Origin of the sequence: Streptomyces sp. NPDC051452, assembly GCF_044454765.1 — a bacterium.
GTDB lineage: Bacteria > Actinomycetota > Actinomycetes > Streptomycetales > Streptomycetaceae > Streptomyces.
Map to the genome: position 1 here is coordinate 506,643 of NZ_JBITEB010000002.1, position 400,389 is coordinate 907,031.

The window sequence follows — 400,389 nt, forward strand, 5'->3', positions numbered from 1 at the left end:
ACCGGCTCCCGCGCCGACGGCTACTTCTTCGAAGAGCTGAAGGGCACGGGCAACATGGAATTCCGCCTCGACCGGGAACCGGCCTCCCGCCGTGTCTTCCCGGCCGTGGACATCGACACCACCGGCACCCGGCGCGAGGAACTCCTCCTCACTCCGGCCGAATTGTCGGCCGTACACGGTCTGCGCCGCGCCCTGCGCTCCCGCGACGGCGCCTCGAACGGCCTGGACACCCTCCTGGAGCGGCTGCGCGGCACCCCCGACAACGCCACGTTCCTGCGGCAGATCCGGCCCACCCTGCCCACGGGCTGACCCGGCCCCCCAGGCGGCCCGGGTGCATCATCCGGGTTGCTCCCCTGGGCCGAACGGCCCGGCCGACGCGCACACGGCGCTCACCTTCGTACGTTGAATATATGATCACCGGACTTTCTCATCGGACGGCCGCGTCAGCCTGTGCCCTGTGCGTGGCAGGCGTGCTGGCGCTCACGCCGGCCACGGCAGCCGCCGGAGCCCGCTCCAAGGAGCCCGCGCCACCGCCCCGGGCTGCGATGCCGGGTCCGTCCCTGCTCTACCACCAGGGCGCACAGGTCCGGCCGCACCGGGGCGCCCCCGCGCTGCCGGAGGTGTCGGCGCTGTCCTGGCTGGTCGCCGACGCCGACAACGGCAATGTGCTCGCCTCGGACGAGGCGCACCGCGCGCTGCCGCCCGCGAGCACCCTGAAGACCCTGTTCGCGGTCACCGTGCTGCCGGGGCTGCCCAGCGGGCTGCGGCACACCGTGAGCTACAAGGAGCTGGCGGACGTCGGCGAGGGCAGCAGCCTGGTCGGGGTCGAGGAAGGGCACAGCTACCAGGTCTCCGACCTGTGGCACGGGGTGTTCCTCAGTTCCGGGAACGACGCCGTGCACGTGCTCGCCTCCCTCGGCGGCGGCTGGCAGGCCACGGCCAAGCGGATGCAGGAGAAGGCCCGCTCGCTCGGCGCCCTGGACACCCACGTCGTCTCCCCCGACGGCTACGACGCCCCCGGCCAGGTCTCCTCCGCCTACGACCTGGCCGTCTTCGGCCGCGCGGGGCTGCACAACCCCGACTTCGCCCGGTACTGCGGCACCGCCGAGGCCAGCTTCCCCGGTGACGGGTCGTCGTACGCGATCGAGAACACCAACCGGCTGCTGACCGGCGAGGACGGGGTGGCGCCCTACCCGGGGCTGATCGGCATCAAGAACGGCTACACCAGCAACGCGGGCAACACGCTCGTGGCCGCGGCCCGCCGGGGCGGCCGCACGCTCGTGGTGACCGTGATGAATCCCCAGGAGGGCGGCGGTTTCGCGGTGTACGAGGAGGCCCGCAGGCTGCTCGACTGGGGCTTCGCGTCGGCCGGACTGGTGGACCCGGTCGGCTCGCTGGACGGGCTGCGCGTGAAGTCCGCGCCGGCGACGGCCGCCCCGGTGGCGGCGGCGTCCGCCTCGCAGGTCCCGGACGACGACTCGGGCTGGTCCGGCACCGCCGTCGTCGCCGGGCTCTCCGGACTCGGCGCCGGGGCCGTGGCGCTGCGGCTGCGGGCCAAGGGCGGCCGAAGCGGGCCCGGCTGACCCACCGCCGCACCGCGTACAGGGTGCCCGCGACCCGCGGGTGCCCGACGCGCACCGGCACGGCGAACGACGGCGGCAGTCACAGCGGACCAGGCGGGCCGTCCTGTGGACCACGGCATCCCCCGTCGATCTCCGCAGCCGCCGGTCGCTGGGGCAGGCCGGTACGGACGCCCCCATGGACGTTTACGACCATGGCCCCGTCCGGCCCGGCGGGTCGCTTGCCGAGGAGGCCGCCCCGAGGTGGCCGCACCCTCGGCGCCGCGCAGGCGCACCTCGGCGAACCGGCCCGCCCGCTGTGGCGAGTGGTGCCCTCACCGGCGGTCGGCCCCGACATGACCGCAGTGCGGGCGCGGTCAGAAGACCGAGAGACCGGTGAGGGTCGTGAAGCGGTCCAGTGCCGCCACTCCGGCCACCGAGTTGCCGCGCTCGTCCAGCCCCGGGCTCCACACGCACAGCGTGCAGCGGCCCGGTACGACGGCGATGATCCCGCCGCCGACCCCGCTCTTGCCGGGCAGGCCCACCCGGTAGGCGAAGTCACCGGCCGCGTCGTAGGTGCCGCAGGTCAGCATGACCGCGTTGACCTGCTTGGCCTGGCTGCGGGTGAGCAGCCGGGAGCCGTCGGCACGGATGCCGTGCCGGGCGAGGAAGCCGGTGGCGAGGGCCAGGTCGGCGCAGGAAGCGGCGATGGAGCACTGGCGGAAGTACTGGTCGAGCAGGACCGGGACTTCGTTGTCGATGTTGCCGTAGGAGGCCATGAAGTGGCCCAGGGCGGCGTTGCGGTCGCCGTGCGCGGTCTCGGAGGCGGCGACGTCCATGTCGAAGTCGAGGGTCTCGTCGCCGCTCTCGGCGCGCAGGAAGGCCAGCAGTTCACCGGCCGCGTCCCCGGTACGGGTCTGGAGGCGGTCGGTGACGACGAGTGCGCCCGCGTTGATGAACGGGTTGCGCGGGATGCCGTTCTCGTACTCCAGCTGCACCAGTGAGTTGAACGGGTTGCCGGAGGGCTCGCGGCCCACGTGCTCCCAGAGTTCGTCGCCCTCACGGGCCAGGTCCAGGGCGAGCGTGAAGACCTTGGTGAGGGACTGCGCCGAGAACGGCCGGCGCCAGTCCCCCACCCCGTACACCGTGCCGTCCGGCTCCGCGACCGCCATGCCGAAGCTGCGCGGGTCACAGGCCGCGAGGGCCGGTATGTAGTCGGCGGGACGGCCGCGCCCGGGTGTGCGGCTGATCTCGTCGGCGATGCGCTCCAGGACCGGCAGGTAGGTGTGGGACGACGTCGTTGTCATGATCACCATTGTGCCTCCAGGCCGGTCCCGCAACGAGTCGGCGCCCGCGTACTCGCAGGTCAGACGGTAGGTGACCCGCTGCCCGCGAGGATCTCGGGGCGCAGCAGGCCGGCCAGCGTGTCGGCCGGCAACAGGCCCTTTTCCAAGACCAGTTCGGCGACGCCACGGCCGGTGAGGAGGGCCTCCTTGGCGATGTCGGTGGCGGCCGTGTAGCCGATGTGCGGGTTCAGGGCGGTGACCAGACCGATGGAGTTCTCGACGGTCGCCCGCAGCCGCTCGGTGTTGGCGGTGATGCCGCGGACGCAGCGCTCGGCCAGGGTGAGGCAGGCGTTGCGCAGATGGGTGACGGACTCCGACAGGGAGTGCAGGATGAGCGGCTCGAAGGCGTTGAGCTGGAGCTGTCCGGCCTCGGCGGCCATGGTGATGGCGACGTCGTTGCCGATCACCTCGAAGGCGACCTGGTTGACCACCTCCGGGATCACCGGGTTGACCTTGCCCGGCATGATCGACGAACCGGCCTGCACCGGCGGCAGGTTGATCTCACCCAGCCCCGCGCGCGGCCCGGAGGACAGCAGCCGCAGGTCGTTGCAGCTCTTGGAGAGTTTGACCGCGATCCGCTTGAGCACGCCGGACATCTGCACGAACGCACCGCAGTCCTGGGTGGCCTCGACCAGGTTGGCGGCGGTGACCAGGGGCAGACCGGTGATGGCGGACAGATGCCGGCGGGCGGCCTCGGCGTATCCGGCGGGGGCGTTCAGGCCGGTGCCGATGGCCGTGGCGCCCAGGTTGATCTCCTGGATCAGTTCGACGGCCTCGGCGAGCCGGCTGCGGTCCTCCTCGATCATGACGGCGAACGCGGAGAACTCCTGGCCGAGGGTCATCGGCACGGCGTCCTGCAACTGTGTGCGGCCCATCTTGAGCACGTCACGGAACTCCAGGGCCTTGCCCGCGAAGGCGTCCTGGAGGACGGCCATCGCCTTGAGCAGTCCACGCACCGCGAACACCGTCGCGATCTTCACGGCGGTCGGGTAGACGTCGTTGGTGGACTGGCCGAGGTTGACGTCCTCGTTGGGGTGCAGACGCGCGTACCGCCCCTTGGCGTGGCCGAGCAGTTCCAGCGCCCGGTTGGCCACGACCTCGTTGGCGTTCATGTTGGTGGAGGTGCCGGCACCGCCCTGGATGACGTCCACCACGAACTGGTCGTGCAGCCGGCCGGCGCGGATCTCCCGGCACGCGGCGACGATCGCGGCGGCCTTCTCGGGCTCCAGCAGACCGAGTTCCTCGTTCGCGAGCGCGGCGGCCTCCTTGACGGAGGCCAGGGCGTCGATGAGATGCGGGTAGGCGGAGATCGGGGTGCCGGTGATGGGGAAGTTCTCCGTGGCGCGCAGGGTGTGGATACCCCAGTACGCGTCGGCGGGGACGTCCCGGTCGCCGAGCAGATCGTGTTCGCTGCGGGTGGCGGCGGTCATGGCGAAGGGATCTCTTTCCGGAGGATGGGACGCGAGCGGTCCGGGCCCGGGGGTGCGGGCGTGGAACGGGCGGACGCGGCGGGGGGCTTGAGGCGGAGGGGCTTCAGGTGATGGAGGAGTCACCGGCCGGCGGTGCGGATGCCGTGGCGCGGGCGCGACCGGTCACGGACGCACGGCCGCACGGACGCCGGAGGACGGGGCGGCCCGGGCAGGCCGGGCAGGCCGGGGGCGACCCACGCACCCGGCCGGCCCCGGCCCACGGCCGGCCCCCGCCCGGAATCGGCTGTGGACCGCCCGTGCACGGGCAGAGCCGCGGGTCGCCCCGCGCACGGGCGCGGCCCATACGGCGGTGAGCTAGGCGCACGCCGGGAGCGGGAGCGGGTCCAGCGCGCGTACGACGCGCACGCCTCCCACCGGCTCCCCTCCCCCGAGCAGCGGCTCCCCCGCGAACCCGGTCAGCAGCGCCGGGTCGACGCCGGCCCGTGCGAGCGCCGCCGCGGCGACCGGGACACGGGCCCGGTTGGCGCCGTCGGCGATCTTGACGGCGATCGCGCGGCCGTCCGGCAACGCGGCCACCTGGACGCCTTCGAAACCGTCCTTGGCGAGCAGCCCGGGCACGGCGCGGATCAGCGCGGCGACGTCGCGGCCGGAGCCGGAGGCCATCTCGGCGTGCGTGCGCATCGCGTCGGCGACCCGGGCCTCGGGCGTACCGGGCACGGCGGCGGTGATCCGGGAGAGCGCGCGGGCGAGGCCGTGCAGCGATATGGAGAACAGCGGGGCGCCGCAGCCGTCGACGGTGACGCGGGCGACACGCTGACCGGTGAGGTCCTCGACGATCTCGGCGATGGCCTGCTGGAGCGGGTGCGCCGGGTCGAGGTAGTCCTCCAGGGACCAACCGTTGAGCTTGGCCGTCCAGAGCATGGCGGCGTGCTTGCCGGAGCAGTTCTGGGCGAGCCGGGAGGCCGGCCGGGAGGCGCGGACCCAGGCGTCCCGGACGGCGGGGTCGTAGGGCAGGTCGGGGACGTTGCGCAGATCGTCCTCCGTCAGCCCGGCGAGTTCGAGGATGCGCCGGGTGCCGGCGAGGTGGCGTTCCTCGCCGGAGTGGCTCGCGGCGGCCAGCGACAGCAGTTCGCCGTCCAGGGGCAGTCCGGCCCGCAGCATGGCCACGGCCTGGACCGGCTTGAGGGCCGAGCGGGGGTAGAAGGCGGCCTCGATGTCGCCGAGTTGGAAGCCCACCTGGCCGTCGGCGTCGAGGACGACGACCGAGCCGTGGTGGACGCCCTCGACGACTCCGCCGCGGACGAGGTGGGCGACGGGCGCGTGGAGGGGCTCGCGCACGACGGGCGCTTCGGCCAGGGAACTGCTGTACATCACTGCCTGCGTCTCGGGGTCGGGTTCGGCCGGCACGCGGGTCACGCGTCCGCGCCGGTGGATATGCGCGCCGTGCCGCCGCGGTAGCGGTCGGCGACCGGCGCCGCGAGGTTCCCGATCACCGTGAACCGGGAGCGGGAGCGGGGCGCGGGACTCTTCCCGGGTGCGAGACGCCGCGCGACGAGGTCCTCGCCGTGCTGCGCGCTCATGCCAGGGGTCCGGCCGGTGTCGGGAGATCCGTGCGCCGGGCGCGCACGATGTCGGTGAGGCTCGTCTCCACGCGGTCCAGGTGGTGGCTCATGGCCTCCACGGCGTCGTGCTCGCTGCCGTCGGCCAGCGCCTCGAGGATGGCCCGGTGTTCGCGATCGGACTGTTCCCGGCGGCCGCCCAGTTCGTTGAGGAAGGCCGACTGGCGTGCCAGCGCGTCCCTGATCTCCTCGATGACCCGGCGGAAGACCGGGTTCTGGGCGGCCTCGGCCACGGCGAGGTGGAAGAGGGTGTCCATCGCGACCCAGGCCGTGGTGTCCGTCTCCCGCCGCATGCGGTCGAGCAGATGGGCCAGGTGGTCCAGGTTCTCCGGGGTGCGGCGCAGGGCCGCGTATCCGGCGACGGGGATCTCGATGTGGCGGCGCACCTCGAGCAGGTCGCTGGCCGCGTAGTCGCCGAAGGTGGGGTCCTCCACGGCGTTGGCGACGACGAAGGTGCCCTTGCCGGTCCGGGAGACGGTCAGCCCCATCGTCTGCAGCGCGCGCAGCGCCTCGCGCAGCACCGGCCGGGAGACCTCGAGGGTGCGGCACAGCTCGGCCTCTGAGGGCAGCTTGTCGCCGACGGCGTACCGGCCGCGCTCGATGGCGTCACGGAGGTGGACGAGGACCGCTTCCATGGCGCTCACGCGCCTCGGACCCGCACCACCTGTCTGGCTGTCTGACAGGTTCACGGATGCGATCCTGCGGGTTCCGGGCCGAACCTGTCAAGGCGGGCCCCGGGAGCGAGGTGGGGAGACGAGAACGGGGTGCGGCGCCCTGGTCCAGGCATCCGCACCCCGTGGGTGATCGGCAGGGGCCGCTCAGCCGCTGAGCGTGCCGGTGGCGAGCAGCCCGAGCAGGGCCGCGCCGATGACGAGCCGGTAGATCACGAAGGCGTTGAAGGAGTGCTTGGCGACGAACTTCAGCAGCCAGGCGATGGAGGCGTAGGCCACCACGAAGGACACGACCGTGCCGATGGCCAGCGGGGCGGCGCCCACGCCCGCGCCGAGGGCGTCCTTCAGCTCGTACACGCCCGCGCCGGTCAGGGCGGGGATGCCGAGGAAGAACGACAGGCGGGTGGCGGCGACGCGGTCCAGGTCGAGGATGAGCGCGGTGGACATGGTGGCGCCGGAGCGGGAGAAGCCGGGGAAGAGCAGGGCGAGGATCTGGGAGCAGCCGACCCACATGGCGTCCTTGAAGGAGGTGTCGTCCTCCCCGCGCTTGTGGCGGCCCATCTGGTCGGCGGCCCACATCACGCCCGAGCCGACGATGAGCGAGCCGGCCACGACCCAGAGCGAGGCGAGCGGACCGTCGATGAGCGGCTTCGCCGCCAGGCCGACCACGACGATCGGAATGGTCGCGGCGATGACCCACCAGGCGAACTTGTAGTCGTGGTGGTAACGCTCCTCGCGGTGGGTCAGACCGCGGAACCAGGCGGAGACGATCCGCTTGATGTCCTTGAAGAAGTACACGAGCACGGCGGCGATGGCGCCGACCTGGATGACGGCGGAGAACCCGACGACGGACTTGTCGTCGACCGGGATGTCCATGAGTCCCTCGGCGATCTTCAGATGTCCGGTGGAGGACACCGGGAGGAACTCCGTCACCCCCTCGACGACTCCGAGGACGACGGCTTGACCGACGGAGATGGCGCTCATGGGATCCAGTTCTGAGGAGAGTGGGTCGACAGTGCTGTAGACAGTACTTGCTGTGTCCGGCCGCGCGGCAGGCGCCTAACCCCACAGGGCTGCGGCGAGCGAGACACCGGCGAAGGCCGCGGCGAGCCCCGCCGCCACGCTCGCGACGACGTTGACGGCAGCGTAGAGCCCGGACCCGGCCTCGGTCAGCCGCAGGGTCTCGTAGGAGAAGGTCGAGTACGTCGTCAGCGCCCCGCACAGCCCGGTGCCCAGCAGGAGTTGCAGGTGGGATCCGGCGGCTCCGGCGGACGCGGCACCGGTGAGCAGGCCGAGGACCAGACATCCCGTGACGTTCACCACGAAGGTGCCCCAGGGGAACAGCGAGTCGTGCCGGGCCTGTACGGCACGGTCGGTGAGATAGCGCAGGGGCGCGCCGACGGCGGCTCCCGCGATGACCAGCAGCCAGTTCACGACGACTTCTTACCCCCCGGGTCCGGCGCGCCCGGGCCGGGCGCGCCGCCCTGGCGCCGGACGACCTCGCACTCCTCCAGTGTCACGAGGGCGTCGCCGACCACTTCACCGAGCCGCGGCAGGAACGCCCGGACGTGCTCCTCCGTGTCCACGACGACCACCGCGACCGGCAGGTCCTCGCTCAGGGACAGCAGGCGGGAGGTGTGGATGCGGGCGGAGGCGCCGAAGCCCTCGATACCCCGGAAGACACTGGCCCCGGCGAGCCCCGCGGCATGCGCCCGGTGCACGATCTCGGAGTAGAGGGGCCGGTGGTGCCAGGTGTCGCCCTCGTCGAGGTAGACGGTCAGCCGGAGGGCCCGGCCGCTGAGTGACGTCATCGCCGCCTCCCGGTCAGCACGCGGCGGGCGGCGGCCGAGGCCAGCCACACCGCGGTAAGGGCCGCGAACACGGTCGCGGCCAAATAGCCGAGCCCCAGGCCGGGGCGGCCGGCGTCGAGCAGTCCGCGGACGTCGACGGCGTAGGTGGAGAAGGTGGTGAAGCCGCCGAGCACGCCGGTGCCGAAGAACGGGCGGACGAGGCGGTGGGCGGCCCATACATCGGTGACGAGCACCATGAACACGCCGATCACCGCGCATCCGGTGACGTTGGTCCAGAAGATCGCCCAGGGAAAGCTCCCGGCCGGCGTGGGCCAGTGGAGGGTGAGCGCGTAGCGGGCCGACGCGCCGAGGGCGCCGCCGAGCGCGACCACCGCGACGACGGCCGCCTGTGCACCCCGCCCGGACCGCCGCCGGGGCTCGGGACGGGTGCGCACACTCTCGGCTTCCGGGGCTGTCATCGTCGTACGTCACTCCTGTCCGGCCCGCCCCCACGGGTGATCACGGCCGGGCACCAGGGTACCGCCGGGACACCGCCCGGCTCACCCGGCGGGGAGCGCGCAGACCGCGACGCCCGGCTCCCGGAGGCTGCCGAGGACCAGGTGGTCGCCGCTCACGCAGACGCTGGTGACCATGCGGTAGCCGGAGCGGCGGCGGGTGAGGTGGTGCACGGTGTGTCCCTCGTCGTCGAACGCGAGCACACCGACGGTGCCGCCCGGCCGGAACGGCGCGTGTACGGCGGCGCGGGCGGCGGTGGCCCGGACGGCGGGCGGAGTGCGGTGCAGCAGGTCCAGCGCGGGCACGCGGGGGCCGGCCAGCGCGACCCAGAGGGGGCCGTCCGGGCCCGCGCGCCAGAGGTTGTCCGGCATGCCCGGGAGGGTGGCGAACAGGTCCGTGTGTCCGGCGCGCGGGCCGGTGAGGTGATAGCGCGTCAGACGGCGGGCACCGGTCTCGGCGAGCACCAGGAAGGAGCCGTCACCGCCGACGACCAGGCCGTTGGCGAACTGCAGCCCCTCGAGCAGCACTTCGGGTTCGGTGGCGTCGGGCGCGAGCCGCAGCAGCCGTCCGGTGCCGGTGTGTTCGACGATGTCGCCGATCCACTGGTGGAGCGGATAGCGGCGGCTGGAGACGGTGAAGAACACGGTGCCGTCGGGCAGGGCGACGACGTTGCTGCAGAAGCGCAGCCCCTCCCCCGCCACCGAGTCCGCGAGGACGCGCACGGTGCCGTCGCCGAGGTCGACGCGCAGCAGACCGCGTTCCGCGTCGCACACCAACAGGCTTCCGTCGGGGGCGAGTTCGAGCCCCAGGGGGCGCCCACCGGTCTCGGCCAGCACCTCCACCCGGGCGGTGGGCGGGTCGCCGAGGTGGTGGACGCGCAGGATGCGTCCGTCCTCCACTCCGGTCAGCACACGCCCGTGCGCGTCGGCGATCACGTCCTCGGGGCCGCGGGCGCCCAGGAAGACGTAGTGCAGCGGGACGAGTTCCGTGGTCCGGTCCATGTGCGGTGCCCTTCGCCGTCGGTCGGCCCATCCTGGCACCCGGGCCGCCGGATCGGGCCCACGATCGGTGACTCGGTGTTCACCAGCCCTTCTCGAACATCCGCGTCACCTCGGCGATGCGGATCTCGTCGCGCCGGTAGTAGCGGCGGCAGCGGCTGCGCCGGACGCGCAGCAGCCCGAGGCGGGCGAGGAGGTCCAGATGGGCGGCGGCTGTCCGGCGAGGCACGCCCAGCTTGGCGGCGACGGCCCGGACGGTGACGCCGGCCGTGGCGGGGGCGCCGTGGCCGACGGCCGGGAAGTGCTCCGCCGGGTCCTTGAGCCACTCCAGGATGGTCTGTCGTATGCGGCCCGAGGGGGTGCCCGTCATCCGTCCGTCCTCCGTCCCGGCCTCCTCCACGCGTTGTTCCCCACTGTGGCGCGGGCGATGCCGTCGCGTCCGGGACTCGGCGACCGTTGTCCGGTACCGGACGGCCGTACGACGGAGAGCGGGATGGACGGGCCAGGTACCCGGGTGGCGGCCGACGGGGTGCCGGGTCGGCGCGCAGCCGGGTGGCCCGTCGGGGACCGGTCAGGATCGGAGAAGCCGTGACGGGCCGCCCGGGCCTAGCGTGAAGGGACCGGCGGGCGACCGCCGGGCCCCGCACCTCAGAAGGAGTGAGCCCTGTGACCGCAGGCGTGCAGACGATCATCTACCCCGTCAAGGACCCGGAGCGGGCCAAGGCGCTGTTCACCGCCCTGCTGGGCGTCGAGCCGTACGCCGACGAGCCGTACTACATCGGCTTCAAGGCGGCCGGGCAGGACATCGGCCTCGACCCGAACGGGCATGCGCAGGGCATGACCGGGCCGGTGCCGTTCTGGCACGTCACCGATCTCCGTGAGCGGCTCGCGGCCCTGTTGGCGGCGGGTGCCGAGGTGCTCCAGGACGTGCGGGACGTCGGCAACGGCCGGCTGATCGCGTCGGTGAAGGACCCGGACGGCAATCTGGTGGGGCTGCTCCAGGACCCGGCTGCCTGAGGCTCGCGGAGCCGCCCGCACAGCACACTAGTTGCACAATCAATTATTGGCTGAATCGGTGCTACGGTGCGGGTATGGCAGTCAAGACGGCCGACGCCCGGCTCGAGGAACGGTGGCGGGGGATACTGTCGGTCCACGCGCGCACGATGTGCGAGATCGACCGGGCGCTGCACCCGCACGGGCTGGGCGCCAGCGACTTCGAGGTGCTGGACATCCTGGCGTCCGAATCCCTCCGGGAGGGCGACCACTGCCGGGTGCAGAACCTCGTCGGGCGGGTCCATCTCAGCCAGAGCGCACTGTCCCGGCTGATCGGCCGGCTGGAGAAGGACGGCCTGGTGGAGCGCTCGGTGTGCGTGGAGGACCGGCGCGGGGTGTGGGTCGCCCTCACCCCCAAGGGCCGCGCACTGCACACCGAGGTGCTGCCGGTCCAGCGAGCCGTGTTGCAGCGCATGCTGGTCGGGCAGGACCGCTAGGGCCCCTCTTCCGGGTCGGGCCGGCCGGGATCGGGGGCGCCGCACGGCCTACCCGACTCCGCGACCCGGGCAAGATCTGGACGAGAGGCCCTCAGATCACCAGCTCGGCTCCGTCCGGCAGGATCTCGACGCCCTCGGCGGTGACGAAGGCGCGGGCCGGGGAGGCGGGATCCAGCAGGGTGTTGGTGTGGTTGAGGTGGGTGTAGACCCGCCGTACGCCGAGGTGCCGGGCGAGTGCGGCGAGCGTGCCGTCCGGGCCCACGACGGGCAGATGTCCCGCGACCGGAAGCCGGCCCGTGAGCGGCGGGTGTGCCCCGACCGGCGGCCGTCCTCCGGGCGGGGGCGCCGGGCCTCGTACGGCCGGCTCTCCGGTGCCGGGCCGCGCCGCGTCCGTCTCGTCGGCCGCGAAGAACGTCCCGTCCAGCAGGACGCAGTCGGCCTCGGCGCACAGCTCGTCCAGGGCGGGGCTCCAGGACCCGACGCCCGGCGCGTAGAGCAGCGCTCCCCCGCCGGCCAGGTCCTCGACGCGGTACGCCGTCACCCAGGGGCCCGCGGGCGACGGCACTCGCGCGGGGACGTACCCGGGGACTGTCGTGTCCATCGGGTGAGCCGTGACCACCAGCCCGCCGGCGAGCACGAAGCCGCCGTCGGCCAGGCTGTCCGCCCACTCCCAAGGCGCGTACCGGTCCAGCGCGGCCCGGGCCTGGCCCAGGACGGCGCGTACCGGCGAAGCCGCGTACACCTTCAGATCCGGCGCCCCGCGCAGCTCGGCCAGACCGCCGACGTGGTCGGCCTCGGCGTCGGTGAGGAGCACCCCGCGCAGCGGGGAGCCCCGCCGCCCCGGACCGGGCCACAGCGCCGGGGTCGCGGCGAGCTGGGCGCGCAGGTCGGGCGAGGCGTTCAGCAGCCACCAGTCCCGGCCGTTTCCGGTGACGGCCGCGCACTCCCGGGTCCGGGAGGGCAGTCGGCCGCCCCGGGCGGCGGCGCACAGCTCACAGGCGCAGTTCCAGCGCGGAAAGCCGCCCCCGGCGGCGGTGCCCAGCAGGACGACCCTCACGACCATCCGCTCCCTCGTGCTCGCCCGGACGTGTCCCCCGCTGGGATCTTCCCTGCGGAGGGACGGGAGCTACCCCTCGGCGGGGGGCAGTTCCGGCCGTCCTGCGGGCGGCCGCCGGTCCATCGGGCGCAGCGGCGGGATCGGCGCGCCGGGGAAGTCGCGCGGGCCGGTCCACAGGGCGGGTACGGCGTCGCAGCGGCGGCACAGCTCGTAGGCGATCGCCTCGTAGTTGACCCGCCAGCCCCGGAAGTGCGGCCAGGCCTCCTTCGGTGAGCGCTCGGACCGGAAACCGGCCGTCTCAAGCATCGCCGCCGCGGCGTCGAACTCGGCGAAGGAGAGCCGCACCGGCGCCTGTGGTGACGGGTCGGCGTCGAAGGGGATGCGCAGGGCCCGGGCGATGTCCCGCAGCGCGGTGAATCCGGCCCGCAACACCAGCCGGGCCTCCGGCGGGGCGGACCGGGGGGCCAGGGCGAGCTGGAGGGCCGCCGCGTCCATCACGGCGACGAGTCCGACCAGCCAGCTGCGGTACGGCCGCGGCGAGCGGAAGGTCAGCAGGACCGGATAGGTGGAGTGGCTCTCGCCCATGTCGGAGGCGAGCCGCTCCCAGGCGCGGTACAGCTGCGGCAGCGCGGTCTCGGTGTCCACCAGCCACTGCCGGGCCAGGATCTCCGGCCCCCAGGCGGGTTCGCCGGCCCGGGCCAGGAGCAGGGTGACCTCCAGCTCCCGGCGGTTGTAGGCGGCGTAGAGAGTGGGCAGGTAGGCGATCTGGAGGGCGATCAGGATCGGTCCGGTGGCCGCGGCCATGAAGTCGAGCACGGACAGCTTCAGCCGGGCGCCGCTGGCGAAACCGAGCGTGAACAGACTGGAGCCCGCCTCCCGGAACGCGGTGGTCCAGGACAGCGGGGACAGCGCGTGCAGCAGGAGCCCGTAGCCGACGAGGGCTCCGACCAGCCAGCAGACGAGCATGCCGATCAGCATCAGCGGGGCGAGCCAGGTCTGCTTACGGTCGATGGCGTCGTACCCGCCGCGCGGAGCCGTTGTGAGGCGCAGGGCCCGGCGCAGCAGCCACCACAGACGGAACACCAGCACGGAGTACAGGCCCCGGGGAACGACGAGGGTGCGCAGGACACTGCTCAGCACCAGCGCGAGGACCAGTGCCCCGGCGATGCCGGAGAGGAATTCCATGGCGTCATTCTGTCGCCCGGAAGGCCGCCCCCCGGGGTGAGCGCGACCGGGTCCGCCCACCCCGGTGGGGTCAGCGGGCGAGCAGGGTGCGCACCCCTTGCGAGGTGAGGGTGAGCGCGTGGGACGAGCTGCCGTCGATGGCGAGGGAGAGGTCCTCGTCCGGCCACTGCGAGGCGAGCGCGCCCAGCGGGATCAGGCGGTAGCGCGAGACGAACGGCAGGAGTTCGACCATCTCGCCCTCCGTGGTGAACACCGGGACGACCGGCTCGCCGCCGGGCTGTTCCAGGATGGGCAGGGCCACGGTCTCGCCGTCGGCGCCCTCCCCGTCCACCGCGTCGTCCGGCACCGGGACGAGTACGTCGGTCTGGGCGAGGGTGTCCAGGGCAGCCTGGTCCTCGGCGTTCACGGTCAGCGCGTCCAGCGCCTGCTGGGCCGGCGTCGGCAGGTCGTCGTGTGCGGGTGTCTCCATGGCAGGTCCCCTGGTAGCGGTGGTCTTACGGCCGCCTGGACCGGCTGGCCGCGGGCGTGCTCAGCCTCGCGTACCCGGTGGGGTGCGGGGCATGCGCGAGCGGCGGACCGGGGTCCCGGGTTTGTTCGCAGCTGCGCCTCGGGCGCCGAGTCCCCGGGCCACCCAGGCTCCGATCCAGGGTGATATCCCTCACAACGGTGCCGACCACTAAGCGGGCCGGATAGTAGACGCCACTCCAGCGATATTCAGTATTTGTCCGTCTTGCCATAGGCGTGATGGCCGCTTCGACCGAGGGCACCCCCGGCACCCGACACCTTCCCGTAGTCGTTCTCGCGCACGCCTTCCTGACACCACGACAGATGTGAGCAAACGTCGCTAGTGCGAAGGCGGCACTTCTTCGCTCGCCTGACAAGGGTCAGGAATGACTACTAAGAGGGCTAGTAGCAGGGTCCTTTGCGCTCCTTGTGGAGCCGTCCCGAGAATGAGCGCTCCGCGATCACTGAGTGAGGTTGACGTATGGGCCAGCACCGCAGGACGCAGAAGTACCGGCGGATAGTCGTCACCGCCGTGGCCGTGGGAGCCGTGGGGGTGCCGTCCGTGGCCCTGGCGTGTTCCGACTGGCCGTACGGCGGGGAAGACCCGTCCCACGCGGCCGCGGCGAACGCGCTCGTGGGACAGACGAGTGCGGCCGTGCCGCAGTGGCAGTCCGCCCTCGGGGGGCAGACCACCGCACCGGCCGCACCGCCCGCGACCGCTCGGCCGAGTGCCGCAGGGGCCGAGAAGGCCGAAAAGGTCGAGAAGAGGGTCGTGGTTCACAAGCGGGCCGCGCGGACCACCGCTCATCGCGCTCCGCGAGCCACGCATCACCACCCCGGCGGCCCCGTGGCCACCGCCTCCGACGCTTCCGCCGCACCCTCCGTTCCCGCCGTACCCGCGGCTCCCGCCGCTCCCGCCGCTCCGAGCACCCCCGCCGCGGCGAGCACGCCGGAGGCCACCGCCACGGCGTCCGGGACCACCGCGCAGATCCTGCGGCTCGTGAACGACGAGCGGGAGAAGGCCGGTTGCCAGGACCTGGCCCTGAACCCGAAGCTGACCAAGGCAGCCCAGGACCACAGCGCGGACATGGCGGCCCACCAGAACATGTCGCACACCGGCTCCGACGGCTCGTCCCCCGGCGACCGCATCACCGGTGCCGGCTACTCCTGGAGCAGCTACGGGGAGAACATCGCCTACGGCTACACCACGGCGGACCAGGTCATGGCGGGCTGGATGTCCAGCCCGGGCCACCGGGCCAACATCCTCAACTGCGCGTTCAAGGAGATCGGCGTGGGTCTCGCCCAGCCCGGCAGCTACTGGACCCAGGACTTCGGCACGGCCGGCTGACCGGGCGGTCCCCGGACCGGACCCGCGTCAGGCGCCTCTGCCCGCCGGTCCGGCCACGGGCACCGGCCGTCCGCGGGCGGCGATCCGAGGAGCCGTACTCAGGTGAGCGGCCCGGGGTACCCGGGTCCGTGTCCGGATCCGGCCGGTGACCGCGCCGGACGACACCGTCGGCACGACATCCGGCGGCGTGGCGCCCCGCTGAGCGGTGCCCGCCGCGGCGAGGATGGTCGTCGGCGGGAGAGACGGCTGGGAGGCGGCTATGACCGTGAACCGTGTCGGCCTGGTGGTGCACGGAGGACGTGGGGAGGCCGTGGCGGCGGCGCGGGCCGTGCGCGAGTGGTGCGACGAGCACGCCGTGGGGTGTACCGACATCGACGTGTGGCAGCAGGGCGAGCGGCACAGTGCCCGCGAGGAGATGGACACCGCGGGTGATCCGGACCTGATCGTCACCCTGGGCGGTGACGGCACCTTCCTGCGCGGTGCGCGGCTGGCGGCGGAGAACGACGCCCTGGTGCTCGGCGTCGATCTCGGCCGGGTCGGTTTCCTGACCGAGGTGCCGGCACCCGCCGTCCGTGCCGCGCTGGACGCGATCCTGCAGGACAGGATCAACGTCGAGAGCCGGATGCTGCTGACCATGCGGGCGTCGTGCCGGCTGGAGGTGCCCGCCCACATGGAGGAAGTGCTGAGCTACGGCCGGGGCCCGCTGCTGCCGCCGCCCCGGGTCCGGGTGGACTGCGAGGCGGGCGGCGACTGGGGCGTGGCGCTGAACATCTTCGCGCTGAACGACGTCGTCCTGGAGAAGTTGGCCCGGGACCGGCAGGTGTCGGTCGGCGTCTATCTGGCCGGCCGGCTGCTCGCCTCCTACTCCGCCGACGCACTGCTGGTGGCCACACCGACGGGCTCCACCGCGTACAGCTTCGCCGCCGGTGGCCCGGTCGTCTCGCCCCGCGCGGAGGGCCTGGTCTTCACGCCGGTCGCCCCGCACATGGTGTTCAACCGCTCGGTCGTGGCCGCGCCCGACGAGCCGGTGGCCCTGCGGGTGCTCGAACGGTCCGGCCAGGCCGCGGTCAGCGTCGACGGGCAGCTGCGCGGTGTGCTGAGCCCCGGGGACTGGATCGGGGTGTACGCCGCGCCCCGTCGGCTCAAGGCGGTGCGGCTGGGTCCGACGGACTTCTACGGCAGGTTGCGCGAGCGCATGAACCTCACGGACGCGCCGGCCGCGCTCGCCGACGGCACCGCCGCCCCGCTGTGGCCCGTGTCCACGCCGCCGCCCGGTGATCTCGCCCACCTCGCGCTGCCCCCGGTGCCGGGCGACACACGCCCGCCGACCTGAGCGGTCAGGGCACGGCCCGGACGAGGACCAGCGACCCTTCCAGGAAGGGCTGCCGGCGCAGTCGGCCGTACCGCTCGTCCCAGGCGCCGGAGTCGAGGTCCGCGCGGAGCCGTTCGGTGGAGCGTCGTGCCTGTTCGGCGTCGACGAAGCTCCAGGCCGAGCAGGACTGGCGGGCGGCCGGGTCGAGCAGCCGCTCCGGACGGGCGTAGTAGGCCTCGTTGAACCCGTCGACGCAGTCGGCGGGGATCGGCACGGGGGTGATGTCGGCCCGGCCGCCCAGCGCGGCGGTGATGTCGTCGAGGGCGGGGTAGCGCCGGGCCTCGGTGTCCAGCACCCCCGGCGCATAGTCGTACAGCCAGAAGTCCCGTACCCTCGCCGGGTCACAGGTCAGGACGACCACGGGGCCCCGGGCGACCCTGCGCATCTCCCGCAGGCCCTCGGTCGGCCCGCTCCACTGGTGGACGCTGAAGGTGGTCATCGCCGCGTCGAACGAGGCGTCGGGGAAGGGCAGTCGCTCGGCCACCGCGTCCACTGCGGGCGGCAGGTGCGCGGGCCGCTGGGCGCGCATGGAGGCGGACGGTTCCACCGGTGTGACGTCGAAGGCCGTCGACTCGTACGAGCCGGCACCGGCGCCCACGTTGACCACGGTGCGCGCGCCGGCCAGCGCCCGCTCGATCAGGGCCGCGATCCGTGGCTCGGGTCGGCGGTGGACCGAGTAACCTGCCCCGATCCGGTTGTAGTCGGCGTCGCCGGCGCTTCCGTCGACGGCTCGCGTCGTCATCGCGGTCCCTTCTGCACGGTGGTCCGGGCCGGGGTCGTGGCTCCCGGCCGGAGGGTGCGGCGTAGTTCCTCGAAGGCGGTGGGGCGTGGCCGGTCGGCCAGGAAGTCCCGGATGCGCAGGGCGCATTCCCGCGGGGAGAGGAGGCTGGTGTCCACGTCCAGGTCGTGCCGTCCGTGCGCGTGGACGTGACCGAACTGGAGGGCGGCCAGTCCCGGTTGCCGGTCTCCGCGCTCGCGTTCACGCCGCTCCAGCTCGGGCAGGGGGCAACGGACCGCGATCAGGGCGGTGTCGGCGGGCACGAGCAGGTCGAGCAGGTCCAGCAACCGCCATCGCAGGCTCAGCGGGTGGTCCACGACCAGGTTGTTGCCCGCCGCGGCCATCCCGGCCACGGCACGGTGGAAGCCCTTGGCGGTGCGATCGATCTCTTCCCGCAAATCCTCGTCGGCGAGGGGGTGTCGGCAGCGCATGGCGTGGAAGGCGTCGACCGGCATATGGAACCAGATGCCGTCGAGCTCCTCCAGGAGGGCGCGGGCGATGCTGGACTTTCCCGAGCTGGACGTGCCGTTGAGCAGCACGACCGTGCCCCCGGCGGGGGTGGTGGGGACGCGTGCGTGCACGGGATCGTGGGCGGGGGCAAGCGAAGTCGGCACGGTCACCACGGGTTTCCTCCCCCCACGCATACGTCCTGGAAGGAACCTACGGGACGCGTGTGGCATCCCGCCAACGGCTTGTCCGTGGGCGCGGTCAAGCCGAAGGCCGGCGGGACCGTGGCGGTCGCCGCGTGGGGGCCGCCACCGGGTGCGGCGCGAAAGCGTGCCGCTCCGCGGACTCCCTACGGCGCGGACCTGCGCATACGTGGTGGACGCGCACCATGCGGATGCTATGTTCGCGAGAACCGTCGCCGTCGCCACCGCCACCGTGTGATGCCCGGTCCGGGGCGGGCGAGGAGGAGGTGCGTGCCATGACCCGGCGAACGGTGGACCGCGAGGTTCGCGCCCACGCCGGGCCGCGCCGGCACCCTCCGGCACTCCGCGTCCACCGGCTCGTCCACGCCGAGGACATCCCCCTGGGGACGCCCGGGGCGCGGCGCCCCTCGGGCCGGGACGCCGGGTCCGCGAGCGCCGTGGTCGCGGCGGGCGGGCCCGCCGGCCGGTGGACGACCGGCCATCGACCTCGACCGGCGCACCCACGCGCCCTACCAGGCCGAGTCCCACACTCCATGACGGCGGCAGACAGGAGCGCTTCGTGACCAGCCGTGTGTACCTCGTCTCGCCGGCCATGAGCGCGTCGACGCGACAGGCTCGCTTCGACGACGGCGGCTCGATCGACCAGGTCGCGGCGGCCCGGGCCCGGGCGGCCGCGGGGGCGCTGCCCCCGGCGGGCCGGGTCCTCACGTCGCCCGCCGTGCGGTGCCGTCAGACGGCGGTGGCCCTGGGGCTCGACGGGCCGGCGGTGCCCGAACTGGCGGGGCTCGACGTGGGCCGCTGGCGGGGGCGCACGCTGGACGAGGTGGGGGCGGCCGAGCCGGAGGCGGTGGGCCGCTGGCTCACCGACCCCGAAAGCGCGCCGCACGGGGGCGAGTCGGTGCGGGATCTGTGCGGGCGGCTCGCGAACTGGCTGGCGGACATGGCGCGTACGGACGGACGGACACTCGCCGTCGTCGAGCCGGATGTGGTGCGGGCGGTGGTCGTCCGCGCGCTGGGGATGCCCGACGCGGCCTTCTGGCGGCTGGACGTTCCCCCGCTGACGGTGACGGAACTCAGTGGGCGGTCCGGTCGCTGGAACCTGCGGCTCGGTCGTCCGCCCGCACTGCGGGACGCCGACTAGGCTCTGCCGACGGCCAGTTCAGGGGACCGGCCGCCGGGTCGCGGTGGCGGCGCGGGAGGTCGGCTATCGCACAGGAGAGGCAGTCGCCCACCGCGCGACGTGTCCGCCATCGCCTCGGCGCGAGCCATCGCTTAGGTGGGAGCCGTGGCTTCGGTGCGTGCAGCGCTCCCGCGGCCGGCCGGTCCGGTCGGGACAGCCGTCGAAGGGGTCCGTTGTCAGCCTCTCCAGGTCGTGCACGAGCCGTGCGGTGCGTTTCGCCTGCTGGGCGAGGACCCGCACCCTCACGCTCCGGCCGCCGAACTGCTCTCGGCCGGCGATCAGTTGCTCGTGCTCCTTCGGAGGGAGCGCGACCGCCTCGCGCCCCGCGAGGGTGATGCGACGCGGCTGGGGCCGTCCGGCCATCGGGCTCCTCCCCTTCCCACCTGGGTGCCGCCTTCCCCTCGGGCGGCTTGCCGTGTCGGGCGGAACGCGTGAGGGCCCCGGGATGGCTCCACGGGGCCCTCACGCTGTCCGGAAGTGGGTCAGCGCGCCGTCGGCACCATCCGAGCGGCCGACGCCGTCACCGGCTTGGGGTTCAGCAGCCGTTCGGCCAACTCCCCGAAGAGCAGCCCGAATCCGCCCCACAGCACGGCCTGGATGGCCAGCGCGGACAGCCGGAACCGCCAGAGCAGGGCGGCCGGGAAGTCCTTCGGCACCTCGTCGACGGCCGGCAGGAACCCATAGGCCACTCCGATCACGACGGCGAAGGCGGCCACCGCGGTCACGGTCGCCCACCAGGTACCGAGCGCGGGCGCGAGCCGCTTGCCCAGGAGGGTGGCGGCGATCGCGAGGAGGACGCTGAGCAGCATCATCAGGAAGTACAGGCTGGTCCGCTTGCCGATGGTGTCGGGGTCGCCGACCGAAGGCGGGTTGGCCGGGTACTTCAGGAACGGCACCACGTACACGGCGAGCAGTGCGCAGCCGGACAGCAACAGCGCGGTCGCCCGCGGTCCGAACCGGCCGACGCGGCCGAGGGCGAAGCAGTAGGCGAGCGCGGCGATGCCGCCGAAGGCGACCCCGTAGACCAGGACGCCGGTGGCGAGGCCCGCGGTGGACTGCAGGGAGCGGGAGACGACCTCCATCTCGTGCTCGTGGGAGTGGGCGTCCTCGAAGCCGATCGCCTTGTCGACGCTCGGCTCACCGAGCAGGTAGGCGACGACCAGGGCGAGCACGCCCGCTGCCAGGCCGGCGAGCATGCCCCGGACGAGCAGATTCCTTACGGTTGGGGAGTTCATGGTTGTGCGGCGTCCCTCGTGTCAGTGGCAGGGGAAGCCGAGGAGGTGGCGGGCGTCGTGCACCCACTCGTGGACGTCCGTGCCGTTGAACACGGAGGTGGCGCCCTGTTCGGCGCCGACGAAGTAGAGCAGGACCAGCATCAGGATGCCGAAGAAGACCGCCCAGGGAGCTATCGCCTTCAGCGGCAGCTTGGTGGGAAGGGCGGGAGTGGTGACTGTCGGCTGGGCGACATGCTGCGCCATGGCAGGGGCCTCCTCTGGGAGTTCGCGTCCCATCTCGGTGGTGCGGTGGACGACGGCCACGGGTCTGACTCGCGCGGCGCCTCGGCCGAGGCGCCGCGCACACAGTGGCGCGACCGTGCCGGTTTCACACCGGCTTCCGTTTCGCCGTCGTCGGTATCGGTCAAGACCGTAGCGTGTGTGGCGAACATGGCCAAGACCGTGTCCGTCCGCCGGGCCGCGACCTTTCTCTCATATCCGCCATCAGGGACCGCCGCCGACCGGTGAGGGCGGGACGGCGGCCGTTCGGCTCGTCAGACTCCCTCCGTGCCCGCCCCGGGCCCGGCCAGCCCCAGTTCCCGGTCGCCGAGCGGAGCGAAGAAGCGTGCGACATCGGCGTCGGTGACCTCGGCGAGGGTGGCGGGGGACCAACGCGGGCTACGGTCCTTGTCGATGACCTGGGCGCGGATGCCCTCCACCAGGTCGGGGGTGCTCAGGGCGGCGCAGGAGACGCGGTACTCCTGGTCGAGGACCCGCTCCAGCGTTCCCTGTCGCCGGGCGCGGCGCAGGGCGGCCAGTGTGGCCTTCAGTGCGGTGGGCGACCTGCCGAGCAGGGTCTCGGCCGCCTCCTTCGCCTCCGGGCCGCCGTCGGTCAGCAGCCGGTCGAGGATCTCCTCGACGGTGTCGGCGGCGTAGCAGGCGTCGATCCACTCCCGCCGCCCGGCGAGCACACCTCGCGGTGGCGGCTGCGCATGGCGGGCCAGGACGTCTCGTACGGGCAGGTCCGCGAGGTCGTCGAGGAAACGCCCGAGCGCGGCGGACGGCACGTAGTGGTCGGCGAGGCCGCACAGCAGGGCGTCGGCGGCGCCGATCCCGGCGCCCGTCAGCGCGAGATGGGTGCCCAGTTCGCCCGGGGCCTGGACGAGCAGGTAGGTGCCGCCGACGTCGGGGACGAAACCGATGCCGGTCTCCGGCATGGCGATCCGCGACCGCTCGGTGACGATCCGGACGCTGCCGTGCGCGGAGACACCGACGCCGCCGCCCATGACGATGCCATCCATGACGGCGACATAGGGCTTCGCGTAGCGGGCGATTCGGGCGTTGAGGTGGTACTCGTCGCGCCAGAAGGCGGCCGCGGCGCTGCCATCGCCGTCGCGGGCGTCGTCGTGGACGGCGCGGATGTCACCGCCCGCGCACAGTCCGCGCTCCCCCGCCCCGGTGATGACGACGGTGCGTACCGCGGGGTCGTCCTCCCACACGGTCAGCGCCTCGTCGATGCGGCGGACCATCTCGTGGTTGAGGGCGTTGAGGGCCCTGGGCCGGTTGAGGACGATGTGGGCTGCCCGGCCGTCGGTGTGCAGCAGGACGGGTTCCTCGCCGCCGCTCATCCGGACGCCTCCGTCGGGCCGCGGGACACGATGACACGCATGAGCTCGTTGGTTCCTTCCAGGATCCGGTGGACGCGCAGGCCACGGACGATGTTCTCGATGCCGGACTCGCCAAGGTAGCCGTAGCCGCCGTGCGGCTCGAGCGCGCGGTCGGCTACCGAGTACCCGGTGTCGGTGGCGACCCGCAGCCGGAGGTGAGCGTCCGGAACACGGGCACGCCGTCGGCGTGGGTCAGGACCGAACCGCCGGCCTCCTCGCACCGGCTTCCCCGCACGGCGGCCTTGCCCCCGCATCCAGGGTCGGGCGCGCCCTGGAAGGTTCAGGGCGAACCGTCGGGACCGACGGGTGGCGTCGGACGCGGAAGGGCTCCCGCCGGCGGGGTGCCGGGGGAGCCCTCCGTCGAGCGCCTGCCGGTGAGGGGCGAGAAGACGATCACCGGCGGGACGACCGCCTGAGCCGGGGGGTCAGGGGCGCAGGAGCAGGCTGTCGCCGCGCTCCTTGGCGGCGGCGTAGCGCTTGGCCACGTCCTGCCAGTTGACGACCTGCCACATGGCCTCGATGAAGTCCACCTTCTGGTTCTTGTACTGGAGGTAGAAGGCGTGCTCCCAGGCGTCGAAGACCAGGATCGGCGTGGAGCCCTGGCCGACGTTGCCCTGGTGGTCGTAGACCTGCTCCACGATCAGGCGGCCGCTGAGCGGCTCGTAGGCGAGCACGCCCCAGCCCGAACCCTGGGTGGTGGCCGCCGCCTTGGACAGCTGACCCTTGAAGCCGGCGAACGAGCCGAACGACTCGGCGATGGCGTCGGCCAGTTCGCCGACACCGTCGGCCGCCAGCGGCTCGCCGCCGCCGTCGCCGGTCATGTTGTGCCAGTAGATGGAGTGCAGGATGTGCCCGGAGAGGTGGAAGGCCAGGTTCTTCTCCAGGCCGTTGATCGAGCCCCACGTCTCCTTGTCGCGCGCCTCGGCGAGCTGCTCCAACGTGTCGTTGGCGCCCTTCACATAGGCCGCGTGGTGCTTGTCGTGGTGCAGCTCGATGATCTCCGGGCTGATGACCGGCGCGAGCGCCGAGTAGTCGTACGGAAGCTCAGGGAGCGTGTAGAGCGCCATGTCCAACGTCCTCCGACGTTCTTGCGAATAGTATGCAGGTGCACGCTAACAGCAAGAGCCACCGAGTGCCGATCAGACCTTGGACCCAGGGCTCCGGTCGTGTCGTCCTCGACGCACGGCGACGGCGGAGGCGCCGGGGGGCGACCCCTCATCGACGGGGGGCACGAGCGGTACGGGGGGAGCCGGCTCACAGCCGATACCGGGACCCACCCTGCCTACGCGCTTTGTTGACGGGGCAACGGAAATGCGTATTCGGCCGCCTTTCCATAAGGCGGCCTTTAGCCGCACTCAACGCATGTTTATGGATGACGCGTCCCATGTGATCACCGTCTCCGGATCCGACGGAACCGAAAGGCGCCGTCGCACATCCGTGGGCGCAGGCGACACCAAGCCCCTTGCCCATCTCGCGAGTTGGCGCAATCCCCGTCCTGAATAGTGAGATACGCTGATGCCCCGGACGCCCCGTTCACCGTGGGCGCGCCCCTTCATCACATCCTCGGCGACCCGGTTCACGCACGTCGCAGTGGACCGGCTCCGTCGCCCCCGTCGGCCGTTCGCCTGCCGACGGTCCACGCCTTCGAGCAGGAATTGATGCCCGTTCAATCATTTACGGAGCTCATACGCTTCGTTCGCCACCACTCGCCTTTCTATCGTGAGCTGTACGCCCGTCTCCCCGAGCACGTGGCCCATCTCACCGATCTCCCGGTCGTGCCGCAGGCCGACTTCTGGCGGGCCAATTCACCTCGTGGCAACCGGCTGTTGACCGCTCCTTTGGAAGAAGCGGTCGTGTTCCGCAGCGGTGGCACGACGGGGGCGCCGAAGTTCTCCTACTACACCCGCACGGAATGGCGGGAGTTCACCACCGCGTTCGGCGCGGGACTCGTCGCAGCGGGGCTGCGGCCCGGTCACCGCGTGGCGGACCTGTTCTACGCCGGTGACCTGTACGCCAGCTTCAGCTTCGTCCTCGACTCGCTGCACCGCTCCCCCGTGGCCAACGTCCGCCTGCCCATCGGCGGCGCGACGCCCTGGGAGTCCACCGCCGCCACCCTGGAGGAGTTCCGGGTCCAGGCCGTGGCCGGGACACCGACCACGCTGTGCTCACTCGCCGAGCGCCTCACCCGGGCAGGCCGGACGCTGCCCGCCGTGGAGCTGCTGTTCTTCGGCGGCGAGTGTCTGTTCGGCGACCAACTGCCACTCCTTAAAGCGGCGTTCCCGAACGCGGAACCGCGCTCCCTGGGGTATGCCAGTGTGGACGCCGGGCTCCTCGGCGAGGCCGTGCCCGGCGGTGACCCGCGCGTGCACCGCGCGTTCACCCCGTACACCGTGGTCGAGATCCTCGACGACGAGAGCGACGATCCCGTCGGCGACCCCGGCGTGCCCGGGCGGCTGGTCGTCACCGACCTGCGCAGACGGCTGATGCCGGTACTCCGCTATCCGGCGGGCGACCGGGCCGAGTGGGTGGACCGGGACGCCGGGGTGTTCCGCATCCTCGGCCGCGCCGAGGAGGGCGTGCGGGTCGGCCCCGTCTCCCTGTACACCGAGGACGTGCACGAAGTCGTCGCGGGCGCCGACGGGTCCGGCACGGTGAGCGGCGTACAGCTCGTCGTACGGCGCCGGGACGGCCGGGACGGGCTCGTGCTGCGGCTCGCCGTCGCCCGACCGGGCGAGGAGCACCGCGCCCTGGAGGACTCCGTCGTACAAGGCCTCCTGGCGCAGCGGCCGTTCTACGCCGAGGCGACCACCGCCGGGCATGTGAACCCCCTCGTCGTCGAATGGGTACGCCACCAGGACCTCGCGGTCAACTCCCGCTCGGGCAAGCTCGTCCGCGTCGTCGACGAACGGCCGCACTCGTGAGCGCGGCACCCGCGCCCACCCGGCGTCTCCCGCTCGTGCTGCGCAATCCGTCCTTCGGCCGGGTCTGGGCCGGCCAGCTCCTCACCCAGGCGGCGAGCCGGATGTTCCAGGTCGGCGTGGTCTGGTGGCTCGTCGGCTTCGCGGGCGGTGCGCACCGCGGTCTCGCGTCCGGACTGTTCCTCGCGGTGAGCACCCTGCCCGCGGTGGCGCTCGCCCCCGTGGTCGCCCGCGTCGTCGCACGGTACGCACACCGCGCCGTGCTGGCGGGCGCGGCAGCCGTGGCCGGCGCCGTGGCCGCCACGGCGGCTGGCGCCGCGTACGCCGGGGCGCTGCCCGTCGCCGCCGCCTACGCCGTGGGGTTCGTCCTGGCCGCCTGCCAGGCCGTGTTCGACCCGTGTCTGACCACGTCGGTGCCCGAACTCGTCGAGGACGCCGACATCGAGTCGGCCACCGGTTTCGAGTTGTCCACCCAGTCCGTCGCCGGGCTCTGCGGGGGCCTGCTCGGACCGCTCGTGGTCGACGCGGGCGCCCTCGGCGGCGTCGTCGCCGTCAGCGCCGGCGCGTACCTCCTCGCCGCCCTGCTGGTCTTCTCCGCCCGCTTCCCGGGCCCCACGACCGCGGCCGGGGCGACGGAGGGCACCACACAGGACCAGGCACCGATACCCGCACCCGCACCGCGGACACTGCGACAGGTGCTGGCCGGTCTGCCGTTCATCCGCCGTGTACTCGTCTGCTTCGCCGCCGCCAACGTCTTCACCACCGCCGTCTACGTCGTGATGCCGCTGTACACCCGGCAGGTACTGCACGCCGACGGCTCGACCGTCGCCTCGCTGGAGGCGGCGCTCGGCGCGGGCACACTCGTCGGGTCGTTCACCGGAGGACGGCTGCCGGGCCGTCCGATCGCCGTCGGCAGCGCCTGCCTCACGGTGATGGCCGCGGCTCTCGCCGGGCCGGGCCTGTTCGCCGGACACGCGGCGGCCCTCGGCTCGATGGCCGTCGCCGGCTGGTGTGTCGGTGTGATCGGCGTACGGTTCGTCGCGCTGTTCCAGCGGCTGGTGCCCGCCGCCGACAAGCCGGGGTTCTTCGCCGTCATGCAGGCACTGCTGGGGGCCACCTTCCCCGTGTCCTCGCTCGTCTTCGGGGCGCTGGGCGACCATCTGACGGCCCGCACACTGTGCGTGGTCCAGGGTGCGGGCCTGGTGCCGGTCGCGCTGGCGCTGTGGTGGCTCGGCAGCCGGGCCGACGGGGCCGTGCCACGGCCGCTCGCGGCGCCGACGCGGCCCCTGACACCGGCGGGAGAATCGCGGTGAACGCCGTCCTGCGCCCCGCCCGCGTCCAGGACATCGCGGAACTGCGGCAGTTGTACTTCGAGGTGTACGGGCACGGCTACCCGGTGCCGCTCGGCAGCGACCCGGCGGTCATGCGCCAACTGATCACAAACGGCACCGCGCACTGGCTCACCGCCCGCGCCGACGGCGGCACGCTGGTCGGGTCCGCCGTCGTCCTGACCGAACCGGGCAGCCGCATCGGCAAGCTCGTCGGGCTCGCCGTGCATCCCGGCCACCGCGGCGGCGGGCTGGCGTCCCGGCTGACCGGGGCGGTCTGTGACGAGGCGTTCGCCACCGGCCGACTCGACTCGGTGTACGCCACCGTCCGCGTGGTCACCGAGGGTCCGCAGCACGTCGTCGTACGCAACGGCTTCCGGCCGCTCGGCCTGCTGCCGAACGCCGTGGAGGTCGACGGCTGCGAGACCCTCGCCCTGTTTGCCCGCTACGCCGACGGCGTGCTGGAACACCGGGCGCCCGTGGCGCACGTACCCGAACGGCTGTCGGCCCTGCTGTCCGCCGCCGGGCGGGGCGTAGGCATCGACTACGCGAGCGTCGACCACGGCGACACGCCCGGTCCGCCCGGCCCGCCCCGGGACCACTCGGACCACTCGGACCACGTGGGACGCGCGGGCAGGAGGGCCGGCGGCGAGCACATCGAGCTGATCGCGGCACCGGCCTTCGTCCGCCGCCGCTTCCTGGAGGTCTTCGCGCAGGCCGACGCCCGCTTCTTCCCGCTGCACACCCCCAACGCGGTGCTGGTCGCCGCCGACGGCCGTTTCGAGGCGTACGCCGACCTCGACCCGGTGGCGGGAAGCTGCGCGCTCGTCGCCGTCCATCCGCGTCCGGCCGCGGTCGCGGGCGCCCTGGAGACACTGATCGCCACGGTCACCCGGGCCGGCGCGGACTACGTCGAGGCGCTGCTGCCGCTGGCCGACACCGCGGCCCTGCGGGTCTTCCTCGACTCGGGCTTCGTGCCGAGCGCGCTCTATCCGGCGATGCGCCGCGTCCCCGGCCCCGACCAGGACCGGCACGGGGACCGCTTCCACGACCACGTGGTGCTGTCGCGCACCAGCCGTCAGATCGACTTCCGCTCTGCGGCCGTCAGCCCGCTGCTCCAGCCGTACCTCGGCGCCTACCTGAGCGCCTGGACGGCCACCTATCTGCCCCTTCCCGAGGTGTCCCGATGAAACCCCATCTCGCTCCCGTCACGGTTCCGGACCCGGCGGCGCTCGGCCATGTGCAGCGGCTGTGCGACCTGACCGAGCCCTATGCCGAAGGCCCCGCGGCGGACGGCCTGTTCGCCGCGGCGATGGCCGAGACCAACGCCTGGCACGCGGCACGCTCCCCGTTCTTCGCCGCCCTGCTCCAGGACCCGCCCGAGTGCCCCGCGCCGACCGTCGGCGACGGCGTCCGCGCCCCGCTGGTACCCGCCGCCTTCTTCAAGCGCCACGAGGTGCTCTCGGTCCCCCGCGACGAGGTCTTCCTGCATCTGACCTCCTCCGGCACCACGGGCCAGAAGTCGCAGATGTTCTTCGACGAGTGGACGATCCGCTCGGCGCAGCGCATGGTGGCCCGCATCTTCGACCACTACGGCTGGATCACCCCCGACAGCCCGGTGAACTACCTGCTGTACAGCTACGAGCCCGCGCCCTCCCTGCGCCTGGGCACGTCGTTCACCGACAACTACCTGTGCGACTTCGCCCCGGCCCGGCACACCACACACGCGCTGCGGCACACCGGCACCGGCCACGAGTTCGACGTGCACGGCTGCATCGCGGCGCTCCAGCGGTACGCGCGGGACGACGTCCCCGTCCGCATCCTCGGCTTCCCGGCCTTCCTGTACTTCACCCTGGAGCGGATGCGCGCGATGGGGCTGCCACCGCTGCGGCTGCCCGAGGGGTCGCTGGTGGTGCTGGGCGGCGGCTGGAAGGGCCACGCGGACCGGCAGATCGGCAAGGACGCGTTCTACGCCGAGGTCACCGAACGCCTGGGTGTTCCGGGGGACCGTGTCCGCGACACCTTCGGCTCGGTCGAGCACTGTGTCCCGTACGTCGAGTGCGCCCACCACCGGCTGCACGTCCCGGTGTGGTCGCGCGCGGCCGTCCGCGACACCGGGACGCTGCGCCCGCTGCCGTACGGCGAGCCCGGGTTCCTGCACCTGGTCAGCCCGTACATCACGTCCGTACCGGCGCACAGCGTCGTGATGGGCGACCTCGCCTCGCTGCACCCGGGCGACGAGTGCCCCTGCCCGCTGTCCACCGACTGGTTCACCGTGCACGGCCGTGCCGGGGTGAGCCGCAACCGCAGCTGCGCGGTGGCCGCCGCCGAACTGATGAAGGGAATGTCGTGACCACCTCCGCACCGCACCTGTGGCAGGGCGAGTTCATCGAGGACGCCGAGGCGGGCCGCCGACTGGCCGGGCTGGCCGGGCTGGCCGGCCGGGTGCTGGCGCGCCCGCTGCCCACGGACGTGGTCCTCGGCGCCTGCGCCGCCGTCAGCCGCGACCTGGCCGATCCCGCCTCCGCCCTGTACGGCCGCCTGGCCGCACACCTGCCCGCCGCCGACGCCGCGCCCGTCCTGGCCGAGCTGGCCACCGCGCTCTCCCGGGAGGCGCTGGAGCGCAAGCTGCGCCGCGAGCTGGGCGGCCCGCGTCCGGAGCGGCTGACCCGGCCGGACGGCCGCGAAACGGTGTACGAGGCCTGGGCACCGGTCGGCCTGCTGGTCCACATCGCCCCGGGAAACGCCGCCGCCGTGGCCCCTTTGAGCGTCGTCGAGGGCCTGCTCGCCGGCAACCTCAACGTACTGAAGACCAGCAGCTCCGGCACACCGAGGACGGACGGCGGCTCCGACGCCCCGGGGACGGGCGGCTCCCATGTCCCGCGGGTGGCCGGCCCCGACACCCCCTCGGCCGGCGGCGCCGGCACGCCGCCGGTGGCCGGCCCCGACCCCGCTCGGACGGGCAGCCCCGGCACCCCGCGCGCCAGTGACGCCGACGCCTCGGCGCCGGGCGGCTCGGACGGCGCTCTCGCCGTCGGTCTGCTCGCCGCTCTCGGGGCGGCCGACCCGTCCGGGCTGATCGCCGAGCGCGTCGTCGTCCTGCCCTTCGCGTCCTCGCGCCGCGAGTGGCTGGAGGCGCTGTGCCGGGCCGCGGACGCGATCGCGGTGTGGGGCGGCGAGGACGCGGTGCGTGCGGCGGCCGAACTGGCGCCGCCCGGCTGCCGGCTGGTCGAGTGGGGCCACCGGATCTCCTTCGCCTATCTGACCGGGCGGGCGGCGTCGGACACCGCCGTGCTCGACGCGCTCGCCGAGGACGTGTGCCGGCTGGAGCAACAGGCGTGCTCCAGCCCCCAGGTGGTCTATCTCGACACCGAGGACCCGCGGGAGCTGTTCGCGTTCGCCGGACGGTTCGCCGAGCACCTGGCGAAGGTGTCGGACGCCCGGCCGGCACCGTCGCCGGGTCCGGCCGAGCGCGCGGAGATCAGCACCGTGCAACAGCTCGCCCGGCTGGAGCAACACCTGGGACTGACAAGGGTGTTCACCGCCGAGGACGCCTCCTGGCGGGTGCTGGCCGACACCCGCCCCGCGCTCGACGCCTCACCGCTGCACCGCAGCGTCTGGGTGAAGCCGCTGCCCCGGCACGCGGTCACCGAGACCCTGCGGCCCATGCGCCGCTATCTGCAGACCGCGGCGATCGGCGGCGATCGCGCCGACGTGGCCGCGCTGTCGCGCGCGGTGTTCGCCGCGGGCGTCACCCGCGTCACCCCGGTCGGCTCCATGCTGGAGAGCTACGAGGGTGAACCCCACGACGGCGTCTACGCGTTGCAGCGCTACAGCCGCCGGGTGAACGTACGCGCGACCGACCCGGCCTTCCGTACGACGGCCTGTCTGGACGATCTGGTGGCGCCCCCGGTGCAGCCTCCCGCGCCGGACGGGCCGCTGCTGGGCAAGGAGGGCGTACAGCGCGCGCTCGCCACCCTCGACCCCCGCCACGCGCATCTGTACTTCCGCAGCGGAGGTTCCACGGGCGCGCCCGCGTTGTCGGTGTTCACCTGCGACGACTACGACAACCAGATGCGCGCCGCGGCGGACGGACTGCTCGCCGCCGGGTTCGACCCGGCCCACGACCGGGCGGCCAACCTGTTCTACTGCGGCGGGATGTACGGCAGTTTCATCAGCTTCTTCTCCATCCTGGAGCGGCTGAACGCCACCCAGCTCCCGATGGCGGCCGGACCCGACCACGCCGTGGTCGCCGAGGCGTTGGTGGCCCACGGCGCGGACACCCTGTTCGGGATGCCGTCGTACCTGTGGCAGTTGTTCCACGCCGAGGCGGACCGGCTGCGTGCCTACGGCGGGGTGCGCAAGGTGTTCTACGGGGGTGAGCACTTCACCGCCGAACAACGCGCGGTCCTGACCGAGGAGTTCGGGGTGGAGGTGATCCGTTCCGCGGCCTACGGCAGTACCGATCTGGGGCCGCTGGGCTACCAGTGCGCCTCCTCGGACGGTGCGGTCCACCATGTGCTCAGCGACCTGCACACGCTGGAGATCCTCGATCCGCTGGAGGACCGGCCGGTGCCACCGGGCGAACCGGGACGGCTGGTGTTCTCCTCCCGTGGGCGGTCCGGGCAGCGGCTGGAGCGCTACGAGATCGGGGACCTGGGGCGGGCGGTGGAGGGCGCCTGCGCGTGCGGCAGCCATGTCCCCCGCCTGGAGCTACTGGGCCGCTACGGGGACGTCGTGCGCGTCGGCACGTACTTCGTGAACTACCGGCGTGTGGTGCGGGCGTTGCAGGAGCGGCTCGCCTATCACGGCGAGGTGCAGATGGTGGTGGCCCCGGGCGCCGGGCGGGAGTCGCTGACCGTCCGGCTCGACGAGGAGTACGCGCCGGACCCGGATGCCGCGCGGGCGGCACTCGCCGCCGGGGTGACGGAGCTGGCGGCGGCCGAGGCCGAGGGGCTGCTGTGCCTGGCCGTGCGGCCCGTGCGCCGGGAGGAGTTCGAGCGCACCGAGACCAGCGGCAAGCTGCGCACGGTGATGGACCTGCGCTGACCGGGGCACACACCGCGGCACCTCCGCGCCGGCCACCCAAGGCCCGGAGGTGCCGCACAGGTGCGCGCCGCCGAACCCCGCCGCCCAGCCGGACTTCCTCCCCGGCCAACCCGTTCCCGAACGGACACGGCTCCCGCCCGGTCCCGACCCGGGCCGCCACCGTGATCCCCCGCGGACAGCGATCCCGGGCGGTCCCGATCCCGGTCGTCACCTTGCCCCGCGCGGCCAGCGATCCCGTGCGGCCCGTGCGCCGGGAGGAGTTCGAGCGCACCGAGACCAGCGGCAAGCTGCGCACGGTGATGGACCTGCGCTGACCAGGGCACGCACCACGGCACCTCCGCGCCGGCCACCCAAGGCCCGGAGGTGCCGCACAGGTGCGCGCCGCCGAACCCCGCCGCCCAGCCGGACTCCCCCCGGCCCAACCCGTTCCCGAACGGACACGACTCCCGCCCGGTCCCGACCCGGGCCGCCACCGTGATCCCCCGCGGACAGCGATCCCGGGCGGCCTGTGACCCCGGTGTGGACGTCAGAGCCAGCGCGTGGCCGCCTCGACGCTGTCGCCGCCGCTGGTGTTGAAGGCGATGGCGGCCTGGGGCGCGTGGCGCCGGATCAGGTTCACGGTCTGCTCGAAGAGCGGCAGCAACTGTTCCGCCTTGCGGATTCCGCCGCCGACGACCACCACGTCCCAAGGGCGCTCTGTCAGTGCGGCCACGAGGGTGGTCTCGGCCGACTCGTCGAAGACGACCAGCGCCATGGCCGCGTCGATGCCGTGGTCGCCGAACCGGCCCAACTCCGCGTCGAGAGCCGCGCGCAGGGACGTCCCGTCGACACCGGGAATCGCGTGCGGGTCGTAGCCGACCACGAGTACGGACGCCATACGGCGCACCCTATCCGGCCCCACGGGGCGGCCGGGACACTTGCCGCTCGGGACGCCGCTATGACGGCAGATAGGTCGCCAGGCCGCGCAGGATGATCTCCAGGCCGACGTCGAATCTCTCGTCGGAGGAGTCCGACACCATCAGCCCGGCTAGGGCGCGCAGATGGGGGAAGTCGCCCTCGGGCAGGGACGCGAAGTAGTTCTGCATCTCGCCGGCCATCTCGCGCCAGTCGGGGCGGCCCGGGGAGGAGGCGTCGTCCTGGCGCGCGGCCCGGTCCCGCCATATGCCCTCCTCCAGGACGAAGCCGTCGATGTAGGTGGCGATGAGGTCACCGGCCTCCGCCGCGATCCGGTCCGGCAGGCCGGCGGTGCGGAAGAGGGCGAGCAACGCCTCGACGTGCGGGAGGAGTTCGGCGGTGAAGGGGGCGTGGGCCATGGCGATCCTGGCCATGTCCCGGTGGGAGAGCAGGCGCTGTCGTCCGGAGCGGGCGTAGTCCCGAAGCTGCTCCTGCCAGCGCTCCGGGTCGGGTTCGGGGATCTCGAAGCCGTCGAAGAGCCGGGCGTACATCAGCTCCAGGAGATCGTCCTTGGAGCTGACGTGGGCGTAGAGGGCGGAGACCGCGACACCCAGTTCCGCCGCCACCCGCCGCATCGACAGCCCGTCCAGTCCCTCGCGGTCGAGCACGGCGAAGGCGGCTTCCACCACCCGTTCGCGCGAGAGCGGTGCGCGGGCGGGGCCGGTCCGGGGCCGGGCGGGGCGCTCGCGATCCCAGGGGGAGGGCGGAGGGGGCGTGGGGGTGTCGGCGGCGGCGTCGGTCATGGGAACAGTCTAGGCATCGGGAGAACAGTGTTCTCCTCCGGCGAGCAGGGCACCTGGCCTGGGCCGTCATCCGGACTCAAGATATATCTTGTCCATGCGCCGAGTTTGCGCTATATCTTGATGAACGCCGTTCTCTTGGTGAGCGTTGTTCTGTTACGGTGAACGCCGTTCTCCGCCAGGACGGAGACAACCACGACCACCCACCGTGCCGACGGGCATCACCGCGGCGCGGCCCTGCCGCGAGGAGTCCCCGATGTCCACCACCGGTGTCGCGTCCAGCGAGACGCCCACCGCTTCCCCAGCGCCCTACCGGTGGCGCTGGGCCGCGCTCTTCGTGATCCTGGCGGCCGAGGTGATGGATCTCCTCGACGCCGTCGTCACGAACATCGCCGGCCCCTCCATGCGGGCCGACCTCGGCGGCGGCGCCTCCACCCTGCAGTGGCTCGCCGCCGCGTACACCCTCTCGATGGCCATCGGGCTGGTGACCGGCGGGCGGCTCGGGGACATCCACGGCCGCCGACGGATGTTCCTGGTGGGAGCCGCCGGCTTCACCGCCGGTTCGCTGCTGTGCGCGATATCCGTCTCCCCCGAGATGCTGATCGCCGCGCGCGTCGTCCAGGGCCTGTTCGGCGCGGTGATGCTGCCGCAGGGCCTCGGCATGATCAAGGAGATGTTCCCGCCGAAGGAGTCGCAGAAGGCCTTCGGCATGTTCGGGCCCGTGATGGGACTGTCCGCGGTGTGCGGGCCGATCCTGGCGGGCTGGCTCGTGGACGCCGACTACTTCGGCACCGGCTGGCGGATGATCTTCCTGATCAATCTGCCGCTGGGTGCCGCGGCCTTCGTCGGCGCCCTGCGCTACCTGCCGAGGGGCCGGTCCGGCAGCAGGCCGCGTCTGGACATCCCGGGCATGTTCCTGGTCTCGCTGGCCGCGCTGCTAATCATCTTCCCGCTGGTCCAGGGCCGTGAGTACGACTGGCCGGTGTGGACGTTCGCGATGATGGCCGCGTCGGTCGTCGTCTTCGTCGTCTTCGGCGGATACGAGGCGCGCCGCAGCAAGGCCGGCCAGGACCCGCTGGTCGTCCCGAGCCTCTTCCGCAAGCGCGGGTTCAGCGGCGGCATGACCCTCGGGCTGGTGTTCTTCTCGACCATGCAGGGCTTCATGCTGGTCTTCAACCTGTACACCCAGATAGGACTCGGCTATTCGCCGCTCAAGGCGGGCCTGGTGATGGTGCCGTGGTCCGGCGGCATGATCGTCGGCTTCGGGATCGCGCAGGGTGTCACCCGGTTCGGACGGGCCGTGCTGCAGGCGGGCGCACTGGTCATGGCGCTCGGCGTGTTCGGCGTGTGGCTGACCCTCGACGCGGTGGGCGACGGCGTCGGACCGTGGCAGCTGCTGCCTTCGCTGCTCGTCACCGGCATCGGGATGGGCCTGCTCATGGCGCCCTTCTTCGACATCGTGCTCGCCAGCGTGGAGCCGCACGAGACGGGCTCGGCGTCCGGCACGATGACCGCGGTGCAGCAGCTCGGCGGCGCCTTCGGCGTGGCCATCCTCGGCACCGTGTTCTTCGGTCTGCTGGGCGGCGGGATCGCCGGCGCCGTCGACCACCACTCGGGCGCCCTGCGCGATCGGCTGACCGCCGCGCACGTCGCGCCGGCCGCTCGGGACCGCGTCATCGCGGACCTGCGCACCTGCGCCTCGGACCGTGCCGTCGCCAAGGACCCCGCCGCGACCCCGGCGTCCTGCGCCCGCCTGGAGAAGGACACACGGTCCGCCGTCGCCTCCTCACCCAGGGACGCCGCCCCGATATCCGGCGCACTGCGGACCACCGCGACGTCGGCGTTCCGCAGCGGTTTCGGCTCCGTCATGCAGACGGTGCTGTGGATCGTGGTCGGCCTGCTCGCCCTGACGTTCCTCCTCGCGTTCCTCCTGCCCCGCCACGCCCGCCCCGAGGGGTCCGCCGGACACTGAGCCCCGGACCCACCCATCGGGCACCGGCGCCACGAAGGCCGGGCATTCCCACAGCAGGGGCTGCCCGGCCTTCGGCCTGTCCGGGGCCCGAAATGCCCTGCATCGCAGGGCCGTCGGAGCACCGGCCTCGCGCGGCGAGGCGCCCTTGGCGGGGGGCGCGTTGCCCGAACGGGCACCGGAAGCCCTTTCCCGTGACCGATGTCACGGTTGGTCCCGCCCGGTCCCTTTCTTTAACCAGCCGGTAAATCAAAGGACCGTGAAAGGACGTCTCGATGGAGTGGGCGGACAGTAGGCGAGAGGAGCCACAGGTGACAGTTGACAACGTTGGCCTAGACAGCTAGCCTTTTCGCGTGCTATGCGCACCTATTCTTATTGTATCCGGCCACAAAATGGCTGAAATGATTCGATGCATGAGTGATGAGCACCCTCGCGGTTGTACCAGCGGTAACACTCGGAATATCGATGCGACGCAGCATTGAAGTCCGTCCGCGGTACGCGACAATCAGGGGACCACGGAATGCCATGCCCTGCTCGCAGTGCAGGTAGGGGCGCGAGCGCGCCCGGACCGAGGAGGCTGGCCTGACCAGCCCTGCTTTCCCGTCGTTCGAGCATGGTTCGCGAGGAACCCTAGAGTCCGGCGCGCCGCCTTTGCGTGAGTGCCGGCACCCTCACAAACTCTCATTGGCACCGCCGTACGACGTCGCCTCGTGACCTGTAAAACGGGGCTTGACTTCATTCGGAAAAAGATTCAAGGGGGGACCCACGATGCATCTTTTCGGTCGTTCGAGAGAACTTCAGGCCCTGGGTGAGGCGTTCTCCGACAGCGCACGGGGGCATGGCCGGCTCGTGATCATCACGGGCGGCCCGGGATCCGGCAAGACCCAGCTGGTGCATGAATTCCTGGGCACGCTGCACAGTGCCGATGCCCGGATACTCACCGGTACGGTCGGACCCGAACCAGGCCCGTCGACGAGTCTCGTGAGCCAATTAGTACGCAATGCGGAAGCGGAATGCACCGTGTCATATTCCGCCCCACAGGGCCCGTGCCCGCGGGCGAACGAGCGCGACCCCGCGGGCCCCGGCCGGGAGGACGTGCACGCACGCGACACACAGGAGACGGCCGAGTCGCTGCTGCACCTGGCCCGAGACGACCGTCCGCTGGTGATAGCGGTGGACGACGCGCACGCCATGGACCGGTCCTCCCTGCACACGATCGTCCACCTGCTGCGCCGCAGCCGGTCGCGGCGGGTGCTGGTGGTGTGCACGACCTCCGGGCACTTCGGCGAGATGCGCTCACCCGCGCACGCGGAACTCCTGCGCCTCCCCCACCGGCGGGTACGCCTGACTCCGCTGTCGGAGGCGAGCGTCGGTGAACTCCTGGCCGCCCAGGCCGGACGGGCACTGCCGGCCCATGTCCGAGGCGCCTACCACCGGGCCACCGCCGGCAGCCCCTTTCTGCTGCACGCCCTGCTGGACGACAGCGCGCGTCTGACACCCGAGCTCGGCCGGCCCGTCGCGGGCGCCGCCTACCGGCAGGCGGTGCTGTCGCTGCTGCACCGCGGCGAGGAGGGCCACGTCCGGGTGGCCCGGGCACTGGCCGCGCTCGGCCCCCTGGCCGAGGCCGTGCCCGTCGCCGAACTGGCCGACACCACCCCGGCCGGCACCCAGGAAGCCGTGGACGTCCTCAACTCCTCCGGGCTGCTGAGCGGCCGCGCCTTCCGGCACCCGACCGCGGCCGCGGCGGTCCTGGAGGACATGGATCCCGAGGTGCGCACGGGGCTGCACGGCCGGATCGCGCACATGCTGTATCGTTCCGGCGCCCCGGCCGTCGAAGTGGCCCGCCACCTGCGGCTCGCGGACCTCGTCCCGGCGGGATGGGGCGCGCCCGTCCTGCGCGCCGCCGCGGAACAGGCGCTGGCCGACGACGACGTGGAACGCTGCACCGGCTATCTCGGCATGATCCTGCGCGACTGCGCCGACGAAGGCGAACGCCACGCCCTGTCGGTGGCCCTCGCCCGCGCCGAGTGGCGCACCAACCCGGCGGCGGCCGGCCCCCACCTGGAGCCGCTGCGCGAGGCCGCGCTGGCGGGGGAACTGGGAATGAGGGACACCGCCACCGTCCTGCGGTACATGCTGTGGCAGGGCGACACCGAGCTGGCCGCCCGGGCCGTGGCCAGCCTCGTGCGCGCCCAGTCGCCGGCCGACGCCCAGATCATCGCCGAGGTGGAGTTCGTCCGGCAGTGGTTCTACGGAGTGGCGCTCGCCGGCAAGCCGGGCCCGCTCGCCGGCCCCGACCCGCGCCGCCGCCATGTGCACGCGGACACCGGCGGACTGGCCGCCCGCGTTGCGGCGCTGGTCGGCGGTGAGGCGACCGACGAGTCCGCCGCGGCCGTCGCCCAGGCCCTCCAGGGACACCAACTGGACCATCTGAACCTCGAGTTGGTCGCGATGTCACTGCTGGCGATCGCTCACGCCGACCGGCCGGCGATCGCCGCCGAGGCCTGTGACGTACTGCTGGAGTGCGCGGCGGAACGCCGGGCGACGACCTGGCAGGCCCTCCTCGGCGCCATCCGGGCGGAGATCGCCCTGCTCCAGGGGGACGTGACCACGGCGTCGCGGGGCGCGCTGGACGCGCTCGGCACCCTGCGCGCCGAGAGCTGGGGGGTGCTCATCGGCCTGCCGCTGTCGACGGCGATCTCCGCGTACACCGCCATGGGTGCCTACGCCGAGGCCGAGGAACTGCTCAAGCGCGATGTGCGCGAGCCGATGTTCCGGACCGTGTTCGGCATCCAGTACCTGCGCGCCCGCGGCCACCACTTCCTCGCCACCGACCGGCCCTTCGCCGCGCTGGGCGACTTCGAGACCTGCGGGCGGCTGCTGCGGGAGGGCAACCCCAGCCTCCAGAAGGGCATTCCCTGGCGGTCGGACCTGGCCCTGGCCAACCTGCGGATCGGCAAGGCGCGCACGGCCCGGGAGTGGGCCGAGGAGCAGCTGCGGCTGCCCGGCGGCCACAGTTCCCGGGCCCGGGCCATGGCGCTGCGGCTGCTGGCCGCGACCTGCAAGCCGCACCGCCGGGCCTCGCTGCTGCGTGAGTCGATCGACCTGCTCAAGGCGTGCGGCGACCGGTACGCGCTGGCCCAGGCGTACGCCGATCTGTCCGCCGCGCACTACGAACTGGGCGAGTACGCCCGTGCCCGGCTGGTGGCGCGCCAGGCGGCGCGGGAGGCCGAGGCCTGCCGGATCGAGTCCCCCGTCGACGCGCACCTGCTGGACGACCCGGCACGGGCGGCGGAGAGTGCCGCCTCCGAGGACGGCCCCGCCCTGCTGAGCGACGCGGAGTGCCGGGTCGCCGGGCTGGCCGCGCTCGGGTACACCAACCGGGAGATCAGCACCCGGCTGCACGTGACGATCAGCACGGTGGAGCAGCATCTCACCCGGGTCTACCGCAAGTTGAACGTGGCCAGCCGGTCCGAGCTGCCGTCGAAGATGCTGGAGCACCGCATCCCGAAGCTGTCCGACCGCTGGGCGAGCACCCACTCGTCCGCGGGCTGAGCGATCCGGACACTTCGCCGGCCCCCGGTGCCACAGCCGGGGCGCGGCGCCGGGTCGGATGTGCGCGGCCCGGGCCCGGGGCGTCCGACAGGCGCCCCGGGCCCGCCGGACGTGGCGGGTGGGTGGGTCAGCCGAGGGTGCCGAGTTCGTCGTCCAGGATCTCGAACAGCTCGTCGGCCGTGGCCGTCTCCAGCCCCGTTCCGCCGGTGTGCCCGGTGCCGTTCTCCTGCCAGGCCTGCGTACCGTCCCATCGGGCGCTGAGGGTGCGCAGCCGGGCGGCCACCCGGGCCCGCCGCTCCTCGTCCAGGGCGGCCGGTTCCGCCACGGTGGCCAGCACCTCCTCCAGGCGCGCCACCTCGGCCTCGACGTCGGCGAGCCCGCCGGAGGTGTCGCCGCCGAGTTCCTCGTGGAGGTGCCGGGCCAGGGCGTCGGCGGTGGGGTAGTCGAAGGTGAGGGTGGTGGACAGCCGAAGGCCGGTGTCGGCGCCGAGCCGGTTGCGCAACTCAAGGGCGGCGAGCGAGTCCACGCCCAGGTCGCCCAGCGGGCGCTGTGGGTCGACGGCGTCGGCGGAACCGTGGCCGAGGACGTCGGCGACGTGGCCGCACACCGTCTCCACCAGCAGGCCGAGGGCGTCGACGGCACCCAGGCCGGCCAGTCGCCGCGACAGCGGCTCCGCAGGCGTGGAGGCCTCGGTGGCCGCGGGCGCCGCCCGGCGCACGGCCGTCGGAGCCAGGCCCCGCACCAGCGCGGGGGCGTCCGCGGTGACCTGGACCCGGACCGGCAGGAGCAGGGCCCGGTCGGCCGTCGCCTCGGTGGCGGCCAGTGCCCGGTCGAACAGGGCCAGGGCCCGCTCGGCGGGCAACGGCAGGATGCCGTCGCGGGCCAGCCGGCGCAGTTCGCTCTCGCCGAGGCCGGCCGCCATGCCCTCCCCCGTGTCCCACAGGCCCCAGCCGAGCGAGAGCGCGGGCAGCCCCTCGGTGCGGCGCCGGGCGGCCAGGGCGTCCAGGAAGGCGTTGCCGGCGGCGTAGTTGGCCTGTCCCGCCGCTCCCAGGGTGCCGGCGGCGGAGGAGAACAGGACGAACGCGGCGAGGTCGAGGTCACGCGTCAGCTCGTGCAGATGCCAGGCGGCGTCGGCCTTCGGACGCATCACCGATTCGATCCGGCCGGGAGTGAGGTCGGTGAGCAGCCCGTCGTCCAGGACACCGGCGGCGTGCACCACGGCGGTCAGCGGGTGCTCCCGGGGCACGGACGCCAGCAGGGCGGCGAGCGCTGCCCGGTCGGTGACGTCGCAGGCGGCCACGGTCACCGTCGCGCCCAGTGCGGACAGTTCGTCCAGGGCGTCCGGATCGGACAGCCGCCCGGTGCGCCCGGCCAGCAGCAGCCTGCGTGCGCCGTGCCGGGTGACCAGGTGCCGGGCCAGCAGGCGGCCGAGGCTGCCGGTGCCTCCGGTGACCAGGACGGTGCCCTCGGGGTCGAGGGCGGGCGTCCGGCCCGGCTCGGCGTCGGTGGTCGCGGCCAGTTCCGGTGCGAACACCGTGCCCGCGCGCAGGGCGAGTTCGGGTGTGCCGGTGGCGACGGCGGCGGGCAGGGCGGCGGCCGACGCGGGGTCGCCGTCGCTGTCGACGAGCACGAACCGGCCGGGGTGCTCGACCTCCGCCGCCCGCACCATGCCCCAGATCACGGCCTGCGCCGGGTCGGGGGCGTCGTCGGCGTGGACGGCGACGGCGGACCGGGTCAGGACCACCAGCGGCGCGTCGTCCGGTGCCTGGGCGAGGTGCTCCCGCAGCGCGCCGAGGGTCCGTACGGCGGTCTCGCGGGCCAGCGCCGGCGGCTTGGCGCCGGCCTGGTCCACGGTCACGGTGAGCAGGCGGGGTGCGGGCGCGGAGCCGTCGGCGGTGACCGGGAGGGTGGTCCACCGCAGCCGGAACAGGTCGCCGGGGGCGGGGTCGGCCGCGTTCAGCTGCTCGGCGGTGACCTGGCGGACGCGCAGTGACGTCACCTCGGCCAGGGGCGCCCCGGCGGCGTCGTACAGGCGCAGGGTCATCTGGTCGGTGCCGTGCGGGGTGAGGCGCAGGCGGGCCGCCGTGGCGCCGGTGGCGTACAGGGTGACGTCCTCCCAGGAGAAGGGCAGGGTCATGACGGTGGGGTCCTGGCCGTCGAGCAGGTCGATGGCGTGCAGGGTGGAGTCGAGCAGCGCCGGGTGCAGGGCGAAGCCGTCGGCCGCGTCGGGCTCCGGCAGGGCGAGTTCGGCGCAGACCTCGTCGCCGACGCGCCAGGCGGCGCGCAGGCAGCGGAACGACGGGCCGTAGTGGTAGCCCTGTGCGGCCAGGTGGTCGTAGGTGCCGCTGACGTCCACGGGGACGGCTCCCGCGGGTGGCCAGGCGGTCTCGGCGGCCGGTTCCGGCGAGCCGGCCGGGGCGAGGACACCGGTGGCGTGCCGGGACCACTCGCCGTCCGCGCCCTCCGGGCGCGCGTGCACGGTCAGTCTCCTGTGCCCGTCCGCGTCGGGGGCCGCGGCGGCGACCTGGAGGTGCACGGCGCCGTCGGGCGGCAGGACCAGGGGCCGTTCCAGGGTGAGTTCGGCCACCCGCGGCAGTCCTGTGCGGTCGCCTGCCTGCACGGCCAGCTCGACGAAGACGCTGCCGGGGACGAGGACGACGCCCGCGACCGCGTGGTCGGCGAGCCACGGGTGGGTGGCCAGGGAGAGGCGGCCGGTCAGGGCCGTGGTGCCGTCCCCGGCCAGTTCCAGGGCGGCGCCGAGCATCGGGTGCCGGGCCGGGCTCTGGCCAAGGCCGGCCGCGTCACCGCCGGCGCCGGGCTCGTCGTCCAGCCACAGCCGGCGGCGCTGGAAGGCGTAGGTGGGCAGGTCGGTGCGGCGGGCGCCGGTGCCGGCGAACGTGCGCCGCCAGTCGACGGGCACGCCGCGGACGTGGGCGGTGCCGAGCAGTGTGGCGAACGTGCGCTCCTCGTCGCGGTCTCGGCGCAGCGCGGGGACGAACACCGACCGTTCGGCGTCGGTGACGGCGTGCGCGCCCATGGCCGACAGGGCGGCGTCGGGGCCGAGTTCGAGGAAGGTGCGCACCCCCTCGGCCTCCAGTGTGCGGATGCCGTCGCCGAAGCGGACGGCCTCGCGGACGTGCCGGACCCAGTACTCGGGCGCGCACAGCTCGTCCTCGCCGGCCCGCGTGCCGGTGAGGTTGGAGACGACGGGGAGGGCGGGCGGGGCGTAGCGCAGCTCGCGGGCGGTCTTCTCGAACTCCGCCAGCATCGGTTCCATCAGCGGGGAGTGGAAGGCGTGGCTGACCCGCAGCCGCTTGGTACGACGGCCGGAGAAGGCGGCGGCGACGGCGTCCACGGCGGCCTCGGTGCCGGAGACGACGACGGCGCGCGGCCCGTTGACGGCGGCGACGGACACCTCGGGACCGAGGTGGGCGAGGACCTCGTCCTCGGTGGCGTCGACGGCGAGCATGGCGCCCCCGGCGGGCAGGGTCTGCATCAGCCGGCCGCGCGCGGCGACCAGCCGGGCGGCGTCCGTGAGGTCCCAGACTCCGGCGGCGTGCGCGGCGGTCAGTTCGCCGATCGAGTGGCCGGCCAGCCAGTCCGCGCGGACGCCGTGGGCTTCCAGCAGCCGGTACAGGGCGCTCTCCACGGCGAACAGGGCGCTCTGGGTGTACTGGGTCTGGTCGAGCAGGGCGGCCTGCTCGGTGCCGGGCTCGGCCCACATCACCTCCCGCAGCGGGCGGTCGAGATGGGCGTCGAGCGCGTCGCAGGCGTCGTCGAGCGCCTGCCGGAACACGGGGTGGGCGGCGTGCAGGGCGCGGCCCATGCCCGGGCGCTGGGCGCCCTGGCCGGTGAAGAGGAAGGCGGTCCTGCCGCCGCCGGCCCGGCCGCGCACCACGGAGTCGGCGGCCGAGCCGTCGGCCAGCGCGGTGAGCGCGGCGAGGAGTTCGTCCCGGTCCCGGGCGACCACGGCGGCCCGGTGGGTCAGGGCGGCGCGGGTCGTGGCCAGGGACCGGGCGAGGTCGGGCAGCGGCCGGTCGGCGACCGCACGCAGTCGTACGGCCTGGGCCGCCAGTGCCTCGGGGGTGGCGCCGGAGATCACGAGGGGCAGCAGTGGGGTCGGTGCCTCGGGTTCGGTGTCGTGCGGGAGGTGGTCCGCGGCGGGCGCCTCCTCGAGGATGGTGTGCGCGTTGGTGCCGCTGATCCCGAACGAGGAGACGGCCGCCCGGCGCGGACGCCCCGACCGCGGCCACGGCCGCTCCTCGGTCAGCAGACGCACGGCACCCTCACCCCAGTCCACCTTCGTCGACGGCCGCTCCACATGCAGCGTCCGCGGCAACACCCCGTGCCGCATCGCCATCACCATCTTGATCACACCCGCGACACCGGCCGCCGCCTGCGTATGCCCCAGATTCGACTTCACCGACCCCAGCCACAACGGAGCTCCCGCCGCACGATCACGCCCATACGTCGCCAACAACGCCTGCGCCTCGATCGGATCCCCCAGCATCGTCCCCGTCCCATGCCCCTCCACCACATCCACATCCCCCGCCGACAACCGCGCCGCCCCCAACGCCTGCCGGATCACCCGCTGCTGCGAAGGACCATTCGGCGCCGTCAGACCATTGGACGCACCATCCTGATTGACCGCCGAACCCCGCACCACCGCCAACACCTCATGACCCAGACGCCGCGCATCACTCAACCGCTCCAGCACCAGCATGCCGGCGCCCTCGGAAAGGGCCGTGCCGTCCGCCGCGTCGGCGAAGGACTTGGCGTGGCCGTCGGCGGCGAGATTGCGCTGCCTGCTGAAGTCGACGAACGTGTCGACGGTCGACATCACCGACACCCCGCCGGCCAGCGCCAGGGTGCACTCGCCCTGCCGGAGCGCCTGCGCGGCCAGGTGCAGCGCCACCAGCGAGGACGAGCAGGCGGTGTCCACGGTGAGGGTGGGGCCCTCCAGACCGAGGGCGTAGGCGACCCGGCCGGAGGCGACGCTGCCCAGGCTGCCGTTGCCGAGGTAGTCGCGGACCGACTCGGGGACGCGGTGCAGCCGGCTGCCGTAGTCGTGGTACATGACGCCGGCGAACACGCCGGTGCGGCTGCCGCGCACGGAGTGCGGGTCGATGCCGGCCCGCTCCAGTGCCTCCCAGGACGTCTCCAGCAGCAGCCGCTGCTGCGGGTCCATGGCGAGGGCCTCACGCGGTCCGATGCCGAAGAAGTCGGGGTCGAAGTCGGCGGCGTCGTAGAGGAATCCACCCGCCCGGGTGCTGCAGTGGCCGGCCTTGCCCGGTTCCGGGTCGTACAGGCCCTCCAGGTCCCAGCCGCGGTCGGCGGGGAAGGCGCCGATGCCGTCCCGGCCGTCGGCCAGGAGGCGCCACAGGTCCTCCGGCGTGCTGACGCCACCGGGGTAGCGGCAGGCCATGGCGATCACGGCGATCGGCTCGTCCGGCTCCCGCACCTCGGCCACGGCGGCGGGCTCGGTGCGCGTGCCGAACAGCTCCGTCCTCAGGTGGGCCACGAGCGCGCCCGCGTCGGGGTGGTCGAAGACGAGGGTGGCGGGCAGCCGCAGGCCGACGGCGTTGCCGAGGCGGTTGCGCAGTTCCACCGCGGTCAGCGAGTCGAAGCCCGACTCGCGGAACGAGCGGCGCGGATCGAGCGTCATCTCGCTGCCGTGGCCGAGTACGGCGGCCACCTGGGTGCGGACCAGTTCCATGAGCGCCGCGTCCCGTTCGGCGGGGCCGAGGGCGGCCAGCCGGTCGGTGAGCGTGCCGGAGTCCGTGCGCGAGGCCGCCGTACGGCGGGTGCGGGCGGGCACCAGAGCGCGCAGCGGGGCCGGGACGTCGCCGGCGCGGCGCAGGACGGCCAGGTCCAGGCCGACCGGGAGGAGCAGCGGCTCGTCGGCGGCGAGGGCGGCGTCGAGCAGGCGCAGGCCGTCCTCGGTGGCCAGGGGGCGGACGCCCGCGCGCGCCATCCGGTGCACGTCGGCGTCGGTGAGGTGGGCGGTCAGTCCGGTGCGCTGCTCCCAGAAGCCCCAGGCGAGGGAGTGGGCGGGCAGGCCGTGGTGCCGGCGGTGGGCGGCCAGCGCGTCGAGGAAGGCGTTGGCGGCGGCGTAGCCGGACTGGCCGGCGCCGTCGACCGTGCCGGCGGCGGAGGAGAACAGCACGAACGCGGCGAGGCCGAGGTCGCGCGTCAGCTCGTGCAGATGCCAGGCGGCGTCGGCCTTGGGACGCAGTACGGCGTCCAGGCGGGCGGGCGTCTGGTCGGTCAGGAGTCCGTCGTCGAGCACGCCGGCGAGGTGGATCACCGCGGTCAGCGGGTGGGCGGCCGGCACCTCGGCGAGCAGGGCGGCCAGTTGACCCCGGTCGGCGGCATCGCAGCGGGCCACGACGATGTCCGCGTCGCAGCCGGCGAAGTCGTCGGCGGCGGTGCCGCTGCGCCCGGCCAGCACCAGGCGGCGTACCCCGTGCTCGGCGACCAGGTGCCGGGCGACGAGGGCGCCGAGCACACCGGTGCCGCCGGTGATCAGCACGGTGCCGTCGGGGTCGAGGGCCGGCGCTTGCCCTCGGGGGGTGGCGCGGGCCAGCCGGGGCACGCGCACGCCGCCTTCGCGCAGGGCCAGTTGGGGCTCCCCGCTCGCCATGGCGGCGGCCACCGCGGCGGCGGGGTCACCGTCGCCGTCGCCGTCCACGAGGACGAACCGGTCGGGGTGTTCGCCCTGCGCGGCCCGGACCAGGCCCCACACGGCGGCGCCCGCCAGGTCGGTGACGTCCTCCTCCCCCACGGCCACGGCGCCCCGGGTGAGGATCAACAGCCGTGTTTCACGGGTGCGTTCGTCGGCCAGCCAGTCCTGTAGGGCGGTCAGGACACGCTCGGTCGCGCGGTGGGTGCCGGTGGCCGGGTCGGCCGCTCGGGTGGAATCGGGGCCGGTGGCGGCGTCGCCGGCCGGCAGCACCGTCCAGGCGGGCACGGTGTCCAGCGCGGCCGGGCCCCGTTCGTCCAGGACGGCGTGCTCCGGCACGGGCGACCCGGAGACGGAACCGGCATCGGACACGGGCACGGGCAGGGTCGGCCAGTCCAGACGGTACAGGTCCTCGGTGCGGGCGGTCGCGGCCAGTGCGGCCGGGTCGACGGGCCGGGAGACCAGGGCCTCGACCTCGGCGACCGGGGCGCCGGTGGGGTCGGCCAGCTGGACGGAGAGCGTGTCGTCGCCATGCAGCCGGACCCGCAGCGCGCCGGCGCCGGCCGCGTACAGCGAGACGCCGGTCCAGGCGAAGGGCAGCCGGGCGGTGTCCTCGGCTCCGGTGGTGAGGCCGTCGGCGTGCAGGGCGGCGTCGAAGAGGGCCGGGTGCAGGGCGAAGTGGCCTTCTTCCACGGGTAGTTCGACCTCGGCGAAGGTCTCCTGACCGCGCCGCCAGACGGCGCGCAGTCCCTGGAAGGCGGGCCCGTAGTCATAGCCGAGGGCGGCCAGGCGGGCATAGGCGTCGTCGACCGGGACGGGTTCGGCGCCCGGGGGCGGCCAGTCCGTGAGGTCGAAGGCGGGCGGGGCGGTGCGCGGGGCGAGCAGGCCGGTGGCGTGCCGGACCCAGGCGCTGTCGTCGGCGTCCTCGGGGCGGGAGTGGACGCTCAGCGCGCGGTGCCCGGATCCGTCGGCCGCCGCCACCCGCAACTGCAGTTGCACGGCGCCTCGTTCGGGCAGGGCCAGCGGTGCCTGGAGGGTGAGTTCGGCGAGGTGCTCGCAGCCGAGGTCGTGACCGGCGCCGAGCGCCATCTCGACCAGGGCGGTGCCGGGCAGCAGGGTGGTGCCGGAGACGGCGTGGTCGGCCAGCCAGGGGGTGGTGGCGGTGGAGAGCCGGCCGGTGAACAGGGTGCCGCCCTCGGCGACCGGGACGGCGGCGCCCAGCAGCGGGTGTCCGGCGGGCCGGAGTCCGGCGGCGGTGACGTCCGCGGCGCCGACGGAGCGGCCGAGCCAGTACCGCTCGCGCTGGAAGGCGTAGGTGGGCAGGTCGGCGGTGCGTACCGGCATGTCCGTGAACACGGGCGACCAGTCGACCGGGACACCGGCGACGAAGGCCTCCGCCAGGGCGGCCAGTACCCGCTCGGGGCCGCCGTCGTCGCGGCGCAGCGAGCCGAGTGCGGTGACGTCGGTGCCCGCCGCGTCGGCGGTCTCCTCGATGCTGTGCAGGAGCACGGGGTGCGGGCCACACTCGACGAACACCCCGTACCCGGCGTCGAGCAGGGTGCGGGTGGTCGGCTCGAACAGCACACTCTGGCGCAGGTTGGTGTACCAGTAGCCGGCGTCGAGGGCGGTGGTGTCGAGCCGGGCGCCGGTGACGGTGGAGTAGAACGGCACCTCGGCGGGACGGGCCCGGACGCCCGCCAGGTCGGTGAGCAGCCGGTCCCGGATGGACTCGACGTGCGCGCTGTGCGAGGCGTAGTCCACCGGGAGCCGCTTGGCGCGGTCGCCGCCGGCGACGATCGTCTCGCGGAGCGCGTCGAGGGCGTCGGCGTCGCCGGAGAGCACCACGGAGGAGGCGCCGTTGACGGCGGCCACCGAGACCCGCCCGTCGTACGGGGCGACGAGGTCGCGCACCCGGGCCTCGGGCAGCGCCACCGACATCATGCCGCCGCGGCCGGAGAGCTCCCGGGCGATGGCCTGGCTGCGCAGGGCCACGACGCGGGCTCCGTCGGCGAGGGTGAGCGCGCCGGCCACGCAGGCGGCGGCGATCTCGCCCTGGGAGTGGCCGATGACGGCGGCGGGCCGGACGCCGTGGGCGCGCCACACCTCGGCGAGCGACACCATGATCGCCCACAGCACGGGCTGGACGACGTCCACGCGTTCCAGCGGCCGGCGTGCCCGCACGGTCTCGATCAGGTCCCAGTCGGTGACGGGGGCGAGGGCGGCGGCGCAGTCCGCCATGGTGGCCGCGAACACGGGTGAGGTGTCGAGCAGGTCGGCGGCCATACCGGCCCACTGCGAGCCCTGGCCGGGGAAGACGAAGGCGATGCGGGACTCCCCGGCCGGCCGGCCGGAGACCACGTTGGGCGCGGCGGTGTCCTCGGCGAGCGCGGTCAGGCCGGCGACGAGGTCGGGCAGGGTGGCGCCGGTGACGACCGCGCGCTCGGTCAGCGCGGCGCGCCGGGTGGCGAGGGTGTGGGCGACGTCCGGTACCGGGTCGGCGCCGGTGGTGAGGTGGTCCAGCAGGCGGCGGGCCTGGGCGGCGAGGCCCGGTCGGCCGGTGCCGGACAGCACCAGGGGGAGCGGCCCGGTCCAGGCGGGCTCCTCGGCCCGGGGCTCGGGCTCGCCGGCGGCCTCGACGATGACGTGGGCGTTGGTGCCGCTGATGCCGAAGGAGGACACGGCGGCGCGGCGGGGTTCGCCGTCGGCGGGCCAGTCGCGGGCCTCGCGGAGCAGTTCGACGGCACCGGCCGCCCAGTCGACCTGGGAGGTGGGGTGTTCGGCGTGCAGGGTCCGGGGCAGCCGTCCGTGCCGGATCGCCATGACCATCTTGATGACGCCGGCGACGCCCGCGGCGGCCTGGGTGTGGCCGATGTTGGACTTCACGGACCCGAGCCACAGCGGTTCGTCGCGGCCCTGGCCGTAGGTGGCCAGCAGGGCCTGGGCCTCGATCGGGTCGCCCAGCGGGGTGCCGGTGCCGTGGGCCTCGACGGCGTGCACCTGGCGGGGTTCGAGGCGGGCGTCGGCGAGGGCGGCGCGGATGACGCGCTGCTGGGAGGGGCCGTTGGGGGCGGTCAGTCCGTTGGAGGCGCCGTCCTGGTTGACGGCGCTGCCGCGCACCACGGCCAGCACGCGGTGGCCGTTGCGGCGGGCGTCGCCGAGGCGTTCCAGCAGGAGCAGGCCGGCGCCCTCGCCCCAGCCGGTGCCGTCGGCGCCCTCCGCGAAGGACTTGCAGCGGCCGTCGAGGGCGAGGCCCCGCTGCCGGGAGAAGTCGATGAAGGTGTCCGGTGTGGACATCACCGTCACACCGCCGGCGAGGGCGAGGGCGCATTCGCCGGTGCGCAGCGCCTGCACGGCGAGGTGGAGGGCGACCAGCGAGGAGGAGCAGGCGGTGTCGACGGTGACGGCGGGCCCCTCCAGGCCGAGGGTGTAGGAGACGCGCCCGGAGGCGACGCTGCCGAGGTTGCCGTTGCCGAGGTAGCCCTCGACGCCCTCCGGCACCTCGGTGAGCCAGCTGCCGTAGTCGTGGTACATGACGCCGGCGTAGATGCCGGTGCGGCTGCCGCGCAGGGTGTGCGGGTCGATGCCGGCGCGTTCGAAGGCCTCCCAGGCGGTCTCCAGCAGCAGCCGCTGCTGCGGGTCCATGGCGAGGGCTTCGCGGGGGCTGATGCCGAAGAAGCCGGGGTCGAACCCGGCCGCGTCGTAGAGGAATCCGCCCTCGCGCACGTGGGTGCGGCCGGGGGCGTCTGGGTCGGGGTCGTAGATGCCCTCGACGTCCCAGCCGCGGTCGGCGGGGAAGTCGCCCACGGCGTCCGTGCCGGTGTCGACGAGCCGCCACAGGTGCTCGGGGCTGGTGACGCCGCCGGGGTAGCGGCAGCTCATGGCGACGATCGCGATGGGCTCCTGTGCCGCCTCGGTGACCTCGGCGTGGCGTCGGCGCAGCCGCTCGTTCTCGAGCAATGACTCGCGCAGCGCCTCGACGATCTGCTCGACGGATGTGTCCACGGTCGGTGTCGCTCCCTGCTGGCTCGGCGGCGCTGGTGACGCGGTGGAGGGTGCGCCGTAGGGGGGTGGCCGGGTGCCGGGCGCGGCGCGCCGCCCGGGACCCGGGGACATCACGTGGCGCCGTTGCGGTCGAGTGCGGCGCGCACCAGGTCGGCCACGGCCATGGACTTGATGTCCAGGGCCGGTGCGGCGGGGGCGGGGGCCGGGTCCGGTTCGGACAGCTTCAGCAGGCTGTCGAGCAGGCCGGCTTCCCGGATGCGGGTGAGGGGGATGCGTGAGATCAGCTCGCGCAGCTCGGTGTCGCCGTGCGGTACGGCGGTCGGCCCGGCGTCCGCCGGGTGCTCGGGGTCGGCCGGGTCGGGCAGGAGCCGTTCGAGGAGGTGGCCGGCGAGCGCCGCCGGGGTGGCGTAGTCGAAGATCAGCGTGGACGGCAGCCGCAGTCCGCTGACGGTGTTCAGCCGGTTGCGCAGCTCGACGGCGGCGAGCGAGTCGAAGCCCAGCTCGGTGAAGGCACGGCGCGGCTCGACGGCGGTGGGTCCGGCGTGGCCGAGTACGGCGGCGACCTCGGTGCGGACCGCTTCGAGGACGGTGTGCTCGTGGTCGGCGGCGGGGAGTTCGGCCAGCCGCTCGCCCAGCGTGCGGGCGCGCTCGTCGCGGTCCGCGCGGTGGGCGACGCCGGCCAGGGTCCGCAGCACGGCCGGGACGTCGTCGCCTCGGCGGCGCAGGGCAGCGGTGTCCAGCCGTACGGGGGCCAGGGCGGGGCTGCCGGAAGCCACGGCGGCGTCGAACAGCTCCAGTGCCTCGTCCGGTTCGAGGGCGCCGATGCCGGAGCGTTCGATGCGCTGGATCCCGGCCGGGTCGAGTGCGGCGCCCATGCCGCCACCGGACCACAGGCCCCAGGCGAGGGAGGTGGCGGGCAGGCCGAGCGCGGCGCGGTGGGCGGCGAGGGCGTCGAGGAAGACGTTGGCGGCGGCGTAGTTGCCCTGGCCCGAGGCGTCGATGGTGCCGGCGGCCGAGGAGAACAGCACGAAGTGGGACAGCTCCCGCTCCAGGGTGAGTTCGTGCAGGTGCCAGGCGGCGTCCGCCTTGGGTCGCAGCACGGTGTCCAGGCGCGCCGGGGTCAGCGTGGCGGTCAGGCCGTCGTCCAGGACACCGGCGGTGTGCACGACGCTGTCGACGGGGTGGGCGGCGAGCAGGGCGGCGAGCGCGGCCCGGTCGGACACGTCGCAGGCGACGATCTCGGTGCGGGCGCCCAGCCGCGTCAGGTCGGCGCGCAGCCGGTCGGCGCCGGGCGCCTTGGGGCCGCGGCGCCCGGCCAGCACCAGCCGGGTGACGCCATGGCGTTCGGCCAGGTGGCGGGCGACCAGGGCACCGAGGCCGCCGGTGCCGCCGGTGACGAGGACGGTGCCCCAGGGCCGCTGCGGCCGCGCGGGGCCGGGCTCCTCGGCGCGGACCAGGCGGGGGGCGTACGCCCGGCCGTCGCGCCATCGTGCCTCCGGTTCCCTGGAGTCGAGGAGGGCGGCCAGCGCGGCCCGGTCCGGGACGGGGCCGTCGGGCGCGGCGCGGCCGACGAGGAGGATGCGGCCGGGGTCCTCGGCCTGCGCGGCCCGCACCAGTCCGTGCACCGCGGCGTCGGCGAGCCCACCGCCGGTGAGGACGACGAGCACGGCGTCGGCGTACCGGTCGTCGGCCGACCACGCCCGCAGGGTCGCAAGGGTCTGGCCGAGGGCGGCCCGTACGGCGTCGGGCACTCGCTCGCCCTCGGCGCGCGGGGCGGTGACGGGCAGGATGACCACGTCGGGCACGGTGGCGCCGAGCGCGTCGAGACCGGGGTGGCACGGGGCGCCGAGGCCGAGGTCGTCGTCGCCGAGGACCGCCCAGGTACGGCGGTCGGGGCGGCCGGCGGTCACGGGCAGCGGCTCGTCGGTGACGGCGTACAGCTGGCGCCGCTGCCGGGTGAGCCGGTCGGCGGTGACGGGGCGGGTGACGTAGGACGCGACCTCGGCGAGCGGCCGGCCCTCGAGGTCGCCGAGTTCGATGCGGGTGCCGTCGGCGCCGGGGGTGACGCGTACGCGGGCGGTGCGGGAGCCGTGGGCGTGCACGGTGACCCCGCTCCAGGCGAAGGGCAGGGCGATGCCGTCGGACGGCTCGCCGGGCGCCGTCGCGCCGTCCGGGAGGGGGTCCAGGAGGGAGGTGACGTGCAGGGCGGAGTCGAGCAGCGCCGGGTGCAGGGTGTGCCGGGTGGCGTCCCGGCTTGCCCCGTCGGGCAGTTCGACGTCGGCGAGGAGACTGTCGCCGTGCCGCCAGGCGGCCCGTACGCCACGGAAGACGGGGCCGTAGTCGTACCCCTCGGCGTGCAGGCGCGGATAGAGACCGCCGACGTCGAGCGGGGTGGCCCCGGCCGGCGGCCAGGCCCCGGTGGCGGGGATGGCCGAGGGGGTGGTGGCGGGGCCGGTGAGGGTGCCGGTGGCGTGCCGGGTCCAGCCCTCGTCCGCCGCGGCGCTCTCGGCCCGCGAGTGGATCTCGACGCCGCCGTCGGCACCGGCGGCGACCTGGAGGTGTACGGCGGTGTCGGCGGCGAGGACCAGCGGGGCCTGGAGGGTCAGTTCCTCCAGGACGGGGCGCCCGGTCAGGCGGCCCGCGTGCAGGGCGAGGTCGACCAGCGCGGCTCCGGGCAGCAGGACCGTGCCGAGCACGGCGTGTTCGGCGAGGACGGGGTGGGTGGCGGTGGAGATCCTGCCGGTGAGCAGCGTCCCGGCGTCGCCGGGCAGGTCCAGGCGTGCGCTGACCAGGGGGTGGTCGCTCGCGGCGAGCCCGTGCCCGGCGGCGTCGCCGAGGGCGACGGCCGGGGTGGGCAGCCAGTAGCGGTGGTGGTCGAAGGCGTAGGTGGGCAGGTCGACGCGGCGCCCCGCGTACGACGCGTACAGCGCCGCCCAGTCGACGTCCGAGCCCCGCGTGTGGACGGCGGCCAGCGCGGCGAGCAGGCCGGGCAGGGGGGCGGTGTCCTTGCGGGCGACGGGGACGAACGCGGTGTCCTGCGCGTCCGGCAGGCAGTCGGGGCCCATGGCCGTGAGCACGGGCGCGGCGCCGAGTTCGAGGAAGGTGTCGACGCCCTTGGCGGCCAGTGCGGTGACGGCGTCGGCGAAGCGCACGGTCTCGCGCACGTGCCGTACCCAGTAGTCGGCGGAGCCCAGTTCGGCGGTGGTGGCAGGGGCGCCGGTGAGGGTGGAGACGATCGGGACGGCCGGTTCCGCCGCCTCGACGCCGGCCATGACCTCGCGGAAGGCGGCCAGCATGGGCTGTGTGCGCGGCGAGTGGAAGGCGTGCGACACGCGCAGCCGCCGGGTGGTCGCGAAGTGCGCGGCCACCTCGGCGACGGCGTCCTCGTCCCCGGAGACGACCACGGCCCGGGGGCCGTTGACGGCGGCGATCGCGCACCGCCCGTCCAGCAGCGGTGCGACCTCCTCCTGCGTCGCCTGGACGGCGATCATCGCGCCGCCCTCGGGGAGCGCCTGCATGAGCCGGCCCCGGGCGGCGACGACGGTGACGGCGTCCTGCAGCGACCAGACGCCCGCGACGTGCGCGGCGGCGAACTCGCCGACGGAGTGGCCGGCCAGCCAGTCGGGGCGCAGCCCGAAGGACTCCAGCAGCCGGTAGAGGGCGACCTGGGTGGTGAACAGCGCGGCCTGGGTGTAGGCGGTCCGCTCCAGGGTCTCGGCGTCGTCGCCGAACACGACGTCGGCCAGGGGTCGTTCCAGGTGCTTGTCGAAGAGTGCGGCGACCCGGTCGAAGTGTTCGGCGTAGACGGGGAAGGCGTCGTACCAGTCGCGCCCCATGCCGGGGCGCTGGGCGCCCTGGCCGGAGAAGAGGTAGGCGAGGGTGCCGTCGGTGGCGGCGCCGGTGACGAGCAGCCCGGGCGCCTCGGTGCCGCGGGCCAGGGCGTCGAGCGCGGTGGCCGCCTGGTCGTCGCCGGTCGCGAGGAGCACGGCCCGGTGGGGGTGGCTGCCGCGGGTGGTGGCCAGGGCCAGGCCGAGGTCGGCGGTGGTGGGGGCGGTGGCGTCGGTCGCGGTCGCGGTGATGGTCGTGGTCAGGTCCAGCAGTCGGCGGGCCTGGCCGCGCAGGGCCTCGGGTGAGCGGGCGGAGACGGGCAGGGCGAGCACCGGCGGGGCGGTCGCCGGGTCCGCCGCCGGGGGCTCGGGCTCGGCGAACTCCTCCAGGATCACATGGGCGTTGGTGCCGCTGATCCCGAACGAGGACACCCCGGCCCGGCGCGGCCGGCCCGGTGCCGGCCACGGCCGCCGCTCGGTGAGCAGCCGCACCGCGCCGGCGCTCCAGTCGACCTGGTGGGACGGCGCGTCGACGTGCAGGGTCCGGGGCAGGACGCCGTGCCGCATCGCCATCACCGTCTTGATGATCCCGGCGACGCCGGCGGCGGCCTGGGTGTGCCCCATGTTGGACTTCACCGAGCCGAGCCACAGCGGGGCGTCGGTGGAGCGGTCCTGGCCGTAGGTGGCGAGCAGCGCCTGGGCCTCGATCGGGTCGCCGAGGGTGGTGCCGGTGCCATGCGCCTCGACGGCGTCCACATCGGCCGGGGTGAGTCCGGCGGCGGCGAGCGCGGCGCCGATCACCCGTTGCTGGGAAGGGCCGTTGGGCGCGGTCAGGCCGTTGGAGGCGCCGTCGGAGTTGACGGCGGAGCCGCGGACCAGCGCGAGCACGCGGTGGCCGTTGCGGCGCGCGTCGGAGAGGCGTTCCACGACGAGCATGCCGGCGCCCTCGCCCCAGCCGGTGCCGTCGGCCGCGGCGGCGAAGGACTTGCAGCGGCCGTCGGCGGCCAGCCCGCGCTGCCGGGCGAAGTCGACGAAGGTGTCCGGCGTCGACATCACGGTGACACCGCCGGCCAGGGCGAGATCGCACTCGCCCTGCCGCAGCGCCTGGGCCGCCAGGTGCAGGGTGACCAGGGAGGAGGAGCAGGCGGTGTCGACGGTGACGGCCGGCCCCTCCAGGCCGAGGGCGTAGGCGACCCGGCCGGAGACGACGCTGCCCAGGCTGCCGTTGCCGAGATAGGCGGCGAGGTCCTCGGGGACCTCGGTCAGCCAGGTGCCGTAGTCGTGGTACATGACGCCCGCGAACACGCCGGTGCGGGAGCCGCGCAGCCGGTGCGGGTCGACGGCGGAGCGCTCCAGCGCCTCCCAGGAGACCTCCAGCAGCAGCCGCTGCTGCGGGTCCATGGCGGTGGCCTCGCGGGGACCGATGCCGAAGAAGCCGGCGTCGAACTCGGCCGCGTCGTACAGGAAGGCGCCCTCGCGGGTGTAGGTGCGGCCGGGGGTGCCCGGCTCGGGGTCGTACAGCGCGTCGGTGTCCCAGCCGCGGTCCGCGGGGAAGCCGCCGACCGCGTCGACGCCATCGGCGACGAGCCGCCACAGGTCCTCCGGGGAGCGGACTCCGCCGGGGTAGCGGCAGCTCATGCCGACGATGACGATCGGGTCGTCGTCCGGGACGCTGCGGGTGCCGGGCGCGGGGGTCTGCCGCGGGCCGGTGCCGAAGAGGGTGTCGCGGATGTGGTCGGCGAGCGCGCGGGAGGTGGGGTGGTCGAAGACGAGGGTGGCGGGCAGCCGCAGTCCGGTGGCGGTGCCCAGCCGGTTGCGCAGTTCGACGGCGGCCAGCGAGTCGAAGCCGAGGTCGGTGAAGGCCCGGCCGGGGTCGACGGCGGACGGCCCGTCGTGCCGCAGCACGGCCGCGACCTCGGTGCGCACCAGGTCCAGCAGGGCGCGGTCGCGGTCGGCGGCGGGCAGCGCGGCCGGGAGCCCGCCGGGGATCGCGGCGGGGGCGGCGCTCGCGGTGGCCCGGCGGGTGACCGGGCGGACGAGCGTGGTCAGCAGCGGCGGTATGCCGCCTGGGCGGCGGCGTACGGCGGCGGCGTCGATCTCGACGGGCACCAGGTGGGGCGCGCCGGAGCGGACGGCGGCGTCGAACAGCTCCAGTGAGCGTGCGGCGGACAGTCCGGGGACTCCGTGGCCGGCGATGCGACGCCGGGCCGTGTCGTCCAGTGCGGCGCCCATGCCGCTGTCGGTCGCCCACAGGCCCCAGCCGAGTGCGGTGGCCGGCAGGCCGAGGGCGGCGCGGTGTTCGGCGAGGGCGTCCAGGTAGGCGTTGGCGGCGGCGTAGTTGCCCTGGCCGGGTCCGTCGAGGACGGCGGCGAGGGAGGAGAACAGCACGAAGTGGGCGAGGTCGCGGTCCCGGGTCAGTTCGTGCAGATGCCAGGCGCCCAGCGCCTTGGCGTGGAACACCTCGTCCACCATCTCGTCGGTGAGGGTGTCGACAATGCCGTCGCGCACGGTGCCCGCCGCGTGGACGACGGAGTCGACGGGGTGCTCGGCGAGCAGGCGGGCGAGTGCCTCGCGGTCGCCGACGTCGCAGGCGGCCACGGTCACCTCGGCGCCGAGCGCGGTGAGTTCGGCGTGTATCCCGGGGGCCGTGCCGCGCCGGCCGACGAGCAGCAGACGGCGTACGCCGTGGGCGCGGACCAGGTGCCGGGCGAGCAGCGCGCCGAGGCCACCGGTGCCGCCGGTGACGAGGACGGTGCCCCAGTCGGCGCCGGGCGCGGGTTCGCTGGCGGGCCGCGCGGTCAGTCGCGCCACGCTGAACTGGGTCCCGGCGAGGGAGAGTTCGGGCTCGCCGGTGGCGAGGAGCGCACGCAGATCGGCGTCGGAGGGCAGCGCCTCGTGCTCGACGAGGACATAGCGGCCGGGGTTCTCCGCCTGGGCGGAACGCACCAGACCGCGGACGGCCGCGTGGGCGGGGCTGGCGGGCGGTGTGACGACGACGAGCCGGGTCCCGGCGAGACGCTCGTCCGCCTGCCAGATCCGCAACAGCCCGAGGGCGCGGTGGAGTCGGGCACGCGCCTCGGCGGCGTCGGCGGCCACCGGCCCGGGGAGCCGGTACACCACGGCGTCCGGGGCCGGGCCGTCGTCGAGCAGGGCGTCCACGGCGTCGGCGAGGGCGTCGGTGCCGGTGTCGAGGACCGCGGTGCGCACGGGTTCGACGGTCGTGGGGCGGGGGTACGGCGACCAGCCGACCGCGTACAGGACGTCGGTGGCCGGTACCGGGCGGGAGGTGAGGCCCTCGATGGCGGCCACCGGGGCACCGGTGGTGTCGGCGAGGTGCAGGGCGATGGTGTCGCCGTCGCCGCGGGTGATCCTCACCCGCAGGGCCGAAGCGCCGCCGGCGTGCAGGATGACGCCGGTCCAGGCGAAGGGCACCAGCACCTCGGGGCGCGGTGGGGCGTCGAGGTCGGCGGCGTGCAGCGCGGCGTCGAGCAGCGCCGGGTGCAGGCCGAACCGGGGCGCGTCGGCGGCGGCGCCCTCGGGCAGGGAGACCTCGGCGTAGACGTCGTCGCCGTGCCGCCAGGCCGCGCGCAGCCCCTGGAACGCGGGGCCGTAGCCGTAGCCCTGGTCGGCGAGGTCCGCGTAGACGCTCGCGGTGTCGAGCGGCCGGGCGTCCCGCGGCGGCCAGACGGCCGGGTCCTGCCCGTCGGCCGGAGCGGCGGTGGCGGTGGCGGTGAGGACGCCCGCGGCGTGCTGGGTCCAGGGGGTCGCCTCGTCGGCCCGGGTGTGGACCGTGACGGCGCGGCGCCCGGAGTCGTCGGGTTCGCCCACGGCGACCTGGACGGCGACGTCGTCTTCGGCGCGCAGCTCCAGCGGGGTGCCGAGGGTCAGCTCCTCCAGACCGGCCGCGCCGACGTGCTCGCCCGCGCGCAGGGCGAGTTCGACGAAGGCGGTGCCGGGGAACAGCACCCGCCCGGCGATGACGTGGTCGGCGAGCCACGGCTCGGTCCGGGTGGACAGCCGCCCGGTCAGTACGACGCCCTCGGCGCCGACGGCGACCACGGCGCCCAGCAGCGGGTGCCCGGCCGGGAGTTGGCCGAGGCCCGCGGCGTCGGTGGGGGTGCTCTGCTCCAGCCAGTAGCGGCGCCGCTGGAAGGGGTAGCCGGGCAGCTCGACGCGGCGGCCGCCCGAACCGGCGAAGTGCGCTCGCCAGTCGACGGGGACGCCCCGGACGTGGGCGGCGACGAGCGCGGCGGTGGCCTCGCGGGCCTCGGACCGCTCGCGCCGCAGTACCGGCAGGAAGGCGGCTCCGGCCGCGTCGGTGCAGTCCGGGCCCATCGCGGACAGCACCGCGTCCGGACCGATCTCCAGGAACGTGCGGGCCCCGGCGTCGGCGAGCGCCCGGACGGCGTCGTGGAAGCGGACCCGGGCGCGGACGTGCTCCACCCAGTACTCGGGGTCGCACAGCTCGGTGGTGACGGGGCCGCCGGTGACGGTCGAGATCACCGGCAGCGTCGGCGGCGCGTAGTCCAGGACGTGCGCGATCCGCCGGAACTCGGCCAGCATCGGCTCCATCAGCGGCGAGTGGAAGGCGTGGCCGACGCGCAGGCGTTTGGTGTCACGGCCGCGCGCGGTCAGCTCGGCGGCGATGCGCTCCACGTCGGCCGCGTCGCCGGAGACCACGACGGCGGCGGGCCCGTTGACGGCGGCGATACCGGTACGCGGGGTGAGCAGCGGCGCCACCTCGTCCTCGGCGGCGCGTACGGCGAGCATGGCGCCGCCCTCGGGCAGTCGCTGCATGAGCCGGCCGCGGGCGGCGACCAGGATCGTCGCGTCCTGGAGGGTGAGCACGCCGGCCACGTGCGCGGCGGCGATCTCGCCGACGGAGTGCCCGGCGAGCTGGTCCGGGGCGAGGCCCCAGCTCTCCAGGAGGCGGTGGAGGGCGACCTCGACGGCGAACAGGGCGGGCTGCGCGTACTCGGTACGGTGCAGCAGCCCGGCCTCGGGGGTGTCGGGCCCGGCGAACAGGACCTCCTTGAGGGGCCGGTCGAGCTGAAGGTCGAAGTGGGCGCAGACGTCGTCCAGGGCGTCGGCGAACACCGGGTGCACGGCGGCCAGTTCGCGTCCCATGCCGGCCCGCTGGCTGCCCTGTCCGGTGAAGAGGTACGCGAGTTCGCCCTCGGCGCGGGCGGCGAGGGGGGTGGTGCCGGAGGCCAGGTCGTAGAGCGCGGCACGCAGCTCGGCGCGGTCGGCGGCGACCAGGACGGCCCGGTCGGGCAGGGCGGCCCGGGTGGTGGCCAGCGAGTGGGCGAGGTCGAGCGGATCGGTCTCGTCCACCAGGGGCAGCAGGTCGGCGGCACGGGCCCGCAGCGCGGCCTCGCCCCGGGCGGACAGGACGAACGGCAGGGGCCTGCCGGCGGCCGGGTCGAAGGACGTCGGTGATGCTCCGAGGGGCGGGGACGACCCGACGGGCGGCGCCGACGCGGTGTCGACGCCGGTGCGCGCGGGCTCCGGCCCCATCTCCGGTCCGAGCTGCGGCCCGCGCTCCGACTCCGGCTCGGGTTCCGGCTGTTCCAGGATGATGTGCGCGTTGGTTCCGCTGACCCCGAACGACGACACGCCCGCTCGCCGGGCCCGGCCGGTCTCGGGCCACGCCCGCTCCTCGGTGACCAGCCGCACCGCGCCCGAGGACCAGTTGACGTGCGGGGTGGGCTCGTCGACGTGCAGGGTGGCCGGGATCCGGCCGTGCCGCATGGCGAGCAGCGTCTTGATCACACCGGCGACCCCGGCGGCGGCCTGGGTGTGCCCGAGGTTGGACTTGACCGAGCCGAGCAGCAGCGGGGCGTCGGCGGGGCGGTCCTGGCCGTAGGTGGCCAACAGCGCGGTGGCCTCGATGGGGTCGCCGAGCCGGGTGCCGGTGCCGTGCGCCTCGACCACGTCGACGTCGGCGGCGGTGAGCCCGGCGTCGGCCAGGGCCCGGCGGATCAGCCGCTGCTGGGCGGTGCCGTTGGGGGCGGTCAGGCCGTTGGAGGCGCCGTCCTGGTTGACGGCGGAACCGCGGACGACGGCGAGCACGCGGTGGCCGTTGCGGCGGGCGTCGCCGAGCCTTTCCAGGACGAGCACGCCGACACCCTCGGCGAACCCGGTGCCGTCCGCGGCGGCGGCGAACGCCTTGCAGCGGCCGTCGGGCGCGAGGCCCCGCTGCCGGCTGAACGCGGTGAACACGCCGGGACCGCCCATCACGGCCACGCCGCCCGCCAGCGCGAGCGAGGACTCGCCCTGCCGCAGCGAGCGGCACGCCAGATGGACGGCGACCAGGGAGGCGGAGCACGCGGTGTCGACGGTGACCGCCGGTCCCTCGGCGCCCAGCACATAGGCGACGCGGCCGGAGATGACGCTGCCGGCGTTCCCGGCGAGCAGGTAGGCGTCGAGCCCGTCGGGGGCGTCGTGCAGGCGTGGCCCGTACTCCTGCACCTCGGCGCCGAAGAACATGCCGGCCGGGGTGCCGCGCAGTGCCGTGGGGTCGATGCCGGCGTCCTCCAGGGCGTGCCAGGACGTCTCCAGGACGAGCCGCTGCTGGGGGTCCATGCCGAGCGCTTCGCGGGGGCTGATGGCGAAGAACCCGGCGTCGAACCCGGTGGCGGTGTCGAGGAAGCCGCCGCTGCGCACATAGGCGCTGCCGGGGACCTCGGGGTCCTCGTCGTAGAGGGCGTCCAGGTCCCAGCCGCGGTCGCGGGGGAAGTCCGAGAGGACCTCGCCGCCCTCGGTCAGCAGTCGCCACAGGTCGGCGGGCGAGGAGATGCCGCCGGGAAAGCGGCAGCCGATGCCGACGATCGCGATCGGTTCGTCCGGGGTGCCGTCACCGGCGGGCTCGGGGCGCTCGTCCGTGCTGCCGTGGACGTCGCCGAGGAGCCGGGCGGCCAGGTCGTGCACGGTCGGGTAGTCGTAGGCGAGGCCGACCGGCAGGTCGAGGCCGGTCCGCTCGGTCAGCCGCCGGTGCAGGTCGACCGCGGCGAGCGAGTCGAGCCCCTGCGTGGCGAACGGGACCGCCGGGTCGAGGGAGTCCACCGTGCCCGGCCGGGCCGCCTCGATCGCCTCGGTCGCGGCGGCGCGCACCAGGTCGGTCACCAGCCTGCGGTGCTGGGACGGTACGGCCGTGGCGAGCCGCCGTGCCAGAACTGAGTCGGATCCGGGCCCGTTCATCCACGCATCTCCACTTTCCACCGACACCGGTTTTCCTCACCTTTTTCCACACCGTAGTGACGCCCCCTGAAAGGCCACACCCTTAAGCACCCCTAGGGGCGGGCGGGTTGGCGGGGTGCCGTGTCCTCGAAGGGGTGCCGGTCGAACGAACGGCGCACATAGGACAGGGAGTCGAGCAGTCCCGAGGAGGTGATGGCCTCGGTCGGTCGGACGTCGGCGATACCGCGCAGCGGCATCTTTCCGATGTCGGCCCAGCACAGCCGGCCGTCCGCGGCGATATAACTCCGGGTGAATCCGGCGTTGTCCGGATGCAGACAGTACGGTACGTCGAGACATCCCCTGGCGAACGCGGCCAGCAGCGCCGCGCCGAGGTCGTCGTCCAGTTCCAGGACCGCGTTCACCAGCGCCGACGCCTCGGCGTAGGTCTGGGTGCCGGGGCCGTCGAGCGGGGCGCGCGGTGTCCGTGCGGCGACGGCCGCCGCGTATTCCAGGGCGGCGACGTTCTCGGCCACCGACGGAATACGCCGGGATTCCGCGACGGTTTTCACGATGAGCCGCTCGGAGCCGCTGGCGACGGCGAGTTCGGCGGCTTTCCCGAGCAACCGGTAAGTGCCTTCAGCGGTTTCCGGAAACAGGCCCATGTAGGCGTAGACGACGACATGCCATTCGGTGTCCGGCAGGAATCGCGCACACAGGCTGCGCAGTGCGGCCACCGCCTCGGCGTCCTGTCGGGCGTCGGTCTGCTGGGCGTAGCTGACCGAGATGCTCCGGATTCCGTGCCGGCGGAAGAACATCGCCTCCAGCACGCTGACGGCCACCAGCAGGCTGGGCGGGCAGAGCTGGCCGAGGACGCAGCCGCCGAAGGTCTCCAGGTGCGGTTCGGCGCCCGACTCGCGCTGTGCGGCGAACAGTTGGCAGGAGGCCGCCCAGTGGGCGACGGACTCGCGCAGCGGGACCCGGCCGTAGGGCAGGCAGTAGGAGACGGGACCGCCCTCGGAGGCGTCGAGTCCGACGGCCGTCAGCGCCCGGAAGATGTGCTGCGGCGCGGCCGAGCCGTGCCGTACCTGGACCGGGAAGTCGGGGCCGTGGATCCCGTCGAGCACCCTCAGGGTGGTGGTCGTCTCATGACTGGCGATCGGGTAGCCGTTGAGGGCGACGCCTTCAAGGACGGCCAGTCCGGCCGACTCCAGGTCGCCGACGCGGGTGTAGCTGTCCAGCGTGATGGTGCCGACGGTGGTCGCGGCGGCGTTCCTGGTGGCGAGCAGTCCGGCGCGCATCCGGTCCGGGCTGCTCATCCCCATCCGGGGCTGTACCACGAGGTGGCCGGCGGCGTGAGCCCGGCGCACGAACGCGCCGAACCCGTCGCCGGTCACACCAGGGCCCGCTGCGGCAGTGTGCCGAGCATCCGCCGGAACGCGGCGACGCCCTCGGCGCTGTCGTCGAACACCGCGTCGTAGCCGGCCGCGCGCAGGGCGGCCACCTCGTCGTCGCCGCAGGGACCGGCGATGCCGAGCTTGCCGCCGATGACGGCGGGCACGTCGGCGAGCCGGGGGTGCTCGCGCAGCCGGGTGACGGTCCGCATGCCATCGTGGTAGCCGTGGCCGTTGACGCTGCTGACCACGATGAGGGCCGGATGCCGGGCCAGGGCCTCGGCGATGAGCAGGTCCTCCGGGACGCAGGGGCCGAGGTTGACCACGCGGTGCCCGTGCTCTTCGAGGAGGAGCTGGAGGTAGACGAGGTTCCAGGTGTGCGAGTCGGAGATGCCGCCGGCCACGAGCACGGGCGGGTCGCCGGGGGTGGGGGCCATCGGGTAGGGGCTCATCACAGGGCCTGTCCGTGTTCGTAGGTTCGGGTGTGCTCGATGCGGGAGACGGAGACCAGTTCGTCGCCGCGTACGACGATCTCGGCGGGGGCGGGCCGGCCCAGGAACATCAGCAGGCTGGCCGTGGGGCCGTAGGCGCCGGCGTTGGGCACGGTGAGCAGTTCGCCCGGGGCCACGTCGGGCAGCACGACGTTGCGGCCGAGCAGGTCGCCCGGGGTGCACAGCGGTCCGGCGAGGCTCGCCGGGGTGCCGACCGCGCCCGCCGACTGGTGCGGCTCGACGGACACGGGCATGATGCGGCCCAGCCCGGACATGCCGCCGAAGGTGTTGATGCCGGCGTCGAGGACGACATAGCGGTGGTCGCGGCTGTCCTTGACGTTGACCACGGTGGTGAGCAGAGTGCCGCTGTCGGCGACGAGATAGCGGCCCGACTCGCAGGCGACCCTCGGGGCGCCCTCGCGCCAGCCGGGGAAGTGCTCGTCCAGGGCGTCGGCCAGGGCGGCGCGCAGCTCGCCGAAGACCGGACGCTCCCCCCGCACGGCGTACGGGGCGGCGAACCCGCCGCCGATGTCGAGGAACCGGAACGTCACACCGAGGGTGTGCTGGAGGTCCGCGGCGGCGGCGATGGTGTGGCGGAACTCGGCGATGAGGCTCGCCTCGTCCTTGGCGTTGCTCAGCGGGAAGAAGTGCAGTCCGGCGATGCTGGTGCCGGGGACGTCGCGTAGCTCGGCGGCGAGGCCGGGCAGGGTCTCGCTGTCGAAGCCGAACTGCGAGGGGACGCCCGTCATCCGGATGCTGGTGGCCGCGGCGCCGTCGGCGTTGTTGACCCGGATCAGGCAGTCGGCGGTGAGGCCGAGGCGCAGCGCCGTCTCGCCGACGCGGCGCAGGTCGCCGGGCGACTCGGTGGAGAAGAGGCGGACACCGCGGGTCAGCGCCTCGGTGAGTTCCGCGCCGGTCTTGCCGGGCCCGGTGTACAGGATCCGCTCGCCGGGGAAGCCGGCCTCGAGGACGGCGTCGAGTTCGCCGACGGAGCTGATCTCGGCGCGGCAGCCGCGGGCGCCGCCGGAGCGCAGCTCGCGCAGCAGGTCCGGGTGCGGGTTGGCCTTGGCCGCGTAGAACAGCTCGACCTCGTCGGGCAGCGCGGCGAACAGGTCGTCGCGGGCCGCCGCCACCCGGTCCAGGTCGTAGACGTAGGACGGGGTACCGAAGCGCTCGGCTAGCTCGGTGGGGCCGGTCACGGGGTGGGTCCTTCCAGGAGGCGGGCGAGCCGCTTGCGGTCGTGCTTGCCGTGCGGGGTGAGCGGCAGCTCGTCCACGACGCGGCTCACGCCGGGCACCTTGGCGGGCTCCAGGCGCAGGGAGAGTTCCTTCAGCAGGGCGTGCGGGTCGATGTCGCCCTCGGCGAACACCGCGAGGTCGCGGCCGGGGGCGGGCGGCAGCACGGCGGCGGCTCGGACGCCGGGGACGTCGGTGGCGGCGCCCTCGATCTCGGTGGTGCTCATGCGTACGCCCTTGTGCTTGAACATGTCGTCGCGGCGGCCCTCGTAGTACAGGTAGCCGTCCTCGTCGACGTGCCCGAAGTCGCCGGTGTGCAGCCGGAGTCCGCCGTCGGGGGCGGGGCGGAAGGCGCGTGCGGTCTGTTCCGGCGCGCGCCAGTAGCCGGGCATGACGTGCGGGCCCTCGACGACGATCTCGCCGGTCTGCCAGGGGGGCAGCGCCTTGCCCTCGTCGTCGACGGCGAAGGCGCGGGTGCCGGGCAGCGGGCGGCCGACCGAGTCGGGTTTGTCGTCGCTGTGGGCGGGCGGGAGCACGGAGACGCGTTTGCACTCCGTCTGGCCGAACTGGATGACCACCTGGGCTCCGGGGAACGCCGCGCGCAGGCCGTCGGCGGTGGTCTTCGGCAGTGCGGCGCCGGTGTTGGTGAACATGCGCACCCGGGACTCCCGGCTCGGTTCGCGGGCGGCGAGGGCGCAGATCATGGTGGCCAGGGACGGCACGATCGGGACGATGGTGGCGCCGCACTCGCGGATGCGGCGCAGCAGCACCAGGTCGGACTCGTCGTCGGCGAGGACGAGTTCGCTGCCGCCGGCGGCGGTGAGCAGCACCTTGTACAGGCCGTAGTCCCAGGAGATGGGGAAGCGGCAGAACACCACGTCGTCGGGTCGGTAGCCGAGTTCCGCGTTGATGGCCTCGGTGGCGAACACCATCCGGCCGTGCGGGCAGATCACCGCCTTGGGGGCGGCGGTGGAGCCGGATGTGTAGACGAGGACGGCGATGTCCTCGGCGGTGACCTGGGCTGCGCCGGAGCGGACGCCCCGTACGCGCAGGCCGGTGATCTCGGGCCAGGCCTCGCCGATGCCCAGGACCGGCACGCCGTCGGCGAGGGCGGCGATCCGGTCGACGGCGGTGTCGGTGACGACGACCAGGGAGGGCTCGGCGTTCTCCACGACGGCCCGCAGGTGATAGTCCTTCATGCCGGTGTTGACGGGCACCAGGACGGCGCCGCGGCGCGCGGTGCCGTACAGCAGCGCCACCAACTCGCGGGTGCTGGGCAGTTGGACCAGGACCCGGTCGCCGTGGCCGATGCCGCGGGCTTCCAGCCAGGCGTCGACGGCGTGGCTGTGGGCGGTGAGTTCCCGGTACGTCCAGCGGCCCGTGCCGTCGGCGACCGCCGGGGCGTCGGGACGCTCGGCGGTGGCCTCGTCGAGGAGGTCGTGCACCCGGGCGTCGGTACGGGCCCGCGCTGTCGGTTGACCGTTCACTGCGACCTCTGCCGCCTTTCGTGTGTGCCGGCCGCCCCCGCGGGCCGCCGCAGGGCGGTGGCCCGGGAGGTGAGTTCCCGGCGGTCGGTCTTGCGATTGGAGTTGAGGGGCAGGGCGTCCAGGTGGTGGTAGGCGCGCGGGACGACCGCGGCCGGCAGCAGCTCCCGCAGATGGCGGGCGAGCCGGACGGCCGGTACCGGTTCGCCGGTGTGGAAGACGGCCAGCTCCACCGTGCCGTCGACGGGCACCGCCACGGTCACGGCCTGCTCGACGCCGGGGCAGGTGCGTGCGGCGGCGTCCACCTCGGCCAGCTCGGTCCGCACCCCGTGCACCTGGACCTGTGCGTCCTGGCGGCCCAGGTAGTGCCAGCCGCCGTCGCCGGCCCGGCGGACGCGGTCGCCGGTGCGGTAGAAGCGCCGGCCGTCCCGCTCCAGGAACCGTCCGGTGTCGTCGGCCGGGTCCAGGTAGCCGGGAGTCAACTGGGGTCCGGCCACGCACAGTTCACCCTCGTCGCCGGTGCTGGGGGCGCCGGTGGGGTCCAGCAGCAGCGTCTCGTGGCCGGGGTGGACGGCGCCGATCGGCACCATGTCGTTCATGTACCGTCCCGGTGACCAGCGTTGGGCGGCCACGGTGATGGTCAGCTCGGTCGGGCCGTACAGGTTCTCCAGCGTGGCGCCGGGTGCGGCGGCGGCCCAGTCCTCGGCGTCACGGCAGGCGAGCGCCTCCCCCGCGAAGAAGCTCCACCGCAGTGACGGCAGTGCGCCCGGCGTCAGTTCGCCGGTGCGGCGCACCAGGGTGATCGCGCTGGGCGTGGCGAACCACACGGTCATGCGCCGCTCGGCGACGAACTCCGGCAGGTGCGCGTACGCGCGTGCCGGGACAGGTACGACGGCGGCGCCGGCGCCCCAGGCGCAGAACAGGTCGAACATCGCGCAGTCGAAGTTGAGGTCGAAGGTCTGCGAGAAGACGTCGTGCGGACCGAAGTCGTAGCGCTCGTCGAGCAGACCGAAGTAGTGCGCGGTGTTGGCGTGGGTGACCGGAACGCCCTTGGGCCGGCCGGTGGAGCCGGAGGTGAACAGCACATAGGCGATGTCGCGGGGCCGGCCGGGCATGGGGGCTTTCAGGGCGCTGTCCGCGTCGACGGGGAGCGCCGGCATCGGCTGCGCGCCGGGCGCGAACAGCGTCGGCAGGGTGACACCGCCGGCGTGCAGCGCGGTGAGGGCGGGCAGCGCGTCGTCGTCGGCGAGCAGCGCGTCGACGCCCGCGGCCTCGATCATCTGCCGGGTACGGGTCGCCGGGAAGGCCGGTTGCAGCGGTACGACGGTGACGCCGCTGTACAGTCCGGCCAGCAGCGCCGCGTACGCCGTGGGCCCCTTGCCGGCCAGCACGCCCACGGCCCGCGGCCGGCCCGGGAGCCCGGCCAGCAGGGAGCCCGCCAGGGTCAGGGCGCGTTCGTGGAGTTCGCGGTAGGTGAGGTCGGTGTCGTCGGCGCGCAGCGCGGGCCGGTCCGGGGCGAGGGCCAGGCCGCGCAGGAATCGGCCGGACAGCGTGCCGTCCAGGGTGGGGTCCACGGTGGCCGCCCCGTCAGCTCGCGGCGCTCGGCAGCATGCTCCGCACGGTGCCCCACAGCGCGCCGGCCGTGCGGAAGGTGTCCATGGTGAGCGCGTTGTCGCGGAAGCGGAGCCCGTAGGCCTCCTCCAGCGTGCCGAGGAGCTGGACCATGCCCAGCGAGTCCAGGCCGAGGTCCCGCAGGCCGGTGTCCGGCGTCAGTTCCTCCCGCGGCGGGAGGAACGGCAGGAACGGGCGGAGTATCTCTTCGAACTGGTCGTCCCACATGGGGGCCTCCAACGTGAGGGGCGGATTCAGGCGGCGCGCGAAGGGCGCCGGGGGGTCATCGCCAGCCGCGGTTGCGCGGCGACGACGTCGAAGTGGCGGACGGTGCGGGGTACCCGGCCGAAGAGGCTGTCCGGGCCGGCGACGCACAGCCGGCGGACGCCCGCGTCGACGAGGGCCGTGGTGACGCTCGGCCAGTTCATCGGGTGGTCGAAGCCGTCGAGCAGCATGGTGCGCAGCTCCTCGCCGGTGTGCAGCAGCCTGCCGTCCTGGTCGGCGACGACGGGCAGCGCGGGGTCGGCGAAGGAGTAGCGGGAGACCACCTCGCGTTCGGCCCGCTCGCGCAGCGACCGGAACGCCGAGGCGTGCATGGGCGGCCGCATGGTGTACAGCGGGAGGCTGCCGATGGCGCGCAGTCGCTCCTGCGTCCACTCCACCCGGTGTTCGGGCAGGGACACCATGTAGAAGCCGTCGTCGATGTGGCAGGAGATCTCGTGCCACTCCCCCGCCGCGTCGAGGTCGGCGAGGATCGCGCCGAGGCCGTCGCGCGGGGCGCGGACGAAGGACAGGGTGACGATGTCCCGGTGCTCCTCGGCGAAGTAGTCCTCCAGCAGGCGGGCGATCTCGGCGGTCAGCCGGATCGCGTCGGGCAGCTCCAGGGCACCGGTGTAGGCGAGGGCCGCCTTCTCGCCGAAGCTGGGGCCGGCCACGATGTCCGGCTCGACGCCCAGGTGGTCGCGGGCCCAGTGGGCGCAGGCCAGGCAGTTGACGAGGAAGGCGACCTGGGCGGCCTCGGAGTAGTCGCCCGGGGAGAGCCGGAAGGCGTCCACGAGGGAGTGGCCGAGCGCCTCGTCGGCGACGGCGACCAGTTCCCGGGCGTAGGGGTTGGCCACCATGAACCTGCCCACCTCGGCGAACGGGACGGGGCCCATGCCGGGAAAGACGAGAGCGGTGTCGTGCGCCATGGCGGGATCCCCGCCCCCTTTCACAGGCTGTTGCTTCAGAGGCTTTTGAGGAAGTCGGTCATGACCTGGCGGAACCGCTCGGGTTCCTCCAGGTGCGGGAGGTGGCTGGACTCCTCGAAGATCTCCCAGCGCGCGCCGGGGATCCGGTCGTGGTACGGCTGGACGACGGCCGGTGTGGCCTCGTCGTGGCGCCCGCTGATCAGCAGGGTCGGGGTGTCGATCAGGTGCAGGTCGTCGACGATCGACCAGTCCTTCAGGGAGCCGATGACGTGGAACTCGTTGGGCCCGTTCATCGTGTAGTAGACGGTCGGGTCGTTGTAGATCTCCATGAAGGAGGAGAGGAAGTCGCGGGGCCAGGGCGTCAGCCGGCACACGTGGCGGTCGTAGAAGACCCGCATCGCGGCCAGGTACTCCTCGCTGTCGTAGGTGCCGGCCGCTTCGTGCCGCAGCAGGGCCTGCCGTGTGTCCGGGGGCAGTTCGGCGCGCAGCCGGGCCATCTCCCGAAGCCAGATGGGGTACGAGGCGGGGGCGTTGGCGACGACCAGTCCGCGCAGTCCGTCCGGGTGGGTCATGGCGTGCCGGGCGCACAGGGGGCCGCCCCAGGACTGGCCGTACAGCACGTAGTCGTCGGCAATCCCCAACCGGTCGACAAGGTTGGCGAGTTCCGCGAGGAACAGTTCAACGGTCCAGAACTCGGCGTCCTTGTCGGGCAGATGGGTGGAGCCGCCGTTGCCGAGCTGGTCGTAGTGGACGACGGGCCAGCCGTCCTCGGCGAGCCTGGCCAGCGACAGGAGGTAGTCGTGGGTGCTGCCGGGGCCGCCGTGCACGGCGACGACCGCCGGCCGTCCCGAGCCGAGTTCACCGGTCACCCGGTACCAGGTCCGGTACTCCCCGAAGGGGACGGTGCCCTTCGCGCTGGGGTCCGGGGACACGCTGATCACCTCTGCTCGGCTGCGGTACGCGGCGGGTGGCCGGGGCGTGGGCACCGGCCGGACCCGGAAGAGCGGGGCGCCGGGCGATCCGTGTCCCTGCCGTGGTCCGCAGCCGACGCTAACGGCCACCACGCCGCCACCGGACCCCTAGGTGCCCCTAGGCGCCACCGGGTCCCTACGGGGTGGCCGGGCCGGTCGGGCGCGCCACGCGGCAGGGTGGCGGCCCTCGCGCACCCCGATGTCCCCGGCTCCATCCCAGGGCCGCGAGGCCGGACGGGAGGTACCCCGGGCCTCCCCCGCTCCAGGGCCCCGGGCCTCCCCCGCTCCGGGGCCCCGGGGCGAGCCGGTGAACAGCACATGGCTCGCCCTGCCTCTAGGGGCGCCTAGGGGTTGGGGGCCCGGCCGTGGCTGCCTAGCGTGCGAGGGACGGTCGGTGGCGCCGCACCGGTGCCGAGCCCGGACCCGCTGCGATGCCGACGCGTCCCGTTCCCTCCCGTGCGAAGAGGACATCATGACTGCACCTGCCGAACCGGCCGACGAGGCCGCGCTGCCGGAGTTCCCGATGCGCCGGGCCTGCCCCTTCAGCCCGCCGGCCGCCTACGCCGAACTGCGCGAGAGCGAGCCGGTCTCGCGGGCGCGGCTGAAGGTCGACGGCAAGCGCACCTGGCTGGTCACCCGGCACGACCTGTACAAGAAGCTGCTGGGCGACACGCGGGTGAGCGCCAACCTGAAGCTGCCCGGATATCCCCTTCAGGTGCCCGTGCCGCAGGAGACGCTGCAGTCGGTCCCGCTGACCTTCCTGTCCATGGACCCCCCGGACCACACGGTGCAACGCCGCATGCTGGCACCGGAGTTCAGTGTCCGACGGATGCGCGAGCTGCGCGGCCGGGTGCAGCAGATCGTGGACCAGCAGATCGACCAGATGCTCGCCAAGGGCGCCGACGCCCCGGTCGACCTGGTCACCGCGCTCGCGCTGCCGGTGCCGTCCTTCGTCATCTGCGAACTGCTGGGGGTCCCCTACGAGGACCACGGCCGCTTCGAGGAGTGGGCGTGGGCCATCATGAACCACGACATCAGCGACGAGGACCGGGGCCTGGCGCACTACGAGCTGGACCGGTACGTCGACGGGCTGGTCACCGCCAAGGAGAGCGAGCCGGGCGACGACATGATCAGCCGGCTGATCGAGTTCAACCGGCAGACCCCCGCGGTGGAGCACTCCGACATCGTCTCCATGGCCAAGCTGATGCTGGTCACCGGGCACGAGACCACCGCCAACATGATCGCGCTGGGGGTACTGGCCCTGCTGGAGCACCCCGATCAGCTCGCCGCCGTCCGCGAGGAGCCGGAGCTGATGCCGAAGGCGGTGGAGGAGCTGCTGCGCTTCTTCTCCATCTCCGACGCGGGCACCGCGCGAGTCGCCCTGGAGGACATCGAGCTGGGCGGGGTGACCATCCGGGCCGGCGAGGGCATCCTCCCGCTGAACAACGCGGCCAACCACGACGAGCGGGTCTTCCCCGACCCCGACCGCCTGGACGTGCGGCGCGAGGCCCGCAGCCATCTGGCGTTCGGCTACGGCGTCCACCAGTGCATCGGCCAGAACCTGGCGCGCATGGAGCTGGACGTCGTCTACACGACGCTGCTGCGGCGGATCCCGACGCTGCGCCTGGCCGCCCCGGTGGAGGAACTGCGCTTCAAGGACGACGCCATCGTCTGGGGCCTGTACGAGCTGCCCGTCACCTGGTGACGGCAGAGCGCACCGGCCCGCCGTCCGCCCCCGACCACCGCACCGACATCCGCACCGACCCCGTCCGAGAGGCAGCCATGACCCAGTCCGCCGACGCCGCGCCCGAGGCGGGGCCGCCGCTCGGGCAGTTCCCGATGCGGCGCACCTGTCCGTTCAGCGAGCCCGCCGAGTACGCCGAGCTGCGCGCAAAGCGCCCCGTCTCGCGTGCCGCGCTGAAGGTGAACGGCAAGCCGGCCTGGCTGGTGACCCGGCACGAGCACGTCCGGCAGGTGCTGGGGGACAGCCGGGTCAGCTCCAATCTGAAACTGCCGGGCTACCCGCACCAGTTCCACATCCCCGAGGAGATGCTGGCGCACATCCGGCTGATGCTGCTGAACATGGACCCGCCGCAGCACACGACGCAACGGCGCATGCTCATTCCGGAGTTCACCGCGCGGCGGGTGAGGGAGATGCGTCCGCGCATCCAGCAGATCGTCGACGAGCACATCGACGCGATGCTGGCCGCCGGCGGCCCCGTGGACCTGGTCACCGCGCTCGCGCTGCCGGTGCCGTCGCTGGTGATCTGCGAACTGCTCGGGGTGCCCTACGAGGACCACGCCCGGTTCGAGGAGTGGTCGGCGGCGCTGATGAACCACGATCTGAGCCCGGCCGAGTACGGGGCCGCGGTACAGGCCCTGGACATGTACCTGGACAAGCTCGTCACCCTCAAGGAGAAGGAGCCGGGCGACGATCTCATCAGCCGTTTCCTGGAGAAGAACCGGGTCGAGCAGGCCGCCGACCACGTGGACGTCGTGACGATGGCGCGGCTGATGCTGGTCGGGGGCCATGAGACGACGGCCAACATGATCGCCCTCGGTGTGCTGGCCCTGCTGCGGCACCCCGATCAGCTGGCCGAGCTGCGGGCCGACCCGGGTCTCCTCCCGAACGCCATCGAGGAGTTGCTCCGGGTGTTCTCCATCTCCGACTCCGGCACGGCGCGGGTCGCCGTGGCGGACATCGAGGTCGGCGACGTCACGATCCGCGCCGGCGAGGGCATCCTCGCGCTGAACAACGCCGCCGACCACGACGAGTCCGTCTTCCCGGACCCCGCCACCCTGGACATCCACCGCGAGGAGGCCCGCAGCCACCTCGCGTTCGGCTACGGCATCCACCAGTGCATCGGCGCCAACCTCGCCCGCGTGGAACTGGAGACCGTGTACGGCACGCTGCTGCGCCGCGTCCCCGGCCTGCGCCTGGCGGTCGAGCCGGACGAACTGCGGTTCAAGGACGACGCGATGGTCTACGGCGTCCACGAACTCCCCGTCACCTGGTGACGGACGACCCGATCGGAGTTCCCCTCATGCGAGTCACCGCCGATCGCGACCGGTGCGTGGGCGCCGGTCAGTGCACTCTCCTCAGTCCCGAGGTGTTCGACCAGGACGACGACGGACTCGTCGTCGTCCTGCGGGACGAACCGGCCGAGGACCTCCACGATGAGGTCCACCAGGCCATCGACCTGTGCCCGTCACGCTCCCTGCGACTGGCCGACTGACGGACCCACGTCGAACGGCCCCCGCCCGACTCGTCGGCGGGGGCCGTTCGACGTTCGCCGGGCGGCGGGGCGCGGCGGGGGCCGGCGAGGGACCGCGCCTGGTCGAGCCCTACCGGGGCCGGGCGTGTTCGGCCAGCAGCCGGAGGATCTCGTCCTGGTGGGACGTCAGGTAGAAGTGGCCGCCCTTGAACTGGTGGAACTCGAACGTCGCGTCCGTGTGCCGCGCCCAGGCGCGCGCCTCGTCCGCGGTGACCTTGGGGTCGTCGTCGCCGACCAGGGCTACGACGGGGCAGCGCAGGTTCGGGCCCGGCTCGTAGGCGTAGGTCTCCGCCGCGCGGTAGTCGGCGCGGATCGCGGGCAGGGCCATGCGGATCAGTTCCACGTCGTCGAGGATCGCCGAGTCCGTTCCGCTGAGCTGCCGCATCTCCTCGATGAGGCCGTCGTCGTCGCGCAGGTGGACGGATTCGTCGCGGGGGCAGGAGGGGGCCCGGCGGGCGGAGGCGAACAGCGCGCGCGGGACGACGCCGTGCTCGCGTTCGAGCCGGCGGGCGATCTCGAAGCCGAGGCTCGCGCCCATGCTGTGGCCGAAGAGGACCAGCGGGCGGTCCGCCCACGGCAGCAGCACGGAGGTGACCTGGTCCGCCAGTTCGCCGATGCTCGGGACGCACGGTTCGCCGCGCCGGTCCTGGCGCCCCGGGTACTGCACGGCGAGCACGTCGACGGAGGCCGGCATGCGCGCCGAGACCGGGTGGTAGAAGGACGCCGAGCCACCCGCGTGCGGCAGGCACACCACTCTGGCCGCCGCGTCCGGACGGGGGTGGTAGCGGCGGATCCAGAGGCGGTCGTGGTCGGCGAGCGTGCTCATGGGGCGGGTGTGTCCTTCCTGGCGGCGGCTGCGGCGCGGGCACGGCGTGTGCATCGGCAGTCTTCCGCAGTCCCGGCGCGGCTGGCCACCCCTAGCCGCCCCAAGAGGCGCTCGGGGATCAGGCGTTGAGGTAGGCGAGCACCGCGAGGACACGCCGGTTGCTGTCGCTCGACGGCGGCAGCATCAGCTTGCTGAAGATGTTGGAGATGTGCTTGGCGGCCGCGCCCTCGGTGACGGTGAGCCGCTGGGCGATCGCCGTGTTCGAGCAGCCCTCGGCCATGAGTTCCAGCACCTCGCGTTCGCGTCCGGTGAGCGCGGCCAGCGGTTCGTCCCGGGAGTGGCTGGTCATCAGCTGGGCGACGACGGCCGGGTCCATGGCGGTGCCGCCTGCCGCGACCCGTCGTACGGCGTCGATGAACTGCTCGTCGTCCAGCACGCTGTCCTTGAGCAGATAGCCGATGCCGCCGGTGCCGTCGGCCAGCAGTTCGCGGGCGTACATCTGCTCGACGTGCTGGGAGAGGACGAGGATCGGCAGGCCGGGCTGTTCGCGGCGGGCGCGCAGGGCGGCCTCAAGGCCCTCGGTGGTGAAGGTGGGCGGCAGTCGTACGTCGACGACGGCCACGTCGGGCCGGTGCCGGGTGATGGCGGCGGCGAGGTCCGTGCCGTTGTCGACGGCGGCGACCACCTCGAAGCCGTAGGCCTCCAGCAGTTGGATGATTCCCTGCCTCAGGAGGAAGAGGTCTTCGGCGAGGACAACGCGCACGGTAGCTCCAGCTTCATCACGGTCGGACCGCCCTGGGGGCTGTCGATCTCCAGGACCCCGTCAAAGGATGCCAGCCGCCGTCGGATGCCTTCCAGACCGCTCCCGGCCGAGGCGTCGGCACCGCCGCGGCCGTCGTCGGTGACGCGGGTGTGCAGGGTGCCGTCCTCGCACCAGGCGACGACCTCGATGTGCTGGGCGTCGGCGTGTTTGAGGGCGTTGGTGAGCAGCTCCGACACCGTGAAGTAGACGGCGGACTCGACCGGGTCGGGCATCCGGTCGGGCAGGTCGGCCACCACGGTGACGTCGAGCGGGCTGGCCAGTCCCAGGGCGCGCAGGGCGTCGGGCAGGCCCCGTTCGGCGAGGACCGGCGGGTGGATGCCGCGGACCAGGTCGCGCAGTTCGCGCAGGGCCTGCACGGAGGAGGTGCGCGCCTGCCGCAGCATGAGCCGCGCCTCTTCCGGGTCTCGGCTCATCTTGCGCTCCACCGCGCCGAGTTGGAGGCCCAGGCTGACGAGTCGGGCCTGGGCGCCGTCGTGCAGGTCCCGTTCGATGCGGCGCAGTTCGGCGGCCTGGATGTCGAGGGCGCCGGACCGGGTCTCCGACAGGTGCCGTACCCGCAGGGCGAGTTGGGACCGCCGGGTCGGGCCGAGCAGAAGGCGGACGAAGTAGGCGTACCCCTTGAGCGTGAGCGGTCCGAGGAACACCCAGCCGGTGAACACGACGAGTGCCGCGAGGGCCGCGGCGAACGCGGCCGGCCAGCTGTCGACCGTGACGAAGGCGTACCAGCGGCCCTGCCCGTCGTCCGCGAGGGGCCGCCACAGGCCGCAGGCCAGGAACAGCCCCTCCCCCGCGTAGTACAGCAGGGCGCCCGGCACGAACCCGGTCAGGCCCACCACGCAGTTGAGCAGCAGCCACAGCAGGTCCCGCCAGGTCGCGGGGTCGGCGAGGATCCATTTGCAGCGGCGGGTCCAGCCGACGATGTCCCTCTCGACGTCCTGCGGCTCGGGCCGGTAGGGCCGCTCGACCGGGACGCCGTAGCGCGCGGCCGCGCGCCGGTTGAGGTCGCACAGCCGGCGCACCGCCGCCGTCAGGTAGGGCAGCGCGAGGAACCCGATGCCGATCAGGCACAGGATGGTGAAGTAGGTCGTGGTGACGAACAGGAGGATCGACAGCAGGGCCCCGGTGGCGATCGCGACGCCGACCAGGGTGTCCACGGTGGCGCGGCCGAGTAGGCCGCGCCACGTGACCGGCACAGGCTTCATACCGTCATGGTCCCATTCGGCGGCGCCGATGAGGGAGGGGCCGCCCCCGCCCGGGGGGAGCGGGGACGGCCCGGCCGGGGGGTGGCTCACGCGGCCTTCACCGTGTCCACGGCGGGGCTGCGCATGCCGCGCCAGGAGGGCAGCAGCGTGGCGCCGAACACCAGCACCAGCGACCCGCCGACGATGGCCAGGTAGATGCCGATGGAACCGGAGGGCAGATACGAACCGCTCTTGACGTAGCTGTAGGGGACGATGGTCGTCGCCGAGGCGATGGTGCCGAGGACGGTGGCGATGACGGCGATCAGCACGCCCTCGACGGTCAGCATGCCGAGCACCTGGGCGCGGGTGGCTCCGGTGAGCCGCTGGAGGCCGAACTCCGCGCGCCGTTTGCGGGTGACCGACACGAGGGTGTTGACCACGGTGATCGCGGCGTACCCCACGATCATGGCGACGATCGTGTAGTTGGCGGACACCAGGATCTGCTGGATCTGGTTGTTCCGGCCGGCCAGCGAGGAGCTGTCGTCGAGTTCGGTGCCGGGCACCCGCGCGGCCAGCGCGGCGAGCCGGCCGTGGACCGCGGTGGCGGCGCCGGCCTCGGCGCGGACCAGGATCTGGTGCGGCAGTCCGTCGCCGGTGTGCGGGGCGAGGCTCGCCGCGGGCAGCGTCAGATATTCCTGCTTGGGGTTGTCGGCGTACAGCGCGACGACGGTGGGCCGTACGGCGCTGCCGTCGCCGAGGTGCATCGGCAGCCGGTCGCCGACCGTCACGCCGTAGGCGCGGGCCTTGCGGTCGGAGAGGGCCACGGTGTCGCCGCGCAGCCGGTCGAGGGAGCCGGCCACCATGGGCAGGTCCAGGCTCTGCCGGACTCCGGCGGCGGAGACCCCGCGCAGGTCGACGTCGGCGGGGCCGTCCGGGCGGTCCACGAAGCCGCGGCTGGTGACCAGTTCGGAGGCCGCGGCCACCCCGGATGTGGTGCGGACCCGGTCGACGACGTCGGGTGCGAAGCCGCCCGTGGTGGAGTCGAGGACGTAGTCGGCGAGGATGTTGCGGTCGTAGGAGCTGCGGGAGACGTGGTCCTCGGTGGACTGCATGTACAGGGTGCCGGTGGCGATGCCGACGAGCAGGACGATCGGCGCGACGGCGCCCGCCATGCGGACGTTGGCGGTGGCGGCGTTGCGCAGCGCCAACTGGCCGGAGAGTCCGGAGAACGCGCGCACCGGCAGCCGCAGCAGTGCCACCAGCGCCTTGGTGAGGCCGGGGGCGAGCAGGGCGAGGCCGACGCAGAACAGTACGGAGGCGGGGCCGGCGGTGCTGGCGAGGGTGGGTCCGTCGTCCATCACGGTGGCGGTGGCGATCGCCAGGCCGATGCCGTTGACGAGGAAGAACAGCGCGAGGAGCAGCCGGGGCACGCTGAACCAGCGGGTGGCGGCCTCGGCTTCGGCGAGGGCGGCGACGGGCTCGGTGCGGGCCGCGCGCCGTCCGGCGAAACGGGTGGCGCCGGCCGCGGCCAGGACGGTGACGAGCGCTCCGACGGCCATCGGGATCCGGCCGGCGTGGTAGGTGATCGCGGAAGACACCACGCCGCTGGCGGTCAGCACCCCGAACAGCAGCCGCCCGATGGCGTATCCGGGCAGCAGGGCGAGCAGCACGGACGCCACCGACAGGACGGCCGTCTCGCTGAGGATCATCCGCCGCAGTTGCTTGGGCGTGGAGCCGACGGCGCGCAGCAGGGCCATCTCCCGGACGCGTTGCTGGAGGGAGAGGCCGAGGGTGGAGGCGACACCGAACATGACGATCAGCACGACGGAGGAGCCGAAGACCGCGGCCAGGATGACGACGGTGCGCCGGCTGGAGAGGGTGCCGGGCAGTTCGGCCAGGCCCCGGCGCTCCCCGGTGAGCACCTCGGCGCGGTCGCCGACGGCCGAGCGCACGGCGTCCGCCACGGCGGCGACGCGGGCGCCGGGCGCGGGCAGCACGCCGATGGAGTCGATGCGGCCGCCGGCAAGGGTGCGCGCCTCGTCGTCCGTGAAGAACACGGCGGCGTCGGGGTTGTGGTCACCGCGCTGCTCGGCGATGCCGCTGACCCGGAACCGCCGGGTGGTGCCCTTGACGACGATCTCGACCGTGGACCCGGGGTGTGCTCCGGCGCGCCGGGCGAGTTCCGCGTCGAGGACGGCCTCGCCGCCGGCGGCGGGGGATCCACCGGCGGCGAGGGTATAGGGGGTGAGCGAGGCGCTCGCCCAGCCGTGGCCGTAGGAGCCGGACTTGCCGGTCACCGGCTTGCCCTTGTGCAACACGGTGGCCGGGAACGACACGTCCGCGACGGCCTCGCGCACGCCGTCCGCGCCGGCCACCTTCCCGACGAGAGCGGGGTCGATGCGGTGACGCTCCGTCAGGGCGGAGGAGTCGTAGGTCTGGTCTCCGGTGACGACGACCGGGGCGCCGCCCAGGCGCTGCGGGTCGGCCGCCATGCGGACGCCCGTCTCCATCAGGCCGCCGCAGCCGATGACGATCGCGGCGCCGAGGAACATGGCGAGGAAGGTCGCGATGAAGCTCGTCCTGCGGAACTTCAGGGTGCGTAGTGCCAGGCGCCACATCAGTACCGCCCTCCCGAGGCCTGCGGGGTGCTCTGCCGGTGGGTGTCGTCCTCCCAGGCGCCGAGCCTGGTCATCCGGGCGGCCACGGCGTCGGCCGTCGGCCGGTGCAGTTCACCGGCGAACGCGCCGTCCGCGAGGAAGACCACGCGGTCGGCGTAGGAGGCCGCCACCGGGTCGTGGGTGACCATGACCAGCGTCTGGCGGGCGGTATCGACGGACTCGCGCAGCAGGCCCAGCACGGACGCGGCGGTGCGGGTGTCGAGGGCGCCGGTGGGCTCGTCGGCGAAGACCACGGCGGGCCGGGTCACCAGGGCGCGGGCGATGGCGACGCGCTGCTGCTGACCGCCGGACAGTTCGGACGGCAGGTGGCCGAGCCGCTCGGCCAGACCCACGCGCTGGACGACGTTGCGGATCAGGCCCTTGTCGGGCCGCTGTCCGGCCAGTTGCAGCGGCAGCGTGATGTTCTGCATGACCGTCAGCGCGGGCAGCAGGTTGAAGGCCTGGAAGATGAAGCCGATCCGGTCGCGGCGCAGCTTGGTCAGCGCGGTGTCGTCCAGGCCGGAGAGATCGGTGCCGCCGACGGTTACCGTGCCGGTGCTGGGCTGGACCAGTCCCGCGGCGCAGTGCAGGAAGGTGCTCTTGCCCGACCCGGACGGCCCCATCACGGCGGTGAAGGTGCCGTCGGCGAAGCTCATGGTGAGCCCACGGAGGGCGGCGACCCGGCTGTCTCCCCGGCCGTAGGTCTTCGACACGGCGTCCAGCCGTACCGCCTCCGCTCGGCGGAGGTCCTGTGAAGTGTGCACTCGGGCTCCCCTATGAGATAACGCGCTTCTCACGCGACGTCTGCGGACCACATTAGGAACTCCACGGCCGCGGCACACTGGCATTCTCCGGCCGGTTCGAGGTAGAGGTTTCTCTACCTCGGCACGCCAGGTTTGGCCGGACGCCCCGTTGCCGCATTTCCGGTCCGCTGTCAAGGACGAGGAAACTTCCCACGCCCGAATAGGCGACCCCACCGCTGTCCGAATATCTGACTCCCCTGCGAACGGTTCAGCTCGCACCCGTGTCCTCGGGCGTCGGTACGGGTACCGTCGGAGCCGTCGGAGAAGTCCACCAAAGATGCGAACTTCCATGGCCGCAACGGCGAGCACGCCCTTGGCCACGAAGAAGAAACGCGCAGAGCACGGAGGCTCGGAACGGGATGCGACCTGATGACGAACTGACCGCGCAGGTCCGGCCGGACGGATGTCTGGAGCTGCTCTCCGGGCGTACCGGAAAGCGGCACCGGTGCGGTCCCCGCGGCACGACAATGTGGCTGGCACTCCAGCGCAGCGACTGGCAGCCGGAAATGGCGGCGGATGAAATCGCCTTTCGATTAGGTGTCGATCCGGACAGTATCCGGTGTGATATCCAGGCATGGTTGGCGCATTTCCGCGAGGCCGGCGGGTGAGAAATCCACTGGGGCGCGGACGGCCTTTCGACCGCCGCGCCCCGTGGCCGCACACCCGTTCGCCGGCGCGCCCGTTCGCTCAGCCGGACGCCCCTCGGGTCAGCCACGACTCGACCGCCTCTGCGGTGGTCCGCGCCCGGTCCTCCAGGATCGTGAAGTGGGTGCCGGGCACGTCGACCGGCTCGTGTGCCCCGGGCCAGGCGGCCCGCCAGTCGTCGGTGTCGGCGCCGGTGGCGAAGGACTCCTCGGGCCGTACGAACAGCACCGGCGCCGTCAGGGCGCCGGGCAGGCAGTGCTGGATGAGGTCGCTGTAGCGGCTCATCGCGGCGAGGCGGGCGGTGCCGAAGCCGCCGAGCGCCGACTCGCGGTCCAGCATGCCGGCGAACATCTGCCGCCACAGTTCGTCCTTGCCGTCGTCCCCGGGCACATAGGTGTCCAGCAGCACCACGCCGGAGGCCGGCTGTCCGGCCTTCTCCATGATCTCGGCGACCGCGTGCGCGAACTGGCCGCCGGACGAGTAGCCGACGAGCGTGTAGGGGCGGTCGTCCGGGCAGGCCCGCCGGACGCCCTCGACCAGCACCTCCACCACCGCTTCCACGGAGACCGGCAGTGCCTCGCCGGGACCGAAGCCGGGCACCGCGGGGACCAGGACGTCCCGGCGGCCCTGGAAGTGCCGGGCGAAACGGGCGTACTGGTGGGCGCCGCCCAGTGCCATCGGGGAGGGCAGGCAGACGAGCCGCGGGTAGGCGTCGCCGGTGGCCAGCCGCACCGGGTCGGGGATGTCACCCAACTCGGCCGCGCAGGAGAAGGACGGCAGGATGTCGGCGACGGTGCGCAGCAGGTCGATGGCGCGCGGCATCCGCCCGTCGGCCGTCGCGCGCCGCACCAGCCCGCCGACCGATTCGAGGTCTGCGGCGCCGTGGTCCGGGTCCGGGCCGCCGCCGGCCGGCCGTGCGTGCAGGGCGGCGGCGAGGGCGGCCGGGGTGCGGTGGTCGAAGACGGCACCGGCCGGCAGCGTGACGCCCAGGGCGGTACCGAGGGCGGCGCGCAGTTCGGCCGCCGAGACGGAGTCCATGCCGAGTTCCAGGAAGACGGCGTCGGGCTCGACGGCCTCCGGTCCCGCGTGGCCGAGTACCGCGGCCGTCTGCGCGCGGATCACATCGGTCAGCAGCGCCTGCCGCTCCTCGGGCAAGGCATCGGCCAGCCGCCACGGCAACGGCTCGGCAGGCGCGCTCGCCTCGGTCGCCGCGGGCTCCGGCCGCGGGCCCATGGTGAGGGCCACGTCGGCGTCGATCCAGTACCGCTCGGGCCGGAAGGCGTAGGTGGGCAGCTCGGCGCGGGCCGTGCCCGGGAACAGCGCGGCCCAGTCCGGGGCGAGTCCGTCGGCGTACAGACGGGCGAGGCCGAGGGCGAGGGCGGCGGGCTCGCCGCCGTGGCGCCTGCCGAGGGCGACGAGGACGGCGCCCTCGGTCTGCGGGCACTCCCGGGCGAGGCCGGTCAGGACCGCGTCGGGACCCAGTTCGACGAAGCGGCCGACGCCAAAGGCGGCGAGGGCCGCGACGGCGTCGGCGAAGCGGACGGTCTGCCGCACGTGCCGCACCCAGTGGTCGGGGTCGCACAGTTCCCCGTCCCCTGCGAGGCGGCCGGTGAGGGCGGAGACCACCGGGAGGCGTGGCGGATGGTAGGTCAACTTCTGTGCCACGGAGCGGAATTCGTCGAGCATCCCGTCCATCAGGGGTGAGTGGAAGGCGTGGGAGACGGTGAGCCGTCGGGTCTTGGCGAAGCCCGCCGCGGCGGCGAGCACCGCCTCCTCCTCTCCCGAGAGGACCACGGCGGCGGGGCCGTTGACCGCGGCCAGCCCGACCCGGTCGTCCAGCAGCGGCCGTACCTCGTCCTCCCCCGCCTGTACGGCCACCATCGCGCCGCCTTCCGGCAGTGCCTGCATCAACCGGCCCCGGGCGGCGACGAGGGTGCACGCGTCGTCCAGGTCGAGGACACCGGCCACGTGGGCGGCGGCGAGTTCCCCGACGGAGTGCCCGGCCAGCACGTCGGGCCGTACCCCGAAGGACTCCAGCAGCCGGAACAGGGCGACCTCGAAGGCGAACAGGGCCGGCTGCGCGTACCGCGTGCGGTGGACGGCGTCGGCGTCGTCGCCCGCCAGCAGCCCGGCCAGGTCCAGGCCGAGCCGGGCGTCGATCTCGTCGAAGGCGGCGGCGAACACCGGGTAGCGGTCGCGCAGTTCGAGCCCCATGCCCAGGCGCTGGGCGCCCTGGCCGGTGAACAGGAACGCCGTACGCGTTCCGGGCCGGGCCCTGCCGGTCGTGGCCGTGGGGGCGGGTGTCCCGGCCGCGAGCGCTTCCAGTCCGGCCAGCAGCTGGTCGCGGTCGGTGCCGGTGACGGCGGCGCGGTGGTCGAAGGCGGTGCGCCGGGTGCCGAGGGCGCGGGCGACGGCCGCCGGGTGCAGGTCGGGCCGGTCGGCCAGGAACGCGCGCAGGCGCTCGGCCTGTGCGGGGAGGGCCGCCGCGGAACGGGCGGACAGGGGCCAGAGGACCGCCGGTGCCTCGGGTTCGGTGTCGTGCGGGAGGTGGTCCGCGGCGGGTGCCTCCTCGAGGATGGTGTGCGCGTTGGTGCCGCTGATCCCGAACGAGGAGACAGCCGCCCGGCGCGGACGCCCCGACCGCGGCCACGGCCGCTCCTCGGTCAGCAGACGCACCGCACCCTCACCCCAGTCCACCTTCGTCGACGGCCGCTCCACATGCAGCGTCCGCGGCAACACCCCGTGCCGCATCGCCATCACCATCTTGATCACACCCGCGACACCGGCCGCCGCCTGCGTATGCCCCAGATTCGACTTCACCGACCCCAGCCACAACGGAATTCCGGCCGCACGATCACGCCCATACGTCGCCAACAACGCCTGCGCCTCGATCGGATCCCCCAGCGTCGTCCCCGTCCCATGCCCCTCCACCACATCCACATCCCCCGCCGACAACCGCGCCGCCCCCAACGCCTGCCGGATCACCCGCTGCTGCGACGGACCATTCGGCGCCGTCAGACCATTGGACGCACCATCCTGGTTGACCGCCGAACCCCGCACCACCGCCAACACCTCATGACCCAGACGCCGCGCATCACTCAACCGCTCCAGCACGAGGACACCCAGTCCCTCGGAGAAGCCGGTGCCGTCCGCGTCGTCGGCGAAGGAGCGGCAGCGTCCGTCCGGGGAGAGGGCGCCCTGCCTGCTGAACTCCACATAGGTGCCCGGCGAGGCCATCACGGTCACTCCCCCGGCCAGCGCCAGGGTGCACTCGCCCTGCCGGAGCGCCTGCGCGGCCAGGTGCAGGGTGACGAGGGAGGAGGAGCAGGCGGTGTCGACGCTGAGGGTGGGGCCCTCCAGGCCGAGGGTGTAGGCGACCCGGCCGGAGACGATGCTGCCGGAGCCGAAGCTGCCGAAGTAGTCGTGGTACATGACGCCCGCGAAGACACCGGTGCGGCTGCCGCGCAGCGACACGGGGTCGATGCCGGCGTTCTCCAGCGCCTCCCAGGACCCTTCGAGCAGCAGCCGCTGCTGCGGGTCCATGACGAGGGCCTCGTTCGGGGAGATACCGAAGAAGGCGGCGTCGAAGTCGCCCGCGTCGTGCAGGAATCCGCCCTCGCGAGTGTACGAGCGGCCCGGGACACCGGGCGTCGGGTCGTACAGGCCCGGGTCCCAGCCGCGGTCCTCGGGGAAGGGGGTGATGCCCTCCCCGCCGTCCGCGACCAGGCGCCACAGCTCCTCGGGTGAGCGGACACCGCCGGGGTAGCGGCAGGCCATGCCGACGATCGCGACCGGTTCCCGGGCCGCCGCGTCCAGCGCGCGGTTGCGTTCCCGCAGCCGCTCGATCTCCTTCAGCGAGGCGCGCAGTGCCTCGACCATCCTGGTGTCCGGCTTCTCGGACTCGGCCATGGTCCTCTTCCTCGTCGTGTTCCTGGTCACGTTCCCCGTGATGGTCCCGGTCGCGTGTCGTGTCACAGGGCGTCGTCGTCGCCGAGGAGGTCGTCGAGCGCCATGTTGATCAGGCTCTCGGCGTCCATCGCGTCGATCGACGCGCGGCCGGTACCGCCGGCCGCCGCCGGCTGGGGTGCCGGCCGCAGCCCGGCGAGTTCGAGCAGGCTGTCCAGCAGGCCCGCCTCGCGGAGCCGCCCCACCGGGATGGCGGCGAGCGCGGCCCGCACGGTGTCCTCCTCCTCACGCGGGCCGTCGGCGGTGCGCGGGGCCAGTTCGGCGGCGAGGTGTTCGGTGAGCGCGGCCGGGGTGGGGTGGTCGAAGACGAGCGTGGCGGTCAGCCGCAGCCCGGTGGCCTCGTTGAGCCGGTTGCGGAACTCGACGGCGGTCAGCGAGTCGAAACCGAGGTCCTTGAAGGGCAGTTCGTGTGCGAACTCCTCGACACCGAGCACCAGCCGGGCCGTCTCACGCACCAGCCGCAGCAGCCGTTCGGTCCGTTCCGGCGGTGCGAGCGGGGCCAGTTCGCGGCGCAGTGCCGTGGAGGTGGCCGACGCCCCGGCACCGGTCCGGCGCGGCGCCCGCACCAGGGAGCGCAGCAGCGGGGCGACGCGGGCGGCGTCGCGCGGGGTGAGGTCCAGGCGGGCGGGCAGCAGGACCGGTTCGGCACGGCCCACGCCCGCGTCGAACAGGGCGAGCCCCGCGTGCGCGTCCAGGGCGTGCACACCGCCGGAGGCCATGCGCCGGGCGTCGGTGTCGCCGAGCCGGTCGGCCATGCCGCCGCTGCCCGCCCAGGCTCCCCAGGCGAGCGACACGGCCGGCAGGCCGAGCGCCCGGCGGTGGGCGGCGAGGGCGTCGAGGAAGGTGTTGCCGGCGGCGTAGCCGGACTGGCCGGGGCTGCCGAGCAGGCCGGCGGCGGAGGAGAACAGCACGAAGGCTGTCAGCGGCCGTTGGCGGGTCAGTTCGTGCAGGTGCCAGGCGGCGTCCAGCTTCGGCCGCAGCGCCGCGTCCAGCCGCTCGGGGGTGAGCGAGGTCAGGACGGCGTCGGCGAGGACGCCCGCGGTGTGCACGACCGCGGAGACCGGGTGCTCGTCCAGGACCCGGGCGAGGGCGGCACGGTCGGCGGCGTCGCAGGCGACGACGCTCACCTGGGCGCCGAGCGCGGTCAGTTCCTCGGCCAGCCCGGCCGCGCCGGGTGCCTGGGGGCCGCCGCGGCTGAGCAGCACCAGCCGGTCGGCGCCGTGCGCGGTGACCAGGTGCCGGGCGACCAGCCGGCCCAGGGCGCCGGTACCGCCGGTGATCAGCACGCCGCCGGACCAGTCGGCCGGGGCGGCCTCGGGGAGGCGGGGCGCGCGCACCAGCCGGGGGACGCTCACCGCGCCGTTTCGCAGGGCGAGTTGCGGTTCGCCGGTGGCGACGGCGGAGGGCAGCAGACGGCGGGAGGCGTCCGTGTCGTCCAGATCGGCGAGGACCAGGCGGTCGGGGTGCTCGGACTGGGCGGAGCGGATCAGGCCCCATGCGGCGGCGGCGCCGGGGTCGGTGATGTCCTCGGATGCGGGGCCGCTCGCGCCTCGGGTGACCACCACCAGGGTAGTGTCGGCGAACCGGGTGTCGGCCAGCCAGTCCCGCACCCGGGTGAGCAGCCGTCGGACACCGGCCCGGACGGCGTCCGGGCCGTCGCCGCCGGTGTGCGGGAGGACCAGGGTGTCGGGGCTCTGTTCGGCGGCCTGGGCGAGGTCGGCGGCGACGGCGATCCCGGCGACCTCGCCGGCCAGGGCACCGGCCAGGACGTCCGCCGCCTGCTCGTCGTCGGCGCCGAGTACGGTCCACCGCCCGGCCTGCGGGGCGGCGGGCACGCGGGCGGCCACCCAGTCGAGGGCGAACAGGTCGTCGTGTCCGCCCGCGGCGGCCGCCGCGATCCGCTCCGGATCCAGTTCCCGCAAGGACAGGGACGCCACCCGCGCCACCGGACGGCCGGTCTCGTCGGCCACCTCGAGGCGTACGGCGCCCGCGCCGGCCGGGGTGATCCGCGCCCGCAGGGTGCCCGCCCCGCATGTGTACAGCTCCACCCCGTTCCAGGCGAAGGGCAGCGTCATGCGCTCCTCGGCTCCGGCGCGCAGCCCGATGGCGTGCAGGGCGGCGTCGAACAGCGCCGGGTGGAGGCCGAACGCGCCGGTGTCGGTGGGCACGGCGACCTCGGCGTACACCTCGTCGCCGTGCCGCCAGGCCGCGCGCAGGCCCTGGAACCGGGGGCCGTACTCGGCGCCCAGTTCCGCCAGCCGTTCGTAGACGCCGGCCAGGTCGACCGGTTCGGCGCCGGGTGGCGGCCAGGCGGTGAGTTCGTGGCCGGGCCGGTCCTCGCCGGGGCGCAGCACGCCGGTGGCGTGGGTGGTCCAGGGGTCGCCGTCGGCGGTGGCGGCGTACACGTGGAAGGCGCGGGCGCCGTCCGCGTCCGGCTCGCCCACCGTGCTCTGCAGGCGGACGGCTCCGTCCTCGGGCAGGACCAGTGGTTCGGTGACGGTGAGTTCCTCCAGCGTGCCGCAGCCGGTACGGCCGCCTGCGGCGAGGGCCATCTCCACGAAGGCGGTGCCCGGCAGCAGCGGCACCCCGCCGACGCTGTGGTCGGCCAGCCACGGATGGTCGGCGAGGGAGAGCCGGCCGGTGTACAGGGTGCCGTCGGCGCCGGCGAGTTCGACGGCGGTGCCCAGCAGCGGGTGGTCGGCGGCCGGGCGCGGCAGGCCGGGCTCGCCGGTCGTCCAGTGTCGGCTGCGCTGGAAGGCGTAGGTGGGCAGATCGTGGCCGTCGCGGTGGGTCAGCAGGGTGGTCCAGTCGACGGTCGTGCCGTGCGTGTGCAGGGTGGCGAGAGCGGTGAGCAGGGCCTCGGGCTCCTCGCGGTCCTTGCGCAGCAGCGGTACGACGGCGGTCCCGTCGGGCAGGCACTCCCCGGCCGCCGCGGTCAGCGCGCTGCCCGGGCCGACCTCGGCGAAGTGCCGGGCGCCCGCCGTGTGCAGGGCGGTGACGGCGTCGGCGAAGCGGACGGCCTCGCGGGCGTGCCGCACCCAGTACTCGGGCGTGGCCAGGTCGCCGGGGGCGGCGGGGGCGCCGGTCAGGGCGGACACCAGCGGGATGCGCGGTGTGCCGTACGACAGTGTGGCGGCGACCTCGCGGAACTCGTCGAGCATCGGCTCCATCAGGGACGAGTGGAAGGCGTGGCTGACGGCCAGTTCCCTGGTGCGCTCGAAGCGGGCGGCCAGTGCGCGGGCCGCCGGGGCGGGCCCGGAGACGACCACGGACGCGGGTCCGTTGACGGCGGCGATCCCCACCCCGTCGCGCAGCAGGGGCATGACCTCGTCCTCGGTGGCGCGTACGGCGATCATCGCGCCGCCCTCGGGCAGCGCCTGCATCAGCCGTCCGCGGGCGGCGACGAGGGTGCAGGCGTCGGCGAGGTCGAGTACGCCCGCGACATGGGCGGCCGCGAACTCGCCGACGGAGTGCCCGGCGAGCAGGTCGGGCCGGACACCGAACGACTCCAGCAGCCGGAACAGGGCCACTTCGACGGCGAACAGCGCGGGCTGGGTGTACTCGGTGCGCTCCAGGAGTTCGGCGGAGTCGAGGACGTCGGCGAGCGGCCGGTCCAGCAGCGGGTCCAGCAGGGCCCGGACCTCGTCGAAGGCGGTGGCGAAGACGGGGAAGGCCGCCGCGAGACGGCTGCCCATGGCGGGCAGTTGCGAGCCCTGGCCGGAGAAGAGGAGGGCGAGCCTGCCGTCGGTCGCGGCACCGAGCACGCCGGCCGGGGGTGTGCGGCCCTCGGCCACGGCCCGGACACCGGCGGTCAGTTCGTCCCGGGTGCGGCCGAGGACGGCGGCCCGGTGGCCGAGCCGGGCCCGGGAGTGCGCGAGCGCGCCGGCGAGACGAAGGGGGTCCGGGTCCGGGGCCGCGGACAGGTGCTCCAGCAGCCGGGCCGCCTGGGCGCGCAGGGCGTCAGGGGTGTGGCCCGAGAGCAGCCACGGCACCACGCCGGCCGGCGGGGCGGCGGGGTCCTCGGCGGACGGGACGGCGGGCGCGGGCGCGGGTCCTCCGGTGGGCGCGGCCGCCGCGTCCTCCACGGTCGGCGCGGCCTCGACGATGACGTGGGCGTTGGTGCCGGAGATGCCGAAGGAGGACACGCCCGCGCGGCGCGGACGGCCGGGGTCGGGCCAGGGGCGGGATTCGGTGAGCAGGCGGACGCCGGAGCCCTCCCAGTCCACGTGCCGGGAGGGCCGGTCGACGCCCAGGCTGGCCGGCAGCGTCTCGTTGCGGATGGCCTCGACCATCTTGATGACGCCGGCGACCCCGGCGGCGGCCTGGGTGTGGCCCAGGTTGGACTTGACCGAGCCGAGCCACAGCGGCCGTTCCCCGGTGTGCTCGGCGCCGTAGGTGGCGATCAGCGCCTGGGCCTCGATGGGGTCGCCGAGGGTGGTGCCGGTGCCGTGCGCCTCGACCACGTCGACCTCGGCGGCCTCGACGCCGGCCGCTTCCAGGGCGCGACGGATGACGCGCTGCTGGGCGGGGCCGCTGGGAGCGCTGATGCCGTTGGAGGCGCCGTCCTGGTTGACGGCGGTGCCGCGCAGCACCGCGAGGATCCGGCGGCCGTTGCGGCGGGCGTCGGAGAGCCGTTCCAGCAGCAGGACACCGGCTCCCTCGCCGAAGCCGGTGCCGTCGGCGGCGTCCGCGAAGGGGCGGCAGCGGCCGTCGCGGGACAGACCCCGGTGCCGGCTGAACTCCACGAAGGTGCCCGGGGTCGCCATGACGGTCACTCCCCCGGCCAGCGCCAGCGAGCAGTCGCCCTGGCGCAGCGACTGGGCGGCCAGGTGCAGCGCCACCAGCGACGAGGAGCAGGCGGTGTCGACGCTGAGCGTGGGGCCCTGCAGCCCGAGGGTGTAGGCGACGCGGCCGGAGACCACGCTGCCGGAGCCGTAGCTGCCGAAGTAGTCGTGGTACATCACGCCCGCGAAGACACCGGTGTCGGAGCCGCGCAGGCCGGCCGGGTCGATCGAGGCGCGTTCGAGCGCCTCCCAGGAGGTCTCCAGCAGCAGCCGCTGCTGCGGGTCGGTGACCAGGGCCTCCTCGTCGTCCATGGCGAAGAAGGCGGGGTCGAAGTCGGCGGCGTCGTACAGGAAGGCGCCGTGCCGGGTGTAGCTGGTGCCGGGGCGGTCCAGGGTCGGGTCGTACAGGTTCTCCACGTCCCAGCCGCGGTCGGTGGGGAACTCGCCGACCGCGTCGCGGCCTTCGGCCACCAGCCGCCACAGGTCCTCCGGCGAGGCGATGTTGCCGGGGTAGCGGCAGGCCATGCCGACGACGGCGATCGGTTCGTCGGCCGTACCGCCCCGGGGTGCCGTGCGGGCGGTGGTCCCGGCGAGGGTGCCGGTGAGTTCGCCGAGCAGATGGCCGGCGAGTTCGGCGGGGGTGGGGTGGTCGAAGACGAGGGTGGCCGGGAGTCGCAGGCCGGTCGCCGTGGAGAGCCGGTTGCGCAGTTCGACGGCCGCCAGCGAGTCGAAGCCGAGCTCCCGGAAGGCCAGGGCGCGGCCGACGTCCTGGGCGGAGCGGTAGCCGAGGATGCTCGCGACGTGGTTCCGCACGAGTTCGGTGAGGAACGGTTCCCGCTCGGCCTCCGGCAGCCCGGCGAGCCGCTCGCGCAGGGCGTCGGCGCCGCCGTCCGCGGTGCGTCCGGTGGCCGCACCGGCCCGGCGCACGGGCACCAGGGTGCGCAGTAGCGCGGGCAGGTCGTCGCCCTGGGCGCGCAGCGAGCCCGTGTCGAGCTTCATCGGCAGGACGGCGGGGTCGTCGCCGCGCAGGGCGGCGTCGAAGAGGGCGACGCCCTCCGCGGTCTCCAGGGGGGCGACGCCACCGCGGGCGATGCGCGTGAGGTCCGTCTCGTCGAGGGTGCCGGTCATACCGCCGGTCTGCGCCCACAGGCCCCAGGCCAGGGAGTGCGCGGGCAGTCCGAGGGTACGGCGGTGTACGGCGAGCGCGTCGAGGTAGGCGTTGGCGGCGGCGTAGTTGGCCTGGCCGGGCGAACCGAGGGTGGCGGCGGAGGAGGAGAACAGCACGAACGCCGACAGGTCCAGGTCCGCGGTGAGTTCGTGCAGGTTCCAGGCGGCGTCGGCCTTCGGCCGGAACACCGTGTCGAGGCGCTCGGGGGTCAGGGAGGTCAGCACGCCGTCGGCGAGGACACCGGCCGCGTGGATCACGGCGGTCAGCGGCCGGTCGGCCGGTACGGCGTCCAGCGCGGCGGCGAGCGCGGCGCGGTCGGCGACATCGCAGGCGACGCTCGTCACCTCGGCGCCGAGAGCGCCGAGTTCGGCGACCAGGTCGGCGTCGGCGCCGCGTCGGCTGAGCAGCAGCAGATGCCGGACGTGCCGCTCGGCGACCAGATGACGGGCGAGGATCCGGCCGAGCGCACCGGTGGCCCCGGTGAGCAGCACGGTACCGGCGCCGAGGCGGGTGCCGTCGGCGCGGCTCCCGTCGGTTGTGTCGATCCCGTTGGTTTCCTCTGCGGCGGCCGGGGCCGGGGCGGCGGTGGGGACGCGGGTCAGGCGGGGTACCTGCCAGGTGCCGGCGTGGAAGGCCAGGTGGGGTTCGCCGGTGGCCACGGCCTCGGCGAGGCGTTCGGGGTGCGGCTCCTCACCGGGGGCGGCCTCGATCAGCACGATGCGGCCGGGGTTCTCCGACTGGGCGGAGCGGACCAGGCCGCCGGCCGCGGCACCCGCCGGGTCGGTGCCGGTGACGACGACGAGGGTGGTGTCGGCGAGGCGGTCGTCGGCGAGGTGGGCGCGCACCTCGTCCAAGACCGTGCCGACGACCGCCCGGGTCTCGGCGGCGCTCACTGCGGGCCGGACCCGGACCACCTCCAGGGCGGCGACGGGCGTCGCGGGCGGCGGGGCCGGTACCCAGTCGACGCGGTACAGGGCGCCCGCGCGGGCCGAGCGGGCCGCGGCGGGCAGCGCCTCGGTGCGCAGGGGCCGCAGGGTCAGCGAGTCGACGGTGGCGACCGGCGCGCCCTCGGGGTCGGCGAGCAGGAGGGCGACGGTGCCCGTGCCGAGGTGCCGGACGCGGACGCGCAGCGCGGTCGCGCCGGTGGCGTACAGGCGTACCCCGGACCAGGCGAAGGGCAGCAGCGCCTCCTCGCCCGCGGCGTCGGTGAGGCCGACGGTGTGCAGGGCGGCGTCCGACAGGGCCGGGTGCAGTGCGAAGCCGTCGGGTGCCGCGTCGGTGGCGACCTCGGCGTACAGGCCGTCCTCGGTGCGCCAGGCGGCGCGCAGGCCCTGGAACAGGGGCCCGTAGCCGAGGCCGAGAGCGGCGAGTTCGTCGTACAGGCCGTCGAGCGGTACGGGTTCGGCGCCTCGCGGTGGCCACGCGGTGAGCGTGTCGGCGGTGGCGGGGAGGGTGCCGGTCGGGGCGAGCAGGCCGTCGGCGTGCCGGGTCCAGGGCAGGTCCTCGTCGGGGCTCTCCGGACGCGACCAGACGGTGACCGGCCGGGTCGGTCCCTCGGGTGGCCCGACGACGACCTGGAGCTGCACGGCGCCGTGGTCGGGCAGCACCAGCGGGGCGTGCAGGGTGAGTTCGGTGATGTCGCCGCAGCCGACCTGGTCGCCGGCGCGCAGCACCAGCTCCAGGTGCCCGGTGCCGGGGAAGAGCAGCCGGCCACCGACCCGGTGGTCCTCCAGCCAGGGCTGGACGCCCGGCGAGAGGCGTCCGGTGAGGACGGCGCCCTCGCTGTCCGCCCGTACCATCGCGGCGCCCAGCAGGGCGTGGTCGGTGGGGGCGAGCCCGGCGGAGGTGACGTCGGCGCCGCCGGCGGTGCTGTCGAGCCAGTACCACTCGTGCTGGAAGGCGTAGCCGGGCAGCGGGACGCGGCGCGGTCGGCGGCCCTCGGCGACGGCGGCCCAGTCGACCGCGGCGCCCTGGGTGAACGCCTCGCCCAGGGCGGTCAGCAGCCGGTCCCGGCCGCCCTCGTCGCGGCGCAGCGAGCCGACGGCTGCCACCGCTTCGTCGGTCTCCTGGATGCCCACGGTGAGCACCGGGTGCGGGCTGGACTCGATGAACAGGCGGTGCCCGTCGGCGACGGCGGCGCGTACCGCCTCCTCGAACAGCACGGTTCCGCGCAGGTTGCGGTACCAGTACCCGGCGTCCAGTCCGGCGGTGTCGAGGGGGCCACCGGTGACGGTGGAGTAGAACGGCACCCGGGTGCCGCGCGGTTCGATGCCGTCGAGGACCTCCGCCAGGCGCTCGCGCAGGGTCTCGACGTGGGCGCTGTGGGAGGCGTAGTCGACGGGGAGGCGCTTGGCGCGGACCTTCTCCGACCGCAGCCGTTCGAGGAGTTCGGCGAGGGCGTCGGGGTCGCCGGACACCACGGTGGAGGCGGCGCCGTTGACGGCGGCGACCGACAGCCGGCCCTCCCAGGCGGTGAGCCGGGCGCGGACCGCGTCGGCGCCCTCGCCGACGGACATCATGCCGCCGGAGCCGGACAGCAGTTCGGCGATGGCGCGGGAGCGCAGGGCGACGACGCGGGCTCCGTCCTCCAGGGAGAGGGCGCCGACCGCGCAGGCGGCGGCGATCTCGCCCTGGGAGTGGCCGATGACGGCGGCCGGGGTGACGCCGTAGGCGCTCCAGGTGTGCGCCAGGGACACCATGACGGCCCACAGCAGCGGCTGGACGATGTCCACGCGCTCGGGGTCGCCGCGCAGCTCGGTGGAGAAGTCCCAGTCGGTGTGGGGCGCCAGGGCTGCGGCGCACTCGGCCATCCGGTCGGCGAACACCGGTGAGCTGTCGAGGAGTTCGGTCGCCATGCCGGGCCACTGGGAGCCCTGGCCGGGGAAGACGAACACGGGCCGGGCGCGGCCGGCCGCGGTGCCTTCGACGAGGTTGCGGGCGGTGCCGCCGTCTGCCAGGGCGGCCAGGGCTTCGCGCAGTTCGGCCTGGTCGGCTCCGGTGAGGGAGGCCCGGTACGGGAAGCGGGCGCGGGTGGTGGCCAGCGACCAGCCGACGTCGGACGGGTCGAGGCCGGGGTGGGTCTGGAGGTGGCCGAGGAGCGCGGCGGCCTGACCGGCGAGCGCGGCGGGCGTCTTGGCGGTGAGCAGCCAGGGCACGGCCGGGCCCTGGGGGTCGGTCCGGCCGGGTTCGGTGGGCACCGGGGTGTGCGGTGCCTGTTCGAGGATGACGTGGGCGTTGGTGCCGCTGATGCCGAAGGAGGACACTCCCGCGCGGCGAGGGCGGCCGTGCTCCGGCCACTGCCGCTGTTCGGTCAGCAGCCGTACGGCGCCCGCGTCCCAGTCGACCTTGGTGGACGGCGCGTCCACGTGCAGGGTGGCGGGCAGGATGCCGTTGCGCATCGCCATGACCATCTTGATGACGCCGGCGACGCCGGCCGCGGCCTGGGTGTGCCCGATGTTGGACTTGACCGAGCCGAGCCACAGGGGGGTGTCGGCGGGCCGGTCCTGGCCGTAGGTGGCCAGCAGCGCCTGCGCCTCGATCGGGTCGCCCAGGGTGGTGCCCGTGCCATGTGCCTCCACCACGTCCACGTCGGCGGTGGTCAGACGGGCGTTGCGCAGGGCTTCGAGGATGACGCGTTCCTGGGAGGGGCCGTTGGGGGCGGTCAGGCCGTTGGAGGCGCCGTCCTGGTTGACGGCGGTGCCGCGGACGACGGCGAGGACCTCGTGGCCGTTGCGCCGGGCGTCGGAGAGGCGTTCGACGACGAGGACGCCGACGCCCTCGCCCCACACCGTGCCGCCGGCGGCGTCGGCGAAGGCGCGGGTGCGGGCGTCGGGGGCGAGTGCGCCCTGCCTGCTGAACTCGACGAACGTCTCGGGGGTGGCCATGACGGCGACGCCGCCGACCAGGGCGAGGGTGGACTCGCCCTGGCGGAGCGACTGGGCGGCCAGGTGCAGCGCCACCAGCGAGGAGGAGCAGGCGGTGTCCACGGAGAGCGAGGGGCCCTCCAGGCCGAGGGTGTAGGCGACCCGGCCGGAGATGATGCTGCCGGAGCCGAAGCTGCCGAAGTAGTCGTGGTACTGCACTCCGGCGAACACGCCGGTGCGGCTGCCCTTGAGGGTGTGCGGGTCGATGCCCGCGCTCTCCAGCGCCTGCCAGGACGTCTCCAGCAGCAACCGCTGCTGGGGGTCCATGACGAGGGCTTCCTTGGGGCTGATGCCGAAGAACGCGGCGTCGAACTCGCCCGCGTCATGCAGGAATCCGCCCTCGGCGACGTAGGAGGTGTCGGGGCGCTGCCGGGTGGGGTCGACCAGGCGGTCCACGTCCCAGCCCCGGTTCGCGGGGAACGGGCTGATGGCGTCGGTACCGTCGGCGACCAGCCGCCACAGGTCGTCCGGGGTGCGGACGTCGCCCGGGTAGCGGCACGCCAGACCGACGATCGCCAGGGGTTCGTCCGCGCGCGGCCGGGTCGTACGACGTTCGCGGCGTCCCTCGCCGCGCGCGCCGGTGACCAGGGTGGCGAGGTGGCCGGCGAGCGCCTCGGGCGACGGGTGGTCGAAGACGAGCGTGGCGGGCAGGCGCCTGCCGACCTCGGCGGAGAGGGAGTTGCGCAGTTCGATGGCGGCGAGCGAGTCGAAGCCGAGGTCCTTGAAGGCCCGTTCGGCGTCCACGTCGCCGGGGTCGGCGTGCCCGAGCACGACGGCGACGTGGGTGCGGACCGTGTGCAGCAGCGCCTCGGCGCGCTCCTCCTCGCCGAGGGCGGCGATACGTTCGGCGAAGGTGACGTCGGCACCCTCGGCGGCGGCGGCCCGGCGGGCCGAGCGGCCGGCCAGCGCCCGCAGGACGGGTGCGAGGCCGGCGCCCTGGGCGCGCAACGCGGGCGGGTTGAACCGCACCGGTGTGAGGGCGGGGCGGCCGGACCGCAGCGCCCGGTCGAACAGGGCGGTGCCCTCCTCGGCGGTCAGGGCGGTCATGCCGCCGCGGGTCATACGGGCGCGGTCGGCGTCGTCGAGGGTGCCGGTCATGCCGCCCGTCGGAGCCCAGGGCCCCCAGGCCAGCGACAGGGCGGGGGCGCCCTGGGCGTGGCGGTGCGCGGCGAGGGCGTCCAGGAGGGCGTTGGCGGCGGCGTAGTTGCCCTGGCCGGGGGCGCCGACGGTGCCGGCGACGGACGAGAACAGCACGAACGCCGAGAGCCCGGAGGTCAGTTCGTGCAGGTGCAGGGCGCCGAGTGCCTTCGGCGCGAGGACGGTGTCGATCCGTTCGGGGGTGAGCGAGGAGACCACGCCGTCGTCGAGGACACCGGCCGCGTGCACGACCGCGGTGAGCGGCCGGTCGGCCGTGATGCCGGTCAGGACGGTGGCGAGGCGGTCGCGGTCGGCGAGGTCGCAGGCGTGGGCGGTGGCCGTGGCGCCGAGGGCGGCGAGTTCGGCGATCAGGCCGTCGGCGGTGCCCGACCGGCTGAGCAGGGCGAGGTGGCGAACGCCGTGGGCGGTGACCAGATGGCGTGCGATCACCGGGCCGAGGCCTCCGGTGGCGCCGGTGAGTAGCACGGTTCCGTCGGGGTCGAGGCGCAAGTCGGGTGCTTCGGGCGGGAGTTCGGCGCGTACGAGCCGGGCGGCGTGGGCGGTGCCGGAGCGTATCGCGAGCTGCGGTTCGCCGGCGGCGAGCGCGGCGGGCAGTACGGCCGTGGCGTCGGCGCCCGGTTCGAGGTCGAGCAGCACGAACCGGTCGGGGTTCTCCGACTGCGCGGAGCGCACCAGGCCCCAGACGGCCGCGCCGGCCAGGTCGGGTACGTCCTCCCCGGCGACGCCGACCGCGCCGTGGGTGACGACGGCCAGCGGGCGCGGGTCGTCGTCCTGGAGGGCCGCCAGCACGGTGTGCAGCGCCTGCCGTACGGCGGTGATGTCCGTGCCCGGTGTGCTGTGCAGTACCCGGTGGTCGGTGTCGGGGGCGTCCGGTTCCAGGGTGAGCGGCTGCCAGTCGAGGGTGAGCAGGGCGTCGGCGGTGGTGTCGCGGGCGGCGCGCAGGTGGGTGAGCGGGCGGGAGGCGAGCGAGGTGACGGTGGCGACGGGGGCGCCCGTGGCGTCGGCCAGGTCGACGGCGAAGGAGTGGGGGCCGGTGGGGGTCAGCCGGGCCCGCAGCGTGGCGGCGCCGACGGCGTGCAGGGTGACGCCCTCGAACAGGAAGGGCAGCCGGGCGGTGTCGTCGGCGGAGCCGTCGCCGAGCAGGGCCGGTGCGTGCAGGGCCGCGTCGAAGGCGGCCGGATGCAGGCCGAAGCGGGGGGCGTCGGCGGCGGGTCGGTCCGGCAGCCGCACCTCGGCGAACAGTTCGTCGCCGCGCCGCCAGGCGGCGGTCAGGGCGCGGAAGGCGGGCCCGTAGCGCAGTCCCGCGGCGGCGTGCCGCTCGTACAGGCCGGTGATGTCGAGCGGTTCGGCGTCCTCGGGGGGCCAGACGTCCAGGCGGCCGCCCGGGGTGTCGGTGGCGGCGGCGAGGAGGCCGGAGGCGTGCAGGGTCCAGGGTTCGTCGGCCGGCAGGCTCTCGGCGCGGGCGTACACGTGCACGGTGCGGATGCCGGACGGGTCCGGTGCCCCGACGGCGACCTGGACGCGGACGCCGTCGTCGGGCGGCAGCACCAGCGGTACTTCCAGGGCGAGTTCCTCCAGGCGCGCGCAGCCGGCCTGGTCTCCGGCGCGGACGGCGAGTTCGACCATGGCGGTGCCGGGGACGACGACCGAGCCGCCGACGACGTGGTCGGCGAGCCAGGGGTGGGTGCGCACGGACAGCCGGCCGGTGAGCACGGCGCCGTCGGTGCCGGCGAGCACGGTGGCCGCGCCGAGCAGCGGATGGTCGGCGGGGTCGAGTCCGGCCGAGCCGACGTCGCCGACCTGTGCGGCGCTCTCGGGCCAGAACCGCTCGCGCCGGAAGGCGGTGGTGGGCAGGGCGACGGTGCGGGCGCCGGTGAACAGCGCGGTCCAGTCCACGGCGGCCCCGCCGACGTACAGCCGGGCCAGGGCGGTGAGCAGGGTCTCCGTCTCGTCGCGCGCGCGGCGGCCGGCGGCGGCCAGCACGGCGTCGGCGTCGCTGCCGCCGGTGGCCAGGCACTCGCGGGCCATGGCCGTCAGCACCGCGTCCGGGCCGACTTCGAGGTAGCGGGTGACGCCCTCGGCGGCGAGGGCGCGGATCCCGTCGTGGAAGCGGACGGCCTCGCGCACGTGCCGCACCCAGTAGCCGGGGTCGGCGAGGTCCTGGCCGGCGAGGGCGCCGGTGACGTTGGAGACCACCGGCACGGTGGCCCGGTGGAAGGTCAGGGACTCGGCGACCGACCGGAACTCGGCCAGCATCGGTTCCATCAGCGGGGAGTGGAAGGCGTGCGAGACCTTCAGCCGCCGGCTCTTGTCGAAGTGGGCGGCCACCGCCTCGGCCTCGTCGGCGTCTCCGGAGATCACCACGGAGTCGGGGCCGTTGACGGCCGCGACGGCGACCCGGGCGGTGAGCAGCGGGCGGACCTGGTCCTCGGTGGCGCGTACGGCGATCATGGCGCCGCCCTCGGGCAGTGCCTGCATGAGCCGGCCGCGCGCGGCCACCAGCGTGGTGGCGTCCTTCAGGTCCAGCACGCCCGCCACGTGCGCGGCGGCGATCTCACCGACGGAGTGCCCGGCCAGGTAGTCGGGGGTCAGCCCCCAGGACTCCACCAGCCGGTACAGGGCGACCTCGTAGGCGAACAGGGCGGTCTGGGTGCGGGCGGTGCGGTTCAGCGGCTCGGGGTCGTCGCCGAGGACGAGGTCGCGCAGTTCGCCGTCGCCGGTCAGGGCGCAGATCTCGTCGAAGGCGCGGGCGAACACCGGGAAGTGGGCGTGCAGTTCGCGACCCATGCCGGCGCGCTGGGCGCCCTGTCCGGTGAACAGGAAGGCGGTCTGTCCCTTGCGGACCCGGCCCGAGGCGATGCCCCGGCCGCCCTCGGCGACCTCGGCCAGGGCGGCCGTGAGCGCGTCGCCGTCGCCGCCGAGGACGACGGCGCGGCAGGGTTGGGCGGTGCGGGTCGCGGCCAGGGAGTGCGCCACGTCGACGGGGTCCAGGCCGGGCGCGGCGGCGGCCAGCCGGGCGGCCTGCTCGCGCAGGGCTCCTTCGGTGCGGCCGGAGATCACCCAGGGCAGCAGCGGCGGTGCGGTGCGCGGCTCGGGCGCGGTGTCCGCCGGGTCTTCGGCGGGGGCCTCCTCGACGATGGTGTGCGCGTTGGTGCCGCTGGCGCCGAAGGAGGAGACGGCGGCGCGGCGCGGGCGGCCGGGGTCGGTCCACGGCCGGTTCTCGGTCAGCAGCCGGACCCGGCCCTGGGCCCAGTCGACCTTGGTGGAGGGCTCGTCGGCGTGCAGGGTCTTCGGCAGGACGCGCCGGCGTATCGCCATGACCGCCTTGACGAGGCCCGCGACACCGGCGGCGGCCTGGGTGTGTCCGATGTTGGACTTGACCGAGCCGAGCCACAGCGGGGCGTCGGCGGAGCGGTCCTGGCCGTAGGTGGCCAGCAGGGCCTGCGCCTCGATCGGGTCGCCGAGGGTGGTGCCGGTGCCGTGTGCCTCCAGCAGGTCCACGTCGGCCGGTCCGAGCCCGGCGGAGGCCAGCGCGGCCCGGATGACGCGCTGCTGGGAGGGGCCGTTGGGGGCGGTGAGACCGTTGGAGGCGCCGTCCTGGTTGACGGCGGAGCCGCGGACGACGGCCAGCACCTCGTGGCCGTTGCGGCGGGCGTCGGAGAGGCGTTCCAGCAGCAGCATGCCGGCGCCCTCGCTCCAGCCGGTGCCGTCGGCGGTGTCCGCGAAGGACTTGCAGCGGCCGTCGGGGGCGAGGCCGCGCTGCCGGGAGAAGGCGATGAAGTTGCCCGGCGTGGACATCACGGTGGCGCCGCCGGCCAGGGCGAGGGTGCACTCCTTGGCGCGCAGTGCCTGGACGGCCAGGTGGACGGCGACGAGCGCGGAGGAGCAGGCGGTGTCGATGGTGACGGCCGGGCCCTCCAGGCCGAGGGTGTAGGAGATGCGGCCGGAGATCACGGCGGCCAGCACGCCGGTGCCGAGCGCGGCCTCGCCGTCCTGCGCCGACTTCGCCAGCAGGTCCTTGTAGTCCTGGCCGTTGGTGCCGGCGAACACCCCGATCCGGGTGCCGTGCACCGTGTCGGGGGCGATCCGGGCGCGTTCCAGGGCCTCCCACGACACCTCCAGCAGGAGCCGCTGCTGGGGGTCCATCGCGACCGCCTCGCGGGGGCTGATGCCGAAGAAGTCCGGCTCGAACCCGGCCGCGTCGTCGAGGAACCCGCCGCGTCTGACGTAGCTCTTGCCGGTGGCGTCCGGGTCGGGGTCGTAGAGCGCGTCGACGTCCCAGCCGCGGTCCTCGGGGAAGTCCCCGATGGCGTCGGTGCCGTCGTGGACGAGCCGCCAGAACTCCTCCGGGGTGGTGACGCCGCCGGGGAAGCGGCAGCTCATCCCGACGATGGCGATGGGTTCCCGGTCCTGGGTCTCCACCTCGCGCAGCCGCTGACGGGTCTGGGCGAGGTCGGCGGAGACCCGCTTGAGGTAGGAGAGCAGCTTGTCGTCGTTGGTCATCGGGTGTCGCCACTCCTGTGCGAAGAGGTGGACCGCGATCGGCCCGAGGGGTGGGGGGCGGGTCGCCTCACGCCGAGCCGAGTTCGTTGTCGATGAAGGCGAAGACGTCGTCGGCGGAGGCGTCTTGGAGCCGTCCGGCGACGGCGTCGGTGTCCTGGCCGAGGGTCTTGTTCAGCTCGCCCAGCAGGGACTGCAGCCGGGTGGTGATCCGTCCCTGTTCGATGTCCTCGGCGGTGAGGTCGCCGAGCCGGGCCGCGACCCGGTCCAGTTCGGCGACGACGGAGTCCACGGAGGTGTCGGCGCCCGCGAGTTCGGTGCCCAGGTGCTTGGCCAGGGCGGCGGGGGTGGCGTAGTCGAAGATGAGCGTGGCCGGCAGGGGTACTCCGGCGGCGCCGCTGATGCGGTTGCGCAGGTCGACGGAGGTGAGCGAGTCGAAGCCGAGGTCGCGGAAGGCGGTGGCCGGTTCGACCGCGTCGGCGCTGGCATAGCCGAGGACCGCGGCGGCCTGGGAGCACACCAGGTCCTGCAGGGCGCGGTCGCGTTCGCCGCCGGTGAGTCCGGCGAGCTTCTCGGCGAACCCGTCGACCGCGCTCGTCCGGGCCTGGCCGTCCGCGCCGCGCCGCGCCTCGGGCAGCGCGGACAGCAGGGCGCTGGGCCGGGTGGCGGTGAACGCGGGAGCGAACACCGACCAGTCGACGTCGGCGACGGTGACGGTGGTGTCGCCGCCGGCCAGCGCGCGGCCGAGGGCGGTGAGGGCGCGGTCGGGGTCGAGCGGGGTCATGCCCATCGCCCGGGCGGCCGAGCGGACGACGCCGTGGGCGGCCATGCCGTCGCCGCCCCAGGGTCCCCAGGCCACGGAGGTGGCGGGCAGTCCGGCCGCGCGCCGGTGTTCGGCGAGGGCGTCGAGGTAGGCGTTGGCGGCGGCGTAGTTGGCCTGTCCCGCGCCGCCGACGGTGGCGGTCAGGGAGGAGAACAGCACGAACGCCGACAGGTCGCGGTCCGCGGTCAGTTCGTGCAGATGGCGGGCGGCGTCGGCCTTGGGGGCGAGGACGCCGGTGAGGCGTTCGGGGGTCAGCGCGTCCAGGACGCCGTCGTCGAGGACCCCGGCCAGGTGCAGGACCGCGGTGAGGGGGTGCTCCTCGGGGACGGAGTCCAGCAGTGCGGTCAGTGCCTGCCGGTCGGTGACGTCGCAGGCGGCGAGGGTCACCTCGGCGCCGGTGGCGGTGAGTTCGCGGACCAGGTCGGTGGCGCCGGGCGCGTCGGCTCCGCGACGGGAGACCAGCAGCAGGTGGTGGGCGCCCTCGGCGGCGAGGCGGCGGGCGACGGCGGTGCCGACCGCGCCCGTGGCACCGGTGACCAGTACCGTGCCGGAGGGTTTCCAGGGGGCGCCGGGCCGGGCCGGGGCGTGCTCCAGGCGCCGGCCGTAGGTGCCGGACTCGCGGACGACGACCTGGTCCTCGCCGCCGGCGTCGCCGAGCAGCGCGGCCAGCCGGGCGGTGACCTGCGGTCCGATCTCGGCGGGCAGGTCGACCAGTCCGCCCCAGCGGTCGGGGTGTTCCAGGGCGGCGACCCGGCCGAGGCCCCACACGGGCGCCTGAGCGAGGCCGGTGACGGCGCCGGCGGTGCCGTGGGCGACGGCGTCGCGGGTGGCGCACCACAGCGGGGCGGTGACCCCGGCGTCCCCCAGTGCCTGGACGAGCGCGGCGGTGGCGGTGGGCGCGGTGACCGGCGCCAGGAGGGACAGGACGCCGTCGACCTCACCGTGGCCGGTGAGCAGCCCGGCGAGTTCCGGGCGGCCGGCCGTGTCCGGTACCGCGAGGGTGTCGACGGCCAGACCCCGGTCGGTGAGTCCGGTCAGGACAGCGGTCGTCCACGGGTCGCCGTCGCCGTCGGCGACGACGGCCAGCCAGTGGCCGCCGAGCGCCGGGGTGGCGGGGGGTGCCAGCGGCTCCCAGGTGACGCGGTAGCGCCAGCCGTCGGCGGCGGCGTTGGTCCGCCGCTGCTCGTGCCAGGCCGCGAGGGCCGGTACGACGGCGGCGACGGACGTCTCGTCGGCGACGCCGAGGGTGGCGGCGACCGCGCTCACGTCCTGTTCCCGGACCAGCTCCCAGAACGGATCGGCCGCGTCCCCGCCCGCCCCGGCGGCGGCGGAGCGTTCGGCCTGCAGGATGGGGGCGTCCTCCCAGTGCCGGTCGCGGCGGAACGGATAGGTGGGCAGCGTGACCCTGCGGCCCCCGGTGAACAGGGTCGGCCAGTCGGGTCCGGTGCCGGTCAGGTGCAGCCGGCAGACGGCGTCGAGGAGGGCGGCGTCCTCGGCGCGGTCGCGGCGCTGGGTGCCGATGACGTCGGGCACCACGTCCTGGGCCAGGTTGGTGAGCACCGAGTCGGGGCCGATCTCCAGGAAGCGGGTGGCGCCCTCGGCGGCCAGGGCGGTGATCCCGTCGTGGAAGCGGACGGCCTCGCGGACGTGCCGTACCCAGTAGTCGGGCGAGGTGAGTTCGGTGGCCGGGCGGCCGGTGACGTTGGAGACGACCGTCAGGGCGGGTTCGTGGAAGGTGAGGCCGGCCAGCACGGCACGGAACTCCTCGAGCATGGGGTCCATGCGGTGGGAGTGGAAGGCGTGCGAGACCTTCAGCCGGGTGCTCTTCTCCGTCCGCGCGGCGACGGCGAGTACGGCCTCCTCGTCGCCGGAGATCACCACCGCGCGTGGGCCGTTGACGGCGGCGATGTCGACGCCGTCGGTGAGCAGCGCCCTGACCTCGGCCTCGGTGGCGAGCAGGGACACCATCGCGCCACCGGCGGGCAGTTCCTGCATCAGCCGGCCGCGGGCGGCGACCAGGGCGACGGCGTCCGCCAGGTCCAGGACGCCGGCGACGTGTGCGGCGACGACCTCGCCGATGGAGTGTCCGGCGAGCAGGTCGGGGCGGATGCCCCAGTGCTCCAGCAGCCGGTACAGGGCGGTCTCGAAGGTGAACAGGGCCGCCTGGGTGTAGCCGGTGCGATACAGCGGCGCGGTGGCGGGGTCGTCCGCGTCCTGGTCGAACATCACCTCGCGCAGCGGCCGTTCGAGGTGGGCGTCGAAGGCGGCGCAGATCTCGTCGAAGGCGGCGGCGAACACCGGGAACGCGGCGTGCAGGGTGCGGCCCATGCCGGGCCGCTGGGAGCCCTGGCCGGAGAACAGCATGCCGAGCCGGCCGGGTTCGGGCGCCGCCACGGCCGGGTGACCGCCGTCGGCGACGGCGCGCAGCGCGGCCAGCAGCTCGTCCCGGTCGCGGCCGGTGACGGCGGCCCGGTGCGGGAACAGGGTGCGGGTGGTGGCCAGCGAGTATCCGACGTCGTAGGGGTCGAGGTCGCCGGCGACCGCGAGCAGCCGCTCCGCCTGCCGCTGGACGGCGTCGGCGCCCTTGCCGGACAGCACCCACGGTATGACGGGCAGCGCGGCGCGCTCGGGGGCGGTGGGCTCGGGCTCGGCGGGCGGCGCCTCCTCCAGGATGGTGTGGGCGTTGGTGCCGGAGATGCCGAAGGAGGAGACACCGGCGCGGCGCGGGCGTCCGTCGGGGGTGTCCCAGGGGCGGGCCTCGGTGAGCAGCCGGACCTCGCCGGCGCTCCAGTCGACGGCGGTGCTGGGGTTCTCGGCGTGCAGGGTGCGGGGCAGGGTGCCGTGACGCATGGCCATGACCGTCTTGATGATGGCGCCGACGCCGGCCGCCGCCTGCGGGTGGCCCATGTTGGACTTGATGGAACCGAGCCAGACCGGCCGTCCCTCCGGGCGGTCCTGCCCGTAGGCGGCGATGACGGCCTGGGCCTCGATGGGGTCGCCGAGGGTGGTGCCGGTGCCGTGCGCCTCGACCGCGTCGATGTGGTGCGGGGCGAGCTGCGCGTCGGCGAGGGCCTGCCGGATGACGCGGATCTGGGCCGGGCCGCTGGGCGCGGTCAGGCCGTTGGAGGCCCCGTCCTGGTTGACGGCGGAGCCGCGGACGACGGCGAGGACCTCGTGGCCGTTGCGGCGGGCGTCGGACAGCCGCTCCACGAGCAGCATGCCGGCGCCCTCGGCCCAGGCGGCGCCCGCGGCGTCGTCGGAGAAGGAGTGGCAGCGGCCGTCGGGGGACAGCGCGCGACGCTCGCTGAACTCGATGAACATCTCGGGGCTGGCCATGACGGCGGCGCCGCCCGCCAGCGCCAGGGAGCACTCGCCCTTGCGCAGCGACCGGATCGCCGAGTGCAGCGCCACCAGGGAGGAGGAGCAGGCGGTGTCCATGGTGACCGCGGGCCCCTCCAGGCCGAGGGTGTAGGCGATGCGGCCGGAGACGATGCTGCCGGATATGGTGCCGCCCACGTAGTCGTGGTGCATCAGGCCGACGAAGACACCGGTCGGGGTGCCCTTCACCGTGGCCGGGTCGATCCCGGCGCGTTCGAATGCCTCCCAGGACACCTCCAGCAGCAGCCGCTGCTGGGGGTCGGTGCCGGGGGCGTCCTTGGGGCTGATGCCGAAGAAGGCGGGGTCGCACTCGGCGGCGTCGTGCAGGAACCCACCGTGGCGGACGTAGGTCTTGCCGGGGGCGCCGGGTTCGGGGTCGTAGATCGCCTCGACGTCCCAGCCGCGGTCGGTGGGGAACTCGGTGACGACGTCGACGCCCTCGTCGACGACACGCCACAGGTCCTCCGGGGTGCGCACCCCGCCCGGGTAGCGGCAGCCCATGCCGATGATGGCGACGGGCTCGCGGTCCTGCTCCTCCAGCTCCCGTACGCGGCGGCGGCTGCGCTCCAGCTCGGTCGTGGCCCGCTTGAGATAGTCGCGGAGCTTGCCGGCCGTGGCGGAGTCTTCCATCACTGGGCTCCCAGTTCGTTGTCGATCCTGGCGAAGAGTTCGTCGTCGCTGGCTTCGCGGAAGTCCTCCGCCGCCTCGGCCGCGGTGGGGCGGCCGTGGGTGTCCTGCCAGTCGCGCAGCAGCGCTTCGAGGCGTGCGGTGACGCGGAGGTGGCTGCCGTCCTGGTCGGGCAGGGCGTGCAGCGCGGCTTCGAGGCGGTCCAGCTCGGCCAGCGCCGACCGGGTGAGGTCGGCCGGTCCGGGCACGAGCGCGGTCTTGAGGTGGGTGGCGAGGGCGAGCGGTGTGGGCTGGTCGAAGACGAGCGTGGCCGGCAGGGTCAGGCCGGTGGCGCCCGCGAGGAGGTTGCGCAGCTCGACGGCGGCGAGCGAGTCGAAGCCCATCTCCTGGAAGGCGCGCCCCGGGTCGACCGACTCCGGTGCGGGGTGTCCGAGCACGGCGGCGACGTGGGTGCGGACCAGCTCCAGCAGGGCGCGGTCGCGGTCGCCGTCCGGCAGCGGCGCGAGCCGCTCGCGCCAGGAGCCGGCGGGGTCGGTGGTGGCGGGCTCGGTGCCGCGCCGCCGGGCGGGCCGCACCAGGCCGCGCAGCAGCGCGGGTACGCCGTCCGGCCGGGCGCGCAGCGCGGCGGCGTCCAGGCGTACGGGCACCACGACGGGGTCCTCGCCGCCGAGGCTGGCGTCGAGGGCGCGCAGCCCCTGGGCGGGGGTGAGCGGTGGCAGGCCGAGCCGGCGCAGCCGCTCCAGATCGGCCGTGTCGATGCCGGCGCTCATGCCGGCGGAGCCGGACCACAGGCCGTATGCCAGGGAGACGGCGGGCAGGCCGAGCGCGCGGCGGTGGGCGGCGAGTCCGTCGAGGAAGGTGTTGGCGGCGGCGTAGTTGGCCTGGCCGCCGCCGACCAGCAGACCGGCCGCCGAGGACAGCAGGACGAAGGCCGAGAGGTCCTTGTCCCGGGTCAGCTCGTGCAGGTTCCAGGCGGCGTCCACCTTGGGCCGCAGCACCCGGTCGACCCGGTCCGTGTCCAGGGTGCCCAGCACGCCGTTGTCGACGACGCCGGCGGCGTGCACCACGGCCCGTACGTCGTGTGCGGCGAAGAGCGCGGCCAGCTCGGCACGGTCGGCGGCGTCACAGCGCGCGAGGGTCACCTCGGCGCCCGTCCCGGCGAGTTCGTCGCGCAGCCGGGCGGCGCCGGGGGCGTCGGCGCCGCGGCGGCCGGCCAGCAGCAGGCGCCGTACGCCGTGCCGGGTGGCCAGATGACGGGCGATCAGGGCGCCCAGGCCGCCGGTGCCGCCGGTGATCAGGACGGTGCCGTCGGGGTCCCAGGCGGGCGGCTCGCCGGGTTTGGCGCGGGCCAGTCGCGCCAGCCGGGTCTCGCCGTCGCGTACGGCCACCTCCGGTTCACCGGAGGCGAGCGCGGTGGCCAGGGCGGCGCGGAGGGCGGCCCCATCGTCGCTGTCGCTGTCGACCAGCAGGAACCGGCCCGGATCCTCGGCCTGGGCGGCGCGGACCAGGCCGTACAGGGGGGCGTGGGTCAGATCGCCGGCGCGCAGCAGCACGGCGAGCCTGCTGTCGGCGCAGCGCTCCTCGGACTGCCATGCGCGCAGGGTGTGCAGGGTGGCGTGCACCCGCTCCCGGACCAGGGCGGGCAGGTCCGCCGCCGTGTCGGGGGCGGTCGGTACGGCCAGGACCACCAGGTCCGGCACCGGGCCTGCGGCGGTCAGGGCGGCCAGGTCCGGGTGGTGCGGCGCGTCGAGCCCGGCGGCGTCGCGCGGGCCGCACACCGCGAGGGCGGGCAGGCCCGGGGAGGCCGGTGCCGTCGCCGGGACGAGGTCGACCCGGTACAGCGGGTCGTCGCCGTCCCCGGCGAGCTGCTCGGCGGTGACGGGCCGGGCCACCAGGCTGCGCACGGTCGCGACCGGTGCTCCGGAGCCGTCGGCGAGGGCGAGGGTGACGGACTGCGGACCGGACGGGGTCAGGTGCAGCCGCAGGGTGTCGGCGCCCGACGCGTGCAGCGTGACGCCGCCCCAGGCGAACGGCAGCACCGCCTGTCCGCCGGGCAGGTCCAGCAGGTTGACGTGCAGTACGGCGTCGAGGAGCGCCGGGTGCACGGCGAACGCGCCGGCGGTGGCGCGGGCGCCCTCGGGCAGGGCCGCCTCGGCGAACAGCTCGTCCCCGCGCCGCCACATGGCGCGCAGCCCCTGGAAGTTCTCGCCGTACCCGTAGCCGGTGCGGGCGAGGTCCGGGTAGAGGCCGTCCAGGTCGACGGGTTCGGCGCCCTGGGGCGGCCAGGCGGTCGGCTGGGCGGGGTGCGCCTCGCCGGCGGGCGGCGCGGCCTCGGTGGACGCGCCTGCCTCGGCCGGGGCGCTGGTGAGGACTCCGGCCGCGTTGCGGGTCCACGGGGCGTCGGGGGTGTCGGCGCGGCGGGACCAGACGGTCAGTTCCCGGCGTCCGTCCCGTTCTCCGCCGACGGCCGCCTGTACGGCGAGGGCACCCCGCTCGGGCAGGATCAGCGGGGCGTGCAGGGTGAGTTCGTCCACGGTGTCGCATCCGGTGTGCTCCGCCGCCCGCAGGGCCATCTCCACGAAGGCGGTACCGGGCAGCAGCACGGTGCCGTGGACGGTGTGGTCGGCCAGCCACGGGTGGGAGGCCCGCGAGAGCCGGCCGGTGAGGAGCGCTCCCCCGGTGTCGGGCAGGTCGGCCGCGGCGGTCAGCAGCGGATGCCCGGTGGCGTGCTGCCCCAGGCCGTCGGCGTCGCCGGTGCCTTTGGCGGTGGCCTCCAGCCAGAGGCGTTCCCGCTGGAAGGCGTAGGTGGGCAGGTCGGTGCGGCGGGCCGCGTGGGGGGCGAGGAAGGCCTCCCAGTCGACGGGGGCGCCGGCCGCGTGCAGCCGGGCCACGGCCGTGACCAGGTCGCGCTCCTCGTCGCCGTCGCGGCGCAGCCCGGCGATGGTCACGCTGTCCTCGGGCAGGCAGTCCCCGGCCAGGGCGGTGAGGGCCGCGTCCGGGCCGACCTCCAGGAACACCCGGACGCCCAGCTCGTGCAGGGCGGTCAGGGCGGGGGCGAAGCGGACGGGCCGGCGGACGTGGTCGACCCAGTGGCCGGGTTCGGTCAGCCGGCCGGGCTCGGCGAGGGCGCCGGTGAGCGTGGAGACGATCGGGATGCGGGGCGGTTCGAAGGAGCACCCGGCGGCGACGTCGGCGAAGTCGGCCAGCATCGGTTCCATGAGCGGCGAGTGGAAGGCGTGCGAGACGGTCAGCCGCTTGCTCCGGTCGAAGCGGGCGGCGAGGGCGTCGACGGCCTCGGCCGCACCCGAGACGACCACGGAGCGGGGGCCGTTGACGGCGGCGAGGCCGACCCGGTCGTCCAGGTGGGGGGCGACCTCGTCCTCCGTGGCGCGCAGCGCGGCCATGGCCCCGCCCGCGGGCAGGGCCGCCATCAGGGCGCCGCGCGCCAGCACCAGCCGGACGGCGTCCGGCAGGGACAGCACACCGGCGACGTGGGCGGCGGCCAGTTCGCCGACGGAGTGCCCGGCCAGGTAGTCGGGGGTCACGCCCCAGGACTCCAGCAGGCGGTAGAGGGCCACTTCGGTGGCGAAGAGGGCGATCTGCGCGTAGTCGGTACGGGTGAGCAGAGCGGCGTCGTCGTCGATCACCTCGGCGAGCGGCCGTGGCAGGGCGGGGTCGGCGAGCGCGCACACCGCGTCGAAGGCCGCCGCGTACGCGGGGAAGGCCCGGTGCAGGGCCCGGCCCATGCCGGGTCGTTGCGCTCCCTGACCGGTGAACAGGAAGGCCGTCCGGCCGCCCACCCGGGTGAGCGGGGTCGCGGCGGCGAGTCCGGCGAGCAGTTCCCCGGTGTCCCGGCCGACGGCGACGGCCCGGTACTCGAAACGGGCGCGCGTGGTGGCCAGTGCCAGGGCGAGGTCGGCCGGGCGCGCGCCCGGGTGCGCTTCGAGGTGGTCGCGCAGGCGCCCGACCTGTCCCGCGAGGGCCTGGCGGGTGCGGCCGGTGACGGTCCACGGGATCCAGGCGCCGTCCCGCGCGGGCGGGTGGCCGGCGTCCTCGGCCGGGTCCGGGTCGGCCGGCGCCTGTTCGAGGACCACGTGCGCGTTGGTACCGCTGATACCGAAGGAGGAGACGGCGGCGCGGCGGGGCCGCCCGGTGTCGGGCCACGGCCGCCGTTCCAGGGCCAGTTCGACGGCACCGGCGCTCCAGTCGACCTGGTCGGTGGGAGCGTCGACATGGAGGGTGGGCGGGACCTCGCCGTGCCGCATGGCCAGCACCATCTTGATGACGCCGGCGACGCCTGCGGCGGCCTGGGTGTGCCCGAGGTTGGACTTGACCGAGCCCAGCAGCAGCGGCCGGTCGGCGGGGTGTTCCCGGCCGTACGTCGCGAGCAGCGCCTGTGCCTCGATGGGGTCGCCGAGGGAGGTGCCGGTGCCGTGCGCCTCGACCACGTCGACGTCGGCGGCGGTGAGCCCGGCGCCGGCCAGCGCCTGCCGGATGACCCGCTGCTGGGAGGGGCCGTTGGGCGCGGTCAGCCGGCTGCTGGCACCGTCGGAGTTGACCGCGCTGCCCCGGACGACGGCGAGCACCGGATGGCCGTTGCGCCGGGCGTCGGCGAGCCGCTCCAGCAGGAGCATGCCGGCGCCCTCGCCCCAGCCGGTGCCGTCGGCCGCCGCGGCGAACGCCTTGCAGCGGCCGTCGGGGGCCAGTCCGCGCTGCCGGCTGAAGTCGATGAACGTCTCCGGTGTGGACATCACGGTGACGCCGCCGGCCAGGGCGAGCGAGCACTCGTCCGACCGCAGGGCCCGCACCGCCCAGTGCAGGGCGACCAGTGAGGAGGAGCAGGCGGTGTCGACGGTGACCACCGGGCCTTCGAGGCCGAAGGTGTAGGCGACGCGTCCGGAGGCGATGCTGGCGGCGCTTCCGTTGGCGAGGTAGCCGTCGAGGTCGTCGGGGACGGAGGTGAGGCGGGTGGCGTAGTCGTTGTACATCACGCCGGCGAACACGCCGGTGCGGCTGCCGCGCAGGGTGGCCGGGACGATACCGGCCCGCTCGAAGGCCTCGTGGGAGGTCTCCAGCAGGAGCCGCTGCTGCGGGTCCATGGCGAGGGCCTCGCGGGGGCTGATGCCGAAGAAGTCGTAGTCGAAGTCGGCGGCGTCGTACAGGAATCCGCCGGTGCGGGCGTAGGTTCTGCCGGGCGTTTGCGGGTCGGGGTCGTACAGGGCGTCCACGTCCCAGCCGCGGTCGGCGGGGAAGTCGGACACCGCGTCGGTTCCCGTGGCGAGGAGGTCCCACAGTTCCTCGGGGGTGGTGACGCCGCCGGGGTAGCGGCATCCGATGCCGACGACGGCGATCGGGCCGTGCGCGCGTTGCTCGTTCTCGCGCAGCCGCCGCCGCGTATCCCGCAGGTCGGCGGTGGTCCGCCTGAGATAGTCGAGCAGTTGCTCTTCGTTGTTCACCAGCGCGCCATCCGATCGAGATCGAAGTGAGGGCTCGGCCGTGCGGACCACCTCCGGACGGCATCCGGTCCGCTTCCCCTCCGCTTTCGGAGGCTAGGCAGGGGCGCTGACGCAATACACCCCTACGGCCCCCAGGGGGCCCCGGCGCCGGTTAAGGGGTCGCGGGAGGACCGCGGCACGGCGGATCACGCGGCGGGGGGCGAGCCCTCACCGCTCACGCCGGTCACGCACGCGCACGCCTCACTTGAGCCCACTGAGCATGACCCCTCGGACGTAGTGCTTCTGCAGGAGCAGGAAGAGGGCGAGGACCGGCAGGACGCTCAGCACCAGGCCGGCCATGACGATGGGCATCGTGCGCGTGGGGTCGACGTGGTCCTGTAGCAGCTGGACACCGACGGGCAGGGTCATCACGTCCGGGTCGGCGGTGGAGACGAGCAGGGCCCAGATGTACTCGTTCCAGGCGTCGACGAAGGTCAGCAGGCCGAGGGTCAGCAGGACCGGCTTGGTCTGCGGCAGCACGATCCGCCACCACACCGCGAATTCACCGGCCCCGTCGATGCGCGCGGCCTCCAGGACCTCGTCCGGGATCGCGACCATGAACTGCCGGGTGAGGAAGATCCCGAAGCCGTTGACGAGGAACGGCATGACGAGGGCCGCGATGCCGGCGGTCAGGCCCGCGCCGCCGCGCCCGAGCGCATCGTTGCCGCCCGCCAGCGGCCAGTGCGCGAGGATCAGGAAGTGCGGGATGAAGAACAGGAACGGGGGGAACATCATCGTCGACAGCACCAGCCGGAAGACGAAGTCCCGTCCCGGGAACCGGAGTTTGGCCAGTGCGTAGCCGGCCAGCGACGACGTCAGCAGCACCGATCCGGTGATGGTGGCGGTGGCGACGACGCTGTTGCGGAAGAGCACCGGCAGGTCGAGCTGCTCGTACGCCGCCCGGTAGTTGGACAGGTCGAACGCCTCGGGCAGGAACCGGTAGGGCAGCGTGCCGGCCTCGCCGGGTCCCTTGAGGGACGTCATCACCATGTCGAGGAACGGCACCACGGTGAGCACGGCGCCGGTCACGACCAGCAGATACGACAGCCACGGGAAGCGGCGGCGGATCACGCGTCCTCCCCCTTGCGCCGGAACGTCCACAGCTGCGCCAGGGTGATCACGAGGACCACCAGGAACAGCACGAAGGCGGCGGCGCTCGCGGTCCCCCAGTCGCCATAGGCGAATGCCTGCCGGTACATCTCCAGCGCGGCCACGTTGGTCGCGTCACCCGGGCCGCCCCTGGTCATGACGGTGATCAGCGCGAACGACTGCAGGCCGGTGAGGAACTGGGTGACGCACACGAACAGCAGGGACGGCCGCAGCAGCGGCAGCGTGATCTTCCACAAGACGGTGACGGGTCCGGCGCCGTCCAGCTCGGCGGCTTCGTAGTACGACTGCGGGATGGACTTCAGCCCGGCGGTCAGGATGAGGATCGCCGAGCCGACCGAGGCCCAGGCCTGGACGACCACGACCGAGGGCAGCGCGGTGTCCGGGTCCTGGAGGAACGCGACCGAGCCGGCCCCGAGGGCGTTGAGGACGCCGTTGACCAGCCCGCCGGGCTCGTACATGTACTTCCATACGTTGCCGACGGCGACGACGGTCGTGACGATCGGCAGGAAGTACAGGGTGCGCCACAGCCCTTGGAACCGCAGCTTGTCGATGCAGGTGGCGACGAGCACGGCCCCGGTGAGGGCGAGCGCCACCGTCCCCAGGGCGAACAGCAGCGTGTTGGTGAAGATCGGCGTGAGGAAGGTGGATCCGTCGGCGAGGAGGCCGGTGAAGTTGTCCAGGCCGACCGGGTCGATGTCGCCGAGGCGGAACCCGGCCCAGCGGGACAGCGCCAGCAGCAGCGCGAAGCCGAGCGGCAGGACCAGGAAGACGGCGAAGAACAGCAGCGTCGGTGTCAGGAAGAGATAGGCGACGACGGCCTGGCGGTGCCGGGCCCGGTCGCGGCCGTCGGCGACGGCACCGTCGGGCCCGGCGGGGCGCCGCGTGTGCGCCCGCTCGGTGGCCTCCGGCGCCAGGGCGTTCACCATGCGCGTGACACCTCCTGGTCGACCTGGCGGCGGGTGCCGCGCAGTGCCGCGTCGACCGACTGCTGGCCGGTCCACAACGCCTCGATGTTCTTGCGCAGCAGCGACTTGGCCGCTTGCGCCCCGGGTCCGTTGGGCTCCGGCACCGCGTAGGCCAGCGCCTCGAGGAAGGGGCGCAGGTTGGGGTCGCCGCCCTCGTCCAGGAGCGTCCGCATGTCGTCGGCGCGGCCGGTCATGGAGCCGGCCGACACCTGCAACAGGCTCATCCGGGTCGCTGTCGCGCCCTTTCCGGCACTCGTCACGCCCACCTTCCGGGCGTTCAGCCAGCGCAGGAACTCCCAGGCCTCGCGGGGGTGCCGGCTGGCCGTGTCGACGCCGAGCATGAAGCCGGTGGAGAGGGTGGCGCGCTTGCCGTGAGCGGCCGGCAGGGGCAGCGGGGCCACGCCGACGTCGCGGTAGGCCGCGCCCATCAGCTCCTTCAGGTTCGCGGTCCACCAGCCGGCGTTGACCACCATGGCCACCTGGCCGGACGGGAACGCCTTGTAGACGTTGACGCCGGGAGCGCTCGCGCCCTGGGCGACGAGGCGGTGCTCCAGATCGAACACGGCCCGGCCGGCCGGTGAGTCGATGGCGGTCCTCCTGCCGTCCGCGGAGACGAACGTCCCGCCGGCCGCGGTGAGCAGGGCGAGCGTCTGGCCGACGGTGGTGGCGTCGTCGATGGTCGACAGCCCGAACCCCTGGACCAGTGTGTTGCCGTAGCGGTCCCGTCTGGTGGTGCGGTGGGCCGTCTCCTCCAACTCCCGCCAGGTACGCGGGGGACGGTCGACGCCGGCCTCGCGCAGCAGCCGCTTGTTGTAGTACAGCGCGTACGTCTGCACCTCGGTGGGGTAGCCGTAGATCCTGCCTCCCACCGAGGCGGAGCCGACCGCGGCCGCGCCGTAGCCGCGTCTGATCTCCTCGGCGTGCTCGGGCGGTGCGGGCCGCAGCACGCCCGCCTGGACGAGCTGGCCGTTCCACAGGCAGTACGGGTGGATGATGTCGGCGCTCTGGCCCGCGGCCTGCCGGACCATGAACGTGGTCAGCAGGTCGGTGAACTCGACGGCCATGGTCCGCACCTTGACCCGGTCGTGGCCGGCGTTCCACTCGTCGACGGGGCCTTGCAGGGCCCGCTTGAGCGCGCCGCTCGCGTAGTGGGTCAGCAGGGTGAGGACGATCGGGTCCCCGGGCCGCCCGGTGCCCTGGCGCGGCGCGGCGCAGCCGGTGGCGAGCAGCGCCGCGGGCAGTGCGAGCGCGAAGTGACGCCGGCTCAGGCCGCGGGGGCGACGGGCCGGCACCGTCGGGTGAGGAGCGGGGGTCATCAGGCGGTCTCCCGGCGCAGGACGCGGAACACCCGGGTCGTGGTGAAACCGGCCTTGCGGTAGAGACGGGCCGCCGGGGACCGCTCGCCGGTCCACAGGAACCACGCCGAGTGCGCGCCGCGCGCCCGCATCCGCTCCAGGACCAGATGGAGCAGGACCTCGCCGAGTCCCGTGCCGCGCGCCTCCTCCAGCACGCCGAACGGACCGAACCGCTCGTCCACCGACTCGTAGGCGCCGTGCATGGCCCACCCGGCCAGGCGGCCCGCGGGGTTTCGGACGACGACGATCCGGTCCGGCGGCGTGCCCGCGGCCAGACACTCCCGGATCGCGCGCGCCCAGTCGGGGTTGAAGTGGTTCCCGGCGAGCGCGAGGAGTTCCACCAGGTCGTCGTCCGACGGCGTGCCGAACCGGCAGCCCCGCTCGGTCAGTTCGCCCAGGCGTCGCCCGACATGCTCCGGGAGTCGGTAGCCGACCAGTGCGCGGTCCATCGCCGCCGCCTCGTACAGCGTGCGAAAGCCCAGGGACGCGAGGAGCCCGGCCGCCCGCGGGTACGCCTCGGCGTCCAGGCCCGGGAGGAAGTAGTGGGGTGTGTACGAGGAGAAGTCCACCCGGGTGCGGCCGTGGCCGTCGAGCCAGTCCAGGGCGTCGGTCAGCAGCCGGCGGCCGAGCCCGCGCCCACGGGCCGCCGGGGCGACGAAGAAGAACGGGATCCAGCCCTGCTCCGGTTCCAGGTCGGTGCCGGTCATCGGCGTCAGACGGCGCACCGCGTAGGCGGCGCCGACGACCCGGTCACCCTCGACGGCGACCCTGAGCCCCTCCGGATCGAAGTTGGCGTCGAGCAGCACCAGGGAGCGGAAGCGGTCCGGGCTGATCGGGTCGCCCGGCGCGCTGTGCCGCCACGCCTCCACCAGTCGCGGGCCGTCACCGACGCGAAAGCCGCGGACCTCGACCCGGGATCCGGTCGTGCGGTCGGCCGTCGTCGGCGACGGTGGTGGCGGCTGCGGTTGGGTCTTCATGGGCGTCCGATTCCTTCAGGGGCAGAGCAGCGGGTCGGGATCCGCGGGGGTAGAGCAGCACGTCCTCGCCGGCCCACCGGCCGGGCGGGGCCGGCTCTTCGCACAGCGGCAGCGGGTCGTCGCCCGCGTCGAGGGTGTGCCGCAGCCGGTCGGAACCCCACAGCAGGTCGATGAAGTGACGGTGGCCGGTGCCCTCCGCGCCCGCCTTGGCAGTGCGCCAGGCGAAGTCCTTGGGGTACAGCCGCCGCAGCGTGGCGAGCATCGCGACGGCGGTGCGTACGGGAGCGAACGCCGCGCGGTCGGTGACGTGGAGCTGGACCCCGCGCAGGAGCCGTCCGGCGTGTTCGTGGAAGGCCGGTACGTAGCGCAGCTCCCGGAAGCGCACGCCGGGCAGGCCGAGTTCGGCGAGCGCGGGTGCGAACCGTGCGTCGAGGTAGGGGGCCCCGACGATCTCGAACGGCTGTGTGGTGCCGCGGCCCTCCGAGAGATTGGTGCCCTCGAACAGACAGGTGCCGGGGTAGCAGTGGGCCGTGGCGGGCGTCGGCATGTTCGGTGAGGGTGCGACCCATGGCAGCCCGGTGGCCTCCGCGTCCGTGCCGCGCTCCCAGCCGACGGCCTCGATCACCGTCAGGTCGACCGCCCTGCCCGCCGCCCGCGCGACGGCCGAGGTGTTGAGGTGCCGGGCGAGTTCGCCGCAGGTGAGGCCGTGCCGGACGGGGATCGCGGCCCGCCCGACGAAGCTCGCCCACCCGGGGTCGAGCAACGGGCCCTCGCTGACGAGCCCGCCGAGGGGGTTCGGCCGGTCGGCCACCACGAACCGCACGCCCGTACGGGCCGCCGAGACCATCAGGTCGAACATGGTCCACACATAGGTGTAGAACCGGGCCACGATGTCCTGGAGGTCGTACACGAGGGCGTCGACGCCGCTGCGGAGCAGCACTTCGTCGAGGCGCTCGCCATCGCACCGGTAGGTGTCGTGGACCGGCAGACCGGTGGCGGGGTCCGCGTCGACGGCCTCGCTCTCACCGGCCTGACCGCTGCCGTACAGCCCGTGCTCGGGACCGAACAGGGCGACCAGCCGCGCCCCGGCCTCCAGCAGCGCGGGCGCGGCCGGGCGCAGGTCGGGCAGCACACCGGTGTGGTTGGTCACGAGCCCGAGCCGGCCGGGCCCGGCGAGTGCGGGCGAGGCGCGCAATCGCGCGATCCCGGTCGTCACCGCGGCCCGGTCGTCCGTGCTCATCCTCTGCCCCCGTCTGCGGTGACCTCTCGAAGCGGCGTCGGAAATATACCTGTGTTCCGGCTTGGGAACTGCGTTCCGGCTTGGGAACTCGGCAATGGTTTGTCACAAGTCGCCCGAAAGAAGGCCGCGAGGGGCCTCACGGTGCCACCGGCGGGGCGCGACGCCCCCACCTCCCTCCATCCCTCCCCCTCCCGCCCCTTCCATCTGCTGAGTCCTTCGGTGAGACTGACTATCATCGAGAGCATGAAACGAACGTCGTTCGCCAACTGGCCGTGTTCCATCGCGCGGACCCTGGATCTGCTGGGCGACCACTGGACTCCCCTCGTCGTACGGGAGGCGTTCTACGGCATCCGCCGCTTCGAGGAGTTCCAGCAGTCGCTGGGCATCGCGCGCAACACGCTGACCGACCGGCTGCGCGCCCTGGTGGACGAGGGGGTGCTGCGCAAGCACCTCTACGAGAGCGAGCCGCCGCGCTACGACTACGTCCTCACGGAGAAGGGACGCGAGCTCTTCGCCGTACTGGCCACGATGTCCCGTTGGGGCGACCGGTGGCTGGCCGGCGAGGAGGGCGTCCCGGTGGTGTTCCACCACGAGACGTGCGGCCACGACGCCACGGTCGAGGCGGTGTGCTCCGTCTGCCGGCAGCCCATGGCGGCCGAGGAGACGTCGATGCGGATGGGGCCCGGCTATCCCGAGCGGCTCAGGCATCGGCCGGACGTGCGGCGCCGGTTCGGCCTCGAAGCTGACAACGCTTCCCGCCCTTGACAGGCTAAGTCTAATGAAGCAACTCTAGGGCCACATCCCCTGACGGCGAGGAGGCCGACGGACGTGGAGTGGACGGGCGCGCGCTACGCGGACAAACCCACGGTCGAGGTGACGACCTGGATCGATGCCCCACCGGAACGGGTGTGGGCGCTGGTGGGCGACATCGCTTCGATGCCGGACATGAGCGAGGAACTCCAGTCCGTCGAATGGCTCGACGGGGCCGACGTACCGGCCGTGGGCGCCAGGTTCGTCGGGCACAGCGCACACGAGGCGCTCGGCGCCTGGTCGACGACGTCACACGTGATCGAATGCGAACCGGGGCGGGTCCTCGCCTGGGCGGTGGAGGACCCCTCCGAACCCTCGGCGATCTGGCGCTTTCGGCTCCGGCCCGAGAACGGCGGGACGCGGCTGTCGGAATGGATGCAGCTGGGCCCGGGGCGGTCGGGGCTGTCGTTCGCGATCGACCGTATGCCGGACAAGGAGCAGAAGATCGTGTTCGTAAGGCTGCGGGAGTTCGAGCGGAACATCACGGCGACGCTCGCCCACATCAAGAAGCGGGCGGAGGCGTGATGCGCACGGCCACCACGGTCGAGGCCTCGGGCGGCGAGCACTGGACCGACACGACGGACTTCGTCGTCGAGGCGGAGAAGCTCGGTCTGGACATCTGCTGGGTCGCCGAGGCCTGGGGTTCCGACGCCCCCTCGGCGCTGGGCTACTACGCGGCGCTGACCGACCGGATGCTCCTGGGGTCCGGGGTCATCCAGCTGGGCACGCGCACCCCGGCGGCCGTCGCGCAGACGGCCATCACGCTCTCCAACCTCTCCGGCGGGCGCTTCCTGCTGGGCCTGGGCGCCTCGGGCCCGCAGGTGATCGAGGGGCTGCACGGGGTGCCCTTCGCCCGGCCCCTGCGTCGTATGCGGGAGACCGTCGAGATCGTGCGGCGCCTGCTCGACGGCGGCAAACTCAGCTATTCCGGTGCGGAGTTCACCGTACCGCTGCCGGGCGGCGAAGCCGTCCCGATGCGACTGTCGACGCGGGCCGAGCACCCGATCCCCCTGTACCTGGCCGCGCTGTCCCCGGCCATGCTGCGGCTGACCGGGGAAGTCGCCGACGGCTGGCTGGGCACCAGCTTCGTGCCCGAGGGCTCGGGCGACGCCTACTTCGCGCACCTCGACGAGGGGCTAGCCCGCGGCGGCCGGACCCGTACCGATCTGGACGTCTGCCAGGGCGCCGAGGTCGCCTTCGCGCCCGACGAGGAGGCCCTCCGCGCGATGACGGCCGGCCGCCGGAAGGAACTGGCGTTCAGCCTGGGCGGCATGGGCTCGGGGTCCACCAACTTCTACAACAAGGCCTACAGCCGCCAGGGCTGGGCGGAGGTCGCCGCCGAGGTGCGCGAGCGCTGGCAGGCCGGGGACCGGGAGGGTGCCGCGGCACTGGTGACCGACGACATGGTGCTGGGCACGACGCTGATCGGCACGGAGGCCATGGTGCGCGAGCGGCTCAGGGTGTGGCGCGAGGCCGGTGTCGACACCGTGCGCCTCTATCCGGCCGGGGACACCCTCAAGGCCCGGCTCACCACCTTGGCCAGGGCGATCGAGCTGGTGCGGCAGGTCGACGGCGCCCCCTGACAGGTGCGGCGGTGACGCCCCCAGACGGGTGCGCCACCGTCGCGCGGGCCGCCCTCGGGGGGCGGGGTGCCCTCGGGGGGCGGGGCGCCTCACCCGTCTCACCGACGGGAAGCGGCCGTCCCATTCCGCCCGCGCCCGCCCCGTCGACCCGGCGACACCGACTAGCCCAGGCGAATGATTCGCTGGTGCCGCCGGGTGAACCACGGGGAGCGGCCCCGCGCCGACGGCCATCGTCCGCCCGGGGCCGTTAGCGTCGGCTCCTGTGCCACTGAGCTACGCCTTCGTGAACCTCAAGCCCGGAGTGGGAAAGACGACCAGCGCCGTCTGGTTGGCCCACGCACTGCACGCGTCGGGTCTGTCACCGTTGCTCGTGGACAGTGACCCCGCCTCCTCCGCCCTGCGGTGGAGCGAACTCGCGGGCGGTTTCCCCTTCCCGGTCTTCGCCCTCCCCGTCGGTGACGTGCACCGGCGCGTGAACGACTTCCTCGACAACCGGCATGCGGTGGTGTTCGACGCCCCTCAGATGGAGGACCACGCCCACATCGCCCGGAGCATCATGCGGTACGCGAGCGAGTGGATCGTGCCCGTGACCCCGGCTCCGATCGAGCTGGACCGCATGGCCCCCATCGACCGGGAAATGGACGACATGCAGTCCCTGCGCTCCCAACCGGCGCGCGCGGCCGTCCTGTTGAACCGCACCAATCGTCCCGACGCCACACGTACCGGCCCCGACGCCGACGCCCGCGAAGCCCTGACCGAGCGCGGTTTCGACGTGTTGTCCACGCACATCCCGCGGCTCGACCTGTACGCCCAGTCCTTCGGCGGCCCCGTCGCGGTGGAGGGCACGGCCTACATGGACCTCGCGGAAGAACTCGTCAAGCGTCAGGACATGGTGTGAACCAGCGCAAGGACACCTACCGGGCCGCGCTCCAGCGCCGCCCGGACATCACCGCACCCTCCCCCGCCAAGGTGACGCGGCTGGACACCCGCTACCTCAAGGTGATCATCGAGGTGGACCCCGCGTTGCCCCACGACCTCACCCGCTGGGTGGGCCAACCCGTCTCCGCGCTCCTTCGGGCCGGCGCGGCGGTCCTACGCCCCCTGCGGCTGGACCGCTGACCCGGGGCTTCCTTCCCGCGGTGTGCCACCACGTCCTGCCGCCGGGGCAGCGGCTCTCAGCCGCCGCGACGCACCAGGGCCGCCTTGCGGGCCTCGGCGAGCTTGCGGGCCTCGCCGCCCTTGCGTGACTTGCCGCCGGTGCCGCGGGAGGCGTCCTTGCTGGTGCCCAGACCACGGAAGGGGGCGTTGGTGTTCTTGGGGCGAGGTGCGGCGGGCCCGCCGTCGAGCGGGGTACCGGAGGGGGCCCTGGCCCCGGTGATCCGGCTCAGCTCCGCCTCACCCGAGCGCACCTTGGTGATCGTCGGCTGGACGCCGGCCTCGGCCATCAGCCGGCTCACCTCGCGGCGCTGGCCCGACAGCACCAACGTGACGACGCTGCCCGACTCACCCGCCCGGGCGGTGCGGCCCGCGCGGTGCACATAGTCCTTGGGGTCGGTGGGCGGGTCGACGTTGACCACGAGATCGAGATCGTCGACGTGCAGGCCACGAGCCGCGACGTTGGTCGCCACCAGAACGGTGACCTGGCCGTTCTTGAACTGCGCGAGGGTGCGGGTGCGCTGCGGCTGGGACTTGCCGCTGTGCAGGGCCGCCGCGTGCACCCCGCTGGCCCGCAGATGCCGGGTGAGCTGGTCCACGGCGTGCTTGGTGTCGAGGAACAGCAGCACACGGCCGTCGCGGGCGGCGATCTCCGTGGTGACGGCATACCGGTCGGGGCCGTGCACGACCAGGACGTGGTGGCGCATCGTCGTGACCACACCCGCGGACGGATCGACCGAGTGGACGACGGGGTCGTGGAGGTAACGGCGGACCAGCTGGTCGACGTCACGGTCCAGGGTGGCTGAGAAGAGCATCCGCTGACCGTCGGGGTGCACCTGGTCCAGCACCTCGGTGACCTGCGGCAGGAAGCCCATGTCGCACATCTGGTCGGCCTCGTCGAGGACGGTGATCCGCACCCGTCCCAGACGGCAGTCCTTGCGCTCGACGAGGTCCTGCAGACGGCCGGGGGTGGCGACGACGACCTCGGCGCCGTTGCGGAGCGCGGAGACCTGTCGGCCGATCGACATGCCACCGACGACGGTGGCCATCCGCAGCCGGAGCGCGTCGGCGAACGGCGTCAGCGCCTCGGTGACCTGTTGGGCCAGCTCCCGGGTGGGCACCAGGATCAGCGCGAGGGGCTGCTTCGGTTCCGCGCGCCGTCCGGCTGTCCGTGCGAGCAGCGGAAGGCCGTAGGCGAGTGTCTTGCCCGATCCGGTGCGCCCGCGCCCCAGGACGTCGCGTCCCGCGAGGGCGCTGGGCAGCGTGGCCGCCTGGATCGGGAAGGGTTCGCGCATGCCGAGTTCGGTGAGCGTTCGCAGCACCTCGGCCGGCAGTCCCAGGCTCGCGAAGGAAGCGGCGGCCGGCTCGGTTCGGTGAGTGGTCACCGGCTGGGCGAGCTCGTCGGGCGACGCGCCGGGGCGGTTGGGGCGGTTCATGACCAGCCTTCCGTAGGGGAACGTACCGAGGAAGGCCCGGCAGGAACAGCGACCGGCGAAGCGAAGAGTCCAAGGGCACCGAGAGGTGCGGTCTCGCCCGCCGCCACGCACGCGCAAACATGTGAGGCTAGCACAGGGCGACGGGCGGCAGGTCGGCGACCAGGGGCGGCGGGGCGTACGGCGGTGAGGGTGCCGTACGCCCGCAGGCGGTCGATCGCGGGCGGTCCGGTGAGAGCCTGGGCGGTGCCGCCGTGTCCAGCCGCACGCCTCGGCGACTGGCGGCCCCGGCTCGGCCGGCGCCGGTGTGCGGGATCAGGCCGAGGCCCTCGGTTGGGACCTGTCGCCTCGGGCGCGCAGTTGCTCGTTGATGCGCTGGGCCTCTTCCAACTGGTCTTCGAGGATGACGATGCGGCAGGCGGCCTCTATGGGTGTGCCCTGGTCGACGAGTTCGCGGGCACGGGCGGCGATGCGCAGTTGGTAGCGGGAGTAGCGGCGGTGACCGCCTTCCGAGCGCAGGGGGGTGATCAGGCGGTGTTCGCCCAGTGCGCGCAGGAAGGCGGGGGTGGTGCCGAGCATCTCGGCGGCCCGGCCCATGGTGTAGGCGGGGTAGTCGTCGTCGTCGAGGTTGTCGACGGGACGGGGACCGGCAGGGGGCACAGACCTCTTCTTTCGGGGGACGCGTCGGGGGGCCCGGTGCCACCACTGGCATCCGGGCCCCGAGCTTTCAACACCATCTGCCGGCGAACCGCGCCGGCCTTCTTCTTCCGCAGGGCCGCCTGGGAGGGCGGGGCTGCGGGGATCGCGAATGCGTGACCGGGGACCACCTTCCAATCCGGGGCCTGCGTTACCCGGGCGGACTCCTCCTCGCCCGGGCGATCCTGATGGCGTTCGGCTCCTTACCTCGACTACTCGGTTGCACTGCTGGTACAGCGAATACTGCTCGCGCGGCAGTTCGTGTCTGCCGCGCCCACTTGGACTTCTTGGGTACGCGAGTAAGCATAGGCCTGCGACGAGCCAATGTCTACTGCCGCCGCGACAGTTTTTCTCCCTGACCGATGCATGCCCTTCTGTCGCTGAAGGGCGACGATTTCTCAGCTTGGCGTCAGGGTCGGCGCGGCCCGAAGCGTGAAGCCGATCGTGCCCATGCCGGTCGGGTCGACGCACCGGTGGTCAGCGCCGCCCGTGCGCGGGCACGGGCCGAGTCGGCGTGGCAGGCTTGCAAGGGAGCGCGCCGTTCGTCGCAACGCGGCAACGAAGGGGTACGACGCATGAACGAGAAGGAATTTGTCCATACCGTCGCCGAGCGCACCGGACTGAGCCGGCAGGAGGCTGCGGACCTGACCTGGGCCACGCTCGAGACGCTGGCCCACCGGCTGAGCCCGGGGGAGGCCAGGGATCTGATCGCCGAGCTACCCCAGGGCCTCGCGCAGCCGGTGCGCCGGGGAACCACGGATCGCATCGAGCGCTTCGGCCACCACGACAGCGTGCGGCGCGTGGCCGAACGCACCATGCTCAAGGAGGAGGAAGCGGACCGGGGCGTGCGGACCGTACTGACCGTGCTCCGGGAGGCGATCAGCGAGAAGGAGTTCAACGACCTGATGTCGCAGCTCGGAACGGACTTCTCCCAGGCCCTCGAATCCCCCGGGTGACCTCGGATCCTTTCGACCCCGGCCGCGCCGCGGTGGCAGCGGCCCGCTGACGTGCGACCACCCGTGCCGACGCGGGCGGGCGGACACCACCGACGGGTGAGCCGGCGCAGCGGGCGCGGCCCGGGCGTCACAGGGCGACGACGTGGAGGTCGACCAGTTCGAGCAGCGCCCGCAGGGCGGAGCTGGGCCGCCGGGTCGACGACGTGCCCAGCTGCATGCTCCAGCGGAGCGTCGTGCCGCGGACGTCGAGGACGTGCAGGCCGGGGGTGCGGGCGATGGCGAACGCGGGCAGGAAGGCGATGCCCAGACCGTGGCGGACCAGTGCCGCCCCCATGTCGATGTCCGGCACTTCCAGCGCCACCCGGCGTACCACGCCCGCCGCCGCGAACGCCCGGTCGACGACCTCGCGGTTGCCGTAGCCCGGCGGGAAGTCCACGAAGGGCTCCCCCGCGAGGTCCGCGAGTGCCACCTCCCCCCGCTGCGCGAGCGGATGGGCGGCGCTCACCACGAGGACGAGGGGCACGGTGGCCAGCTCACGTGCGTCGATCCCGGCGGGCTTGTGCTCGGGCAGCGACAGGAAGGCCACGTCCAGGTCCCCGCTGAGCAGCGCGTGCGCCAGTCCCGCCGAACCGGTCGTGGCCAGCCGCAGCCGGACGTCGATCGCCGGGTGCCGCGCGTGCAGCTGCCCGAGGAGCGCCGGCAGGTCGACCACCTCGACCGAGGCCATGGCGCCCACGTTCACCGTGCCGCGCAGCGTGTCCTGTGCGGCGCGCACGGCGTCCTGGGCGGCCTGGGCGGCGTGCAGGGTGGCCCGCGCCTCCGGCAGCAGCGCCGCGCCCGCCCCGGTGAGCCGGACCTTCTGCGACGTGCGCTCGAACAGCGCGCAGCCCAGCTCGCGCTCCAGGGAGCGGATCGCGGCGGAGACCCCGGACTGCACCACGTGCAGCCGACGGGCGGCACGCGTGAAACTCAGTTCCTCGGCGACCGCGATGAAGTGCTCCAGCTGACGTAGCTCCACACGAGAAGTATCACTCGCATTGCTCGAGCCCAGCAAAAACATTCGTTGGCATTGATCCTCGCTGGTGAGGATGATGGAGGACATCATCCGCTTCCACCCCGAGGAGGGGTACCCCTGCCTGCCGTTCCGACGCCGCTGAGCCGTCCCGCAGTCGACGCTCCCGGCGACCCGACCCACCGGATCCCCGCACCCGCCCCCGCCGGCCTGCCGCCCCGCGCCCCCGTCCGGCGCCGTGCCGCCCACTCGACCGGCTTCTGGTTCGTGGCGGTGGCCTTCACCGTGCTGATGGCCTTCGGCACCGCCCCGACCCCGCTGTGGCCGCTGTACGAGGCCCGGGACCACTTCGGCGCGACCACGGTCACGGTGGCGTACGCCTCCATGGTCGTCGGCGCGGCGGCCGCCTTCCTCGGACTGGGACACCTGTCGGACCGGCTCGGCCGGCGGCGCATCATCGTCCCGGCGCTGCTGGTCGGCATCGTCGCGTCGGTCGTACTGATCGTGTGGCAGGACCTGCCGGGGCTGATCGCGGGCAGGATCCTGAACGGTGTCGGACTGGGGCTGATGGCCTCGACCGCGACGACGTACCTGCACGACCTCCACCTCGAGGCTCGTCCGGAGCGGACGGGTTCGGTGCTGCCCGGCATCGTGGCGACCGCCGCCAACCTCGGCGGCCTGGCCTCGGGTCCCCTGGTCGCCGGAGCCGCCGCCGAGTGGCTTCCCGCGCCCCTGATCACCGCCCAGGCGATCTTCACGCTCGCCATGGCCGTGTGCCTGGCGCTGGTGCTGTGCACCCCGGAGACCGTGGACCTGGAGCTGCCCGCGGCCGAACAGCCCCGCAGGTTCGTCCTGCGCCCCGGCGGCCGGCGGACGTTCGGCGCGGCCGGCGCCCTTGGCGCCTTCGCCTTCGCGATCCTCGGCCTGATCTCCTCCCTCGGGGCGAGCGTGCTCCACGGCACCCTGCACACCGACTCGCACCTCGTGGTCGGCCTGGCGGCCTTCCTCATGTTCGGTTCCGCGGCGGCCGCCCAGCTGGTGCTGGGACGTCTCCCGCTGGCCCGGGTCCTGACCGTGGGGGCGGTGGTCTTCCCGGTCGGCCTGGTCCTGTGCGCCGTCGCCCTGTACCACCCGGCGCTCTGGCTCTACCTGGTCGCCGTGTCCCTGTCGGGAGCCGGCTCGGGGCTGCTGTTCAAGGGAGGCGTCGAACGTGCGGTCTCCGTGGCCGAGCCCGCCTCACGCGCGGGGGTTCTCGCCGTCTTCTTCGTCGTCGCGTACCTCGGGATGGGCCTGCCCTCCGTCCTGTTCAGCATCGCCCTGCGGCACTTCGCCGTGCAGACCGCGATGATCGGCTTCGCGGCGGTCCTCTCCTGCGGCGCCGTCGGGTCGGTCGCCGTCGCGTTGCGCGACCGCCCGGCCGGCCCCGGCGCTCCCTCCGCGCGGTCCGGCCGCCCCTCCTGACCTTCCCGCGGCGCGCGCGCCACCGGTTGCCTGGCAGGCGTGTACCTGGGCACTCGGTGCCGGTGCGCGTCACATGGACGCGCGGCGGACGGGAGGCACGAGATGTCTGCGGAATCGGTCGGAAGCATCGCACTCCCCTCCGGTGAGGAGATCGCGGCGCTCGGGCAGGGCACCTGGTACCTGGGTGAGGACCCGGCCCGGCGGGAACAGGAGATCTCCGCGCTGCGGCTGGGCGTGGAACTGGGCATGACCGTGGTCGACACGGCGGAGATGTACGGCGACGGCGCGGCCGAGGAGCTCGTCGGGGAGGCCCTCCGGGGGCACCGGGAGGAGGTCTTCCTCGTCAGCAAGGTGCTGCCCGGCCACGCCGACCGCAAAGGCACCGTCGCCGCCTGCGAGCGCAGTCTGCGGCGGCTGCGCGCGGAACGGCTGGACCTCTACCTGCTGCACTGGCGGGGACGGTGGCCCCTCGAGGAGACCCTCGCGGGATTCACGGACCTGATGGAGGCGGACAAGATCCGTTACTGGGGCGTAAGCAATCTGGACGCCGCCGACATGGTCGAGCTGACGACCCTGCCCGGCGGCGCCGCCGTGGCCGCCGACCAGGTGCTGTACAACCTCTCCCGGCGCGGCATCGAGTGGGATCTGCTCCCCTGGTGCCGCGAGGCCGGGGTGACGGTCATGGCCTACTCCCCGATCGAGCAAGGGCGACTGCTGGAGGGCGAGGCCCTGGGCGCCGTGGCCCGGGCCCTCGGAGCCACGCCGGCCCAGGTGGCACTCGCCTGGGTGCTGCAACAGGGGGTGGCCGCGATCCCGCGTTCCGGATCACCCGACCACGTTCGGGAGAACCGTGCCGCGGCGGACCTCCACCTTCCCACCGAGGCTCTCGACGCCCTCGACCGGGCGTTCCCGCCGCCCAGCGGACCCACGCCGCTGGAGATGCTCTGACGGAGAACGCCGCGCCTTGCAGTCGCGGGGATGCTGGTTACGCACGGGTTTGTGCCGTACCGACTGGGTACCGGCCGACCTGCCTCACAGCCCGCGCTATTGCCCCCGACGGGATCCGCACATAGTTGTCCGCCGCCGTCGACACCATCGGCGCCGGCCTGCAACCCAACGCCCTGGACGCCGTTGGCTGACGACACCGTGACTTCGCCTCCTGACCTGCCAGACGGACTGGTGATCGTGTCCGCCTTGCTGAGGCAATTCGAGCGCCCATGCGCACTTGCGTGCGCCCATCACTGCGCTCGTACGGTGCCGAGCCATGTCAGCATCCGCGGAAGAGGTACTCGACCGACTCAGCGCAGAGATCCCCGTCCGTATCAATTCGACTGCTGCTCTGGTCACGGACACGAACAAGGCAGCTGCGGCCATCGATCGACAGCGCCTTCGGAAGCAGGACGAGAAAGAGCCGAGGTCCCGCAAACCCGAACTCGAACCGTTACGAGGCGCCGACCGACAAGATCTTGTCTCCACCCCCTGGGACCTGCTGGGCGTCTTCGCGCGAGCCACCACCCTCGCCCGACAGGGACGCGGCAGAGGACTGGCCGAACACTGGCAAGGACTGAAGTATTGTCAGGCCCTGGCCACCGGTCCGAGTGGTCACATGGCCCTGACCGATGAGGGCCACAGCCCGGAGCTCTCCTACAGGGCCATGCAAGCGCGAGAATTGGGCCGCGCCTTCGGACTCGCCGTCGCTGAACGCGCTGTCCGGAACCGTTTTCCGGGCCACATGGTCTGCACCCTGGATGCAGAGGCCATACTCCTGGCGGGCTTCGCGCGCTCCGGCCCGCGACCGTCCCTGGGCGCCCGGCCACGCCCCGACTTCTTCATCGAAGCGTGGCGGCCGGACGAGCCGTCGCGTGTCTTCGTGGTGACGGTCAACGGCAACCACCAGAAGGCCACCAAGCGCACTGCCAAGGCTGACCGCTCAGCATTCAAGCAGCTCGCGAGGGGGAGCGAGCGCGCCGAATACTTCCACCTTGCGGAGTGGAACACCACGCCGTGCCTCTTGATGTCCACCGAACTACTCTCCTTGGACGGCATCACCGTCAACGCTCTGCAGGCGCCGGGCGAAGGACTGCTGCCCGCGAGACCGGCCACTGGGCGAGGGAGTGCGGACGCAGCCCTGTCGGAACGGAACCTCGCGTACGCCGGCGCGGTGAAGGTACCTGTCGACGGCCTCGGAGAACGGCCCCAGGACGGGTTCCTCATCCCTCGAAAGGAGCTTGGCTGGTACGGTCAGCTGCTCGCGCGCACCGGAGCCGCGGGCCAGCTGGCATTCGCCGGCGCGGGCACGGAAATCGCCCAGTACCTGACCGACAAACAGGGGCACAAGCACTACAGGCAGCAGACCTTCGCTGGTTCGTCCAGCGTCCTGGACGCACGGCACAAGATAGGCCCGACGGTCTACGTCGGCACCGATCAAGTATTCCGACTCAACCGGATCCGTGTCGAGGCGTTCTCAGGGGTAGCCGAGGAACTGTACGACCTACTGGTCAGGGGCCAGGTGGAGGCGTACCGGAACCGGGCATACGAGCTACGCGACACCTACCCGACAAGCACCACGGCCCCGCTGTGGGGTCCCGTCTCCTTCGGCACCGACGGCACCGTGATAGCTCTGCGCGTGCTGTCGGATAAGGGTGACGAGGAGAGCCCGTGAGGCAGCACCTGCCTCACGGCGGACGTGAACTCAGTCGCCCTTCGACTCGGGCACGGCACCATGAGCCCGCGACGGCTTGTGGTCGGCGGCGGTTCAGCCGTCCCAGGTCCAGTCGGCGACCTCGGGCAGGTCCATGCCGTGCTCCCTGATCCAGACGTGGTGGCGCTGCCGGGTGTCCTCCATCCGCTGGCGTACGGCCGCCGCGCGGACCGCCAGGCCCGGGACTCGGTCGATGACGTCCATGACGAGGCGGTAGCGGTCGAGGTCGTTGCGGACCACCATGTCGAAGGGGGTGGTCGTGGTGCCGATCTCCTTGTACCCGCGTACGTGCAGGTTCGCGTGCCCGGTGCGGCGGTAGGCCAGGCGATGGATGAGCCAGGGGTAGCCGTGGTAGGCGAAGATCACCGGCTTGTCGGCGGTGAACAGACCGTCGTACTCGAAGTCGCTCATGCCGTGCGGGTGCTCATCGCCCGGGAGCAGCCGGGCGATGTCGACGACGTTGACGACGCGCACGACCAGATCGGGCAGGTGACGGCGGAGCAACCGGGCCGCGGCCAGGATCTCCTGGGTCGGTACGTCGCCCGCACAGGCGAGCACCACGTCCGGTTCCCGGGTGCCGTCCTCGGTGCCGGCCCACTCCCAGATGCCGGCGCCACGGGCGCAGTGGACCTTCGCCTCCTCCATCGACAGCCAGTCCAGGCAGGGCTGCTTGCCGGCCACGACGACGTTGACGTAGTTCCGGCTGCGCAGGACGTGGTCGGCGACGGACAGCAGGGTGTTGGCGTCCGGCGGGAAGTAGACCCGCACGGCCTCGGGGCTCTTGTTGAGGATGTGGTCGACGAAGCCGGGGTCCTGGTGGGAGAAGCCGTTGTGGTCCTGTCGCCACACGTGTGAGGTCAGCAGGTAGTTGAGGGAGGCGATGGGAGCGCGCCACGACAGGCGACGGGTGGTGCGCAGCCATTTGACGTGCTGGTTGACCATGGAGTCGACGATGTGCACGAACGCCTCGTAGCAGGAGAACAGCCCATGCCGCCCGGTGAGCAGGTAGCCCTCCAGCCAACCCTGGCAGGTGTGTTCGGAGAGGATCTCCATGACCCGGCCGTGCGGGTCGAGGTCTTCGTCCACCGGCAGGGTCTCGGCCTGCCATGCCTTGCCGCTGGCCGCGTAGACGGCCTGGAGCCGGTTGGAGGCCGTCTCGTCGGGGCCGACGAGCCGGAAGTCGCGCCGGGCGGCGGTGGCGGCCATGACGTCCTGAAGCATGTCGCCGAGGACCCGGGTCGGTTCGTGGAGGGTGGCGCCGGGCTTGTCGACCTCGACAGCGTACTTCTCCAGTGGCGGCAGCGGCAGTTCACGCAGCAGCAGACCACCGTTGGCATGCGGGGTGGCGCCGAGCCGGCGGGTGCCCCGCGGGACGCACGCCAGCACGTCCGGGCGCGGGGCGCCGTGCTCATCGAACAGCTCCTCGGGCCGGTAGGAGCGCAGCCACTGCTCCAGCTGCCGCAGGTGCTCCGGGTTGTCCCGGACCGCGGCCAGCGGCACCTGGTGAGCACGCCAGGTGCCCTCCACCGGCAGCCCGTCGACCTCGGCGGGACCAGTCCAGCCCTTGGGTGTGCGCAGGACGATGACCGGCCAGCGCGGCCGGTCCGAGGTCCCGTCCTCGCGAGCCGCACGCTGGATCGCCGCGATGCGGTGCAGCGCGGCGTCCATCGCGCCGGCCATCGCTCGATGGACGGCCATGGGGTCGTCACCGGTGACGTGCACCGGATCATGGCCGTAGCCGCGCAGCAGATCGTCCAGTTCGGCCTCGGGGAGCCGGGCCAGGACGGTCGGGTTGGCGATCTTGTAGCCGTTCAAGTGCAGGATCGGCAGGACGGCGCCGTCGCGGACCGGGTCCAGGAACTTGTTCGAGTGCCAGGACGCGGCCAGCGGTCCCGTCTCGGCCTCGCCGTCACCGATCACACAGGCGACGACCAGGCCCGGGTTGTCGAAGGCGGCGCCGTAGGCGTGGGAGAGGGAGTAGCCGAGTTCGCCGCCCTCGTGGATCGAGCCCGGCGTCTCGGGAGCGACGTGACTGGGCACCCCGCCGGGAAAGGAGAACTGCTTGAACAGCCGGGCCATGCCGGCCGCGTCCCGGGTAACGTCCGGGTACGTCTCGGTGTACGAGGCCTCCAGCCAGGAGTTGGCCAGCACCGCGGGTCCGCCGTGGCCGGGGCCCCAGATGCACAGGGCGTCCAGGCCGCGGGCCTTGATGACGCGGTTGAGGTGGGTGTGCACCAGGTTCAGGCCCGGGGAAGTGCCCCAGTGGCCGAGCAGCCGCGGCTTGACGTGCTCGGGCCGCAGGGGTTCGGTCAGCAAGGGGTTGGCCATCAGATAGATCTGGCCGACGGCCAGGTAGTTCGCGGCGCGCCAGTGGGCGTCCAGCGTCCTCAGCTCTTCCTCGTCCAGCCGAGGGGGCGCCTGCTGCGTGTCGGGGGCCATCGGGAATCCTTCCCTGCCTAGGCGAGCGTTCACGGCGCGGTGCGTGCGGGCCGCTGTACGACCCACCTTCCACCGGGGCACCGGGTACCCGACAGGGCCGTTCGGGCCACCCGGCAGAGCGAGTCATCCGATCGAGTGCAGAACCAGGAGAGCTTCGTGACCGCCGGCCGCGAAGTCGGGCCTCTGAACCCCGGGGTGTCTGCTTCTCCTCAACGCCGGCCGGCTCGGGGACCGTCACGGCTGCTCCCCGGCCGGCCGATGCATCCGCGCCGTCGCGGCACTCCGTCCGGAGGGCCACCCGGCCCCCGCAGTGCCCGGTCGGCCCCTGTGCCACCGGGCCACGCCGCTGGACGCTGACGACTGAATCGTCGCAGGGAGAGTTCGTGATGACCGGCCTCCAGCAAGCCCCGGTGCACGCCCTGCTGTCCGATGGGACCACTGTCCGCATCCGGCAGGCGGGTCCGGCGGATCGGCAGGCAGTGCAGCGGCTGTACGAGGAGATGTCACCGCAGAACCTCCGACTCCGGTTCTTCTCCGTCAGCCCGTCCTCCGCCCTGCAGGCCGCCGAGCGGGTGGCCGGAGGCGACCGCCCGGGATACCGCGCGCTGGCCGCCGAGTGCGGCGGGCGGCTCGTGGGGCTGGCCGAGTACGAGGGTCTGCCGGGCACCAGCACGGCGGATATCTCGGTGGCCGTGGCCGACGACTGGCACCACCGCGGTGCGGCCACCCTCCTGCTGGAGCACCTCGCGGACGCCGCGCGTACGGCGGGCGTCACCGCCTTCAGCGCCGACGCCCTGGCCGAGAACCACGATGTGCTGAAAGTCTTCCACGATCTCGGACTGCGCGTCACTCGCCGTTTCGACGGACCCGAGGTGCACTGCGCGGTGGAACTCACCGAGGACGAGACCTACTTGCGCGCGGTCGAGGACCGGGGTCGGGTCGCCGACATCACCAGCCTGCAGCCGCTGCTGCGGCCACGGACGGTGGCGGTGATCGGCGCGGGCCGCAGACCGGGGTCGGTCGGGCGTGCGGTCCTGCGGAGCATCCGCAACGGTTCCTACACGGGCCGGCTGTTCACCGTGCATCCGGAGGCCGCCGCCATCGCCGGGGTGCACGCATGGCGATCCGTCGCCGACCTTCCGCAGGTGCCGGACCTGGCCGTGATCGCCGTACCCGCCGTATCCGTCCCCGCAGTGGCCGAAGAGTGCGGAAACGTGGGCGTACGCGCCCTGCTCGTGGTGTCCGCGGGCCTGGACACACCCCAGGGCAGTGCGCTGATGGACGCCTGTCGACGCCACGGTATGCGGCTCGTCGGCCCGAACTGTCTGGGCCTGGCCAACACCGAGGAAGACGTCCACCTGGACGCCACCTTCGCCGCACGGCATCCCGGACCGGGCACAGCAGGGGTGGCGGTGCAGTCCGGCGGTGTCGGCATCGCGCTGCTGGACGGGCTGGGCCGCCTCGGCATCGGGGTGTCGACCTTCGTCTCGCTCGGCGACAAGTACGACGTCAGCGGCAACGACATGCTCCAGTGGTGGGAGAGCGACGGGCACAGCGACCTTGCGCTGCTCCACTTGGAGTCCTTCGGCAACCCGCGCGCCTTCTTGCGCACCGCCCGCCGGGTGGCCGGAGTCATGCCGGTGCTGACCGTGGACGCGGGCCGGTCCGAGGCCGGACGGCGGGCGGCCGCCTCGCACAGCGCTGCCACCGCCACCCCGACGATGACCCGGCAGGCCCTGTTCACCCAGGCCGGGATCATCGCCACCCGCACCGTCGGCGAGCTCCTCGACACCGCGGCCCTGCTGCACAGCCAGCCGCTGCCCCACGGCACCAAGGTCGTCGTGGTCGGCAACGCGGGCGGAGCCGGCGTCCTGGCCGCCGACGCGTGTGTGGACGCCGGGCTGGTGGTCCCGCCACTCGCCGCCGATCTGGTGGACGAACTCATCGCCCTGTTGCCCGACGGCGCCACCGCGACCAACCCCGTGGACGTCACAGCGGCCGTCGGCGAGGAGACCCTGCGTGCTGCCACCGATCTCCTGGCGCGGCGCGGTGCTGCCGACTGTGTCCTCGTGAGCCTGGTCCCCACGGCGGTCGCCACGGCCACCGGAGAGAACCCGGTGCGGGCCCTGACCTCGGGTCCTGGCCCGCTCGCCTGTCCTGTCGCCGCGGTCCTGCCAGGGCAGGCGGCCCGCGTCGAACTGCTGCCGGCCTTCGGCGGGGGCACCGTGCCCGCGTACTCCGACGCCGAGGACGCCGCCCGCGCCCTCGCTCACGCAGCGACCCGTGGGAACTGGCTCGCTCGATCCCCAGGCATCGTGCCGGAACTGCCGGACGTGGCGACCGTACGCGCGAAGTCCCTGGTCACCACCTATCTGGACGCCCATGCGGAGGGCGGCTGGCTCGACCCCCGGACCGCGGCCGCGCTCCTGGACTGCTACCGGATCCCACAGACCCCCTGGGCGTGGGCCCGGGACGAGAACGAGGCGGTCACCGCAGCCGAGCGCCTCGGGGGCCCGGACGGGCACGTGGTGATCAAGGCCTACTGGCCGGGACTCGTGCACGAGAGCGAGCAGCACGCCGTCCACCTCGATCTGCAGAACGCTTCGCAGGTCAGGGCCGCACACCGCGATCTCGTGAGGCGGTTCGGCGACCGGATGACCGGAGTCGTCGTCCAGCCGCTCGCCGAAAGCGGCACCGAACTGTTCGCCGGGGTCGTCCAGGACGAGGTCTTCGGCCCCCTCGTGGTGTTCGGCCTCGGCGGGACCGCGACCGGGCTGCTCGCCGACCTCGCCGCCCGGCTCGCGCCGCTGACCGACCTGGACGTGCACGACCTGCTCACCTCCCCGCGCTGTTCTCCCCCGCTGTCCAGCCGTGCCGGCAGCCCCGCCGTCGATCTCGACGGCCTGGCGCAGCTCCTGCACCGCCTCTCCCGGATGGCCGCGGACCTGCCCCAACTGGCGGAGGCCGACCTCAACCCTGTGCTGACCGGCCGACGCGGTGCCGCCGTCCTCGACGCTCGCGTACGACTGGTCCCGCGCCGGCCGCACGACCCGTACCTGCGCCGGCTTCGCTGACGGGGCCGCGACCGTGGCACGGGAGGACGGCCACCTCGGTGGAGGGGCGATTCGTCTCAACGGGCCATGGGGTCAGTCGGCCCCGGAGACAGCCATTCCCCGCGACATGAGCCGAAAGGCTCAGCAGGGGGCCGGACGGCCCGTGGTGGCGGCTCGCGAGCGCGCGCACGCTGGGATCGACAACCCATGAAGGGAGCCGGTGCGATGACCTCCGCGACCACCAGGAGCACAGGGCTGGAGCCCGTGCACCACGAACGGCTGATGCGCCTCGCCCGCGAGGTCTCCTTCGAGGCCGGCACCCGTCTGTTCGAGGAGGGCCGGCACGCCGACCGCTTCTGGATCGTCCGCACCGGAACCGTCGCCCTCGATCTGCACGTGCCCGGCCGCCGCTCGGCCATCGTCGGATCGCTCGGGCACGGCGAACTCGTCGGCTGGTCGTGGCACTTCCCGCCCTACCTCTGGCACCTGGGCGCCGAGACGACGACTCCGGTGCGGGCCTGGGAGTTCGACGCCGAGGAGGTACGCGCGATGTGCGCTACGGACCCCGCCTTCGGACGGGCCGTAGCGGTGTGGGCGGGATGTGTGGTCGCCCAGCGGCTGCACGCCACCCGAGTACGGCTGCTCGACCTGTACGCCCCCTACGGAAGCGGTGAGCAGTGGTGACCGCGCGCCCGCTCCGCCCGGCCGAACGGCCTTGGGAGGAAAGCGCGTGCAGCAGCCCCCACCGGGTGAGCGATGTGATGACCCGGCCCGTCGTCGCGGTGGGACGCACGGCCCTGTTCAAGGACATCGTCGAACGGATGGCGCGGTGGAAGGTCAGTGCCCTTCCCGTGCTGGAGGGCGACGGGCGGGTGGTCGGGGTGGTCTCCGAGGCCGATCTGCTGCCGAAGGAGGAGTTCCGGGACAGCGACCCGGACCGGTTCACCCGGCTGCACCGGCTGTCCGACCCGGCCAAGGCCGGGGCAGTGTGCGCCGAAGAGCTGATGAGCGCCCCGGCGGTCACCGTCCATGGGGACGCCACGCTCGCCGCGGCGGCACGGATCATGGGCTTGCGGCACGTGAGGCGTCTGCCCGTGGTGGATGCCGAGGGCGTCCTCGAAGGGGTGGTCGGTCGCGGGGACCTGCTGAAGGTGTTCCTGCGTCCCGACAACGACCTGGCGGACGAGATCCGACGCGACATCGTCGACGTCCTTTTCCCGGCCCCGGCCGAACCCGTTCACATTGCCGACTTACTGTCGCCGACTCCGACGCCGGGTGAGGCCGTCGGCGCACCCGTCCCGCACAGCCGATGTCAGCGGCCATCAGGCAGGAGCCGTCGGTCGCGGGTCCGGCAGGTCCGGGTCGAGGTCGGGGTGGCGTGGCGGGCCGGTGAGGGCGCAGTGTACGTCCACCACGCCCGGCACGGCCCGCGCGAGGCGGGCGGCGATCGGGACCAGGGCCGTCTCGTGCACTCGGCCGGTGAGAGTGACGACACCGTCCCGCACCCGGATGCGGACGGATTCGGCGTGCGGGCCGAAGAGCCGGGCGACGACGTCGCGCCTTACCTCTTCAGCGATGTCCGTGTCGTCCCGAAGGAAGGTCTTCAGCAGGTCTGACCGGCTGACGATGCCCTGCAGGATGCCGTCGTGGCGGACGACCGGCAGCCGCTTCACTCTGGCACAGGCCATGAGGCGCGCGGCCTGGCCGAGTGTGGCCTGCGGCGTCACGGTGACGGCCGGGGCGGTCATCAGCTCACCCGCGGTCACCGCGCCCGCCTTGACCACGTCGGCGGAGCGCTGCGCCTGAGCGTAGTAGCCCACGACGTCCTCGCCGTATTCCTCCTTGAGCAGCAGGTCGGCCTCGGATACGACGCCTACGACATGTCCGCCGTCGTCCAGCACGGGAAGGGCACTGACCCCCCACTCCTGCATCGTCCGCACGATGTCCTTGAAAGCGGCCCCCGTGCGCAGGGCGACGACCTTGCGGGTCATCACGTCGTTCACGACGCGGGGAGTGCCGCTCATGGCGTCCTCCAGGTTCCGGGTGCCGTAGCGGGACACCTTCAGACTGCGCGGGCGAGCGCTCTTCGGACAGGGGCCGAACGGCCCCGTCCGCAGGTCCCCGACCACGCCGTCACATCGCCTGGGAACGGGTGAGCGGCACTCGCCAGCGCAAGAGGGCGCCGCCCGCGTCGGGGCTGGACACCTCGAACCGCCCTCCCAGCTGTTCCGCCCTCTCCGCCATGTGGCGCAGACCGCTGCGCCGGCCGTGAGGCGGGATGCCCACACCGTTGTCCGAGACCGTCAGGACGACGTCGCGGCCGTCGGTGGTCAGGACGACCTGCGCCCGGCCGGCGTGGGCGTGCCGGGCGATGTTGGTGAGGGCCTCGGAGAGGACGGCCATGATCTGGTCGGCGATCTCGCCCGGCACATCCGTGTCGAGGAGGCCTTCCATGCGCACGCTGGGCGCGAATCCCAGCACCGGAGTCTCCTCGCCGACCAGGCGCACGACCCGGGCTCGCAGTCCGGCGTCGGCTGTGCCCGCGCGCGTGCGCAGCCCGAAGATGGCGGAGCGGATGATGCGGATGGTCTCGTCCAGGTCGTCCACGGCTCGCAGCACAGGCTCGGAGGCCTCCGGGTGTTCGATGAAGCGCCCGGCGCTCTGCAGGGTCATGCCGGTGGCGAAGAGCCGCTGGATGGCCAGGTCGTGCAGGTCCCGCGCGATCCGGTCGCGGTCCTGGAGCACCGCGATCCGTTCGGCGTCCTTGCGGCGCTCGGCCAGTTCCATGGCGATGGCGGCCTGGGCGGCGAATCCGCCCAGCATGTCCGCCTCCTGCCCCGAGAACACCGGCCGGCCGGCTTCGCGGGCCACCAGCACGGCGCCTCGTACGCCGCCTCCGCCCGTGCCGATGGGGACGGCGACAGCGGGGCCGAGCCCGTGGAAGCGCGCGGGCTCCGGGGAAATCCGCTGGTCTTGGTGCACATCGTCGCTGGTGACCGGGGCGGCACTGGAGAAGGCAAGGCCCATCAGCGTCTTTGGCAGGGACAGCACCAGGCCCTGGTGCGCCTCGGCGTCCACACCGACGGCGATCTCCACCGTGAGGGATTCCGTGTCCTGTACGGGCAGCGCCACCGCCGCCAGTGCCGATCCCATGATCTCGCGGGCACGTTCCGCGATCAGTCTCAAGGCCTCGGCGCGTTCACTGCCGGACATGAGGCAGTGAGTGATCTCGGCGTTCGCCCGCAGCCACCGCTCCCGCAGCCGGGACTCCTCGTAGAGGCGAGCGTTGTCGATGGCCACACCGGCTGCCACGGCCAGTGTGGACAGCACCGACTCGTCCTCCTGGTCGAACTGCGCACCGCCACGCTTCTCGGTCAGGTAGAGGTTGCCGAAGACCTGGTCGCGGACCCTGATGGGGACGCCGAGGAAGCTGTTCATCGGGGGGTGGTGGGCCGGGAAGCCGTACGAGGCAGGGTGCTGGGATATCTTCTCCAGCCGGAGCGGCTCCGGGTGCCGGATCACTTCACCGAGGATGCCGTGCCCCTCCGGGAAGTGACCGATCTCGGCGATTCGCTCCTCGGTCACCCCGACGGTGTGGAAGGCCGACAGGGTCGTGCCACCGGGACCGATGACCCCCAAGGCGGCGTATTCCGCGTCGACCAGGACGGCGGCGGCCTCCACGATGGAGCGCAGGGCCTGTTCGAGCTGCAGTTCCCGGCCGACGGAGAGCACCGCCTCCAGCAGACTGTGCACCCTGTCCCGGGTGCCACGGGCCGCGTCGATGCGGGCCTGCAGCTCCTCCAGCAACTCGTCGAGCTTCAGTTCCGGCAGGCGTACCCGGGGCTCCTGCGAGTTCGCCACGACGCTCCTCCATGTCCCCTCGTACGCGAGTCCGGACGGTCGCGGTCATTGCCCACGGTAATCATCCTCCGTGCGAAAGGCAGCCCGGTCGCCTCGGTGACGGCGCCTTTCGGCGATAGGCGTGGGTACCCAGAGGCAGACAGAGCGCCGGTCGGCCCACCCCTTGGGGGCCGGTGCACCTGCCCCGGCACGCGGCTCCGCCCCAGGCTGGAAGCTACGGAGTCCGCACAGCCGGGGAGTGGCGTCATGGCCCGCTATGTGTACAGCTTCCAGGACGGGGGCCGCGACCTCGCCGACGTGCTCGGTGGGAAGGGCGCGAACCTGGCCGAGATGCCCCGGCTGGGCCTGCCGGTGTCGCCGGGTTTCGTCGTCACCACCGAGGCGTGTCGCGTCTTCCCGGCCACGAGTGAGGCGCCGGAGGGCCTCTCTCCGGACGTTTCCGGGCACCTGTCCGCGCTGGAGTCGGCTCCCGGGCGGCTGCTCGGGCAGTGGGAGGACCCGCTGCCGGGCTCCGTCCGCTCCGCGGCCCGGTTCTCGACGGCGATGCAGGTCGGGGCGGCGCTCGACCATGACGGGGTGGGCGGGCTGGTCCCGGCCGCCGTGGAGGAGGGCCGTGCGGCCCGCCCGGATCTGGAGACCGGCGTGTGCGGCGCGCACGGGGGGGCGAAGGAGGCTCACAACGGACCGATGGCGTGCGGCTTGCCCCAGTGGTCGGTTCCCGACGTGCACTGGCCGAGGCCCTCGAGCGAGGGTCTCGGCCAGTGGGAACAACGAAGGCTCAGACGCCGTGTCTCAGCCGCTTTCCGGTACGACGGCCACCGGGCAGGCCGCGCGGTGGAGCACCCCGTGGGCGACGCGGCCGAGTTGGCATCCGAAGTGGCCGTGACGGCGCCGGGCGCCCACGACGAGCAGGTCGGCTTCACGGGAGACGGCCAGCAGGGCGTCCCGCGCGAAGCCCTCGATCGTACGGCGTTGTACCTGCAGGTCGGCCGGAACGGTCGCCAGCGCCTCCTCGACCAGTTCCGCGGCCGGCACGTCTTCACAGTGGGCCGGCTCTCCGTTGACCAGCGGGTGCGCCCGGGGCTCGTACAGCGACCGCCGCCAGGCCCGCACAGCCTCCAGCGTGACTCCGCGCAGCAGGGCCTCCTCGACCGCGAACCGCAGGGCAGCCGAGCCGGCCGGCTTCCCCGCCACACCAAGGACGATGCGACCGGGTGCCTCCGAGCGGACCCTGTTGTCATGGCTTCCGCGCAGCACGATCACCGGGCAGTGCGCGTGCCCGGCCACCGTGAGGCTCACGGAGCCGAGCAGCGCCTCGGTCACGCCGCTGCGGCCACGGCAGCCGAGGACCATGGCGAGGGCACCGCCGCTCTCCCGGATCAGGCCGTATTCGGCTTCCTCGGGCAGCACGTCGGTGGTGGCCTTCACGCCTGGCTGCCGGTGACGGGCGCGCCGCTCGGCGGTCTCGACGATGTCGTCGGCCATCACCTCCTCCGAGGGTTTGCCGAGGTCGTCGGCGAGGGACATGCCCTCGTAGCGCTCCCAGAGCGAGGCGTAGACCAGTCGGAGCGAGGCCCCGCGCAGTGCTGCCTCGTCGGCGGCCCACTCCACGGCTCTCAGACTCGGCTCCGAGCCGTCGACACCGACGACGATCGGGAGGTCCACGAGCTCGCCGAAGGCCCGTGCGGCTGATGCCTTCATGGATGTCTCCTCACGGGACGGCTGTTCAGCCGTGCGCGACCACGGCGACGGGCGCGGCGATATGGCGGAGTGCCGCGCGGGTGACAGGGCCGATGTGAGGGCCGAACGACCCGGTGCGGATGCGGCGGCCGACGACCACGAGGGAGGCGTCGCGGGAGTCGTTGACGAGGACCTGGGGGGGACTGCCGCATCGGGTCGCCTCGATCACCTCGACGTCCGGGAACTTCTCCCGCCAAGGACACAGCACTTCGCCGAGGAGCGCGACGCGCCCTCGTTCGAGGGAATCATGCGGTCCGCGCAGCCCGGGGTCTGTGGCGAAGCCGTGGAAGGAGGTCGGCGGTACCGGCCGGACGTGCACGGCCCGCAGGGCGGCATCGCGGCGCGCGGCCGCCTCGAAGGCGAACGCCAGCAGCGTGTCGTCCGGCTCCCCGACGTCGATGCCGAGCACGACGGGACGGAAGGGCGCCGCGGCGCAGGGCACCCCCGCCGGGTCCATCCGGTGCTCGTCCGCGGCCCGCCCGCCCGCCCGCACCAGCACCACCGGGCGCTCGGCGCAGGCCACCACGCCGAGGCTCACCGATCCGACCATGAAGCCGCCGAGCCCGCCGAGGCCCCGCGAACCCAGCACCAGCAGCTCGGCGAAACCCGCTGCCTCGCACAGGACGTCGGTCACGGTTCCCGTGAGCTGCTCGGTGGTCACCTCGATGCCCGGGTGGCGGAGCCGGATGCCGTCCGCGGACTCGAGTACCAGCTGCTCGCCCCACCGCCGGTAGCCGCCCAGGTCCTGCAGCGGGGTCCGGGCCACATACCGGGGCGTCGGCTCCAGCACGTGCACGATCTTCAGGGGCAGACCGCTGAGCAGCGCTTCGCGCGCCGCCCACTCGGCTGCCGCACGGCTCTCGGACGAGTCGTCGAGGCCTACGGTGACGGTTCGGGACACGGTTTCCACCTCCCGGTGCGGAAGTCCTGGAAACAGGGTGACTCGCCCGCCGTCTCCGGCAGCAGGGGCCATCCGGCCCGGTCGGGGTCCGGCCGACCCTCTCCGAATCCGAGTCCGAGTGCAACGCCGTAGGGCCGGACGGCCCCTGGCACGCCGGCGCCCGCGCGGAACAGGCTGGAAGGCGCCCGACATCCCGGCGAGGCTCTTACGGAGTCACCATGTACGGCACCCCGCGCTCCGTCAGCGACGTCATGACCCAGCCGGTCGCCGCCGTCGGCCGACGGGCCCTTCAAGGAGATCGTGCAACTGATGCGGGAGTGGCAGATCAGCGCCCTGCCCGTCATCGAAGGCGAGGGCCGGGTGGTCGGCGTCGTCTCCGAGGCCGACCTGCTGCCGAAGGAGGAACTCCGGGACGACCCCGACGGGGGGCTACCTGTCCCTCCGCCCGGACCACCGACGTGGCGAAGGCGAACGCCCTCACCACGGAAGAGCTGATGAGCTCCCCGGCCGTCACGGTCCGGGCGAACGCCACCGTCGCCGAAGCCGCGCGCACCATGGCACGCCAGGAGGTCGAGAGGCTGCCGGTCGTGGACGACGCGGGCCTGTCGGCGGGCATCGTCAGCCGCGCCGACCTGCTGAAGGTCTTTCTGCGCGGGGACGAGGAGATCGCCGAGGAGGTCCGGCGTGAGACCGCCTCGCACCTCTTCCCGTCGCCGTCGTCGGCTGTGCGGGTGGAGGTGGCGGACGGCGTGGTGACGCTCACCGGCCGGATCCATGACACGGCCCTTGTTCCGATCGCCGCGCGCCTGGTCAGAGCCGTTGAAGGGGTCGTGGACGTGAAGTTCGACCTGCCGCGTGACGGAGGGCCGCGGGAGCGGGAGCGGTGCCCCGCCGGCTGACGGGGGCCGGTCGGCCCTAGCGCGACCGGCACAGGCGGTTGATGATCGACCCTTGGGGCAGTCGGCAGAGCGCCGGCCGCGGAATGAGGTCACCATGACCGAGACACAGGCCTTCAGCGAGCAGAACCCGATCCGCGTCTTCCTGCTGGACGACCATGAGGTCGTACGACGCGGCCTTACCGACCTCCTCGGCGCGGAACCGGACATCTCGGTGGTCGGCGACGCGGACACCGCGGAACACGCGCTGACGCGGGGTCCCGCTCTGCGGCCCCATGTCGCCGTGCTCGACGTCCGGCTGCCCGACGGCGACGGCATCACGGTCTGCCGTGAACTGCGCGACCGCATGCCGGGGCTGGCGTGTCTCATGCTGACCTCCTTCGACGACGAGGAGGCTCTGCTGGACGCCATCATGGCCGGGGCGTCCGGCTACGTGTTGAAGCAGATCAAGGGCTCCGACCTGGTGTCGGCCGTGCGCACCGTCGCCTCGGGGCAGTCGATGCTGGACCCGGCGACGACCGCCCGGCTGATGCGGTCCTTGCGGGCCGACCCGGCCGAGGTGCCGTCGCTGCCCCCCGAACTGGCCGCGCTCTCACCGCGGGAACGCGACATCCTCGCGCTTATCGGTGACGGTCTGACCAACCGCGAGATCGGTAAGAAGCTGTACCTGTCGGAGAAGACCGTCAAGAACCACATCTCCCGGCTGCTGGCCAAACTGGGTGTGCAGCGTCGGGTCCAGGCGGCGGTCCTCGCCTCCCAGCTGGACCCGTACGGCTCCGCCGACCATGCCCCCGGCTAGATGCGATCACTCCCGCCGTCCAGACGGAGGCCCTGTCGGCCCCCGACGACGAACAGGCCGGCCAATTGGCGGCTTGTTGTGAAAGTTGGTCGCGGAGACGACTGACCGCAGGTCCGCTCAACCCTCGTGGGCGGCGGCCGCGCTCTCCATCTCCACGGTGTCCGCGCCGTCCGCCGCTCACGCCACATATCCACCGGGGTGCAGCCGCATGGTCGTTACGACGGATCCCGCCCTGCGTTCCACGGCCGGCCGGTCCTCGGCGGCGCCCTGCCCTTCGTGCTCCTCGGGAGTGATCAGCACGCATCGGCCGCCGCGCAGAGCGTCGTAGAGGCTGCCGCTGTTGCGCGGCACGGACCTGCCGACGGAGTGGCACCCGGCCTGGTAGGAGTCGAGCAGTTCCGGCGCCGTGTGGCCGTCGGCCACGACCGCGAGCTTCCAGCCACCGGTTGAGGCGGACGCCTGGCCGGTTCACTGGCTTCAGCCGCTGCGTTACCGAGAGGACTTCGGCGGTGAAGCGATGCCAACTGACCCGGTGGTGCCCTCCGTTGCAACTCCGTGAACGCTTCTTTAAGGCTCCGACGTCATTGGCCGGCGGCCACGCGGAACTGACTGCATGAGGCATTCACTGCAGCAGACGGCCACAAATGTTCGCACGTCCGAGGGTGGCCTACCGACTCACGTCGGCTGTCATGAATCAGGCCACCGCGTCACCAGCCCAGATGAAGGCCTCTCCGCATCACATCGTTGGCAAATAACCGGAGCAACGTCCCCCTATTTGCACCCCGCAACATTTCGGCCATGCCGGCCTGGCCGAGAGGGCAGCGGTGACAAAAAGCCTCAAAAGGGACGAGCGGTTCTGTTTCTCAATCCCGCGTCGCTCATCTCCATCGTGTACGTTCCGATTAACCGCAGAGATGACTGACTCGTTTTGGCCTACGCAGCGCCCTCCGGAGGAGGGTGCAAGATCGTCACAGGCCTACCGATTGGTTGGGGGAGGCGCAAAAGGCATGTCTGCACGACACCTTGTGCGAGCTCATAACCCCGGTGGGCGATGTAGGGAGACGCCCTGAGCGCCAGCCCGGCACCACATGGTCCCGGCAGGTTGTTCGAGCGACCGATCACGTGAACGTGACGCGTTTTCCGACTGCTTCCACCTAAAAGGAAGCCCATCAGCGATCGCGCTTCTCGCATGCCTGATTACCCGGGCGCATTTCGCGCGTCGACTCAAAAATGACGAATTCTAGGTTCGAAGGATGATGGCGAAACTAACGGGGTCCGAGGAATTCTCCCTGTCAGACATGCTGCGCGCGGCAACCCTCGCCCAGCCCGACCGGACTGCCGTCTCCTGTGGTGCGGAGCGGCTGTCCTTTCAGCAGCTCAGTGAGCGCAGCGAGAACACGGCTGACCACCTGCGGCAGCTCGGTGCGGCGACAAACGAACTCGTCGGCATCTTCATGGAGCCGTCCGTCGACCTCATGGCGAGTGTCTGGGGCGTCCTGCACGCAGGCGCCGCCTACCTGCCACTGTCGCCGGAGTACCCGGATGAGCGTGTGCGCTACATGATCGCGGACTCACAGACCAAGGTCATCCTGACGGACGAGTCCTTGGCATCCCGGCTGGCCACGATGACGCCACCGGGAACGAAGATCGTCACCGTCGCCCAGACCCGAGCCCACTCGGAAGCCGCGCCGGACGCGGGGGCCGCCACTCGGTCCGCCCCCGCGCCTGCGCAGGGCGACAGCCTCGCATACGTCATCTACACCTCGGGGAGCACGGGCAACCCCAAGGGCATCGGCATCGAACACCACAGCATCGTCAGCCAGATGCGCTGGCTGGCCGCCGAACAGGGACTGGACGAACGCAGGACGGTACTGCAGAAGACGCCGCTGAGTTTCGACGCGGCCCAGTGGGAGATCCTCGCACCGGCCTGCGGCAGCAGCGTAGTGATGAGCGAACCGGGCCTCTACGCCGACCCCGGGGGGCTCATCGACCTGATCGTGGCGAACAGCGTAACCACCCTTCAGGGCGTGCCGACGCTGCTCCAGGCGCTCGTCGACACCGGACGGCTGTCCGACTGCACCTCGCTCACCCATGTCTTCAGCGGCGGTGAGGCGCTCACCAGGAACCTGGCGATCGAGCTGCTCGACGCGTTGCCGGACCTGGCACTGGTCAACCTGTACGGCCCGAGTGAGTGCACCATCAACGCGTCGGCCCACACCGTGGACCGCAGCACCGTCCAGCACAGTCCCGACCACATCTCCATCGGTCGGCCGGTCCGGGGCGTGAGCTTCCACATCCTCGACGCCGCCCGCCGGCCTGTGGCACATGGTGAATCGGGTGAACTCCACATCGCGGGACGCCAACTCGCCCGCGGGTACCTGAACAACCCCGAGCTGACGGCGGAACGATTCATCCCCAACCCGTTCTCCACCGATCCCGAATCCGCCCGTCTGTACCGCACCGGCGACCTGGCCCGGTGGAACGACGACGGCACCGTGCAGTTCCTCGGCCGTACCGACAGCCAGGTCAAGCTGCGCGGCTTTCGGGTCGAGCTGGACGAGATCAAGGTGTCCATCGAAAAGCACGACTGGGTGAAGCGTGCCGCCGTCCTGGTCCGGAACGACGCCAGAATCGGCGCCAACCTCATCGCCTTCATCGAGCTCGACCCCCAGCGGGCCGCGCTGATGGACCAGGGCAACCACGGCATCCACCACCAGACGAAGCAGAGCAGACTTCAGCTGAAGGCGCAGCTGGCGAACCTGGGTGTCCGTCAGGAAGACGAAGTGGCCGTCATCGAGCTGCCTGGTCGCTCGGCGACGGCCCGGCAGCGGCGCACGGTGTTCGCCCGCAAGACGTACCGGTTCTACGAAGGGGGCGAGGTCACCCGGGCCGACATCATCGACCTGCTCGGCCCGACCGAACAACCGGCCACGCCCCGGCACCCGGACACCCTGACGCTGTCCGAACTCGGCACCCTGCTGCGCTATTTCGGACAGTTCTCCAGCGGCGAACGGCTGCTGCCCAAATACGGGTACGCCTCCCCCGGCTCGTTGTACGCCACGCAGTTGTACCTGGAGCTGTCCGGTGTCGCGGGCCTCGAACCGGGCTACTACTACCACCACCCGATCAACCACCAGCTCGCGCTGATCAGCCCCGCTCCAGTCGGCACGCCGAGGCTGCGCCTCCACTTCATCGGGCGGCGGTCGGCCATCGAGCCCGTCTACCGCAACAACATCCGGGAGGTCCTCCAGTTCGAAGCCGGCCACATGGTCGGCCTGTTCGACCAGGTCCTCCCCGAGTACGGGCTGCGGATCAACGCCCGCCCAGGGGCGCCCGAGGTCAAAGACGTTCTGCGCTGCCCGGAGGAGGACTACTACCTGGCCACGTACGAGGTGGAGACGGCCGCTGCCCCGGTCGTCAACAGCGCGGTCGACCTGTACGTGCAGGCCCATCCCGACCGGATCGCCGACTTGGACTGCGGCCAGTACCGGTATGACGGCGGCGAACTGGTGCGCGTGTCCGACCACCTGATCCGCAAGCGGGACGTCATCGCCATCAACCAGGAGGTCTACGACCGCGCGAGTTTCGGGATCAGCATGATCGGCCGCGCGTCCGAACCCTGGCAGCGCTACGTCGACCTCGGCCGCGAACTGCAGCGCCTCCAGATGAACGCCCTCGATCTGGGACTGATGTCCTCCGGTTACAGCTCGGAGACCGGCACCCCTCTGCCGTCCGCCCGGCGCATCGCGGACATCGTCGGCCTCGGCCCGGACGCGGCCTCCTACTTCGCCGTCGGCGGCCGCATCAGTGCCGAACAGCGGCTCAGCGAAGGCATGAAGGAGGACTCCGTCCACATGCGCGGGCCGGCCGAGATCGTCAAGGACAACCTCGCCGAATCCCTGCCCCCGTACATGGTGCCCAACCGGGTCACGGTGCTGGACTCCTTCCCGCTCACCCCGAACGGCAAGATCGACCACCAGGCCCTGCGCGAGCTGGACAAAGCCGCCGTGGACGACACCGAGGCGCCGGTCGTCCCGCCGCGTACGCCCACCGAGGAAGCCATCGCCGCGCTGTGGCGCGAGGTGCTCAGGCAGGAGCGGGTCTCGATCCGGGACAACTTCTTCGCCGCCGGTGGCCACTCGCTGACCGCGGTCAACCTGGTCGGCCGGATCAACCGGGCACTCGGCAGTTCCCTGCCGCTCCAGGTGCTGTTCGACGCGCCGACCATCGCCGAGCTGGCCAGACGCGTCGACCGTGAGCCCGCGACCGCGCTGCCCAGGCTGGTGCGGCTGCGAGCCGGGGACGGCGGGCGACCGGTGTTCTGCTGGCCCGGGCTGGGCGGCTACCCGATGAGCCTGCGGCTGCTGGCCGGCAGACTGGAACTGGACCGGCCGTTCCTCGGTGTCCAGGCCTACGGAATCAACGCGGGCGAAATCGCCTACCCGACGTTCGACGAGATGGTCGCCAAGGACATCGAACTCGTCCGGCAGGTCCAGCCGGTCGGCCCGTACACCCTGTGGGGTTACTCCTTCGGAGCCCGGGTCGCGTTCGAGGCGGCCCATCAGCTGGAACGCGCCGGCGAGCGGGTCGACGAGGTGATCCTGATCGCACCGGGCAAGCCGCCCGTGGAGATCCGCCATGAGGCGCCCAGCGAGGCGGCGGTCAGCTTCACCGACACCACCTTCGTGTCGATTCTGTATTCGGTTTTCGCCGGAAATCTCGAGCAGTCGGCGGTCGACGCCTGCCTGGCCGCCACCCACGACGAGGATTCCTTCATCGCATTCGTCTGCGGCCGGTTCGAGCACCTGGAGCGTGAACTGGTCCGCAGGATCGTCGGCGTGGTGCGGCGGACCTTTCTGTTCGAGTACGCCCCTCACGAACTGGCCGAGCGCAGCGTCGCGGCGCCGATCACGGTGTTCCGGGCCAAGGGCGACCAGGATTCCTTCATCGACTCCGCCCACGCCGTGTCGCGCGCGCCCCTCAGGGTCAGCCAACTCGGGGCCGATCACTACGAACTGCTGCGTACGAACGGAATAGCCGAACTCGTCACCGCCATTCAGGCCGCACGACTCCCCGGAAAGGCCATCGGAGTGCCTCACGTCAGCATCAAGCATTTCCCGAACAACCTCGAAGCCCACCAGATCTCAGCCCTCGTCGACGCGATCACCAGCGCGGTTCGGACGGCATTCTCGGTCGACGAAGGTGCCGTGTCGATCGCCCTCGAACCGGTGGCCCAGGACGTCTGGACCGAGCGGGTGTACATACCGGAGATCGTCAAAGGCACCGGAAACCTGGTCAAGGTCCCGAACTACTGAGGCCGGCCATCGAATTCGACGGTACCACCGGAGAACCAGGACATGACATTGCGGAGAATCGCATGCGTAGGGTGATCATCAGGGCGAGGGAGGACCTCTCCGTGATCGTCGCGCGGGACCCGTCGATCCACACACGCGCGGAGGCGCTGCTGCATCCCGCGCTGCCGGCGCTGTGGACCCACCGGCTGGCGCATGTCCTGTACACCCGTGGGCACCGTCAGCTCGCGCGGCTCCTGGCCTACCTGGCGCGTGCGGTGACCGGCGGCATCGAAATCCATCCGGGCGCAACGCTCGGTCGGCGTGTGTTCATCGATCACGGGGCCGCGGTGGTCATCGGGGAGACGGCCGAGGTCGGCGACGATGTCACGATCTTCCACCAGGTCACGCTGGGCGCGGTCGGCTGGTGGCGGGACGGGCGGCGCGAGCCCGGTGCCCGCCGGCATCCGGTCGTCGGCAACCGGGTGGTGCTCGGCACCAACGCGATCGTGCTCGGTCCGGTCACCGTCGGCGATGACGCGTTGATCGGCGCCGGTTCCCTCGTACTGGGCGACGTGCCCTCGGGCGCCCGGGTGACAGCCCCGGCGGCCGAGGTGGTGCCGCGGCTGTCGGCCGCGGATCGCGAGGACGCCGACCAGTTGCTGCGCGCCCTGGCCACCTCCGGTTGCTGGTGAAGGGCCGCCCGGTTCCGTTTCCCGTTCATCGTTCGTCGCTCGCAACCCGACCACGCGTCGGCATGCCATCGGAGGCATAGATGATTCACGTCGGTGTCGTGGAGAGCAACCTCTCCGGATCCGGCTTCGAGGGCCTGCAGATCATCAAGGAACTCGATTGCCGCGTCACCTTCTTCACCCGTGACCTGGACCGGTACCTGGAAGTGCCGGGCGGGCCGGCCTACTTCGACAACTACGTCGACGAGATCGTCCACTGCGAGACGAACATCCTCGAGGAGCTCCTGCCGCACGTGCACGCGGCCGGGGCCAAACATCCCTTCGACGCGTTCCTGACCCTGGCGGAGTACGACGTGGTCGTGGCCGCCGAGGTGGCGGTCCACCTCGGGCTCCCCACGGTCAGCGTCGAGGGTGTCGCGACGGCACGCAACAAGGCGTTGATGCGCCGACGCTGCGCCGAACTCGGCGTCGCGATACCGGCGTTCCGCACCGTGCAGAACCCCTCCGAGGCCGAAGCGGCCGCAGCGGAGATCGGCCTGCCCTGCGTGGTGAAGCCGGCCGACGAGACCAGCAGTGCCGACGTCCGGCTGGTGGAGACCGCGGCACAGGCCGCCGAGCATGTCGCGCTGATCCAGTCCCGGGTGGAGAACACCCGCGGCCAGGCCCGCTACCACGAGCTGATGGTCGAGGAGTACCTGAGCGGGCCCGAGGTGAGTGTGGAGGTCCTGGCCGACGGCGACCGGTACGAGGTGTTCGGGGTGACCGACAAGTCCGTCACGGGACAGGGCTACTTCGTCGAGCTGGCCCACACCTTCCCCTCCAGCCTGCCCGAGTCGGTCGTGCGCGCCTGCGGCAACCTGGCCGTGGAAGCGCTCCGCGCGGTCGGGTTCGACCTGGGCATGGCCCATGTCGAGATAAAGGTGACCGAGTCCGGGCCCAAGCTCATCGAGATCAACCCGAGGCCCGCCGGCGGCAAGATCACCTACCTCGTCGACCGCGCTCTCGGCATCCGGTCCCTGGAGTTCGTGGCCCGGCAATACCTCGGGCAGCCGCTGCCTGCCCGGGTGCTGCCCGAGCGGCCGGTCGGCGGCGCCGCCATCCGCTACCTGACCGCGCGGCCCGGCCGAGTCGTGTCGGTCAGCGGCCGGCAGCGGGCTGCCGCACTGCCCGGCGTCGAGGAGGTCGTCGTCAAGCCCAAGCCGGGTTCCGTGGTGCGGGAGTTGCGCCGCAATGGCGACCGCGCCGGTCATGTGCTCGTGGTGGCCGAGACCGCCGAACTCGCCGCGCGCACCGCGGAGGCCGCCGTGCAGGAGATCAGCATCCGGACCGAGCCGGTCACCCGACGCCCGGTCGCGGACTCCCTGGTCGACCTCATCGGAGGTACGCCGCTGCTCCGGCTGCCGGTTCACCGCATCCTGGACGGCGTCCCGGCCGATGCCGAGGTGCTGGCGAAACTGGAGCTGTTCAACCCCTGGTCGAGCAGCAAGGACCGGGCCGCGCTGTCGATGCTGCGCGGCGCCGAGGAGCGGGGGCTGCTCACCCCGGGCGACGGCACCGTGATCGAGGCGACCTCGGGCAACACCGGCATCTCGCTGGCCGCGCTGGCGGCGGCCCGCGGCTACCGCTGCGTCATCGTGCTGCCCGACAACGCCACCCAGGAGCGGGTGGCCATGCTCCAGTCGCTCGGCGCCAAGGTGGTACGGACCCCGCACACGGGCGGTTACCAGGCAGCGGTCGACAAGGCCGAGGAACTCCACCGGCGGACCCCCGGGTCGTGGTTCTGCCGCCAGCACGACAACCCCGACAACACACGGGCGCACTACGAGACGACCGGCCCGGAGATCTGGAGCGACGCCGACGGGCGGATCGACGTGTTCGTCTGCGGAGTGGGCACCGGCGGCACGCTCAGCGGCGCGGGCCGGTACCTGCGCGAGAGCCATCCCGCGGTCCGGATCGTGGCGGTGGAACCGGCGGGCTCGCCGCTGCTGTCCGGCGGCGAGCCCGGCACGCACACCATCCCGGGCTTCAACGGCGGCTTCATCGCGCCTACCACGGAACGGAACCTCATCGACGAGGTGATCGCGGTCTCCGACGCGGACGCCCTGGACACCACCCGGCAGCTCGCGCTGCGCACCGGCCTGATGGTCGGTGTCTCGGCCGGCGCCGTCGTCCACGCGTCCGGTGTCCTGGCCGCCCGTCCGGAGTACCGGGGCCGGCGCATCGTGACCCTGCTGCCCGACACCGGCGAGCGGTACCTGAGCCTGCTCGGCCGCGACGGCGAGCCGACACCGGCAGGGGCTGTCGACAGCGGCGGTGCCCGGTGACGGCGCCCGGACCCACCGATGACCGGCCCCGCCTGCTGATGGTGATGCCGTACCGCCAGTTCGTGCGGAAAGCGCAGGCCGAGGGGTTCTGGGTCGGTGCGATCTGGGACCCCCGGCTGGAGTCGCCGGAGTACCTCGACGACGTGCGCGCACTGGCGGACCTGTTCGTATCGGCCGACTTCCGGGACCCGGAGCTGCTGCGCCGCACCCTTCGCGACGTGGCCCAGGAGCACCGCGCCACGGTGATCTACCACATCGGCAGGGAAGAGACGATGGTCATCGCCTACGAGGTGGCCGAGGACCTGCACGCCGAGCTCAACCCGGCCGCGGCGATCCGCTTTCTCGGCGACAAGCACGCGATGCGTGAGCTGCTCACCCGGAGCGGGCTGTCCCCGGTGTCCTTCGAGGCCGCAGCGACGCGGCAGGAGGTGCCGGACGCCGTCGAGCGGATCGGCTATCCGGCCGTGGTCAAGCCGGCCGCGCTCGCCGGCAGCCGAGGCGTTTTCCTGTGGCAGGAGGCGCAGGACCGGGCGGCCTGGACCGCACTCGTCGACCAGTACGGCTACGACGGCCCGTTCCTGGTCGAGGAGTATCTGCGGGGTCCCGAATACAGCGTGGAGACGCTGAGCAGGGACGGCCGGCACCAGGTCGTCGGCATCACCGAGAAGCTGCTGGGACCCCCGCCGCTGTTCGTGGAGGTGGGGCACGTCCATCCGGCGCCGCTGCCCCAGGACCGCCGGCGGGCCGTCGAGGAACTCACCACACAGTTCCTCACGGCATGCGGGTACCGGTTCGGCCCCGCGCACACCGAGGTGATCTGGACAGAGCGCGGCCCGCGCATCGTCGAATCGCAGGCCAGGCTCGGCGGTGACCGAATACCGCGACTGGTCGAGTTGGCCACCGGACTGGACATCGAACAGGCGATCTTCGCCGCCCTGGCGGACAGGCCGGCCGAGCCCGCCGAGCCGACGGCGACGGCGATCGTGCGGTTCTTCACCTTCCCACCCGGCCGCGTGGACGAGATCCATGGCCTGGAGACAGCCGCCCGGCTCGGACACGTCGACGAGCTGAACCTCCGGCTGAGCCCCGGCGACACCGTGCCGGCGGTCCGCGACTCCAAGAGCCGGCACGGGCACGTGATCGTCTCCGGCGCCTCTCCCGAGGAGGCCCGGGCCCGCTGTGCGGAGGTGCTCGCCGCCATCGAGGTCGTCATCGACAACACGCCCATACAAGCGGACGGTCGCGCCGGGGCGCTCGGGACGCCCGTATGAGCACCGTCGGTCACGAGTCCCCCCACCCCAGAAGAAAGGCAGTGACCATGCAGTGGTCGATACCCGCAACCAGAAGGTCGCCATGACCGCCCCCGCCACCGACGCACAGGTGGTGTTCGTCGGCTACAACGCGGCCTATCTGCGCGCGATCGACGGGAGCGTACCCAGCGGGTCGGTCGTGGTGATCGAGGAACCCGACATCATCCGCAAGCGGGAACTGCAGGACGCGGCGGCACGCTTCGACTGCCTGGACCGGATCGTCCCGGCGAGCTACCAGCAGTCGGCCGAGGCCCTCGACCTGGCGGCCGATCTGACGGCCGCGCGCCCGGTGGCCGCCGTCGTCCCGGGGCTGGAGTACGCGGTGCCGGCAACGGCCGCACTGGCCGAGAAGCTCGGGCTGCCGGGAGCGACCGAAACGGCCGCACAGGTGCTGCGAGACAAGGTCCGCCTGCGCGAGGTCTCCGGTGCGGGCGGCGTCCGCAATCCACGCTGGCGCGAGGTGCACGGCCCCGAGGACATCCTCGAGTTCGCCGGCGACGGTCCGGTGGTGGTCAAGCCGGCGAACCGGCAGGCGAGTGTGGGCGTGCAGCTGCTGGACTCGGTCGACGCCGCCACCGCGGCACAGGCGTGGGAGCGGACCTCGTCCGCCGCAGAGTACGAGCAGGTGCCCGACCGGCAGCTGGCGTGGCGCTTCCTCGCCGAGGAACGGCTGCAAGGTCCCGAGTACAGCGTCGAGGCGCTGGTGCAGCGGGGCGAGATCATCTTCGAGAACATCACGGCCAAGACCGTCATCCCGGGGCCGTATCCGGTCGAACGCGGCCATCTGCTGCCTGCTCCGCTCGACCGGGACACGCAGAGCGGGTTCGAGACTGCGATGCGGGCGCTGGTCGCCGTCATCGGCTTCCGGACGGGCATCCTGCACGCGGAGTGGATTCTGACCGAGTCGGGCCCGACGCTGGTCGAATGCGCCGGCCGCTGCCCCGGTGACTACCTGATCGATCTCATCGACCTGTCCTACGGCACACGGATCAGGATGACGCTCATCGACCTGCTTGCCGGCCGGCCGGTCACACTGCCCCGATCGGCGCGGCAGACCTCGGCGATCCGGTTCCTGGCCGCCGAGCCGGGCACCGTGACGGAGGTCGCCGGCGTGGACACGGCACAGGAGTTGCCCGGCGTCCAGGTCGCGGAGGTGGACGTCGAGGCCGGCCAGGAGGTCCGGCCGTGGGCGTCCTCCTGGGACCGTGCCGGGCACGTCATCGCAACCGGGCCGGACGCGGACACCACCCTTCGGCGCGTCCTGGACGCGGACGCCGCCATCCGCATCGCTACCGATTGAGGAAACACATGTCTGTTCTGTGGCAACGTGTCCGCGGATGGCGCGGGTCCATGCCCGGAGGGTCTGTCGGCATACGGCTGGCCGTGATGGCCGTGATCGACGCGGTGGGCACCGGTGCCTTCCTGGCCGTCTCCGTGCCGTTCATCACCAGGTCGGTCCACCTGTCGGAGGGCAACCTCGGTCTCGGCCTGACTCTGTCCGCCGCCATCGCCCTGGGCACCGCGATCCCGATCGGCATCCTGGCCGACCGGATCGGCCCGAAGAAGGTGCTGGTCGGGGTGAGCCTGTGGCGCTGTGCCTGCTTCCTGGTCTACCCGCTCGTCCAGAACCTGTGGCAGTTCCTGACCGTGGTGTGCCTGCTCGGCCTGGTCGACAAGGCGGCGGCACCGATGGAACAGGCCCTGGTCGGGCAGGCGACGGCGACGGACGACCGGGTCAGGGTCGTCGCGATCCTCCGCTCGCTGCGCAACGTCGGCTTCACCGTCGGAGCCCTGCTGGGCGGTATCGGGCTGCTGATCGACACCCGGGCGGGGTACACCTCGATCCTGCTGGTCAACGCCGCCTCCTTCGCCGTGCTCGCGAGCCTGGCCTCCCGGCTGCCGGTGCTGAGTGCGCCGGCGAAGAGCCTGCGCCGACGCTTCTCGGTCAGTGTGCTGCGGGACGGATCGTTCCTTTCGTTCACCGGGATCAACGCCGTGCTCACCATGCACATGACCCTGCTGAGCATCGGCATCCCGCTGTGGATCGTCAAACACACCGACGTCTCCTCCGCGCTGATCTCCCCCCTGGTGGCGGTCAACACCGTGCTCGCGGTCGCCCTGCAGGTGCGGGCCAGCCGGGGGACCGACACCATCGCCGGCGCGTCACGGGCCCTGGTATGGGCCGGCATCTCCCTCGCGGTCTGCTGCCTGCTGCTTGTCGCCGCGCCGAAGCTGCCGGTCGTCCTGGCCGTCGGCGTGCTGTTGCTGGCCATGGTCGCGCTGACCGGCGGCGAGCTGTTCCAGTCCGCCGGCGGCTGGGGTGGCTCCTATCTGCTCGCGGTGCCCGGCCAGGAAGGCGTCTACCTCTCGGTCTTCTGGCTCGGCGTGGCCATCCAGCAGATCGCGGCACCGGTCCTGGTCAGCCTGGTCGTCACGACCGGCACCACGGGATGGGTCGTCCTGGCCGCACTGTTCGCCGTCTGCGGCCTTGCCGCGCCGGTCATCGGCCGATGGGCACAGGCACAGGCGGACAGCAGGCCCCAGCCGGACCCCAGCCTGGCCGAGGCCACCTGACCACCCCTGCCTGCCGGCCCCGTTGTCGAGTCGGCACAGTTGATCACCACTCAAGGAGAGAAATGTCCGTTCCGCTGTATGTTCCGTCCGGCGAAGGCGAGTTCGTCAACATCCGGGACACCAAGAGGACGTACCTCAAACTCACCACGGCGGACTCCGACGGCGAGTTCGGCTTCTTCGAGCACCACATGGCTCCGGAGGCGAGCGGTGCCAGCCCGCACATCCACAAGAAGTCCACCGAGATGTTCTATGTGGTGAAGGGCGAGATCGAGTTCACCATCGGCGACCGCAAGGTGGTGGGTGAGCCCGGTGCGTTCGCCTACGTTCCCAAGGGCGAGCCGCACGGCTTCACCAACAGGGGCAACGAGGACGCCACACTGCTGATCATGTTCTACCCGATCTACAACCGCGAGGACTACTTCCGCGGCCTGGGGCGCCTGACGGCCAACGGGCGCAACCCCAGCCTGGAGGAACTGCAGGAGCACATGGCGAAGTACGACCAGTTCATGGTCTGACCCGCGAAGCCGTGGCAACGAACGGGGCCTGGCAGCGGAATCCGCTGCCAGGCCCCGGTGTTCGTGCCGCCGTCAGTCGCTCGCGCTGTTCCTGACACGGAAGCGCCACTGCAACTCACGTACCTGCTCGGCGAGTTCCGGGACCGGACCCGCCACCTCGAGACCGGGGACGACGTCCTGAATGGACAGCGGACTCAAGGGCGAGGTGACCGGCACGCCCCACTCGGCCTTCCAGTCCCGAGCCTGCTGGGACGAGCTCGCGTACACGATGCGGCCCAGCCCGGCCCACCCGTGCGCGGCCGCGCACATCGGGCAGTGTTCACCCGAGGTGTACACGGTCGCCGTGGCCCGCTCCTCAGGGCTCAGATGGGTCGCGGCCCAGCGGGCCAGTTCGAACTCGGGGTGCCGGGTCGGGTCGCCCGTGGTGGACTCGCGGTTGCGGTCCTCGGCAAGGATCTTGCCGTCCGCATCGACGAGCACGGATCCGAACGGCCAGTCGCCGGCCTCCACCGCCTCGGCCGCCAGCTCGATGCAACGGTGCAGATAGGGCAGTTCGGCCTCCTTGACGGTGGTGGCGCTGTCGGTGCCGCTCTCGGAAAGGTCGTGGTTGTCGAGGGCCACTGTGACTCCGTCTCTTTGGGGTGTCCGCTATGGCCGGTGGGCGGCCACGGTCGCCAGTGCCTGCCACGCCGCCTCGGGCCGCAGCGTCTCGTTCGGATCGCCGTGGTACGGATCGAGCAGCACGGTTTCGGCACCGGCCAGACGCAACTCCTCGATGTCCTCGAGAATCTGTTCGATGGTGCCCTCGCCGGCCCGGCGATCCGGGTCGTCGATCGCCTTTTCCGTGAGCCGGAGATAGATACGCGGCGCCAACTCCGGCACCGGCTGATCGAGCTCGGCCGCAATATCCTTCAGCCGATCCACGGCGTCCCTGAACCAGGGCATCGTGAACCGCAGTGGATGCCATGGAGAACCAGAACGTACGGCCCGCCGTATTGCGGCGTCGCTGTTACCACCGACCCAGACCGGAATCTGTCCGCAGCCATAGTCGGCGTCGTCCTCCCATGCGGCGCGTATGGTCCGCAGGAGTTCGTCGGTCAAAGCACCACGCCGTTCGAACGGGACGCCCAGTGCCTCGAACTCTTCTCGGGCCCAACCGACTCCGACGCCGAGGATCAGTCGGCCGCCGCTGAGTTGCTGCAGGTTGGCCGCCATGCGGGCGACCAGCAGGGGGTGCCGGTAGGGCGCGATGAGAACCGTCGTACCCAGCTTTATCCTGGTCGTGATTCCGGCCAGCCACGCGAGAGTTGTGACAGGCTCGTAAAATGGAGCGGGATACTGTTTGGCGACATCCGAGGTGATCGCCACATGGTCGGAGAGCATCAACAGGTCGAACCCGAGACCCTCCGAGGTTTTGGCCCAGCGAGCCAGATTGTCCGGGTTCGCCCCCGGACCGAAGTTGGGGACATTCACGCCTATCCGCATGACCCAACACTAGCAAATACGTACCTTCGGCGTGCAGTTGTCGTCAAGGCTTTCGGTAATGCGAACGCATGAGGAGTCGCGGCCAGTCAGTTGTCCCGCTCAAAGCCGCAATTTTTCGAATCCCGCAGTCGTGCCGTGCGGAGGTCATGGAGGAGGAATGCGGCCAGGACGGCCGCCGTCGCCGGAAAGAGAGCGGACGGGCCACCGAGGGAGAGCAGGGGGCCGCCCCCGAGCGAGCCGATTCCGGTGCCGCCGTCGAAGGCGACGTTCCACGCGACCCCGGCCAAGCCGAGACCGCCGGGGCGGTCGCCGACCGCCTGCATGGCGAGCACCAGGGTGGCACTCTGGACCGCGCCGAAGCCCGCTCCGAAGAGGAAAGTACCGGCCAGCAGCAGTGCCGCCTGGTGAGAGGCCGCTCCCGCGGCAGTGCCGAGCGACGTGACCAGCACGGCGGGTACCAGCACCCGGCGGCCGCCGTACCGGTCGATGAGCCACCCGACACCGAGCCGGGAGAGCACGGTGGAGGCCTGCGCGGCAAGCAGCGCCTCGGGCGCGGCCGAGGCGGTCAGCGGCAGGAAGGTGAAGACGACGCCGTAGGCCGTCGTGGAGGCGGTCTCCACCATCAGGGGGCCGGTCATGGGGCGCAGCGATCGCCATCCTCCGTGCAGGGTCCGTGGGTTGCCGGAGCGAGGTCCGGCCGGGCCGGAGGGCGCCACAGCGCGAGGGAAGCCGAACGAGCCGACCAGGACCAGAACGGCCGTGCCCGCCGCCAGGGCGAAGGCGAGCGCGTACGCCTCCTGCCGGGCCAGGGCGATGCCCAGCGGAGCCCCCAGGACGCCGGCGACACCGACCACCGCGCCGTACCAGCCGATGGCTCGCCCCCGGTTGCCTTGCGGGAACAGCTCCGCGGTGAAGGTGACACCGGCGACGACGAACACGCCGAAGCCCAGCCCGCGTACTGCCGCAAGGCCGGTCAGGGCGGGCAGCGTGGAGGCGGCCGGCAGAACCAGGCACGGCAGCCCGAGCAGCGCACCGCTCATGGCGAGTGAATACCGCCGTCCGAGCCGGGCGAAGAGCCACGGCGTGAAGGGCTGGACGACCAAGGTCGCCGCCATCAGCGTGGCGGTGAGCGCTCCGGCACCCGAGGGTCCGGCGCCAGAGCGGACGGCGTACGCGGGCATCGCGGAGAGCATCAGATTGAAGCCGGCGAAGCCACCGAACGCGGCGATCAGTGCGCCGGCCATCGCTGCCCGCCTCCGCCCCGCAGGCGGCGCCGGGCAGCGGTCGGTCGACGCGGATGTGCCTGCCGGCATGATCATCGCAACCCGGCTGTGCCCGTGAGCCTGGTGTGGATCGAGGTGTGGAGCGAGCTCTGGTCGGCGATCCGCCGCGTCGCTGGTCCGGGCAGGTAGGCGACCTTGCAATGGACTTCCCGGACGACCGGCCGGGGTGAGGCGTGGCCGTGATAGGCCGTCCTGCCTACCTCCAGGCCGAGCAGGACGCCCACGTCGCCGATGTCGTACAACCCGTCCTCCCCGAACAGGATTCATGCGGTGCCGGTCAGGGCGATGGCGCCGTACGCGCGCCCCACGTCATGCAGACCTGCGGCCCGTGAGATGTCGTGCGTTGCGCCGGGCGGGCGCCACCGCAGACCGCTGGCGCTGGTAGTCGGGCCTCTCATCAGCGTCTCGAACGGCACCCCTAGGGCCCGGTGACGCCCCCGGACCATCCGCGCGAGGGGAACAGTCATGCCGGGCCCGTGCGGCCGAGCCCACCCCGAGTCCCACAGGTGGCGATGGTGGGCCCCGGAGAGGGCAGCGGATCAGGAGTTGTCCAGCGGCAGCCCGGGCGGGTTGACCTCGGACTTGGCGACGGCCTCGTTGGAGAGGTTCCAGACGGCCAGCCACTTCGCGTACTGACCGTTCTTGATCAGGTAGTTGATGGCGTCGGCGAGCGGCTTGGCGAGGCCGCTGTCCTTCTTCGCGGTGGCTGCGATCAGACCCTGGAGGCCTGCGCCGGCGCCGGAGTAGGTGCCGGCATTGCGGGTGGCGTTGGGCGTCTTCGCCGTCTGGGTGATGTGGTAGGCGATGGTCGGGTTGGGGCCGAAGTGGGCGTCGATCCTGCCGCTGTTCAGCGCCAGGTAGGTGCCGTTGCTGTCCGGGAAGTGCTTGACGGTGAGCTTCTTGCCCTCGCTCTGCAGCTTCTTCTGCCACTCCAGGAGGATGCGCTCCTGGTTGGTGCCCGAGTTGACATCGACGGTCTTGCCGGCGAGGTTCTCGTAGTTGCCGTCGAAGTTCCACTTGCTGGACTTCGCCACCTCGAAGGCGAGGTTGTCCTGCCGGTAGGAGGCGAACTCGTACTTCTCCTTGCGCTCCTCGGTGTCGGTGACGTTCGAGAAGGCCACGTCCACCTTGCCACTGTCGATGCCGACGAAGAGATTCTCCCAAGTGAGGTTCCTGCTCTCCGGCTTGAGGCCGAGGACCGCGGCGACCAGGCGTCCGATGTCCGTCTCAGAACCGGTGAGGGTCTTCTGGTCGTCACCCACGTAGTCAAGCGGGGCGGAGCCGGACGGCAGAGCGCCATGGCCGATCACCAGCTTGCCGCTCTTCCTGATGGCGTCGGGCAGCTCGGCGCTGATCGACTTCACCTCGGACACCTTGAGGGTGGTCTCCGTGGCAGCGCCGTTCGAGAGCCGACCGATGGTCACACTTCCGGTGGCGGCGGTGTCGGTCGTAGTGGCAGCGTCGCTGTCACCACCGCAGGCGGCGAGCCCGGTGGCGAGGGTGGCGACGGCGGTCGCCACGGTGATGCCGCGTCTCAGGCTGCGTCGGGAGAAGTGGGCAGACATGGTCGTCCTTTGTCACGGAGAAAGGGTGGTGGAGTGGGGGGAGATCGTGGGTGTGCCGTGGGGGAACCAGGGGTGGTACGGGTGGACGCCAAGCCCTTGATGACGGCGAAGACTTCACCGACCCTGGTCAGGCCGCGGGTTGCCGCACGGGCTCCACTCCGATGACCTTCCGGTAGGCGCGGGCGCCGTCGCCGTAGTCGTCCACGGCGTAGTGCCAGGTCGCCCGGTTGTCCCAGAGCACGAAGTCACCGGCGTTCCAGCCGAAACGGATGGTGTAGTCGGGCGATGACGCATGCCTGAGGAGATGGTCGAGCAGCACCTTCCCCTCCTGCGCCGTGACGCCCGTCAGGCCGAGCGCCGAAGTGCTGATGAACAGCCCCTTCCGGCCCGTCTCGGGGTGCGTCAGCACGACCGGGTGCTCGACGGTCTCGTCGACCGCCACACGCTTGCTGCCCTGCGCGTAGTTCCCCGCGTTGGCGTCGTAGACCGCGCCGACCGATTCGAGCAGTCCCTTGAACGGCTCTGACAGGTCGTCGTACGCCGCCTGAAGGTCGGCCCACAGAGTGTGGCCACCCAGTGCGGGCACGACCTCGTAGGTCAGTGACTCGATCGCGAAGACCGGCTGCCGCCACAGTCCGCCGATGTGCCAGGTGCTGGCCTTGCCCGTCTGCTGGACGTTGTACGGGTAGACCAGCGGATGGGCGGGATCCTTCACCGCGGTCGGGTGGTCGAAGGGCTCCGCGAAGATGCGTACGGCCTCGACGTGCTGCTCTGGTGTGAGGTGCTGGCCGCGGAACACCAGCACCTTGTACTCCTGGAACGCTCGGCGCAGCTCTTCGGCGGTGGCGTCGTCGACGCTGGTCGTCAGGTCGATGCCGGTCACCTCGGCGCCGAACCGCGGACCTGCCCGTCGTATCTCGTGGCTCGCGACAGTGGTGGTCATGGTTTTCCCCTCTCAGTGCTGCCGTACCGGAATGACGCACGGGTGGTCGCCTCACAGGGACAGGTGAAGACGACGTCAGAAGCGTCGACACGCGGAGGTGTCGACGCGCGCCAAATCCACGTACAACCTGCGGTACAGCGCTGAGGGGTTCACCTGACCATGTGTAGCAGGAAGTCGAGGGACGATCGTTGCAGCTGCATGAAAATTCCTCGGGACCGGTCGGGTCGCCCGGTGGGAAGCGGCTAAGAAGCCCAGGCTGTCCACGTCCTGGACCCGCACACGCAGGCGAACTCCCATAAGGCGTCGCCCTTCCTGCACGTTTCGACCATCTTCAAGTCCCTGAACCGCCCTTCCGTGAGCCGGCATGGTGGCCGCACGCATAGCCAACCCCCAAACTATGTTGCCCCGCCACATGTGCGCCTGACCTGCGTGTTTCTACCGTGTGCCGACACGTACCCGTCCCCACCGCACACGAGGAAGTGGCGCACATGGCCTCCGGAACCACCGCTCCCCCACCCCCCACCAGCCTCCCCCGTATCGTCGCCGCCAGCCTCATCGGGACCACCATCGAGTGGTACGACTTCTTCCTCTACGGCTCCGCGGCCGCGCTCGTGTTCAACAAGCTGTTCTTCCCCGGCTCCGACCCGCTCGTCGGGACACTGCTGTCGTTCCTGACGTACGCCGTGGGGTTCGCGGCCCGCCCGTTGGGGGCGCTGGTGTTCGGGCACTACGGTGACCGGCTGGGGCGCAAGCGGCTTCTGGTGCTCAGCCTGGTGCTGATGGGCGGGGCCACCTTCGCCATCGGACTGCTGCCCACACACGCGACCGTCGGCAGCGCGGCGCCCGTGCTGCTCACCGCGCTGCGGCTCGTCCAGGGATTCGCGCTCGGCGGCGAATGGGGCGGTGCGGTGCTGCTGGTGTCGGAGCACGGTGACGCGCGCCGACGCGGTTTCTGGGCCTCATGGCCGCAGACCGGCGCCCCGGCGGGGCAATTGCTCGCCACCGGGGTGCTCTCCCTGCTGACCGCCCTGCTGTCCGACGACGCCTTCGGCACCTGGGGCTGGCGGATCCCGTTCCTGCTCTCCGGGGTGCTCGTGCTCGTCGGCCTGTGGATCCGGCTTTCCGTCGACGAGTCACCCGTGTTCAAGGAGGCGTTGCGGCGGGCCGAGTCGCGCGGTGCGCCGGAGAAGCTCCCCCTGGTCTCGGTACTGCGCGACCACTGGCGGGACGTCCTCGTGGCGATGGGCGCCCGTATGGCGGAGAACATCAGCTACTACGTCATCACCGCCTTCATCCTCGTGTACGCCACCACCTCGGCCGGGGTGTCGAAACAGACCGCGCTCAACGCCGTTCTCATCGGCTCCGCCGTGCACTTCGCCGTCATCCCGGCCTGGGGCGCGCTGTCCGACCGGGTCGGGCGCCGCCCGGTGTACCTGTTCGGCGCGGCCGGTATCGGCCTGTGGATGTTCCCGTTCTTCTCGCTCGTGGACACCGGGTCCTTCGGTTCCCTCGTGCTCGCCGTGACCGTCGGGCTCGTACTGCACGGCGCGATGTACGCGCCCCAGGCCGCCTTCTTCTCCGAGATGTTCGCCACCCGGATGCGATACTCGGGCGCCTCCATCGGCGCGCAGTTCGCGTCCGTCGCGGCCGGTGCGCCCGCTCCCCTCATCGCGACCGCGCTCCTCTCCGACTACGGCAGTTCCACGCCGATCGCCCTGTACGTCATCGGCGCCGCGGTACTGACCCTGATCGCGGTGGGCGTGGCCCGGGAGACGCGGCATCGAGACCTCGCCCGGGTCGAGGGCGCGGAGCGCGAGCCCGCCGGCGCGGCCCCGGCCGCCGAGGCGCGCACGGTCTGAGTGACGCGGGGCCCCTTCGGCCCGCGCCCCACCCCCCGCCCGCACACCGCGCCGCTCATCCGCGCGTGCCCGGTCCCCGTACGGCAGGTCCTACGGAGACCGGGCACTTCCATAGGGAAGTCGGCACGCGTCGCGGCCGTACGACGGTCATCGTCTGTCCGGCGCCGCCAGCCGGTGCAGACGCAGGGCCAGTTGTGTCTCCAGGGCGCGGGCCGGCTGCTGCCAGTCCACGCCGAGCAGCCGGCCCACGCGGTCCAGTCGTTGGGCCACCGTGTTCACATGCACGTGGAGGGCGTCCTTGGTGCGGGCCGGGCTCATCCCGCAGGCGAAGTACGCCTCCATGGTGCGCAGCAGTTCCGTGCCGCGCCGCTCGTCGTAGGAGACGACCGGGCCGATGGTGCGGTCGACGAACCCGGCGACGTCCCGTTCGCCCGCGAGGAGCAGGCCGAGGAAGCCGAAGTCCTCTGCCGCGGCTCCGTCGCCCGCCCGGCCGAGGAGTCGTAGCGCGTCGAGACAGCGGCGGCCCTCGGCGTAGGCGGCGGCGACGGCCTCGGGGTGCGTGGCGAGGTCCGTGACGGGGGCGGAGGCGCCGACGGTGACCGGCTGGTGGACGGCCGTGCCCAGGTGGCGGGCGGTGCGGCGGGCCGCGTCCGTGGCGGTGTCGCCGGCGGCGAGCGGCAGCAGCAGGACGGTGCCGCCGTCGCGGGCGGCGGCCAGGCCCTGTCGGGTGGCGGCCAGATGGGACGCGGCGGACCACAGTCGGCGGCGGGCCGCCGCTTCCTCGTCCGCGTCGGCCGCCGGGCCGTCCAGGCGTGCCGCCAGTACGACGTGGCCGGCGTCCAGATCGGCGTGGAGCCGGGCGGCGCGCTCGCGCAGCAGCCGCGGGTCGCGGTCGCGGGCGTCGAGCAGGTCGTCCAGCAACTCGCCCCGTACGCGCTGTTCGGCCTCGGCGGCGGAGCGGCGGGCGAGCAGGAGCAGCGAGGTCACCATGGCGGCGCGTTCCAGCGTGCGCTGGTCGACCGGGTCCAGGGCGCGGTGCCCGCGCAGTACCAGGGCGCCGAGGAGTTCCCCGCCCCCGGTGACCGCGGCGATCCAGTCGCCGTCGTGCCGTACGGCGTGGCCGTCGGCGCGGGATGCCTCCAGCGGTGCGGTCGGTGCCGCGTCGGCCTCCGTGAACTCGACGGTGCCGTCGAGGATCTCGGCGACGGCGGCGGCCACGTCGTGGACTCCCCCGCCGCGCAGGACCAGTTCGGCGAGCCGGTCGTGGACCTCGGAGGCGCGCTCGATGGCGGCACTGCGGTCCTTGATGATCTCGTTGGCGCGCTCGAGTCCGGCCAGCGCCGCGCGGGTCTCGGTGAGCAGGTTGGCGGTGTCGATGGCCGCGGCGGCGAGCGCGGCGAAGGAGCCGAGCAGCGCGATCTGCCCGCGCTCGAAGACGCGGGCCCTGCGGTCGGCGGCGAACAGCACGCCGATGACGTGCGGGCCGAGCATCAGCGGGACGCCGAGGATGGCGACCAGGCCCTCGTCGCGGACGCCGGAGTCGATGGTCAGGGTGTGCTGGAACCGGCCGTCGCGGAAGTAGTCGTCGGTGACGTAGGGCCGTGTGGTCTGGGCGACGAGTCCGCCGAGCCCCTCGCCCATGCCGAGGCGCAGTTGCTGGAAGCGGGCGGAGACCGAGCCTTCCGTCACCCGCATATAGGTGTCGCCGCGCTCCGGGTCGTTCAGGGTGAGGTAGGCGACGTCCGTGCCGAGCAGGGAGCGGGCGCGCTGGACGATGGCTTGCAGCACCGCGTCCACGTCCCTGAGGCCCGCCAGATCGTGCGCGGTCTCGAAGAGCGCGGACAGCTCCGCCTCGCGGCGCCTGCGGCCTTCCAGCTCCGCCCGGACGCGCAGGGCGAGCAGTCTGGCCCGCTCCAGCGCCGCGAGCCGCTCGGTGTCCCGGCCCGCGGCGCGGGCGAGCAGCACCGGCTGCTCGTAGGCCTCCACGGAGGCGTCGCGGGCCAGCAGCTCGAGGTACTCGGTCTCGGCGCTGCCACGGGGTGCCGACTCAACATGATCGCGGGACATGGTCACAGGATTCCGTATCGGCCGCCCGGCCCGTCGGGCCTGTGGAAAACTCCCGGCCCCCCGCCGCCGGTGCGGTCAGTGGGCCGTCCATCCGCCGTCGAGCACCAGCGAGGTACCCGTGACGAAGGACGCCTGCGGGCCGCACAGATAGGCCACCGCCTCCGCGACCTCCTCCGGTTCGATGAGCCGCCGCACCGCGCTGTCCTTGAGCAGGACCTCGGCGAGCACCCGGTCCTCGGGGATGCCGTGCGCCTCAGCCTGGTCGGCGATCTGCTGCTCCACCAGTGGCGTGCGCACATAGGCCGGGTTCACACAGTTGGAGGTCACGCCATGGGGTGCGCCTTCGAGAGCGGCCGTCTTGGACAGGCCCTCCAGACCGTGTTTGGCGGCCACATAGGCGGACTTGAAAGCAGAGGCGCGCAGACCGTGGACGGAGGACACATTGACGATCCGCCCCCAGCCCTGGGCGTACATGTGCGGGAGGGCGCCGCGGATGAGGCGGAAGGGTGCCTCCAGCATCACCGTCAGCACGGTGTGGAAGGTCTCCTGCGGGAACTCCTCGATGGGGCGCACCAATTGCAGTCCGGCGTTGTTGACCAGCACATCGGTTCCGGCGGCGGCCCGTTCGGCGGCGTCGAGGTCGGTGAGGTCCACGACGTGCGGTACGACGGTGCCCGCGAAGTCCCAGACCCGCTCGGCCTGCCGGGCCAGCTCGGCCAGGCCCGCCTCGTCCCGGTCGACGGCCCGCACCTCGGCGCCGGCGGCGGCGAGCCGCAGCGCGCAGGCTCGGCCGATGCCGCCGGCGGCCCCGGTGACGAGCGCGGTACGGCCGCTGAGGTCGAGGACGGGGGGCTGAACACCGGGGTCGGGACCGGGTGGCGGGGTGGACGATGTCATGTGTCGAGCCTAAGCGGAGGCCACCCCTCACCACATGTGGTGAGGGCCCACATTTCAGCTGGTAGCCATAGGGTCAAACCATGTGGGTGCCTCCGACATGGCCTGCTTGATCCGGAGGACTCCGAACTCGTCCAGCTTGGGCAGGGCGTCCACCGCGAACCAGCCCACCTCCAGCGACTCGTCGTCGTTGACGCGGGCCTCGCCGCCCACCGCCCGGCAGCGCACGGTGATGTCCATGAACTGGCAGACGTCCCCGTTGGGATAAGTCATCGGCGCCAGGGCCTGGACCAGGACGATCCGCTCGGCGACGCAGTGAACGGCCGTCTCCTCGAAGACCTCCCGCACCGCGCACGCTGCGGGTTGCTCGCCCGGCTCCGGGATGCCGCCGATCACCGACCACGCCCGGGTGTCGGACCGACGGCCCAGCAGCACCCTGCCCTCGTCGTCGAAGACGATCGCGGTGACCCCGGGCAGCCAGAGCGGATGGTGGCCGATGGAGGACCGGAGCGTGCGGATGAAATCGGGAGTAGCCATGACCCCGACCCTAACGGGCGCGCTCCCGGCGACCGCGCGGATCGGGGCGGCGTACGAGGTCGCACGGTGCCCCGGCCCCACGGCTGTCACCACCGGCGCGAGGGCCGTACGGCCGACGTCACCGGCGCGAGGGTCGTACAGCCGACCCACCGGCGCGACGGTCGTACAGCGGACCCACCGGCGGGCGACGGGTACGGCCGCACGCCGTCGGCGGGACAGTCGTACGCCTACGCGTCACCGGTGCGGCGGCCGCGCAGGCCGGAGCCGATCGCCCAGCCGAGGCCCCCGACGGCGACCAGCACCAGGGCCATCTCGGGCAGGATGCCCAGCTGGGTCGCCGGGGTCCGGGACGTGCGCAGCGGCACCTTCTGCACCAGGTAGGCGGGCACGAACATGCCGGTCTTCTGGGTGATCCTCCCGTCCGGCATGATGAAGGCGCTGACTCCGCTGGTCACCGGCACGGTCACGGTGCGGCTGTGTTCGACGGCGCGGACCCGGGACATGGCGAGCTGCTGGTAGGTCATCTCGCTGCGGTCGAACGTCGCGTTGTTGCTCGGCACGGAGATCATCTCGGCGCCGTGTGTGACGGTGTCCCGCACGGCCCAGTCGAAGGCCGCCTCGTAGCAGGTGGCGAGGCCGACCTTGACGCCCGCCATGTCGAACACGCCCGGCGCGGCACCCCGGCTGAAGTCCTGGCGGACCATGGACGTCCAGTCCTTGTTGATCGCGCCGACGAGGCCGCGCAGCGGGAGGTATTCGCCGAAGGGCTGGATCTGCCGTTTGTCGTAGGTCTGCGTGGGCCCCTTGACCGGGTCCCACAGCACCTGCTCGTTGAGCAGCCTGCCATCCCGTTCGACGACCGCGCCGACCGAGATGGGCACGCCGACGGCCTTGGCGGCGCCCTCGATGACGGCGGCCGCGTCGGGGTTGGCGAAGGGATCGATGTCGGAGGAGTTCTCCGGCCACAGCACGAAGTCGGGTTTCGGGGCCTTGCCCGACTTGATGTCCGCGGCGAGCTTCAGCGTCTCACGCGCGTGGTAGTCGAGGACGGCCCGCCGCTGGGCGCTGAACTCCAGCCCGGAGCGGGGCACGTTGCCCTGGACGACCGCGACCGTCGCCGTACCGTCCTCGGCCTTGTCGCCGACCAGTGCGCGGGCCGCGAGCGCGCCCACGACCGGCACGGCCACGCTCAGCAGTGCCGCGGCCGCCGCCGTACGCCGCACGGCGCGGGTACGGCGCCCCTCGACGATCAGACGTCCCGCCTCGTACAGGCCGAATCCGCACAGGACGACCGCGAAGCCGAGCACCGGCGTGCCGCCGAGAGCGGCGAGCGGCAGGAAGACACCGTCCGCCTGGCCGAAGGCGATCTTGCCCCAGGGGAAACCGCGAAAGGGCACGCGCGCGCGTACCGCTTCGCCCGCGATCCAGACGGCGGCCGCCCACACCGGCCAGGCGGGCAGCCTGGAGACCGCGGCGACGCCCACCCCGACCAGGGCGATGAACACCGCCTCGATGGCGACCAGGGCGAGCCAGGGCCCGGGGCCGACCTCGACGCCGGTCCACACCAGCAGCGGCAGCAGGAAGCCGAGGCCGAAGACGTAGCCGAGACCGAGAGCCGCCTTCCAGCCACGGCCGCGCAGCACCCAGCCGAAACCGGCGAAGGCGGGCAGGGCCAGCCACCACAGGGTGCGCGGCGGGAAGCTGACGTAGAGCAGCACTCCGCAGAGCGCGGAGGCGGCGGCCGGGACCAGGCGCAGCAGCCGGCCGCCGAGCGCGCCGGGCGCACGAGACGGCCGGAGCTGATCCGGCTGGTCCACGGAAGTTGCGGTGACGGTCACCCGGCTGAGTGTACGGCGGCGCGCCCGGCCCCCGACAGCACGGTCGAGCGCCGGGGCCGACACCGGCCGACCCCCGGTCTTCGCTGGTCGGGGCCTGCTCATCCCCGACATCGGTGCGCTGCCCCAAGCCCACATCCCGACATGGGACCGCTGCGCGAAGCCCGGTCGCCCCCGCCCCCTGCCCGCCGCTCACGGCGCCACCCCACCCCTCCCCACAGGCATTACGGCATCAACAGCGCCCGGCGGCCGTCGGCACCGGAAACTCGTCCGCATCACGACGATCCTCCGCATCTCGTCCACAAACAGGTCATCAGCCGTTACGGTGTGCCCAGCCTCGGCGGTGCGGCCGGATCCGGTGCATCGCCTTGGCCTGCGACAGGTCGGGGGACGGGTGCGAGGGGCGGCGGGTGGGGTCGACGGGGACGAGGTCCGTGCCGGGTGCGGACGCGGAGAACGCCAGGCGAAACGTTTCTGATGGTGCGGGCATGATGCTGCTCGGTGCCTGCGCCGGGTGGTCGCTGATCACCGCGGCGGCCCACGACGGGCGGCCCGAGGGCGTGCTGCTGGCGGTGCTCGCCGTAGCGGCCGGGTATGCGGCGGGCCGGGTCTCGGGGGCGCTGCTCCCGGTGATCGCGCCCTGCGTCGGCGCTGCGGCCAGCCTGGTACTCGCCGCGGCGCTGCCCGGCCTGTCCCCCGGCGGCCGATACGCAGGCCCGCTCGGGCCCGCCGGGGCGACGGCCGCCCTCCTCGCGCTGGCCACCGGAGCCGCCTGCTGTGCGGCCTGGGCGACGCCGGTACCGGCGCAGCGGCTGGGACTGCGGGCACTGGCCGCCGTGATCGTGCTGTCCGGGGCGGCGCTGGGATCGCCGGCCGGGAGCGCGGCGGGGGCGGCCGTCCTGCTGTGGTCGCTCCTCGCGGGCGCGATGCCGCGGCGGGGCGCGGGTCTCGCGGTGCTGGCCGGCACGGCGGCCCTGGTGGCCGGGACGGTCTGGGCGGTCGCCGCGGGCTGGTTGCCCGGAGGGCTTACCGAGGCGCTCGCGGGCCCGTTCGGTCCCCAGCGGATCCGGCTGTGGCAGGACGCCGTGCGGCTGGCCGGCCGGGACAGTGGGCTGGGCGTCGGCCCCGGCCGGTTAGGCGAGCCGGGCGGCGGCACGCCGCGCACCTCGCTGTCCGACGGCGGACCGCACTCGGCGCCCCTGCAACAGGCGGCGGAGCAGGGGTTCGTGGGGGTGCTCCTGCTGGCGGCAGCGTTCTGCTGGGTCCTGTACGCGCTGTGGCGCTCGCCCCGTTCCACCCCGGTCGCCCTGACCGCCGGTGCGGCCCTGACGGCCCTGGCCGTCTTCGCCTCGGTGGGCGACGCGCTGGGTTTCACCACGGTCACCGCGGGCGCGGGCCTGCTGGCCGGCTGGGCGACGGCCCGACCGTGGACCGGCGACGACACGCGGGCCGAGCTGTGAGCGGAGCCGGCGGCCAGGCGGAGGGGAGAGTGGCGCCGGTCCAGTGGGCCCGGGTCCCGGGGCTCAGCGGCCCGTACCCGGTCCCGTCCTCCGCAGCCGGTCCCGGATGACCCACACCGCGGTCTCCGCGTTGTCCACGGTGATCGTGAAGGTGTGGCCGTCCCACAGGCGCAGCACGACACCCTCGCCCCGGCGCACGACGACCGCGGTGCCCTTCTCGGGGCGCCAGCGGTAGCCCCATCCGCCCCAGTGTCTGGGGGTGACGAGGGCGGTGAAGTCGGCGCCGGCCACCTGGGAGAGCGGGATGCGGCGGCGTGGCAGCCCTATGTGGCCGCAGCGCACTTCGAGGGACTCCTTGTCGAGGGTGAGGTCGACGTGCACGAAGGCGAGGGTGCCGAAGAGCACCAGCAGACCGGCCGCGATACAGCCGACGACGGACATCGCCAGGGCGGCGACACCGGAGGTCCAGGCCGAGTCCACGGCCAGCTCGATTCCGAGTGCCAGGCAGGCCGCGCCGACCAGGGCCAGCAGCCACTGGACCCGGTTGGTGGCGCGCCCCGTCCAGACGTCCGGGTGCGGGGTGCCGTCAGCGTGGGGGTGGTCCCTCATGTTTACGAGGTTACTCAGGTTTCGCTGTGCTGGTACCCGCGCGCGGAGCGTGACTGCTCCGTGCGGCCCAGACGCCTCCGGCTCGTGCTCGCCCTACCGGCCCACGGCGGGGAGGGCGTACGCGGGCTCGGTCACCTGCTGTCGGCGAGCGGGCCGGTGGCGGGCAGCAGCCGGCCCTCGGCGTAGTGCAGCGCGGCGGCGGGCAGCTCGCCCTCGCGGCCGCTCAGGAGCACCGTCAGGGTCCCCTCGGCGGGCGCGTCGGGGGCCGGCAGCTCGCCGAGGCGGCGCAGGGCCTGCGCGGCCACCGCTCCGGCCGAGCCGTGCAGGACGAGCGGGGCGGCGCCGGGCCGCTGGAGGACGGCGCGGATACGTTCCGCCACCAGCTCGTAGTGAGTGCAGCCGAGGACGACGGTGGTCACCTCGCGCGGGGTCAGCGCGGCCGCCGCCAGGACGCTCGCGTCGATGGCTGCCTCGTCCGCGCGTTCGACCGCCTCGGCAAGGCCCCAGCACGGCACCTCGGTCACCGGCACGCCGTCGGCGAAGTCTCTGATGAGGCCGCGCTGATAGGCGCTTCCGGTGGTGGCGGGGGTCGCCCAGATCGCGACCGGGCCGCCGCCCGCCGAGGCCGGCTTGATCGCCGGGACGGTGCCGATGACGGGGATCCCGGGCTCCAGGCGAGCGCGCAGGGCGGGCAGGGCGTGCACGGTGGCCGTGTTGCAGCCGACGATCAGCGTGTCGGGACGGCGGGCGGCGGCGGCCTCGGCGACGGCCAGGGCCCGCCGGGTGAGATCCTCGGGGGTACGCGGCCCCCAGGGCATGCCGTCGGGGTCCAGTGAGAGCACGAGATCCGCGTCGGGCCGCAGACGCCGTACCGCCGCGGTGGCCGCAAGCAGGCCGATTCCGGAGTCCATGAGCGCGATCTTCACCCGGCCACGATAGACGATGGGCCCTCGCGCGCCGCCCTCGTGGGGCAGACTGCGGCCGTGAGCGCCCTCCCGTGGATCACCGCCGTGTCCTTCGCCGCCTGGTGCTGGCTGCTGTTGTGCCAGGGCTTCTTCTGGCGCACGGACGTCCGGCTGCCACCGCGACGGGAACCGGACGCGTGGCCGTCGGTCTGTGTGGTCGTGCCGGCCCGCGACGAGGCAGCCGTACTGCCGGACAGCCTGCCCTCGCTGCTGGCGCAGGACTATCCGGGGCGGGCGGAGGTCTTCCTCGTGGACGACGGCAGTACGGACGGCACCGGGGACCTGGCCCGCGAGCTGTCCCGGCGGCACGGCGGCCTGCCGCTCACGGTGGGCTCGCCCGGCGAACCGCCGGCGGGCTGGACGGGCAAGCTGTGGGCCGTGCGTCACGGCATCGGCCTGGCACGCGCGCGTGCCCCGGAGTACCTGCTGCTGACGGACGCGGACATCGCGCACGCGCCGGACAGTCTGCGCGAGCTGGTGGCCGCGGCCCGGACCGGGGGGTTCGACCTGGTGTCGCAGATGGCGCGGCTGCGGGTGCACAGCCGGTGGGAGCGGCTGGTGGTCCCGGCGTTCGTGTACTTCTTCGCGCAGTTGTATCCCTTCCGCCGGATCGGCCGGCCGGGTTCGCGTACGGCGGCCGCGGCGGGGGGTTGTGTGCTGCTGCGCGCCGACGCGGCGGAGCGGGCCCGCGTCCCCGATTCCATCCGGCACGCCGTCATCGACGACGTGGCGCTCGCGCGCGCGGTGAAGGGCACCGGCGGCCGTGTGTGGCTGGGGCTGGCCGACGGGGTGGACAGCGTGCGGCCCTACCCGGGGCTGCACGACCTGTGGCGCATGGTCTCGCGCAGCGCCTACGCCCAGCTGCGGCACAACCCGACGCTGCTGCTCGGCACGGTCGCCGGGCTCGTCCTCGTGTACCTGGTGCCGCCGGCCGCGCTGGTCGTGGGCGCGGCCGGCGGAGGGGCGACGACGGCCGTCCTCGGTGGGCTGGCGTGGGCGGTGATGGCGGGCACGTATCTGCCGATGCTGCGGTACTACCGCCAGCCGCCCTGGCTCGCCGCGCTGTTGCCGTTCACCGCCGCGCTGTATCTGCTGATGACGGTCGACTCGGCGGTGCAGCACTACCGGGGGCGCGGGGCGGCCTGGAAGGGCCGCACCTACGCACGTCCCGGCGCCGTGCCCGAGGAGGGCTGAACGCGGTCACTTGCGGCCGGGGGTCCAGTTCATGCCCCAGCCGTAGGCGCGGTCTATGGTCCGCTGCGGGCTCACTCCGCGCTCCGCCACCAGATACCGCGCCTCGCGCTGGACGACCAGATCACCGCCGGTGTTGGTGATCAGGGCGAGCGCACACACCGTGGAGGGCACGGTGCACTCGTCGAGCGAGAAGTCGATGGGGGCGCCGTGCTGTGGCCGGAGGGTGACGGTGGCGTGCAGGTCGGCGAAGGAGCTGGCGCCTTCGTAGATGGTGACGAAGACGAGGATGCGCCGGAAGTCCCGCGTGTGGTCGAGGTTGATGCCGAGGTTCTCGCCACTGGCCACGGCGCCGGTGCGGTCGTCTCCGTCGAGGAGGATGTACGGCGGCCGGCTGAGTGACCCGAAGGCGTTGCCGAGGGCCTGTACGACCCCTTTGCGGCCGTCGGCGAGTTCGTACAGGGCGCACAGGTCGAGGTCGAGGTCGCTCTGCCGGCCGCCCCATCGGCCGCGGTGGCCCGAAACCTGTTCACGTGTCTGCCAGTTGAGGTTCACGCGCATGGTGCCGGAGGTACCGCCCTGCTTGGCCAGCGAGACGGAGGGGGCGGCCTTGGTGAGGGTGATCTTGGAGAGGCGGACGGGCTGGGCCGCGGGCGCCGGAGGGGCGGCGGGGGGCGCGGCGACGGGGGGCGGCACCGTCACGGGCGGCGGCACCGGGACAGTGGGTGGCGCCAGGGTCGGCGCGGGAGGGAACGCGGGAGCCACGGACGGGGGCGCGGACGTCCGCACCGGGGCGGGCGGCGTGGAGTGCTGCGGTTCGTTCACGGTGATGCCGAAGTCCGTTGCGAGGCCTTCCAGTCCGCTGCTGTAGCCCTGCCCGACGGCTCGGAACTTCCAGCCGCCCTGACGGCGGTAGAACTCGCCGAGCACGAAGGCCGTCTCCACGGTCGCGCCGGGGTCGTCGAAGCGAACGACCACCTGGCCGGTCGCCGGATCGGTCACCTCGATACAGAGGCCGGGAACCTGTCCGAAGGTACCGCCGTCCGCGGAGGCGGCGAGCACGATCCGCTCGATCGAGCCCTCCACGCGCGCGAGGTCGACGAAGAGGGTGTCGGTGACCCGTCCGTCCGCCGTCCGCTTGCCCTCGTGGCGGACCGCGCCGGAGGGGTGGGCGGGCTGGTTGTAGAAGACGAAGTCGCCGTCGGAACGGACCTTGCCGGCGGCGAGGAGCAGCGCCGAGGCGTCGGCGTCGGGTATGCCGTGTCCGGAACGCCAGCCCAATGCCACGCGCAGGGCCGTCGTCGGCACCGGCGCGTTCGATCCTTTTGACATGGACATGCCTGCCCCCCTCGGGTATCGGTTCCGGCGTCCCCGGCCGTGCGGTTCATCCCTACCCGCTCACCCTATTCCCGGGCACCCCGATGCCCCCCTCCTCGGACGAAGCGAGGAGACCGCCGGTCAACCGCCGGTAACCCGCCAGGCGCAAGGCCTTTACAGGATCCAAACGTCGATCGGCGCCCTTTTTTGCCGAGTTCGCTCGTATTAAGGACACCGGGTCACTGCCGACACGGAAAACAACCCTCTTATCGGTCTCCCCAACCAGCACATCGTGGGCTTAACTTATGTGCCATGACCTCCCCCCGCTCCACTTATGGCGGCGGCTACTACTCCGCCTCCTTCCCGGACACCCCGATCTACGACTCGCTCGTGGCCGAGCGGGGCACCCCGCAGATCGCCCCGATCCGGGTCCCCGCTGCCTACGACATGGGCAGCAACCTGCCCGCACTGCCGTCGGCACTCCCCGCCCTCCCGGCTGCCCCGTCCTCGTACAATCATTCCTACGGCTACCCGCAGGCTCAGCAGCCCGCACCGCTGCAGCAGGCGCCCACGGCGTACATCCCGCAACAGGCCAGCGCCCCGCGCGGCTACCCCGGTCAGCAGGCGCCGCAGCAGCAGCGTCCGATGGCGGCCGGCACCGGTTACGACGCCATGCGCCCGGCCGCGCCGCGGCCCCCGCAGGGTTCCTACCAGGACCCGTACAACAACCAGCAGTACCGGGGTTACTGACCGGCCCATCCGGCGCCGTCCGTCCCGCCAGGAGCCCTCGGACCTGGCCGACGACCGGCGCCGGCCGCTGACCGACGACGGGGGAAAGGTCGTCACACAGCGAGAGTGACCGCGCTTCGCACGGGCCGCCGCCGCGCCTCTGGCCGGCGGCGGCACTCGTCTGTCCGCGCCCGGTCCGCTCCCGTGCGCTCCCTGAACGGCCGGGACTACCAGGCCCATGGAACACCGTCCCGCACGTCCCCTCGGCCTCGACGTTCGTCCCGAAAGGGTTCGGGAACCCCGTCCGGGGCCCGGTCGTTGGGAAGGCATGAGAATGTCGTGAGACACCGCTGATCGCCCGCGCCGGCCCTCGAGGCCGCCGACGCGGGCGGTGCGAAGCCGGTGCCCGTGACGGTGGGGTCCGTGGCGGTGGCGGGGGCGGTGAGGTCCGCAGCGGTAGGGCCCGTGGCAACGGAGTCCGTGGCGGTGAGGTCCGTGACGGTGCGGGGCGAGGGGGTGGGGATGCTGGTGGTGAAAGGGCTGTGGCGCTGGCGGCACAACCCACTGCGCCGTGCGACCGACCTCGCCGAGGCCTGGGTGGCACTCGTGGCTCTGATACTGATCGCCGTGGCCGCGCCCGTGACCGGTTGCCTGGTCGGCACCGCCGCCCAGGACGCGCTGCAGCGGTCCGTGCGGCAGCAGCGGCACTCCCACCACCTGGTTGTGGCCACCGTGGTCCGTGACCGGGGCCGGGCGCCGCTGGAGGCCGACCCCGACACCACCACCGCCCGCGAGGTCCGCAGCCGCGTGGTCGCGGACTGGACGGGGCCGGACGGCATACGGCGGCGCGGGGCGGCCCTCGCCGACCTCAAGTCCCCGCGGCCCGGGGACCACTTCCGGCTCTGGACCGACCCGCACGGCCGAATAACCACCCGCCCGCTGGACTCCCCCACGGCGACGACCCACGCGGTGCTCGCCGGAGTCGGCGCGGCGCTGCTGACCGCGGCCGTGGTCGAAAGTGCCCGGCGCCTGGCCGTCTGGCACATGGTCCGCCGCCGGTACGCGCGTTGGGACCAGGCCTGGGACCGGGCGGGACCGGACTGGGGCAAGGCGGGCACCGGCAGCTGAGGGAGCTTTCGGCTCTGGTCAACCAGCCGCGTGGGTACACGCTACGGTGGACCGGCCGAAGGGCTTTCGGCGACGACCCGCGGGCAAGCGCACTTCAAGGACGTGTGACGTGTCGAGAGTGCGCACGCGTCCGGCCGGGCCGGGCACGCTCGCGGTCCCGGCAGCGGCGGCCACGCCCCGACGGGAGCGAGCCATCAGTACGACAAAGGTGGGGGCACGGCAACGCCATGGCACAGGGCACGGTCCAGGTGACGCACACCGGTACCTCGCGGTGGCGGCGCCGCACGGGTGAGTACGCATCGCTCGCCGCCGCCCTGGAGGCCGCCGCGGACGGCGACGTCCTCACCATCGCCCCCGGCACCTACCGGGAGAACCTCGTCGTCCAGCGGGCGGTGACACTGCGCGGGCCCGAGGGATCCCCCGGCTCGGTGCGGATCGCTCCCGTGGACGGGGTGCCGCTGACCGTGCGGGCCTCGGCCGTGGTGCAGGACCTGCACGTGGAGGGCCAGGACGCGGCGGCCGCGGCGGTGCTGGTGGAGGAGGGCACGCCCGAGCTGATCGACGTACGGATCGTCACGCGGTCCGCCGCCGGCATCGAGGTGCGCGGCGGCGCCCGTCCGACCGTGCGCCGGTGCACCGTGGACAACCCGGCCGGCATCGGCATCGCCGTACTGGACGGCGCGGGCGGGGTGTTCGAGGAGTGCGAGATCGTCGCCGCCGGGCAGGCGGGCGTGGCGGTGCGGGGCGGCGCCCACCCGCGTCTGGAGCGGTGCCGTGTGCACCACGCCTCCGGCACCGGGCTGACCGTGACCGGTGAGAACTCCGCGTTGGAGGCCGTCGGCTGCGAGATCTACGAGGTGCGCGGTTCCGGGGTGCAGGTCACCCAGCGGGCCACCGCGCATCTGACCGACTGCGATGTGCACCGCACCACCGCCGACGGTGTCACCCTGGACACGGACGCGGTGCTCACCCTCGCCGACTGCCGCATCCACGACATCCCGGAGAACGCGGTCGACCTGCGCTCCCGTTCCGTGCTCACGCTGACCCGGACGACGGTCCGGCAGTTCGGCCGCAACGGCCTGTCGGTGTGGGACCCGGGCACCCGGGTGGACGCCAACCAGTGCGAGATCTTCGACAGCACCGGCGACTACCCGGCGGTGTGGGTGAGCGACGGCGCCACCGCGGTCCTCGACGCCTGCCGGGTACATGACGTGCCGGACGCGCTGTTCGTGCTCGACCGGGGTTCGCGCGCGGACGTCGTGGACAGCGATCTGTCGCAGGTGCGCAACACGGCCGTGTCGGTGAGCGACGGGGCGACCGCCCAGCTGGACGACTGCCGGATCAGGGAGGCGGCGACCGGTGCGTGGTTCCGCGACCACGGCAGCGGCGGCACGCTCAACAACTGCACGCTGGACGGCACACAGACCGGGGTGATCGTCACCAAGGGCGCCGATCCGGCCATCGAGCGCTGCACGGTCGACTCGCCCGCCGAGGCCGGCTTCTACGTCTCCGCGGGCGGCCGCGGCAGCTTCCTGAACTGCCGGGTCACCGGGAGCGGCGGCTACGGCTTCCATGTGATCGACGGCTGTCGTACGACGCTGCGCAAGTGCCGTACGGAGCGGTGCGCGCGCGGCGGTTACGAGTTCGCCGACCCGGGCCCGGACGCCGGGGCCGGGACGGGCCCGGTCGTCGAGGACTGCACCAGTGAAGAGAGCGGCGCCCCACGACCGCCGGTGGTGCCCGCGGCGGCCGTGCAGACGGCGACGCACTCCGCCGGTCTGCTCGGCTCCATTCCCGGGCAGCGCACCGCCGAGCAGGAACCGTCCACCGTCACCGCGGAGCCGGCCAACCCGGTACGGACGTCGACGGACGTGCTCGGGGAACTCGACGCGCTGGTCGGGCTGGAGAGCGTCAAGCGCGAGGTGCGGGCGCTGACCGACATGATCGAGGTGGGACGCCGGCGCCGGCTGGCCGGTCTGAAGGCGGCGTCCGTCAAGCGGCATCTGGTCTTCACCGGCTCCCCCGGCACCGGCAAGACGACGGTCGCCCGGCTCTACGGCGAGATCCTCGCCTCGCTCGATGTGCTGGAGAAGGGCCACCTGGTGGAGGTCTCCCGGGTCGACCTGGTCGGTGAGCACATCGGTTCCACGGCGATCCGCACCCAGGAGGCCTTCGAACGGGCCCGTGGTGGTGTGCTGTTCATCGACGAGGCGTACGCGCTCTCCCCGGAGGACGCCGGGCGCGACTTCGGCAAGGAGGCCATCGACACGCTGGTGAAGCTGATGGAGGACCACCGGGACGCGGTGGTCGTGATCGTCGCCGGCTACACCGCGGAGATGGAACGCTTTCTCTCCGTCAACCCCGGTGTCGCCTCCCGCTTCTCCCGCACGATCACCTTCGGCGACTACGGTCCCGAGGAGCTGCTGCGGATCGTGGAGCAGCAGGCCGAGGAGCACGAGTACCGGCTGACGCCCGGCGCCCTGGAGGCGCTGTTGAAGTACTTCACGCGGATCCCGAAGGGGCCGGCGTTCGGCAACGGCCGTACCGCGCGGCAGACGTTCGAGGCCATGGTGGAGCGGCACGCGAGCCGCGTGGCCCAGTTCGCCGACCCCACCACCGACGATCTGACCCTGCTGTACGCCGAGGACCTGCCGGAGCTGCCCTGAGAGGCGGCCCGACCGGGCTGAGGCCCTGAGTTCACGCGCGGCTTCCGGGGTCCGGGCGCTGTCCGGGCACCTCGGGGTGCAGCCGGGCCAGCAGTCGGGATCTCTCCTGGACGAAGGCCGGATCCGCCTGGTAGTCGGAGTGGCCGAGGATCGGCGCGGGCAGCGGGTGGTCGACGGTGCGGCCGTAGAAGAGCGGGTCCGCCAACGGCTCGCCGTCCACGTCCGGGGTGCCGTCGCCCGGGACGCGGACGGGCCCTCCGATGGGGTCGGTCAGCCGGTGGAGATTGCGCCAGCAGGCCACGTCGCGGTGCAGGGCGGCCAGTGCGGGCGGCCCGAAGTGAGCCGGGAACCAGCGGCCGTACAGGCGCTCCAGCGGGGAGCCGTAGGTCAGCAGGGCGACCCGTCCGCGCACCCGCGGGGTGAGCTGCCAGGCCGCGGCGGCGGCGAGGACGCTGCCCTGGGAGTGCCCGGAGAGGACCAGCCGGCCGCCGGTGCGCCGGGTCCAGGCCGTCATCCGCCAGGTCAGGTCCGGCACCGCGCGTTCGGCGTAGCAGGGTGGGGCGAAGGGATGGGCGGCGCGCGGCCAGAAGGTGCCGACGTCCCAGAGGATGCCGATGGTCCGGCGGGCCGAGGCGTCCTTGTAGGCGCGCCTGCCCCAGGTGACGAACAGCAGGAAGCCGAGACCTGTCAGCCAGGAACCCACCGCCTGCGAGGTCTCGGTCACGGCACGCACGGCGTCGTCGGTGTGGCGGGCCGCGCCGTCGGGTGTCTTCCCGGTGCACAGGGCACCGGCGAGGGCCGCGGCGCCCAGCAGCAGCGTGGTGGCGGTGAGCACGGCGAGGACGAGCGGGGCCCGGTCGGTCAGGGCGGCCATGGCCCGGGCGTGGGCGATGGCGCGGGTGCGGGCGGGGTCCTCGGGCTCGCCCGGGTGCTCCCGGCGGACGCGTTCGCGTTCGGCGCGGGCGAGCCGGGCCGTGCCGACGGCGAGCCGGGCGGCGAGGAGCAGCAGGACCGCGAGGAGGGGAGGGATCGCGGACGCCTGCCAGGTGAGCAGAACGGGCGGTCCGGGCAGCAGGGCACGGGTGCCGTCCAGCCAGTCGGCGACGCGCTGTGCGACCCCGCCGGAGATCACCCCGCCCAGGGCGCAGGCGAGCAGTGCGACGGCGGGGCCGCCGAGGCCGCGCATCCCGGCGCGCGGGTCGGGCCGGCGGCGGTACAGGTCGCCGGCCACGGCGGCGAGGGCGATCACGAGCAGCCCCTGGGCCAGCATCAGGGCGCCGAAGGCCTGGTCACCGGCGAGTCGGCCGGTGGAACGCCAGCCGGGCCGGGCCCAGCCGGCGTAGAGGAGGGTGAGGAGCAGCAGGGCGAGCGCACCGAGCGGCAGCCGCCGTACGAGGTGCCGGTCGAGCCGTTGGTCGAGGCGGCTCTCGCTGCGGCCCCGGCGGCAGACGGCGCCCACCGTCGCGCCCGCCCAGGCCAGCAGGGCCGCGATGAGCAGCTCGCCCAGGGCGAGTGGGGCGGCGGGCCCGCCGGGGCGGTGGTCGAAGCGGACGGCGGGGGTGGCGACGGTGGCGGCCACGGTCAGCAGGGCCGCCGCCGTGTGCGCGGCGCGCAGCCGGGCCACCAGTCGGCGCCCGTACCAGAAGCCGGGCCGGGCCAGGGCGCCGGAGTCGTGGGTTGGTTCGGGGTCGGGGGACACCGGTCGGTGGGACTCGTACAGGCTCCAAGTGCGGTGGGAGAGGTACCAGAGCAGGGCGACGAGCGCGGCCGGGGCCAGGGCGGCGAGGGCGAGCCGGCGGCCGGGGGCGCTCCACCAGCCGCCGGCGCCCTGGGCCGGCGCGACGAAGCCCAGCCAGGAGTGGCGGCGGGCGCAGGAATGGACACCGGCGCACTGCCAGGCGACCAGGTCCAGCGTCACCTCGCAGGCGGCTGCCGTCAGCAGCACGGTCAGGGTGAGGGCGGCCAGGCGCACGAGGAGGCCGTAGAGCCGGACGGTGCGCCGTCGGCCCGGTGCGGCGGGGCGCATCCAGTGGGCGAGGTTGACCACCATGAAAGGCAGCAGCAACAGCCACAGGGCGCGGCTGCCGTCGCCGGAGGTCAGGTTGCACCAGACGTACGCCTCCCGGACGAGTCCGGGCCCTGGGCGGCTCTCCGGCTCGGCGTCCTCGGTCCGCCGGAACACGGCGGCGGTGTCGTCGCCGGTGATCCGGACCGTGCGCGGATCACCGAGCATCTTCGCGGGCGTGGTGCCGCCGACGCCGTGCACGAGGAGTTCCAGGTCGGTCTCCGGCTCGTGCCGCGGCCCGGCCGGTTCCGGCCCGGCGGGGCGTTCCCGCGCGCGCTCCACGGTCCTCGCACCTCCCCTGTCGTTTCCGCATGGCCCTGCCGTTTCCGCCTGGCCCTGTCGTTCTCACACGCCCCGTGTCCTTCTCTCGGCGCGTCCCGTGTCGTTTCCCGGCGCGCCCCCTGAGGTGTAGCGGCACGTGGTGCCGGTGCGCGCTCCAGGATCCCGGCTTCCGCGGCGATGTGCAGCCGTCACGCGGGAAACTCCCCGTTCCGTGTGACACGGGCGGCCCCGAGCCCGACGGACGTGGCGTGCGGGCGTCGTGTCAGGTGGTGGCGCGACCGGTACCGAGGCGTGAAAAGATGGGACGCCCGCGCATCCCCGACAACAGGAACATCCTGGTCGGAGCTGGTGTGGCGGGCGGGCAGGACGGCTGGCGGCGAAAGGACCGGAGCGTACGTGAGCGAGAATCAGAACCTCCTCGCGGAGCAGCGCCGCGCCCTGATCCTGGACGAGGTCCGGCGCCGGGGCGGTGTGCGGGTCAACGAACTGACCCGCAAGCTCGGTGTCTCCGACATGACCGTGCGCCGCGATCTCGACGCGCTCGCCCGCCAGGGGGTGCTGGAGAAGGTACACGGCGGCGCGGTGCCGGTGGTCGAGCCCAGCACCCACGAGCCGGGGTTCGAGGCGAAGTCGGGGCTGGAGCTGACGGCCAAGGAGGACATCGCGCGGGCGGCCGCCCGGCTGGTCACCCCGGGTACGGCGATCGCGCTGTCCGGCGGTACGACGACGTATGCGCTCGCGCAGCAGCTGCTGGAGGTGCCCGACCTGACCGTGGTGACGAACTCGGTGCGGGTCGCGGACGTCTTCCACGCGGCGCAGCGCTCCTCGGGGCAGCGGCAAGGGGCGGCCACGGTCGTCCTGACCGGAGGGGTGCGCACCCCGTCCGACTCGCTGGTGGGTCCGGTCGCCGACCAGGCGATCGCCGCGCTCCACTTCGACCTGCTCTTCCTCGGAGTGCACGGGATATCGGTGGAGGCGGGACTGTCCACACCGAATCTCGCGGAGGCCGAGACGAACCGGCGGCTGGTGCAGTCCGCACGTCAGGTCGTGGTGGTCGCCGACCACACCAAGTGGGGCACGGTGGGCTTGAGTTCCTTCGCCACGCTGGGCCAGGTGGACACGCTCGTCACCGACGCGGGCCTGGCCGCCGACGCCCGCTCGGAGATCTCGGAGCATCTGGCGCGACTGATCGTGGCGGGCGAACCGGAGGCTGTGCCGGAACCGGAGTCACAGCCCGAGTCGGAGCCGGAGTCGGAGTCGGAATCGGAATCGGAACAGGAGTCGTAGGCCGGGTCCGAGGCGGAGGCCGTGTCCGGGACCGAGGCCGAGGCCGAGGCCGGGCCCGGACGGGACTGAATCCGGATCGCCTCCATGCGCGGACAATTGACGGCTCGTCAACTAATCTGACGATCAACCCCCGGACTGCACGCGGAACTTCCCACAGGGGGACTTCAACGAGGGGTTCGTCGTCATGGCTCAGCGTCTGCGCCCGGTCGGCCCGGAGTTCGCCGGAACCGCGCCCGTACGACTGGTGTTCACCCGGGACATGACCGCCGCGCCGGACGCGGTCTTCCGGGCCCTCGCCGAGGACGTGGCAAGTTGGCCCGAGTGGTTCCCGGCCGTGTCGTCGGTCCGGCCGACCGAGGCCGGCCGTGCGGTACGGCTGCGCGGTGGCACCCGGTTCGAGGAGACGGTGCTGTCGGCCCGGGCGCCGGAGGTGTACGCCTACCGGGTCGACGTGACCAACACGCCCGGCGCTCGCGCCTGGGTCGAGGAGTGGCGGCTGGTTCCGACCGGCGCCGGGACCCGGGTGCGGATGACCTTCGCACTCGACGGCACGGCCGCGTTCCGTCTGGTGTGCCGGCTCATCGGGCCCGGTGTCGGCCACGCCTTCCGGAACGCCGTCGCGGCACTGGACCGGCGACTGGGGCAGCCGTAACGGGACGGCCGCCGCGGTGCCCGTCAGTCGGGCCAGACGCCCGTCGCCAGCAGTGTCTCGATCGCCACCGTGTACGGCGTGATGTCCAGGCCCTGCTCCGTGAGCCACGCGTCCGAGTAGTACTTGTCGAGGTACCGGTCACCGGGATCGCACAGCAGGGTGACCAGGCTGCCCTGACGGCCCTCGGCCACCATCTCGGAGACGATCTTCAGCGCGCTCCACAGTCCGGTCCCCGTCGAGCCGCCGGCCTTGCGGCCGATGGACCGCTCCAGGGCGCGCACGGCGGCCACGCTCGCCGCGTCGGGGACCTTCATCATCCGGTCGACAGCGCCGGGGACGAAGCTCGGCTCCATGCGCGGTCGGCCGATGCCCTCGATCCTGGAGCCGCAGTCGCAGGTGACGTCCGGGTCACCGGTGGTCCAGCCCTCGTAGAAGCAGGAGTTCTCCGGGTCGGCCACACAGATCCGGGTGTCGTACTGCATGTAGTGGACGTAGCGCGCGAGCGTCGCCGAGGTGCCGCCGGTGCCGGCCGTGGCGACGATCCAGGTCGGCTCAGGGAACCGTTCCAACTCCAGCTGGCGGAAGATCGATTCGGCGATGTTGTTGTTGCCGCGCCAGTCGGTCGCCCGCTCGGCGTAGGTGAACTGGTCCATGTAGTGGCCGCCGGTCTCCACCGCGAGGCGGGCGGACTCCTCGTACATCTTGCGGGAGTCGTCCACGAAGTGACACCGGCCGCCGTGGAACTCGATCAGACGGCACTTCTCGGCACTCGTCGTGCGCGGCATCACCGCGATGAAGGGCACGCCGATCAGCTTCGCGAAGTAGGCCTCGGAGACGGCGGTCGAGCCGCTGGACGCCTCGATCACCGGGCGATCCGGGCGGATCCAGCCATTGCAGAGGCCGTAGAGGAACAGGGAACGGGCGAGCCGGTGCTTGAGGCTGCCCGTGGGGTGCGTCGACTCGTCCTTCAGGTAGAGGTCGATGCCCCACCGCTCGGGCAGCGGAAAGCGCAGCAGATGCGTGTCCGCCGAGCGGTTGGCGTCGGCCTGCACCTTGCGGACGGCCTCTTTCAGCCAGCCGCGGTATCGGGCGTCACTGCGGTCGACATCGAGGGTGGCGCCGGTCCGGGCCTGGGGGATGGTGCTCACGGCGGTGCTCCTAACGCTGGGCGCCGACGGCGCTGCGCGCGGCCGACACTTCGAGCATAGGCACCTTTGGCACCACTTCCCACCTGCATAAACGCATCTTTGAGCCACCCAAAGCCACCCTGGGGAAAGGGCGTAGAGGCAGTCGGGGGGCGCATTGGCGGGAGTGCTCCGGGCGTCCGTCGCACGCGCCCCTCGCGTACTGGTGCTCCACGGCACATCGGGGCAGACTGCACGCGTCGGGGCGATCGTCCCGGACGGGGGCACACACGGAACACGGGCATGAACACGGAACCCGGAACCCGGAACCCGGGAGCTTTCAGGGCCGGGGACGACGGAACACGGGACCGTTGGCACACTGGACCACGGGACCGATGGCACAGGGGCCCACGGGAACACCCGCAAGGGGGCGGCGAGGATGGCGGAGCCGGAATTCACGGCGACAGGCGTGCGGATCGGCAGGCGGCTGCGGTCGCTGACCCGCGCCGGGCAGGTCCGGATAAGCGGCGGCAGGCTGGAGTTGCTCACCAGCTACGGCAGCGAGATCGACAGCGCGCCGGTGCAGGCGGTACGGGCGTCCAAGCCGTGGTTCGCCCCCGACGACCGGGCCCTGGCCGACCTCAACGGCCAGCGGTACCTCCTCACCCTGGGCGAGCAGGACCCGGCGCCCGGTGAGCCGGGGCCGCCCGCGGCGCGGCGCTTCATCGAGGCGGTGCGCCGAGCGGCCGGGCGTGGCGGCTGATCCGACCGAGCCGGCCCCCGCGGGTAGCGTCATGCCGGCCACTGCGGGTAGCGTCCGGTCGCGGCGAGTTGCGGGAGAGCGGTCACCGGGTCACGCTGGTACCACGTCACTCTGGGTTTACCGGCGATAACGCTGCGAACCAGCCCGCCGGCCACGACAGCAGGCGGCCGCTTGGACGCGAGCACCTGCTGGATCCGTTGTTCTCCGTGTTCTTCCGGTTCCTCCGGACCTCACATCGGGGAGTCGCAGCCGTGATCAGTCACCCAAGCAGGCACTGCACGGTGGAGCTCCAAGCCCTGCCGTCGCGGATCGGCCAGGTCCGCAGAATCGTATCTGCGCAGTTGCGCTACTGGCATATGGACCCATTGATCGACCGGGCCGCCCTCGGTGTGACGGAGCTGCTGAGCAACGTCCACCGGCACGCCAGGCCCGACAAGTCATGCACCGTGGAACTGGAGTTGCTGCCGGACCGACTCACGGTGTCGGTACACGATCATGATCCGCGCCTTCCGGTGCCGGCCGATGCCGCAGAGGCCCTGGACGCCCTGGCCGCCGGGCCACTGGCCACCTGCGGGCGTGGGCTGGCCATGGTGGCGGCGGTGAGCGAGAGCTGGGGTGCGCGGCCGGACGGCGAGAACGGCAAGGTCGTGTGGTTCACGCTGCCCGCCCCCGCGGCGGTCCGGGCGCACGCGGCCCGCGCGCCGCACCACACGGCGGAACGTCAGCCCGCGACGGCCCGTTCGTCGGCTACGGCGGCACGACCGGCACCGGCGCCCACGCCCGCACACGCGGGCACGCCCTCGCGGGTCGGTGCCGTGGCTCCACTGGGTTCCAGGACTCCGATCGGCGCCGGGGCCGCGGTCGGCGGCAGGACCCCGGTCGGCGCGGCGGCCGCGAGCGGTGCGGGATCCGCGATCGGCACCGGCACCCCCGTCGGTACCGCCACCACCCCCGCCCCGGTACCAGCCACTCCGGTCGGCCTGGCAGCCGCTCCGGTCGGCATTGCGGCCTCCGCTTCGGGAGAGACTTCGGCGTCCGCCACGGCCGGCGCCTCGGCCAAGGGCGGCCCGGTGCCTGCCGTGGCGCCGGCCGCGCCCCCCGTACCCCAGTCCGTCGCCGGGGCCGGCGCACCGGCGGTGACGGCCGCTTCGGCAGCGGCACGGGCGTCGACCCGCCCCCGGCCGGTCGTTCACTGAATTCGGCCCGTTCCGAGGCGTCGGCGGCCACTCGCCCCGCCGACGGGCCGCGGCGCGCGGTGGCTCCCGAGGAGCCGCGGCGGGGGGCGACTTACGACGGACCGCGGCGCGGGAAAGCTCCCGAAGGGTGGCCTCCGTCATGGCGGTCGCCGTCGGTTCCAGGCCGAGTGCCTGGCGGACGGTGACCCGGTCGTGCTCACGGCGTGCGCACGGCGTTGTCGTGAGCGCCCACCGGAGTCCGGGGGGCCTTCGCTCCCCCGCCGCACCTCCACGCCGTGTTCGTCACCCGAGCCCGATGGACGGGTCGTCCTTGCCGAGGCGGCCGAAGTGCTCCTCCAGGACGGACAGTCGACGCCAGTACTCGTCCTCGTCGATCTCACCGGAGGCGAAGCGGCGGCCGAGCACCGCGAGCGGGGAGTCGCCCGCCGGGCGGACACCGTCGATCGTGCGCCTGGGGCCGCCCCGGTCGCGTCGGCCGGTGCGGCGCAGGAAGGTGACGACGCCGATCACGACGGCCGCCCAGATCGGCGGGAAGAACAGGATCCAGGGGCCGGGGCCGCCGCCGTCCCAGTTCGCCAAGGTCTGCATCTCGGATCATCTCCGTCGTCGGTTCCGGTCTTCGGGTACTGATCCGAGACTCCTCCCGGCGGGGCTCCGGGTCGTCGTGCGGTCGGCGGCAGTGCGCGTACCTCCACCGGAGTACACGAAAGCCCGGGTCGTCCCCGGGCCGACTGGTCGATTGTAACTACCGGTATGTACAGTGGGTTCATGAGCACTTCGGAGCGACTGATCGAGTCCACTCGCGAGCTGCTGTGGGAGCGCGGGTACGTGGGGACGAGCCCCAAGGCGATCCTGGAGCGCGCGGGCGCCGGACAGGGCAGCATGTACCACCACTTCAAGGGCAAGCCGGACCTCGCCCTGGCGGCGATCCGGCGGACCGCCGAGGAGCTGCGGGCCACCGCCGAACACGTGCTGGGTGGCCCGGGCACCCCGTACGAGCGGATCGAGGCGTATCTGCTGCGCGAACGCGATGTGCTGCGTGGCTGCCCGGTAGGCCGGCTGACCATGGACCCGGACGTCGTCGCGAGCGACGAGTTGCGGGCGCCGGTGGACGAGACGATCGCACGGATCCGGGAAATGATCGCCGGGATCGTCGAAGAGGGGAAGGAACAGGGGCAGTTCGCGCCGCAACTGGACGGGCAGGAGATCGGCTCCGCCGTCCTCGCCACGGTGCAGGGCGGCTATGTCCTCGCCCGGGCGTCCGGCTCCCCCGCCGCCTTCGACGCCGGTGTCCGTGGTCTGCTGGCCCTGCTGGCGCCGCGAACCACCCGACCCCGGTGAACTCCGCACGTCGCCCGGCTTCCCCGGCTCCCGGACCCACCCCGCCCGATCCCGTCGGTCACTGTGGAAGGACCGCCATATGCACGCCATGCAGTACGAGTTGACCCTCCCCGCCGACTACGACATGGGCGTCGTCCGTGCGCGGGTGGACCGTGTCGGGCACCTGTTGGACGACTGGGACGGCCTCGGCGTCAAGGCCTATCTGTCGCGCGAACGGGGCCGGTACGGCTCGCCGGTCAACCAGTACGCGCCGTTCTACCTGTGGAACACCGTGGAGGGTATGAACCGCTTCCTGTGGGGCGGCGCCTTCCAGGGGCTGGTGGACGACTTCGGCAGGCCGGCGGTCCGGCAGTGGACCGGGGTGGCCTACGCCGAGGGCGCGGGCGCGCGGGCCGCGTTCGCCGTGCGGCGGCGGATGCCCGTCCCGGCGGGCACCGAGTTGTCCGCGCTGATGGCGGAGACGGTCGAGGAGACGGAGCGGCTGGCCGGTGAGGACGGTGCCGTGCTCGTGGCCGCGGCCGTGGACCCCCACCGCTGGGAACTGGTCCGGTTCTCCCTCTGGGAGCACGACCGTCCCAAGACCGACGGGGACGTCTTCCAGGTGCTGCACCTGTCCGCTCCCGGCCGCGCCCGGATCGCCCGGGGCCGGCAGTGGTGAGCCGCGTGCGTACGGTCCTCGGTGACATCGAGCCCGAGGAGCTGGGCGTGTGCGACGCGCACGATCATCTCTTCCTGCGCAGCGCCCAGTTGCCCGGTCGGGAGCTCGACGACGTCGACGCGGCCCGAGCCGAACTGGCCGCGTTCCGCGCGGCGGGCGGAGCGGCGGTGGTGCAGTGGACGCCGTACGGCATGGGGCGGCGGGCCGCCGAGCTGCCGGGGCTGGCGCGCTCCACGGGGGTCCGGCTCGTCTGCGCGACCGGGCTGCACCAAGCGGCGCACTACGGTGAGGAGTTGCCCGCCCGACTGCGCGGCGCCGGGCTCGCCGACCTGTTCGTCACCGAACTCACCGAGGGCATCGGCACGACCGGTGTGCGGGCCGGACTGATCAAGGTGGCCGGTGGTTTCCACGGGCTGGACGCCCACGCCCGCCGGACCATGACGGCGGCGGCCGAGGCCCATCACGCCACCGGTGCCGTCATCGCCGTCCACCTGGAACTGGGCACCGGCGCGCTCGACGTACTCGACCTGCTGTGCGGCGAGTTGGGAGTGCCCGGTGAGCGGGTGGTCCTGGGGCATCTGAACCGCTTCCCCGACCCGGTGGTGCAGCGCCAGGCCGCCGAGTCGGGCTGCTGGCTGGCGTTCGACGGGCCGTCCCGCGCCCATCACGCCACCGACTGGCACATGCCGGATGCGCTACGGGCGCTGGTGGAGGCCGGATTCGGGGAGCGGCTGCTGCTCGGCGGGGACACGGTGGCCGCCGGGGCGCGGTCCGTCGACGGCGGCCCCGGGATGCCCTACCTGCTGCGCCGGGTGCGGCCGCGGCTGGCGCGAGCGGTGGGGGCGGAACTGGTGGACCGCATCCTCGGGGAGCACCCCGGACGGGCGTTCGCAGTCGACTGGAAGTGAGCGGTCCGCCATGTCGGCGGTGGAGCGGGGGGGCACGGCGTCCAACCGGCGATGGGGCGCAGGCACCGCCAGTGAAGCGGGCACGCCGTCTCACCGGCGGTGGGGCGGGGGCACGGTGCCCGACCGGCGGGCGAGCCCGGAACTCGTGGCGGCGCCAGGGTATTCGGTGTCTCAGCCGGCGATGTAGCGGTGCACGACCGGACGCAGGAAATCGACGTGCGGTCCTTCGAGGTCCATCAGATCGGCGGGCGAGCCGATCAGGGCGATCCGGTCGAATTCGGGGTCGACGCCGCGTGCGGTCTCCGCCTCCGCCAGCGTGGCGTACCGGGCCCGCAGTTCCCTGGCGGGGCGCGGTGGCGCGAGGAAGAAGACGCCGACGTTTCCTTGCGTGCCCCGGGTGATCAGCCAGTGGGCGAGATCGGCGGCCTGGATGCCGGAGCCGGTCTCCTCGGCCAGTTCGCGGGCGGCGTGTTCACGTAGGTCGGCCAGCCCCAACGCCCCTTCCGCACAAGGCGGTTCGATGGTTCCGCCGGGAAGCTGCCAGCGTCCGGGGGCCGCGGTCGTGGGTGACATCCGGCCGACCAGCACACTCCCGTCGTCGGCCGGCTGGAGCACGGAGACGAACAGGGACGCGCACGCGGGAGCGCCGGGCACCTGGCGCAGCGCCCGGTGACGGTAGGTGGCCCGTGCCCACGACAGAACCAGCTCGTCGTGTCCCGCCCGCTCCAGTCCGGTCAGCGCCACCGCCGGGCCGTCGAACAGCGCCGGGTTGGCGCGTACCGCCCGGTCCCAGACGCGGTCCATCTCCGCACGCTGCCGCGGGGACAACTCGAACCCGGCCGTCTCCACGAGCCGGACGCGGGTGACGTGCAGCAGTTCGACCTCGGCAGGCGGGCCGGGCTCGGGCCCCGGGCCGGCAGGAGGCGCGGGGGAGCCGACGGCACCCGTCGTGCCCTTCCCACTCACCGCGGCCGCGGCACTCCCGTCATCCTGCCCGAGCGCGCCACCTTGCGGGCCCCCACCCCGCTCGGCCCCCTCCGCGTCCCCGGCCGCTCGTAAGGCCGTCACCGCAGCGCACCCAGCGGGTCGTCCAGTACCGGTTGCCATGCCAGCTCCGCCGCGCCGACCAGGCTGTCGTGGTCCAGGGTGCACGGCAGGATCGGTACGCCGCCGCTCTGCCCCCACAGGCTGCGGTCCGCGACCACGGCCCGCAGTCGCTCCGGGTCGGCGTCCAGCAGGGTGCGGTGCAGTCCGCCGAGGATGATCCGGTCGGGGTTGAGGATGTTGACCAGCCCGGCGAGCCCGAGTCCGAGGCGGTCGATGAGGGCCTCGGCGGCCGTACGGACGGCCGGGTCGGCGTATTGGGTGCGCAGCAGGTCGTTGGCCTGCTGGAGCAGGGACATCTCGGGGCCCGGCGCCCGGCCCGCTTCGATCAGCAGGGCGAGCGGGTCGGCCTCGACGTCCAGACAGCCCCGGCTGCCACAGTGACAGGGGCGGCCCTCCGGGTTGACGGTGAGGTGTCCGACCTCCAGGGCGAGTCCCGAACTCCCGGTGTGCAGACGGCCGTCCAGGACGAGGGCGCCGCCGACACCCCGGTGTCCGGTGGCCACGCACAGCAGGTCCCGGGCGCCGCGGCCGGCGCCGTGCCGGTGTTCGGCGAGGGCGGCGAGGTTGACGTCGTTGCCCGCGAACGCGGGGCCGGTGATGCCGGCGGCGCGCACGCACTCCTCGAAGGTCCGCCGGACGGGGGCGCCGACGGGCCAGGCCAGGTGCAGGGGATTGAGGGCCAGGCCGTCGGGTTCGGCGACGGCGGACGGCACGGCGAGTCCGGCGCCGACACAGCGACGCCCGGTCGTACGCAGGAGTTCCGCGCCCGCCTCGACGACCGAGCCGAGCACCTTCGCCGGGTCGGCGTCGACGGTCTCGCAGCCGGGCGCCGTCGCCACGATCCGCCCGCCGAGGCCGACCAGCGCGGCCCGGAAGCCGTCGGCGTGGACCTGGGCCGCGAGGGCCACCGGCCCGTCCTCGGCGATCTCCAGCCGGTGGGAGGGGCGGCCCTGGGAGCCGGCCGCCGCGCCCGGCCGGGCGTCCACCCGGATCAGGCCCAGCGCCTCCAGCTCGGCGGCCACCGCACCGGCCGTGGCCCGGGTGACGCCGAGTTCGGCGGTGAGCACGGCCCGGGTCGGGGCCCGCCCGGTGTGCACCAGCTCCAGCGCGGGGCCGAGCGCGCCGCGCCCCCGCTCCAGCCGCGCCCTCGACGTGGTCCTCTCGCCCGCCGTCCGGGGATCCGCCTTGCCGCTCATGAGGGCGAGTCTCCCATGATCCGTACCCGTGGTGGCCCGCCGGCTACCGGCCGCTGACCCGAAGCGTGATGTTCAGCCGGCCGGTGAGCCCCAGCCCGGGCGGGGCCGTGCCCGGGTGCACGCGCGGTACGCCGTGGTAGGCGAGCCGGGAGGCTCCGCCGAAGACGAACAGGTCCCCGCTGCGCAGCTCCACGTCGGTGTACGGCTTCGTACGCGTCTCGGTGTTGCCGAAGCGGAACACGCAGGTGTCGCCGAGACTGAGCGAGACCACCGGTTCGTCGACCCACTCGTCGCCGTCGCGGTGCATGCCCATGCGGGCGTCGCCGTCGTAGAAATTGATCAGCGCGATGTCGTACGCGCCGACCGGGACGCCGTGGGGGCCGAGCGCGTCGGCGACCGCCCGGCGGCCCAGCTCGCCGAGCCACGGCGGGAAGGGCTTCACCGGTGCCCCGTCGCCGTCGACGACCGTCCGGGCGTAGGCGTACGGGTACCAGTGCCAGCCCAGACAGACCTGGCGGGCGGTCATCGTGCCGCCGCCGGGGGTGCGTACCGTGCGCAGGCCGGCGGGGGGCCGCGCCCAGTCCCGACAGGCGGCCAGCAGCTCACGCTGCTGACCGGGTACGAGCCAGTCCGGGACGTGCACGGCGCCCGGCGCGACCTCCGCGCGCTCCCTGGGAAACAGCTCCACATCCACGCCCCCATCCTCCCCCACCGCCCCTGATCTGCGGCTCCGCTAGCCTGGACGCACGATGAGCGACCGTATGACGACACCGTGGGGCGAGGTCGAGCTGACCCGCTTCCCCGAGGATCCGCGCGACCGGCTGCGTGCCTGGGACGCCTCCGACGCGTATCTGCTGCGGCATCTGGCCGAGGAGCGGGTGCCGCTGAAGGGGTCGGTCGTGGTGGTCGGGGACCGCTGGGGCGCGCTGGTCACGGCGCTCGCGGAACACCGGCCGACGCAGGTCACCGACTCCTTTCTGAGTCAGGAGGCGAGCCGGGCCAACCTGGCGCGGGCCGGTGTCGAGCCCGGGGCCGTGCGGCTGCTCACCACGCAGGATCCGCCGCCGGGACGGGTGGACGTGCTGCTGGTGCGGGTGCCCAAGAGCCTGGCGCTGCTGGAGGACCAGTTGCTGCGACTGGCGCCCGCGGTGCACGCGGACACGGTCGTCGTCGGTACCGGGATGGTGAAGGAGATCCACACCTCCACGCTCCGGCTGTTCGAGCGGATCCTCGGTCCGACCCGGACCTCGCCGGCCCGCCAGAAGGCGCGGCTGATCTTCTGCACTCCGGATCCCGAGCTGGAACGGCCCGCCAATCCGTGGCCGTACGGCTACGCCCTCCCCGACGGCATCGGCGCGGCGTCGGGGCGCACGGTCGTCAACCACGCGGGCGTCTTCTGCGCCGACCGGCTCGACATCGGCACCCGTTTCCTCCTCGCCCACCTGCCGGGCCCGGGCGCGGCACGCGTGGTCGACCTCGGGTGCGGCAACGGCGTGGTCGGTACGGCGGTGGCACTGGCCGACCCGGCGGCCGAAGTGCTGTTCGTGGACGAGTCGTTCCAGGCGGTGGCCTCGGCGGAGGCGACGTACAAGGCCAATGGGGTGCCCGGACACGCGGAGTTCCGGGTCGGGGACGGGCTGGCCGGGGTGGCGCCCGGCAGTGTGGACCTCGTCCTGAACAATCCGCCGTTCCACTCCCACCAGGCGACGACCGACGCGACGGCCTGGCGGATGTTCACCGGGGCGAAGCGCGCGCTGCGGCCGGGTGGCGAGCTGTGGGTGGTCGGCAACCGCCATCTCGGCTACCACGTCAAGCTCAAGCGACTGTTCGGCAACTGCGAAGTGGCCGCCGCCGACCCGAAGTTCGTGGTGCTGCGGGCTGTCAGGAAGGGCTAGCGGAGCCGGCGCGCCGCGCGGCCCCGGACTCGCCCGACCAGCCACCCCCGAACCCGGCCACCGACCCCGGATCCGGCCCCGACCGCCCGGCCTTCGGCCACCGCCCCGCCGTCACCCGACCACCGGACCTGGACGGCGGGCCGTGCGCGGTGCCGCCCTCGGCGGCCGACTCGGCATGGCGGCCCGGTGGCGACGACGCTCAGTCGGGTGTGCGGGACAGGACGCGGATGAGCCGGGCCACCTCGTGGGCCATCGCCTCGCGGCCGACGCTGAGGTACTTGCGGGAGTCGACGGCCTCCGGGTGTGCGGCCAGGAACTCCCGGATCGCGCCGGTCATGGCGACGTTCAGGGCGGTGCCGACGTTGACCTTGGCGATGCCGCCGCCGACCGCCGCGACCAGGCCGTCGTCCGGGACGCCGGAGGAGCCGTGCAGCACCAGCGGTACGTCCAGCGCCGCGGAGAGCCGCTTGAGCAGGCCGTGGTCGAGGCTGGCGCTGCGGGTGGTCATGGCGTGCGTGCTGCCGACGGCGACGGCCAGGGCGTCGGTGCCGGTGCGGGCGACGAAGTCGCGTGCCTGGTGCGGATCGGTACGGGCGCCGGGCGCGTGCGCGTCCAGAGGGCGCTGTCCGTCCTTGCCGCCGACCTGCCCCAACTCCGCCTCGATCCAGAGCCCTTGGGCATGCGCCCAGTCGGCTGCGGCCCGGGTCGCGGCGAGGTTGTCGGCGTACGGGAGGCGGGCCGCGTCGTACATCACCGAGCTGAAACCCGCCGCGGACGCCTGGCGCAGCAGGTCGTCGCTCTGCACGTGGTCGAGGTGCAGGGCGACGGGTACGGCAGACTCCTCGGCGGCGGCGACGGCGGCTCGGGCCAGCGGCAGCAGCCGACCGTAGCGGAACTTGACCGCGTTCTCGCTGACTTGCAGGACCACGGGTGCGCCGGCCGATTCGGCGCCGGCGATGACGGCTTCGATGTGTTCCAGGGTGATGACGTTGAACGCGGCGACGGCCGAGCGGGTCTCGGCGGCACGGGTGACCAGCTCGCCGGTGGGCGCGAGAGGCACGTGAGGTGTCCTTCCGGGGCGCGGAGCGGCGGGCTCAGGGGGTGAGGATCACCGAGCGGGTGAGATGACGCGGCTGGTCGGGATCGAGGCCCCGGGCGGCGGCGACGGCTACCGCGAGCCGCTGGACGCCGACGAGTTCGGCGAGCGGGTCGAGCCCTCCGGCCACCCACAGGGCGCCGGTGGCGCGGACCTGCGCGGCAAGTCCCTCGGGCGCCTCGCCGAGCATCCAGGTGGCCGTACCCTCGGTGGTGACGCTGATCGGACCGTGCCGGTACTCCATCGCCGGATAGGCCTCCGTCCAGGACAGTGAGGCCTCGCGCATCTTCAGGGCCGCCTCATTGGCGAGTCCGACCGTCCAGCCGCGCCCCAGGAAGGTGAACTGGCTACAGGACGCCAGCCCTTGGGGCAGGGGGGTGGAGAGGGCCGTGCGCGCGTCGGTGACGACGGCGTCGGCGTGCAGACCGAGGTGGGCGCGCAGGAGGGTGAGGGCGGTGGTCGCGAACCGGGTCTGGACGACGGAGCGTTCGTCGGCGAAGTCCAGCACGACCAGGTCGTCCGCGACCGTCATGACCGGGGTCGCGGGATCGGCGGTGATGGCCGTGGTGGGTGTGTGGCCCTTCAACTCGCCTATTATTCGCAGCACTTCGGTGGTGGTGCCGGAACGGGTGAGGGCGACCACCCGGTCGTACGACCGCCCGCGCGGGAACTCGGAGGCGGCGAACGCGTCGGTCTCGCCCTGCCCGGCGCCCTCACGCAGGGCGGCCACCGCCTGCGCCATGAAATAGGAGGTCCCGCACCCGACGACCGCGACCCGCTCCCCCGGCCTGGGCAGCGCGTCCCGGTGCCGCTCCGCGTCCCCGGCCGCCCGTATCCAGCACTCCGGCTGGCTGTTCAGCTCGTCCTCGACATGGGTCATGCCCACACCCTCCCCTGCTGATTTTTCCTGCAAGATATAGCGAGCTTTCGAGCACAATCAAGCATTTGAGACGAGACCGAGTGCGTTAAGGTCGCCGGGAGACACAGAGAGGGATCGGGTTACGGTCCGCAGCGGATCCGGGAAGGGTCGCCCGACCATCCGGGAACGCCCGTCGGCGCCGGCGCCGGGACACGCACACCCGATCGACGAACGGAGGCCGCGGATGTCGCGGGACGCCCGCTGGAACGCGCTGCTGGAACTGCTCGTCGAGCGCGGTCGGCTGGAGGTCGAGGAGGCGGCGGCCGAACTGCAGGTGTCGGCGGCCACGATCCGCCGGGATCTCGACCAGCTCGCCGAACAGCAGATGCTGGTGCGCACCCGAGGCGGGGCGGTGGTGCACGGCGTCTCCTACGAACTCCCCCTGCGCTACAAGACGGCCCGCCGCGCCTCGGAGAAACAGCGCATCGCCAAGGCGGTCGCCGAACTCGTCGCGCCGGGCGAGGCGGTGGGCCTGACCGGCGGTACGACCACCACGGAGGTGGCTCGCGCCCTCGCGGTGCGCGGTGACCTGTCCACCGGCACACCGGCGCTGACGATCGTGACCAACGCGCTCAACATCGCCAACGAGCTGGCCGTACGGCCCCAGTTCAAGATCGTGGTGACGGGCGGCGTGGCTCGCCCGCAGTCGTACGAGCTCATCGGCCCGCTCGCAGACGGGGTGCTGGGTCAGATCACGCTGGACGTGGCGGTACTGGGCGTGGTCGCCTTCGACGTCACGCACGGCGCCGCGGCGCACGACGAGGCGGAGGCCGCGATCAACAGGCTGCTGTGCGAGCGCGCCGAACGGGTGGTGGTGGCCGCCGACTCCAGCAAGCTGGGGCAGCGGGCGTTCGCCCGGATCTGCGGGGCGGAACTGGTGAACACGCTGGTCACGGACACGGCGGTGGCCCAGGAGACGGTACGGCGCTTCGAGGAGGCGGGCGTTCGGGTCCTGGCGGTGTGACGGCCGGGCACGGCGACGGCCGGTCCGCACTACGCCCCATCGGCGTGCCGTCCGGCCGGTGACAACCGGGGCCGAGGCCGTGAACGCCCTCAGCCCCCGACTGTCCGTCGGCACCCGGACCAGGGCACCCCGGGCCCGTCAAGCGGGCGCCGCGGCCTCAGAACGCGCCGAGGTCGGCCTTCACGAACCCCGCGCCGCGCTGGTCGTTGCAACCGAACCGGGGCCGGTCGGCGGGGTCGGGCCAGGCCTGCTGGGCCTTGAGCGCCACGCTGACCAGGGTCAGCAGCAGGTCGACGTCGCTCGCGGCGTCGAGACGCAGGGTCAACCACTGCGAGCCGGGCACGATCCTGATCGCCCCCGAGCACTTGAAGTCCGCGGTGAACCTGCGGACGGCCCGATCGGTGAGCCGCAGGTCGACATCCCGGTCCGAGTGGAAGTGGGCGATCTCCCCCTGGACCGAACTCACCCCCTGCCCAAGGCCGCAGCTCGGGTCGACCTGTCTCAGGTCCGGCCAGGTCGCCAGTTGCGCGAGTGCGCGCGAGGCCAACGTCATGGGCCCATCATGGCGCGCTCACCCGCTCGCAACCACCTCGTGAGCAAGCATTAACCATCCCGTATCCGCCACAGGCTCCCGACCCGCACGGACGCGCCCCACTCGAACAGGCCGCCCCCTGCCCCGCGTTGCCCGAGAGCGCCGAGGGAAGTCCGAAAATAGCACCGTTTCCAGCCAAGTCGACAGGCAGCCGCATCACCCCCAACCCCGACCCACACCCAGGGCGCACCGGGGCCATCTGCGCAGGCCCCCACACACGGGCGCTCCCAGGCCGCACGCCACGTCCGCCCACTCCCGGACCCGCTCCGCCCTTGCCCACCCCCACACCGCGCCCTAACCTGGTTTTGTGCCGCAAATAAACAAAACCCGACCGCACAGCGTCGTGCCTGGCCGGAGCCTTACCGGGCTGCGCGCGGCGATCACCGCGTTCTTCGCGCTGGACGGCTTCATCTTCGCCGGGTGGGTCGTCCGCATCCCCGACATCAAGCACCAGACGCACGCCTCCGCGGGCGCGCTCGGACTGGCCCTGCTCGGGGTCTCCGCGGGCGCCGTCCTCACGATGACGATGACCGGCCGGCTGTGCCGCCGCTACGGCAGTCATCCGGTGACCGTCGTGTGCATGGTCGTCCTCGCGCTCAGCGTGGCGCTGCCTCCGCTCACGCACTCGGCACCGGCGCTGGGCGCCGTCCTGCTCCTCTTCGGCGCGGCGTACGGCGGGTTCAACGTGCGAGTTGCACTAATTAAGGCCATGCCCACGAAGTAGCCCCGCCGGGCGGAGAGGCTTCCGGACCTCGGGCGCACGGCGGGGCGGGTGGAACAGTGGCAGCTTGCTACCGGAATCTGGCATTCAGAAGGGTGCGGCTGGCATATTCATGAACTGCGCCGGACACCCCGCGTGGGCCGCCCCAAGCGGGGGCACTCGCCAGGTGTGAGCCCGCCCCGCCATGGCCTTCCGGGACCACCGCGGGGCGGGCGCATAGTGCCACCCCTGCTCTGTTCTGACATGACATCAGGAAAAGCGTCTGGGCTGGCGCTGACATATGACCATGATCAGTCCAACTTTGTCGAGTGTCTCGTGACGTACCTAACTGGATCGTGAAACGGCGTCGCGAGCTGGGCGAACGCATCGGTGATCGGCGAGCCGCCGCCCACCACACGCAGGAATCCTTCTGCGAAGCCACCGGCCTGAGCCGCCGCCACCTCCAGCGCATCGAGTCCGGTGAGGCCGACGCCCGCTACAGCGACCTGCTGAAGATCGCCAAGGCCCTTGGCACTCCGGTCTCCGATCTCACGCGCTGACGGCGGACAGCAGAAGGCCCCGCCCATCTGCCACGGGGGGAGCAGACGAGCGGGGCCGGTCCAGGCGGTCAGCCCGTCAGGGACCAGCGGGCACCGCTGGGCAGGTGCCAGGCGTACGCGGTGCCGTCGGACTCCCGGGCGTAGCCGAACCTGTCCTGTGCCGGGCAGCCGACATCGTTCCACCACTGCCAGGCTTCCTCGGCCCTCCGCCACAGGGCGTCGTTGCCGCCGAACGTCACCACGCCTTCGTTGTCCCCGGCGAGCGGGACACGCGCCCACGAGCCGTCCGGGCACTGGAGTTGCAGCGCGAGTCCTTCCTCGTCGCTGTGGTAGACGAGTTCGGCGGCGGGCAGATGGAAGGCCAAGACCAGGCGCAGCGGGTAGTGGGTGCGGATCTCCTTCGCGGTAAGCCGGGTCGGGCGGCTTCCCGCCCTCGGCGCTCGCTCCGGCCGAGTCCGAGCCGGGTAGGTGAGGGCGTTGCTGCGCGCAGGCATGAAGCGGCCGCCGTTGGCGGTGAAGAAGCCGCGGGCCAGGCCATCAGTGCCGCAGGAGAGCCGCACCAGGCCCCCTTCGATCCCCAGCGCCACGTCGGCCACCATGATGCCGCCGGGGCGCAGCTGCTGGATCCAGGCGTTCGGGATGGTCGGCACCGAGCAGGTGGCGATGATCCGATCGAAGGTGTGATCCCCGGGGTATCCCAGCGTCCCGTCGCCCGCCCTCAGCCGCGGGCTGTAGCCGGCGTCGAAGAGCCGGTCCCGGGCGGTCTTCACGAGGTCCTCGTCGACGTCCACGGAGTGCACGGCGGTGCTGCCCAGCCTGGCGCACAGCAGGGCGGCGTTGTAGCCGGTCCCGGTGCCGATCTCCAGGACGCGGTGGCCGTCGCTGACGCCCAGGTCCTCCAGCATGCCGGCCATGAGGCTGGGCAGCGTGCTGGACGACGTAGGGATGCCGGTCCACGCGTCCGGCGCGACCTGCTTGGCCGTCTCCGGGTCCAGGGCTGTGACGAGGGTGACGTCCCGGTAGACGGCTGCCAGGGCTCCCCCGTCACCGGCGTGACGCTGCCGCCACACCGCAATGCCGCGGTCGTCGGTCTCCTGCTCATACCAGGAGGGGACGAACAGGTGACGCGGGACGGTCGCGAAGGCCTCCGCCCACGGCTTGCTGCGGATCGCGCCGAGGGCGGTGAGGTTCTGGGCGAGGTCGGCCAGGTACGGGCGGGCCACGTCGTGGGCGGTGACACTCATTCGATGACTCCCTGGAGTTCGTCGGCGATGGCCTGGGCGATGGGCAGGCCGGTGGCGTGTTCGATCCAGTCCCACTGCCCGCAGGGGTTCGCCTCCAGGAACGTCCAGACGCCGTCGGGGCTGACGACGAAGTCCATAGCGGCGAAGCGCAGACGGAGCCGGTCCATGTAGCTTCGCACCCCGGCCGCGACGGCATCAGGGACTTCGGCAACCCGGTAGGTGAGGGAGGCGTAGTCGCTTCGCCAGTCCGTGTGGGCGGCGTCGCTTCCCGCGTGGATCTCGGCGGCGAGCAGCTGGTGGCCGACAGCCGTGAGCCGTACCTCGTACGCCTTGTCGATCCAGCCCTGGAACAGGTGGGCGGTGGTCTCGATGCCCCGCAGGTCGTCGAGGTCGCCTTCGGTCAGCCGACGGGTGTATACGGTCTTGAGCTGGTCGTCCTCGATCAGTACGGGGCTGGCGACCGGCTTGCAGATGACGCGGCCGCCGACGTCTCCGACGAAGGCACGGACGGCGTCGGCGTTGTTGGAGATGAGGGTGGGCGGGATCGTGAGCCCGCAGGACCGGGCGGTGGCGAGCTGAAGGGGTTTGTACTCGGCGCGGGACATGGCGGAGGGGTGGCTGACCCACCGGCAGTCGAGCGCGGTGATGATGCCGCCCAGACCGGAACGGGCCTGCGCGGCGGCGAACTGCCGCTCGGGCCCCGACATGGTGGGCGGGAACACGAAGGCGTTCGGGGCGCGGTAGTAGACGGCGCTGATGTCGGCGAGGTCGACGGTGCGGTGCTCGGTGGCGAGGCCGCCGGCCCACCCTCGCCGGGCGTCGATGCGCCCGGCGAGGGTGAGGTCCAGCGGGAACTCGCTGGTGTCCATGCGGAACACCTCGGCACCGCCGTCGGTGAGCGCCTTGACGACCCGGTCGGTGGGCCAGTCGTCACGGGCCGCGATCACGAGAACGGCGGGCATCACGGCATCAGTCCTTCGCACCCTCATCGAGCGGCGGCGGGTTCTGCACGTTGCCGTCCGGGACGGTCGGCGTGTGCGTCTGCATGTACGGCAGCGGGCCGTCGTACAGGCCGACGGACATCTGCAACTCCTCGTCGTAGACGGCGAGCGGCAGGACGGTCGCCTGGGAGGCGTCGGGCGTACGGGCGAAGCGCAGGGCCCACGGCCGGCTGCTGGTGTTCGAGGCCGGCTCCGTGCTGTGGGGGATGCGCCCGCCCTCGGGCGCGAGCGGGAACGCTTCCCGCATGTCGGCAACGATCATGTTGCACTCCTTGGTTCGGTTACTGATGGATACCGCCCGTTTGCCGGGCGGAGATCGTGGTGGGCGCCGACCTAGAGCAGCCGCGCGATGGATTCCGGCAGGAACAGGTCGCGCGCTCGGTGCTCGGCCCAGAGGATCGCGACATCCGGTCGTCCGGCGTACGAGGGGCAGATGTCGCAGAGGCGGGTGTGCGGGGCGGGCACGTCGTCGGAGTGGGCCTCCACGATGTGGCGGGAGATGAAGAGTTGTTGGTCTAAGCAGCCGACGTCCGCGCGGATCTTCTCAGCGAGGCCGACCAGGAGTGCCGCGCACTGGTCACACCCGAACATGAACGGCGGTGGAACCGGGAGAGTCTCCTCATTCGGAGTGTCCGTCGGGTCCTCGTGCCGGTCGCTCGTCACTCGCTGTCTCCTTCGACTGCGGCTGTTCTCGTTCCGGTGCTCGCCCCGCCGAGGTCTTCCGGTTCCTGCGGCGGGGCGAGCGTTCCCGTCGCGTCGCGGCTTCCGTTCCGCAGCGCGACGGGGCTGGTGGGTGCGGCCCTGACCCGGAGCGGCCGCCATGGGGGTGCGTCAGTGCGAGGTCCGCGCCAGCACCACGGCGAGGACGGGGCCGGTCACGGCCACCACGTAGATGAGCAGGGCGCAGATTGATCTCATTACCGTCGGCTCCCGCCGGCGATGAGGAGAGGGACCACGCCCATGCCCGACAGAGCCATCTCGATGGCTTCGTAGCGGTGCTGTGGGTGCGCCCAAATGTTCCAGCCTGGCCCCGAGGAGACTTCCTGGGACGCGATCAGGACCGCGTCGGCCTCGTCGGTGATCGGTTTACCGCAGGGGCGACAGAATCGCACGAAGGCGGTCACCGGTTCCCGCCGCCGAGTTGCTCGTAGTGGTCACACAAGGCTCTGACGCAGCGGGCGAGCTTGCGCGCCACCGCGACGCGGACGTCCGGTGTGCAGCCGTCCCCGATCCGCAGCTTCCTGGTCGCCTCGCCGACGCAGGCGAGCGCGCAGAACTTCGGGATGCTGTCAGCATCTGTTTGCTGAGCCTGCGCCTCAACCGCGGGGATCAGCAGTCCGAGATGCGTTCGCAGCAGCGCGGTGAGCGTCTCCAGCTCGGGCGCGACCGGCGGCAGGACGTCGGGCCCATCGTCCGGGCCGAGCAGCTGGGCCGCTGTCTCCAGCATGGGCGCGGTGTCGATCCGGCCGGCTGCGGGGTTTGCCGCTGCTCTGGTCATCGTGCATCACCGGCCTCGCGGTGCCACGGGCAGGCGCACGGGGGAAGCATGGTGTTCATCGGCTCGGGCGGCGGCACGTATCCGCGAGGCACGGACACGGTGGCGCGCGGGGGCGTGACGCTGCCGTCGCGTGTGACCGTGTACACCTTGATCGTCATGGCCGGACCTCGTGTCCGTCCTCGCAGTCGGCCTGTACCGTTTGTCATGTCGACGCTCCCTCACTGGAATGAGCGTTGGCCAGCCCCCGGACCGTGGCGCGGTCGCGGGGGTCCGTCTGTTAGCAGGATGCCGACACGAAAAGGCCCTAACTATCAGTCTTCACTGATAGCTAGGGCCAACGTTTAACAGTCAGTCACATGCCGAGCCAGGAGCCATAGTTGGTGAAGCTGTTCGGCATCTGACGCCTGGCTGCGTCCAGTCCTGCGTACGTCTCGCGGACCGTCGGGTGATAACGGGTCTGCTGCGGAGCCAGCTTCCGGGCGATGAGCAGGCTCTTGAACGCTGCGTCGGTCTGGCCGGTCCACATCTGGGCCCTGGCGACCTCGGCGTGGTGGTGGGCGAGCCGGGATGGCGGCCAGTCGTCGGGGATCGCCGTGTCCTCCGCCTGGCGCACGGCCTCCGGGTACAGGTCCAGCTCGGCGAGCACGCTCACCCGGTGCACACCGACGTTCGTGGGCCCGAAGGACAGCCAGTACACCCTCTCGGCCGGCCCAGTGCGCTTCGCGATCCGAGCCGCCTCAGCGAGATGCCCTTCGGCGGTCTCCTTGTCCTTGTCCCGGCCAGCCAGCACAGCGGCGCCGAGGTGTAGCTGTCCGGTGACGACGTCCAGGACTCGGCCGTGCTCCGCCTGCTCCAGGGTGGACATACCGAGTCCGACCAGCCGCTTGCCGGTCTTGTAGTCGCTGGCCCGCAGGTAGGCCAGCGCGCGGAGGTACTGGCGCATGCCGCCGAGCACCGGGTCCGAGGCGCGCTGCGCCGCCCAGTCCATCCGGTCCAGGGCGACGGTGCACAGGTCCGGGTAGCCCAACTTGGTCGTGACGTCGTACGCGGTCCGGTAGGTGCTGGCCAGCAGCTGCCAGGTGCGCGTGGTGCCGCTGGTGTGCGCTCGGTTCGTCGCCTCATGGATGAGGGACGGGAGTTCTGCGGCCACCTGCTTGATGTTCGTCGCGCGGACCATGGCGCACAGCCGATCGGCGTCCGCTTCCAGCTCCTCGACTGGACGCGGGGCCAGGTCAGGGTCGGCGCCGAGGTCGTAGATGTTGAGCGCCTCCCGGATCGGGTTGATGAGACCGTCAAGCTGGTCATGGCGCAGCTCGTCGAGGTAGGGCTGACCGTTGAGGTCTGAGACGGGCACCGACAGCGCGCGGGCGAGTGCCCCTATCACCGAAGGGCTGGCCGGCATGATGCCCTGCTCGACCTTGGTGATGGTGCTGTAGGAGACGTGGGAGAGATCAGCCAGTTCGCGTTGGGTCAGACGACGAATTTTCCGAGCGTGCGCAATGCGCGCGCCTGTGTGCTCTACAGAGTGCCGGGGCATACTGGTCTCCGTTCTGAACTCGACACTCAGAACGGTACCCCGGGCCCGCACCGGGGGACCCGCTCAACGGCCCTCTCCTTAACGGTGGGGGCCGTTGCCGTTGAGGCCGGCGCCCGCATGAGAGAGCCCCCCGCCGCGCGGAGGACGCGGCGGGGGGGCGATGTTCAACGCTGGCCTCGCCGCCCGAGGACAGCGGAGCTGGACGCCATCAGACCTCCCACGGCCAGCCCGCGTCGCGGCCGCGCGACAGCAGCGCGATCGTCGTGAACAGCTGGTCGGAGAATCCGCCGACCTCGTACCGGTTCGGCTGGCTCGTGTCGATGGACGCGGGCCCGTACCCAGTGGTGTTGATGCCGAACATGGGCACGTCGGCCGGGATCGCGTCCGACACGGACACGGGCCGGTAGCTGCCCCGGAAGGGCCAGGGCGCGCCACCGCCCGGGTGGGCGAACGCCTGCATGTCGCTGATGATCACAACCCGGTCGTGCCTGTCGTACGAGGCCCGGAGAGCTGCCACGGTCTCCGTACCGTGTCCGACCTCGCCGAGCCTCTGGCAGAACGCTTCGGTCTGGCGCAGCACGCTGCCACCCTTGGCCAGTGGGTGCGTGAACGCGCCGTTGGCGTAGCCGACGAGGTCTACGTCGCAGCCGCGCGCAGCGAGCGCCACCGCGAACAGGGCCCCCACGTCGACATGCCGGATCTGGCTCTTGGCGGACACGGTGCCCATCATCGACCCCGACGTGTCGACGAGGACCAGGGTCCGGCCGGGCAGGGCCGGGATGTTCGCGGTGGACGCGGCCAGGGCCTGGTCCAGGGCGTGGCCCCAGCGCAGCGACGGCGCCGCCCGGTAGGCGGAGAGGAACCGGTACGGGAACTGCCGCGAGCGGCGAACCTCCTCGGGGTCGGCGAGCCGGGCCGCGATCGAGGCCGCCATCTCGTCGGAGACACCCGCCTCGTCGAAGTTCCGCAGGTTCCGGGTGAGCGCCATCAGCCCCATGGAGGGGATGACGGCCTCCCACACCGCAGCATCCATCGGCCCCTGAAGCCAGCCCGCCAGTGCCTCCCACGTCATGCCCGCCTCGGCCAGGCGCGCGGCGCCGTCGGGGCCGGTGACGAGCGCGCGGCGCTCCCCCACCGGCAGGGCCATGAGGGCCTGGCGCGCGGACAGCGTCCGGTTCGATGCGGGCGGGACGGCCGTGTCCGGGTGGTGCCGCCGGTCGAGGGCGTACTGGAAGAGGTCGCCCTGCCAGGGCTTGTCCGGCGCGGGTGCGGCGTGCACCAGGTTGAGGACGTCACCGAACCGGTAACCCCGGGCCGCGGTGTCGTACTTCAGCAGGGCCTTGCCGCTGTAGAGCCGCTGCACAGCGTCGCCGATCCCGCGCTTGAGCGGCTTCGGCAGGCGGCGCCCGTACTGCTGCGTCCAGTAGCCGAGCAGCTCGCCGGGCTCGTCGGGCCGCTGGAGGACGGAGTCGACGACACGCCGGTTCCAGCCGCCGCCCTCGCTGCTGGCCGTCGCGGTGTCGGGGACCAGGTAGCCCGCCTGCTCGGCCGCGAGACGCGCGTGCACGAACTCGGCGGCGCCGACGACGGCCGCCGACCGCATGTTCGCCGAGCCGCGCAGCCACCCGAGCAGGGCGGCTGTCCACGCAGGGTCCGCGACGGCGAGCTGGCGCATGAGCTGGCGGAACCGGTTGTCGCGGTCGCCTGCGCTCTCGTAGAAGGAGTCCTGGCCGACCATGTTGGTGACGGCGAGCAGGAACAGGTCGCTGCGGGCGTCGCGGACGAACGCGGTGCCGCCCTCGTGGGTGGTGGTGGGCTTGCCGGTCGTGGCGACCGGGCCGCGTGCGACCGGGCGCGAAGTGCGGGTGTTGAACCGGGACATGAGAACGCCTCCTCTGCTGGAGCTGGAGGAGGCGGGAAGCGAGGGTGCCCGAGATCAAGACGGCGACGGTACGTAAGCGTGCTGCTGTTACACCACAGCCGACCCCCCGGGCCGGCCGCCAGGATTTGCACCTGGACCACTCGATCCCAAATCGAAGTATCCGTTGCCTGCGCACCGGGCACCCGGCGCTTGTGCCTCCCGAGATCAAGTCGGTGACGGTGACGTTGGCGTCCTAGGCCGCTGGACGACACCGGCCGTGAAGCCGGCGGCGGGATTCGAACCCGCGTCTCCCTCTTAGCAGGAGAAGTAACCGTTACCTGCGCACCGGGAGGTGCGTATGAAGTTGTGGGTCCAGAGGTCAGGTCGGCGACGGTACGTAGCGCTCTACCAACTGAGCTACACCGGCCGCAGCCGATGGCAGGACTCGAACCTGCGACCACTCGATTAACAGTCGAAGTACCCGTTGCCTTCGCACCTGGACGTGGACCACCGTAGACACAGCGCCCGTCAACCGGCCAATGAATAAGCCCTAGTACGCGGCAAAGACCCCCCGCCGCGTTACGCGGCGGGGGGTCTGGCCCGAGGGTTCAGGCGTATTGGCGACGCAGCGGATCGAGGCCGAGCGCCTGGGGTGTGGAGGGTGAGTCGCTGTCGCTGGGCTGGGGTGTGTCGTCGCGCCGACAGACGAGGGCGTCTGGGTCGTCTGGTGGGGGCTGGAGGCTGTAGCCGGCCGGGCAGTTCTGGCCGTCCTTGCCGTCGGCGCCGTCCTTCCCGTCTTTGCCGTCCTGGCCCGCCGGTCCGGCCGGTCCGGCTGGCCCGGGCGGTCCCGAGGGGCCTGGCCGGCCATCAGCGCCGTTGGCACCTGATGCGCCGGCTGGCCCGGTCGCGCCGGCGGCCCCCGGTGCCCCGGTCACGCTGGCCCCGTCGGTCCCGTTCTTCCCGTCCGTTCCGGCGCGGCCGGCCGATCCGGACGGGCCCGGCGGTCCAGCTGGCCCCCGCGGGCCGGTCACGCTGCGGCCGGGCTCGCCGCGGCTGCCCGGCGGACCGGCTACCGGCGATGCGCCGAGCCGCTCAACCTGCGCAGCCAGCGCATCGCGCGCATGGTTCGCGGTGGCCAACTCCTCGTGCAGTGCGACGAACTGGACGACGAGCAGGGCCAGGCCGGCGAAGAGGACGACGACCATTCCGGCGATGACAGCCTCAGCGCGCGGCAGCGTGAGCCGCCGCAACTTGTTGCTGTGCTTGGCGTCGCTCACTTCCCCACCACCGCCCAGATCGCGATGACGCTGGAGATGAGGCAGATGGCCACCGGCACGATCAGCTGGTAGAGGCGCGCTTGCCGTTCTGCGTCGCGGCGCTTGGCCTCGTCGCGCTGGTAGGCCTCGAACGCGTCCTCCAACTGGGCGGACTCGGTGCCGCACCTCTGGATGTCGGCCTGGAGCTGGGAGATCCGCTGCTCGACGTGGGTGGTCTGGATCGTGTAGACGTCCAGCGACACCATCTTGTCCAGCCGCGAGTTCAGCTCAGAGAATCGGTTGTCCAGGCTCTGCTGGAGTGAGCCGATGAGCCGCCCGAGTTCGCCGTTGGATGGCTCATCGGTCACTGGAGGCATCCGTCAGAGGATCTGCGGCGACTCGGCGGTGGGCGGCGCCGGCGTCTGCGGCCGGTTGGGAACAGCCCAGGTGAAGCCGAGCCCTCCGAGGACGGACAGGACGATGGTGACGGTTTCGGCCGCCGTGATGTGGCCGTCCTGCACGGCGGCCGCCGCGGTTCCGCCGCCTGCCACGACGGCGGCGACGACTGCCTTCCAGTAGCGGGATACCTTCATCGCTCAGCCCTCCTGGGGGTTGGTGACGGTGACGGTGGCCTTCAGGCCGTTCAGCTTGGCCACGAGCGCGGCCTCCAGGGCGGCCGGGTCGAGGGCGGCGAGCGCGGCCTGGAGCTGCTTGACGCGGTCGAGAGTCTCGCGGATGCCCATGACCTGGGTGTACTGGGTGTAGGTGCCCGTCCAGGTCGTGTTGTTCGGGGTCTTCCCGTCGGCCTGGAAGTAGTCCGTGTTGTTGTACGGCGGGGCGGCGGCCGGGATCACGTCCGCGGCCCAGATCCGCTTCAGGTCGCTGTCCTCGAGCGCGCCGCCGCCGGCGAGGAGCTTGGTCACCACCGCGGCGGCGACCTTGTCGATGTCGTCCTGTGTCAGTGCCACGTCTACCTCCTGGGATCCGGCCCACGCGGCGAGCGCGGCGCGGTCGGTGAAGTTGCCGAGGTCGCGGTCGGTGCCTCGGATGCCGTACTGGTGGAACAGCCACGGCGCCTTGATGCCGGGTTTGCCCGCAGCGTGGTTGGGGTCGGCGATCCATAGCCCGTCGCCGCAGTAGCCGGTCTTGTCGACGCCGGTCCAGCGGGCCACGTCGCAGTAGAGGATGCTGCGGTGCCCGGACCGCAGCTGCTTCACGGCCTTGATGAAGCTGTCCTTGTCGGCGTTGCTGGCCAGCCCGCTCGCGGTGGGCTCCCAGTCGCAGGCAAGGATGTCGCCGGGCTGACTCACCGCCTTCTCCACGAAGAAGGAGGCCTGCTCCTGGACGCTGCCCGGGTGCAGGAAGTGGTAGAAGCCGACGACGCATCCGGCGGCGCGGGCGTGCGCGGCCTGGGCGGCCATGAGCGGGTTGACGTATGACGTCCCTTCCGTCGCCTTGACGAAGACGAAGCCCAGCCCGTTGGTGTCGTACGTCGCGCTCTGGAACGAACTGACGTCGATGCCCTGAACGGTCATGAGATCACCGGCCAGGACCAGGTGCCGGGCTCGTCGCCCTGGCGGCGGGACGTCGCCCAGTAGGCGTCGGGACCGTCCAGCAGGACCTGGAGGTTGACCGCGTCGGCCGGGTTCCCGGTGAACACGCGCACGACGACGGCCGGGTACCGGTCGCCCTCGCGGACGAAGTTGCCGTTCTGCCCGTTGTGGGAGCGCTGCTGGGCAATGTGCCGGGCGTCGTCCTCGGTGAGCTTGTACAGGACGATGCGGCCGGGGGTCGGTTGAGACATGGGGCGTTACTCCTTCGAGCGGTCAGGCCGGGATCCACGCGCCGCCGCGCACCCAGCCGTGTGTGCCGCAGCAGGGCCACAGCAGGGAGGGCTCCAGGTGCAGCGGCTCGGTGGAGATGAGGGTGTGCTCGGGGGCGGCCTGAGCCATCCATCGGCCCTGCTGGCTGCACCAGTGCCAGAACCAGGGGTTCGGGTCGGCCGGGTCTGCTCGTAGATGCTCGGGGACCCAGCCGTAGGCGATGTCGGAGGTGAGCTGATGGATCTCGGTCCACCAGTCGCACCACATCGGCGGGGGATCGTTGCGGTCGGAGAAGGCCACCGGACGCTCCGTCTCGTCGTTCACCACGGGTGGATGGCGAGCTTGAACTGGGCGTACAAGATGCTCCGGGGCACCTTGTCGTTGTGCCGGACCATGAACCCGAGCGGCGTGCCCTGATACACGCTGATCTCGTGGTGCTTGGTGAAGTACTGGTATCCGCCCGACGGTGGCCGGTCGTCCCGGCCCGTGTCGTTCATGGGGTCGGTGGTGAAGCCGAGCGGGTCCCGCATAAAGACGTCACGCAGCTCGGTGTAGGCGCCGGCCTCCCACTGGACCTCGGCGCTCAGGCTCCCCCAGCCATCGCAGTACGGCCAGATGAGGCCGGCTCGCTGGTCGGTGCTGAGGGCGGTGACCCCGTCCGGCTGAGCCGGATCGTGCATCGCGAGATGATCGATCTGATCCTGTTCGAACGGGAAGATCAACAAAGTGTCGACGTTGGGCTGGATCAGCTGGTCCGGGGTGGCTGACAGCGAACACACATAAACCGTCACATCAGTCTCCTGAGGGCTGGTCGGCGAGAGCGACACCGAAGGTGAGCCGGAAGTAGCCCTGCACCTGCCTGGTGAGAGCAGCCACCTGGGCGGCCGTCGCGTCGGTTGTCACGGTGCCGGCCGCCACGGAATCGAGGTAGGTCTGGTTGTCGGCCAGGTCCGTGTGGACCTGTACCAACAGTGCGGCCTGAGCCGCGCGACGGGCCTCGTCGGCGAGGGCCTCGTCAGCACTTGCGTTCTCCGCGTCGGTGAACGGCCTCTCCTCGACGAGGGTGCCGCACTCGTACCGGCGGTAGGTGCGGGAGGGCACATCCCACTGCTCGATGACGGAGCCGTCCTGCGCCTGGCTCGTGTAGGGGGGCGCCGGATCGGTCTGCGGCGGACTGGCCGCCGGATCATCGGTGTCGGCCACGGCGCCCCCTAGAAGAAGCTTTCGACGATGACGACGCCGTCGGCGCCGTTGCCACCGTTGAAACTGGTGCCGGTCGTGGTGCCGCCCTGCGCCCCACCGCCGCCACCGCCGAAACTCTTGCCTGCGGTGCCTGCGGCGCCGGACAGGGATGCGGTGCTGCGGCGTGTGCCTGCGAGGACCGTGCCCCCGCCGGACGACTGGCAGCCCGGTAGGCCGCCCTGGACGTACCCATTACCGCCGTCGGTGCCCTGAATGAGAATGTCGCCCGTCGTGCCGTTCCCGGCCAAGCCACCCGTGACGACGTTGTTGCCGGAGGTGCGGGCCATGGCTACGCCCTGTGCGCCTCCGGCTGCCACGACCAGGGAGCCGAACGAGCTGGAGCCACCGGCGTTGCCGTCGTTGGCGCCTGCGGCGCCGCCCGTGCCGCCCGTGCCGACGGTGACGGCGACTGTGCTGCCGAGCGAGGATGCCATGAGGACGGACTCGGCGTAGCCTCCTCCGCCACCACCTGATCCGGAGGCGCCTTGTCCGCTCGTACCGCTGGGGACTCCCCCGCCGCCGCCTCCACCGCCGATGACCCGGACGCGCACCCACTTAGCGGATGTTGGCTTCGTCCACGTGCCGCTGGTCGTGAAAACCTGCCGGTCGACTGGGCTCAGCTGCGGATCGATGGACGCCGCCATCGTCTGCATGTGCTCCCAGATCCGGGCGTGGTCCGTCGACTCCGGGTAGGTGATCCCGTGCGACGTCTGCTGGCTCATGAACTGCGCCTCCAGTAGAGCGTGAGGGTCCACGCGGCCGACCAGGAGCTGCGTCCTGCAAGGCGGATGTAGGGATCGTCGGAGCTGACCGTGATGCACAGGCCGCCGCGGCTGCCGTCGACGATGGCCTGCCCCCACGAGGTGGGCAGCGTGAAAGTGACCTCCGACGGCGACACGTGGCCCTGCACGCCGAGCGCCGGGCCTGCCGTGGACTCGTTGAGCGTGGGAAAGCCACCGGGCCGGGTGGACTGGCTGACAAGCCGGAGCGTCGGCGACCGCTTCCCGTAGTCGCCAGACGTCAGCCTCCGCAGGCGGACGGTGGCCTTGGTGACGGTGGCACCGGACAGCGATCGTGGCTTGCTGCCGTAGAACGCGAAGCCGCTGTTGCGGCCCAGGGAGCTGCCGCCGTATTTGCCTTGGAATGTGTCGGCGCTGGTGGAGGAGCCGGTGTCGGTTCGCCAGCTGCCGTCTCGCCATGTCGACGTCGCTGTTGGGGTGCACACCAGGGAGCCCGTCGTGGTCGTCGGCTTGGGTGGCGGCGAGCTGTCGCCGAGGGAGGTGACCGGGGGATCACCGGCCGCTGGCGGAGTCGGCGGCAGCGCTGGCGCAGCGCTATACGCGGCGAGAGCCCAGTACGTCGAACCGCGGCGGGCGATCAATAGTTTGTCGCCGACACTGAACGACAGTCCGGTGACGGTTCGGACGGTTACCTGAATGCCGCCGATGCTGGCAAGGCACGCCCCGCTCACGGCCGTTGTGACAGCGACGGCTTCGATGGTTCCTTGGCCGGCGAGACTGACCCGGGTGTCGGCGAAGTCCGCCATGATGCCCCCTCTACAGGACTCGGACGGTCAGGCTCATTTCGCCTGGTGAGTAGGGCAGCGACAGCGTCTCGATCACGCACGGTGCGCCGACGAGTCCGGCTCCGGTGGCGGAGATGACGTCACCGGTCACCAGGCCCGGGTGAGGAACCATGCTCACCGCGAGGCGGCGGGACGAAGCGCGGCGCAGCTGGAGGAGCTGGGCGGCTGCCGCGGCGCGGCACTGAGAGACGGTCGTCATCAGCGGTGACGAGAACACGTACGGCACGGGCAACGGGTTGAAAGGACCGCCGTACCGGTAGGGCGAGGCGCTGTCCAGGTCGTAGACGACGCCCTGGAGCTGGTTGCCGCTGCTGTCCTCGCCTTGGGCGATGACGACGTTGAACGCACCGTCGCGGTTTCCGCTCCCCTGCCAGCGCACCACGGTGCCGCCGACGCCGTCCGTGAGGGTCAGGACCGGGGTTCCTCCGTCGATGAGCTTCTCGACGAGGAGGATGCCGTCCTCAGTAACGTAGGCGTCGGCCGCCCAGGCCGACAGGAGTTCGGTGAGGCCACCGAGGCGGTCGCTGTCCCACTGCATCCCGACGGGCACGGACTGGTCGGTGAGGAGCCCGTCGACCTGCACGGTCAGTGCGGGCTCGACGAGGGAGCGCACGGTCGACGAGAACGTGCCGGAGGGCTGGAACGGGGAGACGAATTTCGCCTCGTCGATCAGGGTGAGCAGTCCCTGGGCCGTGACGCTGACGGTGTCGCCGTCGGATCCGACCTCGGTGATCACGAACCAACCGCGATCGACCCACTCAAAGTCGCCGCCGACGTCGACACCGTAGGAGATGTGGAGCTGCTGCCCGAAGGCGGCGAGTGGATGGTCGGGATCGGCCTGCGGGTCCCAGTTGAAGCCCCTGTCGCGGCACGGCACGCTGAGGGAAACCCTCTCGGGGATGTTCAGCGAGCGGTCGCGGTCCTCCTGGCCGCCGGCAACGGGGATGTCGGCGGCCAGGAGTTCACCGTCGCGCCAGGACTCGGCGCGGACCTGCATGGTGTAGCTGCGCTGGACGATGGCCAGCGCAGCATCGGACATGTCGAGCACGGCATCACCCGAAGTCGTAGAGGGCGATGGCGAGCAAGCTGCTGAAGTCGGCCGCCAGGTCGGCCAACGTGCTGTAGTTGTTGGCGATGTCCTGGAGGGTGAATCCAGCCGCCTCCAGGACGTCGGGCCAGTCGTCGGCCCGGACGACATTGAGCTGGAACCACCTGAATTGGTCGTACCAGGTGGGGCTCTCGGTGTCGTCGAGCAGGGCGTAGGAGCCGTCCAAGCGCGGCAGACTCACCTGCCGCCGGATCAGCAAAACGCCCTCGGTAACGTGGTCGAGCAGATCGTTGAGGGCATCGCCGTCCTCGTCGGTCTCCGTGCGCACCGTGACGGTCGTCGAGGGCGCAGAGCGGGGCCGACCGACGACGACGATCCGGCCGCCAACGTTGAACGTCGTGGCCTCGCGGTCGCGTTTCCAATCCAGCGGCGATTCGATGTGCACCAGAGCGCCGACGCCACGGATCGCGTCCGAGACGACATCGGCGTCCACGGTCGAGGTGATGGGGTCGGAGTAGACCGTCCACTGCTGCCCGTACAGGTCAGTCAGCACGGCCGCGTAGGTCATCGAGACCCCGAACGGCTGCTCGGCGTCGACTCTCAGCAGGGAGGACTGCCCAGTCACATCGATGCCGGTCGCGGCCCTGACGGCCGTCAGGTTGGTGTCGACCTGTCGATACAGCGTCACGGTCGTGATGTCGTCGCCGGTCAGACCCGTCGCGGACACGAGGTTCCGTGGCGGAAAGGCGGTCTGTGCGATCGCGGCGACATCCGAACTGGCCTCCCGGATACGGAGCGCGCCGGCGACACCGACGGACGCTGCCGCCAGGGTGGCGGTGATCGTGGGAGCCACCTGCGCCGTACCGGATGAAACGGAACAGGTAGCGAGCGCACTCGACAGCCCGTTGCCCGTGGTGACAGCGGCGTCGGCGCGCTCGGTCACCGTCCCGAAGGTGATTCCCGCCGCGGTGACTGCCTCGGCCGTGTAGGAGTCCGCGCTGGAGGCGACGCCGTACCCGAGGACGACGAAATCGCCGGCCTTGAATGTCAGAGCCATACCGCCGACCACGGAGAATGCCGTGCCGGAGGTGCTGTCGTCGGCGCCGGATGCAGCCCACCGCCAGCCGGTGCCGGCGGTGCGGGCCAGGCTGATGATGCGGGCCGCGATGACGGACCCCGCCGAGCCCGAGGGGATGACGGTGGTCGGGTTCGGCTCACCTCCGGCCAGGACGCGCGCGAACCACGTCTGCCTCCGCGGGCCGGCGGAAGCGCCGAAGGTGCCCCCGCCGCCCGAGAAACTGCTGATGAGCGACCAGCCGGACGGGGTGGTGGGAATGCTGTCACTCGGGTGCCCGGAGAGCACCTGCATGAGCGCCAAGTTGCCGGCGGAGCCCACGAGCGCAGGGGTCACCGTGTCGGTATGGACCGCCTGCGCACCCGTGCTCCCGAAGGTGATAGTCACCCCCCTGCCCTCCGTCCAACGCGCGCGCGGTACGCCTGCCGGTTCTCGGAGGTGCGGATCATCGGCTGGACGGTTCCCTTGATGACGCCGATGAGTTCACCGGAGTCGAGCACCAGCTGACCGTTCACCTCGTGCGGCCGGCTGGCCTGAGCCTCCAGCGCCGCTGCCAGCCGATCCCACAACTGGTCTTGACCTTGGTTGCTGCCACCGGCAGTCGGTACGTAGCGGCGACGGATGGACACACCGGTAGCGGTGTTGGCGAGCCGCTGGGTTGCGGCACCGACGAGGTGGCCGTGCATGTCGATGCCGTGGGCCATTCCGAGGACGATGTTCTTGCCGACCTCGTCCCGGAACACCTGCGAGGGGCTCTTGATCTTCAGGGCCCTTTTGATGGCCTTGACCAAGTCCTTGGCCACGGAAGCCATCTGCTTGCCGAGCGCCTTCTCCTGCGACTTCAGGCCGGCCAGGAATCCCTTGCCCGCGTCTTTGCCGCTGTCGTACATCATGTCGGCCATGGACCGGCCGAACGATGTGGCGAGCTTGCCGCCGCTCTTCACGAGCTTGTTCAGCTTGGCGATGTCCTGTGTCTTGACGCCCTTGCCGCCGAGGATGGTCGCGAGCTGACTGCCCGGCCCGGCGTCGGCAAGCTGTTGCAGCAAGGCCTTCGACGCACCGCGCGCCTTCAGCCTCTTCGTCAGCGAAACGAAGCCCCGGGCGGTCTTCTGCTGGCCCCCCATCTGGGAGATGAGGTCGCCGACGTTCGACGCGGACGTCCCGCTGATGGACAGAAAGTCGTTGATGCGCCCGGCCTGGTCGCTGGCGTACTGATTGGCCGCTGCGATCTTCGCCTTGACCGAGGCCCGCTTCGTGGCGAGCGCTTCGAGCTTCGACCCCTTCTTCTCGACGGATGCCGCCGTCCGGTTGTAACCGGCGTTCAGCAACTTCGTCGCCAAGGACTTGATGGCCGAGGCGATCGACGACGACGTGCCCGTCGCCAGGGACTTCTGGAGCCCGGTGGCAATCGAGTTGGAGATCGAGGTCTTCGCGGACCGCTGGGCGTTTCTCAACGCGATCTCGGCGGCCTTCAGCTCCTTCTGGGCGGCCTGGAGGCGCTTCTCCGCCGCGGCCTCGCCCTTGTGCCGCCGCTTGGCGCGGGATACCGCGTCCTTCGCGTCCTCGACCTTCTCCTTGTCGCGGCGGACCCGGTCGGCGGCGTTCATGATCGTGCCGCTCGCGTACCCGGGCAGCTTGATGCCGTGGGTCTTGGCGAACGCCATGGAGTCCTCGTGGTTGAGGACATCCTCCCCGCCCTTGAAGTTCACCAGCTCGGCGCCCTTTTCGCCGACCCAGGCGAGGCCCTTGGCGGCGCCGCGCGTGCCCTTCGCGTACCAGTGCGGCGACCGAGCCAGCCATTGCGAGTAGGCGTTGAGCGGGTTGCCGTACCGCTCGGCGATGTACGACAGGCCCCACTTGATCTGGGTGGCCGGGTTGGTCTTCCAGTCGGCACCGGCCGACGCCATCTTGCTAGCGGGGAGCGACTGGGGGATGCCGTAGGCGCCGCTGCTGCTGTTCAGCGCGCGCTCGTTCCAGCCGCTCTCCCCGTTCCACAGGTTCTTCAAGGCGGCCCACTGCGGGCCGCTCCAGCCGCGGAGCGCGGCGAGGGTGGCGCCGATCTTCTGGTTGGCGGACGAGCCGCCTCCTCCGCCACCGAGCCCGAGCATGCCGAGGACATCTCCGCCGAGACTGCCGAGGGCCTTGAGGGCCTTCCCGGGCAGCGACGAGACGGACACCAAGCCCTTCTTGACGATCGACGCGAGGGCCTTGGGCATGCTGCCGAACACCTTGTGAGCGATCGCGGCGCCGCTGGTGCGGGACATGCCCTTGATCAGGCCGGTGACCAGGTGGCCGCCGATGCCCATGAAGACGCGGCTCGGGCTCTTGATCCCGAAGAAGTGCTTGACGCTGTAGACGACGGGGTCGACGACGACGCTCTTCAGCCAGCTACCGATGCCCCGCATCCTCTGTGAGACACCGCTCTTCAAGCCTGCGATGAGGGCGGAGCCCTTCGAGATGAGCCAGGTTCCGGCACGCGTGAAGGCGTTCCGTGCCGGGGCGGTGACGTGGGAGGTCATCCAGCCACCGATCGATTTTCCGATCGAGTTCGCCCCGGACTTGAATCCGGACACCATCGCGCTGCCCTTGCCGGTCAGCCAGGACCCGGCGCGGGCGAAGCGGCTGGTCACCGGTGTCACAAGGTGGCTGACGATCCAGCCGCCGATGCCCTTGGCCGTGTTCAGGACGCCGTTCTTGAATCCGGCGACCAGATTGCCGCCGATCCCGGTGAATACCTTCGACGGGGATGCAATTCCGAAGCCGCTCTTGACCCAGCGGATGACAGGGTCGACGAGGTGGCTCTTCATCCACGAGCCGATGGATTTCAGTTTCGACCAGGCGCCGCTGATCAGCGACTGTGCCAGGTTGAGGCCGGTCTGATAGAGGGTGAATCGGCCGAACGTCTTCACGATGGCACGGATAAACCGATTGCCCATGCCGGGCACTTTGTCGACGATCGCAGATCCCAATCTGGAGATCATCTCGCGGCCCTTGCGGACCAGTGCTCGACCCAGGTCTTCGAGACGGACCGGCAACAGGAGCAGCTGGTCACTGAACCACTGCGCAACCTTGGGGAAGCGTGACGCGAATGCGTCACCGAACTTCGAAACGATCCTGCTCACGAAGCGGTAGATCGCTCCGAAGAACTTGGGGGCGAGTTCCCCGATCTTTTCGCCGAAGGGGAGGATCTTCCCCCACGGGATGCGGGTGAAGATCTCGCCGAGCTTCCCCCAGGGGATCCGCCCGAAGAGCTTCCCGACTACTCCGAAGAGCTTGCCGAACGGCACGATGGCGATGGTCGCCAGAATCACGTCGAGCCAGTGCTTCTCCCAGAATCTGGCGGTGAAGAGCGGCTGGAACAGGTTGTTCACGAAGCCGATGGCGAAGGGCAGCGCGATCGCGCCGAGGCTCTTGCCGACGTCGACGAAGTCGATCTGGCCGATGGCCTTGCCGAGCTTGGCCGACAGCTCAGCACCGTGGCCGACGATCCACCCGAACGCCTTGCCCAGACCGGCTCCGAGGACGGGCCCGAACTTGCCCCAGTTGACGTGCATGATGCCGTCGGTGAACGCGATGCGGACCTGCTCGCCGATCTGGCGGGCCAGCGACTTCGGGGCCTTCGGCACCTTCGGCATCTTGATCAGTGGCGCGCTGAGCCCCGACCCTCCGTGCGGCAGCGGAGCGAGCGGCGCGCCGAGCCGACCGGCCTCGGGCGCGACTTGACCGGCCCCGTAGTGCGGGAGCCGCTGCATGGCCCGTCCCGTCCCCCTGGTCGAGGACGTCTGAGCCGAGCCGAGGTGCGGCGTGTCCAGCACCGTGGTGGGGAACTTGTCGATGGGTGACTTCGGCACCGCCGGCGCCTTCACCTTGGCGCCCGTCAGGCCACCGATGAAGTCGCCGATCCCGCCCTTCCCGCCGAAACCGCCCAGGAAGCCGGAGACGACCGACTTGGCCTCGCCGATCGCTGACTTGATGCGATCCACCGGGATGATCTTCCCGACGGCGTCGGCGAAGCGGTACGTGGCGGGCATGGCGTCAGTGGCAAGGAAGTGAATGAAGCTGGTCACCGGCGGCAGCACCTTGGTGCCGACCCGGATGCCCATTACCTCCAAGTTGCTTGTGAGCAGGTGCCATTGGGCTTCAGCGGTCTTCCGCTGCTGTTTCACCGCGTCGTCGAACTTGCCCGTGCTGCGGTTGATCTGCTCCTGCTTCTTCTCCAGCACGTCCAAGTTGTTGAGCATGAGCAGGATGCCGGAGCTGGACCGACCGCCACCGAACGCCCTGGACAACAGCTGCGACTGCTTCGACGCCGACATCCCCGACTTGTCGAGGTGCTCCTTCAACAGTCCGATTGCGCCGATCAGACCCTTCGGACCGCGCATGGCCTCCGCGAGGTCGAGGCCGGTCAACCCGATCTTCTTCAACTGCTTCTCGGCAGCCCCGGACGGGGCGCCGAGCAGCGAGAAAGACATGCGCAGGCGAGTTGCGGCGCTCGCACTGTCGATTCCCTCATCGGTCATGAGGGCCAACGCGGCGCCGACTTGTTTCATGGAAAGACCGAAAGTTTTCGCAGAGGGCAGGATGCCAGTGCCAATTGCCGCATTAAATTGGTCCATTGACATATTTCCAGCGCCGATAATTGCATTTACGGTGCTGACTGCCTCATGAAAACTCGTGGCGCCCTTAATGCCCGTACGCCAGGCGCCCGCCAGAGCATTTGTGGTTTCTTCCAAATTGGCGTGACCGACGGCCGCCAAATCAGACGCTTCCTTGAGCGCCTTCATCGCGGACACGTTGTCCATGCCCACCGACTTGAGGTGGTACAGGGACTCGGCAAGGTGCTGCGGGCCCTGCTGCGTAGTGGTGCCCAGGTCGAGGACTTGCTTCGAGAGGAGCTTGACGTCTTTCTGGGTGGCACCCGCCTGCGTGGAGATGCGGGTCATCTCCGCCTGGAACTCCATGGCCGACTTCGCGCCCTCGGCCAGTCCGGCGGCCAGGCCGACCGCCACCGCCTCGCCGACCACCTTGGCGGTCTTGCCGAGCTTGGCCAGGGTCGACTCGGTGCCGCCGGCTGCTCGGCCGACCTGACGGAACGTGCGCGACGCGGCATCCCTGGCGATGAGGGTGTAGATGATGCCGGTGCTCGCCATGACGCCTCCCCTCAACGGGTGTCGGTGTCATGGCCAGTTGCGCTGCGGCTTCGCCGCCGGGGAGGAGGAGCTGTCGTTCGTGGCCTTCTCGTCTTCCTCAGCTTCGAGGGAGTAGAAGATCTGCCACTCGATCAGCTCTCGGGCTGAGATTCGTCGGAGGAGTTCGGCGACGGTGTACCCGAGGGCTCGGGCGAGGACGAAGTGGAATCGTCGCCCGGACTCGGGGTCTCGGAGTTTCCCTCCATCTCCTCCTGCTCGTCCTCGGACAGGCCGGACAGGGTCTGTGCCACGTCGTACAGCCGCTCCAGGACCCGGCCGGACTTCGCCCCCAGCTCGGCCGCCTCGGAGTCCTGGAAGAGGCGCTCGCCGTGGTCGTCGACGAGGCACTTCACCAGCAGCTTGGCGTGCATGCCCTGCTGGATGAGCACGGGCTCCATGCCCCGCCCGTCCATCGACCGGCGGAACTGCCTGATCGAGCCCTGGAAGTCATCCAGCTCGTCACCGGTGAGACCGCGCACGATGACGTCACCACCCCACTCGGGGACGGGCACGGTCTCGGTGGGGATGTCGTTCGCCTGCACGATGGCATCGCGGGAAAGCGCCACTGCTGCTCCTAGCTGATCTCTCGGGTGATGTCGTCCAGGACACGGCTCACAGCCCGGCGGGCGAGTGGGCCGGCGGTCCGGACGGCGTTGTAGAAGTACGGCTGTTTCGGCTGGTCGACCCAGACCTCGCGGTTACCGAACACCGGGTGCCGCCACCGCTTCGTGCCCTCGACCATCGACGGCAAGGACTTCATGCGGCTGGGCATTTTGCGGCCGTCGACACGAATGGCGACACCCGCCTCACGGCCGGAGGTCTTGACCTCGATGCGGGTCGCCCGAGCCAGCGCGGCTCGCAGCCCGTCGGGGCTGTAGGCCTGCTGGGAGGGGATGTTGCGGATGCTCCGCCGAACCTTCGGCACGAGCGGCTGGGCCGCCTTGCGCAGCTCCCGGCGGAACTTGGCCTTGAGCTTCTTGTCGTCCATCGCGCGCAGCTCCCGGACGATCCTCCGCAGGTCACCGCTGTCCCGGACGAAGATGCTCACGGGATGGTGACGTTCTCGGCCGGCACGTTGGTGATCGTGTACTGGAACGTCATGGATGCCGGGTTCTCGATGTCGCGGGACTTCGGGACCGAGCTGACCTTGACGGGGAAGACGTCCATCTTCTGCCCGGTCACATCCCCTTCGGGGAAGATCACGATGTAACCGGCAGCGTCACGCGGCATGAGCGTGCGCGCGTCCGAAGAGTTCGAGGACGCGTACAGGGTGATGCTGGAGTCGTCCGCGGTGATCCGCCCCGGGATCTTCTTGACGAACCGGCTGCCCAGATCGGGGGTGTCCTGCTGGTCGGACGATGTGGCAAAGCCGGAGACGGCGCTGACCTCGGCGGTGAGGTCGGAGCCAGCGTTCAGCTCGGCCCGGCTCGGGGACAGGTAGTTGCTGATGCTGGCGACCCAGTAGTAGCGGGTTGTGCCCGGCGGGATGTACCGCGATGTCGGGGCGATCGGCGTGGCCACCATGGCTCAGCTCTCCTCTTCCTGGGGGGCCTTGGCGCGCCGCGCCGGCCGCTTCTTGGGTTCCGCCGACTCGTCGGTGCCCGACGTGTCTGCTGCGGCGGTGTCGGTGTCGGTGTCGACCGACAGTTGCTCGGCCTCGTCCTGGGCCTGAGGCTCCTGGTCGGCCTGCTCGGCCGCGGCGGCGGCCGCGGCCGCCGCCGCGAGGGCCGCGCGCTTGTCGAGTTCGTCTTGGGGCACCAGCTGCCAACCCGCCGCGGTGTAGTGCGGCATGGCGTCCCGGCGCACCTCGATCTCCTGCTCCGCGGGCAGGGTCGGGTGGCGCAAGACGATGGTGTCGCTCACGGGACCCTCACCACCGCGACGGTCACGGAGGCCGTGGCCGAGTAGTTGATGGTCGCGAGCCCCGTCGTCGGATCGGCGTACAGGCCGGGGATGAGCGGGATGATGCCCAGGCCGGTGGTCGCGCCGACGGAGAAGGTGCTGTCGGCGATGGCGAGGCGGCCGTCGACCTGGCCGGGCGTGGTCAGGGTCACGGTGACAGCGGACCCGCTGGCGTTCTTCACCAGGAGGAAAGTCCCGGCGCCACACGCTGCGGTGTCTCCGTTGGTGGCGGCCACGGGGGCCGAGCCGACGTCGAGCCCGACATTGGGCACGACCTGGGTTACGAGCGCGGTCATCGCGCCTCCTGTCTGGGACGGACGGAGCAGGTGAGGGTCAGCGGCCGGTGAAGGCGTCGCAGGTGACGGTGAAGGTGATGGCGGCCTGGGCGCCCTGGTCGACCTGGCCCTGGGAGAGCTGGTGGGCGGAGACCATGGCGCTCATCACGGCGCCGCCCAGCGAGCGGTCTGTGGCGATGGCTGTCGCGGCCGCGGTGAACAGCTCGTACGCCCGCTTCCGGGCGGCGGCCAGGTCGGTGCCGCCCTGGAGCACGGCGGCAACGCAGCGGATGGTCAGCTGCTCACGGTCCGGGTTGCCGCCGAGCCCTTCCCGCATCACCAGGGCTTCGGCGTCGGAGGCACCGTCCTCGCCGGTGTAGGCGACCGTCACCACCTCGGTGACACGGGCCTGGGACACGGAAGCGCCGTCGCGGATCGCGACGCCGGTGAGGCCCTCGGCCGTGGTGAAGGCGCGCACCAGGGCGTCGATGGCGGCGGGAAGTGTCGACGTCCAGCCGGGCATCAGGCCACACCCGGGAGCGGGGTGTCGAGCAGTTCCAGCGCACGGTTCGGGATCGCGTAGCCGCGGCTCGGGGTGTACGTCTCCGTGTCGCCGCCGAACTGCACCTGCATCATGCCGCGCTGTGTCTCCCACAGGTGCTGAATGATGATCTTCGCGGCGAGGCGGACGTTGGCCCCGACCACGGTGAGGCCGGCCTGGTAGATCCCGACCGCCGTGCCCCTGATCGTGGCTCCGAGGAGAGTGACACGGCCCGACTCTGGGTCTACGTGCGCGGCGCTGGGACTGACGTCCCAGGAGTGTGAGCCGTCGAGAGAAGTCAGCGACGTAAGAGAGATGACCGGCACCGACCGGAGCAGGAACGACCGCACTGGCCGGTGGAAGTCGAGTTCGTCGACGATGGTGCGCGGCTCGACGACTTTCCCGAGCTGCTTCTCTACCGCTGCGGTGGCCGCGTCGATGAAACCGAGGAGTTCGACGTCGTCGGCGGTGTTGTCGTCGGGGATGTTCAGCTGTGCTTTGGCGGCGGCCAGGCTCACTATCGCCACGTGGTCACCTCCGAGGTCAGGCCGGCATGAGTTGCCGGATGGCGGTTGTGATCCGGCGGGCGAGGTAGGCGTGGCCGGCGTCGTTGGGGTGGACGGAGTCGGCGCCGATGTAGCCGGCCTGGTTGGCGCTGTTGATGAACGCGCCGTGGGTGGCGACGAGGTTGCCTGCGCTGTCGTAGCAACTGCCGGTGAGAGGGCTGACGAACGGGATACCGGCGCCTGCGGCTGCCGTTCGCAGGGTCGCGTCCGTGTTCTGGAGTGACGCCGCTGGGCTGGCGGTCGGGGACCAGCAGCCGAGGACGTACATCTGCGCGGACGGCAGTCCGGTTTTGATCGTCGCGTACAGGCTGTCGGCCGCCGTCTTGATCGCGGGCTGGCTGGCGCCGTTGTCGTTGTAGCCCGCCCAGATGATGACCCGGTCCGGGGCATTGCCGATGACGTCTGTGGCGACGCGGTCGGCGAGGATCGCGTAGGAGCCGGCGGTCACATACCCGGTGCCGCCGCGGGCCTCGTCCCAGACGTCCGACCAGCCCATCCGGCGGGCGAAGCGCTGCACCCACGTACCAGCGCCGCCGCCCACATTGTTCGAGGAGCCGTCGGACAGAGAGTCCCCGAAGAGGACGGTGCGGCCGCCACCCGGGGCGACCGGCCACAATGCCGCGGTCGGTGGGAGGTAGATCCCTCCCAGGGGGACGGTGTAGAAGTCGAAGCGGACGGTGCGCAGGGCTGCCGAGCCGAAGTCGACCGTCATCAAATGGGTGGAGCCCGCGGTGGTGCCGCCGATCGGCTGCATCGTGTCGGTGAGCTTGCGGCCGTCGACCGATATCCGGTAGGCCCCCGCGATCTGGTAGTTGAAGCGCAGCTGGAACGCGGAGGCGTCGGTGGTGAACTCCATCGACCACACGGCTTGGCTGCTGGTCAGGTTGCCGCGCGTCCACGGGTAGCGGCTGGTGGGGAGTACGTACGTCGAGTCGGGGGTGCCGGTGCCGATCTGGAAGTTGCCGGCGCCGAGGTAGGTCCACAGGCCGGTCACGTCGGAGCCGCTCAGGGCGACACCGGGTGGCGCCCACTTCACGTAGCCGCTGGTGGGCGTTGAGGTCTGCGCGACACTGATCGTGGGCGCGGTGCCCGTGTAGACGCTGTCCGCCACGCTGCCGTCCGGCAGGTCGCGGCGACGCCACGTCGTCAGGGGAAGGAACCGGGCGGCCGCGTACGCACGGTCGCCGTGTGGGTCCGCAGCCGCTGCGTGCGAGCTGACCTTGTTCGTCGCGTCCGCGGCTGCCGCGGACTGGGCTGATGTCGCCGCGCCGCTCGGATCCGCCTGTACGTCCGAGGCGCTGAGATTGACGATGCCCTGCTTGCCGTTGACCGAGGTGACCAGGTTGGTTGCCGGGTCGCCCGGGTCACCCTTCGGGCCCGTCGCACCGGTGGCACCGGCCGCTCCGGCGGCCCCCGGCGCCCCCGGAGCGCCTGGCGGGCCCTGAGCCCCGGTGGCACCGGCAGGTCCGGGCTCCCCCGGGTCTCCCTTGGGCCCGACGACGGGCACGAAGTTGCCCTGGAGCGGGTCGGGGACGACGACGTCGGCCAGGACGACGGTCGGCGCGCCTTTCGGGAGAGCGATGTAGCGGACCCAACCGGGCGCGTTGGTGAACATCGCCGTCACGCGATACGTCCACCCCGTCGGTGACATGCCGGTCACATCGTTGGCGGCGAGCTCCACGGAGAACTCGCCGTCCACCAACGGCACCTCGACGGCACCGCCGAGGAGGACCTGCTGCCCGTCCACCGTCACCACGTCGGGCCCAGCGAACAGGATCCGGCCCTCAAACGGCGTCCCGTCCGGCAGGCACAGCCGCCGACCGGAGGAGACCGTCACCCCGTCTACACCAGCAGGCAGTGGCACAGGTCACCCCCGATTCGTTGGCGCTGGGAACTACTTGCTGTCGGCCGGCTTGGCCGCGGCCGACTTCGACGCGGTGGTCTTGGCCGCCGTGGCCTTCTTCGCGGGGGCCGGCTTGGTGTCCGCGTTCGCGGGCCGAGGCTGGGGCTCGACGGCGGCCTCGGGGGGCCGCGCGGCCGCGGTCGTCTGCGGCGCTGACTCCTTGGCCTTCGTCTCGGGCGCCGACTTCTTCTCCGCCTCCTCGGCCTCCTCTTGCTTGTCGACGTCGTAGCCGTACTGCTCGCGCAGCACCTGGGCGACGTACTCGGCGTCCTTCGTTCGCTTTGCGCGGCGGTAGGACTCGTATTCGTCGATCAGCGCTGTCTTGTAGCGCTCGTCGATGACCTTCACAGCGGGCTCACCTGCTCGATGTCGGGGAGTTGGGCGTAGTACTGGTCCTTCGCGGCGCGACGCATCGCGGGCCGCTGCCGGGTGCGGTGCTCCAGGCGGACGTCCCACAGCGGCAGGGCGGGGGCAGCGCGGTGCACGGTGTCGTTGCCGACCAGGACCCGGGTGCTGCCGTCCTCGGCCGGGGCGGTCACGACGTAGTGGGCCTGCTGGATGCGGATGCCGGGCAGCGCCCGGAACGCGACCCGGATCGGGAACTGCGAGTCCTGGCCGTCATCGATGCCGCGCTCCCACATCGTCACCTCGGCAACGTCGTGATCGGTCTCCGTGAGCTGCTTCTTCGTGTCGGCGGGCACGCTAGTGAACACCTCGTCGGCGTCGACCCGGAGCAGCCAGTCGGTGCCCGGCTGCGCCATCGTCATCGCGAGCCGGAACATGTAGTCCCGTTTGCCGACTTCGCCGCCCCACCAGGGCTCGCGGGGAACATGGATGGTGCAGCCGATCCCCGCACCGGCCGCGGTCCGTGCGATCGTGTCGGCCTGCTCGGAGCCGGACGCCGGTTTCCGGGTGGCCCCGGGGAAGCGGGCGTACGGTCCGTCGACCGCGATCAGGTGGTCGCAGAGCTGGGCGAGTCCGGCGACGCACTCGGCGAGCCACGGCGCGGGCTCTTCGTACCAGGACAGCAGCCCGATGACCTTCATGCGTGGATCCCCAGCCAGGCGCCCCGCGGGTTGCGCAGGGACATGCCGGGCTGTCCGGTCTGCGCGCACGCGAATCCGATCTGTGCGTGCACGGACGCCGGGATGTGCCCGTTTCCGGCGTCGTGCACGAGGACCACGGAGCCCGGCTTCCCGTGCTCGGCCCACAGTGCGATCTCGGCGAAGCGGACGTCGACGTCGCTGTCGAGGATCACGAAGTCGGCCTCAGCCATGTGGTCGGCGGTCGGCGTCACGAGGTCCGGGTGTGCCGGCGGCCGCCGCCATGCCGGGTCCGACTCGACGCCGAGGAACTGGCAGGAGGTGAGGTCGAGATGGTCGGTGATGCGGCCGATCCCGACACCGGTCTCCAGGACGTGCTTCGGCTGGAGCATGCGCTGGAGCAGCCCGGCGAACCGGCAGAAGTCTTGCTCGGGCGACCATTCGTCCCACGACAACCAGCCCGGCTGGGCGTGCCGCGTGTACTGCTGCTCGTCGTGCATGGGTCTCCCGGATCAGGGGGGGCCGGGCTGGGTGCCCGGCCCCTCAGGCGGATCAGAAGGACGGGGCGATCAGGCCTGTGCCGCCGATCTCGACGACCGACTGGGGGTACCGAGCCGCGGTGAAGGCCAGGTAGCCGTAGACCTGGAGTCGGACGGTGAGGTTGCCGGAGCCGACCTCGGGCAGGACCCGGGAGCGGATGCCCGACTCGTAGAGGATGACGTCCGACGCCCGCAGGACGTGGATGACGTCCTCCGTGGTGGAGGCGCCCAGGTTGGTCGGCATGCTCGGGTCGGTGACGACCGGCAGGCCGTGCATCGAGCCGACGACCTGCTGCGAGCCGACCACGCCGAGCGTGGCGACCGCGTTCTGCGGGTTGCCGCTGTTCGGGACAACCAGGGGGCGGCCGGTGGAGTCGGATGCGGCGAGCAGGTACGCCCACCGGCGCGGGTGCATGACGATGACCGTCGGCGCCATGAAGCGGAGGGTGTGGACCCGCTGCACCGCGTCTGCGATCTTGCTGTAGAGCTTCGCGACGGACGGGGTGGCGTCGGTGTAGCTGACCGTGGTGATCCCGGCCGTGTTGCGGACACCGGTGACCTGGCCGGCCGAGCCCGAGCCGGAGATGACCTGGAGGTCGACCTTCGTGGCGTAGTCGGCGACCAGGTCGCGGAAGATGACCTCGTCGAAGCTCACCGGGGACTGGTCGAGCAGCTGGATCGCGACGTCCTGCTGACCGGCGATCGTGCGTACCGGCGCGTTGATGAACGTGTCGGTCGCGTCGGTCTCCTGCACCGGGCCGTTGTCCGCGGTCTGCACCCCGGTGGCCGTGCCGGTGGCCACCTTAGGGATGTTGATGCTGTCGGTTCCGCCGGGCAGCGGCTGATTGTTGACGACGTTTGCGTACGCGCGGCCGGCGCGGGCCAGCTCGATGTACTGGTCCATGAGCCACAGCGGCGGCACGAAGTATCCGCCCTGCCCGTCGGTGCGGGTCAGGTCCCGGTACTCGGGGTCGGTGGCGACGTCCTGGGCGTGGCGCTGGAGCCGCTCGCGGGCGGTGCCGTCGTCCATGTTCAGCTGGACGCGGGCGAGGTCCTGGAGGTAGCTGCGCCCGTTGCCCTTCGCGTAGGTGCGCTCCTCGGAGACGCTGGACACGCGGGCCTTGGCGCGCTTCACCGCGGCGGCGCCGGCGGTGACGGTGGCGGAGCGCTCCGCTTCGGCGGTCAGCTCCGAGATCCGCTCGTCGAGCTGCGTGAGCTGCCCGTCGAAGTCGGCGATCTGGCCCGTAAGCTCGCGGAACTCGGAGTCCTCCTCGGGGAGGAGGTCCTCGCGAGCCTCCTCCTCGGCGAGGTCGGTGATGGCCTTGCGCTTGGCGAGGGTGTCCTCGCGCTGCTGCGCGATCTGCTCGCGGCGGGAAAGAAGCCGCCGGAATCGCTCATCCATGAGCGGGTGCCCTTCTGGCGATACGGATCATGACGGCGGCCAGTGCCAGGCCGTGATGAGCCGTCGAGCGCCAGTGCCAGGCGGGCGACAGCGGACCGTGATCAGTGCCTGATCACGGGTGGAGCGGGGGTGCGCCGGGTCAGGACCCGGCGTCTTCGAGGTGGCGGCGCAGGTGCCGCTCGACGGCGGCCTTCTGCTCGTCGGGCATGTCGGACTGCGGGAGCAGCGACAGCGCATGCCGGACGGCCGGCAGTGATGCCGGCGATCCGAGACGGGGCTCGTGGTGCGGGAACCGGTACGACTCCGCCGAGGCCGGGTCTCCGGCCGGATCGACGTACGCGTGCACGTACCGCAGGAGGATCGGGTTGCCGTCTGCTCCTTCGATCGCCGCGCGCCGGTCGAGGGCGACGATGTCGGTGGCCGTCGCGTGCGCGGGGATCTGCTCGGCCAGCTGGACGACGACGCTGCCCTCCGCGATGGCGCGCGCCTCGGCGACGGTAAGACGGCCGCTGCTGGTCTTCTTCGGCTCGGGCCGCATCCGCCGGTGCATCGCCGCGACGGTGTCGCGGGCGCGGGTCAGGCGCTCCAGATCGATACCGTCGGATCGGATCTCGGCGAGCGCGGCCTCCGGGTCGAGCGTGGCCAACAGCTCCAGGGCCTCGCTCGCGCTGTTCAGCTGCGCGGATGTCGCCGGGTTGGCCCCCCAGTTGACCACGCTGACGTCGCCCTTGTGGAGGGAGACCTCCAGCAGCCGGCGCTCGGTGTAGTCCTCGGACCACTCGTCGTCCTTGACGCGGAACCCGAAGCTCATCTCGTCCATGTCGCCGCGCTTCATCTTCGGCACGAGGCTCTGCACGTCGGGGTCAGACGGATCGAGCCCGGCTTCGACGTGCAGACCGGTCGTGTCCGTGGCCAGTTTCAGCGTGCCGGACTTCGTACGGGCGAGCGGCATGCCGGCGTGGTTGATGAGCAGGTGGGTGTCGGCGCGGGCAGCGAGGGTCGTGTCGAACGCCTTCCGGTCGACGACCTCGGTCCAGCCGTACGGCGGGCCGCCGTACACCTCGTAGGGGCTGTCGAAGACGGACGCGTAGCCGGTGAGGAGGAGCTGACCGCCTCCCATCTCGCGCAGCTCGAAGCGCCCGGACGCGATGCCTCGCCGCTCCGGGGAGTCCCTGAGCTGCTTGCGGTCAACCATGGTTCCCCCTCGGGGCTTTGACGAGGCGCAGCCCGGCGTCGTGTGGCGGCCGGTCGCCGCGGATCTGCGGCACGTGGATGGCGGAGCCGGCCTGGATCGGCAGCGGCGTGTAGTCCTGGCCCTTGCCGTCAGGCAGCGGCGCCTCGTCCTCGCGGGCCCGCAGCTCGTCGAGGTTGTTCAGGCCGATCAGGCGGGACTTCTCGTACACCGAGTGCCGGGTGAGGATGTCCACCCGGATCAGGGCGTCGGCGTTGAACTTGATGAACTGGCCGCGCGGGAGCAGCTCCGAGAGGTGGTTCTCCAGCTTCACCAGGTACGGCAGCAGGGCGTCCTGGATGAATTCGATCTGCCGCTGCTCGGGCGAGCTGTAGCTGTAGCTCCCGCCCGTCTCGCCGCCGATCTTCTCCGGCGGGATGCCGTACACCGCAGCGATCTGCGTGGCCGTGAGCCGCTGCGTCTCGCAGAACTGCGCCTCCTGGACAGAGACGGTGATCGGCGCGTACTCCCAGTCCTTGCCGTAGACGATCGGTTCGTGGGACCGGATCGCGGAGACGAGGCGGCGCTTGATGGTGTTCGCCGTGGACTGGTCGATGGTCTGGGTGGTGTTCCTGAAGTGGCCGGGCGGCTGGCCACCGGAACGGAAGTAGTCGTCCACGAACCGCTGTGCGGCGAGGCCGGTCGACACGGTTACCGCGTAGGCGGCGAGCGGCGACAGGCCCCAGGTCCGGCCGGGCATCGTGATCCAAGGGATGTGCACGATGTCGTACGTGGGGATCTCGATACCGCAGTACGTCCAGACCGGGTCGGTGAAGGAACCGCGCTGCCCCAGCGGCATACGGTCCTGGACGTAGACGAGCGCCGGGTTCAGCCACTCGATCCGCGTCGGGTACTCCAGCCAGTCCCGCTCCATCACGAGCCCGACCGCGTTGCCGCGGTAGACCAGCGACGTCATCGCCCGGCCCAGCCAGTCGTCGATCGTGCCCTGCGCGGACGGCTTCCGGAACAAGGTGCTGAGCGGGAGCTTCGTGGTGGCGTCGCCGACCCGCCGGTACTGCTGGATCGGCAGCGACGACACACCGGACGACAGCGCCCGGCCGGCGGCGAACACCGGGGTGAGTGCGAGCGCTCCCCGTTCAGAGAGGGCGGCTGGGGACGCGATGTCGCTAGTCGGCCAGGACACGTTGTCCGGGCCGAGGCTGCGCTGCTCGCCCCCGCCCCGCGCCGGCGAACTGGTGCCGCGCGTCCAGCCCCAGCGGCGGAAGGAGAGGGGGTTGCGCACGATGGCCCCCTTCCGGGATCTGTCGAGGGCCGTCGGGCGGCTGCGGTCAGAAGATCGAGGCGAGCGGGTCGTATTCGCGGGCCGTGAGCAGGTGGGAGCGGGAGACGTAGCTCCAGCGGGCGACGCTCATGGCGACGAGCGGGGTGATGTCCACGTCGCTCTTGACCGGGGTCCAGGCGATGGTGTCTCCGGAGGCCTTGGTCTTGGCGCCGGCCACGGCGACGTCGAGGTGCCGGTTCGGGATGACCCGGAACGTCTGCTCGCGGACCCCGTCGAGGACCTGTCCGGCCGCGGCCGCCATTTCCAGAGCGCCGGTCACCGCCAGGTCGCCGGGGTCCGGCTCCTCTGGGTCGTCGGGGAGCTGGAAGTCGGCCTTGTCGAGCGCGGTCTTCAAGAACGCGTGGGTGCCGCGGCCCATGGCGATGGCGATCGGCTCCAGCGTCTCGCGCAGCTCGATCAGCCGAGGCAGCAGCCACCTCGTGCCGGGCCGATAGTCGGCGACCTGGACGTGGCCGAGGCCGTCCGCACGGTTGCCGTAGACGACGATCGCGGCCGAGTCGCGCAGCGGGCTGATGTCGACGCCGAGCGCGAGGCCGGTCTCCCGGTCACGGACGCTGCCCTCGTCGAGCATCCGCGCCCACTTCGCCGGGTCGATGACCGTCGAGCCCTCGGCGCGCTTGGGCCAGATTCCGAGGATCTCGCGAGCGAAACCGGCGTCACCCATACCGCGCCGGTCACGTGCCGTGGCCTCTTCGGTGACTCGGTATCCCCATGCAGGGTTGGTGGCCGCCCACAGCTCCGGATCATCGAGGTCGACGTCCGCGAGGTGCTCCAAGTCGCCGCCGAGACCCCAGTCCCGGTAGCCGAGCGAGGCGTCCCCTCCAGCTTCGGCTCGCTCGCGCAAGTGGTACATCACGTCGCCGGTGTCGCCGGAGAGCGGCGGCGTCGAGGTGTAGATGATCTGCGGGTTCTGGACGGCCCGCATGGTCGGCATGAGGGCTTCGTTCTGCTCCCACGAGTAGGCGAACGCCTCGTCGATGATGTTCGTGGTGCCGGTGAAACCGCGGCCGCTGCCCTTGCTGCGGGCGATGAACTTCAACTCGGCGTTCGTGTCGAGGCGCTCGAAGCCTTCCTCGCCATTCGTGTTCGAGATCTTGATGCGGATGCCGTCGACCTCGAGCAGGTTCTCATTGGCGCCGACCTGCTTGCCGAGCCGCTTGAGCAGCTGCTTCATACGCCGGAACGCGCGGATCGCGGTCTTGTATTCGTGGGCCGACCACATGATCAATTGCTCGCCAAGTAGCAAGAACCCGGCGAGCGCCCTGATCTCCAAGATGGCGCCCTTGCCGTTCTGGCGCGGCACCCACTCGGCGAACTCGAAACACGCCCACCTCCCGTCCGGGCGGACGGACATCATCAGGTCGAGGCTGTCCGCCTGCCACGGGTCCGCGGCCAGGCCGGCCCGGCGCGCCAGCTCGCAGGCCTCGGGCCCGAGCGTGTACGCGGCCGGCGGGGCGAGTTCAACCCTGGGCCTTGCGCGCGATGCGGGCGGTGAGGTCGGAGACACCCGCACCTCCCGCCGGATCGACGCTGGTCGGCGAAGAGCCGTACTGGCCCTGCCGGATCTCCGCCAGAAGCGCCTTGAGTGCTGCCGACTGCTGCCGGGATTCCCCCAACAAGGCCGGAATTTCCGCTAGTTGCGCCGGATCGTCCTTGACATTGCCCGTGACGGCGCGCAGTATGGAGTCGAGCCATTCGAGCCGGTCGGCGATCCGACAAGCCTCCTCCAGCAGCACCAGATGCGCCGGAGTCAGAGACCAGATCGCCAGGGAGTCCCGCCACATCCGGCGGCCCCGCTCAGCGAGACCAGCAGGCTCCTCCACCATGATCACCACTCCCTCCAGGGGCCGCTTTGGGCTGCCCCAAAAATCGCGGGGGGAGAGGGAGGGTCAGGTGGGGGCGGGGTCAGCCAGGCTCTGATAAAAAATCCCGATCTTCCCCCGGAGTCGGGGATTTCCGCAGGTCAGAGGCTTGTCGCGTCGACGGTGAAGCTGGGGCGCGGCCGCTGCGCGGCGCGCAGCTGGTTGTTCCTCGCGGTGTTGCAGCGCCGATGGGCGAGGCGGCAGTTCGTCCGGTCCAGGGGGTCTCCCCCGAGCCAGAGTGGGTGGACGTGGTCGACGGTGCGCGCCCAGGGGTGGGTGGTGCCGGGTAGGGACTGGTCGACCCATCGGTGGCAGATCCAGCAGTGGGTCTCCTCCGCGAAGACCCGTGTCTGCACCCTCCGCCAGGGCCGGCCGCTTCGTGCCTGTCGAGTGCGGCGCTCGATCTCCTGCTCGGTGAGCTGTGCCATGCGGTGGTCAGCGGGCAGTGAGGCGGTCGGGGTGCAGTGGGTCCGGGTAGAGGGCGAGCACACCGTCGGGCAGGCGTACCCAGATGTAGGACTTCCCGAAGAGGACGGTCAGTCGGACGAGCCTGATCTGTTCCATGCGTCCCTCCCTGGATACGACGAAGCCCGGCGCGTAGGCCGGGCTGGAGTGGTGGGAGGGCGGAGAGTCCACGTCTCGGCGGGAGACCTGCGGGACAGCGATGCCAACGTCTCACAGAATGAGCGCCCGCCGATCTTCTGTCAAGCCTTGGCAGGTCAGGCCTCTTGACAGGCGGCACGCTGCGGGAGTTGGCGCAGGGCATCGTTGATGTCGGCGAGGTCCCACAGAGCGAGGGCCTGGCCCCGGCTGGGGTTCGGCCGGGACCCGGCCGGGGCGATGCCGCGACGGCGCGCCCAGCCGCGGAACTGCTTAGGGTCCATGCCCAGGGAGTACGCGGCTTGGGTGGTGGTGACGAGGGCGCGGCCGTCCCGGCCGACTCGTGAGGTGCTCACGCCCGCCAGTGTCACACCTCGTCGAACACGGATACCTCGTCTGCCTCCGGCGCTCCGCCTGCCGGGCCGGGCCAGGTCCGCTCCCCGAACGGTTCCTGTGGGTTCCAGTTCTTCTGGAAGTTGCGTTCCTGGAGTTCGCGGATCTCGTCGGCACGCGAGGCGCGCAGACCAGACTCGATGACGAAGTGCCGCGCCCAGTCGTAGTCATCCGCGGTCAGCTCCCGCACCGAATGCAGGTTCACAAAGCGCTGGCTGCCGTCGCCGTAGCCGTACAGCGGCGGGGTCATGATCCGGAAGCGGGCCACGCTGGGGTAGTCGATGCCGAGCGAGATCACGCGCAGTGCGTCCTGAGCCGCGGTGGCGAAGTTGCTGAGCTTCTTGAGCCGACCGTTGGTCTGGCTACTCGCGCCGTCCACGCGGGGCTGGTCGCCCTGGTAGACCTTCGAGCCGAACTTGAAGGGCGACGGTCCCATGGTGGGCCGGTCGCCCGCAGAGTAGTGGTCCAGCAGGGCGTCGAAGGCGAGCACCAGGCCAGCCATCGCCATGGGATAGTCGGCGATGTCGGCGTGCGTCTGAGCCTCACGCAGCAGTCGGACCGTCTCGGGCTGGGTCAGCAGGTCGACCATGTCGATGGAGTCGAAGTCGACCCCGAAGACCTTCGGCGTGACCGTTGTGAAGAAGTCCTCCACGGTCCGGTGGGCCTGCTCGATCTGGTGCTCAGAGGGGAACGTGCCGTTGTGCTTGAGCGCCACGCGAGCGTCGTTGAGACGCTTCATGGAGTCCTTCTTCGGCAGCTCGAACTCCGGCTTGATCAGAGCCCAATACTGGATGAACTCGGGCGCCTTGTTCACGTCGATGCCCAGGTGCTGGACGACGGTTCCGAGGTAGTTCTCAACGGCGTCGTGGAAGGACGTGATGGCGCGCGAGCGCAGCGGCGCAGGCTGGCGGCTCTGCTCGATGCCCTCGCGGTAGAGGAAGCGGACATACGCGAGGCGCTGTACGACGTCCGGATTCAGGGTGGGTGCCACGTGAACTCCCGATAATTGTGCTGGTGTTGTGATTGTGGGGGTTCGCCCGAGACCGGCGCACCCAGATATCCGGCAGCCCGGTCGGTCCGTACGGCGCCGCGGCCTCTCGTACGCAGAGGCGGCGTCAGACACGGTTACCGGCGTTTCTGGCCAGGGCGCGCTGTGGTGAGTGCCAGGACACGCCGCCGTTCCGGAGTTGAACCGGTGCTGGCCAGCTGTGGACGACGGCCCTCGTCTGCCGACGGCGCTCCCGACTGTGTGCGCGGGCCCCGAGGGCCTTCTCCCGGAGGATCGGCGTGCGCGCCCTGCCGTGTTTTCAGCGTAACTGGTCAGCGCGGGCTCTGCGGCACGATGATCCGCGCGTAGGCGTCGGCCAGATCCTTCAGTGCCCCGGCCTGGTTGCTGGGATTGAGCTTCACCGATTCCTCGGCAGCCTGCGCGATGCGCTTCATCAGTGCCACCCGGGCGTCTTCGACCGCGTCTTCGAACTCGTTGGTGTTCGACATGGTTCTCCGTTGCTGGTAAGTGATGGACATCGTCCGGTCGGGGCCCTGGCTTCGCCGATACGAGCGGCAGAGCCAGGGCCCGGCTGCGCTACAGCGCGGCGCTGATGGCGTAGCCGATCAGGCCGACCGCCACTACGGGCAGACCGAGCGCGGCGCCCTGCTGCTTGGCGACCTTGCCCAGGTATGCCTGGGCGGCCAGAGCGGCGAGCATGGCAACGACCGTCTTCTGCTTCTTCGACATGTTCTTCACCTCCTTCCATTGAGAGTTGGGAGGAAGGATCGCACGCGGCACTGACAATGACCCTGCGATTGGGAGGCGTTGTCCGGCCGCAGGGCCCTGACCTGGCTGCTTGCTAAATCACGCTGGCCGGGTGCACCTTGCACGGCATGCGCTACTACGTGATGAGCGGCCCGCACCAGGGCGACACGGGCGAGATGACGGACGGGGTGGGTGAGATCCGGCTCCCCCATCCCACGACCGGCGGTGTCCACTGCCGGTACCAGGTGAACACCTCGGACGCACTGATCGAGCAGGCGGGGTTCGAGCCCGGCGTGCAGCTGCACTACGCCGGCGACGTCCCGCGTCTGGAGTAACCCGGCGTGCGCCGCGCGGACCCCCGGCTCAGGCTGGTCGCATGGCCGGTGCCCGCGTCATCGTCTACCCGCCGTCCGAGACGGGCGCCCGCAGGGTGACTGTCGACGGCGTCCTGCTGGGTACCGCCTTCAGCCTGCACGACATGGCCGTCCTCCTGGAGCGCGCCGGCCTGGAGGGGTGGGACGAACTCGACGTCGCCGCGCACGCCGGGCTGATCGAATGGCGTGGGGGCGGCCCGGACACGTGGGAGACCTGAGCGGGCGCAGCGTCGTCGGCCGTCGGTTCAGCCGGGCCAGACCGTGTAGACGGCGCGGACCGCCTTCGCCACGGCGGGGATGCCGGTCCACTTCTCCCGGTAGCTCGCACCTGCGGGCAGGGTGTCCGGCGCGTTGTCGGACGCACCAGTGCCACCTCCCACGATGCTGCCCTTCGCGTCGTACAGGACGACCTGTTGTGTCACTCCGCCCGAGACCGCTGCGCGCGTGCCGTTGGTGGCCTTCACCGCCAGGTCGTAGGCGTACGGCGCGCCGGTGTACTGGTCGCCGCTGCTGTCGCGGGTCAGCGTCTGGTCGCTGGTGGCCAGCGCGCCCAGCTCGCTGATGCCGGCCTGCCCGGCGGTCTTGTTCAGTGTGACCTGGACCTTGGCGGGGACGCCGGTGAGTGCTGCGGAGAGTCCACCGCCGAGGTCCCCGAAGTAGTCGAAGGTGGCGCCGGCCGGGACCCTTGGCAGGCTGGTCTCGGCGGAGCCGACGATGGTGCCCGACTTGTCGAGGGCTTGGGCGTCGATGACGACCGCGGCCGCCGACTTGCTGTCATTCCTGACACGGGCCACGTACCAGACTTCGGGATCGCTGCCGTTCTTCGCCGTGTGATTCCAGGCGAGCCGTACGGAAGCGGTGCTGGCCGGCGCAGCGGGCTTCCTCGGGATACGCGCGTCCACGGCCGGCCGACCCTCGCTGCTGCCGCATGCGGTGAGCCCGACGGCCGCCAGGACAGCGGCGATGGGCAGGCTGACGGCACGTTTCATGGTCCCCCCAGAGTGTGCGTGCTGGGCGGGATGCTCCCACCAGCTCTACGGGGGGTCAACTGGATCTAGAAGAGGGGCCGTTCTCCTCGGGGGCAGGTAGCGGCAGCGGCTACGACGCGGGCTCACTGCCCTCAGTCCCCGGTCGTGCGCCTCACGCGCCCAGAGGCGCTCTGGGCGCGGCGCAGAGCGGGCAGGCCGGCGTGGAGCAGCGCGGCTTCCGAGCACGGGGCTCCAGGTCGCACGGTGACGGGGTTGGTCACTCCTCGATCGGCCGGCCGCCGACGGCCTGCCCGTCGCGTACGAGCAGGACCAGCGGCCGGGGGACGTCGCTCTCCTCAAGGCCGCCCTCGGGCACGGACGCCCCGCCGGTGAAGGGGTCCCGGGTGCTCCCTTCGCTGGCGTAGTCCCACACCCACTTGGGGTGGTTCGAGCGGACGCGGAGGTTGCCGGCCGCGTCGAGTACAACGTCGCCGGGCTTCCAGGTCCCGTCGAGGCTGGTGATCTTGTGCACGGGTTCCATGGCCGTATCCTTCCTCACTGCACTGACAACGGGGCCGTCAGGTGCGGTCTGTTGTTTCGTCGCTCTTGCGGTAGGCGCGGCGCCCGACGAGTGCCTTGGTGATGGTGGCGCCGTACCAGCGGTGCGCGCGGCTGGATTCGTCGTCCGGGGCGGGCCAGCGGCCCTTCGAGCGGTCGGCACGGATGGTGGCGGCGGTGATGCCGGTGAGGTTCTCGATCTCGCGCGCGCTGTACAGGCGGCGGGGCTCCAGCTCGGCGGCCGGGCGGTCGACGTGCGCGGCGACGAACCGGTCCACGGCGGCCGGGTCGAACAGGAGGAATTTGCCGCGCTTCCGGGACAGCGGCTTGGGCCACTCCGGGTGCCGGGCCCACTGGTTGCGGACGGTCGTCTCGGCCCGGCCATGGCGGGCGGCGATCTCGGCGTACGTCTCGCCGGGCGGGGTGTCTACCATTGTCGTGTCCGTCCTTCGTGGATGGTTGGTGACCGGCAGGGGTATTGCGCCGGGCGCTGTGCGCCCGTGGGCTTCGGCCCGGCCCCTGCCGGTTGACTCTGCTTGCGCCAGGGCCCCCGGCTGGCTGCCGGGGGCCCTGGTGTGTCACTCGTCCGGGTCGTCGCCCAGGAGCGCGTCTTCCACGGCGTGGAGACCGTCGTGGGCGGTCACGATGTTGAGCCGGATCTCCAGGGCCACGATCCGCTCGGGCTTCTCCATGTACCTGGTGAAGAGGTGGGAGGCGGAGAGCCAGTGGAGGCCCGCTCCCCAGATCCCGGACTGGATGAGTTCGTGGACCGGTTCGTCGGTGACGACTTCCACGAGTCGGGTGACTGCCTCGTTCATCTCCTCCCCGTTGAGCGTGTCCCCGGTGAAGTCGGGGAGCTGGACGGGGACCGGGAGGAGCTGGCACACCCGGCGGAGCAGGAGGTAGACGGCGACGATCGTGTTACCCAGCATCTGGGTCTCCCGCTCGAACTCGTCAGACATGTTGTCCGTCCTCTCTTGAATTGTGGTGGTTGGTGAAGGAGTTCGGAGATTGCGGCCCCTCGTTCCTTCTGTCTCTATTATGGACCCTTCACGCACTGATTTGCAACACATCCAACCGAGAAACTGGCCCCAACCTCCGTACAGATCAGGGCCGTTGTGTTCAGCGTGGTCAGGCGCGCTGCCAGCCGGACAGCCGGCCCTCGTCGCCGACCTCGGCGGTGAGCCTCTGCCCGGCCAGGTCACTGACCGGGATGTCGGTGGCGGCCGCGATCTCGGCCGCCGGGTACCGCTCCGGCTCGCCGCGGTCTTCCGGCGGAACATCGGCGACGATTTCGGCCTGGTCGCCGAACAGCAGCAGGACTCGGACGGTGACACGCTCAGTCGTCATGGGGTCATCCTCTCGTGATGTCCGATAGGCGGCGCGATGACGCAGCGACTGGGCTGACCGCTCAGCCAGCCCGTGCCGGGCATTGCGCACATGATCTCGGCCGGGTGCCGGTCGACATAGTTGTAGACGCCGGTCAGCCCGTCCATGTGCTCGTTGCAGACCAGGGAGAAGTGGCCAGACGGGGCCAGGAGCCAGGCGACGTGCCAGGTGGCGGTGTCGGGGCAGGCCGGGTCCATTGGCCAGGTACGGGCGTGACAACGGAGTTCGCCGTCGTACGGACGCGGATCGCGGGGTGGGGTCCTCATTCGAACCTCACTGCCGGCCGTCGGCCGCAGGCTGCTCCTCGAAGGTGCACAGGTTGTGCCCGGCAGGCTTCTGGCACTGGAGACCGTATCCGTCGGCCTCGGAGCGCGGGCACTGTTCCGGCGGCCGGTTCGGGTTCATGAAGCACGTGTCGGGGTCGACGCCATCACAGTTGCTGCACGCGTGCTCGTCTTGCTGCGCTGCGGTGGTGGGCATGAGGAGCGGCCACGGCCCCGGTCCTCGTCCGGTCAGCCGCTGCTCGGGGTGGACCGCCGTGAAGTGGGCGCGCGCTCCGGAAGGGGTGTGGAGGGTGAGGGGGTAGGGGCAGAGGGGGCAGATCGCCGGGCCGCCCCTAAGGTCAAGAGCGGCCTCGCGCTCCTCGTCCTGCTGCGCCTCGCCAGCTAGACGACGCAGCAGCGTGGCGTCGGCGTGCATGACGCTGCCGCCGTCCGGCCAGAGCTGATCGGCGGAGCGGGTGAGGTGGTCGGCCACTCGCAGCAGGAGTGCCGGGTCCACGGCCAGCGGCTCGGCAGTCTGCTGGGCGGGCGCGGGCAGCACGGCGGCGCTGTAGGTGGCGGGCGGCTCGGTCACGATCTGCACCGGGGTCCCGGCGGCCGTCATCCGGTCGATGTCTGCCTCAGTGAGATCCGTGTCGTCGGGCTCGGGCACGTCTTCCGGGGTGTGCGCGGAACAGTGATGCTTGCAGCCATAGCAGGGGCAGCGGCACGGGTTCGGGCTGGTTTCGTAGCCGGGGCAGGAAGCGATCGCGTCGTCCCGGTCGGTGGCGGGCGCCGGGCCGGCAGGAGAGACGGGCGCCACCTCGCTGATGATCTCGGCGACGGTGCGACACACCCGCTCGTGCTGTTCCATGAACGTCGGCGTGCGCGGGCCGGGAATAGCGACCGCGTCCCACAGGGCGTCGGCGTGCTGCACGGACAGGCCGTGCGTCGGGCTGCCGCTGAGGCTCTCGTTGGTCATGGTGATCAGCCCCTCGTGAGGGCTGGCATCGGCGGGATGACAGCAGCGAGCCAGGAGTCCGGCCCTGTGGTGAAGTGTGGCGCGCCGGTCGTCTCCCACCAGGAGCGCACCGCCGTGGTGCGAACGAGCTGCTCCGTGCGCCTGTCGACGTATTCGACGGGTCGCTCACCGGTGCGACGCACGGTGACGCGACCACGTTTGCAGCCGTCCGGGTAGTCGTTCCAGTTCACCTTGGCCTCGGACCAGAGCAGCTCCTGCATGCCGTTGGTGTCCACGCCGAACAGCCGCCGGTGGGAGAAGCTCGCCTGGGCGGCCATGGCGATGGAGTTGCGGACCGCGTCGCGCTGCCGCCACACGAAGTAGTTCGCCACCTCGACGGGGTCGGACAGCGTGAACACGCGGGCGTCGAACAGGGCTGGGCGGTGCGCGGGCCGGCGACCGTTGAAGGCCGCGGTCGCGGCAGAGGCGGCGATGCTGATCACCTTGGCGACCACTCCCCCGAACCACGGCTCCGTCTGCTCGGTGGCGAAGTCGCAGGCGAGGATGCTGATCTCGTCGGACTGGGTGTAGGCGAACACGGCGCCGGAGATCTCCTTGCAGAGCGCCTCTGCGGTCGCGTCCATGTCCTCCATGAACTGGAGGTCGAACGGCTTGACGGCGCCTCGCAGGTAGGTGTGGAACGCTCGGCCGTCGACCCGGATGACGGTGTACGTGCGGCGCGGCAAGACGGCCTGGTAGGCGGCCTCGTGCCGCTTCATGCGGTCGCCGAGGGCGGTGCGGTCGGTCATCGTTGTCCCTTTGACGGCGGGTTGACGAGCTGGAGTGTGGCTGCGCCCGCACGGACCATCCGGAGCGCCAGGGAGCGCAGGGCGCCGAGCGGGTGGCGTGCGAACCCGGCACAGATAGCGGGCGCCGGAGTGTCGAGGGTGGCGTGGCAGACGACGTGTCCTTCGGCGGCGATGGCGGCCTGGGTCATCTCCTGGACGCGGCCGGCCGCCAGGTGCGCCAGGTTGCCGGGCCGGTAGATGCAGGTGTCGCACAGGGTGGCGCACTGGCGCACGGTGCCGGTGTCCGGATCGGCGACGGGCGCGTCCCGGCTCACCGGTCGCCGTCCCAGCCGGGCACGACGGTGACGGGGATGCCCTCCTCTTCCCAGAGCCGGATCACGTTGGGGTTGTCATCCCAGGCGGCGACCGGCCGGTACAGCTGGCGGATGCGGGCGAGGATGCCGCGCTTGACGACGTAGTCGGGCCTGAAGTCGCCCGGGCCGCGCATCCACATCGCCTCCGACGGCACCTGGTGCAAGGCGAGCCACCATGCGGTGACGTGCCGCCACTTCGCTGCTCGGCCGGTCACGATCAGGACCGCGCGGCCGGCGGCGTGCTCCCGGCGTGCGGCGGCGACGACGTGGTCGTGGGGCGGGCAGTCGATGGAGGCGGCGTGGAAGGTGTCGAAGCGGCCCGGACCGTCCAACAGGTGACGGATGCCGCGGACGTCGCACAGGGTGCCGTCCATGTCGAAGATGACGGCCTCGGGCAGCTCAGGCACGCTTCGCCGCCTCGGTGTACAAGTGGGCGCGCACCCGGCGCAGCCACGCCTCGGCGGCTGCTTCGTCGGGCTGGTCCGGCAGGACGGACCGGTTCTCGTTGAAGGCGGCCTCGTACTCGGCGAGCAGCGGGCGCGCGGCACTGGAGTCGGCGGCCACCTGCTCCCCGAAGTCGTGGTACTCCTGCGGGTCCGTGACGCGGATCGTGAGGTGCCCGGTGGTGTACAGCTCCAGGCCCTGGTGGCACAGACGCTTCAAGTGCCGGGCGTGCTTCGCCGTCCGCTTGCGAGTGTCCGCGGAGAACGAGCCGTCGCCGCGGTTCTCCAGGCGCCGGAACTGCTGGGTGGCGTAGCCGAGGTAGGCGTCCCGGACCCGCGTCGCGGAGAGGAACGACCGGCGGATGTCGATCAGCTCGTTCCCCAGGGGCGTACGCACCTCGTACAGTTCGGGCGGCAGCCACACCAGCTCCATCACGGTCGGGTTGCCTCCGAGGGCGAGCCGGCACCACTTCGCGGCTTCATGCAGGGTGCGGTCCGGGCCCGTGGTGACGTGGGACTCGGTGGGCCGGTGAAGGCCGTGCAGCTGCTCGGTGGGTACCGCATAGATGCCGAGCCGGTCGACGTCGGAGCCGGGCCGGGCGAGGCCGTACGCGGTCGAACCGACGATGCCGGACAGCAGGACCCCCGGAACGGCGAGCCTTGAGGGCACCGGCCGCGCCAGCTTCTCCGTCGCTGCGTCCGACTGATCGGGCGAAGGGTCGACCACGTTGTGCAGCTCGGCAAGGCGGGCGTCCCACCATCGGGCCAGCGACGTCCCGAAGGGAGGCGGCCCGGCCTTCACCCACTGTTCGTACAGGGCGGCGGCGCGGTCGGGCGGCTGGCTGGCGGTCACAGTCGGCCTCCGTTCTGGTGCTGGGTGATGTGGGCGTTGGCGGCCGCCATGCAGGCCTGCCAGCCCGCGCGGTCGAGGGTGGCCGAGCGGCCGATGAGCAGCGGCACTCCCCCGCTGCCGCAGGGCCGGCAGGCGGCGGTCCAGGCGCGGCCGGCCGGTGCGGTGCTGAACCCGACGGGCGGGAAGTCGGCGGCGCTGACACGCAGGGGGGCGTTCACCGCTTCGGCTCCTGGCCTGCGGTCTTCCGCGGCTGCCCGAACTGGGTGGTCAGCTGGGCGGTGATGTCGGCCTCGGTGCGTCCGCCCATGAGCAGGATCTTCATGGGCTTCAGGCCGAGTTCGGCGAGCTGCACCACGATCGGCTCGTCGGCCATGAGGCGGGCCATGTTCTCGCCGGACAGCCCGAGGACCACGACGGCCTGTCCACTGGGCTCGCGCAGGATCGCTTTGATCATTCGCCGATCACCTCCGCGTCGTCGGCGAGCTGGAGGCCGGCGCGCTCACAGAACTCGGTGAGGTCCATGTCGCCGCCGTACTGCTCGCCGGTGTCGAAGATGGCGATGCGCCCCTCGGGCGGCTGCGTCCACTGCTCGCTGTCCTCGGTGTCGTACGCGTCGACGGTGCCGATGCCGGACCGGTAGCGCAGGTAGAGGTACTGGCCTTCGACGGTCCAGGCGTTCCACTGCGAAGGGACGGCTGTGCAGGTACGCACGGCCCGGGCCAGGATCAGCGGAGCGTCGGGCCGCAGCGGCAGCAGCGTGCACGCGTGCTCGATCCCCCCGGCGCACCGTACGCCGCGGCGGGTCGCGACGTGGAGGTGCTTGCCGGCCTTCACGGCCTGGTCGACGATCGCCGCGGTGATGGCGGCCTTACCGGTGCGGCGCGGGTGCTCGACGAGGACCTGGCGTCCGGAGCCGAGCCTGAAGACGCGGCCGAAGTCCATCAGGGCGGCAACCGCAGGGTTCCGGGCCCACGTCTCGGCGCAGTCCCGGCAGGACACCAGGCCGAGGCCGCGCGTGCACACCGGCTGTCCGCCCTCGATGGCGTGGCGGTTGACCGGATGGGCGCAGGCAGGGCACGGCGTCGGCTCGGGTGCCCGCCCACGCCGCTCTTGGGCCAAGGCGCGTTCGCGGTTCGGGTACGGGCGGTAGTTCACGACTCGCCTCCGACGGGCCCGTACTTGCGCTGCCAGTCGTCGTCCTTCTGGCCCAGCCCGTACTCATGCAGGGTGCGGTCGCACACGACGGCGGTGAAGGCCTTGTCCAGTTGCTCGATCGTGTGCGCCATCGTCCGGGCGATGTTGCTCGGGTCGCTGGACCATTCGGTGTGCTGCGCCAGGTAGTCCAGGCCCTTGAGGCGTCGTTGGTGGTGGTAGAGGAACGCGTCGCACTGCCGGGCCAAGACTCCGACCAGGGTGGCGAAGTGCGCCGCCGGATCGTCTTCGACGTAGGTGCGGCCGGACGCAGGGTGGGTGAAGCTGTTGTCAGGCACCCGGTGCCTCCCAGATGACGGTGATGGGCGCGCCATGTCCCTGGGCGACTTTCACGACACCCGGATTGATCCACATGACGGTCTTCATGGGCAGGTCGAGCGCCTTCAGCTTGAAGCCGGCCTTCTCGGCGGCATCGGCCAGGACGTCGTCGGGACCGTAGTCGACCCCGATCGAGCGCATGTAGGAGCCGAAGTCCGGTGCCTCTGAGCGCCAGCTGTACTGCGCGATGTGCTGCTCGATCTCCTCGGCCAAGGCTTCACGGAAGGCCTCGATGTCGGCCTGGCTGCGCTGCCGGCGGACGAGAGCCGAGACCGAGTTGGCCGGAGTGCTCGACTCGGCGGCGCCGCGGCCCAGGTCGTGGCCCGGCGGCTCGGCGAGCGTCTTCGCCCACCAGTTGGCGGCGGCGACGGCTTCGGGACGTGGGCTCACGCGGTGCGTCCTTTCGTGGGTACGGGCTTGATCGCGTTCAGGAAGCGGATGGTGGCGTCTACGACGTTGCCCGTGAGTCGGTCCCTCTGCGGGTCACCGAATGCGAGGTACTGCATGACCGGTTCCGCGGCCTCCGGCATCGACTCGTCGATGCGGGCGCTGCTGGCCATGTACCGTCCGCCGTCGGCGTCCACCGCAGTCATGCATCGCTGCTCGACGCGGCCGGGGATCTCCTGGAAGCGGGGCACCGATCCTCCGACTGCCTTGCGGCGCAGGGCTTCCTGAACGGCCGGCTCCGTGGACCCTCCGCTGATCGCGTAGGCCTCGTACCGAAAGGCGGCGCCGATCAGCCGTCCGACGCCTGGCCTGACGAGCGGGTGTGATCCGTCCGGATGGCGGGGCAGCTGGAGCGCGACAGCGGCCAGCGCGGCAACTGTGGTCGGTGGATGCCCGGGGGTCGCCCAGACCAGCTCCGGGACCGGCAGCTGAGCGAGGCTCGCGCCGCTGGTGGTCTCATGGATGGTGAACAGCGCCGGTTGCTCGTCCCACTCGCTTCGCGTACGCAGATGGTCGACAAGCTCGGTCTGCACCGCGTTGACTGTTGCCTGACTGATCACGACGTCCTTCCTCCCCTGTTGCGCTGGTCCTCGAAGTGATCAGCGAGCGAGCGGATCGCGGCGCGCGCCACGGCGACGTTCTGCTTCGGGTCGTCCGCCGCACCGCGGACGCCGCGAAGGACGGTGAGGGCCTGGCGAAGCGGCTCGTCGAGGACGAGTACGAGCGTGTCGCGGTCGCCGTCGCCAGGCGCCGGCGGTGTCTCGTCCGAACCGTCGCTCGTCTCGCCGGTGTCGCGCGCCGTCTCCTCGGCCGCCTCGGCTTCCTCGCGCTCGGCGGCCGCGATGTCGCGTCGCACCGTGTCCTTGGAGACGCCGAGCCTGTCACCGATCTCCCGCAGCGACAGACTCTCGCGCGACAGTCTCAGCGCCTCGATGCGCCGTCGCGCGACGTCGAGCGGCTCGGACGGCGGCGGCTTCGGCGGCTCAGCGAGGCCCGGCCGTAGCGGTATCACCGGTGTCTCATGCGACGTCTCAGCGCCGTCTCGCGACTGGCGCGCGACGCTGCCTTGGGTGGTGTTCACCGCTCCCCCTCGCTGCCGCGTCCGGTGTACGACGTCTCGGCGCCGTCGCGCGACGGCGTCTCACTCGTGGCCGGCCGGGCCGGCGCCGTCTTGTCGGTGGGACAGAAGTCGCCGGCGGTGTCGCATCCCCAGCCGTGCCGCATGCGGGCCATCCGGCGGGCATGCGCGGCGTTCCGGGTCCGCTCCACAGTGACCTTGGCGCGGCAGCCCCGCCGGTCGCAGAACAGGGTGTGCGCGTAGCCGATCGCCATCACGTGCCTGCCTCTCCGGCCGCGATCCGTTGCGCGAGCGGCCACGCCTCGGCGAGCGGGAACCGGGTGTCTGTGCGCTCGGGCTCCCGAAGGTCCTGGCGCTCGTGGACGAAGCCGTGCACGCGGTGCCAGCGGCGGCCCTCACGGTCGCAGATGGCCCACCGGTCGCCGCTGGCAGTGCTACGGCGCAGCTGGAGAGGCAGCGCCGAGCCGGTGCACGGGATCTCGAAGACGGTCACGTGCGCCAGCAGTCCGGAGAAGTCGGGAGTGGGCTCGCCCGTGTGCGACTGGGGACCGCCGCTGGTGCCCTTCTCCCGTTCCGCGTCATCGGCCATGGCCTGGACGATGTCCCGGCAGTGGCGCCATGCGTCGGCGTACGAACCAGCGTTCAGCGTGCCCTTGAGGTGGTCGGGGAGCTGCATCGCGGCGAGCCGCTCGTCGACCTGGTGCAGCGTCGTGGTGCGGGCCGCATCGCGTTCCACCTGGGCGCCGAGGATGGCGACGAGCGCGTCCTGCAGCGCGGTCTGTCCCTGGCGAGCGCGCGCGGCGTACCGGTCGGCGGCGCCGGCGAGCGAGAGGGCGCGGGTGCGGCACAGCTTCCACGCCGTGAGGTAGCGCTCGGCGCGGGCCTCGGCGTCGAGCAGGCGGCGCAGGACGGCGGCCGCGCGCTCGCCCATGTACGCGGCGAGGTTGAGGCAGTACCAGTCCTCGCTCTGGGTGGTGTGGTCGTGCTCGCGACGGCCCTGGACGGACTTGCCGAACGATATGAGCAGACTCGCCCGGGCAGGCTGCGTGTCGCCGAGCTGGGCAGCGAGCGTGGCCCGCTGCTCGGCCGATAGTTCGTCCCGGGCGCTCATCGGTGCTCACCGCGCTCGGCGTGGTCGAGGAGGAGCTGGGCGGCCTGCTTGGCGGACATCAGCCCGTTGCGGTCCCTGAGGGCCCGCTGGATCAGGGCCGCCTCGGCGGTGAGCCCGTGCTCCTCCAGCAGCCTGACGGTGTGCTTGGCGTGCATCCCGCGTTTCTGGACAGCCGCGCGCTGGATGAGACTGACGGCGGGACTGCGGTCGACTCGGGCCTGAATCCAGGCGGCAGTGCGTGACCGGTGGAAGTCGGTGCGCTCGCGGGTGCCGCCGTGGCTCATGCACGGCTGGCCGACGGCCGCGCCGCAGCCCTCCGGCGCGGGCGGGCAGGACACGGTGCGGGGTGTGTGCTCCGGCGTCGTCATGTGTCGTCGCCTCCCTTGCGGCGCGGCTTGTAGACGCCGGCCACCTCCTGCCAGGCCTTGTAGTCGTCGAGGGGCATGCCGCCTTCGTCGTGCGAGTTGTCGTTGAGGGCGGTGGCGGCGGCGGTGGCCAGCAGGGCGTGGCCGATGGCCTCGGTGGCCAGTGCCTGTCCGGTGACCGGGTCTGCGCCGTCGCCGTAGGTGTAGTGGTGGGCGCGCGCGAGCAGCTGCTCGGCCTCCCGGTAGTGCTCGGGTCCATGGGCCATCAGCCCTCGGCTCCCTTCACGGTGTCAGAGCCGAGCTGGGCGGCCCAGTCGGCGAGGATGGTGAAGTCGTGGTCGGTGAGGCCCTTGCACGGGTCGACCCAGTGCAACAAGGCGGGGCCCGGGTGGTGCTCGGCGACGTAGGCCCGGTCGATGTCGCCGTGCTGGTCGTCGACCCAGGCGAACGGCCGGCCGGCCGCGTACTCGACGATGCGGTGCGTCTTGACGTACGTCCCGTCCGCGCGGTGGGCGAACTGGCTGCCGAACTCGATGACCGGAAAGTTCTGCGCACGCGGGAGACCGATGCGCCAGCCGATCCACTCGTTGGCGTCGTGCTCCCACGTGGTGGCCCAGACCAGCTCGAACGGCAGGCTTAGGAGTGCCGCGCCGTGGGCCGGGTTGAGCCACACGCGCAGGGGCTTCACCAGGTGCTCGGGTACGCCGTGGTGCTGGGCAACCCAGGTGTCCGGCTTCATCCGGTGCGTCCGGTAGCCGGCGGGACGCCGGTGGGGCGGTGCACCGAACGGGTTCAGCGGCCCGTCCACGTCCAGCAGGAGCAGTGGCGCCGCGCTCGTCACTGTCCGGTGTCCTCTCGCGGCGTGCACCGGGGCGCGCCCGGGCACGGGCCGAAGCCGTCGTGCTGCGAGCACTGGAACTGCGACGGGTAGGGGCCGCCGCCCTCGGCCGGGTCGATGTGCGCGGATGCGAATGCCCAGGCCTGGTCCCGCTCCTTCGTGCGGTACTCGGTCATCAGGTCCTCGGCCGCCTCATGCGCGGCCGCGCCACCGATGGCCTGCTGGTAGAGCAGCACCCTGTCCTCGGCAAGGATCCGGCGCAGGTGCTGGTCAACCTCGGCCGGTGTGGCGTCGAAGCGTCCCGGGAGGGCGACAGGCTCGGTGGGCGGCCGGGCGGTGGCGGCCCGTGCGATCCAGGACGCGATTACGGCGACCGTGGACCACTCCCAGTGGGACAGCCAGTCGATGATGACGCCGTCGTACTCCCCCAGGTCGACGCCGGCGGCGGCGAGCGTGTCCCGGAGGAGTGTCGCCTGCTCCTCCCCGTACCGGAAGCCGGCGGGCGGCTTCTCGACGGGGCCGGCCGGTATCTCTGTGGTGGTCATGATGGTCCTTCCATGTCTCGCGGGTGGGGTGCGCCGTCGCTCTTGCCGGGCCAGTCGTGCGCCTTCGGGGCGCCGCACCAGCCCTGTTCGCCGCTGCCGAGCGTCGGGAGGGTCTCGGGCTGGCTTCGGTCGGCGGCGGCGCGGCGGCGCCACTTCGCGGCCGAAGAGTTCTCGGCGGCGCGAAGAGCGCGGATGCGCTTCGGGTTGGCCATGTCAGTCGTCGAAGCCGGGCAGCCCGCGCGTGTTGAGGCCCAGCGGGCTTGCGGCGGCGTGCGCATGGTCCAGAGCGGCGCCGAGCAGCTTTGCGGCGGCCTCGGCATTGGCCAGGGCGGTGCGCAGGTGCTCGACCGCATGGCCCGGGGTGCCGCCCCCGTCGACGGTGACGCGGCCCTCTCCGTGCGTGCGCTGCACGGGCCGCATGGACTGCTCGATAGCCTGCGGCAGCATCCGCACCAGGTAAGCGAGGGATCCAATCGCGTCGTACGCGTGCGGCGGGTACTGCCAGCCGTCGCCGGTGTTGATGGTGTCGTGGTTGAAGGCACGAACCAGGTCACCGGCCTTGGACATGGTGTGTCCCGGCGTAGTGCTCATGAGGGTGTCTCTCCTGGAATCTCGAGTAGGGATTCGACGGCGCGTACGGCTTCGAGGTCGAGGACCTGGCGCAGGAGCGCCGCCTGTTCGTCGGTGAGGCGGGGCCGGGCTGCGGCGCGCACGGGGCGCTTCATCAGCACGGGCACGTCGAGGCGGATGCCGAGCACGGCGCCGTCGGGGCCGTAGGCGATCTCGTAGCCGGACGGGGTGATGTACCAGGCTTCGTACGCCTCGGCGGGCTTTCCGGCGCGCGATGCCTGCACGGCGACCAGGGCGGCCACGGCGGCGGGCAGCGTCGTCCGGTACCGGTCCATCGAGCCGTTCAGCATCGGGCAGACGGCGACGGCGTAGTCCAGGCACTCGGGGTGCATGCCGGGCTCGTCGACGTAGCCGACGCCGGCGTCCGCCGGGCGCACGACCAGCCCGATGCGGCGGCCGAGCGGCTGGCGGCAGAACTGGCAGGCCCGGTGCGTGATGCACTGGATTCGGCGGATCGGGAAGTTGATCCCGAAGGACGGGCGGCCGTCGAACCAACCAGTGATCCACGGGACGGCCAGGCCGCCGCGGCGCGGCAGGGCTGCGGCACGCGCGGGCGGTCGGACCGCTCGTGAGCGGCGGGGCTTCGGCATGGTGGGATCTCCAGGTGGGGCCCCGGCGGCGGGAAGCGCGCGCCAGCGCGCCGAAGCGCGGGTCGCGTGTCCGGCCGCCCGGGCGGTCTAGCCGGTCAGCTCTCGGCGATCTCACGGAGGCGGTGCAGCGCCGTGGAGGCGTCGGCGTAGAAGAACGTCTCGCCGGGCTTGAGACCGAGGACCTCTGCCCCAACCTGGGCGATCAGGCGGCGCTCCTCGCCCTTCTGCGCGAACGTGCGCACGGTGACCGTCTCATCGGTGCCATCGGGCTGTCGCACCAGGACTTGCGTCCTGCTGTCGTCGTCGAGGGCGACGATGGTCCAGCCCGCCGCGCGGGCAGCCCATCCGGCGGCGCACAGCGTCGTCCCACATTCGGGCTCGGCGTCCGGAGGCAGCTGTCCAGCGTCGGGGAAGTAGACCCAGTCCTCCATGTCGAAGGCGTGGGGCTGTGCTTCGATCGCGTCGAGGACTGCCGACGCGACGGCGGCGGGCGTGGCGGGGTACTTCGTGACCGTGTCGGTCATGGCAACTCCATTACCGTGGAGAGGCGTTGGAGTGGTGCTGGCGGGACTCGAACCCGCGACCCAGGACTTATAAGATCCGCGCTCTGCCAACTGAGCTACAGCACCGTGTTATTGAGTTGTGGGGTGGGCCGCGCCTCGCAGAGCGGGGCGGGAGCGCGGGGCGCGGCCCTGGCGGCGGTAGATCGCTACGGCCGCCGGTCTGTCAGGCCCGGGTGAGCAGCATCAGCCGCTTGTGGGCCTTGTTCTTCATGTCGTCGTCGGCGCCTTCGAGGGCGGCGGTGGCGCGGGCCATCTCCTCGGTCATGGTCTTGCCGGGGCGGCGTGGGGCGACGTGGTCGAGGTAGCCGGTGATGGCCCGCTCGGCGGCGTAGGCGGTGCGGCCGACGCGCTCGGTCTCGGTGCGGAAGACGTCGTCGAGGGCGCCGAGCCGTGCGGCGTGGTTGTTCTTGGTCCTGTCGGTGGCGTCGTCGTCGAGGGGCCACAGATCGGCGATGACCTTGCGGAAGTCGGTGACGGCCATGTCCGTCCGGGCGAGCGCGGTCTCCTCGGCGGCGTACTTCTCGAAGTAGTCGAGGGACAGACCGAGGGTGCGGCGGGCTTCCTTGATCTGGTCGACGGCGCCTGCGGTGTGGCGGACGGCCCAGCGGGTGTGTGCGTCGCGTACGGCGAACCGCTCGGTGTTGGCGCAGACGGGGCGCCACGGGGTGACGACGCACTGGAAGGTGCCCTGCCCGGTGTGGTCGTTCATGACGGCCACGTACGGGACGATCGTGTCGTTGATGCCGTCCGCCTCGATCGCGACCGTTTCGGGGAGCCGGATGGAGATGAACACCCGGCGACCGCCCTTGATGACTCCGGCGGACTCCCAGACCACGTCGTAGCGTCCGACCAGTTCCTGAAGGAACTCGAAGCCCTGCCGGTTCTGGATCGGCTCGTATCGGCGGCCGACGACGCCGAGCGCGGCGCCGCTGTCCTCCCGGACCGTGTGGAAGTGGTCGGAGTGCTCGCGGAGTTCGCCGCCCCACTGGTACAGGGCGGGGACGGTGGTGACGGTGAAGTCGAGACCGCCCGCGCGGAGCACCGTGTCGATGTCGGTGATGCCGCCGGGGATGATCTGACCGAGGCCGTGCCAGGCCGGGGACGACGCGTACAGGGCGATCGTGCCGTCCGCCCGGGAGTCGAGGCCGTGGTTCGCGAGGATCGCGTCGATGGCGCCCTGTGCGTTCCGGGAGACGGTGAACCGCTCGCCCCGGTCCCAGCCGGTGAGTACCTCGTACTGCTCGCCACCGACGAGGCGGATCTCGCCCCGGTCGATGCGGGCCTGGAACGCCTGCTCGCGGCTTCGCGCGGCGTCGATCTGGTGGGTCTTCTCGTCGGCGAACGCGGTGTTGACGTCGGTGATGGTCACGGTGACCCCTTCGGATGGTGGGTGTCTGTCGTGGTGGGCCCGGTCGGAGTTGAACCGACGACCGGCGGTTTTAAGGCGCCTGCTCTGACCGCTGAGCTACGGGTCCGGGTGGCGGCCGGGCCGGGGGGGGATGAGCCCGGCCGCCGGTCTGTTGCTCAGCCGCAGGCGGCGGAGCGGGTGAGGGATTCGCGGCGGACGTGGTGCGGGCCGGGCCGTTCGCCCCAGGGGTCGCCGAGCGCGAAGCGGGCGTCCGGCAGGCCGAGGACGTCCATCGCGCGGCAGATCTGGCAGGGGCACGGGATGGCGAGCCAGAGACCGTGCAGGGACCGGATGGACCCGTGGTAGATGACCAGGTCTCCCGGCTCGATCAGATCGAGTGACCGGATCAGCGTGTCCGACATGACTCCCCCTCGGGCGATCGGTGGGCTACGGGTGGTTGCGGACGGGTCCGTTGCCGGGCGTCCACCGCATGGCGTCGCCGCTGACGAACGTGGCCCGGTGGGGACGCACTGTCGGTGCGGCGGGGATGTGGCGGTGTCCGGCGGTGCGGCCGTATCGGTCCCACGCGGCCCTGAGAACGTGGGTCTCTTCCGGCCGGTAGGCCATGACCTTGCGGAATCGGCCGTTGATCCACCGGAAGGCTCGGCCGGGTTCACGCCGGTAGCTCTGCCGGTAGATCTCGGCGGCGACTCGGCCGAGCGGAGAGCCATAGCGCCAGTCGGCCGGGAGACCCCGCTGAACGAGGTATTCGGCGACCGTGATTCGGCGGCTGACCAGCACAGACATGGCTTCCCTCCCCGGTTCGGAGTCCCTTGCTTCTCTTCCAGGATAGGCCGAGAATGCGGCCTATGGAAGGGGTAAGTCAAAGAAAGTACGAGACATTCCGAGAGGGTCTTTGACATGACGACACTGCACGACAGGCCGGGTATCTGGCCTACGGAACATGCGATGATCAACGCCATGGCCCGCAGCAACTACGAACCGCCCGACGATGCGGCCGAACTTTTCGCCCGGATCAAGAGGGCTCACGACACCCTCCGGGAACTGCGCGGCCCGCTCCAGGAGATGGCCGTCCGCGAGATGCGGGAGGGCGGGGCCACCGTCGGCGACCTCGCCCGTCTCACCGGCTACGACCCGGAGAAGTACCGGCTCATGGCCAGGGCCGCCGGCGTCGAGCGCCGGCGGCCGCCGACCCGGGGCCAGGTCAGCGACTCAAGCGACTGACCCTCCCAACATCAGCCGACATGGTTCGCCGTCAGCAGGTACAGCCGGGTTCCCTCGTAGCGGGCCGGCTGCCCAGTCTCGCCGTCCTCACAGGCATCGTTGATGCACCAGGCGCGCGGCCGGTCATCGTCCGCGCGGCCATACACGGTCCGCTGCCCACACGTCAGGCAGAGGGCGTGCCGGAAGTGCACGCTGGGCCCGCGCAGGCCCAGCACGGTGAGCACCGTGCCGTGCCACCGGCTGACCAACTGCCGTACCTCCGGCTCACGACCAGCATTCTCGGCGCCCGGCGGAATCGCGGGCAGAGCCCGGTACCAGGGCTGCGTGTGCGGCGAACCGCGCAGCTCGGCGTCCAGCTGCACAGCCTCGCTCTTAATGCGCTGCGACCACGAGACGGCCTCCAGTGACGTCGGCGGTCGGGATCCCGGTGGCGCGTGGCCACCGACGGCTGGCTGCCGGGTACGGAGGCCGAGCGTGTCCAGCCGATGGAGGAGCCCGGGGCCGTCGTCGCCGGGGTGCTGCTCGTCGCCGGTGTACCGGCTGATGAGGTCGGCGACCAAGCCGTCAAGCGTCTGCATGAGCCGCCCTCGTCTTCCGTGCCCAACGTGATTTGCCGCGCTCGGACTCGCAGGCGCGGCAAACGCGTTCGCCGCGCCTGCCTGGCTTCGGGTTCGGTCGGCGGTAGGTGTTCTCCGGGGTCATCTCGTGCGGCCCCTTACCGCCCTGGCAGTGCGTCGCCAACGGCTTGGTGCGCGAGCCGACCCGGCGGTCCGTACCCTTCACCGGTGGTGCGGTCTCCGGCGCGTACCAGTGAGCGCGGAACCTGCGACGGGCGGAGGTCATGCGCTGCGTCAGCGTCGAGTACTTGATGCCGAGCGCGTCCGCGGCGGCCTGGTAGTCGCCGTGCACAGCGAGCGCGACGACGGCCTCCCGCTCGGTTTCCGTGAGCACGCCCAGGATCTGCGGTACGGCAACGCGTTCGGCGATGCCCTCCTCCGGGCGTGCGGGCGGCAGGGTCCAGTACTGCCGGAACCGCTGCGACGAGGCGACCTCGTTGGTGCCGTCCTTGTCGCGTTGCCCGAACAGGTGCCGCATCTCGCGGACCTCGGCGTAGATCGCGCGCCAGCCGACGGTGAACAGATCGTGCCACTCGGGCGGCTCGGCCGCGGAGCAGAGGGCCTCGGCGATGGCGGACCAGGCGACGTCGTAGCGGGTGGTGGCGTCGGAGGCCATCGACCGGTCGTAGGAGCAGCTGGAGGCTGCCAGTTTGTGGAGGTCGCGCAGCGAGTAGCCGTGCGCCACTGGAAGTTCTGCCGCCAGGTTGTTCAGGCTGTTCACCGTGTTCCCTCTCTCATCAGCGTGAACAGGTCCTCGATCTCGACGATGTCGAGCCGATCCCACGTGGCGAGGGCGTCGCGCAGCTTGACGTCCAGCTGGGCGGCGAGGGCGGCCTGCGTCCAGTGAAGGGCCATGTCGCGCGCCTCGTCGGGCGACAGCGCGCCCTTCATGGAGCCCCGGCCGATGTGCACATACGGCTTGCCGGTCTTGGCGCCGGCGACCGCGGCGATCCGGAGAGCGCACCGGCCCTCGGGCATCGGCCGGCGCCCGCGGACCATGCCGAGCACGCCACCGAGAGTGTCGTCGTCGGCATTGAAGTCCTGCCGGAACGTCTCGATGAGGGCGATGTCGGTCTCGGCTGCGCTCGCGGCGGCCATCAGCTCGCGAGCCGTGTTCAGCACGACGAAGACGGGGATGACCCCGCCGGTGCTCCCCCACCGCATCAGGCAGGCCGGCTGGCCGTCATCGTCCAGGGTCGACTGGATCGTGCATATCCCGTCAGGCATCGGTGCCCTCCCCTGCGCTCCAGCGGATGTTGCGGATGCCGTGGGCCAGCACTTCCATGCCGAAGCGGTCTCGCGGCAGCTCCACCCGGGCGCGCGGGTAGATGCGGTACCGCTCCAGGTCGAAGGTGCAGACGGCCTCCGTGCCGCGGCCGTCCGGGTCCGGCTCATAGCGGACCGGCCAACGGGCCACGAGCCGCCGGGCGTACCAGCGGCGGGCGTGACGTGCCTTCCACATCTGCCAGGTGGACGCCGGCACCTCGTACGGCACGCGAGTGCGCTGGGTAAGGCGCTGAGGCGGCAGGTCGTCGGCGAGGATCCTGGTCCGCAACTGGAAGAGGAACTGCCGGAAGAGGACCTCTCGCTGTACTGAGACGTCGAGGTCCAGGAGCAGCTCCTCGGCGACCGCGAACTGCATTGCGTACTGCTTGAAGGCGAGCGTGACCCGCTCTTCGTTGAGCACTACTCGCCTCCCTCGGAACGGGAGGCGGTAATCAGCGCCTTGAGGAGTTCCAGGGCCTGCTTCTCGGTGAAGCCGGCCTCGATCCATGCGAGGAATACTTCGTGATGCAGGGCAGCCTGAGCCGCGAGTTCGGTGACCGGCGAGTCGCAAGGCTCGAAGTCGTCGGGCACGTCAGGCCTTCCCGTGGTTCAGGATCCGCTCGGCCGTCGACCAGGTGCCGCATGGCCAGGTGATGATCGAGCCTTGGACGGAGCAGGCCGAGCACAGCGCGCCGGGTTTCGTGGGGTCGGCGTGGGGCTGGGGGCGGTGGCTGTCGCGGAGCGCGGCCAGATCGGTGCGCACGCGCGTGATCTCGGCGCAGGCCTGGCTGCCGGCCATCAGCCCCTGACGCACGCTCTCCATGACAGCCTTGGCCTCGGCCGGGCTGGGGGTTGTGCCGGGTTCCCGGATCATCATTCGGACCATCCCGAGGACCGCGTCGGCGAGGGCCGTGTTGACCTTGTCCAGGTCGAAGGGCTGCGGGCTCGTACTCGGAGGAGTGAAGGGCAGGTCAGGCATCGGTGGCCTCCGTGTCGGTCGGAGCAGCGCTCGTGCGTGCGTCGGCCTCGGCGCGTCGGGCGTCGAAGGTGACGATGACGTGCTCGTCGTCGGCGGACACGTAGACATCACCCGTCCACATGCCGCCTGCGGCGAGCTGGCTGCGCTGCTGGTTGGCGACGGCCATGGCCTTGTCGACCTCGGTGTGGTGGGCCGGCCCCTTCATCTGCCACACATGCCGGTCGATCGTGATGACGTGGTGCTCGGCGCCCATCAGGACTCCTCAACGGTGTAGTTGGTGGTCACGTGGACCAGGCGGAACTCGAATTCGGGGTGACGCTGCCTACGTCTGGTCAGGTCGTCGGCGGCCCGCTGCCGGTCGGAGGTGGGTCGCACGGGCAGCCAGACGTCGGCGTGGCGGTACTCGACTCGCCATGCCTCGCGCGCCGGATGTGCCTCGACGGGTACCGCCGGCCACTCCACGGTCGCGCCGTGGTAGCCCTCCAGCAGGTGTTCCAGCGACGTGGCGACCGTGGCGAAGCCGTACTCGGGGTCATCGAGGACGAACACGCGGCCGGAGGGGAACTCTGCGCCGTCGAGGTACTGACTGTCGGACAGGTGAAGGCGGAAGCCGCGGGTGAAGACGGGTTGCATCAGCTTTCTCCGCTCGCACGCATCAGGCGCTCGTAGATGGAGGCGCCGCTGAGCCGGTCCTCGATGTGGCCGGACCGGCCGCGTCCGGGGTCGGTGAGGCCACTGATGGCGCGGGCCACGGCGAGAGCGGGGCACGGCAGGTTGAACAGGTTCCGCCGGCTGTCGCAGTAGCCGCACTCGCTGTCGGGCAGGTGGATGACGGCTGCGTCCTCCAACCATCGGATCAACGGCTCACGAGCGCCCAGCAGGACCCGGATCATCTCCAGCAGTTCGCGACTGTTGCAGTCGACGAGGAAGCCATCGCAGTTCCGATCGTCGCGGAGCCGGGCCGCGGCCGCGCGCAACTCCTCGGCTGGGTTGGTAGTGGTCACTGGTCACCTTCCTGAGTGCTGAGCCACTGCGGTTCGGGGGCGATGCGGAGCAGCGCCGTGCGATCCTCTGAGGCCGCGAACTCGGGGGCTTCGGGATCGACGTACCGGTGGCCCTGGTCGTTGCGGAGGTAGGCGGTGTAGCGAATGACCGGCCCGAATGCGGTGGGCTCGATGACCATCTCGGAGTCCACCGGCACGTCGATCGGGTCGATGCCGTGCAGACGGAGCCAGCGCTGTACGGACCGGAGCCCGTCGGGCTGGCCGATCACCCTGTCCAACAGCTCGTGGCAGTCGATAACAAGACGCTCCATCACGGCAGTGACACCTCCAGCCGCCGGCGCCCGCTGCGGTCCTGCTGCGTGGGCACGACATGGAAGCCGCCGCTGCGTAGCTCGGCCTCGATCCCCTTCAGCTGGTCGGCCTCTCCCGGGCCGTCCCAGAAGACGGTGACCATGCGCCGTCCGGCCTGGGCGACACGTACGCCCGGGTCCCAGTCACCGCCCTCGAACTCGCTGAACTCGTGGCCCTGCGCGCGGAGGTAGTCCTCGACCATCGCGGCCCTGATGCGCCGTGCCACGTCACACCTGCCGCTCGTGCAAGAGGCGGCACGCGGACGCGGCATCGTGCAGGACCTCGTCGAGGCTTACGCCGCTGGCGAGCGCGGTCAGGACGCGGGCGTGCTGATTCTCGACATGGGCGGCCAGTTCGCTGCGAGGGAACTGCGGAGCACCAGAGCAGTAGGGGCAAGCCTGCGTGTCGTTGGCGCCCAACGAGCCTTGCTCGGGCGGCTCGATGCGGTACCTGAGGCAGCCGCACTTCAGACAATGGCGGAACAGGGCATCGCTATGTTCAGGGTCGATGTGCCCGCACGCGCAGGGCGTGTACTCCGGTCCCTCGGGGGGCGGCAACTGGTCGTCGATGACGGGGTACACGGCCACGGTGTCGGACCAGTGGAAGCCGTGCTCGTCGATGTGGTCGCCGCGGTGCTGCGCAGCTCGGATGCACTGGCGCTTGTCGTTGCTGAAGCGGGTGTATAGCGCCGAGCACTCGGCGGCCGCCACGTCGTCCACCCCTGACAGATCTCTGGCCTGCGCGTTCGCCTCCGAGTGGACGACTTCTGCGTCTGCGGCTGCGGAGTCGTCCAGTTCGTCGCGCAGCTCGGCGCCGGCGGCCCGCACGAGGAACATCGACGCGCCATGCGCGGCCTGCCAGCGGTCTGCCAGCTGGTAGGCCCGCCCGGCCGCCCGGCGCGCGCGATCCCGCTCTCGCTGAAGCTGTCCAACAACCAGCATCACAGCGTCGACGGCCTCCTGGGGGACGTCGACCAGGCAAAGGTGCTCGTCTCGAGCGAAGTTGATCGCCCGCTCGATCCGCCGGCGGAGGACCTCTCGTTCGGCGCCGGGGCCCGCCATCCAGCCGGGCACGTCGAAGGCCTCGACGATGTCGGCGGCCAGCTGCTGGCGAGCAGCGGTTACCTCGTCGGCCCACAGGATGCGGGTGGCGCCGCCGTGGCCGTGGATCTTTTCGAAGGGTGCCGAGCCCTTGTTGTGCCAGACGTCGGTCTTCGGCTCGTGCATCGGCGGCTGGTCGAGCCAGTGGGTGACGACCCAGCCGTCGGAGAACTGCACGCCCTCGGCGATGACACCCTCACCGGAGATGCCGGACACGTCCTCGTCGCGCTGGGCGACGAAGGTCCGCGGGAAGCTCGGTTCGCTCATCGGTTGTACTCCCCTGCTTCGGCACGGTCGATCAGGAGCTGGATGTAGGTGCGGGCCTTGCAGAGGTCCTCGATGCCGTTCTTCTTCCGCCAGCGGAGCAGGTATTTCAGGGCGTTGCCCTCGTAGAAGTCCAGGCTGAAGGCGTTGATCACGTCGAAGGGCTGCATTCCGGTGCCGCGGTAGTGGTCCGGTGTCCAGTCCTTGGGCCCTGGCGCCAGCGGCGTGCTGGCGGCTTTCACGGTCTTCTCATCGGCCATCAGGCGATTCCTTCCGGCTGGAGCGAGCTCGTGCGCTGGCGCGGGATGGGCACGGTGAGGGTCGTCTCCGTCTCGGGGTCGAGCAGCTTCGCGACGGGGATCTGCACGGTGTCGTCGTCCAGCAGGCCGGCGGGTGGGCTCACGGCAGCCGGCTCCATGAGGGCGACCTCGGCGCCGTTCTGGCGGGTGCCCCAGCCTGTGCGGGCGCAGGTGGCCATGCCGTACCAGCGCATGGCGCGCAGGACGGTCCAGCCGGCGACCACCGCGAGAGGCATGAGCAGCCAGGTGACGAGCCGGCCGCCGAAGGCCTCGTCGTCCCGGGCAATGGACAGATACCGCAGACCCTGCGCCCAGCCGATCAGGAACGGCACGACCAGGAAGCTGGCGGGCGGGGTGTGACCGTACGCGGCGGGCTCGACGACCAAGAGCCACCCGAGGACGGCGGTGGACAGGGCGACCTGGAACCAGCGCAGCAGGTGGGCCCAGTACGCCCAGCTGGTCAGCGGCAGGTACCGGAACCGCCACACGGAGCGGATGGTGGAGCCGCGCATCCAGCGCAGGTACATGCGTAGGAAGTGGGATGGCCGCTCCGGAAGGGCGGTGAAGACGATCGCGGTCGGCTGTTGCACCGTGCGGCCGCCGAGCAGCGCGTACAGGGTGAGTAGGGAGTCGTCGGAGAACATGACCGGGCGGCCCATGAAGCGCTCGTTCAGGTAGCCGTCGAGGTTCTCCCGGATGATGGCGGCCCGGTAGGCGGCCAGCGGTCCGGAGTTCACGAGGACGGCGCCCATCGCGGACAGTGCGGAGCGATCGGTGAGCTGCCCAGTCGTGAACCACAGGTCGGTGATGCGGGTCAGGAGGTTCGCACGGTGGTTGGTGGCGAGGACGACCCCGGCGACGGACTGGACCCGGGCCTGCGCGAAGGGGAGCAGCAGCTCCTCCAGAGCGTTCGGGGCGAGGCTGGAGTCGGAGTCGACGGTGACGTACACGTCCGCTTGCGGGCTCGCTGTGACGGCGGCGGCCTGAGCGTGGCGCTTGCCCTGGTTGTCGGTTCGCTGCCACGTGGTGACGATGTCCGCCGCGGCCGCCGCCTTCGTCCACCAGGAGCGGACGGCGCTGTAGTCGCCGCTGGACGAGCCGTCATCGACGACGTGCACGGAGTCGGGGCGGCGGGTCTGGGCGAGGATGCTCTCCAGGCCGAGCCGCAGGTAGCCGGGGTCCTCGTTGTAGACGGGCAGCAGGATGGCGACATGCAGGGCGCCGAGCTGCCGGCGGGACCGCGGAGTGGTACGCCGGGGACGCTCCCAGTGGTACATCACGGTCTGCGTGATGAGCAGCAGGAACGTGACGCCCCAGACGGCGGCGAGCCGCGAACTGGTGGGGCCGCCGTACTGGGCGGCGGCTATGCCGTGCTGGGCGGCCCACCCTGCGGCGCCGGTCAGGCATATCGCGCCGGTGAGCAGGACGCCGGAGCGGTGCCGGTGCGCGGTCAGGGGTCTGGTCACTGCTCTCCCGCCCCTCGGCCGTGGCGGAAGCCGAGGCGGATGCAGATGGCGCCGACGGTGACGACGGCCAGGGCGGCGGCGAGCAGCCACCAGCCGGTGACGGCGACTCCGCCGACGACGAGGACTCCGGCGGTGCCGGTGCGGGCGAGCTGTGCGTTGTCGGACACGGGTTCTCTTTCAGGGCTGCTGGTGGTCGGGGTCGTGCGTGCCGAGCGCGCCGATGGCGCGGCAGGTGCTGAGGTCGTCTGATCTGGCACGGCGCCGGGTGCGGCGCGAGCGGGCCCGGGCGGCCAGGTCGTCGCTCGCGGCGAGCATGCCGAGGGCGCAGACCACGACCAGGGCCAGGCCGAAGGAGCCGATGGCGCCCCCGACGGCGGCCACGATGAGGACCTGGAGCGGCGTCATCGCTGCCTCCGCTGCCGGGTGGCGGCGTAGATCGAGTAGGTGGCGCCTCCGGCGCACATGGCGCCGCTGACGAGGAAGGAGAGCGCCCACAGCCGCAGGTCGCGGTAGGCGGCGTCGAGGCCGCCGAGCAGGCACGCGAGGGCAAGCAGCGTGCAGAACCAGTGGTCGGCCAGGCCGAAGCAGAGGCCTGCGACGGCGGCCAGGGCGATGCCGATCGCGATCAGGCTCAGGGTGGACATGGGGTGCCTCGGGTGGGGTTGTAGTTGTCGATGGGCGGGAGGGTGTCGATGTCGCGGATGCGGCCTCGGAGGATGACCGCTCGGCCTTCGGCGATGTCGTCGGCTGTGCGGAGGTCGTCTTCGTCTGGCTCGTCTTCCGCGCAGGGGCAGTAGCCGTGGGCGTCGCAACCGCCGTGCGGGCAGATGAAGCGGGCGGGTTGCTCGGTCACGACGCTCTGGCCGCTGCGTTGGGGATGAGGCCGAGGCGCTCACACACGCGCTGGACGGATGGCACGCTGACGGCCATGGCGCGAGCGATGGCGATATCGCTCAGCCCGGACGCCCACAGGCTGTAGACCCGCCGCTCGTGTGGCGTTTCACCGCGGGACTTCGGGCGGGGCTTGCTGCTCGCCTGTGTGCTCCGGGTCGGTGCAACCACGCGGGGTGCGGCGGCCTTCTTCTTCGGCGCGATGACCTTTCTCTTCGTGCTGGACCGCCTGTTGGCGGCGCCTGTGGCCTGGCTGAGGCGCTCGCGGCGTACTTCGGCGCTCCAGCATGTGGAGTCGACGCGCTCCCCGAACCACAGGTGCCGGAGCAGGGCGGTGTATGTACCGCAGTCCGGGGCCGGCCCGGTGAAGACGAGGGCAGGCTTGTCGCTGTGGCCGGGGGCGCTGGCGTCGAGACGCCAGCGTTCGTGCGCGGTGAGTCCGGCGACGACTCCGTCGCGGCGGACCTCGGCCTGGCCGTTCTCCAGGTTCTTCACGTTGGCCAGGCAGGCGGTGCGCACGGGGCAGCGCACGGCGCAGATGAGGCGCGCGTTGTGCTCGTGCTCCTGGTTGGAGAATGTGTCCGGGTCCTCGGTGCGGCAGGCCATGTGTGCCATCCAGTCGAGGCGGTGGCCCCCGGTGTCGGGTACTGATCCGGTGTAGGCCATGGCTCACTCCGCGGTCTTCCGGCTGCCCTTGGCGGCTTTGCGGATGGTGACCTTGCGGTCGCGGCGGCGGACGGCGTCGGCGAGGTGGTCGGAGACCCGCAGTCGGACGACCTGGTGGGCGGCTGAGGTGAACGTCTCCCCGGTCTGGGGGTTGCGGCGCGTGGCCCGCTTGACGCGGTGCGAGATGAACGTGACGAAGTTGGTGATCGCCACGTCGTGACCGGTCGCGTTGGCACGGGCGATGACGTCGAAGGTGGTCATGATCGTGTCGCGGACGGCGCTCGGAGTGGTGCCGAGGTCCGCGGCGACCGCCTCGATCAGCTTGGTGGTGTTCAGCCGCTCGGTGATACGGGTGGGCTGGTTCGGCATACGAAGCTCCAGGAGTTGGAGCGCGGGGCAGCGACGCCGCCCCGCGCGGTGTCAGTGCTTGGGGGCGTCGAGCTGGGGGACGCTGGCGTAGAGCTTGATCGGCTGGCTGCTCACCAGGAATGGCTGGTCGGTCTCGACGAGCGTCCCGTTCGTGGTGAAGAAGAACACCCCGCCCTCGCCGCCCTCGTCGGGGCCGTAGGAGCCGTCGTCGCCGATGGCGTTGTTGGTGCAGGTGATGTTGTCGCCGCCGTAGCCGCAGTGGACGTTGACCTGGGTGGAGGTCATCTGCGAGCTGGTCGAGGAGACCTTGCCGCGGATGACGTAGTAGCCGATGACCTTGTCGGTCATCCCCGCGAACACATAGACGTAGTTGGTGTTGCCCTTGGAGTTGTACTGGGTGAGGCGCCGGGCCAGGTTCTTGCGCTCCAGCGGGTCGGAGGGCATCCCGTTCGCGTACGGGTACGGCACGGCCTGGTTGAACTTCTGGGCGGTGCCGGCGGCGAGGTCGTTCTGCTTGGCCTGCTGCTTGCTGGCGTTGTTGTCGCTGGTGCAGCCGGCGAGCGCGAGCAGGGCGGCTGCCAGAGCGACGGCGGCCGCGCGGCGACGGTAGGTGGTGGGCATGGGTCAGCTCCCGCAGTAGGAGTCGGAGTCGATGCGTGCAGGCAGGCCCTCGGGCACCCAGGGCGCGCCGAGGGTCGAGGCGGCGTCGGCGTTGTACTGGGCGACGTCCTGGAGGCAGTTGTTCTGGGCGCCCAGGTAGTTGGCCTGGTCCTGGCCGGTGGCGCTTTCGGCGTCGGCCTGGTGCTTGAGGGTGGCGACGATGCCCTGGTCGGCCTGGATCTGCTGGAACTCGGCGTTGAACGTGGCGGACCAGTGCTCGCGGTTCTTCGCGCCGTTCTGGTCACGGCGGACGTCGCCGGCGCCCTTGGCGCCGGAGGTGAAGACGCCGAAGGCCCACAGGAGCGAAGCCACGATCAGGGCGACGGTGAGGGTGGCGATCACGAGGACGGTGCCGGCGCCGAGTCCGGTGGCGGCGTCGCCGACGTCGCGGCGTGTGATGCGGGGCAAGGCTTCTCCTTACGTGAGGGTCAACCGCAGATGCAGTGGACGCGCCTGCATCGGTGGCAGACGGGGACGCCGTTCATGGCAGGAGCCGCTTGTGCCGGGCTGCGGTCAGCCACGTACCGAAGTCGCGGGTGATGCCGTCGTAGAGCGCGCTGTCGGGCAGTCCGGACGGGTTGGCCCCGGCGTGGAAGTACGAGGCGTTGTCGACGAGGCGGCCGCCCATCTGCTTGAGCTGTCGAAGGAAGCCGACCTCGGACCGGCCGAACCCGACGAACGACCAGAAGATCGGCAGCTTCGACGCCTGGGCGAGCTGGAGTCGGGCGGCGTCCTTGTCCTGGGGGTCGCCGTCGGTTTGGAAGATGACCAGGGCCGGGTCCGTGGCGCCGCTGTGCATGTAGTGCTCGATGACCATGGTCATCGCGATTGCGTACTGGGTACCGCCCATCGTGGCTTCGCCGCCGTGCAGCCGGTGTTGGTAGTCCACGACGCCCTGGTAGCGATCAAGGCTGATGTCCACCAGCGGGTAGGGGCGGCTGTCGAAGAACACCATGGGCACGGTGCCGTCGTCGTCGAGGTTCGCGGACAGACCCAGGGCCTGGTCGGCGAGGTTCTGTACGGCGCTGCTGCTGAAGTAGTCCTTCATCGAGTACGAGCGGTCGATGACCAGATACACGGCGGCCCGCTGTCCAGCGGGCACGCCCGCCTTGGCCAGCGAGACGCCGGCGGTCTTCACGAGCGAGACGAGTCCGGCCGGGACACCGACCGTGGCCGGCGCCTGGGCGACCGCGGGCTCTGCCGGGGTGGTCGAGGACTTCTTGAAGCGATCGAACACGGGTACTTCTCCTTGCGGTGGTGGTACCGCCCGCCGTCGGGGCCGGTGACATCCGCGGCGGCGGGCGGTGGCTCGGGTCAGGCGCTCGCGCGCCAGGCGGTGGCGGTCTGGTCGGCGAACTCCTGCACGCCGTCGGGTAGCGCGCTTGCGTCGTCGGCCGGGGACGGCCCCAGATGCAGCGACCGCATCGCGTGAGCGTTGTCGAGAGCGGCGCGGAGTTCGGTGATCTGCCGCCTCAGACCCGCGGTCTCCTGGAGGTGCCGACCCTCGGCCTGCTCCAGCAGGGCGGACAGCTCACCGCGGTCCACCTCCAGGCCGGCGATGTACTGCCCGGCACCGGCCAGCTGGTGGCGGGCCTGGCGAAGTTCGTCCCGCAGCTGGCGACTGGTGATCCTGCGGGCGCCGCTGCCTTCGAAGGCCTTTCGCGCGGCCTCGATCGGGCCGTAGCCGTAGCGGACGGCCACGACCACGGCACCGGCGCCGAGACCGCTGACACCGAGGAACAGGTAGGCGATCACGCTGCCCCCTCGACGGGTGCCTGCGGAAGGCTGCCGAAGGGCTGCTCCGGGTCGAAACGCGCTGGGCCGGTGCGCTCGCGCAGTTCTCGGTCGGCTGCCTCGTTCGCGGCCTGGAGGTCGGCCAGGCGCCGCTCCAAGCTGCGGTTGCGGGCTTCCGAGGTGGCAAGTTGGACGCGGAGCCGGTTGGCCTGCGCGTCGCTGAGGCGGTGCCGCCAGCGGCGGATGAGGCTCGGGGCGGTCACTCGGCACCGTCCTGAATCTCGCTCACGTGCACCAGGTGTCCGAACCCTCGGTCGCACCTGCCGTAGATGACCTGGTTGTCGGTGGGCAGACTGCCTTCCGCCGATCGCATCGCGTAGGCGAGCGATGCCGGGTGACCTTGGTAGGTCATCCACGACTGGCCGAAGACCCGGTCGTGCCAGTCCTCCAGCCGGATCTGAAGCTGCTCGGTGCCCGAGTAGGTGAAGAGCGGGGCGGCGGGCTGAACCGTGACGGTCTGCCCGGCCAGCGGGTGGGGTGCGTCGTGCATGGTCAGTGGCCTCTGCTGGTGGTCGAGTCGATGCGGCGGGAGAAGGCGTCGAGGTCCTCGGTCAGGCCCGAGGTGAGCGACTCGCGGACGTCGTCGCGTGGGAATGCGTCGTGGGTACGGCCGTCGAGCTGCCGTCCGGCAGCGCTCTTGCCGACGCGGACGGCGATGGTGTCGGCGTCGAGCATCACGGTGCGGCGGGTACGGTCGCCGGGCCGCATGAGCCGAGTGGAGCCACCGCGGAAGTCCGTACCGCGCTCGCGGATCGTCGCGGAGTGGCGGCCGCCGAGGGGGCTGTCGTACGCCCGGCCTCCCGCGTACTCCGGATCGTCCACGACCGGGGCACTGAGGTACTCGCCCCACTGCTTGAAGAAGAACGGCACGCCCGCCTGCTGGCATTCGTCGCGCAGATCACGCGCCGACTGCGGGTGCATGGGCCTGGCCCGGGGCCCGGATTCGCCGCCCACGATGACCCAGTCGATCCGCGTGCAGCGGTCGTCGTGGTGATGGTGAGGCGATCGAGGGCAGCCCGCAGTGCCGACGCCGTGGTGCGCGCCGTGGCATCCGCGCTGGCCCGCCGCCGCAACCAAGTTGACCGGGCTTAGCAGCGGCTCGCAGCTGAGGAATCGAATAGCGGCCGGAGTCTCCAGCAGGGCCGGGATCCGAATGTCTGCCCACCGCTGGTTCTCAACGGACACCCCGAGCCAGATGTTGGCCGGCGGCCCCGCGGCGCGCGCCCGAGCGTCTCGGGCTGCGGGGCTGTTGCGCATAGCCTCGGTCGGGCACTGGTCGAACTTGGCCGCGTACTCCTGCTTGGCCCTCTGCCGGGCCTGCATGAAGGACCGCATCCGGGCGTGCCGCTTGGTGAGGACGAGGAAGGTGTGGCGACGGTTCAACCCGGCTTCCATCACGTCGAAGATCCGGGTGATGAACTGGTCCGGCACGCTGTCGTGGAAGAGGTCGGACATCGAGTTCACGAAGACCCGGCCGGGCTTCTTCCATCGGTACGGCTGGTCAAGGCGGTCATCGTGCAGGGTCACCTTGAAGCCGTCGGGGAAGGCCTTCGACCCGGCGAACCGGTGCGCGATGTTCTCGGCATAGCAGTTGTCGCAGCCAGGGCTGACCTTGGTGCAGCCGGTGACCGGGTTCCACACCCGGTCGGCCCACTCGATCTTCGTTGTGCTCACGCCAGCCCTCCCTTCGGGTGGTCGACGTAGCGGACGTAGAGGTCGGCGCCGTCCTGCGTGACCTCGGTGCGCGCCCTGAAGGAACCGGCGGGACGGTAGGCGGGGATCCGCTCGCCAGTGCGCACCTGAAGCGATGCGGAGACAGCGCTGGCCCGGGTGCTGTACAGGCCGGCAAGGACCCACTGGCCCGGCATCTGTCGGGCCAGGCGGGCCGCCTGCTGGTGGTCGGTGAGAGCCCTCACGGTGTGGCCGCTCACCGCTCGCCGCCGTTCAGGGCGGCGGGCATCGGCGTCACGTGCTCGCGCAGTACACCGCTGGTCACGTGGTAGTCCTGGGCCCTGCTCCAGTCCGCGAGTGGGAAGGCCTCGCGGATCAGGGAGGCGACCTGGCGGGCATGGCCGGGCAGTGGCACTTCGCGCCGGCCTGCCGTGAGTGCCATGGCGCACCACACGGTGCCGTCGCCGTAGCGGGCTGGCGTGATGCGGATCTCTGCCACCGAGCTGCGAGTGATCTCGTTCAGCGCCGAGACGAGCCTCCTGCGGGTCCGCTGGCCGGCCGTCAGATGGTGGGGCCGAGGCGCGCTCATCGCTCGCCGTCCGCGTGGAAGCAGCTGCTGACGTCGCCGAGCAGCCGGTTGTACTGGGCGGAGGTGCGCGGACCCCACCGGTACTCGGGGCCGTGGACGTCGCGGAACCAGCTGTCGCAGGCGGCGAGCAGCAGGATCTCGCGGTCGGCGTCGCGGGCGGCCTGGCCGCCGTCGGCCGGGGTGACCGCGTTGGGGTGCTCGGCGGCCAGCCGCACGAAGGCGGCCTCCAGGGTCGGCGCTTCCAGGGCGTAACGGTCGGGGTCGTCCAAGGGCAGTGTGTCGTGCAGCTGCGCGAAGAAGACGGCCTGGACGCGGCGGAAGTGCCGCAGAGCGAAGGCGTCCCAGCGTTCACGGAAGCTGGCGCGCGGGCGGTTCGGGGTGATGCGACGGCCGATGTGCATCGTTGCGGTCATCGCCGTCTCCTCTCGGGTCAAGTGGTGCTGTTGATGTCGGTGTTGTGCAGGGCCGCGCGGGCGGCGGCGGCCCCTCGGTGGGCGGTGTCGGGTCCGGGCGGTCGCCGCCGGTGGCGCCAGGCGTCCGGTCGCGCGGCGAGAAGGTCGGGGGGCTCGGCGTCGGGGTCGGCGATCAACTGGGTGACCGTGACCAGGACGCGCCCCCAAGCCATGCCTGCCGTGCGGGCCTGGGCGAGGACGTCGCGGAGCTGGTCGACGGACCAGTCCGGGCGGCAGGTGGCGGCCAGGGCGAGCAGCTGCATGGTGGCCGGGCGTGGGAGGTCGTTCATGTCGGCCTCCGGGGTGGCGCGGTGGCCGTACTCAGCGGGTGCGCGGGTATCTCCGTGCAGGCCTTGCACGGGGCTCCGGTCCACCGCATGACGCCGTCGTCGCAGTCGGCGAGGCCGCAGCTCGACGCGCGCCGCGCGGGAGGCTTGAGAGCGGCACCAAGCAGCCACCGTCCCGCGTCACGGATGTCCTCGGTGGACGCATACCGGAACTCCAGGCGAGCCCGCAGTACTTCACCGTCCGCGCCCTGATTGAGCTGGCGGCCGATGTCCCGCGCAGCCTGCCGGACCACGTATGGCGACAGCCCGGCCAGCAGCGGCTTCACAGGTTCGAGGACTCGCCAGATCCGCGGAGCGAGACTCAGCTGCGGTCCCGCGTACGCGCGGCGGAACGTCGGCGGGAGCGCGGGGTTTTCCACAGGCTCTCGCGCTACTACCTGCTCTCGCCTACGGCGGATGTCCACGGCGGCAGTCGGCGGATCATCGGGTGAGTCAGTCAGGTGGTCTTCCTCATACGCGAGGGATCCCCCGCCAAGATCCCCACCCGATCCCTCATCAAGATCCGCACTCAGCGGGCCCTGGAGTGGTTCGTCGTGCACGGTGTAGACGTGACGGCCGCGATATCCGGCCCGCCGGTCGACGCTGATCCAGCCCAGGTCCTCGAGGACTCGCAGGATGCGGCGCACCGAGCGCGAGTCCAGAGGCTCGCCAGCCTGCTTGCCGGACCGGTGCCGGAGCACGCGGCCGAGGTCGGTCAGGCTCATGTGGTGTCCGGTCGCCGTGGCGTAGGCGAGAGCGGCGTACGCACGCAGTTGGCGGGGGCTGAGCGCCTCGGCGGCCCGGGTTGGCACCCAGGCGCCGTGCTCGGCCCGGGAAGGGACCCGGATGCGGCGTACGGCGGTATGTCCGCGCCCGCCGCGGTGGGTGCGTCGGTAGCTGGTGACCTCGGCGATGTCGTCGTCCGGGGCCGGCCGCATCAGTTCGGTCAGGGCCCGTTCGACGGTGGACCGGGACAGGCCGAGTAGCCCGGCCAGGTAGGCGACCCCGGCCTCGCAGCCGGTCTCGCGCCGGGAAAGGGCGGCGACCTTCACGTACACGGGCAGCGCGGCATCGGCGTAGTAGCCGACGAGGATGCGCAGCGGTACACGGACTCGCTGAGGCATGGGGGTCACCTCCCTTCGGGATCAGGCGGGGTCGGTCATGGACGCCTCATGGGCGCGTCATGTGGGTCAGTGGTGCTCGCGGCGCCCTTGGGGTGGCTCGGCGACCAGGTAGGCGCAGCCAAGCCAGGTAAGGACGACCGCTGCGCCTGCGGTGATGGCAGCGAGCTGGAGGTCCAAGCTCATGCCGTAGGTGATGACCCCGGACAGGGCGCCGAGCAGCAGGCCGGCGGCGACGATGGACATCAGTCCTCGCTGTCGTGGTCGCGGGCGGTGTCGAGGACCGCGGTGAGTCCGTCGGAGAGGGCCTGCATCTCGTGCCGCATCTCGGTCACGGTGAGGTCCGGGCCGCGCATCAGCCGCTGCGCGTACTCCCGCCAGTGCGCGAGGCCCGCGCGGAGCCGGGCGGTCTCGATGAAGGCGAGCATGCCGCCGGTCAGCCGCAGTGTGGAATCGGCGAGTTCGAGCTGTCCGCCGTCGTCGAACGTGCCGTGTGCGGTCCGCTGGAGGTGCAGGAAGCGGAGCGCATCGCGGACGGCGTCCTCCTGCTCTCTGTTGGGCAGCTCCAGGTGCACGATGCGCACCTTCACCGACGGCTCCTTCTCCGTGCCCGGCGCGGGTTCCGTCCGCTCGATGTGCGCGAACTCGCCGACGAACAGCCGCCGCGCACCGGGCTGGTCGTACACGGGCCGCACGTGCGACTCCAGCGCCTCCTGTGCGGACGCCGAAACCTTGGCGTCGAACTTCAACTGGGTCACGACGTCGTCTCCTTGGGCTGGGTCAGGCGCCACACGCGGATGACGGCGCCGGGGTGCGAGAGGGTGTCGGCACCGGTGAGCACGTACCGCTTGGCAGCGACCGTGTCGGTCACGACGGAGTCGTCGAGGAGTACGCCCGCGTCTTTCAAGGCGTCTTGGGTCGAGCGGAGCAGCTTGTCCGTGTCCGGCTTGCCGGTCGGATGCTGCGGAGCGGACGGCTTGACCACGCCCGCGTTCCGGCCGGTGCCGAAGTGGCTCTTCGACCGGGGCAGCGTGAAGACGACCTCCAGCCGGACGGCCTCACGGAGCGGCTGCCACGCCTCGTCGTAGGCGAGTGCGTCCAGCGCGGCCGACTTCACGGCCTCGCGCCACGGCTTCACCTTGGCTGACGACTCGTACAGCGCACCGGCGGCATTGCGGTTCTTCGAGCCCTGCGGGCCCGGGGTGCCGTGCACGGTGATGGAGAAGGCGGGAGCGGTCACGGCTGCTCACCGCCGCTCGCGCGCTGGTCCAGCTCGTCGGCGGCCATCTGGAAGATTCCGGCCAGCTGAGTGCCGTCCAGGTTGTGCAGCTCCGCCAAGACCCCGCCGGCTCCCCCGGCAGCCAGCAGCACGGTGGCGATGTCGGCCAGGGGAAGGTCGACGACCGCGGGGATCTCCCGGGCGAGGTGCTCGGCCGCGTGGCCCGCGAACTGGACGCCAGGGTCGTTGGCGTGGCGCCGCCGGTTCTCGCGGACGGCGTCAAGGATGCCCTGCCGCGTGTAGGTCTCGGCGGTGAAGGCACGCCTGCCTCTCCGTGCCAGTTCGCGGATGACGGCCTCCCGCTCCGCGCTGCTCACTGCTCTTCACCGCCCTCGGCGTCACGTGCGCCAGAGCCGGGCTGGGCAGCGGCCGGCCAGGATGCGGCGGCCGCCGGGTGCTCGCCATCGCCGGGCTGGTCGTCGCGGGAGATGACGGTGCCCCGGATGACGGGCGGCACAGTGTGCGCGTCGTCGAGGTCGTCGTCGTGCTGGATCAGCTCGGCCAGCTCGGTCGACGTGGGCACGACCTTGCGGAGCCGGAGCACCGCACTCTTGGCCCACATGGCGTCGAAGTCGGTGTGCCAGGCCGAGTCCCTTTTGCCGTTGCTCTCGGCCTTCTTGTACGCCTTGGAGAACTTGTTGCGGATGCCCTCGGCCTGTGACCGGTTCAGGATGATCACCTGGGAGCGGCGGCCGTCGATCCACGCGAAGGCGTAGGCCAGGATGACCTTCCCTCGCTCCTCGTCGGTGAGGTCCACGCGCGGCTTGTGGTAGAAGTCGCGCGGGCTCGGCTCGGTCGGGGTGTAGTCCCAGGCGTCGTTCTCCCGAACCCAGCCGAAGTGCACCGAGTCGACGCGCGGGTGTCGGTACATCAGCTCGATGTAGCCCTCGTACATCGGCTGGAAGGTGGCCACGCCGCTGTAGGGGACGATGGCGGCCTGGCGGCCGTCGGGCTCCAGCCCGAACCGTGCGCAGGCGAGCAGCGCGGTATGGATGGACGCCGGGGTGCAGTTCTTCAGGTCCTCCATGCGGGCCTGCGCGACGGCCATGAAGTGCGCTCGGTCCACGTGCCGGGGCAAGGCGTCCGTGAAGTAGGTCTCGCGGCGTAGCAACCACTGTCGGGCGCTGTCGTTCACGGCGAGGTCGGTAACCGGCTGGTGGTCCGGCTGAGGCTCGTCCGCACCGGCGGCGGCCTTCACGCGGTCCTTCAGGCTGTCGGGCATGGTCATCCTTCCGAGGGCACGCGGAGCACGCGGGCCCGGTACTTGCGGTAGGTCTCGGGGTGCTCCTGGGCGAGCCGCTCGGTGTCGACGGCTGGGACCAGGTGGGTGTACTGGGCGGCGAGGTCCGGCTCGGCGTCGCGTAAGCGAGCGGCAGCGAACTGGCCGTTGCGGCGCCAGGTGTAGGCCGGGCGGCCGCCGATGGTGGCGACCTCGGCCTCCCCGGCGTTGGCCCGCAGTTGGTTTTCGGCCTCGGTGAGCTGGTCCCCGAGGTAGGCGATCTCTTCCTTCAGTTCGCGACGGCGCTGCTTCAGGAGCATCGTCTCGACCGGATCGACCTCGACGGTGGCTTCCTCGCGGGTGTCCCACAGCCGGGCGAGCAGCTCGGCCGTGGCCTGCGAGCCGTCCGGCTTCGGCGGGACGCCGGCGAGTACGTGGTTGTGCCAGAACCGGTCGACGGCGTCGGCGAGCAGGGCGCTCAGTTCCTCGTCGCGCTCCAGGCGGAACCACGTCAGGTCGTCATCGATGAGACCGGCGACGTACGCGCACCGGTAGCCCGTGACGGTCAGGTACCAGTGGGCCTGGATCGCGGGCCGATCCGGTGCCTGCTCGCCGTGCCAGCCCTCGATGCGGGCGGAGCGCCAGGTACGGGACTTGCACTCCAGTACGCCCAGCTCGTCACGGGCCTGGTCGTCGGGCGCGACGGTGAGCCGGTCGGGGTTGGCGATCCAGTGCGGGTGGTCGACATGCTGGAGGGTGCCCGGCGAGTCGATGACCGTAAGACCGGAGTCCTCGGCGAAGAACTCGGCGACGAGGCCCTCCAGCCGGTGGCCGCGCCGGGCGGCTCTCTCCAGCCGCGCATTGTGGCGCTCTGAGGCCTGGCCGGTCTTCTCCAGCCAGACATGCAGCGGTCCGCGGTAGGCGTCCATGCCGAGGATGGCGGCCACGTCCGAGCCGCCGGCACCACCGGCCCGCGCTTCACGCCAGGCTTCCTCGGAGGCTCCAGCGGCGAGCAGTAGCCGCGCGGTCGGGGCGACCGGGTCGGAGACGCGGATGGTCGTCTCTGACCCGGTCGCGGTCCCGGACGGCGCAGGCAGGGTCTCGGGGGCCGGGGTCAGTCGTCGTGACGGCCCCTCTCCTGCCTTCGTTCCCGTTGCGGCCGCGAGCAGCTCCGCTGCGGGTGGCGTTGACGCCGTCCGGGAGGTGTGGGACTCGCCCGGAGCAGGCGGGGTCTCAGGTACCGAGTTCACTGTGCGGTTCCTCTCCTGCCTTGGATCCCGCTGCGGCCGTGCTCTGTCCGGCGGCGGGTGACGTTGACTCCGGGCGAGTGGTCTGGGGCCCGTACGGCGCAGGCGGGGTCTCTGGGGCCTCGAAATCGGAAGGCCCCTCAGCCGCCTTCGCTCCCGCTGCCGTATCTCCCAGACCGGCAGCAGGTGACGTTGACGCCGTACGGGTGGCGGGGGACCCGCCCGGCGCAGGCAGGGTCACGGGCGCGGAACGGTGCGCCTCTCCTGCCTTGACCTCCACGGCGGCCGCCCTCCTCAAGGCGGCGGCGGCAGACGGCGTTGACGCCGGACGGGTGGTCTTCACGGCAGCCTCACCGACCGGATGGTGAGGCGGGGGCTGGGCGCGGTGCGGACGTGCTCTGCGACCTCGCGAGTCTGCTCGGCCCAGGATGGGGAGAAGTCGCGTGGGGTCTGACCGTTGATGGCCTTGAGAACAGCACCATGCACGGTGTCGAGGAAGTCGGTGGGGCGAGGCATGGAGCAGATCTCGGGCAACCCTCGCGCCGTGCACGTGGGGTCCCATCCGGTGAGGACGATCGGTCCGGCGTACGGCTGGAGACGGGCGCCGAGTGTGATCAGGACGCAGGAGCCGACGACGTTGCGTGGGTACTGGTCCGGGAAGCGGAGGCCGTCGTCGCTGACCCAGCCGGTGACGGCCAGGCGGGGCAGGTGAACGCGGGCCTTGCCCTCGGTGCCGACGAGCGCGTCCCAGTCGGGCTGGTCGTCGTGGTCGGTGAGTTCGCCGTCCGACGTGATGAGCGCGTACCGCATCAGCGGCCCCCAATCCGGGCCTTGTTGCTGGGCCGGTTCGCCGCGCGCGGCGCACTGCGGCGGATCTTGTCCGCTCGCACCCAGACGCCCCAGGTAAGACCGGAGTCGTTGTCCCAGTGGACGAAGACCATCGGCTGGTCGTGTGCCTTACCGGCCAGGCAGACGGCGCTCGGCTCGCCGGTGAACAGCCCGGGGACGTGCTGGGGCTGATCGACGGCGACGGTGCCCTGGCGGCCGCAGGCGTGTACGACGCGGGAGCCGACGGGGTGCTGCTCGGCGAGCTCGCGCAGCCGGGCTCGTACGGCGTTGCCCTCCGGTCCCTTTCCGTCGGGCATCACGGTGCCCCGCCAGTCGAGCGTCAGGGCGCTCATGACGCCTCCAGTTCCAGGGTGGTGGGGGTACCGACGTAGCGGGCGCGGACGCCGTGGGTGCCGTCGCGGGTGAATGCCTCGGACTCCCAGCGGCCGACCGGGCGGAAGGCCTTGAAGGAGCCCGTCCGGAGGCGGTAGGCGCTCTGCCGGGCTGTCGGGCCGCTGTCGTAGAAGGCGACTACGCCCCACTCGCCGGGCGTCTCGCGCAGTGCGGCCGCGCGCTCCCGGTAGGTGTTGCGGGCCACGACCCGTGACATGCGACGTGGCTGTGCCGGGAGGGTGAGAGCGCCGGTCGGGAACCAGCCGTTCAGGAGGCAGATGGCGATTGCCGTCGCGGTCGAACGGACGCCGAGTCGTCGCATGGCCCCTTGCCGGTGCTTCCTCACGGATTTGGGGTCGATGCCGAGCTGCGGGCCGATCCGCTCACAGGTCTCGCCGTTGGTAGTCCTGATGAGGACCTCCAGCTGCCGACGGGTGAGAGGGCACTCCACGTCGGGGTCCCACTCGGCCAGCACCTGCGGCGACTTGAGCCGGTCGATTTCATCCAGCAGCTGCCGGACAACGACCGCGGACGGGTGGCTGGGGTTGCGCTCCACGCTGGTCCGAACGCGGGCGAGGGCGAGTGGACTGAGCGGTTTAGCGGTCACGGCGGTCACCGCCCCGTACGCGCTCCAGGTCACGCAGGCGGGCCAGGAGGGAGCGGATCTCGTCCCGCTGTCGGGCGACCTCACCGACGTACCGGGGCAGGGCTTCGCGGGCGTGGCCCACGAACTGGACGACGGGCAGCTGGTATTCGTCGGACGCCGTCTCCAGGAAGCTGATCGGCCCGACAGCTTCGGGCACGCCGTAGTCGTTGGGGATCAGCTCCCAGGGGCCGGCGGGGACGGCCGCGATGTGCTGCTGGGTCAGCTTGAGGTAGTCGTCGGTGAGCGGCTCAGGCATGGCTGCCGTCCTCGCGCACCTTCTGGCGGATGAGTTCCGTCTCCCAGGCGATGCCCAGACTGGCCTTGCCGTCGAGGACGTCGGTCAGGGTGCCGACTACGAGCAGCGCACGCGAGTCGAGCATCGTGGGCCGCCGGTGACCGGGCGGAACGTCGAGAGCGTCGCGGACGGCCTTCAGCAGGTCGCGGAGATCGTTGCGCTCGATACGTGTGCGGTCGGCCTCGGCATACGCCAGGGAGTCCGGGGTCAGGGTGGATTGTGGGATGCTGGGACGCATCGGGTCCACCTCGTTCCTCTCAAGGTGATGGGTGGTGGGCCGAGGGCTCGCCGGGTGCACGGCGGGCCCTCAGCACGTTCAGGGCCGCGGGGTTCGGCAGCGGCGGCACTCGAACCGGAAGACCGGATTGCGGTGGCCGCATGTGCCGCAGAGCCAGCGGCAGATGATGTCGATGGGGGCGCGCATCAGGCCGCCGCTCTTACTGCCGATGTCGGGGCCGCCGGGTGGCTGAGCAGGATCACGAGCCGTGCGATCTCGGTGTCGGTCAGACCGCACTCGGGGCACACACCGGGGTCGGTGTCGTGGTCGCACTTCTCGTCCCAGCCGGCCTGAAAGGCTTCTTCGGCCGTGCGGCAGATGCGCGCGGACATCAGGCGGGCCTCTGCGGCTGGGTCTTGGCGTGGAACTCGGCGTCGTCTTCGGGCAGCAGGTCTGCGATTTCGCATCCCAGGGCCTCGGCGACCTTGGCGAGAGTTTCGGGGCTGAAGTTCGCCCTGCCGAGCGACACCGCACTCACGAGCTGCTTGGTGACGCCGACCTTGCGGGCCAGGGCGTTCTGACTCAGTCCCGCTTCCACCCTGCGTCGCGTGAGTCGCCGGGGGTCTATCGGGGTTCTCATGTTCGAGACTGTATGTGACTGACTCTGACAGTACAAGCCTTTACTGGTCGGTAACTCGCACATTCTTTGACATTCAGATTCGGCCTCGCACTGGGATCGTCCGAATGTGGGGGTTGTGTGCGGAGCCCTGTACAGCAGGATTGCCCTGTCCGGTACAGTCCAAGAAAGTCCAACACCGCATATAGAGCAGGCAGGGGCAGACGGGCATGGGAGCACCGGCGACACCCCCACCGCCGGCGGAGGCGACGCTCATCCGCCTCGCGCGCGAGGCCTCTGGGCTGAGCCCCGAGACGGCGGCGGCACGCATGGAGGTCAAGTTCTCGGGCAGCCGATGGCGCCAGATCGAGAGGGGCTACCGGCGCGACTCTGACAGTCAGGTGACCGCGCCGCACGCCACCCTGGCTCACATGGCGTGGGTCGTGGGCATCGATTCCACCCGCCTTGCCGAGACGGGCCGGACCCAAGCCGCGGACATCCTGCGGGAGCTGGAGCGATCCAAGGCTCCTGCCCCCAGCCCGGCGCCAGAGGCCGGCCCCCTGGCGCAGTTGGAGGAGTGGCAGCAGAAAGTCATCCTGAACGCGCTCGACGAGCGGCCGCGGTCCGCCCAGGAGAAGGCGCTGCTCCTGCGGACCTTGGCGGCCCAGATCGAGGCGGAGGCCGCGCGGCAAGGGGCCACTGACGCCCCGCTCGCCCGGGAAACGCCAGGTCGTAGCACCTCGTAGCTCCCTTGGCCAACGCTTGGTCACGAATCAGTCACGATACGCATGTACGCTTCTGTCGCGGTCAAAAGTTGTCGCATCCTCAACATCTGCATTGCACAATCAGTTGAACCGCGTGCGCTCGTAGGGGATGGGGATGATCGAAGTCATTCTCGCGGGAGCACTCGGCGCCATCGCTCTGATCGTGTACCTGCTCTTCCGGCGGCTGAGGAAACTCAGCTGGCAGCTCACTCAGCTACGCGTCGAGCGCGACTGCGAACACATCCTCCAAGAGATCGGTCTTGGAGGATCGAGACCAGTAGCAACCGCACCACCTGCTGTACCAGTTCGACGGAAACGACATCTACGCCTCTACCTCGGCGGTATGTCCGCGGCGCTCGTCGGCCTACAGGACGCCTCGCGCCGACGTAGACCGACGCTCGTGGCCAGCGGAGCCGCGACGGCCGTCGTGGCATGCGTGGCCACCTTGCTGCTTACCAACCTGGAACCACCGCACCAGACTCCTCCGACTCCGTCACAGCTCTCCACCGGCCCTTCGCCCAACCGCGCCGGGCCCCGCCCACCCGGCAGCCCAGGTCCGGCGCACAGAGCAGCAGCTAGGACGGCACACGCAGCGCGGCCACCGACGGCACGCGCGCCGTCGGTGGCCGGGACCGCCCAGGACAGCACGCGTACGGCCACGGCCGGCACACCATTGCCGACGCTCACCCTCCGGGGCGGGACAAGCCGTAGCGCAGAGACAGCCAGTCCTCCAGCACGGGTCCAACCACCGCCGCCCGCCTTACCGCCGGCGTCCTCCACACCGACATCGCCACCCGGGACAGGCGGGCCTAGTTCCCGGCCGATCCTGTGCACCGATGCACGCACCTCGATAGAGCTGAGGACCTGCCTCAGCTGACGTCCTGGCGTGGCCCTCAGCCGGAGCCGAAGGCCACGCCAGCGTCACACGCCAATGCCGCGCCTCCATAGCCGTACAGAGGACGGGTCGAAGCCTCGCCCCTTCCTCGCCGGCAGCATGACGACCTGCCACAGCATGCTGACGACAGCTGCGCGCACCTCGACGGGCTCGCCTGCCCAGGCCTCCGGAGTGATTCCCAGCATGCGCTCCAGGCGCCGGTGATCGCGGTCGATGGACAGCTGGGACCGCAGTCGTTGCAGCTTGCGGTCGTAGCTGGAAATGGCCTGCATCGCCAGCATGGGATCGACATCCGGATGGTCAGCCGCCTGCTCGACCTTCTGCCGCAGCGCTGCCCTCCGCCGTTCCAGGTCGGCGATCTCCTGGCGCACGCCCGTCTTTTCGTCACCCTGGGCGGCGCGGAGTTCAGCGGTCAGCCGCACATCCGACAGCAGCCGGAGCGTACGGCCTTCCACGTAGGCGTCGAAGTACGCCAGGTTCCTGCCCTTCAGACACACCCGACAGTAGTACAGGCGGTTGCCGTTGACCGGTTTGGTCGACAGGGTGACGTGCTGTTCCTTGCACAAACGGATCGCAGTCGTGCATCTCTCGGACGCCTTGGGTGACTTGCTCAAGTCGTGGCAGGTGCTGCACACGCCGTTGCCCGACAGCAGGTACTTGCGGGCAGAGCCGTGATAACCGTGCGTCTCGGCACTCTCCCTGAACAGTGCCCGCAGGTCGAGCAGCGTCTCCAGCGGGATCACCTCGTCCCAGGCGGCCTTGTACAGCGTGCCCTCGTGCTCGACAAGTCCTGCCATGCGCCAGGACGTGAGCGCCCGTGTGAGGGTGGTGTCAGTCCAGAGGTTGCCTGCGGAAGTGCGGCTGCGTTGGTTCATCCAGCGCACGCCGCCGCGCTTGCTCAGGCCGGCGAGGAGCTTCTCGGCCACCTCCGCCAGCAGCTTGGTCTCGTCGTCCACGGTCTGGTTCAGGTCGAGGACGGGCACTTCGGTCTCTTCACCGGTCCGGCGGTCGACCTTGATGCGCATCGCTCCGGTCGGTACGCCCCAGCCGAAGGCGCGCCGGCCACCTGGCCGGGACCGGGCCGGCACTTCGCCTCCCTTGCCGGTCATCACGGCCTTGATGCCGCGGCGGACCCGGCGGGAAGTGTTGTCGGACTCCCGGCAGGCCTGGGCGGCCTCGATGCGCAGGATGAAGCGGTCGTCGGGGCTGGACAGGTCCCGTACCCCGGAGACGGAGGCGAGCGGGATGTGCCGCTGGTCGGCAAGGGTGAGGAGCAGTTCCAGGTCGTAGGGCTGCCGGATGAGCCGGTCGCCGTGGTAGGTCATGATCCCGTCGTGGTGGTGGTTCGCCTTCGGGTCGTGCTGGATGAACTGCCTGCCGGTCGCATCGAAGGTAACCAGCATCCTGTCCCAGTCGGGGCGTTTGCGGTTGCGCTGCCAGGCCGACCGGCTGTTGTCGACGTACACGCAGCAGAACTCCGGCCAGCCGAGCCGCGCGCCCATGGTCCGGCCGTCCGACTCCTGGCGCTCGACCTTCTCCAGGGAGCCATCGGGGGCGTACGACAATCGGGTGTAGAGGCAGGGACGTTGAGGGACGGCGAGGCTCATGCGAACTCCAGCATCGTGGACCGGTCTTGATTAGTGTTTAGCACACGTTCATTGGTGTGAACGTCGCCTTCAACAGTGCCGCCGTGGACCTGGTCGCCGCCGTGCGCAGGCCGATCATGCCAAGCTTCCACGCCGCCTTCAGTCTGGGCGGGATGATCGGCGCCGGCCTCGGTGGTCTGGTCGCGGGCGCCCTCTCCCCCGTCCGGCACCTGTTCGGTCTCACTCTGATCGGACTGCTCGTCACGGCGGTCGCCGGGCGTGCCCTGCTGCGGCACGACCCCCCGGTGCCCGCGGAGCGCAGGCCGGCGCCACAGCCGGATCCGGTCGGCGGCCCGGCACGGCGCAGCGCCGGTCGCGGGCTGGTCGTCGTCTTCGGGCTGGTGGCGTTGTGCACCGCCTACGGCGAGGGCGCCATGGCCGACTGGGGCGCACTCCACCTCCAGCAGGACCTGGCGGCCTCGGCCGGTACGGCTGCCGCCGGATACGCGTGTTTCGCCCTGGCCATGACCATCGGCCGGCTGACGGGCTCGACCCTGCTGGCGCGGCTGGGCCGCGCCCGGACGGTGGTCGCCGGTGGCACGGTCGCGGCGGCCGGCATGCTGCTCGGCTCGCTCGCCCCCTCGGTGTGGGCGGCCCTGATCGGCTTCGCCGTCACCGGACTCGGGCTCGCCAACCTCTTCCCGGTCGCAGTGGAACGGGCCGGCGCCCTGGCCGGGCCGTCCGGTGTCGCCGTCGCCTCCACACTGGGCTACGGCGGCATGCTCCTCGGGCCACCCGCGATCGGCTTCATGGCCGACCGGCTCTCCCTGCCCACGGCGCTCGTCAGCGTGGCCGCCCTGGCCGCCGTCGCCGCCGCCATCGGGGTGTCCACGCGGCACGCGATGAGCGGTTGAAGCCCACCCCCGGCCACGACCGGCAGACCGCCGCTCCGACGGGTGCCGCCGGGCCGGCGGGCCGACGGCATCCGGTGTGGCGCAACCGTCCATGTGTGGCGTATCCGGCGCCGCGGTGCGCGCCACATCAGCCGTCGCGGTGTGCGCCACATCAGTCGTCTCGTTGTGCGCCGCATACGGCACACTCACCCCCATGGAGAATGCCGAGTTCCTGCAGACCCTGGACCGTGAGGGGCAGTTGCTGGCCGCGGCCGCCGCCGAGGCGGGCCCCGACGCCAAGGTGCCGGGCTGTCCGCAGTGGCAGACGCGTGACCTGCTGCGGCACACCGGATCGGTGCACCGCTGGGCTGCCGCGTTCGTCGCCGACGCGCACACCGCGCCCCGGCCGATGGACGAGCCGCCGGCCCTGGACGGCGACGCGTTGGTGGCCTGGTACCGCGACAGCCACCGGCTGCTGGTCGACACGCTGGCCGACGCGCCCGCCGACGTGGAGTGCTGGACGTTCCTCACGGCACACAGCCCGACGCCCCTCGCATTCTGGACGCGGCGGCAGGCGCACGAGACGACCGTGCATCGCTGCGACGCCGAGGCGGCACGAGGCGCCGCGCTCTCCCCGATAGCCCCCCGGTTCGCGGCGGACGGCATCGACGAGTTGCTGCGCGGCTTCCACGCCCGGCCAAGGAGCCGGGTCCGCACCGAGGAGCCGCGCGTGTTGCGGGTGCGGGCGGTGGACGCGGGGCCGGACGCGGTGTGGACGGTACGGCTCACGGCCGGACCGCCGGTGACCGTGCGGGAGACCACCGGTGCGGCCTGGACCGAGGCCGAGGCCGAATTGTCGGGTCCCGCCGACCAGTTGTACCTGGCCCTGTGGAACCGGGCCCCGGTGCCCAGCGTGACCGGCGACGGGTCCCTGGTCGAGCTGTGGCGGGACACGTCCGGGATCTGACGCATCGGGGCAGACCTGACGTACGGTCAGTCCGTCGCGTCCAGCATCCGGGCCAGCACCGCGCGCTGCACCGGCCGTACCTCGCCGTGCAGCGCGCGCCCCTTTCCGGTGAGCACGACCCGCACTCCGCGCCGGTCCTCCGGACACATGGTCCGCTCGACGAGGCCGTCCTTCTCCAGGCGGCCGATGAGCCGGGACAGCGCGCTCTGGCTGAGGTGGACCCGGTCGGAGATCTCCTGCACGCGGTAGGCGCAGCCGCCGTCCGCCGCCGACCCCTCGGCCAGCAGGTCGAGGACCTCGAAGTCGCTGGCGCACAGGCCGTGTCCGTGCAGCTCACGGTCCAGCTCGCACTGGGTGCGCGCATGCAGCGCCAGGATGTCCCGCCACTGCTCCACGAGTGCCTGCTCGGCCTTCTTCGCCGCCATGAGCGCACCGTAGCAGAGATGAGGCTTTGTTGCGTCGTAATTAATTGCGTTTGCATTCAATGCATGTGCATGTAGTCTCTGCGGCATGACCTCTCCGCTCACCATCCCCACGGCCCCGTCCCCGGCGGTCCGCTGGACTCCCCGACTGTGGGGCACCTTGCTGGTGCTGTGCGCCGCGATGTTCCTGGACGCGCTCGATGTGTCCATGGTCGGCGTCGCGCTGCCGTCCATCGGCTCCGACCTGCACTTGTCCACCTCGACACTGCAATGGGTCGTCAGCGGCTACATCCTGGGATACGGCGGCCTCCTGCTCCTCGGCGGCCGCACGGCCGATCTGCTCGGCCGGCGCCAGGTGTTCCTGGTGGCGCTCGGCGTCTTCGCGCTGGCCTCCCTGCTCGGCGGGCTGGTGGACTCCGGATCGCTGCTGATCGCCAGCCGTTTCATCAAGGGCCTGAGCGCGGCCTTCACCGCACCGGCCGGTCTGTCGATCATCACCACGACGTTCCCGGAAGGCCCGCTGCGCAACCGCGCGCTGTCCATCTACACCACCTGTGCCGCCACCGGCTTCTCCATGGGCCTGGTGCTCTCCGGCCTGCTCACCGAGGCGAGTTGGCGCCTGACCATGCTGCTGCCCGGGCCGATCGCCCTGGTGGCGCTGGTCGCCGGCCTGAGACTGCTGCCCCGCAGCGACCGGGAGAGGAACCACGGCGGCTACGACATCCCGGGCGCCGTTCTCGGTACCGCTTCGATGCTGCTGCTGGTCTTCACCGTCGTCCAGGCGCCCGCGACCGGCTGGGCCTCCGCCCGCACCCTGTTGTCGTTCCTGGCCGTCGCCGCGCTGCTGACCGCCTTCGTGCGGGTCGAGCGGCGTTCACCGAGCCCGCTGGTCCGGCTGGGCGTGCTGCGTGCGGGCACCCAGGTGCGTGCCCAGCTCGGCGCGGTCGCCTTCTTCGGCTCCTACGTCGGCTTCCAGTTCCTGACCACCCTCTACATGCAGTCCCTGCTCGGCTGGTCGGCGCTGCACACGGCACTGGCCTTCCTGCCGGCCGGCGCGCTGGTGGCGGTGTCCTCCACGAAGGTCGGCGCGATCGTCGACCGGTTCGGCACCCCCCGCCTGATCACGGCCGGCTTCGCCTTCATGGTCCTCGGCTACGCGCTGTTCCTGCGCGTCGACCTCGACCCGGTGTACGCGGCCGTCGTCCTGCCGTCCATGCTGCTGATCGGCGCGGCCTGCGCCCTGGTCTTCCCCGCGCTCAACATCCAGGCCACCAACGGGGTCGAGGACCACGAGCAGGGCATGGTCTCCGGGCTGCTCAACACCTCGATCCAGGTGGGAGGGGCGATCTTCCTGGCGGTGGTCACCGCGGTGGTCACCGCGGGCGCCCCCGCGCACTCCACCCCGCAGTCCGTCCTCGACAGCTACCGGCCCGGGTTCGTCGTCGTCACCGGTGTCGCGGTGGCCGGTCTGCTCATCTCGCTCACCGGTCTGCGCGGCCGCCGCGACCGGACCTCGCGGGTGGTGGCCCGCTCCGTGGCTGCCGTCGAGGACGCCGGAGCGGTGGAAGTGGGGCGCGTGGCGGTCCGGGACTGAGGGGCGTCTGCGTGCGCTACCGCGCCCGGCGGGGGTCCACTCGCCCCGCCGGGCGCGGTCGCCGTAGCGGCGCCGCCGTGCCGTCTCAGCCCAGCCAGCCCGGCCGTACCAGCCCGGACTCGTAGGCGAGGACGACGAGTTGGGCTCGGTCCCGGGCGCCCAGCTTCACCATCGTGCGGCTCACATGGGTCTTGGCCGTGAGCGGGCTGACCACCAGACGGCGGGCGATCTCCTCGTTGGACAGGCCGATACCGACCAGCGCCATCACCTCGCGCTCCCGCTCGGTGAGGCGGACGAGCGCGTCGGCGGCCGCCGGTTCCTTGGAGCGGGCGGCGAACTCGGCGATCAGCCGCCGCGTGACGCCCGGTGACAGCAGCGCGTCGCCGGCGACCACCGCCCGCACCGCGCGCAGGAGTTCGTCCGGCTCCGTGTCCTTCACCAGGAATCCGGAGGCACCCGCGCGGATCGCCTCGAAGACGTACTCGTCGAGCTCGAAGGTGGTCAGCATGATCACCCGCACATCGTTCGGTTCCGCCTCGCCCAGGAGGCGCCGGGTGGCGGCGAGACCGTCCAGCAGGGGCATGCGGATGTCCATGAGCACGACGTCCGGGCCGAGTTCGCGCCCCAGCCGCAGCGCCTCCTCGCCGTCGGCCGCCTCGCCTACCACCTCGATGTCCGGCTGGGCGTCGAGCAGCGCCCGGAAACCGGCGCGCACCAGCGACTGATCGTCGGCGAGCAGTACCCGGATCACCGGTCCTCCTCGAGGTGCGTCGGCAGTACGGCGAGTACCCGGAAACCACCGCCCGGGCGCGGGCCCGCCTCGATGGTGCCCCCCAGAGCCGCCGCGCGCTCCCGCATGCCGGCCAGACCGTTCCCGCTGCCCCCGGCTTCGGCGCCGGTCGCGGGTCCGTCGTCGTCGACGCGCAGCCGCAGGACACCGCCCTCGTGGGCCAGGCGCACGCGGGCGTGCCGCGATCCGGAGTGCCGTACGACGTTGGTCAGGGCCTCCTGCACGATCCGGAAGGCCGCCAGGTCCGCGGCGGGCGGCAGCCGCGGCGGTGTGCCCTCGACCTCCACGGAGAGGCCGGCGGCCGCCGCCTGTTCCGCCAGCTCGGGGAGCCGGTCCAGGCCGGGCGCGGGGGCGCGCGGCGCGGCACCGGGCGCGCGCAGGGCGGCCAGGACCTGGCGGACCTCTCCGAGCGCCTCCTTGCTCGCCGCCTTGATGGTGGTGAGCGCGGCCCTGGCCTGCTCGGGGTCGCTGTCGAGGAGGGCGAGACCGGCCCCCGCCTGAACGTTGATGACGGAGATGCTGTGCGCGAGGACGTCGTGCAGTTCGCGGGCGATCCGCATCCGTTCCTCGTCGGCGCGCCGTTCGGCCGCCAGGGCACGGTCCGCGCGCTCCCGGGCCCACTGCTCACGTCGCACCCGGGCCAGCTCGGACACGGCGACGACGGCCGACACCCAGGTGCCGATGACGATCTCCTGGGTGAGCCCCGCGCCCGCGTCGCCGGCGGGCGGGAGCAGCCGGTAGAGCCAGAGGGCGACGACGGCGTGACCCGCCCAGAGCAGGCCGAGGGCCACCCAGGCGGCCTGCCGGTGGCCGGCGACGATCGCACTGAAACAGGCGACCGCGACCGTGAGGAGCACCGGGCCGTAGGGGTAGCCCAGGACGAGGTAGAGGAGGACCGTCGCCGCCGTGCCGAGGACCACGGCCACCGGATGCCGCTGCCGCCACAGCAGTGGGACGGAGGCGAGCAGCAGCAGCGCGCGCCCGTAGCCGTCGAGCTGCACACGCTGCTGGCCGTGTGCGGCGAAGGCGGTGCCGACCAGCACGACAGCGGTGAGGAGCAGGGTGGAGCGCCAGGGCAGGCGGGCGCTCCGCGGCGCCTCGGGCCCGTCCACGGGGTGCCACCACGGGGGTCCGTGTCGCCACCTGTGTGGGGGGCCGCCCCCGTGCTCCGCTTCCATGCACGCCACGCTAGACGCCGTCGGGCGCGAGGGCGTCAGCCGGGCGGGGGGATCACCGGTACTCCCCGGGGAGTACACGGACCGGGTCCGTCCGAGGCCCGGCTCGTACGGCGGCCTGACGAGGGCCACGGCCGTCCGGCGCGCTCCGTACCGAGGAGAGCCCGGCGCTCCATGCCGTGGAGAGCGTGCCGGGTGCGCGGGTGACGGCCCCCGACGAGCGCCGCGCCGTGCCGGGCCACCGGTCCCTCCGGGAGCGGCCTCCTCGACGGCCCTGCCCTCACGGGGTACCAGGTCCCGACGCCCGGGCCGCTCCCCGTCGGACGTGCCCCACCCTCATTGCGGACGCCACCCACGCGTGCCCGGCGCCGAGCAGCTCCTCGCCCGGACCCACCCGGGGACGCGGGGCGTCACGACTCGGCGGGCTCCTCCTGCGCCGCCGTCGGCCCGGTCTGCTCCCGGTCCAGCGCGGACAGGGCGCGCTGGGCGAGCGGGTGGGCGCGGACGAGCTGGCCCAGTGAGGTCGAGCCCTGGGTGATGTCCTTGAACGCCTTCCACGCCGGGCGGAACCCGGTGAGGGCCGCGTGGAAGAGCCCGGGGCGCTTCTCGAACAGGCCCAGCATCCGCTTGCCGACGCTCATCTCGACACCGAGGCCCGCCTTGATCGCGAACGCGTAGTTCAGCGCCTGGCGCCGGGTGTCGACCGCGTCGTGCGCCTCGGCGATGCGCACCGCCCACTCCCCCGCCAGCCGGCCCGAGCGCAGCGCGAAGGAGATGCCCTCCCGGGTCCACGGCTCCAGCAGGCCGGCCGCGTCACCGCAGACCAGCACCCGGCCGCGGGAGAGCGGCGAGTCGTCGGCGCGGCAGCGGGTCAAGTGGCCCGAGGAGATGGCCGGTTCGAAGCCGGCCAGGCCCAGACGGGCGATGAAGTCCTCCAAGTAGCGCTTGGTGGCGGCGCCTTCGCCGCGCGCTGAGATCACACCGACCGTCAGGGTGTCGCCCTTGGGGAACACCCAGCCGTAACTGCCCGGAATGGGGCCCCAGTCGATGAGTACCCGGCCCTGCCAGTCCTCGGCGACCGGTTCCGGCACCGGGATCTCCGCCTCCAGGCCGAGGTCCACCTGGTCCAGCTTCACACCGACGTGGGCTCCTATGCGGCTGGCGCTGCCGTCGGCGCCGACGACCGCGCGGGCCATCACCGTCTCCCCACCCTGCAGGACGAGCGCGACCGTCCGCCGGTCCGGCACGGCCGAGCCGTGCTGCTCGACCCGCTGGACGGTGACGCCCGTACGCAGCTCGGCGCCGGCCTTCTGGGCGTGCTCGACCAGCTGCTGGTCGAACTCGGGCCGGTTGATCAGACCGAACAGCATCTGCCGGGAGCGGCGGGTGCGGGTGAAGCGTCCGTTGTTGGAGAAGGTTATGGCGTGCACCCGGTCCCGGAACGGCAGCTCGAAGCCGGGTGGCAGCGAGTCACGCGAGGGTCCGATGATGCCGCCGCCGCAGGTTTTGTAGCGGGGCAGCTCGGCCTTCTCCAGCAGCAGCACGCGCCGCCCCGCGACCGCCGCCGCGTAGGCCGCCGAGGCCCCCGCGGGTCCCGCGCCCACCACGACGACGTCCCACACCTGCTGCACGTCGTCCGCCGAAGAGTTCTCGCCGCTCACGATGGTCTACTGCTCCGATCAAGCCGCTGCCGTAGTGTCCCCCGCATCCTACGGCGGCCGTCGTCGCAGGCCACTGTGGGAGTATCAGGGGTACTCACCCCTGTTCAACGTCGCACCCACGAGGAGCGTGCCCATGTCGTCGAATCCGGTCGCCGAGACCGTCGCCTCGCTCATGCCCCGGGCCAAGGCGGAGCTGACCGAGCTGGTCGCCTTCAATTCGGTGGCGGACTTCGCGCAGTTCCCGAAGAGCGAGAGCGACGGCGCCGCGCACTGGATAGCGGACGCGCTGCGCGCCGAGGGCTTCGTCGACGTGGCCCTGCTGGACACGCCGGACGGCACCCGCTCGGTCTACGGCCACCTGCCCGGCCCCGAGGGCGCGAAGACGGTTCTGCTCTACGCGCACTACGATGTGCAGCCGCCCCTGGACGAGAACGGCTGGGCCACCCCGCCGTTCGAGCTGACCGAGCGCGACGGCCGCTGGTACGGCCGCGGTACCGCCGACTGCAAGGGCGGTCTGATCATGCACCTGCTCGCGCTGCGCGCCCTCAAGGCGAACGGCGGGGTCCCGGTGCACGTGAAGGTGATCGTCGAGGGCTCCGAGGAGCAGGGCACCGGCGGCCTGGAGCGTTACGCCGAGGAGCACCCGGAGCTGCTGGCGGCGGACACGATCGTCATCGGCGACGCGGGCAACTTCCGCGTCGGGCTGCCGACGGTCACCACCACCCTGCGCGGCATGACCCTGGTCCGGGTGCGGGTCGACACCCTGGCCGGCAACCTGCACTCGGGCCAGTTCGGCGGTGCCGCTCCGGACGCGCTCGCCGCGCTGATCCGCGTCCTCGACTCGCTGCGCGCCGAGGACGGCTCGACCACGGTCGACGGATTGGACGCCACGGCGACGTGGGACGGCCTGGAGTACGCCGAGGAGCAGTTCCGTACCGACGCCAAGGTGCTGGACGGTGTCGAGCTGATCGGTGAGGGCTCGGTCGCCGACCGGATCTGGGCCCGGCCGGCCGTCACGGTCATCGGCATCGACTGCCCGCCGGTCGTCGGCGCCACCCCCTCCGTGCAGGCCGGTGCCCGCGCCCTGATCAGCCTGCGGGTGCCGCCGGGCGTCGACGCGGCTCAGGCCACCAAGCTGCTCCAGGCCCACCTGGAGGCGCACACCCCGTGGGGCGCCCGGCTCACCATGGAGCAGATCGGCCAGGGCCAGGCGTTCCGTGCCGACACCTCCAGCCCCGCCTACCAGGCGATGGCCGACGCGATGGCGGTGGCCTACCCGGGCGAGACGATGCAGTACGCCGGTCAGGGCGGCTCGATCCCGCTGTGCAACACGCTCGCCGGTCTGTACCCGGAGGCGGAGATCCTGCTCATCGGCCTGAGCGAGCCGGAGGCGCAGATCCACGCGGTCAACGAGAGCGTGTCCCCGCAGGAGCTGGAGCGCCTCTCGGTCGCCGAGGCGCTGTTCCTGCGCAACTACGCGGGCTGACGGGTCTGCCGTCGGCAGAGGACCCTCGCTTCCGGGCGGGGGCCCTGCCTACGGTCGTCCCATGGACGTCATCGAGCTGCTTCCGCGCCTGCGTCTGCTGCGCTTCCCCGTCGGTCAGGCCTATCTCTGGCGCGACGACGACGAGTTGACTCTGATCGACGCGGGAACCGCCGGTTCCGCCCCGGCGATCGCGGCGGCGGTCACCGCGCTGGGCGGCGTGCCCGGCGACGTACGGCGGATCGTGCTGACCCACTTCCACGAGGACCACGTGGGCGCGGCGGGCGAGTTCGCCGCGCTGAGCGGCGCGACGGTCCTGGCGCACCCGTTGGACGCCCCGTTCGTCCGGGGCGAACTCCCCGGCCCGCCGCCGCGCTTGGAGGACTGGGAGCTGCCGATCCACGCCGCTGCGGCCGAGCGACTGCCGAAGACCGCGCCTGTGCCCCCGGACGCGGTCACCTGCGTGTCGGACGGCGATGTGCTGGACTTCGGCGGCGGCGCCCGGGTGCTCCACGTCCCCGGACACACGGACGGCAGCATCGCGCTGTTCCTGCCCGCCGAGGGCGTCCTGTTCACCGGGGACACGGTGGCGGCCTCGCCGGTCGACGGGACGGTGATGCCGGGCGTGTTCAACCTCGACCGGCCCCGGCTGCTCGACTCCGTCGCCCGTCTGGCGGCCCTGGACGCGGAGGTGGCCTGCTTCGGGCACGGCGACCCGGTGATCGGCGGCGCCACCGCGGCCCTCCGCAGGGCCGCGGCGGGCCCCTGACACACCTGGGCCTGCCCCGGCCGTCATCCGGCCACCTCCCCACCGCCCTTCGGCGCCCCGGGCCGCCCGCCCCCGGGCGCAACCGGACACCGGACGCGGAAGCGGCCTACTCCGGACACCGCGGCCCCATAGTGGGGGCGCCCCCACGCCCCTCCGCCGTCCCCAACTCCCCCACCGACCGAAACCAGACGGGAAGATGACCCGCTCGGCGCGCGGCGATCCAGTAGTCGGGGGCGCCGCCACGTCCCTGCGCTGTCCCCGACTCCCCCCCGACCGAAACCGGACGGGAAGGTGACCCGCTCGGCGCGCGGCGATCCAGTAGTCGGGGGCGCCGCCACGTCCCTCCGCCGTCCCCAACTCCCCCACCGGCCGAAACCGGACGGGAAGATGACCCGCTCGGCGCGCGGCGATCCAGCGGTCGCGAGCGCCGCCACGCCCCTCCGCCGTCCCCAACTCCCCCACCGACCGAAACCAGACGGGAAGGTGACCCGCTCGGCGCGCGGCCATGCAGTGGTCGGGGGCGCCGTCCGCCACCGTCCTCCGCTGGGGCCGCCGTCGGCCCCCGAGGCAGGACAGGGGACGCTGCCCCGGCGGTCTCGCGGCCGTCGCGTCTCCCCGCTGTCCTCCGACGGCCTCCCCACCTTCTCCGCCTCGTCGCGCGGCCGTCCTGTTGCCGCCTTCCCGGTGTCTCCCCACCGGCTCCGACCGTCGCCCGACCGATTTCCGACCGTTCTCAGGAGACGTCCCCACCGCCCGGCGATCCTCCGGCGGCCCCCGCCTCCCGAGAGGGCCCCCGGCAACCCCGAGGCCGCCCCGGCGCCGGCTCAGCCGAGCGGTACGCCCGCCTCCAGGTAGAGCGCGGCACCCCGCTCGCGGGCGCGCAGTGCCCAGCGGAGCCGCTCGTAGCGGACGGGCGGGAGCATCTCGGCGGCCTCCTGCTCGGTGGCGAAGCGCCAGGCCCGCAGCTCCGGTCCCGGCAGCAGCACCCGGGAGGCCTCGCCGGAGGCCAGCCGTCCGCCGTCGAAGAGCAGCCGCAGTCCGCCGAATCCGGGGGGCGCGGGCCGCTCCCAGTCCACGACGAGCAGCCGTGGCACTTCGCGCAGCTGTATCCCGGTCTCCTCGGCGACCTCGCGCATACCGGCCCGGGCCGGGGCCTCGCCGCGCTCCACCACCCCGCCGGGGAACTCCCAGCCGGGCTTGTAGGTGGGGTCGACGAGCAGTACCCGGTCCAGCTCGTCGAAGAGCAGCACCCCGGCGGCGAGTGTCTCGGCGGTCGGCTCGGGGGTCTGCACTATGTCGCAGACGGGTACGGCACCGCTGCGGACGGCCTCGGCGAGACGCACGGCCGTCTCGTACGGAGTGAGGGCGCCGGGGTCCACGAGGTGGGCGTCGGCGGCGAGCCAGGAGGCGAGGGCGGCGCGGTAGGGCTCGAGGTGGTCGTACGACCACTGCCCTACCGGTATCTCGCCGTCCGGCGGGACCGGCGGGGCCTCCCGCCCGGCCGCGCGCTCGCGCAGGATCGTTTCCGCCGGGGCGAGCAACAGATGGTGCACGGGGATCCTGCGGGCGGCGAGACCGCCGAAGATCTCGTCGCGGTACTCCTGGCGGAGCAGGGTCATGGGCACGACCAGCGTGCCGCCCAGCTCGGCGAGCATCCCAGCCGCGGTGTCGACCACGAGCCGGCGCCAGATGGGCAGATCCTGGACGTCGCCGACCTCGGCCAGGCGCTTGGCGGGCAGCAGCCGGGTGAGCGCCGCGCCGACGACCTCGGGGTCGAACAGCGTGCTGTTCGGGATCAGTTCGATCAGCTCCCGTGCGGTGGTGGTCTTCCCCGCACCGAACGCGCCGTTGATCCAGACGACGGTCACGGACTCCCCCTCTTGTGTTGGCCCCCTGTGGCTTGCCCGCTCCACCCTGCCACGGAAACCCCGCCCCGGTGAGGGCGCCCGCGCGCGTGCCGGTGCCCCGGCGTCGGGGCACCGGCACACACGCCGTACACCGAGGGCTCTACTCCTGCCCGAGGCCGGTGTCGTCGATGGAGAAGCTGTCGTGGCTGACGAGGTGGCCGGCGCTGTGCAGGGTGTCGAGCGTGTCCGAGACGTTCAGGCTGTCGAGGGGCCCCTTGTCGGCGGCGTGGGAAGGGGAGACGGCGGCCACGACGAATCCCGTGGCGAGGCTGGCGATGGCGAGCATGCTGCGCTTCTTCATGCCCGGATCAACTGCGGAACCCGGCGGGGGTCACGCGGATCACCCCGCGTTCCGCCCGTCGGACCGACCGCCCCGCGACGCGAGGGGCCCGTCCGTCCCCGCCACGCCGGGCACCCGACCGGTCCCCGGCCGGGCGCCGTAGCGAGGTCGTGCGGCAGTTCCGGTGAGGTCGGGGACGCGGGCCCTCCGGCCCGGACCGCCGTGCGGGCCGGGCGGACGCCCTCCGGAGTCCTCGGCCCGCGCGGTCGGACGCGCGGTTCGACGAGGGCGCGCTCAGACGCTCGCGGTGGTCGCGTCCGGCCTGCGGGCCAGGGCGGCCGCGGCGGCTCCGACCAGGCCCGCGTCGGTGCCCATCTGCGCGGGCACGACCGTCAGCCGCCGCACGAAGGACAGGGTCGCGTAGTCGGTGAGCGCCTTGCGCAGGGGCGTGAGGAGGATATCGCCCGCCTTGCCGACGCCCCCGCCGATCACCGCGATGTCGATCTCGACCAGGGTGGCGGTGGCCGCGATGCCGGCGGCAAGTGCCTGCGCGGCCCGCTGGAAGGAGGCCACGGCGACCGGGTCGCCCGCACGGGCGGCGGCGGCCACGGCGGCGGCCGAGGTGTCCGCGCCGGGGCCCGGCCGCCAGCCCTCCGCCAACGCGCGCCGGGCGATGTTCGGTCCGCTGGCGATGCGCTCCACACAGCCGCGTGCGCCGCACGGACAGGGGTCGCCGTCGAGGTCGACACTGATGTGGCCGATGTGACCGGCGTTGCCGGTCGGGCCGGGATGCAGTTGCCCGTTCAGCACGAGGCCACCGCCGACGCCGGTCGACACCACCATGCACAGCGCGTTGTCGTGGCCGCGGGCGGCGCCCTGCCAGTGTTCGGCCGCCGTGATCGCGACCCCGTCGCCGATCAGCTCGACCGGGAGCCCTCCGGCGGCCGCGCGCACCCGCTCGACCAGCGGGAAGTCGCGCCAGCCGGGCACGTTCACCGGGCTGACGGTGCCAGCTGTGGCATCCACCGGGCCCGCGCTGCCGATACCGATCGAACCGGCGCGTCCCCACAGGGGCGACCCGACGAGATCGCCGAGCACCTCCTCGACCGCCCGCATGACCGTTTCGCCATCCTGCAGGGCGGGCGTGGCACGCTGCGCGCGCGCCAGGATCCGTCCGTCGTCGTCCACCAGCGCGCCGGCGATCTTGGTGCCGCCGATGTCCAGGGCCGCCACGAGGTCGGTGTGCATCAAGGTCAGTTCTCCCCGTTGAAAGCTCGATAACCGAACAGCCGCGAGCCGGTCAAGCGGTGGGGACGCAGGCCGGAGACAGCGGTGGACAGTCTCTCGCGCATCTGACAACGTTGTCCAGGCTCTATGCTCGACGCCACATCCTCATACAAGCCCATGGATCGCCGAACCACACCCCCCCGTGGGGGATCACGGACGGCAGGACAGGACAGCGCATCGTGCCCGAGACCACCCGCCGCGCAGACCACCACGCCGGGACCCGCTACGGCAACCGTCCCACGATGAAGGACGTGGCCGCACGCGCCGGAGTCGGTCTGAAGACGGTGTCCCGCGTGGTCAACGGCGAGCCCGGCGTCACCCCGGACACCGAGCGCCGCGTCCAGGAGGCGATCGACGCCCTCGGCTTCCGCCGCAACGACAGTGCGCGGGTGCTGCGCAAGGGGCGCACGGCGAGCATCGGCCTGGTCCTGGAGGACCTCGCGGACCCTTTCTACGGCCCGCTCAGCCGGGCGGTGGAGGAGGTGGCCCGCGCCCATGGCGCCCTGCTGATCAACGGCTCCAGCGCCGAGGACCCGGAGCGTGAGCAGGAGTTGGCGCTGGCCTTGTGCGCGCGGCGCGTGGACGGCCTGGTGGTGATTCCGGCCGGGGACGACCACCGCTATCTGGAGCCGGAGATACGGGCGGGCGTGGCAACGGTGTTCGTGGACCGGCCGGCCGGCCGGATCGACGCAGACGTGGTGCTGTCCGACAACTACGGCGGTGCCCGTGACGGTGTCGCCCACCTGATCGCGCACGGCCACCGGCGGATCGGGTTCATCGGCGACATGCCTCGCATCCACACCGCGGCCGAGCGACTGCGGGGCTACCGGACGGCGATGGAGGACGCGGGGATACCGGTCGAGGCGCGCTGGATGTCCCTAGGGGCGACGAACCCCGAACGGGTCCGCCGGGCAGCCCAGGAGATGCTCGCCGGGCCCGACCCCGTCACGGCCGTCTTCACCGGCAACAACCGGGTGACGGTCACCGTGATCCGGGTCCTCGCCGAGCAGTCCCGCCGCGTCGCGCTCGTCGGCTTCGACGACATCGAGCTGGCCGATCTGCTCCAGCCGGGCGTCACGGTCGTCGCGCAGAACGCGGCCGCCCTCGGCCGGACCGCCGCCGAGCGCCTCTTCCGGCAGCTCGATGGCACCCTGGTCGCCCCGGAGCGCATCGAGCTGCCGACCCGGCTGATCACCCGCGGCTCGGGCGAGCTGCCCCCGACGGACTGATCCCGACCGGCCTTCCGGCCCGGGGGGGACGCGGCCTCGCGGAACAGTCCCCCGCCCGCCCCAACCCCCGGCGCCCCGTCGCGAAAACGGGAACCGGCCGCCGGACGCGCACCGGCCCGGACCGAACGGCCAAGCCGTCCCGTCGACACGGCCAACTTCGCGGCGGTCAGGTGACCGAGCCGCTGCCGCCATACGGGACCCTCTCCCGCCTGCCCCGGCAGCCGCCGGAGCGACGGACACGCACCGGCACGGCCCGAACGGCCAGCCGTCCCACCGACGCGACCCACTGCGCGGCGGCCGGGTAACCGAGCCGCCACCGGCCACGTGGAACCGTCCACCGCCCGCCCCGGCCCCCGCCCCGATGCGGGAACCGGCCGCCGCCGGAGCGACGGACACGCGCCGGCACGGAGTGACAGCCGAGCCGTCCCGCCGACGCGTCAGCTCGGGCGAGCTGCCCCTGCCGACCCCGGGGGACGCGGCCTCTCGGGACAGTCCCCCGCCCCGACACCCGGCACCCCGGCACCCCGGCTCCCCGCCGCGAAGCGGGAACGGCCGCCGGACGAGCACCGGCCCGGACCGAACGGCCGAGCTGTCCCGTCGACACGGCCAACTTCGCGGCGGCCTCTCCCGCCTGCCCCGGCACCCCCCGCCCCGATGTTGGGAACCGGCCGCCGCTGCCGGAGCGACGGCCCGGCGGCCGGGTGACCGAGCCGCAGTCGGCCGTGTGGGACCGTCCACCGGCCGCCCCGGGCTCTCCGCCTATGCGGAACCGGCCGTCGCCGGTCGGGCGTTGCGGCGGGGCGGGGCGGGGCGTACGGTCGCCCCGGCTACCGGGCATGCGAATGCCGCGCGCCCGCGCCGCGGGGTGGTGGCTTCGGCCGTTACTTCGCCGACGCCGTCAGGTCGCCGCGGCGAGGGGCCGCGAAGCCTTCGAGGTCGGCGCGGGTCAGGCCGGTGAGGCGGGCGACCTCGGCGATGTCGAGGGCGCCGCAGTCCAGGCCGCGCAGCAGATAGCCGCCGAGGGCCTTGGCGGTGGCGGGCTCGTCCATGACGTCGCCGCCGGCGTGGTTGGCGTAGCGGGCGAGACGGCCCGCGGCCTGCTCGAAGCCCTCGCGGTAGAAGGCGAAGACGGCCGCGTACCGGGTGGGGATGTGGCCCGGGTGCATGTCCCAGCCCTGGTAGTAGGCGCGGGCGAGGGCACGTCGGGTGAGGCCGTAGTGCAGGCGCCAGGCGTCGTGGACCTTCTCGGTCGGGCCGACCGGGAGGACGTTCGTCGAGCCGTCCGAGACGCGTACGCCGGTGCCCGCCGCCGCGACCTGCATGACCACTTTGGCGTGGTCGGCGGCCGGATGGTCGCTGGCCTGGTAGGCGGCGGAGACGCCGAGGCAGGCGCTGTAGTCGAAGGTGCCGTAGTGCAGTCCGGTGGCGCGGCCCTCGGCGGCCTGGATCATCCGGGCGACCGCGGCGGTGCCGTCGGTGGCGAGGATGGACTGGCTGGTCTCGATCTGGATCTCGAAGCCGAGGCGGCCGGCGTCCAGGCCGTGCGCCTTCTCGAAGGCCTCCAGCAGGCGCACGAAGGCGCCGACCTGCTCGGGGTAGGTGACCTTGGGCAAGGTGAGGACCAGGCCCTCGGGCAGTCCACCGGCCTCCATCAGCCCGGTGAGGAAGACGTCGAGGGTGCGGATGCCCCGGTCCCGTACGGGGGCCTCCATACACTTCATGCGGATACCCATGTACGGCGCCGCCGTGCCGTTTTGGTAAGCCTCGGCGATCAGGCGGGCCGCGCGCGCCGCGGTCTCGTCCTCCTCGGCGTCGGGGCGGGGGCCGTAACCGTCCTCGAAGTCGACGCGCAGGTCCTCCACCGGCTCGCGCTCCAGTTTGGCGCGGACGCGGGAGTAGACGGGCTCGGCGAGGTCGTCCGAGAGGCCGAGGACGGCCGCGAAGGAGGCCGCGTCCGGGGCGTGTTCGTCGAGGGCGGCCAGGGCCCGGTCACCCCAGGAGCGGAGGGTGTCGGCGGCGAAGGCGTCACCGGGGACGTAGACGGTGTGGACGGGCTGCCGGGTACCGGGGTCCCCGGGATAGCGGCGCTCCAGCTCCGCGTCGACCGGTGCCAGGGAGGCGCTGATCTCCTCGCTGACGGCGCCCGCGAGGCTCGTCGCCACCTTGTCCTGCTGACCCATCCCACACCCTCCAATTTTCCGCTGTACGGAATCAACAATCCGTAGAATGAAGTTATCCGGCGTGGTTCCCGCTGGTCAACACCCCCCGGACCGCCACCAGAATGCACCGAGGCCCCCGTGACCGCGCGGGTCACAGGGGCCTCGTACGCCGTTGCGGGCCGTAGCGAGCGGGGAGGGTCAGCCCTTGCGGGTCTTGACCTCCTCGGTCAGCTGCGGGACGACGTCGAAGAGGTCGCCGACCACACCGAAGTCGACCAGCTCGAAGATCGGGGCCTCGGCGTCCTTGTTGACGGCCACGATCGTCTTGGAGGTCTGCATGCCGGCCCGGTGCTGGATGGCGCCGGAGATGCCGTTGGCGATGTAGAGCTGCGGCGAGACCGACTTGCCGGTCTGGCCCACCTGGTTGGTGTGCGGGTACCAGCCGGCGTCCACCGCGGCGCGCGAGGCACCGACGGCCGCGCCGAGGGAGTCGGCGAGCGCCTCGATGATCGAGAAGTTCTCGGCGCCGTTGACGCCGCGGCCACCGGAGACCACGATCGCGGCCTCGGTCAGCTCCGGGCGGCCCGTGGACTCACGGGGCGTACGGCCGGTGACCTTGGTGCCGGTCGCCTTCTCGGAGAAGGACACCGACAGGGCCTCGACCGCGCCGGCAGCCGGGGCGGCCTCGACGGCGGCCGAGTTCGGCTTGACCGTGATGACCGGGGTGCCCTTGACGACCCGGGACTTGGTGGTGAAGGACGCGGCGAACACCGACTGGGTGGCCACCGGGCCCTCGTCGCCGGCCTCGATGTCGACGGCGTCGGTGATGATGCCGGAGCCGATGCGCAGCGCCAGGCGGGCGGCGATCTCCTTGCCCTCGGCGGAGGACGGGACCAGCACGGCGGCCGGGGAGACGGCCTCGTAGGCGGCCTGCAGCGCGTCCACCTTGGGCACGACCAGGTAGTCGGCGTACTCGGACGCGTCGTGGGTGAGGACCTTCACCGCGCCGTGCTCGGCGAGCGTGGCGGCGGTATCGGCGGCGCCGTTGCCGAGCGCGACGGCGACCGGCTCGCCGATGCGGCGGGCCAGGGTCAGCAGCTCCAGGGTGGGCTTGCGGACGGCGCCGTCCACGTGGTCGACGTAGACGAGGACTTCAGCCATGGGATTGCTCTCCTGCGTAACGAAGTTGAGGGGCGGTCGGCGGGCGCGGGCCCTTAGATGAACTTCTGGCCCGCGAGGAACTCAGCGAGCTGCTTGCCGCCCTCGCCCTCGTCCTTGACGATGGTGCCGGCCGTGCGGGCCGGACGCTGGTTCGCGGCCTCGACCTTGGTGTACGCGCCGTCGAGGCCGACCTCCTCGGCCTCGATGTCCAGGTCGGACAGGTCCCAGGACTCCACCGGCTTCTTCTTGGCCGCCATGATGCCCTTGAAGGACGGGTAGCGGGCCTCGCCCGACTGGTCCGTCACGGAGACGAGGGCCGGGAGCTGCGCCTCGAGCTGCTCCGAGGCGGCGTCGCCGTCGCGGCGGCCCTTGACCGTGCCGTCCTCGACGGAGACCTCGGAGAGCAGGGTGACCTGCGGGACGCCCAGGCGCTCGGCGACCAGCGCCGGGACGACGCCCATGGTGCCGTCGGTGGAGGCCATGCCGGAGACGACCAGGTCGAAGCCGGCCTTCTCGATGGCCTTGGCCAGCACCAGGGAGGTGCCGATGGCGTCGGTGCCGTGCAGGTCGTCGTCCTCGACGTGGATGGCCTTGTCGGCACCCATGGACAGCGCCTTGCGCAGCGCGTCCTTGGCGTCCTCGGGGCCGATGGTCAAAACGGTGACCTCGGCGTCGTCCGCGTCCTCGGCGATCTGCAGCGCCTGCTCGACCGCGTACTCGTCCAGCTCGGAGAGCAGACCGTCGACGTCGTCGCGGTCGACGGTCAGGTCATCGGCGAAGTGCCGGTCGCCGGTGGCGTCGGGCACGTACTTCACAGTGACAACGATCCTCAAGCTCACGCCGGCTCTCCTACTGCATCGTCATTTCCGGGCTGCCTCTTGCAGGCAGCATAGGCGCCTGAAGCGGCCGATCCCGATCGGGGCGTCCGCGCGCTCCGACCGAAATATTACTCGCCAGTACACCCAGTTCCTGCCCGCTAAGCAAGCGCTTTGAACTGTGACCTTCGCAACGCAGCGTAACCGGAATCCGACGGCTTCGCAGGCGCGGCGGGCGTGATCAATCCCGCAGGCGGTTGAAGCGGCCCTGGTGGTAGAGGAGCGGGCGGCCGGAGCCCGAGGGGTCGCCGAGCACGACTTCGGCGAGCACGATCCGGTGGTCCCCGGCCGGCACCCGCCCGACGATCCGGCACACCAGCCAGGCGAGCACGTCGTCGAGTACCGGTACGCCGTGCGGACCCGTACGCCAGGCGGTGGGCGCGCCGAAGCGGTCGGCTCCGCTGCGGGCGAAGGTGGCGGCCAGCTCGCCCTGGTGCTCGCCGAGTATGTGGACGCCGATGTGGTCCGTGTCGGCGATCGCCGGCCAGCTGGAGGCGCCGGTACCGATGCCGAAGGAGATCAGCGGGGGCTCGGCGGAGACGGAGGTGAGGGAGGTCGCGGTGAATCCGACCGGGCCGCGGTCACCATGCGCGGTGATCACCGCGACACCGGCGGCGTGCCGGCGGAAGGTCGAGCGCAGCAGGTCGGGGGTGGCGAGCCGGGGAGCGCCGAGGCCGGGCGTGGCCGTCATGGAAGGGTCCTTCGGTCGGAGGGCGCGTCGAGTTCTCCCCGTCCGGGCGAGGCCGAGACGGGGAGCGGGGTCGTCGGTGCTCAACGGCCCGGACAGCGCGCGCTCGCGTTGCGGGCGAGGTCGACGTGGACCCGCCCGTGAAGAAGGAGTTCGATCGGCATACGGTCAGGCTGACGATAGGCGGTGCGCACAGTCAAGTGCCCCCGGCCGGGCCGGGGCTGACGGTCGGTGTTCCGTGTCCCTCTCATACCGCCTCCCCGAGCGCGGCGATGACGTCGGCCTTCCGGGGCTGTCCGGTGGCGCGCCGCACCACCCGGCCCTCGGCGTCCAGGACCAAAACCGTGGGCGTCTTGAGGATCCGCAGCCGGCGCACGAGGTCCAGCCGGGCCTCGGCGTCGATCTCGACGTGCGCCACCCCGGGGACCATGGCGGCGATCTCCCCGAGGACGCGCCGGGTGGCCCGGCAGGGTGCGCAGAACGCGCTGGAGAACTGGACGAGGGTGGCCCGCTCGCCGCCCTCGCCGCCCAGTTCGGCCGTCCCCAGGCGCTCGCCGTCGTCCCGCCCGCGCACCGGCGTCCTCCCTCTCATCGGTCCTGTCCTCCTCTGTTCAAGCGTCCGTCCCACCCTGCTGATTCCCGTCGCTTGACACAACCTGGGCGGACGTAAGGCGACGTGACGAGGATCTCGCCGCCGCGGGGCACCAGGACTGGCTAGCCGTCCGTTCTTCGGGCACGATCTGCGAGACGCCGTAAACTTACGGCTGCGTAACTTGTCCGCCGGGAGCCCTCCCTTTCCCGAGCAGAGCAGAAAGGGTCCACCCCGCCCATGGCAGAGCTGGTCTACCGTCCCGTCATCGGTTTCGCGAAGACGCTGTTCAAGGTCTGGGATCTGAAGATCGACTGCCAGGGGACGGAGAACATCCCGCGCTCGGGCGGCGCCGTACTGGTGAGCAACCACATCAGTTATCTGGACTTCATCTTCGACGGGCTGGCCGCCCTGCCGCAGAAGCGGCTGGTGCGCTTCATGGCGAAGGAGTCCGTCTTCCGCCACAAGGTCTCCGGACCGCTGATGCGCGGGATGAAGCACATCCCGGTGGACCGCAAGAACGGCGAGACGGCCTACTCCCACGCGCTGGACTCGCTGCGCTCGGGCGAGATCATCGGGGTCTTCCCGGAGGCCACGATCTCCCAGTCGTTCACGCTCAAGAGCTTCAAGTCGGGTGCGGCCCGCATGGCCCAGGAGGCCGGCGTGCCGCTGATCCCGATGGCGGTGTGGGGCACCCAGCGGCTGTGGACCAAGGGGCAGCCCCGCAACTTCAAGCGTGACCACCTGCCCATCACCATCCGCGTCGGCGAGCCCGTCGAGGCGCCTCGGGACCAGTACGCCGGTGCCATCACCCGGCGGCTGCGCGAGCGTGTCCAGGAGCTGCTGGAGGCCGCGCAGCGCGCCTACCCGGGCCGCCCCCGCGGACCGGAGGACACCTGGTGGCTGCCCGCGCACCTCGGTGGTTCGGCGCCCACGGCGGAGCAGGCGCGCGCGGCCGAGGCGCACTGACCCTCTGTCACCGGCGCCGCATTCGGGCCGCCGACGAGACGCGCGGTCACAGCGGCGGCGTGCGCTCCCGGCTGCCGGCCGGGTCGATTGCGAGGGCGTCGGGGAGCGTCCGGCACAGACGGGCACGGTCGGGTGCCGCCTTCAGCGCGCCGAGGACCGCCGGGTGCGGTTAGGCGTACAGGACCGGGTAGTCCAGCTCTCCGGTGTCCGGATCGGGGATCCAGGCCAGCCGCTCGCCGTCCAGGGCGAACCGGGCGTCCACGCCCGGCTTGTTGCCGCGGGGGTCCTGCCGGTGCCAGGCGCCGTCGAAGCGTACGGCGACCAGCCCGTGCACCGCGTGGCCGCCCTCGTCGTGGGAGAGGCGCTGGTAGCACAGGGCGGTCGGGATGTCCTCGGCGCGCAACAGGGCCGTCAGTGCATGGGACTTGGCGTAGCAGATGCCGGTGCGCAGGGTCAGCACGTCCGAGGCGCGCCAGGTGACGGCCTTGGGACTGGTGAGCTCGCATGTTCAGGTGTCGCGTATTCGCGGCCGAGCCCAGCTGGGAATCGCGCTGAGTGATGTGTGCGAGCTCGGCGGCACCCGGCAGCCTGCTGGTCGGCGATTGGCATGATGGGCGCGGCAAGTTCTCAGGTGTGTCTAGAGGAGCGACTGTGGCGTTCGAGACCGAAGCCGATTTCGGGGTCGCCGAACGGGATGAGTGGTCGTATTCGCCGGCTGTCGGCGTCGGACCGCTCCGGTTCGGTATGCCCCTCGACGAACTGGTCGAGGCGGCTGCGGTACTCGGCCAGACGAAGGTCAGCGATTGTGCACGGGACCACGCGATCTTCTCGCCGACTTGGAAGGTCGAAGTCCACCGTCGCGAGGCCGCTCCTTCTCCGCCTGCCGTCACGGCCTATGTGAGCCAGGCTGTGGGGCTGTTTTGCATCGCTGTCGACGCCGCGCGGGGTCCTCAGGTCGCGTACGACGGTCTCCCGCTGGTCGGGAGGGACATGGCGGAGCTGGAGATCGACGCAATCGCCTATGCCGAGGCGATGGACGTGCAGTTTCGCATCATGCCCGAGGGCTATGCAGCACCGGATGATCCCGGGATCGTCATGCGCGCGCAACAGGTCGGGGAGGCCGTCCGCTCGCGTCCGCTGTTCATGGTGCCGCGCGATGGCGCGAATACTGAATGGGACTCGTTGCCCTCCGAGGAGTACCACACCAATCCATGCCCTCCGAGAGGTACCGCGCCAACGGATAGTCCCTGGTCCAACATGGTGTGACCCATGCCTTTAGCGATCACTGACTGTGGTCACCCGGGGCATATCGGCTCCAGGTTCCGCCACTTGCCGCGAACACGCAGCACTTCCTCGCCGGCGTGGTCGAAGAACGCTTGCAGCTCGGGCCGGGTAAAGGCCCGTCGTTCCGGCTCGCCCTCGGCTTCGTCGGCGTGCGTCGCAGCGTTCCAGTCGAAGACCACCTGGACTGGGTGGGTACCGAAGTGCCGCAGGCACTCGTCTACCCAGCCGTAGGCCGGGTTGGTCAGGAAGATCGCAAAACTGCCGTACTGAACCCTGGTAGTTGCGCAGGGTGGAGCGGACGCAGCCGTGCACGGCCCGCAGATCGGCCGACCACTCATCGACGTGCTGCGGCGTCCACTGCCACGGCATCGCATCGGCATGCCGGGTGAACGCCCGACCGTGCGTTCCTGGTCACTGACGTACCCCGGTGAAAGATTCCGGGCGAGCTGCTGGTTGCGCCAGCCCTTGATCATCGCCTCGAAGACCTGCTCGTCCGGCCGCAGCAACGGCAGCCCGTCGATCAGGTGCAGCCGAGCAGACCCTGGAACGAGACCGTCCCCACCCATCCGCCATCACTCTCCGTCCATCGCATCTGACGCGAGAATTTCGCATCAGATGCGACCCGGGGGTGTCTTCGCAGCTCAATCGCTCGATGGAGTGAGACCCACAGATGTCCACCGAGGAAGCCGCTACCGTGGTTCCGAGGTCAGCGTCCCTGGTGGGACCGCTTCCAGACGATCCCAGGCCAACTTCCAGGATGGGTGTCGCCTATTCGCATCCGATGCAATTGGCGTCGGTAGGACCATCGGTACAGCGGTTATCGGTGAGACCGATCATGGTCCAGGCGCCACGAGTGTGCCGATCCGGTTCCCGTACTCGCGGCGGCCCTTGCACTGGGCCGGGACGGCAGGGGGGCCTTGGCCACCGTCGAGCGGTTGACAGCGGGCCTGGAGGCGGTGGATCGCTGGCGCGGCTGTGACGCGCAGGGAGAAGCCCTGGCCGCGTCGCGCCCTTTATGTAGTAGACCGCGCCTGAGCTGGTCGGCGCCTGGAGACGGCACTGGTGTCGTCGCCCGCTTGGGCTAACCCGCGTTGACAGGACACTGCGCGACTCTTCGTAATGGAAGCAGCTCACTGGGTGATCGGAAGGGCGCGTGCCACTGCGCGGCGCCGACCGCAGGGGCCGCTTTGAGGGTGAACTGCAACAGAAGGACTCAGCATGCCCGAAGACAGGTCAATTGAGAGCAGCGAACCCGATGACAGTGGCTGGCCTGCCGGCGCTGGCTGGCAGCCTACTTGGGCGAGTGATGGGCTAAGTGATTCGCTATTCGGGCCCCTGCCCGAAGGGCTCGAGACGACTGTCAGTGAGCTCCAGCCTCACCCGGATCGGGAGGTAAGGGTCGTAAGTTACACGGGAAATGGTAACCCGGTATTCGACGATGGGATCGTCCGGTCGGTGGAGTGCGTGAATGCCGATGAGGACCTCTACGCGATCAAGCTATTCAGTCCCACGTACAACAGGGAGTCGGTCATCTACCGCAAGGGGACCAACTTGGTCACGATCCCTACCCGCATTGCCGGTGCGTTGAATGCGCTGGAGGGGGAACACGAGCGGGAGATGGACAGCAGGAAGCCCGGCTGGGGAGCGTGAGCGGCCGGGCTGGACTGTGCAGCAGACCAGAAGCCCCTTGCGGGGTGTTCCGCACGACTACCCCATGTGGGCTACATCCAGCGAGTTCCCCTGAGCCCTGCTGAGTCCTTGTCCCCATGGCCAGGGAGTTCGGCCTCGGGGCTCCATGGAGACGCGATTGGTGCTGAGATAACGGGGTCTGAGGAACATCGGCGTCAGATCGTGCCTAACGCTCGTCGACTCTGGTGAGCGGCCGATGGGTCGTCGGCATCTGGATCGTTCTGAAGTCGTCCCACAGATAACACCCCCAGTATCTGCGGTAGCTTGATCCGTCACCTGCGGTGACGCTCTCGGGCCGCCGCATGAAGCGGCCCTGTTATCTGCGGCAAGGGGAGATCGGTGCCCATGCTCGTCCAGCTGCCGACTGGGAAGGCGGTCACCGTCCGGACAGCGGCCGACCTGTTCCTCGACTCGCTCGGCAACCCGAACACCGTCCGGAACTACGGCATCGCCGTCGGGAAGACCGTCGAGTGCCTGGGCGAGGGCCGGCCGCTCGCCTCGGTGGAGGACGTCGAGATCGGCGAGGCGTTGGAGCTGCTGTGGGGCCGGTCGGCGGTGAACACCTGGAACGCCCGCCGCGGCGCCGTGTTGTCCTGCACCAGCTGGTGCTCCGAGCGCGGGTACGGGTCTGAGACTGGTGGGCTCGCATGTTGCGGTGTCGCGTATTCGCGAGCCGCTCGACGCGCCGGACACGGTGAGTGATCGCTTGGGGATCGTGGTGGCCGCGGGCAACTACCAGAGCCAGCGGTCGAGGAACTCGGCCCAGATGAACCCGTCGTAGCCGTCGAAGGCAGGTGGATCGATCTTCTTGAGTTCGTCAGCGAGCGTGCTGAGCTCGGCCAGGGCTTCGTCCTCGCGGTCATCCGGATCGCTGAGGATCTCGGACTCGCTGACGTGCAGGCCGTAGTGGTGCAGGGTCCGCAGCCACAGGTCGATGGAGGAGTTGGCGAACCATGCCTCGCCTTGGGGAAGGACGTAGTGGACCGTGCCTGTCCCGGGTTCGACGCCGAATGACCATTCCATGCCGGGCACGAGGTCGCCATGGTGATTCTGGGTGAGGCGGTAGAGCGACCTACCATCTGATGTCTGGAGTGCTGGAGCCGCCTCCACCTGGAACGATACGTACTCGATCAACTCTTCGACGACGGGGATCCCGACATCAACCAGTAGTGCCTTCTGATCCTCGGGGATTTGCCAGCCCGACACGACTGCCGAGTCTGCCCTTGTGACACGTGGCCCCATCGGGGACGACACACTCCTCAGTGGTCGCCGGGGGCGTACCGGCTCCAGGTTCCGCCGGCTTCGGTGACCAGGCGGGTAGTGGTCTTGTCGTGATAGCCGAGTGCCTTCGAGATGACGGGGCTTGGAGGACGATGTGTCGGATTGCGGAGACCCTGCCGCGCTGCGGCGGGACGCCGATCTCGCGCAGATGGACCTAGAGGCTGACCGGATTCATGGGCTGTCCGGCCTGGCGGCCGGGGAAGAGCCATTGTGAGCTTCTGCTGCTGGCGTAGGGCAGGTGCTAGCGGGACCGGATGTAGGCCCGCATCAGGTCGGCGACGGGCTCCGGCAGCGGGGACGGCGGGTCTCCCAACTGGACGGTGACGGTGGTCTCGTCGTCGGTGATGTCGTCGATGGTGAGGCGGACGATGCGGCTGACGGGTTGCGCGTAGAGGAGAACGAGCGCCGCGGCGACCCGGGCCCGCAGGGGCAGGGAGTCGTCGTTGAGGATCCGGCGGAGCATCGCGAGCCGGCGGTGCTGATGCACCGGTTCCGGGTCCTGGGTGATGACGGCGGGCGGCAGCATGAGGCGGGGCATCCGGCCGGTCCTCATGCACCACCGCAGGAATGACTGGGACGGACGGCGGGTGGCCAGGCTCTCGGTGTGCCAAGCGTCGATGTCGGCCTGCTGGCACTGCCCGATGGCACGTGGCGGTCCCACAGTTCGGACAGTCGTAACTTCCTACCGCCAATGCAGCCTGATCGGGCGTCACGTTCATGACCGGAATCTCTCAGAACCCCGTCGCACAACACACTGTTCTCGAGAGGACTTTTGAGAAGAGACCCTCGTCAAGGCTGTCACGAGCTACCGGGACCTTGCTCCTGGGGGCACACTCACACGTCGCGGCGCCTCACGACGAGAACGGCGAGTGTGACCGTGATCAGCGGCCAGAGCGTGTACACGAGCCAGGAGCCAGAGACTGTGGCGGTGTAGCCCAGGGATCCGGGCCCCGGCCCCCAGGTTTGGATCAGGCGGTTCCAGGCGGCCGACACCAGCACGTGTTTGATGTCCGCCGACCAGCGGCTGCTCTCCGAGAACATGGGAGGCAGCATCACCAGGGTGAAGATGCTGGTGACCATGGTCCCGGCGGTATGCCGGAGCAGAACACCGAGACCCAGCCCGACCAGGGCGCAGACCGGAACCAGCAGCGCGGAGGCCACCAGCGCCCGGAGCACCCCGGGGTGGGTGATCGGAAGGTCGGCATGGTGCCCGTTCAGGATGGCCTGGGAGATCAGGAAGGAACCGGAGGAGGCGGTCGTGCCGACCGCGGTCCACAGTGCGGCGGTGACGGCTGCCTTGGCCAGCACGATCGAGCCGCGGGGCGGGACGGCCACGGTGGTGGTGCGGATCAGCCCGCTGCTGTATTCGCTCACGACGGTGAGGGCGCCCATACTGCTGGCGACGAGGATCAGCGTCCAGTAGCCGGCCGGCGGATAGGCGTCGTAGGGCCGGAAGTCAGCGGGGCCGGAGGGCGCGGCTTTGTCCGCCAGCGTGGCCACGGCGGTGGACCCGATGACGAACAGGAGGGTGAGTGCGATCGTCCACGGTGTGGACCGCAGGGACCGTGTCTTGATCCACTCGGCGGCGAGCAGGTCACGGAAGCGGGCGGGCGGCGCGGTGACGGGGGTGGTCCGGGGGGCGGAGGTGAGCGTGGTCATCGGGGCTGTCCTGCCTGGTATTCGGTGCTGTCGGCGGTGAGTTCCATGAAGGCCGCCTCCAGTGAGGCGGTGCGGGTGGTCAGCTCGTTCAGCTGGATACCGTTGTCGAAGGCGAGCGCCCCGATCCGGTCGGCCGGGAGCCCGGTCACGGCGAGTTTCTCTACGCCGGTCGAGCCCTCCGGCTCGACCGAGGCGCCTGTCGCGGTCAGCACGGCTGCCAGCTCGGCGGCCTGCGGTGTCCCCACCACAACGCTGCTACGGGTGCTGCGGGCCGCGAAGTCCCGTACCGACTCGGCGGCGATGAGGCGGCCCCGGCCGATGACGACCAGCTGGTCGGCGGTGTTCTCCATCTCCGACATCAGGTGGCTGGAGAGGAAGACCGTGCGCCCCTCGGCGGCCAGGCGCCGGAAGAGCCTGCGTACCCAGAGGACGCCCTCCGGGTCCATGCCGTTGACCGGCTCGTCGAACATGAGCACGGGCGGGTCGCCGAGCAAGGCGGTGGCGATGCCGAGGCGCTGCTTCATACCGAGGGAGAATCCGCCGATGCGGCGGTCTGCCACCTCGGTCAGCCCCACCTCGTGAAGCACCTCGCCCACCCGGCGCCGCGGAATGCTGTTGCTGCGGGCCAGAGCGGACAGGTGGGCCGCAGCGCTACGTCCTCCGTGAACCTGTCCCGCGTCGAGGAGGGCACCGACGTGCCGCAGTCCGCGCGGGTGGCGGTGGAACGGGACTCCGCTGACGGTGGCGGAGCCGGTGGTGGGCGCGTCCAGGCCCAGGATCATCCGCAGGGTGGTGGACTTGCCGGCTCCGTTGGGGCCGAGGAATCCCGTGACCTGGCCCGGCCGCACGGTGAAGGACAGATGGTCGACGGCCGTCTTGCTGCCGTAGCGCTTGGTGAGTTCGCTGACTTCGATCACGGCACCCACACTGCCGAGAGGAGCCCCGTCCGGGCATGGGGCCGTGGGTGGCAATCGTGCGGCCGGATTGAACCGTGGGCGTACGTCCCCGGGCTGATGCCGCGCTGCTGGTGGTCCGGTTAGTCTCGCGGAGTGAACCCCATGACAACCATTTCGTTGCCTGCGCGCGTCGCGCACCTCGGGCTTGTTCCCGGGAGGGGACACCGCCGATGACGAGAACCAAGGCCGTGGCCTGGGTAGGGGGTGCCTCCTACCTCCTCGTGGCGGGTCTGCTGGTGGGGGCCGCACCGCGGGCGTCGGGCACGGTCCACGGTATCGGGGCGCTGCTGGCCGTGAGCCTGCTCGCCGGTGTGGTGCGACGGATGCCGCTGCCGGCTCTGGTCATGGCACTCTTCGGATCCACCGCTGCGGTGGTGGGCCCTCCGAGTACCGCCCATGAGAGCCGGGCGGCGTCATATCAGGGCCAGTTCCTGTCGTATCTGGCAGTGGACCTCATTTTGGGCTTCATCGTCGCCACTTGTGCACGGCGTGCTTCGGCTGTCGCCGTGGCCGTGTCATTCACAGTGCAACTTCTGGTGATCGGCCTCTTCACACATGGAGACGGCCTGGCCGTCAACGGGCTGATCGCCCTCCTGGCGTTGGCCGCATCCTGCATGGCCGGTCTGCTGAGCCGCGAGCGCCGCGAGCACGCAGTGGCGCTAAGGACACAGGAGGTGGCCGAGGCGGTGACCGCCGAACGGCTACTGATCGCACGGGAGTTGCACGACATGGTCGCGCACAGCATCGGCATCATCGCGATCCAGGCCGGTGTGGGCAGCCGGGTCATTCAGACCCAGCCGGCCGAGGCGCGCGAGGCCCTGCGCGCCATCGAGGCCACCAGCAGAGAGACCCTGTCGGGCCTTCGGCGCACGCTGGTGTCGCTCCGTCAGGCCGACCGGGGCGCGACTGCCTCGGAGCAGTCACCGCTCGCACCCACGCCGGGACTGGCGGACATCGAACGGCTTGCGGCAGCGACCGCGCGCGCAGAGGTACGCGTCGACGTGTGCTGCACCGGGGAGCAGCGTCCCGTGCCGGCCGACATCGACCTGTCCGCCTACCGCATCGTGCAGGAGGCGCTGACCAATGTGGTCCGACACGCGGGCTCCGGGCGTTGCCGGGTGGCCATCGACTACGGAGACGAGGAGCTGTTCGTGGAGGTCGTCGACAACGGGCACGGCGCCACCGAGGACGGCTCGGCCCACGGCTTCGGCCTGATCGGGATGCGGGAACGAGTGGGTCTGCTGGGCGGCCACCTCAGCGCCGGACCGCGACCCGAGGGCGGCTTCCGGGTGGCGGCCCGGCTGCCGCTGCCCGCACCTTTCGGAGTTCCGGTGGAAGGCCGATGACCATCCGTGTGGTGCTCGCCGACGACCAGCCGTTGGTTCGGTCCGGTCTACGCGTGATCATGGCCGACTACCCCGATCTGGAGGTCGTCGGTGAAGCCGCCACCGGCGCTGAGGCCGTCCAATTGGTCAGGGATGCCGGCCCCGACGTCGTGGTCATGGACATCCGGATGCCCGGCATGGACGGGATCGAGGCCACCCGCCTGATCACCGCCGGTTCGGCAACCACACGCGTCCTCGTCCTGACCACCTTCGACGAGGACGACCATGTCTACGGCGCGCTCCGGGCCGGCGCGAGCGGCTTCGTGGTCAAGGACATGGCGCTGGACGACATCCTCGCGGCGATCCGCGTGGTCGCCTCTGGTGACGCGCTGATCGCGCCGGGTGTGACGCGCCGTCTGATCGCGGACTTCATCGGGCGGCCCGCAGCTGTCCCGGAGCGCTCCCCAAGGCCGGTCGAGGGCATCACCGAGCGGGAACGCGAAGTACTGACCCTGGTCGGACGCGGCAGGTCGAACACCGAGATCGCCGAGGACCTGTTCATCACGGTGGCCACCGCCAAGTCACACGTTTCACGGCTGCTCACCAAATTGGGCGCCCGGGACCGGGTCCAGCTCGTCATCACCGCCTATGAGACGGGGCTCGTCACCCTGCCTCGCTGATGGCGTCCCCGGCCTCCACGGTGAAGCCGGAATCACGTTTCGTGTACCCGCTGCAACGCGCCCTTCATCGCGGTAACCGGTGGACCTCGTCGGCGGCCGGCGCATCCGCTCCAGCTCCCGATACCGCCCGCCCTCCGGCGTCTTCAACGTGGCCACAAGGTCGCCGGGCAATGCCGGGTCCGGCCGCCAGGCCGCCCTGGCGACCGTGGCATGCAGCCGCCTGTCCGCGACGGCACGGACCTCGGCGACCTGCCGAGCGGAGGGGCCGAAGTCACGTATCTCCCATCCGTTGGTCCCCGAGGCCAGGTGATGCGGTGGTCGCCGGAGTCCTGGGAGTGGGGAATGGCGTCCCTGACGAACTCGTAGGCGGCCCGCGCATACTCATACGAGTCGGCGGCGCCTTTTGCGAGTCGTGCGGCCGTCTCCCGTACCACGGGGCCGCAGAGTATAGGAATGCGGCCACCCGAGTGTCTATGACTTTTCAGGTGGCCGCATACCTATGCGTGCATGCGGCGGTGTCCGCCGTCCCCGTGTGCCGCGCTCAGCGCGCCATCTCCTCCTTGACCGCGGCGGTGAACGTGTCGACGTCCTCCTCCGTGGTGTCGAAGGAGCACATCCAGCGCACCACTCCGGCGGCCTCGTCCCAGAAGTAGAAACGGAACCGCTTCTGCAGCCGCTCGCTCACGTCGTGCGGCAGCCGGGCGAAGACGCCGTTGGCCTGCACGGGATAGAGGATCTCCACGCCGTGCACCGCGCGGACGCCCTCGGCCAGCCGCCGCGCCATCTCATTGGCGTGCCGGGCGTTGCGCAGCCACAGGTCCTTGGCGAGCAGCGCCTCCAACTGCACCGAGACGAAGCGCATCTTGGACGCCAGCTGCATCGACATCTTGCGCACGTGCTTCATCTTCCGCACCGCGTCCTGGTTGAGGACCACGACGGCCTCACCGAACACCGCGCCGTTCTTCGTGCCGCCCAGAGAGAGGATGTCGACGCCGACCGCGTTGGTGAACGTACGCATCGGCACGTCCAGGGAGGCGGCCGCGTTGGCTATCCGGGAACCGTCCAGGTGCACCTTCATGCCGTGGGCGTGGGCGTGCTCGCAGATCGCCCGGATCTCCTCGGGCGTGTAGAGCGTGCCCAGCTCGGTGCTCTGGGTGATCGAGACGACCTGCGGCATCGCACGGTGCTCGTCCTCCCAGCCCCACGCCTGCCGGTCGATGAGCTCCGGCGTGAGCTTGCCGTCGGGCGTGGGCACGGTCAGCAGCTTCAGGCCGGCCATGCGCTCGGGAGCGCCGCCCTCGTCGACGTTGATGTGCGCGCTCTCGGCGCAGACCACCGCGCCCCAGCGGTCGGTGACCGCCTGGAGCGCGACGACGTTGGCACCGGTGCCGTTGAAGACCGGGAAGGCCTCGGCGCTCGCCCCGAAGTGGCTGCGGATGACCCGCTGGAGGTTCTCGGTGTAGTCGTCCTCGCCGTACGCCACCTGGTGGCCGCCGTTGGCCAGGGCCAGGGCGGCCAGCACCTCCGGGTGCGCGCCGGCGTAGTTGTCACTTGCGAAACCGCGGACCCGCGGGTCGTGATGGCGACGCGCGTCGGTCCTGGGAGGGTTCACGGCTTCTCGGTCAGCCACAGACGGTTTCCGTTCACTTCTGCGGCGGGCTTGCTCCAGACGCCCTCGACGGCCTCGGCGAGGTCCTTGACGTCCGTGAAGCCCGCGAACTTCGCGTTGGGGCGTTCGGCGCGCATCGCGTCGTGCACCAGTGCCTTCACCACCAGGATGGCAGCCGCCGCGCGCGGGCCCTCCTCTCCCCCGGCCTTGCGGAAGCCGTCGGCCATCGCGAGGGTCCAGGCCTCGGCCGCGGCCTTGGCGGCGGAGTAGGCGGCGTTGCCCGCGGTGGGCTTCGCCGCGCCGGCGGCGCTGGTGAGCACGTACCGGCCGCGCTCGCTGCGCCGCAGCGCGTCGAAGAAGGCCAGGGAGGTGTGCTGCACCGTGCGGATCAGCAGCTTCTCCAGCAGGTCCCAGTCCGCGAGGTCGGTTTCGGCGAAGGTGGCGCTGCCGCGCCAGCCGCCGACCAGGTGGACCAGGCCGTCGACGCGGCCGTGGTCCTTCTCGATGCGGGCGGCCCAGTCGCGGGTGGACTGCAGGTCGAGCAGATCGACCGTCTCCCCGGTGACCGTGGCGCCGCCGCGGGCGTAGCGGGCCGCGTCCACGGCCTCGGCCAGGCGCTCGGCGTTGTTGTCGGCGCCGACGACGACCGCGCCCGCCTCGGCGAGCCGCACCAGCGTCGCGTGCCCGGCGGGTCCGCCCGCGCCGGCCACCGCGATCACCGCACCACTGAGAGACCCGTTCCCCGCCATGTTCTTCCCCTTTTGCACAGTGTTCCGGAGGCGGTCGCTCACGCGGCGACCCGCTCGGCGCTGTCCGCCGTGATGCCCTTGGTGGAGGCGATCACATTCTTCAGCTTCTTGGACAGGGCCTCAAAGAACATGCTGAGCGGAAACTCGTCCGGAAGCACGTCGTCCACGAGCTTGCGCGGCGGCTGGCTCAGGTCCAGGGCGTCGGGGCCCTTGGCCCACTTCGAGCCCGGGTGCGGGGCGAGGTAGGTGGCGACCAGCTCGTAGCCGGCGAACCAGTGCACCAGCTTCGGGCGGTCGATGCCGTCCTTGTAGAGCTTTTCGATCTCGGCGCACAGCTGGTTGGTGACCTGCGGGGCGCGCTCCCAGTCGATGGAGAGCTTGTTGTCGGTCCAGCGCAGGACATCGTGCTTGTGCAGGTAGGAGAAGAGCAGCTGGCCGCCGACGCCGTCGTAGTTGCGGACGCGGTCGCCGGTGACCGGGAAGCGGAACATGCGGTCGAAGAGCACCGCGTACTGCACGTCGCGGGCCTGCGGAACGCCGTCGGCCTGGAGCTTGACGGCCTCCTTGAAGGCGGTCAGGTCACAGCGCAGCTCCTCCAGGCCGTACATCCAGTACGGCTGGCGCTGCTTGATCATGAACGGGTCGAACGGCAGGTCGCCGTGGCTGTGGGTGCGGTCGTGGACCATGTCCCACAGTACGAAGGCCTCCTCGCAGCGCTTCTGGTCGTGGACCATCGCCGCGATGTCCTCGGGCAGCTCCAGGCCCAGGATGCCGACGGCCGCGTCGGTGACCCGGCGGAAGCGGGCGGCCTCGCGGTCACAGAAGATGCCACCCCAGGAGAAACGTTCCGGCGCTTCGCGCACGGCGATCGTCTCCGGGAAGAGCACGGCCGAGTTGGTGTCGTAGCCCGCGGTGAAGTCCTCGAAGGTGATGCCACAGAACAGCGGGTTGTCGTAGCGGGTGCGCTCCAGCTCGGCCAGCCAGTCGGGCCACACCATGCGCACCACGACCGCCTCCAGGTTGCGGTCCAGGTTGCCGTTCTGCGTGTACATCGGGAAGACGACCAGGTGCTGAAGGCCGTCCGCGCGGTTCGCGGCGGGCTGGAAGGCCAGCAGGGAGTCCAGGAAGTCCGGCACCTCGAAGCCGCCCTCGGCCCAGACGCGCAGGTCGCGCACCAGAGCCTGGTGGTAGAGGACGTCGTGCGGGAGCAGCGGGGAGAGCCGCTCGACCGCGTCGGCGACACGCTCGACGGCGGCGACGGCGTCGGCCCGCGCGGGTGCGCCCTCGGCCTCGAAGTCGATCGATCCGTCCTTCGACTGCCATGGCCGGATCTGCTCCACGGCATCCTTGAGCACGGGCCAGGCCGGGTGCTCGATCACCCTGGTCTGCGGAGAAAGCTGTTCCTCCGGACCCGCCTGCACAAGAATTTCCGTCATGTTCCATCCTCCACGGGAGAACCTCGCGTCCGGACACCGTATGCATACCCCGTTTCTCCCAGCAAGAGGCAGCTCGGGAAATTATTCTGCCCAACCCCTTGGGCGCCGATGTTTTTCCTGCCGCTAACCGTGACGACGCTCACTTTCATTTGCGTCCACCGGCGGGCGGAAGGGGAGCGACCGGGATGAACCGGACAGTCAAGGCCGTCGCGACACGCCCACGCAGGAGTGATGCCGGGAGCGGGTCCCGGCCAGAGCGCGCCCGCCACGCGCCCCGATCACCCGCGCACATGCGGGTTCATCGCGGGCCCCGGCCATTAGGCTGCGATTCTGCCCGCGCGGCCGACGACGTCCGCTCGTCACGCGCGCGCCGAGCCGCCGTCGACGGAAGCGAGTCGAACCTTGAACTTCCTTACCATCGGTCACCGCGGGGTCATGGGTGTCGAACCCGAGAACACCCTTCGTTCCTTCGTCGCCGCGCACCACGCCGGCCTCGACCTCATCGAACTCGATCTGCACCTGAGCAAGGACGGCGCCCTGGTCGTCATGCACGACGCGGAGGTGGACCGGACGACCGACGGCTGCGGGCCGATCGCCGAGAAGACCCTCGCCGAGCTGCGCGCCCTGGACGCGGGCCGCGGCGAGCGCGTGCCGGTGTTCGAGGAGGTGCTGGACGCGGTGAGCACGCCTTTGCAGGCCGAGATCAAGGACATCGCGGCGGCCCGGGCACTGGCCGAGGTGATGCACCGCAGGGACCTGGTCGGGCGTGTGGAGGTGTCCTCCTTCCACGACGAGGCGATCGCCGAGATCTCCCGGCTGGTGCCGGGCGTGCGCACCGCGCTCGTCGCGAGCCGTTACGGCACCGATGTCGTGGACCGCGCCGTCGCCGTGGGCGCCCCGACGCTCTGTCTCGACATCCGCCGGCTCACCCTGGAGATCGTCGAGCGGGCGCGCGCGTCCGAGCTGCGGATCATCGGCTGGGTGGTCAACACACAGGACCATCTGCGGCTGGTGCGCGCGCTGCAGTTGGACGGGGCGACGACCGACTTCCCGGAGATCAAGCGCACGGGCCGGTTCACCGCGTGAGCCGACGCCCGCTCGGGGGCCGGGACGCGGTGCGGGTGGACGCCGCCTCCGGGCCCGTCACACCAGCGGCTTGACCAGCAGCTCGAACTGGAGGTCGGGGCGCTGGGGAATGCCGAAGCGCTCATCGCCGTACGGGAACGGGGTCATCCTTCCCGTACGGCGGTAGCCGCGGCGCTCGTACCAGGCGATCAGGTCGTCGCGCACGGAGATCACCGTCATGTGCATCTCGGCGGCGCCCCAGGCCTCGCGGGCGTGCCGTTCGGCCTCGGCCATGACGGCCTTGCCGAGACCCGATCCCTGAAGGCCCGGGTTGACCGCGAACATGCCGAAGTAGACGTGGTCGCCGCGGTGTTCGAGCTGGCAGCAGGCGACGATCGCGCCGTCCCGCTCGACGGTCAGCAGCCGGCTGGCGGGCGACTTGATCACCTCCAGCACGCCGTCGGAGTCGGTCCGCTGCCCCTGGAGGATGTCCGCCTCCGTGGTCCACCCGGCCCGGCTGGCGTCCCCGCGGTACGCCGACTCGATCAACGCGACCAGCGCGTCGACGTCGGCGTCGGTGGCGTCACGGAAGGTGAGTCCGGTGGCGGCGGTGTCCATGGGGCGGTCTCCGATCTCGGGCGCGGCTGAGCCGGACATGAGCGTAACCCTGCCGCTAGGCTCCGCACGCATGGTGCATGTACTGAGCAGCCGGACACTCCTGCGGCCCACCGACCCCGAGCGGTCCCGCGCCTTCTACGGCGAGCGGCTGGGGCTGCCCGTCTTCCGCGAGTTCGGTACCGGCCCCGAGCGGGGGACGGTCTACTTCCTCGGCGGCGGGTTCCTGGAGGTGTCCGGACGGTCCGACACCCCGCCCTCCCCCGCCGTGGCGCTCTGGCTCCAGGTCGAGGACGCGACGGCCGCGCACGAGGAGCTGCGGGCGAAGGAGGTCGGGATCGTCCGGCCGCCGGTGCGGGAGCCGTGGGGCCTGGTCGAGATGTGGATCGCCGACCCCGACGGCACACGGATCGTGCTGGTGGAGGTACCGGCCGACCATCCACTGCGGTACCGGCCGGGGATCTAGAGCCCCTCTCTCGGATCTCGCCGGGCGCGCGGCAGCCAACGATCGTTGCCCGATCGGGAAACGATCGTTCGCGACGTCTGGATCGGAGCCCGGCCAGGCCGCTAGGTTCGGTCCGATGCGTTCACCGAGCGCAGCCAACCACCGTTCACCGCTGGGAGCTTCACTCATGAGTGAGCCATGTCCTCCCCTTCGTCAGACGCTGGCCCGCATCGAGGAACTGTGCACGGCGTACGGCTTCGACCGCGGCGAGGTCCTCGACACGGCCCGCCTGGGCCACGACACCGGTGTCCCCGAGGAGGACGTGCGCAGCCTGCTCGACGGCCGGGAGGTCGACGAGCGGGACCCGGACGCGCGCGTGCGGGAACGCGTGGTCTTCCTCTACGCGTCGCGCGGGGGCGCCGGGGGCGAGCGGTTCGACGTGCGCGAGATCGCCGCCGCCATCGGGGCGACGCCCACCTGGACGCGCAAGCTCGTCACGGGAGAGGCGAAGCCGAGCATCGTGGCCGGCCACGCGCTGGCCCGGTTCTACGGTGTGGCGACGGCGTTCCTCACGGACCCGCCGGCCGACGCCTTGAACCGGGAACTGCAGCCCGTCCTCTTCGATCTCGAACTGCGCGCCGATCCCGAGCGGAAGCTGAGGGATCTGGGCATCGTCCACGTCAGCGCCAGAGGCTCCGGATGGACGCGGGACCAGTTCACCGAGATGACCAGATGGGTGGCGAACATCGCCAAGGACCTACAGCGCGTGGCGGACACCGTCGCGATGATGGAGCCGGAGGAGAACCGGTGAGGGCTGCCGGCCGTCTGGCCCGGGAACAGCGCAGGCTGATGAGTGAACTCGGTACGGCCGTCGCCCACCGGGTCGGCGTCCCCGCGCTGCCCAGGGCCGTCTTCGAGGCGCTGTGCGCCGCGATGAGCGAACGCCGGCGCCGCCCGGTCGCGCTGAACATCCTCCGGTTTCCCGAGGAGATCGCCACCACCACGACCGGCCTGTGGCTGGACCTTCCCGAGCAGGACGTCGTGGTCGTCGAGGAGAGCCTCACCCCCGACCACCAACTCGTCGTTCTCGGGCACGAACTGTGGCACATGCACGCGGGCCACCGCGGTCACGACCTCGGCGGCGCGTCGATCGCGGCGCGAGCGGCGCTCGCCGCCGAGGTGGACTGGCCGGAGATGGTCCGCCGGGTCGCGGCCCGCAGCCACTCGCACCAGGCGGAGGAGATCGCGGCGGAGACGTTCGGGCTGCTCCTGGGGAGCCAGGCGCGCACCTGGCTCGTCGACCCGGGCAATGCCGGCGTCCGGCAGCTCGACGAGGTCGCCCGGCGCATCAACGCCTCACTGGGCTACCCCGGACCGCAGGGATGACGACGTGAACGCGCGGGAGTTGGTCTACAACCCGTACAGCCTGACGGCGGTGGTCCTGGTCGTCTCGCTGGCCTACAAACTCCCGGCGGTGATCCGGTCCGGCCGCAACCCGTTGCTGCGCCAGGTCGGCGGACTGCTGCTGGCGGCCTGCGGTGTCTTCATCTTCGCCGCACCGCCCACCATCAGGGTCGTCAACGACGTCACGGGCGTCACCAACTTCTCGGCGCCGTGGGTCTACAGCCTGCTCACCGGCTTCTGCGCCTCGTGCCTGCTGCTGATCATCAAATGGCGCGGCGGCCCGGCGGCGAGTATCCGCCGGGCCAAGTACTGGGTCTACGGCAGCTACGGGACCCTCGTGTCCGCGCTCTGGATCCTCTTCGCGCTGGGCGACCACGGTGTCGAACGACTGCGCGACCTGGACACCTACTACGCCAACACGCCGTACATGCGCGAGATGATCGTGCTGTACCTGCTGGGGCACACGGTGGCGGTCCTGATCACCTCGGCCCTGCTGTGGAGTTGGGAGGGCCGGGTCCGCGGAACGGGCTGGCTGCACCGCGGTGTCGTGCTCCTCGGCGTCGGCTACGCCATGAACCTCCTCTACGACGGGGTGAAGCTGACGCCCATCGTCGCCCGCTGGACCGGCCGCGACGACCTCGACTGGATGAGCACCGACCTCGCGCCGCCGATCGCCGCCCTGGTCGGCCTGCTCATCGCGCTCGGCTTCATCCTGCCGCACGCCGGGGAGCGCCTGTCGCACTGGTGGGCCATCCGCAGGGAGTACCGGGCGTTGCGCCCCCTGGCCCGGGTGCTGCACTCGGTGCCCGCCGCGTCGGCGCCCGTGGCGCTCGGCCGGTTCGCCCCGATCGAGCTGCGTCTGACCCGCCGTCAGACCTTCATCCGGGACGCCCTGCGGCACGTCGCCCCGTTCATGGACGCCGCCCTGCGCGAACGGACACGTGAACACCACCTCACCGTCGGCGGCGAGCCCGCCGCGGCCGAGGCCGCCGCCGACGCCGCCACCATCACGGCCGCCGTCCTGAGCCTGCGCGCCGACGATCCGAAGGCCCCGGAACGTCCCCTGCAGCAGCCGCCGGAGAGCATGCAGGCCCTTGTCCCCGTCTCCCGCGCTCTCCGGCGGGATGGCGTGCGGCCCCGCCGGACGGCGGCCTCCCGAGAAGAAAGCGTGATGTCATGAGCGCGAGCGCCACCGGACCCGCCACCGCCCGCGACCGCCGGCGAGCGGTCGTCATCGGCGGGGGCCTGACCGGGATGCTCGCGGCGCGGGCCCTCGCCGGCGAGGCGCACGTCACCGTCGTCGAACGGGACACCCTGCCGGACGCCCCCGGGCCGAGGAAGGGGCTGCCGCAGGCCCACCACGTCCATCTGCTGTGGTCCGGCGGTGCGGACGCCATCGAGGCCCTGCTTCCCGGCACGGGCGACGCGCTCGCCGCCCGGGGGGCCCGCAGGATCCCGCTGACCACGGGGATGGTCGCCTACAGCCCCCAGGGCTGGTTCCGCCGCTGGGACGAGAGCCACTATGTGATCGGCTGCAGCCGGGACCTCCTCGACTGGGTCGTCCGCCGCCAGGTGCTGGCGGACCCCCGCGGCCGTGTCACCGTGCTGCCGCGCACGGAGGTCCTCGGGCTGGAGGGCGACGCCCGCGCCGTCACGGGTGTCCGCGTCCGGCGCACCGGCGCCGGGACGGAGGTGCTCCGTGCCGACCTGGTCGTCGACGCGAGCGGGCGGGCGTCCCGGACCCCGCACTGGCTGCGTGAGCTGGGCGGCCCGGAACCGGCCTCGCGCGAGGTCGACCCCGGGCTCGTGTACGCCAGCCGGATCTACCCGGCGCCGGAGAAGACGCACCACATGGCGTGGCCCATCGTCAACGTCCAGGCGCTCGGCCGGGGTTCGGGGCCGGGCCAGGCGGGCGTCATCCTGCCCATCGAGGACGGCCGCTGGCTGGTCACCCTCTCCGGTACCGCGGGGGGTGAACCCACGGGCGCCAACGACGACTTCCTGCCGTTCGCCCTGCGGCTGCGGCATCCCGTCGTGGGAGAGCTGATCGAGAGGCTCACCCCGCTGACGGACGTGACGGTCACGCGCACGACGGTCAACCGCCGCCGGTACTACGAGAAGGCGCCCATGCCGCGGGGACTGGTCGTCCTCGGTGACGCGGTGGCCGCCTACAACCCGGTGTACGGCCATGGCATGTCGGTGGCGGCACTGAGCGCCCTCACCCTCAGGGACACCGTGCGCCGCCATGGCTGGGCCGCCGCGGGACTGTCCCGCCGGGTGCAGAAGGGCATCGCGAGCCATGTCGGCACCGCGTGGACCCTCGCCACCGGATCGGACGTCTTCTACCCCGACTCGACCGAGCACGGGCCCACCCTGGGCGAACGCGTCGCCGCGCGGTTCGTCGACCGCCTCCTCTACACCGCCACCGGCTCCGGCCGTATCGCCCGTGATGTCACGGACGTCATGACGCTTGAGGCGGGTCCGCACCGGCTCGCCCGGCCCAGCACCCTGGTGGCGGCCATCCGCGGGCCCCTCAAACCCCAGCTGGCCCAGCCGCCGTTCACGGACGAGGAGCGCCAGGCGCTCGCGGCCTCCTGAGCCCGGGCTCGCGGGGCCCCGGGGCGCGCCGTCGACTCGCGGGGCAGACGCGAATTGTCGGACAGGGCCTAGGCAGGCCGTGCGTCCGCGCGTCCCTCCAGTCGGCTGAGCAACACCGCGAGCCGGCCCGCGAGTTCGTCCTGGCCTTCCGGGGCGAGGACGGACAGGACGGCCGTCTCGTAGGCGAGTTGCTCGGGGAGGATGCCGTCGACCAGGTCACGGCCCGTGTCGGTGAGGCGCAGATGGGCCACGCGGCGGTCGCGGGTGTCACCGCGCCGCTCGACCAGTCCGCGCTCGGTGAGCTGCTTGAGCCGCTTGGTGACGGCGGCCCCGGAGGAGAAGGTCTCCCGGGCCAGCTCCCCCGGGGTCAGTTCGTGGCCGGTGCGGCGCAGCGCGCCCAGCAGGTCGAACTCGGGGCGGCTGAGGCCGGCCCGGCGCAGCGGCGCGTCCTCGGCCTGCTGGAGCAGGGCGGCACAGCGGTTGATCCGGCCGATGACCTCCATCGGCGCGGTGTCCAGCTCCGGACGCACGGCCCGCCACTGGCGGACGACCGCGGCGACCGTGTCGCTCTGCGCGGCACCGGCCAGGGCGGGTGGATACGGCGGTCGTACGCCGGCCGCGACGTCGTTCTCCGGTCGCGCGTCGCCCGCGTCGCTCCCGGGCGCCGGTTCGCCGTTCGTCGCCGTCATGGCCGTATGTCCTCCGTGGTCCTGCGGGGGTCGTGGTCCTGCGGTACGAGGCCCTGGCGTCGTACCGTCGCGGCGAGCGTACGATGTCCGGCCTGTTCGGCGAGCACGACCCGCTCCTCGGGCAGCGCGCGCTGCCACCACTCGCCGGTGGCCGCGTCGGCCGTGCCGCGCAGCTCGACCAGCGCGGCGGCCAGGGCGCGGCGGGCGGAGGCCAGGGCGGCGGGCGCCGGCTGCGGCTCGGTCAGCAGCCGGGCGGCGTCCTCGCGGGCGCGCTCCGCCGTGGTCAGTGCGTGCTCGAGCCGGTCGCCCGCGCGGCGGTTGGTGACGGCGACGGCCGCCGCGAAGCCGGCCAGCGCGCCGACGAGGGTGTCCACGACGCGCTCGGTGATCAGCCGCCCCGGGTCCTGGAGGCCGGCGAACTCGGTGACGAGCAGGGCCATCGGGGTGACACAGACACTGCCGAGCCAGTAGTTGCGGCCGATCAGGGCCTCGGCGCCGAAGTTGAGGGCGATGGAGCACAGGACCAGGGCGACGGGGTGGCCGTGGGTGAGCGGCGCGAGGGCGGCGAAGAGGAGGACGCCGACGAGGTTGCCGACGACGCGCTGGACGCCCCGGCTCCAGGTGAGCGTGACGTTGGCCTGGTAGAGGGAGGCCGCGGTGACCAGGGCCCAGTAGGGGCGGCCGACGCCGAGCAGGAGGGAGGCGTGGCCGGCCAGCGCGCAGCCGATCGCGGTGCGTGCCGCGAGGGGCGCGTACGGGGCCAGGCGGCGGCGCAACGGCGGTCGTGGCTCGGCCAGTTCGGCCTCGACGCCGAGGAGTTCGTCCTCGGCCCCGGCGGCGGAACCGGCGCGCGGGACGCGGGCGGTGCCGCGCAGTTCGCGGGCCCAGGCGCGCAGCCGCGCGGGGTCGGTGTCGGCGGGAGCGGCGAGGGCGACCTCGGCGCGGACCACAAGCCGTTCGAGGGCGCGCCGGGTGCGGTCGCGGCGGGCGCCGCCGGCGAGCAGTGACTGCCAGGCGGCGTGGACGGCGGCGGCGCAGGCGGCGCGGGTGCGGGCATGGCCTTCGGCGGTGCCCCGGGTCTCGGCGTACGCGGCGGCGGCGTTCAGGGCGCGGGCGGTGGCGCGGCGCTCGGGGCCGTGCGGGCGGAGCAGCCCGGGCACCATGCCGACCAGCCAGGCCCAGGCACCGGCCGCCAGCGCCAGCCCGACGTGCCCGGGCACCTGGGCGAGGGTTTGCGGCGCGAACAGGGAGGCTGAGCTGATGAAGGTCAGCACCACGTTGCCGGGCGGTCCGACGCGGGTGGCGTCGCACACGGTCTTCTGGGCGGCCGCCAGCAGCGCCCCGACGGTGACCAGGACGGCGGCCCGTGAGGTGAGCGATGCCGCCAGCAGGGACAGGGCGAGCCCGCCGACCATGCCGAGCACCACCCAGGCCAGGGTGCGGCCGCGGGCGGCGTAGGGCCGGTTGTGGCCGTAGAGGGCGCACAGCGATCCGGCCATGGTGTAGAGGGCGAGGTCCAGGCGGCCGAGCGCCAGCAGGATCAGGTTCGGCGGGGTGACCGAGGCGACCACGCTGAGCGCGGGTTTGAACCAGATGTCGGAGGGGCGCGCCAGGCGGAGGACTCCGGCGAGGGGAAGGCGGCGGGGGGTGGGGGTACTGCTCATACAATCAATTTAGCATGTGTTTTACCAGTAAATAATTACTGGGCCCTCACCGGCCGTGCTCCGCCCAGTGCTCCCCGTGTACAACCTTGCGCTCGCGTGCGCGCCGCCCGTCCTGGGCATCGCACCCTCGACCGATGCTCGATCGGGGAGGTGGGCATGCACGGACCGGTGTCGGCGGCCTGGTTGCTGGTCGCCCTGTGCGCGGCGACCGGGGCCTACTGCCTGCTGCGGATGCGCAGCGGCGTCGAGGAACAGCGCCGGGCCGCGGGCGGCGAGGCGCTGATGGGCTTCGGCATGGCCGTGATGGCCGTGCCGGCCGCGGTGTTCACGCCACCGCACTGGGCATGGCCGGCGTACGCGGCCGTGTTCGGCGCGGCAGCGGTGCGCGCACTGTGGGCCGCCCGCGGCGGTCCGCACCATCTGCACCACCTGGTGGGCACGGCGGCCATGGTCTACATGTCCGTGGCGATGGCCGGGGCCCCACCCGCCGGGCACCACACGCACGGCGGTTTCGGGGTACCGCCGGTGACCGGCGCGCTCCTGCTGTATTTCACGGGTTACGTCCTCCTCTCCGGCGCCCGGCTCGTGCCCGCCGCCGCCCCCGCGACCACCCCGCGCCGTAGAACCGGCGTGACGGTCGCTCGCTGGGGCGACCGTCCCGAGCTGGCCCGGGCCTGCCGGCTGTCGATGGGCATCGGCATGGTGGCGATGCTGCTGACGATGTGAGCGCCCGGCCGCACGGCCCGATACGCGCGTTGCCTGCGTCACTTCGGTGCGGCGGAACGTATCCCCGGACGCCTTGGCGCTCATAGGGTGCTGCCCATGATGGTCCCCGTGGCCCTGCTGCTGCTCGGCGCCCTGACCGCCGTCGTCGCTCCTCGGCTGCTCGCCCGGGCCGACTGGCCGGACCGCGAACCGGTGGTGGCCCTGTGGGCGTGGCAGTGCGTCGTGGCGGCCGTACTGCTGTGCTGCGCGCTGTCGATGACACTGAGCGCCGCCGCGGCCTGGCAGGCGGTGCGCGGGCATGTGTTCGCCCCGGCCCCGCGCGCGGTCGTGGACGCCTACGCCCTCGGTGCGGCCGGTCCCTGGGCGGCGCCGACCGCCGTACTGCTCGCCTCGGCCGGAGCGTGGAGCGTCGCGATGCTGGTGCGCGAGGTCGTCGGGGCCCGGACGCGGCGACGCCGGCGGCGGGCCGAACTGCTCTTGCGCTCCCCGCTGTTGCCGGGCGAGGAGCCCACGGTCGGCCGGCTCGTGGTACTGGAGGGGGAGCGACCGGACGCCTGGTGGCTGCCCGGTACGGCGCCCCGGCTGGTCGTCACCACGGCCGCGCTGCGCCGCCTGAAAGGACGTCAGTCGGACGCTCTGCTCGCCCATGAGCAGGGCCACGCGCGGGCGCGGCACGACTGGCTGCTGTACTGCTCCAGCGCACTGGCGGACGGCTTCCCCCGGGTTGCGGTGTTCGCCGCGTTCCGGGACGAGATGCACCGGCTGGTCGAACTGGCCGCCGACGACACGGCCTCCCGGCGCTTCGGCCGGCTGACCACGGCGCTGGCCCTGGTCGGACTCAACGAGGAGCGGGGCGTGTTCGGCCCCTGCCCGACCCCGCACGCCCAGGTGCCGCAGCGGGTGCACCGCCTGCTGGCACCCGCGCACCGGCTGCCCGCGCCGCACCGGCTGCGCCTGACCGCGGCCGCCGCACTGGTCCCGGTGATCCCGGTACTGGTGGCCCTGGTCCCCGCGCTGCGCGCGCTGGGCTGACCCCGCTGTTCGCGGGGCGCGGCGGGCAGGTGGCACGCGGCGCCGCGGGTGCCGTTTCGGCCGGCTCGAAGGGCCCCGGCGCCGACGGCCGACCCGGACGGCGGGCCCACGGCGGGCTCGGGCGGCGGCCCGGCTCGTTCCACCCCGCTGGCCCGGTGGCCGCCCCGTCGGCGCCCGCTGGCCCGGTGGCCGCCCCGTCGGCGAGGATCGGGGCATGCACCATCGGACCACCGCACCCCCGCCGCTTCGCTCCCACGCGCCGCGCACCGCGTCCCTCGTGGCCGCCGCCCTGGGCGCCTGTTCCGTACTGCTGCTGATCCTGGTCGCCGTCCGCTGGCACCCTCTGCTCGGCCTGGACGGTGACCTCGCCCGGACCACACACCGCCGGGCGGTGGAGGACCGCGGCCTCACGCACGTCCTGCGTGTGCTGTCGGACTGGGTCTGGGACCCGCTGACCATGCGCCTGCTCTGCGCGGCGGTGGCCGTGTGGCTGGTGTGGCGGTGGTCGGCCTGGTGGACGGCGTGGTGGCTGGCGGTCACCTGCGCCGTGACGGCGATCGTGCAGCAGACGGTGAAGGCCGCCGTCCACCGGCCCCGCCCGGTCTGGCCGGACCCCGTCGACTCCGCCCACTACGCGGCCTTCCCCTCCGGCCACGCCCTGACGGCCACGGTGGTCTGCGGCCTGTTGCTGTGGATCCTGCACCGCCACGGGCCGAGCCGAGCGGTGTGGGTCGCGGCGGTGACGGCGGCGGTGGTCTCGGTGGTCGGCGTGGGTGTGACCCGGGTGTGGCTCGGCGTGCACTGGTTCTCGGACGTGGTAGGCGGGTGGCTGTTCGGAGCGCTGCTCACGGCGCTTGCCGTCATGGTGTACGAGTGGCCGCGGCCGGCCGGTGCGCAACTGCCCGATGGGCGGCCCGGGTAGAGTCCGGCGCATGGCTGCCGTGCTGTTCGACTTCTCCGGGACGCTGTTCCGCGTCGAGTCCACCGAGTCCTGGCTGCGGGCGGTGCTGAAGGAGACCGGCGTCCCCCTGCCCGAACCCCGACTGGCCGAGGCCGCACGGGCGTTGGACGCGGCCGGGGCCCTGCCGGGCGGTGCGGAGCCGGTGGAGGTGCCCGAAGAGCTGGCCGCCGCGTGGGCGGTGCGGGACGAGAGCGCGGAACTGCACCGGGCCGCCTTCACGGCCCTGTCCCGGCGTGCGCCCCTGCCCGACCCGGCGTTGCACGACGCGCTGTACGAACGGCACATGACGCCCGCCGCCTGGACTCCCTACCCGGACGCCGCGAAGGTGCTGCGCACCCTGGGTGAGCGTGGGATCGGCGTGGGGGTCGTCAGCAACATCGGCTGGGATCCGCGCCCGGTGTTCCGCGAGCACGGGCTCGACACCTATGTGGACGCGTATGTGCTGTCGTACGAACACGGCGTGCAGAAGCCGGACCCGCGGCTGTTCACGGTCGCCTGCGAGGCGCTGGGCGCCGATCCCCGGCAGACGTTGATGGTCGGCGACAACAGGGCGGCGGACGGCGGCGCGGCCGCGCTCGGCTGCGGGGTGCACTTCGTGGACCACCTGCCGGTCGACCGCCGGCCCGACGCGCTGCTGCCCGTGCTGGATCTCGTGGGCTGAGCGGTGCACGGCGGGCGGAGCGGGGACGACGCGCCCTGGCCGTTCAGCCCTGGTAGCCCTCGACCTGGGAGGAAGGCCGCACCTCGGCCTTGTCCGGGTTCTCCCCGAACTCGGCCTTGGCCCGTCGCTGCCGCAGCAGGTCCCAGCACCGGTCCAGCTCACGCTCCAGCCGGTCGAGCCGCGCCTGCTCCGTGGCACCGTCGATCCGGCCCGAGGCGAGGTCCGCACGGAGCCTGCGCTCGTCCTCGACCATCTGCGTGATGTTGTCCAGGATCCGCTGGTCCTGTTCCATGGCCATCCGCCTCCTCGGCTCGGCATCCGAGCCCACTGTAGGAAGCGACCGGCGGGTGTGCGACAGCAGCGTCGGCACGCTCGGCGACGGCTGGACGAAGTGCTCGCGTTCCGCGCCGTCCGTCTGAGACGATCCCCCGCGTCGCCCCAGACGGACGGCAGCACTGGACAGGCACAGCGCCAGGGCGATGCCTCCCGCGATGAGTATAGTTGGCTGGTAGCCAGTCAACGCAGGAGTTACAGGATGTCCCCGCGCAGCGCCTCGGTCAATGAAGAGTTGCGGCGGCGTTCCCGGGAGCGGCTGCTGCAGGCGGCCGTTGAACTGGTCGGTGAGCGCGGCTTCGAGGCCACGACACTGGGCGACATCGCGGACCGCGCCGGCTCGGCGCGCGGACTGGTCTCCTACTACTTCCCCGGCAAGCGCCAGTTGGTGCAGTCCGCCGTGCACCGCATGATGCACCGCACGCTGGAGGAGGCACTGGAGCGCGAGCCGAGCACCGATGACGGCCGGGAGCGGCTGGCCCGGGCCATCGACGCGATCCTCGGCCTCGCCCGGGACAGGCCGGTTCTCATGCGGCAGCACATGGCGGGGCTGCTGCACGGCGAGGGTTTCGTGCAGTGTCCGGAGCAGCGGCGGCTCTCGGAGCTGCTCGGTGACACCGTCGCCCGGTACGGCTCCGCGGACGTCTGCGCCGACTATCCGATGCTGCGGGCCGTGCTGATGGGTGCGGTGTTCGCCGCTCTGGTGCCCGGAGTACCGATGCCCGTCCCGGCGCTGCGGGCCGAGCTGTTCCACAGATACGGGCTCGACTGGGAGCTGGGCGTCCCCCCGGAGAGCGTGGCCGAGGCGGGGGCGGGCGGCCCGGACCGGGATCTCTCCCGGTTCTTCGCGACGGAGGAACGACCGATCGGCCCCTGAGGGAGTGGCCGTGTCACCCCTCCGGCCCCTGCCCTCCCGGCCGCGGCGGTGCCATGCTGGGAGCATCCGCACACCATCCTCCTTCGAGCGAGGTGCCGCCGTGCTGCGAGTCGCCGTCGTGGGTTCCGGGCCGAGTGGTTGCTACACCGCCCAGAGCCTCGTCCAGCTGGATCCGGAGGTGTGTGTCGACGTCCTGGACCGGCTGCCGTGCCCGTACGGCCTCGTCCGCTACGGCGTCGCCCCGGACCACGAGAAGATCAAGTCACTTCAGGGCAGCCTGCGCACGGTGCTGGAGCACGAGCGGGTGCGGTTCGTCGGTGGAATCCGGGTGGGCGGCCCCGGCGGTGTCCCGGTGGAACGGCTGCGGGAGCTGTACCACGCGGTGGTGTACTGCGTCGGCGCCGCCACCGACCGCCGGCTCGGCATCCCGGGTGAGGAGCTGCCGGGCTGCTGGTCGGCCACCGAGTTCGTGTCCTGGTACAGCGCGCATCCGGACGCGGCCGACGCGGGGTTCCTGCGCGGGGTGCGGTCGGCGGTGGTCATCGGGATGGGCAATGTCGCCGTGGACGTCACGCGCATGCTGGTGCGGGGCGCGGCCGAGTTGCTGCCGACGGACATTCCGCAGGCGGCCCTGGACACCCTGGCGGCGAGCGGGGTCCGCGAAGTCCACATGGTGGGGCGGCGCGGTCCGGCACAGGCCCGCTTCACCACCAAGGAACTGCGGGAACTGGGCGGTCTGCCCGGCACCGAGGTGAAGGTGGACCCCCGCGAGCTGGCGCTGGACCCGGTCGATCCGGCCACGCTGCCGGCGGTGCAGCGCCGCAATGTGGAGGTGCTGCGCGACTGGGCGGCGCGGCCCCCGGCACCGGCCGGCCGCCACATCGGTCTGCGGTTCTTCCTGCGGCCTGTCGAGCTGCTCGCGGAAGGCGACGCGGGCGGGTCGCCCGGTGGCGCCCGGGAGCGGGGTGCGGATCGGGTGGGCGCCGTGCGCTTCGAGAGGACGGTGCCGGACGGCGCCGGCGGGGTGACGGGCTCGGGCCGGTTCGAGGTCGTGCCCGCCCAGCTGGTGCTGCGGTCGGTCGGTTATCGCGGGGTGCCGTTGGACGGATTGCCATTCGACGCGGCGACGGGCACGGTCCCGAACGTGGCGGGCCGGGTCGTGCGCGACGGCGTCCCCTCGCCCGGCGAGTACGTCGCCGGATGGATCAAGCGCGGCCCGACGGGCGTCATCGGCACCAACCGGCCCTGCGCCAAGGAGACGGTGCTCTCCCTGCTCGCCGACGCGCCCGCGCTCGCCCGCGGGGACGTGCCGGCGGATCCGGTGGCGACGCTGCGGAGCGCGGGCGTCGACCCCGTCTCCTGGAACGAGTGGCTGTCGATCGAGCGGGCCGAGGCCGCGCTGGGAGCGGGCCTGGGCCGCGGCGTGGTCAAACTGGCCGACTGGGAAGGGCTCCTGGGGGCCGCCCACCGGTCGTGACGCCCGGCCACCCCCGGGGCCGGCAAGCCCAAGCGCCTCCATCCGGCAGGAGGCGGGCGATCGTCTCCTCCAGGCGAGGCAGGGTCCGTTTGCCCGCCCAGCGCCAAGGCGAATCACGGCCACCACCCCCCCAACCGGGGCCCGGCAGAGCCGGCAAGCTCAAGCGGCTCCATCCGGCAGGAGGCGCACGATCGTCTCCTCCAGCCGAGGCAGGGCCCGTTTGCCCGGCCAGCGCCAAGGCGAATCGCGGCCACCACCCCCCCAACCGGGGCCAGGCAGGGCCGGGCAAGCTCAAGCGGCTCCATCCGGCAGGAGGCGGGCAATCGTCTCCTCCAGGCGGGGCAGGGTCCGTTGCCCGGCCAGCGCCAGGGCGATCGCGGCCACCACCCCCGCCCAGGCGACCGGGCCGAGCGGGGTGCAGCCGAAGAGGCGGCTGACGCCCGGGGTCTGCACCACGACGACCAGGGCCACGGCGGACCCCAGGCACGTCACCTGCACCAGGTGGCTGTCGCGCCGGTCCAGCAGCGTCTGCGCTAGCTGCGTGCCGACCACTCCGCACAGGGCCATGGTGCCGGAGCGGCGCGCGGTGCCGGGGGTGAACCGGCCGATGAGCCAGGCCGTCAGCGCGCCCAGGCAGGTGGTCAGGGCCCGGTGCCGGATCTGCCGCAGCAGCGGCTCGCCCAGCACACCGGCCGCCTCCTCCACATGCGCCAGGTCCGCCTCGTCCTCCTTCTCGGTCACCGCCACGGCCATCGACGGGAACAGGTCGGTGAACAGGTTCACCATGAGCATCTGCCGGGTGGACAGCGGCGCCCTCCCGGACAGCAGCGTGCCGAGGATGCCGAAGCCGATCTCTCCCGCGTTGCCACCGATCAGGATGGCGATGGCGTCGGCCACGCTGTGCCACAGCGCGCGGCCCTCGCCGACCGCGTCGATCAGAACGGTCAGGTCGTCGGCGGTGAGGACGATGTCGGCGGCGTTGCGCGCGGCGGTCGAGCCCCGCGCGCTGATGCCGACGCCGATGTCGGCGGCCCGGATGGCCGCCGCGTCGTTGGCGCCGTCGCCGACCATGCCGACCACCCGGCCCGCGTCCCGCAGCGCCTCCACGACCTGGAGCTTCTGTTCGGGCGCCACCCGGGCCACCACCCCTGCGTCGCGCAGCATACGGGCGCGGGCCGCCCGGTCCGCCCGGGCCAGTTCGTCGCCGGTCACCACGACGGTGTCCTCGGGCCAGCCCAGGTCGGCGGCGATGGCCCGCGCGGTCTGCGGGTGGTCGCCGGTGAGCATGACCGGTCGTACGCCCGCCTTGCCCAGACCGCTCACCAGGGCCGTCGAGGTCTCGCGGGCTACGTCGGACAGCGCGAGCAGGCCGACGAACTCCAGCCCGCCCAGCGGCTGTTCCAGCATCCCCTCGCCCTGGCCCTCGTCCTCGCCCAGCCGTCGTCGGGCCACGGCGAGCACGCGCAGACCGTCCCCGGCGAGGGCGTGCGCGGAGTCGGAGGCGTGCTCGGGCAGGCCGGAGCAGGCGGGCAGTACGGTTTCCGGCGCGCCCTTGACGAAGAGCACGGGCGGGCCGGCCCCGACGCGGCCGACGGCGGCGGCGTAACCGCGTCCCGCCTCGAAGGCCAGGTCGGCCAGGCGGGTCCAGTCCGGGTCGGGACCGGCGGCCGCCAGCACCGCCTCGTCGGTGGCGTGCACCGGGCGGTCGGATCCGTCGTCGAGCTGCGGACAGGCGCGTGCGGCGGCCCGGATCGTGTCGGCGGATCCCGGGTCGCGCACCGCGCGGACGGTGCCGTCGGCGTCGGTGGTGCGCACCAGCCGCAGACGGTTCTCGGTGAGGGTGCCGGTCTTGTCGAAGCAGATGGTGTCCATGCGGCCCAGCGCCTCCAGGGTGCGCGGGGTGCGCACGAGGACACCGCCACGGCTCAGTCGCCGTGCCGCCGCCAGCTGTGCGACCGTGGCCACGAGGGGCAGGCCCTCCGGCACGGCCGCCACGGCCACGGCGACACCGCCGCTGACAGCTTCGCGGATGGGGGTGCCGCGCAGCAGGGCGAGACCGGTGACGGTGGCACCGCCCGCCAGCGTCAACGGCAGTGCCTTGCGGGTGAGTTCCTGCAGCCTGGCCTGCACGCCGCCGGCCGGGGGCGTGCGGGCGGCGAGGTGGACGGCGCGGGCGGCCTCGGTGTGGTCCCCGGTGTCGACGACGACGGCCCGGGCCTCGCCCACCACCACGGTCGTCCCCTCGAAGACCATGCAGCGCCGGTCGGCGACGGCCGCGTGCGGGGTCGGGTCGGTCTGCTTCTCCACGGGCAGTGACTCACCGGTCAGCGCGGACTCGTCGACCTCCAGGCCGTCCTGCCACAGCAGCCGGGCGTCGGCGGGCACCACGTCGTCCGCCTTGAGCTGGATCACGTCGCCCGGCAGCAGCCCGCCCGCCTCCACGGTGCGCACAGCGCCGCCGGGCGGCTGGCCCTTGGACGAGCCGGGCGGCGCCTCGGCGTCCGGCGGTACGACGCGCGCCTTCTGCTTCTGCTCGGCGACGAGCCCGGACAGCGCCTCCTCGGCGCGCAGCCGCTGGATGCCGCCGACCAGGGCGTTCAGATCCAGTGCGCCGACGACGAGCAGGGCGTCCATGACCGAGCCGAGGATCGCCGAGGCCGCCGAGCCGACCGCCAGGACCGGGGTGAGCGGGTCGTGGAGTTCGCTGCGCACGGCGCCGCCGAGCCGGTAGGCCCAGCGGGCCGGCGCGGCGACCGGATGCCCGGCGACACCGGCGGTCAGCTCGCGCACGCGGGCCGTCAGAGCGTCGAAGGCGGTGTGCTCGGGTGCCGGTTCGTGCTCCAGCCGTTCCCGGGCCTGGTCCGGGTCCAGCTCGTGCCAGTGCACCCGCGCGCGTGGGTGCGGCGCGCCGGCCGTCGCCACGCCGAACGCGGCCCGCGCCCCGGACAGCAGGGCGGCCGCGGCAACGGCGTCGACGGGCACGTGCCGGGACCCCGGCAGCAGGGCGAGACGGCCGCGTCCGACCCGGGACTCGCGGACGGCCACGAGGAGGCCGGACAGCGCGGCACCGGATCGGGCCAGGGTCTGGGAGCGCCGGCCGACCGCGCGGGCGGCCGGTACGGCGGTCAGCACCCGCCACACGTCGGGCAGGCCGTGCAGGGCCAGGATGTCCGCGCCCCACACGACGGCGGCGTCCCGGTCGGTCAGGGCGACGGCGAGGTCACTGGCGCGCAGGGCGGCGAGGACGTCGTGCTGATCGGCCGTGCGGACGCGGGCGACGGTGAGGACGGCTCCCCCGTCGGCGCGCGCCTCGTGCACGACGTCGTCCAGCGGGCGGCGCGCGTCGACCACCTGGTCGGCGAGCCCGGTGAAGTCCTCCAGCGCGGGGTCGTCGACGACCACGACCCGCAGCCCGGCCCGGCGCGCGGCGTCCAGCACGGCCTCGGTCCACGGATCGGCCTCGCCGTCCTCGGTACACAGCGCGCCGTGGTGCAGGACGACCGTTTCGACCAGCTCCAGCCGGCGCAGCCGGTCCGGGTCCCGGACGAGCACTCCGCCGCCGGCGAGGGCGGCGCTGAGCAGGGCGTGGAAGGCGGCGGGGCCGTAGCGGGCCGCCTTCGGCGAGCCGGCGAGCACCGCCTCGGCGGCCTCCGCTGCGTCGTGCTTCGCCAGGAGGGTGGCCGCGGCGCCCAGCAGACTGCCCGCCGACGCGTGGGAGGCGTACTCCTGGGCCGGGGATTCACGCAACGCCGGTCTCGGGGGGCCGTCGGGGGCCAGGCTGAGCCGGTCCGGGGCGCACAACCGGTCGTGCACGGCGTCGAAGGCGGCGGCCCGGGACACGGTCTCGGCGACCTGGCAGGCGCGCAGAGCGCCGTCGAGCACCAGGGAGGTGGGGGTCTGCCCGGCGCCGTGGACGGCGGCGTTCGCGCAGGCCAGCACCAGGTCCATCCGGTCGGCGCCGCCCAGCCGGTCGCACAGCCAGGCGCGGAAGCGGGGGTTCTCCCGCAGCAGCGTCACCACCGCGGTCACGAGGCGCGGTGAGGGCGGCAGGCGCATCGCGTACGCGCCGACCGCGGCGCCGATGCCGACGCCGTTGGCCGCGAGTGTGGCCACGGCGGCACGCACTCCGGCCGGGTCGGCCGGGTGGGTGATCTCCTCGGCGTCGTCGCCGTCCAGCACCAGTCCGTGCCGCTCGGCCAGTTCGGTCACCTCCTGTACGACGAGGTCGGCCGCCTCGTCGCTGATCGCGGTCACCACCAGGCGCGCGAGTCCCTCGTCCCAGTAGGCGACGAGTACGTCCGGCCGCTCGGCGAGGCTCTCGGCCAGTCGCCGTGCCAGATGGGCCTTGCCGCCCGCGTGCCGCGCCTGCGCGTGCTCCAGGGGCCGCAGGGCCAGGTGTGCGCGGGCTCCGGCCCGCCAGTGCTCGCCTGCTCCGGGCAGGGTGCTGCGGGCCACCCGCCCCACTCGTACGGCGGCCTCGGCGGCGCGCACCCCGGCGCGCGCCGTCCCGGCGGCGGCACCGGCGGCCAGCCCGACCGCGGGCGCCGCCGCCCGCGCCAGGAGGCGCGGGGCGGCGGGCAGCAGGCGTGCGGCTGCGGACGGCACGGTCAGCAGGCTGGGCACCATGGCCTCTCCTCAGAGGGTGGTGCGGTCGGGCCGCGCCGTCGGGCCCAGCGGGCCCGGGGACTGCCGGTGCTCCGACGCCGTGGGCTCCGACGCCTTGCCGTGAACCCCCTTGGCATGCGATCCCTTGCCGTGCTTGCCGTGTTTGCCCTGCGCCCCCTTGCCGTCCGACGGTCTGCCGACCGGGTTCGCCTCGGTGTGGCCGGACGGTTCGGCGCCCGGGGGCCTCATGGGGGCCCCGTCGGGCCGGACATCGCCCTGAGGCGTCTGGCCCGGGTACGCGGTGCCGTGGGCGGATCTGAGTGCCGCGGTGCCGAGGTCGTGCGGCGGTTCGATCCCGCCGGTGCCCTCGCCCGCCCGGTCCGAGGGCCGGGGCTGGGTCAGCCAGGTCACGGCGGCGCCTGCCAGCGCCACCGGCCACTCGACCACACCCGCCACACCGAGCAGTCCGGCCCCCGTGTACACCGCCATGCGTCGGCCGCGGGGTGAGACCGCGCCGACCTTGTCCAGGGTTTCCTCCGCCGCCCTGCTCACCGTCCCGGCGCCGGGCACAGCACGCAGTACCGAGGCCGCGCCGCGCAGCGGCGCCGTGAGGACCGACGACGACTTCCGCTCAGCCATGACTCTCCTCGGGTGAGAACGCTTGACGTGCGGGCCGAGTACCCTCCGGCGCCGCAGGCCACCCGCGCTTCGCCGGTCACGCGGGCTCTTCCCAGGGAACGCCCCCGGCCGCCGGCGCGCCACCCGCGCCGATCCCTCGGCGGGGGTCCCGGCCCCCGCCGCCATCGACGTCTAGGACGGACCCGGTGTGTCACCGTCGGCGTCGTCGCCCCCCACGCCCATGGACCGCGCCAGTTCCCGCCGGTAGTCGGTATAGGCCGCACGCAGGGCCTCGCCCGGCCAGTCGGCGGGCAGCAGGGCGGCCGGCAGCACGGGGTCGGTGACGAGGTGGCGTACGGAGGCGGCGTAGGCGGTGAGGCGTTCGGCCGGTCGCCGCGCCTGGGCCGCGCGGGTGAGGAGGGCGCGAGCGGTGGCCGCCCACAGGTCCAGCGGCCAGAGCCGTCCGACCAGCTCGCGCGCGGGCTGATCGGGACGCGCGGTGTACGTCAGGGCCGCCTCACGCACCGCGTCCGGCAGGACACGGTCGAGGTTGGCCGGGCGCAGCCACACGCCCTCGCGCAGCTCGGCCAGCCGCAGGCCGCTCAACCGGGCGCGCAGGTCGGCCCGTTCGGCGGGCCCACGGCCGGTCGCGGTGATCACCACCATCTCCCAGTCGCCGTCCCACGCGCGCGTGCCGGGCCGTACGGCGTCGTCCTGGCGGCGCTGCCGGGCCAGCAGTCGCTCGCTCAGCCCGTACACGGCGTCGGTGCGCCGCAGGTCACCGGCGCTCACCATGCGGCTGAGCGCGGCGCGCAGGGTGGAGCCGCCGACCCCGAAGGGCTCCACCAGCCGGACGAGGTCCTTCACGGGCAGTTCCGGCGGGTGCGCGCCGAGCAGCAGGCTCAGGACGACCGACCGCGCGGACAGCGGCCGCAGACCGGCGGCGTCCGGCTCCGCCGACACGTTCATGCGCATGGTCACGAACTCTACGTGCTGACCGACGACCTCTTGTTGCATCATTGCTACGGCCGCAGGGAGAGTGCAACATGAGGCGTATGGTCTCGATTCCCACGCGGTCTGCGTCGCACCCCCGCTTCCCGTCGGCGTCCCAGCAGCAGAACGCCACCCACGACGTCACCAACCAGGCGCCACCGCTCTCCCCGTACGACGCCTCCGACGACCAGGCCCTGCTGGAGGGGCTGCGGCGGGAGGGCGCGGGCTGGGCCGAGGAGGACCTCCGCAGGCTCGGGCGGCTCGCCGGAAGCGCGAAGGCGCAGGAGTGGGGCGAGCAGGCGAACCGGCACGAGCCGGTCCTGCGGACGCACGACCGCTACGGGCACCGGATCGACGAGGTGGAGTTCCACCCCAGCTGGCACCACCTGATGCGCACGGCGGTCGCCGAGGGCCTGGCCGGAGCCCCCTGGGCGGACGGGCGGCCCGGCGCCCACGTGGTGCGTACCGCCGGCGGGCTGGTGTGGGGTCACACGGAGGCGGGCCACGGCTGCCCGACGTCGATGACCTACGCGGCCGTGCCCGCACTGCGCGCACAACCGGATCTGGCCAAGGTCTACGAGCCGCTGCTCACCAGCCGGGAGTACGACCCGGAGCTGCGCGTGCCGACCGAGAAGCCCGGGCTGCTGGCCGGAATGGGCATGACCGAGAAGCAGGGCGGCTCCGACGTCCGGACGAACACGACCACGGCCACCCCCACGGGCGAGCCGGGCGTCTACACGCTGCGCGGCCACAAGTGGTTCACGTCGGCGCCGATGTGCGACGTCTTCCTGGTGCTCGCGCAGGCCCCGGGCGGACTGTCGTGCTTCCTGGTGCCGCGGATCCTGCCCGACGGCAGCCGCAACACCTTCCGCGTGCAGCGGCTGAAGGACAAGCTCGGCAACCGGTCCAACGCCTCGTCCGAGCCGGAGTTCGACCGGACCGTGGCCTGGCTGGTGGGCCCGGAGGGGCGGGGCGTGAAGACCATCATCGAGATGGTCAACTGCACCCGCCTGGACTGTGTGATGTCCTCGGCGGCCCTGATGCGCAAGACGCTCGTCGAGGCGGGGCACCACGCCCGGCACCGCAGCGCGTTCGGCGCCCGCCTCGTCGAGCAGCCGCTCATGCGCAATGTCCTGGCCGATCTGGCGCTGGAGTCTGAGGCGGCGACGGCGCTCACGCTGCGCCTCGCGGGCGCGGCGGACCGGGGGTTGCGCGGGGACGCGAGTGAGCGGGCGTTCCGGCGGGTCGCCACCGCGGTGGGCAAGTACTGGGTCACCAAGCGGGGCCCCGCCTTCACCGCCGAGGCCCTGGAGTGCCTGGGCGGCAACGGCTACGTCGAGGATTCCGGCATGCCCCGGCACTACCGCGAGGCTCCGCTGCTGTCGATCTGGGAGGGCTCCGGCAACGTCAACGCGCTCGACGTGCTGCGTGCCCTCGGCCGTACACCGGAGAGCGCGGAGGCCCTCTTCGGCGAACTCGCCCTCGCGCGCGGGGCGGACGCCCGGCTGGACGCGGCCGTGACCGGGCTGAAGAACCAGTTGACCGAGACCGATCAGATGGGCGCCCGCAGGCTGGTCGAGCGGATGGCGCTCGCCCTCCAGGCCGCCCTGCTGGTCCGGCACGCTCCGGCCCCGGTGGCGGACGCGTTCTGCGCCACCCGGCTGGGTGGCGACTGGGGGCACGCCTTCGGCACGCTGCCCGCCGGGACCGACCTGGGCGCGATCCTGGAGCGCGCCCTGCCCGGCCGGAACTGACCCCTCCCCAGGCGCCCTTCCGCCTGAACGGCGTGCGCGCTGCCGCTGGCCGATGACAGTTGACGGATCGCACACAGTCAACGTGTGCTTCCGGACCGCTGTCAGTGCCGTGGTGCAGACTCGCGATCAGGTGGCACTCGTCTGGGGAGGACAACGTGTTCACGGGGATCGACGAGGTCGACTGGGCCTCGCTGCGACATGCGTACGGCAGTGCGGAGGAGGTGCCCGGGTGGTTACGGGCGCTGGCGTCCACGGATCCCGTCGAGCGTGCGACCGCGCTCGACGGGATGTACGGCGCCGTGCACCACCAGGGGAACGTGTACGACTCGACGCTCGCCTGCGTCCCGTTCCTGTTCGCGCTCGCGGCCCGCGAGGAGGTGCGGGACCGGGGCGCCCTGGTGGAACTGCTGGTCAGCATCGGCACGGAGAGCGAGGGGAGCACGGAGAGCGGTGGGCCGGCGCGGAGCGACAGGCGTGCCGAGGGCCGGGGAAGCGCGCAGGGGGGCGAGTGGACGGCGCGGGACGCGGTGCGGGCGGGCGCCGAGGGATTCCTCGCCCTCGCCGGGGACGCGGACCCGGCGGTGCGTTCGGCGGCGGCCGGTGCGCTGGTCCGCTTCCTGGACGAACCCGCCCGCGCCCTGGAGCTGTTACGGCGCCGCATCCGGGCCGAGCGCGACGACCGGGTCCTGCTGGCTCTCACGGAGGCGCTCGGCCTGTTCGTCCGCCGGTACCCCGCGCACGCCGACGCCGCGGTGGACCTGCTGGCCGAGCAGAGCGCGCCGCCCTACACCGCCGGGCTGCGGCTGGCCGCCCTCGGGCAGCTGGCGCTCGGCGCGCCCGGCCGGTCGCCCGCCGACCTGGTGCCGACCGCGGTCCGCCTGCTGCGGGAGCGGTCCGCGCACCGGGTCCGTGCGCCCCGCGAGCCCGGCACGGACACCCTGGTGGGCCGGATACGGCGATTACGCCCGTCCGACGAGGAGGGTTCGCAGCTGCTGCGGACCTTGCACACCGCGCTCGGCGACCGGATCGACGACCGGACCGCCCTGCTCGCCGGGCAGTTGACCAGTCCCGACCCGGTGGACCGGTACAACGCCGTATGGATGGCGGCGACGCTGTTGCGCGGATGGCGTGGCGACCACACCGGCTCCGTGACTCTGCTCGGCGCCCAACTCGCCTCGGATCCGGACCGGTTGCGGGAGGCGGCGGCCTCGGTGCTCGCGGAGATGTTTGTCCTGGCCGCGCCCGCCTCGGACGATCTGCACGGGTTGGTCGCCACCCGGCCGGACCTGTGGACGCACCGCTGGGAGCGTGGCGCCCCCACCCTGGGTTCACCGCTCAAGGCACTGGTCAGGAGCGGCGATCCACGGGCGGTCCCGGTCCTCGCCCAGCTGCTGGCCGGCCCGGAGGCACCCGCCGACCTGGGCTTCGAACTCACGCACCTGGGCCGGGCCGCGACCCCGCTCGCCCCCGCGCTACGGCACCGGCTCGGCCGGGTCCCCCTGGCCGCCCCCTCCGCCGCCCGGCTCGCGGCCCCGCTGCTGTCGGCGGTCGGTGCCGTCGAAGACACCGCCGCCGTGCCGGAGGTGCTGCGGCTGCTGTCGGGTGTGCCCGACGGCCTGGGCGCCCGGGAGGCGGTCACGGACCAGGCCATCCGGACCCTGGAGACGCTCGGCGCCGCCGGACGTGCGAGACCGGTCCTCCGTGCCCTGCTGAACACCCGGCACGCGGCCACCGCGGCGGGCGCCCTGTGGTCGGCCGACGGGGACGTCGACGCCGTACTCCCCGTCCTGTTGCGGGAGTTAAGCGAGGGTGACCCGGTGAACCGGCGGCTCGCCGCCCGACAGCTCGGCAGGCTGGGCCCGGCCGCCCGCGCCGCCCTGCCGGAGCTGCACCGCGCCGCCCGGTCGGGGCCGATACGGCAGCGGGCGTCGGCGGCGTGCGCGCTCTGGGGGATCGGCGGGGATCCCGAGCCGGTGCTGCCCGTGCTGCGGGCCGCCTGGGTGGAGGCCCCTCGCACACGCGGCCCGATCGCCCGGTGCCTCCTCACGATGGGCCCGGCAGCGGCCCCGTCGAGGGACCTGATCGCGGCCGAACTGGCCTCCCCGCACCGGCACACGGCCCGCCGGCACGGCAGCGGCGGCATCCGAGCCATTCCCGAGGACGAGGCGCTGCTGAAGACGTGCCGTGCGGTGCTGGCCGGGACGTAGACGCGGACGAGGCGGGACGCGGGGCACGCAGGCGCACGGGTCCCGCGAACCCTTGGATCACACCTCGGTCCGGGCGCTCGGCCGCCTGCTCGGACAGCGGCCACGGACAGCGGCCAGGGGCTCAGGTGCAGGCAGGGGCGCGGGCCCGGGCGCCGCATCCTGAGAGGGCCTACCCGTGTACATCAGGCCACCGCGTCCACGGGCGCCCACCCTCACCAGCCCGTCGCGGTAACGGCGGCGAGGCCGGCCGCCCCCGGGACGTCGGACCATCCGTCGCCGCGACGGTCAGACCATCCGCCCCCACTGCGGCCCGAAGCGGGCCCATTCCGTGTCCCAGGCATCCATGCGGCGGCGCTCCAGCCGGCCGCGCAGGGCGAGGCCGCCCACGAAGGGCACGGCGGCCGCGCCCAAGCCGACCAGGCCTCCGATGAGAGCGGCCCGGAAGGTGGCTTCGGCGGCGCTGGTGGGACGGCTGACCAGATGGCCTTGGGGGTCGGTCCAGACGGTCACCGCCGTGCCCGCCTTGCTGCCGGCCCTCACTCTGATCTGGCCGGTGCGGGCGGTGCCGTCGGCGACGGTCCAGCGCACCTCGGCCCAGACCCGCTCACCGGAGGCGGCGTGGCTGTGCGCGCGGGACGCTCCGCCCGTCCGCTCGACCACGCGGGCCACGACGGGGCGCCAGGCGGCTCGCTCCCGGGCGAGTCCGTGCTCCACGGAACCGGCCGAGCCGAGCCCCGCCGACGCCCCGGCGAGGGCGGTCAGCAGCCACGTTCCGAGCACCACCCAGGCCTCGACCACGTCCGCCCGGCGCTTGAGCGGGTTGCGCCGCCACCGCCACCACCACACCTTCGGACCACGGAACGCCTTCAAAGGCTTCCTCCTCACGAGCGCACCGACCGGCCGGACCGCCCTCCCATACGGGAGGGATCGCTCCGTTGCTCACGACGAGCCGTCTCCTCGACGGTCGCACGAGACGCCTCGTTCGCGCAGGCACATCCGGGAACGGACGGCGCCGGTCTTCCCCGAAGGTCGAGGACACGGTCGTGACCAGGGCGAAGGCGCGCTCGCAGGGGGGTGTGTCAGTGGCGGGAGGCACACTGGCCGATATCTGACGACCCATGGGAAGTAGGGTGACGCCCGTGGCACCACGACCCTTGCATGAAATCGTCGAACCGGGCTGGGCGAAGGCCCTGGAACCCGTCGCCGGACGGATCGCCGAGATGGGCGACTTCCTGCGTGCGGAAATAGCCGCGGGACGCACCTACCTCCCGGCCGGATCCAATGTCCTGCGGGCCTTCCAGCAGCCCTTCGACGAGGTGCGGGTCCTGATCGTCGGTCAGGACCCCTACCCCACCCCCGGTCACGCGGTGGGTCTGTCGTTCTCGGTCGCGCCCGACGTACGACCGCTGCCGCCGAGCCTGATCAACATCTTCCGCGAGCTGAACGGCGACCTGGGACTGCCCCAGCCCTCCAACGGCGACCTCACCCCCTGGACGCAACAGGGCGTGCTGCTGCTCAACAGGGCGCTGACCACCGCGCCGCGCAGTCCGGGCGCCCACCGCGGCAAGGGCTGGGAGGAGGTCACCGAGCAGGCGATCCGGGCCCTGGCAGGGCGAGGCAAGCCGCTGGTGTCCATTCTGTGGGGCCGTGACGCCCGTAATCTGCGTCCGCTGCTGGGCAGTCTGCCGGCGGTGGAGTCCGCGCATCCCTCGCCCATGTCGGCCGACCGCGGGTTCTTCGGCTCGCGTCCGTTCAGCCGGGCCAACGACCTGCTGATCCAGCAGGGAGGGCAGCCGGTGGACTGGCGCCTGCCATGACCGCCGCCGGGTATCTCGCCGTGGACTCCGGCGGTTCCGGCCTCAGGGTCGCCGTCGGCGTACCGGGGCGCGAGCCCCCGGTCCACGGCGAGACCCGGGAACCGGTGCGTACGGGTGCGCGGGGCATCGATCCCGGCCATCTGCTGGCGCAACTCCTGCCGCTCGCCCGCGCCCTGGCCGCCGAGGCCGGGGTGGAGTCGCTGGACACGGCGGTCGTGGGTGCCGCCGGGTTCGCCACCCTGGGCGAGGCGCTGCGCGCCGAACTGCCCGGCGCCCTCGTCCGCGAGCTGGACGTACGAAGGGTGGCTCTGGCCGCCGACGCGGTCACCGCCTACGCCGGGGCCCTCGGGGCGCGCCCGGGTGTGGTGCTCGCCGCGGGTACCGGACTGATCGCGGTCGGCACCGACCTGCGGGGCTGGCGGCGGGCCGACGGCTGGGGCCATCTGCTGGGCGACTGCGGCAGCGGCGCCTGGATCGGGCGGGCCGGCCTGGAGGCGGCGCTGCGGGCGTTCGACGGCCGGGACGGCGGTTCCGCCCCGCTGCTGGCGAGCGCGCGGGAGCGGTTCGGCCCGATGCCGGGGCTGCCCGGGCTGGTGTACCCGCGCGCGGACCGGGCCGCCGTACTGGCCTCCTTCGCCCCGCAGGTGGCCGTCTGCGCCCCGCACGACCCGGTCGCGGCCGGCATCCTGCGTACGGCCGCCCGGCACATGGCCGAGTCGGCCGCGGCCGTGTGCCCGGCGGAAGGGACAGGGGAAGAGGAGCGGGGAGGGGCGCCGGGAGCGGCGCCGGAGGTGGCGCTCACCGGGGGGCTGTCGAAGCTGGGCGACCCTCTCCTCGTACCGCTGCGCGAGGAGTTGGCGCGCCGGCTGCCGCACGCGCGGCTGGTGCCGGCCGAGGGGGACCCGCTGCACGGCTCGGTGCGGATCGCGGTCGACCTGGCCACGGATCGGCTCACCCTGCCCGGTGAACCGACGATGCTTCACGTGGTCCCGGCGAGGGTGACCGAGACGCCCCCGAAGGGCGGTTGATACCACTTGTCACCCCATATGCCCGGCACGTGCCCGAATCATCTGTCCGCGGCACATAACTCATCAGACAAAACCGGACGGATACCGCTCACCTGCACCCTCCCCGAACAGGGAAGCCCGATGAGCCAGTAACATGCGGCGCCATGAGCTCCCCCACTGGACCCGCGTCCGGCCTGCCAGTACGAATGCCGCGACCCCGCCAGCCCGGACGGCATCGCCGACCGGAACCACTGGTGGCCCCCGAGGGCGCGCCCGCGCTTGTCCTCGCGGTGCCGGGTACGCCCACCGCCGCCACGCGCGGCCTCGCCGAGGAGGTCGTGAGCATCGCCCGCTCCGAGCTGCCCGGCCTGGACGCCCGGATCGGGTACTTGGACGGGGACGACGCGGAGTTCCCCGCCCTGCGGTCGGTGCTGGCACGCGCCGCCGAGGAGCGCACCGCCCGCTATGAGCAGGCCGTCGCGGCGGGTGTCGAGGTCAAGGAGCCCGACGGCCCGGTGGCCGTCGTCGTCCCGCTGCTGGCCGGTCCGGACAGCGCCCTGCTGCGCCAGGTTCGTCAGTCCGTGATGGACAGCCGGGTCGCCGCCGAACTGACCGACGCCCTCGGCCCGCACCCGTTGCTCGCCGAGGCGCTGCACGTACGGCTCTCCGAGGCGGGCCTGGCCCGCGCCGACCGCGCCCGGCTGTTCACGGTGGCCACCGCCGCCGACGGCATCATCCTGGCCTCCGTGGGCGGCGAGGAGGCCGTGCAGGCCGCCGGGATCACCGGCATGCTGCTCGCCGCGCGCCTGGCCGTGCCGGTGATGGCCGCCGCTCTCGACCAGGAGGGTTCCATCGCCTCCGTCGCCGAGCAGCTGCGCTCCTCCGGCTCCCAGCAGCTGGCCCTCGCGCCGTATCTCGTCGGCCCCGAGATCGATCCGGCGCTGCTGACCGCGGCCGCCGAGGAGGCGGGCTGCGCCACGGCGGAGGCGCTCGGCGCCTACCCGGCGATCGGCAAGCTGGCGCTCGCCAAGTACACGACGGCGCTGGGCATCGCCCCGCAGCAGCCGCAGGGCACCCCGGTCCGCTGACCGGACCAGGCATCCGTACGACACAGGGGCCCGCTCCGTTCCCGGAGCGGGCCCCTCGGCCTTGTTCCCGGCCACTGGGTCCCGACGCCTGTGCCGAACCCCCGCCCTCGCCGTGCCGGGCCCCTTCCCACTCCCCCGCCCCGCGCCCTCAGGCATCTCCCGGGCGCCGAGCCGGGCGCCGCCGCGGTCGCTCCCGCGGTTCGCGCGGTCGTCTGCGCCGAACCGGAAGCCGGACCAGTCAGTCGAAGATGACGCAGGAGGCCGCTGTGACCTGCACCGAGCCCTCGTAGCGGGGCACCCCCGTCGCCTCGTCCACGGCGAACCAGCTGACGTCTCCGGAGCGCTCGTTGGCCGCGTAGAGATATCCGGCGTGTTCGGTCAGCGCACGCGGCCAGTGCCCGCCGCAGGGCACCGTGCCGGTCAGCCGTAGGCCGTCGCCCTCGACGCCGAGGACCGACAGGACGTCCTCGCCACGGGTCGCGGCCCACACGAAGCGGCCGTCGGGCGAGACCACGATGCCCGAGGGGTAGGCGTCGCCCGCCGGGGCGCCCGGCAGCAGGGGGACCTCGGTCAGCGGCTGCAGCGAGCCGTCCGCCGCGTCCCAACGGCACACCGTCACGGTCGGGGTGAGTTCGTTCGCCACGTAGGCGTGCTCGCCGTCCGGATGGAAGGCCAGATGGCGGGGGCCGGAGCCGGGGCGCAGGGCGAACTCCCGGTGCAGGACGGGGGCACCCTGTTCGAGGGCGCACACCCGGACCGAATCCGTGCCGAGATCCACGCTGACGGCCCAGCGCCCGGTGGGGTCGGCCTGCACCTGGTGGGCGTGCGGGCCCCGCTGGCGTCGGTCGTGCGGACCGGAGCCGGTGTGCTGGAGCACGCCGGAGGGCTTGGCCGCGAGGGTGCCGTCCGAGCGCACGGGCACGGCGGTGACGCTGCCGGAGCCGTAGTTGGCAGTGAGTACGTGGCCGTCGTACAGGCCGAGGTGGGTGGGTCCGCTGCCGTCCACCTGCACGAGCGGCCCGGCGAGTTCGGGCCGGTCGCGTCCCAGGCGGTAGGCGGCGACGGCCCCCTCGGCCGTCTCGCTGACCGCGTACAGCCAGTCGCCGCTCGGCGCGAGGCCCAGATAGGAGGGGTCGGGTACGTCCTTCACGGCGGCCACGAGGGTGAGGGCCCCGGTGTCCGGCGCGACGTCGGCGGTCACCAGGCCGGGCCCGCCCGCCGCCGTGAACGAGCCGATGAACGCCCGGGTCCTGTCCGCCTTGTCGTCCTGTGCCAACGCTGTCCCCTCTCGATCGAGCCAGTCGAGCCGGTCGGGCCGACGGTAGCAGTCGATCACCGCGGTCTAGACCAAGAGAGGGACGCCGGGGTGGCTTGGGCAGTTCTTTGCCTGGGCCCGAACGGCGTGGAGCCGCCAGCCAGGTGGCCGGGGGCCGGTGAGCGCGAAGGGGCTCAGGCTCCGACCAGCCGCGAGCCCGAGGAGGCGCGCAGCGGCTCGGCGAGGTCGGCGAGGGCGCGTTCCAGGCCGTGCAGATGGGCCAGAGCGGGTTCGGCGGGCGGGTCGGCGGCATGCCGCAGCGGCTGGGCGTCCCCTACGGTCAGTGCCTCCACGGCGGCCTGCACGCGCCAGCAGGCGGCGGCCAGGCGGTCGTCGTGGGAGGCCTCCGGGTCGGCGGCGACCGCCACCAGGCCGCGGACCTCGCGGGCGCAGTCGTCCAGCAGCGCCAGTACCCGGCGGGCGCGCCGTTTGCGGGCCGGCGTCGGATGCAGTGGGTGCACCAGCGGCGCCACCGAGAGCCGGACCCGGCCCAGCAGCTGCTCCAGTTCGGCGACGCGCGGCGCCGGGTCGGCCGTGGTCGAGCCCGCGAGCCGGGCGGCGGTCTCGGCCGTACAGGCGTGGACGCAGCGCAGGGCGCGCTGGATCCAGGCGTCCGTGGTGGCGTGGGTGGTGACCGGCACGACGAACAGCACGGCAAGGGCGGCGCCGAGCGCGCCCACGCCGGTCTCGGCCAGACGCAGGGCCAGCAGACCGGGATCGAGGACACCGAGCAGGCCGTAGAGCATCTCGGCGAGCAGGGTCACCCAGAGCATCATCCAGGTGTACGACAGGGCCGCCGTGTAGAAGATGCCGAAGACGGCGATCGCGACGAGGACCAGCGTCGGCACGGGCGCGCCGTGCACGGGCAGGGCCACGAGGAAGCCGAGGCCGATGCCGAACACGGTGCCGAGGACCCGCCGGAAGCCGCGCACCAGCGTCTCGCCGCGGGAGGCGGTGTTGACGAAGATCCACCAGGTGGCACCGACGGCCCAGTACCAGCGCTGTCCGGACACCAGCTGGCCGACCAGCAGCGCGAACCCGGCGCCCGTGGTCGCCTGGAGCGCCTGCCGGGTGGTGACCCGGGCCAGTCCGGTCCCGGTCTCGGGCGCCGGGACGACGGCCGGGGGCAGTCGGCGCTCGTAGCACCACGCGCCGAAGCGGACGACGGCGGCACTGAGCACGGACAGCAGGACGGCGGCGTACAGCTCGGGCAGCTGGTCCACGGTGGCGTGCACGAACTGGGCCACGAAGAACGTCATGAAGGCGAATACGCCGAGGCTGTGCCCGCGCGGACCCCAGCGGCGCGCGTACACGCCCGCGCCGACGACGGCCAGGAAGGCGAGGTCACGGGCCACGGGCTGGTCGTGCAGCGCGGCCGCGACGGCGAGCACCGGCATCCCCGTGACGGGGAGCAGCGCGGTGGTGACCGCCTGGCCGCGCACGGTCGGGTCGGCGACGGTGAACAGTGCGAGGAGCGCGGCCAGGCCACCGGTGACCCCGCCGACGAGCGAGTGTCCGGCCGCGAGGCAGACCACGACGGCCAGCGCGATGCCGAGGACCGCCCGCGCGGCGAAGCGCAGGCGCGCCCGCCCCGGGTCCGGAGCCATGAACACCCTCTTCAGCACTGCTGCCCTCCCCTGGGGAAACACCGGCACGGAAAAGGCGCCGCGGGGTCCGCAGCGCCATCGACCCGCCCATGAGAGCATCCTCGGTGTCACTGGCTCAAGTCTGGCCCGATTCGTAGGGCCATTGGATCAGTGTCCGGGTAGCCGGGTCTCTGCCTGGAATACCAACGGCCCAGGTCAGAGGGGCCCGGTAGCGGCCGGGGTGCTGGGCCATTGGTACAGTCACCGATCATGGCTGTGGACGCGCTCGACACCCGGATCCTGCGGCTGCTTCTGGAGCAGCCGCGCACCAGCGTGCGCGAGTACGCGCGCATCCTCGGTGTCGCCCGCGGCACCCTCCAGGCCCGCCTGGACCGCATGGAGCGGGACGGGGTGATCACCGGTACGGGTCCGTCCCTCTCCCCCGCCGCGCTGGGCCATCCGGTGCTGGCGTTCGTGCACATCGAGGTCACCCAAGGCCATCTCGACGATGTGGGCGACGCGCTGGCAGCCGTACCGGAGATCGTGGAGGCCTTCTCGATCACGGGCGGCGGCGACCTGCTCGCGCGCGTGGTAGGCCGGGACAACGCCCATCTGGAGGACGTGATCCAGAAGCTGATCAGCCTGCCGGGCGTGGTGCGCACCCGTACCGAAGTGGCACTGCGGGAGCGCGTCCCGTACCGGCTGCTGCCACTGGTGGAGTCGGTCGGCCGGACGGCCCGCGCCTGACCCGGGTCCCGGTCCGCGCCTTGGCATCCTGAACGGCATGAGCGATCTCGGCGCCCTCGCGGTCATCTTCGATCTCGACGGAACGCTGGTGGACAGCGAGCCGAACTATTTCGAGGCGAGCCGACGCACCCTGGCCGAGCATGGCGTCCCGGACTTCACCTGGTCGGACCACGAGGGCTACGTCGGTATCGGCACCCGCGAGTCCGTGGCGATCTGGCGGCGGCGCTACGGTCTGCGCGCCTCGGCCGAGGACCTGCTGGACGCGTTGAACCGGCGCTATCTGGCGCTCGCCCGCGCGCGTACCCGCGCCTACCCGCAGATGCGGGCGTTCGTGGAGCTGCTGGCGGCGGCGGGGGTGCCCATGGCGGTCGCCTCGGGTTCCCCGGCGGAGGCCATCACGGCGATCCTGGCCGGCACCGAGCTGGCCCCCTTCCTGCGCACGGTGGTCTCGGCCGACGAGGTGCCGCGCGGCAAACCGGCACCCGACGTCTTCCTGGAGGCGGCCCGGCGACTCGGGGCCGACCCGGCCGACTGCCTGGTCGTGGAGGACGCCGCACCGGGCGCGGCCGCCGCGCACGCGGCCGGGATGCGGTGCGTCGCGGTCCCCTATGTGGCGGCGCAGGCGGACGCGCCCGCGTTCGCCACGGCCGACCTGCTGGTGCGCGGCGGCCAGGAGGAGTTCACGGCCCGGTCGGCGTACGCGTGGCTCCGGGACACCGCCGCGCGCCGGTGAGTACGAGGGCGGCGGGCACCCAAAGGCCCTGGGTGGGGGCGGATCCCGGGGTGCGGGGTGGGCCACGGCTGCTTAGCGTGACCACATGACCACAGAACAGGCCCGGCCCGCCCCCGACGACCGGCGGTGGAAGGCGCTCGGGGTCTGTCTGACCGCGGGGTTCATCTCGCTGCTCGACACCTCGATCGTGAACGTGGCCCTGCCCTCCATGGAACACGGGCTGGGCGCCTCCGAGGCCGCGCAGTCCTGGGTGGTCTCCGGGTACGCGCTCACCTTCGGGCTGGCGCTGGTACCGGCGGGGCGGCTGGGCGACATGCGCGGCCGACGACAGGCCTTCCTGTTCGGGCTCGCCCTGTTCACGCTGGCCTCGGCGGCCTGCGGTCTGGCCCCCGGCGCCTCCTGGCTGGTGCTGTTCCGGCTGCTCCAGGGCACGGCGGCGGGCTTGGTCGCGCCGCAGACCTCGGGCCTGATCCAGCAGATGTTCCAGGGCTCGGAGCGCGCCAAGGCCTTCGGCCTGCTCGGCTCCGTCATCGGCGTGTCCACGGCCGTGGGTCCGCTGGCGGGCGGCCTGCTGATCAACGCGGTCGGCACCGACCACGGCTGGCGTTGGGTGTTCTTCGTCAACCTGCCGATCGGGGTGGCCACCTTCGCCGCCGGTCTGCGCCTGCTCCCCCGCTTCCCGGCGTCGGCGGGCAGGCGCGAGGAGTTCGACCTCTTCGGGGTGCTGCTCCTCGGCTCCGGCGTGCTCGCGGTCATGCTGCCGCTGGTGCAGGAGCAGCAGTGGCACGGGCGGGCGAAGTGGGCCCTGCTGCCGGTGGCCGCACTGCTGCTGGGCGCCTTCTGGGCCTGGGAGAGGCGGCAGGGGCGGCGCGGGCGCGCCCCGCTGGTCGATCTGGCCCTGTTCTCCCTGCGCTCCTTCACGCTCGGCGCGCTGGTCAGCCTCACCTACTTCGCGGGCTTCACCACGGTCTTCTTCGTCTTCACGCTGTATCTGCAGAACACGGTCGGCTACAGCGCGCTGGCCGCCGGCGTCACGGTCCTGCCCTTCGCGGCCGCCTCGGCCGTGGGCGCCGCCCTCGGGGGCCGGCTGGTGGTGCGCTACGGCCGCAAGCTGGTCGTCATCGGACTGGGCGGGGTGGCGCTGGGGCTGCTCGGTGTGGTCGCCGCCGTGCAGGTGGTGCCCGGGGACGGCGTGGGCTGGGCCACGGCTCTGCCGATGCTCGTCGGGGGCATCGGCTCCGGTCTCGCCGTCTCCCCCAACACGACGCTGACCCTCACCCGCGTCCCCGTGAAGCGGGCCGGCGCGGCCGGCGGGGTGCTGCAGACGGGGCAGCGGGTCGGCTCGGCGGCCGGGATCGCCGTGGTGGGCGCGGTGTACTTCGCCCATCTCGCCGACGGGCGCTCCACCACCGCGATCCAGCTCGGTCTGCTCACCGCCGTGGGATTCATCCTGGTCGCCATGGTGCTGGCGGTCGCCGACATGCGTGAACGCCAGGCGCATCCCCAGCCGGAGCGGGCCGTGGAGCCGGTGCGGCGGGGTTCCGGCGACGGCGGAGCCGAGGAGAAGGTCGGCCAGAGCGGCTGAGAGGCGGTCTCGGCGGCGGCGGAGCCGAGGAAAGGTCGGCCAGAGCGGCTGAGAGGCGGTCTCGGCGACGGCGGAGCCGAGGAAAGGTCGGCCAGAGCGGCTGAGAGGCGGTCTCGGCCACGGGCGCCGGTCGCCCCGCTCGGTCACGACCGGCGGCGCGGCTTCCCCCGCTTGGCCGGCTTTCCCCCTCCGGAGCCCGAGCGGCCGTGCGCGCCCCGGCCGGCCGGCTTGGCGCCCGTCGCCTTCGCCGCGCCCGGCTTCTTCTGCCGCGCGCCGCCCTGCTCCGGCCGCTTGGCCCCTCGCTCAACCTCCGCCTCGGCCCGCGCCGGCGTACGCCCCCGCGTGCTGTTGGCGGTGCGGCCGCGGACGATGCCGATGAAGTCCTCCACCAGGTCGGTGGTGGCCTCCTCCGGCCAGGACAAGGCGACGCTCGACTGGGGCGCGTCGACGACGGGGCGGTAGGTGAGGTCCCGACGGTGGTGGAGGCGGGCCAGGGACTGCGGGACGAGCAGGAGGCCGATGTTCGCCGCCACCAGCTCGATCGCGTCCGGAGTCGTCGCGGGCCGTTCGAAGGCCGGTTCACCGGGTGGGCGCTCCCAGCCGAGGACGTCGTCGAGGGGATGGAGGACCACCTCGTCGGCGAGGTCGGCCAGGCTGACCTCGTCCACCGCCGTGATCAGGTGGTCCTTGGGGACGACCACCACCGTGGTCTCGGTGTACAGCGGGATGGCGCTGAAGAAGGTGCGGTCCACGGGCAGTCGCACGAGACCCGCGTCGGCCTCCCCCGCGCGCAGCAGCTCGACCGCCTCGGCGACGGGCGCCTGCACGAGGGTGAGCGGAACGCCGGGCAGGCGCTCGTTCCAGACCTTCACCCACTTGGCGGGGGTCACTCCGGGGACGTACGCGAGCCGGAACGACGATGATTCCTCCGAGCCTGTCACCAGGCCAGGTTACCGGCCGTGGTCGGGCCCCCCGCACTTGGCCGATACCCTGGACCTCATGAGTTCGCAGCAGAGCACCCAGACGATGAAGCCCGCGACCGCGGCCAAGAAGCTGGGTGTGTACCTCCCCGCCACCCCCGCCTCCTTCCAGGAGGGTGTGGTCTCGCGCGCCGAGCTGAACGAGCTGCAGGCCGATCCCCCGCAGTGGCTGCGTGAGCTGCGGGAGAACGGCCCGCATCCGCGTCCCGTCGTGGCGGCGAAGCTGGGGGTGTCCATCGCCGGTCTCGCACGCGGCGGGATCACCGAGGCGCTGACCACCGAGCAGATCGAGGCGCTCAAGCAGGAGCGGCCGGAGTGGCTGGAGAAGGAGCGTGCCACCCAGGCCGACGTCCGCAAGGAAGCGGCGAGGATCAAGAAGAGGGACGCCGAGCGCGCCGAGCAGCCGCGCCCCTGACCCTGGGCACCGCCCGGCGCCACTGACGCCCACGCCCCTACCGCCGAGCTCCATGGCGCTGGGGGCGCGCTCTTTCCCGCTCCCCGTCCGCCGGGCCGCCCCGGGAGGGTGCCGACCGGGGTTCAGCCCAGGAAGCTCAGCCGTACGTGCCGGTCGGGGTTGTCCCGGTTGGTGTCCACCAGGCACACGGACTGCCAGGTGCCCAGCTCCAGATGGCCGCCGATCACCGGCAGGGTGGCGTGCGGCGGGACGAAGGCCGGCAGGACGTGGTCCCGGCCGTGGCCGGGGCTGCCGTGCCGGTGCTGCCATCGGTCGTCGGCGGGCAGCAGGGTGTGCAGGGCGGCGAGGAGGTCGTCGTCGCTGCCGGCGCCCGTCTCGATGACGGCGATCCCCGCGGTGGCGTGCGGGACGAAGATGTTGAGGAGGCCGTCGCGGCCGGCCGCGGCCTCCCGCAGGAAGTCCTCGCAGTCCTCGGTGAGGTCGACGACGCGCTCCCGGGAGCCGGTGGAGACGCTCAGCGTTCGGGTGGTGAAGGCATCTGACATGCCCCCATCCTGACCCATACGCGGAGTTTCACACCCTACGGAAACGACCGTTCCTGATACACGGAGTCCATAGGTCGAGACGCCGTTGACCCTGGCGTACCGGGCTGACTACTTTCACCCGCATGTTGCGTTCAGCCCTGCTCACCACGCGCGGTCACATCGACCTGCTGCGGGTGGCCTCCGCCGCGTGTCGTCGCGGCCGCTGACGCCCTTTTCCTGACCAGCCCGCTGTTCGGCGGGCTCGCTCACACCTTCACCCTGCCGTCCGCAGGCCCGGAGGCACTGCCGCCCCGCTTCCGCTCCTGACCCGACCTCGAGTCGGGCACGGCCCCAGCGGAACCGCACGCTCGCCCGCCCTCTCCCTCGTGGAGCGTTCATGAGTGTCAGTCATGCCCCACCCCACTCTCCAGAGCCAGATATTTCCGGCATATCCAAGCCTGGCAGTCCTGGGCCGGAGGAGCCTCGAGAGGCCCCTCACGACCTCCAGCCCGTGACGCCCAGCTCCACCCGGCGGGCCCGCGTACCCCGCTGGCTGCGCCGGACCTCCGGCCCGCTTCTGCTGCTGGTCCTCTGGCAAGTCCTCAGCTCCAGTGGGGTGTTGACGTCCGACGTCCTCGCCTCGCCGGGCCGGATCGCGCAGGTCGGCTGGGATCTCGTCCGCGACGGCTCACTGCCGTCGGCGATGGCCACCTCGCTGCGCCGCGTCGCGTTCGGGCTGCTGTTCGGCACCGTGATCGGCACCGGACTCGCCCTGATCTCGGGGCTGTTCCGGGTGGGCGAGGACCTCGTGGACGCCCCCGTGCAGATGCTGCGCACAGTGCCGTTCGTCGGCCTCATCCCGCTGTTCATCATCTGGTTCGGCATCGGCGAGGCACCGAAGACCGCGATCATCACCCTCGGTGTGACCTTCCCCCTCTACCTCAACGTCTACGCCGGCATTCGCGGAGTCGACTCCCAACTCGTGGAGGCCGGAGAGTCGTTGGGCCTGTCCCGATGGGGGTTGGTCCGGCACGTGGTACTGCCGGGGGCGCTGCCCGGCGCGCTCACCGGGCTGCGGTACTCGCTCGGCATCGCCTGGCTCGCGCTGGTCTTCGCCGAACAGGTCAACGCCGACGCGGGCATCGGCTTCCTGATGGTGCAGGCGCGGGACTTCCTGCAGACCGACGTGATCGTGGTCTGCCTGATCGTCTACGCCTTCCTCGGCCTGCTGGCCGACTTCGTCGTCCGCTCTCTCGAAAGGCTGCTGCTGCAATGGCGACCGACGTTCACCGGCCGGTGAACCCCGAGGTGACCGAGGCGGTGACCCACCCGGCCGCGCAACCGGCGCATCGCGAGGCGGGCCGGCCGACGGGCCGTGCGGTGCACGTCGAGGGGCTGACCCGCTCCTTCGACGGCCGCGCGGTCATCGACGACCTCCGACTCGACATCGCTGCGGGCGAGTTCGTCGCCCTGCTCGGCCGCAGCGGCTGCGGGAAGTCCACCCTGCTGCGCATCCTGGCCGGACTCGACCGGGACATCCAGGGCACCGCGCTGGTCCCCCGCCGTCGAGCGGTCGCCTTCCAGGCACCCCGGCTCATGCCCTGGAAGCGGGTGTGGCGCAATGTGCTGCTGGGACTGCCCGGCAGGCCGCAACGCGCCGTCGCCGAGCAGGCGTTGGACGAGGTGGGGCTCGGCCACCGGATCGACGCCTGGCCGAAGACCCTCTCCGGTGGCGAGGCACAGCGCGCCTCGCTCGCCCGCGCGCTGGTGCGCGAGCCCGACCTGCTGCTGCTCGACGAACCGTTCGGCGCACTCGACGCGCTCACCCGGATCAAGGCCCAGCGCCTGGTCGGGGAGTTGTGGCAGCGCCGCGCCTGCGCCGTGCTGCTGGTCACGCACGACGTCGAGGAGGCCGTGGCCCTCGCCGACCGCGTCCTGGTGATGGACGGTGGCCGGATCGCCCACGAGCAGCGCATCGACCTCGAGCGGCCGCGCGCGATCACCGACCCCCGCTTCGCCCGGCTCCGGGCCGGCCTGCTGGAGCGGCTCGGCGTCGACACCGCCACCGAAGCCCCCTGATTCCCCTTTCCACACGCACCTGAACGGAAGCCTCATGCGACGACGACTCGTCCCCGCCGCGGCACTGCTCCCCTTGGCCCTCCTGCCCACCGCCTGCGGCGGGAACTCGTCCGCCAGTACCGGCACCGGCACCGACGGACAGGGCTCCGTCACCTTGAACGTCGGTGACCAGAAAGGCGGTTCGGAAGCCGTCCTGAGGGCCGCCGGCGAGCTGAAGAACCTGAAGTACAAGATCAAGTGGTCGACGTTCACCTCCGGGCCTCCCCTGCTGGAGGCCGTCAACGCCAAGGCCGTCGACGTCGGCGGTGTCGGCAACACCCCTCCCGTCTTCGCCGCCGGCGCGGGCTCCGACATCTCGGTGGTGGCGGCCTGGCACGGCACGTCCAAGGGGGACGCGATCCTCGTGCCGAACGGCTCGAAGCTCACCGCGCCCGACCAGCTCAAGGGCAGGTCCATCGCGGTGGCCCAGGGCTCCTCCGCACACTTCCAGCTGGTCGCCTCGCTCAAGGCGGCCGGGCTCAGCCCGGCCGACGTCAAGGTCAAGTACCTGCAACCGGCCGACGCGCTGGCCGCGTTCACCTCCGGCAAGGTCGACGCGTGGGCGGTCTGGGACCCGTACACCTCGCAGATCCTCGAGACCAAGCGGGGGCGCGTGCTGACCACGGGTGACGGCATCACCAACGGGCTCACCTTCCAGGTGGCCGCGCCCACCGCTCTGCGCGACAAGAAGAAGTCCGCCGCCATCAAGGACTACCTGGACCGTCTGCGCCGGGCACAGGACTGGGTCTACGACCACCAGGACGATTGGGCCAAGGTGTGGGCCAAGGACACCGGTCTGCCCTACGAGGTGGCGCTCGCCTCGGTGAAGCGCTCCAACTCCAGCCGGGTCGCGGTCGCCGTCGACAAGCCGCTGGTCGCCTCCGAGCAGCAAATCGCCGACGCGTTCACACGGCTGAAGCTCATCCCGAAGAAGGTGGACTTCGCCCGCTTCGTCGACACGCGGTACAACGGCGGCCTCCCGCCGTCGACGACCCCGGCCAGGGGCTGACGAGGGAGAGAACGGCATGACCGTACGACTGCACTGGTTCCTGCCGACGGGCGGTGACGGCCGCACCCTGGTGGACCGGCACGCCTATGGGCGCAACGACGCGCGCGGGACCGCCGGGGTGCGCGCTCCGGACATCGAGTATCTGGCGCAGATCGCCAAGGCGGCCGAGCGGCTGGGCTTCGAGGCGGTACTGACCCCGACCGGCACCTGGTGCGAGGACGCCTGGCTGACCACCGTCGCCCTCGCCCAGCACACCGAGCGGCTGAAGTTCCTGGTGGCGTTCCGGCCGGGACTGCTCTCCCCGACGCTGGCCGCGCAGATGGCGGCGACCTATCAGCGGGTGACTCGGGGGCGGCTGCTGCTCAACGTGGTGACCGGCGGCGACTCCGCCGAGCAACGGCGCTTCGGTGACCACTTGGACCACGACAAGCGGTACGAGCGCACGGACGAGTTCCTCTCGGTGGTGCGCGGGGTGTGGGGCGGGCAGCCGTTCGACTTCCGCGGCTCCCACTACGAGGTGGAGGGCGCTCTGGCCGCCCTGCCTCCCGACCCGGTGCCGCAGCTGTTCTTCGGCGGTTCCTCACCGGCCGCCGGTCCGGTCGCGGCGCGGCACGCGGATGTGTATCTGACCTGGGGCGAGCCGCCGGCCCAGGTGAAGGAGAAGATCGACTGGATCCGGTCGCTGGCGGAGCGCGAGGGCCGCACGGTCCGCTTCGGGATCCGGCTGCACACGATCTCGCGGGACTCCGCCACGGAGGCCTGGGCGACGGCGAACCGGTTGCTCGACGACCTGGACGCCGACACGGTCGCTGCCGCGCAGGCCGCCCTCGGGCGCAGTGAGTCGGTGGGGCAGCGGCGGATGCTGGAGTTGCACGGCGGCTCCCGCGACCGGCTGGAGATCCACCCCAACCTGTGGGCGGGAGTCGGTCTGGTGCGCGGCGGCGCCGGCACCGCCCTGGTCGGCAGCCATGCCGAGGTGGCCGAGCGGATCGAGGAGTACCACGCCCTCGGCATCGAGCACTTCGTCCTCTCCGGCTATCCGCATCTGGAGGAGGCGTACTGGTTCGGGGAGGGGGTGATCCCCGAACTGGCGGCGCGCGGCCTGCTCGACCGTGCGACCGCCCCAGCCGGGGCACCCCTGCTGGTGGCCGGCGGGCGCTGAGCAGCCCTTCCGACGGCGAGCAACCCTTCCCTTCCGACGGCGAGCAGTCCGTCGGCGGCGAGCGGCCCTCGGACGGGGAGGTGCCCGCGGACGGGGGCGACCCACGGACGGGGGCGACCCACGGACGGGGGCGGCCCGCGGATGGGGAGCGGGCCTCGCCACGTGAGCGGCCGGGAAGATCCGCGCGCCGCTTCCTGTTGGGGGGAGCGTGAACGGAACTCGCGAGGTCGACGTGGTGGTCATCGGTGCCGGCCAGGCCGGACTGGCCGGCGCCTACCATCTGCGGCGCACCGGCTTCGAGCCGGACCGTGACTTCGTGGTGCTGGACCACTCCCCCGGGCCGGGCGGCGCCTGGCAGTTCCGGTGGCCCTCGCTGACGTACGGCAAGGTGCACGGGATGCACGCGCTGCCCGGCATGGAACTGACCGACGCCGACCCGGACCGGCCGTCGGCCGAGGTGATCAGCGAGTACTTCGACCGTTACGAGCGTGCCTTCGACCTGCCGGTGCGCCGGCCCGTGGACGTGCGGGCGGTGCGTGAGGGCGAGGACGGGCGGCTGCTGGTGGAGGCCTCGGACGGCGTCTGGTCGACACGGGCGCTGATCAACGCCACCGGGACATGGGAGCGGCCGTTCTGGCCGCGCCTGCCGGGCCAGGAGACCTTCCGCGGGCGACAGTTGCACACGGCGCGGTATGCCGGCCCGGAGGAGTTCGCCGGGCTGCGGGTCGTGGTCGTCGGCGGCGGCGCCTCGGGCACCCAGCATCTGCTGGAGCTCGCCCCGTACGCGGCCGCGACCACCTGGGTGACCCGGCGCCCCCCGGTGTTCCGTGAAGGCCCGTTCGACCAGGAGGCGGGCCGGTCCGCGGTCGCGTTGGTGGAGGAGCGGGTACGGCAGGGGCTGCCGCCGCGCAGTGTGGTCTCGGTCACCGGGCTGCCGCTTGGTGACGCCGTCCGCCGGGGCCTCGCGGACGGTGTCCTGGACCGTCGGCCGATGTTCGAGCGCATCACCGCGGACGGCGTCGCCTGGCATGACGGCGGGCATGTGGAGGCCGATGTGATCTTGTGGGCCACGGGGTTCCGGGCCGCTCTCAACCATCTCGCCCCGCTGCGGCTGCGCGAGCCGGGCGGCGGCATCCGGGTCGAGGGCACCCGCGTGGTGGCCGATCCGCGCGTCCACCTCGTGGGGTACGGCCCCTCGGCCAGCACCATCGGCGCGAACCGGGCCGGCCGGGCGGCCGTCCGGGACATCAGGCGGTTGCCGGCCGACGCACGGCCCGCCGCCGCGTGACGTCCCGTCGGCTCAGCCGACCGCGGGCTGCGAGGGCGCCGGGGAGTGCTGCGGGCCGGGAACCTGCGGCTGTCCCGCGGCCTGGTGGAGGGCGTTGAACTCCGCGACATTGCGCGTGTGGGTCGCGTAGTCGTCGGTGAAGCGGGTGTCCCCCGGCTTGACGGTGACGAAGTACAGCCAGTTGCCGGGCGTCGGGTTGTACGCGGCACGCATCGCCTCCTCGCCCGGATTGTCGATCGGTGTCGGTGGGAGCCCCATGCGCTGATAGGAGTTGTAGGGGCTCTCGATACGGGTGTCGTCCTGGCTGGTGTGGACGGTGACGCGGTCCATCGCGTAGTTGATGGTCGAGTCCATCTGCAGCGGCATTCCGCTCTGCAGCCTGTTGAAGATGACCCGGGCGACCTTGCCCATGTCCGCCTTCGTCGCGGCCTCGGCCTGGACGATGCTGGCGATGGTGACCGCCTGGTAGAGGTTCATCGTGGTGCGCTGGGCTCCGGCCGTGGTCGGCGCCGCGGTGAATCTCCTGCCGGCTGTGTCGACCATGGAGCGGAGCAGGGACTCGGGGGTCGACCCCTTCGGCACGGGATAGGTCGCCGGGAAGAGATAGCCCTCCGGGTTGCCCTCCGCCTCGCCCGGCAGTTTGAGCCCGGCCCTGCCGATGGACTTGCGGGTGGTGCCCGAGGGCACTTTGAGGACCTTGTCCACCGCGTCGTACACCTGGCTCGCGCGCCACCCCTCCGGGATGACCAGGGTGGGTGGGGCGGCCTTCGTCTCCTGGTGCCCTCCGTGCGACGCCAGCAGCGGCACCGCCGCCGCGGCACCGGCTACGACGGCGGCGCCGGCCACGATGAGGAGGAGTCTGCCTCGGCGGGTCAGCCGGATCATGCTCCGTGGCGAAGTCTTCATCTGCATACGGGCACCGTATTACTCATACCGCCGCAAACCCGGCATATTGTCAGGTTTTCGTTCGGCGCTTCAGCCGGCCGGTTCCAGTTGGGCGTCCCGGCGCACCAGGGCCGCGTACCGTCCATCGCGCTCCAGCAGTTCGTCGTGAGTGCCGAGTTCGGCGACGCGCCCGGAGTCCAGGACCACGATCTGGTCGGCGCCGCGGATCGTGGACAGGCGGTGGGCGATGGTGATCGTCGTACGGTCGGCCGACAGGGCGTCGATGGCCTCCTGGACGGCGGCTTCCGTGTGGGTGTCGAGCGCGCTGGTGGCCTCGTCGAGGATGAGGACCGGCGGGTCGCGCAGGATGGTGCGGGCGATCGCCAGGCGCTGCTTCTCGCCGCCGGAGAAGCGGTGGCCGCGCTCGCCCACGACGGTGTCGTAGCCGTCGGGCAGCGCGGCTATGTGGTCGTGTATCTGCGCCGCCTCGGCCGCCGCGTGCAGCTCCGCCTCGGTGGCTTCCGGCTTGGCGAAGCGGAGGTTGTCGGCGATCGAGGCGTGGAAGAGGTAGGTCTCCTGCGAGACGACTCCGACCGCGCGGGCGAGGGTGTCGAAGTCGAGATCCCGGACATCGACACCATCCAGTGTGACGCGGCCGCCGGTGACGTCGTAGAGGCGGGGCACCAGATAGCCGAGCGTGGACTTGCCGGCGCCGGTCGGGCCGACGACGGCGAGGCTGCCTCCGGCGGGCACCGTGACGTCGATGCCGCCGAGGACCGGGCCGCCCTTGTCGTCGTAGCGGAATTCGACGCCTTCGAAGCGGACCTCGCCCTTGACCCGGTCGAGACGGATGGGCCGTTCGCGTTCGGTGATGTCGATCGGCAGGTCCAGATACTCGAAGATGCGCTGGAAGAGTGCGAGCGAGGTCTGGATCTGAACGCCGGTGGCGAGCAGGCTGACCGCCGGGCGGAACAGGCCCTGCTGAAGCGAGACGAAGGCGACGATGGTGCCGAGGGAGGCCTCGGGGCCGCCGAACTGGAGGGCGAGGCCGGCGGTCCAGTAGATGATGGCGGGCATCGCGGCCATGACGATGGTGATCACGGCCATGCGCCAGCGCCCGGCCATGTTCGACCGCACTTCCAGGTCGACCAGGCCCTCGGACTCCTCGGCGAAGGCCGCGGTGAGCGAGTCGGAGCGGCCCATGGTCCGGCCGAGCAGGATGCCGCTGACCGAGAGCGACTCGGTGACGGTGGCGGCCATCGCGGCCATCTGTTTCTGCCGCTGGGTGGTGATTCTCTTGCGTTCGTTGCCGACCCGGCGGCTGATCCACACGAACACCGGCAGCAGGAGCAGCGAGACGATCGTGAGCCGCCAGTCGAGGGCGATCATCGCGACGACCGTGGCGACCACGCTGGTGGCGTTGGAGACCAGGGAGGTGGCCGTGGAGGTGACGGTCGCCTGCATCCCGCCGATGTCGTTGGCGATGCGGGACTGCACCTCGCCGGTGCGGGTCCGGGTGAAGAAGGCGAGCGACATGCGCTGCAGCCGGCCGTAGACGGCCGTGCGCAGGTCGTGCATGACGCGCTGGCCGACGGTGGTCGAGATCAGCGTCTGCAGCACACCGAAGACGCTGGACAGCACGGCACTGAGGATCATGCCGAGGGCGAGCAGGCTCAGCAGGCCGGTGCGACCCTGGGGGATCGCGACGTCCAGGGTCTCCTTCAGCAGGAACGGTGTGGCCACCGAGACCAGCGAGGAGGCGCCGACGAGCAGGCCGACGACGGCCAGCCGGCCGCGATAGGGGCGGAACAGTCTGAGGATGCGCCGCACCTGCCGAGGTTGTTCCTCGAGGTCGGCGGGTGGGGTCCAGGCGGGTTCACGGTCGGGACGCATGGGCTCCTACGGGGATGGACGGGCGCCGGTCGATGATCGACCGGCGGCGACGGTACGGATCATAGCTCATTGTTACCTATACTCACAATGAACGGCATCCTGATATTGTTCCCGCATGACCACCCCCGATTCCGACGGCCTGCTCGCCGAGCAGCTGCTGCGGCTGACCCGCCGGGTGCACCGCATCCAGAAGCGCCATCTGGAACAGCGCGAGCTGGGCGTCACTCCGGCCCAGTCTCGGCTGCTGCGCACGCTCGCGCACTACGGTTCACCCCCGCGCATGGCCGACCTCGCCGAGCGCCTGGAGGTCGTGCCCCGTGCCGTGACGACGCTGGTCGACGGGCTGGAGGCGAACGGCAAGGTACGGCGGGTGGCCGATCCCGCGAACCGGCGCGTGACCCGGATCGAGCTGACGGAGGAGGGGCACTCGGCCCTGCGCGAGCTGCGCGGCGCGCGCCGTTCGGCGGCCGAGGAGATACTCGCTCCGCTGACGGAGAAGGAGCGCCAGGTGCTCGGTGTGCTGCTGGACACGCTCATCGACGGAGACGTCGCCCAGCGCTGCTGACCGCGCCGCGATCCCCCCTCCCGAAGCGGGAGCGGGGACCGCGGCTCACCGCGCCCGAGGGCGCGGGTCGGCCGGGCGCTTCGGGCTCAGCACCCGTCGCGGTCCTCCGTCAGCACCCCCTGGACCGTGGTCAGCGAACGGTCGTAGCAGCCACCGGAGCCATAGCGCCGGTAGCGCTCGGTCGACGTGCCCACCGCGTGCCGCCGGTCGCGCGGGACGTCGAGCGCGTACGAGGCGTCGCCGCTGTAGGTGTCGTCGAGCCGGGACCAGATGAGGCGCCGCCCCTCCCGCCACCGCACGACCGAGGCCCGGTCGCCGAGGGTCAGCACGGTGCGCAGCCGGTTGTCCGGGCCCACGGTCGTGGCGCCGTTCATCGTGTACGTCAGATCCGTGCGTGTCGTCCGCGCCGGGCCGTGTCCACGGACGGTGACGGTCTCGTCGTCGGTCCAGGTCGCGTCCAGGCCGTCCGTGGTCTCACCGTCGGTCCAGTGGTGGGCGGATGTGTGGCCGAGCGTCCGGTCGACGGTGGTGGCGACCCGGCCGTGCGAGGTGTCGAGGTAACCGGAGACGGTGAGCCGGTGTCCGGCCTCGGTGTCCACCCGGTTGTCGTCGCCGGGCGTGAAGGTGGAGGAGTTCGCCGGGTCCGTCGCCGTGTCCGCGGTCAGCGCGCCGGTGAGGTGCGCGCGCTGGGCGTCCCGCCACACCAGTACGTTCACCGGTGCGCTCCAGCCGGACTGCCCCGCGGGTACGCCGACGACGGACACCTCGACACGGTGCGGGCGGCCGTCGTCGAGGAGAGCGGCGAAGGGCGTCAGGTCGTAGGTGAGGGGCCGGACGTCGAAGGCGCGGGGGGCCGGCAGGACGTACCAGAGGAAGGGGTTGGACCAGCCGCCGGTCCAGACGTTCGGGAACGGGGCGGCGATGCCCGCGAGCCGGCCGTCGACCGTGATCTGCACCTCGCGGTAGGGCCCGTGGTCGGCCTTGCAGGAGTAGGCCGCCGGGTCGGCCACGGTCAGGTACCAGAACTCCTCGCAGCCGCCGCCCGATCCGGTCGCGTACACCTCGGCGACGATCCGCTCGCTGTTGCGCGGGGTGGTGAGCGTGGTGCCGTCGGGGGTGTCGGCGAGTGTGAGGACACGGTCGGGCGCGGGACTGTCGGGACGGCCCGCGTAGAAGGTCAGCGTGACGTGCACGTCGATGACGCCGGTGTAGGTGTCGTCCACGGCGTTGCCGATGAGCATCTCGACGTCGCGCGCGCCACGGAAGGTGTCGCTGTAGCGGGTGACGTCCTTCTCGACGTGCCACTCGATGCCGTCGGGCGAGGGCTCCGGTGTGGAGGTGCGCAGGATCTCGACCCCGCCGACGTGCAGATAGCCGAGGCGGTCGTACTGCCGGCCCTTGACCTTGCCGTCCAGGCGCAGGACGACCTTGCTCCAGCGGTCGCCGCAGTCCTTGGGCGGGGTGTACGCACCCCGGTAGGGGGTGAAGTCGCGGAACTGGGCGTCGGCCAGGGTGACCTGGCACGACTTGCCGTGCGGCCGGTCGACCGGCGGTGCCGCGGTCACCGGATCGTGCCAGTCGCTACCGAACTCGGCGGGGACGTCCGCGGCGTGCGCGGCGGCGGTTCCGGTGCCGAGGAACGTGCTCACCACGAGCGCCGCCCCGGCAAGCATGGACATGACCATCCGTCTTCTCATGGCCGGTGTTCTACGGCGACTTGACGGCCCATCGCAACGAGGAGATCAGCCGAAGGGGTGAGTGCGCGCGAACGGCAGGCGGGTATGGCGCGGACGTGCTCCTGAACACCGCCCCCCTCGGATTACCCCGTGCGGAGGCACCACGCCGGACATTAAGCGCTATAAGCAGATGATCCTGACATAGTGCCGCCATGGAGATCACCGAGGGGACAGGCACAGGGCCGGCGGACCGGGAGTCGCGACGGGGTCTCCTCCGTCGCCTGCCGCACACCCGCCGCGTGACCCTCTCCCTCGCCCTGGCCGGAACCGGCGTGTTGGCCGGCGCCGCGGCTCTCGTCGGCATGCCGCTGCCGCACGGACCTCATGGCCCGGCCGCTCCCGCCCCGGCTCCCTCGCTTGGCCCCGCTCCCGCCGCGGCACCCGGCGCACCGGGCATCGGTGACCCGCTCATGCCCCTCGCCGGCAACGGGGGCTACACGGTCCGCCGCTACACGCTCGACTTCGACTGGCGGGCGCCCCGGACGCCCTTCACCGCCGGCGCCACCATCAACGCCACCGCCACCCAGTCACTGTCCCGCTTCGACCTGGACTTCGCGGGCAACACACTGCGCGAGGTCACGGTCGACGGCGCCCCGGCCGCCGCCGTACGCGACGGGGACGAACTCGTCGTCACTGCGCCGCGGCCGATCCCGCGCGGCAGCGCGTTCACCGTCCACGTCGGCTACACGGCCGATCCGACGCAGCACCGGCACCGCGACGACGCGATCCAGGACTACGGCTGGGTGCCGACCTCCGACGGCACCGTGGTCTGCGCACAGCCCGACGGCGCCAAAATGATCTTCCCGGCGAACGACCACCCGAGCCTGCGGGCCCCCGTCACCTTCCGCATCACCACCCCACCGGGTCTCAGCGCGGTGGCCAACGGCCACCTCGTCGAACGCGTCCGCCGGCCCGACGGACGGGTCCGGTGGACCTACGACTCCGAGCAGCCGGTCGCCGCACAGCTGATCCAGCTGGCCATCGGGAAGTTCGCTTTCGTCGACGGCACCGGCCCGCACGGGCTGCCCCTGCGCGACGTGGTCCCGGCCGGCCTGGTCGGTGACACCGAGTCGTACCGCTCCCTCACCCCGGAGCACCTCGCCTGGCTGGAACAACGGCTCGGCCCGTACCCCTTCCGTCGCTACGGCGTACTGGTCGGGGACACCGACCTGCCGGTGGCGCTGGAGACGCAGTCGCTGTCCATCGTGCCCAAGGAGGACCTGCTGGGCGACCGGGTCGACGCCGAACGCAATCTCGTGCACGAGCTGACCCACCACTGGACGGGTGACAGCGTCGGCCTGCGCCGCTGGTCCGACCTGTGGCTGAGCGAGGGTCACGCCCGTTTCTACGAACGCCTGTACTCCGACGAGCACGGCGGCGTGAGCATGGAGTCCACGATGCGGGCGGCCTACGAGCAGCACGACCAGTGGCGGCACGACGAGGGGGCACCCGCCGAACCCACGCGGCGAACGCTGTTCAAGGTGATGCGCTACGACGGCTCCGCGCTGGTGCTGTACGCGCTGCGGGAGAAGGTCGGCGCCGAGACCTTCGAGAGGATCGAGCGCAGCTGGGTGACGAAGTACCAGGGCCGGGCGGCCGGCACCCGGGAGTTCATCGCGCTCGCCTCCCAGGTCGCCGGCGAGGACCTCGCCCCCTTTCTGACCGCGTGGCTGTACGGGCCGGACACCCCGCCCATGCCCGGCCATCCCGACTGGCGGACGGACCCGGTCGAGGACTGAGCCGCACGCCGCCGACCGAGTGGCCTCTGCCCGGATGCTCGGCCACCCCGGTGACGCTTGGCGCGACGTGGCGCGCCAGGCACGGAAACGTAACCGGGGTGGCGTGCAGGACAAGTCCCTTTGTCCTGGTGGTGACGAGCATGTCTGGAGAAGCGTGCAATGAGAAGACCGGCCACCCCACGTGTTCCCGCCGCCCTTCGCGGGTACCGCCGAACGGCTTGCGCGATCGCGTCGGCGGCGGTGCTGGCGCCGCTGCTGCTCATCCCGATGTCGGGCGAGGACGGCTCACCGGACCAGCGGTTGCAGGACGCCTTCGAGGACGCCGCACGCGAGTACCACGTGCCGCGCAGCGTGCTCATGGGCGTGTCCTACGTGCAGTCGCGGTGGGACTCCCATCCGGGCGCCCCCAGCGTCGCCGGCGGCTACGGTCCGATGCATCTGGTGGACACCGAGCGGCTGCGGGCCCCGGCAGCCGCGGCGGGACCGCTCACCCCGCTGGAGGCCGACACCCGGTCGCCCACGGCGAAGGCGCAGGCCCCCACGGGGCCGGACGACGTCCAGGACGGCCGCTTTGTGCAGCCGGCGGACCTGGAGCGCGCCGCACAGCTGATCGCGGTCCCGGCCGTCCGCCTGCGGACCGACGCCGTCGACAACATCCGAGGCGGCGCCGCGCTCCTGGCGGCCACACAACGACAGCTCGGCAAACCCCTCAGCGACAACCCCGCGGACTGGTGGGAGACCGTCAAGCGCTACCCGGGCACCCGTGACATCACGTCGGCGGCGACCTACGCGAACGACGTCTTCGACGTGATCCGCAAGGGGGCCCGGCGCACCACCGCCGAAGGACAGCGGGTCTCGCTCGCCGCCACCCCCGGCGTGCGCCCCCGCGTCGCCCATCCGCAGCCCGCACGGCAGTCGAAGGAGGTCGAATGCCCGGTCGAGCTGTCCTGCGACTGGCTCAGCGCCCCCTACGAGCAGATCGACGACGACGGCGCCTACGGCAACCACGACCTCGCCGACCGGCCCCTGGACCAGAAGATCGAGTACATCGTCATCCACGACACCGAGGCGAAGCTGCCGAGCATGTTCGACACGGTGCAGGATCCGACGGAGGCGTCATGGCACTACTCGATCCGCTCCAGCGACGGTCACATCACCCAGCACGTCAAGACCAAGGACGAGGCCTGGCACTCCGGCAACCAGTTCGTGAACGCCCACTCGATCGGTGTCGAGCACGAGGGCTTCCTGACCCAACCCGGCACCTGGTACACGGAACAGATGTACCGGTCCTCGGCCCGCCTGGTGCGTTACCTGGCGAAGAAATACGACGTCCCGCTCGACCGGCAGCACATCTTCGGCCACGACAACGTGCCGTCGCCGACCGCCGACAGCATCCCCGACATGCACGACGACCCCGGCCCCTTCTGGGACTGGCGGCACTATTTCGACCTCCTCGGCGCACCGCTGCGGGCCACGGCCGCAGCGAACGCCGACATGGTGACGATCCTGCCCGACTACGCCACCCACAAGCCGGCGTTCACGGGCTGCGCCGGCAGCGGCAAGCCGTGTGCGCCGCACGGCTCCAGCGCCGTCCGTCTGCACACGGAGCCGAGGGAGGACGCCCCGCTGATCCAGGACCCGGGCCGCAAGCCGGACGGCGCCCCTTCCACAGAGGACGCCAACGACCTGGGGTCGCGCGTCTCCGCCGGCCAGGACTTCGCCGTCGCAGGGCGGGACGGCGAGTGGACGGCGATCTGGTTCCAGGGCAACAAGGCCTGGTTCAAGAACCCCGCGAAGCACCCGACGGCCGTCGGCGCGACCGGCCGGATGGTGACGCCGAAGGAGGGCCTGGACGAGATCCCGGTCCTCGGGCGCGCACTCCCGGAAGCGGAGGCCTACCCGGAGGACGTGGAGGAGCCGTCGGATTCGCCGCTCCCCTACCACTTCACCGCGGGCCAGCGGTACGTCACACAGGGCCGCATCGGCGGCTCGTACGTGGACCGATCGACCTTCGCCGACACCCCCGAGCCGGTGATCAAGGGCCAGCAGGGCTACTACGAGATCCAGTTCGGTCACCGGCTCGCCTACGTCCGGGCGAGTGACGTGGACGTGGTGGCCGGACCCGCCGCGGCCGGACCGCCACCCGCGCCCGGGAACGATCCGGCCGGACGCTAGCAAAAGCCTCGACCGAACACCGGAGGTCCGCCCCGCCCAGGCCCTTCAGCGATTCCGGCCCCTCCCTCACCACCCCGTGCCAACCGTCCCCCGCCATACCGCACCCGCCCTGGCCGTTGCCCGGGGCGGGTGTCGTGTGTGGTGCGCGTGCGCCGCGGCCGTGTGCGGGGTCCTGGCCGAAAGTGGGTGACGGGAGCGGGAGATCCGGAAAAACCGTTTGAAATTCACCACTCTGCGACGCGAACCTTTCACGGCTTGTTGCCGCTCACTGCGGCCGACCCCCCTTCCCTCCTCCGCCTTTCCCTCCCTTGACACGAGCCACTGGGACGTCATGCAGATTCAAGATCTTCCGTATCCGGACCCGGGTGTCCCCGACGTTCGTTCGGGTCCTCGCTTCCTGTGGTGGCTCGGGCGCAATCAGCTGGGCGGCCAGCTCAAGGCGCTCGCCTGGGGCCTGCTGCACTTCGTGTCCGTCTCCGCCCTCCCCTTCTGCGTCGGCCTCGCCGTCCAGGCGGTCATCGACCGCTCCGGCAGCCGGCTCGCCCTGACGGGCGGTCTGATGCTGCTGTGCGGTACGGGCATCGCGCTCGGCGACACCTTCCTGCACCGGGCCGCCGTCACCAACTGGATCACCGCCGCCGCGCGCGTCCAGCAACTCCTCGCACGCAAGGCCGCGCATCTGGGGTCCGCGTTGACCCGGCGGGTCGCGGCCGGGGAGGTGGTCGCCGTCTCCACCAGTGACGTGGAGAAGATCGGCTGGTTCGTCGAAGCGATCTCCCGGTTCACCGCGGCCGCGCTGACCGTCGTCGTGGTCTGCGCCGGCCTCTTCGTCTACCAGCCCTCCCTGGGCGTGGTGGTCGCCGTCGGGCTACCCGTCGTGGCGCTCGCGGCACTGCCCCTGCTCCCCCGCGCGACGCGCCGCGCCGACACACAGCGCGAGAAGGCGGGGCGCGCCACCGAACTGGCGTCGGACACGGTCGCCGGACTGCGCGTGCTGCGCGGCATCGGCGGTGAGGAGCTGTTCCTCGACCGCTATCGCCGTGCCTCCCAGGAGGTACGGCACGCCGCGGTCCGCAGCGCGCGGATGTGGTCACTGATCTCCGCCGTCCAGGTGCTGCTGCCCGGACTGCTGCTGATCGCGGTCGTCTGGCACGGCGTCCAGCTGGTTCGCCAGGGCCGCATCACGGTCGGCGAACTCGTCACGGTCTACAGCGCGGTGATGGTCCTGAACTATCCGCTGCGTCACTTCGAGGAGATCGCGATGGCCTACTCCTTCTCCCGTCCCTCGGCCACCCGGGCCGCGCGGGTGCTGTCGCTGGAGCAGTCGACCGACACCGACGGCGTCCGCGCCGCGGAGGTGCCCGGCGGTGACCTGTACGACCCCGAGACTGGTCTGCTCGCTCCCGCGGGCCGGTTCACCGCCGTGGTCTGCGGCGATCCCGACGTGGCGGGCAGGCTCGCGGAGCGACTGGGCGGCCATCCCGCCGAGTCGGGCCGCTCGGTGCTGCTCGGCGAAGTGCCCCTGGACGAGCTGCCCCTGGACAGTGCTCGCACCGCCGTCCTCGTCCAGGACAAGGACCCGGTGCTGCTCTCCGGCACCCTGCGCGATCTGCTCGACGTACCCGGCTCCGGTGCCGTGCACCCCGCGGACGCGCTGGCGGCGGCACAGTGCGGGGACGTTCTCGACGCGCTCGCCCAGGGCTCGGTGGCCACCGCCGACCCCATGGACGCCCACATCACGGAGCGCGGGCGTTCCCTCTCCGGTGGCCAGCGCCAACGACTGGCGCTGGCCCGGTCCTTGCTCACCGATCCCGGGGTGCTGGTGCTGGACGAACCGACCTCCGCGGTCGATTCGCACACCGAGGCACGGATCGCGGAGGGGCTGCGCAGGCTGCGCTCGGGGCGGACGACGGTGGTGTTCACCTCCTCTCCGCTGCTGCTGGACCGTGCGGATCGGGTCGTCCTGGTACACGAGGGCGAGGTCGTGGCGACCGGCACGCACCGTGAACTCGTCGACAGCGACCCCCGGTACCGGGCCGTGGTGACCCGCGAGACCGACGAGGAACCGGCCGAGACCGTCGCGGACGTCGTCGGTGCGGGCGTCACCGGTACGGGCGTCACCAGTACGGGCGTGACCGCGTCCGAGGGGGAAGCCGCACTGGCCGGCGCTCTCGGTGAACTGAACGACCTGGGAGAACTGAACACCCTGAACGACCTGGAAGATCTGGAAGACCTGGAAGAGATCGAGGAGCGCGCATGATCGGCGTTGCGCCACCGGCGTTCGACCCGGCGGCCCCTACGACCGCCACCACCCTGCCCGTCGGCGCGGCCTCCACCGTACGCGCCTACGTCGTCGAGCTGTTCCGCCGGCACCGCCGTGCCTTCCTGCTGCTCATCGCCGTCAACACGGTGGCCGTGGTCGCCTCCATGATGGGCCCGTACCTGCTCGGCGCCCTGGTCGAGCGGGTGTCGGAGGGGGCCCGGGAACTCCACCTCGGCCTGACCGTCGGATTGTTCGCGCTCGCACTGGTCGTGCAGACCGTGTTCGTCCGGCAGGTGCGGTTGCGGGGCGCGATGCTCGGCGAACGGATGCTCGCCGACCTGCGCGAGGACTTCCTCGTCCGGTCGGTCGGACTGCCGCCGGGCGTTCTGGAGCGGGCCGGCACCGGCGACCTGCTCTCCCGCATCACCACCGACATCGACCGCCTGGCCAACGCCATGCGCGAGGCCGTGCCGCAGCTCGCGATCGGTTTCGTCTGGGCCCTGCTGCTGCTCGGCGGGCTCGTCGTGACGGCCCCGCCGCTGGCGGCCGCCGTCCTGCTGGCCGTGCCGGTGCTCGTGGCCGGATGCCGCTGGTACTTCAGACGGGCACCCTCCGGCTACCGCTCCGAGGCCGCCGGGTACGCGGCCGTGGCCGCCGCCCTCGCCGAGACCGTGGACGCCGGCCACACCGTCGAGGCACACCGCCTGGGCGCCCGCCGCGTCGCGCTGTCCGAGCAGCGGATCAAGGAATGGACAGCCTGGGAGCGCTACACCCTCTGGCTGCGGTCCGTGCTCTTCCCGGTGATCAACGCCGTCCACGTCCTCGTCCTCGGTTCGGTCCTGATGGTCGGCGGCGTGTTCGTCCTGCGGGGCTGGATCGGTGTGGGCCAGCTGACCACGGGCGCGCTCGTCGCGCAGATGCTCGTCGACCCGGTGAACCTGATCCTGCGCTGGTACGACGAGGTGCAGGTGGCCCAGGTGTCGCTGGCCCGTCTCGTCGGGGTACGGGACGTCGAACCGGACGCCGGCGACGGCTCGCTGGCCCCGGCCGGTCGAGAGGTGCGCGCCGACCGGGTGCACTTCGGCTACCGCGAGGGCGTCGACGTCCTGCGCAAGGTCTCCCTGGACGTCGCGCCGGGCACCCGGCTGGCCCTCGTCGGTCCCTCGGGCGCGGGCAAGTCCACCCTGGGCCGCCTGCTCGCCGGGATCTACGCGCCCCGGGACGGCCGGATCACCCTGGGCGGCGCGGAACTGTCCCGGATGCCCGCCGAACGCGTCCGCTCGCACGTCGCTCTGGTCAACCAGGAACACCACGTGTTCGTGGGATCCCTGCGGGACAACCTCCTCCTGGCCAGGACCGGCGCCACGGACGCCGAGCTGTGGGCCGCCCTGGGGGCGGTCGACGCGGAGACATGGGCGCGGGCGCTGCGGGACGGCCTGGACACCGAGGTCGGCTCCGGCGGCCTCGCGGTGACCCCGGCGCAGGCCCAGCAGATCGCGCTGGCCCGGCTGGTGCTGGCCGATCCACACACACTGGTCCTGGACGAGGCGACCTCGCTGCTGGACCCGCGTGCGGCGCGCCATCTGGAACGCTCCCTGGCCCGGGTCCTGGACGGCCGCACCGTGATCGCCATCGCCCACCGCCTGCACACCGCGCACGACGCCGACGTGATCGCCGTGGTGGAGAGCGGCCGGATCAGCGAGCTGGGCAGCCACGACGAGCTGGTGGCGGCCGACGGCGCGTACGCGGCGCTGTGGCGGTCCTGGCACGGGTGAGAACGGGCACGGACGGGGCACGGACGAGAACGGGGCACGGACGGTATACGCCCCCGGTGGCGCGCCGCGGCCACCGACGCGGGCCGCGTCCCCGGCGGAGCGCTGCGGCTGCCGACGCGGGCCCGCGACGCAGCGAGGGCACGGGTGCTGCGGAGAGGGATGCCCGGCCTGCGACGTGGATCGACGGGCGGCGGGGAGGTTCGCGGGACCGGAGAGGAGGGCGCCGGGTGCCGGAGAGGGGCGGCAGGACCTGCGAGGAAAGGGGGGCCTGAGAGTGTGCCGGATCCTTCGGGAAGGCTTGCGGGACCTGCGCGGAGGGGTGGGCAGCCTGCGCGGCGGGTGACGGAGCCCGGGACGGGGGCGCCTGGCCTGCTGGTGGGGAGTCGCGTTCCCGAGGAGTGTGGCGGGATCCGCGGGGGCGGCTCCCGCCCTCAGGGAGGGCGCCGGCATCCGGACAGACGACGGTGCTCTCGGATCGAGCAGCCGGGACACCCCCGTCACGCCGTCCCCGCCGGGCCGCCGCCGGGCCGCCGCCGGGTCCTGACGGGCCTCGGCGGGCCGCCGCGGGAGCCCGACGGTGCGCCCGCCGCGGCTCGTGCCGTTGCGCGGTCCCGAGCCGGGGTGGAAGTCTGGAGAACGGCACCGGCGTGGGAAACGCCCCGGAAGAAGCCGGTTCGCGTCGCGTACCCGTGTCGGGCGTGCCGACGGCCCGCGACCCGCTTCGGCGGCGCGCGGCCGTCCTCACCATCTGGAGGTACTCGTGACCAGCGCCGACGGTTGGGGGGACGATGTCTACCAGCCCGATCCCTCGGAGATCCAGGAGGATTCCGGGGTCCTCGACGTCGAGGACACCCTGGATTTCGACGGCGTCGCCGACCCTCTCGACCGTGGCTGGTCCCCTCCGGAGCGACCGCTGGCGGTGAACCACTTCGGGGTGACGGCAGCCGAGGCGAAGGCGGGCGAAACCCTCGATCAGCGGCTCGCCGAGGAGCTGCCCGACCCCGCCCCGCCCGACGACGACGGCATAGGTGACTGCGCCGGCACGGACGGCGAACCCCTCGACGACGAGGTCGGCGACGCCCGCTCCGGCCGCCTGGTGGCTCCCGACGAAGGGGCGCACGAAGACGATGAGGCCGCCCTGGTCGCCACCGACGTGGGCATCGACGGCGCCGCCGCCTCCGCCGAGGAGGCCGCCGTGCACGTCATCGACGAGGACTCCGTGTCCGGCTGACCCGCTCGCCGCCTGCCCGACCGCCCCGCACGAGGAGCCGCAATGCAGCAGGACAAGCACCCCGACTACCACCCCGTGGTGTTCCGCGACCGCGCCGCGGGCTACGCCTTCCTGACCCGGTCCACCGCGCGCAGCGAGCAGACGATCGAGTGGGACGACGGCCAGAGCTACCCGGTGATCGACGTGGAGATCTCCTCCGAGAGCCACCCCTTCTACACGGGCAAGGCGCGCCCGGTCGACACCGAGGGCCGCGTCGCCCGCTTCGAGCGCCGGTACGGCGGGACGGAACCGGGCGGGACGACCTGACCGAAGTCGGCCACCCGGGCGTCGCGCGCGGGCGGTCCTGCACCGCCGCGCGCATGCGGTCGGCGGATGGTGCGCCAGGCGCCCCGAGTAGGGCGATCGACTCAGATCACATTGAGGGCCGCCGCGCAGCCCACGCCTCCGAGCAGCATGAACATCGGCATCAGCACTCTCAGCTCCACCCAGCTGCCGGCCCGGAACCGCATCGGCTTCGGCGGTCCCAGCGGGTACCAGCGCTTGCGTCCCACCGGGATCGGCCACAGGATCGGACAGCCGGACACGGTCAGCGCGTCCCCGATGTCGTGCACCAGCGCACCCAGCACGATCGGCAGCCCCAGCCACAGGTACTGCTGCCCGGGCTCGGTGAACAGCCAGTCCGAGCCGTTGCCCGGCTTGTCCAGCACCCCCGCGAGGATCCACGCGCTGGTCGCCGCGAGCAGCCACACCAGCACATCGCTGCTGGAGCCGCGTGCCGCCCGCCAGAGCAGACCCTCGATGGCCAGCACCATGTGCACGAACAGAATGCCCAGCACCGCCCAGCGACCGCCCCAGATCGCCGCGCCGGAGGAGCCGGCGCCGATCAGGACCGCCCACAGCCAGGTGTGCGTCAGTGTGCGGTGACCGCCGGAGCGGCGCGGGTCCCCCTGCTTCCGCGTCGCCTTGTAGACGGCGTACGACAGCTTGTCGACGATCTCGCAGATCCAGCGCGAGATCGGACCGAAGGCGCGGGAGATGGTGGCGGCCTTGTGGTCGAGGTCCGGAGCGAGCGCCGCGCCGGCGCAGAGCAGCGAGCCGACGAGCAGGACCGGCCAGGGCATCGAGTGCCCGGCCGCGGCGGCGGCCGCGCCGACGCCCAGCCAGGCCGCGGCCCCCGACAGTGAGTGTGCTGGTCCCATCATGGCCGCTTCCCGCCCCATTCCTCTTGTGCCGCTGTCCAGTTGACCTGGCGCGCTGACGCCGCGCAGGCGACACAGCGTATCGGCCATGATCTTCGTGCCCGTAGCCGATTCCCCTCTCGGCGAGAAGGCCAGGCAAGATGGGGGCGTGACCCTCATCGATCAGCTGCCGCCGACCGCCGACCCCGACGCCCTGTACGAAGCCTTCGAGTCGTGGGCGCAGGAGCGCGGTCTCACCCTCTATCCCCACCAGGAGGAGGCGCTGATCGAGGTGGTCTCCGGGGCGAACGTGATCGTTTCCACGCCCACCGGCTCGGGCAAGAGCATGATCGCGGCGGGCGCGCACTTCGCCGCGCTGGCCCGGGACGAGGTCACCTTCTACACGGCGCCGATCAAGGCGCTGGTGTCGGAGAAGTTCTTCGAGCTGTGCAAGCTCTTCGGCACCGAGAACGTCGGCATGCTCACCGGCGACGCCTCCGTGAACTCCGACGCGCCCGTCATCTGCTGCACCGCCGAGGTGCTGGCCTCGATCGCACTGCGTGACGGCAAGAACGCCGACGTCGGCCAGGTCGTGATGGACGAGTTCCACTTCTACGCGGAGGGTGACCGCGGCTGGGCCTGGCAGATCCCGCTGCTGGAACTTCCCCAGGCGCAGTTCATCCTGATGTCGGCCACCTTGGGCGATGTGTCGTTCTTCGAGAAGGACCTCGCCCGCCGCACCGGCCGCCCGACCTCCGTGGTCCGTTCCGCGACCCGCCCGGTCCCCCTCTCCTACGAGTACCAGCTGACGCCGCTCACCGAGACGCTCACCGAGCTGCTGGCGACCAAGCAGGCACCCGTCTACATCGTGCACTTCACCCAGGCCCAGGCCGTGGAGCGGGCACAGGCGCTGATGAGCATCAACATGTGCTCGCGCGAGGAGAAGGACCAGATCGCCGAGCTGATCGGCAACTTCCGCTTCACCACCAAGTTCGGCCGAAACCTCTCCCGCTACGTCCGGCACGGCATCGGTGTCCACCACGCCGGCATGCTCCCCAAGTACCGCCGTCTGGTGGAGAAGCTCGCCCAGGCAGGCTTGCTGAAGGTCATCTGCGGTACGGACACCCTCGGTGTGGGGGTCAACGTGCCGATCCGGACGGTGCTGTTCACGGCCCTGGCCAAGTACGACGGCAGCCGCGTGCGCACCCTGCGGGCCCGCGAGTTCCACCAGATCGCCGGCCGGGCCGGCCGGGCGGGCTTCGACACGGCCGGACTCGTCGTGGCGCAGGCGCCCGAGCACGTCATCGAGAACGAGAAGGCCCTGGCGAAGGCGGGCGATGACCCGAAGAAGCGCCGCAAGGTGGTGCGAAAGAAGGCGCCGGAGGGATTTGTCGGCTGGACGGAGAACACCTTCCAGAAGCTGATCGAGTCGGAGCCGGAGCCGCTGACCTCGCGGTTCCGGGTGACACACACGATGCTGCTGTCGGTGATCGCCCGCCCGGGCAACGCCTTCCAGGCGATGCGCCACCTCCTGGAGGACAACCACGAGCCGCGCAAGCAGCAGCTGCGGCACATCCGGCGGGCCATCGCGATCTACCGCTCGCTGCTCGACGGCGGGATCGTGGAGAAGCTCGACAAGCCGGACGCCGAGGGTCGCATCGTCCGGCTCACGGTCGATCTCCAGCAGGACTTCGCGCTCAACCAGCCGCTGTCCACGTTCGCGCTCGCCTCGTTCGAGCTCCTCGACCCCGAATCGCCCTCCTACGCCCTCGACATGGTGTCCGTGGTCGAGTCCACCCTGGACGACCCGCGGCAGATCCTCGTCGCCCAGCAGAACAAGGCGCGCGGCGAGGCCGTCGCGGCGATGAAGGCCGACGGTGTCGAGTACGAGGAGCGCATGGAGCGCCTCCAGGACGTCACCTACCCGAAGCCGATGGAAGAGTTGCTCTTCCACGCGTACGACACCTACCGCAAGAGCCACCCGTGGGTCGGTGACCATCCGCTGTCGCCGAAGTCGGTCGTCCGGGACATGTACGAACGGGCCATGTCCTTCACCGAGCTCGTGTCCTTCTACGAGCTGGCTCGCACCGAGGGCATCGTGCTGCGCTACCTCGCCGGCGCCTACAAGACCCTCGACCACACCATCCCGGACGACCTGAAGTCCGAGGACCTGCAGGATCTGATCGAGTGGCTCGGTGAGATGGTCCGCCAGGTCGACTCCAGCCTGCTGGACGAGTGGGAGCAGCTCGCCAACCCGGAGGAGATGACCGCCGAGGAGGCCCGGGAGAAGGCCGACGAGGTGAAGCCGGTCACCACCAACGCCCGCGCCTTCCGGGTCCTGGTCCGCAACGCGCTGTTCCGCCGCGTGGAGCTGGCCGCGCTCGACCAGGTCGAGGAACTGGGCGAGTTGGACGCCGAGTCCGGCTGGGACGCCGACGCCTGGGGCGAGGCGATGGACAAGTACTGGGACGAGTACGAGGATCTCGGCACCGGACCCGACGCGCGCGGCCCCAAGCTGTTGGTCATCAAGGAGGAGCCGGAGAACGGCCTCTGGCGCGTCCGCCAGATCTTCGACGACCCGAACGGCGACCACGACTGGGGTATCAGCGCGGAGATCGACCTCACGGCTTCGGATGCCGAGGGTCGTGCCGTAGTCCGCGTCACCGATGTCGGGCAGCTGTGAGCACAGGAGAGACACACCGATGACGAATCCGGCCGAGAGCTTGGTCGACTTGCTCGACCTGGAGCAGATCGAGGTCAACATATTCCGCGGCCGAAGCCCGCAGGAGTCCTTGCAGCGGGTCTTCGGCGGCCAGGTGGCGGGGCAGGCGCTGGTCGCCGCCGGGCGCACCACGGACGGAGACCGCCCGGTGCACTCGCTGCACGCGTATTTCCTGCGCCCCGGCCGGCCCGGCGTACCGATCGTGTACCAGGTCGAGCGGGTCCGCGACGGCCGGTCGTTCACGACCCGCCGGGTCACGGCAGTGCAGCAGGGCCGCACGATCTTCAATCTGACCGCCTCCTTTCACAAGCCTGAGGAAGGACCGTTCGAGCACCAGCTGCCGCCCGCCCGCCAGGTGCCGGACCCGGAGTCGCTCCCGACAGTGGCCGAGGAGGTCCGCAAGGAACTGGGCGTGCTGCCGGAGCAGTTGGAGCGGATGGCGCGCCGCCAGCCGTTCGACATCCGGTACGTGGACCGGCTTCGCTGGGACGCCGAGGAGATCCGGGGCGCCGAGCCGCGCAGCGCCGTGTGGATGCGGGCGGTCGGACCGCTCGGCGACGACCCGCTCGTCCACACCTGCGCGCTGACCTACGCCAGCGACATGACCCTCCTGGACGCGGTCCGCATCCCGGTCGAGCGCCTCTGGGGCCCGCGGAACTTCGACATGGCCTCGCTGGACCACGCCATGTGGTTCCACCGGCCGTTCCGCGCGGACGAGTGGTTCCTCTACGACCAGGAGTCGCCGATCGCGACCGGGGGGCGCGGTCTGGCCCGTGGGCGCATCTACGACCTGGAGGGGCGTCTGCTCGTCTCGGTCGTCCAGGAGGGGCTCTTCAGGGCCCTTTAGTCTCCAGGGGTCCCTCTCGGTCTGCCGGGGTTCCCTGGAGGGTCGCCAGGCTAGCCTCGCGTCGTTGTGCGGCGGCGCGCTTCATCGCGCGGCACCGCACGGCGATGTGTCTCGCGCGGGCCGCGGGCCCCTTCGCCGCAGCCAGGCTCGCAGACCACGGGCCGGCTGCGGCGGAACCTGACCGAGGCCGTCGCCCCGGTGGTCGGGGAGCGCGGACGAGGGCTTCACCGACCCGAGCGATCCGACTGGCCCGGCCGGCCCAGTCGGTCGCGCGGATCCCGTCGGTCGTGCCGAGCCCGTCGGTCGTGCGGATCCCGTCGGTCGCACAGTGCCCCTCGCCCCTTTCGGTCGGGGCAGTCCGGTCCCAGTCGGTCCTGCCGGTCCGATCGATTCAGGCGGTGATACCGATCCGATCGGTGCCGGCGGTGGTACCGGTCCGACGGGTCCTGCGGGACGGGTGACCGTACGTGCCATCGGCGCGATCGGTGCGAGCGGCCGCGCCCCCGCCCTTGTCGCCACCCTGGTCGCCCCGCGCGTCGCCATCGCCGTCGCCGGTGTCAGGTGGCGGGCGGGCGGGCGCGGTGCGGGCACGAGGGTGCGAGCCTCCTCGATCGCGCGGAGCAATTCGCTGCGCAGCCACTCGATCTCATCCGTGTCACCCGCGGTCATGATGCGCTCGGCGAGGTCGGCGGAAGGTGATCCGGGAGCGCCGTGGCCGGGTGGTCCCGGCCGAAACCGGTTCACATGCGCGCGCTCGTAAGGGTCCTTGACGACGTCGGCGATCCTGGCGGGCTCCAAGAAGGCGGCCAGCGCTCCGGCTCGGGCCCAGGGATGTTCGGCATGGCGCAGGAGGAATCCGAGATGCCGTCCACGCCAGTTGCGGATGCGCAGATCAACGCCCGCCTGCAACTGGCCCCTCAGGGTCTCGGGCGTTCGCCCTTTGAGCAGCAGGGCGTTCTCGGCGGCCGACGCGAAGGTCCGTAGTTCCTCCGCCAGATACAGCCAGACCACGGCTCGATAGCGGTTGAGGTAGAACCTCACGGGCGTGATCACGCCCAGACGTGCGAGCCGGGTGAACCGGCCGGCGGAGATCCCCATGAGCGCGGCTCCCTCCGCGGTCCCCACGACGCGCACCCGGTCACGAAGAGCCTCGGGAAAGCCGTCCTGGGCGCGGAGGCGGTCGATCTCCGCGTACTCCACCCGGCGGCCCCCTCCCCCGCCCTCGTCGGGCATGGTCCTGATCCGGCCGAGCTGGACGGCGAGATCGAACTCGCTCCGCTTGAGGCCCAGTTCACGAGCCGCGCGGCTCGGTGTGCAGGTACCGAGGCAGGATGGACCGAAGGTGCTGGCCGACATGGTCGTACTCCCCGTGGAGTCATGGCTGACGCCCTGTGCGATCGCCGTGCACACACCGTAGCCAAATCGACGCAGTCGTGGCGGCCCTGTGGATAACTCCGACGGGGAGCTGAAAACCGCAGGTCAGGGGTCTACGTTCGGGGCCCGTTCCGGCTGCCTCGCGTCGACGCCGAGGTGTTCGCCGACGCGGTTGACCAGCAGGGTCATCTCGTAGGCGATCTGCCCGATGTCGACCTCGGCCCCGCTGAGCACGCACAGACAGCTACCGGCGCCCGCCGCGGTCACGAACAGCACGGCATCGTCGTACTCGATCATGGTCTGGCGCACCCTGCCCGCGCCGAAGTGACGGCCTGAGCCTTTGGCGAGGCTGTGCAGGCCGGATGCCACGGCGGCCAGATGCTCGGCGTCCTCGCGGCGTAGGCCCGTGCTCGCTCCCGTGACCAACCCGTCGTTCGACAGGACCAGGGCGTGCCGCACATGGTCCACCCGCTGGGTCAGATCGTCCAGGAGCCACCCGAGTCCCTGGTTCCGCGCCATGTCCGTCTCCCCGTGTGACGTCTCCCCCTGTCAGGAGGAACTCCCCCGCCAGCCTTCCCCACGACCGGCGTCCGGGCAAGCAGGATGGGCGCATGGCAGACAAGATGACCGATGAGGAGTGGCGGGCGTTCGTGTCGGAGGGCACCCGCACCGGCAAGCTGTCGACGGTTCGCGCCGATGGGAGGCCCCATGTGGCACCGATCTGGTTCCTGCTGGACGGGGACGAACTGGTCTTCAACACCGGTAAGGAGACAGTGAAAGGGCGCAATCTGGCCCGTGACGGGCGCGTCGCCCTGTGCGTGGACGACGACCGGCCGCCGTTCCACTTCGTGGTGCTGGACGGCCGTGCGCGACTGTCGGAAGACCTCGACGAGGTGCGCCGGTGGGCAACGCTGATCGCCGCACGGTACGTGGGCGAGGAGCGCGCCGAGGAGTACGGTGCCCGCAACGGCGTCCCGGGTGAACTGCTGGTCCGCGTCCCCATCGGCAAGGTGGTGGCCGTGAAGGATCTGGCGGCCTGACCGGGCGGGTCAGCCGACCGAGTCCAGGAGCCGGGCGGCGTGCATCCGCCCGGCGTACTCGACGAGCCGGATCAGCACCTCCTTGCCCGAGTCACGCTCCCGCGCGTCACAGAGCACCACCGGTGTGCCGCCGTCCAGGTCGAGTGCCTTCGAGACGTCCTGGGCGCCGTAGCCGCGGGCTCCTGTGAAGCAGTTGACGGCCACCACGAACGGGATGTGCCGGTGCTCGAAGTAGTCGACGGCCGGGAAGCAGTCCTGCAGGCGCCGGGTGTCGGCGAGGACCACGGCGCCGAGTGCGCCCTGGGACAACTCGTCCCAGAGGAACCAGAAGCGGTCCTGGCCCGGTGTGCCGAAGAGGTACAACGACAGGCCCGAGCGGATGGTGATGCGTCCGAAGTCCATGGCGACGGTCGTGGTGACCTTCTGGTCCACGCCGCCGGTGTCGTCGACCAGCTGACCGGCTTGGCTGAGCAGTTCCTCGGTACGCAGCGGCCGGATCTCGCTGACGGCTCCGACCAGGGTCGTCTTGCCGACCCCGAACCCGCCGGCGACCAATATCTTCAGCGCCAGGTCGGAGGTGTCGCCGACGGCGTCGGACTGCTCGAGAACCATGATCACTTCTCTCGAAAGGGCCTGCTGCGGTCAAGGTGTAGGTGCTCCGAAGGTGAAGTCGGCATCATGGCAACCACGGCACCGCTCCGGGTGGTTGTACCGGAACGCACCTGATGTGACCGACTCCTATCCGCTCTCTTGCGCAATCCGCACGATTGGGAACGCGGCGTGGCGCACGCGGCTTGCGAACGTTCATCTACAGCGCTCGCAATCCTGCGACGACCTCACGCAGGATCCGTTCGTCGGGCAGGTGCGTAGGCGGCACGGGACGACTGACGGTGACACAGCCGAGCTCCAGGAGGTCGCCGAGGAGCACTCTGATCACTCCCACGGGCAGGTCGGCGTCGGCGGCGAGTTCGGCGACCGACTGTCTCTCCGTCCGGCACAACTCGATCAGGGCACGGTGTTCGGGGCCGAGCACGGAGGCGCCCGTTTCGGGTCCGGTGGGATCGAGGGCGACGAGCGCGATGAGGTCGAAGCGCACTCCGGAGGGGCCGGACTGGGTGCGCCCGCCCGTCATGGCGTACGGGCGGACCAGGGGCCCGGCCTCCCCGTCGTACCACTGGCTGCCCGGCTCCGTCGGTCCATCGGTCGGGTTCTCGGTCATCGGCACGTTCTCCGGCTCATCCTGCGGCGGGCGGCTGGGCCGCCGTGCGCGGCGGTGTGTACAGATGCTCGCCGACCCGCTTGACCAGGCGCGCCATCTCGTAGGCCACGAGGCCGATATCGGCGGTGACGGCGGTCAGCAGGGCGAGGCAGGAACCGTCCCCGGCGGCGGCCACGAAGAGGAAACCGTCGTCCATCTCGACCATGGTCTGGCGTACGCCGCCCGCGCCGAAGTGCCGCCCTGCGCCCTTGGCGAGGCTGTTGAAGCCGGAGGCGACTGCGGCGAGGTGTTCGGCGTCCTCCCGCGCAAGGTCGGTGGAGGCGCCGACGGCCAGGCCGTCGTTGGACAGCACGACGGCGTGCCGTATCTCGCTCACCCGCATGACCAAGTCGTCCAGCAGCCAATCCAACTCGCCGGATGGCCGGCCGGCCGCCCTCGGGTTCGGGTCCTGCGTCATGCCGGGTCTCCTTCGTCGCTCTGACTGTCCGTGCGGTCGGCGCTAGGACCGCTCATACGACTGTCCGTACCGCTGCCTGCGCGGTTGTCCGTTCGGCTGCCGGTCTCGTGATCCGGTGTGGCGCCCCGGCCGGCGCGACGGCCACCGCCGCGGGTCCAGCCGTCGCGGTAGGCCGTCATGCGGTCCCGTACGAGTTCCGGGGTGCGCTGTACGTCCGCGCGCGGTGCTGTGTTGGGCGCCGGTTCCTCGGTCCGCTGACGGCGGAGTTGGGGTGCGAGGCTCGCCTGGCGCACCCGACGCGGGAGGTCGTCGGCGGCCTCGAGGCCGTTCGGTGGACGGTGCGGCCTCAAGGCGGTGACTCCGGGGGGTGGTGGTTCGTTCGAGGTGCCGTGCGGGGCGGGCTCGAGCGGGGCACGATGCGGGGCCGGCTCCATGCGGCGCTCGGCGCCGCCGGGCTCGGACGGGGCGCGGTACGGCCCGGGTTCGGCGCGCAGGGGGCCGGGCGCCGATTCCAGGGAGCCGAACTGCGTTTGGTGGGGGCCGGATGCCGGGTGATCGGAGCCGGGCTCGGGCGCGGTGCCGTGTGCCCCGGCGGCGGCCGAACCGCCGGCCGAGCCGGAGGTGTCCGCGGCGCCGTGCGCGCCAGGAAGGGAGGGCAAGGCCAGCGCGACCCGTCGCTCCGACAGTACGTCATCGCCTTCCCGTCGCATGGCCTCGCGTCGCACCACCTCCGGTGGCGCGGCCTCGCGGGGCACGCGCGCGTAGTCGGATTCCCGTTCGGAACGGTCGTGTTCCCCGGGCCGGGAAGAACGTTCCGCCGCGCCGCCGTGCAGCAGAGCGGTGGGCACCAGGACGACGGCGGTGGTGCCTCCGTAGGGAGAGGCCCTCAGATGCACCTTGACGTCATGCCGTGAGGCGAGCCTGCTCACCACGAAGAGTCCGAGTCGATCACTGTCGAACAGATCGAGGGCCTCGGAATGCTCGATACGCCGGTTGGCCTCGGCGAGGGTGTCGGCGCCCATGCCGAGTCCCCGGTCCTCGATCTCCAGGGCGTAACCGTTGCCGACGAATTCACCGGTGACGCGCACGCGCGTGTGGGGTGGTGAGAACTGGGCCGCGTTCTCGACCAGTTCGGCGAGGAGATGGGTGAGGTCGGCGACCGCCGCCCCGATGACGTGGGCCTCGTGGAACTGGCGCACCTCCACGCGCGCGTAGTCCTCTACTTCCGACACGGCGGCACGTACGACGTTCGTCAGGGACACCGGCTTGCGCCAGGCACGCCCGGGAGCCGAGCCGGAGAGGATGATCAGGCTCTCGGCGTGGCGGCGCATCCGGGTGGTGAGGTGGTCCAGACGGAAGAGGTCGCCCAGTTCGTCGGGGTCGTCCGAGCGCCGTTCCATGCTGTCGAGGAGGGTGAGCTGACGGTGGACCAGCACCTGACTACGGCGGGCGAGGTTGACGAAGACCCCGGAGATGCCGCTGGCCAGTTCGGCGCGCTCCACGGCGGCGTGCAGGGCGGCACGGTGCACGGTGGTCAGCGCCTCCGCGACCTGGCCGGTCTCGTCCTCGGTTGACGGGCCGGCGGGCGCCTCGGCCCGGATGTCGATCTCCTCGCCCGCGCGCAGCCGGCGCATCGCCTCCGGGAGTTTGCGCCGGGCGATCTCCAGAGCGTCGTTTCGCAGGCTGACGAGTTCCACCACGAGCGCGCGCCCGATCCGGACGGAGATCACGAGCGAGGCGGCGACCGCCACGAGGCCGAGGATCACGACGGCACCCGCCGGACCGAGCAGACCTCGCGAGACGGGGTCCGCGCGACCTGCGACGGCACGGCCGGTGTCCGCCTCGATGGTCCGCATCCCGTCCCGTACTCGCGCGTGCGCGTCGCTCCAACCGACCTGTGGTGCCAGTCCGGACGGCTTGGCGATGAGAATCTCGTCCTCGGCCGCGCCGAGCGCCGTATAGGAGCGGCCCATAGCCAGACGGTGCCAGGCGGCACGTTGCGCGGCGGGCAGGTCGGGAACGGCCGCGTCGGTGAGGGTACGGCGGGAGGCGACCGCGGAGCCGAACAGCCGAAGCCGCTCACCACGCAGGCCGCCGACGGTCCGCGCGTCCCCGAGGACGGCGTCCTCCTGGGCCAGGGCCTCCCCGGCGCGGGAGAATTCGAGCAGCACGCGCGCACCGGCGCCGATATCGGCCTGCTGGACGCCGCTGAGGGCGCCGTCGACTGTGAAGGCAGCCCCGATGGCCTTCGTGTACCGGGCGTAGGCCTCGTCCCAGCCGGCCTTGCGGTCGCGTACGGCGGTGCGCAGCGTACGGAGCCGCTCGGCGCCGGTGACGAACGCGTCGAGGCGTTCGGAGACACCGGCCGGCAGTTCCTGGCTGTCGGCGACCGTGCTGTCGTCGCCGAGTCGCAGGTGGGCCACGGCCCGGTCGGTAAGGGCCGCCAGGCTGTCGAAGGTTGTGCGAGTACCGAGGCCCGGGGCGTCCGCGTAGCGTACGGCCGCACTGCGCTCGGCCTGCAGCGCGGCGACAGCGGCTGCCACCGGGGTGCGCAGCTCCGCGTCGACGCGTTGGGCCTGACGGAGCCGGGCGATGTCCTGGGCGGTGCTGACGGTGGCGTAGCCCCACAGGGCGAGCAGGGAGACCACGGGCACCATCAGGAGGCTGACCACCTTGGCGCGCACGGTCCGGGGGCGTAGCTGCCGGCGGCCCCGTTTCGTGCGTGCCGTGGTCGGCGGTATGCCGAGGGGGCGGTCCGCGCTCTCCCGCGCCGGCGGTCCGGCGTGTGCGCGGCGGCCACGCGGGTGCCGTGCCGGGGAGCCGGCTTTCAGTGCTGTACGGGGCTGGCGCATGGCCTCCTCGTTCGGGACGGGGGTAGGGACGCTCGGAGCGGTTGCGCCGTCAGCGGACGGGGCTGTCGACGGGCCGTTGGGCGAAGGCGGAGGCCTCGCGTTCGTCGGCGGTGGGTGACAAGGCGACGAAGGCCGAAGTGATGAACAGGTAGGAGCCAAGGCCGACGGCGAGCGGGAAGATGAACTGCATCGCCGTGGCGCCGGGCAGGGGCGCCGCGGACGGGTCCACGCGCACGCTCACCGCGAACATCCCGGTGTAGTGCATGCTGCTCACGGCCACACCCATGACCAGGGAGGCGACGGTGACCGCGAGGGGTGACCTGATGTTGAGCCCGGCCCACAGTGCGGCCGTGGCGGCCACCACGGCGATCAGTACCGACACCGCGACGAGGACGGGGTCGTACCGGACGTGGCCGTGCAGCCGGACCGCCGCCATACCCAGGTAGTGCATGCTGGCGACACCCAGTCCCGTGGTGAGCCCGCCGAGCGGAAGCGCGCGGTTGTGGTCGCGGCTGTAGCCGACCGCGAAGACGCCGGCGCTGACGACGACCATGGCGACGACGAGGCTCGAGATGGTCAGCGGCACGTCGTAGCGGATGTCGGTGCCGCTGACGCGGAAACCGAGCATGGCCACGAAGTGCATCGTCCAGATGCCCGTACCGATCGCCGAAGCGGCGGTGAGCAGCCAGTTGCGGCGCGAGCGGCCGGAGGTGGCGAGCGCCCGCACGGTGCAGCGCAGCCCCAGTGCGGCACCCACACAGGCCATCGCGTACGACAGCACGGGGGTCAGCCAGCCGAAGGCGGCGTGGTCCATATGTCCCATGACCCCGGGACGCTATCCGGGGCAGGGGCGCACGAAAGGGGCGCATTTCGAAAGCTGTTGGAATATGACACGGAAATGCGATGGAACGATCACATCACGCTCGAACATGCGCACAGAGACGTCCCACGTGACGATGAGGGATCATGCCGAACATGAGCGACGACCACACACACGTACGGGAGTTCTTCACCGCCCGAGCAGCCCACTGGGACGCCAAGTTCCCCGATGACGGTCCCGCCTACGCGGCCGCCGTCGCCGGCCTCGGGCTGCGCGCTGGTGACCGCGTGCTGGACGCCGGCTGCGGCACGGGGCGTGCCCTGCCGCCCCTGCGCACCGCCGTGGGCCCTTCGGGAGTGGTGGTGGGCGCGGATCTGACCCAGGCGATGCTGGCGGCCGCCACCCGGGCGGGCCGGCACCGGGACGGGCGGCTGCTGCTCGCGGACGTGGCCTCGCTGCCGTTGCGGTCGGCCTCGCTGGACGCCGTGTTCGCGGCCGGGCTGATCGCACACCTGCCGCACCCGTCGGACAACCTGCGCGAACTGGCCCGCGTGGTACGGCCGAACGGCACGCTCGCGCTGTTCCACCCGATCGGCCGGGCGGCCCTGGCGGCACGGCAGGGGCGCCGGGTCACACCGGACGACCTGCGGGCCGAGAACAATTTGGCTCCGTTGCTGGCGCGTTCGGGGTGGCGGATGACGTCGTATGCCGACGAGGACGCCCGCTTCCTCGCGCTCGCGGTGCGGGTGAACTGACCGCTCTGACCGCGGAAGCGCTCACCACCTCCGCGGTATCCGCGGAGCAGGCAGCGGAGCGTCTTCCGTCCACACCGGTGAGCCCGACTCCGGGCCGCCCGCCGCGGCCATCCCGGTCGTGGTGGTGGAGGAAGCCGGGCGCGGGCGCGGAGAAGCCGGTCGCGGTCGAGGGAGGAGGCCGCCCGTGGGCCGGCGCGCCCAGCCCCTCCGGGGGCCCTCTCCGCCCCAGAGGCAGGAGCGAGCCGGACCGGTTCGCCGGGCCGCGCGGCACACTCGTGTCACTCGGCGGATTCGGCCGCCGAGGCGTCCCGGTGCCGCACCGGGCAGCCGCGCAGCCCGGGAACCGGCCGGGTGCCCAGATCGGCCACGCGATAGCCGCCGGGGTAGCCCTTGATCTCCGGGTTCTGGCGGGCGAAGTGCGGCATACGGCGCGGCGGCAGCAGTCTGACGAGCCGGCCCCGTGTCCATACCGCGCCACGCACGAACGCGGAGGTGGCCGCGCCGGGCGCCGGGTAGCGGAACGCGCGCAGCAGCGGTTCGTCGAGCAGGGCGAGCGTCGCGGTGCGCAGCAGCGGCGCCAGGGGACGCGGGTACCAGGATGCCATCAGGTCCAGGGTGGCGTCGGAGACCTGCCGGGCCTGCCGATCCCAGTCGAAATGGGCCTCCTCGTAGGCGTTGAGCAGTGTCTCGAACTCCTCGTAGGTCCTCGGGATGTCGGAGATGCCCATGTGCCGGCCCAGGGTGCGGTAGTACTCGGTGGACGCGACGATCTCGTGCCGGGACAGCCGCCGCCAGCCGTAGGTGTCGATCCAGCGTCTCGGCGTGACGACGAAGGTGCTGAGTACGTACCGCATGTCGTCTTGGGCGATGTCGTAGCTGCGGTGCATCTGGTTGATGCGACGGATCGCGGTACGACCCTCCTCGGCGGCGAAACCGTGTTCCACGATGCTGTCGAGGAGCAGCGCGGTGTCGTCGTAGCGCTTCTGTGTGCGCTCGGTGAGCTCCGCCGTCCGCGCGAGCAGCCGCCCGATGCTCGGTACGGCATACGTGCGGTAGAGGGCCAACTCCAAGGCACGTGCGTAGTCCCAGGGAAATTCGTACGCCACGCTGAGCCGATAGATCTCCACGGCATCTGCCACCGGGTCCAGCCGACGGATGTGCGCGAGCCTCTCGAACCGTTTCACGGTGTCGTCCCCCTTCTGCGCCCGAAGGCCCAACTTTACGTGTCGGTACGTCTGATGCGCGATCGGCGCCGATCCCGTCACGAGCGGCGGCCGCCTCTCGGCTCCGGGGCACGACGAGTCCTCGGAGCCGTGGGCCGAGAACCTCCCGGACCGTTGCCGGTCGCGGAAAACGTGCCGCCGACTTGTGGTCGTTTCGCCCCCGTCCAGGTGGAGACCTGCAGCTCCGCGCGGTGTGCGGAGCCGTGACAAGGGCCTTCCCGGCGCACTAGGGTGCGCGCCGATGGACGAACCACTCGGGAGGCTGGGATGGCCGGGACGGACGAAGAGGCCGTCGCCGCCGCGGACGATGCGCTGTATGTGCTCACGGCGGTGCTGCTGACGCCGGCGAAGTTTCCGAGCGTACTGGGCGACGACTATCCGGAGGCGTGCGCGGCACTGGGGCTGCCGCCTCGCGCCGACGGGTACGGACTGGTGCTGGGCCAGGACGGCGAGGGCGCGCGCTGGACGGTCGTCATCGACGACGTCTCGCTGGTGGCCGTGGCCATCGCGTCCTGGGACTGCGGCATGGAGTACGACCTGTCGCCGGACGAGCGCGCGGTCGTGACCGCTCTGCCGGGCTGGCCCCTGGCCGTCGCCGTGGCGGCGCCGGGCGTCCCCGCGCCGCACGATCCGCCGCACGAGGACGAGGACCAGCGCCCGCTCAGCCCGCCGGACACCAGCGCATGGGGCCCCGCACAGCGGCGTCTCGGTGCCGACGAGATAGCGCTGCAGTGGGCCGCATGGCGGGGACAGATCGACGACGCCGAGTTCTCCGTGCCGGACGGCCAGGCACAGTCCCCGGAGACACCTGAGGCCGCGGGGCCGGGGGTGACGCCGGCCCAGGGCGGAGACGACGTCCCGGGAAGCGGACACCAGGGTGTCCGGCGGGTCCTCGCGGAGGCGCGCGCCTATGTCACCTCTCCCCCGCCGCTCGGACGGGTGCGCTCCTCGTTCGCCTCGGGTGACGCCCGTACGCTGCGCGCCGACGGCCCGGGTTGGTCCATGGTGGCCCGCACCGACGACATCGCGTTCGTCCTGCTCGACGAGAAGCCCGGCGAGGTGCTGCCGATCGGGCGTGGATCCGAACTGCCGCCCCTGCTCGAGGCACTCGACAAGCTGGCCGTACGGCCCCTGTGAGCGGAGGCACGACGACGGCCCTGAGCGCCCTGAGCAACGTGACGGACCGAGGCGCGTCGCGGTTCGGATGAATCGCGAACCGCGACGCCGCAACCGACCTACCTGCCGTACCTGGCGTACCAGGCGTACGAGCCCAAGTCGCCATTCCCATCGAGTCCGCACGGGCCGGTGGCCGCACGGGCCCGCACGGACGCCTCGGCGGAGTCTCCGACCCCTCCGCCAGGTGCGTCAGCGGCCCAGCTCCTTGCGGCCGACCCTGCGCAGTCTGCGTCGCTGTGAGGGGTCCAGCGCCAGGTAAGCAGCCACCGGCACCCCCACCACGATCAGGAACGTCACCCACCAGGGCAGCCAAATCAGCAGGATGAGCCCGACCGCCACGCCGCCCACGGCGACCTTCGCGTTCTTGGACATGAGCGTCCCTCCTTCGCGGCCACTGCCGCTCTCTGCTCTGAGAACGGCTCCCCGCTTCCCGCGGTTCCGCACGCCGACCCTGAGACGCCCCTGATAACACCCTGAGAGGTCCACGACGCCCCCCGAGGTGCCCGGCCGACCCCGTCACCGGGGCCGGCCCGGTCCACCTGCCGAATGCGCGGCGGTTCGGTACGCGCGCGACGGGACGTGGCAACGCGCGCGGGGTACTCAGTCTCGCGCCCCCAGCAGGTGGTCAAGCGCCAGCTGGTCGAGGTGTTCGAAGGCCATGCCCCGGTCAGCGGCCGCTTCCACGTCGAAGTCCTCGAAGGCCGCGCGGTCGGCGAGGAGGGCCCGCAGGCCGTCCGCGGCGGTCGGCCGGGCCAGCTCGTCCAGCCGGGCGGCGCGCAGCGCCTCGCGCACCCGCGGATCCTCCCGGAAGGCCGCCGAGCGCTCCTTCAGGATGAGGTAGTTGCGCATGCATCCCGCCGCCGAGGCCCACACGCCGTCGAGGTCCTCGGTCCGCGGCGGCTTGAAGTCGAAGTGGCGGGGCCCGTCGTACCCGGCGCTCTCCAGAAGGTCGACGAGCCAGAACGCGGCCCGCAGGTCACCGGCGCCGAACCGCAGGTCCTGGTCGTACTTGATGCCCGACTGGCCGTTGAGGTCGATGTGGAACAGCTTGCCCGCCCACAGGGCCTGCGCGATGCCGTGCGGGAAGTTGAGCCCGGCCATCTGCTCGTGGCCGACCTCCGGGTTGACGCCGTACAGCTCGGGGCGCTCCAGCCGTTCGATGAAGGCCAGCGCGTGGCCGACGGTGGGCAGCAGGATGTCGCCGCGGGGTTCGTTCGGCTTGGGTTCGATGGCGAAGCGGATGTCGTAGCCCTGCTCGGTCACGTACTCGCCGAGCAGGTCGAAGGCCTCCTTCATGCGGTCCAGCGCCGCGCGCACGTCCTTGGCGGCACCGGATTCGGCGCCCTCACGACCACCCCAGGCGACGTACGTCCTCGCTCCCATTTCGGCCGCCAGGTCGATGTTGCGGATCGTCTTGCGCAGCGCGTAGCGGCGCACGTCGCGGTCGTTGGCGGTGAACGCTCCGTCCTTGAAGACGGGGTGGGTGAAGAGGTTGGTCGTGGCCATCGGGACGGTCATGCCGGTGGCGTCCAGGGCCTGACGGAACCGCTTGACGTGCGACTCACGCTCGGTGTCCGACGAGCCGAACGGGATCAGGTCGTCGTCGTGGAAGGTGACGCCGTAGGCGCCCAGGTCGGCGAGGCGTCGCACCGTCTCGACCGGGTCGAGGGGACTGCGGGTGGCGTCGCCGAACGGGTCCCTGCCCTGCCAGCCGACGGTCCACAGTCCGAAGGTGAACCTGTCCTCGGGGGTGGGCTGATAGCTCATACCGCGGCTCCTCGCTGCGTCCGACTATTTCGTCATGGCCGTTTACAAATTAGTATGCGGACGCGCCCTGGGGAAGAGACAAGATGTCTTTGTCCCGCAGAGCCGCGGAAGAGGGAGAAGCCCGATGTCAGCAGCCGAGGGTCCGCTCGTCGTGGGCGTGGACACCTCCACCCAGTCCACGAAGGCGTTGGTCGTCGACGCGGCCACCGGCCAGGTGGTGGCGAGCGGACAGGCGCCCCACACGGTGTCCTCCGGGGCGGGCCGGGAGAGCGACCCGCGTCGGTGGTGGGACGCCCTGTGCGAGGCGTTGCACCAGTGCGGGGACGCGGCCCACGAAGCGGCGGCGGTGTCCATCGGCGGCCAGCAGCACGGCCTGGTCACCCTGGACGGGCGCGGCGAGCCGGTGCGTCCGGCGCTGCTGTGGAACGACGTCCGGTCGGCCCCGCAGGCCCGTCGTCTGGTGGCGGAGCTGGGCGGTCCCAAGGCCTGGGCGGAACGCACAGGCAGTGTGCCGGGGGCGTCGTTCACCGTCACGAAGTGGGCCTGGCTGGCGGAGCACGAGCCGGAGGCGGTCCGCGCCACCAGGGCGGTACGGCTCCCCCACGACTACCTCACCGAGCGCCTGACCGGACAGGGCACCACCGACCGCGGCGACGCCTCGGGCACCGGCTGGTGGGCGTCGGGTCCCGAGGCCTACGACGAGGAGACCCTGGCGCACATCGGCCTCGACCCGGCGATGCTGCCGCGCGTGGTGCGCCCGGGCGAGGTGGTCGGCACCGTACGGGACAGCCACGACCTGCCGTTCTCCAAGGGCACGCTGGTGGCGCCGGGAACCGGTGACAACGCGGCGGCGGCGCTGGGGCTCGGCCTGCGCCCCGGCACGCCGGTGCTCAGTCTCGGCACGTCCGGCACGGTGTACGCCGTCTCCGAGCACCGCCCGACCGATCCGACCGGCACGGTGGCCGGCTTCGCCGACGCGCGCGGGGACTGGCTGCCCCTGGCCTGCACACTGAACTGCACGCTCGCCGTGGACCGCGTCGCGACCCTGCTGGGCCTGGACCGGGAGGCGGTGGAGCCGGGCGGATCGGTGACGCTGCTGCCGTACCTGGACGGCGAACGCACCCCGAACCTGCCCCACGCCTCGGGCCTGCTGCACGGTCTGCGGCACGACACGACGGCCGGGCAGGTGCTGCAGGCCGCCTACGACGGCGCGGTGCACACCCTGCTCGGGGCCCTCGACCTGGTCCTGGACGAGGACGCCGACCGCGCGGCCCCGCTTCTGCTGATCGGCGGTGGCGCGCGGGGCACGGCCTGGCAGCAGACCGTTCGCCGTCTGTCGGGCCGGCCGGTGCGGGTGCCACAGGCCGGAGAACTCGTCGCGCTGGGCGCGGCGGCGCAGGCGGCCGGGCTGCTGACCGGAGAGGATCCGGCGGCCGTGGCCCGCCGCTGGAAAACGGCCGAGGGCCCGGTGCTGGAGGCCGTGGAGCGGGACGGGGAGACCTTGGAGTGGATCACCGGGGTACTCTCCGACGCGGCCCCGCTGCTGGAGCGTGGGGCCGGACCCCGACCGCACGGAGAGAGCCGCGCGGCAGACGACCGGAGTTGACGGAGGCATGACCGCACCGCCGCACGGAGGCCGCACGCCCGGCAATGGCCGCGCCCTGCCGGACACCCAGCAGGGCATGCGGAGGCGCAACCTCGCCCGGGTGATGCACGCCGTCAGTGCCGAGGGCTCGCTGTCGCGGGCGGCGGTCTCCACACGGATCGGGTTGACGCGGGCCGCGGTGTCGACCCTGGTGGACGATCTGATCCGCTGGGGGCTGTTGGAGGAGCTGGGCCCGGAGCGGCCGGGCCGGGTGGGGCGACCGGGATCGGCGCTCGCGGTGAGCGGGCGCGGGCCGGCCGGGATCGGCGCGGAGATCGGCGTCGATCACCTAGCGGTGTGCCTGGTCGATCTGCGCGGCGAGGTACGCGCGCGTGCCGTGCGGCACGGTGTCAACCGGGGCCGGGCCCCCGAGCCGGTGGTCGAGGAGCTGACGGCACTGATCCGCGAGGTCGTCACGGAGGCGGGACGGGAGGATCTCCGGCCCGCCGGGCTCGCCGTCGCCGTGCCCGGCCTGGTGGCCCGGGACGGTCGGACGGTGGTCCGTGCCCCGAACCTCGACTGGCGTGACACGGACCTCGGCAGCCTGTTGCCCGACGCCTGGCCGCTGACCGTGGACAGCGAGGCCAACTTCGGTGCCCTGGCCGAGCTGTGGCTCGCCGAAGGAACCCCGCGCGAGTTCCTGCACGTCTCGGCCGAGATCGGCATCGGTGCCGCCCTGGTCGTGGACGGTGGGCTGTTGCGCGGCACCCGGGGCTTCGCCGGCGAGCTGGGCCACGTACCCGTGCGGCCGGACGGTCCGGCCTGCCCCTGTGGCGGCCGTGGATGCCTCGAGCAGTACGCGGGGGAGGAAGCGGTGCTGCGGGCCGCGGGACTGGCGGCGGGGGCGCCTCCCGAGGAGCAGACGGGGGTACGCGGCGAGCGGGCCGGCCGGGTGAAGGCCGGCGAGCGAGCCGAGCGGGTGGCAGCCGGTACGCCGGCCGAGCGGGTGGTGGAGCTGGGAAGGCGAACCGGCCTGGAGAGGATCGGTGGGCGAGGCGACCTACGGCTCGCAGGGCGAGCCGACGTCGTGGGACTGCTCGGGGTGCGGGCCGAGGACGGCGACGAGAGGGTACGGGCGGCCCTGCGGGACGCCGGCACGGCGCTCGGCATAGCCCTGACCGGCGCGGTGAACCTGCTCGATCCCGAAACGGTGGTCCTGGGCGGGGCGCTGGCGGGGCTCGCACCCTGGCTGCTGCCGTCACTGGAGGCGGAATTGACCGGCCGCACCGCCGGCCCGGCTTGCCCGATCGCGGTGTCACGTCTGGGCCCGGAAGGCCCGCTGCTGGGCGCGGCGCACTCGGTCGTCCGGTCCGTACTGGACGACCCGGCGGCCTCCGCGGCATGACCTCGCGCTCTGCCGCTGCTTGACGCGCCTCGCCTTGCCGTCGAGGCGCCCGGACTCAGCCGAACAGGTGGCCGAGTTGTCCACAGGGGGCGACTTGTCCACCGAACCGCGGTGTGCCCTTCATCCCAACGCACCGGCGCCGTAACGTGATTCGCACGAGGGCCAGCCGACGAACCGTCAGGCCAAGCCGGCGCTCGTGAGACAAGGGCCATCACACGCCACGGGTGGCGGTGGGCCGACATGGATCGGGGGGACAGACATGTACGCAGAGACGACGACCACCAGAGCGCCGGGCCGCGACGCCGTGGTGACTCCCCCGGTCGGTGAGTTGAGCGGACCCGCGCGAACCACCCGACCGGCCGCGCCGCCATGGGCCGCCGTGGGTGAGAGCGGCCGCACCGACCTGGCCGAGCACCCTCGGGAGTGGCCGCCCACGCGGGACTCCCCCCGGGGCATACACGCCCGGTCGCGACAGACCGGGCGAGCGCCGCGCGGCTGAGGCCGCCGCCACACCCGAACGACGCCCCGGGCCCCCGTGCCCGCGGCTCCCTCCGCCCCATGAGCCCACCCGGGCTCCCGAGTGGGCCCGGTACCCGCGGCTCCCTCCGCTCCACGACGCCCCCCGGCTCCCGAGTCGCCGACTCCCGAAAGGCTGCACACGATGGACACGGACCACCCGACGCCACGCATCAGCAGACGCCGGCTTCTGAAAGGCGCGGCGCTGGCAGCCGTCCCCTACGCGCTGCTCCCCGACCCGAGGGCAAGTGCGCAGGCCGCGGCCGTCGACTACCCGCCCGCCGAATGGCAGCCGGCGACCACCGCCAACTACACGTCGTCCGACCGTCCGGACAGTTACACCATCGATCGCGTGATCATCCACGTCACCCAGGAGACGTACCCCGACACACTCGATATCTTCAGGAACCCGGCGAAGAAGGTGTCCGCGCACTACTTGGTCCGTTCGGTGGACGGAGACGTCGCACAGTGCGTGCACGAGACCGACATCGCCTGGCACGCGGGCAACTGGGACTACAACACTCACAGCATCGGCATCGAGCACGAGGGATGGGTCGACCAGCCCGCTTACTTCACCGATGCCCTCTACGAGCAGTCGGCGAGACTCACGGCGGTGATCTGCACCAAGTACGGCATTCCCAAGGACAGAGATCACATCCTCGGTCACTACCAGGTGCCGGGTACCGATCACACCGATCCGGGGCCGAACTGGGACTGGGTCCGCTACATCCGTCTGGTCAACTTCGCCTGACGGCCCTGGCGGAGCGAACCGGCGTCGTGCAGGTTGTCCGCACGAACACCGCGAGTGACGATGGTCCAGCCGCATCATTACTCTTGCGCCCTCTGGGGAGGCCGAGTTGACCGATCCGTGGGTGGCCCTGCAGCCGGGGTCCGACCCTGCCGAGCGTGTCCGGATGCTGCGCCGGGCGCACGAGACGTTCACCACGGTGGGCACGGTGCCGTGCCCCGTGCGGTCCGTGGTCGCCGACTCCTGGCGACGCAGCGCCCGGGCAGGCGTCGGTCCGGACGGCACCGCCAACGTGGAGTTGACCGACGGTGACCTCTGCGCCTACCGCGCGGAGCATCCGCTGGCCCGGGTGATGCCGCTCTTCAGGGAACTGCTCGGGACCTTCGCCGCGGACGGCGAGCACCTGCTGGCGGTGTGCGACGCGCACGGCAGGCTGCTGTGGGTGGAGGGCCATTCCGCGACGCGGCGCCGGGCGGACGGGATGAACTTCGTGCCGGGGGCCCGCTGGTCGGAGACCGCCGTCGGCACCAACGCACCGGGCACCGCGGTGGCCGTGGACCGGCCGGTGCAGGTGTTCGCCGCGGAGCACTTCATACGACGGGTGCAGCCGTGGACATGTGCGGCCGCGCCGGTACACGATCCGCGTACCGGGCGGGTACTGGGAGCCGTGGACATCACCGGTGGAGACGGGCTGGCGCATCCGCACAGTCTCGGTTTCGTGCGGGCGGTGGCGCGGGCCGCCGAGGCACAGCTCTCGCTGCTCGTCCCGCCGGGCGGCGGTGCCGGAGACACGCCGCTGCTCAGTGCGCTGGGCCGGGACGAGGCCGAACTGGTCGTGGACGGAAGGAGGGTGAGACTCAGTCGCCGACACAGCGAGATTCTCGTGCTGCTGTCCCAGCACCCTGAGGGACTCACAGGGGACGAGTTGTCGTGCGCGCTGTACGCCGACGAGTCGGTGACTGCGGTGACCCTGCGCGCGGAGCTGGCCCGGCTGCGCCGGCTCCTGGGGCCCGGGCTGCTCGCTTCCCGGCCGTACCGGCTCACGGTGGCGGTCGACTCGGACGCCACCGTGGTGGAACGACGTCTGGCGGCAGGGGCGTTCGCGTCGGCGGCGCAGGCCTACACCGGCCCGCTGCTGCCCGGTTCGCAGGCACCGGCGATCGTGCGGCTACGGGAGCGGCTCGCCGGCGGCCTGCGCTCGGCGCTGATCGCGCACCGCGACCCGGACCTGCTGGCGGACTGGGCGCATGCGGCGTGGGGCGAGGACGACGTCGAGGTGTGGCGGGCGCTGGCGGCGGCGCGCCCCGCGGCCGCGGTGCGGGCTCGGCTGGCCGCGCTGGAGGCGGAGTTGTCGGTACCGGTCGGCCGGGCGGTGGCGCGGGCCCGGGGCGCAACGTACTTGCAACGTCCGTCTGCATAGCCTCGCGCCGAGAGCTGTCCAAGGGCGGGCAGCACTGCACCGGGAGGCAGACCAGCATGACTCGTTACGCGGCGCCGGGCACCGAAGGCGCGATCGTCTCCTACCAGGCGCGCTACGACCACTTCATCGGCGGAGAGTACGTGCCGCCGTCGCGGGGGCAGTACTTCGAGAACCCGTCTCCGGTGAACGGGCAACCGTTCACCGAGATCGCGCGTGGCACCGCGGAGGACGTCGAGCGGGCGCTGGACGCGGCGCACCAGGCCGCCCCGGGGTGGGGCCGTACGGCGGTGGCGGAGCGTTCGGACGTCCTGCTGAAGATCGCCGATCGCATGGAAGCCAATCTGGAGGCGCTGGCCGTCGCCGAGAGCTGGGAGAACGGAAAGCCGGTGCGGGAGACGCTGGCGGCCGACATCCCGCTCGCGATCGACCACTTCCGCTACTTCGCGGGGTCGATCCGGTCGCAGGAGGGGTCGTTGAGCGAGATCGACGACGACACCGTGGCGTACCACTTCCACGAGCCGCTGGGGGTCGTCGCGCAGATCATTCCGTGGAACTTCCCGATTCTGATGGCGGCGTGGAAGCTCGCGCCGGCGCTCGCCGCGGGCAACGCTGTCGTCCTCAAGCCGGCCGAGCAGACTCCGGCCTCCATCCATTGCTGGGTGAGTCTGATCGCGGATCTGCTGCCGCCGGGCGTGCTGAACATCGTCAACGGGTTCGGTGTGGAGGCGGGCAAGCCGCTGGCGTCGAGTCCGCGGGTGGCGAAGGTCGCGTTCACCGGGGAGACCACGACCGGGCGGCTGATCATGCAGTACGCCTCGGAGAACATCAAGCCGGTCACTCTGGAACTCGGTGGCAAGTCGCCGAATATCTTCTTCGACGACGTGTGGGCGCACGACGACGACTTCCGCGACAAGGCGCTCGAGGGCTTCACGATGTTCGCGCTCAACCAGGGCGAGGTGTGCACCTGCCCGTCCCGGGCGCTGATCCAGCGCGGCCGCTACTCCGAGTTCCTGGAGGCGGCGGTCGAACGCACCCGGCTGATCAAGACGGGGCACCCCCTCGACACCGACACGATGATCGGTGCCCAGGCCTCCAACGACCAGCTGGAGAAGATCCTTTCCTATCTGGACGTCGGCCGGCAGGAGGGAGCGCGGGTTCTCACGGGCGGGGAACGCATCGAGCACGAGGGCGAGTTGAAGGGCGGCTACTACGTCCAGCCGACCATCTTCGAGGGCGACAACCGTATGCGGATCTTCCAGGAGGAGATCTTCGGTCCCGTCGTCTCGGTGGCCTCGTTCGATGACTTCGACGACGCGATCAAGATCGCCAACGACACGCTCTACGGACTCGGTGCGGGCGTATGGACCCGGGACACCAACACGGCCTACCGCGCGGGCCGCGCGATCCAGGCCGGCCGCGTGTGGACCAACTGCTACCACGCCTACCCCGCACACGCGGCGTTCGGTGGCTACAAGCAGTCCGGGATCGGCCGCGAGACACACAAGATGATGCTGGACCACTACCAGCAGACGAAGAACATTCTTTGTTCCTACAGCCCTCAGAAACTTGGCTTCTTCTAGAGCCTGAAGTCGGGTTGCCTGGAGGCATCGTTGCGCTCCGGGCAGCCCGACGCGACGGGCACCCAAGGTAAGCATTTGGTATCCTAGAGTTGCTTTCTGGCATCCAAGGGAGTTCCCGCCGGACCAGTCGCGGACCATTGGCGCCGAAGCACATCACTCCGCGAGCCGCCCACTCACGAGCGCAGCGACCCGCCGATACTCGGCAGGGGCGCCCGAACAGCCGGCAGCTGTGGGAGGGCTCTTCGACCTCTTGGCCGCCTGAACGAATCCGTTTCGCGAGCAAAGGCTCCTCGCGGCGAGAACGGGCCTGCCGGCGTCCACGAGCTGCCGAAACCACGAAGAGTCCAGCTGCCTGGATAAGCCGGGTAAAAAGCCCGCCGCAAGGAAGCCGCTCCCAAGCTCCTGACGTGAACAAGCCCGTTATGCTCCTACTGCTGTCAAGCAGCTTGGAGCCAGTCACGGTAGGCGTGAGTGAGGGCATCGGCTCTGCTGAGTCCTCGTTCCAGTCTCCGCCATGAAGCGTGCGGGAGACCTGTCACTGATCCGTTCACACTCGGCGAGGGTGCCGCCCAGGAGAACGTAGTCGGCTCTGCCTTGCGCAGGACCTTCCGCAGGGCTGGCGCCTCGTCGGCGAGGTGCTCGACGACGGCGGTGACGTAGGCGTGGGCGGTACCGACGGAACTACGGAAGCCCGCAACCAGTTGACCAGGGGGTCGTGCTGGCGCACACGAAAGGTCGCGATCTCCACAAGACGCGTTCGGCGAAGATCTGCCAAGTGCGGGTCAATTCCATAGGGTTGCCTGATCCAGCGCTCGGTTGGTCATCACCACCTCGGTGGAATCGGCCACTCCACGAAATGTGGGTCATGCACCCGTCCGTACGCCGGTCAGACCCTGCCGGCATGTGCTAGAACCGTCGTATGCCGGTCAACGAGAGCTCGTTGTTCCACCTTGAAACGTTAAATCCCGTCCACAGATTCGCCGAGGCGCTCGCCGGTTCCTGTCTCGATCCCCACCTGCCGCTCTCCGAAGGAGACCCTCAAGAGCTGGTCGCGAGAAACCCGGACCTGTTCACCCAGGGCGGTTCTTGGCCGCGAGATGTCTGGGTCACCGGAGGGCTGGGGGCCACGCTCGACACCGTCCTGGTCGACACCGGTGATCGGCAAGAGCTGATCGATCTCTGCACCATCCTCACGGTCCTCGGGATCAACGATCCGTGGGTGAAACTCAAGCAGCTGACCTACTTGCTGTCCCGGAGTCCGCACCACGTCACGATCCGCCTGGGATGCGACATGTACTACAGAGTTGCCCGCCGGATTCTGAAGTGCTTCGACAGGCTAGGCGAACCCGGCGACTACGTCATCAACATGCGCCAGTGCAACGGGTCGGACGCGGTCGAGCTGGCTCTGCACTCAGCGTGGAAAGCGGCAGGTGAATCTCCGAGTCGCCGCAGGCTCGGGACGTTCCTGGGTTCTTACCATGGCGAGGGCCTAACTGCCAGCCTCATCAGCGAGCACCAACCTCAGCACGGTTCCGGACGGCTGCTCGTCGAAAGGGCGAGCAACGTGACCTTTTTCCCCTCCCCGAGGTGTGAGGAAGACGGCTCTTTGAGTGCCGAGTCCCTCGCCGTTCTCGATGCCCTGGAGCGTGACGGCGACGACTACTTCGCCGTGATCATTGAGCCGATCCAGTGGCGCAACTCGGTGCACGCCGTTCCGCTCGAGTTCCTCCGACGGTTACGCGACGTCTGTACGCGCAAGTCGATTTGCCTCGTCTTCGATGAGATCCACAACGGCTTCGGGTACACAGGGACCATCAGCTTCGCGGAGTACAGCGGAGTATGCCCGGACATCGCGGCGATGAGCAAGGGGCTGACCTCCGGGCACGGTTCCCTCGCGATCATGGTCGCCAAGAGGCGTTTCAGCGAGATAGACGGACCGTTCGCGGGGAAGTCCAATGCCGCGGACATGACGTCACTGGTCGCGATCGACGCGGTGCTCGACCGGCTTCTGGGAGTGGAGCCCGAAGACGTCGACGTGATCCCCGATTGGCTGCCTGCCGAGTTGGCCGCGGAGCTCCGCGTCGGTCTGCTCGACACCGCCTACAGCCGCACCGTGGCGCTGGTCGACTTGCTCTTCCTCGAACTGCGGCGCAGATTCCCTCACGTTGTCGGCGCGTCGACCGGGATGGGGCTAGTACGCGGGCTGGTGATGCTGGACGAGTTCGGCCGGCCGTCCGAGGCGGTCGCATCAACGGTGGCGAAGCAGGGCCTCGCCCACGGGGTCTACGTGCGGCAAGCGGGCACCGCCCTGTTCGTCAAGCCCAGCCTTGTACTCAGCCCCGCCGAGGCGAACCTCGCACTCGACGGTCTGTCCCGCACCCTGACCCAGGTGACGCAGGGCCCCGGCGAAGAGGGCGGGTCCGGGTGAGTCCAGGAGGGCCGAGCAGTTGCTCGCTGAGCGTCACGATCGGCGGACCGCAGGTGTCGGATGTAGACGGTCCGGCGCTTGCCTGCCCGACCAACACGCCGCATGTGACGCGTTTTCCGTGACCAGTTCCCGCCGGACTTCCAGTCGCTGCACGTCGCGGCCCGGAACAACTCCGGACCTGGCGGACGAACGATAGAAGTCGCGGTCGCTCGCGAACGCGACGCCGTTGTCAGCGTCCATCTCGCGCGGTTCGACCTCTCGGAAGCGGACGTTTCGGAGCGAGGTGATGGCCGAGGTTCGTAGGACACAGCACGGGTACGCGACCTTCGATCGACCATCGTGGAAGGGACGATCCGCGGCAACTCGCCCAGGTGGCCAGGGTCGAACCGCCCCGCGGCAACCGCTGCCTCATGGCAAGTGACAGGCTTGGTCCGACGGAGCTCCTGCTGAACAGTGATCTTGGTCGACACGTTTCTGGCAGGAGCTCCATCTCTGCTTCAGGCGGCTTGGCACATCAGCCCCACGCCTGACCATCAGCGTTGGTACCAGGGCCGGCTAGCGCAGCCGGGCAGGCACGAAACGGGGCGGCGGGCGTCGACCGGTCTCAACCGGCTCGCGAGCCGGCCACCGCCTCGAGCGTCCTGGTCAGCGCGGTCAGCGCCCGATCGACCTCCCTCTGGGTGATGACCAGGCAAGGCTTGAGGAAGAGTGCGGTGCTGGCCTGCCTGACGTGGACACCGTGGCCCGTACACGCCCTCGCCACCTCGCCTGCGATCGCCGCGGACGGAAGCCCGTCGCCGCCGAGCATCACGAGCCCGCGCATCAGTCCGAGCCCCGTCATCCGCCCCGCCATCGCAGGGAAGCGGTGACGCAGCTCGGTGAGCATCTCGTCGATCATCCTGACGGCATGTGCGTAGGTGGTCAAGAGAAGGCCCTCGCGCAGGTCCCGTTCCAGTCCGATGGGGAGCCAGTCCGGAAGCGACTCCGCATCAGGCCCTTCCACTCCAAGCAGCCGGTCGAGCACCGCGTCGACCGCCACGAGCGACAGCATGTTCGCCGAGTTCGACTTGAATCCGAAGGGCGACTCAACGGTGCCGAAGGCGCGGTCGGCGACGATCATGGACAGTGTTCCGTGTCCTGAGGTCAGCCCCTTGCCCAGCACCGCGATATCAGGGTGCACACCTGCTGTCTCTCCATACCAGATGGCCCCGGTGAATCCAAACCCGTTCTGCACCTCGTCGAAAATAAGGCAGATCGATTTCGCGGTGCAGATCTCGCGAAGCCTCCGGAGGAACTCGACCGGAACCACATGGACAGCGTTGCGCCACGGAATTGGTTCGATGATCACGGCGAAGTACTGCTCACCGTCACGCTCGAGGGCTGCGAGTGTCTCCAGGGTGGCCGCACTCAGCCGTCCGTCCGGACCGGCTTCCGGGACCGGGAACTGCTCGACATTGTCGGCACGGTCCAGGAGGACTCGGCCGGAGCCTCGGTCGGGCTGGTGGTCGCTCGCGAGAACGCCACCGAGATTTGACCCATGGAACGCGCCCACGAAGGAAGCGAGCTTGCGGCGTCCGGGGGACTTGCGTGCCGCCGTCCAGGCAGCGTGGAGCCCCAACTCGATCGCCCCCGATCCGGTGCACTCGCGCATGTTCAGGACGTAGTCCCTGCCTCCTCCGGTCTTGTTGAAGTGCCGCGAGAGTCTGTTCGCTACCCGGTAGTAGAGATCGTTCCCGAAGCGGACGGTCACATAGTGCGGACGTTCCGACAGCACGTGTGAGATCTGACGGAGCCTCACCCAGGGGTCGTTGAGCCCCAGCACGGTGTTCTCGGTCATCGAACACAGGTCGATGAGCTCCGATCCGTCGGACAGTCGGAGGGTGGCTCCGCGACCGGCGACGGCTGTAAGGGGACGCGGCGCCGAGCCGCGTGTGAACATTTCGGGTTCGTGGTCGTACGAAAGTCCGTCCGATTGCCGGTACTGCGGCTCCGTGGGGTCCAGTACGGTTCCCCGGAGCGCGGTCACCAACGGCTTGAGGCCCTGTACGTCGGCCAGCGCGGGCACCGTGTCCTCGGCGTCACCACTCATTCAGCCTCCTCCCGAGCTGCGCGGTGCAGAACTTCCTCGAAGGTGGCCGCCAACCGGGTCCCGGCCAGCTCGAAGTCAGCCTCGGTCGTCGACAGACTGGGTTTGACGTAGACGCAGTGGCCCGCTCGGCGGACGTATACGCCGTGCTTCAGACAGATGTCCGCGACTTTGCCGGCCACCACCCCGGACGGCCGACCGTCCTGGCCCAGCATGGCGACACCGCGCATCAGGCCGGCACCGCTCGCGGGCCCGACGAGCGAGGGGAACCGGCGCTGCAGATCGGCCAGGAAGTCCTCCAGCATCCCGACCACACGGGGATAGGTGATCTCGAGAAGGCCATCGCGCAAGTCCCAGACCAGGCCGGGTGGCAGCCAGGTGGGCAAAGTCGCGAACTCCTCCGGAAGCATGCCCGTGAGCCGGTCCATCACCGCGTCGACCGCGACGAAGGACAGCATGTCCCCCGAGTTGGTCTTGCTTCCGAATGGAGCCTCCACCTCGGCGAATTCTCGCCGGGCGACGACAATGGCCAGCGCACCGTGGCCCGAGGTCAACGCCTTGCCCGTGGCCACGATGTCCGGGCAGACATCGCTGCTCTCCGCGAAGAAGATCGCCCCTGTGTATCCGAACGCGTTCTGCACCTCGTCGAAGACCAGGCAGATCGACTTCCGCGTGCACACGTCGCGCAGCCGTCGGAGGAACTCCAGCGGTACGGCGTGCACCGAATTGCGCCACTGGATCGGCTCGATGAGCACGGCGAAGTACTCCTCGCCGTCACGCTCCAGGGCGTCGAGCGTGGCGAGCGCCTCCGTACTGAGGTGGCCGCCGTCCCCACCTTTGGGTGAAGGGAAGTGCACGACGTTGTCGACACGATCGACCAGTGCGCGCCCGGCACCGTACCCGGGATCGTCCTCGCAGACGAGGCTGGCCAGCATGCTCTCACCGTGGTACCCACCCTGGAAGGTCGCGAGTCTGCGTCGGCGCGGTGCGTCACGGGCCGCGAGCCACGCGGCGTGGAGCGCGAGTTCCACCGCGTCCGAGCCGTTGCACTGGCGCAGGTTGATCGCGAAGCCGTCGGGCGCCCCGAAGCGACTCAGCCGGCTCAGGATGCGATGGGCGACGCGGTAGAACAGGTCGCTTCCGATCCGAGCCGGGAGGTAGTGGGGCTGCGAGGAGAGCAGGAAGGCCGCCTGCCTGAGCTTCACCCACGGATCGTTGACGCCCAAGACCGTGTTGCAGGTCATCGAGCACAGATCAACCATCTCGAGGGGTGTCGCGGTCTGGGCCGACGTGCCTTGGATCCGCGAGCCGAGCGCTGTGTCCGCCCAGAACTCTCGCGCGAGGGAGCCGCCTGCAGTGAAGAGCCTGGCGTTGCCGGCCAGGTGCTCTTGAGGAGTGAGTTTGGTCAGCCACCTTCCGGGGTCCAGGTAACCGCCTTCGAGTCCCGCGACGACCTGACGGATCGACTCGACAGTCGAGAGGTGGAACGGCGCGTTGTCGAGGGCCATGAACTCCTCGCCCGTTTGCGGGTCACGCATCTGGTCGGATCGCCTCCCCTGTCTCTGTGAAGGTGTCCTCGGCCACCATGTGGGCGAACAGATCCAGGAGTTGCCGGCACTCCTCCTCCAAGCCTTCACCCCCATGCGCAACGAGCAGCCGATGAGCGTACGCGCACGTGAAGTACAGATAGGCCGCGGTGGTACGAAGGCGCTGAACTCCATCGCAACGCCCGAGTGCGTCGCGGAGGTCGCCGAGCAGGGCAGAGCAGTTCGCCGCTGCCTCTCCCCGCGCGTGGGAAGACAGGGCATCGCGCGCGCGTTCGGCCGTCTCACCGGCGGCGGCCAGCGGATTGCTGTTCTTCCACAGACACGACCCGATCCCTACCACCACATGAAGGCGTGTCGTGACCTCGGTGTACTGCTCGTCGCCCAGGGCTGCATCGCGGATTTTCACCAGGGCGATGTCGCGACCGCGGTCGTCCTCGAACCGGGCGGACAGGCGCAGGTCGAGGTCCGCGTTGAGATCCGCTGCCATGACATCGACCAGGTCGAGCGCGTCGCCGGTCCACCGAGGTTTCGTGGCAGCCAGGTCGGGAGTCGACCGGTACTCGGAGCACATCGCGGCCAGGCGATCCTCGTCCTCGACCGAAGAACGCCAGGCGGGGGAATGGCCACGGTGAGCGGCAGTGGCGTTGCCGGAGGCCGATCCGACCAGGATCGGGTCGGAGAACATGAAGAAGGATTCCGCGGACTCGCGCGCGAAGTTGAGGGTGAGCACATCACGAGTCTTCGAGAGGTTGCGGTGCCCGGAGTGAATACCGTTCGTATCGAACACGATGCAGGTTCCAGACGTTCCATAGCCGAGGAACAGGCCGCCGTTCCCGAACCGGAGAGCTTCATCGAGCGTGAACTTCGTCTCTCGTTGAGTCTCGAAGTCCCACTCGACCTTTTGGCTTCCGCAGACGTAGCGCAGGGCCTGGCCGTCGGGTGTCACATCCGTCAGCAGGACCATGACCTTCAGTTCTTCGAACGGCCCTTTGGTCTTCATGTCCTGGTGGTAGTCCCAGGCACGGTATCTGAGCGGCATGCACGGGCCTTGCCGGTATCCCCGCGCCGACACGAACCGTGACGGGCCGTCGAAGTAGCGGTCCCGGATCTCCGTCAGGGCGGGGAGGTGGGCGAGGTCTTTGATCATCTCGACGGTGCCACGCGCGCACTCGTCAACTGCGAGGTTGAACGAGAGCTGTTGCAGAGAAGTCGTTTCGCCCTTCTTACCGATCTCGGCTTCGAAACGCTCACGCAGTCCGAGGAGCATGGGGTCGTCGACGAGCCCGCTGACTGCGACGATTCCGTTGTCCCGGAATCCGTGCTCCTCGGACACCCCTTGGTGCCTTGGCTTCAACTCGCCAGTCCAAGTACTACGAACGCGCCGTCGCACGGGCGTCTGGTCGTGAGCCAGGATGGACAGCACCGGACCCGACTCATGCACCACGGGCTTGGGAGCGGTGATGTCCGGCGGGTCGACGAGGCAGCGGGCCAGCGCACGGCTTTCGGCGATCGACTCGGCCTCGTCGCGGCGCCAGGCGTCTCCGTCCAGGGTGGCGAGCAGCAGCCGCTCGCGGTAGGTCAGCGCCTGCCAGTCATGGTGGTCAGCGATCCAACTGTGATCCCAGTGGCAGATGACCTCTGGCAAGAAGTCGGGCCATAGCTGCGCTCGTTGTTCCGCCCTCACGCAGGCGGGCGGCGGAGCCCCGAACTGGAACGACTCGTAGGCGAGGCTGGTGGAGGACGCGCCTGCCACCAGAGCGTGCGGCACGTGGTCGGACGTGAGCTCGCCCACTTCGACGCCACGCTCGACTCCGCGCTCGTATCCACAGAAGAGACCTGCCTCGTGGAACGCGATCGCGAGGTTGTCAGGTCCCCCGACGAGACTGAACCGCGCGGTTCCCGTCAACGAAGGGTCGTGCCGGAGATTGCGCAACTGGAAGAAGCGCGGATGGTCGCTGACCATGCTGGGATCGACGGTGTCGCCGTGGGCCGCAGCCAGGAAGCGGCAAGCAGCCTCGCGGTAACTGGTCACTAGGGCGGCAATGTTGCGTCTGGCTGTCCGAAACGGTTTCGACCAGGGGATGCCGGCCGTCACGTCATTGCTGAGGCAGTCGTTGTCCTTGAATCTCGCGAGGATCCCCAACGGGCAGGGTGTACTCGCCGCAGCCGAGCCGAGGGAGTTCGTGAACTCGACGTCCATATCGGTGCACAGGCCCTGTTCGATCACGAAGCTGAGCAGCCGCGCATAGTCCGACACCACGGAAAGATTACCTTTGGCGTCATCGGGCCTGAAGAAGTGTGCATCGATCTCGGCGTGAATGTGCTCGAGAATGACACGCTCGTCCGCGTCGGCGGCCGGGATCGTGCTCACGTCGCGCACTTGGATGTCGAGCCGACTCGCGAACTCGAGTACCTCCCTCGCGGCGTCCGGCTCGAGAACCGAACCGGCGACGATGAGCAGAATCCGGGCGCCACCGTTCATCGCACGCAAGCGCGCGAGCCGGGCACGGTGCTTCGCCGGGAGACCGTCGGCACTGATCCAGATGCGGACTTGGTCCAGACAATTCACCGTCAACGTCTCCGCCGTGTACGCCGGAGCGCCGGTCACCAGGTCGAGGTGATCGGACCGCCCCTCGGCGTCAGTGCTCATCACGAAGCCGCAGGACGTCATCGAACGTCTTCGTCAGGGCATCCAGAGCGACCGCTGTTTCCGCCCCGTTCAGCACGATGCAGGGCTTGAGCAGAACGGCGGTGTCGGCCTGACGGACATAGACCCCGTGTGCCAGACAGACCTTGGCTGCCGCCACAGCGAGACGCGTGGATGGCTGACCATCCGCATCCAGCAGCACCAGTCCTCGCACGAGGCCCACGCCTCGGGGCGCACCGATGAGTCTCGGGAAGCGACGGCGGAGCTCGGCGAGCAGCTCGTCGACAAGGGCGACAGCGCGCGGGTACGCGGACGCGAGCAGGCCGCCCCGCAGCTCGGCCGCCAACCCAGACGGGAGCCAGGCAGGCAGCATTTGCCCCTCAGCCCGCTCCAATCCCAAGAGCCGATCCAGAACGGCGTCCACAGCCACGAGCGCCAACATATTGCCGGAGTTGGACTTGGCCCCGAACGGACTCTCTATCTCCCGGTACTTGCGCCTCGCGATGATGACGGCGAGCGAGCCGTGCCCCGAAGTCAGAGCCTTGCTGATCGCACTGATGTCGGGGCTGACGCCGGATGTCCGCGCATAGCTGATGGAACCGGTGTATCCAAATGCGTTCTGCATCTCGTCGAAGATGAGGCAGATCGACTTCCGCGTACACACATCCCGCAATCGGCGAAGAAACTCCAGCGGCACCGTGTGCACCGAGTTGCGCCACTGGATCGGCTCGATGATCACGGCGAAGTAGGAGTCGCCGTCCCTTTCGAGGGTGTCGAGAGTCGACAGGGCGCTTGCGCTCAGCTCCTGGGCGTCGTTCGACTCCGGGGTGGGGAAGAAGACCACGTTGTCGGGCGCGTCGGCGAGCAGACGACCGGGCTGGTGCTCGCTCACCCAGTTCGCGGTCAGACTCTCCCCGTGGTAAGAGCCACGAAAGGTCGCCAACTTGCGGCGTTCGGGAGTCGGGGCAGCGGCCTTCCAAGCAGCGTGGAGAGCAAGCTCGACGGCGTCGGAGCCATTGCACTGCCGTAAGTTGACCACGTAGTCGTCAGGACCATCGATGTCCCGGAAGCAGCCGAGGATCCGTCGCGCTATCCGGTAAGTCAGGTCGTGCCCCATCCGAGCGGTCAAGTAGTGCGGCTGGGAAGAGACCAGGAACGACGCCTGCTTCAACTTGACCCACGGGTCGTTGATCCCCAGGATCGTGTTCGCGGTCATGGAGCACAGGTCGATGAGGGTGAGCGGAGTGTCCGTGGCCACCACTGTCGCGTCCACCGTCGCGCCCAGACCGGAGTGGGCCCAGATGTCCCGTGGAGCAGATCCAGTGGTAAACAGCGCGCTGTTGCTGGCAAGTTGTTCCAGCGGCCCGAGGGCCGACTTGGGCCGATACGGATCCAGACACGTGCCGTCGAGCTCGGACAGAAGTGCGCGGGCGGATGGCAGGTCCTCCAGGTGGAATCGCTCTGCACACTCGACGCTCTCGGACGATGCAAGCCCATCCCCTATAGCCACGGGGCGAGCGTACAGCGACCTTTCCATGCTGAACAGGTCCCCGAACGGTCGCGCACGCTACCGCACAACTCGGACAACACGCCCTCGCCGCAGCCGCCGTACTCACCGCCGCCGGCACCCTTCTCATCGACTATCCCGCCACCGGCGGCGACCTCAGAGGACAGCGCCGGCGCGGAGCTCGCCGCCGGCTTCTCACCCGCGTTGACGCCGACGAAGCCCGTGTTCAGTCACGGGACGAAGTCAAGGAGCGGGCGAGGGGAAGCATGTCCGGGTCGAGCTCCGGACCATACGCGGACCAGCAAGTCGCCATCGGTTCAGCCCCGCGCCATCTCGCCTGGTCAGCGGCACGCAGTGCGGGTACCACCAGCAGACGAAGAACATTCTTTGTTCTTACAGTCCTCAGAAGCTCGGCTTCTTCTAGAATCTCAAGTGGGTTGGTCGGAGGTACTGTTGCACTCCAACTATCCCGGCAGGCCAACTACCGCTTGCAATCCGGTCAGGACTTTGTGTCATCACAAGGATCCGGCGCGAGCGCATCCCGGACCGACCGCGGGCCAAAGTACGCCTGCCAGGGAATGGAGATCATCTGGCGAGACGCGGCAGGCTCTCGGCCAGGTCCCCAGCTCGAAGCCACTTGCACTTGTACTCCACGACCCCGGTCGACACCTGCAGCAGCTAAGGCAACGGCCGGCCCGCTATCGCTCGGCTCGGTCCCCGCATCCAGCCATGCACCCGACCGGCCGGCTTGCGGCCACACAACTCGGGCTCCTACATCCTGGACCAAGCTCCTGGACGGGACCGGGGTACTGAGGCGAGAACGCGCAGGCAGGGTGTTCCGCTGTCGCTCCTGGTGGGCTGCGTCGAGTATGAGTGGTCTCCGCGCAGAGCACTGCCCATCCATCGCCGAGGAGTTGGTCTAGGACGCAGCCGGTGCCGCGTTCCGCCTCGGCTTCGCTGCTGAACCGGCGCGCGCGGGGCCCTGGCCTGCGTCTGGATGCCGAGGCGCTGGCGAACGGACCTAGCCTCCACGCGCAACGACGCCCCGGCCCTGGGATCTCGGGCGGGGCGTCGGCGTGTTCACCGCCTCCGCCGGGGCCGCCACATCTGGGCGCTCCCAGGGCGGGCCGGCCGCGGCGCCGGATGGGCTTGCAGCCGGTGTCGATGATCGCCGCCTGAGAGGGTCGAAGGACTGAGTGATGTCCGGGAAGGCCTGTTCGGCAGACCGCAACGACCGCGCCTTCCAGGTGGCCTGGGGGCCGCTTGCCGCTGTGCATCGCCAGGCCAACGCGGTGGTGTTGCTCCACCGGTACAGCCTCGGGGGTGACATCTCACTCAACCGGCGAGCGCTCCTCGAACATGCTGCACGAATCCGGTGGCTTGGCGAGGACGGCGTGGAAGCCGTCGAGACCATGAACCATGCGTGAACCGCGGTCGACCGCCCCACTGACCTACCGTTCTCCAGGTTTGCGATATCGCTGCGTTCTGGCTATTCCATGCGGTCAAATGGTCAAGTGCGCGCCGGCAGTGCGGTCGGTGGGGAAAGGGGCTGTAGTGATACCTCGCGTCGAGAACTCTGCCCTACTTTGTCCTGAGATGTTTCGGCGGGTCGATGAAGTACCGGCGCCAGTGCGAGCGGGCATCGCCCACCGCCTACAGGAGGTGGCCGTGGCCCGCGGTGGCCTCCTCCACGCTTGCAGCGCTTTCAATTCCATTTACTTCGATTACGACCCGCGACTCCGCCGCTATATGCGCGAACCGGACCCCGACTGCTTCGCCACGGTGTCGGTCGGCGGCAGGCTTCCCGTGCTGCCGACAGGGGCGTTCGTCCGATTGACCCGCGGCAGTCGTGAACTGTGGGGCGAGGTCGCTGCGGTGCTCGGCGCAGCAGCGGATGTCGATGAGGACGGTTGGACGGGAGCAGCCCGGTCCGGCGCTCCAGCGGAGGCGGGCCAGGACCGGCAGCGCGTCATCATCGACACAGACGTATTTGGCCCCCTAAGACCGTGTCCTATGTGGTGAGGCGGAGTAGTCGTTTGTAGCAGCAGATGGCGGCGGCGAGGCCGAGAAAGGCCAGGTAGTTACGGGGATC

General features: G+C 72.1%; 356 protein-coding genes, 3 tRNA genes, 13 pseudogenes and 1 riboswitch (1 of these 373 cut by a window edge). Of the genes and pseudogenes, 121 read left to right on the forward strand and 251 right to left on the reverse strand.

All coding sequences use genetic code 11. The annotated features are described in order from the left end of the window. On the forward strand, positions 1-309 hold the end of the coding sequence (gene rho, locus ACIBA9_RS07530; RefSeq protein ID WP_399361253.1) for a transcription termination factor Rho. 873 nt of this gene lie to the left of the window's left edge; 309 of the gene's 1,182 nt are visible here — the last part of the coding sequence; its start codon lies beyond the left edge, outside the window; its stop codon occupies positions 307-309. A gap of 101 nt (positions 310-410) precedes the next feature. Then, complete coding sequence (locus tag ACIBA9_RS07535) at positions 411-1,583, forward strand: D-alanyl-D-alanine carboxypeptidase family protein (protein ID WP_399360571.1); 1,173 nt, start codon at positions 411-413, stop codon at positions 1,581-1,583. Between the two features lie 353 nt (positions 1,584-1,936). Here the strand turns inward: ACIBA9_RS07535 and ACIBA9_RS07540 are convergent, their stop codons facing one another. The 11 genes from ACIBA9_RS07540 to ACIBA9_RS07590 all read right to left on the reverse strand — a co-directional run bounded on the left by ACIBA9_RS07540 (position 1,937) and on the right by ACIBA9_RS07590 (position 10,299). Then, positions 1,937-2,875, reverse strand: a complete 939-nt coding sequence (locus ACIBA9_RS07540) for a glutaminase (RefSeq protein ID WP_399360573.1) — start codon at positions 2,873-2,875, stop codon at positions 1,937-1,939. 50 nt (positions 2,876-2,925) lie between these two features. Next, complete coding sequence (gene aspA, locus ACIBA9_RS07545; RefSeq protein ID WP_399360575.1) at positions 2,926-4,335, reverse strand: aspartate ammonia-lyase; 1,410 nt, start codon at positions 4,333-4,335, stop codon at positions 2,926-2,928. A 354-nt stretch (positions 4,336-4,689) separates the two neighbouring features. Continuing rightward, positions 4,690-5,706, reverse strand: coding sequence for an asparaginase (locus ACIBA9_RS07550; protein ID WP_399361255.1), 1,017 nt, complete (start codon positions 5,704-5,706; stop codon positions 4,690-4,692). 41 nt (positions 5,707-5,747) lie between these two features. Next, positions 5,748-5,915, reverse strand: coding sequence for a hypothetical protein (locus ACIBA9_RS07555; RefSeq protein ID WP_399360577.1), 168 nt, complete (start codon positions 5,913-5,915; stop codon positions 5,748-5,750). Beyond that, on the reverse strand, positions 5,912-6,643 hold the full coding sequence (locus ACIBA9_RS07560) for a FadR/GntR family transcriptional regulator (RefSeq protein WP_399360579.1): 732 nt from the start codon (positions 6,641-6,643) through the stop codon (positions 5,912-5,914). The genes ACIBA9_RS07555 and ACIBA9_RS07560 overlap by 4 nt, the downstream gene beginning before the upstream one ends. A gap of 129 nt (positions 6,644-6,772) precedes the next feature. After that, complete coding sequence (locus tag ACIBA9_RS07565; protein ID WP_399360581.1) at positions 6,773-7,609, reverse strand: undecaprenyl-diphosphate phosphatase; 837 nt, start codon at positions 7,607-7,609, stop codon at positions 6,773-6,775. A 75-nt stretch (positions 7,610-7,684) separates the two neighbouring features. Further along, a complete protein-coding gene (gene crcB, locus ACIBA9_RS07570; RefSeq protein WP_362165503.1) occupies positions 7,685-8,059 on the reverse strand; it encodes a fluoride efflux transporter CrcB in 375 nt (124 codons plus the stop codon). Further along, the gene (locus ACIBA9_RS07575; protein ID WP_399360583.1) at positions 8,056-8,436 is read right to left on the reverse strand and encodes a DUF190 domain-containing protein; all 381 of its coding nucleotides are present in this window, start codon (positions 8,434-8,436) and stop codon (positions 8,056-8,058) included. The genes crcB (ACIBA9_RS07570) and ACIBA9_RS07575 overlap by 4 nt, the downstream gene beginning before the upstream one ends. Beyond that, a complete protein-coding gene (gene crcB, locus ACIBA9_RS07580) occupies positions 8,433-8,894 on the reverse strand; it encodes a fluoride efflux transporter CrcB (protein WP_399360585.1) in 462 nt (153 codons plus the stop codon). The genes ACIBA9_RS07575 and crcB (ACIBA9_RS07580) overlap by 4 nt, the downstream gene beginning before the upstream one ends. An 81-nt stretch (positions 8,895-8,975) precedes the next feature. Then, positions 8,976-9,932, reverse strand: a complete 957-nt coding sequence (locus ACIBA9_RS07585; protein ID WP_399360587.1) for an SMP-30/gluconolactonase/LRE family protein — start codon at positions 9,930-9,932, stop codon at positions 8,976-8,978. Positions 9,933-10,011: 79 nt separating this feature from the next. Continuing rightward, positions 10,012-10,299: an ArsR family transcriptional regulator gene (locus tag ACIBA9_RS07590; protein WP_399360589.1), complete on the reverse strand. Its 288-nt coding sequence runs from the start codon at positions 10,297-10,299 to the stop codon at positions 10,012-10,014. A 296-nt stretch (positions 10,300-10,595) separates the two neighbouring features. Here ACIBA9_RS07590 and ACIBA9_RS07595 point away from each other — a divergent pair, with 296 nt between their 5' ends. Continuing rightward, positions 10,596-10,946, forward strand: a complete 351-nt coding sequence (locus ACIBA9_RS07595; protein WP_362165498.1) for a VOC family protein — start codon at positions 10,596-10,598, stop codon at positions 10,944-10,946. Between the two features lie 74 nt (positions 10,947-11,020). Then, complete coding sequence (locus tag ACIBA9_RS07600) at positions 11,021-11,419, forward strand: MarR family transcriptional regulator (protein ID WP_362165496.1); 399 nt, start codon at positions 11,021-11,023, stop codon at positions 11,417-11,419. 91 nt (positions 11,420-11,510) lie between these two features. On the opposite strand, the gene ACIBA9_RS07605 is transcribed toward ACIBA9_RS07600, so the two are convergent. The 3 genes from ACIBA9_RS07605 to ACIBA9_RS07615 all read right to left on the reverse strand — a co-directional run bounded on the left by ACIBA9_RS07605 (position 11,511) and on the right by ACIBA9_RS07615 (position 14,130). Further along, positions 11,511-12,476 (reverse strand): MBL fold metallo-hydrolase, encoded by a 966-nt coding sequence (locus ACIBA9_RS07605; protein WP_399360592.1) that lies wholly within the window; start codon positions 12,474-12,476, stop codon positions 11,511-11,513. A 69-nt stretch (positions 12,477-12,545) separates the two neighbouring features. Then, complete coding sequence (locus tag ACIBA9_RS07610) at positions 12,546-13,661, reverse strand: hypothetical protein (protein ID WP_399360593.1); 1,116 nt, start codon at positions 13,659-13,661, stop codon at positions 12,546-12,548. Between the two features lie 70 nt (positions 13,662-13,731). Continuing rightward, positions 13,732-14,130, reverse strand: a complete 399-nt coding sequence (locus tag ACIBA9_RS07615) for an SseB family protein (protein WP_362165491.1) — start codon at positions 14,128-14,130, stop codon at positions 13,732-13,734. 516 nt (positions 14,131-14,646) lie between these two features. Here ACIBA9_RS07615 and ACIBA9_RS07620 point away from each other — a divergent pair. Continuing rightward, positions 14,647-15,513, forward strand: coding sequence for a CAP domain-containing protein (locus tag ACIBA9_RS07620; protein WP_399360595.1), 867 nt, complete (start codon positions 14,647-14,649; stop codon positions 15,511-15,513). A 259-nt stretch (positions 15,514-15,772) separates the two neighbouring features. Next, complete coding sequence (locus ACIBA9_RS07625) at positions 15,773-16,846, forward strand: NAD(+)/NADH kinase (RefSeq protein WP_399360597.1); 1,074 nt, start codon at positions 15,773-15,775, stop codon at positions 16,844-16,846. 4 nt (positions 16,847-16,850) lie between these two features. On the opposite strand, the gene ACIBA9_RS07630 is transcribed toward ACIBA9_RS07625, so the two are convergent. Both ACIBA9_RS07630 and ACIBA9_RS07635 read right to left on the reverse strand, forming a co-directional pair. Next, positions 16,851-17,627 (reverse strand): class I SAM-dependent methyltransferase, encoded by a 777-nt coding sequence (locus ACIBA9_RS07630; RefSeq protein WP_399360599.1) that lies wholly within the window; start codon positions 17,625-17,627, stop codon positions 16,851-16,853. After that, the gene (locus ACIBA9_RS07635; protein WP_399360601.1) at positions 17,624-18,283 is read right to left on the reverse strand and encodes a chloramphenicol phosphotransferase CPT family protein; all 660 of its coding nucleotides are present in this window, start codon (positions 18,281-18,283) and stop codon (positions 17,624-17,626) included. Before ACIBA9_RS07635 ends, ACIBA9_RS07630 begins: the two co-directional genes overlap by 4 nt. Positions 18,284-18,872: 589 nt before the next feature. On the opposite strand from ACIBA9_RS07635, the gene ACIBA9_RS07640 reads away from it, so the two are divergent. Further along, complete coding sequence (locus tag ACIBA9_RS07640) at positions 18,873-19,454, forward strand: histidine phosphatase family protein (RefSeq protein WP_399360603.1); 582 nt, start codon at positions 18,873-18,875, stop codon at positions 19,452-19,454. A 521-nt stretch (positions 19,455-19,975) separates the two neighbouring features. On the opposite strand, the gene ACIBA9_RS07645 is transcribed toward ACIBA9_RS07640, so the two are convergent. From ACIBA9_RS07645 to ACIBA9_RS07665, 5 genes and pseudogenes are all read right to left on the reverse strand, one after another. Beyond that, entirely contained in the window at positions 19,976-20,728 is a 753-nt protein-coding gene (locus ACIBA9_RS07645; protein WP_399360605.1) for a CbtA family protein, read from the reverse strand. A 21-nt stretch (positions 20,729-20,749) separates the two neighbouring features. Then, positions 20,750-20,971: a CbtB-domain containing protein gene (locus ACIBA9_RS07650; protein WP_362165485.1), complete on the reverse strand. Its 222-nt coding sequence runs from the start codon at positions 20,969-20,971 to the stop codon at positions 20,750-20,752. A 37-nt stretch (positions 20,972-21,008) separates the two neighbouring features. Beyond that, positions 21,009-21,156: riboswitch (cobalamin riboswitch) on the reverse strand. 105 nt (positions 21,157-21,261) lie between these two features. Further along, on the reverse strand, positions 21,262-22,335 hold the full coding sequence (locus ACIBA9_RS07655; RefSeq protein ID WP_399360607.1) for an enoyl-CoA hydratase/isomerase family protein: 1,074 nt from the start codon (positions 22,333-22,335) through the stop codon (positions 21,262-21,264). Further along, a pseudogene (locus ACIBA9_RS07660) lies at positions 22,332-22,520 on the reverse strand (acyl-CoA dehydrogenase family protein); the annotation flags it as partial. The pseudogene ACIBA9_RS07660 and the gene ACIBA9_RS07655, both read right to left, overlap by 4 nt. Before the next feature lie 279 nt (positions 22,521-22,799). Continuing rightward, positions 22,800-23,441: a superoxide dismutase gene (locus ACIBA9_RS07665; RefSeq protein ID WP_362165483.1), complete on the reverse strand. Its 642-nt coding sequence runs from the start codon at positions 23,439-23,441 to the stop codon at positions 22,800-22,802. 591 nt (positions 23,442-24,032) lie between these two features. On the opposite strand from ACIBA9_RS07665, the gene ACIBA9_RS07670 reads away from it, so the two are divergent. From ACIBA9_RS07670 to ACIBA9_RS07690, 5 genes are read left to right on the forward strand one after another with little or no spacing between them, the layout of a single operon-like run. Then, positions 24,033-25,295, forward strand: a complete 1,263-nt coding sequence (locus ACIBA9_RS07670; RefSeq protein ID WP_399360609.1) for a phenylacetate--CoA ligase family protein — start codon at positions 24,033-24,035, stop codon at positions 25,293-25,295. After that, positions 25,292-26,605, forward strand: coding sequence for an MFS transporter (locus tag ACIBA9_RS07675; RefSeq protein WP_399360611.1), 1,314 nt, complete (start codon positions 25,292-25,294; stop codon positions 26,603-26,605). The genes ACIBA9_RS07670 and ACIBA9_RS07675 overlap by 4 nt, the downstream gene beginning before the upstream one ends. Next, entirely contained in the window at positions 26,602-27,810 is a 1,209-nt protein-coding gene (locus tag ACIBA9_RS07680) for a GNAT family N-acetyltransferase (RefSeq protein ID WP_399360613.1), read from the forward strand. Before ACIBA9_RS07675 ends, ACIBA9_RS07680 begins: the two co-directional genes overlap by 4 nt. After that, positions 27,807-28,973 (forward strand): acyl-protein synthase, encoded by a 1,167-nt coding sequence (locus ACIBA9_RS07685; RefSeq protein ID WP_362159264.1) that lies wholly within the window; start codon positions 27,807-27,809, stop codon positions 28,971-28,973. The genes ACIBA9_RS07680 and ACIBA9_RS07685 overlap by 4 nt, the downstream gene beginning before the upstream one ends. Beyond that, positions 28,970-31,669, forward strand: a complete 2,700-nt coding sequence (locus ACIBA9_RS07690) for an acyl-CoA reductase (RefSeq protein ID WP_399360615.1) — start codon at positions 28,970-28,972, stop codon at positions 31,667-31,669. Before ACIBA9_RS07685 ends, ACIBA9_RS07690 begins: the two co-directional genes overlap by 4 nt. 526 nt (positions 31,670-32,195) lie before the next feature. On the opposite strand, the gene ACIBA9_RS07695 is transcribed toward ACIBA9_RS07690, so the two are convergent. Both ACIBA9_RS07695 and ACIBA9_RS07700 read right to left on the reverse strand, forming a co-directional pair. Further along, the gene (locus tag ACIBA9_RS07695) at positions 32,196-32,546 is read right to left on the reverse strand and encodes a hypothetical protein (RefSeq protein WP_399360617.1); all 351 of its coding nucleotides are present in this window, start codon (positions 32,544-32,546) and stop codon (positions 32,196-32,198) included. 58 nt (positions 32,547-32,604) lie between these two features. Beyond that, positions 32,605-33,366 carry a TetR/AcrR family transcriptional regulator gene (locus ACIBA9_RS07700; protein WP_399360619.1) on the reverse strand — a complete coding sequence of 254 codons (762 nt, stop codon included), beginning with the start codon at positions 33,364-33,366 and terminating at the stop codon, positions 32,605-32,607. Between the two features lie 253 nt (positions 33,367-33,619). Here ACIBA9_RS07700 and ACIBA9_RS07705 point away from each other — a divergent pair, with 253 nt between their 5' ends. Then, positions 33,620-35,335 (forward strand): MFS transporter, encoded by a 1,716-nt coding sequence (locus ACIBA9_RS07705; protein ID WP_399360621.1) that lies wholly within the window; start codon positions 33,620-33,622, stop codon positions 35,333-35,335. A 765-nt stretch (positions 35,336-36,100) separates the two neighbouring features. Then, positions 36,101-38,887 (forward strand): AAA family ATPase, encoded by a 2,787-nt coding sequence (locus tag ACIBA9_RS07710; RefSeq protein ID WP_399360623.1) that lies wholly within the window; start codon positions 36,101-36,103, stop codon positions 38,885-38,887. 127 nt (positions 38,888-39,014) lie between these two features. Here the strand turns inward: ACIBA9_RS07710 and ACIBA9_RS07715 are convergent, their stop codons facing one another. The 10 genes from ACIBA9_RS07715 to ACIBA9_RS07760 form a co-directional block, all read right to left on the reverse strand. Then, on the reverse strand, positions 39,015-49,571 hold the full coding sequence (locus ACIBA9_RS07715) for an SDR family NAD(P)-dependent oxidoreductase (RefSeq protein ID WP_399360625.1): 10,557 nt from the start codon (positions 49,569-49,571) through the stop codon (positions 39,015-39,017). Between the two features lie 110 nt (positions 49,572-49,681). Continuing rightward, positions 49,682-60,598 carry an SDR family NAD(P)-dependent oxidoreductase gene (locus tag ACIBA9_RS07720; protein WP_399360627.1) on the reverse strand — a complete coding sequence of 3,639 codons (10,917 nt, stop codon included), beginning with the start codon at positions 60,596-60,598 and terminating at the stop codon, positions 49,682-49,684. A gap of 92 nt (positions 60,599-60,690) precedes the next feature. Continuing rightward, the gene (locus tag ACIBA9_RS07725) at positions 60,691-61,971 is read right to left on the reverse strand and encodes a methylaspartate mutase (protein ID WP_399360629.1); all 1,281 of its coding nucleotides are present in this window, start codon (positions 61,969-61,971) and stop codon (positions 60,691-60,693) included. Then, positions 61,968-62,420 carry a cobalamin B12-binding domain-containing protein gene (locus ACIBA9_RS07730; protein ID WP_399360631.1) on the reverse strand — a complete coding sequence of 151 codons (453 nt, stop codon included), beginning with the start codon at positions 62,418-62,420 and terminating at the stop codon, positions 61,968-61,970. The genes ACIBA9_RS07725 and ACIBA9_RS07730 overlap by 4 nt, the downstream gene beginning before the upstream one ends. Continuing rightward, the gene (locus tag ACIBA9_RS07735; protein ID WP_399360633.1) at positions 62,420-63,658 is read right to left on the reverse strand and encodes a type III PLP-dependent enzyme; all 1,239 of its coding nucleotides are present in this window, start codon (positions 63,656-63,658) and stop codon (positions 62,420-62,422) included. The genes ACIBA9_RS07730 and ACIBA9_RS07735 overlap by 1 nt, the downstream gene beginning before the upstream one ends. Next, on the reverse strand, positions 63,655-65,181 hold the full coding sequence (locus tag ACIBA9_RS07740; protein ID WP_399360635.1) for an AMP-binding protein: 1,527 nt from the start codon (positions 65,179-65,181) through the stop codon (positions 63,655-63,657). The genes ACIBA9_RS07735 and ACIBA9_RS07740 overlap by 4 nt, the downstream gene beginning before the upstream one ends. Continuing rightward, positions 65,178-66,752, reverse strand: a complete 1,575-nt coding sequence (locus ACIBA9_RS07745) for an amino acid adenylation domain-containing protein (protein ID WP_399360637.1) — start codon at positions 66,750-66,752, stop codon at positions 65,178-65,180. The genes ACIBA9_RS07740 and ACIBA9_RS07745 overlap by 4 nt, the downstream gene beginning before the upstream one ends. A gap of 13 nt (positions 66,753-66,765) precedes the next feature. Then, positions 66,766-67,017: an acyl carrier protein gene (locus ACIBA9_RS07750; protein ID WP_399360639.1), complete on the reverse strand. Its 252-nt coding sequence runs from the start codon at positions 67,015-67,017 to the stop codon at positions 66,766-66,768. 26 nt (positions 67,018-67,043) lie between these two features. Further along, positions 67,044-67,979, reverse strand: coding sequence for an ACP S-malonyltransferase (locus ACIBA9_RS07755; RefSeq protein ID WP_399360642.1), 936 nt, complete (start codon positions 67,977-67,979; stop codon positions 67,044-67,046). A 35-nt stretch (positions 67,980-68,014) separates the two neighbouring features. Continuing rightward, entirely contained in the window at positions 68,015-68,911 is an 897-nt protein-coding gene (locus ACIBA9_RS07760; RefSeq protein WP_399360644.1) for a proline iminopeptidase-family hydrolase, read from the reverse strand. A 511-nt stretch (positions 68,912-69,422) separates the two neighbouring features. Between ACIBA9_RS07760 and ACIBA9_RS07765 the strand changes: the two genes are divergently transcribed. From ACIBA9_RS07765 to ACIBA9_RS07775, 3 genes are all read left to right on the forward strand, one after another. Beyond that, positions 69,423-70,655, forward strand: a complete 1,233-nt coding sequence (locus ACIBA9_RS07765) for a cytochrome P450 (RefSeq protein WP_399360646.1) — start codon at positions 69,423-69,425, stop codon at positions 70,653-70,655. 77 nt (positions 70,656-70,732) lie between these two features. Next, a complete protein-coding gene (locus tag ACIBA9_RS07770) occupies positions 70,733-71,968 on the forward strand; it encodes a cytochrome P450 (protein WP_399361258.1) in 1,236 nt (411 codons plus the stop codon). 26 nt (positions 71,969-71,994) lie between these two features. Further along, complete coding sequence (locus ACIBA9_RS07775) at positions 71,995-72,186, forward strand: ferredoxin (RefSeq protein ID WP_399360648.1); 192 nt, start codon at positions 71,995-71,997, stop codon at positions 72,184-72,186. 109 nt (positions 72,187-72,295) lie between these two features. Here the strand turns inward: ACIBA9_RS07775 and ACIBA9_RS07780 are convergent, their stop codons facing one another. The 5 genes from ACIBA9_RS07780 to ACIBA9_RS07800 all read right to left on the reverse strand — a co-directional run bounded on the left by ACIBA9_RS07780 (position 72,296) and on the right by ACIBA9_RS07800 (position 78,476). After that, positions 72,296-73,051 carry a thioesterase II family protein gene (locus ACIBA9_RS07780; RefSeq protein ID WP_399360650.1) on the reverse strand — a complete coding sequence of 252 codons (756 nt, stop codon included), beginning with the start codon at positions 73,049-73,051 and terminating at the stop codon, positions 72,296-72,298. 118 nt (positions 73,052-73,169) lie between these two features. Beyond that, positions 73,170-73,814: a response regulator gene (locus ACIBA9_RS07785; protein ID WP_399360652.1), complete on the reverse strand. Its 645-nt coding sequence runs from the start codon at positions 73,812-73,814 to the stop codon at positions 73,170-73,172. Continuing rightward, positions 73,778-75,076, reverse strand: coding sequence for a sensor histidine kinase (locus ACIBA9_RS07790; RefSeq protein ID WP_399360654.1), 1,299 nt, complete (start codon positions 75,074-75,076; stop codon positions 73,778-73,780). The genes ACIBA9_RS07785 and ACIBA9_RS07790 overlap by 37 nt, the downstream gene beginning before the upstream one ends. 86 nt (positions 75,077-75,162) lie before the next feature. Further along, positions 75,163-77,673, reverse strand: coding sequence for an FtsX-like permease family protein (locus tag ACIBA9_RS07795; protein ID WP_399360656.1), 2,511 nt, complete (start codon positions 77,671-77,673; stop codon positions 75,163-75,165). Next, positions 77,673-78,476 carry an ABC transporter ATP-binding protein gene (locus ACIBA9_RS07800; protein ID WP_399360658.1) on the reverse strand — a complete coding sequence of 268 codons (804 nt, stop codon included), beginning with the start codon at positions 78,474-78,476 and terminating at the stop codon, positions 77,673-77,675. Before ACIBA9_RS07800 ends, ACIBA9_RS07795 begins: the two co-directional genes overlap by 1 nt. Positions 78,477-78,874: 398 nt before the next feature. Here ACIBA9_RS07800 and ACIBA9_RS07805 point away from each other — a divergent pair, with 398 nt between their 5' ends. After that, positions 78,875-79,123, forward strand: coding sequence for a hypothetical protein (locus tag ACIBA9_RS07805; protein ID WP_362159320.1), 249 nt, complete (start codon positions 78,875-78,877; stop codon positions 79,121-79,123). Between the two features lie 79 nt (positions 79,124-79,202). Here ACIBA9_RS07805 and ACIBA9_RS07810 read toward each other — a convergent pair whose 3' ends face one another. The 9 genes from ACIBA9_RS07810 to ACIBA9_RS07850 all read right to left on the reverse strand — a co-directional run bounded on the left by ACIBA9_RS07810 (position 79,203) and on the right by ACIBA9_RS07850 (position 114,629). Next, positions 79,203-83,069, reverse strand: a complete 3,867-nt coding sequence (locus ACIBA9_RS07810) for a type I polyketide synthase (protein ID WP_399360660.1) — start codon at positions 83,067-83,069, stop codon at positions 79,203-79,205. A 62-nt stretch (positions 83,070-83,131) separates the two neighbouring features. Next, on the reverse strand, positions 83,132-98,662 hold the full coding sequence (locus tag ACIBA9_RS07815; protein ID WP_399360662.1) for an SDR family NAD(P)-dependent oxidoreductase: 15,531 nt from the start codon (positions 98,660-98,662) through the stop codon (positions 83,132-83,134). A 67-nt stretch (positions 98,663-98,729) separates the two neighbouring features. Then, the gene (locus ACIBA9_RS07820; RefSeq protein WP_399360664.1) at positions 98,730-103,490 is read right to left on the reverse strand and encodes a type I polyketide synthase; all 4,761 of its coding nucleotides are present in this window, start codon (positions 103,488-103,490) and stop codon (positions 98,730-98,732) included. Next, positions 103,490-108,943 (reverse strand): SDR family NAD(P)-dependent oxidoreductase, encoded by a 5,454-nt coding sequence (locus tag ACIBA9_RS07825; protein ID WP_399360666.1) that lies wholly within the window; start codon positions 108,941-108,943, stop codon positions 103,490-103,492. The genes ACIBA9_RS07820 and ACIBA9_RS07825 overlap by 1 nt, the downstream gene beginning before the upstream one ends. A gap of 240 nt (positions 108,944-109,183) precedes the next feature. Next, on the reverse strand, positions 109,184-110,053 hold the full coding sequence (locus ACIBA9_RS07830) for a carbohydrate ABC transporter permease (RefSeq protein ID WP_399360668.1): 870 nt from the start codon (positions 110,051-110,053) through the stop codon (positions 109,184-109,186). Further along, the gene (locus tag ACIBA9_RS07835) at positions 110,050-111,018 is read right to left on the reverse strand and encodes a carbohydrate ABC transporter permease (protein ID WP_399360670.1); all 969 of its coding nucleotides are present in this window, start codon (positions 111,016-111,018) and stop codon (positions 110,050-110,052) included. The genes ACIBA9_RS07830 and ACIBA9_RS07835 overlap by 4 nt, the downstream gene beginning before the upstream one ends. Beyond that, the gene (locus ACIBA9_RS07840) at positions 111,012-112,373 is read right to left on the reverse strand and encodes an ABC transporter substrate-binding protein (protein ID WP_399360672.1); all 1,362 of its coding nucleotides are present in this window, start codon (positions 112,371-112,373) and stop codon (positions 111,012-111,014) included. The genes ACIBA9_RS07835 and ACIBA9_RS07840 overlap by 7 nt, the downstream gene beginning before the upstream one ends. Further along, positions 112,373-113,389 carry a GNAT family N-acetyltransferase gene (locus ACIBA9_RS07845; protein WP_399360674.1) on the reverse strand — a complete coding sequence of 339 codons (1,017 nt, stop codon included), beginning with the start codon at positions 113,387-113,389 and terminating at the stop codon, positions 112,373-112,375. Before ACIBA9_RS07845 ends, ACIBA9_RS07840 begins: the two co-directional genes overlap by 1 nt. After that, complete coding sequence (locus tag ACIBA9_RS07850; RefSeq protein ID WP_399360676.1) at positions 113,295-114,629, reverse strand: exo-beta-N-acetylmuramidase NamZ domain-containing protein; 1,335 nt, start codon at positions 114,627-114,629, stop codon at positions 113,295-113,297. The genes ACIBA9_RS07845 and ACIBA9_RS07850 overlap by 95 nt, the downstream gene beginning before the upstream one ends. Before the next feature lie 243 nt (positions 114,630-114,872). Between ACIBA9_RS07850 and ACIBA9_RS07855 the strand changes: the two genes are divergently transcribed. From ACIBA9_RS07855 to ACIBA9_RS07875, 5 genes are all read left to right on the forward strand, one after another. Continuing rightward, positions 114,873-115,394 carry a winged helix-turn-helix transcriptional regulator gene (locus ACIBA9_RS07855; RefSeq protein WP_399360678.1) on the forward strand — a complete coding sequence of 174 codons (522 nt, stop codon included), beginning with the start codon at positions 114,873-114,875 and terminating at the stop codon, positions 115,392-115,394. 63 nt (positions 115,395-115,457) lie between these two features. Continuing rightward, a complete protein-coding gene (locus tag ACIBA9_RS07860; RefSeq protein WP_399360680.1) occupies positions 115,458-115,964 on the forward strand; it encodes an SRPBCC family protein in 507 nt (168 codons plus the stop codon). Continuing rightward, a complete protein-coding gene (locus ACIBA9_RS07865) occupies positions 115,964-117,022 on the forward strand; it encodes an LLM class flavin-dependent oxidoreductase (protein WP_399360683.1) in 1,059 nt (352 codons plus the stop codon). Before ACIBA9_RS07860 ends, ACIBA9_RS07865 begins: the two co-directional genes overlap by 1 nt. A 262-nt stretch (positions 117,023-117,284) precedes the next feature. Further along, positions 117,285-117,920 carry an AAA family ATPase gene (locus ACIBA9_RS07870; protein WP_399360685.1) on the forward strand — a complete coding sequence of 212 codons (636 nt, stop codon included), beginning with the start codon at positions 117,285-117,287 and terminating at the stop codon, positions 117,918-117,920. Next, positions 117,917-118,141 (forward strand): hypothetical protein, encoded by a 225-nt coding sequence (locus tag ACIBA9_RS07875; protein ID WP_399360687.1) that lies wholly within the window; start codon positions 117,917-117,919, stop codon positions 118,139-118,141. The genes ACIBA9_RS07870 and ACIBA9_RS07875 overlap by 4 nt, the downstream gene beginning before the upstream one ends. Before the next feature lie 56 nt (positions 118,142-118,197). Here the strand turns inward: ACIBA9_RS07875 and ACIBA9_RS07880 are convergent, their stop codons facing one another. Together ACIBA9_RS07880 and ACIBA9_RS07885 are read right to left on the reverse strand one after the other, a co-directional pair. Beyond that, entirely contained in the window at positions 118,198-119,613 is a 1,416-nt protein-coding gene (locus tag ACIBA9_RS07880; RefSeq protein WP_399360689.1) for a DEAD/DEAH box helicase, read from the reverse strand. A gap of 312 nt (positions 119,614-119,925) precedes the next feature. Next, on the reverse strand, positions 119,926-120,270 hold the full coding sequence (locus ACIBA9_RS07885; protein WP_362159356.1) for a MerR family transcriptional regulator: 345 nt from the start codon (positions 120,268-120,270) through the stop codon (positions 119,926-119,928). A 398-nt stretch (positions 120,271-120,668) separates the two neighbouring features. Here ACIBA9_RS07885 and ACIBA9_RS07890 point away from each other — a divergent pair, with 398 nt between their 5' ends. Further along, on the forward strand, positions 120,669-121,262 hold the full coding sequence (locus ACIBA9_RS07890; RefSeq protein ID WP_399360691.1) for a DUF2267 domain-containing protein: 594 nt from the start codon (positions 120,669-120,671) through the stop codon (positions 121,260-121,262). Between the two features lie 127 nt (positions 121,263-121,389). Here ACIBA9_RS07890 and ACIBA9_RS07895 read toward each other — a convergent pair whose 3' ends face one another. Further along, on the reverse strand, positions 121,390-122,280 hold the full coding sequence (locus ACIBA9_RS07895) for a LysR family transcriptional regulator (RefSeq protein WP_399360694.1): 891 nt from the start codon (positions 122,278-122,280) through the stop codon (positions 121,390-121,392). Positions 122,281-122,547: 267 nt separating this feature from the next. Here ACIBA9_RS07895 and ACIBA9_RS07900 point away from each other — a divergent pair, with 267 nt between their 5' ends. The 3 genes from ACIBA9_RS07900 to ACIBA9_RS07910 all read left to right on the forward strand — a co-directional run bounded on the left by ACIBA9_RS07900 (position 122,548) and on the right by ACIBA9_RS07910 (position 126,397). Further along, positions 122,548-123,735: an MFS transporter gene (locus ACIBA9_RS07900; RefSeq protein ID WP_399360696.1), complete on the forward strand. Its 1,188-nt coding sequence runs from the start codon at positions 122,548-122,550 to the stop codon at positions 123,733-123,735. Positions 123,736-123,837: 102 nt separating this feature from the next. Beyond that, a complete protein-coding gene (locus ACIBA9_RS07905; RefSeq protein ID WP_399360698.1) occupies positions 123,838-124,683 on the forward strand; it encodes an aldo/keto reductase in 846 nt (281 codons plus the stop codon). Positions 124,684-124,999: 316 nt separating this feature from the next. Beyond that, entirely contained in the window at positions 125,000-126,397 is a 1,398-nt protein-coding gene (locus ACIBA9_RS07910; protein WP_399360700.1) for a hypothetical protein, read from the forward strand. A gap of 93 nt (positions 126,398-126,490) precedes the next feature. Here the strand turns inward: ACIBA9_RS07910 and ACIBA9_RS07915 are convergent, their stop codons facing one another. After that, the gene (locus tag ACIBA9_RS07915) at positions 126,491-128,875 is read right to left on the reverse strand and encodes a phosphoketolase (protein ID WP_399360701.1); all 2,385 of its coding nucleotides are present in this window, start codon (positions 128,873-128,875) and stop codon (positions 126,491-126,493) included. Positions 128,876-129,261: 386 nt separating this feature from the next. On the opposite strand from ACIBA9_RS07915, the gene ACIBA9_RS07920 reads away from it, so the two are divergent. The 3 genes and pseudogenes from ACIBA9_RS07920 to ACIBA9_RS07930 all read left to right on the forward strand — a co-directional run. Further along, positions 129,262-131,949, forward strand: a complete 2,688-nt coding sequence (locus ACIBA9_RS07920; protein ID WP_399360703.1) for a GNAT family N-acetyltransferase — start codon at positions 129,262-129,264, stop codon at positions 131,947-131,949. Positions 131,950-132,153: 204 nt separating this feature from the next. Continuing rightward, positions 132,154-132,612 (forward strand): Crp/Fnr family transcriptional regulator, encoded by a 459-nt coding sequence (locus ACIBA9_RS07925; RefSeq protein ID WP_399360705.1) that lies wholly within the window; start codon positions 132,154-132,156, stop codon positions 132,610-132,612. Between the two features lie 77 nt (positions 132,613-132,689). Next, positions 132,690-133,172 (forward strand): annotated as a pseudogene (locus ACIBA9_RS07930) (CBS domain-containing protein); the annotation flags it as partial. Between the two features lie 78 nt (positions 133,173-133,250). Here the strand turns inward: ACIBA9_RS07930 and ACIBA9_RS07935 are convergent. Beyond that, positions 133,251-133,952 (reverse strand): CBS domain-containing protein, encoded by a 702-nt coding sequence (locus ACIBA9_RS07935; protein ID WP_399361260.1) that lies wholly within the window; start codon positions 133,950-133,952, stop codon positions 133,251-133,253. A gap of 109 nt (positions 133,953-134,061) precedes the next feature. Beyond that, positions 134,062-135,789: a GAF domain-containing protein gene (locus ACIBA9_RS07940; RefSeq protein WP_399360707.1), complete on the reverse strand. Its 1,728-nt coding sequence runs from the start codon at positions 135,787-135,789 to the stop codon at positions 134,062-134,064. A gap of 246 nt (positions 135,790-136,035) precedes the next feature. On the opposite strand from ACIBA9_RS07940, the pseudogene ACIBA9_RS07945 reads away from it, so the two are divergent. Beyond that, a pseudogene (locus ACIBA9_RS07945) lies at positions 136,036-136,398 on the forward strand (PEP/pyruvate-binding domain-containing protein); the annotation flags it as partial. 183 nt (positions 136,399-136,581) lie between these two features. On the opposite strand, the gene ACIBA9_RS07950 reads toward ACIBA9_RS07945, so the two are convergent. Next, positions 136,582-137,490, reverse strand: a complete 909-nt coding sequence (locus ACIBA9_RS07950; RefSeq protein WP_399360709.1) for a universal stress protein — start codon at positions 137,488-137,490, stop codon at positions 136,582-136,584. A gap of 25 nt (positions 137,491-137,515) precedes the next feature. After that, positions 137,516-138,430: a universal stress protein gene (locus tag ACIBA9_RS07955; RefSeq protein WP_399360711.1), complete on the reverse strand. Its 915-nt coding sequence runs from the start codon at positions 138,428-138,430 to the stop codon at positions 137,516-137,518. 218 nt (positions 138,431-138,648) lie between these two features. Here ACIBA9_RS07955 and ACIBA9_RS07960 point away from each other — a divergent pair. Next, positions 138,649-139,329 (forward strand): annotated as a pseudogene (locus tag ACIBA9_RS07960) (CBS domain-containing protein). Between the two features lie 94 nt (positions 139,330-139,423). Further along, positions 139,424-140,125 (forward strand): response regulator, encoded by a 702-nt coding sequence (locus ACIBA9_RS07965; protein ID WP_399360713.1) that lies wholly within the window; start codon positions 139,424-139,426, stop codon positions 140,123-140,125. Between the two features lie 177 nt (positions 140,126-140,302). On the opposite strand, the gene ACIBA9_RS07970 is transcribed toward ACIBA9_RS07965, so the two are convergent. Next, positions 140,303-140,548: a hypothetical protein gene (locus ACIBA9_RS07970; RefSeq protein ID WP_399360715.1), complete on the reverse strand. Its 246-nt coding sequence runs from the start codon at positions 140,546-140,548 to the stop codon at positions 140,303-140,305. Positions 140,549-141,423: 875 nt separating this feature from the next. Here ACIBA9_RS07970 and ACIBA9_RS07975 point away from each other — a divergent pair. The 8 genes and pseudogenes from ACIBA9_RS07975 (at position 141,424) to ACIBA9_RS08010 (ending at position 152,831) form a co-directional block, all read left to right on the forward strand. After that, on the forward strand, positions 141,424-145,440 hold the full coding sequence (locus ACIBA9_RS07975; protein WP_399360717.1) for an amino acid adenylation domain-containing protein: 4,017 nt from the start codon (positions 141,424-141,426) through the stop codon (positions 145,438-145,440). Between the two features lie 62 nt (positions 145,441-145,502). Further along, positions 145,503-146,111: a serine O-acetyltransferase EpsC gene (gene epsC / locus ACIBA9_RS07980; protein ID WP_399360719.1), complete on the forward strand. Its 609-nt coding sequence runs from the start codon at positions 145,503-145,505 to the stop codon at positions 146,109-146,111. 80 nt (positions 146,112-146,191) lie between these two features. After that, positions 146,192-147,076 (forward strand): annotated as a pseudogene (locus ACIBA9_RS07985) (acetyl-CoA carboxylase biotin carboxylase subunit family protein); the annotation flags it as partial. Between the two features lie 96 nt (positions 147,077-147,172). Next, positions 147,173-148,432: a cysteine synthase gene (locus tag ACIBA9_RS07990; RefSeq protein ID WP_399361262.1), complete on the forward strand. Its 1,260-nt coding sequence runs from the start codon at positions 147,173-147,175 to the stop codon at positions 148,430-148,432. Beyond that, positions 148,429-149,703 (forward strand): ATP-grasp domain-containing protein, encoded by a 1,275-nt coding sequence (locus tag ACIBA9_RS07995; RefSeq protein ID WP_399360721.1) that lies wholly within the window; start codon positions 148,429-148,431, stop codon positions 149,701-149,703. Before ACIBA9_RS07990 ends, ACIBA9_RS07995 begins: the two co-directional genes overlap by 4 nt. Positions 149,704-149,785: 82 nt before the next feature. Further along, positions 149,786-151,042 carry an ATP-grasp domain-containing protein gene (locus tag ACIBA9_RS08000; RefSeq protein WP_399360723.1) on the forward strand — a complete coding sequence of 419 codons (1,257 nt, stop codon included), beginning with the start codon at positions 149,786-149,788 and terminating at the stop codon, positions 151,040-151,042. Between the two features lie 50 nt (positions 151,043-151,092). Continuing rightward, entirely contained in the window at positions 151,093-152,316 is a 1,224-nt protein-coding gene (locus ACIBA9_RS08005) for an MFS transporter (protein WP_399360725.1), read from the forward strand. A 62-nt stretch (positions 152,317-152,378) separates the two neighbouring features. Next, positions 152,379-152,831: a cupin domain-containing protein gene (locus tag ACIBA9_RS08010; protein WP_059190423.1), complete on the forward strand. Its 453-nt coding sequence runs from the start codon at positions 152,379-152,381 to the stop codon at positions 152,829-152,831. 72 nt (positions 152,832-152,903) lie between these two features. Here ACIBA9_RS08010 and ACIBA9_RS08015 read toward each other — a convergent pair whose 3' ends face one another. The 3 genes from ACIBA9_RS08015 to ACIBA9_RS08025 all read right to left on the reverse strand — a co-directional run bounded on the left by ACIBA9_RS08015 (position 152,904) and on the right by ACIBA9_RS08025 (position 155,560). Further along, on the reverse strand, positions 152,904-153,452 hold the full coding sequence (locus ACIBA9_RS08015) for a nucleoside deaminase (RefSeq protein WP_399360727.1): 549 nt from the start codon (positions 153,450-153,452) through the stop codon (positions 152,904-152,906). 27 nt (positions 153,453-153,479) lie between these two features. After that, positions 153,480-154,316 (reverse strand): LLM class flavin-dependent oxidoreductase, encoded by an 837-nt coding sequence (locus tag ACIBA9_RS08020; RefSeq protein WP_399360729.1) that lies wholly within the window; start codon positions 154,314-154,316, stop codon positions 153,480-153,482. A gap of 86 nt (positions 154,317-154,402) precedes the next feature. Further along, a complete protein-coding gene (locus tag ACIBA9_RS08025) occupies positions 154,403-155,560 on the reverse strand; it encodes an MFS transporter (RefSeq protein WP_399360731.1) in 1,158 nt (385 codons plus the stop codon). A 218-nt stretch (positions 155,561-155,778) separates the two neighbouring features. On the opposite strand from ACIBA9_RS08025, the gene ACIBA9_RS08030 reads away from it, so the two are divergent. Next, a complete protein-coding gene (locus ACIBA9_RS08030; RefSeq protein ID WP_399360733.1) occupies positions 155,779-155,931 on the forward strand; it encodes a hypothetical protein in 153 nt (50 codons plus the stop codon). Between the two features lie 207 nt (positions 155,932-156,138). On the opposite strand, the gene ACIBA9_RS08035 is transcribed toward ACIBA9_RS08030, so the two are convergent. Continuing rightward, entirely contained in the window at positions 156,139-157,164 is a 1,026-nt protein-coding gene (locus ACIBA9_RS08035; protein ID WP_399360735.1) for a transporter substrate-binding domain-containing protein, read from the reverse strand. Between the two features lie 127 nt (positions 157,165-157,291). Further along, on the reverse strand, positions 157,292-158,107 hold the full coding sequence (locus tag ACIBA9_RS08040) for a TauD/TfdA dioxygenase family protein (protein WP_399360737.1): 816 nt from the start codon (positions 158,105-158,107) through the stop codon (positions 157,292-157,294). A 488-nt stretch (positions 158,108-158,595) separates the two neighbouring features. On the opposite strand from ACIBA9_RS08040, the gene ACIBA9_RS08045 reads away from it, so the two are divergent. Further along, a complete protein-coding gene (locus ACIBA9_RS08045) occupies positions 158,596-159,966 on the forward strand; it encodes an MFS transporter (protein ID WP_399360739.1) in 1,371 nt (456 codons plus the stop codon). A 147-nt stretch (positions 159,967-160,113) separates the two neighbouring features. Here ACIBA9_RS08045 and ACIBA9_RS08050 read toward each other — a convergent pair whose 3' ends face one another. The 4 genes from ACIBA9_RS08050 to lnt form a co-directional block, all read right to left on the reverse strand. Then, positions 160,114-162,033: a helix-turn-helix domain-containing protein gene (locus tag ACIBA9_RS08050; protein WP_399360741.1), complete on the reverse strand. Its 1,920-nt coding sequence runs from the start codon at positions 162,031-162,033 to the stop codon at positions 160,114-160,116. A 75-nt stretch (positions 162,034-162,108) separates the two neighbouring features. Continuing rightward, entirely contained in the window at positions 162,109-162,930 is an 822-nt protein-coding gene (locus tag ACIBA9_RS08055; RefSeq protein WP_399360742.1) for a 3-hydroxybutyrate dehydrogenase, read from the reverse strand. Positions 162,931-162,984: 54 nt separating this feature from the next. Next, positions 162,985-163,464, reverse strand: coding sequence for an NUDIX hydrolase (locus tag ACIBA9_RS08060; protein WP_399360744.1), 480 nt, complete (start codon positions 163,462-163,464; stop codon positions 162,985-162,987). 227 nt (positions 163,465-163,691) lie between these two features. Then, on the reverse strand, positions 163,692-165,302 hold the full coding sequence (gene lnt / locus ACIBA9_RS08065) for an apolipoprotein N-acyltransferase (protein WP_399360746.1): 1,611 nt from the start codon (positions 165,300-165,302) through the stop codon (positions 163,692-163,694). 485 nt (positions 165,303-165,787) lie between these two features. Here lnt and ACIBA9_RS08070 point away from each other — a divergent pair, with 485 nt between their 5' ends. Then, positions 165,788-166,759, forward strand: coding sequence for an O-antigen ligase family protein (locus ACIBA9_RS08070; RefSeq protein WP_399360748.1), 972 nt, complete (start codon positions 165,788-165,790; stop codon positions 166,757-166,759). 63 nt (positions 166,760-166,822) lie between these two features. Here ACIBA9_RS08070 and ACIBA9_RS08075 read toward each other — a convergent pair whose 3' ends face one another. Both ACIBA9_RS08075 and ACIBA9_RS08080 read right to left on the reverse strand, forming a co-directional pair. Continuing rightward, the gene (locus ACIBA9_RS08075) at positions 166,823-167,368 is read right to left on the reverse strand and encodes a hypothetical protein (RefSeq protein WP_399360750.1); all 546 of its coding nucleotides are present in this window, start codon (positions 167,366-167,368) and stop codon (positions 166,823-166,825) included. Positions 167,369-167,499: 131 nt separating this feature from the next. Continuing rightward, on the reverse strand, positions 167,500-168,294 hold the full coding sequence (locus ACIBA9_RS08080) for a glutamate racemase (protein WP_399360752.1): 795 nt from the start codon (positions 168,292-168,294) through the stop codon (positions 167,500-167,502). Positions 168,295-168,333: 39 nt separating this feature from the next. On the opposite strand from ACIBA9_RS08080, the gene ACIBA9_RS08085 reads away from it, so the two are divergent. Further along, positions 168,334-169,527, forward strand: coding sequence for a glycosyltransferase (locus ACIBA9_RS08085; RefSeq protein WP_399360756.1), 1,194 nt, complete (start codon positions 168,334-168,336; stop codon positions 169,525-169,527). A 6-nt stretch (positions 169,528-169,533) separates the two neighbouring features. Here the strand turns inward: ACIBA9_RS08085 and ACIBA9_RS08090 are convergent, their stop codons facing one another. Beyond that, the gene (locus ACIBA9_RS08090; protein WP_399361264.1) at positions 169,534-170,856 is read right to left on the reverse strand and encodes a TerD family protein; all 1,323 of its coding nucleotides are present in this window, start codon (positions 170,854-170,856) and stop codon (positions 169,534-169,536) included. 297 nt (positions 170,857-171,153) lie between these two features. Between ACIBA9_RS08090 and ACIBA9_RS08095 the strand changes: the two genes are divergently transcribed. From ACIBA9_RS08095 to ACIBA9_RS08105, 3 genes are all read left to right on the forward strand, one after another. After that, positions 171,154-171,591: a DUF6643 family protein gene (locus tag ACIBA9_RS08095; protein ID WP_399360758.1), complete on the forward strand. Its 438-nt coding sequence runs from the start codon at positions 171,154-171,156 to the stop codon at positions 171,589-171,591. A gap of 501 nt (positions 171,592-172,092) precedes the next feature. Further along, the gene (locus ACIBA9_RS08100) at positions 172,093-172,698 is read left to right on the forward strand and encodes a hypothetical protein (RefSeq protein WP_399361267.1); all 606 of its coding nucleotides are present in this window, start codon (positions 172,093-172,095) and stop codon (positions 172,696-172,698) included. Positions 172,699-172,925: 227 nt separating this feature from the next. Next, positions 172,926-175,364 (forward strand): right-handed parallel beta-helix repeat-containing protein, encoded by a 2,439-nt coding sequence (locus ACIBA9_RS08105; RefSeq protein WP_399360760.1) that lies wholly within the window; start codon positions 172,926-172,928, stop codon positions 175,362-175,364. A gap of 31 nt (positions 175,365-175,395) precedes the next feature. On the opposite strand, the gene ACIBA9_RS08110 is transcribed toward ACIBA9_RS08105, so the two are convergent. Further along, entirely contained in the window at positions 175,396-177,711 is a 2,316-nt protein-coding gene (locus ACIBA9_RS08110; protein WP_399360762.1) for a hypothetical protein, read from the reverse strand. A gap of 396 nt (positions 177,712-178,107) precedes the next feature. On the opposite strand from ACIBA9_RS08110, the gene ACIBA9_RS08115 reads away from it, so the two are divergent. Both ACIBA9_RS08115 and ACIBA9_RS08120 read left to right on the forward strand, forming a co-directional pair. Further along, complete coding sequence (locus tag ACIBA9_RS08115; protein ID WP_399360764.1) at positions 178,108-178,998, forward strand: DeoR/GlpR family DNA-binding transcription regulator; 891 nt, start codon at positions 178,108-178,110, stop codon at positions 178,996-178,998. Positions 178,999-179,182: 184 nt separating this feature from the next. Next, positions 179,183-179,650 (forward strand): SRPBCC family protein, encoded by a 468-nt coding sequence (locus ACIBA9_RS08120; RefSeq protein WP_399360766.1) that lies wholly within the window; start codon positions 179,183-179,185, stop codon positions 179,648-179,650. 23 nt (positions 179,651-179,673) lie between these two features. Here ACIBA9_RS08120 and ACIBA9_RS08125 read toward each other — a convergent pair whose 3' ends face one another. Next, the gene (locus ACIBA9_RS08125; protein WP_399360768.1) at positions 179,674-180,798 is read right to left on the reverse strand and encodes a PLP-dependent cysteine synthase family protein; all 1,125 of its coding nucleotides are present in this window, start codon (positions 180,796-180,798) and stop codon (positions 179,674-179,676) included. A gap of 415 nt (positions 180,799-181,213) precedes the next feature. Here ACIBA9_RS08125 and ACIBA9_RS08130 point away from each other — a divergent pair, with 415 nt between their 5' ends. Further along, a complete protein-coding gene (locus ACIBA9_RS08130; protein WP_362159412.1) occupies positions 181,214-181,537 on the forward strand; it encodes a hypothetical protein in 324 nt (107 codons plus the stop codon). Positions 181,538-181,788: 251 nt separating this feature from the next. Beyond that, a pseudogene (locus ACIBA9_RS08135) lies at positions 181,789-182,313 on the forward strand (ATP-binding protein); the annotation flags it as partial. Positions 182,314-183,015: 702 nt separating this feature from the next. Here the strand turns inward: ACIBA9_RS08135 and ACIBA9_RS08140 are convergent. After that, positions 183,016-183,321, reverse strand: coding sequence for an SHOCT domain-containing protein (locus tag ACIBA9_RS08140; protein WP_399360770.1), 306 nt, complete (start codon positions 183,319-183,321; stop codon positions 183,016-183,018). 165 nt (positions 183,322-183,486) lie between these two features. Between ACIBA9_RS08140 and ACIBA9_RS08145 the strand changes: the two genes are divergently transcribed. The 3 genes from ACIBA9_RS08145 (at position 183,487) to ACIBA9_RS08155 (ending at position 185,640) form a co-directional block, all read left to right on the forward strand. Beyond that, positions 183,487-184,074 carry a TetR/AcrR family transcriptional regulator gene (locus ACIBA9_RS08145; RefSeq protein WP_399360772.1) on the forward strand — a complete coding sequence of 196 codons (588 nt, stop codon included), beginning with the start codon at positions 183,487-183,489 and terminating at the stop codon, positions 184,072-184,074. Positions 184,075-184,153: 79 nt separating this feature from the next. Next, positions 184,154-184,732 (forward strand): DUF4865 family protein, encoded by a 579-nt coding sequence (locus ACIBA9_RS08150; protein WP_399360774.1) that lies wholly within the window; start codon positions 184,154-184,156, stop codon positions 184,730-184,732. Next, positions 184,729-185,640, forward strand: coding sequence for a phosphotriesterase (locus ACIBA9_RS08155; protein ID WP_399360776.1), 912 nt, complete (start codon positions 184,729-184,731; stop codon positions 185,638-185,640). Before ACIBA9_RS08150 ends, ACIBA9_RS08155 begins: the two co-directional genes overlap by 4 nt. 171 nt (positions 185,641-185,811) lie before the next feature. On the opposite strand, the gene ACIBA9_RS08160 is transcribed toward ACIBA9_RS08155, so the two are convergent. The 3 genes from ACIBA9_RS08160 to ACIBA9_RS08170 all read right to left on the reverse strand — a co-directional run bounded on the left by ACIBA9_RS08160 (position 185,812) and on the right by ACIBA9_RS08170 (position 188,637). Next, a complete protein-coding gene (locus ACIBA9_RS08160) occupies positions 185,812-186,606 on the reverse strand; it encodes an NUDIX hydrolase (protein WP_399360778.1) in 795 nt (264 codons plus the stop codon). Between the two features lie 98 nt (positions 186,607-186,704). Then, positions 186,705-187,943: an ROK family protein gene (locus ACIBA9_RS08165; RefSeq protein WP_399360780.1), complete on the reverse strand. Its 1,239-nt coding sequence runs from the start codon at positions 187,941-187,943 to the stop codon at positions 186,705-186,707. 43 nt (positions 187,944-187,986) lie between these two features. After that, the gene (locus tag ACIBA9_RS08170) at positions 187,987-188,637 is read right to left on the reverse strand and encodes an alpha-ketoglutarate-dependent dioxygenase AlkB (RefSeq protein WP_362159429.1); all 651 of its coding nucleotides are present in this window, start codon (positions 188,635-188,637) and stop codon (positions 187,987-187,989) included. A gap of 67 nt (positions 188,638-188,704) precedes the next feature. Between ACIBA9_RS08170 and ACIBA9_RS08175 the strand changes: the two genes are divergently transcribed. Continuing rightward, complete coding sequence (locus tag ACIBA9_RS08175; RefSeq protein ID WP_399360782.1) at positions 188,705-189,838, forward strand: methyltransferase; 1,134 nt, start codon at positions 188,705-188,707, stop codon at positions 189,836-189,838. A 199-nt stretch (positions 189,839-190,037) separates the two neighbouring features. Here ACIBA9_RS08175 and ACIBA9_RS08180 read toward each other — a convergent pair whose 3' ends face one another. Further along, entirely contained in the window at positions 190,038-190,898 is an 861-nt protein-coding gene (locus tag ACIBA9_RS08180; RefSeq protein ID WP_399360784.1) for a ketose-bisphosphate aldolase, read from the reverse strand. Positions 190,899-190,932: 34 nt separating this feature from the next. After that, positions 190,933-191,814 (reverse strand): SIS domain-containing protein, encoded by an 882-nt coding sequence (locus ACIBA9_RS08185; RefSeq protein ID WP_399360786.1) that lies wholly within the window; start codon positions 191,812-191,814, stop codon positions 190,933-190,935. 223 nt (positions 191,815-192,037) lie between these two features. Here ACIBA9_RS08185 and ACIBA9_RS08190 point away from each other — a divergent pair, with 223 nt between their 5' ends. Further along, positions 192,038-192,817: a DeoR/GlpR family DNA-binding transcription regulator gene (locus ACIBA9_RS08190; protein ID WP_399360788.1), complete on the forward strand. Its 780-nt coding sequence runs from the start codon at positions 192,038-192,040 to the stop codon at positions 192,815-192,817. 157 nt (positions 192,818-192,974) lie between these two features. On the opposite strand, the gene ACIBA9_RS08195 is transcribed toward ACIBA9_RS08190, so the two are convergent. Continuing rightward, positions 192,975-193,370 carry a luciferase family protein gene (locus ACIBA9_RS08195; protein ID WP_399360790.1) on the reverse strand — a complete coding sequence of 132 codons (396 nt, stop codon included), beginning with the start codon at positions 193,368-193,370 and terminating at the stop codon, positions 192,975-192,977. Between the two features lie 382 nt (positions 193,371-193,752). Here ACIBA9_RS08195 and ACIBA9_RS08200 point away from each other — a divergent pair. Together ACIBA9_RS08200 and ACIBA9_RS08205 are read left to right on the forward strand one after the other, a co-directional pair. Continuing rightward, positions 193,753-194,097 (forward strand): annotated as a pseudogene (locus tag ACIBA9_RS08200) (MFS transporter); the annotation flags it as partial. Positions 194,098-194,465: 368 nt separating this feature from the next. Continuing rightward, positions 194,466-194,669: a helix-turn-helix domain-containing protein gene (locus ACIBA9_RS08205; protein ID WP_399360792.1), complete on the forward strand. Its 204-nt coding sequence runs from the start codon at positions 194,466-194,468 to the stop codon at positions 194,667-194,669. 68 nt (positions 194,670-194,737) lie between these two features. Here ACIBA9_RS08205 and ACIBA9_RS08210 read toward each other — a convergent pair whose 3' ends face one another. The 43 genes from ACIBA9_RS08210 to ACIBA9_RS08420 all read right to left on the reverse strand — a co-directional run bounded on the left by ACIBA9_RS08210 (position 194,738) and on the right by ACIBA9_RS08420 (position 230,326). After that, positions 194,738-195,913 carry a methyltransferase domain-containing protein gene (locus ACIBA9_RS08210; protein WP_399360794.1) on the reverse strand — a complete coding sequence of 392 codons (1,176 nt, stop codon included), beginning with the start codon at positions 195,911-195,913 and terminating at the stop codon, positions 194,738-194,740. After that, complete coding sequence (tgmB, locus tag ACIBA9_RS08215; RefSeq protein WP_399360796.1) at positions 195,910-196,875, reverse strand: ATP-grasp ribosomal peptide maturase; 966 nt, start codon at positions 196,873-196,875, stop codon at positions 195,910-195,912. The genes ACIBA9_RS08210 and tgmB overlap by 4 nt, the downstream gene beginning before the upstream one ends. A gap of 7 nt (positions 196,876-196,882) precedes the next feature. Next, positions 196,883-197,176, reverse strand: a complete 294-nt coding sequence (gene tgmA / locus ACIBA9_RS08220) for a putative ATP-grasp-modified RiPP (protein WP_399360798.1) — start codon at positions 197,174-197,176, stop codon at positions 196,883-196,885. Positions 197,177-197,247: 71 nt separating this feature from the next. Further along, positions 197,248-197,577: a hypothetical protein gene (locus tag ACIBA9_RS08225; RefSeq protein WP_399360800.1), complete on the reverse strand. Its 330-nt coding sequence runs from the start codon at positions 197,575-197,577 to the stop codon at positions 197,248-197,250. Positions 197,578-198,034: 457 nt separating this feature from the next. Next, positions 198,035-198,412 carry a DUF6415 family natural product biosynthesis protein gene (locus tag ACIBA9_RS08230; protein WP_399360802.1) on the reverse strand — a complete coding sequence of 126 codons (378 nt, stop codon included), beginning with the start codon at positions 198,410-198,412 and terminating at the stop codon, positions 198,035-198,037. A 352-nt stretch (positions 198,413-198,764) separates the two neighbouring features. Continuing rightward, positions 198,765-199,949: a helix-turn-helix domain-containing protein gene (locus ACIBA9_RS08235; RefSeq protein ID WP_399360804.1), complete on the reverse strand. Its 1,185-nt coding sequence runs from the start codon at positions 199,947-199,949 to the stop codon at positions 198,765-198,767. Positions 199,950-200,157: 208 nt separating this feature from the next. Continuing rightward, positions 200,158-201,831, reverse strand: coding sequence for a TROVE domain-containing protein (locus tag ACIBA9_RS08240; RefSeq protein WP_399360806.1), 1,674 nt, complete (start codon positions 201,829-201,831; stop codon positions 200,158-200,160). Positions 201,832-202,091: 260 nt separating this feature from the next. Then, a tRNA-OTHER gene (locus ACIBA9_RS08245) sits at positions 202,092-202,237 on the reverse strand. Between the two features lie 181 nt (positions 202,238-202,418). After that, positions 202,419-203,087: a collagen-like protein gene (locus ACIBA9_RS08250; protein WP_399360808.1), complete on the reverse strand. Its 669-nt coding sequence runs from the start codon at positions 203,085-203,087 to the stop codon at positions 202,419-202,421. Further along, on the reverse strand, positions 203,084-203,434 hold the full coding sequence (locus tag ACIBA9_RS08255; protein WP_399360810.1) for a hypothetical protein: 351 nt from the start codon (positions 203,432-203,434) through the stop codon (positions 203,084-203,086). Before ACIBA9_RS08255 ends, ACIBA9_RS08250 begins: the two co-directional genes overlap by 4 nt. Before the next feature lie 12 nt (positions 203,435-203,446). Next, on the reverse strand, positions 203,447-203,659 hold the full coding sequence (locus ACIBA9_RS08260) for a hypothetical protein (RefSeq protein WP_399360812.1): 213 nt from the start codon (positions 203,657-203,659) through the stop codon (positions 203,447-203,449). 3 nt (positions 203,660-203,662) lie between these two features. Continuing rightward, complete coding sequence (locus tag ACIBA9_RS08265) at positions 203,663-204,601, reverse strand: GH25 family lysozyme (protein ID WP_399360814.1); 939 nt, start codon at positions 204,599-204,601, stop codon at positions 203,663-203,665. After that, positions 204,598-204,870 (reverse strand): hypothetical protein, encoded by a 273-nt coding sequence (locus ACIBA9_RS08270; RefSeq protein WP_399360816.1) that lies wholly within the window; start codon positions 204,868-204,870, stop codon positions 204,598-204,600. Before ACIBA9_RS08270 ends, ACIBA9_RS08265 begins: the two co-directional genes overlap by 4 nt. 22 nt (positions 204,871-204,892) lie before the next feature. Continuing rightward, positions 204,893-205,213 (reverse strand): hypothetical protein, encoded by a 321-nt coding sequence (locus ACIBA9_RS08275; protein WP_399360818.1) that lies wholly within the window; start codon positions 205,211-205,213, stop codon positions 204,893-204,895. Continuing rightward, positions 205,210-205,680 (reverse strand): hypothetical protein, encoded by a 471-nt coding sequence (locus tag ACIBA9_RS08280; RefSeq protein WP_399360820.1) that lies wholly within the window; start codon positions 205,678-205,680, stop codon positions 205,210-205,212. Before ACIBA9_RS08280 ends, ACIBA9_RS08275 begins: the two co-directional genes overlap by 4 nt. A 1-nt stretch (position 205,681) precedes the next feature. Beyond that, the gene (locus tag ACIBA9_RS08285; RefSeq protein ID WP_399360822.1) at positions 205,682-206,092 is read right to left on the reverse strand and encodes a hypothetical protein; all 411 of its coding nucleotides are present in this window, start codon (positions 206,090-206,092) and stop codon (positions 205,682-205,684) included. 8 nt (positions 206,093-206,100) lie between these two features. Continuing rightward, a complete protein-coding gene (locus tag ACIBA9_RS08290; protein WP_399360824.1) occupies positions 206,101-206,853 on the reverse strand; it encodes a hypothetical protein in 753 nt (250 codons plus the stop codon). Next, a complete protein-coding gene (locus ACIBA9_RS08295) occupies positions 206,850-207,677 on the reverse strand; it encodes a hypothetical protein (protein ID WP_399360826.1) in 828 nt (275 codons plus the stop codon). Before ACIBA9_RS08295 ends, ACIBA9_RS08290 begins: the two co-directional genes overlap by 4 nt. A 10-nt stretch (positions 207,678-207,687) precedes the next feature. After that, on the reverse strand, positions 207,688-208,755 hold the full coding sequence (locus ACIBA9_RS08300) for a DUF5047 domain-containing protein (protein WP_399360828.1): 1,068 nt from the start codon (positions 208,753-208,755) through the stop codon (positions 207,688-207,690). Positions 208,756-208,768: 13 nt separating this feature from the next. After that, entirely contained in the window at positions 208,769-210,175 is a 1,407-nt protein-coding gene (locus ACIBA9_RS08305) for a hypothetical protein (RefSeq protein ID WP_399360830.1), read from the reverse strand. A gap of 47 nt (positions 210,176-210,222) precedes the next feature. After that, on the reverse strand, positions 210,223-214,989 hold the full coding sequence (locus tag ACIBA9_RS08310) for a phage tail tape measure protein (RefSeq protein WP_399360833.1): 4,767 nt from the start codon (positions 214,987-214,989) through the stop codon (positions 210,223-210,225). 131 nt (positions 214,990-215,120) lie between these two features. Beyond that, a complete protein-coding gene (locus ACIBA9_RS08315) occupies positions 215,121-215,594 on the reverse strand; it encodes a hypothetical protein (RefSeq protein ID WP_399360835.1) in 474 nt (157 codons plus the stop codon). A gap of 8 nt (positions 215,595-215,602) precedes the next feature. Beyond that, the gene (locus ACIBA9_RS08320; RefSeq protein ID WP_399360837.1) at positions 215,603-216,076 is read right to left on the reverse strand and encodes a hypothetical protein; all 474 of its coding nucleotides are present in this window, start codon (positions 216,074-216,076) and stop codon (positions 215,603-215,605) included. After that, complete coding sequence (locus ACIBA9_RS08325) at positions 216,073-216,552, reverse strand: hypothetical protein (RefSeq protein ID WP_399360839.1); 480 nt, start codon at positions 216,550-216,552, stop codon at positions 216,073-216,075. The genes ACIBA9_RS08320 and ACIBA9_RS08325 overlap by 4 nt, the downstream gene beginning before the upstream one ends. A 3-nt stretch (positions 216,553-216,555) precedes the next feature. After that, on the reverse strand, positions 216,556-216,891 hold the full coding sequence (locus tag ACIBA9_RS08330; protein ID WP_399360841.1) for a hypothetical protein: 336 nt from the start codon (positions 216,889-216,891) through the stop codon (positions 216,556-216,558). Continuing rightward, entirely contained in the window at positions 216,888-217,226 is a 339-nt protein-coding gene (locus ACIBA9_RS08335; RefSeq protein WP_399360843.1) for a hypothetical protein, read from the reverse strand. Before ACIBA9_RS08335 ends, ACIBA9_RS08330 begins: the two co-directional genes overlap by 4 nt. Before the next feature lie 37 nt (positions 217,227-217,263). Further along, positions 217,264-217,728, reverse strand: a complete 465-nt coding sequence (locus ACIBA9_RS08340) for a hypothetical protein (RefSeq protein ID WP_399360845.1) — start codon at positions 217,726-217,728, stop codon at positions 217,264-217,266. Continuing rightward, positions 217,728-218,273, reverse strand: a complete 546-nt coding sequence (locus tag ACIBA9_RS08345; protein WP_399360847.1) for a head-tail connector protein — start codon at positions 218,271-218,273, stop codon at positions 217,728-217,730. The genes ACIBA9_RS08340 and ACIBA9_RS08345 overlap by 1 nt, the downstream gene beginning before the upstream one ends. Before the next feature lie 16 nt (positions 218,274-218,289). After that, positions 218,290-220,149, reverse strand: coding sequence for an SGNH/GDSL hydrolase family protein (locus tag ACIBA9_RS08350; RefSeq protein WP_399360849.1), 1,860 nt, complete (start codon positions 220,147-220,149; stop codon positions 218,290-218,292). A 57-nt stretch (positions 220,150-220,206) separates the two neighbouring features. Then, positions 220,207-220,563, reverse strand: coding sequence for a hypothetical protein (locus tag ACIBA9_RS08355; RefSeq protein ID WP_399360851.1), 357 nt, complete (start codon positions 220,561-220,563; stop codon positions 220,207-220,209). Then, entirely contained in the window at positions 220,560-221,261 is a 702-nt protein-coding gene (locus tag ACIBA9_RS08360; RefSeq protein WP_399360853.1) for a hypothetical protein, read from the reverse strand. Before ACIBA9_RS08360 ends, ACIBA9_RS08355 begins: the two co-directional genes overlap by 4 nt. Further along, on the reverse strand, positions 221,258-221,758 hold the full coding sequence (locus ACIBA9_RS08365) for a hypothetical protein (protein WP_399360855.1): 501 nt from the start codon (positions 221,756-221,758) through the stop codon (positions 221,258-221,260). The genes ACIBA9_RS08360 and ACIBA9_RS08365 overlap by 4 nt, the downstream gene beginning before the upstream one ends. A gap of 52 nt (positions 221,759-221,810) precedes the next feature. Then, positions 221,811-223,199: a phage major capsid protein gene (locus ACIBA9_RS08370; RefSeq protein ID WP_399360857.1), complete on the reverse strand. Its 1,389-nt coding sequence runs from the start codon at positions 223,197-223,199 to the stop codon at positions 221,811-221,813. 139 nt (positions 223,200-223,338) lie between these two features. Beyond that, positions 223,339-224,394: an HK97 family phage prohead protease gene (locus ACIBA9_RS08375; RefSeq protein WP_399360859.1), complete on the reverse strand. Its 1,056-nt coding sequence runs from the start codon at positions 224,392-224,394 to the stop codon at positions 223,339-223,341. Continuing rightward, on the reverse strand, positions 224,387-225,673 hold the full coding sequence (locus ACIBA9_RS08380) for a phage portal protein (protein WP_399360861.1): 1,287 nt from the start codon (positions 225,671-225,673) through the stop codon (positions 224,387-224,389). The genes ACIBA9_RS08375 and ACIBA9_RS08380 overlap by 8 nt, the downstream gene beginning before the upstream one ends. 46 nt (positions 225,674-225,719) lie before the next feature. Next, on the reverse strand, positions 225,720-227,240 hold the full coding sequence (locus ACIBA9_RS08385) for a hypothetical protein (RefSeq protein WP_399360863.1): 1,521 nt from the start codon (positions 227,238-227,240) through the stop codon (positions 225,720-225,722). Beyond that, positions 227,194-227,565 (reverse strand): hypothetical protein, encoded by a 372-nt coding sequence (locus ACIBA9_RS08390; protein WP_399360864.1) that lies wholly within the window; start codon positions 227,563-227,565, stop codon positions 227,194-227,196. The genes ACIBA9_RS08385 and ACIBA9_RS08390 overlap by 47 nt, the downstream gene beginning before the upstream one ends. Positions 227,566-227,696: 131 nt before the next feature. Continuing rightward, positions 227,697-228,023, reverse strand: coding sequence for an HNH endonuclease (locus ACIBA9_RS08395; RefSeq protein WP_399360866.1), 327 nt, complete (start codon positions 228,021-228,023; stop codon positions 227,697-227,699). Positions 228,024-228,030: 7 nt separating this feature from the next. Next, positions 228,031-228,159 (reverse strand): hypothetical protein, encoded by a 129-nt coding sequence (locus tag ACIBA9_RS08400; RefSeq protein ID WP_399360868.1) that lies wholly within the window; start codon positions 228,157-228,159, stop codon positions 228,031-228,033. Positions 228,160-228,314: 155 nt separating this feature from the next. Then, complete coding sequence (locus ACIBA9_RS08405) at positions 228,315-228,551, reverse strand: hypothetical protein (protein WP_399360870.1); 237 nt, start codon at positions 228,549-228,551, stop codon at positions 228,315-228,317. Positions 228,552-228,562: 11 nt separating this feature from the next. Next, positions 228,563-229,579: a hypothetical protein gene (locus tag ACIBA9_RS08410; protein WP_399360872.1), complete on the reverse strand. Its 1,017-nt coding sequence runs from the start codon at positions 229,577-229,579 to the stop codon at positions 228,563-228,565. A gap of 329 nt (positions 229,580-229,908) precedes the next feature. Then, positions 229,909-230,085, reverse strand: a complete 177-nt coding sequence (locus ACIBA9_RS08415) for a hypothetical protein (protein ID WP_399360874.1) — start codon at positions 230,083-230,085, stop codon at positions 229,909-229,911. A gap of 88 nt (positions 230,086-230,173) precedes the next feature. Then, positions 230,174-230,326: a hypothetical protein gene (locus tag ACIBA9_RS08420; RefSeq protein ID WP_399360875.1), complete on the reverse strand. Its 153-nt coding sequence runs from the start codon at positions 230,324-230,326 to the stop codon at positions 230,174-230,176. A 146-nt stretch (positions 230,327-230,472) separates the two neighbouring features. On the opposite strand from ACIBA9_RS08420, the gene ACIBA9_RS08425 reads away from it, so the two are divergent. Both ACIBA9_RS08425 and ACIBA9_RS08430 read left to right on the forward strand, forming a co-directional pair. Next, complete coding sequence (locus tag ACIBA9_RS08425) at positions 230,473-230,679, forward strand: hypothetical protein (protein WP_399360877.1); 207 nt, start codon at positions 230,473-230,475, stop codon at positions 230,677-230,679. 41 nt (positions 230,680-230,720) lie between these two features. Then, complete coding sequence (locus ACIBA9_RS08430; RefSeq protein ID WP_399360879.1) at positions 230,721-230,936, forward strand: hypothetical protein; 216 nt, start codon at positions 230,721-230,723, stop codon at positions 230,934-230,936. A 27-nt stretch (positions 230,937-230,963) separates the two neighbouring features. Here the strand turns inward: ACIBA9_RS08430 and ACIBA9_RS08435 are convergent, their stop codons facing one another. From ACIBA9_RS08435 to ACIBA9_RS08595, 33 genes are all read right to left on the reverse strand, one after another. Beyond that, positions 230,964-231,707 carry a hypothetical protein gene (locus ACIBA9_RS08435; protein ID WP_399360881.1) on the reverse strand — a complete coding sequence of 248 codons (744 nt, stop codon included), beginning with the start codon at positions 231,705-231,707 and terminating at the stop codon, positions 230,964-230,966. A gap of 256 nt (positions 231,708-231,963) precedes the next feature. Beyond that, a complete protein-coding gene (locus ACIBA9_RS08440) occupies positions 231,964-232,227 on the reverse strand; it encodes a hypothetical protein (protein ID WP_399360883.1) in 264 nt (87 codons plus the stop codon). Positions 232,228-232,264: 37 nt separating this feature from the next. After that, a complete protein-coding gene (locus ACIBA9_RS08445) occupies positions 232,265-232,678 on the reverse strand; it encodes a helix-turn-helix transcriptional regulator (protein WP_399360885.1) in 414 nt (137 codons plus the stop codon). Between the two features lie 144 nt (positions 232,679-232,822). Then, complete coding sequence (locus tag ACIBA9_RS08450; RefSeq protein ID WP_399360887.1) at positions 232,823-233,206, reverse strand: hypothetical protein; 384 nt, start codon at positions 233,204-233,206, stop codon at positions 232,823-232,825. Positions 233,207-233,375: 169 nt separating this feature from the next. After that, positions 233,376-233,594, reverse strand: a complete 219-nt coding sequence (locus ACIBA9_RS08455; RefSeq protein WP_399360889.1) for a hypothetical protein — start codon at positions 233,592-233,594, stop codon at positions 233,376-233,378. Further along, positions 233,591-233,899 carry a hypothetical protein gene (locus ACIBA9_RS08460; RefSeq protein ID WP_399360890.1) on the reverse strand — a complete coding sequence of 103 codons (309 nt, stop codon included), beginning with the start codon at positions 233,897-233,899 and terminating at the stop codon, positions 233,591-233,593. The genes ACIBA9_RS08455 and ACIBA9_RS08460 overlap by 4 nt, the downstream gene beginning before the upstream one ends. Before the next feature lie 7 nt (positions 233,900-233,906). Further along, on the reverse strand, positions 233,907-234,875 hold the full coding sequence (locus ACIBA9_RS08465) for a hypothetical protein (protein ID WP_399360892.1): 969 nt from the start codon (positions 234,873-234,875) through the stop codon (positions 233,907-233,909). A 5-nt stretch (positions 234,876-234,880) separates the two neighbouring features. Beyond that, on the reverse strand, positions 234,881-235,663 hold the full coding sequence (locus ACIBA9_RS08470) for a tRNA(His) guanylyltransferase Thg1 family protein (protein WP_399360894.1): 783 nt from the start codon (positions 235,661-235,663) through the stop codon (positions 234,881-234,883). Continuing rightward, positions 235,660-235,977, reverse strand: coding sequence for a hypothetical protein (locus ACIBA9_RS08475; protein WP_399360896.1), 318 nt, complete (start codon positions 235,975-235,977; stop codon positions 235,660-235,662). The genes ACIBA9_RS08470 and ACIBA9_RS08475 overlap by 4 nt, the downstream gene beginning before the upstream one ends. Beyond that, a complete protein-coding gene (locus ACIBA9_RS08480) occupies positions 235,974-236,423 on the reverse strand; it encodes a hypothetical protein (RefSeq protein ID WP_399360898.1) in 450 nt (149 codons plus the stop codon). Before ACIBA9_RS08480 ends, ACIBA9_RS08475 begins: the two co-directional genes overlap by 4 nt. Next, positions 236,416-237,129: a DNA polymerase beta superfamily protein gene (locus tag ACIBA9_RS08485; protein ID WP_399361269.1), complete on the reverse strand. Its 714-nt coding sequence runs from the start codon at positions 237,127-237,129 to the stop codon at positions 236,416-236,418. The genes ACIBA9_RS08480 and ACIBA9_RS08485 overlap by 8 nt, the downstream gene beginning before the upstream one ends. Positions 237,130-237,308: 179 nt before the next feature. Beyond that, positions 237,309-237,530: a hypothetical protein gene (locus ACIBA9_RS08490; RefSeq protein WP_399360900.1), complete on the reverse strand. Its 222-nt coding sequence runs from the start codon at positions 237,528-237,530 to the stop codon at positions 237,309-237,311. After that, positions 237,527-237,766 carry a hypothetical protein gene (locus tag ACIBA9_RS08495; RefSeq protein ID WP_399360902.1) on the reverse strand — a complete coding sequence of 80 codons (240 nt, stop codon included), beginning with the start codon at positions 237,764-237,766 and terminating at the stop codon, positions 237,527-237,529. Before ACIBA9_RS08495 ends, ACIBA9_RS08490 begins: the two co-directional genes overlap by 4 nt. Then, entirely contained in the window at positions 237,763-238,467 is a 705-nt protein-coding gene (locus tag ACIBA9_RS08500; RefSeq protein ID WP_399360904.1) for a hypothetical protein, read from the reverse strand. Before ACIBA9_RS08500 ends, ACIBA9_RS08495 begins: the two co-directional genes overlap by 4 nt. Continuing rightward, positions 238,464-238,802 (reverse strand): hypothetical protein, encoded by a 339-nt coding sequence (locus tag ACIBA9_RS08505; RefSeq protein ID WP_399360906.1) that lies wholly within the window; start codon positions 238,800-238,802, stop codon positions 238,464-238,466. The genes ACIBA9_RS08500 and ACIBA9_RS08505 overlap by 4 nt, the downstream gene beginning before the upstream one ends. After that, positions 238,795-239,232 (reverse strand): hypothetical protein, encoded by a 438-nt coding sequence (locus tag ACIBA9_RS08510; RefSeq protein ID WP_399360908.1) that lies wholly within the window; start codon positions 239,230-239,232, stop codon positions 238,795-238,797. Before ACIBA9_RS08510 ends, ACIBA9_RS08505 begins: the two co-directional genes overlap by 8 nt. Beyond that, positions 239,229-239,822 carry a hypothetical protein gene (locus ACIBA9_RS08515; protein ID WP_399360910.1) on the reverse strand — a complete coding sequence of 198 codons (594 nt, stop codon included), beginning with the start codon at positions 239,820-239,822 and terminating at the stop codon, positions 239,229-239,231. The genes ACIBA9_RS08510 and ACIBA9_RS08515 overlap by 4 nt, the downstream gene beginning before the upstream one ends. A 23-nt stretch (positions 239,823-239,845) precedes the next feature. After that, on the reverse strand, positions 239,846-240,301 hold the full coding sequence (locus tag ACIBA9_RS08520) for a helix-turn-helix domain-containing protein (RefSeq protein ID WP_399360912.1): 456 nt from the start codon (positions 240,299-240,301) through the stop codon (positions 239,846-239,848). A gap of 65 nt (positions 240,302-240,366) precedes the next feature. Next, on the reverse strand, positions 240,367-240,621 hold the full coding sequence (locus ACIBA9_RS08525; protein WP_399360914.1) for a hypothetical protein: 255 nt from the start codon (positions 240,619-240,621) through the stop codon (positions 240,367-240,369). Further along, a complete protein-coding gene (locus ACIBA9_RS08530) occupies positions 240,621-241,478 on the reverse strand; it encodes a hypothetical protein (protein WP_399360916.1) in 858 nt (285 codons plus the stop codon). The genes ACIBA9_RS08525 and ACIBA9_RS08530 overlap by 1 nt, the downstream gene beginning before the upstream one ends. Beyond that, positions 241,475-241,846 (reverse strand): hypothetical protein, encoded by a 372-nt coding sequence (locus ACIBA9_RS08535; RefSeq protein ID WP_399360918.1) that lies wholly within the window; start codon positions 241,844-241,846, stop codon positions 241,475-241,477. The genes ACIBA9_RS08530 and ACIBA9_RS08535 overlap by 4 nt, the downstream gene beginning before the upstream one ends. Beyond that, positions 241,843-242,109, reverse strand: a complete 267-nt coding sequence (locus ACIBA9_RS08540) for a hypothetical protein (RefSeq protein ID WP_399360920.1) — start codon at positions 242,107-242,109, stop codon at positions 241,843-241,845. The genes ACIBA9_RS08535 and ACIBA9_RS08540 overlap by 4 nt, the downstream gene beginning before the upstream one ends. Beyond that, positions 242,109-242,684 carry a hypothetical protein gene (locus ACIBA9_RS08545; protein WP_399360922.1) on the reverse strand — a complete coding sequence of 192 codons (576 nt, stop codon included), beginning with the start codon at positions 242,682-242,684 and terminating at the stop codon, positions 242,109-242,111. The genes ACIBA9_RS08540 and ACIBA9_RS08545 overlap by 1 nt, the downstream gene beginning before the upstream one ends. Next, entirely contained in the window at positions 242,681-243,226 is a 546-nt protein-coding gene (locus ACIBA9_RS08550; protein ID WP_399360924.1) for a hypothetical protein, read from the reverse strand. The genes ACIBA9_RS08545 and ACIBA9_RS08550 overlap by 4 nt, the downstream gene beginning before the upstream one ends. After that, positions 243,223-243,438 (reverse strand): hypothetical protein, encoded by a 216-nt coding sequence (locus ACIBA9_RS08555; RefSeq protein WP_399360926.1) that lies wholly within the window; start codon positions 243,436-243,438, stop codon positions 243,223-243,225. Before ACIBA9_RS08555 ends, ACIBA9_RS08550 begins: the two co-directional genes overlap by 4 nt. A gap of 1 nt (position 243,439) precedes the next feature. Then, a complete protein-coding gene (locus tag ACIBA9_RS08560) occupies positions 243,440-243,817 on the reverse strand; it encodes a hypothetical protein (protein WP_399360928.1) in 378 nt (125 codons plus the stop codon). After that, positions 243,814-244,446 (reverse strand): hypothetical protein, encoded by a 633-nt coding sequence (locus ACIBA9_RS08565; protein WP_399360930.1) that lies wholly within the window; start codon positions 244,444-244,446, stop codon positions 243,814-243,816. Before ACIBA9_RS08565 ends, ACIBA9_RS08560 begins: the two co-directional genes overlap by 4 nt. A 95-nt stretch (positions 244,447-244,541) precedes the next feature. Continuing rightward, on the reverse strand, positions 244,542-244,970 hold the full coding sequence (locus ACIBA9_RS08570; RefSeq protein ID WP_399360932.1) for a hypothetical protein: 429 nt from the start codon (positions 244,968-244,970) through the stop codon (positions 244,542-244,544). Between the two features lie 32 nt (positions 244,971-245,002). Continuing rightward, positions 245,003-245,075 (reverse strand) — tRNA-Ile (locus ACIBA9_RS08575). A 97-nt stretch (positions 245,076-245,172) separates the two neighbouring features. Further along, the gene (locus tag ACIBA9_RS08580) at positions 245,173-246,378 is read right to left on the reverse strand and encodes a DUF932 domain-containing protein (RefSeq protein WP_399360934.1); all 1,206 of its coding nucleotides are present in this window, start codon (positions 246,376-246,378) and stop codon (positions 245,173-245,175) included. 31 nt (positions 246,379-246,409) lie between these two features. Then, a tRNA-Leu gene (locus ACIBA9_RS08585) sits at positions 246,410-246,484 on the reverse strand. 49 nt (positions 246,485-246,533) lie between these two features. After that, the gene (locus ACIBA9_RS08590) at positions 246,534-246,779 is read right to left on the reverse strand and encodes a hypothetical protein (protein WP_399360936.1); all 246 of its coding nucleotides are present in this window, start codon (positions 246,777-246,779) and stop codon (positions 246,534-246,536) included. Between the two features lie 25 nt (positions 246,780-246,804). After that, positions 246,805-247,164, reverse strand: a complete 360-nt coding sequence (locus ACIBA9_RS08595; protein WP_399360938.1) for a hypothetical protein — start codon at positions 247,162-247,164, stop codon at positions 246,805-246,807. Between the two features lie 162 nt (positions 247,165-247,326). On the opposite strand from ACIBA9_RS08595, the gene ACIBA9_RS08600 reads away from it, so the two are divergent. Beyond that, complete coding sequence (locus tag ACIBA9_RS08600) at positions 247,327-247,602, forward strand: hypothetical protein (RefSeq protein WP_399360940.1); 276 nt, start codon at positions 247,327-247,329, stop codon at positions 247,600-247,602. An 11-nt stretch (positions 247,603-247,613) separates the two neighbouring features. Here ACIBA9_RS08600 and ACIBA9_RS08605 read toward each other — a convergent pair whose 3' ends face one another. The 44 genes from ACIBA9_RS08605 to ACIBA9_RS08820 all read right to left on the reverse strand — a co-directional run bounded on the left by ACIBA9_RS08605 (position 247,614) and on the right by ACIBA9_RS08820 (position 270,251). Then, the gene (locus tag ACIBA9_RS08605; protein WP_399360942.1) at positions 247,614-248,180 is read right to left on the reverse strand and encodes a hypothetical protein; all 567 of its coding nucleotides are present in this window, start codon (positions 248,178-248,180) and stop codon (positions 247,614-247,616) included. Next, positions 248,167-248,940: a hypothetical protein gene (locus ACIBA9_RS08610; RefSeq protein WP_399360944.1), complete on the reverse strand. Its 774-nt coding sequence runs from the start codon at positions 248,938-248,940 to the stop codon at positions 248,167-248,169. The genes ACIBA9_RS08605 and ACIBA9_RS08610 overlap by 14 nt, the downstream gene beginning before the upstream one ends. Further along, positions 248,937-249,446 (reverse strand): hypothetical protein, encoded by a 510-nt coding sequence (locus tag ACIBA9_RS08615; RefSeq protein ID WP_399360946.1) that lies wholly within the window; start codon positions 249,444-249,446, stop codon positions 248,937-248,939. Before ACIBA9_RS08615 ends, ACIBA9_RS08610 begins: the two co-directional genes overlap by 4 nt. After that, a complete protein-coding gene (locus ACIBA9_RS08620) occupies positions 249,439-249,906 on the reverse strand; it encodes a hypothetical protein (protein WP_399360948.1) in 468 nt (155 codons plus the stop codon). Before ACIBA9_RS08620 ends, ACIBA9_RS08615 begins: the two co-directional genes overlap by 8 nt. After that, a complete protein-coding gene (locus tag ACIBA9_RS08625; protein ID WP_399360950.1) occupies positions 249,906-250,076 on the reverse strand; it encodes a hypothetical protein in 171 nt (56 codons plus the stop codon). Before ACIBA9_RS08625 ends, ACIBA9_RS08620 begins: the two co-directional genes overlap by 1 nt. Position 250,077: 1 nt before the next feature. After that, complete coding sequence (locus ACIBA9_RS08630) at positions 250,078-250,464, reverse strand: hypothetical protein (protein WP_399360952.1); 387 nt, start codon at positions 250,462-250,464, stop codon at positions 250,078-250,080. Further along, positions 250,457-250,717, reverse strand: a complete 261-nt coding sequence (locus ACIBA9_RS08635; RefSeq protein ID WP_399360953.1) for a hypothetical protein — start codon at positions 250,715-250,717, stop codon at positions 250,457-250,459. Before ACIBA9_RS08635 ends, ACIBA9_RS08630 begins: the two co-directional genes overlap by 8 nt. After that, positions 250,717-251,097: a hypothetical protein gene (locus ACIBA9_RS08640; protein ID WP_399360955.1), complete on the reverse strand. Its 381-nt coding sequence runs from the start codon at positions 251,095-251,097 to the stop codon at positions 250,717-250,719. Before ACIBA9_RS08640 ends, ACIBA9_RS08635 begins: the two co-directional genes overlap by 1 nt. Further along, positions 251,097-251,468, reverse strand: a complete 372-nt coding sequence (locus ACIBA9_RS08645; protein ID WP_399360957.1) for a hypothetical protein — start codon at positions 251,466-251,468, stop codon at positions 251,097-251,099. The genes ACIBA9_RS08640 and ACIBA9_RS08645 overlap by 1 nt, the downstream gene beginning before the upstream one ends. Continuing rightward, a complete protein-coding gene (locus ACIBA9_RS08650; RefSeq protein WP_399360959.1) occupies positions 251,465-251,779 on the reverse strand; it encodes a hypothetical protein in 315 nt (104 codons plus the stop codon). Before ACIBA9_RS08650 ends, ACIBA9_RS08645 begins: the two co-directional genes overlap by 4 nt. Next, positions 251,779-252,045, reverse strand: a complete 267-nt coding sequence (locus tag ACIBA9_RS08655; protein WP_399360961.1) for a hypothetical protein — start codon at positions 252,043-252,045, stop codon at positions 251,779-251,781. Before ACIBA9_RS08655 ends, ACIBA9_RS08650 begins: the two co-directional genes overlap by 1 nt. A 1-nt stretch (position 252,046) precedes the next feature. Then, complete coding sequence (locus tag ACIBA9_RS08660; RefSeq protein ID WP_399360963.1) at positions 252,047-253,186, reverse strand: hypothetical protein; 1,140 nt, start codon at positions 253,184-253,186, stop codon at positions 252,047-252,049. Beyond that, the gene (locus ACIBA9_RS08665) at positions 253,183-253,443 is read right to left on the reverse strand and encodes a DUF3310 domain-containing protein (protein ID WP_399360965.1); all 261 of its coding nucleotides are present in this window, start codon (positions 253,441-253,443) and stop codon (positions 253,183-253,185) included. Before ACIBA9_RS08665 ends, ACIBA9_RS08660 begins: the two co-directional genes overlap by 4 nt. Then, positions 253,443-254,948 carry a glycosyltransferase family 2 protein gene (locus tag ACIBA9_RS08670; protein WP_399360967.1) on the reverse strand — a complete coding sequence of 502 codons (1,506 nt, stop codon included), beginning with the start codon at positions 254,946-254,948 and terminating at the stop codon, positions 253,443-253,445. The genes ACIBA9_RS08665 and ACIBA9_RS08670 overlap by 1 nt, the downstream gene beginning before the upstream one ends. After that, on the reverse strand, positions 254,945-255,115 hold the full coding sequence (locus ACIBA9_RS08675; protein WP_399360969.1) for a hypothetical protein: 171 nt from the start codon (positions 255,113-255,115) through the stop codon (positions 254,945-254,947). The genes ACIBA9_RS08670 and ACIBA9_RS08675 overlap by 4 nt, the downstream gene beginning before the upstream one ends. Positions 255,116-255,125: 10 nt before the next feature. Then, the gene (locus ACIBA9_RS08680; protein WP_399360971.1) at positions 255,126-255,353 is read right to left on the reverse strand and encodes a hypothetical protein; all 228 of its coding nucleotides are present in this window, start codon (positions 255,351-255,353) and stop codon (positions 255,126-255,128) included. After that, the gene (locus ACIBA9_RS08685; protein ID WP_399360974.1) at positions 255,350-255,592 is read right to left on the reverse strand and encodes a hypothetical protein; all 243 of its coding nucleotides are present in this window, start codon (positions 255,590-255,592) and stop codon (positions 255,350-255,352) included. Before ACIBA9_RS08685 ends, ACIBA9_RS08680 begins: the two co-directional genes overlap by 4 nt. A 205-nt stretch (positions 255,593-255,797) precedes the next feature. Continuing rightward, positions 255,798-256,505: a WhiB family transcriptional regulator gene (locus ACIBA9_RS08690; protein WP_399360976.1), complete on the reverse strand. Its 708-nt coding sequence runs from the start codon at positions 256,503-256,505 to the stop codon at positions 255,798-255,800. Positions 256,506-256,508: 3 nt separating this feature from the next. Next, positions 256,509-256,874, reverse strand: a complete 366-nt coding sequence (locus tag ACIBA9_RS08695; RefSeq protein ID WP_399360978.1) for an HU family DNA-binding protein — start codon at positions 256,872-256,874, stop codon at positions 256,509-256,511. A 51-nt stretch (positions 256,875-256,925) separates the two neighbouring features. Further along, positions 256,926-257,495, reverse strand: a complete 570-nt coding sequence (locus tag ACIBA9_RS08700) for a hypothetical protein (RefSeq protein WP_399360980.1) — start codon at positions 257,493-257,495, stop codon at positions 256,926-256,928. 3 nt (positions 257,496-257,498) lie between these two features. Then, positions 257,499-257,942, reverse strand: coding sequence for a hypothetical protein (locus ACIBA9_RS08705; protein ID WP_399360982.1), 444 nt, complete (start codon positions 257,940-257,942; stop codon positions 257,499-257,501). 73 nt (positions 257,943-258,015) lie between these two features. Beyond that, the gene (locus tag ACIBA9_RS08710) at positions 258,016-258,771 is read right to left on the reverse strand and encodes a VWA domain-containing protein (RefSeq protein WP_399360984.1); all 756 of its coding nucleotides are present in this window, start codon (positions 258,769-258,771) and stop codon (positions 258,016-258,018) included. 77 nt (positions 258,772-258,848) lie between these two features. Next, positions 258,849-259,289 (reverse strand): hypothetical protein, encoded by a 441-nt coding sequence (locus ACIBA9_RS08715; protein WP_399360986.1) that lies wholly within the window; start codon positions 259,287-259,289, stop codon positions 258,849-258,851. Then, on the reverse strand, positions 259,286-259,531 hold the full coding sequence (locus tag ACIBA9_RS08720) for a hypothetical protein (RefSeq protein ID WP_399360988.1): 246 nt from the start codon (positions 259,529-259,531) through the stop codon (positions 259,286-259,288). Before ACIBA9_RS08720 ends, ACIBA9_RS08715 begins: the two co-directional genes overlap by 4 nt. After that, complete coding sequence (locus ACIBA9_RS08725; RefSeq protein ID WP_399360990.1) at positions 259,528-259,818, reverse strand: hypothetical protein; 291 nt, start codon at positions 259,816-259,818, stop codon at positions 259,528-259,530. The genes ACIBA9_RS08720 and ACIBA9_RS08725 overlap by 4 nt, the downstream gene beginning before the upstream one ends. A gap of 2 nt (positions 259,819-259,820) precedes the next feature. Further along, positions 259,821-261,002 (reverse strand): DUF5131 family protein, encoded by a 1,182-nt coding sequence (locus tag ACIBA9_RS08730; RefSeq protein ID WP_399360992.1) that lies wholly within the window; start codon positions 261,000-261,002, stop codon positions 259,821-259,823. Continuing rightward, positions 260,999-261,244 carry a hypothetical protein gene (locus ACIBA9_RS08735; protein ID WP_399360994.1) on the reverse strand — a complete coding sequence of 82 codons (246 nt, stop codon included), beginning with the start codon at positions 261,242-261,244 and terminating at the stop codon, positions 260,999-261,001. Before ACIBA9_RS08735 ends, ACIBA9_RS08730 begins: the two co-directional genes overlap by 4 nt. An 11-nt stretch (positions 261,245-261,255) precedes the next feature. Next, positions 261,256-261,588 (reverse strand): hypothetical protein, encoded by a 333-nt coding sequence (locus ACIBA9_RS08740; protein ID WP_399360996.1) that lies wholly within the window; start codon positions 261,586-261,588, stop codon positions 261,256-261,258. Further along, on the reverse strand, positions 261,585-262,001 hold the full coding sequence (locus ACIBA9_RS08745; protein ID WP_399360998.1) for a hypothetical protein: 417 nt from the start codon (positions 261,999-262,001) through the stop codon (positions 261,585-261,587). Before ACIBA9_RS08745 ends, ACIBA9_RS08740 begins: the two co-directional genes overlap by 4 nt. Positions 262,002-262,018: 17 nt before the next feature. Next, entirely contained in the window at positions 262,019-262,330 is a 312-nt protein-coding gene (locus ACIBA9_RS08750) for a hypothetical protein (RefSeq protein WP_399361000.1), read from the reverse strand. Next, positions 262,327-263,490: a hypothetical protein gene (locus ACIBA9_RS08755; protein ID WP_399361002.1), complete on the reverse strand. Its 1,164-nt coding sequence runs from the start codon at positions 263,488-263,490 to the stop codon at positions 262,327-262,329. The genes ACIBA9_RS08750 and ACIBA9_RS08755 overlap by 4 nt, the downstream gene beginning before the upstream one ends. A 66-nt stretch (positions 263,491-263,556) precedes the next feature. Continuing rightward, positions 263,557-263,733: a hypothetical protein gene (locus ACIBA9_RS08760; RefSeq protein WP_399361004.1), complete on the reverse strand. Its 177-nt coding sequence runs from the start codon at positions 263,731-263,733 to the stop codon at positions 263,557-263,559. Beyond that, positions 263,733-264,245, reverse strand: coding sequence for a hypothetical protein (locus ACIBA9_RS08765; RefSeq protein WP_399361006.1), 513 nt, complete (start codon positions 264,243-264,245; stop codon positions 263,733-263,735). The genes ACIBA9_RS08760 and ACIBA9_RS08765 overlap by 1 nt, the downstream gene beginning before the upstream one ends. After that, positions 264,242-264,727, reverse strand: a complete 486-nt coding sequence (locus ACIBA9_RS08770; protein WP_399361008.1) for a RusA family crossover junction endodeoxyribonuclease — start codon at positions 264,725-264,727, stop codon at positions 264,242-264,244. The genes ACIBA9_RS08765 and ACIBA9_RS08770 overlap by 4 nt, the downstream gene beginning before the upstream one ends. Further along, positions 264,724-265,083: a hypothetical protein gene (locus ACIBA9_RS08775; RefSeq protein WP_399361010.1), complete on the reverse strand. Its 360-nt coding sequence runs from the start codon at positions 265,081-265,083 to the stop codon at positions 264,724-264,726. Before ACIBA9_RS08775 ends, ACIBA9_RS08770 begins: the two co-directional genes overlap by 4 nt. Continuing rightward, on the reverse strand, positions 265,080-265,988 hold the full coding sequence (locus ACIBA9_RS08780) for a recombinase RecT (protein WP_399361013.1): 909 nt from the start codon (positions 265,986-265,988) through the stop codon (positions 265,080-265,082). Before ACIBA9_RS08780 ends, ACIBA9_RS08775 begins: the two co-directional genes overlap by 4 nt. A 2-nt stretch (positions 265,989-265,990) precedes the next feature. Next, positions 265,991-267,235, reverse strand: coding sequence for a YqaJ viral recombinase family protein (locus tag ACIBA9_RS08785; protein ID WP_399361015.1), 1,245 nt, complete (start codon positions 267,233-267,235; stop codon positions 265,991-265,993). Between the two features lie 336 nt (positions 267,236-267,571). Next, entirely contained in the window at positions 267,572-268,042 is a 471-nt protein-coding gene (locus ACIBA9_RS08790) for a hypothetical protein (RefSeq protein WP_399361017.1), read from the reverse strand. After that, on the reverse strand, positions 268,042-268,413 hold the full coding sequence (locus ACIBA9_RS08795; protein ID WP_399361019.1) for a hypothetical protein: 372 nt from the start codon (positions 268,411-268,413) through the stop codon (positions 268,042-268,044). The genes ACIBA9_RS08790 and ACIBA9_RS08795 overlap by 1 nt, the downstream gene beginning before the upstream one ends. Further along, positions 268,410-269,060, reverse strand: coding sequence for a response regulator transcription factor (locus tag ACIBA9_RS08800; protein ID WP_399361021.1), 651 nt, complete (start codon positions 269,058-269,060; stop codon positions 268,410-268,412). Before ACIBA9_RS08800 ends, ACIBA9_RS08795 begins: the two co-directional genes overlap by 4 nt. After that, entirely contained in the window at positions 269,050-269,355 is a 306-nt protein-coding gene (locus ACIBA9_RS08805) for a hypothetical protein (RefSeq protein ID WP_399361022.1), read from the reverse strand. Before ACIBA9_RS08805 ends, ACIBA9_RS08800 begins: the two co-directional genes overlap by 11 nt. Next, positions 269,348-269,632: a hypothetical protein gene (locus ACIBA9_RS08810; protein WP_399361025.1), complete on the reverse strand. Its 285-nt coding sequence runs from the start codon at positions 269,630-269,632 to the stop codon at positions 269,348-269,350. Before ACIBA9_RS08810 ends, ACIBA9_RS08805 begins: the two co-directional genes overlap by 8 nt. Before the next feature lie 185 nt (positions 269,633-269,817). After that, entirely contained in the window at positions 269,818-270,003 is a 186-nt protein-coding gene (locus ACIBA9_RS08815; RefSeq protein ID WP_399361027.1) for a hypothetical protein, read from the reverse strand. After that, the gene (locus tag ACIBA9_RS08820) at positions 270,003-270,251 is read right to left on the reverse strand and encodes a helix-turn-helix transcriptional regulator (RefSeq protein ID WP_399361029.1); all 249 of its coding nucleotides are present in this window, start codon (positions 270,249-270,251) and stop codon (positions 270,003-270,005) included. Before ACIBA9_RS08820 ends, ACIBA9_RS08815 begins: the two co-directional genes overlap by 1 nt. Positions 270,252-270,556: 305 nt before the next feature. Between ACIBA9_RS08820 and ACIBA9_RS08825 the strand changes: the two genes are divergently transcribed. Continuing rightward, the gene (locus ACIBA9_RS08825; protein ID WP_399361031.1) at positions 270,557-270,973 is read left to right on the forward strand and encodes a hypothetical protein; all 417 of its coding nucleotides are present in this window, start codon (positions 270,557-270,559) and stop codon (positions 270,971-270,973) included. 939 nt (positions 270,974-271,912) lie between these two features. Here the strand turns inward: ACIBA9_RS08825 and ACIBA9_RS08830 are convergent. Further along, the gene (locus ACIBA9_RS08830; protein WP_399361033.1) at positions 271,913-273,493 is read right to left on the reverse strand and encodes a recombinase family protein; all 1,581 of its coding nucleotides are present in this window, start codon (positions 273,491-273,493) and stop codon (positions 271,913-271,915) included. Positions 273,494-273,546: 53 nt separating this feature from the next. Between ACIBA9_RS08830 and ACIBA9_RS08835 the strand changes: the two are divergent. Together ACIBA9_RS08835 and ACIBA9_RS08840 are read left to right on the forward strand one after the other, a co-directional pair. Further along, positions 273,547-274,386 (forward strand): annotated as a pseudogene (locus ACIBA9_RS08835) (MFS transporter); the annotation flags it as partial. Positions 274,387-274,579: 193 nt separating this feature from the next. Beyond that, entirely contained in the window at positions 274,580-275,332 is a 753-nt protein-coding gene (locus tag ACIBA9_RS08840) for a maleylpyruvate isomerase family mycothiol-dependent enzyme (RefSeq protein ID WP_399361034.1), read from the forward strand. Positions 275,333-275,358: 26 nt separating this feature from the next. Here the strand turns inward: ACIBA9_RS08840 and ACIBA9_RS08845 are convergent, their stop codons facing one another. Then, positions 275,359-275,757 (reverse strand): MarR family transcriptional regulator, encoded by a 399-nt coding sequence (locus ACIBA9_RS08845; RefSeq protein ID WP_362159449.1) that lies wholly within the window; start codon positions 275,755-275,757, stop codon positions 275,359-275,361. Between the two features lie 85 nt (positions 275,758-275,842). Here ACIBA9_RS08845 and ACIBA9_RS08850 point away from each other — a divergent pair, with 85 nt between their 5' ends. After that, positions 275,843-277,348, forward strand: a complete 1,506-nt coding sequence (locus ACIBA9_RS08850) for an MFS transporter (protein WP_399361037.1) — start codon at positions 275,843-275,845, stop codon at positions 277,346-277,348. Positions 277,349-277,433: 85 nt separating this feature from the next. Here ACIBA9_RS08850 and ACIBA9_RS08855 read toward each other — a convergent pair whose 3' ends face one another. The 3 genes from ACIBA9_RS08855 to ACIBA9_RS08865 all read right to left on the reverse strand — a co-directional run bounded on the left by ACIBA9_RS08855 (position 277,434) and on the right by ACIBA9_RS08865 (position 280,974). Beyond that, positions 277,434-278,099: a response regulator gene (locus ACIBA9_RS08855; RefSeq protein WP_393898248.1), complete on the reverse strand. Its 666-nt coding sequence runs from the start codon at positions 278,097-278,099 to the stop codon at positions 277,434-277,436. Then, positions 278,096-279,316, reverse strand: coding sequence for a sensor histidine kinase (locus tag ACIBA9_RS08860; RefSeq protein WP_399361039.1), 1,221 nt, complete (start codon positions 279,314-279,316; stop codon positions 278,096-278,098). Before ACIBA9_RS08860 ends, ACIBA9_RS08855 begins: the two co-directional genes overlap by 4 nt. Positions 279,317-279,723: 407 nt before the next feature. Next, entirely contained in the window at positions 279,724-280,974 is a 1,251-nt protein-coding gene (locus ACIBA9_RS08865; protein WP_399361041.1) for a geranylgeranyl reductase family protein, read from the reverse strand. A gap of 133 nt (positions 280,975-281,107) precedes the next feature. Here ACIBA9_RS08865 and ACIBA9_RS08870 point away from each other — a divergent pair, with 133 nt between their 5' ends. Continuing rightward, entirely contained in the window at positions 281,108-282,460 is a 1,353-nt protein-coding gene (locus ACIBA9_RS08870) for a dipeptidase (protein ID WP_399361043.1), read from the forward strand. Between the two features lie 61 nt (positions 282,461-282,521). Then, complete coding sequence (locus ACIBA9_RS08875; protein WP_399361045.1) at positions 282,522-283,226, forward strand: MBL fold metallo-hydrolase; 705 nt, start codon at positions 282,522-282,524, stop codon at positions 283,224-283,226. An 824-nt stretch (positions 283,227-284,050) separates the two neighbouring features. Here the strand turns inward: ACIBA9_RS08875 and ACIBA9_RS08880 are convergent. From ACIBA9_RS08880 to ACIBA9_RS08890, 3 genes are all read right to left on the reverse strand, one after another. Then, the gene (locus ACIBA9_RS08880) at positions 284,051-285,094 is read right to left on the reverse strand and encodes an NUDIX domain-containing protein (protein ID WP_399361047.1); all 1,044 of its coding nucleotides are present in this window, start codon (positions 285,092-285,094) and stop codon (positions 284,051-284,053) included. Between the two features lie 139 nt (positions 285,095-285,233). After that, the gene (locus ACIBA9_RS08885) at positions 285,234-285,434 is read right to left on the reverse strand and encodes a hypothetical protein (RefSeq protein WP_399361049.1); all 201 of its coding nucleotides are present in this window, start codon (positions 285,432-285,434) and stop codon (positions 285,234-285,236) included. Positions 285,435-285,707: 273 nt separating this feature from the next. Then, on the reverse strand, positions 285,708-286,661 hold the full coding sequence (locus ACIBA9_RS08890) for an ROK family protein (protein WP_399361051.1): 954 nt from the start codon (positions 286,659-286,661) through the stop codon (positions 285,708-285,710). A gap of 218 nt (positions 286,662-286,879) precedes the next feature. Between ACIBA9_RS08890 and ACIBA9_RS08895 the strand changes: the two genes are divergently transcribed. After that, positions 286,880-287,929, forward strand: coding sequence for a LacI family DNA-binding transcriptional regulator (locus ACIBA9_RS08895; protein WP_362159470.1), 1,050 nt, complete (start codon positions 286,880-286,882; stop codon positions 287,927-287,929). An 881-nt stretch (positions 287,930-288,810) separates the two neighbouring features. Here the strand turns inward: ACIBA9_RS08895 and ACIBA9_RS08900 are convergent. The 5 genes from ACIBA9_RS08900 to ACIBA9_RS08920 all read right to left on the reverse strand — a co-directional run bounded on the left by ACIBA9_RS08900 (position 288,811) and on the right by ACIBA9_RS08920 (position 293,404). Beyond that, the gene (locus ACIBA9_RS08900) at positions 288,811-290,109 is read right to left on the reverse strand and encodes a DUF6986 family protein (protein ID WP_399361053.1); all 1,299 of its coding nucleotides are present in this window, start codon (positions 290,107-290,109) and stop codon (positions 288,811-288,813) included. A 177-nt stretch (positions 290,110-290,286) separates the two neighbouring features. Next, complete coding sequence (locus ACIBA9_RS08905; RefSeq protein WP_399361055.1) at positions 290,287-291,249, reverse strand: electron transfer flavoprotein subunit alpha/FixB family protein; 963 nt, start codon at positions 291,247-291,249, stop codon at positions 290,287-290,289. A gap of 53 nt (positions 291,250-291,302) precedes the next feature. Beyond that, the gene (locus tag ACIBA9_RS08910) at positions 291,303-292,088 is read right to left on the reverse strand and encodes an electron transfer flavoprotein subunit beta/FixA family protein (protein ID WP_393898238.1); all 786 of its coding nucleotides are present in this window, start codon (positions 292,086-292,088) and stop codon (positions 291,303-291,305) included. A 217-nt stretch (positions 292,089-292,305) separates the two neighbouring features. Then, entirely contained in the window at positions 292,306-292,815 is a 510-nt protein-coding gene (locus tag ACIBA9_RS08915; protein ID WP_362159479.1) for a flavin reductase family protein, read from the reverse strand. A 244-nt stretch (positions 292,816-293,059) separates the two neighbouring features. After that, a complete protein-coding gene (locus tag ACIBA9_RS08920; protein WP_362159482.1) occupies positions 293,060-293,404 on the reverse strand; it encodes a thioredoxin family protein in 345 nt (114 codons plus the stop codon). Positions 293,405-293,641: 237 nt separating this feature from the next. Here ACIBA9_RS08920 and ACIBA9_RS08925 point away from each other — a divergent pair, with 237 nt between their 5' ends. Then, positions 293,642-294,370: a lysophospholipid acyltransferase family protein gene (locus tag ACIBA9_RS08925; RefSeq protein WP_399361058.1), complete on the forward strand. Its 729-nt coding sequence runs from the start codon at positions 293,642-293,644 to the stop codon at positions 294,368-294,370. 46 nt (positions 294,371-294,416) lie between these two features. Here the strand turns inward: ACIBA9_RS08925 and ACIBA9_RS08930 are convergent. After that, positions 294,417-294,851 (reverse strand): annotated as a pseudogene (locus ACIBA9_RS08930) (transglutaminase family protein); the annotation flags it as partial. A gap of 170 nt (positions 294,852-295,021) precedes the next feature. On the opposite strand from ACIBA9_RS08930, the gene ACIBA9_RS08935 reads away from it, so the two are divergent. Further along, on the forward strand, positions 295,022-295,636 hold the full coding sequence (locus tag ACIBA9_RS08935) for a hypothetical protein (protein WP_399361060.1): 615 nt from the start codon (positions 295,022-295,024) through the stop codon (positions 295,634-295,636). Positions 295,637-295,665: 29 nt separating this feature from the next. On the opposite strand, the gene ACIBA9_RS08940 is transcribed toward ACIBA9_RS08935, so the two are convergent. Beyond that, complete coding sequence (locus tag ACIBA9_RS08940; protein WP_399361062.1) at positions 295,666-296,220, reverse strand: hypothetical protein; 555 nt, start codon at positions 296,218-296,220, stop codon at positions 295,666-295,668. A 652-nt stretch (positions 296,221-296,872) separates the two neighbouring features. Here ACIBA9_RS08940 and ACIBA9_RS08945 point away from each other — a divergent pair. Both ACIBA9_RS08945 and ACIBA9_RS08950 read left to right on the forward strand, forming a co-directional pair. After that, positions 296,873-297,304, forward strand: coding sequence for a hypothetical protein (locus ACIBA9_RS08945; protein WP_399361064.1), 432 nt, complete (start codon positions 296,873-296,875; stop codon positions 297,302-297,304). Positions 297,305-297,682: 378 nt separating this feature from the next. Beyond that, positions 297,683-297,967: pseudogene (locus ACIBA9_RS08950) on the forward strand (site-specific integrase); the annotation flags it as partial. A 108-nt stretch (positions 297,968-298,075) separates the two neighbouring features. On the opposite strand, the gene ACIBA9_RS08955 reads toward ACIBA9_RS08950, so the two are convergent. The 4 genes from ACIBA9_RS08955 to ACIBA9_RS08970 all read right to left on the reverse strand — a co-directional run bounded on the left by ACIBA9_RS08955 (position 298,076) and on the right by ACIBA9_RS08970 (position 301,200). Beyond that, positions 298,076-298,585 (reverse strand): SUKH-4 family immunity protein, encoded by a 510-nt coding sequence (locus ACIBA9_RS08955; protein WP_399361066.1) that lies wholly within the window; start codon positions 298,583-298,585, stop codon positions 298,076-298,078. A gap of 280 nt (positions 298,586-298,865) precedes the next feature. Further along, on the reverse strand, positions 298,866-299,162 hold the full coding sequence (locus ACIBA9_RS08960; RefSeq protein WP_399361068.1) for a hypothetical protein: 297 nt from the start codon (positions 299,160-299,162) through the stop codon (positions 298,866-298,868). A gap of 296 nt (positions 299,163-299,458) precedes the next feature. Then, positions 299,459-300,283, reverse strand: coding sequence for an ABC transporter permease (locus ACIBA9_RS08965; RefSeq protein ID WP_399361070.1), 825 nt, complete (start codon positions 300,281-300,283; stop codon positions 299,459-299,461). After that, positions 300,280-301,200: an ABC transporter ATP-binding protein gene (locus ACIBA9_RS08970; protein WP_399361072.1), complete on the reverse strand. Its 921-nt coding sequence runs from the start codon at positions 301,198-301,200 to the stop codon at positions 300,280-300,282. The genes ACIBA9_RS08965 and ACIBA9_RS08970 overlap by 4 nt, the downstream gene beginning before the upstream one ends. 260 nt (positions 301,201-301,460) lie before the next feature. Here ACIBA9_RS08970 and ACIBA9_RS08975 point away from each other — a divergent pair, with 260 nt between their 5' ends. After that, positions 301,461-302,585 carry a sensor histidine kinase gene (locus ACIBA9_RS08975; protein WP_399361074.1) on the forward strand — a complete coding sequence of 375 codons (1,125 nt, stop codon included), beginning with the start codon at positions 301,461-301,463 and terminating at the stop codon, positions 302,583-302,585. After that, entirely contained in the window at positions 302,582-303,244 is a 663-nt protein-coding gene (locus ACIBA9_RS08980) for a response regulator (protein ID WP_399361076.1), read from the forward strand. Before ACIBA9_RS08975 ends, ACIBA9_RS08980 begins: the two co-directional genes overlap by 4 nt. Before the next feature lie 38 nt (positions 303,245-303,282). Here the strand turns inward: ACIBA9_RS08980 and ACIBA9_RS08985 are convergent. From ACIBA9_RS08985 to ACIBA9_RS09005, 5 genes and pseudogenes are all read right to left on the reverse strand, one after another. After that, positions 303,283-303,502: pseudogene (locus ACIBA9_RS08985) on the reverse strand (hypothetical protein); the annotation flags it as partial. 44 nt (positions 303,503-303,546) lie between these two features. Continuing rightward, a pseudogene (locus ACIBA9_RS08990) lies at positions 303,547-303,681 on the reverse strand (transglutaminase); the annotation flags it as partial. A 104-nt stretch (positions 303,682-303,785) separates the two neighbouring features. Next, positions 303,786-304,856 carry a threonine aldolase family protein gene (locus tag ACIBA9_RS08995; RefSeq protein ID WP_399361077.1) on the reverse strand — a complete coding sequence of 357 codons (1,071 nt, stop codon included), beginning with the start codon at positions 304,854-304,856 and terminating at the stop codon, positions 303,786-303,788. Further along, positions 304,853-305,602, reverse strand: coding sequence for an SDR family NAD(P)-dependent oxidoreductase (locus ACIBA9_RS09000; RefSeq protein WP_399361079.1), 750 nt, complete (start codon positions 305,600-305,602; stop codon positions 304,853-304,855). Before ACIBA9_RS09000 ends, ACIBA9_RS08995 begins: the two co-directional genes overlap by 4 nt. 38 nt (positions 305,603-305,640) lie before the next feature. After that, positions 305,641-307,038 carry a DUF6421 family protein gene (locus tag ACIBA9_RS09005; RefSeq protein WP_399361081.1) on the reverse strand — a complete coding sequence of 466 codons (1,398 nt, stop codon included), beginning with the start codon at positions 307,036-307,038 and terminating at the stop codon, positions 305,641-305,643. Between the two features lie 402 nt (positions 307,039-307,440). Here ACIBA9_RS09005 and ACIBA9_RS09010 point away from each other — a divergent pair, with 402 nt between their 5' ends. Further along, the gene (locus ACIBA9_RS09010; RefSeq protein WP_362159498.1) at positions 307,441-308,124 is read left to right on the forward strand and encodes a glycerophosphodiester phosphodiesterase family protein; all 684 of its coding nucleotides are present in this window, start codon (positions 307,441-307,443) and stop codon (positions 308,122-308,124) included. Between the two features lie 57 nt (positions 308,125-308,181). Here ACIBA9_RS09010 and ACIBA9_RS09015 read toward each other — a convergent pair whose 3' ends face one another. Beyond that, a complete protein-coding gene (locus ACIBA9_RS09015; RefSeq protein WP_399361272.1) occupies positions 308,182-308,721 on the reverse strand; it encodes a GNAT family N-acetyltransferase in 540 nt (179 codons plus the stop codon). A gap of 70 nt (positions 308,722-308,791) precedes the next feature. Between ACIBA9_RS09015 and ACIBA9_RS09020 the strand changes: the two genes are divergently transcribed. The 5 genes from ACIBA9_RS09020 (at position 308,792) to ACIBA9_RS09040 (ending at position 313,165) form a co-directional block, all read left to right on the forward strand. Continuing rightward, on the forward strand, positions 308,792-309,184 hold the full coding sequence (locus ACIBA9_RS09020) for a VOC family protein (protein ID WP_399361083.1): 393 nt from the start codon (positions 308,792-308,794) through the stop codon (positions 309,182-309,184). Between the two features lie 166 nt (positions 309,185-309,350). Next, a complete protein-coding gene (locus ACIBA9_RS09025) occupies positions 309,351-309,974 on the forward strand; it encodes a hypothetical protein (RefSeq protein WP_399361085.1) in 624 nt (207 codons plus the stop codon). After that, positions 309,971-310,549 carry a toxin-antitoxin system, toxin component gene (locus ACIBA9_RS09030; RefSeq protein ID WP_399361087.1) on the forward strand — a complete coding sequence of 193 codons (579 nt, stop codon included), beginning with the start codon at positions 309,971-309,973 and terminating at the stop codon, positions 310,547-310,549. Before ACIBA9_RS09025 ends, ACIBA9_RS09030 begins: the two co-directional genes overlap by 4 nt. Before the next feature lie 4 nt (positions 310,550-310,553). Then, positions 310,554-311,747: an MAB_1171c family putative transporter gene (locus ACIBA9_RS09035; protein WP_399361089.1), complete on the forward strand. Its 1,194-nt coding sequence runs from the start codon at positions 310,554-310,556 to the stop codon at positions 311,745-311,747. After that, on the forward strand, positions 311,744-313,165 hold the full coding sequence (locus ACIBA9_RS09040) for an FAD-dependent oxidoreductase (RefSeq protein WP_399361091.1): 1,422 nt from the start codon (positions 311,744-311,746) through the stop codon (positions 313,163-313,165). Before ACIBA9_RS09035 ends, ACIBA9_RS09040 begins: the two co-directional genes overlap by 4 nt. A gap of 68 nt (positions 313,166-313,233) precedes the next feature. Here the strand turns inward: ACIBA9_RS09040 and ACIBA9_RS09045 are convergent, their stop codons facing one another. Further along, a complete protein-coding gene (locus tag ACIBA9_RS09045) occupies positions 313,234-313,854 on the reverse strand; it encodes a MarR family winged helix-turn-helix transcriptional regulator (RefSeq protein WP_399361093.1) in 621 nt (206 codons plus the stop codon). After that, positions 313,851-315,518, reverse strand: a complete 1,668-nt coding sequence (locus ACIBA9_RS09050) for an FUSC family protein (RefSeq protein ID WP_399361095.1) — start codon at positions 315,516-315,518, stop codon at positions 313,851-313,853. Before ACIBA9_RS09050 ends, ACIBA9_RS09045 begins: the two co-directional genes overlap by 4 nt. 156 nt (positions 315,519-315,674) lie before the next feature. On the opposite strand from ACIBA9_RS09050, the gene ACIBA9_RS09055 reads away from it, so the two are divergent. The 4 genes from ACIBA9_RS09055 to ACIBA9_RS09070 all read left to right on the forward strand — a co-directional run bounded on the left by ACIBA9_RS09055 (position 315,675) and on the right by ACIBA9_RS09070 (position 318,898). Then, positions 315,675-316,244 (forward strand): DUF5134 domain-containing protein, encoded by a 570-nt coding sequence (locus tag ACIBA9_RS09055; protein ID WP_399361097.1) that lies wholly within the window; start codon positions 315,675-315,677, stop codon positions 316,242-316,244. 96 nt (positions 316,245-316,340) lie between these two features. Further along, positions 316,341-317,276: a M56 family metallopeptidase gene (locus ACIBA9_RS09060; protein WP_399361099.1), complete on the forward strand. Its 936-nt coding sequence runs from the start codon at positions 316,341-316,343 to the stop codon at positions 317,274-317,276. A 214-nt stretch (positions 317,277-317,490) separates the two neighbouring features. Then, positions 317,491-318,198 (forward strand): phosphatase PAP2 family protein, encoded by a 708-nt coding sequence (locus ACIBA9_RS09065; protein WP_399361101.1) that lies wholly within the window; start codon positions 317,491-317,493, stop codon positions 318,196-318,198. Positions 318,199-318,208: 10 nt separating this feature from the next. Further along, positions 318,209-318,898 carry an HAD family hydrolase gene (locus ACIBA9_RS09070; RefSeq protein ID WP_399361103.1) on the forward strand — a complete coding sequence of 230 codons (690 nt, stop codon included), beginning with the start codon at positions 318,209-318,211 and terminating at the stop codon, positions 318,896-318,898. A gap of 43 nt (positions 318,899-318,941) precedes the next feature. Here ACIBA9_RS09070 and ACIBA9_RS09075 read toward each other — a convergent pair whose 3' ends face one another. Continuing rightward, positions 318,942-319,190, reverse strand: coding sequence for a DUF2630 family protein (locus ACIBA9_RS09075; RefSeq protein ID WP_399361105.1), 249 nt, complete (start codon positions 319,188-319,190; stop codon positions 318,942-318,944). Positions 319,191-319,433: 243 nt separating this feature from the next. On the opposite strand from ACIBA9_RS09075, the gene ACIBA9_RS09080 reads away from it, so the two are divergent. Together ACIBA9_RS09080 and ACIBA9_RS09085 are read left to right on the forward strand one after the other, a co-directional pair. After that, entirely contained in the window at positions 319,434-320,108 is a 675-nt protein-coding gene (locus ACIBA9_RS09080; protein WP_399361107.1) for a TetR/AcrR family transcriptional regulator, read from the forward strand. A gap of 100 nt (positions 320,109-320,208) precedes the next feature. Beyond that, positions 320,209-321,585 carry an FAD-dependent oxidoreductase gene (locus ACIBA9_RS09085; protein WP_399361109.1) on the forward strand — a complete coding sequence of 459 codons (1,377 nt, stop codon included), beginning with the start codon at positions 320,209-320,211 and terminating at the stop codon, positions 321,583-321,585. A gap of 291 nt (positions 321,586-321,876) precedes the next feature. On the opposite strand, the gene ACIBA9_RS09090 is transcribed toward ACIBA9_RS09085, so the two are convergent. The 3 genes from ACIBA9_RS09090 to ACIBA9_RS09100 form a co-directional block, all read right to left on the reverse strand. Continuing rightward, entirely contained in the window at positions 321,877-326,211 is a 4,335-nt protein-coding gene (locus ACIBA9_RS09090) for an HAD-IC family P-type ATPase (RefSeq protein ID WP_399361111.1), read from the reverse strand. 9 nt (positions 326,212-326,220) lie between these two features. Further along, positions 326,221-326,829: a hypothetical protein gene (locus ACIBA9_RS09095; RefSeq protein WP_399361112.1), complete on the reverse strand. Its 609-nt coding sequence runs from the start codon at positions 326,827-326,829 to the stop codon at positions 326,221-326,223. Between the two features lie 171 nt (positions 326,830-327,000). Next, complete coding sequence (locus ACIBA9_RS09100) at positions 327,001-327,783, reverse strand: PaaX family transcriptional regulator C-terminal domain-containing protein (protein WP_399361114.1); 783 nt, start codon at positions 327,781-327,783, stop codon at positions 327,001-327,003. Between the two features lie 80 nt (positions 327,784-327,863). Here ACIBA9_RS09100 and ACIBA9_RS09105 point away from each other — a divergent pair, with 80 nt between their 5' ends. Together ACIBA9_RS09105 and ACIBA9_RS09110 are read left to right on the forward strand one after the other, a co-directional pair. Then, positions 327,864-329,555 carry an acyl-CoA dehydrogenase family protein gene (locus ACIBA9_RS09105; protein ID WP_399361116.1) on the forward strand — a complete coding sequence of 564 codons (1,692 nt, stop codon included), beginning with the start codon at positions 327,864-327,866 and terminating at the stop codon, positions 329,553-329,555. A gap of 155 nt (positions 329,556-329,710) precedes the next feature. Further along, positions 329,711-331,762 carry a HEAT repeat domain-containing protein gene (locus tag ACIBA9_RS09110; protein WP_399361118.1) on the forward strand — a complete coding sequence of 684 codons (2,052 nt, stop codon included), beginning with the start codon at positions 329,711-329,713 and terminating at the stop codon, positions 331,760-331,762. Positions 331,763-332,047: 285 nt separating this feature from the next. Here ACIBA9_RS09110 and ACIBA9_RS09115 read toward each other — a convergent pair whose 3' ends face one another. Continuing rightward, positions 332,048-332,632, reverse strand: coding sequence for a hypothetical protein (locus ACIBA9_RS09115; protein WP_399361120.1), 585 nt, complete (start codon positions 332,630-332,632; stop codon positions 332,048-332,050). 269 nt (positions 332,633-332,901) lie between these two features. Here ACIBA9_RS09115 and ACIBA9_RS09120 point away from each other — a divergent pair, with 269 nt between their 5' ends. The 3 genes from ACIBA9_RS09120 to ACIBA9_RS09130 all read left to right on the forward strand — a co-directional run bounded on the left by ACIBA9_RS09120 (position 332,902) and on the right by ACIBA9_RS09130 (position 335,674). After that, positions 332,902-333,579, forward strand: coding sequence for a uracil-DNA glycosylase (locus ACIBA9_RS09120; protein ID WP_399361122.1), 678 nt, complete (start codon positions 332,902-332,904; stop codon positions 333,577-333,579). After that, positions 333,576-334,607, forward strand: a complete 1,032-nt coding sequence (locus tag ACIBA9_RS09125) for an N-acetylglucosamine kinase (RefSeq protein ID WP_399361124.1) — start codon at positions 333,576-333,578, stop codon at positions 334,605-334,607. Before ACIBA9_RS09120 ends, ACIBA9_RS09125 begins: the two co-directional genes overlap by 4 nt. A gap of 143 nt (positions 334,608-334,750) precedes the next feature. Then, entirely contained in the window at positions 334,751-335,674 is a 924-nt protein-coding gene (locus ACIBA9_RS09130; RefSeq protein ID WP_362162426.1) for a hypothetical protein, read from the forward strand. 238 nt (positions 335,675-335,912) lie between these two features. On the opposite strand, the gene ACIBA9_RS09135 is transcribed toward ACIBA9_RS09130, so the two are convergent. Together ACIBA9_RS09135 and ACIBA9_RS09140 are read right to left on the reverse strand one after the other, a co-directional pair. Further along, on the reverse strand, positions 335,913-336,950 hold the full coding sequence (locus ACIBA9_RS09135; protein WP_399361126.1) for a lactonase family protein: 1,038 nt from the start codon (positions 336,948-336,950) through the stop codon (positions 335,913-335,915). 173 nt (positions 336,951-337,123) lie between these two features. After that, the gene (locus ACIBA9_RS09140) at positions 337,124-338,614 is read right to left on the reverse strand and encodes an FUSC family protein (RefSeq protein WP_399361128.1); all 1,491 of its coding nucleotides are present in this window, start codon (positions 338,612-338,614) and stop codon (positions 337,124-337,126) included. A 231-nt stretch (positions 338,615-338,845) separates the two neighbouring features. Here ACIBA9_RS09140 and ACIBA9_RS09145 point away from each other — a divergent pair, with 231 nt between their 5' ends. The 3 genes from ACIBA9_RS09145 to ACIBA9_RS09155 all read left to right on the forward strand — a co-directional run bounded on the left by ACIBA9_RS09145 (position 338,846) and on the right by ACIBA9_RS09155 (position 341,640). Next, a complete protein-coding gene (locus ACIBA9_RS09145) occupies positions 338,846-339,322 on the forward strand; it encodes an Lrp/AsnC family transcriptional regulator (protein ID WP_362162418.1) in 477 nt (158 codons plus the stop codon). Between the two features lie 37 nt (positions 339,323-339,359). Then, positions 339,360-340,055 (forward strand): HAD family hydrolase, encoded by a 696-nt coding sequence (locus ACIBA9_RS09150; RefSeq protein ID WP_399361130.1) that lies wholly within the window; start codon positions 339,360-339,362, stop codon positions 340,053-340,055. An 85-nt stretch (positions 340,056-340,140) separates the two neighbouring features. Further along, positions 340,141-341,640: an MFS transporter gene (locus ACIBA9_RS09155; RefSeq protein WP_399361132.1), complete on the forward strand. Its 1,500-nt coding sequence runs from the start codon at positions 340,141-340,143 to the stop codon at positions 341,638-341,640. A 143-nt stretch (positions 341,641-341,783) separates the two neighbouring features. Here ACIBA9_RS09155 and ACIBA9_RS09160 read toward each other — a convergent pair whose 3' ends face one another. Beyond that, a complete protein-coding gene (locus ACIBA9_RS09160; protein ID WP_399361134.1) occupies positions 341,784-342,581 on the reverse strand; it encodes a LysR family substrate-binding domain-containing protein in 798 nt (265 codons plus the stop codon). A 58-nt stretch (positions 342,582-342,639) separates the two neighbouring features. Between ACIBA9_RS09160 and ACIBA9_RS09165 the strand changes: the two genes are divergently transcribed. Further along, complete coding sequence (locus ACIBA9_RS09165) at positions 342,640-343,035, forward strand: DUF5997 family protein (RefSeq protein WP_362162407.1); 396 nt, start codon at positions 342,640-342,642, stop codon at positions 343,033-343,035. Positions 343,036-343,157: 122 nt separating this feature from the next. Here the strand turns inward: ACIBA9_RS09165 and ACIBA9_RS09170 are convergent, their stop codons facing one another. Then, the gene (locus ACIBA9_RS09170) at positions 343,158-343,580 is read right to left on the reverse strand and encodes a YjbQ family protein (protein ID WP_399361137.1); all 423 of its coding nucleotides are present in this window, start codon (positions 343,578-343,580) and stop codon (positions 343,158-343,160) included. A 122-nt stretch (positions 343,581-343,702) separates the two neighbouring features. Between ACIBA9_RS09170 and ACIBA9_RS09175 the strand changes: the two genes are divergently transcribed. The 6 genes from ACIBA9_RS09175 (at position 343,703) to ACIBA9_RS09200 (ending at position 349,136) form a co-directional block, all read left to right on the forward strand. Next, complete coding sequence (locus ACIBA9_RS09175) at positions 343,703-343,786, forward strand: putative leader peptide (RefSeq protein ID WP_313884353.1); 84 nt, start codon at positions 343,703-343,705, stop codon at positions 343,784-343,786. 170 nt (positions 343,787-343,956) lie between these two features. Beyond that, a complete protein-coding gene (locus tag ACIBA9_RS09180; RefSeq protein WP_399361139.1) occupies positions 343,957-344,859 on the forward strand; it encodes an ABC transporter permease in 903 nt (300 codons plus the stop codon). Then, complete coding sequence (locus tag ACIBA9_RS09185; protein WP_399361141.1) at positions 344,832-345,638, forward strand: ABC transporter ATP-binding protein; 807 nt, start codon at positions 344,832-344,834, stop codon at positions 345,636-345,638. Before ACIBA9_RS09180 ends, ACIBA9_RS09185 begins: the two co-directional genes overlap by 28 nt. Before the next feature lie 34 nt (positions 345,639-345,672). Further along, complete coding sequence (locus ACIBA9_RS09190; RefSeq protein WP_399361143.1) at positions 345,673-346,686, forward strand: ABC transporter substrate-binding protein; 1,014 nt, start codon at positions 345,673-345,675, stop codon at positions 346,684-346,686. 16 nt (positions 346,687-346,702) lie between these two features. Next, positions 346,703-347,848, forward strand: coding sequence for an LLM class flavin-dependent oxidoreductase (locus ACIBA9_RS09195; protein ID WP_399361145.1), 1,146 nt, complete (start codon positions 346,703-346,705; stop codon positions 347,846-347,848). Between the two features lie 208 nt (positions 347,849-348,056). Next, positions 348,057-349,136 carry an NAD(P)-binding domain-containing protein gene (locus ACIBA9_RS09200; protein WP_399361147.1) on the forward strand — a complete coding sequence of 360 codons (1,080 nt, stop codon included), beginning with the start codon at positions 348,057-348,059 and terminating at the stop codon, positions 349,134-349,136. 12 nt (positions 349,137-349,148) lie between these two features. Here ACIBA9_RS09200 and mltG read toward each other — a convergent pair whose 3' ends face one another. Next, positions 349,149-350,048: an endolytic transglycosylase MltG gene (gene mltG / locus ACIBA9_RS09205; protein WP_399361149.1), complete on the reverse strand. Its 900-nt coding sequence runs from the start codon at positions 350,046-350,048 to the stop codon at positions 349,149-349,151. Between the two features lie 63 nt (positions 350,049-350,111). After that, complete coding sequence (locus ACIBA9_RS09210; RefSeq protein WP_399361151.1) at positions 350,112-351,914, reverse strand: ABC transporter ATP-binding protein; 1,803 nt, start codon at positions 351,912-351,914, stop codon at positions 350,112-350,114. Positions 351,915-352,029: 115 nt separating this feature from the next. On the opposite strand from ACIBA9_RS09210, the gene ACIBA9_RS09215 reads away from it, so the two are divergent. Next, positions 352,030-352,479, forward strand: a complete 450-nt coding sequence (locus ACIBA9_RS09215) for a MarR family transcriptional regulator (protein WP_362162384.1) — start codon at positions 352,030-352,032, stop codon at positions 352,477-352,479. An 86-nt stretch (positions 352,480-352,565) separates the two neighbouring features. Here ACIBA9_RS09215 and ACIBA9_RS09220 read toward each other — a convergent pair whose 3' ends face one another. Beyond that, positions 352,566-354,176 carry a peptide-N4-asparagine amidase gene (locus tag ACIBA9_RS09220; protein WP_399361153.1) on the reverse strand — a complete coding sequence of 537 codons (1,611 nt, stop codon included), beginning with the start codon at positions 354,174-354,176 and terminating at the stop codon, positions 352,566-352,568. Positions 354,177-354,454: 278 nt separating this feature from the next. Here ACIBA9_RS09220 and ACIBA9_RS09225 point away from each other — a divergent pair, with 278 nt between their 5' ends. The 6 genes from ACIBA9_RS09225 to ACIBA9_RS09250 all read left to right on the forward strand — a co-directional run bounded on the left by ACIBA9_RS09225 (position 354,455) and on the right by ACIBA9_RS09250 (position 363,704). Further along, the gene (locus ACIBA9_RS09225; protein ID WP_399361155.1) at positions 354,455-355,954 is read left to right on the forward strand and encodes a M1 family metallopeptidase; all 1,500 of its coding nucleotides are present in this window, start codon (positions 354,455-354,457) and stop codon (positions 355,952-355,954) included. 159 nt (positions 355,955-356,113) lie between these two features. Further along, positions 356,114-358,129 (forward strand): N-acetylmuramoyl-L-alanine amidase, encoded by a 2,016-nt coding sequence (locus ACIBA9_RS09230; RefSeq protein WP_399361157.1) that lies wholly within the window; start codon positions 356,114-356,116, stop codon positions 358,127-358,129. Positions 358,130-358,460: 331 nt separating this feature from the next. Next, positions 358,461-360,389 carry an ABC transporter ATP-binding protein gene (locus ACIBA9_RS09235; RefSeq protein WP_399361159.1) on the forward strand — a complete coding sequence of 643 codons (1,929 nt, stop codon included), beginning with the start codon at positions 358,461-358,463 and terminating at the stop codon, positions 360,387-360,389. Next, positions 360,386-362,167 (forward strand): ABC transporter ATP-binding protein, encoded by a 1,782-nt coding sequence (locus ACIBA9_RS09240; protein ID WP_399361161.1) that lies wholly within the window; start codon positions 360,386-360,388, stop codon positions 362,165-362,167. Before ACIBA9_RS09235 ends, ACIBA9_RS09240 begins: the two co-directional genes overlap by 4 nt. A 760-nt stretch (positions 362,168-362,927) precedes the next feature. Then, positions 362,928-363,398: a DUF5709 domain-containing protein gene (locus ACIBA9_RS09245; RefSeq protein WP_399361163.1), complete on the forward strand. Its 471-nt coding sequence runs from the start codon at positions 362,928-362,930 to the stop codon at positions 363,396-363,398. A gap of 42 nt (positions 363,399-363,440) precedes the next feature. Further along, positions 363,441-363,704, forward strand: coding sequence for a type B 50S ribosomal protein L31 (locus ACIBA9_RS09250; protein WP_399361165.1), 264 nt, complete (start codon positions 363,441-363,443; stop codon positions 363,702-363,704). Between the two features lie 101 nt (positions 363,705-363,805). On the opposite strand, the gene ACIBA9_RS09255 is transcribed toward ACIBA9_RS09250, so the two are convergent. Beyond that, on the reverse strand, positions 363,806-364,600 hold the full coding sequence (locus ACIBA9_RS09255; RefSeq protein ID WP_399361167.1) for a metal-dependent hydrolase: 795 nt from the start codon (positions 364,598-364,600) through the stop codon (positions 363,806-363,808). 145 nt (positions 364,601-364,745) lie between these two features. Between ACIBA9_RS09255 and ACIBA9_RS09260 the strand changes: the two genes are divergently transcribed. After that, a complete protein-coding gene (locus ACIBA9_RS09260; RefSeq protein WP_399361169.1) occupies positions 364,746-367,259 on the forward strand; it encodes a DEAD/DEAH box helicase in 2,514 nt (837 codons plus the stop codon). 19 nt (positions 367,260-367,278) lie between these two features. Further along, positions 367,279-368,145, forward strand: a complete 867-nt coding sequence (locus ACIBA9_RS09265) for an acyl-CoA thioesterase (protein ID WP_399361171.1) — start codon at positions 367,279-367,281, stop codon at positions 368,143-368,145. Positions 368,146-368,697: 552 nt separating this feature from the next. On the opposite strand, the pseudogene ACIBA9_RS09270 reads toward ACIBA9_RS09265, so the two are convergent. Together ACIBA9_RS09270 and ACIBA9_RS09275 are read right to left on the reverse strand one after the other, a co-directional pair. Beyond that, positions 368,698-369,501, reverse strand: a pseudogene (locus ACIBA9_RS09270) (DUF6397 family protein); the annotation flags it as partial. Between the two features lie 123 nt (positions 369,502-369,624). Then, positions 369,625-370,038 (reverse strand): roadblock/LC7 domain-containing protein, encoded by a 414-nt coding sequence (locus tag ACIBA9_RS09275; protein WP_362162357.1) that lies wholly within the window; start codon positions 370,036-370,038, stop codon positions 369,625-369,627. Positions 370,039-370,130: 92 nt separating this feature from the next. Between ACIBA9_RS09275 and ACIBA9_RS09280 the strand changes: the two genes are divergently transcribed. After that, positions 370,131-370,559, forward strand: a complete 429-nt coding sequence (locus ACIBA9_RS09280; RefSeq protein WP_399361173.1) for a PPOX class F420-dependent oxidoreductase — start codon at positions 370,131-370,133, stop codon at positions 370,557-370,559. 9 nt (positions 370,560-370,568) lie between these two features. On the opposite strand, the gene ACIBA9_RS09285 is transcribed toward ACIBA9_RS09280, so the two are convergent. The 5 genes from ACIBA9_RS09285 to ACIBA9_RS09305 all read right to left on the reverse strand — a co-directional run bounded on the left by ACIBA9_RS09285 (position 370,569) and on the right by ACIBA9_RS09305 (position 375,910). Then, positions 370,569-371,171 (reverse strand): GTP-binding protein, encoded by a 603-nt coding sequence (locus tag ACIBA9_RS09285; protein ID WP_399361175.1) that lies wholly within the window; start codon positions 371,169-371,171, stop codon positions 370,569-370,571. 196 nt (positions 371,172-371,367) lie between these two features. Next, positions 371,368-371,778, reverse strand: a complete 411-nt coding sequence (locus ACIBA9_RS09290) for a DUF742 domain-containing protein (protein ID WP_393898191.1) — start codon at positions 371,776-371,778, stop codon at positions 371,368-371,370. Between the two features lie 16 nt (positions 371,779-371,794). Continuing rightward, positions 371,795-372,235, reverse strand: a complete 441-nt coding sequence (locus ACIBA9_RS09295) for a roadblock/LC7 domain-containing protein (RefSeq protein ID WP_393898190.1) — start codon at positions 372,233-372,235, stop codon at positions 371,795-371,797. Next, positions 372,232-375,087, reverse strand: a complete 2,856-nt coding sequence (locus tag ACIBA9_RS09300) for a nitrate- and nitrite sensing domain-containing protein (protein WP_399361177.1) — start codon at positions 375,085-375,087, stop codon at positions 372,232-372,234. The genes ACIBA9_RS09295 and ACIBA9_RS09300 overlap by 4 nt, the downstream gene beginning before the upstream one ends. A 49-nt stretch (positions 375,088-375,136) precedes the next feature. Beyond that, complete coding sequence (locus ACIBA9_RS09305; RefSeq protein ID WP_399361180.1) at positions 375,137-375,910, reverse strand: MHYT domain-containing protein; 774 nt, start codon at positions 375,908-375,910, stop codon at positions 375,137-375,139. Between the two features lie 152 nt (positions 375,911-376,062). Here ACIBA9_RS09305 and ACIBA9_RS09310 point away from each other — a divergent pair, with 152 nt between their 5' ends. Continuing rightward, the gene (locus ACIBA9_RS09310; RefSeq protein WP_399361183.1) at positions 376,063-376,662 is read left to right on the forward strand and encodes a class I SAM-dependent methyltransferase; all 600 of its coding nucleotides are present in this window, start codon (positions 376,063-376,065) and stop codon (positions 376,660-376,662) included. 278 nt (positions 376,663-376,940) lie between these two features. Here ACIBA9_RS09310 and ACIBA9_RS09315 read toward each other — a convergent pair whose 3' ends face one another. Next, on the reverse strand, positions 376,941-377,846 hold the full coding sequence (locus ACIBA9_RS09315; protein ID WP_399361185.1) for an oxygenase MpaB family protein: 906 nt from the start codon (positions 377,844-377,846) through the stop codon (positions 376,941-376,943). Between the two features lie 306 nt (positions 377,847-378,152). Here ACIBA9_RS09315 and ACIBA9_RS09320 point away from each other — a divergent pair, with 306 nt between their 5' ends. Beyond that, positions 378,153-379,022: a hypothetical protein gene (locus ACIBA9_RS09320; RefSeq protein WP_399361187.1), complete on the forward strand. Its 870-nt coding sequence runs from the start codon at positions 378,153-378,155 to the stop codon at positions 379,020-379,022. Positions 379,023-379,250: 228 nt separating this feature from the next. Here the strand turns inward: ACIBA9_RS09320 and ACIBA9_RS09325 are convergent, their stop codons facing one another. Both ACIBA9_RS09325 and xylA read right to left on the reverse strand, forming a co-directional pair. Next, positions 379,251-379,433 carry a hypothetical protein gene (locus ACIBA9_RS09325; protein WP_362162333.1) on the reverse strand — a complete coding sequence of 61 codons (183 nt, stop codon included), beginning with the start codon at positions 379,431-379,433 and terminating at the stop codon, positions 379,251-379,253. A gap of 228 nt (positions 379,434-379,661) precedes the next feature. Continuing rightward, on the reverse strand, positions 379,662-380,828 hold the full coding sequence (gene xylA / locus ACIBA9_RS09330; protein ID WP_399361190.1) for a xylose isomerase: 1,167 nt from the start codon (positions 380,826-380,828) through the stop codon (positions 379,662-379,664). A gap of 124 nt (positions 380,829-380,952) precedes the next feature. Between xylA and xylB the strand changes: the two genes are divergently transcribed. From xylB to ACIBA9_RS09360, 6 genes are all read left to right on the forward strand, one after another. Next, positions 380,953-382,434: a xylulokinase gene (gene xylB, locus ACIBA9_RS09335; RefSeq protein WP_399361192.1), complete on the forward strand. Its 1,482-nt coding sequence runs from the start codon at positions 380,953-380,955 to the stop codon at positions 382,432-382,434. Between the two features lie 7 nt (positions 382,435-382,441). Beyond that, positions 382,442-383,818, forward strand: a complete 1,377-nt coding sequence (locus ACIBA9_RS09340; RefSeq protein ID WP_399361194.1) for an ROK family protein — start codon at positions 382,442-382,444, stop codon at positions 383,816-383,818. Positions 383,819-384,479: 661 nt separating this feature from the next. Beyond that, complete coding sequence (locus tag ACIBA9_RS09345; protein WP_399361196.1) at positions 384,480-385,085, forward strand: N-acetylmuramoyl-L-alanine amidase; 606 nt, start codon at positions 384,480-384,482, stop codon at positions 385,083-385,085. Positions 385,086-385,191: 106 nt separating this feature from the next. Then, positions 385,192-386,502: a GAF domain-containing protein gene (locus ACIBA9_RS09350; protein ID WP_399361198.1), complete on the forward strand. Its 1,311-nt coding sequence runs from the start codon at positions 385,192-385,194 to the stop codon at positions 386,500-386,502. 56 nt (positions 386,503-386,558) lie between these two features. Then, the gene (gene adh / locus ACIBA9_RS09355) at positions 386,559-388,082 is read left to right on the forward strand and encodes an aldehyde dehydrogenase (protein WP_399361200.1); all 1,524 of its coding nucleotides are present in this window, start codon (positions 386,559-386,561) and stop codon (positions 388,080-388,082) included. 919 nt (positions 388,083-389,001) lie between these two features. Beyond that, on the forward strand, positions 389,002-390,510 hold the full coding sequence (locus ACIBA9_RS09360; protein WP_399361203.1) for an aminotransferase class III-fold pyridoxal phosphate-dependent enzyme: 1,509 nt from the start codon (positions 389,002-389,004) through the stop codon (positions 390,508-390,510). Positions 390,511-391,114: 604 nt separating this feature from the next. Here ACIBA9_RS09360 and ACIBA9_RS09365 read toward each other — a convergent pair. From ACIBA9_RS09365 to ACIBA9_RS09380, 4 genes are read right to left on the reverse strand one after another with little or no spacing between them, the layout of a single operon-like run. Next, entirely contained in the window at positions 391,115-392,599 is a 1,485-nt protein-coding gene (locus tag ACIBA9_RS09365) for an aminotransferase class III-fold pyridoxal phosphate-dependent enzyme (protein WP_399361204.1), read from the reverse strand. After that, on the reverse strand, positions 392,596-394,104 hold the full coding sequence (locus tag ACIBA9_RS09370) for an aminotransferase class III-fold pyridoxal phosphate-dependent enzyme (RefSeq protein ID WP_399361206.1): 1,509 nt from the start codon (positions 394,102-394,104) through the stop codon (positions 392,596-392,598). The genes ACIBA9_RS09365 and ACIBA9_RS09370 overlap by 4 nt, the downstream gene beginning before the upstream one ends. A gap of 22 nt (positions 394,105-394,126) precedes the next feature. Beyond that, the gene (locus tag ACIBA9_RS09375; protein ID WP_399361208.1) at positions 394,127-396,793 is read right to left on the reverse strand and encodes a phytanoyl-CoA dioxygenase family protein; all 2,667 of its coding nucleotides are present in this window, start codon (positions 396,791-396,793) and stop codon (positions 394,127-394,129) included. Continuing rightward, entirely contained in the window at positions 396,783-398,300 is a 1,518-nt protein-coding gene (locus ACIBA9_RS09380; protein ID WP_399361210.1) for an aminotransferase class III-fold pyridoxal phosphate-dependent enzyme, read from the reverse strand. The genes ACIBA9_RS09375 and ACIBA9_RS09380 overlap by 11 nt, the downstream gene beginning before the upstream one ends. 1,196 nt (positions 398,301-399,496) lie before the next feature. Between ACIBA9_RS09380 and ACIBA9_RS09385 the strand changes: the two genes are divergently transcribed. Next, on the forward strand, positions 399,497-399,724 hold the full coding sequence (locus ACIBA9_RS09385) for a hypothetical protein (protein WP_399361212.1): 228 nt from the start codon (positions 399,497-399,499) through the stop codon (positions 399,722-399,724). Positions 399,725-400,389: the final 665 nt, after the last annotated feature.

What these genes read in the sequence shown, in the direction of transcription:
- ACIBA9_RS08325 (WP_399360839.1), bottom strand. Translation starts at nt 216,552, where the DNA reads ATGGTGGCCACGCCGATCGCCCCGACATCGCGGTACATCCCGCCGGGC.
- ACIBA9_RS09125 (WP_399361124.1), top strand. Translation starts at nt 333,576, where the DNA reads ATGACCGCCGCCGGGTATCTCGCCGTGGACTCCGGCGGTTCCGGCCTC.
- ACIBA9_RS07575 (WP_399360583.1), bottom strand. Translation starts at nt 8,436, where the DNA reads ATGACGTCACTCAGCGGCCGGGCCCTCCGGCTGACCGTCTACCTCGAC.
- ACIBA9_RS07975 (WP_399360717.1), top strand. Translation starts at nt 141,424, where the DNA reads ATGCTGCGCGCGGCAACCCTCGCCCAGCCCGACCGGACTGCCGTCTCC.
- ACIBA9_RS08615 (WP_399360946.1), bottom strand. Translation starts at nt 249,446, where the DNA reads ATGCCTGACGGGATATGCACGATCCAGTCGACCCTGGACGATGACGGC.
- ACIBA9_RS08850 (WP_399361037.1), top strand. Translation starts at nt 275,843, where the DNA reads ATGACCTCTCCGCTCACCATCCCCACGGCCCCGTCCCCGGCGGTCCGC.
- ACIBA9_RS09170 (WP_399361137.1), bottom strand. Translation starts at nt 343,580, where the DNA reads ATGTCAGATGCCTTCACCACCCGAACGCTGAGCGTCTCCACCGGCTCC.
- ACIBA9_RS07845 (WP_399360674.1), bottom strand. Translation starts at nt 113,389, where the DNA reads ATGAAGACCCAACCGCAGCCGCCACCACCGTCGCCGACGACGGCCGAC.
- ACIBA9_RS07610 (WP_399360593.1), bottom strand. Translation starts at nt 13,661, where the DNA reads ATGGAATTCCTCTCCGGCATCGCCGGGGCACTGGTCCTCGCGCTGGTG.
- ACIBA9_RS08555 (WP_399360926.1), bottom strand. Translation starts at nt 243,438, where the DNA reads ATGGCCAACCCGAAGCGCATCCGCGCTCTTCGCGCCGCCGAGAACTCT.
- ACIBA9_RS08025 (WP_399360731.1), bottom strand. Translation starts at nt 155,560, where the DNA reads ATGGCCGGCGCACTGATCGCCGCGTTCGGTGGCTTCGCCGGCTTCAAT.
- ACIBA9_RS08095 (WP_399360758.1), top strand. Translation starts at nt 171,154, where the DNA reads ATGACCTCCCCCCGCTCCACTTATGGCGGCGGCTACTACTCCGCCTCC.
- ACIBA9_RS07540 (WP_399360573.1), bottom strand. Translation starts at nt 2,875, where the DNA reads ATGGTGATCATGACAACGACGTCGTCCCACACCTACCTGCCGGTCCTG.
- ACIBA9_RS07555 (WP_399360577.1), bottom strand. Translation starts at nt 5,915, where the DNA reads ATGAGCGCGCAGCACGGCGAGGACCTCGTCGCGCGGCGTCTCGCACCC.
- ACIBA9_RS07840 (WP_399360672.1), bottom strand. Translation starts at nt 112,373, where the DNA reads ATGACCCCCGCTCCTCACCCGACGGTGCCGGCCCGTCGCCCCCGCGGC.
- ACIBA9_RS09340 (WP_399361194.1), top strand. Translation starts at nt 382,442, where the DNA reads ATGACCGCACCGCCGCACGGAGGCCGCACGCCCGGCAATGGCCGCGCC.
- ACIBA9_RS07850 (WP_399360676.1), bottom strand. Translation starts at nt 114,629, where the DNA reads ATGAGCACGGACGACCGGGCCGCGGTGACGACCGGGATCGCGCGATTG.
- ACIBA9_RS08745 (WP_399360998.1), bottom strand. Translation starts at nt 262,001, where the DNA reads ATGACCGCAACGATGCACATCGGCCGTCGCATCACCCCGAACCGCCCG.
- ACIBA9_RS07600 (WP_362165496.1), top strand. Translation starts at nt 11,021, where the DNA reads ATGGCAGTCAAGACGGCCGACGCCCGGCTCGAGGAACGGTGGCGGGGG.
- ACIBA9_RS08955 (WP_399361066.1), bottom strand. Translation starts at nt 298,585, where the DNA reads ATGGGGCCACGTGTCACAAGGGCAGACTCGGCAGTCGTGTCGGGCTGG.
- ACIBA9_RS08185 (WP_399360786.1), bottom strand. Translation starts at nt 191,814, where the DNA reads ATGACCCATGTCGAGGACGAGCTGAACAGCCAGCCGGAGTGCTGGATA.
- ACIBA9_RS07905 (WP_399360698.1), top strand. Translation starts at nt 123,838, where the DNA reads ATGTCTGCGGAATCGGTCGGAAGCATCGCACTCCCCTCCGGTGAGGAG.
- ACIBA9_RS07585 (WP_399360587.1), bottom strand. Translation starts at nt 9,932, where the DNA reads ATGGACCGGACCACGGAACTCGTCCCGCTGCACTACGTCTTCCTGGGC.
- ACIBA9_RS07915 (WP_399360701.1), bottom strand. Translation starts at nt 128,875, where the DNA reads ATGGCCCCCGACACGCAGCAGGCGCCCCCTCGGCTGGACGAGGAAGAG.
- ACIBA9_RS08690 (WP_399360976.1), bottom strand. Translation starts at nt 256,505, where the DNA reads ATGGCCTACACCGGATCAGTACCCGACACCGGGGGCCACCGCCTCGAC.
- ACIBA9_RS08450 (WP_399360887.1), bottom strand. Translation starts at nt 233,206, where the DNA reads ATGTCTGACGAGTTCGAGCGGGAGACCCAGATGCTGGGTAACACGATC.
- ACIBA9_RS08105 (WP_399360760.1), top strand. Translation starts at nt 172,926, where the DNA reads ATGGCACAGGGCACGGTCCAGGTGACGCACACCGGTACCTCGCGGTGG.
- ACIBA9_RS08915 (WP_362159479.1), bottom strand. Translation starts at nt 292,815, where the DNA reads ATGACGGCCACGCCCGGCCTCGGCGCTCCCCGGCTCGCCACCCCCGAC.
- ACIBA9_RS07815 (WP_399360662.1), bottom strand. Translation starts at nt 98,662, where the DNA reads ATGACCAACGACGACAAGCTGCTCTCCTACCTCAAGCGGGTCTCCGCC.
- ACIBA9_RS08005 (WP_399360725.1), top strand. Translation starts at nt 151,093, where the DNA reads ATGCCCGGAGGGTCTGTCGGCATACGGCTGGCCGTGATGGCCGTGATC.
- ACIBA9_RS08960 (WP_399361068.1), bottom strand. Translation starts at nt 299,162, where the DNA reads ATGCCCCGCCTCATGCTGCCGCCCGCCGTCATCACCCAGGACCCGGAA.
- ACIBA9_RS09020 (WP_399361083.1), top strand. Translation starts at nt 308,792, where the DNA reads ATGGTGCATGTACTGAGCAGCCGGACACTCCTGCGGCCCACCGACCCC.
- ACIBA9_RS09130 (WP_362162426.1), top strand. Translation starts at nt 334,751, where the DNA reads ATGAGCTCCCCCACTGGACCCGCGTCCGGCCTGCCAGTACGAATGCCG.
- ACIBA9_RS08875 (WP_399361045.1), top strand. Translation starts at nt 282,522, where the DNA reads ATGGACGTCATCGAGCTGCTTCCGCGCCTGCGTCTGCTGCGCTTCCCC.
- ACIBA9_RS09175 (WP_313884353.1), top strand. Translation starts at nt 343,703, where the DNA reads ATGTTGCGTTCAGCCCTGCTCACCACGCGCGGTCACATCGACCTGCTG.
- ACIBA9_RS09235 (WP_399361159.1), top strand. Translation starts at nt 358,461, where the DNA reads ATGCAGATTCAAGATCTTCCGTATCCGGACCCGGGTGTCCCCGACGTT.
- ACIBA9_RS08825 (WP_399361031.1), top strand. Translation starts at nt 270,557, where the DNA reads ATGGAGGTCAAGTTCTCGGGCAGCCGATGGCGCCAGATCGAGAGGGGC.
- ACIBA9_RS08570 (WP_399360932.1), bottom strand. Translation starts at nt 244,970, where the DNA reads ATGACCGACACGGTCACGAAGTACCCCGCCACGCCCGCCGCCGTCGCG.
- ACIBA9_RS08300 (WP_399360828.1), bottom strand. Translation starts at nt 208,755, where the DNA reads ATGTCCGATGCTGCGCTGGCCATCGTCCAGCGCAGCTACACCATGCAG.
- ACIBA9_RS08045 (WP_399360739.1), top strand. Translation starts at nt 158,596, where the DNA reads ATGGCCTCCGGAACCACCGCTCCCCCACCCCCCACCAGCCTCCCCCGT.
- ACIBA9_RS08460 (WP_399360890.1), bottom strand. Translation starts at nt 233,899, where the DNA reads ATGAGGACCCCACCCCGCGATCCGCGTCCGTACGACGGCGAACTCCGT.
- ACIBA9_RS08145 (WP_399360772.1), top strand. Translation starts at nt 183,487, where the DNA reads ATGTACAGTGGGTTCATGAGCACTTCGGAGCGACTGATCGAGTCCACT.
- ACIBA9_RS08445 (WP_399360885.1), bottom strand. Translation starts at nt 232,678, where the DNA reads ATGGTAGACACCCCGCCCGGCGAGACGTACGCCGAGATCGCCGCCCGC.
- ACIBA9_RS08370 (WP_399360857.1), bottom strand. Translation starts at nt 223,199, where the DNA reads ATGGATGAGCGATTCCGGCGGCTTCTTTCCCGCCGCGAGCAGATCGCG.
- ACIBA9_RS08965 (WP_399361070.1), bottom strand. Translation starts at nt 300,283, where the DNA reads ATGACCACGCTCACCTCCGCCCCCCGGACCACCCCCGTCACCGCGCCG.
- ACIBA9_RS09090 (WP_399361111.1), bottom strand. Translation starts at nt 326,211, where the DNA reads ATGGTGCCCAGCCTGCTGACCGTGCCGTCCGCAGCCGCACGCCTGCTG.
- ACIBA9_RS08055 (WP_399360742.1), bottom strand. Translation starts at nt 162,930, where the DNA reads ATGACATCGTCCACCCCGCCACCCGGTCCCGACCCCGGTGTTCAGCCC.
- ACIBA9_RS07835 (WP_399360670.1), bottom strand. Translation starts at nt 111,018, where the DNA reads ATGGTGAACGCCCTGGCGCCGGAGGCCACCGAGCGGGCGCACACGCGG.
- ACIBA9_RS09255 (WP_399361167.1), bottom strand. Translation starts at nt 364,600, where the DNA reads ATGATGGGACCAGCACACTCACTGTCGGGGGCCGCGGCCTGGCTGGGC.
- ACIBA9_RS07685 (WP_362159264.1), top strand. Translation starts at nt 27,807, where the DNA reads ATGAAACCCCATCTCGCTCCCGTCACGGTTCCGGACCCGGCGGCGCTC.
- ACIBA9_RS09285 (WP_399361175.1), bottom strand. Translation starts at nt 371,171, where the DNA reads ATGGTTCTCGAGCAGTCCGACGCCGTCGGCGACACCTCCGACCTGGCG.
- ACIBA9_RS09300 (WP_399361177.1), bottom strand. Translation starts at nt 375,087, where the DNA reads ATGCGCCAGCCCCGTACAGCACTGAAAGCCGGCTCCCCGGCACGGCAC.
- ACIBA9_RS09185 (WP_399361141.1), top strand. Translation starts at nt 344,832, where the DNA reads ATGGCGACCGACGTTCACCGGCCGGTGAACCCCGAGGTGACCGAGGCG.
- ACIBA9_RS08375 (WP_399360859.1), bottom strand. Translation starts at nt 224,394, where the DNA reads ATGGTTGACCGCAAGCAGCTCAGGGACTCCCCGGAGCGGCGAGGCATC.
- ACIBA9_RS08780 (WP_399361013.1), bottom strand. Translation starts at nt 265,988, where the DNA reads ATGCCCGACAGCCTGAAGGACCGCGTGAAGGCCGCCGCCGGTGCGGAC.
- ACIBA9_RS09325 (WP_362162333.1), bottom strand. Translation starts at nt 379,433, where the DNA reads ATGTCCAAGAACGCGAAGGTCGCCGTGGGCGGCGTGGCGGTCGGGCTC.
- ACIBA9_RS08540 (WP_399360920.1), bottom strand. Translation starts at nt 242,109, where the DNA reads ATGGCCCATGGACCCGAGCACTACCGGGAGGCCGAGCAGCTGCTCGCG.
- ACIBA9_RS08940 (WP_399361062.1), bottom strand. Translation starts at nt 296,220, where the DNA reads ATGGGTGGGGACGGTCTCGTTCCAGGGTCTGCTCGGCTGCACCTGATC.
- ACIBA9_RS08755 (WP_399361002.1), bottom strand. Translation starts at nt 263,490, where the DNA reads ATGCCTCAGCGAGTCCGTGTACCGCTGCGCATCCTCGTCGGCTACTAC.
- ACIBA9_RS09150 (WP_399361130.1), top strand. Translation starts at nt 339,360, where the DNA reads ATGAGCGATCTCGGCGCCCTCGCGGTCATCTTCGATCTCGACGGAACG.
- ACIBA9_RS09240 (WP_399361161.1), top strand. Translation starts at nt 360,386, where the DNA reads ATGATCGGCGTTGCGCCACCGGCGTTCGACCCGGCGGCCCCTACGACC.
- ACIBA9_RS08870 (WP_399361043.1), top strand. Translation starts at nt 281,108, where the DNA reads ATGTCGTCGAATCCGGTCGCCGAGACCGTCGCCTCGCTCATGCCCCGG.
- ACIBA9_RS08845 (WP_362159449.1), bottom strand. Translation starts at nt 275,757, where the DNA reads ATGGCGGCGAAGAAGGCCGAGCAGGCACTCGTGGAGCAGTGGCGGGAC.
- ACIBA9_RS08400 (WP_399360868.1), bottom strand. Translation starts at nt 228,159, where the DNA reads ATGGAACAGATCAGGCTCGTCCGACTGACCGTCCTCTTCGGGAAGTCC.
- ACIBA9_RS08240 (WP_399360806.1), bottom strand. Translation starts at nt 201,831, where the DNA reads ATGTCCCGGTTCAACACCCGCACTTCGCGCCCGGTCGCACGCGGCCCG.
- ACIBA9_RS08070 (WP_399360748.1), top strand. Translation starts at nt 165,788, where the DNA reads ATGATGCTGCTCGGTGCCTGCGCCGGGTGGTCGCTGATCACCGCGGCG.
- ACIBA9_RS09365 (WP_399361204.1), bottom strand. Translation starts at nt 392,599, where the DNA reads ATGAGTGGTGACGCCGAGGACACGGTGCCCGCGCTGGCCGACGTACAG.
- ACIBA9_RS09190 (WP_399361143.1), top strand. Translation starts at nt 345,673, where the DNA reads ATGCGACGACGACTCGTCCCCGCCGCGGCACTGCTCCCCTTGGCCCTC.
- ACIBA9_RS08840 (WP_399361034.1), top strand. Translation starts at nt 274,580, where the DNA reads ATGGAGAATGCCGAGTTCCTGCAGACCCTGGACCGTGAGGGGCAGTTG.
- ACIBA9_RS09195 (WP_399361145.1), top strand. Translation starts at nt 346,703, where the DNA reads ATGACCGTACGACTGCACTGGTTCCTGCCGACGGGCGGTGACGGCCGC.
- ACIBA9_RS09155 (WP_399361132.1), top strand. Translation starts at nt 340,141, where the DNA reads ATGACCACAGAACAGGCCCGGCCCGCCCCCGACGACCGGCGGTGGAAG.
- ACIBA9_RS09045 (WP_399361093.1), bottom strand. Translation starts at nt 313,854, where the DNA reads ATGACGGCGACGAACGGCGAACCGGCGCCCGGGAGCGACGCGGGCGAC.
- ACIBA9_RS07795 (WP_399360656.1), bottom strand. Translation starts at nt 77,673, where the DNA reads ATGTGGCGCCTGGCACTACGCACCCTGAAGTTCCGCAGGACGAGCTTC.
- ACIBA9_RS07550 (WP_399361255.1), bottom strand. Translation starts at nt 5,706, where the DNA reads ATGTACAGCAGTTCCCTGGCCGAAGCGCCCGTCGTGCGCGAGCCCCTC.
- ACIBA9_RS07705 (WP_399360621.1), top strand. Translation starts at nt 33,620, where the DNA reads ATGTCCACCACCGGTGTCGCGTCCAGCGAGACGCCCACCGCTTCCCCA.
- ACIBA9_RS08340 (WP_399360845.1), bottom strand. Translation starts at nt 217,728, where the DNA reads ATGCCCGGCTGGACGTCGACACTTCCCGCCGCCATCGACGCCCTGGTG.
- ACIBA9_RS07670 (WP_399360609.1), top strand. Translation starts at nt 24,033, where the DNA reads ATGCCCGTTCAATCATTTACGGAGCTCATACGCTTCGTTCGCCACCAC.
- ACIBA9_RS07910 (WP_399360700.1), top strand. Translation starts at nt 125,000, where the DNA reads ATGTCAGCATCCGCGGAAGAGGTACTCGACCGACTCAGCGCAGAGATC.
- ACIBA9_RS07620 (WP_399360595.1), top strand. Translation starts at nt 14,647, where the DNA reads ATGGGCCAGCACCGCAGGACGCAGAAGTACCGGCGGATAGTCGTCACC.
- ACIBA9_RS08415 (WP_399360874.1), bottom strand. Translation starts at nt 230,085, where the DNA reads ATGTCGAACACCAACGAGTTCGAAGACGCGGTCGAAGACGCCCGGGTG.
- ACIBA9_RS09320 (WP_399361187.1), top strand. Translation starts at nt 378,153, where the DNA reads ATGGCCGGGACGGACGAAGAGGCCGTCGCCGCCGCGGACGATGCGCTG.
- ACIBA9_RS07710 (WP_399360623.1), top strand. Translation starts at nt 36,101, where the DNA reads ATGCATCTTTTCGGTCGTTCGAGAGAACTTCAGGCCCTGGGTGAGGCG.
- ACIBA9_RS08820 (WP_399361029.1), bottom strand. Translation starts at nt 270,251, where the DNA reads ATGAGAACCCCGATAGACCCCCGGCGACTCACGCGACGCAGGGTGGAA.
- ACIBA9_RS08830 (WP_399361033.1), bottom strand. Translation starts at nt 273,493, where the DNA reads ATGAGCCTCGCCGTCCCTCAACGTCCCTGCCTCTACACCCGATTGTCG.
- ACIBA9_RS08465 (WP_399360892.1), bottom strand. Translation starts at nt 234,875, where the DNA reads ATGACCAACGAGAGCCTCAGCGGCAGCCCGACGCACGGCCTGTCCGTG.
- ACIBA9_RS09080 (WP_399361107.1), top strand. Translation starts at nt 319,434, where the DNA reads ATGTCCCCGCGCAGCGCCTCGGTCAATGAAGAGTTGCGGCGGCGTTCC.
- ACIBA9_RS08175 (WP_399360782.1), top strand. Translation starts at nt 188,705, where the DNA reads ATGACGACACCGTGGGGCGAGGTCGAGCTGACCCGCTTCCCCGAGGAT.
- ACIBA9_RS08760 (WP_399361004.1), bottom strand. Translation starts at nt 263,733, where the DNA reads ATGTCCATCGTCGCCGCCGGCCTGCTGCTCGGCGCCCTGTCCGGGGTC.
- ACIBA9_RS07950 (WP_399360709.1), bottom strand. Translation starts at nt 137,490, where the DNA reads ATGAAGGCATCAGCCGCACGGGCCTTCGGCGAGCTCGTGGACCTCCCG.
- ACIBA9_RS09210 (WP_399361151.1), bottom strand. Translation starts at nt 351,914, where the DNA reads ATGCGTCCCGACCGTGAACCCGCCTGGACCCCACCCGCCGACCTCGAG.
- ACIBA9_RS09100 (WP_399361114.1), bottom strand. Translation starts at nt 327,783, where the DNA reads ATGCGCATGAACGTGTCGGCGGAGCCGGACGCCGCCGGTCTGCGGCCG.
- ACIBA9_RS09005 (WP_399361081.1), bottom strand. Translation starts at nt 307,038, where the DNA reads ATGACGGAAATTCTTGTGCAGGCGGGTCCGGAGGAACAGCTTTCTCCG.
- ACIBA9_RS08665 (WP_399360965.1), bottom strand. Translation starts at nt 253,443, where the DNA reads ATGGCCGATGAGAAGACCGTGAAAGCCGCCAGCACGCCGCTGGCGCCA.
- ACIBA9_RS07925 (WP_399360705.1), top strand. Translation starts at nt 132,154, where the DNA reads ATGACCTCCGCGACCACCAGGAGCACAGGGCTGGAGCCCGTGCACCAC.
- ACIBA9_RS07565 (WP_399360581.1), bottom strand. Translation starts at nt 7,609, where the DNA reads ATGAGCGCCATCTCCGTCGGTCAAGCCGTCGTCCTCGGAGTCGTCGAG.
- adh (WP_399361200.1), top strand. Translation starts at nt 386,559, where the DNA reads ATGACTCGTTACGCGGCGCCGGGCACCGAAGGCGCGATCGTCTCCTAC.
- ACIBA9_RS07775 (WP_399360648.1), top strand. Translation starts at nt 71,995, where the DNA reads ATGCGAGTCACCGCCGATCGCGACCGGTGCGTGGGCGCCGGTCAGTGC.
- ACIBA9_RS08550 (WP_399360924.1), bottom strand. Translation starts at nt 243,226, where the DNA reads ATGACCACCACAGAGATACCGGCCGGCCCCGTCGAGAAGCCGCCCGCC.
- ACIBA9_RS08075 (WP_399360750.1), bottom strand. Translation starts at nt 167,368, where the DNA reads ATGAGGGACCACCCCCACGCTGACGGCACCCCGCACCCGGACGTCTGG.
- ACIBA9_RS07935 (WP_399361260.1), bottom strand. Translation starts at nt 133,952, where the DNA reads ATGAGCGGCACTCCCCGCGTCGTGAACGACGTGATGACCCGCAAGGTC.
- ACIBA9_RS07625 (WP_399360597.1), top strand. Translation starts at nt 15,773, where the DNA reads ATGACCGTGAACCGTGTCGGCCTGGTGGTGCACGGAGGACGTGGGGAG.
- ACIBA9_RS09065 (WP_399361101.1), top strand. Translation starts at nt 317,491, where the DNA reads ATGCACCATCGGACCACCGCACCCCCGCCGCTTCGCTCCCACGCGCCG.
- ACIBA9_RS08360 (WP_399360853.1), bottom strand. Translation starts at nt 221,261, where the DNA reads ATGAAGGTCATCGGGCTGCTGTCCTGGTACGAAGAGCCCGCGCCGTGG.
- ACIBA9_RS08090 (WP_399361264.1), bottom strand. Translation starts at nt 170,856, where the DNA reads ATGTCAAAAGGATCGAACGCGCCGGTGCCGACGACGGCCCTGCGCGTG.
- ACIBA9_RS08700 (WP_399360980.1), bottom strand. Translation starts at nt 257,495, where the DNA reads ATGCCCACCACCTACCGTCGCCGCGCGGCCGCCGTCGCTCTGGCAGCC.
- ACIBA9_RS09015 (WP_399361272.1), bottom strand. Translation starts at nt 308,721, where the DNA reads ATGGACACCGCCGCCACCGGACTCACCTTCCGTGACGCCACCGACGCC.
- ACIBA9_RS08020 (WP_399360729.1), bottom strand. Translation starts at nt 154,316, where the DNA reads ATGCGGATAGGCGTGAATGTCCCCAACTTCGGTCCGGGGGCGAACCCG.
- ACIBA9_RS08900 (WP_399361053.1), bottom strand. Translation starts at nt 290,109, where the DNA reads ATGGGTCAGCAGGACAAGGTGGCGACGAGCCTCGCGGGCGCCGTCAGC.
- crcB (WP_399360585.1), bottom strand. Translation starts at nt 8,894, where the DNA reads ATGACAGCCCCGGAAGCCGAGAGTGTGCGCACCCGTCCCGAGCCCCGG.
- ACIBA9_RS09280 (WP_399361173.1), top strand. Translation starts at nt 370,131, where the DNA reads ATGGCAGACAAGATGACCGATGAGGAGTGGCGGGCGTTCGTGTCGGAG.
- ACIBA9_RS07755 (WP_399360642.1), bottom strand. Translation starts at nt 67,979, where the DNA reads ATGGCGCACGACACCGCTCTCGTCTTTCCCGGCATGGGCCCCGTCCCG.
- ACIBA9_RS08425 (WP_399360877.1), top strand. Translation starts at nt 230,473, where the DNA reads ATGCGCTACTACGTGATGAGCGGCCCGCACCAGGGCGACACGGGCGAG.
- ACIBA9_RS08130 (WP_362159412.1), top strand. Translation starts at nt 181,214, where the DNA reads ATGGCGGAGCCGGAATTCACGGCGACAGGCGTGCGGATCGGCAGGCGG.
- ACIBA9_RS07645 (WP_399360605.1), bottom strand. Translation starts at nt 20,728, where the DNA reads ATGAACTCCCCAACCGTAAGGAATCTGCTCGTCCGGGGCATGCTCGCC.
- ACIBA9_RS09075 (WP_399361105.1), bottom strand. Translation starts at nt 319,190, where the DNA reads ATGGAACAGGACCAGCGGATCCTGGACAACATCACGCAGATGGTCGAG.
- ACIBA9_RS07965 (WP_399360713.1), top strand. Translation starts at nt 139,424, where the DNA reads ATGACCGAGACACAGGCCTTCAGCGAGCAGAACCCGATCCGCGTCTTC.
- ACIBA9_RS08295 (WP_399360826.1), bottom strand. Translation starts at nt 207,677, where the DNA reads ATGGCGGACTTCGCCGACACCCGGGTCAGTCTCGCCGGCCAAGGAACC.
- ACIBA9_RS07655 (WP_399360607.1), bottom strand. Translation starts at nt 22,335, where the DNA reads ATGAGCGGCGGCGAGGAACCCGTCCTGCTGCACACCGACGGCCGGGCA.
- ACIBA9_RS07865 (WP_399360683.1), top strand. Translation starts at nt 115,964, where the DNA reads ATGCGCACGGCCACCACGGTCGAGGCCTCGGGCGGCGAGCACTGGACC.
- ACIBA9_RS07615 (WP_362165491.1), bottom strand. Translation starts at nt 14,130, where the DNA reads ATGGAGACACCCGCACACGACGACCTGCCGACGCCGGCCCAGCAGGCG.
- ACIBA9_RS08530 (WP_399360916.1), bottom strand. Translation starts at nt 241,478, where the DNA reads ATGAGCGCCCGGGACGAACTATCGGCCGAGCAGCGGGCCACGCTCGCT.
- ACIBA9_RS07790 (WP_399360654.1), bottom strand. Translation starts at nt 75,076, where the DNA reads ATGAAGCCTGTGCCGGTCACGTGGCGCGGCCTACTCGGCCGCGCCACC.
- ACIBA9_RS09165 (WP_362162407.1), top strand. Translation starts at nt 342,640, where the DNA reads ATGAGTTCGCAGCAGAGCACCCAGACGATGAAGCCCGCGACCGCGGCC.
- ACIBA9_RS07630 (WP_399360599.1), bottom strand. Translation starts at nt 17,627, where the DNA reads ATGACGACGCGAGCCGTCGACGGAAGCGCCGGCGACGCCGACTACAAC.
- ACIBA9_RS08230 (WP_399360802.1), bottom strand. Translation starts at nt 198,412, where the DNA reads ATGACCAGAGCAGCGGCAAACCCCGCAGCCGGCCGGATCGACACCGCG.
- ACIBA9_RS09370 (WP_399361206.1), bottom strand. Translation starts at nt 394,104, where the DNA reads ATGGCCCTCGACAACGCGCCGTTCCACCTCTCGACTGTCGAGTCGATC.
- ACIBA9_RS08790 (WP_399361017.1), bottom strand. Translation starts at nt 268,042, where the DNA reads ATGCGGTACGCGCTCATCACGTCGGACGGCGAACTCACCGACCACGAC.
- ACIBA9_RS08270 (WP_399360816.1), bottom strand. Translation starts at nt 204,870, where the DNA reads ATGTCTCAACCGACCCCCGGCCGCATCGTCCTGTACAAGCTCACCGAG.
- ACIBA9_RS08685 (WP_399360974.1), bottom strand. Translation starts at nt 255,592, where the DNA reads ATGTCCACCCTGAGCCTGATCGCGATCGGCATCGCCCTGGCCGCCGTC.
- xylB (WP_399361192.1), top strand. Translation starts at nt 380,953, where the DNA reads ATGTCAGCAGCCGAGGGTCCGCTCGTCGTGGGCGTGGACACCTCCACC.
- ACIBA9_RS08140 (WP_399360770.1), bottom strand. Translation starts at nt 183,321, where the DNA reads ATGCAGACCTTGGCGAACTGGGACGGCGGCGGCCCCGGCCCCTGGATC.
- ACIBA9_RS08000 (WP_399360723.1), top strand. Translation starts at nt 149,786, where the DNA reads ATGACCGCCCCCGCCACCGACGCACAGGTGGTGTTCGTCGGCTACAAC.
- ACIBA9_RS07770 (WP_399361258.1), top strand. Translation starts at nt 70,733, where the DNA reads ATGACCCAGTCCGCCGACGCCGCGCCCGAGGCGGGGCCGCCGCTCGGG.
- ACIBA9_RS08335 (WP_399360843.1), bottom strand. Translation starts at nt 217,226, where the DNA reads ATGACCGCGCTCGTAACCCAGGTCGTGCCCAATGTCGGGCTCGACGTC.
- ACIBA9_RS08430 (WP_399360879.1), top strand. Translation starts at nt 230,721, where the DNA reads ATGGCCGGTGCCCGCGTCATCGTCTACCCGCCGTCCGAGACGGGCGCC.
- ACIBA9_RS08695 (WP_399360978.1), bottom strand. Translation starts at nt 256,874, where the DNA reads ATGCCGAACCAGCCCACCCGTATCACCGAGCGGCTGAACACCACCAAG.
- aspA (WP_399360575.1), bottom strand. Translation starts at nt 4,335, where the DNA reads ATGACCGCCGCCACCCGCAGCGAACACGATCTGCTCGGCGACCGGGAC.
- ACIBA9_RS08165 (WP_399360780.1), bottom strand. Translation starts at nt 187,943, where the DNA reads ATGAGCGGCAAGGCGGATCCCCGGACGGCGGGCGAGAGGACCACGTCG.
- ACIBA9_RS08035 (WP_399360735.1), bottom strand. Translation starts at nt 157,164, where the DNA reads ATGTCTGCCCACTTCTCCCGACGCAGCCTGAGACGCGGCATCACCGTG.
- ACIBA9_RS08630 (WP_399360952.1), bottom strand. Translation starts at nt 250,464, where the DNA reads ATGCCTGACCTGCCCTTCACTCCTCCGAGTACGAGCCCGCAGCCCTTC.
- ACIBA9_RS08440 (WP_399360883.1), bottom strand. Translation starts at nt 232,227, where the DNA reads ATGGAACCCGTGCACAAGATCACCAGCCTCGACGGGACCTGGAAGCCC.
- ACIBA9_RS09230 (WP_399361157.1), top strand. Translation starts at nt 356,114, where the DNA reads ATGAGAAGACCGGCCACCCCACGTGTTCCCGCCGCCCTTCGCGGGTAC.
- ACIBA9_RS08640 (WP_399360955.1), bottom strand. Translation starts at nt 251,097, where the DNA reads ATGCAACCCGTCTTCACCCGCGGCTTCCGCCTTCACCTGTCCGACAGT.
- ACIBA9_RS09385 (WP_399361212.1), top strand. Translation starts at nt 399,497, where the DNA reads ATGTCCGGGAAGGCCTGTTCGGCAGACCGCAACGACCGCGCCTTCCAG.
- ACIBA9_RS08260 (WP_399360812.1), bottom strand. Translation starts at nt 203,659, where the DNA reads ATGAAGGTATCCCGCTACTGGAAGGCAGTCGTCGCCGCCGTCGTGGCA.
- ACIBA9_RS08435 (WP_399360881.1), bottom strand. Translation starts at nt 231,707, where the DNA reads ATGAAACGTGCCGTCAGCCTGCCCATCGCCGCTGTCCTGGCGGCCGTC.
- ACIBA9_RS08195 (WP_399360790.1), bottom strand. Translation starts at nt 193,370, where the DNA reads ATGACGTTGGCCTCGCGCGCACTCGCGCAACTGGCGACCTGGCCGGAC.
- ACIBA9_RS07730 (WP_399360631.1), bottom strand. Translation starts at nt 62,420, where the DNA reads ATGAGCCCCTACCCGATGGCCCCCACCCCCGGCGACCCGCCCGTGCTC.
- ACIBA9_RS08925 (WP_399361058.1), top strand. Translation starts at nt 293,642, where the DNA reads ATGGCAGAGCTGGTCTACCGTCCCGTCATCGGTTTCGCGAAGACGCTG.
- ACIBA9_RS08395 (WP_399360866.1), bottom strand. Translation starts at nt 228,023, where the DNA reads ATGGCACAGCTCACCGAGCAGGAGATCGAGCGCCGCACTCGACAGGCA.
- ACIBA9_RS08565 (WP_399360930.1), bottom strand. Translation starts at nt 244,446, where the DNA reads ATGCCGAAGCCCCGCCGCTCACGAGCGGTCCGACCGCCCGCGCGTGCC.
- ACIBA9_RS08605 (WP_399360942.1), bottom strand. Translation starts at nt 248,180, where the DNA reads ATGCAGACGCTTGACGGCTTGGTCGCCGACCTCATCAGCCGGTACACC.
- ACIBA9_RS08680 (WP_399360971.1), bottom strand. Translation starts at nt 255,353, where the DNA reads ATGACGCCGCTCCAGGTCCTCATCGTGGCCGCCGTCGGGGGCGCCATC.
- ACIBA9_RS08290 (WP_399360824.1), bottom strand. Translation starts at nt 206,853, where the DNA reads ATGAGCCAGCAGACGTCGCACGGGATCACCTACCCGGAGTCGACGGAC.
- ACIBA9_RS09265 (WP_399361171.1), top strand. Translation starts at nt 367,279, where the DNA reads ATGACGAATCCGGCCGAGAGCTTGGTCGACTTGCTCGACCTGGAGCAG.
- ACIBA9_RS07810 (WP_399360660.1), bottom strand. Translation starts at nt 83,069, where the DNA reads ATGGCCGAGTCCGAGAAGCCGGACACCAGGATGGTCGAGGCACTGCGC.
- ACIBA9_RS08920 (WP_362159482.1), bottom strand. Translation starts at nt 293,404, where the DNA reads ATGAGAGGGAGGACGCCGGTGCGCGGGCGGGACGACGGCGAGCGCCTG.
- ACIBA9_RS07820 (WP_399360664.1), bottom strand. Translation starts at nt 103,490, where the DNA reads ATGGAAGACTCCGCCACGGCCGGCAAGCTCCGCGACTATCTCAAGCGG.
- ACIBA9_RS08635 (WP_399360953.1), bottom strand. Translation starts at nt 250,717, where the DNA reads ATGGGCGCCGAGCACCACGTCATCACGATCGACCGGCATGTGTGGCAG.
- ACIBA9_RS07750 (WP_399360639.1), bottom strand. Translation starts at nt 67,017, where the DNA reads ATGTGGGACGACCAGTTCGAAGAGATACTCCGCCCGTTCCTGCCGTTC.
- mltG (WP_399361149.1), bottom strand. Translation starts at nt 350,048, where the DNA reads ATGCAGATGAAGACTTCGCCACGGAGCATGATCCGGCTGACCCGCCGA.
- ACIBA9_RS09050 (WP_399361095.1), bottom strand. Translation starts at nt 315,518, where the DNA reads ATGAGCAGTACCCCCACCCCCCGCCGCCTTCCCCTCGCCGGAGTCCTC.
- ACIBA9_RS09040 (WP_399361091.1), top strand. Translation starts at nt 311,744, where the DNA reads ATGAGCGCGAGCGCCACCGGACCCGCCACCGCCCGCGACCGCCGGCGA.
- ACIBA9_RS09145 (WP_362162418.1), top strand. Translation starts at nt 338,846, where the DNA reads ATGGCTGTGGACGCGCTCGACACCCGGATCCTGCGGCTGCTTCTGGAG.
- ACIBA9_RS07535 (WP_399360571.1), top strand. Translation starts at nt 411, where the DNA reads ATGATCACCGGACTTTCTCATCGGACGGCCGCGTCAGCCTGTGCCCTG.
- ACIBA9_RS08595 (WP_399360938.1), bottom strand. Translation starts at nt 247,164, where the DNA reads ATGTCTGTGCTGGTCAGCCGCCGAATCACGGTCGCCGAATACCTCGTT.
- ACIBA9_RS08120 (WP_399360766.1), top strand. Translation starts at nt 179,183, where the DNA reads ATGGCTCAGCGTCTGCGCCCGGTCGGCCCGGAGTTCGCCGGAACCGCG.
- ACIBA9_RS08590 (WP_399360936.1), bottom strand. Translation starts at nt 246,779, where the DNA reads ATGTCGGACACGCTGATCCGGTCACTCGATCTGATCGAGCCGGGAGAC.
- ACIBA9_RS08725 (WP_399360990.1), bottom strand. Translation starts at nt 259,818, where the DNA reads ATGCACGACGCACCCCACCCGCTGGCCGGGCAGACCGTCACGGTTCAG.
- ACIBA9_RS08060 (WP_399360744.1), bottom strand. Translation starts at nt 163,464, where the DNA reads ATGGCTACTCCCGATTTCATCCGCACGCTCCGGTCCTCCATCGGCCAC.
- ACIBA9_RS09095 (WP_399361112.1), bottom strand. Translation starts at nt 326,829, where the DNA reads ATGGCTGAGCGGAAGTCGTCGTCGGTCCTCACGGCGCCGCTGCGCGGC.
- ACIBA9_RS08190 (WP_399360788.1), top strand. Translation starts at nt 192,038, where the DNA reads ATGTCGCGGGACGCCCGCTGGAACGCGCTGCTGGAACTGCTCGTCGAG.
- ACIBA9_RS07780 (WP_399360650.1), bottom strand. Translation starts at nt 73,051, where the DNA reads ATGAGCACGCTCGCCGACCACGACCGCCTCTGGATCCGCCGCTACCAC.
- ACIBA9_RS08040 (WP_399360737.1), bottom strand. Translation starts at nt 158,107, where the DNA reads ATGACCACCACTGTCGCGAGCCACGAGATACGACGGGCAGGTCCGCGG.
- ACIBA9_RS07920 (WP_399360703.1), top strand. Translation starts at nt 129,262, where the DNA reads ATGACCGGCCTCCAGCAAGCCCCGGTGCACGCCCTGCTGTCCGATGGG.
- ACIBA9_RS09025 (WP_399361085.1), top strand. Translation starts at nt 309,351, where the DNA reads ATGAGTGAGCCATGTCCTCCCCTTCGTCAGACGCTGGCCCGCATCGAG.
- ACIBA9_RS08885 (WP_399361049.1), bottom strand. Translation starts at nt 285,434, where the DNA reads ATGAAGAAGCGCAGCATGCTCGCCATCGCCAGCCTCGCCACGGGATTC.
- ACIBA9_RS07765 (WP_399360646.1), top strand. Translation starts at nt 69,423, where the DNA reads ATGACTGCACCTGCCGAACCGGCCGACGAGGCCGCGCTGCCGGAGTTC.
- ACIBA9_RS08740 (WP_399360996.1), bottom strand. Translation starts at nt 261,588, where the DNA reads ATGAGCGCGCCTCGGCCCCACCATCTGACGGCCGGCCAGCGGACCCGC.
- ACIBA9_RS08560 (WP_399360928.1), bottom strand. Translation starts at nt 243,817, where the DNA reads ATGAGCACTACGCCGGGACACACCATGTCCAAGGCCGGTGACCTGGTT.
- ACIBA9_RS08815 (WP_399361027.1), bottom strand. Translation starts at nt 270,003, where the DNA reads ATGTCCGCGCGCATCTGCCGCACGGCCGAAGAAGCCTTTCAGGCCGGC.
- ACIBA9_RS08650 (WP_399360959.1), bottom strand. Translation starts at nt 251,779, where the DNA reads ATGGAGCGTCTTGTTATCGACTGCCACGAGCTGTTGGACAGGGTGATC.
- ACIBA9_RS08980 (WP_399361076.1), top strand. Translation starts at nt 302,582, where the DNA reads ATGACCATCCGTGTGGTGCTCGCCGACGACCAGCCGTTGGTTCGGTCC.
- ACIBA9_RS07890 (WP_399360691.1), top strand. Translation starts at nt 120,669, where the DNA reads ATGCATGCCCTTCTGTCGCTGAAGGGCGACGATTTCTCAGCTTGGCGT.
- ACIBA9_RS08420 (WP_399360875.1), bottom strand. Translation starts at nt 230,326, where the DNA reads ATGTCGAAGAAGCAGAAGACGGTCGTTGCCATGCTCGCCGCTCTGGCC.
- epsC (WP_399360719.1), top strand. Translation starts at nt 145,503, where the DNA reads ATGCGTAGGGTGATCATCAGGGCGAGGGAGGACCTCTCCGTGATCGTC.
- ACIBA9_RS08805 (WP_399361022.1), bottom strand. Translation starts at nt 269,355, where the DNA reads ATGCCTGAGCCGCTCACCGACGACTACCTCAAGCTGACCCAGCAGCAC.
- tgmA (WP_399360798.1), bottom strand. Translation starts at nt 197,176, where the DNA reads ATGATCGTTGCCGACATGCGGGAAGCGTTCCCGCTCGCGCCCGAGGGC.
- ACIBA9_RS09070 (WP_399361103.1), top strand. Translation starts at nt 318,209, where the DNA reads ATGGCTGCCGTGCTGTTCGACTTCTCCGGGACGCTGTTCCGCGTCGAG.
- ACIBA9_RS09105 (WP_399361116.1), top strand. Translation starts at nt 327,864, where the DNA reads ATGGTCTCGATTCCCACGCGGTCTGCGTCGCACCCCCGCTTCCCGTCG.
- ACIBA9_RS09055 (WP_399361097.1), top strand. Translation starts at nt 315,675, where the DNA reads ATGCACGGACCGGTGTCGGCGGCCTGGTTGCTGGTCGCCCTGTGCGCG.
- ACIBA9_RS07855 (WP_399360678.1), top strand. Translation starts at nt 114,873, where the DNA reads ATGAAACGAACGTCGTTCGCCAACTGGCCGTGTTCCATCGCGCGGACC.
- ACIBA9_RS08050 (WP_399360741.1), bottom strand. Translation starts at nt 162,033, where the DNA reads ATGTCCCGCGATCATGTTGAGTCGGCACCCCGTGGCAGCGCCGAGACC.
- ACIBA9_RS07720 (WP_399360627.1), bottom strand. Translation starts at nt 60,598, where the DNA reads ATGAACGGGCCCGGATCCGACTCAGTTCTGGCACGGCGGCTCGCCACG.
- ACIBA9_RS08600 (WP_399360940.1), top strand. Translation starts at nt 247,327, where the DNA reads ATGATCAACGCCATGGCCCGCAGCAACTACGAACCGCCCGACGATGCG.
- ACIBA9_RS08890 (WP_399361051.1), bottom strand. Translation starts at nt 286,661, where the DNA reads ATGCACACCGACCTCGTGGCGGCCCTGGACATCGGCGGCACCAAGATC.
- ACIBA9_RS08810 (WP_399361025.1), bottom strand. Translation starts at nt 269,632, where the DNA reads ATGCGTCCCAGCATCCCACAATCCACCCTGACCCCGGACTCCCTGGCG.
- ACIBA9_RS08010 (WP_059190423.1), top strand. Translation starts at nt 152,379, where the DNA reads ATGTCCGTTCCGCTGTATGTTCCGTCCGGCGAAGGCGAGTTCGTCAAC.
- ACIBA9_RS08310 (WP_399360833.1), bottom strand. Translation starts at nt 214,989, where the DNA reads ATGGCGAGCACCGGCATCATCTACACCCTCATCGCCAGGGATGCCGCG.
- ACIBA9_RS09275 (WP_362162357.1), bottom strand. Translation starts at nt 370,038, where the DNA reads ATGGCGCGGAACCAGGGACTCGGGTGGCTCCTGGACGATCTGACCCAG.
- ACIBA9_RS09220 (WP_399361153.1), bottom strand. Translation starts at nt 354,176, where the DNA reads ATGAGAAGACGGATGGTCATGTCCATGCTTGCCGGGGCGGCGCTCGTG.
- ACIBA9_RS08365 (WP_399360855.1), bottom strand. Translation starts at nt 221,758, where the DNA reads ATGCACGACGAGCAGCAGTACACGCGGCACGCCCAGCCGGGCTGGTTG.
- ACIBA9_RS08945 (WP_399361064.1), top strand. Translation starts at nt 296,873, where the DNA reads ATGCCCGAAGACAGGTCAATTGAGAGCAGCGAACCCGATGACAGTGGC.
- ACIBA9_RS08495 (WP_399360902.1), bottom strand. Translation starts at nt 237,766, where the DNA reads ATGATCAAAGCGATCCTGCGCGAGCCCAGTGGACAGGCCGTCGTGGTC.
- ACIBA9_RS08660 (WP_399360963.1), bottom strand. Translation starts at nt 253,186, where the DNA reads ATGAGCGAACCGAGCTTCCCGCGGACCTTCGTCGCCCAGCGCGACGAG.
- ACIBA9_RS08525 (WP_399360914.1), bottom strand. Translation starts at nt 240,621, where the DNA reads ATGGCGATCGGCTACGCGCACACCCTGTTCTGCGACCGGCGGGGCTGC.
- ACIBA9_RS09375 (WP_399361208.1), bottom strand. Translation starts at nt 396,793, where the DNA reads ATGAGCACTGACGCCGAGGGGCGGTCCGATCACCTCGACCTGGTGACC.
- xylA (WP_399361190.1), bottom strand. Translation starts at nt 380,828, where the DNA reads ATGAGCTATCAGCCCACCCCCGAGGACAGGTTCACCTTCGGACTGTGG.
- ACIBA9_RS08100 (WP_399361267.1), top strand. Translation starts at nt 172,093, where the DNA reads ATGCTGGTGGTGAAAGGGCTGTGGCGCTGGCGGCACAACCCACTGCGC.
- ACIBA9_RS07665 (WP_362165483.1), bottom strand. Translation starts at nt 23,441, where the DNA reads ATGGCGCTCTACACGCTCCCTGAGCTTCCGTACGACTACTCGGCGCTC.
- ACIBA9_RS08470 (WP_399360894.1), bottom strand. Translation starts at nt 235,663, where the DNA reads ATGACCGACCGCACCGCCCTCGGCGACCGCATGAAGCGGCACGAGGCC.
- ACIBA9_RS09290 (WP_393898191.1), bottom strand. Translation starts at nt 371,778, where the DNA reads ATGACCGAGAACCCGACCGATGGACCGACGGAGCCGGGCAGCCAGTGG.
- ACIBA9_RS08150 (WP_399360774.1), top strand. Translation starts at nt 184,154, where the DNA reads ATGCACGCCATGCAGTACGAGTTGACCCTCCCCGCCGACTACGACATG.
- ACIBA9_RS08455 (WP_399360889.1), bottom strand. Translation starts at nt 233,594, where the DNA reads ATGACGACTGAGCGTGTCACCGTCCGAGTCCTGCTGCTGTTCGGCGAC.
- ACIBA9_RS08750 (WP_399361000.1), bottom strand. Translation starts at nt 262,330, where the DNA reads ATGAACGACCTCCCACGCCCGGCCACCATGCAGCTGCTCGCCCTGGCC.
- ACIBA9_RS09305 (WP_399361180.1), bottom strand. Translation starts at nt 375,910, where the DNA reads ATGGGACATATGGACCACGCCGCCTTCGGCTGGCTGACCCCCGTGCTG.
- ACIBA9_RS08860 (WP_399361039.1), bottom strand. Translation starts at nt 279,316, where the DNA reads ATGGAAGCGGAGCACGGGGGCGGCCCCCCACACAGGTGGCGACACGGA.
- ACIBA9_RS08905 (WP_399361055.1), bottom strand. Translation starts at nt 291,249, where the DNA reads ATGGCTGAAGTCCTCGTCTACGTCGACCACGTGGACGGCGCCGTCCGC.
- ACIBA9_RS07700 (WP_399360619.1), bottom strand. Translation starts at nt 33,366, where the DNA reads ATGACCGACGCCGCCGCCGACACCCCCACGCCCCCTCCGCCCTCCCCC.
- ACIBA9_RS07805 (WP_362159320.1), top strand. Translation starts at nt 78,875, where the DNA reads ATGCGACCTGATGACGAACTGACCGCGCAGGTCCGGCCGGACGGATGT.
- tgmB (WP_399360796.1), bottom strand. Translation starts at nt 196,875, where the DNA reads ATGCCCGCCGTTCTCGTGATCGCGGCCCGTGACGACTGGCCCACCGAC.
- ACIBA9_RS07695 (WP_399360617.1), bottom strand. Translation starts at nt 32,546, where the DNA reads ATGGCGTCCGTACTCGTGGTCGGCTACGACCCGCACGCGATTCCCGGT.
- ACIBA9_RS07650 (WP_362165485.1), bottom strand. Translation starts at nt 20,971, where the DNA reads ATGGCGCAGCATGTCGCCCAGCCGACAGTCACCACTCCCGCCCTTCCC.
- ACIBA9_RS07880 (WP_399360689.1), bottom strand. Translation starts at nt 119,613, where the DNA reads ATGAACCGCCCCAACCGCCCCGGCGCGTCGCCCGACGAGCTCGCCCAG.
- ACIBA9_RS08535 (WP_399360918.1), bottom strand. Translation starts at nt 241,846, where the DNA reads ATGACGACGCCGGAGCACACACCCCGCACCGTGTCCTGCCCGCCCGCG.
- ACIBA9_RS09180 (WP_399361139.1), top strand. Translation starts at nt 343,957, where the DNA reads ATGAGTGTCAGTCATGCCCCACCCCACTCTCCAGAGCCAGATATTTCC.
- ACIBA9_RS09000 (WP_399361079.1), bottom strand. Translation starts at nt 305,602, where the DNA reads ATGGCGGGGAACGGGTCTCTCAGTGGTGCGGTGATCGCGGTGGCCGGC.
- ACIBA9_RS07590 (WP_399360589.1), bottom strand. Translation starts at nt 10,299, where the DNA reads ATGACGGGCACCCCCTCGGGCCGCATACGACAGACCATCCTGGAGTGG.
- ACIBA9_RS09360 (WP_399361203.1), top strand. Translation starts at nt 389,002, where the DNA reads ATGCCGGTCAACGAGAGCTCGTTGTTCCACCTTGAAACGTTAAATCCC.
- ACIBA9_RS08265 (WP_399360814.1), bottom strand. Translation starts at nt 204,601, where the DNA reads ATGACCGTTCAGGGCATCGACGTCAGTTCGTTCCAGAGCGCGACGTAC.
- ACIBA9_RS08795 (WP_399361019.1), bottom strand. Translation starts at nt 268,413, where the DNA reads ATGAGCGCCCTGACGCTCGACTGGCGGGGCACCGTGATGCCCGACGGA.
- ACIBA9_RS09295 (WP_393898190.1), bottom strand. Translation starts at nt 372,235, where the DNA reads ATGACGCAGGACCCGAACCCGAGGGCGGCCGGCCGGCCATCCGGCGAG.
- ACIBA9_RS08210 (WP_399360794.1), bottom strand. Translation starts at nt 195,913, where the DNA reads ATGAGTGTCACCGCCCACGACGTGGCCCGCCCGTACCTGGCCGACCTC.
- ACIBA9_RS09345 (WP_399361196.1), top strand. Translation starts at nt 384,480, where the DNA reads ATGGACACGGACCACCCGACGCCACGCATCAGCAGACGCCGGCTTCTG.
- ACIBA9_RS09215 (WP_362162384.1), top strand. Translation starts at nt 352,030, where the DNA reads ATGACCACCCCCGATTCCGACGGCCTGCTCGCCGAGCAGCTGCTGCGG.
- ACIBA9_RS09250 (WP_399361165.1), top strand. Translation starts at nt 363,441, where the DNA reads ATGCAGCAGGACAAGCACCCCGACTACCACCCCGTGGTGTTCCGCGAC.
- ACIBA9_RS09060 (WP_399361099.1), top strand. Translation starts at nt 316,341, where the DNA reads ATGATGGTCCCCGTGGCCCTGCTGCTGCTCGGCGCCCTGACCGCCGTC.
- ACIBA9_RS08235 (WP_399360804.1), bottom strand. Translation starts at nt 199,949, where the DNA reads ATGCCCCGGCACTCTGTAGAGCACACAGGCGCGCGCATTGCGCACGCT.
- ACIBA9_RS09310 (WP_399361183.1), top strand. Translation starts at nt 376,063, where the DNA reads ATGAGCGACGACCACACACACGTACGGGAGTTCTTCACCGCCCGAGCA.